399 protein-coding genes and 4 pseudogenes (2 of these 403 running past the window's edge) are annotated in these 461,373 nt (G+C 71.0%); 205 read left to right on the top strand and 198 right to left on the bottom strand.

Annotated features, from left to right (window positions below):
• A protein-coding gene (locus OG252_RS44215) for a class I SAM-dependent methyltransferase (RefSeq protein ID WP_329343326.1) crosses the window boundary here: on the bottom strand, positions 1-638 show its 5' portion. The gene continues 139 nt to the left of window position 1, outside the view; only the first 638 of its 777 coding nucleotides appear in the window; it begins with the start codon at positions 636-638; its stop codon lies beyond the left edge, outside the window.
• Positions 639-801: 163 nt separating this feature from the next.
• Here OG252_RS44215 and OG252_RS44210 point away from each other — a divergent pair, with 163 nt between their 5' ends.
• Positions 802-2,052, top strand: coding sequence for a sensor histidine kinase (locus tag OG252_RS44210; protein WP_329343324.1), 1,251 nt, complete (start codon positions 802-804; stop codon positions 2,050-2,052).
• Positions 2,049-2,678 carry a response regulator gene (locus OG252_RS44205; protein ID WP_266444820.1) on the top strand — a complete coding sequence of 210 codons (630 nt, stop codon included), beginning with the start codon at positions 2,049-2,051 and terminating at the stop codon, positions 2,676-2,678. Before OG252_RS44210 ends, OG252_RS44205 begins: the two co-directional genes overlap by 4 nt.
• 59 nt (positions 2,679-2,737) lie before the next feature.
• On the opposite strand, the gene OG252_RS44200 is transcribed toward OG252_RS44205, so the two are convergent.
• Together OG252_RS44200 and OG252_RS44195 are read right to left on the bottom strand one after the other, a co-directional pair.
• Positions 2,738-3,490, bottom strand: a complete 753-nt coding sequence (locus tag OG252_RS44200; RefSeq protein ID WP_329343321.1) for a response regulator — start codon at positions 3,488-3,490, stop codon at positions 2,738-2,740.
• Complete coding sequence (locus OG252_RS44195; RefSeq protein WP_329343319.1) at positions 3,487-5,367, bottom strand: sensor histidine kinase; 1,881 nt, start codon at positions 5,365-5,367, stop codon at positions 3,487-3,489. The genes OG252_RS44200 and OG252_RS44195 overlap by 4 nt, the downstream gene beginning before the upstream one ends.
• Positions 5,368-5,596: 229 nt before the next feature.
• Between OG252_RS44195 and OG252_RS44190 the strand changes: the two genes are divergently transcribed.
• The 3 genes from OG252_RS44190 to OG252_RS44180 are packed head-to-tail and all read left to right on the top strand — an operon-like array spanning position 5,597 to position 8,608.
• Positions 5,597-6,580, top strand: a complete 984-nt coding sequence (locus OG252_RS44190; RefSeq protein ID WP_266448855.1) for a Bug family tripartite tricarboxylate transporter substrate binding protein — start codon at positions 5,597-5,599, stop codon at positions 6,578-6,580.
• Positions 6,577-7,113 (top strand): tripartite tricarboxylate transporter TctB family protein, encoded by a 537-nt coding sequence (locus tag OG252_RS44185; protein WP_266444812.1) that lies wholly within the window; start codon positions 6,577-6,579, stop codon positions 7,111-7,113. The genes OG252_RS44190 and OG252_RS44185 overlap by 4 nt, the downstream gene beginning before the upstream one ends.
• A 1-nt stretch (position 7,114) precedes the next feature.
• Positions 7,115-8,608, top strand: a complete 1,494-nt coding sequence (locus OG252_RS44180; RefSeq protein ID WP_329343317.1) for a tripartite tricarboxylate transporter permease — start codon at positions 7,115-7,117, stop codon at positions 8,606-8,608.
• A gap of 111 nt (positions 8,609-8,719) precedes the next feature.
• Here OG252_RS44180 and OG252_RS44175 read toward each other — a convergent pair whose 3' ends face one another.
• The 4 genes from OG252_RS44175 to OG252_RS44160 form a co-directional block, all read right to left on the bottom strand.
• Positions 8,720-10,354, bottom strand: coding sequence for a thiamine pyrophosphate-binding protein (locus OG252_RS44175; protein WP_329343315.1), 1,635 nt, complete (start codon positions 10,352-10,354; stop codon positions 8,720-8,722).
• Positions 10,351-11,136 carry a cyclase family protein gene (locus OG252_RS44170; RefSeq protein WP_329343313.1) on the bottom strand — a complete coding sequence of 262 codons (786 nt, stop codon included), beginning with the start codon at positions 11,134-11,136 and terminating at the stop codon, positions 10,351-10,353. Before OG252_RS44170 ends, OG252_RS44175 begins: the two co-directional genes overlap by 4 nt.
• 57 nt (positions 11,137-11,193) lie before the next feature.
• Positions 11,194-11,337: a hypothetical protein gene (locus OG252_RS44165; protein ID WP_329343311.1), complete on the bottom strand. Its 144-nt coding sequence runs from the start codon at positions 11,335-11,337 to the stop codon at positions 11,194-11,196.
• A 200-nt stretch (positions 11,338-11,537) separates the two neighbouring features.
• Positions 11,538-12,308, bottom strand: coding sequence for a FadR/GntR family transcriptional regulator (locus OG252_RS44160; protein ID WP_329343309.1), 771 nt, complete (start codon positions 12,306-12,308; stop codon positions 11,538-11,540).
• A 240-nt stretch (positions 12,309-12,548) separates the two neighbouring features.
• On the opposite strand from OG252_RS44160, the gene OG252_RS44155 reads away from it, so the two are divergent.
• The 9 genes from OG252_RS44155 to OG252_RS44115 all read left to right on the top strand — a co-directional run bounded on the left by OG252_RS44155 (position 12,549) and on the right by OG252_RS44115 (position 22,569).
• Positions 12,549-13,445, top strand: a complete 897-nt coding sequence (locus tag OG252_RS44155) for a proline iminopeptidase-family hydrolase (protein WP_266444803.1) — start codon at positions 12,549-12,551, stop codon at positions 13,443-13,445.
• Between the two features lie 22 nt (positions 13,446-13,467).
• Positions 13,468-15,192: an ABC transporter substrate-binding protein gene (locus OG252_RS44150; RefSeq protein WP_329343305.1), complete on the top strand. Its 1,725-nt coding sequence runs from the start codon at positions 13,468-13,470 to the stop codon at positions 15,190-15,192.
• Positions 15,189-16,214, top strand: coding sequence for an ABC transporter permease (locus OG252_RS44145; RefSeq protein WP_329343303.1), 1,026 nt, complete (start codon positions 15,189-15,191; stop codon positions 16,212-16,214). The genes OG252_RS44150 and OG252_RS44145 overlap by 4 nt, the downstream gene beginning before the upstream one ends.
• A gap of 5 nt (positions 16,215-16,219) precedes the next feature.
• Positions 16,220-17,188 carry an ABC transporter permease gene (locus OG252_RS44140; RefSeq protein ID WP_266448853.1) on the top strand — a complete coding sequence of 323 codons (969 nt, stop codon included), beginning with the start codon at positions 16,220-16,222 and terminating at the stop codon, positions 17,186-17,188.
• Positions 17,181-18,251, top strand: a complete 1,071-nt coding sequence (locus OG252_RS44135; RefSeq protein ID WP_443068457.1) for an ABC transporter ATP-binding protein — start codon at positions 17,181-17,183, stop codon at positions 18,249-18,251. The genes OG252_RS44140 and OG252_RS44135 overlap by 8 nt, the downstream gene beginning before the upstream one ends.
• A complete protein-coding gene (locus OG252_RS44130) occupies positions 18,248-19,285 on the top strand; it encodes an ABC transporter ATP-binding protein (RefSeq protein WP_329343301.1) in 1,038 nt (345 codons plus the stop codon). Before OG252_RS44135 ends, OG252_RS44130 begins: the two co-directional genes overlap by 4 nt.
• Positions 19,286-19,428: 143 nt before the next feature.
• A complete protein-coding gene (locus OG252_RS44125; RefSeq protein ID WP_329343299.1) occupies positions 19,429-20,574 on the top strand; it encodes an ABC transporter substrate-binding protein in 1,146 nt (381 codons plus the stop codon).
• 136 nt (positions 20,575-20,710) lie between these two features.
• Entirely contained in the window at positions 20,711-21,907 is a 1,197-nt protein-coding gene (locus tag OG252_RS44120) for a sensor histidine kinase (protein WP_266444792.1), read from the top strand.
• Complete coding sequence (locus OG252_RS44115; protein WP_329343295.1) at positions 21,904-22,569, top strand: response regulator transcription factor; 666 nt, start codon at positions 21,904-21,906, stop codon at positions 22,567-22,569. The genes OG252_RS44120 and OG252_RS44115 overlap by 4 nt, the downstream gene beginning before the upstream one ends.
• 44 nt (positions 22,570-22,613) lie before the next feature.
• On the opposite strand, the gene OG252_RS44110 is transcribed toward OG252_RS44115, so the two are convergent.
• Genes OG252_RS44110 through OG252_RS44095 form a run of 4 tightly spaced genes read right to left on the bottom strand, consistent with a single transcriptional unit; the run spans position 22,614 to position 26,346 of the window.
• On the bottom strand, positions 22,614-23,879 hold the full coding sequence (locus OG252_RS44110; protein ID WP_329343293.1) for an NAD(P)/FAD-dependent oxidoreductase: 1,266 nt from the start codon (positions 23,877-23,879) through the stop codon (positions 22,614-22,616).
• Positions 23,876-24,670: an amino acid ABC transporter ATP-binding protein gene (locus OG252_RS44105; protein ID WP_329343291.1), complete on the bottom strand. Its 795-nt coding sequence runs from the start codon at positions 24,668-24,670 to the stop codon at positions 23,876-23,878. Before OG252_RS44105 ends, OG252_RS44110 begins: the two co-directional genes overlap by 4 nt.
• On the bottom strand, positions 24,667-25,434 hold the full coding sequence (locus tag OG252_RS44100) for an amino acid ABC transporter permease (RefSeq protein ID WP_266444787.1): 768 nt from the start codon (positions 25,432-25,434) through the stop codon (positions 24,667-24,669). Before OG252_RS44100 ends, OG252_RS44105 begins: the two co-directional genes overlap by 4 nt.
• Before the next feature lie 9 nt (positions 25,435-25,443).
• A complete protein-coding gene (locus OG252_RS44095; protein WP_329343288.1) occupies positions 25,444-26,346 on the bottom strand; it encodes a substrate-binding periplasmic protein in 903 nt (300 codons plus the stop codon).
• Between the two features lie 230 nt (positions 26,347-26,576).
• Between OG252_RS44095 and OG252_RS44090 the strand changes: the two genes are divergently transcribed.
• A complete protein-coding gene (locus OG252_RS44090; RefSeq protein ID WP_266444784.1) occupies positions 26,577-27,755 on the top strand; it encodes a CdaR family transcriptional regulator in 1,179 nt (392 codons plus the stop codon).
• Between the two features lie 345 nt (positions 27,756-28,100).
• Here OG252_RS44090 and OG252_RS44085 read toward each other — a convergent pair whose 3' ends face one another.
• From OG252_RS44085 to OG252_RS44065, 5 genes are all read right to left on the bottom strand, one after another.
• The gene (locus OG252_RS44085; RefSeq protein ID WP_329343286.1) at positions 28,101-31,304 is read right to left on the bottom strand and encodes an amidohydrolase family protein; all 3,204 of its coding nucleotides are present in this window, start codon (positions 31,302-31,304) and stop codon (positions 28,101-28,103) included.
• Between the two features lie 117 nt (positions 31,305-31,421).
• Positions 31,422-32,063: a Rid family hydrolase gene (locus tag OG252_RS44080; protein ID WP_329343284.1), complete on the bottom strand. Its 642-nt coding sequence runs from the start codon at positions 32,061-32,063 to the stop codon at positions 31,422-31,424.
• Positions 32,060-33,673, bottom strand: a complete 1,614-nt coding sequence (locus OG252_RS44075) for a flavin monoamine oxidase family protein (protein WP_329343282.1) — start codon at positions 33,671-33,673, stop codon at positions 32,060-32,062. The genes OG252_RS44080 and OG252_RS44075 overlap by 4 nt, the downstream gene beginning before the upstream one ends.
• Before the next feature lie 177 nt (positions 33,674-33,850).
• Positions 33,851-35,122 (bottom strand): HupE/UreJ family protein, encoded by a 1,272-nt coding sequence (locus OG252_RS44070; protein ID WP_329343280.1) that lies wholly within the window; start codon positions 35,120-35,122, stop codon positions 33,851-33,853.
• A gap of 20 nt (positions 35,123-35,142) precedes the next feature.
• Positions 35,143-36,399 (bottom strand): DUF3500 domain-containing protein, encoded by a 1,257-nt coding sequence (locus OG252_RS44065; protein WP_329343278.1) that lies wholly within the window; start codon positions 36,397-36,399, stop codon positions 35,143-35,145.
• 126 nt (positions 36,400-36,525) lie between these two features.
• Here OG252_RS44065 and OG252_RS44060 point away from each other — a divergent pair, with 126 nt between their 5' ends.
• The 3 genes from OG252_RS44060 (at position 36,526) to OG252_RS44050 (ending at position 41,003) form a co-directional block, all read left to right on the top strand.
• The gene (locus tag OG252_RS44060) at positions 36,526-37,242 is read left to right on the top strand and encodes a response regulator transcription factor (protein ID WP_329343276.1); all 717 of its coding nucleotides are present in this window, start codon (positions 36,526-36,528) and stop codon (positions 37,240-37,242) included.
• On the top strand, positions 37,239-38,687 hold the full coding sequence (locus tag OG252_RS44055; protein ID WP_266444755.1) for a sensor histidine kinase: 1,449 nt from the start codon (positions 37,239-37,241) through the stop codon (positions 38,685-38,687). The genes OG252_RS44060 and OG252_RS44055 overlap by 4 nt, the downstream gene beginning before the upstream one ends.
• Positions 38,688-38,843: 156 nt before the next feature.
• Entirely contained in the window at positions 38,844-41,003 is a 2,160-nt protein-coding gene (locus OG252_RS44050; protein WP_266444753.1) for a serine/threonine-protein kinase, read from the top strand.
• A 113-nt stretch (positions 41,004-41,116) separates the two neighbouring features.
• On the opposite strand, the gene OG252_RS44045 is transcribed toward OG252_RS44050, so the two are convergent.
• Positions 41,117-41,788, bottom strand: coding sequence for a lytic polysaccharide monooxygenase auxiliary activity family 9 protein (locus OG252_RS44045; RefSeq protein WP_266444750.1), 672 nt, complete (start codon positions 41,786-41,788; stop codon positions 41,117-41,119).
• Between the two features lie 255 nt (positions 41,789-42,043).
• Here OG252_RS44045 and OG252_RS44040 point away from each other — a divergent pair, with 255 nt between their 5' ends.
• Entirely contained in the window at positions 42,044-43,063 is a 1,020-nt protein-coding gene (locus OG252_RS44040; RefSeq protein ID WP_266444745.1) for a LacI family DNA-binding transcriptional regulator, read from the top strand.
• Positions 43,064-43,083: 20 nt separating this feature from the next.
• On the opposite strand, the gene OG252_RS44035 is transcribed toward OG252_RS44040, so the two are convergent.
• On the bottom strand, positions 43,084-47,046 hold the full coding sequence (locus OG252_RS44035; protein ID WP_329343270.1) for a glycosyl hydrolase: 3,963 nt from the start codon (positions 47,044-47,046) through the stop codon (positions 43,084-43,086).
• A 264-nt stretch (positions 47,047-47,310) separates the two neighbouring features.
• Between OG252_RS44035 and OG252_RS44030 the strand changes: the two genes are divergently transcribed.
• Positions 47,311-48,609 (top strand): MFS transporter, encoded by a 1,299-nt coding sequence (locus OG252_RS44030; RefSeq protein WP_329343268.1) that lies wholly within the window; start codon positions 47,311-47,313, stop codon positions 48,607-48,609.
• Between the two features lie 32 nt (positions 48,610-48,641).
• Positions 48,642-50,111, top strand: a complete 1,470-nt coding sequence (locus OG252_RS44025; protein WP_329343266.1) for an L-fucose/L-arabinose isomerase family protein — start codon at positions 48,642-48,644, stop codon at positions 50,109-50,111.
• An 874-nt stretch (positions 50,112-50,985) separates the two neighbouring features.
• On the opposite strand, the gene OG252_RS44020 is transcribed toward OG252_RS44025, so the two are convergent.
• Positions 50,986-51,417, bottom strand: a complete 432-nt coding sequence (locus OG252_RS44020) for a helix-turn-helix domain-containing protein (protein ID WP_266444736.1) — start codon at positions 51,415-51,417, stop codon at positions 50,986-50,988.
• A gap of 74 nt (positions 51,418-51,491) precedes the next feature.
• On the opposite strand from OG252_RS44020, the gene OG252_RS44015 reads away from it, so the two are divergent.
• The 3 genes from OG252_RS44015 (at position 51,492) to OG252_RS44005 (ending at position 54,266) form a co-directional block, all read left to right on the top strand.
• Positions 51,492-52,346 (top strand): class I SAM-dependent methyltransferase, encoded by an 855-nt coding sequence (locus OG252_RS44015; RefSeq protein WP_266444733.1) that lies wholly within the window; start codon positions 51,492-51,494, stop codon positions 52,344-52,346.
• Between the two features lie 127 nt (positions 52,347-52,473).
• A complete protein-coding gene (locus tag OG252_RS44010; protein WP_329343263.1) occupies positions 52,474-53,184 on the top strand; it encodes a ThuA domain-containing protein in 711 nt (236 codons plus the stop codon).
• Positions 53,154-54,266, top strand: coding sequence for a Gfo/Idh/MocA family protein (locus tag OG252_RS44005; protein ID WP_329343261.1), 1,113 nt, complete (start codon positions 53,154-53,156; stop codon positions 54,264-54,266). The genes OG252_RS44010 and OG252_RS44005 overlap by 31 nt, the downstream gene beginning before the upstream one ends.
• 39 nt (positions 54,267-54,305) lie before the next feature.
• Here the strand turns inward: OG252_RS44005 and OG252_RS44000 are convergent, their stop codons facing one another.
• From OG252_RS44000 to OG252_RS43990, 3 genes are read right to left on the bottom strand one after another with little or no spacing between them, the layout of a single operon-like run.
• A complete protein-coding gene (locus tag OG252_RS44000; protein WP_266448847.1) occupies positions 54,306-55,085 on the bottom strand; it encodes a carbohydrate ABC transporter permease in 780 nt (259 codons plus the stop codon).
• A 50-nt stretch (positions 55,086-55,135) separates the two neighbouring features.
• Complete coding sequence (locus OG252_RS43995) at positions 55,136-56,191, bottom strand: carbohydrate ABC transporter permease (RefSeq protein ID WP_266444721.1); 1,056 nt, start codon at positions 56,189-56,191, stop codon at positions 55,136-55,138.
• A 1-nt stretch (position 56,192) separates the two neighbouring features.
• Positions 56,193-57,473: an extracellular solute-binding protein gene (locus OG252_RS43990; protein ID WP_266444719.1), complete on the bottom strand. Its 1,281-nt coding sequence runs from the start codon at positions 57,471-57,473 to the stop codon at positions 56,193-56,195.
• Between the two features lie 339 nt (positions 57,474-57,812).
• Between OG252_RS43990 and OG252_RS43985 the strand changes: the two genes are divergently transcribed.
• The 3 genes from OG252_RS43985 to OG252_RS43975 all read left to right on the top strand — a co-directional run bounded on the left by OG252_RS43985 (position 57,813) and on the right by OG252_RS43975 (position 60,739).
• Positions 57,813-58,565 carry a DeoR/GlpR family DNA-binding transcription regulator gene (locus OG252_RS43985; RefSeq protein ID WP_266444717.1) on the top strand — a complete coding sequence of 251 codons (753 nt, stop codon included), beginning with the start codon at positions 57,813-57,815 and terminating at the stop codon, positions 58,563-58,565.
• Entirely contained in the window at positions 58,562-59,920 is a 1,359-nt protein-coding gene (locus OG252_RS43980; RefSeq protein WP_329343259.1) for a 6-phospho-beta-glucosidase, read from the top strand. The genes OG252_RS43985 and OG252_RS43980 overlap by 4 nt, the downstream gene beginning before the upstream one ends.
• Before the next feature lie 132 nt (positions 59,921-60,052).
• Positions 60,053-60,739: an SDR family oxidoreductase gene (locus OG252_RS43975; RefSeq protein WP_329343257.1), complete on the top strand. Its 687-nt coding sequence runs from the start codon at positions 60,053-60,055 to the stop codon at positions 60,737-60,739.
• 244 nt (positions 60,740-60,983) lie between these two features.
• Here OG252_RS43975 and OG252_RS43970 read toward each other — a convergent pair whose 3' ends face one another.
• Complete coding sequence (locus tag OG252_RS43970) at positions 60,984-61,817, bottom strand: helix-turn-helix transcriptional regulator (RefSeq protein ID WP_329343255.1); 834 nt, start codon at positions 61,815-61,817, stop codon at positions 60,984-60,986.
• A gap of 224 nt (positions 61,818-62,041) precedes the next feature.
• Here OG252_RS43970 and OG252_RS43965 point away from each other — a divergent pair, with 224 nt between their 5' ends.
• Positions 62,042-62,857 carry an SAM-dependent methyltransferase gene (locus OG252_RS43965; RefSeq protein ID WP_266444705.1) on the top strand — a complete coding sequence of 272 codons (816 nt, stop codon included), beginning with the start codon at positions 62,042-62,044 and terminating at the stop codon, positions 62,855-62,857.
• Positions 62,858-62,887: 30 nt separating this feature from the next.
• On the opposite strand, the gene OG252_RS43960 is transcribed toward OG252_RS43965, so the two are convergent.
• Positions 62,888-63,793, bottom strand: coding sequence for a helix-turn-helix domain-containing protein (locus OG252_RS43960; RefSeq protein ID WP_411147936.1), 906 nt, complete (start codon positions 63,791-63,793; stop codon positions 62,888-62,890).
• Positions 63,794-63,853: 60 nt separating this feature from the next.
• Positions 63,854-64,168 carry a hypothetical protein gene (locus OG252_RS43955; RefSeq protein ID WP_329343252.1) on the bottom strand — a complete coding sequence of 105 codons (315 nt, stop codon included), beginning with the start codon at positions 64,166-64,168 and terminating at the stop codon, positions 63,854-63,856.
• 216 nt (positions 64,169-64,384) lie between these two features.
• On the opposite strand from OG252_RS43955, the gene OG252_RS43950 reads away from it, so the two are divergent.
• From OG252_RS43950 to OG252_RS43940, 3 genes are all read left to right on the top strand, one after another.
• A complete protein-coding gene (locus OG252_RS43950; RefSeq protein ID WP_329343250.1) occupies positions 64,385-65,569 on the top strand; it encodes an MFS transporter in 1,185 nt (394 codons plus the stop codon).
• Positions 65,570-65,652: 83 nt separating this feature from the next.
• Entirely contained in the window at positions 65,653-65,874 is a 222-nt protein-coding gene (locus OG252_RS43945) for a hypothetical protein (RefSeq protein ID WP_266444697.1), read from the top strand.
• A gap of 966 nt (positions 65,875-66,840) precedes the next feature.
• Positions 66,841-69,270, top strand: a complete 2,430-nt coding sequence (locus OG252_RS43940; RefSeq protein WP_329343248.1) for a GH92 family glycosyl hydrolase — start codon at positions 66,841-66,843, stop codon at positions 69,268-69,270.
• 49 nt (positions 69,271-69,319) lie between these two features.
• Here OG252_RS43940 and OG252_RS43935 read toward each other — a convergent pair whose 3' ends face one another.
• Complete coding sequence (locus tag OG252_RS43935; protein WP_266444691.1) at positions 69,320-70,474, bottom strand: S1 family peptidase; 1,155 nt, start codon at positions 70,472-70,474, stop codon at positions 69,320-69,322.
• Between the two features lie 185 nt (positions 70,475-70,659).
• Here OG252_RS43935 and OG252_RS43930 point away from each other — a divergent pair, with 185 nt between their 5' ends.
• Complete coding sequence (locus tag OG252_RS43930; protein ID WP_329343245.1) at positions 70,660-71,400, top strand: maleylpyruvate isomerase family mycothiol-dependent enzyme; 741 nt, start codon at positions 70,660-70,662, stop codon at positions 71,398-71,400.
• A 7-nt stretch (positions 71,401-71,407) separates the two neighbouring features.
• On the opposite strand, the gene OG252_RS43925 is transcribed toward OG252_RS43930, so the two are convergent.
• Positions 71,408-71,800, bottom strand: coding sequence for a MarR family winged helix-turn-helix transcriptional regulator (locus tag OG252_RS43925; RefSeq protein ID WP_329343243.1), 393 nt, complete (start codon positions 71,798-71,800; stop codon positions 71,408-71,410).
• A gap of 86 nt (positions 71,801-71,886) precedes the next feature.
• Between OG252_RS43925 and OG252_RS43920 the strand changes: the two genes are divergently transcribed.
• Positions 71,887-73,374, top strand: a complete 1,488-nt coding sequence (locus OG252_RS43920; protein WP_266444683.1) for an MFS transporter — start codon at positions 71,887-71,889, stop codon at positions 73,372-73,374.
• Between the two features lie 31 nt (positions 73,375-73,405).
• Complete coding sequence (locus OG252_RS52450) at positions 73,406-73,564, top strand: DUF6332 family protein (protein ID WP_443068513.1); 159 nt, start codon at positions 73,406-73,408, stop codon at positions 73,562-73,564.
• On the opposite strand, the gene OG252_RS43910 is transcribed toward OG252_RS52450, so the two are convergent.
• The 3 genes from OG252_RS43910 to OG252_RS43900 are packed head-to-tail and all read right to left on the bottom strand — an operon-like array spanning position 73,525 to position 77,626.
• Positions 73,525-74,190 (bottom strand): response regulator transcription factor, encoded by a 666-nt coding sequence (locus OG252_RS43910; protein WP_329343240.1) that lies wholly within the window; start codon positions 74,188-74,190, stop codon positions 73,525-73,527. The genes OG252_RS52450 and OG252_RS43910 overlap by 40 nt on opposite strands.
• A complete protein-coding gene (locus OG252_RS43905; protein ID WP_329343238.1) occupies positions 74,187-75,422 on the bottom strand; it encodes a sensor histidine kinase in 1,236 nt (411 codons plus the stop codon). The genes OG252_RS43910 and OG252_RS43905 overlap by 4 nt, the downstream gene beginning before the upstream one ends.
• A 53-nt stretch (positions 75,423-75,475) precedes the next feature.
• On the bottom strand, positions 75,476-77,626 hold the full coding sequence (locus OG252_RS43900; RefSeq protein ID WP_329343236.1) for an MMPL family transporter: 2,151 nt from the start codon (positions 77,624-77,626) through the stop codon (positions 75,476-75,478).
• Positions 77,627-77,746: 120 nt separating this feature from the next.
• Between OG252_RS43900 and OG252_RS43895 the strand changes: the two genes are divergently transcribed.
• A complete protein-coding gene (locus tag OG252_RS43895) occupies positions 77,747-78,571 on the top strand; it encodes an AfsR/SARP family transcriptional regulator (protein ID WP_266444674.1) in 825 nt (274 codons plus the stop codon).
• 54 nt (positions 78,572-78,625) lie between these two features.
• On the opposite strand, the gene OG252_RS43890 is transcribed toward OG252_RS43895, so the two are convergent.
• Positions 78,626-79,354 carry a TetR/AcrR family transcriptional regulator gene (locus OG252_RS43890; protein WP_329343234.1) on the bottom strand — a complete coding sequence of 243 codons (729 nt, stop codon included), beginning with the start codon at positions 79,352-79,354 and terminating at the stop codon, positions 78,626-78,628.
• 167 nt (positions 79,355-79,521) lie between these two features.
• Here OG252_RS43890 and OG252_RS43885 point away from each other — a divergent pair, with 167 nt between their 5' ends.
• Positions 79,522-79,971 (top strand): nitroreductase family deazaflavin-dependent oxidoreductase, encoded by a 450-nt coding sequence (locus OG252_RS43885; protein ID WP_329343232.1) that lies wholly within the window; start codon positions 79,522-79,524, stop codon positions 79,969-79,971.
• Here OG252_RS43885 and OG252_RS43880 read toward each other — a convergent pair.
• Positions 79,961-81,223, bottom strand: coding sequence for a geranylgeranyl reductase family protein (locus tag OG252_RS43880; protein WP_329343230.1), 1,263 nt, complete (start codon positions 81,221-81,223; stop codon positions 79,961-79,963). The genes OG252_RS43885 and OG252_RS43880 overlap by 11 nt on opposite strands.
• A gap of 134 nt (positions 81,224-81,357) precedes the next feature.
• On the opposite strand from OG252_RS43880, the gene OG252_RS43875 reads away from it, so the two are divergent.
• The 3 genes and pseudogenes from OG252_RS43875 to OG252_RS43865 all read left to right on the top strand — a co-directional run bounded on the left by OG252_RS43875 (position 81,358) and on the right by OG252_RS43865 (position 84,450).
• Positions 81,358-82,713: a dipeptidase gene (locus OG252_RS43875; protein WP_329343228.1), complete on the top strand. Its 1,356-nt coding sequence runs from the start codon at positions 81,358-81,360 to the stop codon at positions 82,711-82,713.
• 62 nt (positions 82,714-82,775) lie between these two features.
• Positions 82,776-83,377 (top strand): annotated as a pseudogene (locus OG252_RS43870) (MBL fold metallo-hydrolase); the annotation flags it as partial.
• Positions 83,378-83,388: 11 nt separating this feature from the next.
• Complete coding sequence (locus tag OG252_RS43865; RefSeq protein ID WP_329343226.1) at positions 83,389-84,450, top strand: protein kinase family protein; 1,062 nt, start codon at positions 83,389-83,391, stop codon at positions 84,448-84,450.
• Here the strand turns inward: OG252_RS43865 and OG252_RS43860 are convergent.
• The 9 genes from OG252_RS43860 to OG252_RS43820 all read right to left on the bottom strand — a co-directional run bounded on the left by OG252_RS43860 (position 84,420) and on the right by OG252_RS43820 (position 94,312).
• On the bottom strand, positions 84,420-85,469 hold the full coding sequence (locus tag OG252_RS43860) for an ABC transporter ATP-binding protein (RefSeq protein ID WP_329343225.1): 1,050 nt from the start codon (positions 85,467-85,469) through the stop codon (positions 84,420-84,422). The two genes, OG252_RS43865 and OG252_RS43860, sit on opposite strands and share 31 nt — an antisense overlap.
• The gene (locus OG252_RS43855) at positions 85,466-86,542 is read right to left on the bottom strand and encodes an ABC transporter ATP-binding protein (RefSeq protein ID WP_329343223.1); all 1,077 of its coding nucleotides are present in this window, start codon (positions 86,540-86,542) and stop codon (positions 85,466-85,468) included. The genes OG252_RS43860 and OG252_RS43855 overlap by 4 nt, the downstream gene beginning before the upstream one ends.
• Positions 86,543-86,578: 36 nt before the next feature.
• Complete coding sequence (locus OG252_RS43850) at positions 86,579-87,571, bottom strand: ABC transporter permease (protein ID WP_329343221.1); 993 nt, start codon at positions 87,569-87,571, stop codon at positions 86,579-86,581.
• A gap of 78 nt (positions 87,572-87,649) precedes the next feature.
• The gene (locus OG252_RS43845) at positions 87,650-89,317 is read right to left on the bottom strand and encodes an ABC transporter substrate-binding protein (RefSeq protein WP_266444650.1); all 1,668 of its coding nucleotides are present in this window, start codon (positions 89,315-89,317) and stop codon (positions 87,650-87,652) included.
• 83 nt (positions 89,318-89,400) lie between these two features.
• The gene (locus OG252_RS43840) at positions 89,401-90,432 is read right to left on the bottom strand and encodes an ABC transporter permease (protein WP_266444648.1); all 1,032 of its coding nucleotides are present in this window, start codon (positions 90,430-90,432) and stop codon (positions 89,401-89,403) included.
• Between the two features lie 367 nt (positions 90,433-90,799).
• Entirely contained in the window at positions 90,800-91,840 is a 1,041-nt protein-coding gene (locus OG252_RS43835; RefSeq protein WP_329343217.1) for an NUDIX hydrolase, read from the bottom strand.
• A 144-nt stretch (positions 91,841-91,984) separates the two neighbouring features.
• Entirely contained in the window at positions 91,985-92,179 is a 195-nt protein-coding gene (locus OG252_RS43830; RefSeq protein ID WP_266444644.1) for a hypothetical protein, read from the bottom strand.
• Between the two features lie 30 nt (positions 92,180-92,209).
• Positions 92,210-93,220, bottom strand: a complete 1,011-nt coding sequence (locus tag OG252_RS43825; protein WP_329343214.1) for a TIGR01777 family oxidoreductase — start codon at positions 93,218-93,220, stop codon at positions 92,210-92,212.
• Between the two features lie 138 nt (positions 93,221-93,358).
• Positions 93,359-94,312, bottom strand: coding sequence for an ROK family protein (locus OG252_RS43820; protein ID WP_329343212.1), 954 nt, complete (start codon positions 94,310-94,312; stop codon positions 93,359-93,361).
• 213 nt (positions 94,313-94,525) lie between these two features.
• Here OG252_RS43820 and OG252_RS43815 point away from each other — a divergent pair, with 213 nt between their 5' ends.
• Both OG252_RS43815 and OG252_RS43810 read left to right on the top strand, forming a co-directional pair.
• On the top strand, positions 94,526-95,575 hold the full coding sequence (locus OG252_RS43815) for a LacI family DNA-binding transcriptional regulator (protein WP_266444640.1): 1,050 nt from the start codon (positions 94,526-94,528) through the stop codon (positions 95,573-95,575).
• A gap of 7 nt (positions 95,576-95,582) precedes the next feature.
• Complete coding sequence (locus OG252_RS43810) at positions 95,583-96,383, top strand: hypothetical protein (protein ID WP_329343209.1); 801 nt, start codon at positions 95,583-95,585, stop codon at positions 96,381-96,383.
• Here the strand turns inward: OG252_RS43810 and OG252_RS43805 are convergent.
• Together OG252_RS43805 and OG252_RS43800 are read right to left on the bottom strand one after the other, a co-directional pair.
• Positions 96,329-98,074 carry a serine/threonine-protein kinase gene (locus tag OG252_RS43805; RefSeq protein WP_329343207.1) on the bottom strand — a complete coding sequence of 582 codons (1,746 nt, stop codon included), beginning with the start codon at positions 98,072-98,074 and terminating at the stop codon, positions 96,329-96,331. The genes OG252_RS43810 and OG252_RS43805 overlap by 55 nt on opposite strands.
• A gap of 95 nt (positions 98,075-98,169) precedes the next feature.
• Positions 98,170-99,474, bottom strand: coding sequence for a DUF6986 family protein (locus tag OG252_RS43800; protein WP_329343205.1), 1,305 nt, complete (start codon positions 99,472-99,474; stop codon positions 98,170-98,172).
• A 236-nt stretch (positions 99,475-99,710) separates the two neighbouring features.
• On the opposite strand from OG252_RS43800, the gene OG252_RS43795 reads away from it, so the two are divergent.
• Complete coding sequence (locus tag OG252_RS43795; RefSeq protein ID WP_329343203.1) at positions 99,711-100,634, top strand: endonuclease/exonuclease/phosphatase family protein; 924 nt, start codon at positions 99,711-99,713, stop codon at positions 100,632-100,634.
• Positions 100,635-100,695: 61 nt separating this feature from the next.
• Here the strand turns inward: OG252_RS43795 and OG252_RS43790 are convergent, their stop codons facing one another.
• The 4 genes from OG252_RS43790 to OG252_RS43775 form a co-directional block, all read right to left on the bottom strand.
• Positions 100,696-101,658, bottom strand: coding sequence for an electron transfer flavoprotein subunit alpha/FixB family protein (locus tag OG252_RS43790; protein ID WP_266444631.1), 963 nt, complete (start codon positions 101,656-101,658; stop codon positions 100,696-100,698).
• 53 nt (positions 101,659-101,711) lie between these two features.
• Complete coding sequence (locus OG252_RS43785) at positions 101,712-102,500, bottom strand: electron transfer flavoprotein subunit beta/FixA family protein (protein WP_329343201.1); 789 nt, start codon at positions 102,498-102,500, stop codon at positions 101,712-101,714.
• A 219-nt stretch (positions 102,501-102,719) separates the two neighbouring features.
• The gene (locus tag OG252_RS43780) at positions 102,720-103,229 is read right to left on the bottom strand and encodes a flavin reductase family protein (RefSeq protein WP_266444625.1); all 510 of its coding nucleotides are present in this window, start codon (positions 103,227-103,229) and stop codon (positions 102,720-102,722) included.
• A 207-nt stretch (positions 103,230-103,436) separates the two neighbouring features.
• Complete coding sequence (locus tag OG252_RS43775; protein ID WP_266448844.1) at positions 103,437-103,850, bottom strand: TlpA family protein disulfide reductase; 414 nt, start codon at positions 103,848-103,850, stop codon at positions 103,437-103,439.
• Positions 103,851-103,927: 77 nt separating this feature from the next.
• Here OG252_RS43775 and OG252_RS43770 point away from each other — a divergent pair, with 77 nt between their 5' ends.
• Both OG252_RS43770 and OG252_RS43765 read left to right on the top strand, forming a co-directional pair.
• Positions 103,928-104,344: a DUF4395 domain-containing protein gene (locus tag OG252_RS43770; protein WP_329343198.1), complete on the top strand. Its 417-nt coding sequence runs from the start codon at positions 103,928-103,930 to the stop codon at positions 104,342-104,344.
• A 190-nt stretch (positions 104,345-104,534) separates the two neighbouring features.
• Positions 104,535-105,263: a lysophospholipid acyltransferase family protein gene (locus OG252_RS43765; protein WP_266444620.1), complete on the top strand. Its 729-nt coding sequence runs from the start codon at positions 104,535-104,537 to the stop codon at positions 105,261-105,263.
• A gap of 24 nt (positions 105,264-105,287) precedes the next feature.
• On the opposite strand, the gene OG252_RS43760 is transcribed toward OG252_RS43765, so the two are convergent.
• From OG252_RS43760 to OG252_RS43740, 5 genes are all read right to left on the bottom strand, one after another.
• The gene (locus OG252_RS43760) at positions 105,288-105,983 is read right to left on the bottom strand and encodes a B3/B4 domain-containing protein (protein WP_329343195.1); all 696 of its coding nucleotides are present in this window, start codon (positions 105,981-105,983) and stop codon (positions 105,288-105,290) included.
• Between the two features lie 8 nt (positions 105,984-105,991).
• Positions 105,992-106,564, bottom strand: a complete 573-nt coding sequence (locus OG252_RS43755; protein WP_329343193.1) for a transglutaminase domain-containing protein — start codon at positions 106,562-106,564, stop codon at positions 105,992-105,994.
• An 87-nt stretch (positions 106,565-106,651) separates the two neighbouring features.
• Positions 106,652-107,722: a threonine aldolase family protein gene (locus OG252_RS43750; protein ID WP_266444611.1), complete on the bottom strand. Its 1,071-nt coding sequence runs from the start codon at positions 107,720-107,722 to the stop codon at positions 106,652-106,654.
• Positions 107,723-107,733: 11 nt separating this feature from the next.
• The gene (locus tag OG252_RS43745) at positions 107,734-108,480 is read right to left on the bottom strand and encodes an SDR family oxidoreductase (protein WP_266444607.1); all 747 of its coding nucleotides are present in this window, start codon (positions 108,478-108,480) and stop codon (positions 107,734-107,736) included.
• A gap of 50 nt (positions 108,481-108,530) precedes the next feature.
• Positions 108,531-109,928: a DUF6421 family protein gene (locus OG252_RS43740; protein ID WP_266444604.1), complete on the bottom strand. Its 1,398-nt coding sequence runs from the start codon at positions 109,926-109,928 to the stop codon at positions 108,531-108,533.
• Between the two features lie 283 nt (positions 109,929-110,211).
• Between OG252_RS43740 and OG252_RS43735 the strand changes: the two genes are divergently transcribed.
• Positions 110,212-110,895: a glycerophosphodiester phosphodiesterase gene (locus OG252_RS43735; RefSeq protein ID WP_329343189.1), complete on the top strand. Its 684-nt coding sequence runs from the start codon at positions 110,212-110,214 to the stop codon at positions 110,893-110,895.
• A 135-nt stretch (positions 110,896-111,030) separates the two neighbouring features.
• On the opposite strand, the gene OG252_RS43730 is transcribed toward OG252_RS43735, so the two are convergent.
• Positions 111,031-111,561: a GNAT family N-acetyltransferase gene (locus tag OG252_RS43730; protein WP_329343187.1), complete on the bottom strand. Its 531-nt coding sequence runs from the start codon at positions 111,559-111,561 to the stop codon at positions 111,031-111,033.
• 71 nt (positions 111,562-111,632) lie between these two features.
• On the opposite strand from OG252_RS43730, the gene OG252_RS43725 reads away from it, so the two are divergent.
• The 3 genes from OG252_RS43725 to OG252_RS43715 all read left to right on the top strand — a co-directional run bounded on the left by OG252_RS43725 (position 111,633) and on the right by OG252_RS43715 (position 114,035).
• Positions 111,633-112,025 carry a VOC family protein gene (locus OG252_RS43725; RefSeq protein WP_329343185.1) on the top strand — a complete coding sequence of 131 codons (393 nt, stop codon included), beginning with the start codon at positions 111,633-111,635 and terminating at the stop codon, positions 112,023-112,025.
• A 120-nt stretch (positions 112,026-112,145) separates the two neighbouring features.
• Positions 112,146-112,910, top strand: a complete 765-nt coding sequence (locus OG252_RS43720) for a VOC family protein (RefSeq protein WP_329343183.1) — start codon at positions 112,146-112,148, stop codon at positions 112,908-112,910.
• 72 nt (positions 112,911-112,982) lie between these two features.
• Positions 112,983-114,035: an aldo/keto reductase gene (locus tag OG252_RS43715; protein WP_329343181.1), complete on the top strand. Its 1,053-nt coding sequence runs from the start codon at positions 112,983-112,985 to the stop codon at positions 114,033-114,035.
• Positions 114,036-114,048: 13 nt separating this feature from the next.
• Here the strand turns inward: OG252_RS43715 and OG252_RS43710 are convergent, their stop codons facing one another.
• The 3 genes from OG252_RS43710 to OG252_RS43700 form a co-directional block, all read right to left on the bottom strand.
• A complete protein-coding gene (locus OG252_RS43710; protein ID WP_329343179.1) occupies positions 114,049-116,625 on the bottom strand; it encodes a cellulosome protein in 2,577 nt (858 codons plus the stop codon).
• Positions 116,626-116,755: 130 nt separating this feature from the next.
• Positions 116,756-117,298, bottom strand: a complete 543-nt coding sequence (locus tag OG252_RS43705; protein ID WP_266444583.1) for a MarR family winged helix-turn-helix transcriptional regulator — start codon at positions 117,296-117,298, stop codon at positions 116,756-116,758.
• A complete protein-coding gene (locus OG252_RS43700) occupies positions 117,295-118,974 on the bottom strand; it encodes an FUSC family protein (RefSeq protein ID WP_329343176.1) in 1,680 nt (559 codons plus the stop codon). Before OG252_RS43700 ends, OG252_RS43705 begins: the two co-directional genes overlap by 4 nt.
• Before the next feature lie 164 nt (positions 118,975-119,138).
• On the opposite strand from OG252_RS43700, the gene OG252_RS43695 reads away from it, so the two are divergent.
• The 6 genes and pseudogenes from OG252_RS43695 to OG252_RS43670 all read left to right on the top strand — a co-directional run bounded on the left by OG252_RS43695 (position 119,139) and on the right by OG252_RS43670 (position 123,389).
• Positions 119,139-119,684 (top strand): DUF5134 domain-containing protein, encoded by a 546-nt coding sequence (locus tag OG252_RS43695; protein WP_266444577.1) that lies wholly within the window; start codon positions 119,139-119,141, stop codon positions 119,682-119,684.
• A 132-nt stretch (positions 119,685-119,816) separates the two neighbouring features.
• Positions 119,817-120,594, top strand: a pseudogene (locus OG252_RS43690) (M56 family metallopeptidase).
• Between the two features lie 67 nt (positions 120,595-120,661).
• Positions 120,662-121,333, top strand: coding sequence for a phosphatase PAP2 family protein (locus tag OG252_RS43685; protein WP_329343173.1), 672 nt, complete (start codon positions 120,662-120,664; stop codon positions 121,331-121,333).
• A complete protein-coding gene (locus OG252_RS43680; RefSeq protein ID WP_329343171.1) occupies positions 121,330-121,845 on the top strand; it encodes a hypothetical protein in 516 nt (171 codons plus the stop codon). The genes OG252_RS43685 and OG252_RS43680 overlap by 4 nt, the downstream gene beginning before the upstream one ends.
• A gap of 9 nt (positions 121,846-121,854) precedes the next feature.
• Positions 121,855-122,547, top strand: a complete 693-nt coding sequence (locus OG252_RS43675) for an HAD family hydrolase (protein WP_329343168.1) — start codon at positions 121,855-121,857, stop codon at positions 122,545-122,547.
• 143 nt (positions 122,548-122,690) lie between these two features.
• Complete coding sequence (locus OG252_RS43670) at positions 122,691-123,389, top strand: TetR/AcrR family transcriptional regulator (RefSeq protein ID WP_266444562.1); 699 nt, start codon at positions 122,691-122,693, stop codon at positions 123,387-123,389.
• Here the strand turns inward: OG252_RS43670 and OG252_RS43665 are convergent.
• On the bottom strand, positions 123,377-124,879 hold the full coding sequence (locus tag OG252_RS43665) for an LVIVD repeat-containing protein (RefSeq protein ID WP_266444559.1): 1,503 nt from the start codon (positions 124,877-124,879) through the stop codon (positions 123,377-123,379). The genes OG252_RS43670 and OG252_RS43665 overlap by 13 nt on opposite strands.
• Positions 124,880-125,071: 192 nt before the next feature.
• Here OG252_RS43665 and OG252_RS43660 point away from each other — a divergent pair, with 192 nt between their 5' ends.
• Positions 125,072-125,725, top strand: coding sequence for a DUF305 domain-containing protein (locus tag OG252_RS43660; protein ID WP_329343164.1), 654 nt, complete (start codon positions 125,072-125,074; stop codon positions 125,723-125,725).
• Positions 125,726-125,757: 32 nt separating this feature from the next.
• Here OG252_RS43660 and OG252_RS43655 read toward each other — a convergent pair whose 3' ends face one another.
• Positions 125,758-126,216 (bottom strand): DUF6214 family protein, encoded by a 459-nt coding sequence (locus tag OG252_RS43655; RefSeq protein WP_266444554.1) that lies wholly within the window; start codon positions 126,214-126,216, stop codon positions 125,758-125,760.
• Between the two features lie 209 nt (positions 126,217-126,425).
• On the opposite strand from OG252_RS43655, the gene OG252_RS43650 reads away from it, so the two are divergent.
• Positions 126,426-127,772: an FAD-dependent oxidoreductase gene (locus tag OG252_RS43650; RefSeq protein WP_329343161.1), complete on the top strand. Its 1,347-nt coding sequence runs from the start codon at positions 126,426-126,428 to the stop codon at positions 127,770-127,772.
• Between the two features lie 128 nt (positions 127,773-127,900).
• Positions 127,901-129,298, top strand: coding sequence for a nucleobase:cation symporter-2 family protein (locus OG252_RS43645; protein WP_329343159.1), 1,398 nt, complete (start codon positions 127,901-127,903; stop codon positions 129,296-129,298).
• Here OG252_RS43645 and OG252_RS43640 read toward each other — a convergent pair.
• Positions 129,209-129,571, bottom strand: a complete 363-nt coding sequence (locus OG252_RS43640) for an ArsR/SmtB family transcription factor (RefSeq protein WP_266444546.1) — start codon at positions 129,569-129,571, stop codon at positions 129,209-129,211. The two genes, OG252_RS43645 and OG252_RS43640, sit on opposite strands and share 90 nt — an antisense overlap.
• Positions 129,572-129,692: 121 nt before the next feature.
• On the opposite strand from OG252_RS43640, the gene OG252_RS43635 reads away from it, so the two are divergent.
• Entirely contained in the window at positions 129,693-130,772 is a 1,080-nt protein-coding gene (locus tag OG252_RS43635) for an NADH:flavin oxidoreductase/NADH oxidase (RefSeq protein WP_329343156.1), read from the top strand.
• Between the two features lie 159 nt (positions 130,773-130,931).
• Here OG252_RS43635 and OG252_RS43630 read toward each other — a convergent pair whose 3' ends face one another.
• Together OG252_RS43630 and OG252_RS43625 are read right to left on the bottom strand one after the other, a co-directional pair.
• On the bottom strand, positions 130,932-132,209 hold the full coding sequence (locus tag OG252_RS43630; protein WP_443068512.1) for an extracellular catalytic domain type 1 short-chain-length polyhydroxyalkanoate depolymerase: 1,278 nt from the start codon (positions 132,207-132,209) through the stop codon (positions 130,932-130,934).
• Positions 132,210-132,302: 93 nt separating this feature from the next.
• Complete coding sequence (locus OG252_RS43625; protein WP_266444537.1) at positions 132,303-133,400, bottom strand: non-reducing end alpha-L-arabinofuranosidase family hydrolase; 1,098 nt, start codon at positions 133,398-133,400, stop codon at positions 132,303-132,305.
• Positions 133,401-133,708: 308 nt separating this feature from the next.
• On the opposite strand from OG252_RS43625, the gene OG252_RS43620 reads away from it, so the two are divergent.
• Together OG252_RS43620 and OG252_RS43615 are read left to right on the top strand one after the other, a co-directional pair.
• The gene (locus OG252_RS43620; RefSeq protein ID WP_266444535.1) at positions 133,709-134,686 is read left to right on the top strand and encodes a pectate lyase family protein; all 978 of its coding nucleotides are present in this window, start codon (positions 133,709-133,711) and stop codon (positions 134,684-134,686) included.
• Between the two features lie 32 nt (positions 134,687-134,718).
• Positions 134,719-135,501 (top strand): pectate lyase, encoded by a 783-nt coding sequence (locus tag OG252_RS43615; RefSeq protein ID WP_266444532.1) that lies wholly within the window; start codon positions 134,719-134,721, stop codon positions 135,499-135,501.
• An 84-nt stretch (positions 135,502-135,585) separates the two neighbouring features.
• On the opposite strand, the gene OG252_RS43610 is transcribed toward OG252_RS43615, so the two are convergent.
• On the bottom strand, positions 135,586-136,356 hold the full coding sequence (locus OG252_RS43610) for a PaaX family transcriptional regulator C-terminal domain-containing protein (protein WP_329343153.1): 771 nt from the start codon (positions 136,354-136,356) through the stop codon (positions 135,586-135,588).
• Positions 136,357-136,420: 64 nt separating this feature from the next.
• Between OG252_RS43610 and OG252_RS43605 the strand changes: the two genes are divergently transcribed.
• The gene (locus OG252_RS43605; protein WP_443068456.1) at positions 136,421-138,103 is read left to right on the top strand and encodes an acyl-CoA dehydrogenase family protein; all 1,683 of its coding nucleotides are present in this window, start codon (positions 136,421-136,423) and stop codon (positions 138,101-138,103) included.
• Positions 138,104-138,218: 115 nt separating this feature from the next.
• Here the strand turns inward: OG252_RS43605 and OG252_RS43600 are convergent, their stop codons facing one another.
• Positions 138,219-138,803 carry an Rv1733c family protein gene (locus OG252_RS43600; RefSeq protein ID WP_329343149.1) on the bottom strand — a complete coding sequence of 195 codons (585 nt, stop codon included), beginning with the start codon at positions 138,801-138,803 and terminating at the stop codon, positions 138,219-138,221.
• 283 nt (positions 138,804-139,086) lie between these two features.
• On the opposite strand from OG252_RS43600, the gene OG252_RS43595 reads away from it, so the two are divergent.
• From OG252_RS43595 to OG252_RS43580, 4 genes are all read left to right on the top strand, one after another.
• Positions 139,087-140,172, top strand: a complete 1,086-nt coding sequence (locus tag OG252_RS43595) for a WD40/YVTN/BNR-like repeat-containing protein (RefSeq protein ID WP_266444521.1) — start codon at positions 139,087-139,089, stop codon at positions 140,170-140,172.
• A gap of 85 nt (positions 140,173-140,257) precedes the next feature.
• Positions 140,258-140,935: a uracil-DNA glycosylase gene (locus tag OG252_RS43590; RefSeq protein WP_329343147.1), complete on the top strand. Its 678-nt coding sequence runs from the start codon at positions 140,258-140,260 to the stop codon at positions 140,933-140,935.
• Positions 140,932-141,912 carry an N-acetylglucosamine kinase gene (locus OG252_RS43585; protein WP_329343145.1) on the top strand — a complete coding sequence of 327 codons (981 nt, stop codon included), beginning with the start codon at positions 140,932-140,934 and terminating at the stop codon, positions 141,910-141,912. Before OG252_RS43590 ends, OG252_RS43585 begins: the two co-directional genes overlap by 4 nt.
• A 183-nt stretch (positions 141,913-142,095) precedes the next feature.
• Positions 142,096-143,019, top strand: a complete 924-nt coding sequence (locus OG252_RS43580) for a sirohydrochlorin chelatase (protein WP_266444512.1) — start codon at positions 142,096-142,098, stop codon at positions 143,017-143,019.
• A gap of 144 nt (positions 143,020-143,163) precedes the next feature.
• On the opposite strand, the gene OG252_RS43575 is transcribed toward OG252_RS43580, so the two are convergent.
• Together OG252_RS43575 and OG252_RS43570 are read right to left on the bottom strand one after the other, a co-directional pair.
• Positions 143,164-144,198, bottom strand: a complete 1,035-nt coding sequence (locus OG252_RS43575; RefSeq protein ID WP_266448841.1) for a lactonase family protein — start codon at positions 144,196-144,198, stop codon at positions 143,164-143,166.
• 102 nt (positions 144,199-144,300) lie between these two features.
• Complete coding sequence (locus tag OG252_RS43570) at positions 144,301-145,812, bottom strand: FUSC family protein (RefSeq protein ID WP_266444509.1); 1,512 nt, start codon at positions 145,810-145,812, stop codon at positions 144,301-144,303.
• 204 nt (positions 145,813-146,016) lie between these two features.
• Here OG252_RS43570 and OG252_RS43565 point away from each other — a divergent pair, with 204 nt between their 5' ends.
• The 4 genes from OG252_RS43565 to OG252_RS43550 all read left to right on the top strand — a co-directional run bounded on the left by OG252_RS43565 (position 146,017) and on the right by OG252_RS43550 (position 149,164).
• Positions 146,017-146,493 carry an Lrp/AsnC family transcriptional regulator gene (locus OG252_RS43565; RefSeq protein WP_329343143.1) on the top strand — a complete coding sequence of 159 codons (477 nt, stop codon included), beginning with the start codon at positions 146,017-146,019 and terminating at the stop codon, positions 146,491-146,493.
• 42 nt (positions 146,494-146,535) lie between these two features.
• On the top strand, positions 146,536-147,237 hold the full coding sequence (locus OG252_RS43560) for an HAD family hydrolase (protein WP_329343141.1): 702 nt from the start codon (positions 146,536-146,538) through the stop codon (positions 147,235-147,237).
• Between the two features lie 95 nt (positions 147,238-147,332).
• Entirely contained in the window at positions 147,333-147,629 is a 297-nt protein-coding gene (locus OG252_RS43555; RefSeq protein ID WP_266444498.1) for a hypothetical protein, read from the top strand.
• Between the two features lie 47 nt (positions 147,630-147,676).
• A complete protein-coding gene (locus OG252_RS43550) occupies positions 147,677-149,164 on the top strand; it encodes a S8 family serine peptidase (RefSeq protein ID WP_329343139.1) in 1,488 nt (495 codons plus the stop codon).
• Between the two features lie 27 nt (positions 149,165-149,191).
• Here OG252_RS43550 and OG252_RS43545 read toward each other — a convergent pair whose 3' ends face one another.
• Both OG252_RS43545 and OG252_RS43540 read right to left on the bottom strand, forming a co-directional pair.
• Positions 149,192-150,607, bottom strand: coding sequence for an FAD-binding oxidoreductase (locus tag OG252_RS43545; protein WP_329343136.1), 1,416 nt, complete (start codon positions 150,605-150,607; stop codon positions 149,192-149,194).
• Between the two features lie 102 nt (positions 150,608-150,709).
• The gene (locus tag OG252_RS43540; protein ID WP_329343134.1) at positions 150,710-153,313 is read right to left on the bottom strand and encodes a helix-turn-helix transcriptional regulator; all 2,604 of its coding nucleotides are present in this window, start codon (positions 153,311-153,313) and stop codon (positions 150,710-150,712) included.
• A gap of 242 nt (positions 153,314-153,555) precedes the next feature.
• On the opposite strand from OG252_RS43540, the gene OG252_RS43535 reads away from it, so the two are divergent.
• Entirely contained in the window at positions 153,556-156,357 is a 2,802-nt protein-coding gene (locus tag OG252_RS43535) for a beta-L-arabinofuranosidase domain-containing protein (RefSeq protein WP_329343132.1), read from the top strand.
• A 12-nt stretch (positions 156,358-156,369) separates the two neighbouring features.
• On the opposite strand, the gene OG252_RS43530 is transcribed toward OG252_RS43535, so the two are convergent.
• The gene (locus tag OG252_RS43530; protein WP_266444486.1) at positions 156,370-157,155 is read right to left on the bottom strand and encodes a LysR family transcriptional regulator substrate-binding protein; all 786 of its coding nucleotides are present in this window, start codon (positions 157,153-157,155) and stop codon (positions 156,370-156,372) included.
• Between the two features lie 58 nt (positions 157,156-157,213).
• Here OG252_RS43530 and OG252_RS43525 point away from each other — a divergent pair, with 58 nt between their 5' ends.
• Positions 157,214-157,603, top strand: coding sequence for a DUF5997 family protein (locus OG252_RS43525; protein WP_266444483.1), 390 nt, complete (start codon positions 157,214-157,216; stop codon positions 157,601-157,603).
• A gap of 60 nt (positions 157,604-157,663) precedes the next feature.
• On the top strand, positions 157,664-159,838 hold the full coding sequence (locus OG252_RS43520; protein WP_329343129.1) for a TerD family protein: 2,175 nt from the start codon (positions 157,664-157,666) through the stop codon (positions 159,836-159,838).
• 134 nt (positions 159,839-159,972) lie between these two features.
• On the opposite strand, the gene OG252_RS43515 is transcribed toward OG252_RS43520, so the two are convergent.
• Together OG252_RS43515 and OG252_RS43510 are read right to left on the bottom strand one after the other, a co-directional pair.
• Entirely contained in the window at positions 159,973-160,833 is an 861-nt protein-coding gene (locus OG252_RS43515; protein WP_329343127.1) for a fructosamine kinase family protein, read from the bottom strand.
• On the bottom strand, positions 160,830-161,753 hold the full coding sequence (locus OG252_RS43510) for a phosphotransferase family protein (protein WP_329343125.1): 924 nt from the start codon (positions 161,751-161,753) through the stop codon (positions 160,830-160,832). The genes OG252_RS43515 and OG252_RS43510 overlap by 4 nt, the downstream gene beginning before the upstream one ends.
• Positions 161,754-161,951: 198 nt before the next feature.
• On the opposite strand from OG252_RS43510, the gene OG252_RS43505 reads away from it, so the two are divergent.
• The 5 genes from OG252_RS43505 to OG252_RS43485 are packed head-to-tail and all read left to right on the top strand — an operon-like array spanning position 161,952 to position 167,331.
• Complete coding sequence (locus tag OG252_RS43505) at positions 161,952-163,286, top strand: sugar ABC transporter substrate-binding protein (protein WP_329343123.1); 1,335 nt, start codon at positions 161,952-161,954, stop codon at positions 163,284-163,286.
• Entirely contained in the window at positions 163,283-164,188 is a 906-nt protein-coding gene (locus OG252_RS43500; protein ID WP_329343121.1) for a carbohydrate ABC transporter permease, read from the top strand. The genes OG252_RS43505 and OG252_RS43500 overlap by 4 nt, the downstream gene beginning before the upstream one ends.
• Positions 164,185-165,129 carry a carbohydrate ABC transporter permease gene (locus OG252_RS43495; protein ID WP_266444467.1) on the top strand — a complete coding sequence of 315 codons (945 nt, stop codon included), beginning with the start codon at positions 164,185-164,187 and terminating at the stop codon, positions 165,127-165,129. The genes OG252_RS43500 and OG252_RS43495 overlap by 4 nt, the downstream gene beginning before the upstream one ends.
• Positions 165,130-165,175: 46 nt before the next feature.
• Entirely contained in the window at positions 165,176-166,084 is a 909-nt protein-coding gene (locus OG252_RS43490) for a 5-dehydro-4-deoxyglucarate dehydratase (protein ID WP_329343118.1), read from the top strand.
• Positions 166,081-167,331, top strand: coding sequence for a glucarate dehydratase family protein (locus OG252_RS43485; RefSeq protein WP_329343116.1), 1,251 nt, complete (start codon positions 166,081-166,083; stop codon positions 167,329-167,331). The genes OG252_RS43490 and OG252_RS43485 overlap by 4 nt, the downstream gene beginning before the upstream one ends.
• Here OG252_RS43485 and OG252_RS43480 read toward each other — a convergent pair.
• Both OG252_RS43480 and OG252_RS43475 read right to left on the bottom strand, forming a co-directional pair.
• On the bottom strand, positions 167,312-168,112 hold the full coding sequence (locus tag OG252_RS43480) for an alpha/beta fold hydrolase (protein WP_329343115.1): 801 nt from the start codon (positions 168,110-168,112) through the stop codon (positions 167,312-167,314). The two genes, OG252_RS43485 and OG252_RS43480, sit on opposite strands and share 20 nt — an antisense overlap.
• A gap of 83 nt (positions 168,113-168,195) precedes the next feature.
• Positions 168,196-169,155: an alpha/beta hydrolase gene (locus OG252_RS43475; protein ID WP_329343113.1), complete on the bottom strand. Its 960-nt coding sequence runs from the start codon at positions 169,153-169,155 to the stop codon at positions 168,196-168,198.
• Positions 169,156-169,336: 181 nt separating this feature from the next.
• Here OG252_RS43475 and OG252_RS43470 point away from each other — a divergent pair, with 181 nt between their 5' ends.
• Positions 169,337-169,819 carry a MarR family winged helix-turn-helix transcriptional regulator gene (locus OG252_RS43470; RefSeq protein ID WP_406491454.1) on the top strand — a complete coding sequence of 161 codons (483 nt, stop codon included), beginning with the start codon at positions 169,337-169,339 and terminating at the stop codon, positions 169,817-169,819.
• 34 nt (positions 169,820-169,853) lie between these two features.
• Here the strand turns inward: OG252_RS43470 and OG252_RS43465 are convergent, their stop codons facing one another.
• Both OG252_RS43465 and OG252_RS43460 read right to left on the bottom strand, forming a co-directional pair.
• The gene (locus OG252_RS43465; RefSeq protein ID WP_329343109.1) at positions 169,854-172,166 is read right to left on the bottom strand and encodes an ABC transporter permease; all 2,313 of its coding nucleotides are present in this window, start codon (positions 172,164-172,166) and stop codon (positions 169,854-169,856) included.
• Positions 172,163-172,870: an ABC transporter ATP-binding protein gene (locus OG252_RS43460; RefSeq protein WP_329343107.1), complete on the bottom strand. Its 708-nt coding sequence runs from the start codon at positions 172,868-172,870 to the stop codon at positions 172,163-172,165. The genes OG252_RS43465 and OG252_RS43460 overlap by 4 nt, the downstream gene beginning before the upstream one ends.
• 160 nt (positions 172,871-173,030) lie before the next feature.
• On the opposite strand from OG252_RS43460, the gene OG252_RS43455 reads away from it, so the two are divergent.
• The 8 genes from OG252_RS43455 to OG252_RS43420 all read left to right on the top strand — a co-directional run bounded on the left by OG252_RS43455 (position 173,031) and on the right by OG252_RS43420 (position 187,024).
• The gene (locus OG252_RS43455) at positions 173,031-173,888 is read left to right on the top strand and encodes a sensor histidine kinase (protein WP_329343105.1); all 858 of its coding nucleotides are present in this window, start codon (positions 173,031-173,033) and stop codon (positions 173,886-173,888) included.
• Positions 173,885-174,556 carry a response regulator transcription factor gene (locus OG252_RS43450; RefSeq protein WP_329343103.1) on the top strand — a complete coding sequence of 224 codons (672 nt, stop codon included), beginning with the start codon at positions 173,885-173,887 and terminating at the stop codon, positions 174,554-174,556. The genes OG252_RS43455 and OG252_RS43450 overlap by 4 nt, the downstream gene beginning before the upstream one ends.
• 384 nt (positions 174,557-174,940) lie before the next feature.
• Positions 174,941-176,011, top strand: coding sequence for an NAD-dependent epimerase/dehydratase family protein (locus OG252_RS43445; RefSeq protein WP_329343101.1), 1,071 nt, complete (start codon positions 174,941-174,943; stop codon positions 176,009-176,011).
• A gap of 261 nt (positions 176,012-176,272) precedes the next feature.
• Positions 176,273-177,883, top strand: a complete 1,611-nt coding sequence (locus OG252_RS43440; RefSeq protein WP_329343099.1) for a C40 family peptidase — start codon at positions 176,273-176,275, stop codon at positions 177,881-177,883.
• A gap of 444 nt (positions 177,884-178,327) precedes the next feature.
• Positions 178,328-181,225, top strand: a complete 2,898-nt coding sequence (locus tag OG252_RS43435; protein ID WP_329345353.1) for a glycosyl hydrolase 115 family protein — start codon at positions 178,328-178,330, stop codon at positions 181,223-181,225.
• A 268-nt stretch (positions 181,226-181,493) separates the two neighbouring features.
• Complete coding sequence (locus OG252_RS43430) at positions 181,494-182,960, top strand: cytochrome P450 (protein ID WP_329343097.1); 1,467 nt, start codon at positions 181,494-181,496, stop codon at positions 182,958-182,960.
• Complete coding sequence (locus OG252_RS43425; RefSeq protein WP_329343095.1) at positions 182,944-183,951, top strand: (-)-alpha-amorphene synthase; 1,008 nt, start codon at positions 182,944-182,946, stop codon at positions 183,949-183,951. The genes OG252_RS43430 and OG252_RS43425 overlap by 17 nt, the downstream gene beginning before the upstream one ends.
• 163 nt (positions 183,952-184,114) lie before the next feature.
• Positions 184,115-187,024 (top strand): ATP-binding protein, encoded by a 2,910-nt coding sequence (locus tag OG252_RS43420; protein WP_329343093.1) that lies wholly within the window; start codon positions 184,115-184,117, stop codon positions 187,022-187,024.
• A gap of 21 nt (positions 187,025-187,045) precedes the next feature.
• Here OG252_RS43420 and OG252_RS43415 read toward each other — a convergent pair whose 3' ends face one another.
• The 6 genes from OG252_RS43415 to OG252_RS43390 all read right to left on the bottom strand — a co-directional run bounded on the left by OG252_RS43415 (position 187,046) and on the right by OG252_RS43390 (position 198,106).
• Positions 187,046-188,509: an alpha-amylase gene (locus OG252_RS43415; RefSeq protein WP_329343091.1), complete on the bottom strand. Its 1,464-nt coding sequence runs from the start codon at positions 188,507-188,509 to the stop codon at positions 187,046-187,048.
• The gene (locus tag OG252_RS43410) at positions 188,506-191,223 is read right to left on the bottom strand and encodes an MGH1-like glycoside hydrolase domain-containing protein (protein ID WP_329343089.1); all 2,718 of its coding nucleotides are present in this window, start codon (positions 191,221-191,223) and stop codon (positions 188,506-188,508) included. The genes OG252_RS43415 and OG252_RS43410 overlap by 4 nt, the downstream gene beginning before the upstream one ends.
• Positions 191,224-191,336: 113 nt before the next feature.
• Positions 191,337-194,711 (bottom strand): pyruvate carboxylase, encoded by a 3,375-nt coding sequence (locus OG252_RS43405; RefSeq protein WP_329343087.1) that lies wholly within the window; start codon positions 194,709-194,711, stop codon positions 191,337-191,339.
• 112 nt (positions 194,712-194,823) lie between these two features.
• Complete coding sequence (locus OG252_RS43400; RefSeq protein ID WP_329343085.1) at positions 194,824-195,639, bottom strand: DUF427 domain-containing protein; 816 nt, start codon at positions 195,637-195,639, stop codon at positions 194,824-194,826.
• Positions 195,640-195,676: 37 nt separating this feature from the next.
• Entirely contained in the window at positions 195,677-196,885 is a 1,209-nt protein-coding gene (locus OG252_RS43395; protein WP_266444414.1) for a cysteine desulfurase-like protein, read from the bottom strand.
• A 12-nt stretch (positions 196,886-196,897) separates the two neighbouring features.
• Positions 196,898-198,106, bottom strand: coding sequence for a cytochrome P450 (locus tag OG252_RS43390; RefSeq protein ID WP_329343083.1), 1,209 nt, complete (start codon positions 198,104-198,106; stop codon positions 196,898-196,900).
• Between the two features lie 152 nt (positions 198,107-198,258).
• Between OG252_RS43390 and OG252_RS43385 the strand changes: the two genes are divergently transcribed.
• The 4 genes from OG252_RS43385 (at position 198,259) to OG252_RS43370 (ending at position 203,537) form a co-directional block, all read left to right on the top strand.
• Positions 198,259-199,656, top strand: coding sequence for a hypothetical protein (locus tag OG252_RS43385; protein WP_329343081.1), 1,398 nt, complete (start codon positions 198,259-198,261; stop codon positions 199,654-199,656).
• A gap of 81 nt (positions 199,657-199,737) precedes the next feature.
• Complete coding sequence (locus OG252_RS43380; protein ID WP_329343079.1) at positions 199,738-201,003, top strand: AAA family ATPase; 1,266 nt, start codon at positions 199,738-199,740, stop codon at positions 201,001-201,003.
• Positions 201,000-202,319, top strand: coding sequence for a vWA domain-containing protein (locus OG252_RS43375; RefSeq protein WP_329343077.1), 1,320 nt, complete (start codon positions 201,000-201,002; stop codon positions 202,317-202,319). Before OG252_RS43380 ends, OG252_RS43375 begins: the two co-directional genes overlap by 4 nt.
• Positions 202,320-202,424: 105 nt before the next feature.
• Positions 202,425-203,537, top strand: coding sequence for an ABC transporter substrate-binding protein (locus OG252_RS43370; protein WP_329343075.1), 1,113 nt, complete (start codon positions 202,425-202,427; stop codon positions 203,535-203,537).
• 63 nt (positions 203,538-203,600) lie between these two features.
• On the opposite strand, the gene OG252_RS43365 is transcribed toward OG252_RS43370, so the two are convergent.
• Genes OG252_RS43365 through OG252_RS43350 form a run of 4 tightly spaced genes read right to left on the bottom strand, consistent with a single transcriptional unit; the run spans position 203,601 to position 207,091 of the window.
• Positions 203,601-204,527, bottom strand: a complete 927-nt coding sequence (locus OG252_RS43365; protein WP_329345351.1) for an ABC transporter substrate-binding protein — start codon at positions 204,525-204,527, stop codon at positions 203,601-203,603.
• A gap of 46 nt (positions 204,528-204,573) precedes the next feature.
• Positions 204,574-205,263 carry an ABC transporter permease gene (locus OG252_RS43360; protein WP_266444400.1) on the bottom strand — a complete coding sequence of 230 codons (690 nt, stop codon included), beginning with the start codon at positions 205,261-205,263 and terminating at the stop codon, positions 204,574-204,576.
• Positions 205,260-205,925 carry an ABC transporter permease gene (locus OG252_RS43355; RefSeq protein ID WP_307673038.1) on the bottom strand — a complete coding sequence of 222 codons (666 nt, stop codon included), beginning with the start codon at positions 205,923-205,925 and terminating at the stop codon, positions 205,260-205,262. Before OG252_RS43355 ends, OG252_RS43360 begins: the two co-directional genes overlap by 4 nt.
• Positions 205,922-207,091: an ABC transporter ATP-binding protein gene (locus OG252_RS43350; protein WP_329343070.1), complete on the bottom strand. Its 1,170-nt coding sequence runs from the start codon at positions 207,089-207,091 to the stop codon at positions 205,922-205,924. The genes OG252_RS43355 and OG252_RS43350 overlap by 4 nt, the downstream gene beginning before the upstream one ends.
• A 183-nt stretch (positions 207,092-207,274) precedes the next feature.
• Between OG252_RS43350 and OG252_RS43345 the strand changes: the two genes are divergently transcribed.
• From OG252_RS43345 to OG252_RS43320, 7 genes and pseudogenes are all read left to right on the top strand, one after another.
• On the top strand, positions 207,275-208,276 hold the full coding sequence (locus OG252_RS43345; RefSeq protein ID WP_329343068.1) for an ornithine cyclodeaminase family protein: 1,002 nt from the start codon (positions 207,275-207,277) through the stop codon (positions 208,274-208,276).
• Complete coding sequence (locus OG252_RS43340; RefSeq protein ID WP_329343066.1) at positions 208,273-209,799, top strand: HAL/PAL/TAL family ammonia-lyase; 1,527 nt, start codon at positions 208,273-208,275, stop codon at positions 209,797-209,799. Before OG252_RS43345 ends, OG252_RS43340 begins: the two co-directional genes overlap by 4 nt.
• Positions 209,796-210,698: an amidohydrolase family protein gene (locus OG252_RS43335; protein WP_266444386.1), complete on the top strand. Its 903-nt coding sequence runs from the start codon at positions 209,796-209,798 to the stop codon at positions 210,696-210,698. The genes OG252_RS43340 and OG252_RS43335 overlap by 4 nt, the downstream gene beginning before the upstream one ends.
• A gap of 140 nt (positions 210,699-210,838) precedes the next feature.
• On the top strand, positions 210,839-211,369 hold the full coding sequence (locus OG252_RS43330; RefSeq protein WP_329343063.1) for a hypothetical protein: 531 nt from the start codon (positions 210,839-210,841) through the stop codon (positions 211,367-211,369).
• Between the two features lie 154 nt (positions 211,370-211,523).
• Positions 211,524-211,922: pseudogene (locus OG252_RS52445) on the top strand (class III lanthionine synthetase LanKC N-terminal domain-containing protein); the annotation flags it as partial.
• Between the two features lie 109 nt (positions 211,923-212,031).
• Positions 212,032-212,742: a class III lanthionine synthetase LanKC N-terminal domain-containing protein gene (locus OG252_RS43325; protein ID WP_329343061.1), complete on the top strand. Its 711-nt coding sequence runs from the start codon at positions 212,032-212,034 to the stop codon at positions 212,740-212,742.
• Positions 212,739-213,143, top strand: coding sequence for a hypothetical protein (locus OG252_RS43320; RefSeq protein WP_329343059.1), 405 nt, complete (start codon positions 212,739-212,741; stop codon positions 213,141-213,143). The genes OG252_RS43325 and OG252_RS43320 overlap by 4 nt, the downstream gene beginning before the upstream one ends.
• A 334-nt stretch (positions 213,144-213,477) precedes the next feature.
• On the opposite strand, the gene OG252_RS43315 is transcribed toward OG252_RS43320, so the two are convergent.
• The 10 genes from OG252_RS43315 to OG252_RS43270 form a co-directional block, all read right to left on the bottom strand.
• Positions 213,478-216,606 carry an alpha-N-acetylglucosaminidase TIM-barrel domain-containing protein gene (locus OG252_RS43315; RefSeq protein ID WP_329343057.1) on the bottom strand — a complete coding sequence of 1,043 codons (3,129 nt, stop codon included), beginning with the start codon at positions 216,604-216,606 and terminating at the stop codon, positions 213,478-213,480.
• A gap of 22 nt (positions 216,607-216,628) precedes the next feature.
• Entirely contained in the window at positions 216,629-217,525 is an 897-nt protein-coding gene (locus tag OG252_RS43310; RefSeq protein WP_266444374.1) for a beta-glucosidase, read from the bottom strand.
• Positions 217,522-218,466, bottom strand: coding sequence for a hypothetical protein (locus tag OG252_RS43305; protein WP_329345350.1), 945 nt, complete (start codon positions 218,464-218,466; stop codon positions 217,522-217,524). The genes OG252_RS43310 and OG252_RS43305 overlap by 4 nt, the downstream gene beginning before the upstream one ends.
• Before the next feature lie 5 nt (positions 218,467-218,471).
• Positions 218,472-219,920, bottom strand: coding sequence for an alpha-L-fucosidase (locus tag OG252_RS43300; protein ID WP_329343054.1), 1,449 nt, complete (start codon positions 219,918-219,920; stop codon positions 218,472-218,474).
• Between the two features lie 11 nt (positions 219,921-219,931).
• Positions 219,932-222,058, bottom strand: coding sequence for a GDSL-type esterase/lipase family protein (locus OG252_RS43295; RefSeq protein ID WP_329343052.1), 2,127 nt, complete (start codon positions 222,056-222,058; stop codon positions 219,932-219,934).
• 11 nt (positions 222,059-222,069) lie between these two features.
• A complete protein-coding gene (locus OG252_RS43290; protein ID WP_329343050.1) occupies positions 222,070-223,299 on the bottom strand; it encodes an SGNH/GDSL hydrolase family protein in 1,230 nt (409 codons plus the stop codon).
• Positions 223,300-223,308: 9 nt separating this feature from the next.
• Positions 223,309-225,267, bottom strand: a complete 1,959-nt coding sequence (locus tag OG252_RS43285; protein WP_329343048.1) for a TIM-barrel domain-containing protein — start codon at positions 225,265-225,267, stop codon at positions 223,309-223,311.
• 8 nt (positions 225,268-225,275) lie between these two features.
• Positions 225,276-228,875, bottom strand: a complete 3,600-nt coding sequence (locus OG252_RS43280) for a beta-galactosidase (protein WP_329343046.1) — start codon at positions 228,873-228,875, stop codon at positions 225,276-225,278.
• A 44-nt stretch (positions 228,876-228,919) separates the two neighbouring features.
• Entirely contained in the window at positions 228,920-230,794 is a 1,875-nt protein-coding gene (locus tag OG252_RS43275) for a DUF4091 domain-containing protein (protein ID WP_329343044.1), read from the bottom strand.
• A 114-nt stretch (positions 230,795-230,908) separates the two neighbouring features.
• A complete protein-coding gene (locus OG252_RS43270; protein ID WP_443068455.1) occupies positions 230,909-233,926 on the bottom strand; it encodes a TIM-barrel domain-containing protein in 3,018 nt (1,005 codons plus the stop codon).
• Positions 233,927-234,735: 809 nt separating this feature from the next.
• Here OG252_RS43270 and OG252_RS43265 point away from each other — a divergent pair.
• From OG252_RS43265 to OG252_RS43255, 3 genes are read left to right on the top strand one after another with little or no spacing between them, the layout of a single operon-like run.
• Positions 234,736-235,986, top strand: a complete 1,251-nt coding sequence (locus OG252_RS43265) for an extracellular solute-binding protein (RefSeq protein ID WP_266444352.1) — start codon at positions 234,736-234,738, stop codon at positions 235,984-235,986.
• A 4-nt stretch (positions 235,987-235,990) separates the two neighbouring features.
• Complete coding sequence (locus tag OG252_RS43260) at positions 235,991-236,968, top strand: carbohydrate ABC transporter permease (protein WP_266444350.1); 978 nt, start codon at positions 235,991-235,993, stop codon at positions 236,966-236,968.
• Positions 236,968-237,855, top strand: a complete 888-nt coding sequence (locus OG252_RS43255; protein WP_266444348.1) for a carbohydrate ABC transporter permease — start codon at positions 236,968-236,970, stop codon at positions 237,853-237,855. The genes OG252_RS43260 and OG252_RS43255 overlap by 1 nt, the downstream gene beginning before the upstream one ends.
• 24 nt (positions 237,856-237,879) lie before the next feature.
• Here OG252_RS43255 and OG252_RS43250 read toward each other — a convergent pair whose 3' ends face one another.
• Positions 237,880-238,668 carry a DeoR/GlpR family DNA-binding transcription regulator gene (locus OG252_RS43250; RefSeq protein WP_266444346.1) on the bottom strand — a complete coding sequence of 263 codons (789 nt, stop codon included), beginning with the start codon at positions 238,666-238,668 and terminating at the stop codon, positions 237,880-237,882.
• 178 nt (positions 238,669-238,846) lie between these two features.
• On the opposite strand from OG252_RS43250, the gene OG252_RS43245 reads away from it, so the two are divergent.
• Entirely contained in the window at positions 238,847-239,581 is a 735-nt protein-coding gene (locus OG252_RS43245) for a hypothetical protein (RefSeq protein ID WP_266444344.1), read from the top strand.
• A 166-nt stretch (positions 239,582-239,747) separates the two neighbouring features.
• On the top strand, positions 239,748-239,996 hold the full coding sequence (locus OG252_RS43240) for a hypothetical protein (protein WP_266444341.1): 249 nt from the start codon (positions 239,748-239,750) through the stop codon (positions 239,994-239,996).
• Here OG252_RS43240 and OG252_RS43235 read toward each other — a convergent pair.
• The 5 genes from OG252_RS43235 to OG252_RS43215 are packed head-to-tail and all read right to left on the bottom strand — an operon-like array spanning position 239,990 to position 245,423.
• Entirely contained in the window at positions 239,990-240,934 is a 945-nt protein-coding gene (locus tag OG252_RS43235; protein WP_329343037.1) for an SCO2521 family protein, read from the bottom strand. The genes OG252_RS43240 and OG252_RS43235 overlap by 7 nt on opposite strands.
• Positions 240,931-241,935: an SCO2522 family protein gene (locus OG252_RS43230; RefSeq protein ID WP_266444333.1), complete on the bottom strand. Its 1,005-nt coding sequence runs from the start codon at positions 241,933-241,935 to the stop codon at positions 240,931-240,933. The genes OG252_RS43235 and OG252_RS43230 overlap by 4 nt, the downstream gene beginning before the upstream one ends.
• Positions 241,932-242,849: an SCO2523 family variant P-loop protein gene (locus tag OG252_RS43225; RefSeq protein ID WP_329343035.1), complete on the bottom strand. Its 918-nt coding sequence runs from the start codon at positions 242,847-242,849 to the stop codon at positions 241,932-241,934. Before OG252_RS43225 ends, OG252_RS43230 begins: the two co-directional genes overlap by 4 nt.
• A 5-nt stretch (positions 242,850-242,854) precedes the next feature.
• A complete protein-coding gene (locus tag OG252_RS43220) occupies positions 242,855-244,669 on the bottom strand; it encodes an SCO2524 family protein (protein ID WP_329345348.1) in 1,815 nt (604 codons plus the stop codon).
• A 25-nt stretch (positions 244,670-244,694) separates the two neighbouring features.
• The gene (locus OG252_RS43215; RefSeq protein ID WP_266444323.1) at positions 244,695-245,423 is read right to left on the bottom strand and encodes an SCO2525 family SAM-dependent methyltransferase; all 729 of its coding nucleotides are present in this window, start codon (positions 245,421-245,423) and stop codon (positions 244,695-244,697) included.
• Positions 245,424-245,533: 110 nt separating this feature from the next.
• Here OG252_RS43215 and OG252_RS43210 point away from each other — a divergent pair, with 110 nt between their 5' ends.
• Both OG252_RS43210 and OG252_RS43205 read left to right on the top strand, forming a co-directional pair.
• Positions 245,534-246,010 carry a GNAT family N-acetyltransferase gene (locus tag OG252_RS43210; RefSeq protein WP_266444320.1) on the top strand — a complete coding sequence of 159 codons (477 nt, stop codon included), beginning with the start codon at positions 245,534-245,536 and terminating at the stop codon, positions 246,008-246,010.
• Positions 246,011-246,052: 42 nt separating this feature from the next.
• Positions 246,053-246,826 carry a hypothetical protein gene (locus OG252_RS43205; protein WP_266444318.1) on the top strand — a complete coding sequence of 258 codons (774 nt, stop codon included), beginning with the start codon at positions 246,053-246,055 and terminating at the stop codon, positions 246,824-246,826.
• 40 nt (positions 246,827-246,866) lie between these two features.
• Here the strand turns inward: OG252_RS43205 and OG252_RS43200 are convergent, their stop codons facing one another.
• Positions 246,867-247,289: a secondary thiamine-phosphate synthase enzyme YjbQ gene (locus OG252_RS43200; RefSeq protein ID WP_329343031.1), complete on the bottom strand. Its 423-nt coding sequence runs from the start codon at positions 247,287-247,289 to the stop codon at positions 246,867-246,869.
• Between the two features lie 123 nt (positions 247,290-247,412).
• Here OG252_RS43200 and OG252_RS52440 point away from each other — a divergent pair, with 123 nt between their 5' ends.
• From OG252_RS52440 to OG252_RS43180, 5 genes are all read left to right on the top strand, one after another.
• Entirely contained in the window at positions 247,413-247,496 is an 84-nt protein-coding gene (locus tag OG252_RS52440) for a putative leader peptide (protein WP_349817350.1), read from the top strand.
• Positions 247,497-247,645: 149 nt separating this feature from the next.
• Positions 247,646-248,530, top strand: a complete 885-nt coding sequence (locus OG252_RS43195; protein WP_266444314.1) for an ABC transporter permease — start codon at positions 247,646-247,648, stop codon at positions 248,528-248,530.
• Positions 248,503-249,246: an ABC transporter ATP-binding protein gene (locus OG252_RS43190; protein WP_266444311.1), complete on the top strand. Its 744-nt coding sequence runs from the start codon at positions 248,503-248,505 to the stop codon at positions 249,244-249,246. Before OG252_RS43195 ends, OG252_RS43190 begins: the two co-directional genes overlap by 28 nt.
• A gap of 67 nt (positions 249,247-249,313) precedes the next feature.
• Complete coding sequence (locus tag OG252_RS43185; RefSeq protein ID WP_329343028.1) at positions 249,314-250,339, top strand: ABC transporter substrate-binding protein; 1,026 nt, start codon at positions 249,314-249,316, stop codon at positions 250,337-250,339.
• 113 nt (positions 250,340-250,452) lie between these two features.
• Positions 250,453-251,529, top strand: coding sequence for an NAD(P)-binding domain-containing protein (locus tag OG252_RS43180; protein WP_266444306.1), 1,077 nt, complete (start codon positions 250,453-250,455; stop codon positions 251,527-251,529).
• Positions 251,530-251,548: 19 nt separating this feature from the next.
• On the opposite strand, the gene mltG is transcribed toward OG252_RS43180, so the two are convergent.
• Both mltG and OG252_RS43170 read right to left on the bottom strand, forming a co-directional pair.
• Positions 251,549-252,391 carry an endolytic transglycosylase MltG gene (gene mltG / locus OG252_RS43175; RefSeq protein WP_329343025.1) on the bottom strand — a complete coding sequence of 281 codons (843 nt, stop codon included), beginning with the start codon at positions 252,389-252,391 and terminating at the stop codon, positions 251,549-251,551.
• Positions 252,392-252,434: 43 nt separating this feature from the next.
• Positions 252,435-254,237 (bottom strand): ABC transporter ATP-binding protein, encoded by a 1,803-nt coding sequence (locus OG252_RS43170; RefSeq protein ID WP_329343023.1) that lies wholly within the window; start codon positions 254,235-254,237, stop codon positions 252,435-252,437.
• 100 nt (positions 254,238-254,337) lie between these two features.
• Here OG252_RS43170 and OG252_RS43165 point away from each other — a divergent pair, with 100 nt between their 5' ends.
• On the top strand, positions 254,338-254,793 hold the full coding sequence (locus OG252_RS43165) for a MarR family winged helix-turn-helix transcriptional regulator (RefSeq protein WP_329343021.1): 456 nt from the start codon (positions 254,338-254,340) through the stop codon (positions 254,791-254,793).
• Positions 254,794-254,888: 95 nt separating this feature from the next.
• On the opposite strand, the gene OG252_RS43160 is transcribed toward OG252_RS43165, so the two are convergent.
• On the bottom strand, positions 254,889-256,331 hold the full coding sequence (locus tag OG252_RS43160; RefSeq protein ID WP_266444297.1) for a cation:dicarboxylate symporter family transporter: 1,443 nt from the start codon (positions 256,329-256,331) through the stop codon (positions 254,889-254,891).
• A gap of 180 nt (positions 256,332-256,511) precedes the next feature.
• A complete protein-coding gene (locus OG252_RS43155) occupies positions 256,512-258,164 on the bottom strand; it encodes a peptide-N4-asparagine amidase (protein WP_329343019.1) in 1,653 nt (550 codons plus the stop codon).
• Positions 258,165-258,358: 194 nt separating this feature from the next.
• Between OG252_RS43155 and OG252_RS43150 the strand changes: the two genes are divergently transcribed.
• From OG252_RS43150 to OG252_RS43135, 4 genes are all read left to right on the top strand, one after another.
• Positions 258,359-260,155 (top strand): ABC transporter ATP-binding protein, encoded by a 1,797-nt coding sequence (locus OG252_RS43150; protein ID WP_329343017.1) that lies wholly within the window; start codon positions 258,359-258,361, stop codon positions 260,153-260,155.
• The gene (locus tag OG252_RS43145) at positions 260,152-261,933 is read left to right on the top strand and encodes an ABC transporter ATP-binding protein (RefSeq protein WP_329343015.1); all 1,782 of its coding nucleotides are present in this window, start codon (positions 260,152-260,154) and stop codon (positions 261,931-261,933) included. The genes OG252_RS43150 and OG252_RS43145 overlap by 4 nt, the downstream gene beginning before the upstream one ends.
• A 309-nt stretch (positions 261,934-262,242) precedes the next feature.
• Positions 262,243-262,713 (top strand): DUF5709 domain-containing protein, encoded by a 471-nt coding sequence (locus OG252_RS43140; protein ID WP_266444286.1) that lies wholly within the window; start codon positions 262,243-262,245, stop codon positions 262,711-262,713.
• A gap of 54 nt (positions 262,714-262,767) precedes the next feature.
• Positions 262,768-263,019: a type B 50S ribosomal protein L31 gene (locus OG252_RS43135; protein WP_053751235.1), complete on the top strand. Its 252-nt coding sequence runs from the start codon at positions 262,768-262,770 to the stop codon at positions 263,017-263,019.
• Between the two features lie 260 nt (positions 263,020-263,279).
• On the opposite strand, the gene OG252_RS43130 is transcribed toward OG252_RS43135, so the two are convergent.
• On the bottom strand, positions 263,280-264,074 hold the full coding sequence (locus OG252_RS43130; RefSeq protein ID WP_266444278.1) for a metal-dependent hydrolase: 795 nt from the start codon (positions 264,072-264,074) through the stop codon (positions 263,280-263,282).
• Positions 264,075-264,219: 145 nt separating this feature from the next.
• On the opposite strand from OG252_RS43130, the gene OG252_RS43125 reads away from it, so the two are divergent.
• Positions 264,220-266,733, top strand: coding sequence for a DEAD/DEAH box helicase (locus OG252_RS43125; protein ID WP_266444274.1), 2,514 nt, complete (start codon positions 264,220-264,222; stop codon positions 266,731-266,733).
• A gap of 19 nt (positions 266,734-266,752) precedes the next feature.
• Positions 266,753-267,619 (top strand): acyl-CoA thioesterase, encoded by an 867-nt coding sequence (locus OG252_RS43120; protein ID WP_329343010.1) that lies wholly within the window; start codon positions 266,753-266,755, stop codon positions 267,617-267,619.
• 6 nt (positions 267,620-267,625) lie between these two features.
• On the opposite strand, the gene OG252_RS43115 is transcribed toward OG252_RS43120, so the two are convergent.
• The gene (locus OG252_RS43115; RefSeq protein ID WP_329343008.1) at positions 267,626-268,618 is read right to left on the bottom strand and encodes a DUF6397 family protein; all 993 of its coding nucleotides are present in this window, start codon (positions 268,616-268,618) and stop codon (positions 267,626-267,628) included.
• Positions 268,619-268,745: 127 nt separating this feature from the next.
• Positions 268,746-269,159 (bottom strand): roadblock/LC7 domain-containing protein, encoded by a 414-nt coding sequence (locus tag OG252_RS43110; protein WP_266444265.1) that lies wholly within the window; start codon positions 269,157-269,159, stop codon positions 268,746-268,748.
• Positions 269,160-269,252: 93 nt separating this feature from the next.
• On the opposite strand from OG252_RS43110, the gene OG252_RS43105 reads away from it, so the two are divergent.
• Positions 269,253-269,681: a PPOX class F420-dependent oxidoreductase gene (locus OG252_RS43105; RefSeq protein WP_329343005.1), complete on the top strand. Its 429-nt coding sequence runs from the start codon at positions 269,253-269,255 to the stop codon at positions 269,679-269,681.
• Between the two features lie 28 nt (positions 269,682-269,709).
• On the opposite strand, the gene OG252_RS43100 is transcribed toward OG252_RS43105, so the two are convergent.
• The 5 genes from OG252_RS43100 to OG252_RS43080 all read right to left on the bottom strand — a co-directional run bounded on the left by OG252_RS43100 (position 269,710) and on the right by OG252_RS43080 (position 274,683).
• Positions 269,710-270,315 (bottom strand): GTP-binding protein, encoded by a 606-nt coding sequence (locus OG252_RS43100; protein WP_266444260.1) that lies wholly within the window; start codon positions 270,313-270,315, stop codon positions 269,710-269,712.
• 105 nt (positions 270,316-270,420) lie between these two features.
• On the bottom strand, positions 270,421-270,834 hold the full coding sequence (locus OG252_RS43095; RefSeq protein ID WP_266444257.1) for a DUF742 domain-containing protein: 414 nt from the start codon (positions 270,832-270,834) through the stop codon (positions 270,421-270,423).
• A gap of 19 nt (positions 270,835-270,853) precedes the next feature.
• Positions 270,854-271,327 (bottom strand): roadblock/LC7 domain-containing protein, encoded by a 474-nt coding sequence (locus OG252_RS43090; RefSeq protein ID WP_266444253.1) that lies wholly within the window; start codon positions 271,325-271,327, stop codon positions 270,854-270,856.
• The gene (locus tag OG252_RS43085; protein ID WP_329343001.1) at positions 271,324-273,846 is read right to left on the bottom strand and encodes a sensor histidine kinase; all 2,523 of its coding nucleotides are present in this window, start codon (positions 273,844-273,846) and stop codon (positions 271,324-271,326) included. The genes OG252_RS43090 and OG252_RS43085 overlap by 4 nt, the downstream gene beginning before the upstream one ends.
• Positions 273,847-273,909: 63 nt before the next feature.
• Positions 273,910-274,683, bottom strand: a complete 774-nt coding sequence (locus OG252_RS43080; RefSeq protein ID WP_266444248.1) for an MHYT domain-containing protein — start codon at positions 274,681-274,683, stop codon at positions 273,910-273,912.
• A gap of 152 nt (positions 274,684-274,835) precedes the next feature.
• Between OG252_RS43080 and OG252_RS43075 the strand changes: the two genes are divergently transcribed.
• On the top strand, positions 274,836-275,435 hold the full coding sequence (locus OG252_RS43075; RefSeq protein ID WP_266444246.1) for a class I SAM-dependent methyltransferase: 600 nt from the start codon (positions 274,836-274,838) through the stop codon (positions 275,433-275,435).
• A 103-nt stretch (positions 275,436-275,538) separates the two neighbouring features.
• Here the strand turns inward: OG252_RS43075 and OG252_RS43070 are convergent, their stop codons facing one another.
• Both OG252_RS43070 and OG252_RS43065 read right to left on the bottom strand, forming a co-directional pair.
• Positions 275,539-276,894, bottom strand: coding sequence for an NAD(P)/FAD-dependent oxidoreductase (locus OG252_RS43070; RefSeq protein ID WP_329345346.1), 1,356 nt, complete (start codon positions 276,892-276,894; stop codon positions 275,539-275,541).
• Positions 276,895-277,143: 249 nt separating this feature from the next.
• Positions 277,144-277,314, bottom strand: a complete 171-nt coding sequence (locus OG252_RS43065) for a hypothetical protein (protein ID WP_266444243.1) — start codon at positions 277,312-277,314, stop codon at positions 277,144-277,146.
• Between OG252_RS43065 and OG252_RS43060 the strand changes: the two genes are divergently transcribed.
• Both OG252_RS43060 and OG252_RS43055 read left to right on the top strand, forming a co-directional pair.
• Complete coding sequence (locus tag OG252_RS43060; RefSeq protein ID WP_329342997.1) at positions 277,313-277,609, top strand: hypothetical protein; 297 nt, start codon at positions 277,313-277,315, stop codon at positions 277,607-277,609. The genes OG252_RS43065 and OG252_RS43060 overlap by 2 nt on opposite strands.
• A gap of 134 nt (positions 277,610-277,743) precedes the next feature.
• Positions 277,744-278,610 carry a hypothetical protein gene (locus OG252_RS43055; RefSeq protein ID WP_329342995.1) on the top strand — a complete coding sequence of 289 codons (867 nt, stop codon included), beginning with the start codon at positions 277,744-277,746 and terminating at the stop codon, positions 278,608-278,610.
• A gap of 149 nt (positions 278,611-278,759) precedes the next feature.
• Here OG252_RS43055 and OG252_RS43050 read toward each other — a convergent pair whose 3' ends face one another.
• Together OG252_RS43050 and OG252_RS43045 are read right to left on the bottom strand one after the other, a co-directional pair.
• The gene (locus OG252_RS43050; protein ID WP_189697265.1) at positions 278,760-278,942 is read right to left on the bottom strand and encodes a hypothetical protein; all 183 of its coding nucleotides are present in this window, start codon (positions 278,940-278,942) and stop codon (positions 278,760-278,762) included.
• Positions 278,943-279,070: 128 nt separating this feature from the next.
• A complete protein-coding gene (locus OG252_RS43045; protein ID WP_329342991.1) occupies positions 279,071-280,138 on the bottom strand; it encodes an acyl-CoA desaturase in 1,068 nt (355 codons plus the stop codon).
• Between the two features lie 242 nt (positions 280,139-280,380).
• On the opposite strand from OG252_RS43045, the gene OG252_RS43040 reads away from it, so the two are divergent.
• From OG252_RS43040 to OG252_RS43030, 3 genes are all read left to right on the top strand, one after another.
• The gene (locus tag OG252_RS43040) at positions 280,381-283,236 is read left to right on the top strand and encodes a DEAD/DEAH box helicase (RefSeq protein WP_329342989.1); all 2,856 of its coding nucleotides are present in this window, start codon (positions 280,381-280,383) and stop codon (positions 283,234-283,236) included.
• A complete protein-coding gene (locus tag OG252_RS43035) occupies positions 283,233-284,501 on the top strand; it encodes an SWIM zinc finger family protein (RefSeq protein WP_329342987.1) in 1,269 nt (422 codons plus the stop codon). Before OG252_RS43040 ends, OG252_RS43035 begins: the two co-directional genes overlap by 4 nt.
• A gap of 199 nt (positions 284,502-284,700) precedes the next feature.
• Complete coding sequence (locus OG252_RS43030; RefSeq protein WP_329342985.1) at positions 284,701-286,041, top strand: esterase-like activity of phytase family protein; 1,341 nt, start codon at positions 284,701-284,703, stop codon at positions 286,039-286,041.
• Between the two features lie 40 nt (positions 286,042-286,081).
• Here the strand turns inward: OG252_RS43030 and OG252_RS43025 are convergent, their stop codons facing one another.
• Together OG252_RS43025 and xylA are read right to left on the bottom strand one after the other, a co-directional pair.
• Positions 286,082-286,417 (bottom strand): hypothetical protein, encoded by a 336-nt coding sequence (locus OG252_RS43025; RefSeq protein WP_266444224.1) that lies wholly within the window; start codon positions 286,415-286,417, stop codon positions 286,082-286,084.
• A gap of 362 nt (positions 286,418-286,779) precedes the next feature.
• Entirely contained in the window at positions 286,780-287,946 is a 1,167-nt protein-coding gene (gene xylA, locus OG252_RS43020) for a xylose isomerase (protein ID WP_329342982.1), read from the bottom strand.
• A 117-nt stretch (positions 287,947-288,063) separates the two neighbouring features.
• Here xylA and xylB point away from each other — a divergent pair, with 117 nt between their 5' ends.
• From xylB to exaC, 6 genes are all read left to right on the top strand, one after another.
• Positions 288,064-289,509, top strand: a complete 1,446-nt coding sequence (gene xylB, locus OG252_RS43015; protein ID WP_329342980.1) for a xylulokinase — start codon at positions 288,064-288,066, stop codon at positions 289,507-289,509.
• 79 nt (positions 289,510-289,588) lie between these two features.
• Positions 289,589-290,797, top strand: a complete 1,209-nt coding sequence (locus OG252_RS43010; protein ID WP_329342978.1) for an ROK family transcriptional regulator — start codon at positions 289,589-289,591, stop codon at positions 290,795-290,797.
• A 185-nt stretch (positions 290,798-290,982) separates the two neighbouring features.
• Entirely contained in the window at positions 290,983-291,996 is a 1,014-nt protein-coding gene (locus OG252_RS43005) for an acetamidase/formamidase family protein (RefSeq protein WP_329342975.1), read from the top strand.
• An 81-nt stretch (positions 291,997-292,077) separates the two neighbouring features.
• Entirely contained in the window at positions 292,078-292,677 is a 600-nt protein-coding gene (locus OG252_RS43000) for an N-acetylmuramoyl-L-alanine amidase (protein WP_266444217.1), read from the top strand.
• A gap of 110 nt (positions 292,678-292,787) precedes the next feature.
• Positions 292,788-294,065 carry a GAF domain-containing protein gene (locus OG252_RS42995; RefSeq protein ID WP_329342972.1) on the top strand — a complete coding sequence of 426 codons (1,278 nt, stop codon included), beginning with the start codon at positions 292,788-292,790 and terminating at the stop codon, positions 294,063-294,065.
• A 138-nt stretch (positions 294,066-294,203) separates the two neighbouring features.
• Positions 294,204-295,727, top strand: a complete 1,524-nt coding sequence (exaC, locus tag OG252_RS42990; RefSeq protein WP_329342970.1) for an acetaldehyde dehydrogenase ExaC — start codon at positions 294,204-294,206, stop codon at positions 295,725-295,727.
• Between the two features lie 351 nt (positions 295,728-296,078).
• Here the strand turns inward: exaC and OG252_RS42985 are convergent, their stop codons facing one another.
• The 5 genes from OG252_RS42985 to OG252_RS42965 form a co-directional block, all read right to left on the bottom strand.
• Entirely contained in the window at positions 296,079-297,278 is a 1,200-nt protein-coding gene (locus OG252_RS42985) for an acyl-CoA dehydrogenase family protein (RefSeq protein WP_329342968.1), read from the bottom strand.
• 13 nt (positions 297,279-297,291) lie between these two features.
• The gene (locus tag OG252_RS42980) at positions 297,292-298,338 is read right to left on the bottom strand and encodes an LLM class F420-dependent oxidoreductase (protein WP_266444096.1); all 1,047 of its coding nucleotides are present in this window, start codon (positions 298,336-298,338) and stop codon (positions 297,292-297,294) included.
• Positions 298,335-299,459: a CaiB/BaiF CoA transferase family protein gene (locus tag OG252_RS42975; protein ID WP_266444094.1), complete on the bottom strand. Its 1,125-nt coding sequence runs from the start codon at positions 299,457-299,459 to the stop codon at positions 298,335-298,337. The genes OG252_RS42980 and OG252_RS42975 overlap by 4 nt, the downstream gene beginning before the upstream one ends.
• 77 nt (positions 299,460-299,536) lie before the next feature.
• Positions 299,537-301,171 carry a long-chain fatty acid--CoA ligase gene (locus OG252_RS42970; RefSeq protein WP_266444091.1) on the bottom strand — a complete coding sequence of 545 codons (1,635 nt, stop codon included), beginning with the start codon at positions 301,169-301,171 and terminating at the stop codon, positions 299,537-299,539.
• On the bottom strand, positions 301,168-302,364 hold the full coding sequence (locus tag OG252_RS42965) for an acyl-CoA dehydrogenase family protein (protein WP_266444089.1): 1,197 nt from the start codon (positions 302,362-302,364) through the stop codon (positions 301,168-301,170). The genes OG252_RS42970 and OG252_RS42965 overlap by 4 nt, the downstream gene beginning before the upstream one ends.
• A gap of 196 nt (positions 302,365-302,560) precedes the next feature.
• On the opposite strand from OG252_RS42965, the gene OG252_RS42960 reads away from it, so the two are divergent.
• From OG252_RS42960 to OG252_RS42945, 4 genes are all read left to right on the top strand, one after another.
• Positions 302,561-303,358, top strand: a complete 798-nt coding sequence (locus OG252_RS42960) for a crotonase/enoyl-CoA hydratase family protein (RefSeq protein WP_266444086.1) — start codon at positions 302,561-302,563, stop codon at positions 303,356-303,358.
• A 58-nt stretch (positions 303,359-303,416) separates the two neighbouring features.
• Positions 303,417-304,583, top strand: a complete 1,167-nt coding sequence (locus OG252_RS42955; RefSeq protein WP_266448795.1) for a thiolase family protein — start codon at positions 303,417-303,419, stop codon at positions 304,581-304,583.
• Between the two features lie 35 nt (positions 304,584-304,618).
• The gene (locus OG252_RS42950; RefSeq protein ID WP_266444078.1) at positions 304,619-305,389 is read left to right on the top strand and encodes a 3-hydroxyacyl-CoA dehydrogenase; all 771 of its coding nucleotides are present in this window, start codon (positions 304,619-304,621) and stop codon (positions 305,387-305,389) included.
• 110 nt (positions 305,390-305,499) lie between these two features.
• Positions 305,500-306,954, top strand: coding sequence for an aldehyde dehydrogenase (locus OG252_RS42945; protein WP_266444076.1), 1,455 nt, complete (start codon positions 305,500-305,502; stop codon positions 306,952-306,954).
• Between the two features lie 113 nt (positions 306,955-307,067).
• Here OG252_RS42945 and OG252_RS42940 read toward each other — a convergent pair whose 3' ends face one another.
• Entirely contained in the window at positions 307,068-307,877 is an 810-nt protein-coding gene (locus tag OG252_RS42940; protein WP_257548665.1) for a GntR family transcriptional regulator, read from the bottom strand.
• A gap of 137 nt (positions 307,878-308,014) precedes the next feature.
• Between OG252_RS42940 and OG252_RS42935 the strand changes: the two genes are divergently transcribed.
• From OG252_RS42935 to OG252_RS42895, 9 genes are all read left to right on the top strand, one after another.
• Positions 308,015-309,331 (top strand): hypothetical protein, encoded by a 1,317-nt coding sequence (locus OG252_RS42935; protein WP_266444070.1) that lies wholly within the window; start codon positions 308,015-308,017, stop codon positions 309,329-309,331.
• Between the two features lie 64 nt (positions 309,332-309,395).
• Positions 309,396-310,574 carry a homogentisate 1,2-dioxygenase gene (locus OG252_RS42930; protein WP_257548661.1) on the top strand — a complete coding sequence of 393 codons (1,179 nt, stop codon included), beginning with the start codon at positions 309,396-309,398 and terminating at the stop codon, positions 310,572-310,574.
• A gap of 13 nt (positions 310,575-310,587) precedes the next feature.
• Complete coding sequence (locus tag OG252_RS42925) at positions 310,588-311,340, top strand: acetoacetate decarboxylase (protein WP_266444064.1); 753 nt, start codon at positions 310,588-310,590, stop codon at positions 311,338-311,340.
• A gap of 93 nt (positions 311,341-311,433) precedes the next feature.
• Positions 311,434-312,195, top strand: a complete 762-nt coding sequence (locus tag OG252_RS42920; RefSeq protein ID WP_329342958.1) for an alpha/beta fold hydrolase — start codon at positions 311,434-311,436, stop codon at positions 312,193-312,195.
• A 110-nt stretch (positions 312,196-312,305) separates the two neighbouring features.
• Positions 312,306-313,052, top strand: a complete 747-nt coding sequence (locus tag OG252_RS42915; protein ID WP_329342957.1) for a maleate cis-trans isomerase family protein — start codon at positions 312,306-312,308, stop codon at positions 313,050-313,052.
• Positions 313,053-313,126: 74 nt separating this feature from the next.
• Positions 313,127-313,567 carry an SRPBCC family protein gene (locus OG252_RS42910; protein ID WP_329342955.1) on the top strand — a complete coding sequence of 147 codons (441 nt, stop codon included), beginning with the start codon at positions 313,127-313,129 and terminating at the stop codon, positions 313,565-313,567.
• 84 nt (positions 313,568-313,651) lie between these two features.
• Complete coding sequence (locus OG252_RS42905) at positions 313,652-315,331, top strand: NAD-dependent malic enzyme (protein WP_329342953.1); 1,680 nt, start codon at positions 313,652-313,654, stop codon at positions 315,329-315,331.
• A 42-nt stretch (positions 315,332-315,373) separates the two neighbouring features.
• Positions 315,374-316,336, top strand: a complete 963-nt coding sequence (locus OG252_RS42900) for a pirin family protein (RefSeq protein WP_329342951.1) — start codon at positions 315,374-315,376, stop codon at positions 316,334-316,336.
• A 131-nt stretch (positions 316,337-316,467) separates the two neighbouring features.
• Positions 316,468-318,894 carry a SpoIIE family protein phosphatase gene (locus OG252_RS42895; RefSeq protein WP_266444051.1) on the top strand — a complete coding sequence of 809 codons (2,427 nt, stop codon included), beginning with the start codon at positions 316,468-316,470 and terminating at the stop codon, positions 318,892-318,894.
• A 9-nt stretch (positions 318,895-318,903) separates the two neighbouring features.
• Here the strand turns inward: OG252_RS42895 and OG252_RS42890 are convergent, their stop codons facing one another.
• The 4 genes from OG252_RS42890 to OG252_RS42875 all read right to left on the bottom strand — a co-directional run bounded on the left by OG252_RS42890 (position 318,904) and on the right by OG252_RS42875 (position 321,580).
• The gene (locus OG252_RS42890; protein WP_266444049.1) at positions 318,904-319,278 is read right to left on the bottom strand and encodes a nuclear transport factor 2 family protein; all 375 of its coding nucleotides are present in this window, start codon (positions 319,276-319,278) and stop codon (positions 318,904-318,906) included.
• A gap of 105 nt (positions 319,279-319,383) precedes the next feature.
• Positions 319,384-319,737, bottom strand: a complete 354-nt coding sequence (locus OG252_RS42885; RefSeq protein ID WP_266444046.1) for a DoxX family protein — start codon at positions 319,735-319,737, stop codon at positions 319,384-319,386.
• 47 nt (positions 319,738-319,784) lie between these two features.
• Positions 319,785-320,432 carry an LUD domain-containing protein gene (locus OG252_RS42880; RefSeq protein WP_266444043.1) on the bottom strand — a complete coding sequence of 216 codons (648 nt, stop codon included), beginning with the start codon at positions 320,430-320,432 and terminating at the stop codon, positions 319,785-319,787.
• Positions 320,433-320,455: 23 nt separating this feature from the next.
• A complete protein-coding gene (locus tag OG252_RS42875; RefSeq protein ID WP_266444040.1) occupies positions 320,456-321,580 on the bottom strand; it encodes an oxygenase MpaB family protein in 1,125 nt (374 codons plus the stop codon).
• Positions 321,581-321,816: 236 nt separating this feature from the next.
• On the opposite strand from OG252_RS42875, the gene OG252_RS42870 reads away from it, so the two are divergent.
• Positions 321,817-322,485 carry a TetR/AcrR family transcriptional regulator gene (locus tag OG252_RS42870; RefSeq protein WP_266444038.1) on the top strand — a complete coding sequence of 223 codons (669 nt, stop codon included), beginning with the start codon at positions 321,817-321,819 and terminating at the stop codon, positions 322,483-322,485.
• A gap of 5 nt (positions 322,486-322,490) precedes the next feature.
• Here OG252_RS42870 and OG252_RS42865 read toward each other — a convergent pair whose 3' ends face one another.
• A complete protein-coding gene (locus OG252_RS42865) occupies positions 322,491-322,766 on the bottom strand; it encodes a hypothetical protein (RefSeq protein WP_266444035.1) in 276 nt (91 codons plus the stop codon).
• A gap of 363 nt (positions 322,767-323,129) precedes the next feature.
• Between OG252_RS42865 and OG252_RS42860 the strand changes: the two genes are divergently transcribed.
• The 5 genes and pseudogenes from OG252_RS42860 to OG252_RS42840 all read left to right on the top strand — a co-directional run bounded on the left by OG252_RS42860 (position 323,130) and on the right by OG252_RS42840 (position 328,260).
• Complete coding sequence (locus tag OG252_RS42860; protein ID WP_266444033.1) at positions 323,130-323,987, top strand: SDR family NAD(P)-dependent oxidoreductase; 858 nt, start codon at positions 323,130-323,132, stop codon at positions 323,985-323,987.
• Positions 323,988-324,042: 55 nt separating this feature from the next.
• Positions 324,043-324,975, top strand: coding sequence for an ester cyclase (locus OG252_RS42855; RefSeq protein ID WP_266444030.1), 933 nt, complete (start codon positions 324,043-324,045; stop codon positions 324,973-324,975).
• 78 nt (positions 324,976-325,053) lie between these two features.
• Positions 325,054-326,652 carry an MDR family MFS transporter gene (locus tag OG252_RS42850; RefSeq protein ID WP_266444027.1) on the top strand — a complete coding sequence of 533 codons (1,599 nt, stop codon included), beginning with the start codon at positions 325,054-325,056 and terminating at the stop codon, positions 326,650-326,652.
• Positions 326,653-327,033: 381 nt separating this feature from the next.
• Positions 327,034-327,367, top strand: a pseudogene (locus OG252_RS42845) (DUF3052 family protein).
• A gap of 135 nt (positions 327,368-327,502) precedes the next feature.
• Positions 327,503-328,260, top strand: a protein-coding gene (locus OG252_RS42840; RefSeq protein ID WP_266444024.1) for an IS5 family transposase whose coding sequence is annotated in 2 segments (ribosomal slippage) — positions 327,503-327,794 and positions 327,794-328,260 — 759 coding nt in all. Because the reading frame shifts where the segments join, the coding sequence is not laid out codon by codon here.
• 225 nt (positions 328,261-328,485) lie between these two features.
• On the opposite strand, the gene OG252_RS42835 is transcribed toward OG252_RS42840, so the two are convergent.
• The gene (locus OG252_RS42835) at positions 328,486-329,244 is read right to left on the bottom strand and encodes a nuclear transport factor 2 family protein (protein ID WP_266444022.1); all 759 of its coding nucleotides are present in this window, start codon (positions 329,242-329,244) and stop codon (positions 328,486-328,488) included.
• Positions 329,245-329,348: 104 nt separating this feature from the next.
• On the opposite strand from OG252_RS42835, the gene OG252_RS42830 reads away from it, so the two are divergent.
• Positions 329,349-330,245: an AraC family transcriptional regulator gene (locus OG252_RS42830; protein ID WP_329342941.1), complete on the top strand. Its 897-nt coding sequence runs from the start codon at positions 329,349-329,351 to the stop codon at positions 330,243-330,245.
• A 220-nt stretch (positions 330,246-330,465) separates the two neighbouring features.
• Here the strand turns inward: OG252_RS42830 and OG252_RS42825 are convergent, their stop codons facing one another.
• On the bottom strand, positions 330,466-331,083 hold the full coding sequence (locus OG252_RS42825) for a transposase (protein WP_266444018.1): 618 nt from the start codon (positions 331,081-331,083) through the stop codon (positions 330,466-330,468).
• Positions 331,084-331,200: 117 nt separating this feature from the next.
• Between OG252_RS42825 and OG252_RS42820 the strand changes: the two genes are divergently transcribed.
• Positions 331,201-331,359: a hypothetical protein gene (locus tag OG252_RS42820; RefSeq protein WP_266444016.1), complete on the top strand. Its 159-nt coding sequence runs from the start codon at positions 331,201-331,203 to the stop codon at positions 331,357-331,359.
• On the opposite strand, the gene OG252_RS42815 is transcribed toward OG252_RS42820, so the two are convergent.
• The 3 genes from OG252_RS42815 to OG252_RS42805 form a co-directional block, all read right to left on the bottom strand.
• Positions 331,356-331,784, bottom strand: coding sequence for a transposase (locus tag OG252_RS42815; protein WP_266444014.1), 429 nt, complete (start codon positions 331,782-331,784; stop codon positions 331,356-331,358). The two genes, OG252_RS42820 and OG252_RS42815, sit on opposite strands and share 4 nt — an antisense overlap.
• Before the next feature lie 514 nt (positions 331,785-332,298).
• The gene (locus OG252_RS42810; RefSeq protein ID WP_266444012.1) at positions 332,299-332,697 is read right to left on the bottom strand and encodes a YybH family protein; all 399 of its coding nucleotides are present in this window, start codon (positions 332,695-332,697) and stop codon (positions 332,299-332,301) included.
• Between the two features lie 81 nt (positions 332,698-332,778).
• Positions 332,779-333,402 carry an NAD(P)-dependent oxidoreductase gene (locus OG252_RS42805; protein ID WP_329342936.1) on the bottom strand — a complete coding sequence of 208 codons (624 nt, stop codon included), beginning with the start codon at positions 333,400-333,402 and terminating at the stop codon, positions 332,779-332,781.
• A gap of 105 nt (positions 333,403-333,507) precedes the next feature.
• Between OG252_RS42805 and OG252_RS42800 the strand changes: the two genes are divergently transcribed.
• Both OG252_RS42800 and OG252_RS42795 read left to right on the top strand, forming a co-directional pair.
• Positions 333,508-333,891: a winged helix-turn-helix transcriptional regulator gene (locus OG252_RS42800; RefSeq protein ID WP_181867456.1), complete on the top strand. Its 384-nt coding sequence runs from the start codon at positions 333,508-333,510 to the stop codon at positions 333,889-333,891.
• A 919-nt stretch (positions 333,892-334,810) separates the two neighbouring features.
• Positions 334,811-335,194 carry a hypothetical protein gene (locus tag OG252_RS42795; RefSeq protein WP_329342932.1) on the top strand — a complete coding sequence of 128 codons (384 nt, stop codon included), beginning with the start codon at positions 334,811-334,813 and terminating at the stop codon, positions 335,192-335,194.
• A 54-nt stretch (positions 335,195-335,248) separates the two neighbouring features.
• Here the strand turns inward: OG252_RS42795 and hypE are convergent, their stop codons facing one another.
• The 17 genes from hypE to OG252_RS42715 form a co-directional block, all read right to left on the bottom strand.
• Positions 335,249-336,328, bottom strand: a complete 1,080-nt coding sequence (gene hypE / locus OG252_RS42790; protein WP_150469764.1) for a hydrogenase expression/formation protein HypE — start codon at positions 336,326-336,328, stop codon at positions 335,249-335,251.
• Positions 336,321-337,448, bottom strand: coding sequence for a hydrogenase formation protein HypD (gene hypD / locus OG252_RS42785; RefSeq protein ID WP_266444004.1), 1,128 nt, complete (start codon positions 337,446-337,448; stop codon positions 336,321-336,323). The genes hypE and hypD overlap by 8 nt, the downstream gene beginning before the upstream one ends.
• A complete protein-coding gene (locus tag OG252_RS42780; protein WP_329342930.1) occupies positions 337,445-337,750 on the bottom strand; it encodes a HypC/HybG/HupF family hydrogenase formation chaperone in 306 nt (101 codons plus the stop codon). Before OG252_RS42780 ends, hypD begins: the two co-directional genes overlap by 4 nt.
• 32 nt (positions 337,751-337,782) lie before the next feature.
• Positions 337,783-340,173: a carbamoyltransferase HypF gene (hypF, locus tag OG252_RS42775; protein ID WP_329342928.1), complete on the bottom strand. Its 2,391-nt coding sequence runs from the start codon at positions 340,171-340,173 to the stop codon at positions 337,783-337,785.
• Positions 340,170-340,925: a hydrogenase nickel incorporation protein HypB gene (gene hypB, locus OG252_RS42770; RefSeq protein WP_329342926.1), complete on the bottom strand. Its 756-nt coding sequence runs from the start codon at positions 340,923-340,925 to the stop codon at positions 340,170-340,172. The genes hypF and hypB overlap by 4 nt, the downstream gene beginning before the upstream one ends.
• 3 nt (positions 340,926-340,928) lie before the next feature.
• Positions 340,929-341,327 carry a hydrogenase maturation nickel metallochaperone HypA/HybF gene (locus tag OG252_RS42765; protein WP_329342924.1) on the bottom strand — a complete coding sequence of 133 codons (399 nt, stop codon included), beginning with the start codon at positions 341,325-341,327 and terminating at the stop codon, positions 340,929-340,931.
• Between the two features lie 143 nt (positions 341,328-341,470).
• Positions 341,471-341,575 carry a DUF6893 family small protein gene (locus tag OG252_RS52435; RefSeq protein ID WP_373314921.1) on the bottom strand — a complete coding sequence of 35 codons (105 nt, stop codon included), beginning with the start codon at positions 341,573-341,575 and terminating at the stop codon, positions 341,471-341,473.
• Between the two features lie 11 nt (positions 341,576-341,586).
• Complete coding sequence (locus OG252_RS42760; RefSeq protein ID WP_266443991.1) at positions 341,587-342,138, bottom strand: hydrogenase maturation protease; 552 nt, start codon at positions 342,136-342,138, stop codon at positions 341,587-341,589.
• Positions 342,135-343,565 carry a hypothetical protein gene (locus tag OG252_RS42755; protein ID WP_329342923.1) on the bottom strand — a complete coding sequence of 477 codons (1,431 nt, stop codon included), beginning with the start codon at positions 343,563-343,565 and terminating at the stop codon, positions 342,135-342,137. Before OG252_RS42755 ends, OG252_RS42760 begins: the two co-directional genes overlap by 4 nt.
• Positions 343,562-344,245, bottom strand: a complete 684-nt coding sequence (locus OG252_RS42750) for a DUF6084 family protein (protein WP_150469772.1) — start codon at positions 344,243-344,245, stop codon at positions 343,562-343,564. The genes OG252_RS42755 and OG252_RS42750 overlap by 4 nt, the downstream gene beginning before the upstream one ends.
• Positions 344,242-344,883: a DUF5947 family protein gene (locus OG252_RS42745; RefSeq protein ID WP_266443985.1), complete on the bottom strand. Its 642-nt coding sequence runs from the start codon at positions 344,881-344,883 to the stop codon at positions 344,242-344,244. Before OG252_RS42745 ends, OG252_RS42750 begins: the two co-directional genes overlap by 4 nt.
• Positions 344,880-345,419: a hypothetical protein gene (locus OG252_RS42740; RefSeq protein ID WP_266443983.1), complete on the bottom strand. Its 540-nt coding sequence runs from the start codon at positions 345,417-345,419 to the stop codon at positions 344,880-344,882. The genes OG252_RS42745 and OG252_RS42740 overlap by 4 nt, the downstream gene beginning before the upstream one ends.
• A complete protein-coding gene (locus tag OG252_RS42735; RefSeq protein WP_150469775.1) occupies positions 345,416-347,200 on the bottom strand; it encodes a nickel-dependent hydrogenase large subunit in 1,785 nt (594 codons plus the stop codon). Before OG252_RS42735 ends, OG252_RS42740 begins: the two co-directional genes overlap by 4 nt.
• Positions 347,201-347,286: 86 nt before the next feature.
• Positions 347,287-348,375, bottom strand: a complete 1,089-nt coding sequence (locus tag OG252_RS42730) for a hydrogenase expression protein HypE (protein ID WP_150469776.1) — start codon at positions 348,373-348,375, stop codon at positions 347,287-347,289.
• Between the two features lie 63 nt (positions 348,376-348,438).
• A complete protein-coding gene (locus OG252_RS42725) occupies positions 348,439-350,220 on the bottom strand; it encodes an enoyl-CoA hydratase-related protein (protein WP_266448789.1) in 1,782 nt (593 codons plus the stop codon).
• 194 nt (positions 350,221-350,414) lie between these two features.
• Positions 350,415-350,672 (bottom strand): hypothetical protein, encoded by a 258-nt coding sequence (locus OG252_RS42720; protein ID WP_150469777.1) that lies wholly within the window; start codon positions 350,670-350,672, stop codon positions 350,415-350,417.
• The gene (locus OG252_RS42715; protein WP_266443977.1) at positions 350,659-350,973 is read right to left on the bottom strand and encodes a DUF6400 family protein; all 315 of its coding nucleotides are present in this window, start codon (positions 350,971-350,973) and stop codon (positions 350,659-350,661) included. Before OG252_RS42715 ends, OG252_RS42720 begins: the two co-directional genes overlap by 14 nt.
• A gap of 850 nt (positions 350,974-351,823) precedes the next feature.
• Between OG252_RS42715 and OG252_RS42710 the strand changes: the two genes are divergently transcribed.
• Entirely contained in the window at positions 351,824-352,477 is a 654-nt protein-coding gene (locus OG252_RS42710; protein WP_266443974.1) for a hypothetical protein, read from the top strand.
• Positions 352,478-352,547: 70 nt separating this feature from the next.
• Positions 352,548-353,285 carry a DUF1775 domain-containing protein gene (locus tag OG252_RS42705; RefSeq protein ID WP_266443971.1) on the top strand — a complete coding sequence of 246 codons (738 nt, stop codon included), beginning with the start codon at positions 352,548-352,550 and terminating at the stop codon, positions 353,283-353,285.
• 345 nt (positions 353,286-353,630) lie between these two features.
• Here OG252_RS42705 and OG252_RS42700 read toward each other — a convergent pair whose 3' ends face one another.
• The 8 genes from OG252_RS42700 to OG252_RS42665 all read right to left on the bottom strand — a co-directional run bounded on the left by OG252_RS42700 (position 353,631) and on the right by OG252_RS42665 (position 362,258).
• Positions 353,631-354,665: a GTP-binding protein gene (locus tag OG252_RS42700; protein WP_266443968.1), complete on the bottom strand. Its 1,035-nt coding sequence runs from the start codon at positions 354,663-354,665 to the stop codon at positions 353,631-353,633.
• 11 nt (positions 354,666-354,676) lie between these two features.
• On the bottom strand, positions 354,677-355,054 hold the full coding sequence (locus tag OG252_RS42695; protein ID WP_266443965.1) for a hypothetical protein: 378 nt from the start codon (positions 355,052-355,054) through the stop codon (positions 354,677-354,679).
• 40 nt (positions 355,055-355,094) lie between these two features.
• Positions 355,095-355,976 (bottom strand): anchored repeat-type ABC transporter permease subunit, encoded by an 882-nt coding sequence (locus OG252_RS42690; protein ID WP_266443962.1) that lies wholly within the window; start codon positions 355,974-355,976, stop codon positions 355,095-355,097.
• Positions 355,973-356,728, bottom strand: coding sequence for an anchored repeat-type ABC transporter ATP-binding subunit (locus OG252_RS42685; protein ID WP_266443960.1), 756 nt, complete (start codon positions 356,726-356,728; stop codon positions 355,973-355,975). The genes OG252_RS42690 and OG252_RS42685 overlap by 4 nt, the downstream gene beginning before the upstream one ends.
• Positions 356,721-358,310, bottom strand: coding sequence for a TIGR03773 family transporter-associated surface protein (locus OG252_RS42680; RefSeq protein WP_266443958.1), 1,590 nt, complete (start codon positions 358,308-358,310; stop codon positions 356,721-356,723). The genes OG252_RS42685 and OG252_RS42680 overlap by 8 nt, the downstream gene beginning before the upstream one ends.
• 5 nt (positions 358,311-358,315) lie before the next feature.
• Complete coding sequence (locus OG252_RS42675) at positions 358,316-359,851, bottom strand: anchored repeat ABC transporter, substrate-binding protein (RefSeq protein ID WP_266443956.1); 1,536 nt, start codon at positions 359,849-359,851, stop codon at positions 358,316-358,318.
• 86 nt (positions 359,852-359,937) lie between these two features.
• A complete protein-coding gene (locus OG252_RS42670; RefSeq protein WP_266443953.1) occupies positions 359,938-361,611 on the bottom strand; it encodes a choice-of-anchor M domain-containing protein in 1,674 nt (557 codons plus the stop codon).
• On the bottom strand, positions 361,611-362,258 hold the full coding sequence (locus tag OG252_RS42665) for a choice-of-anchor M domain-containing protein (protein ID WP_266443950.1): 648 nt from the start codon (positions 362,256-362,258) through the stop codon (positions 361,611-361,613). Before OG252_RS42665 ends, OG252_RS42670 begins: the two co-directional genes overlap by 1 nt.
• Before the next feature lie 276 nt (positions 362,259-362,534).
• Between OG252_RS42665 and OG252_RS42660 the strand changes: the two genes are divergently transcribed.
• The 5 genes from OG252_RS42660 to OG252_RS42640 all read left to right on the top strand — a co-directional run bounded on the left by OG252_RS42660 (position 362,535) and on the right by OG252_RS42640 (position 368,191).
• The gene (locus tag OG252_RS42660; RefSeq protein WP_266443947.1) at positions 362,535-363,086 is read left to right on the top strand and encodes a GNAT family N-acetyltransferase; all 552 of its coding nucleotides are present in this window, start codon (positions 362,535-362,537) and stop codon (positions 363,084-363,086) included.
• A gap of 179 nt (positions 363,087-363,265) precedes the next feature.
• Positions 363,266-364,741 carry a Y4yA family PLP-dependent enzyme gene (locus OG252_RS42655; RefSeq protein WP_329342917.1) on the top strand — a complete coding sequence of 492 codons (1,476 nt, stop codon included), beginning with the start codon at positions 363,266-363,268 and terminating at the stop codon, positions 364,739-364,741.
• The gene (locus OG252_RS42650) at positions 364,738-366,057 is read left to right on the top strand and encodes a pyridoxal-phosphate dependent enzyme (protein WP_266443944.1); all 1,320 of its coding nucleotides are present in this window, start codon (positions 364,738-364,740) and stop codon (positions 366,055-366,057) included. The genes OG252_RS42655 and OG252_RS42650 overlap by 4 nt, the downstream gene beginning before the upstream one ends.
• A 5-nt stretch (positions 366,058-366,062) precedes the next feature.
• Complete coding sequence (locus OG252_RS42645; RefSeq protein ID WP_266443941.1) at positions 366,063-367,295, top strand: aminotransferase class V-fold PLP-dependent enzyme; 1,233 nt, start codon at positions 366,063-366,065, stop codon at positions 367,293-367,295.
• A 134-nt stretch (positions 367,296-367,429) separates the two neighbouring features.
• Positions 367,430-368,191, top strand: coding sequence for a class I SAM-dependent methyltransferase (locus OG252_RS42640; protein ID WP_266443939.1), 762 nt, complete (start codon positions 367,430-367,432; stop codon positions 368,189-368,191).
• Between the two features lie 119 nt (positions 368,192-368,310).
• Here the strand turns inward: OG252_RS42640 and OG252_RS42635 are convergent, their stop codons facing one another.
• The 3 genes from OG252_RS42635 to OG252_RS42625 are packed head-to-tail and all read right to left on the bottom strand — an operon-like array spanning position 368,311 to position 371,281.
• The gene (locus tag OG252_RS42635; protein ID WP_266443936.1) at positions 368,311-369,750 is read right to left on the bottom strand and encodes an NAD-dependent succinate-semialdehyde dehydrogenase; all 1,440 of its coding nucleotides are present in this window, start codon (positions 369,748-369,750) and stop codon (positions 368,311-368,313) included.
• Positions 369,747-370,016, bottom strand: a complete 270-nt coding sequence (locus OG252_RS42630) for a hypothetical protein (protein WP_266443933.1) — start codon at positions 370,014-370,016, stop codon at positions 369,747-369,749. Before OG252_RS42630 ends, OG252_RS42635 begins: the two co-directional genes overlap by 4 nt.
• On the bottom strand, positions 370,013-371,281 hold the full coding sequence (locus OG252_RS42625; RefSeq protein ID WP_266443931.1) for an aspartate aminotransferase family protein: 1,269 nt from the start codon (positions 371,279-371,281) through the stop codon (positions 370,013-370,015). Before OG252_RS42625 ends, OG252_RS42630 begins: the two co-directional genes overlap by 4 nt.
• Positions 371,282-371,539: 258 nt before the next feature.
• On the opposite strand from OG252_RS42625, the gene OG252_RS42620 reads away from it, so the two are divergent.
• Complete coding sequence (locus tag OG252_RS42620; protein WP_266448787.1) at positions 371,540-373,159, top strand: PucR family transcriptional regulator; 1,620 nt, start codon at positions 371,540-371,542, stop codon at positions 373,157-373,159.
• Between the two features lie 72 nt (positions 373,160-373,231).
• Here the strand turns inward: OG252_RS42620 and OG252_RS42615 are convergent, their stop codons facing one another.
• The 3 genes from OG252_RS42615 to OG252_RS42605 are packed head-to-tail and all read right to left on the bottom strand — an operon-like array spanning position 373,232 to position 379,110.
• Complete coding sequence (locus OG252_RS42615) at positions 373,232-376,186, bottom strand: hypothetical protein (protein WP_266443928.1); 2,955 nt, start codon at positions 376,184-376,186, stop codon at positions 373,232-373,234.
• A gap of 2 nt (positions 376,187-376,188) precedes the next feature.
• Positions 376,189-378,072, bottom strand: a complete 1,884-nt coding sequence (locus OG252_RS42610; RefSeq protein ID WP_266443926.1) for an HSP90 family protein — start codon at positions 378,070-378,072, stop codon at positions 376,189-376,191.
• A gap of 51 nt (positions 378,073-378,123) precedes the next feature.
• Positions 378,124-379,110: a hypothetical protein gene (locus OG252_RS42605; protein ID WP_266443924.1), complete on the bottom strand. Its 987-nt coding sequence runs from the start codon at positions 379,108-379,110 to the stop codon at positions 378,124-378,126.
• Between the two features lie 623 nt (positions 379,111-379,733).
• Here OG252_RS42605 and OG252_RS42600 point away from each other — a divergent pair.
• From OG252_RS42600 to OG252_RS42565, 8 genes are read left to right on the top strand one after another with little or no spacing between them, the layout of a single operon-like run.
• Positions 379,734-381,176 carry an arsenate reductase/protein-tyrosine-phosphatase family protein gene (locus tag OG252_RS42600; protein ID WP_266443922.1) on the top strand — a complete coding sequence of 481 codons (1,443 nt, stop codon included), beginning with the start codon at positions 379,734-379,736 and terminating at the stop codon, positions 381,174-381,176.
• A gap of 22 nt (positions 381,177-381,198) precedes the next feature.
• Positions 381,199-381,969, top strand: a complete 771-nt coding sequence (locus OG252_RS42595) for a nitroreductase (protein ID WP_266443920.1) — start codon at positions 381,199-381,201, stop codon at positions 381,967-381,969.
• Positions 381,960-383,618: a hypothetical protein gene (locus OG252_RS42590; protein ID WP_329342910.1), complete on the top strand. Its 1,659-nt coding sequence runs from the start codon at positions 381,960-381,962 to the stop codon at positions 383,616-383,618. The genes OG252_RS42595 and OG252_RS42590 overlap by 10 nt, the downstream gene beginning before the upstream one ends.
• Before the next feature lie 60 nt (positions 383,619-383,678).
• Positions 383,679-384,125, top strand: coding sequence for a hypothetical protein (locus tag OG252_RS42585; RefSeq protein ID WP_266443916.1), 447 nt, complete (start codon positions 383,679-383,681; stop codon positions 384,123-384,125).
• The gene (locus OG252_RS42580; RefSeq protein ID WP_266443914.1) at positions 384,122-384,532 is read left to right on the top strand and encodes a hypothetical protein; all 411 of its coding nucleotides are present in this window, start codon (positions 384,122-384,124) and stop codon (positions 384,530-384,532) included. The genes OG252_RS42585 and OG252_RS42580 overlap by 4 nt, the downstream gene beginning before the upstream one ends.
• Positions 384,529-385,788, top strand: coding sequence for an acyl-CoA dehydrogenase family protein (locus OG252_RS42575; protein WP_266443911.1), 1,260 nt, complete (start codon positions 384,529-384,531; stop codon positions 385,786-385,788). Before OG252_RS42580 ends, OG252_RS42575 begins: the two co-directional genes overlap by 4 nt.
• 21 nt (positions 385,789-385,809) lie before the next feature.
• Positions 385,810-387,006, top strand: coding sequence for a cytochrome P450 (locus tag OG252_RS42570; protein WP_266443908.1), 1,197 nt, complete (start codon positions 385,810-385,812; stop codon positions 387,004-387,006).
• Positions 387,003-387,791 carry a class I SAM-dependent methyltransferase gene (locus OG252_RS42565; RefSeq protein WP_266443905.1) on the top strand — a complete coding sequence of 263 codons (789 nt, stop codon included), beginning with the start codon at positions 387,003-387,005 and terminating at the stop codon, positions 387,789-387,791. Before OG252_RS42570 ends, OG252_RS42565 begins: the two co-directional genes overlap by 4 nt.
• A gap of 107 nt (positions 387,792-387,898) precedes the next feature.
• Here the strand turns inward: OG252_RS42565 and OG252_RS42560 are convergent, their stop codons facing one another.
• Positions 387,899-389,818 carry a Dyp-type peroxidase gene (locus OG252_RS42560; protein ID WP_266443902.1) on the bottom strand — a complete coding sequence of 640 codons (1,920 nt, stop codon included), beginning with the start codon at positions 389,816-389,818 and terminating at the stop codon, positions 387,899-387,901.
• A 446-nt stretch (positions 389,819-390,264) separates the two neighbouring features.
• Here OG252_RS42560 and OG252_RS42555 point away from each other — a divergent pair, with 446 nt between their 5' ends.
• Both OG252_RS42555 and OG252_RS42550 read left to right on the top strand, forming a co-directional pair.
• Positions 390,265-392,166: a galactose oxidase early set domain-containing protein gene (locus tag OG252_RS42555; protein ID WP_266443901.1), complete on the top strand. Its 1,902-nt coding sequence runs from the start codon at positions 390,265-390,267 to the stop codon at positions 392,164-392,166.
• A gap of 117 nt (positions 392,167-392,283) precedes the next feature.
• On the top strand, positions 392,284-392,802 hold the full coding sequence (locus OG252_RS42550) for a GNAT family N-acetyltransferase (protein ID WP_266443899.1): 519 nt from the start codon (positions 392,284-392,286) through the stop codon (positions 392,800-392,802).
• Here the strand turns inward: OG252_RS42550 and OG252_RS42545 are convergent.
• The 3 genes from OG252_RS42545 to OG252_RS42535 all read right to left on the bottom strand — a co-directional run bounded on the left by OG252_RS42545 (position 392,756) and on the right by OG252_RS42535 (position 394,698).
• A complete protein-coding gene (locus OG252_RS42545; RefSeq protein WP_266443897.1) occupies positions 392,756-393,352 on the bottom strand; it encodes a hypothetical protein in 597 nt (198 codons plus the stop codon). The two genes, OG252_RS42550 and OG252_RS42545, sit on opposite strands and share 47 nt — an antisense overlap.
• Before the next feature lie 284 nt (positions 393,353-393,636).
• Entirely contained in the window at positions 393,637-393,852 is a 216-nt protein-coding gene (locus OG252_RS42540; protein ID WP_266443895.1) for a 4-oxalocrotonate tautomerase family protein, read from the bottom strand.
• A gap of 63 nt (positions 393,853-393,915) precedes the next feature.
• Positions 393,916-394,698 (bottom strand): SDR family oxidoreductase, encoded by a 783-nt coding sequence (locus OG252_RS42535; protein ID WP_329342900.1) that lies wholly within the window; start codon positions 394,696-394,698, stop codon positions 393,916-393,918.
• 210 nt (positions 394,699-394,908) lie between these two features.
• On the opposite strand from OG252_RS42535, the gene OG252_RS42530 reads away from it, so the two are divergent.
• From OG252_RS42530 to OG252_RS42515, 4 genes are all read left to right on the top strand, one after another.
• Positions 394,909-395,781 (top strand): helix-turn-helix transcriptional regulator, encoded by an 873-nt coding sequence (locus OG252_RS42530; protein ID WP_329342898.1) that lies wholly within the window; start codon positions 394,909-394,911, stop codon positions 395,779-395,781.
• Positions 395,782-395,856: 75 nt separating this feature from the next.
• Complete coding sequence (locus tag OG252_RS42525) at positions 395,857-396,726, top strand: helix-turn-helix transcriptional regulator (protein ID WP_329342896.1); 870 nt, start codon at positions 395,857-395,859, stop codon at positions 396,724-396,726.
• Between the two features lie 97 nt (positions 396,727-396,823).
• Complete coding sequence (locus OG252_RS42520) at positions 396,824-397,684, top strand: oxidoreductase (protein ID WP_266443886.1); 861 nt, start codon at positions 396,824-396,826, stop codon at positions 397,682-397,684.
• 25 nt (positions 397,685-397,709) lie between these two features.
• A complete protein-coding gene (locus OG252_RS42515; RefSeq protein ID WP_329342893.1) occupies positions 397,710-398,360 on the top strand; it encodes an SDR family NAD(P)-dependent oxidoreductase in 651 nt (216 codons plus the stop codon).
• Between the two features lie 37 nt (positions 398,361-398,397).
• Here the strand turns inward: OG252_RS42515 and OG252_RS42510 are convergent, their stop codons facing one another.
• The 3 genes from OG252_RS42510 to OG252_RS42500 form a co-directional block, all read right to left on the bottom strand.
• Positions 398,398-400,464, bottom strand: a complete 2,067-nt coding sequence (locus tag OG252_RS42510; protein WP_329342891.1) for an ATP-binding protein — start codon at positions 400,462-400,464, stop codon at positions 398,398-398,400.
• A gap of 156 nt (positions 400,465-400,620) precedes the next feature.
• On the bottom strand, positions 400,621-401,382 hold the full coding sequence (locus OG252_RS42505; protein ID WP_266443879.1) for an SDR family oxidoreductase: 762 nt from the start codon (positions 401,380-401,382) through the stop codon (positions 400,621-400,623).
• Positions 401,383-401,513: 131 nt separating this feature from the next.
• Positions 401,514-401,993, bottom strand: a complete 480-nt coding sequence (locus OG252_RS42500; protein ID WP_329345342.1) for an NAD-dependent epimerase/dehydratase family protein — start codon at positions 401,991-401,993, stop codon at positions 401,514-401,516.
• A gap of 495 nt (positions 401,994-402,488) precedes the next feature.
• Between OG252_RS42500 and OG252_RS42495 the strand changes: the two genes are divergently transcribed.
• Both OG252_RS42495 and OG252_RS42490 read left to right on the top strand, forming a co-directional pair.
• Positions 402,489-403,532 (top strand): methyltransferase, encoded by a 1,044-nt coding sequence (locus OG252_RS42495; protein WP_329342889.1) that lies wholly within the window; start codon positions 402,489-402,491, stop codon positions 403,530-403,532.
• A 115-nt stretch (positions 403,533-403,647) separates the two neighbouring features.
• Entirely contained in the window at positions 403,648-404,100 is a 453-nt protein-coding gene (locus OG252_RS42490) for a cupin domain-containing protein (RefSeq protein ID WP_329342887.1), read from the top strand.
• Positions 404,101-404,182: 82 nt separating this feature from the next.
• Here the strand turns inward: OG252_RS42490 and OG252_RS42485 are convergent, their stop codons facing one another.
• The 4 genes from OG252_RS42485 to OG252_RS42470 form a co-directional block, all read right to left on the bottom strand.
• Positions 404,183-404,512, bottom strand: coding sequence for a TfoX/Sxy family protein (locus OG252_RS42485; RefSeq protein WP_266443871.1), 330 nt, complete (start codon positions 404,510-404,512; stop codon positions 404,183-404,185).
• Positions 404,513-404,560: 48 nt separating this feature from the next.
• Positions 404,561-405,013, bottom strand: a complete 453-nt coding sequence (locus tag OG252_RS42480; RefSeq protein WP_329342884.1) for an SRPBCC family protein — start codon at positions 405,011-405,013, stop codon at positions 404,561-404,563.
• A 41-nt stretch (positions 405,014-405,054) separates the two neighbouring features.
• Positions 405,055-405,477 carry an SRPBCC family protein gene (locus tag OG252_RS42475; RefSeq protein ID WP_329342881.1) on the bottom strand — a complete coding sequence of 141 codons (423 nt, stop codon included), beginning with the start codon at positions 405,475-405,477 and terminating at the stop codon, positions 405,055-405,057.
• Positions 405,478-405,553: 76 nt separating this feature from the next.
• The gene (locus tag OG252_RS42470) at positions 405,554-405,982 is read right to left on the bottom strand and encodes an SRPBCC family protein (RefSeq protein WP_329342879.1); all 429 of its coding nucleotides are present in this window, start codon (positions 405,980-405,982) and stop codon (positions 405,554-405,556) included.
• Between the two features lie 114 nt (positions 405,983-406,096).
• On the opposite strand from OG252_RS42470, the gene OG252_RS42465 reads away from it, so the two are divergent.
• A complete protein-coding gene (locus OG252_RS42465; protein ID WP_266443861.1) occupies positions 406,097-406,420 on the top strand; it encodes an ArsR/SmtB family transcription factor in 324 nt (107 codons plus the stop codon).
• Positions 406,417-406,854, top strand: a complete 438-nt coding sequence (locus OG252_RS42460; RefSeq protein WP_329342877.1) for an SRPBCC family protein — start codon at positions 406,417-406,419, stop codon at positions 406,852-406,854. Before OG252_RS42465 ends, OG252_RS42460 begins: the two co-directional genes overlap by 4 nt.
• A gap of 70 nt (positions 406,855-406,924) precedes the next feature.
• Here the strand turns inward: OG252_RS42460 and OG252_RS42455 are convergent, their stop codons facing one another.
• Positions 406,925-407,839, bottom strand: a complete 915-nt coding sequence (locus OG252_RS42455) for an expansin EXLX1 family cellulose-binding protein (RefSeq protein WP_329342875.1) — start codon at positions 407,837-407,839, stop codon at positions 406,925-406,927.
• 167 nt (positions 407,840-408,006) lie between these two features.
• On the opposite strand from OG252_RS42455, the gene OG252_RS42450 reads away from it, so the two are divergent.
• Complete coding sequence (locus tag OG252_RS42450; protein ID WP_329342873.1) at positions 408,007-408,279, top strand: hypothetical protein; 273 nt, start codon at positions 408,007-408,009, stop codon at positions 408,277-408,279.
• Between the two features lie 32 nt (positions 408,280-408,311).
• On the opposite strand, the gene OG252_RS42445 is transcribed toward OG252_RS42450, so the two are convergent.
• Positions 408,312-408,803, bottom strand: a complete 492-nt coding sequence (locus tag OG252_RS42445; RefSeq protein ID WP_329342871.1) for a hypothetical protein — start codon at positions 408,801-408,803, stop codon at positions 408,312-408,314.
• Positions 408,800-411,190: a molybdopterin oxidoreductase family protein gene (locus OG252_RS42440; RefSeq protein ID WP_329342869.1), complete on the bottom strand. Its 2,391-nt coding sequence runs from the start codon at positions 411,188-411,190 to the stop codon at positions 408,800-408,802. Before OG252_RS42440 ends, OG252_RS42445 begins: the two co-directional genes overlap by 4 nt.
• 257 nt (positions 411,191-411,447) lie before the next feature.
• Between OG252_RS42440 and OG252_RS42435 the strand changes: the two genes are divergently transcribed.
• The 5 genes from OG252_RS42435 (at position 411,448) to OG252_RS42415 (ending at position 420,513) form a co-directional block, all read left to right on the top strand.
• A complete protein-coding gene (locus OG252_RS42435) occupies positions 411,448-412,143 on the top strand; it encodes a response regulator transcription factor (RefSeq protein WP_329342867.1) in 696 nt (231 codons plus the stop codon).
• Between the two features lie 225 nt (positions 412,144-412,368).
• On the top strand, positions 412,369-417,570 hold the full coding sequence (locus tag OG252_RS42430) for a family 43 glycosylhydrolase (RefSeq protein WP_329342865.1): 5,202 nt from the start codon (positions 412,369-412,371) through the stop codon (positions 417,568-417,570).
• 27 nt (positions 417,571-417,597) lie between these two features.
• Positions 417,598-418,773 carry a bifunctional class I SAM-dependent methyltransferase/NUDIX hydrolase gene (locus tag OG252_RS42425; protein WP_329342863.1) on the top strand — a complete coding sequence of 392 codons (1,176 nt, stop codon included), beginning with the start codon at positions 417,598-417,600 and terminating at the stop codon, positions 418,771-418,773.
• Positions 418,774-418,815: 42 nt separating this feature from the next.
• Positions 418,816-419,199 carry a DUF779 domain-containing protein gene (locus tag OG252_RS42420; RefSeq protein WP_266443842.1) on the top strand — a complete coding sequence of 128 codons (384 nt, stop codon included), beginning with the start codon at positions 418,816-418,818 and terminating at the stop codon, positions 419,197-419,199.
• A gap of 75 nt (positions 419,200-419,274) precedes the next feature.
• Entirely contained in the window at positions 419,275-420,513 is a 1,239-nt protein-coding gene (locus tag OG252_RS42415; RefSeq protein WP_329342861.1) for a phosphodiester glycosidase family protein, read from the top strand.
• Between the two features lie 3 nt (positions 420,514-420,516).
• Here OG252_RS42415 and OG252_RS42410 read toward each other — a convergent pair whose 3' ends face one another.
• The 6 genes from OG252_RS42410 to OG252_RS42385 all read right to left on the bottom strand — a co-directional run bounded on the left by OG252_RS42410 (position 420,517) and on the right by OG252_RS42385 (position 425,768).
• A complete protein-coding gene (locus tag OG252_RS42410; RefSeq protein ID WP_266443837.1) occupies positions 420,517-420,711 on the bottom strand; it encodes a hypothetical protein in 195 nt (64 codons plus the stop codon).
• 114 nt (positions 420,712-420,825) lie between these two features.
• A complete protein-coding gene (locus OG252_RS42405; RefSeq protein ID WP_329342859.1) occupies positions 420,826-421,683 on the bottom strand; it encodes a phosphatidylinositol-specific phospholipase C/glycerophosphodiester phosphodiesterase family protein in 858 nt (285 codons plus the stop codon).
• Positions 421,684-421,865: 182 nt separating this feature from the next.
• Positions 421,866-422,939, bottom strand: a complete 1,074-nt coding sequence (locus OG252_RS42400; protein WP_329342857.1) for an acyl-CoA dehydrogenase family protein — start codon at positions 422,937-422,939, stop codon at positions 421,866-421,868.
• Entirely contained in the window at positions 422,936-424,117 is a 1,182-nt protein-coding gene (locus OG252_RS42395) for an acyl-CoA dehydrogenase family protein (RefSeq protein ID WP_329342855.1), read from the bottom strand. The genes OG252_RS42400 and OG252_RS42395 overlap by 4 nt, the downstream gene beginning before the upstream one ends.
• Positions 424,114-425,091, bottom strand: a complete 978-nt coding sequence (locus OG252_RS42390) for an NADPH:quinone oxidoreductase family protein (RefSeq protein WP_329342853.1) — start codon at positions 425,089-425,091, stop codon at positions 424,114-424,116. Before OG252_RS42390 ends, OG252_RS42395 begins: the two co-directional genes overlap by 4 nt.
• 95 nt (positions 425,092-425,186) lie before the next feature.
• Positions 425,187-425,768, bottom strand: coding sequence for a helix-turn-helix domain-containing protein (locus tag OG252_RS42385; protein ID WP_266443819.1), 582 nt, complete (start codon positions 425,766-425,768; stop codon positions 425,187-425,189).
• A gap of 69 nt (positions 425,769-425,837) precedes the next feature.
• Between OG252_RS42385 and OG252_RS42380 the strand changes: the two genes are divergently transcribed.
• The 6 genes from OG252_RS42380 (at position 425,838) to OG252_RS42355 (ending at position 431,899) form a co-directional block, all read left to right on the top strand.
• On the top strand, positions 425,838-426,803 hold the full coding sequence (locus OG252_RS42380; protein ID WP_443068454.1) for an NAD(P)/FAD-dependent oxidoreductase: 966 nt from the start codon (positions 425,838-425,840) through the stop codon (positions 426,801-426,803).
• A 29-nt stretch (positions 426,804-426,832) separates the two neighbouring features.
• Positions 426,833-428,371 carry an ATP-dependent DNA ligase gene (locus tag OG252_RS42375; RefSeq protein WP_329342849.1) on the top strand — a complete coding sequence of 513 codons (1,539 nt, stop codon included), beginning with the start codon at positions 426,833-426,835 and terminating at the stop codon, positions 428,369-428,371.
• Positions 428,368-428,826, top strand: a complete 459-nt coding sequence (locus OG252_RS42370; protein WP_266443812.1) for an NUDIX domain-containing protein — start codon at positions 428,368-428,370, stop codon at positions 428,824-428,826. The genes OG252_RS42375 and OG252_RS42370 overlap by 4 nt, the downstream gene beginning before the upstream one ends.
• A gap of 75 nt (positions 428,827-428,901) precedes the next feature.
• Positions 428,902-430,287, top strand: coding sequence for an NADP-dependent succinic semialdehyde dehydrogenase (locus tag OG252_RS42365; RefSeq protein ID WP_329342847.1), 1,386 nt, complete (start codon positions 428,902-428,904; stop codon positions 430,285-430,287).
• A 25-nt stretch (positions 430,288-430,312) separates the two neighbouring features.
• Entirely contained in the window at positions 430,313-430,549 is a 237-nt protein-coding gene (locus OG252_RS42360) for a DUF6213 family protein (RefSeq protein WP_266443806.1), read from the top strand.
• Between the two features lie 135 nt (positions 430,550-430,684).
• Positions 430,685-431,899 carry a cytochrome P450 gene (locus tag OG252_RS42355; protein ID WP_329342844.1) on the top strand — a complete coding sequence of 405 codons (1,215 nt, stop codon included), beginning with the start codon at positions 430,685-430,687 and terminating at the stop codon, positions 431,897-431,899.
• 37 nt (positions 431,900-431,936) lie between these two features.
• Here the strand turns inward: OG252_RS42355 and OG252_RS42350 are convergent, their stop codons facing one another.
• On the bottom strand, positions 431,937-433,163 hold the full coding sequence (locus tag OG252_RS42350) for an acyl-CoA dehydrogenase family protein (RefSeq protein WP_329342842.1): 1,227 nt from the start codon (positions 433,161-433,163) through the stop codon (positions 431,937-431,939).
• 172 nt (positions 433,164-433,335) lie between these two features.
• Here OG252_RS42350 and OG252_RS42345 point away from each other — a divergent pair, with 172 nt between their 5' ends.
• Positions 433,336-433,980: a TetR family transcriptional regulator gene (locus tag OG252_RS42345; RefSeq protein WP_266443797.1), complete on the top strand. Its 645-nt coding sequence runs from the start codon at positions 433,336-433,338 to the stop codon at positions 433,978-433,980.
• A gap of 94 nt (positions 433,981-434,074) precedes the next feature.
• Here OG252_RS42345 and def read toward each other — a convergent pair whose 3' ends face one another.
• Positions 434,075-434,614, bottom strand: coding sequence for a peptide deformylase (gene def, locus OG252_RS42340; RefSeq protein ID WP_329342840.1), 540 nt, complete (start codon positions 434,612-434,614; stop codon positions 434,075-434,077).
• A 146-nt stretch (positions 434,615-434,760) separates the two neighbouring features.
• On the opposite strand from def, the gene OG252_RS42335 reads away from it, so the two are divergent.
• The 7 genes from OG252_RS42335 (at position 434,761) to OG252_RS42305 (ending at position 442,733) form a co-directional block, all read left to right on the top strand.
• A complete protein-coding gene (locus OG252_RS42335; protein WP_266443791.1) occupies positions 434,761-435,999 on the top strand; it encodes a MurT ligase domain-containing protein in 1,239 nt (412 codons plus the stop codon).
• Positions 436,000-436,016: 17 nt separating this feature from the next.
• The gene (locus OG252_RS42330) at positions 436,017-436,745 is read left to right on the top strand and encodes a type 1 glutamine amidotransferase (protein ID WP_266443788.1); all 729 of its coding nucleotides are present in this window, start codon (positions 436,017-436,019) and stop codon (positions 436,743-436,745) included.
• A gap of 178 nt (positions 436,746-436,923) precedes the next feature.
• Positions 436,924-437,949, top strand: a complete 1,026-nt coding sequence (locus OG252_RS42325) for a 6-phosphofructokinase (protein ID WP_266443785.1) — start codon at positions 436,924-436,926, stop codon at positions 437,947-437,949.
• A gap of 156 nt (positions 437,950-438,105) precedes the next feature.
• Positions 438,106-439,056 (top strand): cytochrome c oxidase assembly protein, encoded by a 951-nt coding sequence (locus OG252_RS42320; protein WP_266443782.1) that lies wholly within the window; start codon positions 438,106-438,108, stop codon positions 439,054-439,056.
• A gap of 30 nt (positions 439,057-439,086) precedes the next feature.
• Positions 439,087-440,604 carry a PASTA domain-containing protein gene (locus tag OG252_RS42315; protein WP_329342836.1) on the top strand — a complete coding sequence of 506 codons (1,518 nt, stop codon included), beginning with the start codon at positions 439,087-439,089 and terminating at the stop codon, positions 440,602-440,604.
• A 22-nt stretch (positions 440,605-440,626) separates the two neighbouring features.
• Positions 440,627-442,549: a serine/threonine-protein kinase gene (locus OG252_RS42310; RefSeq protein ID WP_329342834.1), complete on the top strand. Its 1,923-nt coding sequence runs from the start codon at positions 440,627-440,629 to the stop codon at positions 442,547-442,549.
• A 13-nt stretch (positions 442,550-442,562) separates the two neighbouring features.
• Positions 442,563-442,733 carry a membrane protein gene (locus OG252_RS42305; protein ID WP_030041537.1) on the top strand — a complete coding sequence of 57 codons (171 nt, stop codon included), beginning with the start codon at positions 442,563-442,565 and terminating at the stop codon, positions 442,731-442,733.
• An 18-nt stretch (positions 442,734-442,751) separates the two neighbouring features.
• Here the strand turns inward: OG252_RS42305 and OG252_RS42300 are convergent, their stop codons facing one another.
• Genes OG252_RS42300 through OG252_RS42285 form a run of 4 tightly spaced genes read right to left on the bottom strand, consistent with a single transcriptional unit; the run spans position 442,752 to position 446,817 of the window.
• The gene (locus OG252_RS42300) at positions 442,752-443,966 is read right to left on the bottom strand and encodes a sensor histidine kinase (protein ID WP_329342831.1); all 1,215 of its coding nucleotides are present in this window, start codon (positions 443,964-443,966) and stop codon (positions 442,752-442,754) included.
• Positions 443,963-445,687 (bottom strand): sodium/solute symporter, encoded by a 1,725-nt coding sequence (locus OG252_RS42295; RefSeq protein ID WP_329342829.1) that lies wholly within the window; start codon positions 445,685-445,687, stop codon positions 443,963-443,965. The genes OG252_RS42300 and OG252_RS42295 overlap by 4 nt, the downstream gene beginning before the upstream one ends.
• 19 nt (positions 445,688-445,706) lie before the next feature.
• Positions 445,707-446,066, bottom strand: a complete 360-nt coding sequence (locus tag OG252_RS42290) for a hypothetical protein (RefSeq protein ID WP_266443761.1) — start codon at positions 446,064-446,066, stop codon at positions 445,707-445,709.
• A 1-nt stretch (position 446,067) separates the two neighbouring features.
• A complete protein-coding gene (locus tag OG252_RS42285; protein ID WP_266443758.1) occupies positions 446,068-446,817 on the bottom strand; it encodes a LytR/AlgR family response regulator transcription factor in 750 nt (249 codons plus the stop codon).
• A gap of 78 nt (positions 446,818-446,895) precedes the next feature.
• On the opposite strand from OG252_RS42285, the gene OG252_RS42280 reads away from it, so the two are divergent.
• The 7 genes from OG252_RS42280 (at position 446,896) to OG252_RS42250 (ending at position 455,481) form a co-directional block, all read left to right on the top strand.
• Positions 446,896-447,411, top strand: a complete 516-nt coding sequence (locus OG252_RS42280; protein ID WP_266443756.1) for an Lrp/AsnC family transcriptional regulator — start codon at positions 446,896-446,898, stop codon at positions 447,409-447,411.
• Positions 447,412-447,537: 126 nt separating this feature from the next.
• Positions 447,538-448,350, top strand: a complete 813-nt coding sequence (ddaH, locus tag OG252_RS42275) for a dimethylargininase (RefSeq protein WP_266443753.1) — start codon at positions 447,538-447,540, stop codon at positions 448,348-448,350.
• Entirely contained in the window at positions 448,347-449,582 is a 1,236-nt protein-coding gene (gene rocD / locus OG252_RS42270; RefSeq protein ID WP_329342825.1) for an ornithine--oxo-acid transaminase, read from the top strand. Before ddaH ends, rocD begins: the two co-directional genes overlap by 4 nt.
• A gap of 114 nt (positions 449,583-449,696) precedes the next feature.
• Positions 449,697-452,207 (top strand): SpoIIE family protein phosphatase, encoded by a 2,511-nt coding sequence (locus tag OG252_RS42265; protein WP_329342823.1) that lies wholly within the window; start codon positions 449,697-449,699, stop codon positions 452,205-452,207.
• A gap of 75 nt (positions 452,208-452,282) precedes the next feature.
• Positions 452,283-453,512 carry a PP2C family protein-serine/threonine phosphatase gene (locus OG252_RS42260; RefSeq protein ID WP_329342821.1) on the top strand — a complete coding sequence of 410 codons (1,230 nt, stop codon included), beginning with the start codon at positions 452,283-452,285 and terminating at the stop codon, positions 453,510-453,512.
• Positions 453,513-453,656: 144 nt separating this feature from the next.
• Complete coding sequence (locus OG252_RS42255; protein WP_266443741.1) at positions 453,657-454,388, top strand: lysophospholipid acyltransferase family protein; 732 nt, start codon at positions 453,657-453,659, stop codon at positions 454,386-454,388.
• Positions 454,389-454,458: 70 nt separating this feature from the next.
• On the top strand, positions 454,459-455,481 hold the full coding sequence (locus OG252_RS42250; protein ID WP_329345340.1) for an NAD-dependent epimerase/dehydratase family protein: 1,023 nt from the start codon (positions 454,459-454,461) through the stop codon (positions 455,479-455,481).
• A gap of 54 nt (positions 455,482-455,535) precedes the next feature.
• Here OG252_RS42250 and OG252_RS42245 read toward each other — a convergent pair whose 3' ends face one another.
• The 6 genes from OG252_RS42245 to OG252_RS42220 form a co-directional block, all read right to left on the bottom strand.
• A complete protein-coding gene (locus tag OG252_RS42245) occupies positions 455,536-457,131 on the bottom strand; it encodes an alpha/beta hydrolase (RefSeq protein ID WP_329342819.1) in 1,596 nt (531 codons plus the stop codon).
• A 159-nt stretch (positions 457,132-457,290) separates the two neighbouring features.
• Entirely contained in the window at positions 457,291-458,064 is a 774-nt protein-coding gene (locus tag OG252_RS42240; RefSeq protein WP_329342817.1) for an urease accessory protein UreD, read from the bottom strand.
• The gene (gene ureG / locus OG252_RS42235) at positions 458,052-458,729 is read right to left on the bottom strand and encodes an urease accessory protein UreG (RefSeq protein WP_266443733.1); all 678 of its coding nucleotides are present in this window, start codon (positions 458,727-458,729) and stop codon (positions 458,052-458,054) included. Before ureG ends, OG252_RS42240 begins: the two co-directional genes overlap by 13 nt.
• Positions 458,730-458,922: 193 nt before the next feature.
• Positions 458,923-459,597: an urease accessory protein UreF gene (locus OG252_RS42230; RefSeq protein ID WP_266443730.1), complete on the bottom strand. Its 675-nt coding sequence runs from the start codon at positions 459,595-459,597 to the stop codon at positions 458,923-458,925.
• A 13-nt stretch (positions 459,598-459,610) separates the two neighbouring features.
• On the bottom strand, positions 459,611-461,332 hold the full coding sequence (locus OG252_RS42225) for an urease subunit alpha (RefSeq protein WP_329342813.1): 1,722 nt from the start codon (positions 461,330-461,332) through the stop codon (positions 459,611-459,613).
• Positions 461,325-461,373 carry the final stretch of an urease subunit beta gene (locus OG252_RS42220; protein ID WP_266443725.1) on the bottom strand. The gene runs 263 nt beyond the window's last position, so only the last 49 of its 312 coding nucleotides appear in the window; its start codon lies beyond the right edge, outside the window — the gene reads right to left on this strand; its stop codon occupies positions 461,325-461,327. The genes OG252_RS42225 and OG252_RS42220 overlap by 8 nt, the downstream gene beginning before the upstream one ends.

Below are 461,373 nucleotides of genomic sequence, written 5' to 3'. Positions count from 1 at the left end.
ACGTGGTGCTCCTCGCCCTCGGTGCGGTCGAAGGTGAAGTCGAACCAGCCGCCCGGCGCGAGCACCCGGCCGACGTGGGCCAGGCACTCGTCGATGACCGGGATCGGCGAGTGGGAGAAGACGCTGTGCGCGTGCACCACGTCGAAGTGGGCGTCGGGCAGGAACCGCAGCGTCAGGTCACGGACCGGGGTCAGCGTCGGGAGCCGCTTCTGCAGGCCCGTCTCCACGATGGTGGCCTGCGCGGCGACGAGGATGTCGGGCGAGATGTCGATGCCGTGGTAGTGCCCGGGCTCCAGGTACCGGATGAACCGCCAGCCGCCCCGCAGGTTGCCGCAGCCGATGTCCAGCATGTGGTGTTCGGGGCGCAGCCCGTGGCCGAGGAGATAGTCGAACTGCATCGCCCCGAGCGCGAGCCACCGCTCACGGCTGCGGCTGCCGACCGCCGCGTCCGGGTCTGCCCGGGTGTCGGAGCGCATCACGGCGCGGTAGTAGGAGACGTGGTCGGGGTGGCGGCGGCGCAGCCACAGGTCCCGGGCGGCGCGGGCCAGGTGGCGGGGCACCCGGTCGGGATGGCGCAGGGCGTAGCCGACGCGGTGACCGAGGGCGGCGCGGTTGGCGGTGAGGTTCTTGGCGGGCATGTGTCTCTGCCTTTTCGAGCGGTACGAGGTCTGGGTACCAGCCTCGGTGCGGGTCGCTGCGGTCGCCTCGGTCGACAGTCTGCCGTCCTGAAGCGGTTCGGGCGACCGGTGGGTCAGCCGATCGGTTGATGCGGCCGCGCGCCGGACGCGTTAGACACGGAGGATGAGAGACACCGACCCGGACGAGCGCTGGCTGGGCGCGGTCGTGCACGCCGCGTTCTTCCTGCTGCTCGGCTCCTCGTTCGCCCGCTTCCTGACCCGCGACCAGGGCGGCGCGCACACCGGATGGGTGGTGGCGCTGTTCGCGGTCTTCGGGCTGCTGTACGTCCTCGGTCGCTTCCTGGCTCCGGCGCCGCGCCCCGGCTCGCCGCCGACCAGACGTCATCTGGTCTGGCTGGGCTCGGTGTCCGCGGTCTGGCTCGTACTCCTCGCCCTCGCGCCGAGCGCCACCTGGTGCGCGATGCCGCTGCTGTTCGCCGGGCTGCACGCGCTGCCCCCGCGGATCGCGGTGCCGGTGGCGGCCGCGCTCACCGCGCTGGTCGTGGCCTCCGAAATACGCGTCGCCGAGGGCCCGTTGAACCCCAACATGGTCGTCGCCCCGCCCGCTGTCGCCGCGGTCGCCACCGCCGTGATGGTGCATCTGCAGCGCCAGGGGGCCCGGCAGCGCGTCCTGATCGACGACCTGGTCCGTACCCGTCACGAACTCGCCGTCACCGAGCACCGGGCGGGTGTCCTGGCGGAACGCCAGCGGCTGGCCACGGAGATCCACGACACCCTCGCGCAGGGCCTGTCCAGTCAGCAGATGCTGCTCCAGGCCGCCGGGCGCGTCTGGAGGACGGACCCGGCGGCGGCCCGCGCACACGTCCACAGGGCGGCGGAGATCACCTCCCGCAGCCTCGTGGAGGCCCGCCGGTTCGTGTACGACCTCGCGCCTGCCGACCTCGCCGCCCACACGCTGCCGGGCGCGCTCGCCGTACTCGCCGAACGGGAGAGCGGCCCGGGGCTGACCGTGGAGTTCCGGCTCGACGGCGAGCCGGGCCGGCTGCCGGAGCGGGTCGAGGCGGCGCTGCTGCGGATCGCCCAGGGAGCGCTGGCCAACGTGCGCGAACACGCGGCGGCCACCCGGGCCGCGCTCACCCTGACCTGCCTGGACGACCAGATCTCGCTGGACGTCGCCGACGACGGGCGCGGATTCGAGGCGGACCCCTCGGGCACCCGGTCCGGCCCGGCCCCGGACAGCGCGCGCGGGCACGGGCTGCCCGCCATGCGCATCCGGGCGCGGCAGGCGGGCGGCACGCTCACCGTGGAGTCCACGCCGGGCGAGGGCACCGTCGTGTCGGCGGCGATCCCCCTGGCACCCTTGGCCGCCACGGTCCGGTCCGCCTCGGACACCCCGAAGGAGCCCGCCCTGTGACGCCCGTCCGGCTGCTGTTGTGCGACGACCACGCCGTGGTGCGTGCGGGGCTGCGCGCCCTGCTGTCCAGCGCCGACGGCATCGACGTGGTCGGTGAGGCGGCCACCGGCGAGGAGGCGCTCGCCATGGCCGCGCGGCTGCGTCCCGACGTCGTACTGATGGACCTCGAGCTCGGCGGCGGGATGGACGGCGTGACGGCCACGCGGCGCCTGACGTCCGACGGTGCCCAGGGGCCGCGTGTCCTGGTGCTGACGATGTTCGACACCGACGCCGACATCACCCGCGCCGTCGAAGCGGGCGCCACCGGTTACCTGCTGAAGGCCGAGCACCCCGACGAACTGTTCACGGCGATCCACAACGCGGCCGCCGGGCGCACGGCCCTGTCGGGCCCGGTGGCCGACCGGTTGATGACCCGGCTGCGCAGCCCGCGCCCCGCCCTGTCCACGCGCGAGCAGGAGATCCTCGGGCAGCTCGCGCGCGGCCTGGGCAACCGGGAGATCGCCCGGGCCCTGTTCATCAGCGAGGCGACGGTCAAGACCCATCTCGGGCGGATCTACGGCAAGTTGGGGGTGGACACGAGGGCCGGTGCGGTGGCGGTCGCCAAGGAGAGACGGCTGCTGGCGTGACAGCCGGGAGGTCCCGCAGCGTACGCCGGGACGTTCCCCCGGCGTACGGCGGTCCCTCGTCACCGGCGCTGGGCGCGGGCCGCCTCCCCCGTCCGCAGTCCCTCGGACCGTCCGCGGAAGCGGTAGCGGCGCTCGGGCCGCCCCGTCGCCCCGTAGCGGAGGGACACGTCCGCGCTGCCGATGGTGTGGAAGTGCTCCAGGTAGCGGCGGGCGCTGACGCGGGAGACGCCGGAGAGGGTCGCGCACTCGGCGGCGGACAGGGAGCCCTCCGCCTCCCGCAGCGTGCGTTCGATCAGCTCGGCGGTCTCCACGCTCATGCCCTTGGGCAGCGCGCCGCCGGCCGACGCCGGTGCGGCCGCACCCGCCAGCACCCGGTCCACGTCGGCCTGGCTGCGGACGACGGTGGCGAGCAGCCGGCCCCGCTGCACGGCGTAGCGCTCCAGGCGGACGCGCAGGTCCTCGAAGTCGAAGGGCTTCAGGAGGTAGTCGACGACGCCGTGCCGGGCGGCGCCGCGCACCGCGTGCGCCTCCCGGGCGGCGCTGATGACCATGACGTCGCAGTCGTGGCCCGCGGTGCGCAGCCGGGGGATGACGTCCAGGCCGAAGAGGTCGGGCAGATACAGGTCGAGCAGGACGAGGTCCGGACGCAGTTCGTCGACGGCGAGGGCCGCCTGCTCGCCGGTGTGGGCCACGCCGACGACCCGGAACGGCGCGACCCGTTCGACGAAGGCACGGTGGACTCTGGCGACCATGAAGTCGTCGTCGACGACGAGCACGTCGATCGTGTCGGTCGTCCCGGTCGAGGCAGTCATCGAGGCGCTCCTTCCGCCACCGCGTCGGCGAGGTGGCTGACGGTCATGCGTGCGGTGAACATGGCCCCGTCCGGGGTGTTGGTCACCGAGATCTCACCCCCGTGACGCTCGCAGACCAGGCGGGTGAGCGCCAGACCGATGCCGCGCTCGCCCTCCCGGGCGGCCTTGGTGGTGAAACCGTGCGCGAAGACCTCCCGGGCGAGTTCGGGTGCTACGCCCGGGCCGGAGTCGCGGACCACGATCTCCACACTGGAGGCGTCCTGGCGCAGTTCCACCTCGACCCAGGCGTCGTCCCCCTCCTGGGCGGCAGCCGCGTCGACGGCGTTGTCGACGAGGTTGCCCACCACGGTCGCCACGTCGGCGGCGTCCTCCGGGGTGAGCCGGTCCAGTGCGGTGCGGTCCGAGATCCGCAGGCTGACCCTGCGTTCGGCGGCCAGGGAGGACTTCGCCATGAGCAGGGCGGCGACGGCGGTGTCGCGGACCCGGCGGCTGAGGGAGACGTCGAGTGACTGGCGGCGGCGGTTGAGCGCGCGGATGTAGTGCACGACCTCGTCCTGCTCGCCGATCTGGATCAGTCCGGAGATGGTGTGCAGCTGGTTGGCGAACTCGTGGGCCTGGGCGCGCAGCAGTTCGGAGGAGCTGCGGAAGGATCCGATCTCCCGTTCCAGCCGGGCCAGTTCGGTGCGGTCGCGCAGGGTGGTGACGGAGCCGAGCGGGCGGCCGTCCTTGGCGACGGTCATCCGGTTCATCACCAGCACCCGGCCGTGCCGGACGACGACCTGGTCACGCCGGTCGTCGGCCCTGCCGACGGGGCCATCCTGGCCGCGCCGACCATCGGCCGCGCCCACCGGATCACCCCCGTCGCGCCGACCACCGGCCGTGGCGACCGGATCACCCTCACCACGCCGACCACCAACCGCGCCCACCGGATCACCCTCACCACGCCGACCACCAACCGCGCCCACCGGATCACCCTCACCACGCCGACCACCGGCCGTGGCGACCGGGTCACCCCCATCACGCCGACCACCAACCGCGCCCTCCCGGTCACCGGCGAGGACGTCCCGCAGCCGTCCCTCGATGCCGAGTTCGGCGAGGCTGCGGCCCACACAGTCCTCGGGCAGGTCGAGCAGGCGCCGGCCCATCTCGTTCACGAGGGTGAGGCGGAGGTGCGGGTCCAGGGCGACCACGCCCTCTGCGATGCCGTACAGCATCGCCTCCCGGTGCTCGGCCAGCCCGGCGATCTCGCGGGGTTCCAGGCCGAGGGTCTGGCGTTTGACGCGTCGGGCCAGCAGCCAGGAGCCGGCTACGCCGAGTGCGCTGGCGATGCCCAGGTAGGCGAGGAGGTAGGAGGAGGCGCCGCTGAGACGCTGCCACACCGTCGGATCCGCCTCGCCGATCATCACGGTGCCCAGCTGCTCTCCGAGGTGTTCCTGCGTGGCACCGAGGACCGGCACCTGGGCGACGAGTTCACGGCCGCCGTCCACCGTCAGCGACCCGGACCAGCCCCGCCCCTCGTCCGCTCCCCCGCCGAGGGACAGGGGGGCGCCGATCGCCGTCGGGTTGGTGGAGCCGACGATCCGGCCGTCGGCGTCGGCGACCGTCACCGAGGTGACCCCGGACTGCGTCTGCGTGGAGTTCACCAGCGGGGCCAGGGCCCGCTGCGGTGCGGGCTGTACCAGCTGGCTGCGGACCAGGGGGTTGGCGGCGAGTTGTTCGGCCAGCGCGACCACCCGCCGGCCCTCGACCCGGTTGAAGGTGGCTTCCGACTGGGCGAGGGAGACCGCGGCGACCGCACACAGCACGACCACGACGATCGCGAGCTGGAGCACCAGCATCTCGCCCGCGAGAGTCTGACGACGGAAGGTGGCGGTCACGGCCGCCATCATGGCCCCCACCTGCGGCCGGGGAAAGAGACGTGCACGCCTTCCACCGGTGCGCGCCTCTGCCCGGTGGTCGCCTTCGCCCGGTGGTCACAACGACCACAACCTCCGTTGCTTCCGCAAGCGGGACATGGCGGGGACGCGCGGGCACCATGTGGCCCACGTCACCCTCCCCCACAGGGCTTCCCGTATCCCATCGACGTACCGACAGGTGGTGGCACTCGTGCGCCTGCGCACCCCCCTTGCCCTGCTCGGGGCCGCCGTGCTCGTCCTCGTAGGTCCTCCGCTGCTCACGGCCGGCAGCGGTGCCGAGACCGGCACGCAGATTCCGGGCCTGCGCCTCATGGTCCCCAACACGCCCGGCGGCGGCTACGACATCACGGCCCGGACGGCCGCGAAGAACGCCGAGGACGCCGGACTCACGCACAACATCGAGGTGTTCAACCTGCCGGGTGCCGGCGGCACCGTCGGGCTGAGCCGGCTGGTGAGCGAGCACGGCAACGGCAAGCTCGCCATGTCGATGGGCCTCGGTGTGGTGGGCGCCGTCCGCTCCAACCACGCGCCGAAGACGCTGGACGACACCACGCCGATCGCCCGGCTCACCGAGGAGCAGGACGTCGTCGTGGTCGCCAAGAACTCGCCGTACAAGACGATCGACGAGCTGATCGGCGCCTGGAAGGAGGATCCCGGCAAGCTCCCGGTGGGCGGCGGTTCCTCGCCGGGCGGGCCGGACCACCTCGCGCCGATGCTGATGGCGAAGGCCGCCGGGATCGCGCCGAAGCAGGTCAACTACATCCCCTTCGACGGCGGCGGCGAGCTGCTCGCCTCCATCCTCGGCAGCAAGGTCGCCTTCGGAGTGTCCGGCGTGGGCGAGTACCTCGACCAGATCAAGGCGGGTGAGCTCAGGGTGCTCGCGGTGACCGGCCCCGAGCGGGTCGACGAACTCGACGCGCCCACGCTCAAGGAGTCCGGCTACGACGTCGACTTCACCAACTGGCGCGGGATCGTCGCACCCCCAGGCATCTCCGAGGCCGAGCGCGACAAACTCACCCGGCTGATCGAGGAACTGCACGACTCGCCCGAGTGGCAGAAGTCGATGCAGCAGAACGGCTGGGACGACGCGTTCCTGACCGGCGAGAAGTTCGGCGACTTCCTGGACGCCCAGGACAAGCGCGTGGTTTCCGTGCTGAAGGAGCTGGGACTGTGACGACGCAGACCGACAATCCCCCCGCGCCTACGGACGAGCGGCGCTCCTGGCTGCGCGACCACTCCGAACTCGGCGTGTGCGTCCTGCTGTTGGCCCTGGGCGTACTCGTGCTGACCGACGCGCTCACCATGGACGTCGACATCACTCAGCGCGGGCCGGTCGGGCCCAAGACCGTGCCGGTCGTGGTCGGCATCGGCCTGCTGGTGGTCGCCGCCCTGCTCGCCGTCGACGTGCTGCGCGGCGGCCGCGGCCAGGCCGAGACCGGCGAGGACGTCGACCTGTCCGAACCGGCCGACTGGCGTACGGTCCTGCTGCTCACCGGGGTCTTCCTCGGCACGGCGATCCTGATCGAGCCCCTCGGCTTCCCGGTCGCGGGCGCCCTGTTGTTCTGGGGAGCGGCCTTCGCACTCGGCAGCCGCCGCGTCGACCGCGATCCGCTCATCGCGGCCGTCCTCTCCCTCGTCACCTACGCCGTCTTCAACAACCTGCTCGGGGTTCCGCTGCCCGGCGGCCCGCTGATGGGAGTGCTGTGACATGGACGCCCTCAACTCCCTGATGGACGGGTTCGGTACGGCCCTCACCCCGGTCAACCTGCTGTGGGCCGCCCTCGGTGTGCTGCTCGGCACGGCGATCGGCGTGCTGCCCGGCATCGGACCCGCGATGGCGGTCGCGCTGCTGCTGCCGGTGACGTACGGGCTCAACCCCGTCGCCGCGTTCATCATGTTCGCGGGCATCTACTACGGCGCGATGTTCGGCGGTTCGACCACCTCCATCCTGCTCAACACCCCCGGCGAGAGTGCCGCCGTGGTCGCGGCCATGGAGGGGAACCCGATGGCCAAGGCGGGGCGCGGCGCGCAGGCGCTCGCGGCCGCCGCCATAGGTCACTTCGCGGGCGGTCTGATCGGCACGATCCTGCTGGTCGCGCTGGCGCCGACGGTCGCCGATCTGGCGGTGGACATCGGTGCTCCGGACTACTTCGCCATCATGGTGCTGGCGTTCATCGCGGTGACGTCGGTGCTGGGTTCGTCGCGGATCCGGGGTCTGGCGTCGCTGCTGATCGGGCTGACGATCGGCCTGGTGGGCCTGGACCAGATGACCGGGCAGCAGCGGCTGACCTTCGGTTCGCTCCAACTCGCCGACGGCGTCGACGTGGTGATCGTGGCGGTCGGTCTCTTCGCGATCGGCGAGGCCCTGTGGGTGGCGGCGCATCTGCGGCGCACGCCGGGCGAGCCCATCCCGGTGGGCCGGCCGTGGCTGGGCCGTGCCGATGTGCGGCGGACCTGGAAGTCCTGGCTGCGCGGGCCGCTCATCGGCTTCCCGTTCGGCGCGATCCCGGCGGGCGGCGCGGAGATCCCCACCTTCCTGTCGTACGTCACGGAGAAACGTCTCTCGAAGCACAAGGACGAGTTCGGCAAGGGCGCCATCGAGGGCGTCGCGGGACCGGAGTCGGCGGCGTCGGCCTCGGCGGCGGGCACGCTGGTGGCCATGCTGACCCTCGGGCTGCCGACCACGGCGGTCGCCGCGGTGATGCTGGCCGCCTTCCAGCAGTACGGCATCCAGCCGGGCCCGTTGCTCTTCGAGCGCGAACCGGAACTGGTCTGGGGCCTGATCGCGTCGCTGTTCGTCGGCATGGTGCTGCTGCTCGCGCTCAACCTGCCGCTGGCGCCGGTGTGGGCCAAGCTGCTGCGCATCCCGCGGCCGTACCTGTACGCGGGGATCCTGTTCTTCGCGGCGGTCGGCGCGTACGCGGTCGGCGGCGAGGTCGTCGACCTGGTGATCCTGCTGGTCATCGGCCTGATCGGGTTCGGCATGCGGCGTTACGGCCTGCCGGTCCTGCCCGCCGTCATCGGCGTCATCCTGGGGCCGAACGCCGAACAGCAGCTGAGGCGGGCGCTGCAGATCAGCGACGGCAGCGTGAAGGGGTTGGTGAACACACCGTTCGCGGTGACCGTGTACGTGGTCATCGTGCTGCTGCTGGCCTGGCCGCTGCTGAAGCGGCTCGTGGTACGGCCCCGCGCGGACGCCTGAGACGGGCGCCGGGGCGCGGTACGTCCGTGCGTATCGCGCCCCGGCGTTCCCAGTTGGCCAGTCAGTCGGCCGGCATTCTCGGTGGCCGGCGCTCTCGGTGGCACACCGCTCTCAGTGGCCTCGGAACGCCTCCTCCAGCCACCACGAACCCCGGTCCTTGGCCACCTTCGCGTCGATGAGCAGCGGCGCGGACCGTGGCCCGGCGACCCAGTCCTCCACGGCCTTCAGGTCCGCCCGCGTCCGCACGGTCACCGCCTCGAAGCCGTACCCCCGTGCCACGGCGGCGATGTCCGTCGGCGGGAACTCGACCGTCTGGAGCGGGTGTCCGTGAGGGCCGAAGTGGTGGACCTCCGCTCCGTAGGCCTCGTCGTCGTAGACGACGACCACCATCGGCAGCCCCAGCCTGCGTACCGTGTCGAGTTCCGCGGCTCCCATCATCGCGCCGCCGTCCCCGAGCGCGGCCACCGGTAGCCGGTCCGGCTGCGCGAGCGCCGCGCCGATCGCGGTGGCGAGCCCCAGGCCGATCGACTGGAACGCCTGGGTGAAGCAGAATCCGCGCTCGTCCGGCACCGACAGGTACATGCTCGGGTAGCCCATGAAGTTGCCAGAGTCCACGCCGATCACCCGCTGGGCGGGGAGGATGTCGTCGAGCGCGATGCTCAGGGTGCGCGGGTCGATCAACTCGCGGGTGCTCGTGTCGTCGTAGGGCACGTCCCGCCAGCGCACGCGTGCGGCGATGTCGGCCGCGATGCCGTCGGTCCGGTATCCCTGTCGTTTCCCGCTCGCCTTCTGCAGCACCTGCCTCGCCGTGACCGCCACGTCGCCGGTGATCCCGAGGTGCACCTCGCGGTGCGCGCCGAGCGCCGAGGCGTCGTCGTCGACCTGGACCACGGTCGTGTCGGGACCGATCAGTTGGCCGTGCCGCATGGTCCACATGTTCAGCGAGCAGCCCCAGCCGACGATCGTGTCGGCGGCCTGGATGAGCTCGGCCGTCAAGGGCGACGCGAAGCCCCCGGACACGTCGAGCGACCACGGGTTGCCGTGGAACAGACCGCGTGCCACGGCCGAGGTCGCGAGCAGGGCGCCGTAGCGCTCGGCGAGAGCTTCCAGGGCGTCCCGGGCGCCGGGCGGGCGTGATCCGCGGCCGGCCACGAAGACGGGCCGCCGCGACCGTTCGAGGACCTGCGCCAGCGCCGCCACGTCGGTGTCCGCGGGCTCGACCGCCGCCCGCTTCGGCAGCGGTGCGGCGGGCGGGCCTTCGGGGGCGTCCAGCCCCTGTACCCCCAAGGGGAGGTTGAGCAGGACGGTACGTCGTTCGTGCAGGGCTCGTCGCAGCGCGGCGCGGGCCTCCTCCACCGCTGTCCCGGCCGACGTGATCCGTGCGGTCAGCACCCCGAGCGCGTGGGCCAGCGCCTCCTGGTCGACGTAGAAGTTGGACCTCGGCTCGGTCACCTCGGCGGCCAGGACGAGGAGGGGCGTACGGCTCTTGGCGGCCTCGGCGACTCCGGTGAGGGCGTTCGTCAGGCCGGGTCCCTGGTGGACGCTCAGTGCGGCCACCGTGCCGCTCATGCGCGTGTAGGCGTCGGCCATGGTCGCCGCGCCGCCTTCATGGCGGGCGGCGACGAACCGTGAACCCGCCGCGACCATGGCGTTGGTGAGATGGAAGTTGCCCGATCCGACCACGCCGAAGACCTGGCGGACCCCCGCCTCGGTCAGCGCCCGCCCGACCGCCTCCGCGACCTTCATGACCGCTCCACCAGCGCGAGCACCCGCGCGGGAGCCCCGGAGCCCGTGACGATGGGCAACGGTCCCGCGACGACGACGGAGCCGGTCGCCGGGAGCTCGGCGAGATTCCGCAACTGGGTCAGCCCGTACTTGTCGCTGCCCATGAGATAGGAGTGGCACGGAAAGAGCGGGTCGAAGGAGTGCGCCCCTCCGGCGTCGGTGCCGACCGTCTCGACGCCGAGCCCGATCACCGGCGACTCCTCGGCCACCCAGCGGGCGCACTCCGGTGACAGGCCGGGGGTGTGCGGGCCGTTCTCGTCCGCGTTCAGGAACGTCTCCTGCGAGTGGGCGCGGGCGTCCCAGCCGGTGCGCAGCAGCAGCCAGCCGCCGTCGGGCAGCGGACCGTGCTCGGCCTCCCACGCCTTCATGTGGTCCACCTCCACGAGGAAGTCCGGGTCCTGGGCGGCCTCGGCGGTGAAGTCCAGCACGGCGGCCGGTGCGATCAGCCGGCGCGCCGGCACGGACGCCACGTCGGCGAGGTCCCTGCCGGTGACCCAGTGGTTGGGGGCGTCGAAGTGCGTACCGGTGTGCTCGCCGCTGCGGAAGTTGTTCCAGTACCAGGCGGGACCCCGGTCGTCGTACCTGCTGATCTCCTCCAGCTCGAACACGGCCGTCTGGCCGAACTCCGGGGGCAGTTGGATCACCGGTGTCGACGACGACAGCGGCGAGGTCAGATCCACGACTTCGATCGACCCGCCACGCAACCCGGACACCAGCGCGGCGAGGACGGACGGCTCGGACATGAGGGCCTCCTGAGACATCGCGGAACTGACAGCATGCCAGCCCGGCATGACGGTTGTTCAGGTGCAGGAGCAGCCGTTCTTCGAGGGCGGAGGGACGTCGGCGGAGCCGCCTGACGCGGCGGTGAGCACGGCGACCGCTGCCTCGGCCACCACGAGCCCGTCGCCCGTGCCCGTCACCGGCCCCGACCAGAAGCTGGTCACGATGACCGTCAGCGGCGGCTTCGCGGGCGTCCACCAACAGCTGATCCTCCGCAGCGACGGCACCGTCTACAGCAGCTGGGTTCGACGGCCGCACGGTCGTCACGGACCGCTCCTCCGAGCAGCCCGCGCTCGACCGCCTCATCGACGCCCTCAGTGAGTGGCTGCCGGAGCAGTGACGTCCGGCCGCCGCGCAGGAACCGTCAGGACGACGACTCCCCGGCCCGGACGCGGGCCAGCACGTCCCGGATCATCTCGGCACTGATCAGGAAGTGCCCCCGGGCGATCTCCTCGGCGCGCTCCGGCTCGCCCGCCGCGATCGCCTCGTACAGAGCCGTGTGGCCCTCGCCCGCCCGGTGGAAGTGGGACCGCTCGCCCTTGCCCCACGGCTCGATCGGGAAGCCGAGGCTGATCCGGGTCAGCAGGTCCCGGCTGAGCAGGGCGATCTGCGGATTGTGGGTGGCCGCGCAGATGCTCTGGTGGAACGCGCTGTCGGCGGCCTGTTCCTCGCGGGGAGTGGACGCGGAGAGGTGCGCGGCCAGGGCCTCGCGCATCGGCTCGAGGTCCTCGGGCCGTCGGCGGCGGGCGGCCGTCGCGGCCACCATGCCCTCCACCAGGCCGCGCAGGTCGAAGAGTTGCTCGAACTCCTCCCACCGGGGCAGAAGCGTACGGCGGACCGCGGCCGCGGAGGACTCGCTCCAGGTGTCGCGGACGAAGGCTCCTCCATTGCGGCCCCGGCGGATCTCGATGACGCCCAGCGCCTGGAGGCGTCCGACGGCCTCGCGCACGGTGGGCCGGCTCACCCGCAGCAGCCCGGTGAGCTCGCGTTCGGCCGGCAGCCGTTCGCCCGGCAGGAAGTCCCCGACGGCGACCGCGGTGAGCAGCCGGTCGGAGACCTCGTCGACCGCCGAGGTCACCCGCACGGGGCGCAGCGACGACGACGGAGTTCCGCCGTGGAGCACTCGGTCGAGCACGCGGGAGAACTCGTCTCCCGGTTCGGGTGACTCAGGTGCGGATGTCAGTTGTCCTCCCCATCGAGCGACGCCTCTGTAAACGGGCGCGGGCCACGTGAACACGTCGTTACGTCTTGCCCTGTCCCCGCCAAAAGGTCTTGTGCACTGACCTTTTACCCAATCAGTATCTCACCCATCCGTCACACCCATCTCGTTTCAGACAGCGGCCGGCTGATTCCGGCCAGTCTGGGAGGCTTCCCCGTGGCGATTCCCGAACCGAACCACACCGGAACCGTCGACTTCAACGGCTGGTCCACCTGGTACCGGATCACGGGCGAACCGGGCCGGACACCCTTGGTCGTCCTGCACGGCGGCCCCGGCGCCGGTCACAACTACACCCTCAGCATCGCGGGCATCGCCCAGCAGGGCCGCACCGTGGTGCACTACGACCAGCTCGGCACCGGACTGTCCACCCATCTGCCCCACGAGGGCGCCGACTTCTGGACCGTCCAGCTCTTCCTCGACGAACTCGACAATCTCCTCAAGGCGCTGGGCATCGCCGACGCCTACCACCTCCTCGGCCAGTCCTGGGGCGGCATGCTCGCCGCCGAGCACGCCGTACGCCGACCGCCCGGGCTGCGCGGCCTGGTCATCGCCAACTCCCCCGCGTCCATGGAGCTGTGGCTGTCGGCGGCGAACGAACTGCGCGAGGAGCTCCCGGCGGAGGTCCAGCACACCTTGCTCGCCCACGAGACGGCGGGGACCACGGACCACCCCGACTACCGGGCGGCCGAGCAGGTCTTCAACGAGCGTCATGTGTGCCGACTGGTCCCCAACCCGCCCGAGGTCCAGGCCACTTGGGACACCATCGCGGCCGATCCGACCGTGTACCACACGATGAACGGGCCGAACGAGTTCCATGTCGTCGGCACGCTCAAGGACTGGTCCGTGATCGACCGGCTGCATCTGGTCGAGGTGCCGACCCTGCTGGTGTCCGGGCGCTACGACGAGGCGACCCCCGAGACCGTCCGCCCCTTCGCCGACCACATCCCCGACGTCCGCTGGCACCTCTTCGAGCACTCCAGCCATATGCCGCACGTCGAGGAGGAGGAGCTCTACCTGCGGGTCGTGGGCGCCTTCCTCGACTCCACCGACTGACCCTCCGACGGGAGTTCCCCGGATGTCCCGCACCAAGAGACGCAGCGCGCTCGCCGCCGCCACCGTCGCCCTCGCCCTGACCGCCGCCGCCTGTTCGTCCTCCGACGACGGCGCCTCCTCCGACCCGACGACGTCCTCCTCCGGCTCCGGTTCCTCCGCCTTCCAGCCCGAGCACAAGGGCGGCACGCTGAAGCTCGTCGCCCACGCGGCCGCGGGCAGCTTCGACCCGCAGGTCAACTACACGCTCCAGTACTGGCAGTTGTACCAGTCGATGTACGACGGGCTGCTCTCGTTCCAGAAGGTCGGGGGCCAGCAGTCGTTCACCGTCGTTCCGGACCTGGCGGCCGCGATGCCGAAGGTGACCAACGGCGGCAAGACGTACACCTTCACGCTCCGCAAGGGCATCTCCTTCTCCAACGGCAATGCGCTGACCACCGACGACGTGGTGGCTTCCTTCCAGCGCATCTTCAAGGTCTCCAGCCCCACCGCCGGCACCTTCTACAACGGCATCGTCGGAGCCGACGCCTGCCTGAAGGCGCCCGCATCCTGCACGCTGAAGGGAGGCGTGACCGGCGACGCCACGGCCAACACGGTCACCGTCAACCTCACCGCCCCGGACCCGGAGTTCCCGTACAAGCTGGCCGTCCCGCACGCCAGCGTGGTACCGAAGGACTCGCCGGCGAAGGACGCCGGTACGAAGCCGCTGCCCACGACCGGTCCGTACATGGCCGCCTCGTACGACCCGAACCGGGCGCTGAAGCTGGTGCGCAACCCGCACTTCAAGGAGTGGTCGCGTCCGGCGCAGCCCGAGGGCTACCCCGACGCGATCGACTACACCTTCGGCCAGACCGTCGAGTCCCAGGTCACCGCGATCCAGAACGGCCAGGCGGACTGGATGTACGACCCGCCGCCCGCCGACCGGCTGAACGAGATCGGCACCAAGTACGCTTCCCAGGCGCACGTGAACCCGCTCACCGCGTTCTGGTACGCGACGCTCAACGTCAACATCGCGCCGTTCAACAACAAGCTGGCCCGCCAGGCGATCAACTGGGCCGTCGACCGGGCTGCCGTGGTGCGGCTGTACGGCGGCACGAACCTCGCCTCTCCGGCGTGCACGATCCTGCCGCCGGACTTCCCCGGACACACCGACGCGTGTGCCTACACCAAGGGCGGTGGCAAGACCTGGTCGGCCGCGGATCTGGCCAAGGCCAAGGAGCTGGTCAAGCAGTCCGGCACGGCGGGGCAGGAGGTCGGCATCGTCGTCCAGGACGACGACGTCAACAAGTCGATCGGGCAGTACCTGCAGAGCCTGCTCACCCAGCTCGGCTACAAGGCGACGCTCAAGCCGCTGTCGGGGAACATCCAGTTCACCTACATCCAGAACACCAAGAACAAGGTGCAACTGGCGCTGACGTCCTGGTACCAGGACTATCCGGCGGCCTCGGACTTCCTCAACGTGCTGCTGTCCTGCGCCTCGTTCCATCCCGGCAGCGACTCCAGCATCAACATCGCCGGCTTCTGCGACAAGGGCATCGACGCGAAGATGAAGACCGCGCTGGAGACCGGGCAGACCGACCAGAAGACCGCGGACCAGCAGTGGGGCGCCATCGACCAGGAGATCATGGCCGAGTCCCCGGTCGTCCCGCTGATCAACCCGAAGATCATCGACTTCACGTCGAAGCGGGTCGGCAACTACCAGTTCAGCAAGCAGTTCTACATGCTCGTCGGGCAGCTGTGGGTCAAATGAGCCCCGCCGAGCCTCTGTCGGCCGCCGAGGCCCGGCGTTCGCCGGGCCCCTGGCGGACGGCCGCCGCCGACCTGTCGCACAACAGGTCGGCGGTGGCCTCGGCCGTCGTCCTGTTCCTCGTCGTGGTGGCGTGCCTGTGCGCGCCGCTGTACGCGGACCAGATCGCCCACACCGACCCGTTCCAGTCCCATGTCTCCGGCACCACGGTCGTCGACGGCAGGACCGTGCCGGTGCTCACCCCCAGCAGCACCGGCCTCGGCCTCGGGGTGACGCCCATCGGTCCCACCTGGGACCCCGGCCACTACTTCCTCGGCGCCGACAACCAGGGCCGCGACGTCATGGCCCGCCTGCTGTACGGCGGCCGGACGAGCCTGCTCATCGGCGTCACCGCGGCCCTGCTGACCTGCCTGGTGGGTACGGCCGTCGGAGTCGTCGCCGGCTACGCGGGCGGGGTCGTGGACGCCGTCATCTCCCGGATCCTGGACGTCGTCTGGGCGTTCCCGGTGTATCTGCTGGCGATCTGTCTGTCGGTCGTCCTGCTCACCGACGGGCTGCGCCTGGGGCCGCTCACCGTGGAGGCGGGGAGCCTCTGGCTGCCCGTCGCGATCATCGCGGCGATCTACGTGCCGTACATCGCACGGCCGTTGCGCGGGCAGGTCCTCGTGCTGCGCAACAAGGAGTACATCCAGGCGGCCATCGGCTCCGGCGCGCCCACGGTGCGCATCCTGCGCCGGGAGGTGCTGCCGAACGTCCTGCCCACGGCGATCGTCTTCGTCCCACTCATGACCGCGCTGGCCATGCTCACCGAGTCGGCCCTGTCCTTCCTGTCCGTCGGCGTCCAGCCCCCCGACGCCAGCTGGGGCACGATCATCGAGGACGGTCTGGGGCTGCTCTACACACGCCCCGCCGTGACGATCGCTCCGGGCCTGCTGATCGCACTGACCACGGCGGCACTCAACGTCCTGGGCGACGGAGTGCGGGACGCCCTCGACCCGGGCGCCCGGCTGCGCGGAGGGGTGTGACGCTCATGCTCTCCTTCGCGCTCAAGCGGTTCGCCTCCGCCCTGCTGGTGATGTTCTCCATCAGCGTGCTGGTGTTCCTGATCTTCTTCGCCACGCCGGGAGTCGATCCCGCCGCCCGTATCGCGGGCCGCAACGCCGACCCGGCCACCCTCGCGCAGGTACGGCACTCCTTCGGCCTCGACCGGCCGCTGCCGATCCGGTATCTGCTGATGATGCGGCACCTGCTGATAGACCGGGACCTGGAGTCCTTCGTCAATCGCGGCTCCCGCGTCATCCCGCAGATCGTGCAGGCGATGCCGGTGACGCTGTCGCTCGTGGTGGGAGCGGCGGTCATCTGGATGACCGTCGGCATCCTCATGGGCACGGCCGCGGCGACCCTGCGCGGCACGGCGGTCGACCCGCTGATCATGCTGGTCGGCGTGGTCGGCGTCTCGCTGCCGGCGTACTGGCTCGGCGAGGTCGTCAACCTCGTCACCCAGAAGCAGTTGCACGACTCGGTGTTCTCCTGGGTGCCGCCACCCGGATACGTCGACCTGACCGGGGACCCGGGCCAGTGGGCGCTGCACCTGCTCTTCCCCTGGCTGACCCTGGCGCTGCTGTACGCCGGGATCTACGCCCGGCTGCTGCGCGGCGAGGTCGTCACCGCGCTCAACGAGGACTACGTCCGCACGGCCCGGGCCAAGGGCCTGTCCGAACGCCGGATCCTCGTCCGGCACGCCCTGCGCTGCTCGCTGATCCCGATCGTGTCGTTGTTCGGCCTGGACTTCGGCGCCCTCGTGGGCGGCGCCGCGCTGCTCACCGAGGTGGTCTTCGGCCTGCCCGGCATCGGCAAACTCACCTTCGACGCCCTGCAGAACCTCGACCTGCCCGTGATCATGGGGACCGTCCTGTACGCGGCGTTCTTCGTGGTCCTCGCCAACGCACTGGTGGACATCCTGTACGCGCGACTCGACCCGAGGGCTCGCCATGCCTGAACCGCTGTCTGAACCGCTGCCTGAACCCCTGCTGGACGTACGCGATCTGCGGGTATCGTTCCGTACCCGCCGGGGCCCGGTCACCGCCGTCGACGGCCTGTCCCTCTCGGTGGCGCCCGGCGAAGTCCTGGGCGTGGTGGGCGAGTCGGGCTCGGGCAAGAGCGTGTCGATGCTGGCCGTGCTGCGGCTGCTGACCAACCCGAACGTGACCGTGTCGGGCCAGGTCCTCTTCCGTGGCCGTGACTTGCTGACCCTTTCCGACAAGCAGATGCGCGCGATACGGGGGCAGGAGATCGCCATGGTCTTCCAGGACCCGATGACCGCGCTGACTCCCGTGTACACGGTGGGCTGGCAGATCGCCGAGCAGATTCGGGCGCACGGGCAGGTGTCCCGGAAGGAGGCCCACGCCCGCGCCGTCCGGCTGCTCTCCGACGTCGGCATCCCCGACGCGGCCTCGCGGGTGAACGCCTACCCGCACGAGTTCTCCGGCGGTATGCGCCAGCGCGCGGTCATCGCGATGGCCCTGTCCTGCAGCCCCGCACTGCTGATCGCCGACGAGCCGACCACGGCACTCGACGTGACCGTACAGGCGCAGATCCTCGACCTGATGCGCGAGCTCAACGCGGACGGCTCGGCGATGGTGCTCATCACGCACGACATGGGCGTGATCTCCCAGATCGCCGACCGCGTCCTGGTCATGTACGGCGGCCGGGTGGCCGAGGACGGCCCGCGGCGCGCGGTGTTCCACGGCCCGCGGCACCCGTACACCTGGGGTCTGCTCGACTCGGTGCCCCGCGTCGGCGGCCCCCGGCTGCGGCGGCTGCCCACCATCGCGGGCATGCCCGTCTCCCCGGGCAGCCTTCCGGCGGGGTGCGCGTTCGCGCCGCGCTGCCGGCTCAGCCACGACCGGTGCGAGGAGCGGCCCGTGCTGGCCGCGGGCAACGGCGACGCCGCACACCGCGACGCCTGCTGGCTGCCGCCCGACGACCGCGCGTCGCTGCGGCTGACGGCACGGGCCGCGGCGAGCGACGTACAGGACATGGACTCGGAGGCGGCGTCGTGACGGCACAGGACATCGTGGCAGTGGACAAGGGTGCGCCTCCCGGCGGCGACGTGCTGCTGCGCGCGTCGGACGTCACCAAGCACTACCCCCTGCGCGCGGACACGCTGTCCCGGCGCCGCAGGGTGCTGCGCGCCGTGGACGGCGTGTCCCTCGAGGTCCGCACCGGCGAGACCCTCGGCATCGTCGGCGAGTCGGGCTGCGGCAAGTCCACCCTCGGCCGCTGTCTGGTCCGCCTCACCGAACTCACGGGCGGCCGGGTCGAGTTCGACGGGCAGGACATCACCACCCTGTCCGCGCGCCGGCTGCGGCCCGTACGGCCGGGCATGCAGCTGGTCTTCCAGGACCCGCAGGCCTCCCTCAACCCCCGCCGCCGCGCCGGGGACATCGTGGCCGAACCGCTGCTCGTGCACCGGTACGGTGACGCGGCCGCGGTCCGCCGCCGGGTCGCCGAGCTCTTCGACGTCGTAGGACTGGCCGGGGCGCATCTGGACCGGTATCCGCACGAGTTCTCCGGCGGCCAGCGCCAGCGCATCGGGATCGCCCGGGCGCTGGCCACCGCCCCGAAGCTGATCGTCGCCGACGAACCGGTGTCCGCCCTCGACGTGTCGATCCAGGCCCAGGTGCTGAACCTCTTCGCCGACCTCCAGGAGGAGTTCGCGCTCACCTATGTCTTCATCGCCCACGACCTCGGCGTGGTCCGCCATGTGTCGGACCGGATCGCCGTCATGTACCTCGGCGAGATCGTCGAACTCGCCGAGACGGAGGCGCTGTACGAGGCCCCCGCCCATCCCTACACACAGGCACTGCTGTCCGCGGTCCCGGACATCGACGACGGCACCCACCCGGGGGACGCACCGCACCGCGAGCGCATCGTCCTCACCGGCGAGGTGCCCAACCCGGTGGACAAGCCGACGGGCTGTCCCTTTCGCACCCGATGCCCGTACGCCCGCGAGCGCTGCGCGCTGGAGCGCCCCCGTCTCACCCTCACGGCCTCCGGCCGCCACACGGCCTGTCACTACCCGCTGACCGTCTGACCGTTTGACCGGGGCCGTTCCATCGAACGGTTGAATCCGAAGGCAGCGTACGGACGACGCGGAACGGCACGGCCGGTCGGCAGACTTGCCGCGCCGTCGCATACGGAACGTGGCGGTGGACCAAGCAGGAGGGGACCCCCCACATGTCCAGCAACTTCAGCAGGCGTCGGCTGCTCGCCACCGGGGCCGGTGTCGCGCTCGGCAGTGCCGCCACGGCCGCCGCGCAGAGCCCGGCGGGAGCCGCCACGGCCGGCGTCTCCTCGCGCACCGGCCTGCGCGAGGAGACGCGCTCCCTCGACGAGCTCTACCAGGCCGCGCTGGCCGAGGGCGGCAAGCTCGTCCTCTACCAGGGCGGGGACGTCGACAGCCAGGCGGCCGGAGTACGGGCCGGGTTCAGCAGCCGCTTCCCCGGCATCGACCTGACGGTCGTCGTCGACTACAGCAAGTACCACGACGTCCGCGTCGACAACCAGCTCGCGACCGGCACCCTGGTCCCCGACGTCGTACAGCTGCAGACGCTCCAGGACTTCACCCGCTGGAAGCGCGAGGGCAAGCTGCTGCCCTACAAGCCCGCCGGGTTCTCCAAGGTCCACAAGGGGTTCAAGGACCCGGACGGGGCGTGGACGGCGATGGCCGTCATCGCCTTCAGCTTCATGTACGACATCCAGGCGGCCGGCGCCGCCGCACCCGCGACCCCGCTGGATCTGGTCGACCCGCGCTGGAAGGACGCCCTCGCCTCCTCCTACCCGCACGACGACGACGCGGTGCTCTACCTGTTCTCCCTCTACCAGCAGACCTACGGCTGGGACTGGGTGGCGAGGTTCGCCGCGCAGCAGCCGCAGTTCGCCCGTGGCTCGCACACCCCGGGTCTCGCGGTCAACGGCAAGCAGAAGACCATCGGGGTCGGCACCTCGGGCAGCTCGGTCTCCACGTCGACCACCGTCAAGTGGGTGGCGCCGGTGGGCCATCCGTTCATGGCGTGGGGACAGCGGGCCGCGATCCTGAAGCAGGCCGCCCACCCCACCGCCGCCAAGCTCTACCTGAACTGGGTGCTGTCCGAGGAGCGGCAGAAGGCCAGCTTCAACGGCTGGTCGGTGCGCACCGACGTCCTCCCCAACCCCAGCCTGAAGCCGGTGTGGGAGAACCCCGACGCCCACGTGGACGGCTTCCCGCGGTTCATGGAGGACCGGGCCGCGATCGAGCGGTGGAAGCAGACCTTCGCCCTGTACTTCGGCGAGGTGAAGGGCGATCCGTCGCCGGGCTCGCTGGGGCTCCACCCGGGGCGGTGACGTCCGCGAGGGAGGGCCGCGCCCTGGGCGGCCACAGCGGCTGAGGGCTGGGCGTTTACAGCGGGCACACAGGCCGCGGCTTACACTTCGGGCGCTGTTGTCGCATCCGTCGGCCCGCCCCCAGGGAGCCGCAGCCGTGCCTGCCACCACCCTCGCCGTACGCCGGCCGCCCGTGTCGGCGCGGGACCTCCCGCACCTGGTGTTCTTCGTCGCCGTCGCCGGCACGCTCGTACGGCTCGTCGAGCTGAACAACGAGCTGTGCTGGTCCATCGCGCCGCCCACGGCCGCGCTGGCCCTGCTGTACGCCGCCGGGCTGGCCCGGTGGGACCGGCTGGGCCGCACCGGCCGGCCGGTCTGGCTCGGCCTGCTCCTGCTGCTGTGGTCCTGGGTGGCCTGGATCCTGCCGGCGCCGCTCACCTTCGGATACGCGTGGCTGGCCGTGCCCTTGGCCGTCCTGGCGCTGCGGATGCCCACCCGCACGGAGCGGGCGGTGGCACTCGGCGTCATCACGGCACTGATGGTGGCGGCCCTCATGCGGTTCGGCGGCCCCGACCCCGATGTGCTGGCACCGCCCGTCGCCGCCGTCTGGGCCACCGTGCTCCTCTACCGCAGCCAGCAGCGGCTCGCCCGCGAACTCGCCGCCACCCGGGACCGGTTGGCGGCGCAACAGCGGGAGGCCGGACGCCTCGCCGAGCGGTCCCGCATCGCGCGGGACCTGCACGACACGCTCGCCCAGGAGCTCGCGGGCAGCCGCATGCTGCTCCAGGCCGCGGACCGCGACTGGGACCGCAACCCGGACGCCGCCCGGCGGCAGCTGCGGGCGGTCACCGACGCCCTCGGCGAGCATCTCGCACAGACCCGCGGCATCATCGACGACCTCACCCCGCCCCTGCTCGCACAGGACGGCCTGGAAGCGGCGCTGCGCGATCTGTGCGCCCGGGCCGGCTCCGCCGCCGGGGCGCCCCGGATCTCCTTCCGCGCCGAACACGAGCCGCACCCGCTCCCCACAGACCGGGCCGTCGCCCTGCTGCGCCTGACCCAGGGCCTCCTCGCGAACGCCCTCGAACACGCGCGGGCCCGTCACGTCCACATCACCCTGGCCTACGGCGACGCGGCCACGGCGGCCGTCGAGGTCCGGGACGACGGAGCGGGATTCGACCCGGCCGCCGCGAGGGCGGGATGCGCCGACCGCGGATTCGGACTGGCCGCCGCACGCGAGCGCCTGCGCGCGTTCGACGGCACCCTCACCGTCGACAGCGCGCCCGGACGGGGCACCCGCGTCCGAGCCGTGCTGTCGGCGGCCCAGGACCGCGTCCCCGCCGGTGCGCTGTGACCGAACCGCCCGGACCACCGCTGCGGATCCTGATCGTGGACGACCACACCGTCGTCCGGGCGGGGCTGCGTGCCCTCCTCGAAGGCGAACCCGACTTCGACGTCGTCGGCGAGACCGGCGACGGAAACGACGCGGTGCGTCTGGTGGGCGGGCTCCGGCCCGACGTGGTGCTGATGGATCTACGGCTGTCGGAGGTGGGCGCGGCGGGCAGCCGTGTCGACGGCATCGAGGCGACCCGGCGGATCCTCGCCGCCTCCGCCGGCGTGCGGGTGGTCGTGCTGACGAGCTACGGCAGTCAGGCCGATGTCCTGCGGGCCGTGGAGGCCGGCGCACGCGGCTATGTCCTCAAGGCGGGTCCGCCCGAGGAGTTGTTCCGTGCCGTGCGCGCCGCGGCGTCCGGAGGCATGGCCCTGGCGCCGGAGGCCGCCGCGCGTGTCGTCGGGTACACGGCCGAGCCCGGTCCGGGGCTCAGCGAGCGGGAGGTCGAGGTCGTACGGCTCCTGGCGCGGGGGCACAGCAACCGGGCCATCGCCGGCGCTCTGTTCCTGGCCGAGGCGACGGTCAAGACCCACCTCGTGCGGATCTACCGCAAGCTCGGCACCGAGAACCGCGCCGCCACCGTCAGCGAAGCGGTCCGGCGCGGACTGATCGACGTCGACTGAGCCGGCGTGGCCGGTGCGCGAAGACCGGTACGGCGCCGCGGCCCTCACGGGCTGAGCCGGTCGAAGCGGAACGGTGCGAGGGCCTCCGGGCGGCGGCCGGTTCGGATGTACTGGGCGAGTGTGTGGCCGGTGACGGGGCCCAGCGTGACGCCGAGCATGCCGTGGCCGGTGGCGGCGTAGGCGTTGCCGTATCCCGGTACGCGGTCGATGACCGGAAGTCCGTCGGGGAGGAAGGGCCGGCCGCCGACCCAGGGGTCGCGGATCAGTCCGATCAGGTCGTCCGGGTCGTCGAACCAGCGGCCCAGATAGTGCCGGCTGGCGAGGGCGACGGCGACGACGCGCCGCCAGTCGAGGCGGTTGTTGTTGCCGCTGAGCTCCATCGTGCCGCCGATCCGGGTGGTGGAGCCGATCGGTGAGGCGACCGCCTTGCGCTCGCCGAAGTACAGCGTGTGCCGCGGTGCCGGATCCAGGTCCACCGAGAAGCTGTAGCCCTTGCCCGCCTGGAGCGGCAGCGGCTGTCCCAGCGCGCTCAGCAGGTCCGACGAGCGCATCCCGGCGGTGACGACGACGCCCGAGCAGGGGATCTCGCCCTGCGCGGTGCGCAGCGCGACGACGCGCTCCCCGGAGGTGCGGAATCCGGTGGCCTCGACGTTCTCGTGGACCTTCACCCCCGAGGCGACGAGCGCCTCGCCCAGCCCCCGGGCGAACGCCTCCGGGTCGACCACGCCCTCTCCCTCGACGAGGTACGCCGCGCGCACCTTGGAGGACAGCGCGTCGTCCAGCAGCCGGGCCCCGTCCCCGGTGACGACGTCGTCGGGGAGCGGGTAGCGGCCGTCGGCCATCTCCCGCTGCACGGCGAGGTGATGGCGGGCTTCGGCCGGGGACAGGAAGGCGTGGACCATGCCGGGACGGGTCAGGGTCGTCTCGACGCCCGCCTCGCGCAGGCCGTCGAAGAGGTCGAAGGTGGTCCGGTTCAACTCGGCGACCGCGGTGTAGCCGCGCCGGAAGGCGGCCGGTGTGCTGCTGCGCCAGAACCGCCACAGCCACCGTACGAACGCCGGGTCGGGCAGGGGTCGTAGGTAGAGGGGCGAGTCCGGCCGTCCCAGCGAGCGGAGCGCGTACCGTACGACGCCCGGGGCCGGCACCGGCGTGGAATGGCTGAGGCAGACCCAGCCCGCGTTGCCCCGGGACGCCCCGGAACCCAGCGCGCGGCGCTCGACGATCTCCACCTCGAAGCCCGCCTCGGCCAGGTAGTAGGCGGTGCACAGCCCCACCACACCGCCCCCGACCACCACTAGGGGGGCCGTCATGACGCCGATCCGTACGAGGCGAGGAACTCCCGGGTCCGGGCCTCGGCGGGATGGTCGAGGACGTCCTGCGGGGATCCCTCCTCGACGATGCGGCCGCCGTCGACGAAGACGACGTGGTCGGCCACCTCGCGTGCGAAGGGCAGTTCGTGGGTGACGAGCAGCATCGTCATTCCGTCCGCGGCGAGTTCCCGCATGACGGCCAGGACCTCGCGGGTGGCCTCCGGGTCGAGGGAGGAGGTCGGCTCGTCGAAGAGCAGCACCTCCGGCCTGAGCGCGAGTGCCCGGGCGATGGCGACGCGCTGCTGTTCCCCGCCGGAGAGCTGGTCGGGCCGGGCGAGGCCGCGGTGCGCCACGCCGACCCGGCGCAGCAGCGCGACGGCCCGCTCCAGCGCCTCCGGTTCGGGGACGCCCGCCTTGCGCTGGGCCAGGACGACGTTCTCGACCGCTGTGAGGTGCGGGAAGAGGTTGAACCGCTGGAAGACCATGCCGACGGTGCGGCGCAGCCGGGGCAGGTCCCGGCAGACCGTCCGGCCGCCGTCGTGGACCACTTCGCCGGCCACCTCGACCGTGCCCCGGTCCGGCCGTTCCAGCAGGTTGACGCAGCGCATCAGGGTCGTCTTGCCGCCGCCGCTCTGTCCGATGACGCTGACGATGCGGCCGCGGTCGACCTCCAGGTTCACGTGGTCGAGCACCAGTCGGCCGTCGAAGGACTTGCTGAGCCCCTCGATCCGTACGACCGCGTCGGTGCGGGCCGGTGGCACGGCTTCCGACGTGGTGACGGGCTCGGTCATGCCGCCGTCTCCTTCTGCTTGAGCTCTGCTGTGAGGCCGGCGCCGAGGTCGGCGGCGAGCAGGGCGTGGGCGGCGCGCACCCGTCGGCGCCGCCACGGGGACAGGGGGACGCCCGCCCGTACCTTCCGTTCCAGCAGCAGGAGCAGCTGGGAGAGCGGGTAGCACAGGGCGAAGTAGACGGCGGAGATGACCAGGTAGACCTCCAGTGCCCGGAAGGTGGCCGACGTGATGAGCCGCCCCTCGGACATCAGCTCGGCCGCGGAGACGGTGACGAGCAGCGAGGTGGACTTCAGCAGGTCGACCAGCATGGTGTTGGTGCCGGGCAGGGCCTGCCGGACGGCCTGCGGCAGGACGACATGGACGAAGATGCCGACCCGGCCCAGCCCCAGCGCCTCGCCGGCCTCGGTCTGTCCGGCGTGCACTCCGCTGATCGCGGAACGGAAGATCTCGGACAGGTAGGCGGCGTAGAAGACGACGAGGCTGAGGCAGCCGGCGGTGAACACGTCCAGCCGGAGTCCGGCCGAAGCGAGGCCGAAGTAGGTCAGGAAGATGATCGCGAGCAGCGGGATGTTCTTGAAGATCTCCGTGTAGACGGCGGCGAGGACGCGGAGGGGCCGCGCCTTGCTGATCCGGAGCAGCGCGACCGCCAGGCCGAGGAGGACCGCGCCGACGAAGCTCACCACGGTGTACGAGACGGTGCGCCCGAGTGCGTCGAGCAGGTCCGACTGGTAGTCGGACCAGGGGACTTGGAAGAGACCGGACATGTCATCCCCTCACTGGCCGACGGACGGCGGCGTCCAGTCCTGCGGCCGGTCCACGCCCCTGCGCGCGGTGGCGACGTCGGCGGACGGCTTCAGGAACTGCTCGGGGTCGCCGCCGTACTTCTCGACGAGCTTGGCCATCTCGCCGTTCGCGTACATGGCGTCGATCTGCGCGGAGATCGCCTTCTCCAGCTTGGTGGCCTGCTTGGGCAGATAGAAGCCCGTCTGGTACGGCTGGAAGTACTGGTAGTCGGGCTGGGCCTTGACCTCGGCCGCGGTCGGCGGTGTCAGGTACTGCGTGCTGATCTTCAGCTCCGGACGTTCCTTCTGCGCGGCGATGATGATCAGCGGGTCGAGGAAGCCGACGTCGACGCGGCCCGCGCCGAGGTCGTCGAAGACCCCGGTGGCGTCCGGGTAGGCGTGCAGCTTGGCTTCGGGCACGGACTGGATGGACTTGACCCAGACGTAGCCCTCGACGGTGCCGAGGTCGAGGCCCTTGAGGTCGTCGACCGTCTTGTAGGTCTTGCCGCTGCGGACGGCCATCGCCGGGGGCGAGTAGTAGGGCGGGTCGGTGAACAGGCCCTGTTTCTGCCGGTCGGCGGACCAGGCGACGCCGCCGATGGTGATGTCCACCCGGCGTGACTGCACTCCGGCGAGCATGCCGGCGAAGTCGGTGACCTGGGGCTTGATCTCGAGGCCCAGTTCCTTGGCCGCATACGCGAGGATGTCGCCGTCCAGTCCGACGATCTTGTCGCCCTGGACACTGGTGTAGGGCGCGTACGGCTGGACGGCCACCTTGATCACGCCGGGCGTGAGCGTGCCCAGGGCGGCGGCTTTCGCGGACACGTTCTTCGGGGCCTCCTCGCTGTCGGAGCCACAGGCGGCGACGGAGGAGAGCAGGAGGAGGGCGGTCACAGTGGATACGAGAGAACGCACACGAGTCATCGGCCCGGGCCTTCCGTAGGTGCGCTGAAAGGAGCCCGCCGTTCACCGCGCTGTGCCCCCGGCGGGGATGTGATTGGGCCCAAAGCTAGGGATCAACCTGCCGCGCGTCACCGTTCACTTCGTACGTAGTTGTGGCCGAAATCGATCGGTCCCCTGTACGGTGCGTCCAACCCGGCCCGCCCTCGACGGGAGGAACACCCGTGCTGAGCCCGTCCCTCGCGCAGGAGATCGCCGGGGACACCTCCGCCGTCATCGGCTTCAACGTGCTCATCACCGACGCCGAGGGCATGGTCATCGGCAGCGGCGACAGCAGCCGGGTCGGCAGCTTCCACGAGGCGTCCGTCGAGGTCGTCCGCACTCAGGAACCCGCCACACACAACGCCTCGCAGGCCCAGCGACTGCAAGGGGTACGCCCCGGGGTCACGCTCCCGCTGGTCACCGGCGGGCGCGCGGTCGGGACCGTCGGGATCACCGGCACGCCCGCCCAGGTACGACGCTTCGGCCTGCTGGTGAAGCGTCAGACGGAGATCCTGCTGAGGGAATCCGTGATGCTGCGCTCCCGCCTGCTCGCGGAGCGGGCCGCCGAGACGCTGCTCGCCGACATCGCCGCATACGATCCCCAGGTCGTCGAAGGCGACTTCCTCGTCTTCCGGGCCGCCGAACTCGGCTTCGACCTACGGCTGCGACGGGTCGCCGTGGCCCTCGAAGTGACCGTTCCGGACGCGGCCGCGCGACGGCGGGGCGCCCCCACGCAGGACATGGCCCTGATCCGTTCGGAACTGCTGCGCACCGTCCGCGAGGTCTTCGCCGACCCCCAGGACATCGTGGCCGGTACGGCTCCTGGCTGGATCGGCGTCCTGCACCGGCTTCCGGCCCGGGGTTCGATGGCGTCCCTGGTCGCCGACTGCCGGCGGGTCGCCGATGTGATCGCCGCGCAGGACGGCCTCGCCGCCCGGGTGGGGATCGGCGAGCCGGCCACCTCCGTCGGCGGCCTGCACGACTCCTACCAGGACGCGTGCGACGCCCTTCGCCTGGGCGCCCGGCCGGCGAACAGCTCCCCCGTCCATCTCATATCCGACCTGCGGGTCCACCAGGTTCTCGCGGCGGTGGGCCAGTCCGCCCGCAACCGTCTGCTCGACCTCACGGCCGCGGACCTGCGCGCCCAGCCGGACTGGCCGGTGCTCCGCGACACGGTCACCGCTTGGTGCGAGAGCGGGTTCAACCTCGTACGGGCATCCGCGGCGCTGCACATCCACCGCAACACCGTCGTCTACCGGATGAACAAGATCGAGCAGATCACCGGTCGCCCGCTGCGCGACCACCGGGCGACCATGGCCCTGTACCTCGCCTGCCTGGCGGACCGAATGGGCAGCGGTTGACGGCCATGGCCGCCCATGCGGTGGCCTCGCCGAAGGGCGGGCCGGTGGCCGGCCCGCCCTTCCTCCTCGGCACTCACGAACACCCCTGTCAGGCGGTGGCTTCGCTGGCCGAGGGTCTCACCTCCTCGGCCTTGTGGTGCTTTTCGAGCTCGGGCGTGGTGGTGGCCGGGGCGAACATCAGCCGTATTCCGGGAGTGGCTGCGAGACGCCCAGGGCGCATCGCGGCGGCGCTGACCAAGGAGGCCTGCTTTCCTTCAGAGTCGAGTCGATGAACTCGGTGTCCTCGGAGTCGGCGATGAGGGCCTGCTCGCGGGCGTTCCAGCGGGCCAGCCGCTTGCCCGGCGCTCAGCCGCCGCTCTCCGGATCGCAGCACCCGTCGCGTCGCATACGCCGGCTGACCTCCAGCCAGTCCTCGGCCGAAGCCGACTGCTGCGGTTCGTAACTCCGCGTGGTGGCTGCCCCGAAGGCGTCCACCAGGTCCGCCTGCTCGATGAGGACACCGCCGCGGAGGACCGCCACCGTGCGGATCAGGGTGGCGAAGTCGGTGAACGGGTCGCCGTCCACCACCGTGAGGTCGGCGAGTTTGCCCTGCTCCAGCGTGCCCAGGTCGGCGTCGGCGCCGAAGACGCGCGCGGGCAGCACGGTGGCGGTGCGCAGCGCCTCGGCCGGTGACAGGCCGGCGCGGTGCAGTGCCCGAAGGGCCAGGTGCAGGTGCAGCCCGACCGGGACGAGCGGCTGGTCGGTGCCGAGCGCGATCAGTCCGCCGCCCGCGAGGATCCGCCGGTAGACGTTCAACTCTCTGTCAAGTGTCGCGAGTTGGGTGGCGGTGGGCGGCTGCCCGGCCTGCTGGCGGACGAGCGCGGTGTCCCACGGCGGCATGAGCGTGGTGACACGGGGGTCGTCCGCGAGCGCGGGGTCGGCGCCGAGCAGAGGCTGTGCCGTGAACGGGGTGGCGACGAGGTGGAAGCCGGCGCGGGCGTAGATCTCCTCGACGTCCTGGTAGGCACGTCCCGTGGCGGAGGTCGCATGCCCGAACTCCAGGCGCTGGGTGGCCTGCAGATGGGTCGTCAGGTCCTGGCCCAGCTGTACGCCCGGGGTGCACAGGTGGCTGCCGCTGCGCACGCCGAGCCGGTCGTGTGCGAAGTCGGCGGCCTCCTTCATCACCCAGCCGGGGGCCCGTACGTACGTCTTCACGAAGTCCCAGTCCAGCGCGGCCGCCCGCGCCAGCGAACGACGCAGGCCCTCGTGGGTGCGATGGGCGCGGCCCATGCTGTAGGCGACGCGCGCCCCGTCGAGCAGTTCGCCCGTGGACAGGAGCCGGGGTCCGGCGAGGGCACCGGCGGCGACCGCCTCCCGGATGCGGGCCTGCTCGTAGGCGAATCCACCCAGCGAGACGGCCGTCGTGATGCCGTACGCGACTTGGAGCGCCGTCTGGCGGCCGCCGTAGGTGCTCTGCCAGGGGTGGGTGTGTGCGTCCCACAGGCCGGGGATCACGGTGCGGTCGCTCGCGTCGACCTGGCGTGCGGCCGGGCGGCCGGTCCGGTGCGGGGAGACCTCCGCGATACGGCCGTCGCGGATCACGACATCGATGTCCTCGCGGACGTCCGGGCCGGTGCCGTCCCAGAAGCGGCCCGCGTGCACGACGGTGTCGGCCGGCCGCGGTCTGCGGTAGTCCAGCGGGACGCGGACGGTGCGGGCCTTGCCGCTGCCGATGTCGATCAGGCGCAGGGTGCCCGCGGACAGGTGGAGAAGGCTGCGGGCGTCGGCGGACCAGGACGGGTGGTCGGCGGGTTCGGTGGTGAGGAGGCGGGGTTCGCCTTGGGGGGTGCCGTCGGCGCGGACCGGCAGCAGCCACAGCGCCGACTCGGCGACGACGGCCATCCAGCGGCCGTCCGGGGACCAGACGGGGCCGGAGTCGTAGCGGTCGGCGAGCGAGGTGTGCGGGGCGAGGGCGTGCAGGGCGGCCGTGCCGGTGGTGGTGTCGACGACCCGGATGAGGTTGTAGCCCTCGCGGAAGCGCTGGTTGAGACGGTTGCGGTCGCACAGCGCCACATAGCGGCCGTCGGGCGACCAGCTGGGGCGGCCGGGCAGCCCTCCCCCGCCGAGCGGTGCGGCGAGGTTTCGTTCGCTGCCGTCGGACAGGTCGCGCACCACCAGGTTGCCGGACATGTCCAGGCAGGCCAGCCGGGTCCCGTCGGGCGAGAGGGCGGGGAAGACGCGGCCGCCCTCGGCCAGCACGGTCTCCTCGCCGGAGGCCAGGTCGCGGCGCCGTACGGCGAACAGGCCGTCGCGGTCGTCGGTGTACACCAGCGCCGTGCCGTCGGGCGTCCAGGTCGGCGCCGACACATAGCGGGTCGAGGGCACTTGAACGACCTTGCGGGGTGCGCGGCCGCCGGTGGTGTCGGCGGTCCACAGGGCGTTGAGCGCGGCGAAGGCGACGCGGCGGCCGTCCGGTGACAGGGCGGGCAGGTGCAGCGCGCGGACGGGACGGATGCCGGCGCCTTCGAAGTCGTAAGCCTTCTCGCGGTAGTCGGGCCGGTCCACGGGCAGCGTGGCCGTGAACGGGATCTCCTCGCCGTCGCCCGGCGCGTCCGGGTCGACCAGGCGGAAGTGTCCGTCGACTGTGAGGAGCAGCCGCTCGTCGTCCGTCCAGCGGGGCGGCGCCGGGAGGACGTCGCCCTCGACGGCGACCGGAGCGCCGTCCACGACGAGGGTGCTGGAGGCGGCGGGCGCGGCAGTGGTGCGCAGGTAGGCCAGGCGGCCGGCGGGAGAGACGGCGGGGGTCATGAGCTGGGCGCCGGAGTCGTCGGTGTGCTCGGTGGTGACCGGGCCCGAGCCGTCGGCGGGCACCGACGCGACGGTGGCCGCTCGGAGGGTGCCCGCCGGGGTGACGACGGCGCGCACGAACAGCACCCGCTCACCGTCCGGCGACCACGTGGGGTCGAAGTCCTCCCAGGCGGCGTCCTGCCCGGGCCCCTGCTGGCCGGGGCGCCCGGTGAGCCGGGTCAGCGCGCCGGTGCGCAGGTCCAGGACCCAGATCCGGTACGGGGCGCCGGTCACGGTGTCGCCGCCGCGCTCGGAGGCGAACGCGATCCGGGTGCCGTCCGGCGACCAGGCCGGGCCCCGGTCGTCCCACGGCCCGTCGGTGAGCTGCCGGGTCCCGGTGCCGTCGGGCCGCAGCGTCCAGAGGTGGAAGCCTCCGCCGCGATAGGCGCACACGACGAGGCGGCTGCCGTCGGGCGAGAACTGCGGGCGGGTGGGTTCGAGGCCGGGCGGGGTCAGCGCGACGGCGGTGCCACCGTCCCGCGGAACGGACCAGAGCACGTTCTGGACCTCGGCGACCAGCCGGTCACCGGACGGGGCGAGGGTCGCGGAACCGCCCGTGGCGGCGGTGAAGGAGAGGGTGGTGGCACCGGAGGCGGCGGCCGCGACCGGCGGGCCGACGGTGACGAGCGCCGTGGCCGCGGCGGTGGTCTGAAGGAATCTGCGGCGGGAGAGAGGACCGAAGAGGGAGGGGTCTGAGGTGACGGAGGCGTCGTTGATGTCCAAGGAAGCTCCCAGTACACGGAGTTGGTGTGCCGGACAGAAGAGACCACTGGTGGAAACGTACGGGGCGGGGCCCGTTCGCGGACCCCGCCCCGGCACTTGTCCGCCGATCTTCACCCCTCAGCGCTTGCCGTACGTCGCGGTGACCTCGACCTCCACCAGCCAGCCCTTGACGGCCAGTGAGGCGACCTCCATCGTGGCCCGCGCCGGCCGGGCCTTGTTGGCGAGCAGCGGCGCCTTGGGAGCGGACGTGCCCATGGGTACGGGCACGACCTGATGTGTCGTCAGGTCGATGTTCGCGAAGAACTGCCGGTACGCGCGGTTCCAGCCCGCGTAGTCGGCCGTCTCGGCGCCGGGCGGCTTCATCAGGTAGCACTTCATCGTGATGACGGCGGCCGGGCTGAGGCCCGCGGCCTCCAGGTTGGTCTTGATGTTGCGCAGCACGACGAGCGCCTGCGCCTCGGTGATCGTGACGCCTGTGGCGCCCTCGGTGAGGGCCGGGTCGGTGTAGCGCTCCGGACTTCCGTCCGGTGCCGAGGGGTTGAGCGCGGAGGGCCCGAGACCGCTGCTCTGGTACCCGGCCACCTCCCCGCCGGTCGCCACGCCGTTCGCGATGGCCGGGTTGGACTGTCCGGAGGGCAGCATGACCCGCACTTCCCTCGGGCCGGGCCACCAGCCCCGGGCGTCGGCGAGCGCGGTGCCGCCCGTGAGGAGCGAGGCGGTCAGGACCGTACCGATGACAACCTTCGTGCGCCGGCTCATGCGGCCATCACCCTCTCGTGGATGTCGGTCACGACCTTGCGGGCCGAGGTGAACGCGCCGTGCTGCCAGGCGATGACATGGCTGAGCCAGTCCCCGGCGAAGTACACATGCCCGGCGGGCTGGTTGAGGAGCTTGTACTCCGGGCCGTCCTGCGAGGGCCAGCCCACCCAGCCGGCCTCGATGTGCGGAGTGCGGTGCCAGGCCACGCTGAAGGCGTGCTCCAGTTCGCTGCGGTACTTCTCGCCGTGGATCTTCACGCCGCGGCTCACCGCCCGCGCGACCCGCTCCTCGTGCGGCAGGGCGCTGTACGCGAGGGCGTTCGCACCGAAGTTGTAGTAGCCGATGAGGGTGCCGCGGCGGCCGAAGTGGCCGTAGGACGGGTACCAGATGGTGGCCAGGTCCGTGTCGGTGGGCGTGATCCCGCCGTAGATGTGCTCGTCGGTCTCCCACCAGCGGCTGCCGTACTCAAGGCCCACCTTGCCGACGGGTGTCACCGCCGGGTACTTCAGCGCGGCGGTGACGTTCGCGCCCAGGTTGTGCTTGATGCGGGCCATGACCATGGGCGGTACGGCCGCGACGACGAAGTCGGCGTACCGGGTGCGGGTACGGCCCCGGTCGTCCTTGTAGGTGACCTCGGCGCCGTCCGGGAGGTTCCTGACCTCCAGTGCCTCGGCGCCGTACGTGATCCGGTCCCGCCCGATGGCCTCGGCGAGGGCGTACGGGATGGCGTCCATGCCGCCCACCGGCTGGAACATGAGCATGGCCTGGTCGTAGCCGAACTCGAAGGAGAAGCGCTGCCCGACGCCGCTCGCGATGACGTCCGACATCGAGGGCACCGGCCCCAGCACCGTGCCGTCCTCGAAGGCGGCACCGGGCTCGACGGAGTAGCCGCGCCGGTCGCTGCCGGTGTAGGCGTAGCCGTCCGCCTTGCCCTTGATGGCGCCGAAGTTCTGCAGGAAGGCGATCAGCCGTTCCTTGTCGGCGGCGGTGAGCTGTGTGTCCAGGGCACCCTGGTCGGTGGCCTTGGCGAGCAGTTCGGAGACATAGCCGTAGACGTCGGCTTTCGCGGTGCGCCAGCGCATCGGCTGTCCCGCGAGCGCGGCGCTGTTCTCGTGGTAGATGTACGCGTTGGCGTTCTGGTTGGTGAACACCTCGACGGGGACGCCGAGTTCCCTGCAGTACTCGAGCGTGACGTGCGACTGAGGCAGCCGGGCGGGCCCGGCGTTCATGTACTGGCCCTTGGAGAACGACGCGGTCTGTTTGCGCCCGTCCAGATCGGTCAGCGAAGTGCCCCCGCGTACCGTCCAGTTGCGGCCGCCGGGCCGGTCCTTGGCCTCCAGGATCCGGCAGTCGTAGCCGGCCTTGCCGAGTTCGTAGGCGGTGGCCAGGCCGGCGATGCCGCCGCCGAGTATGAGGACCTTCTTCGCGCTCCGCCCGCTGAGAGCGAAGTCGCTCCCGCCGGGCGCCCGGTACTCCGCGGCCCGTACGTCCGGCACCGGCGCGAGGCCCAGTGCTCCCATCGCCGAGTAGAGCACTCCCGCGCCGCCCGCGACCCCGACGGAACGCAGGAAGTCACGCCGAGATGCCGTGGATCTCTCTGCAGCAGCCATCCACTCCTCCTCACCCGCGCCCGCGTGCCCGGACGCGACGTCCGATCAACCCGGTCACGTGGGGGGTGAGCAACTGATGAGACCGGAGGTGCGAAATGAGCCTCCGTCAGGAGTGTTACGGAGCAATACCGATGACGTATCCGTGACATGAGCATGCGAGTGGGGCGCAGGCCGGTGTCATCCGGCCCCGGCGGGTACGCGCCGGGGGGCCACGCCTCGGGCGACCGCGGCGAGTGCCGCGACGGACGCGGCGACCAGCAGTGGGTGCCCGACCAGTGAGGTCTGGACGCCTTCGAAGGGGTCCGAGGAGGTCAGTCCCGCGCGTTCGAGCATCCACGACACCGAGAACAGCAGGCCGATGACGGCCACCGCGACACGGAACGCCGGGTACACGGCCGTACGGGCGAGGACGAGCAGCGAGGGCATCATCAGCGCGACGACCAGCAACTGGGTCAGCTCGATGCCCAGGTTGAAGCCCAGCAGCGTGGTCACGAGGGAGCCTCGGTCCAGCCCCAGTTCGCCGATGAGCGACGCGAACGCCAGTCCGTGGACGAGTCCGAAGCCACTGGCGATGAGGACCTCGCCGCGGGCCACCAGGGGACGTATCGCGTGGAGCGCGGACACCGCGATCGAGAAGGCGATCAGCGTCTCGACCGGCCGTGACGGTACGTGGATCACTCCGGCCGCCGCCAAGGCCAGCGTGAGCGAGTGGCCCACGGCGAACGCGGAGACGACATGTACGACGCGGACGATGCTGCGCCTCGCCGGCGCATCGCCCGCCCGCCACCGGCCGCCCGCCGCCACCAGCGGGGCCGGGATGAGCAGCATCAGGAGGAACAGCAGGTGGTCGGCGCCCTCGCCGACGTGCTCGATGCCCAGCCCGGCGGTGGCGGCGAAGCCCCGCAGCCACGAACCCTCCCCGGCGGGCACCTTCAGGCTCTTGTTGTTCCAGTCGACGACCCCGAGGGTCTCGGCATCGTCCGTCTTGAGGATGCCGCGGTCGAAGTCGTACCGGACGGTGACGATGACCCGGTGGGTGAGCAGTTCCTCGACGATGACGTCGTAGCGGAGGTCGAAGTCGGTGACCCGGCCGTCGGGCGGGCGGATCTCGAGCGGGTAGACGAGGTGCGCCACCGCGTCGATCGTGCGGACCGACGGCGTGCCGAGCGTGACCGTCCAGGACGTGCCGTCGTCGCCGGCGGTGACGTGCTCGGCGGTGTAGCGCTTCAGGAACGCCCGGTCGGCGCCGAGGACACTGGCCGGGGTGAGGTCGCGGTGCACGGCGACGGCCAGCCGGTCGATGGGCAGTTGCACCTCCCCCTCGACCCGGTCGTCCTGGACGTCGAGGAGGACGGCGGAGGTGCTCATGGGGTGGGCGCCGGCCGGCGACGCGAGGCCGCCGACCAGCAGGAACACCGCGATGCAGAGTGCGGGGAGAAGACGGCGCACGGTGATGGTTCCTCGCCCCGTCATTCCCAGCCGTAGTCGGCGGTCTCGTCCCGGAAGATCGTGTGCTGGTGGATCTCGTCGGTGGAGGCACCGGGCTGGTTGGAGAACTCGATCCAGGCGGACGGCCCGTCGAGACGGACGTATGTCTGGGAGTTGTCGAGGGTCGTCCCGCCGCTCCAGCCGATGTACGTCGCGTCGTACTCGGAGACGTACTTGGCCAGCATCCGCGCCGCGGCCTTCTCGTCCAGGTCGTCGACCCAGGCCTTGATCATCGCGGTCACCTTGGCCTGTTGCTTCTTGGTGAGGCTGCTGACCAGGACGCCCTCCGGCTCCTCCGGGAAGGGACCGTCGTTGCCCGGGCCCAGGTACAGGTCGTCGAAGCTGCCGTCGATCTCGGCCGCGGCCAGCTCGTCGGCGGTGAGGGACTGGATGGCGCCGATGGTTGCCGTCCGCTTGTCCGCCAGCGGGGCGTAGTACAGGTCCTCCCAGTTGAACTCCATCGGCTCGACCGCGGTCAGCGTCGGCGACATGGTCACGCTGCTTCCGGCGTAGGTGATGTTGTACGCCGCGTGGTGGCCGCCGTACTGGACCGTGAACTCGCCGGTCTTGCTGGGCGTCCCGAAGAAGGAGATGTAGTACCACTCCGAGCCGAAGTTGGCGCCACCACCGCCGCCTCCGCCACCGCCACCGCCGGGCCCGCCGGTGGGCGTGCCGCTCGGCGTACCGGTGGGCGTGCCGCTCGGGACCGCGGTCGGCGTGGCCGTGGCCGTACCGCCGGAGTCCGTCAGCGAGGCGAGGTAGTCGTCCGCCTTGCGGATCTCGACGAGTTCCTCGTAACCCTTCTTGCTGAGCGCGGCCTCCATGACCTTCAGGGCCGCGGCCTCCTGCTCGTCGGTGAGGTCACCGAGCTTGAGGCCGTTGCGTTCCACGACCGGCGTCGGGAAGTTCGACCAGCCGGTCTTCTTGGCGGCGTCGTCGAAGTCGTAGAGGACGGTGTCCTTCTGCTCGTCGGACAGTGTCGCCAGGAAGGCGTTGGCGGCGGCCACCACCTGGGCGGTGTTCGCCCCGCCCGCACCGGTGCGGGTCGCGGACGCCGGAATCGCCTTCCGGGTCGTCAGCTCCGCCGACGAGGACGCCGAGTCGGTGGTGGCGCAGCCGGCGACGCCGAGACCGAGGCACGTGGCGAGCGCCACGGCACGGCGGACGAGCGCCTGCCTGTGCCCTAGGGGGCGCGACGGGGATCCGGGCTCGGCGGTGGGGGTGCTGAGGGCTGACATGGGACTCCTGTGGGGGCGAGCGGTGAGTACGGCCCTCATGCTGGGCGAGCGATCTCAGAGCTCGGCGGGAGCCGGTCCGGAATTCGATGAGAAGAAGCTTTCAGAAGGGTGTGCCATCATGCCGGGATGTCCGATCGTGTCCTCATCGCCGACGACGATCGTGCGGTCCGCGAATCCCTCGCACGCGCCCTGGAGTTGGAGGGGTACGACGTCGTCACCGCCGTCGACGGGGTCGACACGCTGACCCGGGCCCGCCGGGAGTCCTTCAGCGCGCTGGTCGTCGACGTGATGATGCCCCACGTCGACGGCATGGCCGTGTGCCGCGTGCTGCGGGCCGACGGTGACCGCACACCGGTGCTGATGCTCACCGCGCGGGCCGAAGTCCCCGACCGGGCCGCCGGCCTGGACGCCGGCGCCGACGACTACCTCCCCAAACCCTTCGAGGTGCCCGAACTGCTCGCACGCCTGCGGGCGTTGCTGCGCCGGGCCGCACTCGTGCCCGGGCCCGCACCGGAGACCGAGGCACCGGACAGCACCGGTGCCGTGCTGCGCACGGGGTCGCTGCGCATCGCCCCGGGCGCCCGGCGGGCCTGGTGGGGGGAGAGTGAACTGCGGCTCACCAAGACGGAGTTCGAGCTGCTGGAGCTGCTGGTCCGCAACGAGGGACTCGTGCTGGACCACACGACGCTCTACCGACAGGTCTGGGGCTCCGACGTGTGCGTGGACGCCAAGAACCTCGCGGGCTACATCGGCTATGTGCGGCGCAAACTCGCCGAGGCCGGAGCACCGCCCGAACTGATCCACACGGTGCGGGGCGTGGGCTACGCGGTACGGCGGCCATGAGCCTGCGCTCGCGGTTCGCGCTGGCCTTCGCCGCCGTCGGCGCCGTGGTGGCGACGGTGGTCGGTGTGCTGAGCTACCAGGCCGCCTCCGACCGCGTCCTCGCGGAGACCGACCGGTCGCTGCGGTCGACGACCGTGGCCCTGGCGCGCGCCCAGGAACAGGAACTGGCCCTGGACGACGCGGTCGCCCGGGCCCCGGACCTCTATCCCGGGCCGGATCTGCCCGGCCCGGGCGACGAGGAGGAACCCCGGCCGATCCTGCAGGCCGTGTCCCGTGACGGCACCCCCACCCCGCTCGGCGGCCCGCCGGTGCCCTTGCCGGTGTCCGACAGCACGCGCCGCCTGGCCGCCTCCGGCGAGGCCGGGCAGTCGGACACCGCCGAGATCGTCGTGGACGGCCGCACCTACCGCCGGCTGACCACCGCGCTGGGCGGGGACCGCGGGGCGTTGCAGGTCGCCGTCCGGGTCGACCAGACCCACCATGTGCTGGGCGGCATGGCCCGGGAGATCGCCGCGGTCAGCGGCGCGGTCGTGCTCGTCGTGGCGGGTGCGGGGCGTCTGCTCGCGGGGCGCATCACCCGGCGCCTGGCCCGGCTGACCGACGTCGCCGAGAAGGTGAGCGCCGACGGGCGAGTCGCCTCTGACGGTGCCGGCCTGGTGGGCGGGCGCGACGAAGTGGGGCGACTGTCCGCGTCGTTCAGCCGGATGCTCGCCCGCATCGTCGCCGCCCGCGAGGCCCAGGAGAGGCTGGTCCACGACGTCGCCCATGAGCTGCGCACCCCCCTCACCAGCCTGCTCACCAACGCCACCGTGTTGCGCCGCGCCCCCGAGCTGTCCCCGGACGCCCGCGACCGGCTCCTCGACGACGTCGAGGGCGAGACCCGAGCGCTCGGTCACCTGGTCGACGAGCTCGTCGAGCTGGCCCTGGACCGTGGCCGTCAGGAGGCCGAGGAACCCGTGGAGCTGACCGAGGTGGCCCGGCGGGCGGCGCGGCGCGTGTACCGGCGTACCGGCCGCCTGGTCCATGTCGACGCCGACGGTTCCGTGGTCCACGGCCGCCCGCAGGGGCTCGAACGCGCCCTGGGCAACCTGCTGGAGAACGCCGCCAAGTTCGACCCCGACGGCGAGGAGCCCATCGAGGTGCGTGTCCACCGGGGCCGGGTCACCGTCTCGGACCGCGGGCCGGGCATCGACGCCGACGACCTCACCCGCGTCTTCGACCGCTTCTACCGGGCCGACACCGCCCGCGGCCTGCCCGGGTCCGGACTCGGCCTCGCCATCGTCCGCGACGTCGCCGAGACGCACGGCGGCACCGTGTTCGCGGCTGCCCGAACCGGCGGCGGGACCGCGATCGGCTTCACCGTGGACGCCTCGCGCCTGCTGCCCGGCGCCGACGCCGATCCGGCCTCCGGCTCGACAGCCTGCGCCGGCCGGCACGACGGCTGACTGACGGCTGACCGACGGCCGGAACCAGGTCGACGCCGGGTGCCCGCGCCGGTTGTTCACCAGAAGGGCCCGGAGACCGGGCACTAGAGTGAGCGGTCCCTGTCAGAAGCGTCCGGATCGGAACCGTCCCGGCCACGAGTGGGTGAAGGAGACACGGTGACTCTGCGCGAGGACGATCCGCGGTCCGTCGGCGGTTACCGGATCGAATCGCGGATCGGGACCGGCGGCATGGGCGTCGTCTACCTCGGCAGATCGGCGTCGGGGCGGGCCGTCGCAGTCAAGGTCGTGCACACCAAATATGCCGACAACGCCGAGTTCCGGGCCAGGTTCCGACAGGAGATCGCGGCCGCGCGCCGGGTCAGCGGTGCGTTCACCGCACCGGTCGTGGACGCCGACCCGGATGCGGAACGGCCGTGGATGGCCACCGCGTTCGTCCCGGGCCGCACGCTCGCCGAGCGGGTCGACGAGGCGGGTCCGCTGGCCTGGCACGCGCTGCGCCGTCTCGGCACCGAACTCGCCGAGGCGCTGCGGGAGATCCACCGGGCCGAGGTCGTGCACCGGGACCTCAAGCCGAGCAATGTGCTCCTGGTGGAGGGCGAGGGCGACGACGGGGCGGTACGCGTCATCGACTTCGGCATCTCGCGCGCGGCCAGCAGTGACGTCCGTACCCAGACGGGCATGGTGATGGGCTCGCCGCCGTTCATGGCACCGGAGCAGTTCAGCCGCCCCCGCGAGGTCGGCCCCGCCGTGGATGTCTTCTCGCTGGGCGCGGTCCTGGTGTACGCGGCCACCGGGCACAGCCCCTTCGAGGCGGAGAACGCCTATCTCGCCGCGTACAACACCGTGCACAGCGAGGCCGAGCTGGGTGACCTGCCCGAGCCGCTGCGCCCGTTGGTGTCGGCTTGTCTGGCGAAGGAGCCGGAGAACCGGCCGACGTCGAGCGAGGTGCTGGACGCGCTGGCCGGGCTGCCGGAGGAGCTGTCCGACGAGGAGGGCCGTGCGGAGTCGTCCCGGATCCCGGTGACCACGCTGTCGGGACACGCGACCCTGCCGTCCCCGGGCGACGGGCCGACCGGACAGAAGCCCCGTAGGAAAAGGCTGTGGACCGGCCTCGTCGGCGCGGCCCTCCTCGGCGTGGTCGTGGTGGCTTCGGTCGCCGTGGTGGCCGACGACCCGGCGAGCACGGTCGACGAGGCCGGCCAGGCCGGCCCGCAGGCGACGCCCAATGGTTCGGCACCGCCCGGCTGGAAGCCGTGGCACAGAACGCTGGCACCGGACGAGGACGAGCCGATGGCCCTCGGCCCGGCGTGCACACCTGACCCGCTCGGCGTCTTCTGCTCCTCCTCACAGGTCGCCCTGACGCGGCTGAGCCCCGCGACCGGCCGGGTGGACTGGACGAAGCCCATGAGCCAGAAGGAGGTCAGCAGTTTCTCGCTGCGCGAGCCCGTCGTCCATGACGGTGTGGTGTTCGTCGGCAGCGCGGACCGCTCCGCGGGAGTGGACGCCTTCGACGGCAGGACCGGGAAGCGGCTGTGGCATCTGGACGGTCCGGTGGGCGGGTTCGAGTCACTGAGCGGGGTGCTGGTCGTACGACTGGACGAGCTCGGGCCTTCCGAGACCGCGCGCTATGCGGCGTACGAGCCGGGCACGGGTGAAGAACTGTGGCGCCGCGAACTGACCTCCACCTCGTCCAGCCCCTTCTACGCGGGCCCCAAGGACACCCTCTACGCGGATCAGCGCGGCGGCTCCGGCGGAATCGCCCGTCTCGACGCACGCACCGGCAAGACGCTGGGCAGTGTCGAGGCGCCGGAGGGCGATCTGTGGCTGGCCACGGTGCACGACGACACGGCGTACTACGCGCGGTGGGAGGACGGCACCGGGGTCTCCGCCGCCTTCTTCGTCCAGGACCTCGGCAGTGGGAAGACCCGCCGCGTCGACTTCCCCTGGAGTGTCGAGCCGGAAGCGCCGCCGCTGGTGCACGGCGACACCATGTACCTCTTCGACTACGGCAACGAGACCCTGCTCGCCCTGGACCTGAAACGCGGGAAGCCGCTGTGGACCAGCTCGCGCGAGCTGCGCGTCTTCAGCGAACCGGCCTATCACCAGGGCCGGTTGTACGTCATGATGCCGGACACCAGCATCCTGGCCCTCGATCCGCGCACCGGCAAGGAGATCGGGCGCACCGCCCCGTCCTTCGACACGGAGGGCCGGTCGTTCGAGGAACTGACCCCGAGTTCGGTGCCGCCGCTGCTGGCGGGCGGCGTGCTGTACGGGGTCACCGGGCCGGGGATCTTCTCGGTGGCCGACGTTTCCTGATCGGCGAGGCCGGCGAGGGCGGCTAGGCCGGCGGGCGGAGCGGGCACCCCGCCGGACGCGGCCCAGTCCGGCGGGGTCCGATGGGTCACAGGCTCTCAAGGGCATCCGCCGGCTCAGCGGAAGTTCACGTCGCTGCACAGGAAGTACGTCTGGTCCATGTGCGATGCCTGCCAGATCGTGTAGACGACGTGGCGGCCGCTGAGCCCCGACGTGCTCACGTCGATCGAGTAGTTCTGGCTGGGGCCGTAGCTGCCGGTCCTGGTGACCAGTTGGAGGTCGTCCCAGGTCAGTGGTTCGGTGGTGGGGTCGAAGCCCTGGCGTGTGACGTAGACCAGGAAGTAGTCCGCGCCGTGGCTGGCCTGGTCGTACAGCTGCAGGGTGAAGTTGCCGGTGACGTCCGTCGTCTTCCAGGGACCCACGGCGTCCAGGGAGTTGTAACGGCCGCCCTCGGTCCGGCCGCCGCTGCACAGTTGCCCGTCGGGGACGACCGCTTCGAAGTCACCGGCGGAGCCGTTGCGGTAGAGGCCGTTCCAGTTCCACATGGCGTTGGGGTTGTCCTGCCACGCCTGCCAGCACATGGGGTCTTCCTGTGCCATGGCCGGGTTCTGGAAGTCGGATCCCCAGCGGAGCCAGCAGCCGTAGTTGCGGGATGCCGGGTCGACGACCGAACCGTGGGCGGCGGCGGTGCCGCTCCAGGGGATCAGGCAGATCAGCAGCGCGGTGAGCGCGCTGAGGCCGAGCGTGAGACGAGATCGGGTTTGCTTGTCGCGATCATGCCAAGTCATGGTTTTCTGTTCTCCTGCTTTCCCGAGTGGGGTCGGTTCAGGTGTGAGCGGGGGCCGTGGGAGCGCTCCCGCACCGTCCAACTTGGGCCTCGGGAAACAGGGCTGCAACATTCGTTTGCGCCACTTTCGAGACGCGTCGGCCTGTCAAGACCGTGTTCCCGGTGACGTAAAACGTTCCAGTCGCCCTCGGGGTAGACTTGCCGTCGCCCATGAGGACCACGTCGTGCCTGGTCGCGCGACTGCAACAGCAGGGGGGTGGACACCATTTCGGTTCGCCCCGCCCGCATTCAGGACGTCGCGGCCGCCGCCGGGGTCTCGGTCTCCACGGTGTCGAATGTCCTGAACCGGCCCGAGCGCGTCAACGCCCTCACCGCCGAGCGGGTCCGCGACGCGGTCGCCGCACTCGACTACGTCCCCCATCCGGGAGCCGCCGGTCTGCGGACCGGGCACTCGTCCTCCATCGGCCTGGTGCTGCCCGACGTGGCCAACTCCTTCTACTCGCGCATCGCACGGGGCGCCGCGGACGCGGCGTACGACCACGGTTACTCCCTCGTTCTCTGCGACAGCGGGGACGCACCGGAGCGGGAGCAGGGCTACTTCACCATGCTCGTCGAGCAACGAGCCGTCGGCGCCGTGGTGGTTCCGCTCGGCGCGGACCCCACCCGGCTCACGCGGCTGCGCGAGCGCGGCATCCCGCTGGTGCTGGCGGACCGTGCGATGCCCGCCCAGGACGGCTGTTCCGTCTCCGTCGACGACATCGCCGGCGGCCGTATCGCCGTGCAGCACCTCCTGGACTGCGGAGCGCGCGACCTCCTCGTCGTCAACGGTGAGCGCGGGATCCGGCAGTGCGCCGACCGGTACCAGGGCGCCCGGCAGGCCGTGCGCAGCCGACGTGCGGCACGGCTGGGTCAGGTCGTCGCCGAGGAGATGACGGTGGCGTACGGCATGGAGATCGCCCGCAAGCTCGACGACCTGCCCGACGGGGTCTTCTGCACCAACGACTTCCTCGCCGCGGGGCTGTGCCGCGGCCTGGGCGAGCGGGGCGTGAAGGTTCCCGAGGACGTGCAGGTGGTCGGTTACGGCGACCTCGACATCGCGAGCTTCGTGGGGACCACCCTGACGACGATCAGGCAGCCGGTCGAGGAGCTCGGCAGGGCGGCCGTCGAGATGCTGCTCGACGAGGTGGAGGCCCGCGCGGAACACGCCCACGAGACACGGGTGTTCGCGCCCGACCTCGTACTGCGGGAGTCCACCCGGGCGCCTTCCGCTCCCTGAACCCCGCGCTCCTCCGCCTCTCAGCCGGGCCCCGGGATCCGCAGCGTCACCGGCCCCAGCAGCCCCGCCGCGAGCTGGTGGGGGAAGGCCCAGGCGGTCGGTGTGGCCTCGGCGAGATACGGGGCCAGGGTGTTGTGGACGGTCGCGTCGATGCGGACGGTACGCCCGGCGGCGCCGCGGAGTTCGAAGCGGTACGGCGCACAGAACGCCTCGCCGACGCGCTCCCCGTCGAGGAGTACCGTGCCGCTGCCCCGCACCCGCCCCAGATCCAGTACCGGGTCCGGCCCGGCCGGCACCTCCAGTGACCGCGAGTACGTCACGCCGCCGCTCCAACCGCCCAGCCCCAACGAACGCCAGTCCCCCAGCGGCAGCGGCGCCGGTACGGTGTGCACGCGCACCGGTCCTCGCCAGGCGGAACCGCCCCGCAGCACGGCCGTGGGCGAGGTGGTGACCTCGAACTCCGTTGGCTGCCCAAGCGGTTGGTCCAGTGTCAGGACCGGCTTCTCGAGCGCCTCCCCCGGGCCGTTGCCCACCCGCACCGACGCGGGCAGCCCCAGCGGCAGGTCGACCGACACGGTGCCGGGCGGCACGGTGAAGCGGAAGCGCTGTGCGGTCTCCCGGACGTCGTCCGTGGACCGCAGCGGCAGTACGGCGGCACCCAACACCGGTGCGCCCGTGAGCCACTCGGTGTCCGGCAACGGATGCGGCCGTACCGCGGCGTAGCAGTGCTGCAACTCCCCCCAGCGGCCCTCGTGTTCGACGGTACGCCCCTGCCACCCACCGGTTTCGGCCTCCCAGCCGGCACCGCTGACCAACGCGGTCGCCCCGGCGCCCGCCACCAGGTCGACGAACACCGCCTCCCGTGCGGGCCCGCCGTCGGTGACCACCTCGAGTACGTGCTCGCCCGTCCCGAGGGTCAGTCGGTGGCGGAAGAACGTCGGGACCGCGCCCCAGTCGGACTCGTAGTACTCCGCCTTCTCCTGGCGGGCCACCACCGCGCCGTCGAGCAACACGGTGACGCCCGCCGCGGCGCCCACGACGAGGAGCGTCTCGGTGCCGTCGCGCGGGAGTCGCAGCCGTCCGCGGTAGGTCACGCCGCCGTCCGGGCGCACGCCGGCGGGCAGACACATGAACTGCGGGCGCGGCGCGAACCCGCCGGGACGGGACAGGCAGAAGTAGCTGCCCAACGGTGTGCCGGCGGCGCCCGCGATCAGCGACGGCCGGTCCTCGGCTTCCGACAGTTCGTACTCGAGCACGTTGCGGGGCCGTTCCACCTCCACCCGGGCGGACGCGAGGTAGCCGCTGCCCGTGTCCAGCCGCTCACCGTTCCACCACACCCGCTTGGCCGCCGCCGCGCCGATGTGCAGTTCGGCGGGTCCGCGGTGGTCCGTCTCCAGGACCGAGCGGACCCGGGCGACCGTTCCGCTCCCGGGCACGGGGACCCGTACGAACTCCTCGGGCACCAGCCCCTTGTTGCCGAGCAGCCCGTCCGGATCCGGGATCCCGCGGCTCGGCGAGTACAGCGAGACGCCCCAGCCCGCTTCCGGGGGTGCGAGGGGCAGCTCTCCGGTCAGTACCTGTTCGGCACGGGCGCTGTCCAACGGGTCGGGGGCCCGGTCGGCGGGCACCGGAGGCAGGACGCGCACCCGGTTGCCGTACGTCGCCCTCGTCTGCTCCCAGCCCGCGTCGGGCCCGTCGGTCTCCGTCCACCGCATGGTCCAGATCTGCGGCTCGTCGACGGACGCGCCCGCGGGCAGCGCCAGGTCGCCCCAGGTGTTGTCCATGGTCGGGGCCAGTCGGCCCGCCCAGCCGGTCGAGACGTCGATGGTCCGCGCCGGGCCCGGCGGTGGCGCGACCGTCCGGGTCGACGGGGTGCCTACGCGCCATACGACGAGGGCGGCGGGGGCGCCGTCCAGCGGCACCTCGATGGTCGAGACGCCGTCGGAGACGGTCACCTGCGCCGGATGCCGGGCGCCGGTCGCCGGGTTCCAGATCTCGGCCTCGGCGACCGGGGCATGCACGGTGACCGACGAACTGCGGGCGTAGCGAGCGGGGTCGACCTCGTGGTTGTCCCCGGGCGGATGGGTGCGGGCGTCCGGAAAGGCTCCCGTCACCAGGGCGACCGCCTCGTCGCCCTGCCTCCTGACGAGGAGCGGCACCTCGCCCGTCGCGTGTCCGGCGGCGTCGGCCACCGCCGCCGCGCCGGCCGCGGCGTCGCTCGCCCGCTCCAGCCGCGGATGGTCCAGCAGTGCCCTGACGACCAGGTCGTCACCGGCCAGGCCGGCCGCCGCCGCGGGCGGGCGGCCCACGACCACGACTCTTCCGCCGGCATCGAGGAGTTCCGTCAGCCGGCGCGCCGTCGCCTCCTCCAGGACGCTCGCCGAGGGCAGCAGAACCGCGGTGTACGCCAGGTCCCTGATGCGCAGCGTGCCGTCGGCCGCCTTGGCGCGCTGCACCGAGGCGTCGTCGATGACGTCGAAGGAGACGCCGTGCCGGTCCAGCGCGCCGATCCGCGGCCTCAGCCAGTTGTTGCTGCCGCACAGGTCCAGGTAGTGCCGCTGCGTCTCGTCGACGTCGGCGTGGCCGTCGCCGAGGCGGCCGTCGCCGAAGTGCTGGACGGGCACGTCCAGGGGGATGAGGGACTGCATGGTGGCGGTGGGGTGCAGGACGGCGACGTCGGCGCTGTAGGTGCCCCACGACATGATCGAGCAGATCCGGGCGACGGCCCGGGAGAACGCCGGGTACTCCTGCCAGTAGGGCTGACGCCAGTCGGTGGACGGCGGCGCCCACTCGAACCAGCCGCCCGCGGTGCCGAAGTAACTGGCGTGCGGGTTGTACAGGTTGGCGCCGCTGCGCAGGAACGGCAGCAGCCAGTCGTAGGTGTCCTCCAGGGTGCCGCCCCAGCCGGAGGAGTGGAACGCCTCGATCCAGACGCGCTGGTGGCCGTAGAGGTGGGCCATGGAGGAGTGCACCTTGGCGTCGCCGTGGTGGTCGCTGCCTGCGGCGCCGTACCAGCGGTGGGTGCGGAAGTAGTCGGTGTAGATCTGCGTCGACTGGGCGGGGAAGCCGGCGCGTGCGGGGTTGCTCTGGTCGGATCCGATGAGCATGCCGCGTTCGTCGTGCCAGGCGGCGAGCGGCCGGAAGAGTGCCTCTTCGGTCAGTTCGGTGCGGACGGCGTAGTAGTCGGCGCGGATCTTCGCCGTCCGGGCGGTGGCCGGGCCGAACAGGGCCGGCAGGTGGTCGAGCAGGTCGTAGCCGCGCCGGGCGCGGAACTCCTCGGGGAAGCGGTGGCTCCAGGAGTTCGTGCCGGGCAGTTCGTCCTGGAAGCTTCCCGCGATGACATTGCCCAGGTACTCGGGGACGCGGCGGTCGTACTCGTGGTGAACGGCGTCCAGCAGCAGGCCGACGGCGTGCTGGTCCAGATAGTCGAACGCCGTGGGGACGGCGACGACGAGCTGCACGTCCGTCCCGTCGGCGGCCGCGATACGGGCGGTCCCGGGACCGGAGTCCGTGGCCACGGGCAGGCGTCGTCCCGTCAGGTCGTACGCGCCCACCGGGCTTTCGGAGCTGTGCAGCGCGACCGTACCCGCCAGGACGGCGGCCCTGCGCAGGCGCAGCGCCCGGCCGGTGGCCTCCGGGTGTCGGCGGGTGACGCTGCCCTGGACGTTGGCGCCGGAGAAGCCGATCTGGTCGTAGAACCACAGGCGCATGCCGAGTTCACCGGCGATCCGGCAGGCGTCGGTGAAACGGGCCCACCACTCCTCGCCGAACCATGCCGGATCGTCGGTCCGGGCGCCGAAGGTGGGGCCGGCGGGCGCCAGATTGATCACCACGAGGTTGTGCACGCCGCCGTCCGCGAATCTGCGCATCTGCCATGCGAGGCGCTCGCGGGTGACCTTCGCGCCCGACCACCACCACAGCGGAGTGGGGCCGAAGTCGCGGGGCGGATCGTCGAACAACTGCTGCAGGACTGGGGAGATCACGGATGCGGTCCTCCGGCTGTGGCTGGGACGCTCTCACGGACCAAAAACGTTTTACACCGACTTCACCGTAGGACACCTGGGGACATGCCCACCAGATCCCGGACCGCGCGAAGGCTCCGTCCCTTGCCTCCCCCGATGCGTGCGCGCCCCCTTGTTGGAACGTTTTCGTAATCCTATAGTCACTGCGACCCGGCCCCCCAGCCGCGACGTCCCCCTCCGCTCGGCCCCTCCGCTCGGCCCCTCCCCAGACGACGGAGTCGCATCATGGCCCGAACCTCCGCTGCCCCGGACCACCCGAAACCGCCCATCCCCAAACGCCTCTGGAAGGTTGCGGCGCTGTCGGGCATGGCCTCGTACCTCGATGCCGCGCTCATCGTCAGCATCTCCGTCAACCTGGCCATCTACCGGGACAGTTACGACATGGGCGTGTGGATGGCGGGGGCGATCAGCGCGATCGTCACCGGCTGCATCGCCGTCGGCTCCCTGGTCGGCGGACGGCTCGCCGACATGTTCGGGCGCCGCCGTGTCTACAACCTGGACATCCTCTGCTACGCCCTCGGCGCCATCGTCATCACGCTGGCGCCGAACGACATCGTGCTCCTGGCCGGCGTGCTCGTCGCGGGGCTGGCGGCCGGTGCCGACCTGCCGACCTCGCTGGCCGTGGTCTCGGACGCCGCACCCGCCGACGGCCGGGCCCGTCTCGTGTCCTTCACCCAGGTCATGTGGGTGATGGGCATCGTCGTCGCCATCTTCCTCGGCTACGTCCTGTCGGACACCGGCATGACCGGGGCGCGGATCATCACCGGCCATCTGGCCGTCGCCGCGCTGCTCACCTGGCAGTTCCGCGCCCGTCTGCAACTGGCCGAGGAGCCGTCGGACGCCGCGGTGCAGGAGGAGGCGGCCGCGCTGGCAGCCCCGCGCGGCGTCGAGCTCAAGAACGTGTGGAACCGTGCCGCGTTGCTGCCGATGGCCGCGACCTTCGTCTACTACGTCACCTGGGGCATCGGCGCCAACACCATCGGCCAGTTCGGCACCTACCTGCTGGTCACGGTCAGCGGTGCCTCACAGAGCCTGGCCACCGGAATCAACCTGGTCTTCCTCCCCATCGCGCTGGTGCTGACCTTCTTCTTCGTCCGGATCGCCGACACCCCCTGGCGCGACCGGCTGTTCTACGTCTTCACCGTCGTCCAGGTCGTCGCCTTCTGCATCGCCTCGCTCACAGCCGGCGCCCTCGTCGGCATGCTCGTCTTCTTCGTGCTCTACCAGATCTCCAATCCCTTTGCGGGAGAGACCAGTTACAAGGTGTGGTCCCAGCTCACGCTGCCGCCGGACACCCGCGGCACCACGCAGGGCCTCACCTACGCCCTGTCACGGGGGGTCTTCGCGGGCGTCGCGTTCGTCACGCCCGCCTTGATGGAGTACAGCGCGTCCCTGCTGCTCTGGTCGATCACCCTCTGCATGGCGGCCTCGGGGGTCGCGGGCGTGTACATCGTCCGTGTCCTCATCCGGCGTTCCCCCGACACCGCCGCCGCCCCGGCGCGTCTGGGAGCGGCCCGGGCCTGACACCGCACCGGACCTCGGAAGGAACACCGCCCATGGCAACGACCGAACCCACGACCGTGACCGCGGACCGCGCCACCACTCTGCGCGAGGTGCTGCCCGCGGTGCCCCGCCGCCGTACCCGGATCGGACTGGTCGCGGGCGGCCTCGGCACCTACTGGCCGCAGTTCCCCGACCTCCTCCCGCAGTTGCGGGAATCGGCCCGGTACGTCACCGAGCGGCTGCGGCAGATGGACGCGGAGGTGACCGACGTCGGCTTCATCTCCGACGCCGAGGAAGGCGCGGTCGCCGCCGAGGAGCTCCGCCGGGCCGACTGCGACCTGATCGTGCTGTTCCTGACGACGTACCTGACCTCGTCGATGGTTCTCCCGATCGCCCGGCGCGCGCACACCCCCGTCCTGGTCATCGACCTCCAGCCCTCCGAACGGATGGACCACGCCTCCTTCGACACGGGCGCCTGGCTGGCGTACTGCGGCCAGTGCCCCGTGCCCGAGGTCGGCAATGTCTTCCGCCGCGCCGGCATCCCCTTCCGGTCGGTGTCGGGCTGGCTGCGCCAGGAGTCGGCCTGGCGGCGCATCGAGCAGTGGGTCCGGGCCGCGCACGTCCGCGCCGCGCTGCGGCACGCCCGGCACGGACTGATGGGGCATCTGTATCCCGGCATGCTCGACGTGTCGACCGACCTGACCCTGCTGCCGGCGACGTTCGGCTCGCACGTCGAGGTGCTGGAGTTCGACGACCTGCGGCACCGGGTGGAGAAGGTGACCGAGCAGGAGACCCGTGAACGCGTGGCGCTCGCCCGCCGGGTCTTCACCGTCGACGACAGCGTGGTGGACGAGGACTTCGCGTGGGGAGCGACCGTGTCGGTCGCGCTCGACCGGCTCGTGGCGGACTTCGGCCTCGACACCCTCGCGTACTACCACCGCGGGCTCGACGGCGAACTGCACGAGCGGCTCGGCGCCGGCATGATCCTGGGCGCCTCCCTGCTCACCGCCCGGGGCGTGCCCGCGGCCGGTGAGTACGAACTGCGCACGAGCGTCGCCCAGTTGGCCTCGCAGAGCATCGGAGCCGGCGGTTCCTTCACCGAGATCCAGGCGCTCGACTTCGAGGACGGCGTCGTGGAGATGGGCCACGACGGGCCTGCCCACCTCGCCGTCAGCGCCCGTGACCCGCTGCTGCGTGGCCTGGGTGTCTACCACGGCAAGCGCGGCTGGGGCGTCAGTGTGGAGTTCGACGTCCAGCACGGCCCCGTCACCCTCCTCGGCCTCGGCCAGGACGCCGACGGCAGCCTGTCGTTCATCACCTCCGAGGGCACCGTCGTCCCCGGCCCACTGCTGGAGATCGGCAACACCACCAGCCGCGTCGACTTCGGCCGTGATCCCGGCGAGTGGGTCGACGCGTGGAGCGCGACGGGCGTCGGCCATCACTGGTCCCTCTCGGTCGGCCACCACACCGCCGATTTCCGGGCCGCCGCGAGTCTGCTCGGCATCGACCACCGAGAGGTGTGACCATGACCGGAACGCGCCGCCGGTCACGGCTTCGGTCGGGGCCGCGGGTTGTGGTCGGGCGCGGGGTCCGTGGCCCGGGTCCGAGGCCCGGGTCCGACGCCCGGTCGTCCGGTTCACGGTGGCCGCGGAGTCCGCTTCCTCGCCCCTGCGGCAGCCTGCAACGCGGCCGCCCTGAGAACGCGGCGGAAAACCGGAACGTACCGCCGGTCACGACCTCACACGGCGCCGCGGGTCGTGGTCAGACGCAAGCGCCGCGCAGTCCACATCCTCGCCCCTGCAACAGCCCGCACCACGGCCGCCCAGAGAAGACGGCGGAACACCGGAACAAGCCACCGGTCACCACCTCGGACACGGCCGCGGGTCGTGGCCAGACGCACGGTCCCAGGCCCAGACGCCCCGTTCACGACCACCGCGCAGTCCACATCCCCGCCCCTGCAACAGCCCGCACCACGGCCGCCCAGAGAAGACGGCGGAACACCGGAACAAGCCACCGGTCACCACCTCGCACAGCGCCGCGGGTCGTCGTCAGACGCACGATCCCAGGCCCAGACGCCCCGTTCACGACCACCGCGCAGTCCACATCCCCGCCCCTGCAACAGCCCCCACCACGGCCGCCCAGAGAAGACGGCGGAACACCGGAACAAGCCACCGGTCACCACCTCGCACAGCGCCGCGGGTCGTCGTCAGACGCACGATCCCAGGCCCAGACGCCCCGTTCACGACCACCGCGCAGTCCACATCCCCGCCCCTGCAACAGCCCGCAACACGGCCGCCCAGAGAAGACGGCGGAACACCGGAACAAGCCACCGGTCACCACCTCGGACACGGCCGCGGGTCGTGGTCAGACGCACCGTCCCAGGCCCGCTCGCCCGGGTCACGATCGCCGCGGAGGCCGCCTCCTCGGCGCCGCGGCAGCACGCGACGCGGCGGCCTTGAGGAGGCGGCGGAAGGTGGAGCATTCCATGTGGCTCGGCGCGGGGCAGGCAGCGGCGTGCCGTAGGGAGTCGCGCAGAACGCCGAGTTCGCGGATCGTCCGGTCCAGCTCCTCCGCCTTGGCCGCGAGCACCTGCCGGTCGATGCGGGGCTGTCCGTCCGGCGCGAACATGCGCGCGATCTCGTCGAGCGAGAAACCGGCGGTGCGCCCTGCGCCGATCAGCGCCAGACGCTCCAGCACGCCGGGATCGTACTGACGGCGCAGGCCCCGCCTGCCGATCGAGGCGATCAGGCCCTTCTCCTCGTAGAAACGCAGCGTCGAGGCGGGAACCCCTGCGCGGTGCGCCACCTCGGCGATGTCCAGGTCTGTCATCCTCTTGACCTCAAGTCGACTTGAAGTAGGACGGTGTCATCCCCACCCCGGCAAGGCAACCACAGGAGCAGAACATGGACGCCACGCGCAGGACCGAGGACGAGCAGGCGGCCCGCTGGAACGGACCCGCCGCCCATGCCTGGGTCGACGCCCAGGCGGTGCTGGACGAGTTGCTCAGGCCCTTCGAAGACCTGCTCGTCGAAGCGGTACTCGCCGAACCCGCGCGTCACGTGCTCGACGTCGGCTGCGGTACGGGCGGCACCACGCTGGCCGTCGCGCGGCGACTGGGCGCGGAGGGCCGTTGCGTCGGCATCGACATCTCCGAGCCGATGGTCACCGCCGCCCGGGCGCGCGCCGAACGGGAGGGCGTCCAGGCTTCCTTCGTCCGTGCCGACGCGCAGGACCACGCGTTCGAGCCCGCCACCTTCGACACCGTCATCTCGCGCTTCGGCGTCATGTTCTTCAAGGACTTCGTCCAAGCCTTCACCAACCTGCGGCGTGCCGCGAGGGACGACGCCCGGCTCCGGTTCATCGCCTGGCGCGGCCCCGCGGAGAATCCGTTCATGACGACCGCCGAACGCGCCGCAGCCCCGTTGCTGCCGAACCTCCCCGCCCGCCGACCGGACGAGCCGGGCCAGTTCGCCTTCGCGGACGCCGGCAGGGTCCACCACATCCTGGAGGAGAGCGGCTGGACCGGCATCGACGTCCAGCCGATCGACGTGGCCTGCGCTCTGCCCGAGAAGGAACTGGTCGGCTACTTCACCCGGCTCGGTCCCGTCAGCCTCGTCCTGGGCGAGGCCGACGAGCGAACTCGACGGCGCGTCGTCGAGACGGTCCGCGCCGCCTTCGACCCCTTTGTGCAGGGCACGGAAGTTCGCTTCACCGCGGCCTGCTGGATGGTCGGTGCCCGAGCATCGTCCGCGTCGTAGGGCGGGCAGCCCGCGCTCACGAAACTTTCGCGGCACCGGCAGCCCTTTCCCGAGCGCGGGTGACTGACGCATCCTCGATGCGGACACCTCCGACCAGACCGGGGCGGCGACCCCATGAAGGGACCACATGACGCGGAAGAAGGCCCTGGTGGTCCGGGGCGGATGGGAGGGACACCAGCCGGTCAAAGCCACGGAGTTGTTCCTGCCCTTCCTCCAGAGCAACGGATACGACATCCGGATCGAGGAGTCGACCGAGGTCTACGCCGACGCCGCCGAGATGGCCGGCACCGACCTCGTCGTGCAGTGCGTCACGATGTCGGAGATCGCCCCCGAGCAGCTGTCGGGACTGAGCGCGGCGGTCGTGGCCGGCACCGGCTTCACCGGCTGGCACGGTGGCATCGCCGACTCGTTCCGCGCCTCCTCCGACTATCTCCACCTGGTGGGAGGCCAGTTCGCGACCCATCCGGGCAAGGAGCCGTGTGAACGCCGGGGGGACGCGGAGGACAACTTCCTGCCGCACGTCGTCACCGTCACGGATCTCGGCCGCGAGCACCCCGTCACCGCGGGCATCGAGGACTTCGAGCTGAACACCGAGCAGTACTGGGTGCTCCACGACGACCTGAGCGACGTCCTGGCCACCACCACCCATCCCGCCCGGCCATGGCAGCCCTGGCACCGGCCGGTCACCTCACCGGCGGTCTGGACCCGTCGGTGGGGCGCCGGGCGCATCGTGGTGACGACCCCGGGGCACAGCCTCGACGTGCTCGAGCACCCCCAGGTCCGCACCATCATCGAAAGGGGCATGCTGTGGGCGACGCGCACCGCATCGGCGTCGTAGGTCTCGGTGTCATCTCCCGCGCGTACCTGAACACGCTCGTCGGCCATCCCGCCGTACGCGTCACCGCGGTCGCCGACCTCGACGCCTCCCGGTCGGCCACGGTCGCCGCCGAACTGCCCGCCGCCGAGGCGCTGACCGTAGAGGAGTTGCTGAGCAGCCCGGACGTGGACACGGTGCTGAACCTCACCGTTCCCGCGGCCCACGCCGAGATCGCCCTCGGCGCCATCGGGCACGGCAAGAACGTCTACGGGGAGAAGCCGCTGGCCGCCACCCTCCTCGACGCCCACACCGTCATGGAGGCCGCCGCGAAGGCGGGAGTCGGTGTGGGGTGCGCGCCGGACACCGTCCTCGGCACCGGAATCCAGACGGCGCGGACGGCTGTGGAGGCGGGGAACATCGGACGCCCCCTGTCCGCCTCGGCCGTCATGACCACCCCGGGACACGAACGCTGGCATCCCCACCCCGACTTCTACTACACCGCCGGGGGTGGCCCCCTGCTGGACATGGGGCCGTACTACCTGGCGTCCCTGATCCACCTGCTGGGTCCGGTGCGTGCCGTGATCGGGGCGTCCAGCCGGCTGCGTGCCGAGCGCGTCATCGGTTCGGGTCCGCGCGCGGGCGAGCGGATACCGGTCGAGGTGGACAGTCATGTCTCCGGTGTCCTCGAGCACGCGAACGGCGCCCTGACGACCCTCACGACGAGCTTCGACGGCGTGACCACCACGGCGGCGCCGATCGAGGTCCACGGCGAGACGGGGACGCTCACGGTTCCGGATCCGAACCACTTCGACGGCGAGGTACGGCTCTTCGAACTCGGCGCCGAGCAGTGGCGCACGCTCCCGCCGTCGGCGGGCTACGTCGGTGGCGCACGGGGCATCGGTCTGCTCGACTTCATCACCGCCGACGAGCGGCGGCCGCCTCGCGCGAACGGCGACCTCGCCCTGCACGTGCTGGAGGCGATGAGCGCGTTCCTCCGCTCGTCGGCCGAGGGGCGCCGCATAGAGCTGACGACGTCGACGGCGCCGCCCGTCCCCGTTCCGCTGACGGCGGCCGAGGAGTGGCGGCGACGCTCCACCCGCTGACCCGCGCCGCCGCGCAGCCGAGGGGTGCGACCGCCGCCCTCAGCGCAGCGCCCCCTTGGTGGCGTCGGCGATGAACCCGCGGGCGAAGAAGGTGAACACCAGCACCAGCGGAATGACCGACAGCAGCACTCCGGCCATCACCATGCTGTAGTCGGTGGAGTGGCCGGCGTACAGCTGTGCCAGTGACACCTGGAGGGTGAGGCGGTCCGGGTTGACCAGCATCACCAGCGGCAGGATGTAGTCGTTCCACGCGGCGATGAAGGTGTAGATGCCGAGGAACGCCAGGGCCGGACGGACGCACGGCAGCACCACGTGCCAGTACAGGCGGAAGAACCCGGCGCCCTCCATCCGGGCGGCGTCCAGCAGTTCGTCCGGGACGCCGCTGCTGGTGTACTGACGCATCCAGAAGATGCCGAAGGCGTTGGCGGCGGCGGGCACGATGAGCGCCTGGAGGGTGCCCAGCCAGCCCAGCTGCACCATGATCTCGTACTGCGGGATGATCGCCAGTTGGGTCGGCAGGATGTACATCGCGAGCAGGAGGCCGAACAGGTACTTCTTGGCGGGGAACTCGTACTTGGCGAAGGCGAAGGCCGCCAGGGAGTCGAAGAACAGCACCAGCAGGGTCGTCCCGACGGCCACGATCACCGTGTTGAACAGCGACCCGAAGAAGTCCATCTTGTCGAACAGGTGCTGGATGTTGGTTCCCAGGTTGGAACCGAACCACAGCTTCGGCGGGTAGCTGTAGATGTCCTGCGAGGTGTTCGTCGCCATGACGATGATCCAGTAGAACGGGAACACCGAGATGACGACACCGGTCATCAGGATGAGATGGACGCTCAGCCCGCGGACGCGCTTGCGGTTCTGGCTGTTCACGGCCGTCGCTCCTTACGCTGCACCAGGCGCCAGTTGATGGTGACGATGAGCAGGATCAGCAGGAAGAAGGCCCAGACGATCGCGGCCCCGTAGCCGAAGTCGTTGTTGTCGAAGGCCTGGTGGTAGAAGTACAGCAGCGTGGTCAGACCCGCCTGGCCCGGCCCGCCGGAGTTGGGGTTGGTGGAGGCCTCACTGCCGAACAGCACCTGTGGTTCGGTGAAGCTCTGCAGGCCGGTGACGGTGGAGATCACCACGGTGAACAGGATGATGGGCCGCAGCATCGGGATCGTGATGGAGAAGAGGATCCGCGCCGGGCCGGCCCCGTCCATCTTGGCCGCCTCGTAGATCTCCGAGGGGATGGCCTGGAGGCCGGCCAGGTAGATGATGGCGTTGTAGCCGGTCCACTGCCAGGTCATCAGGGCCGCGATCACCAGCTTGATCGTCCACTCGTTGCTCATCCACGGCACGGCCGACAGGTGCACCGACTTCAGGATGGCGTTGATCAGGCCGAAGTTGTTGCTGAAGACCGCGCCGAAGAAGATCGCGATGGCCACCAGCGAGGTGATGCTGGGGATGAACAGGGCGATCCGGTAGAAGGCCGTGAGGCGCTTGGTGGAGTTCACCAGCACCGCGAGCACGAGTGCCAGAATGAGCATCGGCACGGTGGACAGCACCCAGATGACGAGGGTGTTGCGGACGGACAGCCAGAACACCGGGTCGTCCCACAGGAACCGGAACTGCTGGAGCCCGACGAACTGCATGTCCCCGATGCCGTCCCACTTCTGGAACGCCAGGTACACGGTGTAGAGCACCGGGAAGAGCATGAAGACCGAGAAGAGCAAGTAGTACGGCGAGATGGCGAGGTACTGCGGCCAGTACCTGGCGGCCTTCCGCCTCGGCCCGCGCCGAGCCCCGGCCGACACCGGCCGGACCCGGCGGCCGTGCCGGCCCGGACCGCGCGGGCGGTCCGGGGCCGGCCGGCCGGCGGGCCCGGTGTCGGGTCCGGAGGACGGTCCGGTCGCTGCCGGGCCGGCTACCGGGCTTGACGACATGTCACTTCACTCCCTGACGCTGGGCGATCTGCTTGGCCTGGCTGACGGCGTCCTTCCAGGCGGCGTCGGGGTCCTTGCCCTTGGCCTCGACGCTGGTCAGCTCGCTGTAGAAGGGCGCCGAGACCGCCGCGTCGGCCGGGGCCTCGTAGACGGCGGGGATCTTCTCAGCCGCCGGGCCGAAGATCTCGATGGTCTTCTGGCCGCCGAAGAAGGGGTCGCCGCCGGTCAGCGCCGGCAGCTTGTACGCGGCCGGGGCGGTCGGGAACAGGGCCGCGTCGGTGAAGCCGCGGGCCTGGTTCTCCGGGCTGAGGATCCAGCTGATGATCTTGAAGGCCTCTTCGGGGTTGCCGCAGGTCGCGGGCAGCGCCAGGAAGGACCCGCCGAGGTTGGACGGCCCGCTCGGCAGGCTCGCCACCCGCCACTTGCCCTTGGTGCCCGGTGCGGCGTTGGTGATGTCCAGCGCGTACCAGGCGGCGCCCAGCGCGGTGCCCAGGGTGCCGCCGCTGACGGCGGCGTTCCAGGTGTTGTCGTTGATCTTCGCGTCGATGCCGAGGGTGTAGGGCTTCACCGAGGTGGTCCAGGCGGCGCGGATGTGGTCCTGGTCGCCGATGAACTTGTTGTCCTCGTCGATGAACCGCTGGGTGCCCTGGCCGATGATCATCGAGAAGACGGCGCCGATGTTGTTGATCAGGAAGGTCTTCGGCAGGGCCTTGTGCAGTTCGACGCCGGCCTGGAAGTAGTCGTCCCAGGTGGACAGCTGGGCGGAGACCTCGGCGGGGTCGGTGGGCAGCCCCGCCTTCGCGAAGAGGTCCTCGCGGTAGTACATGGCGCAGGGGCCGATGTCGATCGGGAAGCCGATGAGCTTGCCGTCCTGGCTGGTGGCCTGCTTCAGCTTCCACGACAGGTACTGCGGGACCAGCTTGTCCGCGCCGACGGTCTTCAGGTCGATGAACCGGTCCGCGTTGGGCAGGAACGAGGCGATGTCCTCGCCCTTGATGCCGGTGATGTCCGGGGCGGACTGCGCGGCCCTCAGGCCGGTGAGCAGCTTGGTCTTGAAGTCGCCGCCGACCATGGAGGTCTTGAGGCTGATGTCGGAGGAGAAGTGCTTCTTGGCGTCCGCGACGACCTTGTCGCTCAGGCCGCCGGACCAGTACCAGAGGGTCAGGTCCTTGTCGTCCTTGCCGCCGCTCGTCTCGGCGCCGCCGCCGCACGCTGCGGTGGCACCTGCCGCAGCGGCCGTCAGTACGGCGGCCTGAAGGAATCGTCTACGGGAAAGGTCCACGGTCTTCTCCTGGTGTTCGACGTGTCCGGCTGGGACCCGTGAGTCATGGGCGATGGCGGGGAAAGGGGAGGTCCGGATGGCTGGAGGGCGACGGTGGCCGGCGAACGCACCTCGCTGCCCGGATGTGTGACCTTGGTCTTCTCAGACGGTGCCGACGCGTGAATGGCGGCGAAAAGCGCCGTTGATCCGCTTCGGCCGACCGGAGTGGGGCCCGAGACCGGCTCGAATTACGCAAGAGAGTGCACCCAGTGCGCGGTTTTGACAAGAGTCAAGCACTGATCGAGACATTCGTGCGCAGCTTTGCTTGAGTTTGGCGAGTTCGCGAGTATGGTCAGCGCCATGCTCCCTGACCGAAGACATGAGCTGATCCTCCGCGTCCTGCGCGCAGACGGTCCCACCAGCGTGACCTTCCTCGCCGAGAAGGTAGGGGCGAGCCAGGCCACGATCCGGCGTGACCTCGTACAACTGGAGGACGAGGGACTGCTCAAACGCGTCTACGGCGGCGCCGCCCCCCTCCTCGGCGAGGACGACCCGTTCGCCGACGTGGCCGCGGTCCGGGTCGAGGCCAAGGACGCGCTGGCCGCGTGGTGCGCAGAACTCGTCAAGGACGGCGAGACGCTCCTGCTCGACATTGGCACCACGGCCCACCGGGTCGCCCGCCATCTGCACGGCCGGTCCCTGACCGTGATCACCAGCAACCTGGCCGTCTACGAGGAACTCCAGGACGACAAGGGCATCCAGCTGATCCTGCTGGGCGGCGTGGTCCGGCGCGACTACCGCTCGCTGGTGGGCTTCCTCACCGAGGACAATCTGCGGCAGATCCACGCCGACCGGCTGTTCCTCGGCACCAGTGGGGTCCGCCCCGACGGCCAGGTGCTGGACACCACGGCCGTCGAAGTGCCGGTCAAGCGGGCGATGATCGCCGCCAGCGCCCAGGTGGTGCTGGTGGCGGACGCGGGCAAGTTCCCCGGCACCGGGATGGCCCGGGTGTGCGGGCCGGAGGAGCTCGACGTCGTGGTGACCAACTCCGAGGCGGACGCGAAGACCTGTGCCCGGCTGCGCGAGGCGGGAGTCGAGGTGGTCGAAGTATGAAACTCACGCTCCTGGGCGGCGGCGGCTTCCGGGTCCCGCTGGTCTACCGGGCGCTGCTGGGCGACCACGGCGAAGGACGGGTCACCGAGCTGGCCCTGTACGACCTGGACGCCTCCCGGCTGGCGACCATCCGCAAGGTCCTCGCCGACCAGTCCGCCGGGCACCGCGACCCGCCCGCCGTCACCGTCACCACCGACCTGGACGAGGCGGTCACCGGGGCCGACTTCGTGTTCTCGGCCATCCGCGTCGGCGGGCTCGCCGGGCGCGCGGCGGACGAGCGGATCGCCCTGGAGGAAGGCGTACTGGGTCAGGAGACCGTCGGTGCGGGCGGCATCTCCTTCGGGCTGCGCACCATCCCGGTGGCCACCGCCATCGCCCGCCGCATCGCCGCCCTGGCACCCGACGCCTGGGTCATCAACTTCACCAACCCCGTCGGCATGGTCACCGAGGCCATGACCGCCCACCTCGGCGACCGCGTGATCGGGATCTGCGACTCCCCCGTGGGTCTGGGCCGCCGGGTGGCCGGCACGCTCGGCGCCGACCCGGCCCACGTCCGCCTGGACTACGTGGGCCTGAACCACCTGGGCTGGCTGTGCGGCCTGTACGCCGACGGCCGCGACCTGCTGCCGTCCCTGTTCGAGGACGAGGCGGCGCTGACCTCGTTCGAGGAGGGCAAGCTCTTCGGCGCCGACCTGCTGCGCACACTCGGCGCGCTGCCCAACGAATACCTGCACTACTACTACTTCAACCGCGAGTCGGTCGGCGCCGCCCGGGCCGCAGAACAGACCCGCGGCGCCTTCCTCCACTCCCAGCAACAGCGCTTCTACGACGCCATGAGCACCACCGACGGCCCGCCCGCGCCCCGCGCCGCCTGGAACGCCTGGGACTCCACCCGCCTGGAACGCGAGACCACGTACATGGCCGAGAACCGTGATGCCGTCGGCATGGGCGAACGGGACTCCTGCGACCTGGAATCCGGCGGATACGAGCAGGTGGCCCTCTCCCTCATGCGGGCCATCGCGCGGGACGAGCGCACCACCCTCATCCTCAACGTCCGGGGCCGGGGCCGGATCCCCGTCCTCGACGACGACGCCGTCATCGAGGTCCCCTGCCACGTGGACGCCAACGGCGCCCGCCCCATCGCCGGAGCCCCGTTGCCCGACCACGGCACCGGCCTGGTGTGCTCGGTGAAAGCAGCCGAACGCTCGGTCATCCACGCCGCCGGCACCGGCGAACGCGCCCAAGCGGTCAAGGCGCTCACCATCCACCCACTGATCGACTCGTACGCCGTCGCCGAACGCCTGCTGGACGCCTACCAGCGCCACTTCCCGGAACTTGGCTACCTGCGCCGCTGAGCCGCCCCTGGGTCCCGGAGCGCCACCCTGACCTGCCTGGTAGCGATGCCACCAGCACACAGCGCATCTGGATGACTTCCGGCAAGCACTCCAGGCTCGGTGGGGCAAGCAGTGAGCGACTGGAGGCAGAAGATGCGCGTTGTGATCATGGGTGGAACGTCCGGCATCGGCCTGGCGGCGGCGGAGAAGCTGACGGCGGCCGGAGCCGAGGTGATCGTCACCGGACGCGACGCGGCGAAGCTGGCAGCGGTGAAGGAGCGGGTCGCCGGCGCCGAGCAGGTGGACGGCACCGACGAGACCGCCGTGGCCCGGTTCTTCGAACGTGTCGGCTCCTTCGACCACCTGGTGCTCGCGTTCAGCCCAGGTGCGCTCGGCCTCGGCCCGCTGGCCGGAGTGAGCCTCGCCGACATCAAGGGCGCCTTCGACGGCAAGCTGTTCGCCTACCTCTCCGCCATTCAGAAGGCGCAAGTCATCGGTTCGGTCACGGTGGTCTCCGCCGCCACCGCGCGCGCCGCCGCCCCGGGCACGGTGACGTTGGCCGCGGTCAACGGTGCCCTCGAGCGCATCGTCTCGCCGCTTGCCGCGGAGCTGTCGCCGGTGCGCGTCAACGCCGTGGCGCCGGGCGCGGTGGACACGCCCTGGTGGTCCTTCGTGCCCGAGGAGGCACGCGAGGGCCAGTTCACCGAGATGGTGAAGGACCTGCCGGTCAAGCGGATCGGGAAGCCCGGCGACCTGGCGGACGCGATCGCGTACCTCATCGGCGCGAGCTATGTGACCGGCACGATCCTTCCGGTCGACGGCGGGTTCACCGTCGCCTGACCGCGTGCTGCCCTGAGAACCGGCCCACTCCCCCGGGCCCGGCCGCGCCCCAGCGGGGCGTCGGATGCACGGGGCGCGAGGACCGTCCGGGTACGGCCCGCGGCGTCCACGACGACGGCCTCGACGCCGTACAAGTGGCCGCCGATCAGCCCCTGTGCGTGGCAGTGTCCGCCACAGCGCAGGGCGATCCGCCGACCCGTGGCGAGGGACTCGGCCACAGCCTGCTCCGTCGGCGCGCGGCCGGTCAGTCCGCCCGCTCCTCCAGAAGCTTCTCCAGGCGCCGCTCCAGGTCGGACCCGGGGTTCACGAGATAGGCCACGAGGGTCTTGTCGTCGTCCGCGACATGCATCTTGATGTACTCGAGCTCGATCACACCGAGGCGCGGATGGTTGACCGTGCGCGGTTTGGGGACGAACGGTGCCAGCTCCTTGAGCTGCCACAGCCGGGAGAAGTCCGGGCTGGAATCCGCCAGGTCGTGGAGGAGCACGACGACGTCGGGATCGAGAATGCGCTCGCCCACCTGGGTGCGGAACAGCGCAAGGGTGTACGAGGCCTCCTCCTCCCAGTTCTGGGACATGGCCCTGACCTCGGGTGAGGTGAAGGTGAGCCACAGGACGTTGCGCCGCTGGGGCAGCAGGGCGCCCAGGTCGCCGTAGAGCAGCTCGCACCCCTGGTTCCAGGCCAGGATGTCGAAGCGCCGGTTGACGATGAACGCGGGATTCGGGTTCAGGTGGGTGAGCAACAGCTCGTACTGCCGGGGGAGATCGGCGCTCGGCAGGACGTCACTGGGCGGGACCTCACCGGCGAGCCGGAACAGGTGGTCGCGCTCGACCTGGTCGAGGTCGAGCGCCGTCGCGAGACTGCCGAGCACCTGCCTCGAGACCTTGATCTCCCTGGCCTGCTCCAGCCACGTGTACCAGGTGATGCTCAGCCCGGCCAGAGTGGCCACCTCTTCGCGTCGCAGACCGGGTGTGCGCCGGTGACCGACGACGGGCACACCCGCGTCCTCGGGTTTGCGACGCTCGCGCCGACTGCGGATGAACTGGGCGAGCTCGCGCCGCTGTTCCTGCGTGACCACCTGATCCCCCTCCTCTTCCGTCACCGTCGACCAGCCTGGTTTCGCCACCCCGAACACGGCACCCACGTTGAGCTCCGGAAAGGAACGAACAAGCCAACAGGCCGCCGAACAAGGGCAGATGGAAGCACTGATGCACATGAGTCGAGTCGGGGAGAATAACGTGGGCGTCCACGACGGTGTTCCACGGTTTTCGTGGTTCTTACTACGTACACACAGGAGCGTCCATGACTGATGAGGCAGAGAACTCCGAGCAGGAGGCGCTCTCCAAGATCGATACCTCTGTGCCGCAGTCGGCCCGCATCTGGAACTACTGGTTGGGAGGGAAGGACAACTACGAGGTCGACCGGGTGGCCGGTGACGCGTTCCGCGAGACCTTCCCCGGTATCGAGACCGGAGCCCGTGCCGCCCGGTACTTCCTCGCCCGCGCCGTGCGTCACCTGGCCGCCGAGGAGGGCATCCGGCAGTTCCTGGACATTGGCACCGGGCTGCCCAACGTGGACAACACCCACCAGATCGCCCAGCGGGTGGCCCCTGAAAGCCGGATCGTCTACGTCGACAACGACCCGTTGGTGCTGGCACACGCCCGCGCGCTGCTCACCAGCACCCCGGAAGGCGTCACCAACTACGTCGACGCCGACCTGCGCGAGCCGAGCACCATCGTGCGGGAAGCCGCGAAGACGCTGGACTTCGACCGGCCCGTCGCTCTCATGCTGATGGGCATCCTGGGCCACATCGAGGACTACGACGAGGCGCGCTCGATCGTGCGGCAACTCGTGGACGCACTGCCCCCCGGCAGCTACCTCGTGCAGTACGACAGCACGAACACCAGTGAGTCCTACGTCGAGGCCATCCAGCAGTACAACGAGGGCGGCTCGATCCCGTACATCCTCCGCAGCCCCGAGCAGATCGCGCACTACTTCGACGGTCTGGAACTGCTCGAACCGGGCGTGACGTCGTGCTCGCGCTGGCGTCCTGACGCCGACGCCTTGGGCCTGCCCGCGGAGGTGCATCAGTACGGCGGTGTCGCCCTCAAACGCTGAAACCCGCCGGCTGCCGGTCCACGTCCCGGATCAGGTCTCCTGAAGGATGCGATGGAGGATCGTCGGCGTCTCGTCGGGTGATTCGGCTTCGACCACCAGGCGGTTCATGACATCCCAGTAGCGCTCGATCTCGGACGGCCTGTCGGGATAGAGGGCAGTGACGAGCTGTTCGAGGTAGACGATGTCGGGCAACTGACCGCCGGGCAGGCGCAGGATGGTGACCGGCCCGCTTTCCGCGGTGTGGCCGCCGGCGAGGAACGGCATGACCTGGACGGTGACCTGCGGCAGTCGGCAGATCTCGATGAGGTGCTTGAGCTGGGCGCGCATCGTGCTGATGCCGCCCACCGGGCGACGCAGGGCCGCCTCGTCGATCACGGCCCAGAGCTGGGCCGCCGGCTGCCGGTGCAGGATCCGCTGACGAGTCATCCGCAACGTGACTCGCCGCTCGGTCTCCTCCGCACCGGCACCGGGGTGGGCGAGCCGGACGGCGGCACGCGCATAGTCGGCGGTCTGCAGCAGGGCCGGAACCCGTTGGACCTCGAAGCAGCGGATGAGATGCGCCGCCTGTTCGGCGCCGAGGTAGGCCTGCATCCAGGCGGGCACCACGTCGTTGTAGTCCTGCCACCAGGCGGTGGTGTTGGCCTGCTCGGCCAAAGCGAGCAGGGTGGCGCGTTCGGCCTCGTGGCTGACGCCGTAGAGAGTGAGCAGATCGGCCACGTCACGCAGCTTGAACCCGTGGCGACCGGCCTCCAGTCGGCTGATCTTGGACCGGGAGGCGCGGATGACCTGGCCCGCGGCCTCACGCGAGATGTGCCGCTCCTCCCGGAGCCTGCGCAGCCGTGCGCCCAGCACCAGACGCGGCATCATGGGGCCGGCCGACGGACCGTCCAAGACTTCGCTGCCGGACGGTGTATGTGCGGCCCCTTTGGCGCCCATGGCCATTCTCCCTGCGCTGAACCCAACTCCGCACGCGTACAAGCGCTGCGGCTCGCCATCCTAGGGGGCTGCCGGGGGCAGGATCTCCGAGTCGCGGGAATGATCTTTGCCTTCGCCACTGCCAACCCAGAAACGCCCGATGCCCACCTCGCCGAGCGGTGCGGCGAACACGCCGGCCCCGCCGGTGCGGGGCAAGAACGGCCGGCCCCGGCGTCGCCGCCCGACGGGGTGTCGGCCAACCGCGGCAACGATGACGAGGAGTACCGCGGTCCGGTCCAAGCTCTCGGCCTGAAGCCGCTGACCGCCCGACAGAGCGCCTAGCAGGACTCCGACCTCGACATCCAACGCCGGGTCGAGGAGCGTGCGTTCACTCATCCGCACTCGTTCCGCCGCCTGCGGATCCGCCGGGAGAGACCCGACGGCACCCACGAAACGCTCCTGGCCGAGGGGAGGCCCTGTTCACCGTGGCGAATCCCAGCCGGCCTCGAATCCTCCGGCGAGCAGGCACCCGTCAACGCCCTTGCCCCGCCACCGGCTCCCCCCTAGCCTGAGTTTGTGCCGCTAATAAACAAAACCCGAACGCACAACGCCGTGCCGGGCAATCCCCTCAGCCGGCTCCGCATCGCCCTCACCGTCTTCTTCGCCCTCGACGGCTTCATCTTCGCCGGCTGGGTCGTCCGCATCCCGGCGATCAAGGAGCAGACCAACGCCTCCGCCAGCGCCCTCGGACTCGCCCTCCTCGGCGTCTCCGCCGGCGCCGTGCTCACGATGATGCTCACCGGCCGCCTCTGCCGCCGCTACGGCACCCACCCCGTGACCGTGATCTGCGGCATCCTGCTCTCCCTCAGCATCGCCCTGCCACCGCTCACCCACTCGGCACTGACACTCGGCGCCGTCCTCTTCCTCTTCGGCATGGCATACGGAGGCATCAACGTCGCGTTCAACAGCGCGGCCGTCGACCTGGTGAGGGCGCTGCACCGCCCCATCATGTCCAGCTTCCACGCCGCGTTCAGCCTCGGCGGCATGATCGGCGCCGGACTCGGCGCGCTGGTCGCCGGTGTCCTGTCCCCCACCCGGCACCTGCTCGGCCTCACCGCGGTCGGGCTGCTCGTCACGCTCTTCGCGGGCCGCACCCTGCTGCGGATCCAGCCCCCGGCACCATCGGACAACGCCCCACAGCCATCGCAGAGCGCACCGCGGAAGGAGACCGCGCCACGCCGCCTGAACACGCGCACCCGCGGACTCGTCATCACCTTCGGCCTGATCGCCCTGTGCACGGCCTACGGGGAGGGAGCCATGGCCGACTGGAGCGCTCTGCACCTGGAACAGGACCTGGACGCCTCCCCGGGCATCGCGGCCGTCGGGTACTCCTGTTTCGCCCTCGCCATGACCATCGGCCGCCTGACCGGCACCAGGCTGCTCGAGCGCCTGGGCCAGACCCGCACCCTGGTGGCCGGCGGCACGACCGCCGCGATCGGCATGCTCCTCGGCGCCCTCGCCCCCTCCCTGTGGGCAGCGCTCCTCGGTTTCGTGATCACCGGGCTCGGCCTCGCCAACCTCTTCCCCGTCGCGGTCGAGCGCGCCGGCACGCTGGCCGGCCCCGACGGAGTCGCGATCGCATCCACCCTCGGCTACGGCGGCATGCTCCTGGGACCGCCCGCGATCGGGTTCATGGCGGACTGGTTCTCGCTTCCCGCCGCCCTCACCAGTGTCGCGGCCCTGGCCGCCACCGCAGCCGTCATCGGCTTCGTCACACGACGTGCGGCAGAGCGCTGATCCCCGAGTTCCTCGCCCCTGTTCTGAACAACGGAGACAGATGGCAGTACTGAAGGGCCGCACGAGGGCGCATACTGGTGGCAATGACAAAGCCAGCTGCATCGAAGCGCTATTTGCCTACCAGTCCCTTCAAGGCCCCGGTCGCGCCGCCGCCCAAGGAGTTCGCCGTGGGCGACCGGGTCACGCACGACATGTACGGTCTCGGCCGAGTGATCGGCGTCGAGGACGGAATCGCGACGCTTGTCGATTTCGGATCGGCGCAACAGCGGATCATGAGCCCGTACACGAAGATGCGCAAGCTGTAGGACCGCGGTGCCCGGTCGCGGCACCCCGGGCCGCAGCATGCCCCTGACCGATTGGAAGACCTCTCATCGACCTGACCTCGTTGTTCTCCGCTCCGGAAGGGGCGAACCACGCCGCCACCGCGGCATCGCCGCCTCCGACGACGAGCCCCTTCCAGGCACCGGACTTCGGGGAGGACGAGACGTTCCTGCCCAATGACGGGCAGGGATCCGCCTCGGACACCGGTACGGCTCAGTACTAGGCCGCCCAGCCTCCCGCGGTACGGCCATGGCTCCACCCGCGCCCTCGGCGGTCGCCCGACCGGCTCGTCCGGTCGTAGCGCGTACCGCTTCCGGTGTCGGCACCTCGATCTCCGCACACGCCCCATCAGCTGTCACCGCCCCTGTCAGCAACGAGGACGCTCCATGCCCCAGGGTTGGGGCAGGGGCCCGGTGCAGGCACATCCTCCGTGGGCGGAGGCCGTGCCGACCTGTTGGTGACTCGTGTCAGGTACGCACGTAGACCGTGCACACCCGAGTTCCGCCGATGACTTCGCGAGCGCCCCCAGCAGAGCTCGCTCCCGGTCGGTGAGATGCACCCGGCCGGCGGCATGCGCCGGGACTCGCAGCGGTTCACGGTCCGGGACCCGACCCGCGCACGTGCCCGCACCGGCGGGTCAGCCGCACACCCTTCGATACCCCGCCCCCTGCACGTAAGCCCGCCGCGCCTCCAGCGGTCCACCGTGGACGCCGCCCAGGTCTGCGCCCGGGCGAAGGGCGCGGACCTGACGCCCTGCGACGCTCCGGACGGATCCGCACCGCACCGCACCGTTCACCCCGCCTTCACCGCCAGGACGCACATGCCACTTTCGCCCCTCCGTGCGGCCTCCTAGCGTCGGGCCCGGCCGGGGCCGCCGTGCCTTGGCGACCACGGCCAGGTTCGACGCTTCCTGTCCGTCCTGTGCCCCTCAGCGAAAGGCGAATGCCCACATGCGCCCTGCCCGGCTGCGCACTGCAAGACGCTTCGGCACGAGAACCGCGACCGCGCTGGTGACCACCGCACTCGCCGTGGCCGCCCCCTTCCCGGCCGCGGCGGCCGAACGGCCGCCCGAGCGCCCCTCCGCGCTCGTGGACCCGCTGATCGGTTCCGCGAACGACGGCAACACCTTCCCCGGCGCCACCCTCCCTTACGGGATGATCGCCTGGTCCCCGACGAGCACCACGGGCGACCAGACCAGCACCGGGGCGGCCAACGGCTACCAGTACGACACCACGCGCATCCGCGGCCTGAGCCTGACCCACGTCAACGGCGCCGGCTGCAATCCCGGCGCCGCGGGCGACGTACCGATCATGCCGTTCGTCGGGGACGTCACGTCCTCGCCCTCGGCCGACACCAAGGACGCCGTCTACGCCGCCGACTTCTCGCACGCCGACGAGAAGGCCGTACCGGGCCGCTACACCCTCGGCCTCAAGTCCGGCGCCACCGCCGACCTGGCGGTCAGCAGGCGGGCGGGCGTCGCCGACTTCACCTTCCCGAGCGACCGCGCGGCCAATCTCCTCTTCCGCGTCTCCAACTCGCTCAACGGCAGCGAGAATGCCCACGTCGACATCGACGCCGCCCACCGCAAGGTGACCGGCTGGGTGCACACCGGCGCCTTCTGCGGCCGCCGCGCCAACGGCGGCGTCAACAACCGCAAGAGCTACTACAAGCTCTACTTCAGCGCCTCCTTCGACCGCGCCTTCTCCTCGGTCGGCACCTGGAAGGACAGCACGCTCTCCCCGGGCTCCACCACCGCCTCCGGAGGCGAGGGGTACGCGACGGGCGCGGACCGCGCGGGTCGCGGATCCGGCGGCTGGGTCGGCTTCGACACCAGCTCTGACAACGATGTCCGCATGCGCCTCGGCATCTCGTACGTCAGCCTGGACGGCGCCGAGGCCAATCTCCGCGAGGAGATCGAGCCGGACGCGAGCGTGACCGACGTGGCCGCGGCCGGGGCGCGGGCCTGGGACCGCGAACTGAGCACGGTCCGGGTCCAGGGCGGCAGCCCCGCCCGCCGCCAGACCTTCTACACCGCGCTCTACCACTCCCTCATGCAGCCGAACCTGATCAGCGACGTCGACGGCCGCTACTGGGGGATGGACCAGGCCGTCCACCGGCTGGCGCGCGGACAGCGGGCGCAGTACAGCAACTTCTCCGGCTGGGACCAGTACCGCGCACAGATACAGCTGCTCGCCCTGCTGAAGCCCACCGTGGCAGGCGACTTCGCGCAGTCCCTGTACAACTTCGCGCAGCAGAACGGCGGGGTGTGGGACCGCTGGGTGCACATCAGCGGCGCCACCCACGTCATGACCGGCGACCCGTCCGCGGCCACCCTTGCCACGTTCTACGCCATGGGCGTGCGCAATTTCGACTACGAGGGAGCCTTCGACTCACTCGTCCGCCAGGCCACGGTGCCCCACCCGGACGGCCTCTCGGACGCCGGCTGCCCGGGCCAGTGCGTGGGCCAACGACCCAATCTGGCCCAGTACTTGAGCTCCCACTACGCCGCTCAGGACGTCTGCCACTGCTGGGGCGGCGCGGCCGAGACCCTGGAGGACGCCGTCGCCGACTCCGCGCTCGCCAAGTGGGCCAAGCTCCTGGGCCGGGAGACGGAGGCCAAGGTCTTCGCCGAACGCGCCACCTACTGGCGCAACGTCTTCAACCCCGAAGCCACCCCCGGCGCCGGCTACATCCAGGCCCGCCGGCTCGACGGCTCCTGGGTCACCCCCTTCACCCCCGCCGGTGACCTCGGCTTCGCCCAGGGCACCAGCGCCACCTACACCTGGATGGTGCCGCAGGACGTGGCGGGACTGGCCGAGGCGATGGGCGGCCGGGACGTGGCCGCCGCTCGGCTGGACGGCTTCTTCCACAGGGCGGACGGCTCCTGGTCGGTCCGCGGCGGCGACCCGTTGCGCTACGACCCGACCAACGAGCCCGGGATCCACGCCCCGTGGCTCTACAACGCCCTCGGCCAGCCCTGGAAGACCCAGGCGACGGTGCGTCAGATCCTCGACACGGTGTACGGCACCGGACCCGCGGGCCTGCCCGGCAACGACGACCTCGGCACCATGTCCGCCTGGTACGTCTTCTCCGCCCTGGGCCTGTATCCGCAGACTCCGGGCAGCGCGTCCCTGCTGCTGGGGGCGCCGGTCTTCCCCGTCGCGGTGGTGGACCGGCCCGGTTCGAGGGACATCACGATCAGTGCTCCGGACGCCGATGACACGCACGTGTTCGTGGACGCCGTACGCCTCAACGGGCGGACGTACCAGAAGTCCTGGACGGATGCCGGTCTGACCCGGTCGGGAGGCACCCTCGCCTTCCGGCTCGCCGAGCAGCCGAACACCCGGTGGGCGACCGACCCGGCCGGTCTGCCGAAGTGACACGCGTGTGGGCCCGGCCGACCGGGCCCACACCGGTGTGCCGTGGCGGTCAGGCGGTGTGCAGGGTCAGGCCGTACCGGTTGAGGATCTCGTTGACGGGCTGGAACCAGGTCTCGCCCCCGCTGCCGCAGTTGCCCCAGCCGCCGGAGGTGACCCCCTGGGCCTGGTCGCCGCTGATGAACGAGCCGCCCGAGTCACCGGGTTCGGCGCACACGCTGGTCTTGGTCATCTGACGGACCGCGCCCTGGCTGTAGTTGACCGTCTCGTTCTTGGCGAGCACCGTGCCGCAGTGCCAGTGCGTCGTCGATCCCGACCGGCAGACGGAGGCACCGACCGGCGCCTCGGCCGAGCCGCGCACGAGCCGGTCGGAGACGGTGCCCCAGCCGAGCACGACCGGAACCGTCCACCAGCCGCTGCCCACGTTGACCCAGGCGTAGTCGTTCTCCGGGAACGACGAGCCCTGGAAGTTTCCGATGTAGGTGCCGTCCCAGCCCCTGACGCCGGCGCCCGTCTGGCCGCAGTGTCCGGCGGTGACGAAGCCGCCGTGCACGGAGAAGCCGATGGAACAGCGGACATTGCCGGTGTAGTAGGGGTCGCCGCCGACCGTTCCGGCCGCGAAAGTCGTCGGTGCGGTGGCGACCCGCCGCACGGTGACGGGGCCCGCCTCGCGGGCGCGGGCGACGAACCGCTGGACATCGTTGTCGCGTTCGTCGGCGCGGACGATGTTCACGACCACCGTGTTCGCTTCGGGGTCGACGTGCCAGCTGCTGACGCCGGCCGGTGCGGGGAGCTTGTCGAGGCGTGCCTGGGTGGCGGCTAGCTCCCGGGCACTGTGCGCGACGGTACGGACGCTCGCGCCCGTGGCCCGTATCTCCCGGAGGGCGGCGGCGGACGTGCCGGGGGTGACGCCGACGGTCAGTGTGCCGCTGGAGGCGTCGAACCAGGAGCCTCCGAAGGAAGTTCCGGCGGCCCGGCGGGCCTTGGACTCCAGGGCCGTGGCCCGTTGTTCGGCGGCGAGCCTTTCCTCGGCGTCCGCCTTCGACAGACCGAGGTCCCGCTGCATGGCGGAGAGCAGACCGGCGGAGGCGGGTGCCTCGGCGGAGGGAGCGTCGTCGGCTGTGGCGGGCACGGTGCCCGCGGTGATCCCGGCACCGAGCAGGAGCAGTACGGCCAGGCCCGCGCGCGTGAATCGGGTGCGTCTCATGGAGATTGCCCTTCGTCGTTCCAACGAGGTGGGGGTGGAACAGCAGAGTTCCTGAGAGCGCTCTCAGCGTTGTGGCGCAGCAGAGCCTAGCCGCTGATCATGGACAGGTCCATGCCAATGTCCGACGAGTCGTCAGAACCGCGCCGACTCCCCTTGGAACGCACTCCATCCGGCACACTCACCCCATGGAGACAGCCGAGTTCGTAGCAATCCTCGACCAGGAGGGCCGACTGCTGGCCGCGGCCGCGGAGGAGGCCGGCACCGGCGCGAAGGTGCCGACCTGTCCGGGGTGGCAGGTGACCGACCTGTTGCGGCACACGGGGATGGTGCATCGCTGGGCGGCGGCATTCGTCGCCGAGGGGCACACCTCGTACCACCCCGACGCAGGGCAGCCCGACCTCGACGGCGCCGAGCTGCTGGACTGGTTCCGGGAGGGGCACGGGCAGCTCGTGGACACCCTGCGCTCCGCCTCGCCCGACGTGCAGTGCTGGCACTTCCTGCCCGCGCCCTCGCCGCTCGCGTTCTGGGCCCGGCGGCAGGCGCACGAGACGGCCGTGCACCGGATGGACGCGGAGTCGGCGAGGGGCGGCGCCCCGAGCGGGATCGCCGGCGACTTCGCGGTGGACGGCATCGACGAACTTCTGCTCGGCTTCCACGCCCGCGCCAAGAGCAAGGTGCGCACCGAGGAACCCCGGATCCTGAGGGTGCGGGCGACGGACACGGACGGCACGGTGTGGACCGTACGACTGTCGCAGGAGCCGCCGGCCGTGGAGCGGAGCGTGGCCGGGGAAGCCGACTGCGAAGTGGCCGGTCCCGTCGCGCAGTTGTATCTGTCGCTGTGGAATCGGCTGCCGTTCCCGAGCGTGACCGGGGACGCCTCGGTGGCCGAGCTGTGGCGAGACACGTCCGGCGTGACCTGGAGCTGAGCGCCGCTCAGCCGGAGGCCAGCATCCTGGTGAGTACCGCGCGCTGCAGTGGCAGCACGTCGCCGTGCAGCGCGCGCCCCTTCTCCGTGAGCGCCACGCGAACGCCTCGCCGGTCCTCCGCGCACAGCCCGCGTTCGACCAGACCGTCCTTCTCCAGCCGGGCGACCAGCCGTGACAGAGCGCTCTGGCTGAGGTGGACGTGCTCGGAGATCTCCTGGACGCGGTAGGAACACACGCCGTCGGCGCGTTGTTCGGACAGGACGTCGAGCACCTCGAAGTCGCTGGCGCACAGGCCGTGTCGGTGCAGCGCGCGGTCGAGTTCGCACTGGGTGCGCGCATGCAGCGCCAGGAGGTCCCGCCACTGGTCCGCGAGCGTCTGCTCGGCATTCTCCGCCGCCATGAGCGGCACCGTAGCAGAGGAACGGCTTTGTTGCATCGGAATTAAATGCATTTGCATTCGATGCATGCGCATGTAGTGTCGGCCGCATGACCTCTCCGCTCACCACCCCCGCGGCCCCGTCCCCGGCGGGCAGCTGGACGCCCCGGCTGTGGGGCACCCTTCTGGTGCTGTGCGCCGCGATGTTCCTGGACGCGCTGGACGTGTCGATGGTCGGCGTCGCCCTGCCGTCCATCGGTGCCGATCTCGGCCTGTCCACCTCGACCCTGCAATGGATCGTCAGCGGCTACATCCTCGGCTACGGCGGTCTGCTGCTCCTCGGCGGCCGGACCGCCGACCTGCTCGGCCGACGCCAGGTCTTCCTGATCGCCCTGGGCGTCTTCGCACTCGCCTCGCTGCTCGGCGGGCTCGTCGACTCGGGCCCGCTGCTGATCGCCAGCCGCTTCATCAAGGGCCTGAGCGCGGCCTTCACCGCCCCCGCCGGCCTGTCGATCATCACCACGACGTTCCCGGAGGGCCCGCTGCGCAACCGCGCCCTCTCCATCTACACCACCTGCGCCGCCACCGGCTTCTCGATGGGCCTGGTGCTGTCCGGCCTGCTCACCGAGGCCAGCTGGCGCCTGACCATGCTGCTGCCCGCGCCCATCGCCCTGATCGCCCTCGTCGCGGGCCTGAAGCTGCTGCCGCGCACCGCCCGCGAGAAGGACCACAACGGCTACGACATCCCCGGCGCGATTCTCGGCACCGCCTCGATGCTGTTGCTGGTCTTCACCGTCGTACAGGCCCCGGAGGCCGGCTGGACCTCGGCCCGCACCTTGCTGTCCTTCCTCGCGGTGGCCGTCCTGCTCACGGTGTTCGTGCTGGTCGAGCGGCGCTCGGCGGGCCCGCTGATCCGGCTCGGCGTGCTGCGGTCCGGCACCCAGATCCGCGCCCAGCTCGGCGCGATGGCCTTCTTCGGCTCGTACGTCGGCTTCCAGTTCCTGGTCACCCTGTACATGCAGTCCCTGCTCGGCTGGTCGGCGCTGCACACCGCGCTCGCCTTCCTGCCCGCCGGCGCACTGGTGGCGCTGTCCGCGACCAAGATGGGCGCGATCGTCGACCGGTTCGGCACCCAGCGCCTGATCGCGGTGGGCTTCGCGCTGATGGTCGTCGGGTACGCCCTGTTCCTCCAGGTCGACCTCGACCCCGTGTACGCGGCCGTCATCCTGCCGTCGATGCTGCTCATCGGCGCCGCCTGCGCCCTGGTCTTCCCGTCGCTCAACATCCAGGCCACCAACGGCGTCGAGGACCACGAGCAGGGCATGGTCTCCGGCCTGCTCAACACCTCGGTCCAGGTCGGCGGCGCGATCTTCCTGGCCATCGTGACGGCCGTGGTGACCGCGGGCGCACCCGAGAACGCCACCCCGCAGGCCGTCCTCGACAGCTACCGGCCCGGACTGGTCGTGGTGACCATGGTCGCCGCGGCCGGACTCCTGATCACACTCACCGGACTGCGGCCCACGCGTCGCGCGCAGTCGTCCGTCGTGGTCGCCAAGTCCACCGCCCAGGAGGCGGAACGCGTCGCCGTACGCGACTAGGGGGCGCCTCCTACCGTGTGCCCGGCGGGGTCTGCTTGCCCCGCCGGGCACACGGCCGCGAGACTTCCGGGATGGAGACCTACGGGGGACGGCCGTCCTCTTCCCCGCCCGGGTCGTCAGCGCGCTGCTCCGCTTCCGGCCCGGCCGGCCTCAGCCCAGCCAGCCCGGCCGCACCAACCCCGACTCATAGGCCAGCACGACGAGTTGGGCCCGGTCGCGGGCGCCCAGCTTGACCATCGTGCGGCTGACGTGGGTCTTCGCGGTGAGGGGGCTGACCACCAGACGGCGGGCGATCTCCTCGTTGGACAGACCGATGCCGACGAGCGCCATCACCTCCCGTTCCCGTTCGGTGAGGTGGGCGAGGGCGTCGGCGGCGGCCGGTTCCTTGGAGCGGGCGGCGAACTCGGCGATCAGACGGCGGGTCACGCCCGGCGAGAGCAACGCGTCGCCGCCGACCACCGACCGCACGGCGCGCAGGAGTTCCTCCGGCTCGGTGTCCTTGACCAGGAAGCCGGAGGCGCCCGAGCGGATCGCCTCGAAGACGTACTCGTCGAGTTCGAAGGTGGTGAGCATGACCACCTTGACGTCCGTCAGAGCGGGGTCCTCCGTGATGCGACGGGTCGCCGCGAGACCGTCCAGCAGCGGCATGCGGATGTCCATCAGCACGACGTCCGGCCGCAGTTCGCGCAACCTGCGCAGCGCCTCCTCGCCGTCGGAGGCCTCCCCGGCCACCTCGATGTCCGGCTGCGCGTCGAGCAGCGCCCGGAAGCCGGCCCGCACCAGTGACTGGTCGTCGGCGAGCAGTACGCGGATCACCGGTCGTCCTCCTTCGGCTTCGCCTTCGACGGCAGTACGGCCAGCACCCGGAACCCTCCGTCGGCACGCGGGCCCGCCTCGATCGTGCCACCCAGCGCGGCGGCCCGCTCCCGCATTCCGGCCAGACCGTTGCCGCTGCCGCCCGCGTCGGCGCCGGTCGCGGGCCCGTCGTCGTCGATGCGCAGCCGTAGCGCGCCACCGTCGTGATCGAGCCGCACGCGCGCGTGCCGTGACCCGGAGTGCCGTACGACGTTGGTGAGGGCCTCCTGGACGATACGGAAGGCCGCGAGGTCGGTCCCCGGGGCGAGCCGGGGAGGCTCCCCCTCGACCTCGACCGTGAGGCCCGCACCCGCCGCCTGTTCCACCAGCTCGGGCAGCCGGTCCAGGCCGGGCGCCGGCGCGCGCGGCGCGTCCCCCGGCGTGCGCAGCGTGTCGAGGACCTGGCGGACCTCGCCGAGCGCTTCCTTGCTGGCGGCCTTGATGGTGGTGAGCGCCGTGCGTGCCTGTTCCGGGTCGGTGTCGAGGAGCGCGAGGCCGACGCCCGCCTGCACGTTGATGACCGAGATGCTGTGCGCGAGGACGTCGTGCAGCTCACGGGCGATCCGCAGCCGCTCCTCGTCCGCGCGCCGCCGCGCCGCCTGCGCGCGCTCGGCCCGCTCGCGGGCCCACTGCTCGCGCCGGGTGCGGGCGAGTTCCGACACCGCGAGGATCGCGACCATCCAGGTGGCGACCACGACCTCCTGTCCCCAGGGGGCGGCGGCGTCCCCGGACGGCGGCAGCCACCGGTACAGCCAGTGCGCCACCAGCACATGCCCGGCCCAGAGCATCCCCAGCGCCGCCCAGGCGGACCGGCGGTGCCCGGCGACGACGGCGTTGAAGCAGGCCAGCGCGACGGCCAGGAAGACCGGCCCGTACGGGTAGCCCGCCCCGAGGTAGAGCATCGCGGCGGCAGCCGTGCCGAACATGACGAGCACCGGATGCCGCCACCGCCACAGCAGCAGACCCGCGGCCAGGATCAGCAGCACGCGCGCGAAGGGGTCCAGGGGAGCCCGCTCGCCGACCTGCTCGGCGGCCGCGTAGTTCGACCCGGCGAGCACGAACACGGTGAACAGCACGGTCGAGGGCCACGGCCACCGCGCACGCCGCTCCTCCTCGCTGCCGCGGTCCAGCCACGGCGGCCCGTGCCGCCACCACTGCGGCGGGCCGCCCCCGCGCACGCGCTCCACGTCCATGACCGCCACGCTAGACGCCGGGGGCGGTCGGCGGCGTCAGCCGAGCGCGGTGATCACACGTACTCCCCGCGAAGTACGTCGGCCGCCTCGGGTTCCCTGATCCGCCGGCGGCGCAGTCGTTTCGGCCCCCACCAGTTCGCGCGCCCCGCGAGCCGCATCGTCACCGGAAGCAGCACGACCCGGATGAGGGTGGCGTCGACCAGGATGGTCAGCGCGGTGCCGATGCCGAGCTCCTTGAGGAAGACGACACCTGAGGTGGCGTACGACAGGAAGGACACAGCGAGGATCCCGGCCGCGGCGGTGATCAGCGGTGCGCTGCGACGGATGCCTTCGCCGACCGCGCGCACGGTGTCGCCGGTGCGAACATGCTCCTCCTTGATGCGGGCCAGCAGGAACACCTCGTAGTCCATCGACAGGCCGTAGGCCACGCAGAACATCAGCACCGGAATACTCGGCTCGATCGAGCCGGTCGGGGTGAAGCCGAGTAGCCCGGACAGGTGTCCGTCCTGGAAGACCCACACCAGGCAGCCGAACATCACGGACAGGCTGAGCAGATTGAGGACGGTCGCCTTGGCGGGCAGCAGCACGCTGCCGGTCATCAGGAAGAGGATCACGTACGTCGCCCCGAGCACGAGCCCGACGGCGAGCGGCAGCCGGTCCAGGAGCGTGGCGCGGAAGTCGGCGGTCTCGCCGGGATAGCCGCCGACGAGGGCCAGGGCGGGAGCGGGAGTGTCCCGGATCCGTTCGACGAAGGCCGGGACGTCGCCGTACATGGCCTGTCGCGTGGGTACGACGGCCAGGCGCACACGGCCGTCCGGTGCCGTCAGCCGGTCCTGGCCGGTCGCGCCGGTGCGGTGGCCGTCCTGATAGGTACCCTCAGGTGCGTCGACCTGGAACACACCCGGGACGCGGGAGAGCCGGGCGGCATACGCGCGAGTGTCGGAGGGCTCGGTCAGCAGGACCTGGACGGTGTCCGTGGGCTCCGCGGCGAACTCCCGGTGCACGATCTCGGAGACGCTCCGTGAAGAGGTGCCCTCGGGCAGCGTGCGCTCGTCAGGGAGACCGAAGCGCAGGCCGAGCAGGGGTGAGGCGGCGACGAGGAGGACGGTCAGGACTCCGGCGCCCGCGACGAGCGGTCGGCGCATGGCCGCGAGCGCGGTGCGGTGCCAGAACCCGGAGGCGGGCGCGGCGGACCGCTCCACCCGATGGCCCCAGCGGGCCAGGGCGGCGGGCAGCAGGATCACCGCACCGGCGACCGCGGTGAGCACGACGAGGACGCCGGCGTAGGCGAACGAGTTCAGGAAGAAGAACGGGAACACCAGCAGCGCACAGAGGGACACCGCGACCGTGACCCCGCTGAAGACGACCGTGCGTCCGGCCGCGACGGTCGCCCTGACGGCGGCCTCCTGCTGGGCGTGTCCGGCCGCGCGCTCCTCGCGGTACCGGTTGATCACGAACAGGCTGTAGTCGATGCCCAGTCCGAGACCGAGGACGAGTGCCAGGTTCGCTGCGAACGTCGACACCTCGGTGAACCGTGCGATCAGTCGCAGCCCGGCGAGCGTGCCGACGACGGAGAACAGGCCGACGCCGACGGTCAGCAGGGCGGCCGTGGTGCGCCGGTAGACGAGGATCAGCAGGAGGAGCACGGCCGGCAGGGCGAAGGCCTCCGCGCGCAGGAAGTCGGCGCGGGCCTCCTCGCCGACCTGCCGAGAGATCTCCTCCTGGCCGCCGACGCGGACCTCGAGTTCGGCGGTCGTACGGGTCAACTCGGGTGACAGTGCGGCGAGTTCCTCGCGGGTCTCGGTGGCGCTGCCTTCGAGACGGACGAGGATCAGGGCATGCCGGCCGTCCTCGGCGCGCAGAGCCGGGCTGTCGGCGTCCCAGTAGGAGGTGACGTCCGTGACGAGGGGCAACTGCTCTACTTCGGCGGCGAGTTCACGTGCCGCGCGCTCGGTGCGCGGGCTGTCCACGGTGCCGTCGCGTGCCGTGACGAGCAGGGCGAGGTTGGGGTTGCCGGTGCGGAAGTCCTCGCGCAACCGGTCGGCGGCGCGCACCGACTCCGTGCCCGGTGCGTTCCAGCGCGCGAGGTCGAGATCGTCCTGGGCGCCGGCGCCGTACGCGCCGAGGCCGAGGAAGACGAGCAGTACGCCGATCAGCACGGCACGGCTGTACCGCACGGCCAGGGGGCCGAGGCGGGTGAGCATCTGGTGACCCTTCTGCGGGAGTTGGGGGTTGGGGGTTCGTGCCCGGTGAGGATCGGTCGGGCCGCTGGAAGACCCGCTGGAAGATCCACTGGAAGACGGCATCCCGGCTAGGCTCGAAGCATGGGTGAGGGGACAACCGGGACGACAACGGGGACATCGCACGGCTCACACGGGTCGCACGCTCTGCGCCTCGAACTGCTGGGCCCGCTGCGCGCACTGCGCGACGGCGAGGAGGTCCCCCTCGGCCCGCCCAAGCAGCGGGCGATCCTCGCCGTACTGCTGCTCCAGGAAGGCCGTCCGCTGTCCTACGACGGTCTGGTCGAGGCCGTATGGGGCGGCGCGCCGCCCGTGCACGTACGCAATCTCGTGCAGAAGTACGTCTCCGGACTGCGCCGGGCACTGGGGGCCGGGCCAGAGCTGTCGTGGACCGGGAGCGGATACCTGCTCACCGGCGCGCGGGCGGACGACCTGCGGGAGCGACGGCGGCTGGTGGACGAGGCGCTGGCGGCGCGGAACGCCGGGGACCTGGAGCGCGCGGGTGAACGGGCGCGGCGCGCGGAGGAGTTGTGGCGCGGCGAGTTCGCGGAGGGCCTGCGAGCGCCGTACCTCGCGGCGGAACGGCTGCGCTGGACCGAGAAACGCCTCACCGTCCTCGAGGCCCGGCTGGCCGGCGCGATCGAGCTGGGCCGTTCCTTCGAGTACGTCCACGAACTCGTCCGCCTCGTGGCCGCGCACCCCCTGCGGGAACGCCTCGTCGAGCTCCTGATGCTCGCGCTGTGCCGGACCGGTCGCCCGACGGACGCGCTCACCGCGTACGAGAGCGCGCGGCAGCGGCTCGCCGAGGCACTGGGCGCGGATCCCGGCCCCGCCCTGCGCTCCCTGCACGCGCGCATCCTGCGTCAGGACCCGGTCCTGCTGCCCTCGCCTCCGGTTCCGGCGGCCTGAGAGCGGCACCTGGACCACCTGTCAGCGCCATCCGCTCCCAGGAGGAGGGATGGATCAGCTCTGGGCCTTGGTGGCTTCCCCCCGCTGCGGATCCACCAGCCCCACCCCGCGCGCCAGTTGCGCCACCGCCTGCCGGAAGAACGGCTCACGGTCCTCCACCACCCGGTTGAACTGCCCGAACAGCTCGAACCCGATCAGCCCGAACAGCTGGGCCCAGGCCGCGACGAGCGCCGTGACCGTCTCGGGCGGGAGGTCGGGGGCGAGGTCGGCGGTCATCCGGTCGGCCTCGGCCCGCAGTTCGGCGGGCAGCGGGGGCGTGACGAGACCGGGGCCCTGGTGGGCGTCGCGCAGGATGGCGATGAGGACGAGGCCGATGCGGGAGGCGGCCGGGACGGTGGTCTGGGGCGCGGCGTAGCCGGGCACCGGCGATCCGTAGATCAGCGCGTACTCGTGCGGGTGCCCGAGCGCCCACGCGCGCGCGGCCTCGCACACCGCCGACCAGCGCTGGACGGGCCCGGCGTCGGCGTCGGCGGCGGCATGCGCCTGCTCCGCGGACTCGCCAAGGGAGTCGTAGGCGTCGATGATGAGGACGGTGAGCAGGTCGTCGCGGCTGGGGAAATAGCGGTACAGCGCGGAGGAGACCATGCCGAGTTCGCGGGCCACGGCACGAAGCGAGAGCTTGGCGGCGCCTTCGGAGGCGAGCTGTCTGCGCGCCTCGTCCTTGATGGCCGCGGTGACTTCGATCCTGGCGCGGGCTCGGGCGCCCTGTGGGGTGCTGCTCATGCCGTCAGTGTCCCACGAAAGGAGAGCGGTGCACACAAGCGAGAGCATCGAACAAAAAAGAGAGCAGTGCTCTTGATCTGGATCACCGATCTCTGACAGACTGCGCATCAAGCGAGAGCAGTGCTCACACAAGAGAGCGGCGCTCTTCTCATTCTCTGGGGGTCCCCATGTCCACGCACGTCAAGAAGCCCGGCTGGTTCACCGTCAACGTCTTCAACCGCGTCGTGGCATGGATGACCCGCCGGGGCCTGAGCGTCTGGGGCTCCCGGGTCCTGGCGGTCCGCGGCCGCAAGAGCGGCGAGTGGCGGACCACCCCCGTGAACCTGCTGACCGTGGACGGACAGCAGTATCTGGTCGCCCCGCGCGGTCATGTGCAGTGGACGCACAACATGCGCGCGGCCGGCGGCGGTGAACTGCGCCTCGGCAAGAACGTGGACGCGTTCACCGCGACCGAGGTCACCGACGACGACAAGGTTCCGCTGCTGCGCGCCTACCTCAAGCGCTGGAAGGCCGAGGTCGGCGTCTTCTTCAACGGCGTCGGCCCCGACTCGCCGGACGCCGAGCTGCGCCGGATCGCCCCCGACCACCCGGTCTTCCGGATCACGGTCACGAGCTGACGTCGGACGCGTCACCGGCGGGATCCGCCTGGCGCCGGTCCAGCGCGGTCAGGGCACGTTGGACCATCGGACGGGTACGGACGATCTCGCCCAGCGACGTGGCGCCGCGGGTGATGTCCATGAACGCCTTCCAGACCGGGCGAACACCCGTCAGCCCCGCGTGGAACAGGCCGGGACGCCGCTCGAACGCGATCAGCAGCCGCTTTCCGACGCTCATCTCGACGCCGAGCCCGGCCTTGATCGCGAACGCGTAGTTCAGGGCCTGGCGGCGGGTGTCCACCGCGTCGTGCGCCTCCGCGATCCGGACCGCCCACTCCCCCGCGAGCCGGCCGGAGCGCAGCGCGAACGAGATGCCCTCGCGGGTCCACGGCTCCAGCAGCCCCGCCGCGTCCCCGCAGACCAGCACCCGCCCGCGCGACAGCGGGGAGTCGTCGGCACGGCAACGGGTCAGGTGGCCGGAGGAGATGCTCGGTTCGAAGCCGGCGAGGCCGAGGCGGCCGACGAAGTCCTCCAGGTACCGCTTGGTCGCGGCGCCTTCTCCGCGCGCGGAGATCACCCCGACCGTCAGGGTGTCGCCCTTGGGGAACACCCAGCCGTAACTGCCGGGGATCGGCCCCCAGTCGATGAGCACCCGTCCCTTCCAGTCCTCGGCGACCGTCTGAGGCACCGGGATCTCCGCCTCCAGGCCGAGGTCCACCTGGTCGAGCTTCACGCCGACATGGGCTCCTATACGGCTGGCGCTGCCGTCCGCGCCGACGACGGCACGCGCGAGCACCGTCTCGCCGCCCTGCAGCACGACCGCGACCGTGCGCCGGTCCGGCACCGCCGAGCCGTGCTGCTCGACCCGCTGGACGGTGACGCCCGTGCGCAGCTCGGCGCCCGCCTTCTGTGCGTGCTCGACCAGCTGCTGGTCGAACTCGGGCCGGTTGATCAGCCCGAACAGCATCTGCCGGGAGCGGCGGGTGCGGGCGAAGCGGCCGTTGTGCGAGAACGTCACCGCGTGCACCCGGTCCCGGAACGGCAGCTCGAAACCGGGCGGCAGACTGTCCCGCGAGGGGCCGATGATGCCGCCTCCGCACGTCTTGTACCGGGGCAGCTCCGCCTTCTCCAGCAGGAGCACACGCCTCCCCGCGACCGCCGCCGCATAGGCGGCCGAAGCCCCCGCGGGTCCCGCACCCACCACGACGACGTCCCACACCTGCTGCCCGTCGTCCGCCGAAGCGTCGTCCGCCGAAGAGTTCTCGCTGCTCACGATGGTCTACTGCTCCCGATCAAGCCGCTGCCGCACCTGTCCCCCCGCATCCTACGGCCGACGTGCCCACAGATCGCTGTGGGAGGATCTACGGCACTCATCGGTACAACGTCGCACCCACAAGGAGCGTGCCCATGTCGTCGAATCCGGTCGCCGAGACCGTCGCCTCGCTGATGCCGAGGGCGAAGGCAGAGCTCACCGAGCTGGTGGCCTTCAAGTCGGTGGCGGACTTCGACCAGTTCCCGAGGAGCGAGAGCGAGGGCGCCGCCCGCTGGGTCGCCGACGCGCTCACCGCCGAGGGCTTTCAGGACGTGGCCCTGCTCGACACCCCCGACGGCACGCAGTCGGTGTACGGCTACCTGCCAGGCCCCGCGGGCGCCAAGACGGTCCTGCTGTACGCCCACTACGACGTGCAGCCGCCGCTGGACGAGGCCGCCTGGACCACCCCGCCCTTCGAGCTGACCGAGCGCGACGGCCGCTGGTACGGGCGCGGGGCCGCCGACTGCAAGGGCGGCGTGATCATGCACCTGCTCGCGCTGCGCGCGCTCAAGGCCAACGGCGGCGTCCCGGTGCACGTCAAGGTCATCGCCGAGGGCTCGGAGGAGATGGGCACGGGCGGCCTCGAGCGGTACGCCGAGGAGCACCCCGACCTGCTGGAGGCCGACACCATCGTCATCGGCGACGCGGGCAACTTCCGGGTCGGCCTGCCGACGGTCACCGCCACCCTGCGCGGCATGACCCTGCTCCGCGTACAGATCGACACCCTCGAAGGCAACCTGCACTCGGGCCAGTTCGGCGGCGCGGCCCCCGACGCGCTCGGCGCCCTGATCCGCGTCCTCGACTCGCTGCGCGCCGAGGACGGCTCGACGACGGTCGACGGGCTCACGCCGGACACGTCCTGGGACGGGCTGCGGTACGACGAGGAGCAGTTCCGCCAGGACGCCAAGGTGCTGGACGGCGTGCAGCTGATCGGCTCCGGCACGGTCGCCGACCGCATCTGGGCCCGGCCCGCCGTCACCGTCCTCGGCATCGACTGCCCGCCGGTCGTCGGCGCCACCCCGTCGGTGCAGGCGAGCGCCCGCGCGCTGATCAGCCTGCGGGTGCCGCCGGGCATCGACGCGGCCGAGGCGACCAAGCTGCTGGAGGCCCACGTGGCGGCGCACACCCCGTGGGGCGCCCGGGTGCGCACCGAGCAGATCGGCCAGGGCCAGCCGTTCAGCGCGGACACGGCCAGCCCGGCGTACGCGGCGATGGCCGAGGCGATGGCCGTCGCCTATCCCGGCCAGGAGATGCAGTACGCCGGCCAGGGCGGCTCCATCCCCCTGTGCAACACCCTCGCCGCCCTCTACCCGCACGCGGAGATCCTCCTCATCGGCCTGAGCGAGCCGGAGGCCCAGATCCACGCGGTGAACGAGAGCGTGCACCCGGACGAACTGGAGCGGCTGTCGGTGGCGGAGGCGCTGTTCCTGCGCACCTACGCGGCGAGCTGACCGGACCCTCCGGCTCTGCTGTCGGCAGAGGGCCCTCGTCACGGCACGGGGGCCCTTCCTGCTTCCCGGTCGGCCAGGCCTGTGTCTGGCGTGACGGCGACGAGTTGACGCTGGTCGACGCCGGCCCCGCGGGCTACGGGGCGTCGATCGCCGAACTCGCCGGCGCCCTGGGGCGCGTACGGCGGATCGTGCTCACCCACTTCCACGAGGACCATGTGGGCGGCGCCGCCGAACTGGCGGCGTCGACCGGCGCCGAGGTGCTGGCCCACCACCTGGACGCACCCGTCGTACGAGGCGAAGTCCCGGGCCCACCGCCGGTGTTCGAGGACTGGGAACGCCCCTCCACGGGGAGGCCCTACGACACCTCCTCCAGGGGGAATTCGCGCGCCCGCCGAAGGTCACCGAGCTGTCCGACGGCGACCTCCTCGACGTCGGCGGCGGAGCACGCGTCCCGCACATCCCCGGCCACACGCACGGCAGTATCGCCGTCCATCTCCCGCGCCTCGGCGTGTTCAACCTCGACCGGGCTCAGGCGATCGCCTCGTTCCACCGGCTGGCGACCCTGGAAGCGGACGTGGCCTGCTTCGGGCACGGCGATCCGGTGCTCGGACGGGCCTCGGTCGTCCTTCGGGAATCGGCGGACGGGTACCCGGCCCCGCCGTGAGGATGGGGATCATGTCCCGTCCCGCGCGCCTCGCCGCCCACAGTGAACTCGCCACGTCCCTCGCCCTGCTCAGCGACCACGAGCTCGCCGGACTGGTGGAGTCCGGTGTGCCCGTCGGCACCGGGATCGGGGGGCAGGTCCTGCACGTCGACGTGGACGGACGGCGGGTCTTCGTCAAGCGCGTGCCTCTGACGGACACCGAGTTGCTCCCAGAGCACGCGCGGTCCACGGCGAACGTCTTCGGCCTGCCGTCCTCCTGCCACTACGGCATCGGCAAGGGGCCGGGCTTCGGAGCCTGGCGGGAGCTCGCCGTGCACACGATGACGACCGACTGGGTCCTCACCGGCGCCTTGCCGGGCTTCCCGCTGACGCACCACTGGCGGGTCCTGCCCGACGAGCCCCGGCCGCTGCCGGAGGAACTCGCCGACGTGGACCGGACCGTCGCCTACTGGGGCGGCAGCCCGCAGGTGCGCGAGTGCCTCGAGGCCCTGCGGACGGCCACCGCGAGCCTGACCCTGTTCCTGGAGTACATCCCCCACACCCTGCACGACTGGCTCGACGCACGGATCCGCACCGAGGACGCCGACGCCGCGTGCGCCCTGGTGGAGCGGGGCCTGACGGAAGCCGCCGACTTCCTGCGCGAACGCCAACTCCTTCACTTCGACGCCCACTTCAACAACATCCTGACCGACGGCCGGCAGCTCTACTTCGCGGACTACGGCCTCGCGCTGTCCTCCCGCTTCCGCCTCACTCCCCCGGAGCACGCGTTCTTCGACCGACACCACGACTACGACCGCGCCTACGCCACCTCGTACTTCGTCAACTGGCTCGCGACCGCCCTGCACGGGTACGGCCGTGACGACCGCGAGGCGTTCATCCGCGCGTGTGCCGACGGTGCGCGCCCCGAGGGCATGCCGCGGGCGGCCGCCCGGATCATCACCCGGCACGCGCCGCTCACCACCGTGCTGAACGACTTCTTCCGGCGACTGGACCGGGAAAGACCCCTCACGCCCTACCCGTACGAGGAGATCCGGCGCGCCCTCTACGACAGCGGCGCCACGCTCTCCGAGTAATGACAGGCGACCGGGTTGCCGTCGCCCCGGTCGAGCAGTTCGGGTTCCCGCTCCCTGCAGGCGGTGCGCTCCTCCTCGGTGAGTGCCCCCACGAACTTGGGGCAGCGGGTGCGGAACCGGCAACCGGAGGGCGGATCGATCGGCGACGGCACGTCACCGGTGAGACGGATGCGTTCGCCCCGCACCACGTCCGGGTCGGTCTCGGGGACCGCGGACAGCAAGGCGCGCGTGTAGGGGTGTTGCGGTCGCGCGTACAGCGACTCCCGGTCGGCCACCTCGACGATTCGGCCGAGGTACATCACCGCGACGCGCTCGGAGAAGTGACGGACGACGGCGAGGTCGTGGGCGATGAACAGGAAGGCGATGCCGAACTCCCGCTGCAGGTCCTGCAACAGGTTGACGACCTGCGCCTGGATGGAGACGTCCAACGCCGACACCGGTTCGTCGGCCACGATGAGCTTGGGCCGCAGGGCGAGGGCGCGGGCGATGCCGATGCGCTGACGCTGGCCGCCGGAGAACTCGTTCGGGTAGCGGTTGTAGTGCTCGGGGTTGAGGCCCACCGTTTCGAGGAGTTCCTGCGCCCGCTTCTTGTGGCCCTGCGGCGGATGGATGCCGTTGAGCTTCATCGGCGTCTCGATGATGGTGCCGACCGTGTGCCGGGGGTTCAGCGAGGAGTACGGGTCCTGGAAGATCATCTGGAGGTTGCGGCGCGCTTCCCGCAGCTTCGCCGAGGGCTGGTGGGTGATGTCCTCGCCGTCGAACACGATGGAACCGGCCGTGGGTTCCAGCAGCCGGGTCACCAGGCGGCCCGTGGTCGACTTGCCGCAGCCGGACTCGCCGACCAGGCCCAGCGACTCCCCGGCGCCGACCGAGAAGTCGATGCCGTCGACGGCGTGTACGGCACCGACCTGCCGCTGGAAGACGATGCCCTGCCGGATGGGGAAGTGCTTCTGCAGTCCTTTGACCTCGAGCAGCGGCTTGTCGGCCGGCGGGGTCGGTGATTCCTGGACGGTGCTCACGGCATGCTCCTGTTCCCGCTCTCGCCGCGGATCTCCTGCTTGGCCCGTGCGGTGAGGTGGCACGCGGCGATGTGGGCGTCGGTGCCGGCGACCGGCCGCAGTTCGGGCCGCTCGACCGTGCACCGGCCCTCGGTCACCCAACCCTTGTAGGTGCAGCGCGGATGGAAGGCACAGCCGCCGGGCAGGTTGATCAGGCTCGGCGGAGTGCCGGGGACCGGGTTCAGCCGTTGGCCCACGTCCCCGGCGATGTGCGGCATCGACTGCAACAGGCCCCAGGTGTAGGGGTGTTCGGGCTGCTTCAGCACATCGCGCGTGGTGCCGTACTCGATGCGGCGGCCGCCGTACATCACCAGGATGTCGTCGGCGACCTCGGTGACCACCCCGAGGTCGTGGGTGATGACGATGACGGCGGAGCCGAACTCCTCCTGGAGGTCGCGGATCAGGTCGAGGATCTGCGCCTGCACGGTGACGTCGAGCGCGGTCGTGGGCTCGTCCGCGACGAGCAGCGCGGGGTCGCAGACCAGCGACATGGCGATCATGGCGCGCTGCCGCATGCCGCCGGAGAACTGGTGCGGGTAGTCCTTGACCCGCAGTTCGGGCTGCGGGATGCCGACCCGTTTCAGCATCTCGACGGCACGCTCCCGGGCCTCCTTCCTGGAGACCTTGTGGTGCACCCGGTAGGCCTCGGCGATCTGGGCGCCGACGGTGAAGAAGGGGTGCAGCGCGGACAGCGGGTCCTGGAAGATCATGGAGACGGTCGTGCCGCGCAACGCGCGCATCTCGTGCTCTGGCAGGGCGACGAGTTCCCGGCCCTCCAGCCAGATCTCGCCGGAGACCTTGGCGCGTGTGCCCTTGTGCAGCCCGAGCAGCGCCAGCGAGGTCACCGACTTGCCGGAGCCGGACTCGCCGACGATGCCGAGGGTTCTGCCCTTCTCCAGGGTGAAGGAGACGCCGTCGACGGACTTGACGACGCCGTCCTCGGTGGGGAAGTGCACCCGCAGGTCCCGCACGTCGAGGAAGGCGGTGGACGTGGTGGTGACGTCCGTGGGCTGCGGGGAGGTGTGCAGGGTCACTTGCTTGTCCTTGCGACGCAGGGTGGCTCGGGTTGCTCAGGCGAGGCGGACGCGGGGGTCGACGAGCCCGTACACGATGTCGACGACCACGTTGGCGAGCACGACGAAGGTGGCGGCGAAGAGCGTGGTGCCGAGGATGACCGGCAGGTCGGAGTTCTGCACCGAGTCCACCGCCAGCTTGCCGATGCCGTTGATGCCGAACACCGACTCGGTGATGACCGCGGAGCCGCCGATCAGTGAGCCGACGTCCATGCCGAAGATGGTGATGATCGGGGTGATCGCGGCCCGCAGGCCGTGCTTGAGGACGACCGTGCCGGCGGACAGGCCCTTGGCCCGGGCGGTGCGCATGTAGTCCTCGGCGAAGACCTCCAGCATGGAGGAGCGGGTGAGCCGGGTGTACAGCGCGAGGTAGACGATGACCAGCGTGGTCCACGGCAGGAAGAGCCCCTGGAACCAGGCGGCCGGGTCCTGGGTGAACGGTGTGTAGCCGGCCGCGGGCAGGATCTGCCACTTGTCGACGAACAGGAAGAGCAGCAGCAGACCGATGAAGTAGATCTGTACGGAGACCCCGACCAGCGCGAGGCCGACCGCTGCCTTGTCGGCGGCCCGGCCCCTGCGCACCGCGGCCACCGTGCCGAGGCCGACGCCGAGGATCAGGAAGACCACCGCGGCACCGAGGCCGAGCGACAGGTCCGCCGGGAAGTCCTGCAACAGGGTGGTGAGGACCGGGGTGTCGGTCTGGAAGGAGACCCCCAGGCAGGGCGCGCCGCAGTGCACGCGCACGCTCTGGTCGCCGAAGTCGCGGCCCAGGAAGAGCCCCTTGAAGAACTCCCAGAACTGCGTGACGAAGGTCTGGTCGAGGCCCAGCGAGTGCCTGATCTCCTCCAGCCGGGAGGGTGAGCAGGTCTTTCCGCAGGCCAGGAGTGCGGGGTCGGAGGGCAGCGCGTAGAAGATGACGAAGGTGATCACGGTGATCACCAGCAGGATCGCGGCCGCTGCCAGCAGGCGTCGGATGAGGTAGCGAAGCATGTCGTCCCGGGACCTGACGTGAGGGGGAGGCCCTCGCCGGCGGCGTACCGCCGGCGAGGGGGTCGGACGGAGGGTGCGTCAGTGGGCGACGTAGGCGTGCACCAGGCTGGGCTCGGCGAGGATGGTGTCCGAGATGACACCGCCGACCTTGGAGCCCGCCAGCTCGCTGAAGTTCATGTACATCAGCGGGACCACGGCGGCGTCCTTCATGATCTGCTCGTCGAGGTTTCCGTAGGCGGTGTTGGCCTCGTTGATGCCCGTCATCCTGCCGATCTTGTCGATCTGCGCGTTGATCTTCGGGTCGTTGAGGTACGACAGGTCCTGGTTGGACTGCGGCAGCTTCGCGATCTGCCGTCCGTCGAACAGGACGGGCAGGACGGTGGAGGCGTTCGGCCAGTCCGCGATCCAGTCGCCCCAGGTCAGGTCGTACTGGTTCTTCACGTTGTCGATGGTGTTGAAGTAGTTCGCCGCCTGGATCGGGGTGATGTTGACGGTGATGCCGATCTTCCCGAGCGAGGTCTTCACCGCGTCGGCGAAGTGCTCGTGCGTGGTGATGTTCTCCACCGCCAGCGACATGGTCGGCTTGGGGTTGCCCGCCTGCTTCATCAGGGCCTTGGCCTTGGTGAGGTCACCCGCGGGGTCGGCGCTGTACAGGTCGAACTTCTTGTAGCCGCCGATGCCGGGGCTCAGCACCGAGGTCGCGTAGTCGCCGTAGGCCGAACCGCCGAAGGCACCGCGGACGGTGGTCTTGTCGACGACGTCCTCGATCGCCTGGCGCACCCTCAGGTCCTTGACCCGACTCGTGTTGATCGCCATGTAGTTGATCCCGGGGGCCGGGATCTTGTAATAGCGCGACTTCAGCGACGAGTCGCTCGCGATCGGCGTGAGGTCGGAACCGGCGATCGGCGTCTGCATGATCGACGTCTGGGCGACGCCGGCGTCGGACTTGATCTGCTGGTCGATGGCCCCCTGGTCCTGCCCGAACTTCACGTCCATCTCGTCGACGTTCTGCTCGCGGATCGGGTCGGTCGACCGGCTCCAGTACTTGTTCCGGACGAGAACCAGTTCCTTGTTCTTGGCGTACGACTTCATCATGTACGGCCCGTCGGACCAGATGTGCGTGTCGTACGTCGCGCCGGTGTCGTGGGCCTTGGGCACGGCCGACCATCCGGTCATGGCCGTCGTCTGGTTGAAGTCGGCGACGGGCTGGTTCAGATGGAAGGCGATGGTGTATTTGTCCGGCGTCTGGATGGAGTCGAGTTGCTGCCCCTTGTAGGGGCCCTTGTACGTGGAGCCGCCCACCAGCCACTGACTGGCGTACGGCGGGCCGCCGTTGATGTCGGGAGAGAAGCCCCGCTCGACGCCGTACTTGACGTCCTGTGCGGTGACCTCGGTGCCGTCCTGGTATTTGATCCCGTGGCGCAGATGGAAGGTCCACACGGTGGCGCCCTTGCTGGGCGCCCCGGTGTCGGTGGCCAGGTCGCCGACCAGCTTCGGCGACGAGCCCGTCTCGTCCCAGCCGGTGAGGGTGCGGACGATCTCCTCGTCCATGCTCGACCCCTCGGTCGTGTAGGTCCGCTGGGGGTCGAGGTGGTTGAAGTCGGCGTCGTCGAGGATCGTCAGCGTGCCCCCCTTCGTCGGGGCACCGCTGTTCGTGGTGCTGGAGGATCCCCCGCATGCGGTGGCCCCCAGGGCTATCGCCACGGCGGACGCCGTGAGGGCGAGGGTGCGCGTTCTGCGCGTCATGGGCAAACTCTCCGTTCTGGTACTGGTTCGGCTTCGGCGGTTCCTCATGGGGAGCCGTCCGGGCCGGTGCTCAGGGGCACGCGTCAGTTGCGGCCGGCGCGGGGATCGAGGGCGTCGCGGACTCCGTCTCCGAGGAGGTTGAGTGCCAGGACGAGGAAGAGGAGCAGGACTCCGGGGACGAACAGGTACATCGGGTCCTGCAGGAAGAACTGGGAGGCGTCCGACAGCAGGGATCCCCAGTCCGGGTTGGGCGGGATGACGCCCACGCCCAGGTACGACAGGGCCGCCTCGGTGGTGATGTTCTGCGGGACGGCGAGGGCGAAGGAGATCAGGACCGGCGCCCACAGGTTGGGCAGCAGCTGGCGGAAGAGGATGTGGCGTCGGCCGGCGCTCATGATCCGCGCGGCGTCGACGAACTCCCGCTCGCGCAGGGAGAGCACCTGTCCGCGCACCAGTCGGGCGGTGTAGGCCCAGGCGAACACCGCGATGTTGAGGACCAGGACCAGCAGCCGGAGGTTCTCGTCGGTACCGCCGTGGCTGTTGGTCTGCAGCGCGCTCTGGATGACCGGGGTGAGCGCGATGATGAACAGCAGCTGCGGGAACGCCAGCATCACGTCCATGGCCCGCGACAGCACGGAGTCGACCCAGCCACCCGAATAGCCTGCCGCGAGGCCTGCCACCACGCCCACGACGGTGGACAGCACGGCCGACGCGAAGCCGACCACGAGGGAGGTGCGCAGGCCGTAGACGATCCGCGCGAACAGGTCGTATCCGGTGCCCGGTTCGACCCCCAGCAGGTGGGTGAGGCTGATGCCGCCCAGGGATCCGATGGGGAAGTTGCCCGTGTCCGGGTCGATCGCCTTCCCGTCCGGTGTGATGGGGCCCCAGCCGGTGAGGGCGGTGAGCACCGGGGCCAGCAGCGCGACCAGGAGGAACAGGACGGTGACCACGAACGCGGCCATGGTCACCTTGTCCCGCCTGATGCGCCTGAAGGCCATGCGGGCCGGTGAGCGTCCGGCGATGGCGGGGACGTCGGGCCGCGAGGCCGACGGCTGTTCGTCGGCCGGGAGCGTGGTGCCGGTGCCGATCGGGACCGGCTGGTGTTGCGTCGTCATCGTACGGACGTCCCGGGTATGAGCTGAGGCTGTCGCGGAGTTTCCGCGGTCGCCGAAGTGGAGGGACTCGTCATGCGGAGGTGCCCCTGAGTGAAAGGCATGGGCGGCGTTCGGTGTCGTCGCCGTGAGACTGAGCGGACTTTCGCAACGTGCGGTGAGTCCGGTCAAGACGGATATGCGGCTTAAAAGGGATTGTTTGCGCTCGTTGCCAAGAGTTGACGAGAGTGCGGCGTCCGGTTAGCTCTCACATAGAGGTATTGCTACGGTCTCGCGGGCTCCGCTTGGCATTCGTTTCCCCGGCCGTTCGCCGCCGAAAGCACGACGAAGTCCCCGCCGTCACCGGAAACGGCGGGGATCCCACCACGGATCAGCCGACCGGAATCCCGGCCTCCAGATACATCGCCGCGCCGCGTTCCCGTGCCCGCAGGGCCCACCGCAGCCGCTCGTAGCGGACGGGCGGCAGCAGGTCGGCCGCCTCCTCCTCGGTGGCGAAGCACCAGCCGCGCAGCTCGGGGCCGGGCAGCAGCAGCCGCGCGGCGTCGGCGGAGTCGAGCCGGCCGCCGTCGAAGAGGAGGCGCAGACCGCCGTAGCCGGGCGGTACGGGCGGCTCCCAGTCGACGACCAGGAGCCGCGGTACGTCGTCCAGGCGGATGCCGGTCTCCTCCTCGACCTCGCGCACGCCGGCACGGGCGGGCGCCTCGCCGGGTTCGACGACGCCGCCGGGAAACTCCCAGCCGGCCTTGTAGGTCGGGTCCACGAGCAGCACCCGGCCCTGCTCGTCGAAGAGCAGGACGCCCGCCGCGAGGGTCTCGGCGGTGGGCTCGGGCGTCTGCACGATGTCGCACGCCGGCACGGTCCCGGCGCTGACGGCCTCCGCGATCCGGACGGCGGTCTCGTACGGCGTGAGAGCACCGCTGTCGATGGGGTGGGCGTCGGCGGTCAGCCAGGTGGCCAGGGCGGCCTTGTACGGCTCGATGTGGTCGTACGCCCACTGCCGTTGCCGTATCTCGCCGTCGGGCAGGTCGGGAGGGATCTCCCGCCCGGCTATTCGCTCGCGCAGGATCGTTTCCGCCGGGGCGAGCAGGACATGCCGGACGGCGATCCGGCGCGCGGCCAGGCCGCCGAAGATCTCGTCCCGGTAGTCCTGGCGCAGCAGGGTCATCGGGACCACCAGGGTCCCGCCCAGCTCGGCGAGCATCGCGGCCGCCGTGTCGATGACGAGCCGCCGCCAGATCGGCAGGTCCTGGAAGTCGCCGACCTCGGCGAGGTGTTTGGGCGGCAGCAGGTGCCAGAGCGCTCCGCCGATGACCTCGGGGTCGAAGAGCGTGCTGTTCGGGATCAGTTCGATCAGTTCCCGTGCGGTGGTGGTCTTCCCCGCACCGAACGCGCCGTTGACCCAGACGATCACGTTGCCCCCTCTTCTACTGGCCCCCTGAGGCTTGCCCGCTCCACCCTGTCACGGAAACCAGCCGCAGTTGAGGGCGCACGAGCGGGCGCCGGTGCCCCCACCTCGCGGGGGCACCGGCGCCGTGTCCTGCTGTGTCGTACCTCGTCAGCCGTTCTGCCCGAGGGCACCGTCGTCGACGTCGGCCAGGCTGTCGCTGGCGACGGTCGGGTCGAGGGTGCTGAGGGTCTTGTCGACGTCGAGGCCACCCAGTTCCTCGCCCAGGGCGTGGGACGGGGAGACCGCCGCGACGACGAAGCCGGTGGCGAGGGAGGCGATGGCGAGCATGCTGCGCTTCTTCATGCCCGGTTCAACGGCGGAACGCCGCGGGGGTCACGCCCGGCGCTGGAGTGATCGCGGAAGTGCGGGAAGTCGCCTCCGAAGGGCACGCCCGCCGGTAGCGCGCCCGTCGCGCAGCCGTCGTACCAGGTCGTCGGCGGCTCCGGGCCACTCGGCGTGGTCGAAGGCGAAGCCCGCTTCGAGCAGGCGGCCCGGGACCACGCGGCGGCTCTTGAACAGGAGTTCGGTGTCCGAGCGCAGCGCGAACGCGCCGATCTCCGCCATCCACTTCGTGGCGGGCAGACCTGCCGGTACACGCCACGCGGAGCGCAGGGCGCGCATGAACGCGCGTTGCGGCAGCGGTCCGGGAGCGGCGAGGTTCACCGGCCCCTCGATGTCGTCACGGTCGATCAGGAACTCGACGGCGCGGACGAAGTCCCGGTCGTGGATCCAGGACACGTACTGGGCGCCGCCCGCGACCGGACCGCCGAGCCCGAGCCGCGCCAGCCACGACAGGACGTCGAAGACGCCGCCGCGGTCGGGGCTCATCACCATGGCGGAGCGCAGGGCGACCTTGCGGGTGTGCGGGGTTCCGGTCTGCCGCTGGGCCAGTTCCCAGTTCCTGGCGATCTCGACGCTGTAGGCCCAGTAGTCCGGTACGCCGGGCTCCTCGCCCCCGATCACGCCCGTCGCCTCGTCGTTCGGCGCGTCGAAGCGGTGGGCGTAGACGGTGGCCGTACTCATCTGCAGCCAGACCCGGGGCGGCCGTACCGCGGCCTCGATCGCCTCGCCCACGACCTGCGTGGAACGCACCCGCGAATCCATCATGGCCCGCAGGTTGGCTTCGGTGTAGCGGCAGCTGACACTGCGGCCGGCCAGGTTGATCACGACGTCGCTGCCGTCGATCTGCTGGGTCCAGGCTCCCGGCGTCTCCCCGTCCCAGGCGACCTCGCGCTCACGCCGCGGTTGTCGTGTCAGGACGACGACCTCGTGGCCCGCGGCGGTCAGCGCACGGTCGAGGACCGTGCCGACCTGCCCGGTTCCCCCGGGTATGACGATCTTCATCGGGCTCCCCCTTCGTGTGGGGCAAGCCTAACGCGAAAAGTTGAACGTGTTCAAAATTGACGGTGTGCCGTACACCACGGAGCTCGGTCGACCCACGTGGGTCGACCGAGCTCCGAGTAAACGTTCCTGCCGAGTGCGTCAGACTCCCGCCGAGGCCGCCTCCGCCCGTCTGGCGAGCGCCGCCGCGGCCGCCCCCACCAGGCCCGCGTCCGTGCCCATCTGGGCGGGCGTCACCGTCAGCCGCTGCACGAAGGACAGGGTCGCGTACTCGCTCAGGGCCTTGCGCAGCGGCGTGAACAGCACGTCGCCCGCCTTGCCCACGCCGCCGCCGATGACGGCGACGTCGATCTCCACGAGTGTCGCGGTGGCCGCGATCCCGGCGGCCAGCGCCTGGGCGGCCCGCTCGAAGGAGGCCACGGCGACCGGATCACCGGCGCGTGCGGCGGCGGCCACCGCGGCGGCGGAGGCGTCGCCGTCCGGGCCGGGCCGCCAGCCGTTCTCGAAGGCCCGCCTGGCGATGTTCGGACCGCTGGCGATCCGCTCCACACAGCCGCGCGAGCCGCAGGGGCAGGAGTCACCGTCGAGGTCGACGCTGATGTGGCCGATGTGACCGGCGTTGCCGGTCGGGCCCGCGTGCAGCTGACCACCGAGGACCAGGCCGCCGCCGACGCCCGTCGACACCACCATGCACAGGGCGTTGTCGTGGCCGCGGGCCGCGCCCTGCCAGTGCTCGGCGGCCGTGATCGCGACGCCGTCGCCGATCAGCTCGACGGGCAGCCCACCGGCCGCCGCCCGCACCCGCTGGACCAGCGGATAGTCACGCCAGCCGGGCACGTTCACCGGGCTCACCGTGCCCGTGGAGGCGTCCACCGGGCCCGCGCTGCCGATGCCGAGCGCCGTGGCGCGTCCCCACAGAGGTGATGCGGTCAGCTCGGCAAGCACCTCCTCGACGGCCCGCATCACGGTCTCGCCATCCTCCCGCGCGGGCGTGGCGCGCTGCGCGCGGGCCTGGATCCGGCCGTGGCCGTCGACCAGCGCCCCGGCGATCTTGGTGCCGCCGATGTCGAGCGCGGCCACGAGGTCGGTGTGCATCAGTGTCGGATCTCCCCGTCAGACATGAACAACCATGAGAACAACCATGAGGAACCGCAGGCCGGTCTCGCGGTGGGGGCGCAGGCCGGAGATTGTGGTGGACAGTGTCTCCCGCATCTGACAACGTTGTCCAGGCTCTATGCTCGACGACACATCCTCATACAACATCATGGCCGCCGCATCCCCGTGGACGACAGGACAGGACACCGCATCGTGCCCGAGACCCACAGCCGAGCAGACCGCTTCCCAGGGACCCGCTACGGCAACCGTCCGACCATGAAGGACGTGGCCGCGCGGGCCGGGGTCGGACTGAAAACGGTCTCGCGGGTGGTCAACGGGGAGCCGGGCGTCACGCCGGAGACGGAGCGCCGTGTCCAGGAGGCCATCGACGCACTGGGCTTCAGGCGCAACGACAGCGCGCGGGTCCTGCGCAAGGGCCGCACCGCCAGCATCGGGCTGGTCCTCGAGGACCTCGCGGACCCGTTCTACGGCCCGCTCAGCCGCGCCGTCGAGGAGGTGGCCCGGGCCCACGGGGCGCTGCTGATCAACGGTTCCAGCGCGGAGGACCCGGAGCGCGAGCAGGAGTTGGTGCTGGCGCTGTGCGCACGGCGGGTGGACGGGCTGGTGGTGATTCCGGCGGGTGACGACCACCGCTATCTGGAGCCGGAGTTGAAGGCCGGCGTCGCGACGGTGTTCGTCGACCGTCCGGCCGGGAAGGTCGACGCCGATGTCGTCCTGTCGGACAACTACGGCGGCGCCCGTGACGGCGTGGCCCACCTCATCGCCCACGGCCACCGGCGGATCGGGTTCATCGGTGACATGCCGCGCATCCACACCGCCGCCGAACGGCTGCGCGGCTACCGGGCCGCCATGGAGGACGCGGGCATAGCGGTGGAGGACTCCTGGATGTCCCTGGGCGTCACCGACCCCGGGCGGGTGCGGCGGGCGGCCGAGGAGATGCTGACCGGCCCCTCCCCCGTCACCGCGATCTTCGCTGGCAACAACCGGGTGACGGTCACCGTGATCCGCGTCCTCGCCGAACAGCCCCGTCGTATCGCCTTCGTGGGCTTCGACGACATCGAGCTCGCCGACCTGCTCCAGCCCGGCGTCACGGTCGTCGCCCAGGACGCGGCGACCCTGGGCCGTACGGCCGCCGAGCGTCTCTTCCGCCAGCTGGACGGCACCCTGCTCACCCCGGAGCGGATCGAACTGCCGACCCGGCTGATCACGCGCGGCTCGGGCGAGCTGCCGCCGGCGGACTGAGCGGCCCATGGAGAACCGCAGCCTCGATGCGCTCGGCCTGGCCGAGGTGCCGCGCGATCACCCACTCCGCTACCCGGGAGCCTGGCCGCGGGAGTCCGCACTCCTGGACGGGAACCACCTCCTCCCCCTCGACCACCTCGTGCACGCCGACCGCACGCCCGTCCTCGCCGTCGGCTCCAACGCCAGCCCCGCCCAACTCCGCCACAAGATGACCGAGTTCGGGATCACCTCGCCCATTCCGATGGTCAGGGCCCGGGTCACCGGCATCGACATCGGCGTCTCCGCACACGTCAGCCGTTTCGGCTACGTGTCCGCGTCGCCCTTCGACGCGCCGGGCACCGTACGGGAGTTGTTCGTCATCTGGCTCGACGCCCAGCAGCTCGCGGTGGTCGACGCGAGCGAGGGCGTACCGCTGCCGAACGGCAACTACGGCCGGGCCTGGCTGTCCGCACCCGAGGTGCGCGTCGAGCCGGCGCCCGGGACGGTCCTCCCGGGCGTGTGCGCGTACGTCAACCGCCACGGCGTGCTGCACGACGGCACCGGCCCCGGCGCGCCGCGCAGGCACCCGGGCCAGCGGGCGCTGCTCACCGAACTCCTCGTGGGATCCGCCCGGTTGAGGGAACTGTTCGGGGTCACGCCCGAGGAGTTCTGCGCGCGGGCCCGTGCCGACCGGCGGCTGTGCGAGCGGGGTACGCGGCTGTTCAAGGACGAGAAGCGGGTGACGGCTTCCGGCCTGGAGCGGTACGTACGGGTTCAGCAGACCGGCAGCCCCGGCACCGGCTCGTCGTTGGCGCCGCCCCTGACGTAGACGTCGCTGACGTAGACGTCCGTGTTGCCGCTGTCGTCGTCCGTCTTCGCCCACCAGACGTTGGTCCACTCGCCGTACGTCTCGCGGCGGCCCAGGTTCTCCTGACAGAAGAAGTAGCTGGTGCCCGTGTTGAGGACGCCGACCTCGGTGCCGGAGGCGGTGTACGACTTGGCGGTCCGCCAGACCTCGCAGTTGTACTTGCCGCCGCCGATCGACCGGCAGGAGGAGGCCGGGGTGGTGGGCGTACCGCTTGCGCCCGGCGTGCTGCCGTCACCGGAACCGCCGCCGGAGGTCTTGGTCGGGGAGGGCGTGGGAGCCCGGCTGGTGGGCGTGGTGTCGGTCTTGCCGCTCGGGGAGTTGGTCGCCGTGGGGGCCTTCTCGTCGCCCTGTTCGCTCGGCTTGGGGGCGTCCGGGCTGCCGGCGGCGGCCTGGCCCGTGGCCGAGGCGGAGGTGGTCGAGCCGGTGGGCCGTGTGCCGGCTTCGGCGTCTCCCTGGTCGTTCAGCAGGGCCAGGGAGGCCCCGGCCGTGGCGAGGACGACGGCGACGGCCGTGGCGGCGAGGACGGCACGGCCCTTGCGGCGGGGCGGGTTGGGGGTGGCCAGGAGGCCGGTGGGACGAGAGGTTCCGGGTGGGGGCGCGGCTGCCTGTCCGGGCGGCACTTGCTCCGCGGGGCCGAATCCTGACGTACCCGGTGCGGCGGCCTCCACGGGCCCGAATCCCGGCATCGCCGTCGGAGCACTCCGCTCCCTCTCCTTCTCCTCCTCGGGCGCCGGCTTCGCGGCGCCCGTCGCGCCCGCCACACCCCGCAACGTCGTCGTCGGTGTGTCCGTAGCGCCCGAGTCCGCCACCGCCTGGAGCAGTTTCCGCGCCTCGTCCGCCTCCGGGCGAGACTCGGGCCGCTTGTCCAGCAGCCGTTGGAGGACGGGCCCCAGGTGACCGGCGCTGCGGGATTCGGGCATGGGCTCGGAGACGATGGCGGTGAGGGTGGAGAAGGTGGACGTCCGGCGGAAGGGTGCGGTGCCTTCGACCGCCGCGAACAGCGTGGCGCCGAGGGCCCAGATGTCGGAGGCGGGGCCGGGTGCGGCGCCCTGGGCGCGTTCGGGTGCCAAGTAGTCGAGGGAGCCGACGAGTTCGCCGCTGCGGGTGAGGTGGGTGGCCGAGCCGTCGCCCGGGTCCTCCATGGTGGCTATGCCGAAGTCGGTGAGGACGACGCGGCCGGAGCGCTCCAGCAGGATGTTGCCGGGCTTCACGTCGCGGTGCAGGACGCCGGCGCGGTGGGCGGCGGCCAGCGCGTCCATGACCTTGGCGCCGATCCTGGCCGCCTCGCGCGGGTCGAGGGTGCCGCCCTCGCGCAGGACGTCGTCCAGGGACGGTCCGTCCACCAGCTCCATCACGATCAGCGGACGGCCGTCGAGCTCGGTGACGTCGTGCACGGCCACGACGCCGGTGTGACGCACCCGGGCGGCCGCACGGGCCTCGCGCTGCATCCGCAGCCGCAGTCCGGCGAGTTCGGGGCCGTCGGCGTCCGTGTATGTACGCAGCTCCTTGACGGCGACTTCCCGCCCGAGGACCTCGTCGACGGCCCGCCACACCACGCCCATGCCGCCGCGCCCGAGCTGCCCCACGACCCGGTAGCGCCCGGCCAGCACCCGCCCGACCCCGTCCGTCTGTCCGTACTCCCCCGAAGACACCGCCGCCCCGTTCCTGTGACCCGTCCCTGCGTGGCGTACAGCCTACGGGGCCGCAGGGACAGCGCGGTGCGGCGGTGGCCGCTGTGACAGGTCCGCTACTTCCCGGAGGCCGTGAGGTCGCCCCGCCGCGGTGTCGCGAAGCTCTCCAGGTCCGCCCGGGTCAGGCCGGACAGGCGGGCGACCTCGGCGATGTCGAGGGCGCCGCAGTCCAGGCCGCGCAGGAGGTAGCCGCTGAGGGCCTTGGCGGTGGCGGGCTCGTCCATGACGTCGCCGCCGGTGCGGTTGGCATAGCGGGCCAGGCGGGCGGCGGCCTGTGCGAAGCCCTCGCGGTAGAAGGCGAAGACGGCCGCGTAGCGGGTCGGGATGTGCCGGGGGTGCATGTCCCAGCCCTGGTAGTAGGCGCGAGCGAGGGCGCGGCGGGTGAGGCCGTAGTGCAGGCGCCAGGCGTCGTGAACCTTGGCGGTCGGGCCGACCGGCAGCACGTTCGTCGAGCCGTCCGAGACGCGTACGCCCGTCCCCGCGGCCGCGACCTGCATGATCGCCTTGGCGTGGTCGGCGGCCGGGTGGTCGCTGGCCTGGTACGCGGCGGACACGCCCAGGCAGGCGCTGTAGTCGAAGGTGCCGTAGTGCAGCCCGGTGGCGCGGCCCTCGGCGGCCTGGATCATGCGGGCGACGGTCGCGGTGCCGTCGGTGGCGAGGATGGACTGGCTGGTCTCGATCTGGATCTCGAACCCGATCCGGCCGGGCTCGAGGCCGCGCGCCTTCTCGAAGGCCTCGAGGAGGCGGACCATGGCACCGACCTGCTCGGGATACGTCACCTTCGGCAGCGTGAGAACCAGCCCGTCGGGCAGTGGGCCGGCCTCCATCAGGCCGGTGAGGAAGATGTCGAGCGTGCGGATGCCCCGGTCGCGGACGGCCGACTCCATGCACTTCATGCGGATGCCCATGTACGGCGCCGCCGTGCCGTTCTTGAACGCCTCGGCGATCAGGCGGGCGGCGCGGGCGGCCGTCTCGTCCTCCTCGGCGTCCGGGCGGGGGCCGTAGCCGTCCTCGAAGTCGACGCGCAGGTCCTCGATGGGTTCGTGCTCCAGCTTGGCGCGGACGCGGGAGTGGACCGGTTCGGCCAGTTCGTCGGAGAGGCCGAGGACCGCGGCGAAGGAGGCGGCGTCCGGGGCGTGTTCGTCGAGAGCGGCGAGGGCCTGGTCGCCCCAGGAGCGGATGGTGTCGGCGGCGAAGGCGTCGCCGGGGACGTAGACGGTGTGGACGGGCTGGCGGGTGCCGGGGTCGCCGGGGTAGCGGCGCTCCAGTTCGGCGTCGACCGGGGCGAGGGAGGCGCTGATCTCCTCGCTGACGGCGCCCGCGAGGCTCGTCGCCACCTGCTCCTGCTGGCCCTGACCCATCCCGAACCCTCCTATTTTCCGCTATACGGAATCAACAATCCGTAGAGCGAAGTTATCGGGCAACCTTCCTGCTGGTCAACACCGTCTTTCATTCGGTCCACTCCGGCATCTCGGCATGTTCACGTCTGTCTGGCACCGTTCAACAGACAACTTCCCAGTGTCCACCGCGTCTTCACAGCACTCCCGTCCGACTCCCCCGTCCGACTCGCCCGGAAGCCGCCACAGAAGGAGCCCCTGTGCCGAACCACAGCCGAGTCACGCGCCGCACGGGCCTGAAGGCCGCGTTAGCCGCCACGATCTGCGTACCCCTGTCCAGTACAGCACTCTCGCCCGGACCGGCCTCGGCGGGTGAGCCGGCCTCGGCGGGCGAGCCGCAAGACGGCCGCCTTCAGGTCATGTCGTTCAACCTCCGCTTCGCGAGCACCGTCGAGCCCCACAGCTGGACCGCCCGCAGACCGGTGATGCGCGAGCTGCTGCGCCGCGAGAGGCCGCACCTCATCGGCACTCAGGAAGGCGTCTACCAGCAGCTGCGCGACATCGAGAGCGACCTCGGACCGGACTTCGACTGGATCGGAACCGGCCGCGCGGGCGGCAGCCGCGACGAGTTCATGGCGGTCATCTACGACGCCCGCAGGCTCGCCCCTCAGGAGTACGACCACTTCTGGCTCTCCGACACCCCGAACGTGATCGGCTCGAACACCTGGGGCGGCGCCCACATCCGGATGGTGACCTGGGTCCGCTTCCGTGATCTGCTCGACGGGAACCGGGAGTTCTACGTACTGAACACGCACCTCGACAACGCCAGTCAGTACGCACGCGCGCGTGCCGCGTCCCTGACCGCCCTGCGGATCGCCGGGCTGGACCGGACACTCCCGGTCCTGATGACGGGCGACTTCAACGTCGCCGCCCACAAGAACGCGGTCTACGACACGATGCTGGGCGCGGGCCTGGTCGACACCTGGGACAGCGCGGCCGAGCGGAGCAGGGTGTACGGGACCTTCCACGGCTATAAGCCGCTGACGCCGGACGGCGACCGCATCGACTGGATCCTCGCCTCGCCGGGCGTCACGACCCACCGCGCCTCGATCAACACCTTCGCACTGGACGGCCAGTTCCCGAGCGACCACCTGCCGGTGCAGGCGTCGCTGACCCTGGGATGAGCCGAGGCCCCCGTGACCGCTGCGGAAGCGGTCGCGGGGGCCTCGTACGCCCGGAGCGAGATCAGCCCTTGCGGGTGTTGATCTCCTCGGTGAGCTGGGGGACGACGTCGAAGAGGTCGCCGACGATGCCGTAGTCGACGAGGTCGAAGATCGGGGCCTCGGCGTCCTTGTTGATCGCCACGATCGTCTTGGAGGTCTGCATGCCGGCCCGGTGCTGGATCGCGCCGGAGATACCGGAGGCGATGTACAGCTGCGGCGAGACGGACTTGCCGGTCTGGCCGACCTGGTTGGTGTGCGGGTACCAGCCGGCGTCCACCGCGGCGCGGGAGGCGCCGACGGCCGCGCCCAGGGAGTCGGCCAGGGCCTCGATGACCGCGAAGTTCTCGGCGCCGTTGACGCCGCGGCCGCCGGAGACCACGATCGCGGCCTCGGTCAGCTCCGGGCGGCCGCTGGACTCGCGCGGCGTGCGGGCGGTGACCTTGGTGCCGGTCGCGGCGGCGGAGAAGGTGACGGCCAGGGCCTCGACCGTACCGTCGCCCGGGGCGGCCTCCACGGCGGCACTGTTGGGCTTGACGGTGATGACCGGGGTGCCCTTGGCGATACGGGACTTGGTGGTGAAGGACGCGGCGAACACCGACTGGGTGGCCACCGGGCCCGACTCGCCGGCTTCCAGGTCGATCGCGTCGGTGATGATGCCGGAGCTGATGCGCAGCGCGAGGCGGGCGGCGATCTCCTTGCCCTCGGCGGAGGACGGCACCAGCACAGCGGCCGGGGAGACGGCCTCGTAGGCGGCCTGCAGGGCGTCCACCTTCGGCACGACCAGGTAGTCGGCGTACTCGGCGGCCTCATGCGTGAGAACGCGGGTCGCACCGTGCTCGCCGAGGACGGCGGCGGTGTCGGCGGCACCGGCACCCAGCGCGACGGCGACCGGCTCGCCGATGCGGCGGGCCAGGGTCAGCAGCTCCAGGGTGGGCTTGCGGACGGCGCCGTCCACGTGGTCGACGTAGACGAGAACTTCAGCCATGGGAATGCTCTCCTGCGGATTGCGAAGTCTGAGGGGCGGTGAGGGGGGTGGGGCTAGATGAACTTCTGGCCCGCGAGGAACTCGGCGAGCTGCTTGCCGCCCTCGCCCTCGTCCTTGACGATCGTGCCGGCGGTACGCGCCGGGCGCTCGGCCGCGGCGTCGACGACCGTGTAGGCACCCTCCAGGCCGACGTCCTCGGCCTCGATGTCCAGGTCGGACAGGTCCCAGGCCGCAACCGGCTTCTTCTTCGCGGCCATGATGCCCTTGAAGGACGGGTAGCGCGCCTCACCCGACTGGTCGGTCACCGACACGACGGCCGGCAGGGAGGCCTCCAGCTGCTCGGTGGCCGAGTCCCCGTCCCGGCGACCCTTCACCACCCCGTCCTCCACGGACACCTCGGACAGCAGGGTCACCTGCGGCACGCCCAGGCGCTCGGCCAGCAGCGACGGCACCACACCCATGGTGCCGTCGGTGGACGCCATACCGGAGATCACCAGGTCGTAACCGGCCTTCTCGATCGCCTTCGCCAGCACCAGCGAGGTACCGATCGCATCCGTGCCGTGCAGGTCCTCGTCCTCGACGTGGACCGCCTTGTCCGCGCCCATCGACAGCGCCTTGCGCAGCGCGTCCTTGGCGTCCTCGGGACCCACCGTCAGGACGGTGACCTCGACGTCGTCATCGGAGTTCTCGGAGATCTGCAGCGCCTGCTCGACCGCGTACTCGTCCAGCTCGGAGAGCAGACCGTCCACGTCGTCCCGGTCGACGGTCAGGTCATCGGCGAAGTGCCGGTCGCCAGTGGCGTCGGGCACGTACTTCACAGTGACAACGATCCTCAAGCTCACGCCGGCTCTCCTACTGCATCGTCAGTTTTCGGCTGCCTACTTGCAGGCAGCATAGGCGCCCCAAGCGGCCGATCCCGGTCGGAGCGACCCGCGCTCCGACCGAAATATTACTCGTCAGTACACCCAGTTCGTTCCCGCTAAGCAAGCGCTTTGAACTGTGACCTTTGCAACGCAGCGTAATCGGAACTCGACCGCTTCGCAGAAGAGGGGTCGCGCCGATCAGTCGCGCAGCCCGTGGAACCGACCCTGGTGGTAGAGCAGCGGGCGGCCGGGACCCGTGGAGTCGCCGAGGACGACCTCGGCCAGCACCAGGCGGTGGTCGCCGGCGGGCACCCGGGCGACGATCCGGCCCAGCAGCCAGGCCTGGACGTCGTCGAGGACGGGAACACCCTCGGGGCCCTCGCGCCAGGCGGTCGCCGCGCCGAAGCGGTCGGCGCCGCTGCGGGCGAAGGTGGCGGCCAGGTCCTGTTGGTGCTCGCCGAGTATGTGCACTCCGACGTGATCGGTCTCGGCCACCGCGGGCCAACTGGAGGCGCCGGTGCCGATGCCGAAGGACAGCAGCGGGGGTTCGGCGGAGACCGAGGTGAGGGAGGTGGCCGTGAATCCGACGGGGCCGGCGTCACCGCGGGCGGTGATCACGGCGACTCCCGCCGCGTGCCGCCGGAAAACCGAGCGGAGCAGGTCGGGCGAGGCGAGCCGGGTGGCGTCGAGGTCGGGCGTGGCCGTCATGGAGCTGTCCTTCTGCGAGAAGTGGCGGGGGCGTCCTTGGCTGCTCAACAGCCCGGACAGCGCGCGCTCGCGTTGCGGGCCAGGTCGACGTGGACCCGCCCGAAGAGAAGGAGTTCCGAAGGCATACGGTCAGGCTGACGATAGGTGGTGCGCACAGTCAAGTACGTCCCGGCATATGGGAGATGGCTCACCCCTGCTCTCCTGCCCTCAGACCGCCTCTCCCAACGCGGCGATGACGTCGGCCTTGCGCGGCTGTCCGACCGCCCGTCGTACGACCCGGCCATCGGCGTCCAGGACCAGCACGGTCGGGGTCTTGAGGATGTCGAGTTCCCGGACCAGCTCCAGCCGCTCCTCGGCGTCGATCTCGACGTGGGTCACGCCGGGGACCATGTCGGCCACCTCGCCGAGGACTCGTCGGGTCGCCCGGCAGGGGGCGCAGAAGGCGCTGGAGAACTGGACGAGCGTGGCGCGCTCGCCGAGCGGGCCACCGAGTTCGGCCACGCCGAGCCGTTTTCCGTCGTCGCGCCCGCGCACCCGTACTCTCCCGCTCCGCCGCCGATGCAGCACTCCGAAGGCGCTCGCCGCAGCGAGCACCGCCACACACACCACAAGTCCGGTCATCTTCTGCACCAGCATTCACGAGACTGCAAAGATTCCCGCCTCCCCAGAACCCGTCCGCTGCGGGATCCTTGATCCTTATGGACATCGATGCAAGGGGGCCGCGCTTCGGGGCGGCCGTGACGACCGTCGTACTGGCGGTCGTGCTGATCACGGGGAGCGCCTGGCTGCTGGCCTGGCAGACCCTGGCGTTCGCGCTGGGCGCGGCGGGCGGGGTGGGGCGTTCACCGTACGGCTGGCTGTTCCGCCGGGCCGTGCGGCCGCGGCTCGGGCCGCCCACCGAGTTCGAGGCGCCCGAACCGCCGAGGTTCGCCCAGGCGGTGGGACTGGTCTTCGCGGGCCTGGGCCTCGTCGGCTTCGCGCTGGGCCCGGAGTGGCTGGGACTCGCCGCCACGGGGGCCGCGCTCGCCGCCGCCTTCCTGAATGCCGCGTTCGGGTACTGCCTGGGGTGCGAGATGTACCTGCTTGTACGTCGGGTAACGGTACGCACGGAGTAAAGGCGGATTAAAAGCCCGAGGTGGATCACTGGGTGGAAGTGACGAGAATCTCGCCATGGTCGGGCACGAAGACTGGCTCCCGGTCCGTTCTTGGGGCACGATCTGCGAGATGCCGTAAACCTACGGCTGCGTAGCTTTCCCGCCGGGGGTTTCCTTTTCCCAGGCAGAGAAGGAAGGGTCCACTCCGTCCATGGCAGAGCTTGTCTACCGTCCCGTCGTCGGTCTCGCCCAGGCGTTGTTCAAGGTGTGGGACCTCAAGATCGACTGCAAGGGTTCGGAGAACATCCCGCGCTCGGGCGGCGCCGTGCTGGTGAGCAACCACATCAGCTACCTGGACTTCATCTTCGACGGACTCGCGGCGCTCCCGCAGAAACGCCTTGTTCGCTTCATGGCGAAGGAGTCGGTTTTCCGCCACAAGGTCTCCGGCCCGCTGATGCGCGGGATGAAGCACATCCCGGTGGACCGCAACCAGGGCGAGACGGCGTACGCCCACGCGCTGGACTCGCTCAGGTCCGGCGAGATCGTGGGCGTCTTCCCTGAGGCGACGATCTCGCCGTCGTTCACGCTGAAGAGCTTCAAGTCGGGCGCCGCGCGCATGGCCCAGGAGGCGGGCGTGCCGCTGATCCCGGTGGCGCTGTGGGGCACCCAGCGGCTGTGGACCAAGGGCCACCCGCGCAACTTCAAGCGCAGCCACACCCCCATCACCATCCGCGTCGGCGAGGCGATCGAGGCCTCCCGCGACAAGTACGCGGGCGCGATCACCCGGCAGGTGCGCGAGCGGGTGAACGAGCTGCTGGAGGCGGCCCAGCGCGCCTACCCGGTGCGCCCCAAGGACGCGGACGACACCTGGTGGATGCCGGCCCATCTCGGCGGCACCGCGCCGACCCCGGAGCAGGTCCGCGAGGCCGAGGCGCGCTGATCCGCCACGCTCCGCCGGGGCGGATCAGGACACCGGGGACCCGACCGCGATCCGGGCTCCCGGACTGAACTTCTCCAGCAGCTCGGCGAGTTCGGCCGCCGCCGCCTCGACGTCGGCGACCGGCATCGGGGCCAAGCTCTCCAGCAGGAAGATCCCGGAGACGGTGTCCTCGGTGAGCCGGGTGCGCGGCCCCTGGCGCCAGTTCCAGCGGCGGCAGGTCACGCCCGCGTCGTCGCGCCACACCACCTCCCCCGCGTCGGGGTGTTCGACGACCTCCTCGCCGCCGGCCACGGTCACGAAGTCCTCGTCCCCGGTGGCCCGCACCAGGTGCATGCCTCCCTCGATGCGGTCGACGTCCTCGCCGCCGACGGGGATCAGGTGGGCGACGCTGATCGCGTTGTAGAGGTCCACCAACAGGTTGATCCGCGGCAGCCCGCCCTCCGACAGGGCCCTCTTGGCCAGCGCCTCCGCCGAGTTGCGGGTCCGTGAGGGCTTCGACCCGAACGCCGTGTAGGCCTCGCGCCAGGCGGCCATGTGCGGGTCCTCGTGCGGGGCGCGCCCGTCCAGGCGTACGGCGAGCCGGCGGGCCGCGTCGTCGAGGAGGGCCGAACTGGCGTCGGTGCTGGGCCCGTTGACGAGGCCGTGCGCCTGGATCGCGAGGTGGGTGAAGCCGGGTGCGAGAGCGCGCACCTCGTCGGACACGGTCAGGGTGAGAGTCATCGCTTGCCTCAGAGTGCGGTGGGGAGGGTCTTCCAGAGGTACGCCCGGTCGGGGGCGGCCTGGAGTACGCCGAGGACGACCGGGTGGGGTTCAGCGTACAGGACCGGGTAGTCCAGCTCATTGGACTCCGAGTCGGGTGTGAAGGCCAGCCGCTCGCCGTCGAGGGAGAACTGGGCGTTCACCCCGGGCTTGTTGCCGCGGGGGTCCTGCCGATGCCAGGCACCGTTGAAGCGCACGGCGACCAGGCCGTGCACCTCCCCGAGCTTCTGGTAGCACAGGGCCGTCGGGATGTCCTCGGCCCGCAGCAGCGCGGCCAGCGCGTGCGCCTTCGCGTAGCAGATGCCGGTGCCCTGCTCCAGGACGTCGGAGGCACGCCAGGTGACGCGGAGGTCACCGCTGTCGGCGGAGTGCGGGATGGTGTCGCGCACGAACTCGAAGGCCAGCCGCGCATAGGCATACGAGTCCTCCGCCTGCCTGGCGAGACGCGCGGCCGTGTCGCGCACGATCGAGTGGCCATGGTCGATGACCTCGTCGGCGGCCAGATACGCGGACAGGTCAGGGGTGTCCTGGATCAGCTGCATGCCTGGAGAGCATAGGAAAGCGATCACCCGCGAGTCAATGACTTTTCAGGTGACCGCATACCTATGCACTCTCGCGCGTCCCGTCGGCTAGCGCGCCATCTCCTCCTTCAGCGCCGCCACGAACGCGTCCACGTCGTCCTCCGTGGTGTCGAACGCGCACATCCAGCGCACGACACCCGCGGTCTCGTCCCAGAAGTAGAACCGGAACCGCTCCTGCAGCCGCACGCTCGCCTCGTGAGGGAGTCGCGCGAAGACCCCGTTGGCCTGCACCGGGTAGAGGATCTCCACGCCGTGCACGGCCCGTACGCCCTCGGCGAGCCGCTGGGCCATCTCGTTGGCGTGGCGGGCGTTGCGCAGCCACAGGTCCTTGGCGAGCAGGGCCTCCAACTGCACCGACACGAAGCGCATCTTGGAGGCGAGTTGCATGGACAGCTTGCGCAGGTGCTTCATGTGACTGACGGCGTCCTGGTCGATGACGACGACCGCCTCGCCGAACAGAGCGCCGTTCTTCGTGCCGCCCAGGGAGAGGATGTCGACGCCCACCGCGTTGGTGAACGTCCGCATCGGGACGTCCAGCGAGGCCGCCGCGTTGGCGATGCGGGAGCCGTCCAGGTGGACCTTCATACCGCGCGCGTGGGCATGGTCGCAGATCGCGCGGATCTCGTCGGGCGTATAGAGGGTGCCCAGCTCCGTGCTCTGGGTGATCGAGACGACCTGCGGCATCGCACGGTGCTCGTCCTCCCAGCCGTACGCCTGCCGGTCGATCAGCTCGGGCGTGAGCTTGCCGTCGGGCGTCGGCACGGTGAGCAGCTTGAGGCCGCCCATGCGCTCGGGGGCGCCGCCCTCATCGACGTGGATGTGCGCGCTCTCGGCGCAGATCACCGCGCCCCAGCGGTCGGTGACCGCCTGGAGCGCGACGACGTTGGCGCCGGTGCCGTTGAAGACCGGGAACGCCTGGGCCGTCGAGCCGAAGTGGCTGCGGACGATCCGCTGGAGGTTCTCGGTGTAGTCGTCCTCGCCGTACGCGACCTGGTGCCCGCCGTTGGCCAGGGCCAGGGCGGCGAGCACCTCCGGGTGGGCCCCGGCGTAGTTGTCGCTGGCGAAGCCGCGGACGTCCGGGTCGTGGTGGCGCCGGGCGTCGGTCCTCGGTGGGTTCACGGCTTCTCGTATCACGGCTTCTCGGTCAGCCACAGACGCATTCCGTTCACTTCTGCGGCGGGCTTCTCCCAGACCCCGACGATCTCCTCGGCCAGGTCCTTGACGTCGGTGAAGCCCGCGAACCTCGCGTTGGGGCGCTCGGCGCGCATCGCCTCGTGCACCAACGCCTTCACCACCAGGATCGCAGCGGCGGACCTCGGCCCGTCGCCGCCCCCGGCCTTGCGGAAGGCGTCGGCCAGCGCGAGCGTCCAGGCCTCGGCTGCGGCCTTGGCGGCGGCGTAGGCGGCGTTGCCCGCGGTGGGCTTCGAGGCGCCGGCCGCGCTGATGAGCAGGTACCGCCCGCGCTCGCTGCGCTGGAGACCCTCGAAGAAGGCCAGCGAGGTGTGCTGCACGGTGCGGATGAGCAGGAGCTCCAGGAAGTCCCAGTCGTCCAGACTCGTCTTGACGAACGTCTCGCTGCCGCGCCAGCCGCCGACGAGGTGGACCAGGCCGTCGATCCGCCCGAACTCCTTCTCGGTACGGACGGCCCAGTCCCGGGTCGAGCCCAGGTCGAGCAGGTCGACGGTCTCGCCGGTGACGGTGGCGCCGCCGGCGCTGTAGCGCGCCGCGTCCACGGCCTCCGCCAGCCGCTCCGGGTCGTTGTCCGCGCCGACGACGGTCGCTCCCGCCTCGGCGAGCCTGAGCAGCGTCGCCCGCCCCGCGGGTCCGCCCGCGCCGGCCACGGCGATCACCGCACCGCTGAGAGCCCCATTCCCCATGATCTTCGCCTCCTGAGCAGTGTGCGCTGGTTCGCCGTGCACGCGATCGTTCACGCGGCGACCCGTTCGGCGCTCTCCGCCGTGATGCCCTTGGTGGAGGCGATCACGTTCTTCAGCTTCTTGGAGAGGGCCTCATAGAACATGCTCAGGGGAAACTCGTCCGGAAGCACGTCATCCACGAGTTTTCTCGGCGGCTGGCTCAGGTCGAGGGCGTCGGGGCCCTTGGCCCAGCGGGAACCGGGGTGCGGGGCGAGGTAGGTGGAGACCAGCTCGTAGCCGGCGAACCAGTGGACGAGCTTGGGGCGGTCGATGCCCTCGCGGTAGAGCTGCTCGATGTCGGCGCACAGCTGGTTGGTGACCTGGGGCGCGCGCTGCCAGTCGATGAACAGCTTGTTGTCGGTCCAGCGGACGACGTCGTGCTTGTGGAGGTAGGCGAACAGGAGCTGGCCGCCGAGGCCGTCGTAGTTGCGCACGCGCTCGCCGGTGACCGGGAAGCGGAACATGCGGTCGAACAGCACGGCGTACTGCACGTCACGGGCCTGCGGGACGCCGTCGGCCGCCAGCTTCACGGCCTCCCTGAAGGCGGTGAGGTCGCAGCGCAGCTCCTCGAGGCCGTACATCCAGAACGGCTGCCGCTGCTTGATCATGAACGGGTCGAAGGGCAGGTCGCCGTGGCTGTGGGTGCGGTCGTGGACCATGTCCCACAGGACGAAGGCCTCCTCGCAGCGCTTCTGGTCGTGGACCATGTCGGCGACGTCCTCGGGCAGCTCCAGGCCCAGGATGTCCACCGCGGCGGCGGTCACCCGGCGGAAGCGGGCGGCCTCGCGGTCGCAGAAGATCCCGCCCCAGCTGAACCGCTCGGGGGCCTCGCGCACGGCGATGGTCTCCGGGAACAGGACCGCCGAGTTGGTGTCGTAGCCGGCCGTGAAGTCCTCGAACGTGATGCCGCAGAACAGCGGGTTGTCGTAGCGGGTGCGCTCCAGCTCGGCCAGCCAGTCCGGCCAGACCATGCGCAGGACGACCGCTTCGAGGTTGCGGTCCGGGTTGCCGTTCTGCGTGTACATCGGGAAGACGACCAGGTGCTGGAGGCCGTCCGCGCGGCTCGCGGCGGGCTGGAAGGCCAGCAGCGAATCGAGGAAGTCGGGGACTCGGAAGCCGCCGTCCGCCCAGCGGCGCAGATCCTTCACCAGGGCCTGGTGGTAGGCGCTGTCGTGCGGGAGCAGCGGCGAGAGCTCCTCGACGGCGCTGACGACCCGCTGTACGGCGCGTTCGGCGTCCGTCGGGTCAGGGGCGCCCTCGGCGTCGAAGTCGATCGACCCGTCCTTGGACTGCCATGGCCGGATCTGCTCCACGGCATCCTTGAGCACGGGCCACGCCGGATGCTCCACCACCCTGGCCGCGGGAGGAACCTGGTCCCCCGAACCCACCTGCACAAGAATTTCCGTCATGTCCCATCCTCCACGGGAGAACCTCGCGTCAGCACACCGTATGCACAGGGGGTTTCTCCCAGCAAGTCCACCCTCGGGAAATTATCCCGCACCACCCCGATGGTCACAGGATATTTTCCTGCCTGACACGCGCACGGCAACCGCTTCCGCTTCGTACACCCGCTCCCGTCGCCGGACCGGGTCCATCGCGGGGCGAGGCCGTTAGGCTGCGATCTGCCCGCGCGCCCGTCCGCCCCGGCCCGCGCGAGCTGCCGAGCCGCCCCCGACGGAAGCGAGTCGAACCTTGAACTTCCTCACCATCGGTCACCGCGGAGTCATGGGTGTCGAACCCGAGAACACCCTCCGTTCCTTCGTCGCCGCCGAGCAGGCGGGCCTCGACGTCATCGAACTCGATCTGCACCTGAGCAAGGACGGCGCCCTCGTCGTGATGCACGACACCGAGGTGGACCGTACGACCGACGGCACCGGCCCGATCGCCGAGCAGACCCTCGACGAGCTGCGCGCCCTGGACGCGGGCTGTGGCGAGCGGGTCCCGGTGTTCGAGGAGGTGCTGGACGGCGTGCGCGCGCCCTTGCAGGCCGAGATCAAGGACGTGGCGGCGGCGCGCGCGCTGGCGGAGGTCATGCACCGCCGGGACCTGGTCGCCCGGGTGGAGGTGTCCTCGTTCCACGACGAGGCGATCGCCGAGATCGCCCGGCTGGTGCCCGGCGTACGGACCGCGCTCATCGGCAGCCGGTTCGGCCCCGACATCGTGGACCGCGCGGTCGCTGCCGGTGCCGCGACCGTCTGCCTGAACATCCGCCGGCTCACGCTGGAGGTGGTGGAAAACGCGCGCAAGGCCGACCTGAAGATCATCGGCTGGGTGGTGAACACGCAGGACCACCTGCGGCTCGTACGGGCCCTGGAACTGGACGGCGCGACCACCGACTACCCGGAGATCAAACGCACCGGCCGCTTCACGGCGTAGGCGCTCCGCTGGGTAGTGCCGCGTTGTGTCGTCGGTCGCCCGCGGCGCCGTCGTGGCTGGTCGCGCCCACGCGGCGGAGCCGCATGTTCAACGCGGCCCCGCGCCCCTTCAGGGGCGCTGCCCAGCCGCAAATGATCACGCGAGTTCCTTGACCAGCAGCTCGAACTGCAGGTCGTCGCGCTGCGGAATTCCGAAGCGCTCGTCGCCGTACGGGAAGGGGGTCATCTTTCCCGTGCGGCGGTAGCCGCGGCGCTCGTACCAGGCGATGAGGTCGTCGCGCACGGAGATCACGGTCATCTGCATCTCCTTGACGCCCCAGGTCTCGCGGGCGATCCGCTCCGCCTCCGCGATGATCACCTTGCCGAGGCCCGCGCCCTGGAGCGCCGGGCTGACCGCGAACATCCCGAAGTAGGCGTGCGCGCCCCGGTGTTCGAGCTGGCAGCAGGCGACGACCCGTCCGTCGCGTTCGACCGTGAGCAGCCGGCTGTCGGGCGACTTGATGACCTCCAGTACGCCCTCCGGATCCGTCCGCTGCCCTTCGAGGATGTCCGCCTCGGTGGTCCACCCGCTGCGGCTGTCGTCCCCGCGGTACGCCGACTCGACCAGCGCGACCAGCGCGTCCACGTCGGCGTCGGTGGCATCGCGGAAGGTCAGGGCGGTTTCCATGGTCGACTCTCCGGTTCTCGGGCGGTTCGGGCCCCGACGAGAGTAGCCCGCCGCCACTAGGCTCCGGATGCATGGTGCACGTACTGAGCGGCAGGATCCTGCTGCGCCCCACCGATCCGGAACGGTCCCGTGCCTTCTACGGCGAGCAGCTGGGGCTCGCTGTCCATCGAGAGTTCGGTACGGGGCCGCAGCGCGGGACCGTCTACTTCCTCGGGGGCGGCTTCCTGGAGGTGTCCGGACAGTCCGACGCGGCTCCGTCGCCGGCCGTGCGGTTGTGGATGCAGGTCGAGGACGTGTCCGCCGCGTACGACGAGCTGCGGGCCAAGGGGGTCGAGATCGTGCGGCCGCCGGTGAGGGAGCCGTGGGGGCTGATCGAGATGTGGATCAGGGACCCGGACGGCACGCGGATCGTGCTGGTGGAGGTTCCGGCGGACCATCCGATGCGGTACCGGCCCGGGAGCTGAGCCACCGCACAGGTCGCTCCCGGTCCGCGAGACCGCTCCGCGCCGCCGGATGGCCGGGCCGACGGACCGGCGCTAGCGTGCGAAAGGAGACGCCCGCGTCGGCAGGAAGGCCGTGACGTCATGAAACTCGACAAGCCGGTGGCCGGCGGGCCGTGCTGGGCCGAGGTGGGAGCGCCGGACCTGACGGCGGCCAAGGAGTTCTACTCCGCCCTCTTCGGCTGGCGGACGGAGACGGACAGCCGGGAGGAGATGGGCGGCTACACAATCGCCTACCTCGGGCAGCTCCCGGTCGCCGCGCTCGTCCCGCTGGGCGAGGAGCCGCAGCCCGTCGTCTGGTACGTGACGTTCGCCGTGTCGGACGTGGACGCCACGGTGGAGAAGGTGAGGTCGGCGGGCGGCTCGGTGGTCTTCGAACCCGGGAACGTCCCCGGCATGGGCCGCTTCGCCTCCGTCACCGATCCGCAGGGCGCCGCCTTCCATCTGTGGCAGGCGGCGGGCTTCGAGGGCGCGGGTCTGCTCAACGCCCCCGGCTCACTGGGCTGGGTGGAGCTGATGACCAGGGCTCCCGAGCGGGCCGTCGACTTCTACACGACGGTGTTCGGCTGGAGCGTCAACGCCTCGGAGCGCTACACGCAGTGGGGCCTCGACGGCTCGGACTTCGGCGGCATGGTCACGATGGACGACAAGTTCCCGCACGAGGTTCCGCCGCACTGGCTGCCGTACTTCGCGGTGGCGGACGTGGACGCGGCCTCGGCCACGGCGACCGAGGCGGGCGGCACCATCCTGATGGAGCCGACGTCGGTGCCGGACGGTCCGCGGATCGCGGTGCTGCGGGATCAGGCCGGGGCGATGTTCGGCGTGTACATCGCGGGCTACGAACGCTGAGGACCTGCGCTTGCGTTGAAGTGCGCTCCAGCTCCTAGCGTCGTACGCACGATCTGCCTGAAGGGAAAGTGCGTGCGTTACACACTGTTCGGCAAGACCGGTCTGCGCGTGAGCGAGCTGAGTCTCGGGGCGATGACCGTCGGGGACGACCTGGGCTGGGGTGCCGACAAGGAGACCAGCGCCCGGATCCTCGACGCCTACGCGGACGCCGGCGGCAACTTCGTCGACACGGCGAACATCTACACGGGCGGCAGTTCGGAGCGGATCCTCGGGGAACTGCTCGAAGGGCGGCGCGACGAGTTCGTCCTGGCCAGCAAGTACACCTGCGGGATCCGCGAAGGGGACGTCAACGCCGCGGGCAACCACCGCAAGAACCTGGTGCAGTCGGTGGAGGCGAGCCTTGAGCGGCTGCGGACCGAACGGCTGGACGTCCTGTGGGTGCACGCCCGCGACAACTTCACGCCGGTCGAGGAGGTCATGCGGGCACTCGACGACCTCGTACGGACCGGCAAGGTGCTGTACGTCGGCGTCTCGGACTGGCCCGCCTGGGAGATCGCGCAGGCCAACACCCTGGCCGAGCTGCGGGGTTGGACCGCATTCGCGGGCTCGCAGCTGCGGTACAACCTGCTGGAGCGGACGCCGGAGCGTGAACTGCTGCCGCAGGCGCGGGCGTTCGACCTCGCCGTGCTCGCCTGGGCGCCGCTGGCGGCCGGGAAGCTCACCGGCAAGTACCGCAGGGGCGAGTCGGGGCGGCTGGACCTCTGGGACGACAGGCCGACCTCTCAGGAGGAGGACGTCATCTCCGCCGTCCTGGACATCGCGGAGCAGGGCGGCTGGAGTCCCGCGCAGGTGGCCCTGGCCTGGCTGCTCGGCCGCCCCGGCAACGTGGTGCCGATCGTCGCCGCCACCAAGGAGAGCCAGCTCGCCGACAACCTCGGCTGTGTGGACGTCCGGCTCGACGCCGACGTCGTGGCCCGGCTCGACGAGGTGAGCACCGTGTCGCTCGGGTTCCCGCACGACTTCGTACGGGAACCCGCCATCACCCGCAACATCTACGGCGACCGCTGGCCCGAGATCGCCGATCGGCGCTCGACCTACCGCCGCACGGCCACCGAGATCCTCTAGAACGGCGCGGCCTCTAGAACAGGGGGGTCACGGTGACCTGGTCGACGACGGGTGCGTAGGCGGAACGCTGACCGTACTGGTTGCGCGACTCGCCCCCGAAGTCGGGGAGTTCGTCGGCGGTGAAGGTGACCGTGTTGGTGCCCTGTTCCAGGGTGACGGGGACCGAGAGGTTCCAGAAGTTGTTGAAGTGGAAGGTGGTGGGGAACAGGACGCGGCGCGGGGCGGCTCCGTTGACGGAGATGTCGGCGTGGCGGCAGACCGGGTCGGGGTTGTAGTGCGTGGCGGGCGCCTGCTCGCCGTTGGCGTAGCGGACGGTCAGCGCGTGGCGTCCGGTGCGGTCCGCCGTCACGGTCAGCGTGAGCGCGTTGTCGGGGCCGCCGCCGATGCCGTCCACCGCCTTGCCGCCGGTGGCGTACGCGTATCCGGTCACCTTCGCGGTGCCGGTCAGGGCGCCCTCCTCGGCCGGGTGGGTTGTGCTGAGCAGCAGGTCACGGGACGGGCCGACCCGCAGCCGGTCCACGACGAGGAGTTCCGAACCCCCGGTGACCGTGAGCTTGTTGACGCCTCCGGCCAGGAAGAGCGGTACGGCGCCCCGCTCGACGCGGCCGACGTCCTCGCCGTTGACCGTGAGCAGCCCCTCCCCCGGGCCGAGGACGTCGACGGTCACGCTCGCCTCGCCGTCGTCGGCCGCGTGCACCCAGAAGGTGACCGTGCCCCCGCGTGGGAGTACGGCGGCGCCGGGCCCCGAGGCCCCGCGGTGGGCGTGGCTGACGACCGCTCCGCCGCCGAGGGACGCGTACTCGGCCTCGTACAGGGCGGTGCCGTCGTCGTCGCGCAGGGCGAGGTCCAGCTTGTCGACGACCGCGTCGCCCTTCGTGACGCCGAGGTCCGGGTCCTGCGCGGCGAGCGTGATGCGGTGCCTGCCCGCGGTCAGCTCCACGCGGGTGTCGGTGTGGCCCCACACCGCCCACTTGTAGCCGAGCGGCAGCCGCAGCTCGCGCGGCGCCTCGCCGTCCACGCGCAGGAAGACGTTGGTGGGGCCGAACTCCCTTACCAGCTCGGCCTGGTTGTGGGAGTTGGCGAACACGCCGACCTCGTACGTCCCGTCGTACGGGACCTCGACGTCGAAGGCGAGCACGCCGTCGGAACCGGTGCGCAGGCCGCCCACGTGGTAGCCGCCCGAGGTGGCGAACCTGTCGACGTCCAAGGGGGATCCCTCGGGTCCGTTCTTCGAGTGGCCGGTGCCCGTGTAGGTGGCGTCCTCGGCCTCGTAGGTCCGCCGCCACCGGATCGCGGGCGGCAGCGACGCGGCTCCGTTGCCGCCGGGCGACAGGACGGCCTGGTAGGCGGACATCGCGTCGAGGTCGCTCACCGGCAGGGTCACCCGGCCGTCCACGACCGGCAGTTCCTCGTCCCGCAGCCGCAACGGCTGGGCGCTCGCGCCGACTTGCCCCGTCCAGGGAATCTCGTGGAGCCGTAGGTGCACGGTCGTGCCGAAGACATCGGGGTCGACGCCCTCGAAGACGACGTCCGCGGTGCCGCCCGCGCCGCCGAACAGCACGCGGGCCTGCCGCTTGGCCGGGTCCAGCGTGGCGACGCCCTGGAGGGTGTACTGCACGTTGGGATGCGGGGCCACGACCCGGACGGTGTTGCCGGTCAGCTGGCCGTAGGCGTTGAACAGCCACCACTGGCCGTTGGCCTTGTTCGCCTCCACCGCCGAGTCGTTGAGGTTGCCGGCGATGTTCCAGTACGCCAGGTCGGCGTCGACCTTGGACTCCTCGATGGCGGAGATCCACTGCACCATCTGGCCGGGCACGGAGACGTGGTAGTTGTGCGCGTACTCGTTGAGGTTGACGGGCAGCGGGCCGATGCCCAGCTCACGCTCCATGTCCCGGTACTTGGCGACGTTCGTGCGGACCTCGGCCGGTGACGACAGCTCGTGCCAGGTGATCACGTCGGGCAGCACGTCGTGCTCCTTGGCGAACTCCAGGAAGCCTCGGACCTCGGGATACAGGATGCAGGTGTTGGGGCCGGCGACGCGGGCGTCGGGGTCGAGGCCCTTGATGAGGTGGTACGTCTTCTTCCAGGCCGCGAAGTAGTGCCGAGGGTCAGTGCGCCAGGAGACTCCATTGTGGCTCCACTCCCCCTCGCCGAACATGTTGCCCTCGGGTTCGTTGAACGGGACGTACACGACGTGGGACCTGTCCGGGCCGAGGGTCAGGACGTGCTCCACCTGGCGGCGGACGATCTCCAGGAAACCGGCCAGCCGTTCCTCGCCGTCGGCGCCGGGCCACTCGTACGGGAAGCCGCGGTAGAAGTCGGGCAGGTAGACGTACACGTCCCGGCCGCCGGCCGCGACGAAGGGCGGCAGGATCTCCAGCGCGTCGCCGCCGGGGTGCTGGATGCCGTCCTGGGCCTTGGTGGTGACCGTACGGACGTACATGCCCTCGACGAGGGTGCGGCTCGGCACTCCGTCGCCGTACAGGCCGTAGAGGGTTCCGCTCGCGCCGCCGTGGAAGGGGCCGGTCTCGGTGCCGAGGTCAACGGTGAGGGTGTCGGGGGCGGGCGTCTCGGCTGTCACGGCATCCATCCTTCGTCCGGTATGTCGTACGCCGATCGATGATCCGAACCGGCCTGGTCGAACGTAGGAACCATGCGCTGCCGACGTCAATGGCGCGCCGGTCTCCGAAACTTCCGAAACCCGGGCGCGGGAGACGGGTTCAAGGGCGCAGTACCCCCTGGAGCCCCTCGAGCCGGCTCAGCAACCCGGAGAGCAGTTCCGCCAGTTCGTCCTGCTCGGTGGAGTCCAGGACCGACAGCACGGCGGTCTCATAGGCCAGTTGCTCGGGCAGGATGCCGTCGACCAGGTCGCGCCCGGCGTCCGTGAGACGGAGGTGGGCGACGCGGCGGTCGCGGGCGTCGCCGCGGCGCTCGACCAGGCCGCGTTCGGTGAGGGCCTTGAGGCGCTTGGTGACGGCGGCGCCGGAGGAGAAGGTCTCGCGGGCCAGTTCGCCGGGGGTGAGCTCGTGGCCGGTGCGGCGCAGCGCGCCGAGCAGGTCGAACTCGGGGCGGCTGAGCCCGGCCCGGCGCAGCGGGGCGTCCTCGGCCTGCTGGAGGAGGGCGGCGGAGCGGTTGATGCGGCCGATGATCTCCATGGGGCCGGTGTCGAGGTCGGGGTGGACGGACTGCCACTGCCGGACGACCGCGGCGACGGTGTCGCTCCTCGTCGCTCCGGGGGCGCCCGCTCCGCTGCTCGCCGTCATGGCCGTACGTCCTCCGTCGTCTCGTCCGTGCGCCGGTCCAGGTGCGGTCCCCGACGCCGTACCGTCGCCGCGAGCGTACGGTGTCCGGACTGCTCGGCGAGCACGACCCTCTCGTGCGGCAGGGCCCGCTGCCACCATTCGCCTGACGCGGCCTCAGCGGTGGCGCGCAGGTCGACGAGCGCGGCGGCGAGGGCGCGGCGGGCGGATTCCAGGGCCGCGGGCGCGGGGTGCGGCTCGGCCAGGAGGCGTGCGGCGCGCTCGCGGGAGCGCTCGACGGCGGTCAGCGCACGCTCCACGCCGGTGCCCGCGCGCCGGTTGGTGACGGCGACGGCCGCGAGGAAGCCGACCAGGGCGCCGACGACGGTGTCCACGATCCGCTCGGTGATCAGCCGGCCGGGCTCCTGGTAGCCGGCGAACTCGGTGATGAGCAGGGCCATCGGGGTCACGCAGACGCTGCCGAGCCAGTAGTTGCGGCTGATCAGCGCCTCCGCGCCGAAGTTGAAGGCGAGGCAGCACAGCACCAGGGCCGCCGGGCCGAGGTGGGCCAGCGGGGCCACGGCGGCGAAGAGGAGGACGCCGACGAGGTTGCCGACGACGCGCTGGACGCCCCGGCTCCAGGTGAGGGTGAGGTTGGCCTGGTAGAGCGAGGCGGCGGTGACCAGGGCCCAGTAGGGGCGGCCGACCCCGACGGCGAGGGAGGCGTAGCCCGCGAGGGCGCAGCCGAGGGCGGTGCGGACGGCGAGCGGGGTCAGCGGTCCGAGCCGGCTCCACCACGGGCGGGCCGGGGCGGCGAATTCGGCGTCCACACCGAGGAGTTCGTCGGTCTCGGCGGGCAACGGGCCGGCCTGCGGGACCGGGCCGGTGCCGCGCAGTGCGCGGGCCCAGGTGCGCAGCCGCTCCGGGTCCGTGTCGACGGGCGCCGCGAGGGCGATCTCGGCGCGTACGACGAGCCGCTCCAGGGCGCGCCGGGTCCCGGTGGGGGCGCCGGCGGAGAGCAGTGACTGCCAGGCGGCCTGCACGGCGGCGGCCGCGGCGGCGCGGGCCCGGGCGTGGCCGTCACCGGTGCCGCGCGTGGTGGCGTACGCGGCCGCCGCGTGCAGGGCGTGTGCGGTGGCGCGGCGCTCCGGGCCGTGCGGGCGCAGCAGGCCGGGCGCCATGCCGATGAGCCAGGCCCAGACGCCCGCCGCGACGGCCAGCGCCAGGTGGGCCGGGATCTGCCCGAGGGACTGGGGTGCGAACAGGGCGGCGGTGCTGATGAAGGTGAGGACCACATTGCCCGGCGGCCCGATCCGGGTGGCGTCGCACAGCACCTTCTGTACGGCCGCCAGGACGGCGCCGACGGCCACGAGAACGACGGCACTGGAGGTGAGGGAGGCGGCGAGGAGGGCGACGGCGAGGCCGCCGATCATGCCGAGGACGACCCAGGCCAGGGCGCGGGCCCGGGCGGCGTAGGGGCGGTTGTGGGCGTAGAGCGCGCACAGCGCCCCGGCCATCGTGTACATCGCCAGGTCGAGCCGGTCGAGGGCCAGCAGGATCAGGTTGGGCGGGGCGACGGCGACGACCACGCTCACAGCGGGCTTGAACCAGATGTCGGAGGGCCGGCCGAGACGCAGCACGCCGGCGAGGGGGAGGCGGCGGGCGGGCGAAGCGACGGGAGTGGGGGCGGCACGGCTCATGGCGACAAGCTTAGCAGGTGTTTTACCTGTAAAAGATAGCCGCTCACCTGCTGTGCTCCGCCGAATGCTCCCCGCTTGCCCCCTTGCGCTCGCTTGCGCGCCCGCATCGCCCGGGCATTCCTTGACCGACCGTCGAGCACCGACCGTCGAGCGGGGAGGTGGGCGTGCACGGACCGGCTTCGCCCGGCTGGCTGCTGGTGGCGCTGTGTGCGGCGACCGGGGCGTACTGCCTGCTGCGGATGCGCAGCACCGTCGAGGAACAGCGCCGGGCCGCGGGCGGCGAGGCGCTGATGGGCTTCGGCATGGCCGCGATGGCCGTGCCCGCCACGGCGTTCACACCCCCGCCCTGGGCCTGGCCCGCCTACGCGGTCGTGTTCGGCGCTGCCGCGCTGCACGCCCTGTGGGCGGCCCGGGCCGGCGCCCACCATCTGCACCACCTCGTGGGTGCCTCGGCCATGGTCTACATGGCGGTGGTCATGGCCGCCTCCCCCGGACACCACCCCGCATCCGGCGGCACCGGGATCCCGCTGCTGACGGGGGCGCTCCTCCTCTACTTCACCGGGTACGTGCTGCTGTCCGGCCTCCGCCTGGTCCCCGTCGCCGTCGCCGTCGGCGGTGCGGCCGGGGGGTGGCGCGACCGGCCGGAGCTCGCCCGGGCGTGCCGGCTGTCGATGGGGATCGGGATGGTGGCGATGCTGCTGACGCTCTGAGGCGGGTCGCGCCGCGGCGCCGGTCGCTCGGACCGCCGTAGGCAACCGTTGCCTGCGTCACTTCGTGTGGCAGGCCGTGCCGGTGAGCGGCACCGCGCTCACAGGCCGCGCTCATGAGGCTCCCCGCGGCACTTGACGCTCAGCGCGGCGACCGCCTGGCAGGCGGAGCGGGGTCAGGTGTTCGCCCCCGCGCCGAACGTCGTCGTGGAGGCGTACACGCTCGGTACGGCCGAGCCGTGGGCCGCCGCGACCGCGGTGGCGCTCGCCTGCGGCGGGGTGTGGAGCGCGGCGATGCTGGTCCGGGAAGTCGTACGGGCGCGTGCCCGCCGTCGGCTGCGCCGGGCCGAACTCCTGCTCCGCGCCCCGTTGTTGCCCGGCGAGAGGGCCGCCGGCAGTCGGCTCGTCGTCCTTGAGGGTGAGCGGCCCGACGCCTGGTGGCTGGGGAGCGCGGCGCCCCGGCTCGTCATCACCACGGCCGCGCCGCGCCGCCTGAAGGGCCGGCAGCCGGACGCCCTCGTCGCGCACGAGGAGGGTCATGCGCAGGCCCGCCACGACTGGCTGCTGCGCTGCTCGGCCACGCTGGCGGGCGGGTTCCCGCAGGGTGCCGGTCTTCGCCGCGTTCCGGGACGAGACGCACCGGCTGGTCGAACTCGCCGCCGACGACATGGCCTCCCGCCGCTTCGGCCTGCTGACCACCGCGCTCGCCCTGGTCGGGCTCAACGAGGACCGGGCCGTGTTCGGCCCCTGCCCGACCCCGCAGGCGCAGGTGCCGCAGCGCGTCCACCGGCTGCTCGCGCCCCCGGACCGGTTCACGGCGGCCCGTCGGCTGCGGCTGACGGCGGCGGCCGCGCTGGTGTCGGTCGTGCCGGTGCTGCTGGCGTTCGTACCGGGGTCGCGGGCACTGGGATGAGGTGCCTGAGAGGGCGGGCGGGACGTGGGATTGGCTTCGTGCCCCATGGTTCGGCGAGGATCGCAGCATGCACACTCCGCCCGTCGACTCCCCGCCCCGCCCGCCGGCGTACCGCGGCGCCGCCCGCGCCGCGGGCATCCTCGCGCTGTGCTCGGCGCTGCTGATCGCCCTGGTCGCCGCCGAGTGGCATCCCCTGTTCACCCTGGACGGCGACATCGCCGACACCGCTCACCGCTGGGCCGTGGACGACCCGGACGTCACCCAGACGTCCCGCATCCTGACGGACTGGGTCTGGGACCCGTGGACGATGCGCATCCTGTGCGCGGTCGTGGTCGTGTGGCTGGTGTGGCGGCATGCGGCCTGGTGGACGGCCGGATGGCTGGCGGTGTCCGCCGCGCTGGGCACAGCGCTGCAGCAGGGCCTCAAGGCCGTGGTCGGGCGCCCGCGGCCGGTCTGGCCCGACCCCGTCGACTCCGCCCACTACGCCGCCTTCCCCTCCGGCCACGCCCTGACCGCCACGGTCGTGCTGGGCCTCCTCCTGTGGCTGCTGCACCACCACGGCGCCGACCGGATCCTGTGGCGTACGGCCGTCACCGTGGCCGTGATCTCCGTCGTCGGCGTCGGCCTGACCCGCGTGTGGCTGGGCGTCCACTGGCCCTCGGACGTGATCGGCGGCTGGCTGCTGGGCGCGCTGGTGGTGGCCCTGGCGGTATCGGTCCACCAGCGACGACACCCGTGACCCCGCCCCCGCGTAGCTACCGCTACATCGGCCCGCCCGAACCGAGATCGACGGTACGGCCGGACAGCACGGGCCGGATCGTCCGCTCCGCCGACGATCTCGCCGTCTGGCAGGCCGAGCGCGGGACGGCCGAGAGCGCGGAGCCGTTCACCTTCGTCGTCGCCCTGGACGGCCTGCTGCGGCTCGCGCCCCGCAGAAGCGAACACGTGGCGTGCGCGGGCGGCGGCGACGTCCTGGCCGCGGGCGAGATCGGGTTCCACCGCGACGTCGGGCGCCGGACGGTCCGCGAGGTCACCAACCAGTCCACCGGTTACTGCCCGGACCTCGACTCGTGGCAGGCCGTCGCCCACGCCCTGGACCTCGCGGGCATCGGACATCCCGGCCGCTTCACGCACGAGGTCGTGTTCCGGCGGTGCGAGCGGTGCCGGGAGTGCTCCGTGGTACGCGAGGGCGACTTCGTCTGCGTGTTCTGCGGCAGCGATCTTCCCGTGGCGTGGAACATCGCCCCTTAAGATCACCCCATGGCCGCCGTGTTGTTCGACTTCTCCGGAACCCTCTTCCGTATCGAGTCCACCGAGACCTGGCTGCGAGCCGTCCTGACCGAGGCCGAGCTGCCCCTCAGCGAGCCCGAGTTGCTGCGGACCGCGCATGCTCTGGACCGGGTGGGCGCGCTGCCCGGCGGAACCCACCCCGTCGAACAGATCCCTGACGAGCTCGCCCACGTCTGGGAGATCCGCGACAAGAGCGCCGAGCTGCACCGGGCCGCGTACACCGGCGTCGCCCGCCAAGTGCCGCTCCCGGATCCCGCGTTGTACGACGCGCTGTACGACCGGCACATGTCCCCGGTCGCCTGGGCGCCCTACGCCGACGCCGCCATGGTGCTGCGGACGCTGCGCGAGCGCGGGATCGGCGTCGGCGTGGTCAGCAACATCGGGTGGGATCTGCGACCGGTGTTCCGCGAGCACGGCCTCGACTCCTGCGTCGACACGTACGTCCTGTCGTACGAACACGGCATCCAGAAGCCGGACCCCCGGCTGTTCGCGACCGCCTGCGCCGCACTCGGCGTCGAGCCGCCCGACGCCCTCATGGTCGGTGACGACCGGCGGGCGGACGGCGGCGCGGCGGCCCTGGGCTGCCGGGTGCACTTCGTGGACCATCTGCCGGTGGCAGAGCGGCCGGACGGGCTGCGGCCGGTGCTGGATCTGGTGGGCTGAGCCCGTATCAGACGTGCTCGACCGTCCTGGACGATCCCCCGCGTCGCCCAGGACGGCAGCAGCCCCGACCAGGCCCTTTCGGGGGCCGGCCCGGACGCGCTGAGTATAGTTGGCTGATAGCCAGTCAACGCAGGAGTTACAGCATGTCCCCGCGCAGCGCCTCGGTCAATGAAGAGTTGCGCCGGCGTTCCCGGGAACGGCTTCTGCAGGCGGCGGTCGAGCTGGTCAGCGAGCGCGGATACGAGGCGACGACCCTCGGCGACATCGCGGACAGAGCCGGCTCGGCGCGCGGTCTGGTGTCGTACTACTTCCCCGGCAAGCGCAGACTCGTGCAGTCCGCCGTGCACCGGCTCATGCACCGCACGCTGGAGGAGGCGCTGGAGCGCGAGCCGCGTACCGAGGACGGCCGGGAGCGGATGGCCCGGGCCATCGACGCGATCCTGGCTCTGGCACGGGATCAGCCCGTGCTGATGCGCCAGCACATGGCCGGGATCCTGCAGGCCGAGGGTTTCGTGCAGTGCCCGGAGCAGCAGCGCCTTGCCCAGCTGCTGCGGGAGACGGTCGCCCGCCACGGCTGCGAGGACGTCGACGCGGACTACGCCATGCTGCGCGCCCTGCTGATGGGCGCGGTCTTCGCGGCCCTGGTGCCGGGGGTGCCGATGTCCGTGCCGGTGCTGCGGGCCGAGTTGTTCAAGCGGTACCGGCTCGACTGGGAGCTGGGGGTTCCGCCGGACGCCGAGGCGGCGTCCGGCGGGACGTGCGACACGGATCTGTCACGGTTCTTCGCCACCGGGACCGCACCGGAGTGCGGTCCCGAGCCGCGTACGACTCAGTCGAAGTAGTCCGGCTGCGTCTGGACGTTGAGTTCGTCCAGGCGCACCCACTTCGCCGGGTCGGTGCGCCGGTCGCTGAGCTTCAGTACGTCGAAGCCCTTGGCGATGTCGTTCGAGTAGATGTAGCCGTTGTAGTAGTACGCCGACCAGGATCCGGCCGTCGTGAGCCGCTCGGGGTTCACCGGGCCGCGCTCGAAGTAGGCGATCTCCTTCGGGCGGGCGGAGTCGGTGAAGTCCCAGACGGAGATGCCGCCCTGGTACCAGGCCTGGACCATGATGTCCTTGCCCTTGACCGGGATGATCGAGCCGTTGTGGGCCACACAGACCTCGACGGCCGCCTGGTGACGGGGGATCTTGAAGTAGCTGCGGAAGACGAGCTTGCGGTGGTCACCCTTGCCGACGATGTCGTAGATGCCGTCGGCACCCTTGTTCGGGCCGATCTCCGCGTTGCAGGTGGCCGCACCACCGCCGCCCAGCTCGTCGGTGAAGACGACCTTGTTGGCCTTCTGGTTGAAGGTCGCCGAGTGCCAGAACGCGAAGTTCACGTTGTCCTGCACCCGGTCGATGATCTTCGGGTTCTCCGGGTCCTCGATGGAGAAGAGGATGCCGTCGCCCATGCAGGCGCCCGCGGCGAGGTCCTTCGAGGGCAGCACGGTGATGTCGTGGCAGCCGGTGGTCTTGGAGACACCCGGGTTGGTGGGCGCACCGGGGTTGCCGCCGCCGTCCGGACCCTCACCGGGGAAGAGCACCGGGAAGTTGACGATCGCCGCCTTCTCGGGGGCGCTGCGCGGCACCTTGATGACGGAGATGCCGTCGTGCGGCGGCTGGCAGTCCGGGTAGGTGGCGTTCGGCGAGTACGAGGAGACGTAGATGTAGACGTTCCTGCGCTCGGGCACCAGCGTGTTGGTGTGCGAGCCGCAGGCGGTCTCGACGGCGGCGACGTACTTGGGGTTCCTCTTGTCGCTGATGTCGAAGACCTTCATGCCCTCCCACGAGGACTTCTCGGTCACGGGCTGGGTGGTGCTGCTGCAACTGCTGTCGCTGCGCGAGGAGTCGGTCGACAGGAAGAGCAGGTTGCCGGAGACGGAGATGTCGTTCTGCGAGCCGGGACACAGGACCTGGGAGACGGTCTTGGGCGCCTTCGGGTTGCTGATGTCGAAGATGCGGAAGCCGTCGTAGTTGCCGGAGAAGGCGTACTTCCCCTGGAAGGCCAGGTCCGAATTGGTGCCGGGCAGGACGTCCTTGGGGATGTTGACAAGGTGTTCGATGTTGGCCGAGTGGACGATCTCGTCCTGGCCGGGTATCTCACCCTCGGCGATCGACGCGCGGACCTCGGCCTCGTCGCTCCTGGACACCTCCTCGCTCGTGGCCGGAGCGTCCCCCGGGTCGGGGGTCGCGGCCGCCGGACCGGCCGTCAGCAGAGCCGCCAGGAGGCCCGCCGCTGTGGCGGCAACTCCCAGGCGTCTGTATCGCGTTCGGGGTTCCTTCAACAGGATCACTGCTTCCTCCCTAGTGCCGTTCGTGGGGGAACGGATCACGCACCCCCGAAGTATCGTCTTCACCATGCACATATCAACAGGGGGCAACGAACACGTAATAAAGGTTTTTGATCAGTTGCGCGCGGAAGCGTGCTAGGACGGTCTTCGACACTCACGAGGTGTCCCCCACCCCGCCTGCCACAGGAGGTCGTTGTGCCCTTCCGTCGTGCGTACCGCGCACCCCTCGCCGCGGCCTCACTGGCCGCCCTGGCCGTACTCGCCCTCGGGGGCTGCGACTCCGGGTCGGAGGCCAAGTCGGCCTCGGCGACCGGGCCTTCGGTGCTCGTGCCCGGCAAGCCCGGTGAGGCGAACCGGACGATGTCCGCCGAGGACGCGGCGAAGCAGCGCACCGACGACGACACCCCCAACTCGGCCGACGTCTCCTACGCGCGGATGATGATCGAGCACCACACGCAGGCCCTGGAGATGACCGAACTGGTCCCGGACCGCGCCGGGTCGTCGAAGCTCGAGAGACTGGCCGAGAGGATCGGCGCCGCCCAGGGGCCGGAGATCGACAGCATGGAGGCCTGGCTGTCGGAGCACGGCGAGGACGAGAAGGGCGACGGCCACGATCACACCTCGATGCCCGGCATGGCGACCGAGGCCCAGCTGAAGAAACTGCGCGCGGCGAAGGGCGAGGCGTTCGACCAGCTCTTCCTCACCCTGATGATCACGCATCACCAGGGGGCGATCACGATGGCCACTGAGGTGAAGGCACAGGGCAACAACATCCGGGTCGAGGAGATGGCCGACGACGTGGTGGCCCAGCAGACCAGCGAGATCGCGCGGATGCGGGACATGCAGTGACCCAATAGTCGGTCACCACCCGACAGGACCGCTCAGCGCCGCGCGTGACGTGGTGTCAGGTAGCCCGCGTCACGCGCCTGGGCGATCAGCCGCAGCGACTTGCGGCGGCTGTGCCCGGTCGCGCACATCACCGCCAGCACGGGGTCGACGCCCTCCTCCTGGGCCGCCCGGTACTCCTGTGCGACCAGCCACCGTCCCTCGATGCCGCGCGGCCACGCGGGGCGGGCGCGGCGCGGCCCGGCCACCTCGGGTCCGGGCTCGGGCCCGAGTCCCGAGGCCTCGGCGAGCGGGCCCTCGATCCAGTCCGCGAGCACGGCCAGGTCGTCCAGGGACAGCGCCGGCTGGGCCCGGACGTCCTCCAGTGAGACACACCCCTCGGCCACCACGGCGAGCACGTCGACCCGGGCACCGTCGCCGAACTCCAGCCGGACGTCGAACCACGAGGTCGCGCTCTCGCCCTCCCGCACTTCCCACGCGGGCCACACGGACACCGTGCCGTCCGTCGGACAGCGATCGGAAAGATTAAGAAAGGATGCTTCTAGCACACACGCAACGTAACCGCATGATCACACTCCAGAAAAACGGACACGCGTGCCCGTCCTGCGCACAGCACCCTGTCAGCGGAGCGGCGGCGGTGCGATGCTGGAGGTGACAGCGTTCTCCCGTCGACCCCTCGGGTCCCCCGGTGAGGAGTTCCGCCGTGCTGCATGTCGCCGTCGTCGGCTCCGGGCCCAGCGGGTGCTACGCCGCCCAGAGCCTCGTCCAGCAGGACGCCCAGGTGCGTGTCGACGTCCTGGACCGGCTGCCCTGCCCGTACGGCCTGGTGCGGTACGGCGTGGCGCCGGACCACGAGAAGATCAAGTCGCTGCAGAACAATCTGCGCACGGTCCTGGAGCACGAACGGGTGCGCTTCCTCGGAGGGATTCAGATCGGCCCCCAAGGCGTGTCCGCCGCGCGGCTGCGGGAGCTCTACCACGCCGTCGTGTACTGCGTGGGCGCCGCCACCGACCGGCACCTCGGGATCCCGGGCGAGGACCTGCCGGGCAGCTGGTCGGCGACGGAGTTCGTGTCCTGGTACAGCGCGCATCCCGACTCCGCCGCCGACGGCTTCGTGGTCGGCGCCCGGTCGGCGGTGGTCATCGGCGTGGGGAACGTCGCCGTGGACGTCACCCGAATGCTGGCACGAGGCCTCGCGGAACTGAGCCCCACCGACATGCCCCAGACGGCCCTCACCGCGCTGGCCGCGAGCCAGGTGTCCCAGATCCACATGGTCGGGCGGCGCGGCCCCTCGCAGGCCCGTTTCACCACCAAGGAACTGCGCGAGCTGGGCGCCCTGCCCGGCACCGAAGTCGCCGTGGACCCGGCGGAGTTGGCCCTGGACCCGGCCTACGTCGACCCCTCCGGACTGCCCGCGGCGCAGCGCCGCAACGTGGAGGTGCTGCGCGGCTGGGCGCAGACCCCGGCCGGAGATCCCGCGCCGCACCGGATCCGGCTGCGGTTCTTCCTGCGCCCCGTCGAACTCCTCGCGGACGGGGGGCGGGTGGGCGCGGTGCGGTTCGAGCGGACGGCGCCGGACGGGCACGGCGGGGTGGCGGGCACGGGCGAGTTCGAGGAGATCGAGGCCCAGCTGGTGCTGCGTTCGGTGGGCTATCGCGGGGTGCCGCTGGAGGGGCTGCCCTTCGACACGGCGAGCGGCACGGTGCCCAATCTCGCCGGCCGGGTACTGCGCGAGGGCGTGGTCGCGCCGGGCGAGTACGTGGCGGGCTGGATCAAGCGCGGGCCCACGGGCGTGATCGGCACCAACCGTCCGTGCGCCAAGGAGACGGTGACCTCGCTGCTGGCGGACGCCCCTGCACTCGTACACAAAGATCTCCCCGAGGACCCGCTCACGGCGCTGCGCGCCGACGGGATCCGGCCCGTCCAGTGGGCGGGGTGGCAGGCGATCGAGCGGGCCGAGGCGGAGCTCGGGGCCTCGCTCGGGCGGGGCGTGGTGAAACTGCCGGACTGGGAATCGCTGCTGGCCGCGGCACGATCGGCCGCTCCTTGACGGCTTCGCGGGCAACTGGGTGGGCATGACACACATCGGCAACAGCGCCGAAATCAACAAACTGTTCAAGCCTCGTACGGTCTCGTGCTGTTCGCATGTTCCCAGCCATCCGCCGCTCTGGAGTGCCCATGGCAACGACCGCACCCGTGCATCCCGTCGACGAGGTACCACCCGTACGGCAACTGGCCGCCTTCGGTCTGCAGCATGTGCTCGCGATGTACGCGGGCGCGGTGGCCGTGCCGCTGATCGTCGGCGGTGCGATGAAGCTGTCGCCCGCGGACCTGGCGTATCTGATCACCGCGGACCTGCTGGTCTGCGGGATCGCCACGCTCATCCAGTGCATCGGCTTCTGGCGGTTCGGCGTACGACTGCCGATCATGCAGGGCTGTACGTTCGCGGCCGTGTCGCCGATGGTCCTCATCGGTACGACAGGCGGCGGGCTGCCCGCGATCTACGGCTCGGTGATCGTCGCGGGGCTCGCGATCGTGCTGCTGGCGCCCGTCTTCGGCAGGCTGCTGCGGTTCTTCCCGCCGCTCGTCACCGGCACGGTCATCCTGATCATCGGCATCTCGCTGCTGCCGGTCGCGGGCAACTGGGTCGCGGGCGGTGTCGGGTCGGCGGACTTCGGGGAGCCGAAGAACGTCGCCCTCGCCGCTTTCGTCCTCGTCGTGGTGCTCGGCGTGCAGCGGTTCGCGCCGGCGTTCCTGAGCCGGGTCGCGGTGCTGATCGGCATCGTGGTGGGTCTGGCGGTCGCCGTCCCCTTCGGCTTCACGGACTTCGACGGGGTCGGGGACGCCGACTGGGTCGGCATCAGCACGCCGTTCCACTTCGGCGCGCCCACCTTCGAGGCGTCGGCGATCATCTCCATGCTGGTGGTGGCGCTGGTGACGATGACCGAGACGACCGGTGACTTCATCGCGGTCGGCGAGATGACGGACCGGAAGATAGACCCTCGCTCCCTCTCCGACGGCCTGCGCGCCGACGGCCTGTCCACCGTCCTCGGCGGCGTCTTCAACACCTTCCCGTACACGGCGTACGCGCAGAACGTCGGCCTCGTCGGCATGACCAGGGTCCGCAGCCGCTGGGTCGTCGCCGCCGCGGGCGGCATCCTCGTGCTGCTCGGCCTGCTGCCCAAGCTGGGCGCGGTGGTGGCGGCCATCCCGGCACCGGTCCTCGGCGGTGCGGGCCTGGTGATGTTCGGGACGGTCGCGGCGAGCGGCCTCAGGACGCTGGCCCAGGTGGACTTCAAGGGCAACAACAACCTGACCGTGGTGGCCGTCTCGGTCGCCATGGGCGTCCTGCCGGTCGGCGTGCCGACGATCTACGAGAAGTTCCCGGACTGGTTCCAGACGGTGATGAACAGCGGCATCAGCGCGGGCTGCCTGACGGCGATCGCACTGAACCTGCTCTTCAACCACCTGCCGACGAAGGCTGGTTCAGCCGACGCCGGAGTCACCGAGGCGGACGGCCTGCCGGCCGGCGGCGTCGAGGAGGGCGTCCAGAAGCCCCGGGAAGAGGTCGTCTAGGTCGTCCCGGCGCAGGCCGTTCATCTTGGCCGTGCCCCGGTAGACCTGCCGGATCACCCCGGCCTCCCGCAGCACCCGGAAGTGGTGCGTGGTCGTGGACTTGGTGACGGGCAGGACGAAGTGCGAACAGGAGAGCTCGTCGCCGACGGCGGCGAGCTCTCGCACGATCCGCAGCCGCATCGGGTCCGACAACGCGTGCAGCACGGATTCCAGCCGGATCTCCTCGCGCGCCGGATGCGGGAGATCACGGCTGCTGACGGCGGGGGAGGTCACGGCGGCTCCACATGCTCGGGGGTTCCATTGTACGAGAGGTCTCGTAGTTTGACACTTCCCGTACTACGATGCCTATCGTACGACTCGTCCATCGGCCCCGCGACGATCGGAGCAGCTCGCCATGAGCTCCCTCTTCCAGCCCTTCAGCCTGCGTGACGTGACCATCCCGAACCGGGTCTGGATGCCCCCGATGTGCCAGTACTCGGCGGCACCGGACGGGCCCGACGCGGGCGCCCCCAACGACTGGCACTTCGCGCACTACGCGGCGCGCGCGGCCGGCGGAACGGGCCTGATCGTCGTCGAGGCCACCGGCGTCAGCCCCGAGGGGCGGATCTCCCCGTACGACCTCGGCATCTGGAACGACACCCAGGTCGAGGCGTTCCGCAGGATCACCCGCTTCCTGGTGTCCCAGGGCACGGTCCCGGGCATCCAGCTCGCCCACGCGGGCCGCAAGGCCTCGACCGACCGCCCGTGGACGGGCGGCGCGCCGCTCGGGCCGGACGCGTACGGATGGCAGGCGGTGGCGCCGAGCCCTCTCGCGTACGACGAGAACCACCCGGTGCCGACCGAGCTGACAGTCGATCAGATTCAGGAGGTAGTCGGCCAGTTCGCGGACGCCGCCCGCCGCGCCCTCGCCGCCGGCTTCGAGGTCGCCGAGATCCACGGCGCCCACGGCTATCTGATCGGCAACTTCCTCTCCCCGCACTCCAACCACCGCACCGACGCGTACGGCGGCTCGTACGAGAACCGCACCCGCTTCGCCCTCGAAGTCGTCGACGCCGTCCGGGAGGTGTGGCCGGACGACAAGCCCCTCTTCTTCCGCATCTCGGCGACGGACTGGCTGGATGAGGGCGGCTGGACGCCGGACGACACCGTCCGCTTCGCCCGCGACCTCCAAGCCCACGGCATCGACCTCCTCGACGTCTCCACCGGCGGCAACGCCTCCGGCGTCCGCATCCCGACCGACCCCGGCTACCAGGTCCCCTTCGCCGCCCGCGTCAAGGCCAAGACCTCGCTCCCGGTCGCCGCGGTCGGCCTCATCACGGACGTCGAACAGGCCGCGAAGATCCTGGCGAACGACGAGGCCGACGCCGTACTCCTGGGCCGCGAACTCCTCCGCAGCCCGTCGTGGGCACGGCAGGCGGCGCGGGAACTGGGCGCGGACGTGCACGTTCCGGACCAGTACCACCGGTCGGTGTGAGCGCCGCGCACGTGATGTCTCCCCGGGCACGATGTGCCCGGCGCCGAAAGCGACGAGACTGATGGCCTCAGGCAGACGCCCTCGGGGCGCATCCTGCCGTACTGATGGCGACACGGCGGCCGGGGAGCGTCACCCCGACCGCCCGTGCGGCCCGAGACGTCAGCCCGTGCAGGCCTTCCCGTTGAGCGTGAACGCACCGGGAGCCGCGCTGTTCCCGGTGTGGTTCGCCTGATAGCCGATGGTGACGCTCGCGTTCGGGGCGAGCGTGCCGTTGTACGACACGTTCGTCGCCGTCACCGCTCCGGAGGACGGCGCGTACGTGGCACCCCAGCCGTTGGTGATGGTCTGGCCGGCGGGCAGGGTGAAGCCGAGTTGCCAGCCGTTGACCGACGTCGTGCCCGTGTTGGTGAGGGTCACCGAACCGGTGAGGCCGGTGCTCCAGGCGTTGGTCGAGGCCGTCACCTTGCAGGCGCCCGGCTGGGGTTGGGGAGCCGGCCCCGAGCTGTCCAGGCCGAAGAAGGTGAGGGCGCGGGCCGCCATGCCGTTCGCGTAGAGGTTGTGGCCGACGCCCTGGAGGCTGATCGCCTCGACCGGGGCACGGTCACCGGTGGCGCCGTAGCGGGTGCGGATCCAGCCGGAGACGGGTTGGTCGGTGGCGGCCGGGGTCTGGCTGACGCCCAGGACGTTCGTCCACTGCTTGATCTCCTCCCCGAAGTTGGGGTAGCGCAGCACGTCGTCCTCGGTGCCGTGCCAGACCTGCATGCGCGGCCGCGGGCCGGTGTAGCCGGGGTAGGCGGCACGCACGAGGTCGCCCCACTCCTGCGGGGTGTGGGTCACCGTGCCGCCCGAGCACGCGCTGTTCCACTCGGAGCCGTCGGTGGTGGCGAAGCAGCCGAACGGTACGCCGGAGAAGGCGGCGCCCGCCGAGAAGACGTCGGGGTAGTCCCCCAGCAGGACGTTCGTCATCATCGCGCCCGACGAGATGCCGGTGGCGAAGATCCTGCCCGGGTCGGCGGAGTAGGTGCGGGTGACCCAGTCGACCATCGACTTGATGCCGACGGGGTCACTGCCGCCGCCCCGCTTCAGCGCCTGGGGCGAGGAGACGTCGAAGCACTTGCTGGCGCGGGTGACCGAGGGGTAGACCACCACGAAGCCGTAGCGGTCGGCCAGCGAGGCCCACTCGGTGCCGGAGTACATGGCGGGGCCGGAGCCGGTGCAGTAGTGCACGGCGACCACGACCGCGGGGTTCGCGGTGACGCTGTCCGGCACGTACAGGTACATCTGGAGGTTGCTGGGGTTGGTGCCGAAGTCCGTGACTTCGGTGAGCGTCGCGGTGGGGGCCGCGGCGGCCCGCTCGGGGCGGGCCGAGGCGGTCGGCGCGGTGAGGAGGGTGGCCGCGAGCAACGGCACCAGTGCCGCGAGCAGCGTCACGAGCACCGAACGCAGGGGTCTGCTCGGGGTGTTGCGGGGGGTGAGGGGCACGTCCTTGTCCCTTTCCGGTCGCGGCTCTTCGGACGTGGTGCGCGGTCGTCAGCAGGTGGAGTTCGTCTGGGTCAACAGGGCCAGTCGCCAGGGCAGTTGGGAGTAGTCACCGCTCGCTGCCGGGTCCATGCCCTGGTAGAGGTAGCGCAGTCGGCAGGGGTTGATGTTGAGGTTCTGGTCGACGCCGTCGCGGATCAGCTCGCCGTGGCTGAAGTCCTTGGTCCAGGCGGGTTGTCCGGCCTCGAAGGTCACGTTGTTCGCGCGGATGAACGCGTTCGCCTCGGTGTCCGCGAGCGGCGTCCACGTGCCGCCCGGGCTGTCGGCCGTCCAGGCCCGGAAGTAGCGCCGCCAGTCGGACTTGGTGGCCAGCGCCTCGACGAGCATCAGGTACTTGCCGCTGTCGCCGAGGCGGTAGACGTTGCTCGCCTCGAACAGGTCGAAGCGGTTGGGCTCGGACAGCACGATCTCGGTGTCGCGGAAGCCGTTCGGGAACTCGGCGAGCGTGGTCCGGGAGCGGTACTGGTGGCCGTTGTCGTCGGAGAAGAACAGGTAGCAGTCGGTCTTGTCGCAGATCGTCCAGAAGTCCAGCCAGAATCCGATGCCCTTGTTCTCCGTGACGACGGGGGGCTCGCTGTCGAAGAAGTAGCGCGGGGCGCTCCAACTCTCCGGCTTGGAGGGGTCTGTGGTGGTGGAGTAGGACGGCGGGCCCGTCTGGTAGACCATGTACCAGAGCTTCTGCGGGGCGAAGTAGAACACCTGGGGCGCGGCCGCGTACCGGTTGCCGATGTTCGGGTTGGCGTCCAGGAAGGTCTGCGGTGCGGCCGCCGCCCGGGACCAGTCCGTGAAGCTCGTGTACGCCAGGCTCCACCGGCCGGCGGTGTCGGCGGTCGTCGCGTAGACGTGCCAGCGGTTCTTGTAGCGGAAGACCGTCGGGTCCTTCACGGAGACGATCGGGTGGCCGGCGTCCGGCTTGGGAGCGATCAGCGGACCGGTCGAGGACCAGGTGAAGGAGCCGGGCAGCGCGTCCTTCCGAGCCGTCCCGGAGTCGCCGGCGGCCGCCGGGCCGGGCGACAGGGCGGCCATGCCGACGGCCAGTAACGCGAGCACCAGCCCGCTGATGAACGTACGCATCCGTGGAGTCGTCATCGACCCGCCCCTTTCGGAAGGCAAGCATCCGCGGAGCATCGTGGCATGCACATGGCTTACGTGGAAGCGCTCCCACGTTTCGAAAGAATTCGCTCGCGCCACCTACCAGGGACGGCCGAACGCGTTCTGCGCAAAGCGTTGACTAGAAAGCGCTTGCCCCCTACGTTCCGTTCAGCAGTGTGACCCACTCGCACCGCCCGGGCCCTACAGGGCCCACTCTGCCCGTGCACGGCGAACAATATGGCGTACGACATTCACGTACATGACCCACCCAGCACTCGCAGGCACCACCGAAGGGACGCACCCGCATGCGTACTCTCCCCCCACGTACACACGCGCAAAGATCCGTAGTGGCGGCCGGCGCGGCCGTTCTCGCGACGGTGGCCGTGCTGACCCTCCCCCAGTCGGCCGGCGCCGCCGAGACCTCGCCGATCGGATTCGGCGCCGGGACGACCGGCGGCGGCAGCGCCACGGCGGTCACCGTCTCGTCGTTGGACGCCTTCAGGACGGCCGTCACCGGCAACACGGCGAAGGTCGTCAAGGTCAACGGTCTGATCTCGTTGAGCGGTCAGGTCGACATCGGTTCCAACACCACTGTCCTCGGCGTCGGTTCCTCGTCCGGGTTCACCGGGGGCGGTCTGCGGCTGAACAACGTCACCAACGTCGTCGTCCGCAACCTGAACATCAGCAAGCCGCTCGCGCCCGCCGACGGCGTGACCGTCCAGGGGTCGACGAAGGTGTGGATCGACCACAACTCCTTCTCGGCCGACCGGACCCACGACAAGGACTACTACGACGGCCTGCTGGACATCAACCACGGCTCCGACAACGTCACGGTGTCGTGGAACACCTTCAAGGACCACTTCAAGGGCTCGCTCGTCGGTCACAGCGACAACAACGCGAGCGAGGACACCGGGCACCTGAAGGTGACGTACCACCACAACCACTTCAGCAACGTGTACTCGCGCATCCCGAGCCTGCGCTTCGGCACCGGCCACTTCTACGACAACTACGTCGAGGGCGCCGACACCGCCGTGCACTCCCGTATGGGCGCTCAGATGCTCGTCGAGAACAACGTCTTCCGTACGACGAAGATCGCGGTCACCACGAACCGCAGCAGCGACGTCGACGGATTCGCCAACCTGCGCGGCAACGACCTGGGCGGAGCCGCCACCGAGGTCTCGCAGGTCGGCACCTTCACCACCGCTCCATACAGCTACACCGCCGAGCCCGCCTCCTCCGTCGTCGCCTCGGTGACGAGCGGCGCGGGCACCGGAAAGCTCTGACCAACCCCTCACAGCACAGAAGGAATCGGGACATGACTTCTGCAGCACCCTCGCGCGCCCGCGGGCGCGCACTCACCGGCTCACTGACCGCCCTGGGACTATCGGGTGTCATGATCATGACATTCAATGCGCCCACGGCGAGCGCGGCGACCTGGCCGACCCCCTCCAGCAGCCAGGGAGTGAGCTCGACCATCAACGTGTCCGGCGTCCGGGACGGCGGCATGGTGCGGTACTACGGCAGCGGCGACCTGGCCGGTGACGGCCAGGAGGAGGGCCAGGACCCGATCTTCAAGCTCGCGGCCGGCGCGACGCTGAAGAACGTCATCATCGGCGCGCCCGGCGCCGACGGCATCCACTGCGAGGGCAACTGCACCCTGCAGAACGTCTGGTGGGAGGACGTCGGCGAGGACGCCGCGACCTTCCGCGGCGGCTCGACCTACACCGTGACCGGCGGTGGCGCCAAGAAGGCCGCCGACAAGGTGTTCCAGCACAACGGGCCCGGCACCGTGAACATCTCGAACTTCGCCGTCAGCGAGTTCAAGACGCTGTACCGCTCGTGCGGCGACTGCTCCACGCAGTACACGCGCAAGGTGAACCTCAGCAACATCGAGGTCACCGGAACGGGCTCCACCGCACGGCTCGTCGGCATCAACGTCAACCGCAACGACGTGGCGACGCTGCGCGGCATCACGATCCTCAACGACTCGAGCCGCAAGGTCGTGCCCTGCCAGAAGTACAACAACACCACCGCGGTCGGGACGGGCCCCGACAGCACGAACTGCCTCTACAGCACCTCGGACATCACCTACAGGTAACCCCGGTAACCCCGGCAAGCCCCCCACGGTAGGTGAGGCGGCCGTCCGAAGCGTCCCCGCACGGCGCTTCGTACGGCCGCCGTGTCATGCGCCGGGAACGTGCCGGGAGTGCTGAGGCACCGTGTCGGCCAGCTCTTCCTGGTAGTCCGTGTACGCCGTGCGCAGGTCCGTGCCCGGCCAGTCCTTGGGCAGCAGTCCGGGGGGCAGGACCGGGTCGGCGAGCAGGTGCCGCACGACGGCCGCGAAGGCGGTGAGCCGGTCGGCCGGCCGGTCCGGGCGGGCCACGTGGGTGACGTGGTCGAGCAGTGCCCGGGCCGTGGCCGCCCAGGTGTCGAGGGGCCACAGGCTCGCCGCCAGCTCCGGCGCGGGACGGTCGGGGCGGGCCCTGTACCGCTGGGCCACCTCGTCGAGGTCGTCCGGGAGCGGCCGGAGCAGGTTGGCGGGCCGGAGCCAGACCCCTTCGCGGAGTTCGGCGAGCCTGAGGGCGGTCAGGCGGCCGCGCAGGTCGGCGCGTTCCGCGGGGCCGCGGCCGGTCGCGGTGATCACGACCATCTCCCAGTCGCCGTCCCACGCGCGCGTGCGGGGGTGTACGGCGTCGTCCTGGCGGCGCTGACGCGCGAGCAGCCGGTCGCTGAGGCGGTGGACCGAGTCCGTGCGCCGCAGGTCTCCGGCGGCCACCATCCGGCTGAGCGCGGCCCGCAGCGTGGAGCCGCCGACCCCGAAGGGCTCCACCGCGCGGACCAGGTCCTTGACGGGGAGCTCTGGCGGATGCGCGCCCAGCAGCAGGCTCAGCACGACCGACCGGGCGGACAGCGGCCGCAGGTCGACCCCGCCGGCCTGCACGTTCCTTCGCATGGTCACGTACTGTACGAGTCTTCCTCTTGTTGCATCATTGCTGCGATCGCAGCGAGAGTGCAACATGGCCCCTATGGTCTCGATATTCGCGCACGAACGGTCCACCACGCACGAACGGTCCACCACGCACGACGTCACCAACCAGCCCCCTCCGCTGGTCCCGTACGACGCGTCCGAGGACACGGCCCTCCTCGAGGGGCTGCGCCGGGAGGGTGCCGGGTGGGCCGAGGAGGGCATCCGGCGGCTCGGCCTGAGGGCGGGCAGCGCGCAGGCCCAGGAGTGGGCCGAGCTGGCCAACCGCCATGAGCCCGAGCTGTGGACGCACGACCGGTACGGCAACCGTGTCGACGAGGTCGAGTTCCATCCGAGCTGGCACCACCTGATGCGGGTCGCGGTCGGCGAGGGGCTGGCGGGCGCGCCCTGGGCGGACGGCCGTCCAGGAGCCCATGTCGCCCGTACCGCCGGCGGACTGGTGTGGGGGCAGACGGACGCCGGCCACGGCTGCCCGACCTCGATGACCTACGCGGCGATCCCCGCGCTGCGCAGGCAGCCGGAGCTCGCGAAGGTCTACGAACCGCTGCTGACCGGCCGCGAGTACGATCCGGAGCTCCGGGTGCCGAGCGAGAAGCGCGGCCTGCTGGCCGGCATGGGGATGACGGAGAAGCAGGGCGGCTCCGACGTCCGCACCAACACGACGGCGGCGACGCCCACGGCCGAGCCGGGTGTGTACACGCTGCGCGGGCACAAGTGGTTCACGTCGGCTCCGATGTGCGACCTGTTCCTGGTGCTGGCGCAGGCCCCGGACGGACTGTCGTGCTTCCTCGTGCCGCGGGTGCTGCCCGACGGCAGCCGCAACACGTTCCGCATCCAGCGGCTGAAGGACAAGCTGGGCAACCGGTCCAACGCCTCCTCCGAGCCCGAGTTCGACGGGACGGTGGCCTGGCTGGTCGGTCCCGAGGGGCAGGGCGTCAAGACGATCATCGAGATGGTCAACTGCACCCGGCTGGACTGCGTGATGATGTCGGCGACGCTGATGCGCAGGACCCTCGTCGAGGCGGGCCACCATGTGCGCCACCGCAGCGCGTTCGGCGCGCGGCTCGTCGATCAGCCGCTGATGCGCAACGTCCTGGCCGACCTCGCGCTGGAGTCGGAGGCGGCGACGACTCTCAGTCTGCGGCTGGCCGGCGCGGCCGACCGGGCGGTGCGGGGCGACACCGACGAGGCGGCGTTCCGCCGGATCGCGACCGCCGTGGGCAAGTACTGGGTCACCAAACGGGGTCCCGCCTTCACCGCGGAGGCCCTGGAGTGTCTCGGCGGCAACGGGTACGTCGAGGAGTCGGGCATGCCCCGCCACTACCGCGAGGCCCCTCTGCTGTCGATCTGGGAGGGCTCGGGGAACGTCAACGCGCTGGACGTACTGCGGGCGTTGCGGCGCGAGTCCGGCAGCGCTCAGGCCCTCTTCGCCGAACTCGCCCTGGCGCGGGGTGCGGATGCCCGCCTGGACGCGGCCGTGACGCGACTGAAGGACCAGGTGGCGCAGACCTCCGAGGCCGGTGCGCGGCGGCTGGTGGAGCTGATGGCCCTGACCCTGCAGGCCTCCCTCCTGGTCCGGCACGCCCCGCCCGCCGTCGCCGACGCCTTCTGCGCGACCCGGCTCGGGGGCGACTGGGGACACGCCTTCGGCACGCTGCCCGACACCGCCGATCTGGACACGGTCCTGGCCCGCGCGCTGCCCGACGGCGCCTGAACGTCCGCCGGAAGGATGCTTCTCGCCGGGTCGCACACCTCACCCGGCGTGAGCGGGGCAGCTGCTCCGCCGTTCGGGTCCACGTGCCGGTCCATGGGCCCGCGGACCCGAACGGTCAGCCCGTCGTACGCCCCCACAGCGGGCCGAGCAGTTCCCACTCCGCGTCCCACCGCTCCATGCGGCGGCGCTCCAGGCGGCCGCGCAGGACCCGGCCGCCCACGAAGGGGACGGCGCCGACGCTCACCCCGATCAGGCCTCCGATCAGGGCGGCCCGCAGGCGGGCCTGGGACGCGGTGGCGGGCTTCGAGACGAGGCGGCCCTCCGGATCCGTCCACACCGTGACCGGGGCCCCGAAGGTGCTGCCGGGCGGGACCCGGACCTGGCCCTTGTGCGCGGAGCCGTCCGCGATGCTCCAGCTCACCTCGGCCCACACCCGCTCGCCGCGTGGCGTCTGGGAGGGCGCGTCGGAGGTTCCGGGCGCCTGATCGGTGAGGCGGGCCACGACGGGCCGCCACTCGACGCGCTCGCGGGCCAGCTCGCGTTCCACGGACCAGGTCACCGCCAGACCCGCGAGTACGCCGGCGAGGACGGTGAGCACCCAGGCGCCGAGCACCACCCAGGCCTCCAGCACGTCGGCCCCGCGTTTGAGCGGATTGCGCCGCCAGCGCCACAGCCACACCCTCGGACCACGGAACGCCATCGAAGGCATCCTCCTCATCAGCGCCAGAAGTGAGCGCACGACCGTGCCGTACCGCACTCCCATACGGGAGACGCCTCTTCGATGCTCACGCAGACCTCCCCGACTCGCCTCACGGCGGGTCCCTCGACGGTGCGGAATCTGGTCGAAACGGTCGCGCGAGCCTGCCCGGGGAGTTACCCTCGCCGCCCTGACCTGCGGCGGAGACGTTTCCAGGGGTGACTGTCAGTGGTGGGGTGCAGACTGGCGAATGTCCTGAGACGAAGACGTCGCGGAGGTGGTCGGCATGACCGAAGTACTGCTCGCCGTGGGCACACGCAAAGGCCTGTTCATCGGACGCAGGCGGGGTGGCGCGTGGGAGTTCGACGAGAGTCCGTACTTCAACGCGCAGGCGGTGTATTCGGTCGCCCTCGACACCCGGGGAGAGCGCCCGCGGCTGCTGGCCGGCGGCGACAGCGCGCACTGGGGACCGTCCGTGTTCCACTCCGACGACCTGGGCCGGACCTGGACCGAACCGGCGCAGCCGGCCGTCAAGTTCCCGCAGGACACGGACGCTTCGCTGGAGCGGGTCTGGCAGCTGCACCCGGCGGCCGCCGAGCCGGACGTGGTGTACGCGGGCACGGAACCGGCCGCGCTGTACCGCTCCGAGGACCGCGGCGAGAGCTTCGAGCTGGTCCGCCCCCTGTGGGAGCACCCCACCCGCTCCCAGTGGGTGCCGGGCGGCGGCGGTGAGGGCCTGCACACCGTGCTCACCGACAAGCGGGATCCGCGTGCGGTGACGGTGGCCGTCTCGACGGCCGGCGTGTTCCGCACGAAGGACGGCGGCGCCAGCTGGGAGCCGTCCAACTCCGGGGTCTCCGCGGTGTTCCTGCCGGACCCGAACCCGGAGTTCGGCCAGTGCGTGCACAAGATCGCCCAGGACGCGGCGACGCCGGACCGGCTGTATCTGCAGAACCACTGGGGTGTGTACCGCAGCGACGACGCGGGCGCGCACTGGACGGACATCGGCGAGGGCCTGCCGTCCACGTTCGGTTTCGCGATGGCCGCCCACCCCCGCCGCGGGGACACGGCGTACGTGTTCCCGATCAACGCCGACGCGGACCGGATCCCCGCCGGCCGGCGATGTCGGGTGTTCCGCACCACGGACGCGGGCAAGAGCTGGGAGCCGCTCACCGCGGGCCTGCCCCAGGAGGACCACTACGGCACGGTCCTGCGGGACGCGATGTGCACGGACGACGCCGACCCGGCGGGCGTGTACTTCGGCAACCGCAACGGCGAGGTGTTCGCGTCGGCGGACGACGGCGACAGCTGGCGGCAGTTGGCCTCGCATCTGCCGGACGTGCTGTGTGTGCGGGCCGCGGTGGTCGGATGAACCGGTTGCGGTTACCGACCGGCTGTCCGGCCGGCCTTGGCCACTGGTTGATTCCCGCCGCCCGTACGGCAGTAGGGTGACGCCCGTGGCTCCACGACCCTTGCATGAAATCGTCGAACCGGGCTGGGCGCAGGCCCTCGAACCCGTCGCCGGACGGATCGCCGGCATGGGCGACTTCCTGCGTGCGGAGATCGCCGCGGGACGCACCTACCTACCGGCCGGACCGAACGTTCTGCGGGCCTTCCAGCAGCCCTTCGACGAGGTGCGGGTCCTGATCGTCGGACAGGACCCGTACCCGACGCCGGGGCACGCGGTGGGCCTGTCGTTCTCGGTCGCGCCGGACGTGCGTCCGCTGCCCGGCAGCCTGATCAACATCTTCCGTGAGCTGAACACCGACCTGGGGCTGCCGCAGCCGTCCAACGGCGATCTGACGCCGTGGACCGAGCAGGGCGTGCTGCTGCTCAACAGGGCGCTCACCACGGCGCCGCGCAGCCCGGGGGCGCACCGCGGGAAGGGCTGGGAGGAGGTCACCGAGCAGGCGATACGCGCGCTGGCGGCGCGCGGCAAGCCGCTGGTGTCGATCCTCTGGGGCCGCGACGCCCGCAATCTGCGTCCGCTGCTCGGCAACCTGCCGTCGGTGGAGTCCTCCCATCCCTCGCCGATGTCGGCCGACCGCGGCTTCTTCGGGTCCCGTCCCTTCAGCCGGGCCAACGATCTGCTGGTCGGGCTGGGCGGGCAGCCGGTGGACTGGCGCCTGCCGTGACCGGTGCGGGGGACGGGTTCCTCGCCGTCGACTCCGGAGGCTCCGGCCTCCGCGTCGTCGTCGGCGGCTCCGGGCGCGGCCCGCTCCCCCAGCGGGAGTCCCGGGAACCGGTGCGCACCGGTGAGCGGGGCATCGATGCGGGCCACCTTATGGAGCAACTGGTGCCCATGGTGCGTGCGTTGACCGCCGAGGCGGGTGTCGACGGGCTGGGTACGGCCGTTGTCGGCGCGGCCGGGCTCGCCACGCTGGGTGACGCACTGCGTGCCGAACTCCCGGACGCGCTGGCACGGGAGTTCGGGATCCGTACGGTCGCCCTCGTCGCCGACGCCGTCACCGCCTACACCGGCGCCCTCGGTCCGCGCGCCGGGGCGGTCGTGGCCGGCGGCACGGGGCTGATCGCGATCGGCACCGACCTGGCGTGCTGGCGTCGCGCGGACGGCTGGGGCCATCTGCTGGGCGACTGCGGCGGCGGCGCCTGGATCGGCCGGGCCGGGCTGGAGGCGGCGCTGCGCGCCCACGACGGGCGGGACGGCGGCTCGGTACGGCTGCTGGCGTGCGCCGAGGAGTTGTTCGGCCCGATGACGGAGTTGCCCGGCAAGCTGTACCCGCGCCCCGACCGCCCCGCCGTCCTCGCCTCCTTCGCACCCCAGGTGTCCGCGTGCGCCGCCGGCGACCCCGTCGCCGCGGGCATCCTGCGTGCGGCGGCCCGGCACCTGGCCGACTCCCTGGCCGCCGTCTGCCCGGCCACGGGCGAGCCCCGAGTGGCTCTCACCGGCGGCCTGTTCAAGATGGGCGACCCGCTCGTCGTACCGCTGGAGGAGGAACTGGCCAAGCGGTTGCCGCACGCGCGGCGGGTGGCGGCCGAGGGCGATCCGCTGCACGGCTCGGTGCGCATCGCGAGCGATCTGGCCGCCGGTGCGCTCAGTCTGCCGGGTGACGAGAAGATGCTCTCCGTGGTGACCGGGAAGGGTGATTGATCCCGTGGTGCGCCAGGTGTCCGACAAGTGCCTCTTCGTGCCTCACGACTTGTGACTCGCGTCGGGGAAAACCGCTGATCACTTCGGATCCGTACGTAACTCATCAGACAAAACCGGACGGATACCGCTCACCTGCACCCTCCCCGAACAGGGGAGCCCAGGAAGCCAGTAACATGCGACGCCATGAGCTCCCCCACTGGGCCCGCGTCCGGCCTGCCAGTACGAATGCCGCGACCTCGCCAGCCCGGGCGGCACCGCCGACCCGAGCCGTTGGCGGCACCCGAGGGCGCGCCCGCGCTCCTGCTCGCGGTGCCGGGCACGCCGGGCATCGCCACGCGCAGTCTCGCCGAGGAGGTCGTGAGCATCGCGCGCTCCGAGCTCCCCGGCCTCGACGCCCGGATCGGGTACCTCGACGGGGACGACGCGGAGTTTCCCACCCTGCAGGCCGTGCTGGTGCACGCCGCCGAGGTGCGCGCCGCCCGCTACGAGCAGGCCAAGGCCGCCGGTGCGGACGTCAAGGAGCCGGACGGCCCGGTGGCCGTCGTCGTGCCGCTGCTGGCCGGCCCGGACGGCTCGCTGCTGCGCCGGATCCGCCAGGCCGTGATGGACAGCCGGATCGCGGCCGACCTGACCGATGTGCTCGGCCCGCACCCGCTGCTCGCCGAGGCGCTGCACGTGCGGCTGTCTGAGGCCGGGCTGGCCCGCGCCGACCGTGCCCGCCTGTTCACCGTGGCGACCGCCGCGGACGGCATCATCCTGGCCTCGGTGGGCGGCGAGGAGGCCGTGCAGGCGGCCGGGATCACGGGCATGCTGCTGGCCGCGCGCCTGGCCGTGCCGGTGATGGCCGCGGCGCTGGACCAGGAGGGGTCGATCTCGTCCGTCGCCGAGCAGCTCCGCTCCTCGGGCTCCCAGCAGCTGGCGCTGGCGCCGTATCTGATAGGGCCGGAGATCGACTCCGCGCTGGTCGCGGAAGCGGCCGCGGAGGCGGGCTGCTCCGCCGCCGAGCCGCTCGGCCCGTACCCGGCCATCGGCAAGCTCGCGCTGGCCAAGTACACGACCGCGCTGGGCATCGCCCCGCCGCAGCCGCAGGGTGCGCCGGTCCGCTGACGCGGACGGCACGTTCGTACGGCGAAGGGCCCGCTCCGCGTACGGGGAGCGGGCCCTCGCCATGTCCGGCTCCTGAGGCGGGCCCGCGCCGTGCCCCGGACCGGAAACGGGCCGATGTCCGGGGGCTCGGGCGGCGGCCTCGGTTCAGCCGATGACCACGCACGAGGCCGCGGGCACCTCGATCGAGCCGGCCCGGCTCGGCAGTCCGGTAGCCGGGTCGACGGCGAACCAGGAGACGTCGCCGGAGCGCTCGTTCGCGGCGTACAGGAAGCCGCCCGCCGCGGTGATCGCCCGTGGCCAGTGGCCGCCCGAGGGCACCGTGCCGATCAGCCGCAGGCCCTCTGGCTCGACGGCGAAGGTGGACAGGACGTCCTCGCCGCGGGTGGCGATCCACACGAAGCGGCCGTCGGGCGAGACGGCGATGCCCGACGGGTAGGCGTCGCCCGTCGGCGAACCGGGCAGGATCGGCGTCTCCGTCAGCGGCTTCAGCGTGCCGTCCGCGGCCTCCCAGCGGCAGACGGTCACGGTCGGGGTGAGTTCGTTGACGACGTAGGCGTACGAGCCGTCGGGGTGGAAGGCGAGGTGGCGCGGCCCGGAGCCGGGCCGCAGGGCGGTCTCCCGGTGCAGTACGGGAGCGCCGTCGGTCAGTGTGCACACGCGCACGGAATCGGTGCCGAGGTCGACGCTGACGGCCCAGCGTCCGCTCGGGTCGGGCTGCACCTGGTGCGCGTGCGGTCCCTGCTGGCGGGGCGTGTGCGGGCCCGAGCCGGTGTGCAGGAGGACGCCGGACGGGGCGGACGCGAGGGTGCCGTCGGGGCGGACGGGCACGGCGGTGACGCTGCCGGAGCCGTAGTTGGCGGTCAGGACGTGGCCGGCGTGGACGCTGAGGTGGGTGGGCCCGTTCGCGCCGACCGACACGGGCGGGCCGGCCGGCTCGGGCTCGTCACCGCTCACCCGGTACGCGGCCACCGCACCCTCGGCCGTCTCGCTGACCGCGTACAGCGTGTCCCCGTCGGGCGCGAGGGCCAGGTACGACGGGTCGGGAAGGCCGTCCAGGCTGCTCAGGACGGTGAGCGCGCCGGTGGATCGGTCCACCTCCGCCGTCACGATCCCAGGGCCTCCGGCCGCCGTGAAGGACCCGATGAAGGCCCGCTGTCGCCGCCTGCCGCCGTCTGTCACCGCGGTCCCCTCTCGTCCGGTGCCGTTCGGGGTGACGGTAGCAGCGATCATGCGAGGTCTAGACCAAAAGGGTGGATTATTCGGCTGCGGTGGGTCGGCTGCTCATGCGTCGACCAGCGGCGAACGCGACGGCGTCCGCAGGGGCATGGCGAGTTCGGCGAGGGCGCGCTCCAGGCCGTGCAGGTGGGCCAGCGCGGGTTCCGCGGCGGGCGGGCGGGGCGCCGGTACGGTGAGGCGCTCGCGCCTGCCCGCACGGAGCCCGTCGCCGATGAGCGCCTCGACCGCGGCCTCGACACGCCGGCAGGCGGCGGCGAGGCGGGCGTCGTGCGAGGCCTCCGGATCGGCGGCCACGGCGGCCAGGCCCCGGATCTCCCGGGCGCAGTCGTCGAGCAGGGCCAGCACCCGGCGGGCGCGCCGCTTGCGGCCGAGCACCGGGTTGAGCGGGTGCACGAGCGGGGCGACCGACAGCCGTACCCGGCCGAGCAGCTGCTCCAGTTCGGCCACGCGGGACACCGGGTCGGCGTTCTCGTTGCCCGCGAGGCGGGCGGCGGCCTCCGCGGTGCACGCGCGGACGCAGCGCAGCGCCCGCTGGATCCAGGCGTCGGTGACGGTGTGGGTGGTGACCGGCAGCACGAAGAGCACCGCCAGGACGGCGCCGAGCGCGCCGATCCCGGTCTCCGCGAGCCGCAGGGCGAGCAGCGCGGGGTCGAGGACGCCCAGGAGGCCGTAGAGCAGCTCCGCGAGGAGTGTCACGCAGAGCATCATCCAGGTGTAGGACACGGCGGCCGTGTAGAAGATGCCGAAGACGCAGGCGGTGAGCAGGACGGCCGTGGGCAGGGCCGCCCCGTGCAGCGGGACGGCGAGGAGCAGGCCGAGGCCGATGCCGATCACCGTGCCGAGGACGCGGCGGAAGCCGCGGACCAGGGTCTCGCCGCGCGAGGTGGTATTGACGAAGATCCACCAGGTGGCGCCGACGGCCCAGTACCAGCGCTGTCCGGACACCAGCTGGCCCACCACGAGGGCGAAGCCGGCGCCGGTGGTCGCCTGGATCGCCTGGCGGGTGGTCACGCGGGCCAGGCCGGTGCCGCCGGGCGGGGCGGGGACGGGGGCCGGGGGCAGACGGCGCTCGTAGCACCACAGGCCGAAGCGGACGGCCGCGGCGGTGAGCACGGCCAGCACGACGGCGGCGTACAGCTCGGGCAGCTGGTCGGTGGTGGCGTGCAGGAACTGGGCCACGAAGAAGGTCATGAACGCGAACACGCCGAGGCTGTGTCCGCGCGGCCCCCAGCGTCGCGCGTAGACGCCCGCACCCACCACGGCGAGGAAGGTGAGGTCACGGGCCACGGGGTGGTCGTGCAGTTCGGCGGCGGCGGCGAGCACGGGCAGGCCGACGGCGGGCAGCAGCGCGGTGGTCACCGCCTGGCCGCGCACGGTGGCGTCGGTGACGGTGAACAGGGCGAGCAGCGCGGCGAGTCCGCCGGTGACGGCCCCGACGAGCGAGTGGCCGGCCAGCCCGCTCACGACGACCGCCGCCGCGATGCCGAGCACGGCCCGCGCGGCGAACCGCAGCCGCGCCCCTCCCGGGTCCGGCGCCACGAACATCCTCTTCAGCACTGCTTCCCGCCCCCTTCGCCCTCTTGGGCCCCCGGCATGAGAAAAGCGCCGCGGGATCCGCAGCGCCATCGACGCGTCCATAACAACATCAAGGACCCATCTGGCTCAAGTGGCTCCTGGAATGCTGGACCATTGGCACAGGCACAATGGTCTTGGCTCGTCCACTGGCGAGCCAACGGACCAGGTACGAGGAGGCCGGACCGCATGGCCGTGGACGAGCTCGACACCCGCATCCTGCGACTGCTGCTGGAGCAGCCCCGCACGAGCGTGCGGGAGTACGCCCGCATCCTCGGGGTGGCCCGCGGGACTCTGCAGGCCCGCCTGGACCGGCTGGAGCGGGACGGGGTGATCACCGGCACGGGCCCGTCCCTGTCCCCCGCCGCGCTCGGCCACCCGGTGCTCGCGTTCGTGCACGTCGAGGTCACCCAGGGGAACCTGGACGACGTGGGCGACGCGCTGGCCGCCGTACCGGAGATCGTCGAGGCCTTCTCGATCACGGGCGGCGGGGATCTGCTGACCCGGGTCGTGGCGCGGGACAACGCGCACCTGGAAGACGTGATCCAGAAGCTGATCAGCCTGCCGGGCGTCGTCCGCACCCGCACCGAGGTGGCGCTGCGCGAACGCGTTCCGCAGCGGCTGCTGCCGCTGGTGGAGTCGATCGGGCGTGCTGCTCGGAAGTGACCCTTGAAATCATTCGGAAGTGGCCTTTGAAATCATGAGGTCATGAGCACTTTCGGCGCCCCCGCGGTCATCTTCGATCTCGACGGAACGCTCGTGGACAGCGAGCCGAACTACTACGAGGCGGGCCGGCAGATTCTGGCCGAGCACGGTGTCCCGGACTTCACCTGGGCGGACCACGAGCGGTACGTCGGCATCAGCACGCAGGAGACGGTCGCCCACTGGAAGGAGCTGTACGGGCTGCGCGCCCCGGTGGAGGAGCTGCTGGCCGCCAAGAACCGCCGCTATCTGGAGTTGGCGCGCGCGTCCACCTCCGCCTACCCCGAGATGCGGACGTTCGTGGAGCTGCTGGCGGGCGAGGGCGTCCCGATGGCCGTGGCGTCGGGGTCGTCGCCCCTGGCCATCGACGCGATCCTGGCCGGCACCGGCCTGGACACGTACCTCCGGACCGCCGTCTCGGCCGACGAGGTCGCACGGGGCAAGCCCGCCCCCGACGTGTTCCTGGAGGCGGCTCGCCGGCTCGGAGCGGACCCGGCCGACTGCGTGGTCCTGGAGGACGCGGCGCCGGGCGCCGCCGCGGCCCACGCGGCCGGGATGCGCTGCATCGCGATCCCGTACGTCGCCGCGCAGGCCGACGCCCCGGAGTTCGCCGCGGCGGGCCTTCTCCTGCGCGGCGGACAGGCGGAGTTCACGGCGCGGGCCGCGTACGACTGGCTCGTACGGACGGCTCCGGAGCGGCCGCGGTGATCGACCTACGGCAATCGCGCCTATTTACCATCTTTTGCGGAGCTGCGCAACGAATGCGAAGCTTGAGGGGATGAGTGAACCAGCAGGAGACACACGTGACATCGGGGCAAGGTGACGCGTCCGAGGAGGAGTTCGTCGAGGCCCTGGTCGAGTTGCGGCCCGACGCTTCGGCCGGCGACCTGGTTCCGTGGTGCTCCCGTCATGGCATCGACGTGCTGCCGATGACCGCCGGAGCGCTGCTGACCGGATCGGGCCGGACCCTCGCCGAGGCGTTCGAGGTCCCGCGTCTCGGGACCCGCTCTCGTCCCCGGTCGCTGCCCGTGCCGCCGGCGCTCGCGAGTACCGCGAGGTCCGTCACCGTGCTGCCGACCCCCCACGCCCGGAGCTCGTGACCGGCTGCCGTGACGCGTGCGTCCGGGCCTCCACTTCTGGAGGACAGATGACCAGCCCGACAACTCCCGCGTACGGGCAGGACGTTCCGGACACCGTGTACGGCTATGTCTCCGCCCGCTCTCGGGGCGGGATACCGATGACCCGGGCGAGCAGCCTCCGGTCGGCCGCGCCGTTCCACGCCGAGGGCGACACCCAGGAGCGCGCCAAGGAGTACGCACGGACGGCGGGACTGACCGTGACCGCCGAGAGCCGGCTGGGCTTCACCGTGGCGGGTACGCCGGCCGCCTACGAACAGCTGACCAGCGGACGGATCGCCAGCTACGAGGTGCGTCAGCGGGTGGCGATGAACCGGGTGCGTTCCGTCACGCATCTCGACATCGTCGGCGACCGTCAACCGGCCGCCCTCGGCGTCGGTGACGCGCCCGGCGAGGACGCCATCGAGGCCGTCGCGCTGGAGCGGCCCCGCACCCCCATGCGCGTGCTCCCGGCCGCCGCCGAGCCGCCGACGGTCACGGCGTTCCACCTCACGCTTCCGCACGACGTGGCCAGGCTCCTCAACGCGAGGTCGGCCCACGGGGTGGGGGAAGTGGGTCGCGGAGTGCAGGTCGCCATGGTGGACACGGGGCAGGCTCCGCACGCCTTCTTCGCCGCGCACGACTACGACGTCGGTCGGACCGTCGCGCTCGTGCCCGGTACCAGCCCCGCGGAGGACCCGATCGGGCACGGCACCGGTGAATCGGCGAACGCCTTCGCCGTGGCGCCGGGCGCGCGGCTGCGCCCGTACCGGGCCAGCGACCGGCGCGGTGAGCTCACGGCCGCCGTGGCGGGTTTCGTGCGCGCGAAGGCCGACCGCCCGCAGGTGCTCACCAACTCCTGGGGCGGGGACCAGAAGTTCCCTCCGATGGGGCCGCCGAGTCAGTCCGACGTGATCTTCGCGCTGGAGATCCTGGACGCGGTGGAGCAGGGCATCGTCGTCGTCTTCTCGGGCGGCAACGGCCAGTTCACGATCGAGCCGCAGGTGCCCGGTGTGATCGCCGCCGGCGGGGTGTTCGCGGGTCCGGACGGCCGGCTGCGGGCGTCCAACTACACGAGCGGGTACGCCAGTCCCTGGATGGACGGCGTCGTCGTGCCGACGGTGTCCGGTCTGGTCGGCATGCTGCCCCGCGCCCAGTACCTCATGCTGCCGGTGCCGCCCGGCTGTGAGATCGATGTCGGCGAGAGCCTGCCGGACCCCGAGGACCCGGACGCTCCCGCGGACGGTACCGCGCGGGACGACGGCTGGGCGCTGTTCTCGGGTACGTCCGCCGCGGCACCGCAGATCGCCGGAGCGGCGGCCCTGCTGCTCGGGGCCCGGCCGGGGCTCACTCCCGCCCAGGTCACCGAGGCCCTCGTCAGGACCGCCACCGACGTCACGGCCGGCACCAGTCACCCGCGGTTCGGCAGCCGCGCCCGGCCCGGCCCCGACAAGGCCACCGGAGCCGGACTGGTCAACGTCAGCGCCGCGCTGGACTTCGTCCTCACGCAGAACCCCTAGTCGCTCGGCCACCCCCTCGGTCCGACTTCAGGGCCGGGCCTCGTACCGCGGCTCCGGCGTCGGCTGGATGTTCTGGTTGAGGCGGAAGACGTTGTCCGGGTCGTGGGCGGCCTTGATCCGGGCCAGGCGGTCGTAGTTGCCGCGGTAGCTGGCCCGGACGCGTTCCTGGCCCTCGTCCATCATCATGTTCACGTAGGCGCCGCCCGCCGAGTACGGGTGCAGTGCCTCGAAGTAGTCGACCGTCCACCGCCTGACCAGCTCGGCGTTGGCCGGGTCGGGGTCGACACCGGCGTACACGGACGCCCAGCGCGCCTCGCGGTAGGCCCAGGGCGTCTCGTCCGGGCCGACGTCGTGGGCGGCGCCGTCGATCGGGTAGAGGTGCATCGTCGACTGCATGGTGGGCACTTCCGCGCCGAACTTGGCGTGCAGGTCGACGGCCTCGTCCGGGATGTCGTCGACGAAGTCGGCGCGCCAGTACCACTGGTGGCCCGGCGGGTAGAGCCCGTCGAACATGGCCTGCATGTCGGGGTGCGGCATGGGCCCGGGCGCGTGCAGCATCGGCTGCGGCAGGGCGTCGAGCAGCGGGGCCATCTCCCGTGCGGCCGCCTCGGTGTCGTCGCCCGTGTAGCACCACACGACACCGGCGGTCTTGCGCAGCTGGAACTCCTCGGGGAACGGCGGGGCGGGCGGCACGGTGCCGAACAGGAAGAAGGCGTTGAGCTCGCGGGGCGCGGTCGGGAGGAAGTCCCGGTAGGCGGCGAGGACCTCGGCGCCGATCTCGACGGGCCAGAACGTCGGCCCGGCGATGACGGTGCTCACCTCGTGCAGCCGGAACAGGAACGAGGTGGCGACGCCGAAGTTGCCGCCGCCGCCCCGGACCGCCCAGAACAGGTCGCTGTTCTCGTCGGCGCTCGCCCGCACCTGCCGGCCGTCGGCCAGGACGAGGTCGGCCTCCAGCAGGTTGTCGATGGTCAGCCCGCACCTGCGGGTCAGGTGGCCGAGCCCGCCGCCGGTGGCGAGGCCGCCGACCCCGGTGGTGGAGATGATGCCGCTGGGGGTGGCGAGGCCGTGCGCGTTGGTGGCGCGGTCGACCTCTCCCCAGACGCAGCCGCCGCCGACCCGGACCGTGCGGGCCTCGGGGTCGACGTGGATGTCCTTGAGGGGCGACAGGTCGGCGACCACTCCCCCGTCGACGGTGCCGAGTCCGGCGCCGTGGTGGCCGCCGCCGCGGACCGCGAGCGGGAGGTCGTGTGCGCGGGCGAAGCCGATCACTCGGGCGACGGCGTCCGCGTCGGCGCAGCGGGCGACGAGCGCGGGGCGCTTGTCGATCATCGCGTTGTAGACGGCGCGGGCGTCCTGGTAGCCGGTGTCGTCGGGGCCGATCAACTCTCCGGTGAAGTTGGCCAGTTCGCGTCGGGCTGCGTGGGCGGGTGTGCTGGTCATGCGGTTCCCCCGGTTGTCGTTTCGGGTCGATACGCCCGTTCTACGCGGGTCGCGCAGGTGTAGGTATCCGTGACCGTCACCCAGCTCGGGCTCGGCGGGTACCTAGGTTTCGCGGCCACCGGACAGGCCCAGCTCGGTCGCGCGGACCGCGACCTGCCGCCGCGTGGGCGCGCCCAGCTTGTCGAGGACCGCGCGCACGTGGTTGTCGACCGTACGGACGGATACGACGAGCCGGGCGGCGATCTCCGCGTTGGTCAGTCCGTCGACGAGCAGTCGCACCACCTGGAGCTGGCGTTCGGTGAGACCGGCGGGGTTGTCGCGGGTCGCCGCGAGCGGGCCGCGGGGGATGTGACGCAGGCCCAGGCGCCGCAGTTCGGCGCGGATCAGCCGGGCCTGCGGCTCGGCGCCGAGGGCGTCGAGTGCCGTGAGCGCGGTGAGCCGGTCGGCGGGGTCCGGGCTCTGCGCGAGGGCGACGGCGTGTTCGTAGGGGCAGCCCGCCGCCTGCCAGAGCTCCGCGGCCCGCTGCCACTGTCCGCGGGCTTGCAGGGCGTACGGATGCTCCGTGTCGTCGGCCGGGACCGGGTGGCCGGCCAGGGTGAGCCAGTAGCCGAGCTCGGCGCGGTAGGGGGCGCCCGGCAGGTCACGGGCCTGGGCGTGGACGGGTTCGACGGCCGCGACGACGCCGGCCGGATCCCCGCGCAGCCAGGCAGCCTCGGCGCGGGCCACGGCCACCGGCCCGGTGCGCTGGAGTTCCCGGGTCCGTACGGCGATCTCCCAGGCCTCGTCGAGGAGTTCCTCGGCGCCGGGCGGCCCGCCGCGGCGGATGCGGACCCGGGCGAGGACGGTCAGGGCGGGGCAGCGGGCGGGGACGAAGTCGTGCATCCCGAACTCGGCGTGTTTCTCGGCGTCGTCCCAGTCGGCGGCCGCGAGGCGCCGCATGGCCAGCTCGACGTGGAGGTAGTTGAGGAAGCCGAGGTGTTCGGCGCGGTCGGCCAGGTCCATCGCCGGTGGCAGGAAGCGGTCGGCCTCGGCGTACTGGAGGGTGTCGAGCAGGTTCCAGATCAGGTTGGCGTAGGCCCGGCAGGCGTGTTCGACCTCGCCGGCGGCGAGGGCGACGTCGAGGCTCTCCTCCAACTGGCGGCGCCCGCCGGGGTCTCCGCCGCGCCAGCGGGCCGTGCCGACGTTGTTGAGGGCGTGCGACAGGATCGCGGGATCGCCCGCCTTCCGGGCCAGGGCGATGGCGCGTTCGCCGTGCGTGACCGCCTCGGCGTAGCGCTCGGACAGCATGCGCAGCTGGGCGGTGTTGCTGACGGCGAGCGCCAGCAGCCGGTCGTCGCCCGCGTGTTCCAGGACGGCGACGGCCTCGCGGGCGGCTTCCTCGGCCGGGTCGGCGTCGCCTGCCCACCAGTGGATGCGGGACAGCCAGCGCAGATCGGCGCCGAGGGCGCGGATGTCGCCGAGGGAGCGGCGCAGGGCGACCGCGTCCCGCTGGGCGACGACGGCGGCGGCCGAGTCGGCGACGGTGTAGCACTCCACCGCGTAGCGCTCGAGGAGGTCGGCGAGGTCGGCCGGGGCGTAGCGGTGCCGGTCGCGCAGGACCAGCCGCAGCTGGGCGGCGGCCTCGCGGTGGGCGCCCGCTCCCGCGGCGTCCTTGGCGGCGTCGGGCCCGTACCGGGCGATGGCGTCCCGGTCGCCGGCCTGGGCGGCGTGGTGGACGATGCGGGCGGTGTCGGAGCCGGGCCGGGCGACGAGGGCCGCGAGGACGGTGCGGTTGAGCTCGATGCGGCGGGCGGCGGGCAGGGAGTCGGCGACGGCCCGCCGGATCAGCTCGTGCCGGAACGCCACCCGCTCCGGGGCCACGGCCAGCAGGCCGCGCTGTTCGGCCGCCGCCAGTACGGCCACGCCGTCCGCGAGCAGGACGTCGATGAGCGGGCGCTCGACGGCCGAGGGGACGACGGCGAGCTGTTCCAGGGCGGCCACGGTGGCGGAGTCGAGCCCGCGCAGTCTGGCGAGCACGGCGTCGACGACGGTCGGCGGCACGCCCCCGGTGCCGCCCGCGGCCACGACCTCGGCGACGAAGAACGGGTTGCCCGACGTCACGGCGTACACCTGCGCCGCGTCGAGCCGCCCGGCCGCGCTCAGGGTGCGTACGGCGGCCAGGGAGAGGCGGGCCAGCGGGAGCCGGTGGACGCGGCGCACGCGGGAGAGCTGGCCGAGGAGGTGGCGCAGGGGGTGCCCGCTGGTCAACTCGTCGTCCCGGTAGGTGAGGACGAGCAGGGCGGGCAGTCGCTCCACGCGCCGCACCAGGAAGCGCAGGGCGTCGAGGGAGGCCTCGTCGGCCCAGTGGACGTCCTCGACGACGAGTACCGCAGGATGCGGACCCCCGGCCAGCTCTTCGTGCAGGGCCTCGTAGACGCGCGGCCGGTCGCCGCCCTCCGTGACGGCCCGGGCCAGTTCGGCGCCGACGGTCCCGACGAGGTCGCGGAACGGGCCGAGCGGCCGTCGCGTGGCGAGGTCGTCGCACTCCCCGACGAGCATCCTGGCCTGGTCCGGGAGCCGCTCCGGCAGGGCCTTGACCAGGCTCGACTTCCCGATGCCCGCCTCTCCGAAGACGAGCACCACCGATCCGGCCCCGTCCGCCGCCTCCCGGGCGGCCGCAGCCAGTCGCACCAGCTCGGTCTCGCGCTCCAGGATCCCCCGGTCCACGGGGCGATTCTGCCACCGGGGGCGCCGCCACGGGCCCACGTCGCGGGGTCGCGACGGGCATCACCGAAACCGACATCCACGCCGACGCCCCGTCCAGCGGCCGGAATTGACCACTCCAGACCCGTTGACGCTCCTCTGTCCCCTCCCTATCGTCTGGTCGATCACCCGCACGCAGTTCGATATGCCGAACGCTCGCTAACGCCCTTGAATGCCCGTGAACATGGCCCCGTGGAGGCGCACCCATGGCACCGCCCCTCTCCAGACGGCACCTTTTCCAGGCCGCGGCGCTCGCCGCGGTCACCCCGGCGATCTCGTACGCCGCGACCGGCCGGGCCGTCGCCGCAGTCTCGGAGGAACCGTCCGTGTGGACCGTACGGCCCTTCGCGCTCGAGGACGTGAAGCTGGAGCAGGGCGTCTTCGCCGACAAGCGGCAGCTGATGCTCGACCATGCCCGTGGCTACGACGTGAACCGGCTGCTCCAGGTCTTTCGCGCCAACGCCGGTCTCGCCACGGGCGGCGCGGTCGCCCCCGGCGGCTGGGAGGGCCTGGACGGTGAGGCCAACGGCAACCTGCGCGGCCACTACACCGGCCACTTCCTGACCATGCTGTCCCAGGCGTACGCCGGCACCGGCGAGCAGGTCTTCGTCGACAAGATCCGCACCATGGTCGAGGCGCTGACCGAGGTGCGCGAGGCGTTGCGCCGTGACCCGGTCGTCCTGAACTCCCCCGGGAAGTTCGGGACTTCGGCGGAGAACGTGCGCGGCTCGTACCAGTACGTCGATCTCCCGGCCGGAGTCCTCGGCGGCGCCTCGGCGATCACCCTGTCCGCCTGGGTCAGGCCCACGCACGACGCCAACTGGACGCGGATCTTCGACTTCGGCGACAACACCACGCGTTACCTGTATCTGGCCGCGCGCAACGCGAACGGCGTGCCCCGCTTCGCCATCACGACGAGCGGACCCGGCGGCGAGCAGGGACTCGACGGCACCGTCGCCCTGCCGCTGAACCAGTGGAGCCATCTGGCGGTGACGATCGCGGGCGGCACCGGCACGCTGTACGTCAACGGGACGGCCGTCGCGCGGAACACGTCGATGTCCCTCACGCCGGCGGCCCTCGGCACGCTCGCCAACAACTGGCTCGGCCGCTCGAACTACTCCGGCGACCCGGTCTTCGCGGGCGCCTACGACGAGTTCGACGTCTGGTCGCGCGCCCTGACCGCCGGCGAGATCACCCAGCTCCAGACCGCGCGAGCCGCCGACGCCTCGACGGGCCGCGGCGACCTGGCCTCGTACGCCTTCGACGAGACGACCGGCGGGACCTTCGCCGACGCCTCCGGCCGTGGCCTCACCGCCACTCTGCGCCGCACCTGGGGCGGGCCCAGCCATCCCGGGTTCCTGGCGGCGTACCCGGAGACCCAGTTCATCGACCTGGAGTCGAGGACCAGCCCCGACTACACCAAGGTGTGGGCGCCCTACTACACCGCGCACAAGATCCTCAGGGGTCTCCTGGACGCGCACAGCGCCACCGACGACGCACGGGCGCTGGACCTCGCGTCCGGCTTGTGCGACTGGATGTACGCCCGGCTGTCCAAGCTGCCCGACGCCACCCTCCAGCGGATGTGGGGCATCTTCTCCAGCGGCGAGTTCGGCGGCATCGTCGAGGCGATCGTCGACCTGCACGCGCTCACCGGAAAGGCCGAACACCTCGCGCTGGCCAGGCTGTTCGACCTCGACAAGCTCATCGACGCGTGCGCCGCGAACACCGACATCCTCGACGGCCTGCACGCCAACCAGCACATCCCGATCTTCACCGGGCTGGTCCGGCTGTACGACGCGACGGGCGAGGAGCGCTACCTCACCGCCGCGAAGAACTTCTGGGGCATGGTCGTACCGGGACGCATGTACGGCATCGGCGGCACCAGCACCGCGGAGTTCTGGAAGGCCTCCGGGGTGATCGCGGGGACGATCAGCACGACGACCGCCGAGACCTGCTGCGCGTACAACCTGCTGAAGCTCAGCCGGATGCTGTTCTTCCACGAGCAGTCCCCGAAGTACATGGACTACTACGAGCGGGCCCTCTACAACCAGGTGCTCGGCTCCAAGCAGGACAGGGCGGACGCGGAGAAACCGCTCGTCACGTACTTCATCGGCCTCACGCCCGGTCATGTGCGGGACTACACGCCCAAGCAGGGCACGACCTGCTGCGAGGGCACGGGCATGGAGAGCGCGACGAAGTACCAGGACTCGGTGTACTTCAAGAAGGCCGACGGCACCGCCCTGTACGTCAACCTCTACAGCCCGTCCACACTGACCTGGGCGGAGAAGGGCGTCACGGTCACCCAGACCACCGCCTATCCGGCGGAGCAGGGGACCACGCTGAGGATCCAGGGCAGCGCCGCCTTCGCGCTTCGGCTGCGCGTGCCGTCCTGGGCGAGTGCCGGGTTCCGGGTCACGGTCAACGGGCGGGCGGTGTCCGGTACTCCGACTCCCGGGAGCTACTTCACCGTGTCCCGGACGTGGCGCTCCGGCGACACCGTGCGCGTCGCCATTCCCTTCCGGCTGCGCGTGGAGAAGGCCCTCGACGACCCGTCGCTGCAGACCCTCTTCTACGGTCCGGTCAACCTCGTCGCCCGCAACCCGGCCACGGAGTACCTGCCGTTCGGCCTGTACCGCAACGCCGGCCTCTCCGGCGACCTGCTGCCCACCCTCACTCCCGTGGCGGGCAAGCCGCTCCACTACACCCTGGACGGCACCGAGTTCGCCCCGTTCTCCGAGGGGACGGAGGACCCGACGCACGCCTACTTCCGGCGCTCCGAACCCCGCGTGGTCCTCGGCACCGTCGACTCCGGCGTGGCCAATCCGGCGAAGGCCGACGGCACGACACTGCTGGACGAGATCTGGGCCGCGGCGCCGTTCGCGGGCAAGGGGGCGCTGGTGTCCCGGGTGCGGTCGGTGGTGGACGCGTGGGTGTCCGCCGGGCTGCTCGCCCGGGCCGACGGCGACAAGGTGGTGAGTACGGCGGGGAAGGCGTCCTTCGCGGCCTGACGGCGCCGCGGGTTACGACCGGCGGCGCGGCTTGCCGCGGCGGGCGCCCTGGGAGCCGCCCGCACCGCGGGCGCCGCCGGAACCGCCGCGGGAGCCCTTGCCGGTCGGCTTGCCCGCGGCCGGTTTGCGGCCGCCGCCCTTCTGTTCGGCCCGCTTGCGCTCCGGGCGGGCCTCGGGCTCCGGCTTGGTACGCCCGCGGGTGCTGTTGGCCGTCCGTCCGCGGACGATGCCGATGAAGTCCTCGACCAGGTCGGTGGTCGCGTCCTCGGGCCAGGCCAGGGCGACGCCGGACTGGGGGGCGTCCACGAGGGTGCGGTAGGTGAGGTCCTTGCGGTGGTGCAGACGGGCCACGGACTGGGGGACGGCCAGGAGACCGATGCCCGCCGCCACGAGTTCGACGGCGTCCTCGGTCGTGGCGGGGCGTTCCAGGGCGGGCTGCCCGGGGGGCCGCTCCCAGCCGAGGACGTCGTCCAGGGGGTGCAGCAGGATCTCGTCGGCGAGATCCTCGGCGGACAACTCGTCCACCGCCGTGACGAGGTGGTCCTTGGGGGCCACGACGACGGTCGTCTCTTCGTAGAGGGGGATCGCGCTGAAGACCGTACGGTCGACCGGGAGCCGTACCAGCGCCGCGTCGGCGTCGCCGGCCCGCAGCACATCGGATGCCTCGGCGGCCGGCACCGCGACCAGCTCCAGCGGAACGCCCGGCAGGCGCTCCTGCCAGATCCGCACCCACTTGCCGGGGGTCACTCCGGGGACGTATGCGAGCCGGAACGAAGGGGATGCCGCAGAGCCTGTCACCACGCCAGGCTACCCGCCGTGGTCGGACGTCTCGCGCGCGGTCGATAGTCTGGACACCATGAAGTCGCACCAGACCACCCAGACGATGAAGCCCGCGACCGCGGCGAAGAAGCTGGGTGTGTACCTCCCGGCCACCCCTCAGGAGTTCCAGGACGGGGTCGTCACCCGCTCCGAGCTGAACGAGCTCCAGGCGAACCCGCCCGCGTGGCTGCAGGAGCTGCGCAGCACCGGCCCGCACCCCCGCCCGGTCGTCGCGGCGAAGCTCGGCGTCTCCATCGCCGGCCTGGCGCGCGGCGGCGTCACGGAGCCGCTGACCACCGAGCAGATCGAGGCGCTCAAGCAGGACCGGCCCGAGTGGCTGGAGAAGGAGCGCGCCACCCAGGCCGAGGTGCGCCAGGAAGCGGTGCGCATCAAGGAGAAGAAGGCCGAGCAGGACCAGCGCTCCTGACTCGAACACCGGTCGAAAACTCCGGTGCGGTGGCCTGCGCCGCTCTGCGATCATCCCGGAATGGTCGAGAGTCTGGAACCGCTGGTCGTCCGGCACACCCATCGCCTGCCCTCCCCCACCGGTCCGGCCGGTGAGGGCGAGGTCGCGGCGCGGCAGTTCGACGCCGCGCTGATGTCCGTCGGCTTCAAGCTGTCGGCACCGCTGCTGCGGCACCTGTCCGGGCTGTCGGAGGCCACGGTCGTCGACACCGCCGTACGCACCCTGCGCACGGTCCGCGAGATGGTCGGCGACCACGTCGAGCACAACGTCTACTTCGTCGACTTCCCGGCCAACGTGCCGGACACCTTCGACTTCTGGATGCGCTGCATCACCGAGGCCCTCGACGACAGCAAGGCGCGCCCCGGCGTGCTCGAGCAGCTGCGCCAGGGGGTGGTGAACCTGCTCACCCTCCCGTCGTACGGCCGCTACCAGCACACCTACGCCGAGCTGCTCGCCGCCCACGACGAGCTGATCGCCGCGGCGGGCGACCGGATGACGGTGCTGCATCTCGGCGGCGCGCTCGACGACGAGGTCACCGGCCTGTACCTGGCGCTGGCCGGCAGCGCGACGCCGCTGGGCGAGGAGGGGCTGAGCGACCTGAAGGCGCTCGCGGGGCACTGCGCGAGCGGGCCCCAGCCGGAGGCGATACCGGTCCGGGAGAACCGTGCGGTGGTCAACGAGGCCCGGCTGAAGGTGGGCGCGGACCTGCTCCTGGACACCGTGACCGACGTGCTGCGCCTGGCGTGCGCGCTGTCGGGCGGTGACGTGACCCTTCAGGAGCCGACGCGGTTCCGGGCGCTGTCGCGTCCCGTCCGTCGCGCGCTGCTCGCCGGTCTGGACGGCGTCGTCGCCGCGGCCGAGGCCAAGCTCGCCGACGTCCACGCGCACCGCGAGGAGTTCAAGCGCCTCGGTGAGCGGCTGCATCCGCACGAGTACCCGCGGTGGCCGCACGCCGCCGAGGTGTTCGCCGTCGCCCGCGGCGAGCTGACGGCGCGGTCCTTCGACAGCCGGGTCGAGGAGCTGCTCGGCGCGGGTGACGTGGTCGCGGCGGCCGCGTTGCTGAAGTCCGCTCCGGGCAAGCTGCTCCGGGCACTGGACCGGCTGCTGCGTACGGCCGCCGACGAGGAGGAGGAGCGGGAGGCTGTCGTGGCCGCCGTCGAGGAGGTCGTCGGCTCGGTCGCCGGCCGGGTCGTGCTGTCGGTGCGCGAGCACCTGCACAACCGCGCCGACGAGCCCGGTCACCGGCGGGTCTTCATCAACCGGATGGGCCGTGCCTGGGTCGCCGCCGAGGACCGCCCGCCCCTGCCGGCACCGGAACGGGACCGTCTGATCGCCGCGCTCGACGCGGAGACCCGCCGCCGGCTCCCCGCTCCGGGGCACCTCTTGGTCGACCCGGACGTCCTCGACGTGGCGCTGCCGCTCAGCGGCAAGGCGACCGCGGCGGGCCTCGGCGTGCTGCCGCGCGGCTCGGTCTCCCCGGTCGACGGCGAGCTGCTGCGCTTCTTCGTGTACTGGAAGCAGACCGAGCGGACCACCGACTACGACCTGTCGGCGCTGATGCTGGGGGCCGACTACGAGACGGTCTCCTGGCTGTCGTACACGAACCTCTCCGCCGTGGACGGCGAGCACTCCGGCGACATCGTCGACGCGCCCGAAGGGGCCTCGGAGTTCATCAACCTGCGGCTCGGCGCCGTACAGGGCACCTTCATCGTGCCGCAGGTCAACCTCTTCTCCGGGGAGGGCTTCGAGGAGGTCGAGGAGTCGTTCTTCGGGTTCATGCTGCGGGACGGCGAGCAGAAGGGCCGTCCGTTCGAGGCGCGCACGGTGCGGATGAAGTCGGAGCTGCGCGGCCCCGGCCGGGTGGCGCTGCCGCTGGCCTTCCTGCGGGGCGAGGACGGCCGGTGGCGGGCCAAGTGGCTGCATCTGTACCTGAAGGGCACCCCGACGTCGAACCGGGTCGAAGGCAACCGGGTCTCGGTCGCCACGCTGCTGCGCGGCATCGTCGAGCGCGAGCAGCTGACGGTGCGGTACCTCACGGAGCTGATGGCCGACGCCACCACCGGCACGACGGTGTGGGACGGCACGTCCGTGCCGGAGGGGCCCGTCACGTACATCGGTCTGGAACGCCCTGAGGGGCTGCACCCGGACTCCCGGATCGTCACGCTCGAAAATCTGCGCGACCTGATCCCCGAGTGACTGCTAGCGTTGACCACGGCGAGGCCATGAAGGGGCTTCCTTCTCACACTCCTATTGAAATTAGTCCCTTCGCTTTCCTCGCTCTGGACTTCACGCCGGAAGGCGTTGTTCGTACGACGGCCCTGGCGCGCGGATCAGCGCGCCAGGGCCGTTCGTGCTTGTGCCAGGGCCTGTTCGGCGTAGCCGCGGCCGAAGAGCACGGCGTGCACCAGGAGCGGGAAGAGCTGGTGCAGGCCGATGCGGTCCGTCCAGCCGTGGGCGAGCGGCGCCGCCTGCTGGTAGCCGTCCAGCACCCGGTCCAGGTGGGGGCAGCCGAAGAGGTGGAGCATCGCGAGGTCGGTCTCGCGGTGGCCGCCGTGCGCGGCCGGGTCGATCAGCCGGGCCTCGCCGTCGTCGCCCCACAGGACGTTGCCGTTCCACAGGTCGCCGTGCAGCCGGGCGGGTGGTTCGGGTGGGCCAGCGAGCTCGGGCAGGCGCGCGCAGACCTCTTCGATCACGGCCGCCTCGACGGGGCGGACGGTTCCGTCGTCCACCGCGCGGCGCAGGTAGGGCAGCACCCGGTACTCGGCGTACCAGGACGGCCAGTCGCCGCCGTCGGTGTTCCGCATCGGGGCGAGTCCGATGTACGCGTCCCTCGGGCCGCCGGGCGGCGGGGCGCCGAACGCGGGGGCCCCGGCGGCGTGCAGGGCGGCGAGATCGCGGCCGAACCGGACCGCCGCGGCGGCGGTGGGCCGGCCTTGCGGAACCCGGTCGATCACCAGCCGACGTCCCTCGTGACCGTGCACCGCCGGGACACGGACCGCGCTCGCCTCGGCCAGCCAGCGCAGCCCGGCCGCCTCGGCCTCGACCGCGCGGGGCTCCTCCCCCAGCTTCACCATGACCACCCGGCCGCCGTCGAGGGTGACTTCGGCGAGTGTTCCGGACAGCGGGCGCACCGCGGTGACCGGGCGCCCGGTGAGGCGCGCCGCCACGTCACCGGGCCCCTGGTGCGTCACGCCGTACCGAACCATGCCTCGGCGAGCGAGGCGGGCGTTCCGTCGGAGGGCGCGCGCAGTTCGCGCAGGTACCAGGGCAGGTTGCTGTACACGTGCAGCAGTGTGTACGCGAGCAGGTCGGCGGGCTCGAAGGCGTGGCCGTACGAGGCGGTCAGGCGGGCCAGCAGTCGGGGGTCGCCGCGGGTGACGAAGAGGCCGACGCCGACGAAGTCGTAGGCCCGGTCGCCGATCATGGCCGGCTCGAAGTCGAAGAGGCCGGTCAGCCGGCGGCCCTCGGGGTCGACGAGGAAGTGCTGGGCCATGACCTCGGTGTGCAACAGGGCGGGCCGCGGGGCGCGGGGAAGGGCGACCGAGGCGAGGAAGCCGGGGATCTGCTCCAGCCACGCGGCCGGCAGCCCGTGCCGGCGCTGCTGTTCCACGGCGGCCGCGCGGCGACGGTCCAGGAACGCGCCCCAGTCCCCGGGCCCGAGGACGTCCGTGAGGGGTGCGGGGTCGAGGGCGTGGAGCACGGCGAGGGTCTCGCCGATGTCGGCGACGAACCGTTCCTGGTCGGCGCGCGGCAGCCGTCCCCAGACCTGGGCCAGGTTCTCGCCGTGCAGGCGGGACATCAGGACGTACTGCCAGCCGTTCTCGTACGGGCCGACGTCGTGCACCCGGGGGGTGGGCACGGGCAGCAGTCCCTGGAGGTGGGACAGGACGCGGCCCTCGGCGATGCCGTCCTGGGCGGCGGCCGCGGGGAAGAGCTTGAGGACGAGGTCGTCGCCCACCGCGTAGACCGGCTGTGTCCCCTCGGTGAAGCGGGTCAGTGGTGCGCCGGCCAACCCGAGTCGTGCGCACAGATCCTGCGCGCCGGCCCGCATGACCGTCTCGTCCGGGACGACCGCGTCCCATTCCTCGTCCGTTTCCACCAGGGGCAGCACGCCGGAGACGGTAGGCGGCCGGCTCGCCGGTGACAACGCGTTTTCGTCGGGAGCGGGTCCGACGACCGCCGCCCCGGCCTGTGTGTGGCGCTGGTGAAATGTTTCAGCAATGTATTGACATGCGGGTGAAACGATTCGTAGCTTGGGCGATCATTTAGATTCGTGAAGCAAGTTCACGGATATGAACGGAGAGTGCCCATGGGCGATCGCCGACGAAGTCGCCGCCTGGCTACCACCCTGACCGTCGCGGGTTTGGTATTCGGAACGGCCGCCTGTGGCTCCGGTTCCGACAGCACCGATTCCGGTGGCCCGAACACCCTGGAGGTGTGGACCCGGAGCAATCCGGACGCCGCCGCGACCTACGACCGTGTCTTCGCCGCCTTCACCAAGAAGACCGGAATCAAGATCGACTATCAGCCGGTGGTCAACTTCGACCAGCAGCTGCAGAGCCGGGCGTCCACCAAGGACCTGCCGGACGTCATGATCAACGACACGGCTCTGATGGGCAGTTACCAGAGCCAGGGCCTGCTCAAGCCCATCACCCCGGACGCGATCGCGGGCCACGCCCAGATCACCGCCAAGACCTGGTCCTCCACGGTGGGCGTCGACGGCAAGCACTACGGCATCCCGTACTCCCGCCAGGCCCAGACCCTGATGATCCGCAAGGACTGGCTGCGGAAACTCGGTCTCGAGGCGCCCACGACCTGGCAGGAGATGCTCCGGGTCGCCAAGGCCTTCGCCACCGAGGACCCGGACGGCGACGGCAAGGCCGACACCTACGGCATGGTCGTCCCCGGCAGCGCCCAGAACGGCTACGCCGCCTGGTGGGGCGCCAGCTACCTGTGGCAGGGCGGCGCGCGGATCATCGAGCCGGACGGCGACGGCCGCTACCGCCCCGCCATGGACTCGGCCGCCGCCGTACGGACCGTCACCTGGCTGAAGGACAACCTCTTCTGCGGCGCCAAGAACGTCGTCCAGCCGGGTGCCCTCACGGCCGTCACCGCGAACGCCACCAACTTCCAGGACGGCAACGCGGGCATGTACCTCACCGGCCCGTACAACATCACCACCTTCGACGCCACGCCCGGCAAGGACACGTACGAGGTCGTGGCCGCCCCCGCAGGGCCCGCCGGGTCCGACGTGCTGGCCGACGGCGAGAACGTCTACTTCGGCGCCAGGACCGGCAAGGCGAGGCAGGAGCACGCGCTGGCCGCGTTCCTGATCTCTCCCGAGGGCCAGCGGATCGCCATGACCAGCGTCGACGGCCACCAGCCGGTCGTCCGCATCCCCGTCAACTCCGCCCTGGACGCGGCGACGGTGCGCGACGACCCCCGCTGGAGCGTCGTGCAGAAGGCCTACGAGGACGCCTCTCAGCAGTTCCCGAACGCGCCGGACTTCGCCCCGATCAAGCAGGACACCGCGGACAGCCTCAACGCGATCTTCACGTACTGCGGCAGCGACGTCGCCTCGGGCCTGAAGGAACTCAACGACACCCTCGCCGGAGACCTCAAGGACCAGGACCTGCTGAAATGACCGCGACCCTCACCACGCCCCGGCGGCGCAGAGTCCTCGCCAAGAGGTCGGTGCTCCCCTGGCTGTTCCTCGCCCCCGGCCTGCTGCTCGCCCTGGTCTTCAAGTTCCTGCCCATGGGCAAGGGCATCTGGCTCAGCTTCTTCGACGTACGGCCCTTCCTCGGTGACAAGTGGGTCGGCCTCGACAACTACACCCGGGTCCTGACCGACCACCGCTTCCAGGACGCGATCGGCCACACCCTCCTGCTCGGCCTCGGCCAGTCGCTGGGCGCCATCCTCGTCGGCTTCCTCCTGGCCCTGCTCCTCGAGGGCCAGGCCCGCTCCCTGAAGATCATGCGTACGGCCGTCTTCCTGCCGGTCGTCACGGCGACCGCGGTGGTCGGCGAGATGTGGCGGCTGCTGTACTACCCGACCTCCGACGGCCTGATCAACCACGGTCTGAGCTTCCTCGGGCTCGGGCCCGCGCAGTTCCTCGACAACCCGGACACCGCGCTGTGGGCGACGATGGTCATGGCCGTCTGGATGCTAGCCCCGTACAACATGGTGATCATCCTCGCCGGCCTGGCGGGCGTGGACCGGACCCTGTACGAGGCGGCCGCGATGGACGGCGTCTCGCTGTCGCAGCGGCTGCGTCATGTGACGCTGCCCGCGATCCGTCCCGCGCTGGGCATCGTCCTGACCCTCGCCGCGATCCGCGGGCTGCGGGTGTTCACCGAGGTGTACGTCCTGACCGGCGGCGGTCCTGCCGGGTCCACCGAGGTCTGGATGACCCGCGCCTACACCCTCGGCTTCACCCGCAACGACATCGGCGGGGCCTCCGCGGCCTCGGTGGTGCTGCTCTGCGTGACCCTGCTGCTGACCGTCACGGTCAACTACTTCCGCAAGAGGGGAGACGTGCGATGAGCGCACCCGCCATCGACCCCGTCCGCACGTCCGTGCCCGGATCACCGGCCGGGAAGCCCTCGCTCAAGCAGCGGGCCACCCCCGCCCGCTTCGACACCGCCCTCGGCTGGAGCGACCGTCCGGGCGTGGGCTGGGCGTTGCGCATCCTGCTCTGCGCGATCGCCCTCGGCATCTTCGCGGCACCGTTCCTGACGATCGTCTCCGGTGCCTTCACCACGCACGCCAGCGGCTCCTCGCTCTCCTTCCTCCCGCACGACAGCACGCTGCAGAACTTCAAGGTGGCCGGCGAGCGCGGGATCTGGGACTACTTCACCAACTCCCTCGTCATAGCGGGCGGCGCGCTGCTGCTCCAGCTCGCGGTGTCGGTGCTCGCCGCGTACGCGCTGGCCCGGCACAGGTTCCGTGGCCAGGCCCTCGTGCTGACCCTGTTCATGCTGACGATGATGCTCCCCGAGGAGGTCATCGCGATCCCGCTGTCCCTGGTCCTCGGTCATGTCCCGGTGGTCGGCCTGGACCTGAAGGGGACGGCGTGGGGTGTGATCCTGCCGCTCGGCGCCTGGGGCTTCTCCGTGATGCTGCTGACCGAGTTCATGAAGGACATCCCCACGGAGATAGAGGAGGCCGCCCGGCTGGACGGCGTGGGCGAGTTCCGGATGCTGTGGCAGGTGGTCCTGCCGCTGTGCAAGCCCGCCCTCGGCGTGGCCGGGGTGCTGGGCTTCGTCATGATCTGGGACCAGTACCTGCTGCCCCTGATCGCCTCCAAGGACCCCACCGACTACACGGTCACCGTCGCCCTGTCCATCCTGCGCACCGACCCCGAGGTCGGCTCCGGGGTGGTGCTGGCCGGGGCGGTCATCGCCCTGATCCCCAGCCTGATCGTCTACCTGCTCCTCCAGCGCTCGCTGGTCACCGGCATCGCCGCCGGCGCCACCAAGGGCTGATCCCGTCGAGGACCCGAACCCCCCACACCCCAGTTACGAGGGAGACATGAAGTTCCACGGAGTGCTGTTCTTCCCGGTCACGCCGTTCGCCGCGGACGGCTCGCTGGACGAGGAGCGGCTCGCCCGGCACATCGAGGCCGGAGTCGCGGCCGGCGCGGGCGGCGTGTTCGTCGCCTGCGGCACCGGCGAGTTCCACGCGTTGACGCCCGAGGAGATCGAGCGGGCGACCCGGATCGCCGTGGCGACGACCGCGGGGCGGGTGCCCGTCCTCGCGGCGGCCGGCGGTCCCGTACCGGTCGCCCGCGACCAGGCGGCCCGCATCGAACGCGCCGGCGCCGACGGCATCCTGCTGCTGCCGCCCTATCTGGTGAGCGCCCCGCAGCAGGGCCTGGTGCGGTACGTCAAGGAGGTCACCGAGGCCACCGGCCTGCCCGTCGTCTTCTACCAGCGCGGCACGGCCCGCCTCACCGAGTCGACCGCCGCCGAGATCGCCGCCCTGCCCGGGGTCGTCGGCCTCAAGGACGGGCTCGGCGACATCGAACGGATGCACCGCATCGTCCGGGCCGTGCGCGCCCTGCCGGACGGGCAGGACTTCCAGTTCTTCAACGGCCTGCCCACCGCCGAGATGACCGCACCCGCCTACCGCGGCATCGGCGTCGACCTGTACTCCTCCGCCGTCTTCGCCTTCGCCCCTCAGATCGCCCTGGCCTTCCACCGGGCCCTCGGGGAGAGGGACGAGGCGCTGGTCAACACGCTCCTGGACGAGTTCTACGGCCCACTGGTCCAGCTGCGTGACGAGGTCCCCGGATACGCCGTGGCCCTGGTCAAGGCCGGGGTGACCCTGCGCGGCCTGGACGTGGGCGGCGTACGGGCGCCGCTGGTCGACCCGACGCCGGAGCACGTCGCCCGGCTCGCGAAACTCATCGACCACGGCCTGGAGGTGGTCGGCGCATGAAGCCCACCAGGATCAGGGAGCTGATCGTCACCCCGATCGCCTTCCGCGACCCTCCGCTGCTCAACTCCAACGGCGTCCACGAGCCCCTCGCCCTGCGCGTGATCCTCCAACTCGTTCTGGAGGACGGCACGGTGGGCCTCGGTGAGTCACCGGGTGGCACCGCCCGTCTGGAGCGGCTTCGGGCGGCGGCGAAGGTGGTCGTCGGCATGGACGTCTTCGACACGACGGCCGTCGCGGCCGCGATCGACGCCGCCCTGCTGCCGACCGTGCCCAGCTCCCACGAACGCGGCTGGACCACCTCCGCGGTGGAGGTGGCCTGCCTCGACGCACAGGGCAGGCTGCTCGGGCGGCCGGTCGTCGACCTGCTCGGCGGCGCGGTGCGGGAGTCGGTGCCGTTCGCGGCGTACCTCTTCTACAAGTGGGCCGAACACCCGGCTCTCGACGGCCGGGCCGCCGTCGGCGACGACTGGGGGGAGGCGCTGGATCCGGCGGGGATCGTCGAGCAGGCCCGGCTGATGCAGCAGCGGTACGGTTTCGGCTCGTTCAAGCTCAAGGGCGGGGTCTTCCCGCCCGACGAGGAGATCGCCGCGATCAAGGCGCTGGCGGAGGCGTTCCCCGGGCAGCCGTTGCGGCTGGACCCCAACACCGCCTGGACGGTCAAGACGTCGACGTACGTCGCCCGTGAACTGGACGGCGTGCTGGAGTACCTGGAGGACCCGACCAAGGGCATCCCCGGCATGGCTCAGGTCGCGCGGGACTCGCCGCTGCCGCTCGCGACCAACATGTGCGTGATCGCCTGGGAACACCTCAAGCCGGCGATCGAGCAGGACGCGATCCAGGTCCTGCTCACCGACCACCACTACTGGGGCGGACTGCGCCGCACCCGTGAACTGGCCGCCGTCTGCGAGGCGTTCGGGCTCGCGCTGTCCATGCACTCCAACTCCCACCTGGGCATCAGCCTCGCCGCGATGACCCACGTGGCGGCCGCCCTCCCCAACCTCGACCACTCCTGCGACACGCACTATCCGTGGAACTCGGCCGACGACGTGATCGTCCCGGGGGCGCTGGAGTTGCGCGACGGAGCGGTCGAAGTGCCGACCGGGCCCGGTCTCGGCGTGGAACTCGACCACGACGCCCTGGACCGGCTGCACCGGTTGTACGTGGACTCCGGGATGCGCAGCCGCGACGACACCGGCTACATGCGGCGGATCCAGCCGGAGTACGAGCTCAGACTGCCGCGTTGGTGACGGAGTCCGCCCAGTCCTCGACGAGGCGGACGGTGCGCCGCGGGTGTTCCTCGTGGAGGTAGTGCCCGGTTCCCGGCCAGTGGTCGACGCGTGAACCGGGCACGTGCAGGGTGCCGCGTTCCCAGGCGGCGGCCTCGGCCGACGTCCATACGGTCAGCGCCGGCCGGGTGCGGTGGCTCAGGTACCGCTCGCTGTGCGGGCGTACGCCCACCGCTCCCGGGTCGGTGTACATCCCGGCGTAGGCCTGGGCGACGACGTGGTCGGGTGTGCCGAGCATGGTGCGGACGTGCGCGGTGCGCAGCCCTGCCGGGGCGTTGGGGGCGAAGGCCGCGGCCACGAAGTCGGCCGCGGGGCGCGAGCCGCGGGCGCGGTAGTCGGCGAGCCGGGCCGGGATCCGCTCGGCCTCCTCGCCGTGGGCGCCGTGGGCGGGGTCGAGGGCGATCACCGACCGCACGGTGTGCGGGTGCTGGACGGCCAGCAGGTTGACGACCTGCCCGCCCATGGAGTGCCCGACCGCGACCACCGGGCCGGTGCCGAGCGCGTCGATCAGCGCGGCCAGGTCCGACGCCATCTCTGCCGGCGTGTTGCCCTCGGCCGGTACCTCTGAGCGGCCGTGTCCGCGCAGGTCGGGCACGACCACCCGGAATCGGTCGGCCAGCGCCTCCGCGTGCGGCGACCACTCCCGGCCGTCCCCGCCCCAGCCGTGCACCAGCAGCAGGGCGGTCGCGTCGGCGGCGCCGAGACCGGTGCAGAACAGGCGGATGCGGCCGAGGTCGATCACGGGTTGTTCTCCCGGGTGGATGAGGACGGAGGGGGCACGCTTCTCAGACGTGCCCCTGTTCCCTCGGGACCAACCAGCCGGTGTCAGGCGGTGCCGAGCGCCGTGCGCAACGTGCTGACGGCCTGGTTGATCGCGGCCTCGGCGGCGTGCGTCTCGCGCAGCGCGTTGAGCATCACGAAGTCGTGGATGATGCCCTGGTAGCGGACGGCGGTGACGGGGACGCCGGCCTGGCGCAGCTTGTTGGCGTAGGCCTCGCCCTCGTCGCGCAGGACGTCGGCCTCGCCGGTGATGACCAGGGCCGGGGGCAGTCCGGTGAGCTGCTCGGTGGTGGCCCGCAGCGGGGAGGCGGTGATCTCGGCGCGCTGTGCCTCGTCGGTCGTGTACTGGTCCCAGAACCACTGCATGCCGTCGCGGCGCAGGAAGTAGCCGGTGGCGAACTGGTGGTAGGAGCCGGTGTCGAAGGCGGCGTCGGTCACCGGGTAGAACAGCACCTGCTGCACCAGCGGCACATCGCCGCGCTCCTTGGCCATCAGCGTCAGCGCGGCGGTCATGTTGCCGCCGACCGAGTCACCGGCGACCGCGATGCGGGTGGCGTCCAGGCCCTTGGACGCGCCGTGCTGCACGACCCACTGGGCGACCGCGTAGTTCTGCTCGATGGCCACCGGGTAGCGGGCCTCGGGCGAGAGGTCGTACTCCGGGAAGACCACGGCGGCGTTCGCGCCCACGGCCAGTTCGCGGACCAGCCGGTCGTGGGTGTGGGCGTTGCCGAACACCCAGCCCGCGCCGTGGATGTAGACGATCACGGGCAGGGTCCCGGTGGCGCCCGCCGGCTTGACGATGCGGGCCCGGACACTGCCCGTCGGACCGCCCTCGACAGTGATCCACTCCTCGTCGATCTCCGGCTTCTCGATCTCGCCGGACTGCACCTCGTCGACGGCCTTGCGGCCCTCGGCGGGCGCCAGGTCGAAGAGGTAGGGCGGATTCGCGGTCGCCTCGGCGAAGGCCTGGGCGGCGGGCTCGAGAACCGGGCGGGTTTCGGTCATGACGATCTCCTCGGATCGGGTGCCGCGGTCAGACTCCGGCGGGGCTTCCGAAGCGGCGACACAGATGCACAGTAGCGCTCGATTCAGTCGTGCGCAACTTATTAGCACCCTAACTATTTGTGCTCTACTTATTAGAGGACGATAGAATCGAGAGGACTTCAAGATAGGGTGGTGAGCACCGATGACCAGCACAGAGACCAGGAGCCGAGCCGTGAGCACAGCCCCCGAACCGGCCGAAGGGTCGCTGCTCCTGGACGACCAGCTCTGCTTCGCGCTGTACGCCGCCTCCCGCGCGGTGACGGCGCGCTACCGGCCCCTGCTGGACGAGCTGGGGCTGACCTATCCGCAGTACCTGGTCATGCTCGTGCTGTGGGAGCGGGACTCGATCTCCGTGCGCGAGCTGGGCGCCTCGCTCCAGCTGGAGTCCAGCACGCTGTCGCCCCTGCTGAAGCGCCTGGAGGCGAACGGCCTCCTGCACCGCGAGCGGCGGCCGGACGACGAGCGCTCCGTCGCCATCCGCCTCAGCGAGGCCGGCGCCCGGCTCCGGGAACGGGCGGGTACGGTCCCCCTCGCCATCGGCGACGCCATGGGCCTGACCCCGGAGCAGGACGCCCTCGCCAAGCAGCTGCTCCGCCTGCTCACCTCGAACGTCAGCGCCGGCTGAGGCCACGCGGTGAGGGCGGAGCAGTCGTGGGCCCTCACTCGTTGTGCAGCACCTGTGCGACCGTCAGCCGTGCCGCTCGGCGGCCCGGGAGGTACGCGCCCAGGACCGCGATCACCACACCCGCCGGGGCGAGGGCAAGCAGGGCGGAGGCCTGCCACACGTCCGTCATGTACGCGGGCAGGGTGATGTCCACGGCGTCCGCCATCCGCGGTACGACCAGCTCGTGGCCGAGCATGCCCAGCGGTATGCCGACCACGGTGCCGAGGGCGCCGAGCACCGCCATCGACGTCACCGTCATCGCCGTCACCTGCCGGGGTGTCATGCCGATGGACTTGAGCATGCCGAGGTCGCGGCGGCGGTCGCGGGTGTTGAGGACGGCCGTGTTGAAGACGCCGAGGGAGGCGACCACGGCGAGCATCACGGTGAGTACCGATGCCGAGCCGACGATGGTCTGCGTGACGGTGTTGGCGCCGACCGGGTCCGGGCTGATCCCGGGATCGGCGGCCCGGGCCGCGCGGGCGTAGGCGGCCTGATCGGCTCCGTCGCGGAGCTTGACGTGGTAGGCGATGGGCTTCTCCTCGGGGGCCAGGGCGGTCAGGGTCGACTGGCCGGTGACGACGAGTCGGCGGTCGTTGTGCATGTACTGCCCGACGATCACCACCGTCTCGTGCCGGTCGCCCTTCTCCAGGCGGAAGCGGTCGCCGACCCGCAGGTCGTTCCGGCGCAGGAAGGCCGAGCCGGCGACGACCTCGCCGGTCCGGTGCATCCACCGGCCTTCGGTCAGCACGCTGTCCAGCGACGGACGGTCCCCCCGGCGGCCCTCCAGCATCACCTCCTGCGCGGAGCCCGCCATCCGCACCTCCATGTCCGCCCTCGCGGTGACCTCTTCCGCGCCGGGCAGGGACCGCAGCAGTGACTCGAGTTCGGGGTCGGTGTGCGTGGGCCGGATCTCCTTGCCGTCCTTGTACGCGCCGACGTACACCGTGACCTGGTAGGCGTCCCGGCCCGCCTCGCCGAACCTGGTCATCGACGCGGCCAGACCGGTCGCGAAGGTCACGCTGGTCACGCCCAGGACGACGGCGGCGAGGGTGAGGGCACTGCGTCCGGGCCGGGCGAACGGCAGGCCGACTCCCAGGCTCACCGAGCGCGGCAGCCTGCTGCCCGCCAGGCGCCGCTGGATGCCGAGGGCGCGTCCGGCGCGCGGGGCGCTGCCCGCGCTGATGGCCCGCGCCGCGGGCAGCCGGTGCGCGCGTGCCGCCGGGGCGAGCGCGGCGAGGAGGCACACGCCGGGCATGCCGAGCAGGGCGAGGACGTTCACCCAGGGCGCGATGCCCACGCTGTCGTGGAAGACACCGGCGTCCGGCCCCATGAAGACGAACTCGAAGAAGGGGCGGGCCAGCAGGTTCCCGGCGACGGTGCCCAGGACACAGCCGGCGACCGCGGGCACGGAGATCATCGTGAGGTACACGGCGAGCACCTGACCCGGGGTGAAACCGAGGGCCTTGAGGATGCCGATGTGCCGGAAGCCCGAGATCACCGCGCCGCTGACGACGTTGGCGACGATGAGCACCGCCACCACGATGCCGAGGATGCCGAAGGCCATCAGGTAGGGGGTGTACGCGCGGGCCGAACTGCCGATCTGCTGCTTGAGGGTGAGGTACGACTGCGAGGCGGTCAGCGCGCCAGGCGGCAGCCCGTCGGTGACGGCGGCCAGGCTCGCGCGGAGCCGGTCCTGCGAGGAGGCGTCCGTGAAGCGGAAGAGCATCTGCGTGGCCGTGGGGTGCAGGGCCGCGATCTGCTCGGGGGCGACCCAGGCGTCCGCGGTCCGGCCGAGGTCGAAGGCGAACCCGACGACGGTGAGGTCCGGGCCCGCGGGCACCCGGAGCTTCTTGCCGAGGTCGTCGGCGCTCCAGTCGGACTGCCGGTTCAGGACGACCTCCCCCGGCCCGGTGGCCCAGCGCCCCGCCCACAGGTCCAGCCGGCCCACCGGGCCCGCCGGGTCGTCCCGGCCCACCACGGTGAGGTCGGTGCCGAGTCCGAAGTTCATGGTCGCGCGCGGCAGTTCGACCGCGGCCTGGGCGAAGGGCCCGGCGGCGGCCTCGACGCCGGGCTGCCGGGCCGTCCGCGCCAGCTCCGCGTCCGAGACCCTGGCGGGATCGAAGGCGGCGGCCACGTGCGCGCCGCGCTGCTTGCCGAAGGCCCTGTCGAAGGGCGCGGAGGCCGCGTCGAGCAGACCGAGCGCCACCACGAGCGCCGCCGTCGAGGTCAGCGTGACCAGGGCGATGACCAGGGTCTGGAGTCTGCGCCGCCGCACCGCCGCGCGGGCGGCCCGCCACACCGCCCTCATGCGGACGGCTCCAGAGTGTGCTCGCCGGTCACCCGGCCGTCGGCGAACTCGACCAGCCGGCCGGCGCAGCGCCGGGCGAGGTGCGCGTCGTGGGTGACCAGGATCAGGGTCTGGCCGATCTGGTTGAGATCGAGCAGCAGGTCCATCACCTGCTCGCCGGCCCGGCTGTCCAGGGCACCGGTCGGCTCGTCGGCCAGCAGCAGGGCCGGACGGTTCATCAACGCCCGTGCCACGGCGACGCGTTGCCGCTCGCCGCCGCTGAGCACCGCCGGGTAGGCGTTGCGCCGGTCCGCGATGCCGAGTTCGTCGAAGAGCTCCAAGGCGCGGCGGCGGGCCTGCCGGGCCGGGGTGCCGGTCAACTGCGCGGCCAGCGCCACGTTGTCGAGCGCCGACAGGTCGTCGACGAGGTTGAAGAACTGGAAGATCATGCCGATGCGGCGGCGCCGGTACAGCGCCAGGCCCTTCTCGCTCAACTCCCCCACGTTCTCCCCGTGGACGACGACCGTGCCGCCGGTCGGCCGGTCCAGCCCGGCGATCATGTTGAGGAAGGTGGACTTGCCGCAGCCCGAGGGCCCCATCACGGCAACCGCCTCCCCCGCCCGGATCTCCAGCGACACTCCGTCCAGCGCGGTCGTCTCGCCGTACTCCTTGCGCACACCGTCGAGCCGTACGACGGTCTCTCCCCTGTTCTCCCCAGTGGTCATGTGCTCTCCTCAGTGATCATGCACAAGACGCTACGGAGGGTACGGCGGCCTGAACATCCCTCCACGGATGGCACATCGGGCGCCCGCTCATCCTGGAGATGCAGGGCCCTGGATCCACAGGCTGATGCGGATCCCGTGCCGGTCTGCCAAGGTGATGCCCGTGGGGAACGGGGAGACGAACGCGCTGATGGCGGCGCTGGGGGTGGCGTGCGCGGCGGCCGTCGGGCTGGCGGTCGCGCTGTGGCGTACGCGGCGCCGGTGGCAGGCGGCGGTCGGGGAGCGCGGCTGGCTGCTGGAGCGGGAGCGGGAGAGCGCCGCACGCTCCGCGGTCGCGGCCGAACGCGACCGTATCGCCCGGGAGTTGCACGACATCGTCAGTCACAACGTCAGCCTGATGGTGGTGCAGGCCGGGGCTGCCCGCGAGGTGCTGGGCACGATGCCGGACGAGGCCGCGGCGGCGCTGCGGGCGGTGGAGGACGCGGGACGGGGTGCGATGACCGATCTGCGGCACCTGCTCGGGCTGTTGGCACCCTCGGCGAGCGGCGAGGACGTGGATCCCGGCCCGCCCGGCGACGGCTGCGACTCGGTGGAGCTGGCTCCGCAGCCCGGCCTCGACCGACTCGGGCCGCTCGTCGACCGGATCTCCTTCGCCGGGCTGCCCGTCGAGGTACGGATCTCCGGGGAGCCGCGCCCGCTGCCGCAGGGCGTCGACGTGACCGCGTACCGGATAGTGCAGGAGGCGCTGACCAACGCGCTCAGGCACGGTGACGGAGGGAAGGCCGAGGTGACCGTGCGGTACGCGGACCACGCGCTGCGCGTGGAGGTGCTCAACACCGGCCCGAGCGTCCTGACCGGCGCCGCGCCCGCGCGGACGGCAGCCCGGCACCGGGACGGCACGGGACGCGGGCTGCTCGGACTGCGCGAGCGGGTCGCAGTGTACGGCGGAGACCTGGACGCCCGGCGCCGGCTCGGCGGCGGCTACCGGGTCCGGGCGCGCATCCCGCTGGACCGCCCGTGACGGCGGCCGGGCGGACGCCCCGCGTGCTCGTCGCCGACGACCAGAACCTGATCCGCACCGGCTTCCGGCTGATCCTGAACGCACGGGGCATCGAGGTGGTCGGGGAGGCGGCCGACGGCGCCGAGGCGGTGGCGATGGCCCGCCGACTCGAGCCGGACGTCGTGCTGATGGACATCCGCATGCCCGTCATGGACGGCCTGGAGGCCACCCGCCGCATCCTGGAACACGCCCCGGGCTGCCGGGTGCTCATGCTGACCACCTTCGACCTGGACCGCTACGTGTACACCGCGCTGTCGGTCGGAGCCAGCGGCTTCCTGCTGAAGGACGTCACGCCGGAACACCTGGCGGCGGCGGTACGGCTGGTCGACACGGGCGACGCCCTGCTCGCCCCGTCCATCACCCGGCGCCTGGTGGAGCGCTTCGCCTCCCAGGGCGAGGGTCCGTCCGCCGTGCCCGCGGATCTCAGCGCCCTCACGCCCCGCGAACTGGAGGTCCTGACCCTGCTGGGCCGCGGTCTGTCCAACACCGAGCTCGCCGCCGAACTGACCCTGAGCGAGGCCACGGTGAAGTCCCACGTGGCCCGCATCTTCGCCAAGCTGACCCTGCGCGACCGCGCCCAGGCCGTCGTCCTGGCGTATGAGACGGGGCTGGTCAAGCCGGGCGGGTGAGCTCCCGCTCAGCCACACCCCTGAGGCCGGCCGCGATCAGCAGCACGCGGGCGTGCACGCCGGGCCGGTACCGCGACGGCCGGGGAAGCGGCGTGGCGGCGAGCGAGCCGTCCATCTCGCGGACCGGCGCGGCGCCACCGCGCAGCCAGTACTCTCAGTCCGGCTCCGCCGTCTGCCCCCAGAGACAGCTGGGCAACTCCCTCCAGAGACACGCGACCTCCTCAAGAGACAAGGGCACTGAGCCGAACCTGCCCCGGCCGGTGGAGCCGTCCCGAACGATCACAACTCGGTGATTGATGTTCCCTTTCGACGGGGACATGCCCGACGCTGACCGAGGGCACGGATCGCCGTGCCCTCGGACCGACCTGTGACGGGGACTGAGGAGTGGGCGTGGGTGTGGGCGGAGGCGGGGAGAGAGCCGTCGCGGTGACCGGCGGCAGTGGGTTTGTCGGCGGTCACCTGGTCCGGCGGCTGCTGGTGCGGGGCTATGCGGTGCGCACCACCGTGCGGAGCCTCGCGCACACGGCGAAGGTGCGGCCGCTGCGGGAGATGCAGGAGGAGTTCCCCGGCCGGCTGGACCTGTTCGAGGCGGACCTGCTGCGCGAGGGGTCCTTCGACGACGCGATCCGCGGCTGCCGAGTCGTCTTCCACGTGGCGTCGCCGTTCTTCATGCCGGAGAAGATCAAGGACGGCAGACGGGACATGGTGGACCCGGCCCTCCTCGGCACGCGCAACGTGCTCGGCAGCCTGGAGCGGACCCCGACGGTCGAGAGACTGGTGTTCACCTCCACCGTCGGCGCGATCTTCGGCGACTACGCCGACGTGCTGGGCATGGACGACCAGGTGCTCGCGGAGAAGTACTTCAACACCACCAGCACGGTGCAGAACAACCCGTACCACTACGCGAAGACGGTCGCGGAGCGCGCGGCGTGGGAGGCGGAGGCGGCCCAGGACCGCTGGCGCATGGTCTCCGTCAATCCCGGCCTGATCCTGGGCCCTTCGCTCTCCCCCGCCTCGGAGTCCGGCAGCCTGTTCCTGCTGGAGGAGCTGTTCAAGGGCTACTTCTTCTACGGCGCTCCGGACTTCGCCTTCACGACGGCGGACGTACGGGAGGTGGCCGACGCGCACATCGCGGCGGCCGAGAACCCCGAGGCGAAGGGGCGTTACATCGTCGCGGCGCCGACGATGACGTCGTTCCACGACCTGTCCCGCATCATCCGCGCCCACCACCCCCGCGACCTGCGGCTTCCGCGCACCGCGCTCCCGCACTGGCCGGTGCGCGTCCTGGGCCCCGCCTTCGGTCTGACCCAGGACTACATCCGGGGGCACCTCGGCATCCGCTTCCGGGTGGACAACAGCCGCAGCGTGCACGAACTGGGCATCACCTACCGCCCGATCGAGCAGACGATGCTCGACCACTACGAGGCATGGCGGACGCAGCGGGCCGCGCGGTGACCGTGTCGCCCTCAGGCGAGGGTCCGTCAAACCTCCATCGGGGCAACACGACGAAGGTCACAGTTACGTATCGGGCATTTTACCCTTCAATCTTCACATCAGTCACACAAGTTGGTTAGGTTGGCCGCCGGACCGCACGACTTCCTCCGGTGAACCCCGCCGTGTCGCGCGTTCCTCGGTCGAGTCACCCCCTGACCGGACCCGACGGCCGCCCAGGCGGCAGGAGTTCGGTGGTGGGGCTACGGAAGGAGTACGTCTTCCATGGCGTCGGAGCGAACCCCGCGCCCCGGAATCAGTCTCCCGGGCATGCGCAACTCCGCACTCGCCACGGCGGCTCTCACCTCCGTGGCGCTGCTCTCCCAGACCGCGAGCGCCACGCCCGCGGCAGCCGAGGACGGGCCGAGCCGCGATGAGGTCCGGCAGCGGATCGACAACCTCTACGACCGGGCCGAGTCCGACACGGGAACCTTCAACGCCACCCGCGCGGGCTCGAGCCCTCGCAAACGCGCCGGTTCGCTCACCGAGAGCGGAGGCGAACGAGCGGGTTCGGCCGCCGACGACGGCCGCGGTCGCACCGCCGCCGGGACCGGTGCCGGCACCGGCAACTCGCCGCGCAGACAGGCCGATCCGGCCCTCGACGGGGTCGCGCGCCAGTGGTTCGACGCGGCGCGGGCCAAGCTGGGCCCGACCGTCCCGGCCGCCCTGCCGGCCGACCGGAGGCCGGCCCAGCCGGCATCCTCCCGGCCCGCCCGCCCGGCGTCGGCCCCCGGCCTCCGTGAGCAGGCCACTGCCGACCGCCCCGCCCTGGAGCTGACCGCCGGGTCCGCCACCGCGCTGCCACCCGCGCCGGGAGCACCGCAGGAGGCTCGGCAAGCGGACACCCCCGGGGCACTGCCCGCCACCGCTGCCGAACCCAGGCCGTCCTCGCTGCGGACCACGAAGGAACGCGTCCAGCGTCAACTCGCCGCCGCCCGCGACCTGCTGACCACCCACACCGCTCAGGCCGCCCCGCCGAGCACGCCTCTCGCCGCGATCGAGTCCCGCCCGGCCGTGGACACCTGGGCCGCCCCGGCTCCGCAGACCGGCCTCGGGACCGACCCGCTCTGGCAGCAACAGCAGCCGGCCGCCACCACGATGAGCGCGCCGCTCACCATGGAGACGCCTCTCGTCACGGAGACGCCTCTCGCCATGGAGGCGCCTCTCGCCATGAACTCGTCGCTCAGCATGGACGCGTCCCTCGGCACAGGTACGCCCCTCCCCATGGACACCCCGTTCACCATGGCTGCGCCCCTCGTCACGGACGTGCCCCTCGCCATGGACGCGTCCTTCGCCTTCGCCACTCCCGTCCCCACAGCCCCACCGGTTCCCACACAGCCCCCCTTCGCCGCACCGCCGCCCTACCCCACGACCGCACCCCTCCAGGCAGTCGACACCCCGAGCACAGGCTTCCCCCTCACCGCCGCAGCGCCGGCACCCGCCGGCATCACCCAGGCTCCGGAAGCCCCTGCCTACGAGGCCAAGGCCACCCGCGCACTCGCCTTCGCCCGCGCCCAGATCGGCAAGCCGTGCGTCTGGGGCGCGGCCGGCCCGGGCTCGTACGACAACGCCGGCCTCACTCAGGCCGCGTGGCGTGCCGCCGGCGTCGAACTCCCCCGCACCACGCCCGGCCAGGCGGCCTCCGGCACGGTGGTGCCCCTCGCCGAGACGCGCGTCGGCGACCTGGTCTTCTTCTACGACGACCTCAGCCACGTCGGCCTCTACATCGGCAACGGCACGATGATCCACGCGCCGGGGCCCGGGGCGTACATCCGTGAGGAGTCGGTCTTCTACGCCGGCGAGTCGGCGATCCGCGGAGCGGTGCGGCCCGCCTGAGCCCCGCCCCGACAGGACCTCCACGGTCGGCATCGTCGCCCCGCCCCGACGCGGCGGGCCCCACGATGCCGACCTGGTCCAGGCGACGCCCCGTCACCCCGCCTCTGCGCCGGGCAGTTCCCGCACGCCCCCACAGGCACCCCAACCCCGCACGACTCTGGACTCCCCTTCCGGCCCTGCCCTAAGGTGCGACAGTAAGCGCTTTCTAGCTTGCTCATGGCACCGTACCGTTCCGTTTCGTTTCGTCACTCTTCGGCCTTCACTCCCAGCCCCATGCGCCAGCCCCGTTCGGACGGCCCGCACGAGGGGCCGCCGAGCCTGCCCGGCGCGGAAAGGAAGCGTCTCGTGCCGCACAACGAACCGCAGAGCCCGTCGCAGCCGTCGGAGTCGTCGCACCCGTCCCGACCGTCGCAGTCATGGACCCGCAAGTCCTTCCTGCGCGGAATGGCGGCCGCCGGCATCGCCCCGCTGCTCCCGGGGGTGTTACCCGGAACCGCCGGGGCCGCCGAGGCCGCCGCCCCGGACCGGCCGGACTTTCCCCTGGTCCAGGGCGGCGTCGCCACAGCCGTGTTCGTGGACACGGCGGACGACCCGGCCGTGGTCCGCGCGGCCGGCGACCTGCCCGCCGACATCGAACGGGTCAGCGGTCTGCGACCCCGGCTGCTGCACACCCTGCCCACGCGCGCGCCGCACCTGGTCCTGGTGGGCACTCTCGGTTCCAGCCCGGTCATCGACCGGCTGGTCGCGGACCGGCGCATCGACGTCTCCGGGGTGAGGGGTCGCTGGGAGGCCTCGGTCACCCAGGTGGTGGAGCGGCCCCTGCCGGGCGTGGAACGCGCCCTGGTGATCGCGGGCAGCGACCGGCGTGGCACGGTCTACGGCGTCTACGACACCTCCGAGCGCATCGGGGTCTCGCCCTGGTACTGGTGGGCCGACGTGCCCGTCGTACACCGCGACACCGTGACCGTCCCGGCGGGCCCCCTCAAGCGGCGTGCACCCTCCGTCCGTTACCGGGGCGTCTTCATCAACGACGAGCAGAACCTGACCACCTGGTCCCGCCGCACCCAGGAGCCGGACAAGAACATCGGCCCCGAGACGTACAAGCGCGTCTTCGAGCTGCTGCTGCGCCTCAAGGCCAACTACCTGTGGCCGGCGATGCATCCGTACTCCGACTTCTTCAACAAGCATCGCGACAACCCCGAACTCGCCGACCGGTACGGCATCGTCGTCGGCTCCAGCCACCCCGAGGCCCTGCTGCGCAACGGCGTTCACGAGTGGGACCCGTGGGCGAAGGACCGTCCCGGCGCGGACGGCACCCTGCCGGTCTACGACTACACGGTGAACCCCGGTGTCATCTCCGAGTACTGGAGAGCCAGAGCGCGGCAGAACGCGTCGTACGAGAGCAGTTGGACGCTCGGCATGCGCGGACTGCACGACACCGCGCTGGAGACGAAGTACGCGACGACGATTCCGGAGAAGGTCGTGGTGATGAACGACATCATCGCGGACCAGCGCCGGATCCTGGCCGAGGAGGTCGGTGCCGCCGCCGAGCCGCAGATCTTCATCCCCTACAAGGAGGTGCTGGACCTCTACAACGCGGGTGTACAGGTTCCGGAGGACGTCACGCTGATCTGGCCGGACGACAACCACGGCAACATGCGCCAGCTGCCGAACGAGGCGGAGCGCGTCCGCGCGGGCGGCAACGGGATCTACTACCACCTGTCCTACTGGGGCCGCCCGCGCAGCTATCTGTGGCTGGACACCACCCAGCTGACCAAGGTCTGGCAGGAGTTGCGGCGGGTGTACGAGCACGGCGTCGACAGGATGTGGATCTTCAATGTCGGTGACGTCAAGTCGATCGAGACCGGGTTGTCCTTCTCCATGGACATGGCCTGGGACGTGGACCGCTGGGACGCCGACGACGTCGAGGACTTCGTGGCCCAGTGGGCGGGGCGGCTGTTCGGGCGGCGCCACGGCCCGGAGATCGCCGCGATCCGTACGGAGTACTACCGTCTCGCGGCCGAGCGGCGCCCGGAGTTCATCGACCGGGGGATGTTCTCCGTCGTCCACCACGGCGACGAAGCGGGACGCCGGACAGCCGCCTACGAGCGGCTGCTGGAGCGCGTGCGGGCGTTGGGCGCCGAGCTGCCCGCGGCCTACCGGGACGCCTTCTACGAGCTGGTCGAATACCCGGTGCACGGCGCCTACTTGATGAACCTCAAGTACTACTGGGCGGACCGCAACGCGCTCGCGGTCCGGCAGGGGCGAGGAGCCGGCACGAACCGTTTCGCGGACCTGGCCGAGGCCGCCCACGCCGAGGAAGCGGCGATCACCAGGCGGTACAACACCGAGGTGGCGGGCGGGAAGTGGGACGGGATCGTCAATCCCTACCCCTCCCAGATCCCGAAGGCGCCGGGCCGTCCGGCCGTCACCAGGGTCGCCCGGCAGGAGACCTCGGGGCTCGGGGTGGCGGCCGAGGGGAACGAGAGCGGTGCGGGCCGGCCGCTGTCCTTCTCCTCCTACACCCGCGACCGCCGTTTCGTGGACGTGTTCAACACCGGTTTCCTGAGCGTGGACTGGGCGGCGGAGTCCGGTCATCCCTGGGTGCGGCTGAGTGAGACGGGCGGCTCGGTCGCCGAGCAGACACGGGTGTGGGTGGACATCGACTGGACGGGCGTTCCCGAGGGTGCGCACGAGTCCACGGTCGTCGTCACCGGTGGCGGGCAGCGGTTCGAGGTGCCGGTGCGGGTGGTCAACGACGGGGAGCGGGCGCGTCGGCGGGCCCGCGGGTTCGTCGAGGCGAACGGGTACGTGTCCATCGACGCCGCGCACTTCGAGCAGCGGGTGGCGCGCGGCGGATCCCGCTGGCGGGCCGTGCGCGGTCTCGGCCGCCGTACGGGCGCGATGGAGGCGGTGCCGTCGACGGCGGCCCCGGTCACCGGGGACTTCGCCGCCCGGGCGCCGGAGTTGAGGTACCGGGTGCGGTTCGCGAGCGCCGGGAGCTTCCCGGTCACCGTGTTCCGGCTGCCCTCCCTGGACGAACGCGGCCACCGCCGGATCGCCGTCGCCCTGGACGACCAGCCGGTCACCGTGCTGTCCGGCCAGTCCGTCGCCACCGGCAACCGCGGCGACGCCTGGGCCCGCAACGTGGAGGAGGGCATCGAGAAGCTGACCGCCACCGTGACCGTCGCCGCGCCCGGCGAGCACGTCCTGCGGCTCTTCATGGTCGACCCGGCGATCGCCGTCGACCAGATCGTCGTCGACACCGGCGGACTGCCCGCCACTTATCTCGCGCCGCCGGAGAGCTACCACCCGGTGTTCAATCCCGAACCCCGCCTCTGATTGTTCGGCCCTTCCACATTCGCCGCTCGCGAAAGCCGCATGCGAAAAGGGAGCACGAAAGACGTTTGAGTGACAGAAGTCGACAATTCTTGAGTGTATTTCACACCCAAGGTCGCTCACTCAATGCGTCTTCGTGCTCCCGTGCGCCCCCGCGCATGGAGGATTCGGGGCGCCGTGAACAGTCTGGACTGGGCAGGACATGACTCGTACGCCAAGTCGGTGGACCGACCACCGACTTTCGTGCGTCGACTGAGACAGGTGGTATTCGATGAGCAATGCCGTGCCTGATACAGAGCGAGCATGGACCGTGGGTACTGCACCGGGCATATTCCCGTCCATTGGCCACCCTATCGCCTTGTTACGCCGGCCGCTGGATTTTCTGAATTCCCTGCCGGCCCGTGGTGATCTGGTCGAGATACGCCTGGGCCCACTGCGCGCCTGGATGGCCTGCCACCCGGAAGTGGCCCACCAAGTGCTGATGGACACGCGGACCTTCGACAAGGGGGGCCCGCTCTACAACAGGCTGCGGCCGCTGATGGGAAACGGCCTGGTGACCTGCCGTCAGGACGCACACCGGCGCCAACGCAGGCTGCTGCAACCCGACTTCCGCCCCTCCCGCGTGCCCGACCACACGGACATGATGCGCCGCGAAGCCGAGGTGGCCTGCCGGGAGTGGCGGGCAGGGGGCGAGGTCGACGTCAGTGCGGCGACGTTGGCTCTGACGACCCGGGTGATGAACCACGTCCTGTTCTCCGACTCGCTCGGCGGCGCGGCGGCGGCCGAGGTGGGCGAGCGCCTCGCCGTCATCGTCCGCGGCCTGTTCGTCCGTACGGCCGTTCCGGTCGACGCCCCGTTCCGCGTCCCGACCCCCGCGAACCGGCGCTACCGTCATGCGGTCGACCGAGTGCACACGATCGTCGACGAGGTCGTGGCGCGGCGCCGCCGCGGCGGACCGGACGGCGACCGGGACGACGTGCTGGGAACGCTCCTGTCGGCCGCACGCGAGGGATCGTCCGGGGTCACCGAGCAGGAGGTCCACGACCAGCTCGTCACGCTGCTGCTCACCGGAGCCGAAAGCACCGCCCTGTGCCTGGCCTCCGCCCTCGATCTGCTGGCCCGGCATCCGGAGGCGGAACGCCGCCTGCACGCCGAGGTCGACGCCGTGACCGCCGACCGGCCACGGCCCGGCCCCGACGAACTGCCGTACACCCGCAGCGTCGTCGCCGAGACACTGCGCCACCGCCCGCCCGGCTGGCTCTTCACTCGCATCACCACCCAGGAGACGACACTCGCCGGGCAGCGGCTCCCCCGGGGCACCACGGTTCTGTACAGCCCCTACCTGCTGCACCACGACCCCGCCTCGTTCCCCGACCCCGAGCGCTTCCTGCCCGAGCGCTGGCTCCCGGGGGCCACCGCCGATCCGCGCGGCGCGATGCTCCCGTTCGCCGCGGGCAGCCGGAAGTGCCTCGGCGACACCTTCGCCGTGGCGGAGACCACGCTGACCCTCGCGACCATCGCCGGCCGCTGGCGGCTGCGTCATCTGCCGGGGTACGCCGAACGGCTGCGGCCGGCTGCGACGTTGGGGCCCCGGTCGCTGGTGATGACGAGCGAACCACGTGTGCACGCACCCGAAGGCACAGCGCCCCCCGCACGATCCCTCGCTCTTCGCGCAACCACCGCAGCCCGCGCACAGGATCCCCGAACGGCAGGTGACAACGGTGTCGACGACGCATGAGGAACTCGCAGTTGCTCCGCAGGGCGCGACCACGTCCGGCAGCCTGAGGGATCTGATCGACGCCCACCTCTACATGCCCTTCCCCTTCCAGACCAACCGCCACGCGGCCGAGGCGGCGACAGGCGTCGAGACCTGGCTGCGCGCCTGGGGACTGACCGACGACCCGGCGGTGGCGGCCATGATCACGGCCACGCGCCCCGCCCGGCTCGCGGCCTACAACAGCCCGTCCATGGACGCCGACATCCTGCAGATCGTCGCCAACCAGATCGCCTACCAGTTCATCTTCGACGACCGGGCCGAAGAGGTGGGCCGCAACTGGCCGGGCCGGCTGCTGCCCATGCTGACCGAGAGCGTCGAGATCCTCAGGGACGGCCGCCCGCCCCGCACACCGCTCGGCGCCGCGCTGGCCGACCTCCACCGACAGGTCCGGGAGCGGTGCACACCCGCCCAGGCGGCGCGCTGGGCGTGGAACAGCCGCGAGTACGTGCACGGTCTGCTGTACGAGGCGGTGGCCCAGGCCGACTCCGCCCCCCTGCGGATCGGGCTGTGCAAGTCGATACGTTCACTCATCGCCGGCGTCGAGCCGTTCCATCCGCTCTGCGAGGCCGCGCAGCCCCATGAGCTCGCCGCCGAGGAACTCCATCACCCGGTCATGCGGCGTCTGGGGCGCCTGTCGGCCGATGCGGCAGTGTGGATCCCCGATCTCTTCTCCGCGGTGAAGGAGCAGCGAGCCGGCGGCCTGATCAATCTCGCCCTCGCCCATCAGCGTGCACAGCGGTGTTCGCTGCCTATGGCCGCCATGCTCGCCATCCAGCTGATCAACAGTACGATCCGTGAGTTCGAAGCGCTCTACGACGAGATCAAGCCGGAGTTGAGCCCTGCCGGCATCGGCTATGTGGACGGCATGGCCAGTTGGATCCGCGGATGCTACTTCTGGTCGCGCACCGTGCCGCGTTACTCGGATACCGCGGAGGCGTCCGCCATTCCGTGAACGCAAACGTGGCATCGTACCCGAAGAACGGAAGCGCGAGCCGCTGTCGTGGATAATTCACCCTCCCCGCCGTTCTCCTGTCCGAACCCCGCCGCCGGGCGTTGGTGAGGGCGTACGCTCGGCACCGTCCTCCGCGGATCAACGACAGGAAGCGGTAGCGCACATGGCGCCTGGGCTGCGGCAATCCCTCACTGAACACCGTCCGTTGCTCGAACGCCACAGGGAACTCCAGGCGCTCGACTCCTCACTGGCAGAGCTCTGCGAAAGGGCTCAGGGGATGCCGGGCACACCAGCAAGCGAACTGCTCACGTTCGCCGGTCCGGCCGGCATGGGGAAGACCACGCTCGTCACGGCGGCCCGCGCCCGCGCCCTCGAGCAAGGATGCACGGTGCTCTCGGGCAAGGGCGGCGAGAACGAGCACGGGCTCGCCTTCCGCGTGGTGCGCCAGCTCCTGCAACCCACCCTGGCCTCGATGGAGGAGACGGAGCTGCGTGCCTTCCTGGGGAGTTGGTACGACATCGTCGCCGTGGTCCTCGGCCTCGAGGCGAGCGCCACCACCCACGTACCGGACCCGACCGGGGTGCGCGACGGCCTCGACTGGGTGATGACACGCCTGGCGATGAAGAAGAAGCCGGTCGTACTGCTTCTGGACGACCTGCACTGGGCCGACGCCGAGTCCCTCGGCTGGCTGACCTCCTTCGCGCCGAGGGCCGCCGATCTGCCCCTGCTGATCGTCGCCGCCTACCGGCCCGGTGACATGCCGCCGGAGGCGAAGGCCTTCCGCACGCTCGTCGAACGGCACGGGAACCGTCCCCACTCCCTGGAACCGCTCAGCACCGACAGCGTCGCGCGGATCGTCAGAAACGAGGTGGGTGAGGACGCCGAGGACGACTTCTGCGAGGAATGCTGGCACGCCACCGGCGGAAGCCCGTTCGAGGCCGTCGAACTGGCCATCAGGCTCCGCGAGCGGCACGTGCGGGGCCTGCGGCACGAGTTGCCCGTGATGCGGGACCTCGCGGCGGCCGTGAAGGGCCCCGGGCTGATCGAGCGCCTGCACCGCCTCGGTCCGGCCACCGTCCGCTTCGCGTGGGCCGCCGCCGTACTGGGCGGGTCCTTCGCTCCGGAACTCGCCGCGACCCTCGCGGTGATCGGCACCGAGGAATCCGCCGAGGCGACCGAGCGGCTGCGCACCGCGCGGATCCTGGCCGACAGCCAAGGCCCCAGCGGAGGCCTGGAGTTCGCCCATCCCCTGGTCGCCACGACGATCTACCGGGACGTTCCCACACACCTGCGCGTCGGCATGCACAACAGGGCCGCCGAGGTCGTCCGCGCCGCGGGGTTCGGCCCCACGGCCGCCGCCCGGCACCTGCTGGAAGTCCCCTGCGACGGAAGGCCCGAGGCGGTCGAATGCCTCCGCGCGGCCGCCCGCGAGTACCTGCACGCCGGGGCCCCGGAGGCCGCCCGACGCCTGCTGACCCGAGCCCTTCAGGAGCCACCGCCTCCGGAGGACCGCGCGGCCATCCTCCATGAACTCGCGTGCTCGACGTTCCTGATCGAACCCACGGCCACCGTCAGTCATCTCCGTGAGGCGCTGGCGGAACCCGGCGTCGACCCCGATCTGCGCGCCGCCATCGTCTACCGGCTCGCCCAGGCACTGGCCCACACCGACCGCATGGCGGAGGCCGCCGAGGTGGCCGGCGACGAGGCGCGGCAGGCCACCGGTCCACGCATCAAACTGCGCATGCAGGCCGATCACTTCGTGTGGAGCATGTTCCGTACCGACGAGCCCGATTCGGCCGCCCGCTCCCGCAAGCTGGCGCGGCTGGCCGGGAAGCTGACCGGCCGCGGACTCGAGGAGCGCTACATCCTGGGGCTGCGGGCGTGGGACGCGCTGGTGCGCGGTGAGCCGCGGCGGACCGTTCTCGCGTGTGCCGACGACGCCCTGCGCGGGGGTATGAGCTGGGCCGACGAGAACCGGGGCTTCGAGGTGCCGGTCTCCGTCGCCCTGGTGTTCATGTACTGCGACCAGCCCCGACGGGCCGAGGAACTGTTCACCAAGGGCATGGCGGAGTGCGACAGCAAGGGCTGGCGCGGCTCCCATCTGGCGCTGGGCCAGGCGCTGCTGGGCTACATCCGCTACCGCCGCGGCTGCCTGGCCGAGGCCGAAGAACTCGCCCGCGAGGGCCTGCGCATCGCCGACCGGGTGGAGGGCGCCGTGCCCGCCCAGTGGTTCGCCATCGGCATCCTGATCCAGATCCTGCTGGCCCGCGGCCGGACCGCCGCCGCCCGTCGGCTCGCCGACCGGTACCACTACGGCGAGGTGGTCCCGAACGCCGTCATCTACCCCGATCCGCGCACCGTGTACGCCGAGCTGCTGCTGGCCGAGGGGCGGCGCTCGGAGGCCGAGTGTCTCCTGTCGGACGTCGGGGACCGGCTGGAGGCGCGTGCCTGGCGCAACCCCTCCTGGTGTCCCTGGCAGCTGGACCTGGCGTCCGCCGTCGCCCCCAGCGCTCCCGACCGGGCGGTCCGTCTGGCCCAGGACGCCGTCAAGCGGGCCCGCGACTTCGGGGCGGCGTCCGTGATCGGTCAGGCGCTGCACGTCGAGGCCGAGGTCACCGGCGGGCCCGCGGCACTCGACCTGCACGCGCAGGCCGTCGAGCACCTGGAGCAGTCCCCCGCCTCCTACGAGCTGGCCCGCGCCCTGGTCGGTCACGGCGCCGCGCTGTCCCGCAACAGCCGGCTCCAGGATGCCGCCGACCGGCTCTACCAGGGGCTGGAGACCGCCGTCCACTGCGGTGCCGAGGCCGTGGCCACCCGGGCCAGGGAGGAACTCTCCGCCGCCGGAATGCGCCCCCTGCCCCTGCGCTACGGCCAGACGGACACCCTCACCGCCCACGAACGCCGTGCCGCCGAGATGACGGCCCAGGGGCATCCGGTGACGGTGGTCGCCAAGGAACTGCGTCTGACCGAGCAGGGCGTCCGCAACCTGCTCTCCGCCGCCTACCGGAAGATCGGCACGGACGCGGCGGGGCTCGCCGGGGCCTTGAAGACCTTTCCGCGGCCTCAGCTGTGACGACCGTGCCGACGACAGCCGTTACGAGGTCTCCCGGGCCGGCACGGACAGGACGTGCGCGTCCCACGCGTCCAGGGCCACGAACAGGCCCGGGCCGGTCAGTTCGTCGCCGTCGCGGTCGTACGTCCGGTCCGTGAGGAGGTCGGTGAGGCGGTGGTGGCCGCCTCGGAGGTCGTCCCACGGGAGGGGAAGCCGTGCCTGGGCCGGGCGGTCGGCGTAGTTGACGACGACCACGTGGCGGGTGTCCTCGTGCGTCCAGGTCCAGGCCAGCAGACCGCCGTGGGTGTCGTTGTCGGGCAGGGCCGTCGGGGTCAGCGGCCGCCACTCGCCCCTGCGCACGGCGGCCGCCGCCCCCAGCAGACGGCCGTAGAAGTCGCGCAGCGGCTCGTCGGCCGGTTCGGGTGGCCGGCGGGAGAGGAACACCGGTGGGCGTACCCGGCGGCCCTCGAACTGACCCTCGTGCCAGAGCGTCGCGCCGGGGAGGGTCGCGACGGCGATGGCCGCGGCCTGTCCCCGTGCCCCGGGCAGGGTGGTGGCGGCCCGTGGCTCGTCGTGGTTCTCGAGGAAGCGGACGAGGCCGCGCTGGTACGCGAGGTCGGCCCCCAGATGTGCGCGGACGGAGTCGGCGTTCTCGTGGCACAGGCGGTCGTAGAGCCGCTTGTCGTAGCAGTGGTCGAAGCCCTGCTGCTGGAGGGGCTGTTCGAGGTCCCAGTAGGCCTCGGCGACGAAGAGGAGGTCCGGGTGGCGTGCGCGCACGCGCGGGATGACGTACGGCCAGAAGTCCTCGGCGGGAACCGGTCCCGCCCGGTCGCCCCAGGTCTTGGCGAAGACGTCGTTCATCATGAGCATCGCCATGTCGCAGCGCACGCCGTCCGCCTGGTCGCCGATGGAGACCAGGGTGTCCACCGTCGCGGCCCGCAGGTCCTCGGCGAAGGCGTTCAGCTGGACGACGTCCGGCCAGGGCGGGAAGTACGGGTCGCGGCCCCGGGCGTAGACGCGGCCGCCGGCCTCGATGAAGGCGTCCGGCGCGGCGGCCAGGTCGTCCGGGGTGCCCTGGATCAGACGGTCGGGGTGTGCGGTGAGCCAGGGGTGGTCGGGGGCCACGTGGTTGGGGACGTGGTCGAGGATCAGCCGCAGCCCGCGTGCGGCCAGTTGGGCGCGGGCCGCGGCCAGGCCCTCCGGGCCGCCGAGGGAGGCGTCGACGACGTAGTTGCGTACGCAGTACGGGGATCCGGCGAGGTCCGCCTCGGTGACGTCGGGCAGGGCGGCGCGGAACGAGGCCATGAGGGTCTCGTCGCGCAGGGCGATCCCGAGGCCGGCCGGGCTGCGCTCCCAGACGCCCATCAGCCAGACGGTGTCGATGCCGGGCAGCGCGATCTCGTCCCAGACCTCTCCGGGCACCTCGCCCAGGGTGATGCGGCGCCCGTGGCGGTCGCTCAGCTCGCGCAGCCAGACAAGGGTGTTGATCTCCAGGATCACCGTCATGACAGGGGTTCCTCCCGGTCGTCCGTGGGCCGTAGGAAGTCCCGGCCGCCGCGGTGCCAGTCGTCGGCGCCGACCACGTGGAACAGCGTCGAGGTGGCCGCGACCAGCCCGCTCCAGCCGGTCTGGTGGGCGGCGCCGAGCCCCGCGCCGTTGTCGCCGTGGAAATACTCGTAGAAGAGGATCAGGTCCTTCCAGTGCGGGTCCTTGGCGAACTTGGGCTGGGCGCCGTGCACCGGGCGGTGGCCGTCGGTGTCGGGCAGGAAGGTGGAGGTGAGCCGGTCGGAGATCTCGCGGGCGACCTCGTAGAGGTTCATCCGCCGTCCTGAGCCGGTCGGGCACTCCACGGTGAAGTCGGGGCCGTGGTAGCCGTGCAGGTTCATCAGGGCGCGGATCAGGAGGAGGTTGATCGGGAACCACACCGGGCCGCGCCAGTTGGAGTTGCCGCCGAACATGCCGGAGTCTGACTCGGCGGGCAGATAGCCGACGCCGTAGGTCTGGCCGTGCACGTCGAAGGTGTACGGGTGTTCCGCGTGGTGGCGGGAGAGGGACCGGATGCCGTGCGGGCCGAGGAACTCGTCCTCGTCGAGCATGCGGGCCAGGATGCGGCGCAGCCGGTCTTCGCCGAACAGGGCGAACAGATAGCGGCCCTCGGCGCTGGGGCCGCCGGCTGCGTGCTGCGAGACGAACGCCTCGACGGCCGGGTGCCGTCGGATGAACTCCTGGGCGCCTTCGACCAGTTCGGGGAAGCGGCGGTCCGCCCGGCCGCCGATCACGCTGGTCGCGGCGAGCGGGATCAGGCCGACCAGGGAGCGCACCTTCAGCGGGATCGCGCTGCCGTCGGGCAGCCTGAGGACGTCGTAGAAGAAGCCGTCCTCCTCGTCCCACAGGCTGGCGTTGTCCTTGCCGATGCGGTTCATGGCGACGGCGATCCACGCGAAGTGCTCGAACAGCATCTGCGCCTGCTCGACGTACACCGGGTTGTCGACGGCGAGTTCGATGGCGATGTCCATGAGGTTCTGGCAGTACAGCGCCATCCAGGCGGTGCCGTCGGCCTGGTCGAGGTGGCCGCCGGTGGGCAGCGGGGCGCTGCGGTCGAAGACGCCGATGTTGTCCAGGCCGAGGAAGCCGCCCTGGAAGACGTTGTTGCCGTCGACGTCCTTGCGGTTGAGCCACCAGGTGAAGTTCTTCAGCAGCTTCTGGTAGGCGTTCTCCAGGAAGGCGCGGTCGCCCTGGCCGGTGCGGTGTTTCTCCAGTTCGTAGACGAAGAGGGTCGCCCAGGCGTGCACGGGCGGGTTGACGTCGCCGAAGTTCCATTCGTACGCCGGGATCTGGCCGTTGGGGTGGAGATAGAGGCGGTGCAGGAGCAGGTCGAGCTGGGACTTGGCGAAGCCGATGTCGACCATGGCCAGGGGGAGGGTGTGGAAGGCGAGGTCCCAGGCCGCGAACCACGGGTACTCCCAGGTGTCCGGCATCGACATGATCTCGTCGTTGACCATGTGGTACCAGCCGCTGTTGCGGACGTTCGGGTCGGCGGCGAGGGGGTCGACGCCGTGTTCCGCCAGCCAGCGCTGGACGTCCAGGTAGTAGTACTGCTTGCTCCACAGCATCCCGGCCAGCGCCTGCCGGACCATGCGTCGCTCTTCCTCGCCCATGCCGTCCGGGGCGAGGGCGTCGTAGAAGGTGTCGGCCTCGGTGCGGCGCAGGTCCAGCACCTGTCCGAAGTCGCCCCAGGGGGCGGTGAGTTCGGTGTCGGTCAGACGCAGGCGGATGGTGACGCTGTCCTCGCCGGGGACGGTCAGTACGTGGTGGACGGCCGCTTTGGTTCCGGTGCGCTCCGGGTTCACGGCGTCCTGCTCGCCGTGCACGACGTGGCGGTCGATGCCGTCCTTGACGTACGGCGTGGAGTTGGGGCTGCCGAAGACGCGCTCGTTGTTGGTCTCGTTGTCGGTGAAGAGCGTGGGTGCGTCCGTGTCGTGGTACAGCCAGCGCGGGCCCAGTTCCTCGTGGTCGGCCCGGATCGCGCCCGGCGTCTGCCGCAGGCCCGGTACGGCGGTGCCGCCGGCCCAGGACCAGGTGTGCCGGAACCAGAGGGTCGGCAGCAGGTGGAGCGTCGCCTCGTCGGGTCCGCGGTTGTGCGCGGTGATCTCGACCAGCAGGTCCTCCGGTCCCGCCTTCGCGTACTCGACGACGACGTCGAAGTAGCGGTCCTCGTCGAAGACGCCGGTGTCGAGCAGCTCGTACTCGAAGTCGCCGCGGCCGCGGGCCCGGTTGGTGGCGACGAGGTCGCCGTAGGGGAACTCGCCCTGCGGGTACTTGTAGAGGTACTTCATGTACGAGTGCGTGGGTGTGTTGTCGAGGTGGAAGTAGTACTCCTTGACGTCCTCGCCGTGGTTGCCCTCGGTGTTGGTGAGGCCGAACATCCGCTCCTTGAGGATCGGGTCGCGGCCGTTCCACAGCGCCAGTGCGAAGCACAGCCGTTGCTTGTCGTCGCTGACGCCGGCGATGCCGTCCTCGCCCCAGCGGTAGGCGCGGGAGCGGGCCTGGTCGTGGGTGAAGGACGACCAGGCCTCGCCGTCGCTGCTGTAGTCCTCCCGGACGGTGCCCCACTGCCGCTCGCTCAGGTACGGGCCCCAGCGCCGCCAGGGCGCCGCACCCTCGTCGGCCTCCGCCAGCCGCAGCCGCTCGGCGTCGCGTGCGTCACCGTCAGTCGTCATCACCCAGGCTCCTCACCCACCGTCCGACCTGCCCGACCCGTCCAGACTCGGACGGGCCGGACCCGGCCGCACGCGGCCTCGGCCGAACGGGTGGGACGCGCGTGGCGCGTGGCTCAGGCGATCTCCACCAGCAGATCGCCGCCTTCCACCTGCTGGATCTTGTTGATGGCGAGCCGGGACACCCGTCCTGCCTTCGGAGCGGTGATGGTGGCCTCCATCTTCATCGCCTCGATCGTGGCCACCGTGGCACCGGCCGCCACCTCGTCGCCCTCGGCGACCGCGAGTGTCACCACCCCGGCGAACGGCGCGGGGACGTGGCCGGGCTTGGAGCGGTCGGCCTTCTCGGTCACCGGCACGTCGGAGGACGCGGCGGTGTCGCGGACCTGGATGGGCCGCAGCTGGCCGTTCAGCGCGGACATCACCGTGCGCATGCCGCGTTCGTCGGCCTCGCCGACGGCTTCCAGCTCGATGAGGAGCCGCACGCCCTGCTCGAGGTCGACGGCGTACTCCTTGCCCGGCCTGAGGCCGTAGAAGAAGGCCTTGCTGTCCAGCACGCTGGTGTCGCCGAAGCTCTGGCGATGCGTCTCGAACTCGCGCGTCGGCCCGGGGAACAGCAGCCGGTTGAGCGTGGCGCGCCGGTCCTTCTCCAGCCCCGTACGGTCCTCGGCGGACAGCTCCTGCACCGGCTTGGCCTCGGCGCGGCCCTGGAGCGCCCTGCTGCGGAACGGCTCCGGCCAGCCGCCGGGCGGGGTGCCGAGCTCGCCGCGCAGGAAGCCGATGACGGAGTCGGGGATGTCGAACCGGTCCGGCGTCGCCTCGAACTCCTCGGGCGCCACCCCGGCGCCGACCAGGTGCAGGGCGAGGTCGCCGACCACCTTGGACGAGGGGGTGACCTTCACCAGGTGGCCGAGGATGCGGTCGGCGGCGGCGTACATCGCCTCGATGTCCTCGAACCGGTCGCCGAGGCCCAGCGCCACCGCCTGGGTGCGCAGGTTGGACAGCTGCCCGCCGGGGATCTCGTGGTCGTAGACGCGTCCGGTCGGCGAGGCGAGGCCCGCCTCGAACGGTGCGTAGATCTTGCGGACGCTCTCCCAGTACGGCTCAAGGTCACCGACCGCCCTGAGGTCGAGGCCGGTCGGCCGCTCCGAGTAGTCGGTCGCCGCGACGATCGCCGACAGCGACGGCTGCGAGGTGGTGCCGGCCATTGAGGCGACCGCGCCGTCCACGGCGTCCGCTCCGGCCTGGATCGCGGCGAGGTAGGTGGCGAGCTGGCCGCCCGCCGTGTCGTGGGTGTGCAGGTGCACCGGCAGGTCGAACTCGCGGCGCAGCGCGGAGACCAGCTTGGCGGCGGCGGGGGCGCGCAGCAGGCCCGCCATGTCCTTGACGGCGATGACGTGGGCGCCCGCGTCCACGATCTGCTCGGCCAGGCGGAGGTAGTAGTCGAGGGTGTACAGCCGCTCGTTCGGGTCGGACAGGTCGGAGGTGTAGCACAGGGCGACCTCGGCGACGGCGGTGCCGGTCGCCCGTACGGCGTCGATGGCGGGCCGCATCTGGCCCACGTCGTTGAGCGCGTCGAAGATGCGGAAGATGTCGATGCCGGTGGCCGCGGCCTCCTGTACGAAGGCGTCGGTCACCTCGGTCGGGTACGGGGTGTAGCCCACGGTGTTGCGGCCGCGCAGCAGCATCTGGAGGCAGATGTTCGGCACGGCCTGGCGCAGGGCGGCCAGGCGTTCCCAGGGGTCCTCGGCGAGGAAGCGCAGCGCGACGTCGTAGGTGGCGCCGCCCCAGCACTCCAGGGAGAGCAGCTCGGGCAGGGTGCGGGCGACGAGCGGGGCGACTGCAAGGAGGTCCTTGGTGCGGACCCGGGTGGCGAGCAGCGACTGGTGGGCGTCCCGGAACGTGGTGTCGGTGACGCCGATGGTCGGTGACTCGCGCAGCCAGCGGGCGAAGCCCTCGGGGCCCAGTTCGGTGAGCTTCTGCTTGGAGCCGGCGGGCGGCTCACCGGCGTCGGTCCGCGGCAGCTTGGTGGTGGGGTCGATCAGGTCGGGCCGCTCGCCGTGCGGTTTGTTCACCGTCACGTCGGCGAGGTAGGTGAGCAGCTTGGTGCCGCGGTCGGCGGAGTGGCGGGCGGTCAGCAGGTGCGGGCGCTGTTCGATGAACGACGTGGTGACGTTTCCGGCCTGGAAGTCCGGGTCGTCGAGGACCGCCTGGAGGAAGGGGATGTTGGTGGCCACGCCGCGGATGCGGAACTCGGCCACGGCACGCCGGGCCCGGCGCACCGCGGTCGTGAAGTCCCGGCCCCGGCAGGTGAGCTTCACCAGCATGGAGTCGAAGTGCGCGCTGATCTCCGTACCGGCATGCGTGGTGCCGCCATCGAGGCGGATGCCCGAGCCGCCGGGCGAGCGGTAGGCGCTGATCCGGCCGGTGTCCGGGCGGAAGCCGTTGGCCGGGTCCTCGGTGGTGATCCGGCACTGGAGTGCGGCGCCGTGCAGGGTGACGGTCTCCTGGGAGAGGCCGAGGTCGGCGAGGGTCTCGCCGGCGGCGATGCGCAGCTGCGCCTGGACGAGGTCGACGTCGGTGACCTCCTCGGTCACCGTGTGCTCGACCTGGATGCGGGGGTTCATCTCGATGAAGACATGGTTGCCGTCGCGGTCGAGGAGGAACTCAACGGTGCCCGCGTTGCGGTAGCCGATCTCGCGGGCGAACCGCACGGCGTCGGCGCAGATCCGCTCACGCAGCGCCGGGTCGAGGTTGGGCGCGGGGGCCAGCTCGATGACCTTCTGGTGGCGGCGCTGCACGGAACAGTCGCGCTCGAAGAGGTGGATGACGTTGCCGTGCCCGTCGGCGAGGATCTGCACCTCGATGTGACGGGGTTCGACGACGGCCTTCTCCAGGAAGACGGTGGCGTCACCGAACGCGGAGGCCGCCTCGCGGGCCGCCGCCTCGATGGACTCGCGCAGCTGGGCGGGCTCCTGGACGCGGCGCATGCCGCGCCCGCCGCCGCCCGCGACCGCCTTCACGAACAGGGGGAAGCCGATGTCCTCGGCGGCCCGTACCAGTTCGTCCACGTCGGCGGAGGGCGCCGAGGAGCCCAGGACCGGTACCCCGGCCGCGCGGGCGGCGGCCACCGCGCGGGCCTTGTTGCCCGTCAGCTCCAGGATCTGCGCGCTCGGCCCGACGAAGGTGATGCCCGCTTCCTCGCAGGCCCGCGCCAGCTCCGGGTTCTCGGACAGGAACCCGTAGCCCGGATAGACGGCGTCGGCACCGGCCAGCCGGGCCGCCCGGATGATCTCCTCCACGGAGAGGTAGGCCCGCACCGGGTGCCCCGGCTCGCCGATCTCGTAGGCCTCGTCCGCCTTCATCCGGTGCAGCGAGTTGCGGTCCTCGTGCGGGAAGACGGCGACGGTCCGCGCGCCCAGTTCATAGCCGGCGCGGAAGGCTCGAATCGCGATCTCGCCTCGGTTGGCGACCAGTACCTTGCGGAGCATTCCGGATCCCTTCGAACTGCCGGTGAGGGACACCATGGTCGCGGCAATACCGCCGCCTTGCCATGAGAGGCGGGTCACGTGGGAGTGTCGGTTTCGGGACGGTGTGCGCCGGTCACTCCGGTGACGGGGTGGAGAGCATCGGCGTGAACGGCGTGACGGGCCGCTCCTGGTGTTCGCCGTCCACGATGATGCCGACCGCCTCGTTGAAGAAAGCGAGGAGTCCCCTGACGGCGCCCACCGCGGGCAGCGGGTCCGGGTAGCTCCAGACGATGTTCGGCGGTACGTCGGCGCCGGCCCGCCACGACCAGTACCGGGCGGTGCCCTTGTAGGGGCAGCCGGTGCTGTGGTCGGTGGGCTCGAGCAGGTCGAGGCGGACGTCCTCGCGCGGGATGTAGTAGCGCGTGGGCAGACCGGTCTCGAACAGCAGGACCGGGCGGCGGGTGTCCGCGACGACGGTGCCGCCGATCTCCACCACGACATGGCGGCTGCTGGGGATCGCGTCCACCCGTTTGTGCGGGTCGCGCGGGTGGATGAAGATCTCCTCCTCTTCCTCGTACCAGTGGTCGAGGCCCCGGCCGACGCGCCGGAACCACTCGAAGGCGATGTGGTCGGCGAGGTCGGCGGCGGGGAAGGTCCAGGCCGCGTTCTCCACGGTCTCGCCGTCGGCTTCGAGGTCGTAGAAGATCCGCGAGCCGGTGTGCGTTCCTGTCGGGGGGTTCTTCGCGGGGCGCAGCAGGTCCTCGCGGACCTCGGCGCGAGGGAAGGCGTACAGCGGGACGGGGACGTCGGGTTCCCAGACGAGGACGGGGTGCCGGCTGTCGACGACCGTCACGTCGCCCTTGCGGCCGCGGACCCAGCGTGCGCTGGGCTCCCACAGAAGGCCTTCCGGCGTGGTCCGGACGGCCCGGGCGGTGGGGAATGTGCTCATGACCTGCTCTCCTTTCAACGGCTCCCCTTTCAATGGCTCAGCGGGATGTCAGGAACTCGGACAACCCCGTCAGGAGCCGGTCGACGTCCTCCGTGCAGGTATAGGGCGCGAGGCCGATGCGGAGGCCGCCGGTGTCGCCGAGGCCCAGTCGGCGTGAGGCCTCCACGGCGTAGAAGGATCCCGACGGGGCGTGGACGCCGCGCTCCGCGAGGAAGCGGTACGCGTCCACCGTGCCGTGGTTCTCGAACGTCAGCAACAGGGTGGGGGTGCGGTCGGCCGCCCGGGAGTGGATCGTGACGCCTTCGAGCGAGGACAGTCCCTTGTCCAGTTGCGTGCGCAGGCTGTCCTCATGCGCTTCGAGCGCCGTGTACGCCGCGATCAGGCGCTGTCGCCGGGTGCCGGTGGCACTCGTGTCCAGGCCGGCGAGGAAGTCGACCGCCGCGGTGGTGCCCGCGAGGAACTCGTAGGGCAGGGTGCCCAGTTCGAAGCGCTCCGGAACGGCGTCGGTGGAGGGCAGGAGCTTGTCCGGCCGCAGCGTCTCCAGCAGTTCCGGGCGGGCGGCGAGGACCCCGTGGTGGGGGCCGAGGAACTTGTACGGGGAGCAGACGAAGAAGTCCGCGCCGAGCCGCTCCACGTCGACCGACGCGTGGGCGGTGTGATGGACGCCGTCGACGTAGGTGAACGCCCCTGCCTCGTGCGCCAGTCGGGAGATCTCGGCGATCGCGGGCCGGGTGCCGATCAGGTTGGACGCGGCGGTGACGGCGACCAGCCGGGTGCGTTCGGACAGCACGGCGCGGATGTCGTCGACGGTCAACTCTCCGGTGGCGGGGTCGAAGTCGGCCCAGCGCACGGTGGCACCGGCCCGGTCGGCGGCCTGGACCCAGGGACGGATGTTGGCGTCGTGGTCGAGGCGGGTGACGACCACTTCGTCTCCGGGGGACCACGTCTTGGCGAGGGTGCGGGAGAAGTCGTAGGCGAGCTGGGTGGCGCTGCGGCCGAAGACGATCCCCGATGGCTGCGCCCCCAGCAGGTCGGCCACGGCCCGGCGGGCCTCGATGACGATGCTCTCGGCGTTGCGCTCCCCCGGCACCGTGTGCCCCCGGTTCGACAAGGGGTGCGCCAACGCGTCGGCGACGGCGTCGATGACCGGTCGGGGCGTCTGGGTGCCGCCGGGGCCGTCGAAGTGGGCGGTGCCGGCCGCCAGGGCGGGGAACCGGGAGCGGATGGCGGTGATGTCGTACGTCACGAGATGCTCCTGTCAGGCAGCCCTGTCCCACAGCACGTGCAGGGCGGGGGGCTTGCGGAAGACCAGGCCGTACGGCGCGGTCGGGCGGTCCGGGTCGAGGCGCAGGGCGGGCAGGCGTTCGAGCAGGCTCCGCAGGGCGATGCGGGTCTCCAGGCGGGCGAGGTGCGCGGCGAGGCAGTGGTGGGGGCCGTGTGCGAAGGCCAGGTGGAGGCGGGCGTTCGCACGGCGGACGTCGAACCGGTCGGGGTCGGGGAAGACGGCCGGGTCCCGGCCCGCACCCGTCAGGGAGACGGTGACCAGGTCACCGCGGCGGATCGTGGCCGGGCCGAGGACGGTGTCGCGGGTGGCGTAGCGGTCCACGACGGCGGCGCCCGGTTCCAGGCGCAGCGATTCCTCGATCGCGCCGTCCAGCAGACCGGCATCGGCCCGGACGAGGGCGAGTTGGCCGGGATGCCGGAGCAGGTGCAACAGCGCGTTGGTGATCATCGCCTCGGTGGTCTCGATGCCCCCGAACATCAGGACGGCGGCGTTGGACGCCACCTCGGGCAGCCCCAGCCGCCTGGCCGCGGAGCCGAGCAGCGAGGCAGCGTCCGGGTCGGAGACGGTGGCCTCCACGGCCGCGCGCAGCTGCGCGTACGCCACGGCGCCGGCGGGTCCGGCCTCGAGTCCGGCGGTGATGTCGGAGACCGACCGCACGATGGAGTCGTACCAGGAGAGCACCGTGGCCGCGGTGGTGCCGACCAGCCCGAGCGCCTCGGTCACGACGGCGACCGCGAGCGGGCCGGCGAAGGCCGTTCGCAGTTCGGCGGCGCCGGCCGGTTCCAGTGCGGTGATGAGCCGGTCGGTCTCCCGCTCGATGCACGAGGCGAAACCGTCGTGCGTCTCTCGGGGGCGGAACGGAGCGGCGAAGGCATCACGGTGACGGGCGTGCTCGGCACCGTCCAGGGACAGCATGCTCGGCCCGACGACCTGCGCGGTGGAGAACCGGGGGTCGTCGACCGTGAAGGTCGCGGCGTCCCGCATCACGTCCATCGCGAGATCGCGCCGGGTCACCAGCCAGCCGTCCAGCTCGGGCAGCCAGGACACGGGCTCGTGCGCACGCAGCGACGCCAGGCGCGGATGCGGGTCCTCGGCGAGTTCGGCCAGGGTGGTCGCGGCGCCGAGCGGGTAAGGGCTCGGGCTGGGACTGGGACCGGGACTGGGGAAATCGATCACAACCAAGGCTAACAAGCGTGCCCGCGGACGAACTTGTCCACCGACCAGGGAAGTTGAATCACCGGTGACAGATCGGGGTGAGGGACGTTATGCTCCGCCACGATGACGACTCATTCTGCTGACAGATCGGGGGTCCCGTCCGCGCAAGGTGAGTGCTGATGCTCACCAAGACCGCGAACGAGGTTTCCCGCTTTTCCTTCTGGCCGCGCGTGCGAGAGTTCGCCGTGCCGCCCTCCATGATCGAGACCGCGACCGCCCGCCGACACGTCGGCGACTGGGCCGGGGCGTGTGCCGCCGCGGGTGTCGATGTCGATCTCCAGTTGCGTTCCGTGGCGCGTACCCATGGCGGGGAACTCGCGGCCCGGATCCGCACCGATCTCCGCCATCTGGCTCCGGACCTGCTGCGCTGGCACCTGCCGAGGATCGCTCCCGACGGGCTGCTGCGTCCGGGTCTGACCGTCTCGCTGGTCCGGTACGAGGCCGCCGGGCGTGACGGCCCGGTGCATCTCGTGGTCCGTACGCCGCCCGCCTGGGCGGACGCCGGTCAGCGGATCAGCCTCGCGCTGTGGGACGGCTCCCCCGCGCAGGGCGGCGCCGACCGCCATCCGCATCCCTGGCCCAGTCGGCGCTTCCGCCTGGACCTGCACCGCCATCTGTGGGACGTACGCAGGACCGATGAGCTGCGGACCCGGTCCGGGGCCGACGGGCCGGCCGACGGCGGCCGGCCTGTGGCCGTCCCGGATCTGCCCCGGGCGGCGGCGCAGCCGCTGCCGCACGTCCGTCGCTGGGCCGTGGACCGGTGGGCGGCCGAGGCGGGCATCCTGCTGTACGCCGAGGGGCGGTCCTCCGGTGCCGTCGTCGTGCGGCTCGGGAGGCGGCATCGGCTGGTGCTGGAGGTGGTGGACGACGTCGGGCCGCCGACTGTCCGGATCGCGGCGCCGAGCGGCGGGGACACCTCCGCCCTGCCGCTGCTGCCCGACGCGGCGACCTGGGTGCCGCCCGACCTGGAGCTGATCCGCAGCGGTGCGATCGAGGCCGAGCGGCTGCATCCGCTGGTCGCCTCGGCACTCGTACCGGACTGGTCGCCGCCCGGGCCGTTCCGGGCGTCGGACCGTGCGGGGCACCCGCGTTTCGTCGAATGCCGGGGCGCCCGGCACCGGATCGGCCTGGTCGACGGGGTGCTGGCCCCGCTGGACCACGACCCCGCCGAGATCCGCCGGGAAGAGCTGCTGGTCGCGCTGACCGGCTCGCCGCTTCCCTGTCTGCGGGCGATCGACGAGGCGCACCGACGTCCCGACTGCCTCACCGGCGTGCGCGAACGCCTGGACCACGGCGACATCGCCGGTGCGCTGGCCGTCGTCGAGGGGCTGCTGGGCCCCGACGCGGCGCTGCGCGACGGCGCTCTGCGGGACGAACTCGAGGCCGCCGCGGAGCGGCGGATCACCTACGGGCTGTTCAGGGCCGGCCTGGTCGGACCCGGACCGGACCGTATCCGCCCGGGGCTTCCCCGTCCTCGTTACCACCGCTCGCATCCCCGCCACACGACCGGCCGCTGACCTCGGGGACCACGGCTCCCCTCACGAGCACTCAACGCCCTGGGGGATCTCCCCCACCCACTAGCCAAAAGGTGATCACACATGCCCACATGCACGCTGTCCGCTGTCCCCTCCGCCCCTGTTCACGACTCCCAACTCGACGTCGCGGGCGACCTGTTGACCCTGCTGCGCGACACCACCACCGAACCACGCCCCGACGTCCAACTGGAGGCCCTGACCCTGGCCGTGGCCGCCGACCTGCCCGTACTGCTGTGGGGCGAGCCGGGCATCGGCAAGACCGCCGCGCTGACCCAGCTCGCCGAGGCCCTGGACCTTCCGCTGACCACGGTGATCGCCAGCGTGCACGAGCCGTCCGACTTCTCGGGGCTGCCCGTCGTGGGGGACGACCCCGCGGAACAGGGTGTGCCGATGGCTCCGCCGGACTGGGCGGTGCGACTGGTGCGGACCGGCCGGGGGCTGCTGTTCCTCGACGAGCTCTCCACCGCACCACCGGCCGTGCAGGCCGCGCTGCTCCGGCTCGTCCTCGAGCGGCGCATCGGCGCCCTGCGGTTGCCGCCCGGCGTCCGGATCGTGGCCGCCGCCAATCCGCGGTCCTCGGCGGCCGACGGCTGGGAGCTGAGCCCGCCGCTCGCCAACCGCTTCGTGCATCTGCAGTGGACCCACGACCACGAGGTCGTCGTACGCGGACTCGGCGGGACCTGGCCCCGGGCGACCCTGCCGCGGCTCGACCCGGCGAAGCTGCCGCAGGCCGTGGACTTCGCCCGGCGGGCGGTGTGCGGGCTGCTCACCGCCCGCCCCAAGCTCGTGCACCAGCTGCCCAGCAGTGAAACGCGCCGGGGCGGCGCCTGGCCGTCGCCCCGGAGCTGGGAGATGACGCTGTGCCTGACCGCCTTCGCGAACGCTGCCGGATCCTCCCGGGAAGTGCTCTCCCTGCTGGTCCGGGGCACCGTCGGGGACGGTCCGGGGCTCGAGCTGCTGGCGAGCCTGGACCGGCTGGACCTCCCCGACCCCGAGGAGGTGCTCGCCGATCCGGCGGGTGCGGTACTGCCCGAGCGGGGCGATCTTCGCCAGGCCGTGCTGGACGGTGTGGTGGACGCGGTGCGCCGGCGCCCGGACAGGGCCCGCTGGGACGCGGCCTGGGCGCTCCTGGTCCGGGCGGTGGAGACCGGAGCCCCGGACCTGGTGGTCGTCCCCGCGACCACCCTCGCCTCGCTGCGTCAGGAGGACTGGGACGTTCCGGCGTCGATCGAGCGGCTCGCCGGCGTGGTGTCTCTGTCCCAGCGGGCCGACCACGCGGCGGATCGCGCGGCCGCCCGGGGCGCGGTCACCGCCAAGGCCGGCCGATGAGCGCGGAACAGGAGAGGCTGCCGGACGCATCGGAACAGGAGAGGCGGCCGGACGCATCGGAGGCACTGTCGGCAACAGGGGCAGACAACGCACCGGGAGCGCTGGACCTCGACAAGCTCTTCGCCGCCCGGCTGCACGCCGCCCGCGTCCGGCCCTACTTGGCGACGGCCCTGTTCGCCCTGCACACAGTCGAGTCGCGGCGGGTGCCGACCATGGCCGTCGACCGGCACTGGCGGTGCTACGTCTCGCCGACGTTCGTGGACCGGACGCCGGTGGAGGAACTGGCGGGCGTGTGGGTGCACGAGGTGTCGCACCTGCTGCGCGACCATCACGGGCGCAGCGACCGGGTCGCGCGGGAACGGGGGCTGACCGGCCCGGGGGAACGGCTGCGGATGAACATCGCCGCGGACTGCGAGATCAACGACGACGTGTTCGGTGACGGGCTGGTCCCACCCGAGGACGTCGTGGATCCGGCGTTCCTGCGGTTGCCCGAGGGGCAGCTCATGGAGGAGTACCTGACCTGGTTCCGACTCGGGCCGCTCACCCAGAGCATGTCCTGGCTGGACTGCGGCAGTGGCGCCGACGGGCTGGAACGGGAGTGGGACCTGGGGCCGGACGGTGCGCGCGGCCTGAGCGAGCAGGAACGGGACGCGGTCCGGTTCCGGGTGGCGCAGGGCATCACCGGCCGCCCCGGGCACGCCTCGAAGGGCTGGCGTCGGTGGGCCGAGGAGGCGTTCCATCCGCCGCAGCCGTGGCGGGAGTTGCTGGCAGCGGCGATCCGCTCGGCGGCCTCCGGGCCGGGCGCGGGCGCGGACTACACCTACGGCCGGCCGTCCCGGCGCTCGGCCTCGGTGCCCGGGGCGGTCCTGCCGAGCCTGCGGCGCAGGCCGCCCCGGGTGTCCGTGATCATCGACACGTCCGGGTCGGTCAGTGACGCCGAACTGGGCAGCGCGATCCTCGAGGTCGCCGCCATCTCCCGTGCCGTGGGCGGCCGTCGTGACCTGGTCTCCGTGCTGCCGTGCGACGCGGCGGCCAGGGTCGTGCACCCGCTGTGCCGTGGTGAGGGAATTCCGCTGATGGGCGGCGGGGGCACGGATCTGCGCACCGGTTTCGCCAAGGCGCTGCGGTCACGGCCACGCCCCGACGTCGTCGTGGTCCTGACGGACGGTCAGACACCCTGGCCGGACACGCGGCCGGCGTGCCGGACGGTGGTGGGCCTGTTCCCTCGGCAACCGGGGGCGTGGGACAACGAGGACGATCCCGGCTACGTGCCGGACTCTCCGCCCTCATGGGCGCGCGTGGTGGAGATCGGCTAGTGCGGCAGCTCTTGGGGGATCTGTTGTGGCCGTCCTCGGCGCCGCTGACGTTCCCTCTACGATCCGGGCACACTACAACCATCGTCACTCGGGAGACGCCCACACATGAATATGCCACCGTCGCCGCCTGGAGGCGAACGGACTGACGGATCGTCCATCACGATCGGCGCTCTCGTTCCGCTGACTCGGCCCGGCTTGGTCGAGGCGGGCCGACACCTGCTCGCCGGACTCGAGCTGGCCGTTCGCGAGGTCAATGAGGCCGGCGGGATCGTCGGAAGACCACTGGAGCTGATGGTCCGGGACACCGCGGGTGATCCGCAGCGGGCCGCGGCGGCCGTGGACGAACTGGCTCGTCTGGGCGTGGCCGCCCTGGCGGGGGAGTATCACAGCGTCGTGGCTCGCGCCGCTGCTGCCAGGGCCGACGCCCTCGGCCTGCCGTTCCTCTGCTCGTCAGCGGTTCTCGACGCGCTCACCGAACAGCCGACGGGATGGGTCGCGCGCCTCGCCCCGGCGCAGTCCCACGGCTGGCGGATCTACGCGGACTTCCTCCTCGATGCGGGCCACAGTCGAATCGCCGTAGCAGCCGAGCCGACTGTCTACTGGGCATCCGGGGCCGGCATTCTGCGCGACCACCTCGCTCCACGCGGCGGCACCGTCCTCGAACTCGACATGCGCGCGCTCGCCCCCACGGCCGTGTGCGACGAACTCGTCGACCATCGCGCGACGGCCCTCCTGCTTCTGGTCGGCAGCCCGGAGCCGGCGGTGCCGATCGTCAGGTCCGTCCGCCGCGACCGGCGCCTCGCCGAGATCATGATCGGCGCTCCGGCCGGGCAACCGGAGTTCGCCGAATGGGCGAAGTTGCTGGGCGACGACGGGGCCGCGGTCCCGTTCTTGCGCTACCTTCCCGAGCGCCTCACCCCACTCGGTGCACGAGTCGGGGCGGCCCTCCGCGAGCGGCTGGCCGAAGCGCCCTCCTTCGTCGCCTTCGAGGGCTACGACACGGTCGCCGTCCTCGCCGATGTGCTGCGTTCTCACGGCACGGACCGGGCGCGCATCGCCGAGTCCTGGCCGCGCGTGGCAGTCGACGGCACCCGCGGGCAGATCCGGTTCTCCCGCCCGCCAGGCATCAGCGTCTGGCAATGGGCTTGGCCGCCGGTCCAGGTCGTTGATCGGGATCCGGCGGAACCCGATCGCTTCCGGATCCTTCACGTCGGCTGAGCGTGTGTACGGAGGTGCCGGCCCGACCGGGCCCGTCGGTGCCGGCACCTCACTCGTCGCCGGTCAGCTCACGAGGCCGGCTGTGGTCAGCCAGTCCTTCGCGACGTCACTGGCGTCCTCCTTGTCGTTGACGAGCTTCTTCATCATGTCCAGCAGGTCTTCGGTGGTGAGCTTGGCCGAGACGCCGTTGAGTGCGCCCTTGGCCGTGTCGTTGACGGCGGCCTTGTAGACCAGGGGCGTGACGTTCTGCGAGGAGAAGAGGTTCTTCGGGTCCTCCAGCACCACCAGCTTGTCCTCGACGATGGCGGGATCGGTGGTGTAGATGTTGGCGGCCTGCACCTTGTCGTCCTTCAGCAGCTTCAGCAGGGTGGCCTGGGCGCCCGCGTCGAGCGGCTGGAACGTGCCGAACTCGACGCCGTAGACGTCCTTCAGTCCGACGCCGCCCTGGGTGCGGGTCTTGAACTCCGAGCCGGCACCGATCGTCCAGTCCTTCGCGACCGGCGCGAGGTCGGCGAGGGTCTTGAGCTTGTACTTGGCGGCGGTCTCGGCGGTGACCGTGACCGAGTCCTTGTCCTGGGCCTCGGCGGAGTCGAGTATCTCCACCGACGACGGGAGTTTCGCCTTCAGCTCGGTGTTGATGGCCTCCGTACTGGTGGCGGTGCTCTTCGGGTCGACCGCCACTGCCAGCAGGGCGCCGTTGTACTCGGGGAAGACGCCGATGCCGCCCTTGACGACCTGGTCGTAGTAGACCTCGCGGGCTCCGATGTCGAACTTGCGGGTCACCTTGAGACCCTTGGCCTCCAAGGCCTGCGAGTAGATCTCGGCGAGGAGCTGGTTCTCGGGGAAGTTCGCGGAGCCGACGACGATGGACTTGCCGTCGCCGCCGCTACTGCTGCTCCCCGTCAGCGGGTTGCTGTCGCTGTCGTCGCCACCGCCGCAGGCGGTCAGCGCGAGTGCGGTGATCAGGCCGAACGCGGCGCCTCGGTACATGCCTCTCATGGGTGTTTCCTTTCTCAGTGCCCGGGGGCTCAAGAACTCAGGTTCTGGACGCCGAGACCCGCAGGCCCGGCGAGACGACGAAGCGCCGCAGCGCGGTGAAGAGGATCTGGACGACGAGCGCCAGGACGACGACGACGGTGGAGCCGCCGATGACCAGTTCGTAGTCGTTGCGGGAGAGTCCGTCGACGATGAAGCGGCCCAGGCCGCCGAGACCGGGATAGGCCGCGACGGTCGCGGTGGCCACGACCTGGATCGCGGCGACCCGTAGTCCGAGGAGGATCAGCGGGAGCGCCATCGGCACCTCCACCCGTACCAGGACCTCCCACTCGGTCATGCCGACTCCGCGCGCGGCGTCCCGGGTGTCGGGGTCCACACCGCGGACTCCCTCGAAGGTGTTGATGAGGATCGGCGGGATGGCGAGCGCGACCAGGGCGACCAGGACGGGCGTGGTGCTGAGCCCGGCGAGCGTGACGACGAGGACCACCAGGCCGAAGGTGGGGACCGCCCGCGCCAGGTTGGCGACGCTGGCCACGGCGAAGGCCCCGCGGCCGGTGTGTCCGACGAGCAGTCCGAACGTCAGCCCGATCAGGGCGGCGAACAGGAGCGACAGGCCGCTGTAGGTCAGGTGTTCCAGGAGCCGATGGGGGATGCCGTCGTCACCGTGCCACTGCTTCGAGGACGTCAGCCAGTCCGCCACGAGCCGGATCTGGTTCAGGAGATCGTTCATGCGGCCGTCACCTTGTTCCGGGACCAGGGGGTGAGCAACCGCTGGGCCAGGACCAGCAGGGCGTCGGTGGCGAGGGCGAGCAGCATGATCAGCACGATCGCGGTGACGATCGGGGTCGGGAAGTCGAGTTGGAGGCCCCGGGTGATGTAGTAGCCGAGACCGCCCTGTCCGATGAGCTGTCCGACGGCGACGAGGCTGATGGACGAGACGGCGGCGACGCGTACGCCGGCGATGACGACGGGTACGGCGATGGGCAGTTCGACCTGGACGACACTGCGGATCGGGCCGAAGCCCATGGCGGTGGCGGCGAGCCGGACCGGTTCGGGGACCGAGGCCAGCCCGTCGACGACATTGGGCACCAGGACCGACAGCGTGTAGAGCGTCAGCGGGATCATCACCGTGCGTTCGGTCAGCCCCGTGTACCGGACGAAGATCATGAACAGGGCGAGTGACGGAATCGAGTACAGGATGTTGGCCACGGTCAGGACCGGCGGGTACAGCCATCTCCAGCGATGACACAGGATGCCGAGAGGCACCGAGATGATCAGGCCGAACACCACCGGCAGCAGGCCCAGGCGCAGATGGACACCGGTGTAGTCGGCCAGCTCGCCGGCATGGTCGGCTATCCAGTCCCAGCGGACCAGCGGCTCACCGTCGCTCATCGTTCACCACCGCCCGGTGCGTCGGCGCCCGCGTCGCCCGCGGCCGCTTCGGCGGCGACGGCTTCGGCGGCGACTGCTTCCGCGGCGGCCATCACGGCGGACAGCTCGTACGCGTCCGCGACTCCGACGACCGCGCCTTGCGCGTCCACGCCGACCGCGAGCCGGGACGGCGACAGGAGTGCCGCGTCGAGGGCGGCCCGCGCCGAGTCGCCCACGAGGCTGAACGTGTGGCCGAGCGGCGTCAGAGGCGCGTCCGCGAGCGTGCCGGTGTCCGGCAACCCGGCGACCGCGGCCCAGCCGAGCGGCCGGCGGGCCTCGTCGACGACGAGCACCCAGGGCTCGTCCACCGTCCGGGCCCGCGCCACGGGAGAGGTCTCGGGCAGCACCGGACCGTCGCGCAGCGGCACCTCGGCCGCCTTGACGAAGGACAGCCGGCGAATGCCCCGGTCCTGCCCGACGAAGCCGGCCACGAAGTCGTCGGCGGGATGGGCGAGCAGCCGCTCGGGTGTGTCGAACTGGGCGAGCTTGCCGCCGGTCCGGAACACGGCGATGTTGTCGCCGAGCTTGATCGCCTCGTCGATGTCGTGGGTGACGAACACGATCGTCTTGTGGAGCTCCTTCTGCAGCCGGATGAACTCCGCCTGCAGCTCCGCCCGGACGATCGGGTCGACCGCGCTGAACGGCTCGTCCATCAGCAGCACCGGCGGGTCGGCCCCCAGCGCCCTGGCGACTCCGACGCGCTGCTGCTGCCCGCCGGAGAGCTGGTTCGGGTAGCGCTTGGCCATCTCGGACGGCAGTCCCACCAGTTCGAGCAGCTCCGCCGCCCGCGCCCGCGCCTTCTTGCGGCTCCAGCCGAGCAGCAGCGGCACGGTCGCGATGTTGTCGAGGATGGTGCGGTGCGGGAACAGTCCCGCGTGCTGGATGACGTACCCGATCCCCCGGCGCAGTTCGGGGGCGTGGACCTCCCGGATGTCCCGGCCGCGCAGGCTGACCGTGCCGGCCGTCGGCTCCACCATGCGGTTGATCATGCGCAGCGTCGTCGTCTTGCCGCAGCCGGAGGGACCGACCAGGACCGTGATGCCACCCTCGGCCAGTTCCAGGGACAGCTCGTCCACGGCCGTGGTGCCGTTCGGATAGTTTTTGCTCACCGCGTCGAATCTGATCAAGACTGCCCCTTACCCGGCTGCATATGTTCATGCAGAGTTACGGGTGACTGAATGGCGGTCAATGCCCGGCTGTAAACGCGACGTTACGTTCATACGAAATCGGACCAGAGGTGTCCGGAAAAGTCCCGGTCTGCGGCGTATGCGCCCTTCAGAATCAGCCAGATCAGACGTAGGGAGACATCCATGAAACCGGTCTGGTTCACCTTCCTGAACGGCTCGGACATCGAACAGCTCGAGCCGACCGACATCGAGATCCTCGACGCCGTCGAGGAAGGGCTGCGCGCCCAGGGCCTCGGCGAGACGGTCGTCGAACCCCGGGTCCACCTGATGCCCGATCCCGCGTTCAACGGCCACTTCAACGTCCTGCGCGGCTATGTCGCCCCGCTCGCCCTGGCCGGCGTCAAGATCGTGGGTGACTACGTGGACAACTACAGGACCGGGTTGCCCTCCGAGATGGCCCTGCTCAACCTGTTCGACCCGCGCACCGGCATGCCGGTGGCCGTGCTCGACGCCACCGCCATCACCGAGATGCGCACCGGTGCCCTCACCGCGCTGGGGGCGCGTCACCTGGCCCGCCCGGATGCCAAGGTGCTCGGGCACATCGGCGCCCGCGCCACCTCGTACTGGAACGTCCGCCTGCTCGACCGGATCTTCGACCTCACCGAGATACGCGTCCACTCGCGCCGCCCCGAGAGCCGCGAGGCCTTCGCCGAGCGGTTGGAGCGGGAGCTCGGCAAGCCCGTGATCGTGACCGAGGACTGGAAGACCTGCGTGGAGGGTGCGGACATCGTGGTGGAGGCGTCCCGACTCGAACGTCCCCAGCCGCTGCTGAAGACCGAGTGGATCGCCCCCGGCGCCCTGGTCGTGCCCTACGGAACGAACAGCGCGGTCGAGATCACCCTCACGGACATCATGGACAAGATCGTCGTCGACGACTGGGGCCAGGCGCACGCCGGACCGTTCGGCGCCCTGCGCGCGCACGTCGACTCCGGCAGACTCGACGAGGCCGGTCTGCACGGCGAGTTGGGCGAGATCGTCGCCGGCCGCAAGCCCGGCCGGGAGAGCGCCGACGAGACGAACCTGTTCTGGCACCGCGGACTCTCGCTCTCCGACATCGCGCTGGGCGCCGCCCTGCTCAAGAAGGCCGAAGAGCGCGGCCTCGGCCAGAAGCTGCGGTTCTCGTGACCGGGGTCGTCGTCGACGGGCGGACACTGTCCTACGCCGAGGTCGTCGCCGTCGCCCACCACGACGCCCAGGTGGTGCTCGCGGACGAGGTGCTCCCCCGGCTGGAGCGTGACCGGGCCGTCGTGGACGACATCGTCGACCGCCAGGTGCCGACGTACGGCCTCACGACGGGCCTCGGCACCCGCTCGTCGTACGCACTCCCCCGCGACGAACTCGACGCGTTCAGCGTCCGTACGGTCCGGGGCCGGGCCAACGCGGTCGGCGCACCGCTGCCGGTCCCGGTCGTACGCGCCGCCCTCCTGGCCCGCGTCAACGGCATCGCGGGCGGCGGCAGCGGAGTGCGGCCCACGATCCCGCGGCTGCTCGTGGCCATGCTCAACGCGCGGGTTCATCCGGTGATCCCCGAGGTGGGGTCGATCGGCGCCTCCGACCTGTGCCAGATGGCCCATGTCGGGCTGGTCGTCATCGGGGAGGGCAGCGCCGAGTTCGCCGGTGAGGTGCACGACGGCACCGCGGCACTGCGGCGGGCCGGTCTCGCCCCGGCCGAGCTGGGTCCGAGGGACGGGCACGTGCTGTGCAGCGCGAGCCCGCTGGCGGCCGGACAGGGCGCTCTCGCCCTGCACGAGGCGGCCGCCGTGCTCACGCTGGCCCAGGCGGTCACCGCGCTGACCTACGAGGGCTTCCGGGCGAACACGAGCCCGCTCGACCCCCGGGTGCTGGACCTGCGCCCCTCCCCCGGGCAGTCCCGCGCGGCGGGCGAGCTGCTCGCCCTGCTGGACGGCGGTGAGCTGGGCGACCCCCGGCACGCGCGGCGGGTCCAGGACCCCGTCAGCCTGCGCTGCTCGGCCCAGGTGCACGGGGCACTGCACGCCGCGCTGGACTTCGCCGACGACGCGCTCCACCCGGAGCTCAACGGCTGCGGCGACAACCCGGTGGTCCTGGCCGACACCGGCGAGATCCTCTCGTCCGGCAACTTCCACACCCCGGCCCTGGCCCTCGCCTTCGACACCCTCGCGCTGGCCCTGACACAGACCGCCGCGATCTCCGCCGAGCGGATGCGCCGGCTGCTCGACCCCGCCGTCAGCGGACTGCCCGCGAACCTCTCGCCGTACGGTCCGGAACGCTCCGGCTTCGCACCGCTGGCCAAGACGGCGCAGGCCCTCGTCGCCGAGATCCGCATGCTGTCCGCACCGGTGAGCACCGATCCCCGCCACGGCGCGGACGCCGTCGAGGACGACTCGACCAATGCGGCCCTCGGAGCCCGGCGGCTGATGGCGATGCTCACCCGGCTGCGGCAGCTGCTCGCGGTCGAGGCCGTGGTCGCCGCGCAGGCCGTGGACCTGGCCGAACCGTCCGCACTGGGGCGAGGACCTCGTCTGCTGCACCACGCGATCCGGGCGATCGTGCCCCGCCTGGACGACGACCGGCCCTGCGGGGTGGACGTGGAGGTGGTGAACCGCGACATCCTGGGATCCGACGACGTCCGGAGCGCGCTGCGCGCCTTGGTGGGAGGAGCGTCATGACCAACGTCGACGTACATCAGCATCTGTGGACCCATTCGCTGGTGACGGCCCTGCGGTCCCGCCGGGAACCGCCGTTCCTGGACGACTGGACCCTGTTCCTGGACGGTGAGCCGCCCTACGAGATCCCTCCCGCCGACCACGACCTCACCCGGCGTACGGATCTCGCCGCCGCCGACGGCCTGGGACGGGTGCTCGTCTCGCTGTCCGCCCCGATCGGCGTGGAGTGGCTGCCCTCGGCCGAGGCGCGGCCCCTGCTCGACGCCTATCACGAGGGCGCGGCCGCCCTCCCCGAACCGTTCGGGGTCTGGGCCGCCGCCTGTGTACGGGACATCGACGCGAGCGCGACGGCCGAGGACCTCGACCGGGGGTTCGCCGGACTCCAGCTCCCGGCGAACGCCCTTGCCGACGCGGCCGGTTACGCGCGCTGTGCCCCGCTGCTCGATCTGCTCGAAGAGCGCGACCTCCCCCTGTTCGTCCATCCGGGACCCGCGCCCGGCGGGTCGGGGGGACCCGGCTGGTGGCCCGCGATGGTCCCCTACGTGCAGCAGATGCACGCCGCCTGGTTCGCCTTCCGCGCCTTCGGCCGGCCGCGCCATCCGCGCCTCAGGGTGTGCTTCGCCCTGCTGGCCGGGCTCGCCCCGCTGCACGGGGAGCGCTTCGCCGCCCGGGGCGACGGGGCGGACGTCGGGGCGGACCCGGACGTGTTCGTCGAGACCTCGTCGTACGGGCCGACCGCCGTGGACGCGATCGTCCGCGCTCTCGGTGTGGACGCCGTCGTCCAGGGCTCGGACCGGCCCTATGCGGAGCCGCCGCGGCACCCCGGCTTCGGTCTGGGCGGTGCCGCGGCCTACGCCTTCCGCATCGCCAACCCGCGACGGCTGCTCACCGGAAAGGGCTGAACGTTCACCGGAGCGGTTCAACTGCGCGCGTACTCCGGCGAGTTGGCGGAGACGACCGGGGACACGCCTACTCGGCGACTCGGTGACTCGGTGACTCGGCCATCGACGGTCCCTTGCCCACCCTGCACGAGGAGATGACGATGAACGCGACCCCGATCGACACCACCGCCCTCGCCGAACTCGGCGTGTCCGACCGCCCGTTCCGGCCCCAGGAGTGCGCGGACCGGGCCCGCCGCGCGGCGGCCTTCGTCGACACCGGCGCGCTCGACCGCTCCGGCCCCGGCTCGTATCTGCTGCTGTGGCGCGACGAGCACTCCGAAGCGTGGCTGAACACCTGGTGGGAATCGCGCGACACCGGCTACCACGACCACCAGGGCTCCTGTGTCGGCGTGCACGTGATCGAAGGGACCGCCTGGCAGGAGGGGTTGCCGGTGGGCGGCCCGCGCCGCGCCCGCCGGTACGGGCCCGGAGAGTCCTTCGGCTTCCCCGGCTCGGGCATCCACCGCATGGACCACGACGCCGGCGCCGTCACCGTCCACGTCTACTCGCCGCCCCTGCAGGCCATCGGCCACTACGAGATCATCGACGGCGAACTCCATCGCACGGCGGGCCCCGCCGACGAAGGCTCACCCGCGAGCCCCCGGCTGCTCGACGTCCTCAACGCGATCTGACCGACTGCGCGGGGCGTGAGATTCGCACAGGCGGGCCGTGCGGATCTCACATCCGGCCGGTGACAGACGAACGATGTCCAGGCCCTCGCGCTCTGCCATCGTGGGAGGTGAGAAGCCCGGAAGGGCGGCCTGACATCCCCGTCTGAAGGCTGCCGTGGACAAGCGGTACGAGGTGTACTGCCTCACGGACCCGCATTTCTACGACACGCCGTCCCATGGCCGGGCGCGTGGCCGCTTCGACCAAACCCTTCGCCCGCCTCCCGCGTCGTGGACGCGCGAGGAACTCGGCGACTGGGTGGTCTGCCGTCCCGTCGACACGGCCCTCCCGCCGCAGGGCTGGAAGATCCACGTCTCGGCATGCCTGGACAACGCGCAGACGATCCTGGACGCGGTGTGGGACTACTGCGTCCCGCGCCGCATCGCCTTCAAGTTCCTCCCGGCCAAGGAGACCCTGTTCCTCGCCAACGCGAAGTACGCGCACCGCGGGTCCAGCGGAAAGTTCGTGACCGTCTATCCCGAGGACGAGGCCCGGTGCGAGCTCGTGCTCGGCGAGCTGGGCACCGTCCTCGAAGGCCTGCCGGGGCCGTACATCCTCAGCGATCTGCGCTGGGGGGGCCGGTCCGCTCTACGTCAGGTACGGGGGCTTCGCCGACCGGCACTGCGTGTCGGCCGAGGGGTTGGTGGAGCCGGCGCTGGAGCATCCCTCCGGCCGCCTGGTGCCGGATGTGCGCGGCCCCACCTTCCAGGTGCCGGAGTGGGTGAGGATGCCGGCATTCCTCGAACTCGCCTACGGCTTCGAACGCCCGGTGCTGCTGGGCGAGACCCTCACCGACGCGATCGGATTCGGGCCGCGCGCACCTGGGGATGCGGAGGTCCGCGCGGGGGCCACCGCGGCACGCGCCGACGCCTTCATCCGGACCATGCCCGAGGGCTACGACACCCGGCTCACCGGTGCGCCACTGTCCGGCGGCGAGAACCAGCGCATCGGCCTGGCACGCGCGTTCGTCCAGTCCGCACCGCACGGCCGCCTCCTGGTACTGGACGACGTGGCGGCCAGCCTCGACACCGTCACCGAGCACCGCATCGGCCAGGCCCTGACCGGCACCGGGCCCCTCGCCGGCCGGGCGGGACTCGTCGTGACTCACCGCGCCTCCACGGCGGACGGCGCGCAGGTCGTGGTCTGGCTGGACGCGGGCCGGGTTCGGAGGGTGGGGACGCATCGGGAACTGTGGATGGAGGAGGGGTATCGGGCGGTGTTCCGACCGGCGTCAGGGGGCGACGGGGAGGACGGTTCGGGGCCGGCTCGGCGCCGGCAGGTACGTCCGGCACCGGCCCCGGCACCTGCACCGGAATCCGACGGAGGCCTGTGGTGAGCGCGCGGCCCGGGGCCCTGCTGCGCTCCACACTGCGCACGCGGCGCCGGGAGTTCGTACGACTCACCGGCTGGTCGCTGGTCGAGGCCGTCCCCGCGCTGCTGTCCGGCTGGCTGGTCGCCCGTTCCGTCGACGACGGCTTCCTCGCCGCCCGCACCGCCGAGGGCTTCGGCCGGCTCGGCCTGCTGGCCTGCGCCGTCCTCGTCGGCGCCCGGGGCACGCGGCAGGCCACACTGCAACTGGCCGAGGTGCAGGGGCCGTTCTTGCCGACGAGACCTGCGACGCGCAGCTCCAGCGCCTGTCTCAGGAAATCGGGCGTCGCCGAGCCGGCCACCAGCAGGGTCCGGCACTCCGGAAGCCGGGTGGCCAGCTCCTGCGAGGTGCCGAGCGCCCCGTCCTGACCGCCGTCGACGTCGATGACGACCACGTCGGGCCGGTACGACAGCGCCCGTGTGACCGTCTGATCGTGGCCCGGTGCCCCGGCGACCACCTCGATGTCCTCCTCACGTGACAGCAGGGCGGCCAGTGCCCCGCGCACCAGGTCTGTCTCCTCGACGAGAAGAACGCGGATCAACATCGCTCCTGCCCGGCCGTACGCGGCCTCCATCGCACGACACGTCCCGGACACTCCGACGACGCCGTACGAAGTATCTCCGGCTTTCCACCCAATTGCCGGAAGCCGCCCCGCTGAGCCGGAACCGCGGAATGCGGCCCCGGCCAGGGCGGCTCGTCCGCTCAGTCGACGGAGAAGTCCTCGAAACCGGCGATCCCGCGGGTGCCGGTCCAGCCGTTGGCGGCCGTCATGAAGACGCCGATGTCCTGGGTGTCGGCGACGCCGCCCGGGGTGGCGGTGCCGACCTTGGTCCAGGAGACGCCGTCCCGGCTGCACTCGCCGGTGTACGTGTCGCCGGAGCGCGTCAGCCGCAGATGCACCGGGGCGGCCAGGGAGCCGGCCAGTTCGATGGCGTCGAACTGGCCGTTGCCGTCGGAGTCCCAGGACAGCGCGCAGCCGTTGGACGGCGTCACCGCCAGATTGACGTAGCCGGCCGAGCCTCTGTCGTTCTCGGAGAGGTCGTCGCGGACGACCAGCCCGGCGCGGGCCCAGCCGCCGGTGGTGTCCTGTGAGGTGACCTTGACCGTGGCGGTCGAGGACGACCCCAAGGCGGCGGCCCGGTAGACCGTGCCGAACTCGTTGGTGCCGCCCCACAGGTCGGCGCCCGCACCCTCGATGGCGATCGCGTCCCCCGACTGGCCGAAGACCGCGTCGTTGAAGGAGGCGGTGCGGTAGGGCTCGCCCACTCCGGTGCCCGCCATCAGACGGACGGACGCCGTGGCCGCGCCGCGCGTGCCGCCGCTCCGGTAGGACGCGCTCACCGGTACCCGGGAGATCAGCGCGCCGGTGGCCTGGGTGAGGGTGACCGTGAAGGTCGCCGAGAAGGTCTCGCCCGGGGCGACCGACGCCGTGGTGGTCGTGCCGGCCGGCTCGGCGGTCATGCCCTCCGGCGCGTCGAGGGACAGCGTCACGTCCGTCGCAGGACCGAAGCCGTTGCGGTTGGTGAACGCCAGGGTGACCGTGACCGGGCGGCCCTCCGCCACCGCGCCCCGGTCGGCGGACGCGGTCAGCGTCACCTGGTCCGGATTGGCGGCCAGGGTGTCCCGGACCTGCCGGGCCAGCTTGTGGACGTCGCCCGACGTCTTCACCGGGTAGCTGTCGTGCTGGTGGGCCCAGCGGTCCTCCAGTGCGAACCAGTCGATCTCGGTGGGCTCCCGGCCGTCCGCGAGAGCGGCGGACAAGTCGGAGAAGTACGTCTTCCAGCGCGTGTGGTAGAGGCCGCCGACCAGCCCCGCCCATTCCCGGTTGGCGTAGTCGTGCAGCCCTTCCTCACTGCTCTCCCGGCCGCCCCAGGTGGTGATGATCGACCGTGCGTCGTACTCCAGTTGGTCCTTCTCGGCCTGGGTGCCGCCCCAGGACCGGGCGTCGGCCAGCCACCGTCCGAGCAGGTGCTGCGGGGACGTGGCCAGCACCTTGTCCATCAGCTTCATCCAGCTGAGCCAGGTCTTGGTGAGCCGGTCGAAGCCGGCCCGGTCCCCGGCCTCGTACGCCGCCTTGATCCGGGGCAGCAGCACGCGGCTGCGGTTGGACAGCACCTGACGGGTCACGTCGGCGAGGTCGTAGGCGTAGGCGGAGCTGTCGCGCAGGCGCGGCGCGACCTGGAGCAGTTCGGTGAGGGCCGCGTCGAAGGCCGTGGTGTCGTAGCGGTCGGCCTCCGGGCCCCAGGCGGCGGCCTTGTTGGCGCCCAGGCTCGGCCGGGCACCGAACAGCCCGTCGGGCGCCTCGCTCCACGCGTCCTTGCGGGTCATGTTGTACGCGGTGTCGCGGATCGTCTTCCAGGCGGCGACGGCGTGCGGGTCCTCGCCTCCGTACCGGGACACGGCGTACGCGGCGAACCAGTCGTCGAGGTCGATGGTGCCGGGTGTCCACGCCAGGTCGGTGAGGAGCGCGAGCGCGGGCGCGTTGTTGTCGGCGGCCTCCGGCATCGCCGCGATACCGGCGAGGGCGCTGCCTTCCTTGTCACGCCACTTGGGGTACTGCTCCACCCAGTCCGGGGCGTTGGCGCCCATCGGAGTGTGGCCGCCGAAGTTCCAGATGCTGCCGAAGGCGTACGGGGTGCCGCCCCAGTCGCTCTCCCGGTCGGTGACCGTGGTGTAGCGGTCGGACAGGCCGTCCACGATCAGCATCCGGGACTTGTCGACCCCGTCGAGCAGCGCCTTGGACGGGTTGGACTGCCAGCCCAGGATGGACCAGATCGCGCCCGGGTGGGCTTTCTGGAGCGCCCCTTCGACGGCTGCCGCGGCCTCGTCCACCGGGACGTCACCGGGGTTGCCGCCCTCGTGCAGCAGGTCCATCTTGTACATCGTGCTGTCGCCGAACCGCTCCGACTGGGCCCGGTAGAAGGCGGCGGACACCTCGTCGAAGGCCGTGGTGCGCGGGTCGAGCCAGTCGGGCCGTTTGAAGGCGCCCCAGTCGCCCTGGGGGACCACGGCCGCGTCCCCGCCGTGTTTGGCCACGAAGTCGTCCGGCACGGTGCCGAAGTAGCCGGGCAGCACCGGTGTCATGCCCAGCTCGCGCACCCGGTCGGTGATGCTCCGCGCGAGGTCGGCCCTGCGCTCGATGAGTCGCCGGGACACCGGACCGCCGAACCCCGACATGTTCTGCAGCAGCCACCACGGCTGATGGGCCGGTGCCGGGATCCATGCCCGCATCTCGGTGTCGGAGTAGCCGAACTGCCGGAAGGTGTCGTAGTAGACGGCGTCGCCGCCGGTGTAGACCAGCACCCGGTTGATGCCGTGCAGCGCGAGCACGTCCAGCTCGCGCTCCCACGCGTCCCAGTCCCGGTAGGGGCCGGTGTAGCCGTCGTTGGTGTCGTTGAGGGCGAACCGGTGCGGCACGTTCGCCGATCCGGTGATCTCCCCTTCGGGGGCGGGCAGCGACCTGGGGAGGTTCAGCTGTTCGCCGTTCCAGGAGATGTCGGCCTTCGCCACCCGCGCGAGATAGGTGTTGAGGCCGGTGAGCAGCACCGCCGGGCTGGTGCCCTCCACGGTGATCGCCCCGGCGCGACCGGTGACGAGGAACCGGTCGGCGCTGCCGCCGTCCAGCGCGCGCAGCGTCACCTGCCGGTGGTGGTCGGGCAGCAGCCGTCGCAGGGCGACCGATGCGGGGGTCGTGTCGAACGGCTTCGCGACCGCGTCCGCAGCCGCTGGTGCGGCATGGGCACCTGGCGGCGGCGTCAGCAGCACCACTGAGCCGAACGCGGCCGCCCCGGTCAGCAGGCGTCTGCGGCTGAGGTGTTGGTTGCCTGTCATGGATGTCCTCTCAAAACTCGGTTCAGGCGACGGTCATCGCGAAGATGTGCAGAGCGGGACCACCGCTCGGCAGGCCGTCGCTGACCTTCGGCAGCACGACGGAGTGCAGTTCCTTGTTCTCCAGCTCGACGCCGAAGGTGTAGAGGCTGACCGGGTTGTTGTCCTGGCCCGAGGGTGTGTTGCGGTACGGCAGGACCACCGCGGCCGCGGGGTTCGCCCAGTACCAGTCGGGGACGTCGACGGAGAATGCCTGCTCCGTGCCGTCCGCGTACACGACCTTCCCGGGCCCCTTGCCGTCGCCCCAGGTGGAGGTGCCAAGGAAGGCCAGCCGCGAGCCGGTGCCGGACAGCCGTACGGTCTGCCCCGAGGACACCACGTTGTCCTTGGCCCCGGGCTCGGTGTCCGGCCAGGTGAAGGTCGTCCCGCCGTAGGTGACCGCAGCTCCGGGAGTCAGGCCGACCGAGGCCAGCGCCTCGGCGGACAGGCTGGAACGCGAGCCGTCGATGTCTGCGATGGTGGTGGCGTCGTCGGAGGAGATGCCGGCGTTGTCGAAGGCACCGGCCAGCGACCTGTACGGCAGTTTCAGCGACGAGGTCGCGCGGGTGCAGTCGGATCCGTCCTCGTGCACGTCGAAGAGCGCGTGCGCGATGCAGGGGACCACTCCCTCGGCCTCGTCGGGGAGCCTGGTCTTCCAGGTGCGGGTCACCGACTTGCCGGGCGCCACCTTGCCGAGCACTGAGGACGACTGGCCGGCACCGCCCACGGACAGATACAGCACCGTGCCGCGCAGCGCGATCCGCGTGGTGTTGGTGAGCTCCGCCGTCAGTGTCACCGCCTGACCGGGCTCAGGGGCGGGCGGCTCGACGGTGATCGAGACGGGCGGGGTGAGGAAGTCCTGCTCGGGACGGTAGGTGTTCATGGCCCCTCCGCGGTGAAGTGGTCGAACACGGCTTGGACCCTCGTGCCCGGATAGTTGAGGTTCACGGCGCTCGCCACCACGCCGGCGTCCATGACGCCACTCGCGGAGGGGACGTTCACGCTCGCGATCTCGCTCCAGGAAAGGCCGTTGTTGACGCTGGAGTATGCGGTGTACGTGGTGCCGTCACGGACCAGGCGCAGCCAGGCGGGGTGGGTCGAACCGCCGCCGCCGGCCCAGGTGTCGAGTCGCCCGTCGCCGTCGCTGTCGGTCATGAACTCCAGGCCGAACGACTTCGACATGGTGAGGACCGCGTAGCCACCCTTCTCCGGGGCGGTGAGGTCGTTGGCGACGGCGATGCCGTACTTGGCGGTGGGGTTGTCGCTGCCGGTGAGGCTGACCGTCTTGACCTGCACCACGCTCGACTCGGCGGCGGAGCCGGGAAGGAGGATGCCCCCCTTCTCGTCGGTGCCGCCGGAGAAGTCGCGGCCGCCCGCCCAGATCACCAACTGGCTGCCGTACTGGCCGAATTCGGCGTCGTCGGTGGTGGCGAACGTCCGGTACGGGTCCCGCACCCCGTTGGGCTCGTAGGGCACCGTGACCGTCTTCGCGGACCGCGCGCAGTCGCTGCTGCGGCCGTCGACGTCGAAGACCACGTGCGCGGTGAACGACACGTTCCCGGCCACGTCGGCCGGCATCGCCGTCTCCCAGCGCCGGGTCGTCTTGGCGCCGCGCCGCAGGTCGCCGAGCGGGATGGTCTTCGCCGCCGTGGTGGCGCCGGGGTTGATCAGGTGGAGCACGGCGTTGCGGAGCGGGAAGGGGCAGTCGTTGGTGAGGACCGCGGTGGCGGTGACCGTGTCACCACCGGCCGGCTCGGCGGGTTCCGTGGTGACGGTGAGCGTGGGCCCCAGGGTGTCGAACCGGGTGTCGTCGGAGATTCCCATGCCGGTCACCGGGCCCAGTCGACGGTGAAGACGTTGGCGATGTCGCTGGGCAGGGAGGACGGGACGGTGATGTTGATCTTTCCGTCACCGCGGGTCCACCTCAGACTCCCGCTCGTGCCGAGCAGCCGGATCCGGGAAGTGGCGCTGATGGGGATGTCGCCCGGCACCGAGAGGGTGCCGCTTGGCGCCCCCAGCACGATGATGTTGAACTTGCCCGGGGAGACGGTGTAGCGGATGCCGAGCGAGCTGCCTTCCTCCTCCGCCCGCACCCAGGGCGTCGACCCGTAGATCGCCGGACCGTTGACCTTCAGCCAGGCACCGATGTCCCGCAGCCGCTCCTGCATGATCTCGGGGATCGTGCCGTCCGGCCTGGGACCGATGTTGAGCAGCAGGTTGCCGTTCTTGCTGACCACGTCGGCGAGCAGCCGGATCAGGAACTCGGAGGTCTTGTAGTCCTCGTCCGGCTCGTGCTTGTTGTAGCCCCAGGAGTAGCCCATGGTCATGCAGCACTCCCACTTCTGCGGATCCATCGTGGGGTTGGTGCGCTGCTCGTACGTCGCGAAGTCGAAGTGGGTGTCGAACCGGTCGTTGATCACCACGCCCTTGGGGTACTTACGGTTCTTGGCCTGGTTGTAGTAGTGGGCCAGGGGTTCTTCGCTGCGCCACGGCGGTTCGCCGGTGGGCCGGAACCACTGTCCGTCCGCCCACAGCAGCTCCGGGTCGTAGCGGTCGATGATCTCGTAGAGCTGCTTGAGCTCGTAGTCGCCTATGTAGTCCTCGACCGGCTGGTAGCCGGTCATCGGGATTTCCTCGTCGGTGTAGAAGTTGCGCATCGGCCGGCCGATCGCCGGGTTGAAGTACTCGCCGAGCGAGTAGTACAGGCCCGGGCGCACGGTGCCGCGCTTGCGGGCCGCGGTCATCAGCTCACCGACGAGGTCACGCTTCGGGCCGTACGCCACGGAGTGACGGTCCGTCACCTCGCTGGGGTAGAGGGCGAATCCGTCGTGGTGCTTGCTGGTCAGCGCGAAGTACTCGGCGCCCGCCTGCTCGAACAGCTTCACCCAGGCGTCGGGATCGTACTTCTCGGCCTTGAACTGCGGGATCAGGTCGTCGTAGGTGACGTCCTCGCCGTAGGTGTCACGGTGGTACTTCCACTCGGCGGAGTCCTTGGTGCTCTGGTACCACAGGTACCACTCGGAGGCGCTTCTCGGCGTCGCGCCGGCGATCACCGAGTAGATGCCCCAGTGGACGAAGATGCCGAACTTGGCGTCCTTGTACCAGCGCGGCACGGGATGGGTGTCGAGGGATGCCTTGGTGGGCTGGTAGTCGGGTATGCCGGGGACCCCGGACACAGCGCCCTGCGCGAGCGCCTGGGCGGTTCCGGGCGGGGCGAGCAGCACCGCGCCGCCGAGGGCGGCCGCGGTGGTCATGAAGTGCCTGCGGTCGACTGCCATGGATGTGCCTTTCACTCGTGCGAGGAGAAGGAGTCGAAGAGCGCTGTCGTGATCTGGCCGGGGTAGTTGAGGTTGACGGCGCTCGCGACCAGCCCGGCGTCGCCGGTGCCGCTCGCGGACGGCACGGTGGCGGTGGCGACCTGCTGCCAGGCGGTGCCGTCGGAGCTCGCGTACGCGGTGTAGGCGGTGCCGTCGCGGACGAGCTTCAGCCAGGCGGGGTGGTACGAACTGCCGCCGCCGGCCCAGGTGTCGAGCTTCCCGTCGCCGTCGCTGTCGGTCAGGAACTCCAGTCCGAACTGAGCGGACATGGTGAGCACCGCGTAACCGCCCGCCTCGGGCGCGGTGAGGTCGTTGGCCACGGCGATCCCCGCCTTGGCGGAGGGGCCGCTGCCGGTCTGGCCGACGACCCGGGCGGCCACCGTGCCGGACGGCGGCGCGGCGTCGGCGAGGTAGACCGCCGCCTTCTCGTCCTTCCAGCCGGACAGGTCCTGGCCGCCCGCCCAGATGGCGAACTGGTCGCCGTTCTGGGCGTATTGGGGCTGCTCGGTGGTGGTGGCGGTCGTCAGGTACGGCGCCCGCACCTCGGAGGGAGCGGGGGTCACCGTCGCGTCCACGCTGTCGGAGTCGTGCCGTGTGCGGCCGTCCTGGACGAAGGACGTGCGTACGCCGACCTCGTGGGTGCCCCAGGCCGCGTCGGCCGCGGGGGTCACCGTCCAGGTGGCGGTGGCGCTGTTGCCCGGGGCGAGGGAGCGGATCCGCGTGCTGCCCGCCGGTTCGGCGGTCCAGCCGTCGGGGAGATCGAGGCGCGTGCTGACCTGGGTGACCGCCCTGGGGCCGGTGTTGGTGACGGTCGCGGTGATCTCCGAACCCTTGCCACCGGCCTGCAGGCTCGGCTGGTACGGGGTGAGCCGGACGCGCGCCGACGGGCAGTCGCGGGCCGCCCCGAGGGTGGTGAGGTCGACGGCGTCGGCGAACGCCTTCATGCCGGTGCCGTTCGGGTGCAGGTGGTCACCGGAGTCGAAGGCGGCGCCGTAACGGGTGGGGTCGTCCGGGTCCCGTACCGCCTTGTCGAAGTCGGCGTAGTCGTCGAAGACACCACCGTCGCGTACGAACGCGTTGACCTTCTGCCGGTCGGCCTCCTTGGCCTCGGTCCACCAGTCGCCCCAGCCGCGGTACGGGACGACGGTCGCGCCGATCAGTCGCAGACCGCGGGCGTGCACGCGCCGGGCGATCTCCTTCATGCCGTCGATCACCTGGTCGGCGGTGGCGCCGCCCCAGCTGAGGTCGTTGACGCCCTCGAAGAGGATCACCGTCCGGGCGCCCGGCTGTGACAGCACGTCGCGTTCCAGCCGGGCCGGCGCCGACGGGTTGCCGTCGGTCCCGGCCGTGATCCGGTTGCCGCTGATGCCCTCGTTCAGCACTCCGGCGGTGGACGAGCAGACCGCCAGCCGCCCCGCCAGGTAGTCGGGCCAGCGCCGGTTGGCGTTCGCCGTGGAGGACGCCCCGTCGGTGATCGAGTCGCCGAGCGCCACCACGGCGCCCGCCGCGTCACCGCCCTGTACGTCGACACCGGTCAGGAACGGGAACGTGGAGTCGGTCCTGGTGAAGGCGTCCCCTTCGGGGTCCGAGGCGTGGTCGCCGCCGCCGTCGGGCGTCCAGTAGACGGTCTGGAGGCCCATCCAGTGCTGGCTGATGTGGGTCAGCCGGCCGGGGAAGTACAGGCTCACGACCAGGTCGCTGCGGGCGGGCACGGTGAGCCGGACCTGATCACTGGCCGCCTGCTCGCCGGCCGGGATCGTCACCTCGCTCTTCCCGCCGAACCGAAGCTGCTGCGGCTTCGTGACGGCGGAACCGCCATCCCGAAGTCCGACCGTCGCGTGCCCGATCGTCACCGGCTCGGTGGTGAAGTCATTGGTCAGGCGGATGCGCACGCTCGAACCGCCCGCGCTCACCCGCACCGGAATCCGTACCGTCACCTCGGAGGTGCCCGGGTCGTACGCGGCGTGCTGGGCGGTCGCCCAGGTCCCCGTCCACTTCCCCTGTGCCGCCTCGGCCGGCGACGCCGCCGGGAGCGACAGCCCTGCCAGTACGGCCGCCATGGCCGTGGCCAGGGCCGCCAGTCTTCGGTGTCCAAGCACTGCGGTCCTCCTCAGGAACAGCCGCGGCCGAGGCCGAGGCCGAGCGACGTCAGGTCGATGGAGTCGGCGAAGGCCTTCATCCCGGCGTCATTGGGGTGGAGGTGGTCACCGGAGTCGTAGGCGGCACCCAGCCGACGCGGATCCGCCGGATCCCGTACGGCCGCGTCGAAGTCGGCGTGGTCGTCGAAGACCCCGCCCGAGTCCCGCACGAACGCGTTGACCTGCTGCCGCCGGGCCTCCGTCTCCTCGCTCCAGCCGCCCCAGGTGAAGTCCTTGTACGGGGTGATCGTGGCGCCGACGACCCGCATCCCGCGCTGGTGCGCCCGGTCCGCGATCTCCGTCATCCCGGCGATGATCTGCTCGGCACTCGCCCCGCCGAGATCGTTGATGCCTTCGAAGAGGACCAGGGTCCTGGCCCCCGGCTGGGAGAGCACGTCCCGTTCGAGGCGGTCGAGGGCGGAGGGGTTGGTCGCGGTCCCGGCGGTGATCCGGTTGCTGGTGATGCCCGCGTTGAGCACGCCGGCGCCGGGCCGGCAGGCGTTGAGGCGGGCGGACAGCAGGTCGGGCCAGCGCTGGTTGGTGTCCGCCGTCGAGAAGGACCCGTCGGTGATCGAGTCGCCGAGCGCCACCACCGATCCGGTCCTCGGCGCGGTCACATCGACGCCGCTGAGGAAGGGCCAGCTGGTGGTGGTCCAAGTGAAGGCGTCACCGGCGGTGTCGGCCGCGTGGTCGCCCGCCCCGTAGTCCGTCCAGTACACGGTCTGCTGCGCCCACCAGTGATCGGTGATGTGCGTGACCTGGCCGGGCAGATGGAGGCTGACCACCAGGTCGGCCAGGGCCGGCACGGAGAGTCCGACCGGATCGCTGACCGCCTGGCCGCCCGCCGGGATGGTGACCGCGCGTTTCCCGCCGAACCGCAGGTCGTACGGGCGGGCCACGGCGGAGCCGCCGTCGCGCAGGCCCACGGTCGCGTGCCCGATCGTCACCGGGTCGGTGGCGTAGGCGTTGGTCAGCCGGATGCGCACGGATGAGCCGCCGACGCTGGTGTGCACCGGCATCCGTACCGTCACCTCGGACATCCCCGAGACTTCGTAGTGCTCGCTGGCCGCCGTCGCCCAAGTTCCCGTCCAGCCGCGCCGATCGTCCTGCTGGCCGCCGGCCTCGGCGGGTGCCGTCGTGCCCGCCACGACGGCGGCGACCGCCAGGAGCAGAGCCGCGAGTCTGCCGCGTATCGCGTGCATGTGCCGCCCCTACCGTTCCGCGCCGGTGTGCGCGAGCGCCTGGTACGCCTTGGTGGCGCCCTTGGCCTTGAGGTTCACGAACGCCGGGGTCACCCCGAGCGGGGCCGCGTATCCCTTGAGCGTCACGGGACCGCGGACGACCTTGCCGTTGGTGACGTCACGCCACGTTCTGGAGCACAGGATGAGGTTGCTTGCCTGCGATCGCACACGCGGGCGGTTTAGCTCGATGGTGTGATCGTTAGCTTTTGATCTTGCGCTGTCCCGAACGGGCCGGGGTAGCGTGGCGACACGATCTGGGACGCCGGGTGCGGTGTCAGCGTGCGGGGCCCCTGCTCCACCGGAGTGATGGTTCAGGGCCTCCCTGCCGCTTATGGCCGCATCCAAAGGGCCAGGTCGTGAGGGACTCCGCCCTTCTGGGACCGGACCACGGACAGGATCCGTGTCGCCGCCTGGTTGCGAAAGCGGACGACCAGTGCGCCCAAGACCGTTTGGGGCGTGCCGGTGAGCGGGGTCACGCTTGCTCACTGCCCAGGAACGGTAACCGATCGTCGGGACCGCCAAGCTGGATGAGACAGCCGGGCGCAGCCCGGCGAAGGTGGTCGGCTTGTCGGCCGTGCGCGTGGCGAAGCCCTTGGACTGCGCGGCGTTCCACGCGACCCGTAACCCGGCCCCCTGCTGGTCGAACTCGTCGGCCAGCTCGGTGCCGTTCTTCACGTAGTCGGCGCGGGTCGCCCCCGGATAGGGGGCGCACCGGTCGTCGAAGAAGGCGGTGTCGAACTTGAACCCGGCGACCCCCAACTCGCCTGTCTGCGCCCGGAGATCGTCGGTGTACCACTGCCGGGCGGCCGGGTTCGCCAGGTCGATCAGCCCGGTCTGGCGGCCGTTCCACCAGGTGAACAGGCACGGTTTGGACGGGTCGGACGGGTCCTTCAGCAGATAGCCGTTGTCGACGGCTTCGGAGAAGTTGGCGGCGGTCTCGGGCATGTACAGGCCCGTCCACATGCCCAGGTCGAAGCCGAGGCGGCCGAGTTCCTCCGACAGGGCGGGCAGATCGGGGAAGCGTTCGCCGAAGTCGGCGGCGATCACGCTCTCCTCGATCTGCACCGCGTGCCCGCGCAGTCCGGCGCCGGCCAGCGCGCGGGCCCAGTCGAGGATGTTCTCCTGGGTCTGCTCGCCGTAGAGCTGGGCCCAGGAGTTCCACAGCGGGGTGGCGTACTGCTCGTAGGAGGTGTCGGAGCGCTCGGGCCTGCCGACCAGCGCGATGTGGTCGCGGTACACCTCGGCGGGGGTGTCCTCGACGAACACCGTGGAGGCGGCGGGCCGGTCCCCGGTGACGGTGAACTCGCCGAGCCCGTTGCCACCGGAGTTGATCCGCACGTCCATCGGGTCGTTCGTGTGCGCCCGCAGCCCGGTGGCACTGGAGGTGTACCAGAAGGGGGAAACCACCTGGTACGAGGCCGGACTGAACCCGGTGTCCACCAGTTGCCCGGAGTCGAGCGGCCACGGCTGGACGGTCTGGTCGCTGTTCTCGCCGTGCCCGTACCAGTGCCCGGCGCTGTTCAGGTCGTACGCCGTGCTGAGCGCGTCGGCCTGTGCGCCCGACAGGGACCAGTTCATGTCGTACCGGTCGGAGCGCAGGGTGATCCGCAGATCTACGGTGACGCCGGGCAGGTCGGTGGCGGCGGTGACGCGCAGGGTGTTGCCGTCACGGGTGCTTCCGGTGACCTCCCGGACGATGTGCCAGTCGGCGCCGATCCGGAACCGGAACGCCGCGGGGGCGGTGGCCAGGACGGTCCTGCCCGCCCGCACCGTGGTGAGGGCCAACCGGTCTGTTGTGACGCGCAGTTCGTAGCCTGGCGTCGCGAGGGTGATCGGCCCGGTTTCGGCGGCGGTCGCCGGGGACGCCGTGCCGAGCAGCGGGGCGGCCAGGACCAGCGCCGCCGAGCCGCGTCGGACGGTTCGTGTCACTGCGGGCATCAGGCACCGCCACCGCAGGTCAGCTTGGCGTCGGCCCAGTCGGCGTGGTCCGTGGAGACATCGCCGTCGCCGTCGACCAGCAGGTCCAGCCAACGGGCGCCGGTCACGTCCACGTCGATCGCGGTGCCGCTGTCGGAGCCGTACAGCACCGGGGTGGTGGCGAGGGAGCGGCCGTCGGCGATCGCCTGGAAGGAGACGCTGCCGTTGTCGCCGACCTCGTCGTCCAGCCCGGCGGTCGCGGTGAAGCGGGTGCAGCCGCCGCCGAGATAGACCCGGATCTGGCTGTTGGCGTGCACGCCGAGGCCCTTGGCGTAGGTGGTGCCACCGATGCTCAGAGGGCGCCCGTCGCCCGCCGCGGACTCCCCGTTGGAGGCGTCCTTCTCCACCGGGCCCCAGCCGTTGACCGCCTTGACGAGAGTCAGGTCGCTCACATGGGCGTCGGCGGACAGCCCGGGCGGTGGCACCTGCACGGCCCGTACGCCGGTGACGGTGCCCGGACGACCGGGCTGAGCGAGCGTGGCGGTCGCGGACAGGACGGCGTAGTGGACCGGGGCGCCGGGCGGGGTCACGGTGTAGGCCGCGGTCACCGTGTCGCCGGGCCGGACCCGGGCGAAACGGGTCGTGTCGGCGGTGGTCGCGATCCAGCCGTCGGGGACCTTCAACGCCAGCTCGACGTTCCGGGCGGTCGGCGCGTCCTTCGGCACGCTGAGGGTCACGGGGACCTTGGCGGCGGTGCCGGTGCTCAGGAACGGCTCGGCGTCGACGGTGACTTGGGCGCCTGCCGTCGGCATGGCGTAGGTCTGGGCGTCGTACGAAGGCGCGGCCACCGTGCCGACCTTGATCCCGCCCGCCGAGGCGCCGAGGTCGACGAGCTTCGCGGAACCCGGGCCCGCACCTGCCTCGGTCGACCACACTGCCAGGGCGATGGTGTTGCCGCCCTGCTCGCGCAGGATGCCCTGCGGGATGACGAACCGTGTCTGCGGCCCGGTGTCCGCCAGATAGCGGCCGATCAGCCAGCCGTTCACGAAGATCTGGGCGCGGTAGCCGGTGCCGCCGCCCTCGGCCTCGGCGAGATCGAGTGCGATCGCGTTGTCCTGGCCCTGCGGCAGGTCGAGCCGGGCGGAGGTGCGGTACCAGCGCACGCCGGGTCCGGTCTTCGCGGTCTGACCGGAGAGGGTCGTGCTCTTCCAGCTGCCGTCGGGGTAACCGGCGAGGGACCAACCGGCCCGCTCGCCGTACAGCCCGCCGTTGTTGTACGGGCCCCGGGCGGTGTCGACCGGGTCCTCGCCGCCCCGGCTGCCCTGGATCTTCCAGGTGAGGGTGGAGGCTCCGCCGATCACCTCGGCGCCGAGCAGGCCGCGCGGCTCCTTGGAGTAGTCGTGGCCCCATTCCTCGTTGTGGCCCGCGTTCTCCACGAGGACAGAGAGGACGTTGTCTGTGCTGTCTGCGGCCTTCAGCGTGTCCGCCGGGATGTCGAAGGTGTGCGTGCCGTCGCCGGAGGAGCCGAGGTAGCGGCCGTTGAGCCAGACCGCGTACTGGCCGGTCGGGCCGGTGTTGGCGTTCAGCGCGAGCCCGGTGGCCTGGCCCGTGGTCTTGAACCGGCCGCGATACCAGACGTTGCCGTGGTGATAGCCGTACTCGTCCATCGCGAGGACCGGCAGCGACCCGGCCAGCTCCGGGTTGTTGGCGGTGAGGCGGTCGGCGGTGGTCCAGGTGGTGTCGTCGAAGCCGGGTGCGGCCTCCGGCGCCTCCTCCTTGTACTTCCATGTCGTCAGCGCGGGCAGCTCGACCGGGCGAGGTGCCTGGGTGACGGCGACCTGGCGGCCGTTCCACGTCACCTGCTCGGCGTCCGCGATGACCTCGATCTTCGCGGCCTCGGTGGAATCGCCGGTCAACTTCAGGGTGCCGTCGGCCAGTTCGGCGGTACGGACGAGGGACGGGCCCCGTACGAGGACCGGGCCCGCGGCGGTGTCCTGCCGCCACCAGTGGGCGGTCTCGGCGGTGTCGGCGATCAGCAGTTCCATGCCGTTCACCAGGACCCTGGCCAGGCCCTTGTGGGTGTAGTTCAGCCGCAGGTCGCCGCGTTCGGGGTCCCAGGTGGTGGTGACCTCGCCGTCGAGGACGGTGACCTCGGGCCGCTCGGCGTACCGCAGTACGGTCTCGCCGGCCTCGCCCGCACGCCCGTACAGCAGCGCCACGTCCCGGTCATCGATCCGGGCGTGCGTCATGATCTCCGAGGTGGAGTAGACGAGCCGCTGGTCCTCGCCCAAGTCGTAACCCGCGACGAGGAGTTTGGCGTCCCGGCCGTCGACGGTGATCGTGCCCTGCTGGGGTACGCGCGGGTAGTCGCCGTCCGCGCCCCTCAGCGACAGGGTGGTCTCGTCCTTGTCCTTCACGCGGGTGTCGGCGTGCCGGACGGTGAAGAACTGGGTGCCGTCGTCGGGGTTGACGCGCCGGTCGATGCGCAGGGCGTCGTCGGACGGGACGGGGGCCTCGGCCTTGTCGGTGCGTGCCAGTGGGGTGACGGAGTTGACCATGTAGCCGAGGCGCTTGAACTCCTGGTACTTCTCCGTCAGTTGGCGGGACTCGTTGATCGGGGCCCCGTAGTCGTACGACGTGTAGACCGCGTTGGGGTCGGCGAGCCAGCCCCAGTTGGTGCCGCCGTACGTCATGTAGAAGGACTGGCCGCTCACCCCGGCGGCGATGTTCATCTTGCTGAACACCCGGGTGAAGTCGGTGCCGGTGAGTTTCGCGCAGTCCTGGTATCCGGTGCCGCCCCAGGGGTCGAAGGCGCCGCCCTGTGCCTCCGGGATGATCAGCGGGGACTCGGGCTTCCACTCGTTGACGTACGAGTAGTCGGGCAGGTTCTTCCAGGTGTCGGGGTCCTTGCAGTCGAAGCCCTGCGGGTAGGCGTCGAAGCCGTAGATGTCCGGGGCGCCCTTGCCGCTGACCCAGTTCTGGTTGGCGCCGCCGTCGTTGACGAAGGTCGGGACGTCGATGCCGTCCTCGCGGGCCCAGTCGATCAGGGTCTGCATGTAGTCGGCGTCCTCGCGACCGCCCTGGTACTCGTTCTCGACCTGATAGAGGATCACGTTGCCTGTGCCGCGCGTGAGTTGGTGCCGCGCGATGATCGGGTTGATCCGGCTCATCCACTCCCGGGCCGCCTTCAGGTACTCCGGCTCGGAGGTGCGGTTCACGCCGGCCTGTGTCTTGCGCCAGGCGGGCATGCCGCCGCCGGAGACCTCCGCGTTGATGTACGGACCCGGGCGGGCGATGACGTACAGGCCCGCGCGCTCTGCCTCGTCGAGCAGCCGCTCCACGTCGCGGATGCCGGTGAAGTCGTACGAGCCCGGCTTGGCGGAGTGGTAGCCCCAGTCGAAGTAGAGCGAGACGGCGTTGAATCCGCCCGCCTTGATCTTCTGCAGTACGTCACGCCACGCGTCGGGGCTGGGCAGGCGGAAGTAGTGGAACTCGGCGCCCCAGAGGTACAGGGGTTTGCCGTCGACCTGCACGGAGTACTGGTCGTAGGTGACGGTGTGCGGGGCCTGCGGTTCCGCCTGGACCGGTGCCGCGGCGGCACCGGCGCTGGTCAGGGGCATGACACTCAGTGCCGCGGCGAGCAGCAGAGATTTCCCCTTTCCCCTCATGCCGTCAGCCCCTTCACCACTGCCGCCCGCGCGGTCTCGATGTCGCCCACGTCCTTCGTCCGGCCGTCGAGGTTCCGGGTCGCGATGGTGAGGGCCTCGGTCAGGGCGTCGCTGTCGGCGCCACCGTCCTTCTTCCGCAGCTGGGCGATGAGTTCGTAGTCCTCGATGCCCTCCTTCAGCTGCTCCCAGCGGATGCTGGACATCGGGCCGTCCTTGCCGGGGTAGACCAGGTACTCGTCGCCCTGGGTGAAGATGTGCACCGGCTGCTTGAAGGGGTCGCTGGTCCAGCTGTTGTACGACCAGCGCAGGAAGCCGTCCAGGTTCCGCTGGGCGGAGATCCACGGCAGCATCCGCGACTCGACGGCGGGGGAGAACGAGAGCGTGTTGGGGTGGGCGGGCGCGCCGTACACGTAGAAGGTCGTGGTCTTGCCGGCCTTGCGCCGCTCCTCGACCTTCTCCTTCGTCATCGCGTCGATGCCGCCCCAGTCGACGGACAGGTTGGACGCGACGCCCTCGGTGCTGATCGAACCGGCCACGGAGATGCGGTCGTCGAAGACCGGCGCGACCTCGTGGACGAAGTCCTTGACGACCGTCATGGTGTTGATCGGCCGCTCGTCGAAGGACAGCCAGGTGTCCTCCAGCCAGCCCTTGGCCTTCAGATGCTTCTCGAAGGCGGGCAGGAACGTTCCCCACGCCTCCCGCCAGCGGTCGCCGCCCAGGTCGACGTTCTCGTAGACGGTCTTGCCGGTGCGGGTGTCGGTGTAGGTGAGGTGCTCCTGGTCCTGGAACGCCAGCATGGAGAAGGCGCCGATGTCGGGCCCGAGCCCGGCGCGTCGGGCGGTCTGGACGTACTTGTCCCAGCGGGCGAAGTCGAAGGAGAACGACGTACCGTTCCAGGCCCAGCCCACCATGCTGGTGTACGGCGTGGCGGTCTGTGACTCCCGGGTGCCGAGCGACCACTGGTGGTGCCAGGGATTGTCGACGATGGTGGTGTTGATGACCTTCTGGCCGCGCGAGGCCAGATCGCGGTTGTACTTCTCGATCAGCTTCCAGTGCTGGTCGGACCAGAGCTTGACGCCGTGGTTCTTGGCGATCGTCTCCGGCTGGGCCCATACGTCGAGGAAGAAGTCGTAGTCCGCCGGGTCCGGCACGCTCGCGTCCGCGACCTCGATGGTCAGCGGGTAGGTGGTCTGGGTGCGGCCGTCGGCGTTGACCTTCACCGTGCCGGTGTAGGTGCCGGGTCTGGCCTGCTCGGGGATCTGGAAGGTGAACCACAGTGGCTGTGCCGCGTACGCGGGTACGTCCACGGAGGGCCGCTCCTCCAGCGCGTCGCCGGCCACGTCGGGATTGCGGTCGCCGGACACCTCCTTGCCGGAGCTGACCTGGTCGATGGTGGCGGACCAGTCGACCTCGCTCTTGGAGCGTTGTACCGGCACGTACTTGACGAACCGGACCTGCGTGTCGGCGCCGGACAGCTTCGCGCCGCCGGGCCCGGTGAGGTCGCCGACCACGGCCTTGACGTCGTCGAGGTCCTGGCCGGAGGCGATCGCCAGCTGCGCCGAGACCTGCTCGTTGCGGACGGCGGAGAGCTTGAGCTCCTTGGTGTCCTTGCCCTGGATGGCGGTCATCGGGTAGCGCGGGACCCGCTCCTCCGCGGAGCCGGCGAAGGAGCCGGTGGGCACCCAGGTGATGGTGTCCCTGGTGCCCATGGCGTCGGCGACCTTGACGGTCAGCCAGGTGGTGGTGGCCTTGGAATTGAGATCGGAGCCGGAGGTCGTATCCGTGGTGCCGGTGACGGCTATCGCGGTGGTGCTCGCGGCCACGACCACGCCCGCGACGAAGCCGGCGACAGCTGAGGACGTACGTGCCATGGGGGTGCGTTCCCTCTCTCATGGACGTGCAGGGAGTGGCCCGTCCCCGGCAGGCCCCACGGGGAGGTGGGAGGCCTGCCGGGTGACGGGGGTGGCGCCGGTGGCGGCGGCTCGTCAGGAGGTGACGGAGAATCCGCTGAAGACGGCTTCGATGTTCTCGCCGGGGTGGTTGGCGTTCGCCGCGCTGGCGACCATCCCGGCGTCACCGGTACCGGCGGCCGACGGCACCTGCGCGGTGCCGACCTGCGACCAGGTCTCGCCGTCCTTGCTGGCGTACGCGGTGTAGGTGGCGCCGTCCCGGGTCAGCTTGAGATACGCCGGGTGGTAGGTGGAGCCGCCGCCCGCCCAGGTGTCGAGCTTCCCGTCGCCGTCGCTGTCGGTCATGAACTCCAGTCCGTAGCTCTGGGTCATGACCAGCACGGCGTAACCGCCCTTCTCGGGTGCGGTCAGGTCGTTGGCGAGGGCGACGCCGGCCTTGCCGACCGGTGAGGCACTGTCCTGGGAGACCAACTGGGCCTGCACGGTGGTTTTTTCACCGGCCGCGTCGTCGCGGTAGATGACGCCCTTCTCGTCCTTCCAGCCCGACAGGTCCTGGCCGCCCGCCCAGATGGCGAACTGGTCGCCCGCCTGAGCGTATTGGGGGTCCTCGGAGGTGGTGTCGGCCGTGAGGTACGGCTCCTGCACGCTGCCCGGGGCCGCCTTCACCTGCGCCGGCACGGTGTCGGTCACCTTCGTCGACCCGTTGTAGGTGGCCGTACCGGTGAGGTTGTGGCTGCCCCATCGGGCGTCGGCGGCCGGGGTCACCGTCCAGGTGGTGGTGAGGGTGGCGCCGTTCCTGAGCGACGCCGCGGTGGTCGGGCCGGTCACCTCGGCGCCCCAACCGTCGGGCAGGTCCAGGCCCGCCTTGACGTTCTTGAGCGTCCCGGTGCTCCAGTTGGTCACCTCGGTGGTCACCTCGAACGGCTTACCGGCATCGGTGGCCGGGGCGTCCGGGGTGATCAGGACGGAGGCGGCCGGAGCGTCGTCGCGCTTGAGCGCCTTGACGGCCTTGTCTGCCCCCTTGGCCTTGAGGTTGACGAAGGCCGGGGTGACGCCGAGCGGCGCCGCGTACCCCTTGAGGGTCTTGGGGCCGCGGATCACGGTGCCCTGGTTCACGTCGTACCAGGTGCCCGGCGGCAGATGGACGGAGCGGGTGGCGCCGGAGCTCAGCTTGGGTGCGGCCAGCACGGCCGGGCCGAGCATCCACTCGTCGGTGACCGTGTAACTCGCCGCGTCCTTCGGGAAGTCGAAGAACAGCGGCCGCATGATCGGATCACCGGTCTTCAGGGTGCTCTGCACCTGGTCCCAGATGTACGGGGCGAGCTTCTCGTGGGTCTCGATCGCCTCCCGGTAGAGGTCGACCGTCTCCTGGTCGTAGTCCACCTTCTGGCCGGTCGTGGTGTCGTTCGTGTCCACCGGGGAGGTCGAGGCGTACATCAGCGGCATCAGCGAGGCGGACTGCGCCCACCGCACGAGTACGTCCTTCGTCGGTGCGGGCTGGCCGCCGGAGCCGCCGATCATGTCGGACTCGACGAACGGGTAGCCGATGGTGGAGATGGCGAGGTTCTGGGTGGCGGAGGCACGCAGGGAGTCCCAGCCGGTGCCCTTGTCGACCTGGCGGGTGACGAAGCCGGCCTCGTGGGCCGTCCGGTTCCAGTGCACCCGGATGCCGGCGCCCTGGAGGTCGAACTCGTCGGCGAGCTCGGTGCCGAGCTTCTGGTAGTCCGTGGCCTGGTGGCCCTCGCGGGGCGCGCACTTCTCGTCGAAGAAGCGGGTGTCGAACTTCAGCCCGTCGATGTCATACGTGTCCATGAGGGTCTTGAGGTTGCCCTCGTACCAGGCCTTGGCTTCGGGGTTGGCCAGGTCGATGATCCCGGCCTGGCCGTTCCACCAGGTCACTTCACACGGCTTGGTCGTGTCCTTGGCGTCCATGAGCAGGTAGCCGTTGTCGACCGCGTACTGGTAGTTGTCGGAGTCCAGGTTGATCCACAGGGTGACCCAGATACCGAAGTCGAAGCCCATGTCGTGGATCTTCTGGGAGAGACCCTTGGGATCGGGGAAGGTCTTGGGATCCCAGGTCAGGTTGCCGTAGTTCGACTCCCACTTGTCGTCGAGCTGGATGGTGTGCCCGTCCAGGCCGTTCTCGTGGAGGTCGGTGGCGTAGTCGAGCAGTTTCTCCTGGTCGATCTTCGTGTAGAACTGCGCCCAGGAATTCCACAGCGGCTTGGCGTACTGCTCGTACGTGGCGTCGCTCTTGGTCGGCTTGCCGACGATGCCGATGTAGTCGCGGTAGACCTCGAGCGGGGTCGACTCGACGAACACGGTGGCCTTGTAGGTGTCGGGCGACTCGACGGTGAAGGTGCCGAGGCCGTCCTTGCCCTTGTTGAGCGCCACGTCCATGACGTCGCCGGTGTCGACATGGAGACCGGTCGACTTGGAGGTGTACCAGAACGGGTCGATCATGTTGTACGAGGCCGGGCCGAAGGTCTCGTGGTCGACCTCGCCGGCGTCCAGCGGCCAGGGCTGGTTGACGCCGGGGCCGCCCTGTGGGGTTTCCGCCTCACCGTGGCCGTACCAGTGGCCTGCCGATGACAGGTCGTAGGCGAGGCCGAGTTGGTCGGGGCTGCCGCCTTCGACGTCCCAGTCCAGCTGGTAGCGGTCGGCTTCGGGCGTGATCCGGGCCTTGACGGTGGCGCCGTCGAGGGTGGTGTCGGTGGTGAGGGTGAGGACGCCGCTCTGCCACGTCCAGTCGGTGACCTCGGTGGCGTGCTCCCACTTCTCGTCGGAACGGAAGCGGAGTCCTCCGGTGTCGCCGCCCGCGGTGCCGAGCACGGTTTTTCCGGAGCGCTCGGTGGTGAGGGCGAGTTCGTCGGTGGCTATGTCGACGGCGTAGCCGGGGGTGTTCCTGGTGCCCGGCACGGACAGGGTGAGGCCGTCCGCGCTCTGGGTCACCTTGGGCCGGTCGACGGTGTCCGCCTGGGCCTTCGTGGTGAGGGGTCCGGTGACGGACGGTACGAGCGTCAGGGTCAGCGCGGTGGCCAACAGCGTTGCGGGTCTACGGGATTTCCGCCGTCTGAGCGGTTGGATGCGCACTCACGACCTCCTGCGGGGCGGGGCGTTGCTTCGCGGAGCAGCACGGCAAGATCATGCTCATTTCTGCTCATGTTCTGGCCAGAAACGTCAGCTGTCAACATTCACTTCCATGATTTCTCCGCAGCACCAGTGGCCACTGTCACCCCTGATGACAGCGGCACGACCGGGTCCGCGCCCTGCTCGGAGCGGGGGCAGGCCCCGGAGAAAGGGCTGTAAATTCTGCGTGAACCGCGTCCAGTTCGGGCGGTTCCGGCTCCTCTGCCCGGTCCGCGACGCCGACGTGGCCGACGGGCGTCGCAGCCAGGGCGGGATCATTCAGCGGGCCGGCTGACGGGGCGTCCGGGCAAGACCCGAGCGCCGCGGCCAACGGCTGCATCACGACCGGGTCGGCCACCGGGTCACTCCCGAAAACACACCAACTGGCCCTCGGTCAGGGGACTTCCCTCGGCCGGCCATGAGGAACGACTGCCGGACGATCGAAGCACCAGGCCGCCCGGTTCCACCCGGCGCGGGGGACGGCCCGCGCCGGCTCCCGTCACGGCAGGCCTGCACCCAAGCGCCCGGCACCTCGCGCCGCCGAGGCCGCCCGTGAGGCGGCCCCGTACGCCCAGCCCCACCCCGCGGGCGGACCAACCGCTCTACTCCGAGGGGCCTTTCAGACCGCGACTCGACAGGCACCCGGGACAGCATCCGCCCGCAGGCAACCCTTGACATCGTGCGCAATCAGTTGGGCATGATGGTGATTACTGCTTGAAGTAAGCCACTTTCGAGCAGAAAAAATCACTGACTTGCAACGAAGGTGGTACCCCGTGAAACGGCACCTCATCGGCATCGCAGCAGGTGTGACCCTCGCCCTGGTCATCAGCGGTTGCGGGAAGGGAGGTTCGTCCGGCGACAGCGACTCGGACGGGAAGACGATCAGATTCGTGGCCGCCAAGTACGACGACGACACCCAGCCCTACTGGGACAACCTCATCAAGACCTTCGAGGCCGAGAACCCCGGCTACCGGGTCGAGTTGGAGGTCGTCGACTGGGAGCAGCTGGATTCCAAGGTCAAGACATACATCCAGACCGGGCAGCAACCCGACGTCCTCAACTACAACAAGTTCTCCGACTTCGCCCGCGACGACCTGATCTTCCAGGCCAAGGAGGTCGTGTCGCCGAAGGTGCTCGACGACTTCCTGCCACTCTTCGCCGATCAGGCGCAGTACGAAGGCGTCCAGTACGGCCTGCCGTTCATCTCCAGCGCGCGGCTCTTCTTCTACAACAAGGACATCTTCGACAAGGCCAAGATCTCCAAGCCGCCGTCCAGCTGGGCCGAGGTCGAGGGCGCCGCCGAGAAGATAAAGAAGGCCGGGGACATCCCGTTGGGCCTGCCGCTCGGCGCGGAGGAGGCCCAGGCCGAGTTCTACATCTGGGCGATGAACAACGGCGGCGGCTGGACCGACAAGTCGGGCAAGTGGACGGTCGACCAGCAGGCCAACGTCGAGACGCTGGACTTCCTGCGGAAACTCACCAAGGCCGGGCTGACCCAGCCCAACCCCGAGGCCACCAACCGCAAGGACGTCTTCAACCAGTTCGCGCAAGGCAGGATCGGCATGATCAACGGTGCCGTCTTCATGCGCAAAGGCTTCATCGACACGGTCGACAAGAACCTGAACTACGGCGTCGCACCGCTGCCGAGCAAGGACGGCACGACGCACAACACGCTCGGTGTCCAGGACTACCTGGTGGCCTTCAAGAAGGACGAGGGCAAGAACCGCGAAGCCGTCAACAAGTTCCTCGACTTCTTCTACCAGAAGGAGAACGCCTCCAAGTTCCTGTCCACCGAGGGGTTCCTGTCGGTCACCAAGTCGGCCGGTGACGCGCTGAGTTCGGACTCCTCCTACTACAAGCCGTTCGTCGACGCACTCTCGGGCGCGCGGTTCGCCCCTACCGACAACCCCAACTGGTCGGCCGTCGAGGGCGCCGTGAAGCAGCGCATCGGCACCGCCGTGTCGGGCGCCGAGCCCGAGAAGATCCTGGGCGAAATCCAGGAGACCGCCGAGAAGGACGGCTGACCGGGTGGCCGTACAGGACGTCACCACGCGCACCGCCGGAGCCGGAGCGGGGGAGGAACGGACGTCGGCGGCACCGGCACGCGGTTCCCGCCCCTCCCCGAAGCGTCTTCGCCTGCGGGCACTGGAACCACTGCTGTGGCTCGGCCCCGCACTCGTGCTGATCCTGGCCGTGGTCATCTGGCCCGTCGTCGAGATGGTCCGCACCTCCCTGATGGACATCAGCTCCACCGGACTGACCCGCGGCTTCGCGGGTGGCGACAACTACGCCGCGCTGTTCGCCGAGCCGGACCTGCCGGGCGTGGTGCTGCGCACCCTGGTCTGGGTGGTGGGCGTGGTCACGGTCACGATCACCGTCTCGCTGGCACTGGCGCAGTTGCTCAAGTCGCGTTTCCCCGGGCGCCGGATGGTCCGCTGGGCGCTGATCGTGCCCTGGGCGGCATCGGTTCTGATGACGGCGCTGACCTGGCGCTGGATGCTCAACAACTTCTACGGCGTCGTCAACCGCGTGCTGATGGACGTGGGAATTCTCGACAAGCCGGTGAACTGGCTGGCCCACCCGGTCCAGGCGTTCGCCTGGATGATGGCCGTCGCGGTCTTCGTCTCCCTGCCGTTCACCGCGTTCGTCATCCTCTCCGGCCTCGGCACCATCCCGGCCGAGGTGTACGAGGCGGCCCGCCTGGACGGCGCGGGAACGGTCCGCACCTATCTCTCCGTCACGCTGCCGCTGCTGCGCCCGTCGCTGCTGGTCGCCGCCATCATCAACGTCATCAACGTGTTCAACTCCTTCCCGGTCATCTGGGCCATGACCCGCGGCGGTCCCGGCTTCGCCACGGACACGACCACCACCTACATGTACAAGCTCGCGTTCGACAACCAGGCCGTCGGCGAGTCGGCGGCGATGGCCGTCGTGAACTTCGCGCTGATCCTCCTGGTCGTGCTGGTGTATCTGCGGGTCGTCCGCAGTCGAGAGGAGATCGGCTGATGTCCGCCGTCACGGTCCGATCCGCAACAGCCCAACCCACTACGGCCCGGCGTCGACGCCCGCCCCGGCTGCGCACCGTCCTGCTCACCGCGGTGGGCTGGCTGGTGGCCCTCTTCTTCCTGGCGCCGTACCTGCAGATGCTGCTGACGGCCCTGAAGCCGACGCCGGAGCTGATGAAGTCGCAGCCGTCCTATCTGCCGTCGCGGTGGGAGTGGTCGAACTTCGCCGACGTCTGGTCGCTGAAGGACCCGCCGGTCTCCGACGCGCTGCTGTTCTCGCTGTACGTCGCCGGGATGTCCACGCTCCTCGCACTCGCCGTGGGGCTGCCCGCCGCGTACTACACCGCCCGTCACCGGTTCCGCGGACGCGGCGCGTTCCTGCTGCTGGTGCTGGTCACCCAGATGTTCGCACCGACCGCACTGCTGGTGGGCATCTACCGGGAGATGGTCAGCCTCGACCTGACCGACACCGCGGAGGGGTTGATCCTGGTCAACGCGGCGTTCAACCTGCCGTTCTGCATCTGGATCCTCAACGCGTACTTCGCGAGCATCCCCAAGGAGCTGGAGGAGGCGGCGTTCATGGACGGGGCCGGCCGGCTGGGCGCGATGCTGCGGGTCACCCTGCCGCTGGCGCTGCCCGGAGTGGTGACCGCGCTCGTCTACACGTTCATCGGGGCCTGGAACGAGTACGTCGTCGCCCTCACCATCACCTCGTCCGGCGACCGGACGACACTGACCAAGGCCATCCCCGGATTCGTCACGGCGTACCAGGAGCAGTGGCAGTACCTCTTCGCCACGTCACTGATCGCGATCGTGCCGGTCGTCGTCCTGTTCATCTTCGTGGAGCGCTATCTGATCAGCGGTCTGACGGCCGGCGGCATCAAGTGACCTGTCTGCGACGCGCGCCGGCGCTCAGGCCCGCACGATCTCCACGCCCGCCGCGGCGAACGGCTCGGTCAGCTCCGGGCCCGCCGCCTTGTCGGTCACCAGCACATGGATGTCTTCCACCGGGCAGATCCGGGCGAAGGCCCGCCGGCCCAGCTTCGAGGAGTCCGCGACCACGATCACCCGTTCGGCGCGGCGGGCCAACGCCCAGTTGATGCCTGCCTCGCCCTCGTCCTGGGCCGTCGCCCCGTGCCGGACGTCGATCGCGTCGACGCCGATGAAGGCATGGTCGAGCGTGATCTGCGCGAGCATCCCGGTGGCGAGCGGTCCGGTGAGCTCGTACGAGGCAGGGCGGGCCACTCCCCCGGTGAGGACGAGCTTCACATGGCGGCGTACGACCAGTTCGTTGGCGATGTTCAGGGCGTTGGTGACGACCGTCAGCGAGGGCCCGGCGCCCTCCGTGCTCAGCTCGGGCCTGATGGCCAGCGCCCGGGCGACCGCGGTGGTCGTGGTACCGCCGTTCAAGCCCACCACGGCACCCGCCTTCACCAGGCCCGCAGCCGCGTTGGCGATCCGTTCCTTCTCCGGAGCGTTGCGCGCGGCCTTGTAGCGGAGCGGCAGGTCGTACGCGATGGCGTTGATCACGGCGCCGCCGTGGGTACGGGTGACCATTTGCTGGCGCGCCAGCTCATCCAGGTCGCGTCGGATCGTGGCGGTGGAGACGTGCAGTACGTCCGCGGCGGCCTCGACCTCGATCCGCCCGTCGCGCGTCAGTATGTCCAGCAAGGCGCTCCATCGGTCCTGCGGTGCCGCCATGCGTCGTCCCCTGTCCCTGATGTCCGGACCCGTGACAGCACGAGCCATGTCCGATTCCCTGAAAAGCAATGCCTGTTTCAGCAGCTTAGATGCCCAAAGCCAGCACTTATGCGCACGGTGGCCAGCCATGGTCCGGCCGGTCGTGTGATCGACATCTTCCCCCGGGACAATCGTCGCCATGAGCGACAGTACGGACAACGCGGAGAGCCGCCTGGCCAGGATCGAGCGGTTGCTGGAGAGCGGCGGGCGCGACGCGGCACCCGCATGGCGCCGGGCGACGCAGGGTGAGCCGCGTTGGGCGGTGACCGCCGTGATCCTGGTGGCGGTCGCCCTGCAGCTCATGCTGCCGCACCGCCTCACCCTCCAGCCGTACTGGGCGCTACCGACGCTGGAACTGGTCCTGCTGGCCGGCCTGATCGCCGCGAACCCCCGGCGGGTCGAGCCCCGGACCCGGTGGCTGCGGTGGCTCGGCCTGGCCATGATCTGCCTGATCAGCCTGGCCAACGGCTGGGCGGCGGTCCGGCTGGTGGCGGGCCTGGTGAACGGAACCGAGGGGACGGACGCCGGGCCCCTGCTGCTGACCGGCGGCGGAATCTGGCTGACGAACGTCATCGTGTTCGCCCTGTGGTACTGGGAGTGGGACCGCGGCGGGCCGCTGGCGCGGTCCCAAGGCCACCACCAGTTCGCCGACTTCCTCTTCGTACAGATGCAGAGCCCTCAGACCGCGCCGCCGGACTGGGAGCCGGCGTTCCCGGACTACCTGTACCTGTCGTTCACCAACTCCACCGCCTTCAGCCCGACCGACGTGATGCCGTTGTCGCGCTGGGCCAAGATGCTGATGATGGTGCAGTCCTCGGTCTCCCTGGTAACCGTGGTCCTGGTGGTCGCCCGGGCCGTCAACATCCTGCGGTGACAGCGCGGCGGGGATCCGGTGGGCGGGTGGGGGTTCCGCCGTCCATGGTGGCCTGCTGCAGCGGACTGAAGGTGGCGCCGCCGGCGAGGCAGGCGGGAAGCGGTGGCCTGGGCATCCGGGGTCCACTCGAGTGGCCTGGATTCGTCGCAGGCGGTGAGCGACAGCGATGCGCGCCGAGGTCGGCCCCGTGAAGCCGGCCGCACCGGAGTGGGCCGACCGCTGCGGCCGAGCGGTGCGCTGCGAGCGGCCGCCGCGCAGCAGGTACTGGTACGTCGAGAACGGCCAACTGTGGTGTCACGAGCCGAAGTCCACCCGGGGCCAGGCGGACCACGGTGACACCGGACAGCGGAACACCGCCACGATGTCCCACCCGGTGGGCACCGGGCCGCGGACAGCCCGTTCCGCGGATCACTGAGGGACCGTGCCGCCCCGCAGCGCGCGCAGGGTCAGCTCGTCACGGAGGCGGTTGACGCACAGCTCCCACTGCCGGGTGAAGCCGGGATTCACCTCTATCCCCTCCCACATCCCGCCAAGACCGGGCGGGACGTCGGCGCTCGGCAGCCACAGGTGGAGCAGTTGGCCGACAACGGCAAGCAGGTCGTCCTGGGCGGCCGGGTCGGCGTCGGACGCCCGCCGCTCGACGACACGGGCCACTGTCGTCAGCAGCCAGTCGTGCAGGGCCAGGTCCTCGCACAGGGCCGTCAGCTGCTCCCGGGTTACGCCGGCCGCCTCGGGAACCCTGAGCCGTACCGTCCGCAACTCCGCGTCGACGAGAGTGAAGGCACCTCGCAGGCGCTCACCGCCCACCACCGCGGACCAGCGCAGCCGGGTCCGCCTCGGGCGGAAGGGCGACCGGCGGTCGAGGAGTGGGGAGGCCCTGATCCGGCGCAGCAGTGCTTCGCTCACGGCTCCCGGGTCGAGGCTCTCGGGGGCGCGGCCGGTCAGAAACCGTGCGGCGGCGTCCGCCGGATCGCCTCGGCCGCCGAGTTCGACGACGCCGGGTCGGGCCATGTAGTGGCTCCAGCGCTGTCTTCGGTCGCCGCCGGGCGCCACGACGGAACGCGTCGAGCCCTGCACCACGCGGCCGCCGACCACGCGTACGCGTGCCGCGAGGGTACCGATGGCCCGCGGGCGGGCTCCGGACCGTGTGATCAGCGGGCAATCCACGCCGTGCAGTTGGTCGGCGGAAACGGCCCACGGGACGGGCCGTTCGCGTGCCCGGACCCGTTCGCCGGGCACGAGGTCCAGCAGCTCGGCGACCTGGTCGGACGGCAGGGCGAGACGGTTCATGAGCAGTCCGGTGCGGACTTCGCCCACCATCGCGAACTCGCCGTCGTCGCGTCCGTCCGTCATGTGCCGCCCCCCTGCGTGCCGGTGGTGGTGAAGGCGTACAGAACGCGTTCAGCCAGGGCGGGCGGCACGGCAAGGCCTTCGGCCACGCTGCGCTCGGCGACCTGTCGCATCGCAGCGGGGTCGGCGGCCGTGTGGTCGAGGATCATGCGCACGGCGTGTTCGACGGGCAGGAACCGGCTGTCGAGGACCGAGAACGTGCGGTACCCGCAGAACGGCGGCGCCTGTGGGTTGAGCCGTAGGACCGGCGGCAGACGGTGCCACTCCTCCGGGAAGTCGTCCTCGTCCCAGGACTGGGGCGGCAGGACGACCTCTCCCCGGTCCCTGAGCAGTCCGAGTCTGAGCATCTGCCAGACGGCGGCGAGGAACGGACACGACCACAGGCGACGGCCGTCGCGTCCGGTCGACCACAGCTGCGCGTCGAGGAAGACGGAATGCCGACGGGCGCCGAGCTCCAGTGGCGGCTCCCAGGCGGTGGCCGTCGACATGGCCTGAGCGGGTACGTCGGACCGGGATCGCACGCCGTTGCAGAACCAGCCGGACTCCTCCACCGGTGGCCGGGCTCCGTTGCCGCCGACGGGCGGCTCCTTCACGAGCCGGGCGAGCAGCAGCTCAGCCGTGCGCACACTGTCGGTCGCGGCGCAGGCGGACTCACGTGCCAGATAGTCGATGCGCAGACCGGCCTTGGAAGCAGCGCGAGTCACCATGGGGATCGCCTCGGCAGGTGAAGAGAACTGCGTGAAGTAGTCGTCCACCAGGAAACAGGTACTGACCCGCCGTTTGGGCCCGGCGAGCGAGCGGGCCGTGGCGGCCCACGGCGCGACCTGGGCGAAGTGGGCGCGCAGCCGTTCGGGGCCGGCCGCGAAGTCCTCCATGTAGAGATGCCCGAGCTCGACGGACAGATGGGAGTACGCGACGGCCCTGGTGCGGTGGTCGTCCGACGACTCGCGGTACACGAAGGCGGCTTCCCGGACACCGGCGGATTCCCCCTCGGCTGCGTTCACAGCGTCTCCCACCTGGCATCGTCCTTCAGCGCGTCAGCGAGGTCCCGGAACGCCTGCACCGTCTCCGGGTTGGCGATCGGCGGCATCAGCACGTCCTCGTCGGTGAGGAGCTGTTCGCTCCACTGAAGTACGGGATCCAGCGGCACAGTGCCCAGCGTGGCCGTTCGCCCCAGGCCCAACTTGCCTGCTCGGCGGGTCAGTTCGGCGTCGAACGCCTCGAGCCATCGCGTCTGCTCGACCCGCATCCCGGTCCAGGCCACCGAGCCGGGGACCGGCACGGCGGCCCGCACGTAACGGATCCGCCGGGCCAACTCCTCCGGGTCGTGGCCGCGGTGGGCGCCGCTGCGCAGGATGCCACGCTCGTCCTGGACCAGCGCCGCGGTGGCCTCGACGTGCTGGCGGGTCCAGCGGTGGAAGACCAGCCAGCGGGTGACGACCTCTCGGAACGCCGGCCGCGCGGTCGTCCGCAGCGCGATGTCGATGGCATACGACCGGCCGGCGCTGAGGTCCACGATCGTCACGGCGAACTCCTCCTCCAGCGCCAGGAGCAGCTCCGCGCACCGGTCCGTCACGGCCTCGTCGGCGGGGAACTCGCCGCCGCCGGGGTCGCCGGGCACCAGGCACAGCCGACCGGCGCCCAGGAGAGAACTGCGCAGACCGTTCCGTTCGGACAGGGACCACACGTCGAGCCGCGCGGACTCCGCGACGCGGCCCTGGAGGTAGGAGTGCACGCCGTTGTCCGTCGCCTCACTCATGGCGGAGCCGACTGCGAAGACGGTGGCAGCAGTCGGGGAACCGAAGTCGAAGTCGACATAGGCGACGTTGTCCCCGGCCAGGGCACGGCGGTAGGCGAGGTTGGCGCAGGTGACGGAACGGCCGGTGCCACCCTTGTCCGAGGTCGCGAAGACGAGCACCGGCCTCAGCCTCCCCTCGCGGCACGGGACCTGGCGAGCGCGAGGCCGTCGAGCTCTCTCAGTACCTCGTCCACGAGGGCGGCCGAGGTGCCGGGGCGCGAGTCGACGATGTCGCGTGCCCTGCGCAGCGCCGCCTCGATGCGGACGAGCGGCTCGTCCGGAGAGGATCCGCCGACCGGACGGCTCATCGTCTCCTGGGCGAAGAGATGCTCGGCCTCGCGCAGCTTCTCGCCCGCGGTCTCGAGGAGCTGCGGGCTGCGCACAGGCGGGGCCTTCACCATCGTGGCCGCGACGACGAGGACCTCCACAACCCGTTCGGTCAGGTACCAGGAGGGTGCGGTGGCGTGGGGTTCCCGGGCGCCGAACACGCCTCCCGGGGCGTCCCACAGGCCCGCCGCGCGTCCACGGCTCAGGCGTCGCCGCCACAGGTGGTCCACCAGTTCGTCCGCCACCGACATCAGGCGGTCGCGCCTGGGCAGGTCCGACGTGAGACGGGCGACCTGCAGCATGCGTTTGAGGAGCATCGGCGCGTAGTCGGCCATGAGCCAGCCCATGGCCGGTCCGTGGCGTTCGCTCCCCGGCAGCGGAATCAGCTCGCCCGGGTCGTGGAGTTCCACCGTGCGGGAACGGTCCGACGGGCGCCGGGTGATGCCTCCGCGTGCGGCCAGTTCCTCGAGGACGGCGGCCAGCGGCGTCAGGTCGTCGACCGGAGCGAACTCGTCGTCGCCGTGCTGGCGCATCAGGTTGTGCACGACGACGGAAGCGACCTGCAGCGTCGCGTAGTCGGACTCCTCGGATTCCACCGTGCGCCACGGCATGTTCTGCAGCAGCGGCCACCGGGCGCCGCCGAACCGGGCGAGGGACGTCCAGTAGCCCTGTGTCAGTTCCCAACGCAGGTGCAGTTCCTGGGCGAGCGTCTGCTGTTCGCGGCCCAGCAGGCCGAGCCGGAGGGTCTGGGGTGAGAACAGATCGACGATGCCGTCCATGGCCGTCGCGGTGAAGTACAGGGACGGCACGGGCTCGGCGAGGTGCAGGGGGTTGTCGTCGGACCGCACCGGTCCCCACGACCAGCCGCACTCGAACAGCAGGGCCTCGTCGACGAGGCCTGGGGCGACGGACGGCGGTACGAGGTCCCGCAGCCCGTTCCGGATCGGCCGCATTTCGCTGCGCAGCCGATCGACGAGTGCGCGGCGGGACTGGCGGCGCTGGCCCAGGGCGAGCACGAGGGTGTCGCCGCGCGTGGAGTCCACCGGGAAGACGTCGACCGCGAAGCTGTGCAGCAGGCCGCGCATGGCATGGGTCAACCGGCGGTCCAGTGCCTCATGGATGCCGCGGAGCGAGGCGGCGAGCTCCTCGCCGCGGACCTTCTTGGCGAAGCTCTTCACGAAGGCCAGCGCGGACAGGCTGAACGTCACGGCCATCGAGAAGGCCTCGACCGTCTCCAGGCGGGACTGTTCGGGGGACGCCTGGGCCTTCGGATCCAGCGGGCGCAGACTTCCACCCGGCGGGAACACCGGTGTGCCGTTCTCAGCGGTGTACATGTCCAGATAATCACGGATGATGCCGGCGAGGGCCTTGGGCACACCCGCCCAGTCACCGAGCGGCGAGAGCACCTCGTGCACGTCCGGCTCCATGGCGTCCGGTTCGGAGAACCCCAGGTCGGAGATCTTGAACGCGGGGTAGAGGAGGCAGACGAGCTGCTCCGCGTCGCTGATCGAATTGCGGCTGGCCCGGCCGGGGTTCACCCAGTTCCGCCCCTCGGTGGAGCAGCTCAGGATCGACCGCCAGATGTCGAGCAACCGGTGGCGAGGCTGAATCATCACGCGAGCGGCTCCCCGAACGCTGCTACTTGACGTGACCGTGCACCAGGATCATCCCGCTGTAACCCTCCCTGAGCGGTTGGGAGCCGACATCGATGTGGTGGAACTCCAGCCGGTTCCCCAGCTCCCACATCTCCTCCCGCACGTCGGTCACGCCGATCCCCAGAGCCGGGAAGTGACGGCCGCCGACCTCGTAGCCACTGGAGTTCTGCATGAACGTCATGGCGAACGGTGCGCCCGGCTTCAGCAGTGCGCAGAACCTTCCGAGTGCCGTGGTGAATTCCTCGCGGACGGTAGTGATGGATTCCGCGACGAAGAACATGGTGCCCAGGTCCCACTTCTCCTCCGGGACTGAGTCGAGGATGTCCCATTTCCGCACGGCGGTGCGGCGGCGCATCCGTTCACGGGGTCGCTGGATGGTGCGGTACACCTCCTGCTCGGCCAGCACCTGCCAAAAGCTGTCCCAGTTCGCCGAATAGTCACGCAACTGAAGTGCGAGCCATTTTCGGTTCGCTTCGGAGAATTCGAGCAGGCTTATCTCCCGGCAAAAAGGAAGCATGGCAAGAGCGGGGTAGAGATTGGTTCCGGTACCCACGTCGACGCCGCGTGCATCCGAGTCGAATGGCAGGTCGGAGAAGAAGTCACGGAGGACGTTCAGGATGTGACGGTCCTCGTCGTGCAGGTCCGCGTAGTTGTGCTCCAGGTAGTCCTCCGAGTCGAATGCATCCCAGTCGTACGCAGAGTTCCCTGCCATACGTCTCCCCAGAACCGGCCAGCCCGGAAGGACGAGGGTACTACCAACTCCTTTGGTGCGGTGCTACTTTACGGGGATCCGTTCGGCAAACTCTCGATAAGGATCAAGCTTTGCCCTCAGGTACATCCACCAGCGGGCAAGATCGCTTCCGGACCCCCGGGGAAAAGGATCTTCCTGACCTGTACCGGCTCGACCACGAGGCGTTCGGAGAGGATGAAGGGTATCCGTACTTCTTCCTCAGGCAACTCTTCGATGTCCATCGACGCGATTTCCTGCTTCTGGAGCGGGAAGGCGTGCTGAGCGGATACGCGCTGGCCGTTCGCAGTTCCGGCGAGGAGCACGCCTGGCTGCTCGCACTCGGTGTCTTACCAGAATTCCAGCGCCGGGGCTGCGGTTGGGCCCTGCTGGGCGCCGCCGTACAACATGTCAGGGACGCAGGGGCGTTGCGTTTGAATTTGGTAGTGCGCCCGGACAACGAATCCGCGCGTCGTCTCTACTCCAGGTACGGATTCCGCGACGGCGGATTCTTCGAGGACTACTACGGCAGTGGACGCGACCGCGTTTTCATGAGTTACGTCATGGACTGAAGGTCCGGCTCGGATACGGCCGGGAACGGGGGACACTGGGCGATGTCCGGAAGCAGCAGGCGCAATGAGGGAAGCTGGGCTCGTGGCGAGGCGCGAGCCTGGCTCATCCTGGCTCTGGGCATCGTCACGACGGGGTTCGGCGTCGCGTTCGCGGCCGCGGCCGTCGACGACAACGGGCACATGTCGCTCCCCAACCAGGAGATCTCCGGGGTGCTCACCGCCCTGGGCGGCGGCATCGTCGGTGCCGTCATCAGCATCATGGTGGCCAGGGCTTCGGACCGGGAGACTCTCCAGCACATGACGAACGTGCTGGAGGAGTCGCTCACCAGCAGTCTGAGGTCGGAGAACGCACGGCTGGCCTCGGCACGGCACCCATGGCACCACTACTTTCTCACCACACTGCGCGGCCGGAACGTCTGGCGCTACGAGCAGTACCCGTTCCACCTCAGCGCCCATGTCGGCTCTTTGGCCGTGGAGATCGACGTCCAGTCCGACAGCGGCCTGACAAACAAGTACCTGGTCGAGGCTTTCATACGGCATGAGCGGCTGGCCGTCGTCAGCCGCAAGATCGGGGACGCGGCCACCGTGTTCGTCGAGATCTACCCGCAGTTCGACGGCGAGCTCTCCGAGTACTTCGGAATCGGTGTCGTCAGAACCTGGGACGCCACCAACATCGTCACCAAGGTCATTCTCAGCCGACATCCCCTCGTGTCGAGCACGGACGGCACCCTGACCCAGCAGGACTCCGCCGAGCTGGACCTCATCTGGGAGCAGGGGTTCAAGCGCCTCAACGACGTGCTGCCGGACTGCACTTGAGGCGAACCGCGGCGCGCTGCGGCTGCGCCGCTCATCCTGCTCAGCCCAGGAAGCTCAGACGCACCTGTCGCTCTGGGTTGTCACGATTCGTGTCGACCAGACACACCGACTGCCAAGTACCCAGCTCCAGGCGCCCGTTCAGCACCGGCAGCGTCGCATGGGGCGGGACGACCGCGGGCAGCACGTGGTCACGGCCGTGGCCGGGGCTCCCGTGGCGGTGCTGCCAGCGGTCGTCGGCGGGGAGGAGGGTGTGCAGGGCGGCGAGGAGGTCGTCGTCGCTGCCCGCACCCGTCTCGATGATCGCGATGCCGGCGGTCGCGTGGGGCACAAAAACGTTCAGCAGACCGTCGCGGCCGGCGGCCACCTCCCGCAGGAAGGCCTCGCAGTCACGGGTCAGGTCGGCGATCCGCTCCGTTGAGCCGGTGGCCACGTTCAGGACTCGAGTGGTGAAAGCGTCTGACATGACTCCCATCCTCACCCACACGTCGCGTTTCACACACGAGCGTTCGCCCGCTCCGTGACACCGGCGGTCCAGTTCGCGAGACGCCATTGACCGTGGGCACGTCATCTGGCTACTTTCGGCGGCATGTTGCGTTCAGCCCTGCTCACCACGCGCGGTCACATCGACCTGCTGCGGGTGGCCTCCGCCGCGTGTCGCCGCGGCTGCTGACGCCTTTCCCCTCGCCTCACCACTGGCTCGCATCACCTGCGCCTGCGCCTGCGCCTGCGCTTCGCCGTACCCGCGTGTTCTGACGCGCCGGTGATGGCGCGTCGCTGAAGCGCGCCTTCTTCCCCGAACGCTCACCTCCTGGAGCTCTCATGAGCATCAGCCATGCCCCGCCCGACTCCGACAAGCCCGATATATCGTCTAAATCAGCTTCCGCCGCCTCTCCTCCGAAGCTCGATCTCGAGCCGATCGTCCCCGCCTCCTCCCGCCGCACCCGCGTCCCCCGCTGGCTGCGCCGCACCAGCGGCCCGCTCCTGCTGCTGGCGTTGTGGCAAGTCCTCAGCAGCACTGGCGTGTTGACCGCCGACGTGCTCGCCTCGCCGGGGCGGATCGCCGAGGTCGCCAGGGAGCTGGTCGCCGACGGTTCACTGACCTCCGCGATGGGCACCTCGCTGCAGCGGGTGGCCGCCGGACTGCTGCTGGGCACCCTCGTCGGCACCGGACTCGCCCTGGTCTCGGGCCTCTTCCGGGTCGGCGAGGACCTCGTGGACGCCCCGGTGCAGATGCTGCGGACCGTGCCCTTCGTGGGCCTGATCCCGCTGTTCATCATCTGGTTCGGCATCGGCGAGGCTCCGAAGGTCGCCATCATCACGCTCGGCGTGACGTTCCCGCTCTACCTCAACGTGTACGCCGGCATCCGCGGCGTCGACGCCCGGCTGATCGAGGCCGGTGAGTCCCTCGGCCTGTCGCGGTGGGGGCTCGTGCGGCACGTCGTCCTGCCGGGGGCGCTGCCCGGCGCCATGACCGGCCTGCGCTACTCCCTCGGCATCTCCTGGCTCGCCCTCGTCTTCGCGGAGCAGGTCAACGCGGACTCCGGGATCGGCTTCCTCATGGTGCAGGCGCGGGACTTCCTGCGGACCGACGTGATCGTGGTCTGCCTGATCGTCTACGCCTTCCTCGGCCTGCTGGCCGACTTCGTCGTCCGTACTCTCGAAAGGCTGCTGCTGCAATGGCGACCGACGTTCACCGGCCGGTAGACACCCCCTCGGCTGTCCGTGTCGAGGGGCTGACCCGGACCTTCGACGGCCGTCCGGTCATCGACGAGCTCCGACTCGACCTACGACAGGGCGAGTTCGTCGCCCTGATCGGCCGCAGCGGATGCGGCAAGTCCACCCTTCTGCGCATCCTCGCCGGTCTCGACCGCGACATCGAGGGCACCGTCCTCGTGCCGCGCCGCAAGGCCGTCGCCTTCCAGGCACCGCGCCTGATGCCGTGGAAGAAGGTGTGGCGCAACGTACTGCTCGGTCTGCCCGGCAAGCCCGAGCGCGCCGTCGCCGAGCAGGCCCTCACCGAGGTCGGTCTGAGTAACCGCTCCGACGCCTGGCCCAAGACGCTCTCCGGCGGCGAGGCCCAACGCGCGTCGCTGGCACGGGCGTTGGTGCGCGAGCCAGATCTGCTGCTGCTCGACGAGCCGTTCGGCGCCCTCGACGCGCTGACCCGTATCAAGGCCCAGCGCCTCGTGGGCGAGCTGTGGCAGCGCCGTGGATGCGCCGTACTGCTCGTCACGCACGACGTCGAGGAGGCGGTTCTGCTCGCCGACCGCGTCCTGGTCATGGACGACGGAGTCATCGCGCACGAGCAGGAGATCGACCTCGACCGCCCGCGCGACATCACCGACCCGCGGTTCGCCGAACTGCGCGCCGGCCTCCTGGAACGCCTGGGCGTCGACACCGCCGCCGCATCGGCCGCCTGAACTCCCCACCAGCCCCGCCATGTCCGACCGTCCCCCCGCGAACCCAGCCACCCGAAACGGATCCACCATGCGACGACGCCTCACCCCCGCCGCACTGCTCCTCCCCCTCGCCCTGCTGCTCACCGCCTGCGGCGGGAACTCGGCCGCCTCGACGGGTGGCGACACCGACGGCACGGGCTCCCTCACCATCAACGTCGGTGACCAGAAGGGCGGTTCCGAGGCCATCCTGCGCGCCGCCGGCGAACTCGAGAACCTCGACTACAAGATCAAGTGGTCCACCTTCACCTCCGGCCCACCGCTGCTCGAAGCCGTCAACGCGAAGGCCGTCGACATCGGCGGCGTCGGCAACACCCCGCCGGTGTTCGCGGCCGGCGCCGGTTCGAAGATCAAGGTCGTGTCCGCGTGGCACGGCACGTCCAAGGGCGACGCCCTCCTCGTGCCCGACGATTCGAAGCTGACGAAGCCGCAGGACCTCAAGGGCAGGTCGATCGCCGTGGCGCAGGGCTCCTCCGCGCACTACCAGTTGGTCGCCTCCCTCGAAGCGGCCGGGCTGCGCCTCGCCGACGTAAAGGTCAAGTACCTCCAGCCGGCCGACGCGCTGGCCGCGTTCACGTCCGGCAAGGTCGACGCGTGGGCGGTCTGGGATCCGTACACCTCGCAGATCCTCCAGACCGGGCAGGGCCGCGTCCTGACGACCGGCGAGGGCGTGACGAACGGGCTGACCTTCCAGGTGGCGGCCCCGGGTGCGCTCGGGGACAAGAAGAAGGCCGCGGCGATCCGGGACTACCTGGACCGGCTGCGGCGGGCGACGGCCTGGGTCCACGACCACCAGGAGGAGTGGGCGAAGGTCTGGGCGAAGGACACCGGGCTGCCGTACGAGGTGGCGCTGGCCTCGGTGCGGCGGACCAACTCGACGCGGATCTCGGTCGCCGTCGACCGGCCGCTGGTCGCCTCCGAGCAGAAGATCGCCGACGCGTTCACCGAGCTGAAGCTCATCCCGCGCGAGGTCGACTTCGCCGACTTCGTGGACACCCGCTTCAACGGCGACCTCCCGGCCTCGACCACTCCGGCCCGCGCCTCCACCGGCTCCTGAGACCGGCTCCTGAGGGAGGCTCCCGAGGGAGGCTCCCGAGGGAGGCTCCCGAGGGTGGGCGACCGTACACGACTCGCGGGAAGATCCACGGCCTCCGCACTGTTGGTAGAACCGTGAACAACACGCGCGAGGTCGATGTCGTCGTCATCGGCGCCGGTCAGGCCGGACTGGCCGGCGCCTTCCACCTGCGGCGCACCGGTTCGGAGCCGGACCGCGACTTCGTGGTGCTCGACCACTCCCCCGGTCCGGGCGGCGCCTGGCAGTTCCGCTGGCCGTCGCTGACGTACGGCAGGGTGCACGGGATGCACTCCCTGCCCGGCATGGAACTCACGGACGGCGATCCGACGCGGCCGTCCGCCGAGGTGGTCGCCGAGTACTTCGAGGCGTACGAGCGCGCCTTCGACCTGCGCGTACGGCGGCCCGTCGACGTACGTACCGTCCGCGAGGGCGTCGGCGGGCGGCTGCTCGTCGAGACCTCGGCGGGGAACTGGTCGACGCGGGCACTGATCAACGCGACCGGGACCTGGGACCGGCCGTTCTGGCCGCGCTACCCGGGCCAGGAGACCTTCCGGGGACGGCAGTTGCACACCGCGCAGTACCCAGGGCCCGAGGAGTTCGCCGGGCAGCGGGTTCTGGTGGTGGGCGGAGGTGCGTCCGGCACCCAGCATCTGCTGGAGATCGCACCGTACGCGGCCGCCACCACCTGGGTCACCCGGCGGCCGCCCGTCTTCCGCGAGGGTCCCTTCGACGAGAACGTGGGCCGGGCCGCGGTCGCGCTCGTCGAGGAGCGGGTGCGGCAGGGGCTGGCGCCGAAGAGCGTCGTCTCGGTGACCGGGCTGCCGCTCAACGACCCGGTCCGGCAGGGAATCGCGGACGGGGTCCTGGACCGGCTGCCGATGTTCGACCGGATCACACCCGACGGCGTGGAGTGGAACGACGGCCGTCGCGTGGACGTCGACGTCATCCTGTGGGCGACCGGCTTCCGGGCCGCCATCGACCATCTGGCGCCGCTGAAGCTGCGCGAGCCCGGCGGCGGGATCCGCGTCGAGGGCACCCGTGCCGTCGCCGATCCGCGGATCCACCTCGTCGGCTACGGCCCGTCGGCCAGCACCATCGGGGCCAACCGGGCGGGCCGTGCGGCCGTACGGGACATCAGGCGGCTGCTGGCGGAGGAACCGGTCGCCGCGTGATGGCCCCACTGGTCACTGGTCACGTCGTGGACTGCGGGCTCGCCTTGCGGGGGGCGTTGAACTCCGCGACATTGCGCTGGTGCTCCGCGTAGTCGGCGGTGAAGCGGGTGTCGCCGGGCTTGACCGTGACGAAGTACAGCCAGTCGCCCGGTGTCGGGCTGATCGCGGCGCGCATCGCGTCCTTGCCCGGGTTGTCGATGGGGGTCGGCGGCAGGCCCATGCGCTGGTAGGAGTTGTAGGGGCTGTCGATCCGGGTGTCCTCGACGGTGGTCTTCAGCGTGGACCGGTTCAGCGCGTAGTTGAGGGTGGAGTCCATCTGCAGCGGCATGCCCCGCTCCAGGCGGTTGAAGATGACCCGGGCCACCTTGCCCATGTCGGCCTTGGTGGCCGCCTCGGCCTGGATGATGCTCGCGATGGTGACGGCCTGGTAGACGTTCATGGCGTTGCGCTGCGCACCCGCCGCGATGGGGGCGCCGTTGAACCTCTTGTTCGCGGTGTCGACCATGAACGACAGCATCTGCTCCGCGGTCGCCATCTCCTGGAGGGGATACGTCGCCGGGAAGAGGTACCCCTCCGGGTTGCCCTCCGCGTCGTTCGGCAGCTTCAGGTTGGCCTTGGCCAGGGACTTCTTGGCCGTTCCCGCGGGCAGGGCGAGGGCCTTGTCGACGGCCTCGTAGACCTGGCCGGCCCGCCAGCCCTCCGGGATCACCAGCGTCCTGGGCTTCGTCTCCTCGTCGCCTGCCAGGCTCAGCAGCGGCACCGCCACGGCGGTGCCGGCCACGACGGCCCCGGTCGCGATGAGGGCGACACGGCCCCGGCGCGTCAGTCGAATCGTGCTCCGTGGCGGAGTGTTCATGTGCATGCGGGCACGGTAACCCGCTAAAGCACACAAACCTGGCATATCGTCATTTTGTCGGCTCCAGTCGGGCGTCCTGGTGGACGAGCGCCGCGTACCGCCCGCCCCCCTCCAACAGCTCCTCGTGTGTTCCCTGTTCGGCCACGCGTCCGGCGTCCAGGACCACGATCTGGTCGGCACCCCGGATGGTGGACAGCCGGTGCGCGATGGTGAGCGTGGTCCGGTTGGCGGAGAGCGCGTCGATGGCCTCCTGGACGGCGTGTTCGGTGCGGGTGTCCAGGGCGCTGGTCGCCTCGTCGAGGATCAGCACCGGCGGGTCGCGCAGGATCGTGCGGGCGATCGCCAGCCGCTGCTTCTCGCCGCCGGAGAAGCGGTGGCCGCGCTCGCCGACGACCGTGTCGTAGCCGTCGGGCAGGGACGCGATGTGATCGTGGATCTGGGCCGCCTTCGCCGCCTGCCGGATCTCCTCGTCGGTGGCGTCCGGCTTGGCGAAGCGCAGGTTCTCCGCGATCGTGGCGTGGAAGAGGTACGTCTCCTGCGAGACGACGCCGACCGCGCGGGCGAGAGTGTCGAAGTCGAGGTCGCGGACGTCGACCCCGTCGAGGGTGACCCGGCCGCCCGTCACGTCGTACAGCCGCGGCACGAGATGACCGAGGGTGGACTTGCCGGCGCCGGTCGGTCCGACGACGGCGAGGCTGCCGCCCGCGGGGACGGTGACGTCGATCCCGTCGAGGACGGGGCGGCTCTTGTCGTCGTACCGGAACTCGACGTCCTCGAAACGCACCTCACCCTTGATGCGGTCCAGATGTACCGGCCGCTCGGGCTCGGTGATGTCTATCGGCAGGTCGAGGTACTCGAAGATGCGCTGGAAGAGCGCCAGCGAGGTCTGGATCTGGACACCGGTCGACAGCAGGCTCACGGCCGGGCGGAACAGGCCCTGCTGGAGCGAGACGAAGGCGACGATGGTGCCGATGGAGATCTGGCTGCCGCCCGTCGCGAGGGCGAGGCCCGCGGTCCAGTAGATGACGGCGGGCATGGCGGCCATGACGATCGAGATGACGGCCATGCGCCAGCGGCCGGCCATGTTCGACCGGACCTCGAGGTCGACCAGCTGCTCGGACTCGTCGGAGAAGGAGCGGGTGAGCGAGTCGGATCGGCCCATCGTGCGGCCGAGCAGGATGCCGCTCACCGACAGCGACTCGGTGACGGTCGCGGCCATGACCGCCATCTGCTTCTGGCGCTGGGTGGTGATCTTCTTGCGTTCGTTGCCGACCCGGCGGCTGATCCACACGAAGACCGGCAGCAGGAGCAGGGAGACGACGGTCAGGCGCCAGTCGAGGGCGATCATCGCGATGATCGTGGCGACCACGCTGGTCAGGTTGGAGACCAGGGAGGTGGCGGTGGAGGTGACGGTGGCCTGCATGCCGCCGATGTCGTTGGCGATGCGGGACTGGACCTCGCCGGTGCGGGTGCGGGTGAAGAAGGCGAGGGACATGCGCTGCAGGCGGCCGTAGACGGCCGTGCGCAGGTCGTGCATGACGCGCTGGCCGACCGTGGTGGAGATCAGGGTCTGCAGCACGCCGAAGATGCTGGTGAGGACGGCGCTGAGGATCATGCCGAGCGCGAGCAGGCTCAGCAGTCCGGTGCGGCCCTCGGGGATGGCGACGTCCAGCGTCTCCTTCAGCAGGAACGGGGTCGCCACGGTGACCAGCGAGGAGGCGCCGACCAGCAGGCCGACGACCGTGAGCCGGCCACGGTAGGGCTTGAACAGCTTGAGAATGCGGCGCACCTGCCGGGGTTCGTCGGTCGAGGTGCCGGAAGAGGGGGTCCACTTGATGTCGTCGCGGGGCATGGCTCCTACGGAGGGTGAGGGGATACGGGGTGAAGACTGACGGAGCTTAGCTCATTGTTACCTATACTCACAATGAGCATGGTCCTGATATTGTTCCCGCATGACCACCCCCGATCCCGACGGCCTGCTCGCCGAGCAGCTACTGCGGCTGACCCGCCGTGTGCACCGCATCCAGAAGCACCATCTGGAGCAACGCGGCCTCGGCGTCACCCCGGCCCAGTCCCGGCTGCTGCGCACTCTCGCGCACTACGACTCGCCGCCGCGCATGGCCGACCTCGCGGAGCGGCTCGAGGTGGTGCCGCGGGCCGTGACGACGCTCGTCGACGGGCTGGAGGCGAGCGGCAAGGTGCGGCGGATGCCGGATCCGACCAACCGCCGGGTGATCCGTATCGAGCTCACCGACGACGGGCACAAGGCCCTGCGGGAGCTGCACGGCGCGCGCAGGTCCGCGGCGGAGGAGATCCTGGCCCCGTTGACGGGCGAACAGCGCGAGGTGCTCGGCGGGTTGCTGGACACGCTGGTGGACGGAATACCGGAGCGCGGTCGGAACTGCTGAGCAACTGCTGAACAACCGCTGAGCAGCGCGAAACGGGCCGCGGTCCCCGCTCCAGCAGTAAGGAGCGGGGACCGCGGCCCGTCGGGTCATGGTCGTCAACTCACCTCAGAGGCCGATTCCTTGGCCGACTGGGCCGGTACGGCGGCGAGCTTGTCGTCGGAGTCGGACCCGACCGGCGTCTCGGAGGCCCCGGCACCCGGCGCTTCCGTCGCGGTCGGATCGCCCGCGTCGTCGTCCGCCGTCGGCACGATCTCGCCGTCCAGGACCCGCTTCGCCTTGTCGGTGTCCAGCGCGCCCTCCCAGCGGGAGACGGCGAAGACGGCGACGCAGTTGCCGAGCAGGTTCGTCACGACGCGCATCGAGTCCATGATGCGGTCCACCCCGAGCAGCAGGGCGACGGCGCCGGCGGGGATGGCCCCCAGTGAGGAGGCGGTGGCGGACAGGGCGAGGAAGGCCGAACCGGGGATGCCCGCCATGCCCTTGCTGGTCAGCATGAGCACCAGGACCACGGTGATCTGCTGGCTCAGGCTCAGGTCGACGCCCACGGCCTGGGAGATGAACAGCGTGCCGATGGACAGGTAGAGCGAGGCGCCGTCGAGGTTGAAGGAGTAACCCGTCGGCAGGACCAGGCCGACCGCGTCGTCGCGGGCGCCGGCCTTGCGCAGCTTCTGCATCACGCGCGGCATGACGGACTCGGTGGAGGCGGTGCCGAGCGCGAGGAGCATCTCCTCACGGATGTAGCGCAGGAACTTCCAGAGGCTGAGCCCGGTGACCATCTTCAGGGCGACGGCGAGCAGCACGATGAAGAACGCCGCGGCCGCGTAGCACAGGATGATCAGCTTGGCGTACGTCTCGATCACACCGAGCCCGTACTGGCCGATCAGGACGGCCATCGCGCCGAACACCGCGATCGGGGCGAGTCGCATGATGAAGCCGACGACCGCGAAGATGATCTCCTGGGCCTGCTCGATGGCGGGCAGGACCTGCGGCACCTTGGTGTGGCCGAGGTGGAGCAGCGCGGCGCCCACCAGGCAGGCGAGGATGAGTACTTGGAGGAGCTCGTTCTCGGCGAACGCGCCGATGAAACTGGTGGGGATCGCGTTCACGATGAACTCGGTCGTCGAGGGCAGCGAGCCGCCGCCCGTCTTCGCGTCGACCGCCGAGGTGTTCAGCGTGGACGGGTCGACGTTCATACCCGAGCCGGGCTGGACGACGTTGGCGGCGACGAGACCGATGATCAGGGCGAGCGTACTCGCGACCTCGAACCAGATCAGGGCCTTGAGCCCGATCCGGCCGAACGCCTTGAGGTCGCCGGCCTTGGCGATGCCGACGACGACCACACAGAACACCAGGGGGGAGATGATCGTCTTGATCAGCCGGGTGAAACCGTCGCCGAGCGGCTGGAGATCCGTGGCCACGTCGGGCCACAGCTTTCCGACGACGATTCCGAGCACCAGCGCGCAGGCGACCTGCGCGAAGAGAGAGGTACGCAATATGCGTGCGACGCGTCGCGAGGGGGACGGGACGGACGGCGGCACGGGCACTCCTTGTGGGGACGCTGTGGGGACGGTGACACAGAGTCCAGGACGGGACTTCTGCGATACGGAAAGCGGTTTCCGTGTTGGATCACTCTGGAGTGGCCGTTGATCGCCGACAAGACCGCCGCGTTGCGGCCGTGTAAATCACGGCCGCGTGTGACGCATCGCACACAACTCCCCTCAGCAGCCGCTGCGATCCTCCGTGAGCACCCCCTGCACGGTGCTCAGTGAGCGGTCGTAGCACCCGCTCGACCCACGGATCCGATAGCGCTCGCCCGTGGTCCCGACCGCGTGCCGCTGGTCGCGCGGCACGTTCACCGTGTACGTCGCGTCGCCCGCGTACTCGTCGTCGAGCCGCGACCAGGCAGTGCGTCGCCCGCCCACCGACTGGGTGACCGCGGCACGGTCACCGAGGGTCAGCACGGTACGCAGCCGGTCGGCCGCGCCGAGCGTGGTCGTGCCGTCCATCGTGTACGTCCGCTGGGTGCGCGTGGTGCGGGCCGGTCCGCGTCCGTCGACGGTGACCGTCTCGTCGTCCGTCCACGTGGCGTCGAGCGCGTCCGTGGTCTCGCCGTCGGTCCAGCGGTGCGTGGAGGTGCTCGCGAGGGAGCGGCTGACGGTGGTCGTCACCCGGCCGTGCGAGGTGTCGACGTATCCGGCGACGGTCAGCCGGTGGTCACCCTCGGTGTCCACACGGTGTTCCGAACCGGGCGTGTACGTCGAGGAGTCGGCGAGGTCGCCAAGCTTGTGCGCGGTGAGCTTCCCGGTGACGTGCGCGCTCTTCGCGTCCTGCCAGACGAGGACGTTCACCGGAGTGCTCCAGCCGCTCTGCCCCTCGGGCACGCCGACGACGGAGACCTCGACGCGGTGCGCGCGGCCGTCGTTGAGAAGGCCGGCGAAGGGCGTCAGGTCGTATTCGATCGGCTTGATGTCGAAGGCACGCGGTCCCGGGACGACGTACCAGAGAAAGGGGTTGGACCAGCCGCCGGTCCACACGGTCGGGAACGGGGCGGCGATACCCGCGAGTTGCCCGTCGACCTTGATCTGGACCTCGCGATAGGGGCCCCGGTCGGCCTGGCAGGAGTACGGGGCGCCGTCGGGAACGCTCAGGTACCAGTACTCTTCGCAGCCGCCGCCGGAGCCGGTGGCGTACACCTCGGCGACGATGCGTTCGCTGTTGCGTGGGGTGGTGAGGGTGGTGCCGCCGCTGCCGTCTGTGCCTTCGGCGAGGGTCAGGATCCGGTCGGGCGTGGCGGCCTGCCTGCCCGCGTAGAACGTCAGGGTGACCTTGACGTCGATGATGCCGGTGTACGTGTCGTCGACGACGTTCCCGATGAGCATCTCCACGTCCTGGCTGCGGCGGAGCGTGTCGCTGTAGCGCGTGACGTCCTTCTCGACGGACCACTCGATGCCGTCGGGCGAGGGCTGGGGCGTGGACGTACGGAAGATCTCGACCCCGCCCACGAGGAGATGACCGAGCCGGTCGAACTGCCGCCCCTTGACCTTGCCGTCCATGCGCAGCACGACCTTGCTCCAGCTGTCGCCGCAGCCGTCCGGCGGGGTGTAGGTGCCCCTGTACGGGGTGAAGTCCCGGAACTGCGCCTCCGCTACGGTGACTTGGCAGGACCTGCCGGAGGGCTTGGTGACGGGCGGGGCGGCGGTGATCGGGTCGTGCCAGTCGGAGCCGAACTCGGCGGGGACGTCGGCGGACGGGGAGAGGGCATCGGCGGACGAGGAGAGGCCGTCGGCGGATCGGGCGGGTGCCGCGCCGAGGAGGGTGCTCGCCAGGAGGGTCGCTCCGGCGAACATGGACATGATGATCCGTCTCTTCATGGCCGGTGTTCTACGGCGACTGGGGCGTCCCCCGCAATGAGGCCTCCGCTGACGCAGGCCTGAGGCCGTAGCCGATTCTGTGCGTCGGAGCAGAAAACCTGTTGCCCCCGACCACGTTCCGACGCGAACCTTTCACAGTTTGTTGCCGCCGTTCGCGGTCCCCTCCACCCCCTGACACGAGCCACTGGGACGTCATGCAGATTCAAGACCTTCCGTATCCCGATCCGGGCGTGCCCGACGCGCGCTCGGGTCCCCGATTCCTGTGGTGGCTCTTCCGGAATCAGCTGGGAGGCCAGCTCAAGTCACTGGCGTGGGGACTGCTGCACTTCCTGTCCGTCTCCGCGCTGCCGTTCTGTGTCGGTATCGCCGTCCAGGCCGTCGTCGACCGCTCGGGCCGGCGGCTCGCCCTCGCGGGCGGGCTGCTGGCGCTGTGCTGCGCCGGGCAGGCGATCGGCGACACCTTCCTGCACCGCACCGCCGTCACCAACTGGATCACGGCGGCTGCCCGAGTCCAGCAGTTGCTGGCCCACAAGGCCGCCCAGCTGGGCTCGGCGCTGACCCGGCGGGTCGCGGCCGGCGAGGTCGTCGCCGTCTCCACGGGGGATGTCGAGAAGATCGGCTGGTTCGTCGAGGCCTGGTCACGGTTCACCGCGGCGGCGGTCACCATCGTGCTGGTCTGCGTCGGTCTGGTCGTCTACGACCCGGCGCTCGGCGCGGTCGTCGCGGTGGGCCTGCCGGTGCTGGCGCTGGCGGTGCTGCCGCTGCTGCCCCGGGCGACCCGGCGTGCCGACTTCCAGCGCGAGAAGGCCGGACGGGCCACCGAACTCGCCTCGGACACCGTCGCCGGTCTGCGCGTGCTGCGCGGCATCGGCGGCGAGGAACTCTTCCTCGACCGCTACCGCCGTGCCTCCCAGGAGGTCCGCCACGCGGCCGTGCGCAGCGCCCGGATGTGGGCCCTGATCTCCGCCATCCAGGTACTGCTGCCGGGGCTGTTGATGGTCGCGGTCGTCTGGTACGGCGTCCATCTGGCCCGCCAGGGCCGCATCAGCGTCGGCGAACTGGTCACCGTCTACAGCTCGGTCATGGTCCTCGCCTATCCCTTGCGCCACTTCGAAGAGATCGCGATGGCCTACTCCTTCTCGCGCCCGTCGGCCAAACGGGCCGCGCGTGTGCTGTCCCTGGAGCGGGCGACCGACACGGTGGGGTCGCGCGCCGCCGAGGTGCCCTCCGGCGACCTGTACGACCCGGCGACCGGTCTGCTCGCGCCGTCCGGCCGGTTCACCGCAGTGGTCTGCGGCGACCCGGACGCGGCGGGGCGCCTGGCGGAGCGGCTGGGCGGCCACCCCGCGGAGGAGGGCGCGTCGGTACTGCTGGGCGGTGTGCCTCTCGACGAGCTCCCGCTCGACTCCGCACGGACGGCCGTCCTCGTCCAGGACAAGGACCCGGTACTGCTGTCCGGTTCACTGCGCGAACTGCTGAACGTCCCCGCGTCGGGCGACGTCGACGCCGCGAAGGCGCTGGCCGCCGCGCAGTGCGGGGACGTCCTGACGGCCCTCGTCCAGGGGTCACTCGGTGCCGAGGACCCGATGGACGCCCGCATCACCGAACGCGGACGCTCCCTGTCCGGCGGCCAGCGCCAGCGGCTCGCCCTGGCCCGGTCGCTGCTCACCGACCCGGAGGTGCTCGTCCTGGACGAGCCGACCTCCGCCGTCGACTCGCACACCGAGGCACGGATCGCTGAGAGCGTGCACGAACTGCGAGGGGGGCGCACGACCGTGGTGTTCACCTCCTCGCCCCTGCTCCTCGACCGCGCGGACCGGGTCGCCCTGGTGCACGAGGACGAGGTCGTGGCGGTCGGCCTCCACCGCGAACTCGTCCACAAGGACCCCCGGTACCGGGCGGTCGTGACCCGCGAAACCGACGAAGAGGCCGCCCTGCACGGCGTACTCGAAGAGCTCGACGAACTGGAAGAAATCGAGGAGACAGCATGATCGGCGTGGCGCCACCGGCGTACGACCCGGCGGCCCCGACCACAGCGAACACGCTGCCCGTCGGAGCCTCCGCGACCGTACGCGCCTACGTGGCCGAACTGTTCCGCCGTCACCGCCGCGCCTTCGTGCTCCTCATCACCGTCAACACGGTCGCCGTGCTGGCCTCGATGGTCGGACCGTGGCTGCTGGGCGGCCTCGTGGAGCGGCTGTCGGAGGACGCGCGTGAACTCCACCTGGGGCTGACCGCCACGCTGTTCGTGGCGGCCCTCGTCGTCCAGGCCGTGTTCGTGCGCGAAGTGCGGCTGCGCGGTGCGATGCTCGGCGAGCGGATGCTGGCCGACCTGCGCGAGGACTTCCTCGTACGGTCGGTCGGGCTGCCGCCGGGCGTGCTGGAGCGGGCCGGGACCGGCGACCTGCTGTCCCGGATCACGACCGACATCGACCGGCTCGGCAACGCGATGCGCGAGGCCGTGCCGCAGCTGGCGATCGGTGTGGTGTGGACGGCGCTGCTGCTGGGCGGGCTGGTGATCACGGCACCGCCACTGGCGGCCGCCGTGCTCCTCGCCCTTCCGCTGCTGGTCGTGGGCTGCCGCTGGTATTTCCGGCGCGCGCCGTCCGCCTACCGTTCGGAGGCCGCCGGGTACGCCGCCGTGGCAGCCGCGCTCACCGAGACCGTGGACGCCGGGCGCACCGTCGAGGCCCACCGGCTCGCCCGCCGCCGTATCGACCTGTCGGAACGCCGGATCAAGGAGTGGACCGCCTGGGAGCGCTACACGCTGTGGCTGCGGTCGGTGCTCTTCCCGGTCATCAACGTCACTCATGTGACCGTGCTCGGCTCGGTCCTGATGATCGGCGGCGTGTTCGCCCTGCAGGGCTGGATCGATGTCGGTCAGCTGACGACCGGTGCGCTGATCGCGCAGATGCTCGTCGACCCGGTGAACCTGATCCTGCGCTGGTTCGACGAGCTCCAGGTCGCCGAGGTGTCGCTGGCCCGTCTGGTCGGCGTACGGGACATCGAGCCGGATGCCGGGGACGCCACGGTGGCCCCCGACGGGCGGAACGTGCACGCGGACCGGGTGCACTTCGGCTACGTCGAGGGCGTGGACGTGCTGCGCAAGGTCTCCCTCAAGGTGGCGCCCGGCACCCGGCTGGCGCTGGTCGGCCCCTCGGGCGCGGGCAAGTCCACCCTGGGCAGGCTGCTCGCCGGTGTCTACGCTCCCCGGGACGGCCGGATCACCCTGGGCGGTGCCGAACTCTCCCTGATGCCCGCTGAGCGGGTCCGCGAGCACGTGGCCCTCGTCAACCAGGAGCACCACGTCTTCGTGGGGGCGCTGCGCGACAACCTCCTGCTCGCCCGGACCGATGCCGACGACGCCGAGCTGTGGGCGGCGCTCGGTGCGGTCGACGCCGACGGCTGGGCGCGTGCGCTCGACGACGGCCTGGACACCGAGGTCGGCTCGGGCGGTCTGGCGCTCACCCCCGCCCAGGCCCAGCAGATCGCGCTGGCCCGCCTGGTGCTGGCCGACCCGCACACGCTGGTCCTGGACGAGGCGACCTCCCTTCTCGACCCGCGCGCGGCCCGCCACCTGGAACGCTCCCTCGCCCGCGTCCTCGACGGCCGCACGGTGGTCGCCATCGCCCACCGCCTGCACACGGCCCACGACGCGGACGTCATCGCCGTCGTCGAGAACGGCCGCATCAGCGAGCTGGGCAGCCACGACGAGCTGGTCACCGCGGATGGTGCCTACGCGGCGCTGTGGCGGTCCTGGCACGGGTGAGCGGGGCTCCGCCGGGGAGTGTGGGCTGTGCCGCGGCCGAACTGTGCAGCCGCGGCGCGGCCGGGCGGGCCGAGATGTCGTCCCCGCGCGGGCTGTGCGGGGACCGGTCGGAGGTGAGCTGCCCGCGGGCAGCCTTGTCCGTGGCGTTGCGCGGTGCCGAAAAGGGGTGGAAGGCTGGAAACCGGCACCGGCTCGGGGAGCGCCCGTGGTGCATGCGGTTGGCGACGAGCGCCGCGTGTGCCCCGTACGCCCGCCGCCGGCCGCCGACCGCGGGGAGGACGCGCCCGCCCTCGTCACCTGGAGGTACCCGTGAACAGCGCCGACGGATGGGGCGACGACGTCTACCAGCCCGACGGATCCGAGATCCAGGACGACGCGGGGCTGCTGGACGCGGAGGACACCCTGGAGAACGACGGTGTCGACGATCCCCTCGACCGGGGTTGGTCCCCTCCGGAGCGGCCCTGGGCGGTGGAGCACAGCGGCGTGACGGCCGCCGAGCGCCGGCGGGGCGAGACGCTGGACCAGCGGCTCGCCGAGGAGCTGCCCGACCCCGCCGCCCCCGAGGGCGACGGCATCGGCGACTCCGAGGGCACCGACGGGGAACTCCTGGACAACGAGGTCGGCTCGGCCCGCTCCGGCCGACTCGTGGCACCCGACGAGGGGGCGCACGAGGACGAGGAAAGCGCACTGGTCGCCACGGACGTGGGCATCGACGGTGCGGCGGCCTCCGCCGAGGAGGCCGCGATGCACATCGTCGACGAGGAGACCCTGTCCGGCTGATCCCGCCGTTCCCGCGCCCTCGGGCGCCTCACCGACGCCGTAGAAGGAGCACCCATGCAGCAGGACAAGCACCCCGACTACCACGAGGTCGTCTTCCGTGACCGCGCCGCCGGCTACGCCTTCCTGACCCGGTCCACCGCGAGCAGCGACCAGACCATCGAGTGGGACGACGGCAAGACCTACCCCGTGGTGGACGTGGAGATCTCCTCGGAGAGCCACCCCTTCTACACCGGCAAGGCACGGACGGTGGACACGGAGGGCCGCATCGCCCAGTTCGAGCGGCGCTACGGCGGCGGGGCGGGCTGAGAGCGAACCGGGCTGGGCCGGCCGGTCGTGTGCGGCCGCGAGGCCGGTCGGCTGCGGTGCCGACGGGATTCGAACCCGCGGACGAGAGGGGCAGGCCCGCCCGGTCTCATCAGTCGGCATGAGAGAGGCCTCGCTCACGCCGATCGCAATGGGCCGCTCTGCCACGGCTCCGCAACCTGCGGGAACTGCGCAGTCCCGCTCCGGCAAGGGTAGAGACAGCGCCCCGCGCAGGGCGAGCCCTTTGTCCGGAGGGCCGGCGCTCAGATGAAGTTGAGTGCCGCCGCGCAGCCCACTCCCCCGAGCAGCATGAACGCCGGCATCAACACCTTCAGCTCGACCCAGCTGCCGGCCCGGAACCGCATGAACTTCGGCGGGCCGATCGGGTACCAGCGCTTGCGTCCCACCGGGATCGGCCACAGGACCGGGCAGCCGGAGACGGTCAGCGCGTCCCCGATGTCGTGCACCAGCGCGCCCAGCACGATCGGCAGCCCCAGCCACAGGTACTCCTGGCCCGGCGCCGTGAACAGCCAGTCCGAGCCGTTGCCCGGCTTGTCCAGGACGCCGGCGAGGATCCACGAGCTGGTCGCGGCCAGCAGCCAGACCAGGACATCGGCACTGGAGCCACGGGTCGCCCGCCACAGCAGGCCCTCGATGGCCAGCACCATGTGCACGAACAGGAGCGCCAGCACCGCCCAGCGCCCGCCGGTGATCGCCGCGACCGAACCGCCCGCGCCGATCAGGACGGCCCACAGCCAGGTGTGCGTGAGCGTGCGGTGCCCGCCGGAGCGACGCGGGTCGCCCTGCTTCTTCGTGGCCTTGTAGACCGCGTAGGAGAGCTTGTCGACGATCTCGCACAGCCCGCGGGAGATCGGCCCGAAGGCCCGCGAGATGGTGGCCGCCTTGTGGTCGAGGTCCGGGGCGAGCGCCGCGCCGGCGCAGATCAGGGCTCCGACCAGGAGGACCGGCCAGGGCATGGTGTGCCCCGCCGCGGCGGCAGCCGCGCCGACGCCGAGCCAGGCCGCGGCCCCCGACAGTGAGTGTGCTGGTCCCATCATGGCCGCTGCCCGCCCCATTCATCGTGTGCCGCTGTCCGGTTGACCGGGCGCGCTGACGCTCCGTCGGCGACACAGCGTAGCGTTCGCGATCTTCGTGCCCGCAGCCGATTCCCCTATAGGGGAGAAGGGCAGGCAAGATGGGTGGGTGACCCTCATCGATCAGCTGCCGCCGACCGCCGACCCCGACGCCCTTTACGACACCTTCGAGTCGTGGGTCCAGGAGCGCGGTCTCACGCTCTACCCGCACCAGGAGGAGGCGCTGATCGAGGCGGTGTCCGGTGCCAACGTGATCGTGTCGACGCCCACCGGCTCCGGCAAGAGCATGATCGCTGCGGGTGCCCACTTCGCCGCGCTGGCCCGTGACGAGGTCACCTTCTACACGGCTCCGATCAAGGCGCTCGTCTCGGAGAAGTTCTTCGAACTGTGCAAGATCTTCGGCACCGAGAACGTCGGCATGCTCACCGGCGACGCGTCCGTCAACGCCGACGCCCCCGTCATCTGCTGCACCGCCGAGGTGCTCGCCTCGATCGCCCTGCGCGACGGCAAGCACGCCGATGTCGGCCAGGTCGTCATGGACGAGTTCCACTTCTACGCGGAGGCGGACCGCGGCTGGGCCTGGCAGATCCCGATCCTGGAACTGCCGCAGGCGCAGTTCATCCTGATGTCGGCCACGCTCGGCGACGTCGCGATGTTCGAGAAGGACCTCACCCGTCGCACCGGCAGGCCGACGTCGGTGGTCCGCTCGGCCACCCGCCCGGTGCCGCTCTCCTACGACTACCGGCTCACCCCGCTCACGGAGACACTCACCGAACTGCTGGAGACCAGGCAGGCGCCCGTCTACATCGTGCACTTCACCCAGGCGCAGGCGGTGGAGCGGGCGCAGGCGCTGATGAGCATCAACATGTGCACGCGCGAGGAGAAGGACAAGATCGCCGAGCTGATCGGCAACTTCCGCTTCACCACCAAGTTCGGCCGCAACCTCTCCCGCTACGTGCGCCACGGCATCGGCGTCCACCACGCCGGCATGCTGCCCAAGTACCGCCGGCTGGTGGAGAAGCTCGCGCAGGCCGGTCTGCTGAAGGTCATCTGCGGCACGGACACGCTGGGCGTGGGTGTCAACGTCCCCATCCGCACGGTGCTGTTCACGGCGCTGGCCAAGTACGACGGCACGCGCGTGCGCACGCTGCGCGCCCGTGAGTTCCACCAGATCGCCGGCCGCGCCGGCCGCGCGGGCTTCGACACGGCGGGCTTCGTCGTCGCGCAGGCTCCCGAGCACGTGGTGGAGAACGAGAAGGCGCTCGCCAAGGCGGGCGACGACCCGAAGAAGCGCCGGAAGGTCGTCCGCAAGAAGGCGCCCGAGGGCTTCGTCGGGTGGACGGAGAGCACCTTCGAGAAGCTCATCACCTCCGACCCGGAGCCGCTGACGTCCCGTTTCCGGGTGACGCACACCATGCTCCTGTCGGTGATCGCCCGGCCCGGCAACGCCTTCGAGGCGATGCGGCACCTTCTGGAGGACAACCACGAGCCGCGCAAGCAGCAGCTCAGGCACATCCGCCGCGCCATCGCCATCTACCGCTCGCTCCTGGACGGCGGCATCGTCGAGAAGCTCGACAAGCCGGACGCCGAGGGCCGCATCGTGCGCCTCACCGTGGACCTGCAGCAGGACTTCGCGCTCAACCAGCCGCTGTCCACCTTCGCGCTCGCCGCGTTCGAGCTCCTCGACCCGGAGTCGCCGTCCTACGCCCTGGACATGGTCTCCGTCGTCGAGTCCACGCTCGACGACCCGCGGCAGATCCTCGCCGCCCAGCAGAACAAGGCGCGCGGCGAGGCCGTGGCCGCGATGAAGGCGGACGGCGTCGAGTACGAGGAGCGCATGGAGCGCCTCCAGGACGTCTCTTACCCGAAGCCCCTGGAGGAGCTGCTCTTCCACGCGTACGACACGTACCGCAAGAGCCATCCCTGGGTGGGCGACCATCCGCTGTCCCCGAAGTCCGTCATCCGTGACATGTACGAACGGGCGATGTCCTTCACGGAGTTGGTGTCCCACTACGAGCTGGCCCGCACCGAGGGCATCGTCCTGCGCTACCTCGCGAGCGCCTACAAGGCCCTGGACCACACCGTCCCCGACGACCTCAAGTCCGAGGACCTGCAGGACCTGATCGAGTGGCTCGGCGAGATGGTGCGCCAGGTGGACTCCAGCCTGCTGGACGAGTGGGAGCAGCTCGCCAACCCGGAGGAGATGACCGCCGAGGAGGCCCAGGAGAAGGCCGACCAGGTCAAGCCGGTCACGGCCAACGCCCGCGCCTTCCGTGTCCTCGTCCGCAACGCCATGTTCCGCCGCGTCGAGCTCGCCGCCCTCGACCACGTGGAGGAGCTGGGCGATCTGGACGCCGAGGCCGGCTGGGACGCCGATGCCTGGGGCGAGGCCATGGACAAGTACTGGGACGAGTACGACGACCTCGGCACCGGACCCGACGCCCGCGGCCCCAAGCTGCTGCTGATCGAGGAGGAGCCGCAGAACAGCCTGTGGCGCGTCCGCCAGATCTTCGACGACCCGAACGACGATCATGACTGGGGGATCAGCGCGGAGATCGACCTCACGGCCTCCGACGCCGAGGGCCGTGCCATTGTCCGCGTCACCGACGTCGGCCAGCTGTGAGCACAGGAGAATCCCAGCCATGACGAATCCGGCCGAGAGGCTCGTCGACCTGCTCGACCTGGAGCAGATCGAGGTCAACATCTTCCGCGGGCTCAGCCCGCACGAGTCCCTGCAGCGGGTCTTCGGCGGCCAGGTGGCGGGCCAGGCGCTGGTCGCCGCGGGCCGCACCACCGAGGGCGACCGCCCGGTGCACTCGCTGCACGCGTACTTCCTGCGACCCGGGCGACCGGGCGTGCCGATCGTGTACCAGGTGGAACGGGTGCGGGACGGGCGGTCGTTCACGACCCGCCGGGTCACCGCCGTGCAGCAGGGCCGCACGATCTTCAATCTCACCGCCTCCTTTCACAAGCCTGAGCAAGGGAGTTTCGAGCACCAGCTGCCGCCCGCCCGCGAGGTCCCCGACCCGGAATCCCTGCCGACGGTCACGGAAGAGGTCCGGGAGCATCTGGGCGCTTTGCCCGAGCAGTTGGAGCGCATGGCCCGCCGACAGCCCTTCGACATCCGTTACGTGGACCGGCTGCGCTGGACCACTGAGCAGATCAAGGACGCCGAGCCGCGCAGCGCGGTGTGGATGCGCGCGGTCGGGCCGCTCGGCGACGACCCGCTCGTGCACACCTGCGCACTGACCTACGCCAGCGACATGACCCTCCTGGACGCCGTCCGCATCCCGGTCGAACCCCTGTGGGGCCCGCGAGGGTTCGACATGGCGTCGCTGGACCACGCCATGTGGTTCCATCGGCCGTTCCGGGCCGACGAGTGGTTCCTTTACGACCAGGAGTCGCCGATCGCGACGGGCGGACGCGGGCTGGCCCGCGGCCGGATCTACGACGTGGAGGGGCGGCTGCTCGTGTCGGTCGTCCAGGAGGGCTTGTTCAGGGCCTTGTAGGCCGGTTCAGGGTCCTGCAGGCCGGTTCAGGGTCCTGCAGGCCGATTCAGAGCCTTGGCCAGGCCGACCGGGCCGGGGGTTGCCGCGGCGTAGCCATCCCAGCAGTTTGCGGGGTGGCCGCGGTTGCGGCTCCTCGGGCACGGGTGAGTGGCGGTGCGCCATCCCGGGGACCGGTTTCGTCGCGGGGATCGATGGTGGCGTGGGGCGCGATTTCGTCGCGGGGCGCGGCGCGGGCCGGTGTTCCCGTGCCTCCTCCAGGGCTCGGGCCAGATCCGCCCTCAGCCAGCCGATCTCGTCCGGGTCGTCCGCCGTCATGATCCTCTCGGCGAGGTGCGCGGCGGGCGAGCCCGGTGCGCCATGGGCGGGTGGCCCCGGCCTGAAGCGGTTCAGATGGGAGCGCTCGTAGGGGTCGGGGACGATCTCCGCGATCTGGAGGGGGTCCAGGAAGGCGGCCACGGCCCCGGCCTGCTCCCACGGGTCGCCGGCCTGCCGGAGCAGGAATCCCAGGTGGCGTCCGCGCCAGTTGCGAGCGCGCAGATCCAGGCCGGCGTCCAGCTGGTCGCGCAGCCCCTCGGGCATACGCGCCGTCAGCAGCCGGGTGTTCTTCTCGTCGGCCGCGAACTGCCGCAGTTCCTCAGCCAGGTACTGCCAGACCACGGCTCGGTAGCGGTTCAGGTAGAAAGTGACTGGCACTACCAGACCCAGGCGTGCCAGGCGCGTGAACCTGCCCGGGGGCACCTCCATGACGGCCGCGCCCTCCGTGGTGCCCACGGCCTTCACGCGCTCCCGCAGCGACTCAGGAAAGCCTTCGTGCGTGCACAGCCGGTCGATCTCGGAGCGGGGGACGCGACGACCCCCGCCCCCTTCGTCGGGCACGGTCTGGATGTGTCCGAGGTGGACGGCGAGGTCCAACTCACCTCGCCTGAGCCCCAGTTCCCGTGCCGCGCGGCTCGGCGCGCAGGACAGGCGGTGCGGTGTGCTGACGGTGTCGACGGACATGGTCGCTCTCCCCCGTGGAGTCGGTCGCTCACGCTGTGTGCGTTCGCCGTGACAAAAACCGTAACCGGTCCGGCGGACATCGTGGTGAGCCTGTGGATAACTCCACGGGGGGCGACGAATGTGCAGGTCAGAGCTCTGCTGCCGGGCTCTGCTCCGGCTGGCGGGCGTCCACGCCCAGGTGCTCACCGACACGGTTGACGAGCAGTGTCATCTCGTAGGCGATCTGGCCGATGTCGGCCTCCGCACCGCTGAGCACGCACAGGCAACTGCCGGTGCCCGCCGCGGTGACGAACAGTACGGCGTCGTCGAACTCGACCATCGTCTGGCGCACCCGGCCCGCGCCGAAGTGCCGTCCCGAGCCCTTGGCCAGACTGTGCAGTCCGGACGAGACGGCGGCCAGGTGCTCCGCGTCCTCGCGGCGAAGTCCCGTGCTCGCTCCGGTCACCAGCCCGTCGTTGGACAGGACCAAGGCATGCCGCACGTGTTCGACACGCTCGGTCAAGTCGTCCAGCAGCCAGCCAAGTCCCTGGTTCTGCGCCATGTTTCCCGTCTCCCCGTGTGACGTCTCCTCCTCGCTGGAGGATTCCCTGCCACCCTTCCCCACCGCCGTCCCGCGGGCAAGGAGGATAGGGGCATGGCACAGAAGATGACCGAAGCGCAATGGCGGGAGTTCGTCTCGTACGGCACCCGCACCGCAAAGCTGTCGACCGTGCGGGCCGACGGGAGCCCGCACCTGGCACCGATCTGGTTCCTGCTCGACGGGGACGAGCTCGTGTTCAACACCGGAAAGACCACAGTGAAGGGTCGCAATCTGGCCCGGGACGGCCGGGTCGCCCTGTGCGTGGACGACGACCGCCCGCCCTTCGACTTCGTGGTGATACAGGGCCAGGCCCGGCTCTCGGAGGACCTCGACGAGGTCCGCCACTGGGCGGCTCGCATCGGGGCGCGGTACATGGGCGAGGAGCGGGCCGAGGAGTTCGGCGCCCGCAACGGCGTCCCGGGCGAACTGCTCGTCCGTGTCTCGATCGACAAGGTCCTGGCGCAGAAGGCCGTCGCCCACTGAGATCGGCTGCCGGCGCCGACCGTCGGCGTCAGCTCACCGAGTCGAGCAGCCGGGCGGTGTGCATCCGCCCGGCGTACTCGACCAGCCGGATCAGCACCTCCTTTCCCGAGTCGCGGTCCCGGGCGTCGCAGAGCACCACTGGTGTGCCCTGGTCGAGGTCCAGGGCGCGCGAGACGTCCTGTGCGCCGTAGGTCCGGGCACCCGAGAAGCAGTTGACGGCCACCACGAACGGGATGTGCCGGTGCTCGAAGTAGTCCACCGCGGGGAAGCAGTCCTCCAGTCGGCGGGTGTCGGCGAGCACCACGGCACCGAGAGCGCCCTGCGACAGTTCGTCCCACAGGAACCAGAAGCGGTCCTGGCCCGGCGTACCGAACAGGTAGAGGGACAGACCGGAGCGGATGGTGATGCGGCCGAAGTCCATGGCGACCGTCGTGGTGACCTTCTGGTCCACGCCGTCGGTGTCGTCCACCAACTGACCGGCTTCACTGAGCAGTTCCTCGGTGCGCAGCGGCCGGATCTCGCTGACCGCGCCCACCAGGGTGGTCTTGCCCACGCCGAATCCGCCGGCGACCAGTATCTTCAACGCCAGCGCGGCTGTCTCGCCGTCCTGGACGTCGGAGTCATCGGAGACCATCGATCACTTCTCTCGGGAGGGCCGGCAGACGGGCGGCGGCAGCAGGTGGGTCATGGTGACAACTTCGGTTTCTTTCCGAGGGCGATTTCTGAGGGCGACTTCCATCTACAGCGCTCGCAGTCCCTCGATCACCTCGCGCAGAATCCGTTCGTCGGGCAGTTGGGCGGGCGGCACCGGACGGCTGACGGTGACACAGCCGAGTTCCAGCAGGTCGCCGAGGAGCACCCTGACCACGCCCACGGGCAGGTCGGCACCCGCGGCGAGTTCCGCGACCGACTGTGTCTCCGGGCGGCACAGGTCGATCAGGGCCCGGTGTTCCGGCCCCAGCGCGGTGTCCTCGTCGACGCCGGGCGCACTCGCGTCCAGCGTGACGAGGGCGATCAGGTCGAAGCGCACCCCGGTGGGGCCGGGTTTGGTGCGTCCGCCCGTCATCGCGTAGGGGCGGACGAGCGGACCGGCCTCGCCGTCGTACCACTGGCTGCCCTGCTCCCGCGGGGCGCCCGTCATGTCCTCGGTCATGTGCGTGGGCCTTCTCGCCTCAACCGGCGGCGGGGGGCCGCGCGCCGACGCGGGTAGGCGTGTACAGGTGCTCGCCGACCCGCTTGACCAGTCGTGCCATCTCGTAGCCGACCAGGCCGATGTCGGCGGTCACGGCGGTGAGGACGGCGAGACAGGAGCCGTCGCCCGCGGCGGCCACGAACAGGAAGCCGTCGTCCATCTCCACCATGGTCTGACGCACACCTCCGGCACCGAAGTGCCGGCCCGCGCCCTTGGCCAGGCTGTGGAAGCCCGAGGCGACGGCCGCGAGGTGTTCGGCGTCCTCGCGTCGCAGGTCGGTCGAGGCGCCCACGGCGAGTCCGTCGTTGGACAGCACCACGGCGTGCCGAACCTCGCTCACGCGCACCACCAGGTCGTCCAGCAACCAGTCGAGTTCGCCGGACCTCCCCCACTCTCCGCTTCGCTCGAGCGGGGGGACCCCCATGGCGGCTCTCATGCTCGGGTCCTGGATCATTCGGGGTCTCCTTCGATGCTGTCGCTGTCCGCCGGGTAGTCCGGGGCGGCACCGCGGCCGGGCTGCCTGCCGCCGCCGCGGGCCCAGCCGTCGCGGTACGCCGTCATGCGGTCGCGTACGAGTTCGGGGGTGCGTTGGTCGTCGCTCGGGGCGTCGGAGGCCTGGGCCGGCTCCTCGGAGCGCCGCTCGCGCAGTTGGGGGGCGAGGTTCGCCTGCCGTACCCGGCGCGGGAGGTCTTCGGAGTCCTCGGCGGAGTCGTCCGGGGGACGGTGCAGACGCAAGGCGGTGACTCCGGGTGGGGTGTCGGTCGTGGTCCGAGCCACGGGCTGTGCCGGTGCCACCAGTGCGGGGCGGCCGGCCGGTGCCGGTACGGACTCCTGGTGCTGTGCGGTGGCGGCCACGCGCGCGTACTCGCGTTCCGCGGGCCGCTCCGCCTCCTCCACCCGACGGGGGGAACGTTCCGCCGCGCCGGCGTGGAGCAAGGACGTGGGCAGCAGAACGACCGCGGTGGTGCCGCCGTAGGGCGAAGTACGCAGGTGCACCTTGATGCCGTGACGGGCGGCGAGCCTGCTGACCACGAAGAGGCCGAGCCGGTCGCTGTCGAACAGGTCGAGTGTCTCGGACTGTTCGATACGCCGGTTGGCCTCGGCGAGGGTCTCCTTGCCCATGCCCAGACCTCGGTCCTCGACCTCGACGGCGTAGCCGTTGCCGACGGGCTCGCCGGTGATGCGCACGCGCGTGTGGGGCGGCGAGAACTGGGCGGCGTTCTCGATGATCTCAGCCAGCAGATGGGTGAGGTCGGCGACGGCCGCGCCGACGACCGACGCGTCGGGGAGCTGGCGTACCTCCACGCGCGCGTAGTCCTCGACTTCGGAGACTGCCGCGCGGACCACGTTCGTCAGGGAGACCGGCATGCGCCAGGCGCGGCCGGGGGCGGCCCCGGAGAGGATGATCAGGCTCTCGGCGTGGCGTCGCATGCGCGTGGTGAGGTGGTCGAGCCGGAAGAGGTCGCTGAGTTCGTTCGGGTCGTCGGACCGGCGTTCCATGCTGTCGAGGAGGCTCAGCTGGCGGTGGACGAGCACCTGACTGCGGCGGGCGAGGTTGACGAAGACTCCGGAGATGCCGCTGGCGAGTTCGGCGCGCTCCACGGCGGCCCGCAGTGCGGCGCGGTGCACGGTGGCCAGGGCCTCGGCGACCTGACCGGTCTCGTCCTCCGCGGGCGGTCCCGGCGGGGCCTCGGCCTGGACGTCGATCTCCTCGCCGGCGCGCAGTTTCCGCATGGCTTCGGGGAGTTTGCGGCGGGCGATCTCCAGGGCGCCGTTGCGCAGGCTCACCAGCTCGACGACGAGGCCGCGTCCGATGCGTACGGAGATGACGAGGGAGGCGGCGACGGCGACGAGGCCCAGCAGCACCGCGGCACCTGCGGGGGTGAGCAGACCGCGGGTGAACGGGTCGGCCCGGTCTGCGACACCGCGTCCGGCGTCCTCCTCGATCGTCCGCATGCCGTTCTGCACGCGTGCGTGCGCCCTGGTCCACTTGGCTTCCGGAGCCGCCTCGATCGCGTGGGCGCCCGCGCCTACGGCGAGGATCTTGTCCTCGGTGGCACCCACCGTGGCGTAGTCGCTGCCTTCGGCGAGCTTGTGCCAGGCGGCGCGTTCGGAGCCGCGCAGGTCGGCGACCGCGGACTCGGTGAGGGCGCGGCGGGTGTCGACGGCGCCGGTGAACAGCCGCAGTCGCTCGCCCGAGAGGCCGCCGGCGAGGCGCGCGGCGGCGAGGACGACGTCCTCCTGGGCCAGTGCTTCGCCCGCACGGGAGAATTCGAGCAGCACGCGCGCGTCGGAGCCGAGTTCGGCGTCCTGGATGCCGGTGAGGGCGCCGCCCACCGCGAAGGCGCTCCCGATGGCCTTCGTGTAGCGGCCGTAGGTCTCGTCCCAGCCCGCGCGGCGGTCGAGTACGGCTGTGCGCAGCGAGCGCAGTTGTTCGGCGCCGGTGACGAACGCTTCGAGTCGCTGGGCCACTCCGGCCGGCAACTCCTCGCTGTCCGCGATGGTGTTGGCGTCTCCGAGCCGCAGTTCGGCCACCGCCTTGTCCGTGCGTTCGGCGAGCGTCTTCAGGTCGTCGCTCCGCCCGGCCGACGGGTCGGTCGCATGGCGGACGGCGGCTGCCCGTTCGGTCTGGAGCGCGGCCACGGCCGCGGCGACGGGGGTCCGGATCCCGGCGTCCACGCGCTGCAACTGCCGCAGACGGGCGACGTCCTGGGCGGTGGTGACGGTGGCGTACGCCCACAGGGCGAGCAGGGAGACGACCGGCACCATGAGCAGGCAGACGATCTTGGCGCGGACCGTCCGCGGGCGCATCAGCCAGCGTCCCGCGCGCGCGGGTGCGTCGTCCGGTATCGCGCTCACAGAGTCGTCCGGGCTTTCGTCGGCCGGCGGTCCGGCGTGTGCGCGGCGGCCGCGCACGGTGGGCTGGGGCGGCGACTCGGCGCCGGTTGTGGGGGTCCTACGCGGTGTACGCATGGCCTCCTCGCTCGGGAGTGGTTCGGGGCGTGCCGTCCGGGCAGTGCGGGGTACGGGGCACCGCTAGTGGGCCGCGCTCTCGATCGGTCGCTGGGCCGAGGCGGATGCCTGGCGCTCCCCCGTCGTCGGCGACAGCGCGACGAAGGCCGAGGTCAGGAAGAGATAGGACCCGAGGCCGACGGCGAGGGGGAAGATGAACTGCATCGCCGTGGCCCCGGGCAGGGCCGCCCCGGAGGGCGCGACGCGCACGCCCACCGCGAACATCCCGGTGTAGTGCATGCTGCTCACGGCCGCCCCCATGATGAGGGAGGCGATGGTGACGGCGACGGGTGACTTGATGTTGAGGGCCGCCCACAGAGCCGCTGTCGCCGCGACGACGGCGATCAGGACGGAGAGTCCGACGAGCGCCGGATCGTAGGTGACGTCGCCGTGCAGCCGTACCGCAGCCATGCCCAGGTAGTGCATGCTCGCGACACCGAGCCCGGTGGTGAGTCCGCCGAGGAAGAGTGCGCGGGTGCGGTCTCGGCTGTAGCCGACGGCGAAGACGCCGGCGCAGACGACGATCATGGCGACCAGGAGGCTCGCGATCGTGAGCGGCACGTCGTAGCGGATGTCGGTGCCGCTGACGCTGAAGCCGAGCATGGCCACGAAGTGCATGGTCCAGATGCCGGTGCCGATCGCGGAGGCCGCGGTCAGGAGCCAGTTGCGGCGTGAGCGTCCGGTGGCGCCGAGCGCGCGGACGGTGCAGCGCAGTCCGAGTGCGGCGCCTATGCAGGCCATCACGTACGACAGCACGGGGGTCAGCCACCCCAGGGCGGCGTGGTCCAGGTGTCCCATGGCTCCGGGACGCTAGTCCGGGCAGGGGCGCACAAAGGGGGCGCAGTTCGAAAACTGTTGGAAAGTGGCGCAACGGTGCATCTGAACGATCGCGGCACGCTCGAACGTGCGCGCCGCGGCGTCATCCGTGTCGGTGAGGGATCATGCGGAACATGAGCGACGACCACACACGCGTCCAGGAGTTCTTCGCCGCCCGCGCCGCCGACTGGGACAGCCGGTTCCCCGACGACGGTCCCGCCTATGCCGCCGCGGTCGCGGACCTCGGACTGCGCGAGGGCGATCGCGTGCTCGACGCGGGCTGCGGCACGGGACGGGCCCTGACGCCGCTGCGTGCGGCCGTGGGGCCCGCCGGGGTGGTCGTCGGGATCGATCTGACCCCGGACATGCTGCAGGCCGCCGTACAGGCCGGACGGGACCGGGACGGGCGGTTGCTGCTGGCCGACGTGACCGCGCTGCCGCTGCGTTCGCGGTCGCTGGACGCGGTGTTCGGAGCGGGCCTCATCTCGCATCTGCCCCATCCGGCCGAGAACCTGCGGGAGTTGGCGCGCGTGGTGCGCCCCGGCGGCACGCTGGCCCTGTTCCATCCGATCGGCAGGGCGGCGCTCGCGGCGCGCCACGGCCGGCAGATGACCCCGGACGATCTGCGCGCGGAGCCGAACCTCCGGCCGCTGCTGGCCGGTTCCGGGTGGCGCCTGACGTCGTACGTCGACCAGGACGACCGGTTCCTGGCCCTGGCCGTCCGCGAGGGCTGACGCCGTCCGTCCAGCCCGGCGACCGGCCGCGAAGGCGTCGGATTGTCGAACATGACGTCGGTCCAGTCCCGGGCACAGTTGGGCCGTCGGCGGCCGGCCTTGTTCAGCCCCCCGGTTCCTCCGGTGTCGCCGGCGGTTCGGTGGGCGTCGGCCCGGGCGGGGTGAAGAGGACGGCCCGGGCCACGGGTGGAGCGAACAGGGCGCTGACGGGCGCGGAGAGGGTCAGCACGGAGCGGAAGACGCGTCCCACGACCGGGTCACCGGGGGACCGCTCCATGACCCGACGCAGATACCAGTCCGCTACGCGGTCCGCGGGCCCGTCGGCGACCGCGGTGCCGACCGCGCCCGGCATCTTGCGGTCCGCCCCGGCGGAGATGTCCCATGCCTGCCGGGACGCCGCGAGGAGCACCTGCTGCACGCGTCGCGTGGTGGGCGTGCGGCGCCGGTCGGCCAGCGCGCCGCGCAGGGCGACCGCGGTCATCGCGGCGATGGCCATGCCCTGCCCGTAGATCGGGTTGAAGGTGCACAGGGCGTCGCCGGTGGCGAGGAATCCGGCCGGGCGACGGCCGGGCAGGTCGTACCGGCGGCGGATGTTCGCGGTCCGCCGGTAGCCGAACGCCGGTGAGAGCGGTTCGGCGTCCTCGAGCCACCGGTCCAGGAGCGGATGCTGCAGCCGCTTGGTGTACGTCTCGAACTCGTCGTCGCCCGTGGGCGGTTCGTCGCCACGCAGCCCCGAGACGATGACGAGATGGCTGCCGTCCTCCAGCGGCAGCGCACCGCCGCCGTGGACCTGGTCGGGGCCGGGGTAGACGTAGTAGCCGAGGGTCTCGCCATCGAGGACGCCCTTCCTGCCGCGGTAGACACGGGAGGCGTAGGCGAGGCCGGTGTCGATGGTCTCCTCGTACGGAGTCTCGGCACCGATCGCAGCGAGCCACTGCGGCGCCTTGGTGCCGCTGCCAGAGGCGTCGACGACCAGATCGGCCTCCAGGGCCCGGTGCTCCGCGCCGGCGCCGCCGGAGCGGTCCCGCAGCAGCACGCCCCGCACCCGGGAGGCATCACCGAGAAGCCCGACGGCATCGGTCCCCTCCACCACGCTGATCACCGGATTGGCGAGAACCCGCCGCCGCACCAGGTCCTCGAGCTGGGCACGGGAACCGGTGTAGATGTGCGTCGTCGCGGTCAGGCGGCGGAACCAGCGGCCGTTCTGCCACATCACCATGTCCGACGGCATGCCCACCCGCGGCGCCCCCGCCGCCCGCAGCTCCGCCAGGAAGCCCGGCAGCAGCGACTCCAGAGCCACCTGCCCGCCCTGCAGCAGAACGTGCGGATGCCGGCCCTGCGGCACGCCGGGCCGTGACCCGGTGCCGTCCGGGAACCGGTCCCGCTCGACGACGGTCACCCGGTCGGCGTGTCCGGCCACGACGTGCGCCGCGAGGAGCCCCGCGAGACTCCCGCCCACGACGACCGCATGCCGCCCGCTCCGACCGCCGCCCTCACCCCAACGGCCCGTTCCTACGGCAGACTTCACCGATCCACTCCCCCTGGTCGCCAACGTCGTGAGAAGACACAAGTATCCCGCCCCGCAAGGCGGGTTGACCGCGTTCCGGCCCTTCTGGGCAGACGGATGTCGCCTTCGATCCGGCCCCGGTGCGCCCTCACCTCGCCGACCGCTGACGCATCCGCCCGACGGGAGAAAAGCGCCCGGTCCTCACCGCCGCGGCGTGGCGTCCTGCTCCGGGGCCGGCGTCCGGATCTGTGCGAGCCGTTCGCAGCCCTTCACCGCGCCGTCCCCCTTCTGCCGCCGAAGCTCCAACTCTACGTTGAGTAGCGGAGGATGAACGATCAGCCATGGCAACCACAGGGGGAAGGTGGTCAGCATGTTCGGCAGAGTCCGCAAGTCCTGGGCCGGGTTCGTCAAAGCGTTGCGCGACGAGACGGAGGCCGGTCGGGACGCACACTCGCACAACCTGTTCGAGGCAGCCGCCGCATACGTGTCGGCCTGCGCGGAGGACGACCAGGACCGGATCGACGATGCCGCCGGCTGGGTCTCGCCCGAGGCCCTGTCGTTCGGGGTGAACGAGCTGGCCTGCCGGGCCGTCATCGCGCTCGCCCGGGAGCGCGACGAGTCGCCTCGGACCGTGGCACGGTCACTGCTGGGGCTTCCAGCGGCCTGACGCACCGGCATCGGCTGGTCGATTCGCCCCGTCCGGTCCGAGAACTGCAGCTCCGGTGCGCCGGGGAGTCGTGACAAGCGCCTTCCGGGCGCACTAGGGTGCGCGCCGTTGGACGAACAGATGGGGAGACTGGGATGGCCGGGACGGACGAGGACGCCGTCGCCGCCGAGGACGACGCGCTCTATGTGCTGACGGCGGTGCTGCTGACGCCGGCGAAGTTCCCGAGCGTGCTGGGCGACGACTATCCGCAGGCCTGCGCGGCACTCGGTCTCGCGCCGCTTGCCGACGGGTACGGCCTGGTACTCGGCCAGGACGGCGAGGGTGCCCGGTGGACGGTCGTCATCGACGACGTGTCGTTGGTCGCCGTCGCCATCGCCTCCTGGGACTGCGGCATGGAGTACGACCTGTCGCCCGACGAACGCACCGTCGTCGCCGGCCTTCCCGGCTGGCCCCTCGCGGTCGCCGTCGCGGCTCCCGGCGTGCCCGCGCCGCACGATCCCGACCCCGAGGTCGCCGACCGTCCCCCGCTGGCGCCGCCGGACACCACCACCTGGGGGCCGGCCCAGCGGCGCCTGGGCGCCGACGAGATCGCGCTCCAGTGGGCGATCTGGCGCGAGCAGATCGACGACGCGGCCTTCGTGCGTTCGGCCGACGGGGCTTTTGGAACTGCGGCCGACGGGTCACCCGAGGCTACGGAGGGCGCCGAGAAAGCCGAGAAGGAAGGACGCAAAGGGCACGGCGGCATCCGACGCGTCATGGCGGAGGCCCGCGCCTACGTGGACACGCCCCCGCCCCTCGGCCGCGTGCGGTCCTCCTTCGCCTCCGGGGACGCGAGGATCCTGCGCGCCGACGGTCCCGGCTGGTCACTCGTGGCAAGAACCGACGACATCGCGTTCGTCCTGCTCGACGACGAGCCCGGCGAGGTGCTTCCGGTGGGCCGGGGCCCGCAGCTGCCGGGTCTTCTTGAGGCACTCGACAAGATGGCCGTGCGCCCCATCTGAGCCCGTCCGGGCGGCGACGCGTCGGCGCCGGTCTCCTGGCTGACACGGGCGCGTCCGCTCGCGGACCCTGCCGGTCGGCAGGCCCGCGAGCGGCTCTGAGGTGGGCTCCCGCGCACCGGACGGCCCGACCGGGCCGACACGGTGGTGCGTCAGCGGCCGAGCTCCTTTCGCGAGACACGGCGCAGCCTGCGCCGCTGTGAGGGGTCCAGGGTGAGGTACGCGGCCGCCGGGACTCCCAGCACGATCAGGAGCGCGGCCCACCAGGGCAGCCAGATCAACAGGATGAGCCCGACCGCCACACCTCCTGCGGCGATCTTGGCGTTCTTCGACATGTGCGTCGCCTCCTCCGCGGCCACTGCCGCTCTCTGTCCAGAAAAACGGTTCCGCGCCTCCCACGGTTCCGAACCGCGACCCTGAGACGTCCCTGAGACATCCCTGACTCGCTCCCCTACAGCGTCCACTACTCCGTCCGCTGTGGCTGCGTCCGCAGGGGCTCTCCCACCTCGTGCATGTGGCGCAGAGCCTGTCGGTAGGAGTCGACGAGCCCGGTCTCCGCATAGGGGATACCCAACTCCCTGCAGTGGGCGCGCACCAGAGGCCGGGCCAGCCGCAGATGGGGGCGGGGCATGCTGGGAAACAGATGGTGCTCGATCTGGTAGTTGAGGCCGCCGAGGAACCAGTCGGTCACCGCGCCGCCACGGATGTTGCGCGAGGTGAGCACCTGCCGGCGCAGGTGGCCCCACGGCTCGCCGCTCGGGTCCGGCATCTCCATGCCCTTGTGGTTGGGCGCGAAGGACAGCCCCAGGTGCAGGCCGAAGAGGGCGTGGTGGAGGGCGGCGAACGCGAGTGCCCTGCCGGGGGACATGGAGGTGAGCAGCAGCGTCGCGTATCCGACGACATGGCTCACCAGCAGCACGGCCTCCACGGACCGCTCGCCGGGCGACTGACGCCGCAGATCCCGGAATCCCTGGACCTTGAGGGCCACGCCTTCGAGGAGGGTGAGCGGGAAGAACAGCCAGGCCTGGTTGCGGGTGAGCCAGCGCCTGAAGCCCTTCCGGTCCGCCGCCTGCTCACCGGTGAAGACGAGGACGTCGGCGACGACATCGGGGTCCTTGTCGATGTGGTTGGGGTTGGCGTGGTGGCGGTTGTGCTTGTGGTTCCACCAGGAGTAGCTCATCCCGAGCAGCAGATTGGCGTGGACGAGTCCGATGAGGCGGGCGGCTGTCTTGTTGCCGGTGATCTGTGAGTGACCGGCGTCGTGGCCTATGAAGGCGGTACGCGCCGAGAACACGGCGAGCAGCGGTGCGAGGAGCAGCGTCCACCAGGAGCCACCGGTCAGGACGATGCCGGTGACGACGGCGGCGAGGGCCAGTGCGTTGAGAGCGATGCGCCGCGCGTACCAGCCGTACCGGCGCTCCAGGAGGTCCTGGCTCTTCACGGTGCGCAGGAGGGGCGTGAACTCGCTTCCGCCCGATATGGAGCCGGGCGTCGCCCGAGGGTCGGCTTCGATCGCGGCGGTCTGGGGCATGTCTGGACTCCGGCTCTCTCAGAAACGGGCTGACCTGAGGAAACGTACGGATCCACGACCTGCGGCGACCATCCGGCAGCCCCCCGGGTAGGGCCGGGGGCCAGCACCGCCCGTGGAGGGGGCTGACGACACCCCCGGCTAGAAGTGACTCAGGCCACGTGCCGGACTTGCCGGGTGAGCACTCGACGTGCTGTACCCTCGACGATCCACAAGTAGTCAAATTTGAGGAATACGGCATTTCTGTGCAGAGGATTTCCGCGGGACCCCCCTCCGAGATCTCCGAACTGACCCACTGTTGTGCCGTCTTCGTGCCCGGCGACCCGGCACGCACCGGCGGTGTCGCCTTCTGGCGGCCCGACGGCGAAGTTCCTCCTGCCGTCGAGGCGGGGTCCGTCGAAGACCTGGCCGTCGTCCTGCCCGGTGACGACGGTGTCGAGCTGGTGAGCGTGCCGGCCGTCCTGCTGCCGGTGCACGCCGCGCTGCCGGTGCTCACGCGCGCGCGTGCCTCAGAAGAGACACACCGGGCGCCCGCGTTCTGGAGTGCGGCTGCCGTGCTGGCCCTGCACCTCGCGGCACGCGGCCTGCTGCTCCCCGGCCTCTCCCCGCTCGACCACGACGCCTGGCGCACGGGTCCCTTGGGCGCGGCGGACATGGAGCGCGTCCGCCGGCTCGCCGCCGCGATGCCGCCCGAGGCGCACGCCGTGCCCTTGGACGGCACCGGTCCCCAGCGCCTGCCCGACCCGGAGCGGCTGCTGCGCGCCTTCCTGGACGCCGTCGCCGACACACTGCCCCGCTCCCCCGCGGCACCGCTGGTGACCGGCGGGCCCGCCTATGCGGCGCGGGAACCGCAGCACCTGCCGGAGCAGCGCGAGTGGGCCGCCGACGTCGCCGCGGGCCATGACTCGGGTGTGCGGCTCTCGCTGCGCATCGAGGTGCCCGGTCTGGCCGAGGCGCGGGACGACGCGGTGCTGCCGTTCCGGGCCGTGGTGCAGGTGCACAGCGTGAGTGATCCCACGCTCGTCGCGGACGCCGTCGAGGTGTGGACGGGCGCGGCGGGCGGAACGTTCGGCCCACGCGCGCGGATGGACGCCCTGCTCGCACTCCGCCGCGCGGCCCGAGCCTGGCAGCCGCTCGCGCCTCTGCTCTCGGCGTCCGTGCCGGATGCCGTCGAACTCGGCGACGAGGAGGTCACCGAACTGCTCGGAGAGGGCGCCCGCAGCCTCTTGAGCGCCGGCGTCGAGGTGCACTGGCCGAAGGAACTGACCCGCGAGCTCACCGCCCGCGCTGTGGTCGGTCCACCGGACGAGGCGACAGGTCCCGGCAAGGTCTCCGCGGACACACCGTCGTTCCTGTCCGCCGACGCGCTGCTCGCCTTCAACTGGCGGTTCGCGCTCGGTGACCAGCGGCTCACCCGCGAGGAACTGGACCGGCTCGCCGAGGCCGACCGCCCCGTCGTGCGACTGCGCGACCAGTGGGTCCTGGTCGACCCCGAGGAGGTGCGCCGCGCTCGTGCCCAGCAGGACCGCAAGGTGACACCCATCGACGCGCTGAGTGCCGCTCTGACGGGCTCCACGGAGGTCGACGGCCTCCGGGTGGACGTCCATCCCACGGGCTGGCTGGCGGCACTGCGGGAGCGTCTCGCGGACCCCGAGGCGCAGGAGCCGGTCGCACAGCCCGCCGCTCTCGCCGCCACGCTGCGGGACTATCAGCGGCGGGGCCTGAGCTGGCTGGCCCGGACGACCTCCCTGGGCCTGGGGTGCTGTCTGGCCGACGACATGGGACTCGGCAAGACCATCACCCTGATCGCGTTGCATCTGCACCGGCAGACCGACGCCGAGTCCGCCGGCCCCACGCTCGTGGTGTGCCCGACGTCCCTGATGGGCAACTGGCAGCGCGAGATCGAGAAGTTCGCGCCCGGCACCCCCGTGCGCCGCTTCCACGGATCGCGCCGCAGCCTGGACGATCTGGCCGACGGGGAGTTCGTCCTCACGACGTACGGCACGATGCGCCTGGACGCGCGCCGTCTGGGCGAGGTGCCGTGGGGCATGGTCGTGGCGGACGAGGCCCAGCATGTGAAGAATCCGTACTCCGCGACCGCCCGGGAGCTGCGCTCGATCGGCGCACGCGCGCGCGTGGCGCTCACCGGCACACCGGTGGAGAACAACCTGTCCGAGCTGTGGGCGATCCTCGACTGGACCACCCCGGGTCTGCTGGGCCGGCTCGGCACCTTCCGGGCGCGGTACGCACAGCCCGTCGAGGCCGGCCTGGACCCGGCTGCCGCCCAGCGGCTCGCCCGGCTCGTACGCCCCTTCCTGCTGCGCCGCCGCAAGTCGGATCCGGGGATCGCTCCGGAACTGCCGCCGAAGACCGAGACCGACCGGGCCGTGTCCCTGACCCTCGAACAGACGGGCCTGTACGAGGCGGTGGTGCGCGAGACTCTCGCGGAGATCTCCCGCGCCGACGACATGGCACGGCGCGGGCTGATCGTGAAGCTGCTGACGGGCCTCAAGCAGATCTGCAACCATCCGGCGCAGTACCTCAAGGAGGAGCGGCCGACGATCGCCGGGCGCTCCGGGAAGCTGGAGCTGCTGGACGAACTCCTCGACACCATCCTCTCCGAGGGGGCGAGCGTTCTCGTCTTCACGCAGTACGTGCAGATGGCCCGGCTCGTCGAGCGGCACCTGGCGGCCCGCGGTACGCCCACCCAGTTCCTGCACGGGGGCACGCCCGTCCACGAACGGGAGGCGATGGTGCAGCGCTTCCAGGACGGTGAAGTCCCTGTCTTCCTGCTGTCGTTGAAGGCAGCGGGCACGGGGCTGAACCTCACCCGGGCCGAGCATGTCGTGCACTACGACCGCTGGTGGAACCCGGCCGTCGAGGCGCAGGCCACCGACCGCGCGTACCGCATCGGCCAGACCCGGCCCGTGCAGGTGCACCGGCTGATCACGGAGGGGACCATCGAGGACCGCATCGCCGAGATGCTCAGCCGCAAGCAGGAGTTGGCGGACGCGGTGCTCGGCGCGGGCGAGGCGGCGCTCACGGAACTGACGGACGCGGAACTGGCCGATCTGGTCGAACTGCGAGGGGGCGCACGATGAACGAGTACGAGGGTGACCCGGAGCGCACGTTCGCCGCGCTGCCTCCCGCGCGCGGGACGGGTTTCGCGCAGACGTGGTGGGGCCGGGCCTGGCTGAAGGCCCTGGAGGACACGGCACTGGACTCCCAGCAGGTGAAGACGGGCCGCAGGCTCGCGCGTGCGGGAGCCGTCGGCGCGGTGTCGGTGCGTCCGGGACGCATCACCGCGGTCGTACAGGACCGCGACGGCACCGCCCGCCGGGCGGACGTGCTGCTGGCGGAGCTGACCGGCGAGCAGTGGGACCGCTTCCTCGACATGGCAGTCGAGCGGGCCGGGCACGTGGCGGCGCTGCTGGATCGCGACATGCCGCCGCACCTGGTCGAGGACGCGGCAGCGGCCGGCATCGAGCTGCTGCCCGGCGTGGGCGATCTGGAGCCGGAGTGCGACTGCGACGCCTGGGACCACTGCGGACACACCGCGGCCCTGTGCCACCAGGTGGCGCGATTGCTGGACCAGGACCCGTTCGTGCTGCTGCTGATGCGTGGACGGGCCGAACGCGCCCTGCTGGACGCTCTCCAGGAGCGCAGCGCCGCGCCGGCCGAGGAAATCGCCGAACCGGTGGGCGTGGATGCCGCGGAAGCGTACGCGGCCGGGGACGTCCTGCCGCCGCTGCCCGCTCTGCCCGAGTTCCCCGAGGAGGCCGGTCCGCCTCCGGCGCTGGACACCGAGGCCCCGCCGGCACCCGGCATCGAGCCGGCAGCCCTGGAGTTCCTGGCCGCCCGGACGGCTGTGGAGGCCCAACGCCTGCTCGCCGAGGCTCTTGGAGCCGGTCCGGAATCGCATGAGGGCGAGGCGGAGCTGACGGTGGCTCAGGATGCCGTGCGCCTGGCCGCAGGCAGCCCCGGGGAGGCCGTACTGGGCCGGCTCGCCGACGGATCCGGGCGCGGCAGGGAGCAGCTGGCCCTGGCCGTGCGTGCCTGGCGGCACGGAGGCGCGGCCGCGCTGTCGGTGTGCGAGGTGGAGTGGGCCGTAGAGGGCGAAACGCTCGCACGCGCGCGTGCCGCCATGGACTCCGCCTGGGAGGAGGACGAACGGCCGACGCTGCGGGCGACGGCGAACCGGTGGACCGTCGACGGCGCGAACAGCCAGGTGCGGCTGGGCCGGGACGGCCGTTGGTGGCCGTATCAGAAGGAGGGCGGCCGCTGGGTGCCCGCCGGTGGGGCTGCCCAGGATCCCGCGACCGCGCTGGCTTCGGCGGCGGCCGGCTCCGAGGAGGAGCGCTCCTGAAGGGGCCGCCTCCGGAGCAGGCCTCCTTGGGAGCGGTGCGCCGCGACGAAGGTCTTCGAAGGCTGCGGCGTGCGGCTTGTGGCGTGCGGCGTCGGTCCGACGAGTGGCCGACGTCGCGCGTTCACCTGGCGGTCGTACCGCGTTCCGCGCGAGGCCCAAATCTGGCCGCTGTCAGTGAACTTGCCCCTCAGGAGGCCTAATGTCCCCGCACGCCACCGGCCGGCGCCGAGTCCACCGTTCCGTCGCGGCGGGCGCACCCCTCGCCGTGCTGGCCGCTCTCGTGGTCGCCTCCCCGGCCGCCGGCGCCCCGGCCGGAGAGGCGCGGGTCGTGCGTACGGCGACGCTCGGCGACATCCCGCTGGGGGCGTTCAGCAACGCGTTGCTCCCCGGCACGGTGGGCGACGACCGGGGCGTGGACCTCGGCGGCATCGGCAGTGACATCTACCCGGCGGGCCGCCAGGGCGAGTTCTGGACGATCACCGACCGCGGACCCAACGGGCAGATCAAGGTGGACGGCGCGAAGCGCCGCACGTTCCCGGTGCCGGGCTTCGATCCCGCGATCGTGAAGATCAGGGTGTCCGGTGACTCCGTGAAGGTGCTGGACGCCATCCCGATCACCACCGCCTCCGGCAAGCCGGTCACGGGCCTGCCGAACCAGGAGGGGCGCGACGAGGCGCCGTACTCCTATGACGCGCGGACTGCGGTGTCGTACAACCCGAACGGCCTGGACACCGAGGGCATCGTGCGGGCCGCGGACGGGAGTTTCTGGCTCGTGGAAGAGTACGGACCGTCCCTCATCCACGTCTCCGCGCGCGGGAAAGTGCTTACGCGGTACGTGCCCGAGGGCCTGAATCTCACGGGGACGGACTACCCGGTGGTGGAGGCGCTGCCGTCCGTTCTGCTGCATCGCAAGATCAACCGCGGCTTCGAGGGGCTCGCCCAACTGCCCGGCGGTGACCTGGTACTGGCCGTCCAGAGCCCGCTGTCCCTGCCGGACACGGACTCCGGAGAGGCCTCCCGCACCACCCGCCTGCTGCGTTTCTCGCCGAAGAAGAAGGCGGTCACCGCCGAGTACGCGTACCGCTTCGACCCCGTCGACGTGGTGGATCCGAGCGAGGACGACACCTCCGAGCTCAAGATCTCCTCGGTGGTGGCCGTGGGCGGGAACCGACTGCTGGTCGAGGAGCGCACCGACAAGGCTGCGCGGCTCCAGCTCGTGCGCCTGGACCGCGACGCGAACATCCTGGGCGGCAGGTGGGACGACGGCACGACGTCTCCGTCGCTGGAGCAGCTCGACGACCCGGCGGCCTCCGGGGTACCGGTGCTCGCCAAGCGCCTGGTCGTCGACCTGGGCACGGTCGCCGGGGTGCCCGGGAAGATCGAGGGCGTCGCGCGCGTGGACCACGACACGCTCGCTGTCATCAACGACAACGACTTCGGGATGACGGACGGCGCGGGCGCGTTCGACACGCAGGGCCGGCTGGTCGACAGCGGGGTGGAGACGACGGTGACGTACGTACGGCTGCCTTACGGGATCTGACAGCGAATCCCAGGTTCGGCCGTGCGACGTCGGCCGGCTGCTACGGAAGGACGTCCCCGAGTGACGGGATCAGCGATTCGAGGTCGCTCGGGAACTCGCTCGGCAGCTCGGTGGGGAACTGCGACGGCAACTCGGTGGGCAGGGTGCTGGGGAGCTCGGTCGGGATGCTGAAGGACGGCGAGGGAGAGCGGCTCGTGCTCGCGCTGCTCTCGGCGGGCGGCTTCTCGTCGGGCGAGTCGTCGTTTCCCGACGCCATGAGGACGACCACTGCGACGGCCACGGCCGCCAGCACGAGCACGGCCAGCAGGACGAACAGCGGGTTCCGGCGCTTTCCGGGTCCACCGGGTGGTCCGCCCGGTTCGTCGGTCGGGTTCATCGGCTGAGTCGACGAGTAGCCACCGTGTGACGCGTCGCCGTACGGCGACGAACCGCCGTACGAGGTCGGTGCACTGTGGGTCGGTCCGTTGTGGCCGAAGCCTTCGGGTGGCGGTCCGAAACCGTCGCCCGGAGGCGGCGTGTCACCCGGTGGCCCGGGCGGCTGAGGCGGTACGGGCGGCATGGCCATACCGTCCAGAGTCGCCTCGAAGCGGGCAAGGCGCGAGCCCCGCGCGGAGGTTGATACGGCCTCATGCCTTGGATCGCATGATTCCGGAACATTCCGCGCGAGGTCGCTCAAGAGCCGACGTCCCTCGAGAACCGAAGCCACCTCAAGAAAACTGACGGCACGCGCGCGTGCGTTCAGCCACGCGCGCCCAGCAGGTGATCCATCGCCAGCTGGTCGAGCCGCTCGAAGGCCATCCCGCGCGCGGCGGCCGACTCCACGTCGAAGTCCTCGAAGGCGCCACGGTCGGCAAGGAGGGCCTTCAGGCCGTCGGCCGCGGTGGGCAGGGCCAGCTCGTCCAGACGCGAGGCGCGCAGAGCCTCCTGGACCTCCGGGTCGCCGCGGAAGGCGGCCGCCCGCTCCTTGAGGATGAGGTAGTTGCGCATGCAGCCCGCGGCCGACGCCCACACGCCGTCGAGGTCCTCGGTCCGCGGCGGCTTGAAGTCGAAGTGCAGAGGGCCGTCGTAACCGGCGCTCTCCAGGAGGTCGACCAGCCAGAACGCGGCGCGCAGGTCGCCGCCGCCGAAGCGCAGGTCCTGGTCGTACTTGATGCCGGACTGGCCGTTGAGGTCGATGTGGAAGAGCTTGCCCGCCCACAGGGCCTGCGCGATGCCGTGCGGGAAGTTCAGGCCGGCCATCTGCTCGTGGCCCACCTCGGGGTTCACGCCGTACAGCTCGGGACGCTCCAGGCGCTCGATGAACGCCAGCGCGTGGCCGACCGTGGGCAGCAGGATGTCGCCGCGCGGCTCGTTCGGCTTGGGCTCGATGGCGAAGCGCAGGTCGTAGCCCTGCTCGGTCACGTACTCGCCGAGGAGGTCGAAGCCCTCCTTCATGCGGTCGAGAGCGACGCGTACGTCCTTGGCGGCGCCGGACTCGGCACCCTCGCGTCCGCCCCAGGCGACATAGGTCTTGGCGCCCAGCTCGGCCGCCAGGTCGATGTTCCTGATCGTCTTGCGCAGGGCGTAGCGGCGCACGTCGCGGTCGTTCGCGGTGAACGCGCCGTCCTTGAAGACGGGGTGCGTGAAGAGGTTGGTGGTGGCCATCGGCACCTTCATGCCGGTCGCGTCGAGGGCCTCCCGGAAGCGCTTGATGTGCGCCTCTCGCTCGGTGTCCGAGGACCCGAAGGGGATCAGGTCGTCGTCGTGGAAGGTCACGCCGTGGGCGCCGAGCTCGGCCAGGCGCTGCACCGTCTCGACCGGGTCGAGGGCACGCCGCGTGGCGTCGCCGAACGGGTCCCTTCCCTGCCAGCCGACGGTCCACAGGCCGAAGGTGAACCTGTCCTCGGGGGTGGGCTGGTAGTTCATGCCGCGGCTCCTTGCGTGCTGAGACTATTTCGTCATGGCCGTTTACAAATTAGTATGCGAACGCATCTCTGGGAAGACAGACCCCGCAGAGCCGCGGAAAAACTTAGGGAGATCCCGATGTCAGCAGCCGAGGGTCCGCTCGTCGTCGGCGTGGACACGTCCACGCAGTCCACGAAGGCACTGGTCGTCGACGCGGCGACCGGGCAGGTCGTCGCGAGTGGCCAGGCCCCGCACACCGTGACCGCCGGGGCCGGCCGCGAGAGCGACCCGCGTCAGTGGTGGGACGCCCTGTGCGAGGCCCTGCGCCAGTGCGGGGACGCGGCGCGCGAGGCGGCCGCGGTGTCCATCGGAGGACAGCAGCACGGGCTCGTCACGCTGGACGCGCGGGGCGAGCCGGTACGCCCGGCCCTGCTGTGGAACGACGTGCGCTCGGCGCCGCAGGCCCGGCGGCTGACCGAGGAGCTGGGAGGCGCGAAGTTCTGGGCCGAACGCACCGGCTCCGTGCTCGCCGCCTCCTTCACGGTCACGAAGTGGGCCTGGCTGGCCGAACACGAGCCGGAGGCGGTCCGGGCGACCAAGGCCGTGCGCCTCCCCCACGACTACCTCACCGAACGCCTCACGGGGCAGGGCACGACCGACCGCGGCGACGCGTCCGGGACCGGCTGGTGGGCCTCGGGGACGGAGTCGTACGACCCGGAGATCCTCGCCCATGTGGGGCTCGACCCCGCCCTGCTGCCGCGGGTGGTCCGGCCGGGCGAGGTGGCCGGCACCGTGCGCGACGGCCACGACCTGCCGTTCTCCAAGGGCACCCTGGTCGCCCCCGGCACCGGCGACAACGCCGCCGCCGCGCTCGGCCTGGGCCTGCGTCCCGGTTCGCCGGTGATGAGCCTCGGCACCTCGGGCACGGTCTACGCCGTGTCCAAGCGCCGCCCCGCGGACCCCACCGGCACCGTGGCGGGCTTCGCCGACGCCCACGGCGACTGGCTGCCCCTCGCCTGCACGCTGAACTGCACCCTCGCGGTCGACCGGGTCGCGACCCTGCTGGGCCTCGACCGCGAGGCGGTGGAGCCCACCGCCGACGTCACGCTGCTCCCCTACCTGGACGGCGAGCGCACCCCGAACCTGCCGAACGCCTCGGGAATCCTGCACGGGCTGCGCCACGACACGACCGGCGGCCAGCTCCTGCAGGCCGCGTACGACGGTGCCGTGCACGCGTTGCTCGGCGCACTCGACCTGGTCCTCGACGAGGACGCGGACCGCTCGACCCCGCTCCTGCTGATCGGCGGCGGGGCCCGGGGCACGGCCTGGCAGGAGACCGTACGACGGCTCTCGGGGCGCCCCGTCCAGGTGCCCGAGGCAAAGGAGCTGGTCGCGCTCGGCGCCGCGGCTCAGGCCGCCGGCCTGCTGACCGGCGAGGACCCGGCCGCGGTCGCCCGGCGCTGGAACACGGCCGCCGGTCCCGTGCTCGACGCCGTGGAGCGGGACGAGGCGACGCTGGCCAGGATCACCGGGGTACTCTCCGACGCGGCGCCGCTGCTGGAGCGGGGGACGGGAGACCACTGACGGCGCCCCCGGCGTGCCCCCTCGACCGCCCGACCGACGGGTGACCGTCGACCGACACCGACGAAGGACGGACGGAGGCATGACCGCACCGCTGCACGAGGCCCACCCGGCCGGACCCGGCCGTACGCTGCCCGACACCCAGCAGGGCATGCGCCGCCGCAATCTGGCCCGCGTGATGCACACCGTCAGCGCCGAGGGGCCGCTGTCCCGTGCCGCCGTCGCCTCGCGCATCGGTCTGACCCGTGCCGCGGTGTCGACCCTCGTCGACGAGCTCATACGTTCGGGACTGCTGGAGGAGCTGGGCCCCGAGCGGCCCGGCAGGGTGGGCCGGCCGGGGTCGGCGCTCGCCGTCAGCGGGCACGGCCCCGCCGGGATCGGCGCCGAGATCGGCGTCGACCACCTCGCGGTCTGCGCGGTCGACCTGCGCGGAGCAGTGCGGTCCAGGGCCGTGCGGTACGGCGCGAACCGCGGCCGTGCCGCCGGACCGGTGATCGAGGAGCTTGTCGGGCTGGTGCGTCGGGTGGTCGGCGAGGCGGAGAGCGAGGGCCTGTGGCCCGCCGGGCTCGCGGTGGCCGTGCCCGGGCTGGTGGCGCGCGACGCCCGTACCGTCGTACGCGCCCCGAATCTCGACTGGAACGACACGGACCTCGGCGCTCTGCTGCCGTCCGACTTCCCGCTGGCCGTGGGCAACGAGGCCAACTTCGGCGCGCTGGCCGAGCTGTGGCTCGGCGAGGGCACGCCGCGCGACTTCCTGCATGTGTCGGCGGAGATCGGCATCGGCGCGGCGGTCGTGGTGGACGGACGCCTGCTGCACGGAACACGCGGGTTCGCGGGCGAGCTCGGGCACGTGCCGGTCCGGCCGGACGGGCCGGCCTGTGCGTGCGGCGGGCGCGGGTGTCTGGAGCAGTACGCCGGCGAGGAGGCGGTGCTGCGGGCGGCGGGTCTGGAGCTGGGCGAGGACCGCGTCGGGCTGCTCGCCGGGCGCGCCGCGGACGGCGACGAGGACGTGCGGCGGGCACTGCGTGACGCGGGAGAGGCGCTCGGCATAGCGCTGACCGGGGCGGTCAACCTGCTCGATCCGCAGGGTGTCGTGCTGGGCGGTGCGCTGGCCGGGCTCGCCCCGTGGCTGCTGCCGTCCCTGCGGGAGGAGCTGGCCCGGCGCACGGCGGGACCGGCATGCCCGGTGTCCGTGTCACGGCTGGGATCCGAGGGGCCGTTGCTGGGGGCCGCCCATTCGGTGATCCGGGCCGTCCTCGACGACCCGGCAGCCGTGGCCGAACGGGCCTGATTCCGGTTCGACTTCACTCGCAGGGGTGAGCGAGTTTTCCACAGTCGCGCCGTCGTCCACCGAAGCGCACTGTGTCCTGCTGACCAACAGGCAAGGGCCGTACCGTGATTCACGCGAGGCGCAGCCGTAGTGTCGTGGCGACGGCGGGCGTCCACCGGCCGTCCGAAGAACGGAGCACCGCAGCGATGAACGACCCCAGGATCCTGACCGTGCGCCCCGAACCGGGCGAGTACGCCTGGACGTTCGGCGGGGCGCCGCCCGTGGCGCGTATCGCGCCCGGCACAGTTCTCGACCTGTACACGGAGGACTGCTTCGCCGGCCGGGTGCGGTCCGAGAAGGACCTGGTGTCCGAGGTGTGCGAGTTCCCCTTCCTCAATCCCCAGACGGGTCCCTTCTACGTGGAGGGCGCCGAACCGGGCGACACGGTCGCCGTGCACTTCGTGTCGATCGAACCGGCGCGGGACTGGGCCGCGTCGACCACGGTCCCCCTCTTCGGCGCGCTCACCTCGACGCACACCACCGCCACGCTGCAGCCCCCTCTTCCGGAGACCGTCTGGATCTGGCAGCTCGACCGCACCCGGCGCACGGCGTTGTTCCGCGCCCACGACAGCGACATCGAGCTCGAGCTTCCCCTCGACCCGATGCACGGCACGGTGGGCGTGGCTCCCGCCAACCTCGAGGTGCGCTCGGCGCTGGTGCCGGACGCACACGGCGGGAACATGGACACGCCCGAGATGCGAGCGGGCGTCACCTGCTACCTCGGGGTGAATGTCGAAGGCGCCCTGCTCAGCCTCGGCGACGGGCACGCCCGCCAGGGCGAGGGGGAAACCTGCGGAGTCGCCGTCGAGTGCGCCATGAACACCGTGGTGGTCGTCGAGTTGCTCAAGGGGCTGGCCACGCCCTGGCCGCGGATCGAGTCGGACACCCACATCATCTCGACGGGCTCGGCACGCCCGCTGGAGGACGCGTTCCGGATATCGCAACTCGACCTGGTGCACTGGATGGTGCGCGACTACGGGTTCAGCGAGGTGGACGCGTACCAGTTCGCGACCCAGGCCGTGGAGTCGCCGTTGGCCAACGTCTGCGACACCAACTACACCTGCGTGGCCAAGCTCCGCAAGCAGTGGCTGCCGCCCCGCGAGACACACCGGGGAGTGCATGCGCGGCTGCGAGAGACGGCGGCGACTCTCCGAGGCTGAGCACCTCCATCAGGCGTCGGGCGCCGGTCTTCCCACCGAGGCACGCCTCACCAACCCCCGTCCTCGAAAGGCGATTCGTTCATGGAACGCGCAAGACCGCTCGTCGACAGGCGTCGCCTGCTGAAGGGCGCCGCTCTCGCCGCCGTCCCCTACGCGCTGCTCCCCGACGCACGCGCCGGAGCCGAGCCCCAGGCCGTCGACTTCCCCGCCGCCGAGTGGCAGCCGGCGACCACGTACAACTACACGGTGGCCGACCGCCCCACCGCCCACCCCGTCGACCACGTGATCATCCACGTCACACAGGAGACGTACGCGCAGACGCTGGCCATCTTCCAGAACCCGCAGAAGAAGGTGTCGGCGCACTACCTCGTCCGGTCGGCCGACGGCCATGTCGCGCAGTGTGTCCGCGAGGCCGACATCGCCTGGCACGCGGGGAACTGGGACAACAACACGCGCAGCATCGGCATCGAGCACGAGGGCTGGGTGGACCGGCCCGCCTACTTCACCGACGCCCTGTACGAGCGGTCGGCGCGGCTGACGGCGGCGATCTGCGCGACATACGGCATCCCGAAGGACCGCGCGCACATCATCGGGCACTACGAGGTGCCGGGCACCGACCACACCGATCCCGGGCCGAACTGGGACTGGGCGCGCTACATAAGGCTGGTCAACTTCGCCTGACCGGAGCGGTGAGGGCCTCACCGTTCGGGTGAGCGCGGTCGAAACGGTTGTCCGGGCGGGCACCCGGCGTGACCATGTCCCCAAGCGCATCGCTTTTCGGGGAGGCCGAGTTGTCCGATCCGTGGGTGGCCCTCGAGCCGGGGGCCGACCCTGCCGAGCACCTGCGAATGCTGCGTCGCGCGCACGAGACGTTCACCGAGGTGGGCATGGTGCCGCGGCCGGTGCGATCGGTGGTGGCCGATTCGTGGCGGCGTTCCGCACGGGCGGGTGTCGGGCCCGACGGCACCGCGAGCGTGGAGCTCATGGGCGGTGACCTCGGTGCCTATCGGGCCGAGCATCCGCTGGCGCGGGTGATGCCGCTGTTCCGTGAATTGCTGGGCACGTTCGCCTCCGACGGCGAGCACCTGCTCGCGGTGTGCGACGCGCACGGCAGGCTGCTGTGGGTCGAGGGCCATCCGGCCACTCGCGCACAGGCGGGGCTGATGAACTTCGTGCCGGGTGCGCGCTGGGCGGAGACGGCGGTCGGGACGAACGCGCCGGGTACGGCGGTCGCCCTGGACCGGCCGGTGCAGGTGTTCGCGGCCGAGCACTTCATCCGGCGGGTACAGCCCTGGACCTGTGCGGCGGCGCCGGTCCACGATCCGCGCTCCGGGCGGGTGCTCGGTGCCGTGGACATCACCGGTGGGGACGGGCTCGCGCATCCGCACAGCCTGGGGTTCGTGCAGGCTGTGGCGCGGGCCGCCGAGTCCCACCTGGCGCTGCTCACACCCGAGCAGCCCGCCACCGACACTGCCGAGCTGACCGCGCTGGGTCGCGACGAGGCCCAGTTCGTCACCGGTGGTCGCAAGATCAGGCTCAGCCGTCGGCACAGCGAGATCATGGTGCTGCTGGCCCGCCATCCGGAGGGGCTGACCGGCGACGAGCTGCTGTGCACGCTGTACGAGGACGAGTCGGTGACGCCGGTGACACTGCGCGCCGAGTTGGCCCGGCTGCGCCGGGTGCTCGGACCGGGCCTGCTCGCGTCTCGGCCGTACCGGCTCACCGTCCCGGTCGAGTCCGATGTCGGGGTGGTGGAGCGGCGGCTCGAGACCGGCGCGATCATGGCGGCCGCGACCGCGTACGCGGGACCGCTGCTGCCCGGCTCCCAGGCCCCGGCGGTGCGCAGGCTCAGGCGCCGTCTCGCCGACGGACTGCGTACGGCGTTGATCGCCCGCCGCGATCCCGACCTGCTGGCGGACTGGGCGCACGCGCCCTGGGGCGAGGACGACCTTGACGTATGGCGGGCACTCGCGGCGGTACGGCCGACGCCGGCGATCCGGGCCCGCCTCGCCGCGCTGGAGTCGGAGCTGGCGGCACCGCCGGCGTGGGCCCGTTCGCCGGGACACTGACCCAGAGGCCGAAGGACCCGAGGGCCCGAGGACCCGCCTTGCGCCGGTTCACGCAACGTACCTGCAACCTCCCGCTGCCTAGCCTCGCGCCGAGAGCTGCCCAACGGCGGGCAGCGCTTCTGAAGGAGGCCGACCGGCATGACTCGTTACGCGGCGCCCGGAACCGAGGGCGCGATCGTCTCCTACCAGACGCGCTACGACCACTTCATCGGCGGCGAGTACGTGCCGCCGGCCCGCGGACAGTACTTCGAGAACCCGTCGCCGGTGAACGGGCAGCCGTTCACGGAGATCGCGCGCGGCACGGCCGAGGACGTGGAGCGGGCTCTGGACGCGGCGCACGCGGCGGCGCCCGGCTGGGGTCGCACGTCGGTGACCGGGCGTTCCGACATCCTCTTGAAGATCGCCGACCGTATGGAAGCGCATCTCGAACCCCTGGCCGTCGCCGAGACCTGGGAGAACGGCAAGCCCGTGCGGGAGACGCTGGCGGCCGACATCCCGCTCGCCATCGACCACTTCCGCTACTTCGCGGGCGCGATCCGCGCGCAGGAAGGCTCGCTCGGCGAGCTCGACGACGACACGGTGGCGTACCACTTCCACGAGCCGCTCGGCGTCGTCGCCCAGATCATCCCGTGGAACTTCCCCATTCTCATGGCGACCTGGAAACTCGCCCCCGCCCTCGCGGCGGGCAACACGGTCGTCATCAAGCCCGCCGAGCAGACCCCGGCGTCCCTCCACTACTGGATGAGCCTGATCGCCGACCTGCTGCCGCCGGGCGTGGTGAACATCGTCAACGGCTTCGGCGCGGAGGCGGGCAAGCCGCTCGCGTCCAGTCCGCGGGTGGCGAAGGTGGCGTTCACCGGCGAGACCACGACGGGGCGCCTGATCATGCAGTACGCCTCGGAGAACATCAAGCCGGTCACCCTGGAGCTCGGCGGCAAGTCACCCAACCTCTTCTTCGACGACGTGTGGGCGAAGAACGACGACTTCCGCGACAAGGCTCTCGAGGGCTTCACGATGTTCGCCCTCAACCAGGGCGAGGTGTGCACCTGCCCGTCGCGCGCCCTCATCCAGCGCGGCCACTACGCCGAGTTCCTCGAGGCGGCCGTGACCCGCACCGAGCTGATCCGGCCCGGCCATCCCCTCGACACGGACACGATGATCGGCGCCCAGGCGTCCAACGACCAGCTGGAGAAGATCCTGTCCTACCTGGACATCGGCCGGCAGGAGGGCGCGAGGATCCTCACCGGCGGCGAACGCGTCGAGTACGACGGCGAGTTGAAGGGCGGCTACTACGTCCAGCCGACCATCTTCGAGGGCGACAACCGTATGCGGATCTTCCAGGAGGAGATCTTCGGACCGGTGGTCTCGGTGACGTCCTTCGACGACTTCGACGACGCGATGAAGATCGCCAACGACACGCTGTACGGCCTCGGCGCGGGCGTATGGACACGGGACATGAACACCGCGTACCGCGCCGGCCGCGCGATCCAGGCGGGCCGCGTCTGGACGAACTGCTACCACGCCTACCCCGCGCACGCGGCGTTCGGCGGCTACAAGCAGTCCGGGATCGGCCGCGAGACGCACAAGATGATGCTGGAGCACTACCAGCAGACGAAGAACGTTCTTGTTTCATACAGTCCGAAGAGACTTGGGTTCTTTTAGAGTCTAAAGTCGGTTGCCTGGAGGCTTCGTTGGACTCCAGGCAACCCACCACGAATGTCACTCTCCGTCATTGGCTTGACACCTGCGCTGCTGTCCAAGCTCCAAAGGATCCGTCCGCCCAGCGGTGACCCTCCGTTGCTTCGGCACTGAAAGTGATCCAGAACCACGATTCGCGCGTCGCCGACAGTGGCCGACGCACGACCCACCGCAAAGTTCCGTCGGTGACGAGATACATGAGATTGGAACGTCCAACCGAACCAGCGGCTCAGGGCGTCCAGTTCGAGACCCGGCAGGTCGCTGGTGTCGGCGAGAGAGGCCGAGTGCGTCATGGCGTGACCTCCGCGGCGTCGATCAGTCAGCTGTATGGCGCTTCGCGGTCACGTTCCCTCGTCCGGTCTCCCTGCCGGCCGCGAGGTCCCGGCCGATGATCTCCTTCATGATCTCGGTGGTCCCGCCGTAGACGGTCTGGATGCGGGAGTCGAGGAAGGCTCGCGCGACGGGGTACTCCTTCATGTAGCCGTAGCCTCCATGGAGTTGGAGACAGCGGTCCACGGTTTTCGTCTGGAGCTCGGTGGCCCACCACTTCGCCTTGGCCGCGTCGACGGCGGTGAGGGTGCCCTCGTTCAACGCCTCGATGGCACGGTCCAGGTAGACGCGGGTGATGTCGGCCTGGGTCGTCAGCTCAGCCAGCAGGAAGCGGCTGTGCTGGAAGTCCGCGACCGGGCGGCCGAAGGCGGTGCGCTCGGTGCAGTAGTCCAGCGTCTGCTCCAGCACGGTCTCGGTGACGCACTGGGCCGAAACCGCGATGGCCATCCGTTCGCGCGGCAGCCGCTCCATCAGGTGCACGAAGCCGCGGCCCTCCGTGCCCAGGAGGTTGGCCGCCGGTACGCGGACGGAGTCGAAGAACAGTTCGGCGGTGTCCTGCGCGTGCAGACCGATCTTGTCCAGCTTGCGGCCCCGGGTGAAGCCCGGCATGCCGCGTTCTACGACGAACAGGCTCATGCCGCGCGCTCCGGCGGCGGGATCGGTGCGCGCCAGCACGATGACCAGATCGGACAGGATGCCGCTGGTGATGAAGGTCTTGGTGCCGTCGAGCACCCACTCGTCGCCGTCACGGACGGCGGAAGTCCGGATGCCCTGGAGGTCGCTGCCCGCGCCGGGCTCGGTCATGGCGATGGCCGTGATCGTCTCGCCGGCACAGATGCCGGGAAGCCAGCGCCGTTTCTGTTCCTCGGTGCCGAGATCCAGGAGGTACGGCAGCACGATGTCGTCCTGGACACTGAACCCCGAGCCCAGGGACGCCGCACCCACCTCGGCGAACTCCTCCATCATCACGGTGCGGTAGCGGAAGTCGTCCTGTCCCCCGCCGCCGTACTCCTCGGGCACGGCGAGCCCCAGCAGCCCCTGCTTTCCCGCGGCCGTCCACACCGCCCGGTCGATGAGGTGATCGGCGTCCCAGCGCTCCTGATGCGGGACGACCTCTCGTACGACGAACTCCCGCACGACGTCGCGGAAGTCCTCGTGGTCCTGGTCGTAAAGAGTGCGCTCCACTGTCCTTCTCTCCTCAGATGTTCGCTCGGTTCAGGGCCTCGGCGACGGTGGCCAGACAGGCCGCCTTCTCCTCATAGGTGACGCCGTGGGGGATGACGGACAAGGTGGTGACACCGCTTGCGGCGAAGGCGGCGAGCCGGTCGGCGATCCGGTCCACCGGACCGAGCAGGCTGGTCTCGTCGATCAGCCCGAACGGCACCTCGACGGACGCGGCTTCGGTCTCGCCCGAGAGATAGAGGTCCTGCACGGTCCGCGCCTCCTTCTCGTAACCGAGCGCACGGGCCTGGGCGTTGTAGAAGTTCTTCTCCCGGCTGCCCATACCGCCGACGTAGAGCGCCGTGTAGGCGCGGATCCGGTCGGCGCAGGCGTCGAGGTCGTCCCCGACCGACACCGGCACGCTCGCCACGACGTCGAAGCCGGCCAGCCCCCGCTCACCGCGTCCTTCGCGGAGCTGGGCGAGGTTCTCGTCCGCGTGGGACGGTGCATGGAAGAGGGCGAGCCAGCCGTCCGCGATCTCGCCGGCCAGGCGGATGTTGCGCGGTCCGACGGCCGCCAGGTAGACGGGGATCTCCTCCCGCAGGGGATGGATGATCAGGCGCAGCGGTTTGCCGGGGCTGCCGCCCGGGCCCGGCAGGGGCAGCGGATAGTGCTCGCCCTCGTGACGGACGAGTTCGCGTCGTACGACGGCCCGTACGACGTCGATGTACTCGCGGGTGCGGGCCAGCGGCTTGCCGAATTCGACGCCGTGCCAGCCCGCCGACACCTGCGGACCGGAGACTCCCAGACCCAGATGAAAGCGGCCGTCCGACAGGGCGTCCAGGGTCGCGGCCGTCATGCCGGTCATCGCCGGGGTGCGTGCCGGGATCTGCATCACCGCCGAACCGAGTCCGATCCGCGTGGTCCGGCCGGCGAGCCAGGACAACACGGTTACGGCATCGGAGCCGTAGGCCTCGGCGGCCCAGACGACGTCATAGCCGAGGCGCTCGGCCTCCAGGGCGAGTGCCAGTGGTTCGGCGCCTCCGTCTCGGCCCCAGTGGCCCATGCTCAGGCCCAGTCTCATCGGTTCTCTCCTGTGTGAGGGTGCTGGACGACGACCGACGCGGCGAGCAGCCGGTCGGTCTCCGGACCGTCGACCCCCCAGTGGGCGAGGGCGGTCCGGGTGTCCCGACCCACCACCGGCGGGGGTCCCTGGACTGCGCCCGGGGTGCGGTCGAAGCGGGGCGCGGGCGCGGGCTGTCGTACGCCGGCCGTCTCGGTGAAGACCGAGCGTGCCGCGTTGTGCGGGTGGAGGTGCGCTTCCCAAGGGCTGAGCACGGGGGCCACACAGGCATCGGTCGGTTCGAACAGGGCGGTCCACTCGTCGCGGGTGCGCTCCTTGAACACGGCGGCCAGGCGCTGGCGCAGCTCGGGCCAGCGTTCGCGGTCGTACTGTGCGGGCAGGTCCGGATCGTCCGACAGACCGAGGCCGGTGAGGAGTTGGGCGTAGAACCGCTCCTCGATCGGTCCGACGGCCATGTGTCCGCCGTCGGCGGTCTCGTACGTCGTGTAGAACGGTGCTCCCCCGTCGAGCAGGTTCTCTCCCCGGCCCCCCTGCCAGTCGCCCGTCGCCCGCAGGCCGTGGAGGGCGGTGGTCAGCAGGGCGGCGCCGTCGACCATGGCCGCGTCGACGACCTGTCCCAGGCCTGAGCGCTCCCGTTCGTACAGTGCGGCCAGGATCCCGAGCGCCAGCAGCATGCCGCCGCCGCCGAAGTCCCCGACCAGGTTGACAGGCGGCACCGGGGGCCGATCGGGCGGACCGATCAGGCCGAGGGCGCCGGAGACAGCGAGGTAGGTGATGTCGTGCCCGGCGCGCGGCGCGAGCGGACCGCTCTGCCCCCAGCCGGTCATCCGCCCGTACACCAGAGCAGGGTTGACGGCCCGGCAGTCCTCGGGACCGATGCCCAGACGTTCGGCGACCCCGGGCCGGAAGCCTTCCACCAGGACGTCGGCCCGGGCGGCGAGGTGCCTGACGAGCGCGGCGCCGTCGGGGTGCTTCAGGTCGACGGCGAGGGAGCGGCGCCCCCGGGCGAGCGGGTCCGTGGAGCCGCGCGTGTCCGGGTCGACGTCCGAGGCGCGGTCGACGCGGAGCACCTCCGCGCCGAGGTCGGCCAGGACGGTGCAGGCGAAGGGACCCGGGGCCATGCTGGCGATTTCCAGCACGCGCAGGCCTGCCAGCGGGCCACGTCCGACGGCGTTCGAGGCTGTGGTTCCTTCGCGGTTCACGTGTACGTGCCGCCGATCTCGATGGTCATCTCGCCGTCCCGGTACAGCCGACGGACGGCACGCTTGTCGTACTTGCCGACGCTGGTCTTCGGGATGACGTCGAGGAACGTCCAGCGCTCGGGGATCCACCAGTGCGCGACCCGTCCTTCGAGGAAGTCCCGCAGCTCGGCCGGCGACACGGCGGCACCCTCGGCCAGCGAGACGCAGGCCAGAGGCCGCTCGTCCCACTGGGGATCGGGTACGCCGACCACCGTGGCCTCCACGACGGCAGGGTGTTCGGCGATGGCGTTCTCCAGCTCGACGGTGGAGATCCACTCACCGCCGCTCTTGATGCCGTCCTTGAGACGGTCGCGTACGACGATCCAGCCGCCGGGCCCGACGGTGCCCAGGTCGCCGGTACGCAGCCAGCCGTCGTCGAACTTCTCCGCTGTGTTCTCGGCGTGCAGGTAGGATCCGGTCACCCAGGGCCCGCGCAGCTGGAGTTCGCCGACCGACTCTCCGTCCCAGGGCTGCTCGTTGCCGTCCATGCCCATGACGCGGACTTCGACCAACGGCATCACCCGGCCGCTCTTGACCAGCCAGTCGACGTCCTCCTCCGGCGCCGTGCCGCGCGGCGGCGCCGACCAGCTGGCCAGCGGGCTGGTCTCGGTCATGCCCCAGCCCTGGGCGAGCTGGATGCCGTAGCGCTCCTTGAACTCGGCGACGAGGGCCCGCGAGGGGCTGGAGCCGCCGCAGCCGGCGAGCCGGACGCAGGAGAGGTTCAGCGGGTGCTGTCGGCCGTGGTGCAGCAGACCGTTCCAGAGGACGGGGACGGCGGCGACTGCGGTGGGCCGCTCCTCGTCGATGATGCGGGCGAGGTCGGGGACGGTGAGATGCCGTCCGTTCATGATGATGTCGGCGCCGGCCAGCCAGCCGGCGTAGGGCCAGCCCCAGGCGTTGGCGTGGAACATCGGCACGATCGGCAGGATCCGGTCGCGGTCGGACATGGCCGCGGCGTTACCGCTGGAGATGCCCAGGGTGTGGAGCAGGATCGAGCGGTGGCTGTACGCCACGCCCTTCGGGTCGCCGGTGGTGCCGGTGGTGTAGCACAGGGCGGCGGCGGAGCGTTCGTCGACATCGGGCCAGGCGAAGCCGGGCTCCTCGGCGTCGAGCAGCGCGTCCCAGGCGTGGACCTGGATGTGGTCGGGCAGGTCGGGCGTCGCGCCCTCGCCGACCACGACGACGTGGCGCACGGTGGGGAGATGGTCGCACACCTGGCCGAGCAGGCCCAGCAGCGTCGAGTCGACGACGATGACCCGGTCCTCGGCGTGCTCGATGATGTAGCCGAGCTGGTTGGGGTGGAGGCGCAGGTTCAGGGTGTGCAGGACGGCGCCCATGGACGGCACCGCGAGGTAGGCGGCCATGTGCTCCAGCGTGTTCCAGCACAGGGTCGCGACCCGGTCGCCGCGCTCGACACCCAGCCGGGTCAGGGCCGCGGCCAGCCGCTCCGCCCGCTCGGCGGTCTCGGCGAAGGTCCAGGACCCGCCGCCGTCCTGGGTACAGCGCACCACACGGCTGTGTGCGTGCACTCGCTGTCCGTGCCGTAGCAGGTCCCCGAGCTGGAGGTCCCGGTCCATCATGGTGCTCTTCATCGGTTCGACTCCTTTGTCGCGACGGCTCTGAGTGCTCGGCGGGCGATCGACCAACGGTGGGTCTCGGACGGGCCGTCGTAGATGCGGAAGGGCCGTACCTCGCGCAGATATGCGGACAGGGGCAGGTCTGCGGAGATACCGAGAGCGCCGCACACCTGTACGGCGCGGTCGACGATCCGGCCGACGGCCTCGGCGGTGAAGGTCTTGGCGACGGAGGACTCGTGCTTCCCGGAGCGGCCCTGATCGAGGACCCAGGCGGCCTCGCGGACGAGGGCCCGTGAGGCTGCGAGATCGATCTCGTTGTCCGCCAGCTGCTGCTGCACCATGCCGAGTTCACCGAGCCGACTGCCGAACGCGGTGCGCTCGGCCGCGTAGCCGAGGGCCAGGTCATGGGCCCGGTGGGCCAGGCCCAGCCAGCGCATGCAGTGGGTGAGCCGGGCCGGGGCCAGACGCACTTGGGCGTAGGCGAAGCCCTTGCCGACTTCGCCGAGGACGGCGTCGTCCCCGACTTCGCAGCCGTCCAGTTCGATCTCGCAGTGCCCGCCGGTGAAGCCCTGGTCGAGGCTCGGTATGTGCCGGACGAGGCGGAAACCAGGGGTGTCGGTGGGTACGAGGAACATGGTCGCCGCCGGATCGGAGTCCGTGCCGGTGCGCGCCATGACGCTGGCGAAGGCGGCTCCGTCGGCGCCGGTGATGAACCACTTGCGGCCGTCCAGCACCCAACCCCGGTCCGTCCGACGAGCGGCTGTGGCCAGCTGGGAGGGATCCGATCCCGCGCCGGGCGCGGGTTCGGTCATCGCGAAGCAGGACCGCACGTCCCCGGCGGCCAGCGGCTTCAGGAAGCGGTCGCGCTGTACGGCGTCGGCGATCTTCTCCAGCAGCAGCATGTTGCCCTCGTCGGGCGCCGCGCAGTGCAGGGCCAGCGGGCCCAGAAGGCTGCGGCCGGCCTCCTCCAGGACCACGGACTGTCCGCGCAGGTCGAGGCCGAGGCCGCCGAGATCCTCCGGGACGGTCGGGGCGAAGATCCCCGCCTCGCGGGCGGCCCGCTGAAGCGTGCGTCGCAGGGCGTCGTCCGGCGCGCCCTGCCCGCGGAGCATCTCCGCTTCGGCGGGGAGCACGGTCGTCCGGACGAACTCCGCGGTGCGGTCTCGCAGTTCGACGAGCTCGGGCTCAAGGGTGAAATCGATCGCCATGGGGTCCTCGCGGCTCTTGGAGTGGCGATTACTTAACGTTCGTTCGAACGCTATGAGCGGATTGCCGCACAGGTCAAGCTCTCGAAGGGAGAAAACGCCCGTACAGAGACGGAAACCTTGACGTCGCCAGCTGGTCGACTCTAGCGTTTCTAACGAGCGTTAAATAGAGCTCTAGCAACCGAAGGAGTCGCGCATCATGCCGACAGCCGAAACGGACGCACCGACGCCGGTGGTCACGCTGGAGCGACGCGGCGCCGTCGCTCTGATCACGCTCAACCGACCCCGAGCCCTCAACGCCGTGAACGCGGACCTCTCGGCAGCCCTGGGTACGGCCCTGGAGGAATTCGACGCCGACACGGACCTGCGGGTCGCGGTGGTGACCGGCGCAGGGCGGGCCTTCTGTGCGGGCATGGACCTCAAGGAAGCGGCGGCGGGGCGCTCCGTGAACGATCCGCTGCATCCCGAATGGGGCTTCGCGGGCATCGTCCGGCACCCGGTCGGCAAACCGCTCGTCGCCGCCGTCAACGGACCCGCGCTGGGTGGCGGCGCCGAGATCGTCCTGGCCTGCGACCTGGTGGTGGCCGACGAGAACGCAACCTTCGGAATGCCCGAGGTGCATCACGGGCTGTTCCCGGCCGCGGGCGGGGTGCTGCGGCTCCAGCACCGGGTGCCGCGCAACATCGCCCGGGAGATCGCGCTCACCGGAACCCCCGTGGACGCCGCCACGGGCGCGCGGTGGGGCCTGTTCAACCAGATCGCGCCGGCGGGCAAGTCGGTCGACGTCGCTCTGGAGCTCGCCGAGCGGGTGGCGTCCGCCGCACCCCTGTCCGTGCACGTGGTGAAACGACTCATGTCCTGGAGCGAAGGCCAGAGCGAGGCCGAGGCCTGGACCGAGAACGACCGCGCTTTCCAGGAGGTCCTGGCCGGCGACGACGCGAAGGAAGGTCCACTCGCCTTCGCCGAGAAGCGCGCGCCCCGATGGGCCGGGCGCTGACCTTCGGCCCCGCCGTCCCCACCCAGCTTGTAGCAGTAAAGGATCTCTGATGCCCAACATCAACGACGCCGTCATCGTTGACGTGGTTCGTACCGCGTCCGGCAAGGGAAAGCCGGGCGGCGCCCTGTCCGGCCACCACCCCGCCGACCTTCTGGCCACCGTGCTCGCCGCCCTCGTCGAACGCAACGGTCTCGACCCCGCCCTGGTCGACGACGTGATCGGCGGCTGCGTCTCCCAGTCCGGCGAGCAGGCCCTCAACATCACCCGCACCGCGCTGCTGGCGGCCGGCTTCCCCGAGTCGGTGCCCGCGACGACCGTCGACCGGCAGTGCGGTTCCAGCCAGCAGGCCGGGCACTTCGCGGCTCAGGGCGTGATCGCTGGGGCGTACGACATCGTGATCGCGTGCGGCGTGGAGTCGATGAGCCGGGTGCCGATGGGCTCCAGCTCGGCGGGTGCCGACACCTCCGGCAAGGGGCTGCTTCGCCGCTACCCGGAGGGACTGATATCCCAGGGCCTCTCCGCGGAACTCCTTGCCGTCCGCTGGAAGCTGGAGCGCGAGGAGCTCGACGCCTTCGCGGCCCGCTCCCATCAGCGTGCCTGGGCGGCGACGGAGACCGGCGGCTTCGACAAGGAGATCGTCCCCGTCGGCGGTCACACCGCGGACGAGACGGTCCGGGCGACGACCACCGCGGAGGGCCTGGCCGGCCTCAAGCCCGCCTTCACCGGTGTCCCCGGAGCCGAGCGCTTCCCCGAGATCGACTGGCGGATCACGCCCGGCAACTCCTCCCCGCTCACCGACGGCGCCTCCGCCGCCCTCATCATGAGCGCCGCCACCGCCGAACGCCTCGGTCTGCGCCCCCGTGCCCGCTACCACTCCTTCGCGGTCTCCGGCTCCGACCCCCTGCTGATGCTCGACGGGGTCATCCCGGCCACCCACAAGATCCTCGAACGCTCCGGCCTGTCGATCGACGCCATCGACGCCTATGAGGTCAACGAGGCCTTCGCGCCTGTGCCCCTGCTGTGGCAGCGCGAGTTCGACGCCGACCCCGAGCGTCTCAACCCGCGCGGGGGCGCCATCGCGCTCGGCCATCCGCTCGGCGCCTCGGGCACCCGGCTGCTCTCCACTCTGGTCAACCACCTGGAAGCCACAGGCGGCCGCTACGGCCTGCAGACCATGTGCGAGGGCGGCGGCATGGCCAACGCCACGATCATCGAACGCCTCTGAAGGTCCGGAACAACTCCCAGCACAGGAGAGTCAGCATGAACATCGCAGGCAGCGTCGCCCTCATCACCGGCGGGGCCTCTGGCCTCGGTCTGGCCACCGCCCGGCGGCTGCTCGACGCCGGAGCGTCGGTGGTCCTGGCCGACCTTCCCTCCTCCGACGGTAAGGCGGTCGCCGCCGAGTTCGGCGACGAGCGGGCCGTCTTCGCGCCCACCGACGTCACCAGCGAGGCCGACGTGAGTGCCGCCATCGAGGCCGCCGCCGGGCTCGGCGACCTGAGGATCGCCGTCAACTGCGCCGGTATCGGCACCGCCGCCCGCACCTTGAGCAAGAGAGGCCCCTTCCCGCTGCCCGACTTCGCCCGCACGATCCAGGTCAACCTGATCGGCACGTTCAACGTGATCCGGCTGGCCGCCGAGAGGATGGCGGCGCAGGAGCCGATCGAGGGCGGCGAGGAACGCGGAGTGATCGTCAACACCGCTTCCGTGGCCGCGTACGACGGCCAGATCGGACAGGCCGCCTACTCCGCCTCCAAAGGCGGCGTGGTCGGCCTCACCCTGCCCGTAGCCCGGGACCTGGCGGGCCACCGCATCCGCGTCATGACCATCGCCCCGGGACTGTTCGAGACGCCGATGCTCGCAGGGCTGCCCGAGGACGCCAAGGCATCGCTCGGCGCCCAGGTCCCCCACCCCAGCCGCCTCGGCCGCCCCTCCGAGTACGCCGCGCTGGTCCAGCACATCGCCGAGAACCCGATGCTGAACGGCGAGGTCATCCGGCTGGACGGAGCGATTCGCATGGCTCCTCGATGACACAGCCACGCCCAGAGCGTATATTCACATATGAATAGTCGTTTAGGAGGCTGTCCGGGCGCGCGGACGAGGCTCGGCAGCCTGCGGACCCCCACGCAGGGAACATGCACATGGACAGCTTCACGGAGCACACCTCCTTCTACATCGACGGCGGCCTGCAGCAGCCGCTCGGCTCGGAGACCTATACGGTCATCGGCGCGTCCACCGAGGAACCGATCGGGCGCGTCCCCGTCGCCGGCGGCAAGGACATCGACGCCGCGGTGACCGCGGCCCGCCGCGCGCTGGACACCCCCGGCGCCCCCTGGCCCACGGCGAGCCCCGCCGAGCGCGCTGACGCGATGGAGCGGTTCGCCGACGCCATCCAGGCGCGCGCCGACCAGTTCGGCCGACTGGTCTCCCGCGAGAACGGCATGCCGATCGCCATGTCCCCGCAGGCCAACGCCCACAGCACGGCGGCGATCCTCAGGTACTACGCGGGCCTCGCCCGCACCTTCGAGTGGGAGGAACGGCGCCCCTCCTTCACCGGCACCACCACGCTGGTCCGACGGGAACCGGTCGGGGTCGTGGGGGCGATCGTGCCGTGGAACTACCCGCAGACGCTCGCGATCATGAAGGTCGCGCCCGCGCTCGCGGCGGGCTGCGCGATCGTCCTCAAGCCCGCGCTGGAGACCTCGCTGGACGCGTACCTCCTGGCCGAGGCCGCCACCGAGGCGGGCCTGCCGCCCGGCGTACTGAACATCGTGCCCGGCGCCCTCGAAGCAGGCGAGTCCCTCGTCGCCCACCCCGGCGTCGACAAAATCGGCTTCACCGGTTCCACTCCGGCCGGCCGGTCGATCGCCGAGGTCTGCGGGCGACTGCTGCGCCCGGTCACCCTGGAACTGGGCGGCAAGTCGGCGGCGATCGTCCTCGACGACGCCGATCTCGACGCCACCATCAAGGGGCTCCCGGGTGTCTCGTTCTTCAACAACGGCCAGACCTGCTACGGCAGCACCCGGCTTCTCGCCCCCGCGAGCCGCTATGCCGAGGTACTCGACGCCGTCTCCGCCATGGCCTCCGGCCTCCGGGTCGGTGACCCCCTCGACCCGGCCACCGCCGTGGGGCCCGTGGTCTCCGCCGCCCAGCGTGAGCGCATCGAAGGGTACATCGCGTCCGGCCACTCCGAGGGCGCCCGGCTCACGGCCGGCGGCGGCCGCCCGGCCGGCCTCGACCGCGGGTGGTACGTCGAGCCGACGGTCTTCGCCGACGTGCGGCCCGACATGACCATCTTCCGCGAGGAGATCTTCGGTCCCGTTCTCGTCGTCACCCCCTACAGCTCGGACGACGAGGCGGTCGCTCTCGCCAACGACTCCGAGTACGGACTCGGCGGCACGGTCTGGACCACCGATGAGGAGCGCGGCACGGCCATCGCCCGCCGGGTGCGCACCGGCAGCATCGGCGTCAACGGCTACCGCCTGGACTTCAACTCCCCCTTCGGCGGCCGCCGCGCCAGCGGCCTGGGGCGCGAGCTGGGCCCCGAAGGCCTGAACGCGTACCTGGAGTTGCAGTCGGTGTACCTGCCGGCCTGACACGACACGCACGGACGGCGCCCAGGAGCCCCTATGCCCCTGGGCGCCGTCCTCGTGTCCGTCGCACGCCACAGGAACCGTCGAAAACCCGGGCGTTCAGGCCCGCCGGCCGGTCAGCCCTGCTGGCGGCTCGGGATCACCCAGTACCCCTTGTGCACGTCGCGGACTTCCTCGCGCACCGGCAGCTTCGGGTCGACATACGCCCTTATCCACTCGACGGGGGCGTCGTTCTCATCGAGCAGTGTCAGCACGCACACGGACACCGGCGTGTCGAGGTACAGACCCAGGTGGCGGGAGACGATCGGCGGCGCGGTACCGGCGTGCAGCCGTCTGCGGATCGTGGTGACGTCGACACCCTCCGCGGCGAGGATCGACATCATGGGCTTGGTCTTGAGGTCTTCGAGGCTGTGGCGCTCGCCCAGTTCGGGCAACTGCACATTGTGCGAGACGACGTGCGGAAGACCCCGGTAGATCCGCAGCCGGACGCACTGCCACAGCTTGCTGCCCGGCGGCAGCCCGAACACCCGGCAGGCTTCGGCGGGGGCGACATCCACGCCGACCTGCAGCAGCTCATACCCGTACTCCGAGGATTCCTCCTCCGGGTAGAAGACCGGCAGGTCATCCTGGTCGCCAGGGCTCGGGGGCATGTAGACGGCCCGCGGACGCTTGCCGCGACCGCGCTCGACCAAGCCTTCCTCGCCCAGACGCTCGAGCGGGGTCCGGGCCGTCACCACACTGACCTTGAAGCGCTCGGCCAGCTCGCGCTCGCCGGGAAAGTCCGTGCGGCCCACCCACAGCCCGTCGAGGATCTCCGCGCGTAGCTGCCGGTAGATCTGCTGCTGCATCGGGACGTCCGGGTTGAGGACGTCCCCGTCGTCCGCCGCGGGACTCGCGATCCCGTCAACACCGGACTCGTTCGACATGTACACGGCCTCTCCTGACCACAACTACGTGAGCGTCTCCAGGCCATTATGACCGGCCCTCACTTGACTTTCCACCTTTCCCATAAGAATATGTGATTACAAGCTTTCCCTGGTTGTCGCCCTTGTGAGGACCCGACATGACTGCACAGAGCAGGTACCGACTCCCCGATACTCCGCTTCCCGAGTTGTTCGTCACTCCCGAGCGCCGGGCGCGAGGCAGTGTCAACGCCTACCGGATGGACCAGCTTCCGGCTGGGACGCAGCGTGAGTTCATCGACATCACGGCTTCCGACGGGGCCTTCTCCTTCGGTCTCCTGCACCTGCCGCCGGGCCCGAAGCCCAAGACCGTCGCGGTGTTCATGCACCCGCGGGAGAACCAGTCCCGGCAGTACCTGAGCCCGTACCTGCTGGAGGCGGGATACGCGGTGTGGGGACAGACCAGCCGTGCGCTGAACAACGACAGCGACATGGTGCACGAGGAGGTCGTCCTCGACACCGCGGCAGGCATCCGGATGCTCAAGGACCGCGGCTTCGAGAAGATCGTGCTCATCGGCAGCAGCGGCGGCACCTCCCTGCTGTCCTACTACCAGTGGCAGGCTGCCCTCCCGCCCGAGGAGCGCCACACACACGGCCCGCACGGCACGCCGACCCGCTTCGCCACGGAGGACATGCCGCCGGCCGACTTCTACGTCGCCCTGGCCCCACACGCCGGCGAGGGCATCATCATGCTCAACATGCTCGACCCGGCGATCGTCGACGAGTCCAACCCGACGGCGATCGACCCGGCGTTGGACATGTTCAACCCCGACAACGGCTACCAGCCGTTCCCGGAGCCGAGCAAGTACGACACCGAGTGGCTCGCCACCTACCGCGAGGGCCAGCGTGCCCGCGCCCGCCGTCTGGATGTCATCGCCCGCTCCCTGATCGCGGACTACGAAGAGGCGAGGCAGGCCGTCGACCGGGAGAAGCTCGGCTCGCCCACGGCTCGCAGGGCACTGATGTCGCCGTTCATGAGCATCTACGGAACGGTCGCCAACCCGGCACACACGGACCCGAGCATCCACCCCAACCACCGCGTGCCCGGGAGCATCTTCTCGGGCGGCCATCCGTTGCGGGGCTCCTACGGCCCCAACGCGCTGGGCCGGATCCTGACCGCACGCGCCTGGCTGGCGACCTGGAGCGGTCTGTCGGCCCAGGCCGAGTGGACGCATGCCGCCGAGCACATCGACGTACCCACCCTGGTCGTCGCACCGCTCGGCGACACCGACGCCTACCCGGAGGAGCAGGAGGAGATCTTCTCCCGCATCCCGGCAGGTGACAAGACGTTCACGACCCTCGCCCACGCGCACCACTACCTCTTCCTGCTACCGAACGCACCGATCGACTACAACCCGCGCGAGGCCGCCGGAGAGATCGTCACCAAGTGGCTGGGCGAGCGCCTCGACGCGTCCTGACGCCCTCACCGCCGAACCAGAGCACCACAGCACCACAGCACCACCCAACCCCCTGGAGGCAGAAATGCCGTTCTACCGTTCCGTGGGACAGGTGCCCCACAAGCGACACGTCCAGTTCCGTAAGCCCGACGGCGGGCTGTACCGCGAGGAACTGATGGGCACCGAGGGCTTCTCGTCCGACTCCGCGCTGCTCTACCACACCTACGCTCCCACCGACGTTGTCGCGGTCGATGCCTGGGAGATCACGGGGCAGGGCACCACACCCAACCACCCTCTCAAGCCCCGTCTGGTCCGCACCCACAAAGTGGACGAGGGAGGCGACGCGGTCACCGGCCGCCGCCTGCTGGCCGCCAACCCGGACGTGCGGGTCAGCTACGTCGTCGCCGATCGGCCCAGCCCGCTGTACCGCAACGCCATGGGCGACGAGATGTACTTCGTCGAGTCCGGCACCGCCCGCGTCGAGACCGTCTTCGGCTCGCTGGAGGTCGGCCCGCGCGACTTCGTCATCATGCCCACCTCCGCGACGCACCGGTGGGTGCCGACCGGTGAGGAACCTGTACGACTCCTCATCGCGGAGTCGACCGGCGGCATCCGCCCGCCCAAGCGCTACCTGTCCGCCCGCGGCCAGTTCCTGGAGCACTCCCCGTACTGCGAGCGGGATCTGCGAGGCCCCTCGGAGCCCCTCGTCGTGGAGGGCGAGAACGTCGACGTGTACGTGCGTCACCGGGCCGGCGGCACGCGCTACACCTACGCCCACCACCCCTTCGACGTCGTGGGCTGGGACGGGCAGCTCTACCCGTACGCGTTCAGCATGGACGACTACGAGCCGATCATCGGCCGGATCCACCAACCGCCGCCGACCTTCCAGACCTTCGAGGCACCGGGCTTCGTCATCTGCTCGTTCGTGCCGCACAAGGTCGAGTACCACCCTGACGCGGTGATCGTCCCCTACAACCACGCCAACGTCGACTCCGACGAGCTGATGTTCTACGTGGAGGCGGCGGGCGGCGCGCGTGCAGGGCACGGCATCGAGACGGGCGCCATCACCTGGCACCCCGCCGGCTTCATCCACGGCCCGCACACGAACGAGCTGGAGAAGTCCGTCGACGCCTACAACGCCGGCCGCATCGAGATCAAGAACCTGCGCGCCGTCATGATCGACACCTTCCGCCCGCTCGACATCGGCGAAGCCGCCCTGGCCAGCGAGGACTCCGACTACCTCGCCAGCTGGCGCAACGCCTGATCGGAGTCCTTTCATGCACGCCGATCAGGTCGTCAGCAGCCTGAACACACCGCTGACCGCGCCCGCCTACCCGACGCCGTCCGGCACCCGGTTCATCGACCGGGAGTACCTCAACATCGTCTACCGCACCGACCCGGAGGCACTGCGGGCCGTCGTACCCGAGCCGCTGACGATCGGCGAACCCCTCGTGCGGTTCGAGGTCATGCACATGGGCGACGTCGGAGGCTTCGGCCCCTACACCGAGGCCGGCATCGCGATCCCGGTGGACTTCGAGGGCGAGCAGGGCGAGTACCTGCACGCCATGTACCTCGACAACTTCCCGGCCACGGCCGGCGGCCGGGAACTGTCCGCCTATCCCAAGGTGCTGGGCACGCCACGCCTGTACGTCGACCACGGAACGCTCGTGGGCACCCTCGACTTCGGGACCCTGCGCGTGGCCACGGCGACCATGGGCTACAAACACCGGCGGCTCGACCCGGAGGAAGCTCTCCGCCAGATCACCGTGCCGACGTACATGGTGAAGATCGTGCCCGGCTATGACTTCAAGCCCCGGGTCGCCGATCTGGTCCGGACCCAGATCACCGACATCACCGTGAAGGAAGCCTGGTCCGGCCCCGCCCGGCTCCAGCTCTTCCACCACGTCCTCGCCCCGCTCGCCGACCTGCCGGTCGTCGAAGTGGTCTCGGCGAGCCACATCCTCACAGACCTGTCGCTGGCCCCCGCCAAGCCGGTCTTCGACTACCTCACCCACGTCCCGAACGCCTAGGAGGCGATGACGATGTCACCGGACAACCCTGCGTCGCGTCAATCCGCAAGCCGCGGACTGCATCTCCGCCACGGTGGAGGGCCCGACGGGCCGGTGCTGGTGCTGCTCCACGGCGGCCTGGGCGACGGCCAGGTCTGGCAGGCCGTCGAGGGCCTCCTGGGGGAACGGTGGCCGGGCAGCTGGCTGGTGCCCGACCTCCCCGGGCACGGGCGCTCGCCGCGTCTGGCCCACTACAGCTACGGCCGGATCGCTGCCGAGGTCGCCGACGCCGTGACCGAACATGTGCCCCGCGGCGTACCGGTACACGTCCTCGGCCACTCCCTCGGCGGCGTGGTCGCCCTCACGCTGGCCAGCGGGTGGTTCGGCATCGACGTGACCACCGTGTGCGCGATAGGCGTGAAACCTGTCTGGTCCACAGAGGAACAGGACCTGATGACCACCGTGGCCGCCGCCCCCGCGCCCGTCTTCGCCACGCGGAACGATGCCCTGGGGTTCGTACTGAGTGCGGCCGCGATGAGCGACGTGGTGACAACGGACTCCCCCTTGTGCGACTCCCTGGTGATCGGCGACGGGGACCAGTGGGAGCCCGTGGCGGACCCCGCTGTCCTGTCGGTCGGTGCCTCGGATCTGCCCGGGCTGATCGCGGCCTGCAAGGCGCAGCAGATCCTGCTTGCCACCGGGGAACACGACCCGATCTGCCGGCCGTCCGACCTCGTCAAGGCATATCCCGAGGTCGCCGTGGTCGCCGGAACGGGGCACTACCCCCACCTCCAGAGCCCCGAGGCGATCTGGTCGTCGCTCGACCACCTGCTGCAGTCCACCCTCCACGCGGAGCGAAGCACTCTGCCTACCTGACCCCCCGGTCGCCGGCCTCACAGCCGGCCGTCCCTCCCTCCGCCATTCCCCCGTCATCCCCCGCCGGTCGGCGTCTGCCACGTCGCGGGCCGGCTTACGAAGGAGCAGTCATGTCCAGTCACCGGATCGGCCTGCTGGTGCCGAGTTCGAACACCACCATGGAAACCGAGATCCCGGAGATCCTCCGTCGGCAGAGCGCGCTGACGGGTGATCAGTTCACCTTCCATGCCAGCCGTATGCGGATGAAGACCGTGGAGAAGAGCGAGCTGGCCGCGATGAACGCCGACGCGGGCCGCGCGGCGGTTGAACTCGCCGACGCACAGGTCGAGGTGATGGCGTACGCGTGCCTCGTCGCGATCATGTCCCAGGGCAACGGCGTGCACCGGGGCATCGAGGCGGACCTGACCCGCACCGCGGCGGAGAACGGCTGCGCGGTGGACGTCCTCTCCAGCGCCGGCGCCCTGGTGGAGGGACTGCACCACCTCGGCGCCAAGAAGGTGTCCATCGTCACCCCGTACATGAAGCCGCTGACCGCGCTGGTGGCCGACTACATCGAGGCCGAGGGCGTGGAGGTCCAGGACTCGATCAGTCTGGAGGTCGACGACAACCTCGCCGTCGGCCGCCTGGACCCGTCCCGGCTGCCGGACATCGCGGCCGGACTCGACACCCGCGGCGTGGACGCCGTCGTGCTCTCCGCCTGCGTCCAGATGCCCTCCCTTCCCGCCATCCCTGACGCGGAGAAGCGTCTCGGTCTGCCTGTCGTCACGGCGGCCGCGGCCACGTCCTGGAAGGTCCTGCGCACGCTCGGCCTGGAGACCGTCGCCGACGGCGCCGGCGCGCTCTTCAAGAAGAACTGACCACCGGGCGAAGCGCTCAGGCGCCCCGCCCGGCCAGCCCCCCACATCCACGCACCAAGCGAAGGAGCACGTCCATGGCCCCCATTCCCATGGAAACCACGATCAACGGCTCTCCCGAGCAGGTCTTCGACATCATCACGCAGGTCCGCTTCTGGCCGCAGTGGCACGTCCTCACCCGGGCCGTCACGGGCACTGTCCAGCGCCCGTTCCTTCCGGGCGACGAGTTCACCGAGTTCATCCGCACCGCCGAGGGGTCCAGGGAACTGACCTGGCAGGTCGCGGCGTACGAGCGCGCCAAGCACGTGACCATCGAGCTCTTGGGTACTCCCGGCTCCATCTCGTACACCTTCGAGCAGGTCCCCGACGGCACCCTGTTCCGACGGATCGTCAACGGCAGCGGTTCGCAGGAATCGCGGGCGGCGACGCCCGAGACCGAGGCGCAGTCCGTGGCGAACCTGAAGGCGCTGGTCGAGGACGTCCTCGCACACGAGAAGAAGGGGCCCGTCTTCCCCTGACCCAGGCATGGTGGCCGACGGCGTCGCAACCGGCGCCGTCGGCCACGGCCTCCTCAACTGTCCGTAAACCCTTGGGAACCCGTGATGCCCCACAGCCGCCCGAACTCCGAACTCCGCGGCACCGCCGTCCTCGCCGACCCTCTCCTCAACAAGGGGACGGCGTTCAGCCCGAGCGAACGTGCCCGGCTCAACCTCGACGGTCTGCTGCCGCCCGCCGTGGAAACCCTCAAGGCGCAGGTGGCCCGGGCCTACGAGGCCTATCGCAACTATGCCAAGCCCCTCAACCAGCACATCTACCTGCGACAGCTGCAGGACACCAACGAGGTCCTCTTCTACCGTCTCGTGACGGAGCACCTCGAAGAAATGCTCCCGGTCGTCTACACCCCGACCGTCGGGGATGCCTGCCGGCAGTTCAGCTCTATATACCGCCGCCCGCGCGGTCTGTTCCTCTCCTGGGAGGACCGGCACAGGTTCCGGGAGATCCTGCGCAACCGGCCGCACGACGACCAGGACGTTGACGTCATCGTGGTCACCGACGGGCAGCGCATCCTCGGCCTGGGCGACCTGGGCGTGGGCGGCATGGGCATCCCGATCGGCAAGCTGAGTCTGTACACGGCCATCGGCGGCATCGCCCCGGCACGCACGCTGCCGATCCTGCTGGACGTCGGTACGGACAATGATGAACTGCTCGCCGATCCGCGGTACCTCGGCCGACGCAGCCGCCGCCTCACCGGCGCGGAGTACGACGAGATGATCGAGTCGTTCGTCTCGGCTGTCGAGGCGGAACTGCCGAACACCCTGCTTCAGTGGGAGGACTTCGCCACCGCCCACGCGCGTCCCATACTCACCCGCTACCGCGACCGTCTGCTCACCTTCAACGACGACATCCAGGGCACCGCCGCCGTGGCGCTCGGTGCCCTGTCCACCGCGGCCGACATCTCCGGCACGCCGCTGGCGCAACAGCGTCTGGTGGTGCTGGGCGCGGGTTCGGCCGCCATCGGTGTCGCCGACATGATCCGCACGGCGATGACCGAGGAAGGAGTCTCCGCCGCCGCGGCCACCGCGCGCTTCTGGGTGGTCGACGTGGACGGACTGCTGGTGCGCTCACGAACCGACCTGACCGACGAACAGCGGCTCTACGCACGTGACGACGACGAAGTGGCCAAATGGAACGACACCGGCCTCGCCGAGGTGGTGCGCCGCACCGCGCCGACCGCGCTCATCGGGCTGTCGACGGCGCGGGGCGCGTTCACCGAGGTGATCGTGCGGCAGATGGCATCCACCTGCGAACGGCCCGTCATCTTCCCGCTCTCCAACCCCACCTCGAACGCCGAGGCCGACCCCGCGGACCTGCACCGCTGGACGAACGGCACGGCGCTGATCGCCACCGGCTCGCCGTTCGCACCGCTGAAGGTCGACGGGCACGAGGTGACAGTGGCCCAGGCCAACAACGTGTACGTCTTCCCCGCCATCGGACTCGCGGTGACCGCGAGCCGGGCCACCCGCGTCACCGACCACATGCTGGTCGCCGCCGCCCGCGCCATCGCACGCTGCGCAACGGAGGTTCAGGACGGCGACGGACCGGCCCGGCTTCTTCCACCCCTGGGCGGGATGCGAGCGGCCGCCCGGGACATCGCGTTGGCAGCCGCGCTGGCAGCGGTCGAGGACGGCGTGGCACCCAAGGCGACCGAGAAGCAGCTGCGCAAGGCGATCGCCTCGGCGCAATGGAAACCGGACTACGGCCACACAGCCGCCTCGGAGTGACCGAGCGGCCCTGCCCGGCCCACTGACACACAGGAGATTCCCATGCCCGCGATATCCGTTCCGGACCTCCTGGTCCTGCCCCGCGTTCCCGACCTGTCCGAGATCACCGTCGACCGACCGGTCGCCCATCTCAAGACCGGTGTGGACGAGGAACCCACGGAGGGTTTCGGTGTACGTCGGGTATTCCCTACCCCCGGTGCCGGAATGCGGATGTCCGACCCGTTCCTCCTGCTCGACCACCGCGCCGACACCGTCCTCGAGCCGCGGACGGCGAAAGGACGGCCCTGGCATCCGCACCGGGGCTTCGAGACCGTCACCTACCTGATCGACGGCGAGATCGAACACGAGGACACCCACGGCGGTGGTGGGATCATCCGAGGCGGCGACACCCAGTGGATGACGGCGGGCTCAGGCGTCCAGCACCACGAAAGCCCGTCGGAACGTCTGGTCATGGAAGGCGGCGTCGTCCAGGGCGTTCAACTGTGGGTGAACCTCCCGAGCGAACTGAAGATGGCCCCACCGCGCTACCAGGACATCGACGGCTCCCGGTTGGCGCTGCTGACCTCGCAGGACGGGGGCGCGCTGATGAGGGTCATCGCCGGGGAGATCGCTGGGCATCGTGGCCCTGGCGTCACGCACACTCCGATCACGCTCGCGCATGCCTCGATCGCGCCGGGCGCCCGGCTTCGCGTGCCCTGGCGTCCTGACTTCTCCGCCATGGTGTACGTCCTGTCCGGACAGGGCTCCGTCGGTGCCGAGCGACGCCCGGTGGCCGAGGGGGAGATCGCCTACTTCGGGGCGGGCGAGAGCCTCACCGTGACGGCGGGCGCCCGCCAGCCCGACCGCACCGGCGAGATGGAGGTCCTGCTGTTGGGCGGGCTGCCTCTGAGCGAGCCGCTCGCGGCTTACGGTCCGTTCGTCATGAACACTCATGAGGAGATCGTCCAGGCCGTCGCGGACTACCGAAGCGGCCGGATGGGCGTCATTCCCGCCAAGGCCGTCTGATCACCGGCATCACCACCACAGGCCCGGACCGGGTTGTCGTAGTGCGGGGGCGGCACGATGCTGGAGAGGCGGGCATCGGCGACTGCCTTTCCGCAGTCTCCTTCGTCTGCGCGGCACCGAAGTGAGTGGTCATGTGCAGCGAAGCCTCCTGGCACGACAACAACCGTCACGTGCTGACGCCAGGTGCGGGCGCGGTGACTGTCGACGCTCGCGGTCGCGTCAGCACGTGGAGTACCCGCGCCGAGCAGTTGCTCGGCTATCCGGCCGGCGATGTCCTGGGCCGCCGTGCCGCGGACCTGCTGGCCGCGCCCGTCCCCGCTTCGGTTCGGAGATACCTGACTGAGCGGGCCGAGTGGAGTGGCACATTCGTCATTCGGCATCGTGACGGCACCCCGATCAGTACGCGGATCCGCGCCTTCCCTCAGCTGGACGCCCAGGGGGCAGACAGCTGGATCCTCCTGCTGGCCGAACCCCCCAACGCCTCGGCCAGTGGTGCTGACGCGTCGTGGGAGCGGTCCTTCTCCCAATTGCCGGTAGCCCTGCTCATCCACGACGCCGAGGCACGGGTGACGCACGCGAACGCTGAGGCGCTCCGCCTGTTGGAACTGCGCGAAGACGTGGTCCTCGGTCACCGCATCGACGAGTTCCGCACCGGCTCACTGCACGACGACCTGGCGAAAGCAGTGGTGCAGGTGATCCGCACGGGCGAGCCGATACGGACGGAATCGTCCATGCACACGACCGGAGCGAACCGCCCTCGCACCTGGTCGCTCGTCATTTCTCCGCTCGAGGACGCGGCCGGTCGGCTGTACGGCGCTGCCACCACGGCGAGGGAGATCACGGAGCCGGCCTGGGCACGGTGGCGGCTGAGCGTGGTGAACGAGGCGAGCATCCGCATCGGAACAACCCTGGAGGTTGTACGCACTGCGGAAGAACTGGCCGAACTCGCGGTCGAGCGGTTGGCTGACTTCGCCGCTGTAGACCTACTCGATCCCGTGTACAGCGGTGAGGAACCCAAACCCGGCTGGCCCGCGGACGCCACCTCCATGCGACGCGCCGCCAACCGATCTGTCCTGGACAGCTGTCCCGAGGCCGTCTTCCAGCCGGGCGAGTTGAGCGTCTTCCCGGAGAGCTCGCCGCTGGCGGAGGCACTGGCGGAGGGCCGCGCGGCCCGCTACGGGTGGGACGAGCCGAGCGTCCGCGACTGGCTGAAGGATCACCGGGACCTGTCCTCCAAGATGTCGGCCTTCGGGATGCACTCGGTCATGCTGGTGCCGATCCGCGCGCGGGAGACCCCTCTGGGCTTCGCCCTGTTCGCCCGCCATCGCACTCCGGAGCCCTTCGACGACGACGATCTGCTGCTGGCGGAGGAGATCACGGCTCGCGCCGCTGTCTGCGTCGACAACGCACGCCGCTACACCCGGGAGAGAAAGACCTCGCTGGCCCTTCAGCAGAGCCTCCTGCCTCAGAGTGCTCCCAGAGAAGCCGCGGTCGAGGTCGCCTCCCGGTATCTACCGGCGGGCTCGGAGGCCGGCATCGGCGGCGACTGGTTCGACGTGATCCCCTTGTCGGGCGCCCGGGTCGCATTGGTGGTCGGGGACGTCGTCGGCCACGGTATCCACGCATCGGCCACGATGGGTCGACTGCGTATGGCGGTGCGTACCCTCGCCGACGTCGATCTGCCGCCCGATGAACTGCTCACCCATCTGGACGATCTCGTGCTGCGCCTTGATCGCGCACAGGGCGAGGTGGAGGGGGAGGTCCGTTCACAGTCCGACGGCGACGTCGGTGCGACTTGTCTGTACGCGGTCTACGATCCCGTCCTGCGTCGCTGCACGGTCGCCCGAGCGGGCCATCCACCGCCTGTCCTGGTCCACCCGGACGGCACCGCGGGCTTCCTCGACCTGCCTGCTGGTCCGCCGCTGGGAATAGGCGGCCTGCCCTTCGAGTCGGCGGTACTCGACGTGCCGGAAGGCAGTCTGCTCGTCCTCTACACCGACGGTCTGGTCGAGGCCTCCGACCGCGATATCGACGCCACCAGCGAACTGCTGCGCCGCACACTCGCCGCTCCGGGGCAATCCCTGGAACGCATGTGCGACACCATCCTGGAGAGGCTCCTGCCCGATCACCCGGTCGACGATGTCGCTCTCCTGCTCGCGCGGACTCGCGCCCTGGACAGCTCCCGTGTTGCCACCTGGGATCTGCGCTCCGACCCGGCCATCGTGGCCACCGCCCGCAGTCAGGCCGTGGAGCGGCTGATGGCATGGGGCCTGGAGGAGTGCGCCTTCGTCACCGAGCTCGTGGTCAGCGAGCTGGTCACCAACGCCATCCGCTACGGCGAAGAACCCATCCGGCTCCGCCTGATCCGCGATCGCGCCCTGATCTGCGAGGTCACGGACGGCGGCAACACGTCACCACACCTTCGGCGCGCCCGTACCTTCGACGAAGGCGGTCGCGGACTCCTTCTGGTGGCGCAGCTGACCGACCACTGGGGCACCCGGCACACCACACGGGGCAAGACGGTCTGGGCCGAGCAGGGCCTCCCCGGCCCCCTCTGAGCCGGAGTCCTACGAGGGCCGCTGAGGCGCCCGCGCGCTGTCCATGTACACGCGAAGATCCACCACCTCATCTCCCTGCCAACGGAAAACGCTCACCACGGGAACGGCCGGAGTCACCTCGGTCTCGTACTGGTACATCACGGTCGCCTCAGCGACCACCACACCAGGCTCGGGCTCCCACAAGCCGCTGATGTCATGCCGGACGGCGAGAAGGCCGGCGGCTCGCATCTTCTCGACGGCCTCCCGAATCGCCTGCCGCCCCACAATGGCCGCCGCCCCGCGGCTCATCCGGACATCCTTGCCCAGACCCTCGACGAAGGCATCGGGGTCCAGCGCAAGAGCCGACTCGGCGTAGTGCCTGCGAACCCATTCCAGACGGTCCATTGCCCCTCCACTACAGAAAGCGAACAGCCGCCAGTCCGTGCGCCCTTGGGGGCCCGCCAACTGTCGACCGTTCAACTGCTTGGTGCTCCTCGGACATCGACTCCGTCAGGCGCTCGCTGCCCGGAAGACGACGTACACGACGGCGAGCAGCCCGAACACCGCGGCCGGGATGATCGCCTTGCCCGAATCCTTGGCCCGGACGTGCGCGCCCACGGCACCGACCATCAGCAGAGCGAGACCGGCGCCGGCCGCGACGCCCAGCCAGGCGAGCCACAGCCCGACCACGGCACCCGCGGCGCCGAGGACTTCGAGGGTGCCGATGACCCGGTTGACACCGTGGGGCACACCCAGATGGTCGGCCTGCGCCAGGGCTTTGGCCTGACCTGCGACCTTGGGTACGCCTGCGGCCAGAAAGGCGAGGGCCAGCAGGACGGCGATTATGGCGGCGGTGATGAACATGGCTGAACTCCGGGGGTGCTGGGGAGAAGGGCAGGCGCGCGAATGTGTCAGAAGCCGATGGCTTCGCGCACCAGGACGACGGTGGCGCGGCCGGGTACGACTTCCCGGCTGCTGATGAGGATCTTGGCGACGACGCTCCGCTGGCCGTAGGCCTGCTGGGCGCGCGTGTCCTCCTTGGGATACGAGTAGCTGTCGATCCGGCGCAGAGCGGTCTGCAGGTCGGGGACGATCTTCTGGGCCCCCACGACCCACACGGCGCGCGCGGCACCGTAGGCGTAGGGTGCGAGCTGGCTGCCGCTGGCGGACGCGGTGACCAGGTGCCCGTCCTCAGTGACGGCGTGGACGCTGCCGACCACGACGTCGGGGGCGGATCGCGTCCGGCGGACCTCGTCGTAACGTGCACGGAGGTCCCAGTCGGCCTGGCTCGCCCGGACACTCATGAACCGTCCGGAACCGTCGACGTCCTCGGTGATGCCGGTGAGCCGCAGCGTCTCGCTGGTGGAGGTGAAGACGGTCTTGTCCGTCGGCAGGATCTCGTTCACGAGTCGGCGCGCGTCCGCGGCCGTGTCCACGATCCGCACAGTGAAGCCGTTCGCGCTCAACGCGTCCGCCGCCCGGTCGATGCTCGCCGCCGACACCGGGATGCCGAAGGAGTCGTCCACGGGCAGCAGTTCGCTGGTGGTGCTCTCAGTCATGGGGGGATTCCTTGTCTTGCGGCTCAGGCAGCCAGGTTCTGCTCGTACACGGTCGCGCCCTCGGTGAGGCTCACCAGGAAGCGCCGGGTCTCGATGGTCTCGTTCAACGCCTGCTGCCAGGCCTCGGGAGACGAGCGCTGCCAGCGCCGGGTCTGCTGATTGTTGCGAGCGAACAGGTCGACCAGGGGGCCGAGTTCGGAGTGGCCCACGCCGAGCCGGTCGCAGAGCTCGTCGCCCAGAATGCGGCGGGCGAAGGCCGCGACGAGTTGCGCGGTCAGGGGCACAGGGGTTTTGAGTGTCATCTGCGACAGCATCGCGATCAGCACCTCCAGCGTGGCCGAGGTGAGAGCGATGGAGTTCTCGTCCGGCTCGCCGTTGACCGCCTCGATAGCGGCGTACCACTCGCCCGCCTGCTCGTGGTCGTTGATGCTCCGGTACAGGGCGGGATCCACGCCCAGGAGGTAGGCGACGTAGTGCCAGTACTGGTAGACGCTCGCCAGTTCCTCGTCGGTGAAAGTGATCCCCAGCGTCTTCAGGGCGTTCATCGGGCTGTACGTGAAGTCCAGCCAGGTGCGCACCAGGTCGACCTGGTTGATCGGCGTACCGAGGGTCTCCACGTCCCAGCCATGCTTCTGCTGGGTCGCGCGCACTCGCGCGTGCATCAGCCGTACTTGAACCGTATCGAGGTATCCGGGCCCGCCCAGGAGCATTCCCCCGGGCAGCGCAACGCTGTTGAGCCACTTGCCCGTCTCCTGCAGTCGGCGCTGGGTGATGGTCACCAACCGCCCCGTACCAGCGAGAACACCCGCGATACGGGGCGCGCTGTACTCGGGCAGAAGCGAGCCGAGCGCCAGCGCGATCTGGGTCCACTGCACTTCGACGGACAGGTACGCGGTCTCGCCCTCGGCCAGTTTCTCGGCGTCCACCCAGTCGGGGACAGCCTGGACCTCGCGCAACAGGGCGGCGATCGCCGGGGGCGCGTCATCGAGCGAGGAGAGCCCGTTCTTCAGTCCTTCGTTGAAAAGACGTCGGGCGGACGGCCCCAGCTCGTCCATCTCTGCGATCACGGCGTCGGCCAGCGGGTCTCCGGCCTTCAGTGACCGTTCGATGAGAGCCATTCGCTCGTCTGCGGCGGCTTGCGTTGTCATGCCTGACCTCCAAGGAGGCTTGGAATCCTTGACCGGTCGTGCACTGCGCGGGTGTGGCCACCGAGCACCGCCGATCACTTAATCACCTAAGTTACTGTGATTTAGCGAAAGGTCAAGTCGACGTACCGCCCGAGGGCGCTCACGGAGGCTTCCGCCACCGTCCCTCACAGTTCAAAGCTAACGTTCGCTAGAATCGCGTGTAGCAGCCTGTCGGCCGCAACACGAAGGAGTAGTGGATGTCGGCCACAAAGCCCGGCGGGAGTGCCCCCTCGGCCAGGGACGTGCGCATCGACGATTGGCGAACGTTCGCACCGCTCGAACTGCACCCGATCCTGGCGGCAGCGCTGGAGGAGTTCCGCGAACACGGCTACCACGGCACATCGGTGAGGGACGTCGCCCGCCGAGCCGGAGTCAGCCTGCCGATGATCTATTACCGCTTCGAGAACAAGCAAGGGCTGCTCGTCGCGCTCCTGGAGGACGCGATAAGCGAAGTGCTCCACCGGGCCCACCTCGCCGACTCGGCGGCCCAAGGCCGGGTACTGGAGCGGTTCGCCAACGTCATCGAGTGCATCGTGCTGCACATGACCCACCGGGCAGCGACAGCCGGCCTGGACTCGGAATTGCGCTACCTGGAACCCGCGAACCGCAAGAAGTACGCGGCTTTGCGCAAGGAACTGGAGGAGCTGCTCCTCGGGATCATCGAGGAGGGCGTGACACAGGGCCTGTTCGAGGTGGACCGCGCCCCGGACACCGGTCGCGCACTCCTCGGCATGTGCCAGGCAGTGGCCGCCTGGTTCCACTCCGAAGGCCCCCTCGCACCGGAGGAGATCGCCGATCGCTATGTCGCGATCTCACTGCGCACGGTGGGAGCACGAGTCCGACCGGTATCTCGCAGCCAGGAGTGACGACCTCACGGGTCGGGCGCCCACGCCCGGTCCACGACGAGCGGATCCATCAGCGCCTTGACCAGCGGCTGGCGTCCCTCGAGCCGGACAGCACACTGCTCGACCAACCGGGGCGGTTGTACGGCGAGGCGCTGAGCGACGTAGCCATCGACAGGAACCTGCGCATGCTCCTCGCCGAAACACGGCGACGGGGCACAGGCGAGTACGCCACCCAGGCCGCCGCCATTCGAAGTCGCACCCTGGACGCCACCGCCGACCGCATCCGGGCGGCGCAGCAGCATGGCGAAGCCGGCCGAACCACCGACCCCACGCAAGCAGCATGGAACTTCTACGCCCTACGGCAGGGCCGCCTTGGAAAGCTTGCGCCTGGACAACGACCTCGACCGCGCTGGCGCACTGCTGCAGCACGCCTTTGCCATGCAATTCCCCGGACTCGAGAGCCGGTAGTACCGCCGCTGAAGCAGGGCACACATCACCACCAGTCACATGCCAGTCACCCCCTCGGAGTAGCCTGCACTGCCCTTGACAGAGGTTGGTTTCACATATGAATATGTGATTACGACTTTTACGGTCAGACAAAGGTGCCTCGCCTCCTGTCGCCACCCCTGCGACTGGACGGTGTCACCCTCCGGAGAGGAAATCCCATGGCCGGCAATCCCCGAGCTGTCGTCGTCACCGGTGCTTCCGAGGGCCTCGGCAGGGCCACCGCGACCCTGCTGGCCGAAGAGGGCTACCGCGTCTTCGGCACCACCCTCAGCGAGGCCGAGTCCGACGACCTATCCTCGGCCACCGAAGGCGGGGTCACTCCGATCGTCATGGACATCACCGATGACGCCCAGGTCGAGGAGATGGCGCGCATTGTCGATGAACAGGTCGGCGATCAGGGGTTGTTCGCCCTGATCAGCAACGCCGGCATCCTCGTTCCCGGGCCGATGGAGATCGTCTCCATGGAGGGGATCCGCCGCCAGTTCGACGTGAATGTCTTCGGGCATGTGGCCACCATCAAAGCGCTGCTTCCTGCCCTCCGGCGCGGCCGCGGTCGCATCGTGGAGATCGGCTCGCTCACCGGACACGTCGCCCTGCCGTACAAGGGCATCCTGGCCGGTTCCAAGTTCGCCATGGAGGGCCTGATGGACCTGCTGCGCCGCGAACTACTGCCCTGGTCCATCCCGGTCACCATCGTCCGCGCCGGAAAGATGCGCACCAACGCGCTCCCCAAGGCGGCACGCAACCAACAAGCTCTCATCGACGGCCTCACACCCGAGCAGGAGGCTCTCTACGGTGAGTCGTTGCGACGGTTCGCCAAGGCGGATCTCGAAGCGGCCGACGGCGGCATCGATCCGAAGGGCGTGGCCACCCAGATCGCCGGCCTGTTGGCCGACCCGAACCCGCCCACACGGGTGCTCACCGGCCCCGAGGACCAGAAGATCCTCGACCTCGTCGATTCCCTGTCCGACCAGGAAGCCGACCAGAAGATCGCCCACATGATGGGCGTGATCTGACCGGCCGCACCAAAGGGGGGTCCCAACAACCTGACTCAGCACGAAAGGCACCACCATGAGTCTGATCCCTGCCACCAGCCTCGACGGCTTCCACCTCACCTGGGAGAACCAACAGGCCGACGTCCTCGTACGGGAGTACTTCCAGGCCCTCAACGAAGGCACCGACGACGATGTGGACCGCCTGCTGGCCCCGACCTTCGAGAGCCACCGGCGCACCGGAACCACCGGCCGCAACGGCGAGAAGAACCGTCTGCTCACCCTGCGCACTGCTTTTCCCGATCTATCCTACGAGGTACACGAGAACGTGGGTGTCGTCGTGGAGGGCGACATGGTCGCTCTGCGCACCTACGTCTCCGGTACACACGAGGGGCCGTACGCCGGTCATGACCCTACGGGGAAGAGCTTCCGCATCGGCAACCACCACTTCTTCCGGCACCGTAACGGCCGCCTGGTCGAGCACTGGGAGGTGGAGGACAGCTACCGGATCCTCGCCGAGCTGGGCCTGATTCCCCCGAGCATCCCGCTGTTCGACGAGAAGCCCGGCTCCCCCTTCGGCGTCGGCGTCAACCAGCAGACCACCAGGACGGACTGGCACAAGTCCCAGGTACGCGCCATGTACGAAGGTGTAGTGGCCACTGGCAACGCCGACGACGCCTACGGGTTGGCCGACGCCTACATCCAGAACACCGGCCGCGCCCCCGACGGTGCCTCCCACTTCAACGAGGAGTTCGTCGGCTTCCGCAAGGTCTTCCAGAAGGGCCGCGCCTACCAGGTGCAGATCGTGGCCGAGCGGGACCGGGTGATCACCCGCAGCCGCTGGGACGGCTACCACCTCGGAGAGCTGGGCCCTCTCCCCGTCACCGGTCGGGCCGTCGACTTCACCACCGCCGACACCTTCCGTTTCGAGGACGGGGTAATCGTCGAGCACTGGGACACCACGGACTTCCTCGCGATGCTCGGCTCCCTGGGCGTCATGAACAACCACTGATCAATCTGCGGGCCGGGGTGCCGCGCGGTTCGCCGCCGCCGCGCCCCGCTCCGCGATCCCGCGACCCTGAGAGCACCCATGACGACCACCGATCAACCGCAGCCCTCAGAGGCCTCCCAGTCCGCCTCCGTCGCACCGGTCATGACCCAACGCCAGGTGATGCAGGCCCTGTCGGGGCTCCTGCTTGGCATGTTCGTGGCAATTCTGTCCTCCACGATCGTCTCCAACGCGCTTCCCCACATCGTCGCGGACCTGGGAGGAAGCCAGTCCTCCTACACCTGGGTCGTCACCTCGACGCTGCTCGCGATGACAGCGTCCACCCCGCTGTGGGGCAAACTCTCGGACCTCTACGACAAGAAACGGCTGGTCCAGACCGCTCTCGTGATCTTCGTGACGGGGTCCGTCCTCGCCGGGCTCGCCCACGGCACCGGACTCCTCATCGCGATGCGCGCCGTTCAGGGCGTGGGCACGGGTGGCATGGTCGCACTGTCCCAGATCGTCCTCGCCTCGATGATCCCGCCGCGTGAGAGGGGACGCTACAACGGCTACCTGGGTGCGGTGTTCGCCGTGGCCACGGTCGCCGGACCGCTGATCGGAGGTGTCATCACCGACACGTCCTGGCTCGGCTGGCGCTGGTGTTTCTACGTGGGTGTGCCGATCGCCGCCGTCGCGCTGGGCGTTCTGCAACGGACTCTGCAACTGCCGGTCGGCGACGGGGGCAAGAAGGTGGACTGGCTGGGTGCGGCGCTGATCACCTCCGCTGTCAGCCTGCTGCTGGTGTGGGTGACCCTGGCCGGGGACTCGTTCGCCTGGAACTCCTGGCAGACCTACGCCATGATCGGCGGGTCCGTGACCCTGGCGGTCCTGTTCGCCGTCACCGAGACCAAGGCGGCCGATCCGGTGATTCCACTGCGGCTCTTCCGCAACCGCACCATCGCTCTCGCCAGCTCCGTTTCCTTCTTCGTCGGCGCCGCCATGTTCGCCGCCACGGTCTACCTCAGCCAGTACTTCCAACTCGCCCTGGGCGAATCCGCGACCATGGCCGGGCTCATGACCGTCCCTATGATCGCCGGCCTGTTCCTGGCCTCCACCGTCTCCGGTCGGTTCATCACCGCAACCGGGCTCTGGAAAGCATGGCTGGTGACGGGCGGAATCCTGTTGACCGCCGGCCTGGCCCTGTTGGCCCGCCTCCACCACGACACTCCGTACTGGCAGGTCGCGTGCGCGATGGCGTTCACCGGCCTCGGACTCGGAATGAGCATGCAGAACCTCGTGCTCGCGGCACAGAACCAGACGGACGGTACCGACCTGGGTGCCACGAGTTCCCTGGTGGCCTTCACCCGCTCACTCGGCGGCACCATCGGCGTCTCCGCACTCGGCGCCCTGCTCTCCAGCCGCGTGACCCACTATCTCGCCGACGGGCTCACCAGGATCGGCGCACCGGCCGGAGGATCGGACACCCAAGGTGCCGTCCCGGACGTGTCCAAGCTCCGCGAGCCGTTGCGCACCGTCGTCACGAGCGCCTACGGGGACGGCATCGCCGACCTGTTCCTGTTCGCAGCTCCCGCCGCTCTGCTCGGCCTCGTAGTGACTCTGTTCATCCGCGAGACAGCACTGAAGGACCGCACTCCCGAGCCTGGACATCCCACCACCGCACCGGCCGAGGGCCAGGCCTGAAAGGTCACCTTCGTACGCCGTCGGCCAGCGGCGACTCAGCGGTGGGCTCAGCAGGGTTTCGACGATGCCCACAATCTGCTGAAGTCGAACCCCTCCATGTCCGCCTGGAACTCGGGGCTGGATGACCGACGATGCTGATCACGGCAAGTCCTTCCTCGCCATCCCCACGCGATGGCGGCAGAACGACGCGGAGCTTAGCTCAGCGCCAGGCATTCACCTCTGCGGTCGTCCTCCCGGTGAGCATCTGCGGCCACACCCAGAGAGATCCTCGCAGTGACTTTAAGTATCTGCCTGGCTACCCATGGGGGCTGCTGGCGTGCTCCACGACGCGGGAGAACAGCAATAACGACCACGGAAGAGCAGAACACCTTCGCCGGCCGGATGGGCTTCACCCCCGGCACGCTCATCCAGGAACTCGGCCACGACGACGACGTGGACGACGAGCTGCTCGACGAGGACTACGACGGCGTCCCCAACGCGGTGGTGATGTGGTTCCGGCGACCTCACCGACGCCCTGCTTGATGCCGCGAAGTCTCAGGACGAAGACGGAACGATCTGGCTCATGGTCCCGAAGGCCGGGAAGAACGGCCACGTCGAGCCCTGGACTATCGGTGACGCCGCGACGAGCGCCGGCTTGTCCCAGACGAGTCTCGTCAGCGCCGCCGCGAACTTGGAGATGGCCTCCACGACGGCGTACGAGGTCGGCCGCTCGTAGCCGCTGAGGCTGCGCGCACAGAGTGCTTACAGCACTGCCGGATCGACCGTCAGACCCGGCCGTGGCTGCACTTACTGGCTCTAACAAAAGCTTTTGATCATGTGACTGTCGGCTTGATCGCTCGTTTATGGAGGCATGGGGAAGCGTCAGTCGCGGCCGTGGATCGTGTCGGACGAACTGTGGTCGCTCATCGAGCCGTTGCTGCCCGTGCCGCCGCCGAAGCAGGTGGAAGGGCGGCCGCGGGTGCCCGACCGCCAGGAGCTGGGCTTCGGCTCGGGGATGACCTGCTGGCGCCGCTTGGCGGCCTGGAACGAGGCCGGTGTCTGGGACCAGTTGCACCAGCTGCTGCTGAACAAGCTGCGCTCGAAGAACCAGCTGGACTGGTCGCGGGCGGTGATCGACTCCTCCCACGTCCGGGCCGCCCGCAGGGGCCCAAAAGCGGCCCCAGCCCGGTCGACCGCGCACGGCCGGGCAGCAAACACCACATCATCACCGACGGGCAGGGCATCCCGCTTGCGGTGTCGCTGACCGGCGGAAACCGCAACGACGTCACCCAACTCTTGCCCCTGTTGGACAAGATCCCGGCAGTGGCCGGAGCCGTCGGCCGACCGCGCCGACGGCCCGACATACTCTTCGCCGACCGCGGCTACGACCACGACAAGTACCGCCGGCTCCTGCGGCAACGCGGCATCCAGCCCGCGATCGCCGAACGGGGACAACCGCACGGCACCGGTCTGGGCACCTTCCGCTGGGTCGTCGAGCGGACGATCTCCCGGCTGCACGGCTTCCGCCGCCTGCGCATCCGCTGGGAACGACGCGACGACATCCACGAAGCCTTTCTCGGCCTCGCCGTCTGTCTGATCACCCACCGCCACGTCCAGAAGCTTTGTTAGGGCCAGTTAGACGACGACGGCTCCTCCCCATTTCTCGTCGGGACGCCGGTCACAGGGGTCTCGAGGACCGACGGGTCACCGGCCGGCACGTCCTCGATCTCCTTGGGGTAGGAAGCCGCTCCATGTCAGCTGTTGTGAAGCCACGCCGTTGTCGACGCCGAGCCCGATCGTCTTTCCGGCAAATCGGGTTGTGCCCGTTGCGTCACCGCCTTTCTGGTCCGGCGATCAGAACAGGCCGTTGTCGTGCGGCAGGGTGTCCGGGATGGGAACGACGATGTCCCAGTGCTCGACGATCTTGCCATCGGCGACACGGAACAGGTCCCAGTACGCGACCGGAACATCGAACACGCCCTCGGAGACCACCAGCACGAAGTTGCCCTCGGCGATCACCTGGTGAGTCGTCCCGTAGGCGATGTTCTTGCCCTGCTCGGCCCACGCCGCAAAGGCGGCGCCGAGCCCGTCAAGCCCGTCAGCGATCTCCGGGTGGTGCTGGTCGTACTGCTCGGTGGAGATGAAGTCGGTCAGCACGGAGAAGTCACCACCCTTGAGGACCTTCTCGACGAACTCGAGGACCAGGGCACGGTTGGCCTCAGTCTTGTCGAGGTCGCTGACCTCTGCCGGGCCGTCGACCTGCGAGCGGCCCGAGACGGTCTTGGTGATCTGGGGGGTGAGCGCGTCCCAGTGCTCGGCGAGCTTGCCGTCGGCGACGCGGAACAGGTCGAGGGCGACCAGCGGGTCGGGACCGAAGCCGTAGTAGACGCCGTGGACCGCGACCAGGTCGCCATCGGTGATGACCCGGGCGACCTCGTGACGGACGTCGTCGGTGAGTGACCCGATCAGCCCACGCAGGCCTTCGGGGCCGTCGGGCGCGGCCGAGCTGTGCTGGCGGTAGTCGGTGGCCACCCACCGGTCGACGGCGGTGACGTCCTTGTCACCGAAGAGCTCCTTGACTGCGGTGAGGACGGTGGTCTTGTTGTCGCTCATGTTCGTCATTTCCTCGTGCTTGTGGCCTGGTGGGCGGCTTGTGGTTTCTGACATCAACAGTGGTCCCGCAGTCGGTCGGTGCTGCGGTAGGTTCTGGTCTCGTGATGGTGAATATCGGACAGCGCACCTGCGATGCCATCCCGAGGGTGGACTTCAACGCGCGCGTCGGCACTCCGGCCGGCATCGAGGTGATGTCACTGTCCGAGTTCCGGCGGCGTGGGGGCGGCGGGTTCACGACGCCGCATCGCCCCGATTTCCACCACCTCATCGCCACGGTCAGCGGGACGCTGAAGCAGGAGGTCGACTTCACCACGTACGACGCGACCCCCGGGAGCTGGTTGTGGGTCCGTCCGGGGCAGGTCCACAGGTGGGGAGACCTGAGCGAGGTCGAGGGGCATCTCGTGCTCTTCGAGAGCGACTTCCTCGATCCGACCACGGTGGTCGCGGCTCGCTTGGAGACGCCGGGCAGCCCGGTGCAGTACGACGCGGTCGACGACCATGCCGTCGATCTGGCGATCGAGCACCTCTGTCACGAGTTCGGTGCCGTCGGCACGAGTCCGCTCGACGTGCACATCGCCATCCTGCGGCACCTGCTGTCCGTGCTGGTGCTCCGGCTGGCCGACCGGCCGGGTGGGCTTCCCAGCACTACGGAAGACAGCGAGACCTTCCGCCGATTCCGCGAGGCGGTCGAGCGTGACTTCACCAAGACCCATCAGGTCGCTGACTACGCGAGAGCCCTGGGCTACTCCCCGCGGACGCTGAGGAGGGCAACCGCAGCAGCGGTCGGTACCAACGCCAAGGAGTTCATCGACGAACGAGTCACGCTGGAAGCCAAGCGCCGCCTGGCCCACAGCGACGAGACCGCCGTCCGCATCGCCGCACACCTCGGCTTCAGCAGCGCCACCAACTTCAGCAAGTACTTCCAGTCCCGAACCGGACAGAGCCCGATCCAGTTCAGGAACGCGGCCCGACAGGTTTTACCTCCGCGAGGCGGGGCCTGACGACGCGACCTCGGCACAGCCACGACCACCGGACTCGCGTTCGAGTGATGCACTGCGCCACCCTTAGCTTGACTCTGTCGGGGATCTTGGGTGGTCGGGCTCAGCTGCCGAGGGTTCGCCAGGACTTTGACCGGGGGATGTCGTTCTGGTCCAGGAAGGTCTGGAAAGCGGTCGGCGGTCTCGGTGAAGAGGGTTCCTCGGTCGCTGAGGCGTTCGATGTTCACGGCGATGGCCGTGAGTACGTGTTGCAGGTGGGCTTTCGGCTGTCCGCGGCAGCGGCGCATGCCGTGCCGTGGGCGAACTCGTTGATGGTGCCCTCGACTCCGGAGCGGACCGCGTAGCGGGTCTTCCAGTCGGGTGTCTGCTGTTCGGCGCGGACGCGGAGTTGCAGGTCGCGGAGTCCTCGTGGGGGAAAGCCCAAGGTCCGGGCGCTGTCGGCGGTGGTGGTGCAGCGGGTGCGGGCAGGGCAGGGGCGGCACTGGCTCTTGGTGAACCGGGCCACGATCAGCGGGACGGCGGTGGGCGAGGAGGTCGGGTAGGGGCCGTGCCAGCCCTGGCTGAACTGGCCCTGGGAGCAGGTGACCTGTCGGCGGTCGAAGTCGATGGGGAAGTCGTCCCGGCTGACGCCCTCGTTCTTGCGGTGCTGGCGGGTGGGGTTGCCCGGCAGTGGCCCGCTGACGGTGACCTGATGTTCGCGGGCGGCTCGTTCGAGGTGGACCAGGGAGGTGTAGCCGCCGTCGACCAGGTGTTCGGCGGGCAGCAGTCCGCGACGCGCCAGGTGGGTGTGGATGCCGGGCAGGGCCTGGCCGTCGTTGGTGGCGGCCGGCGTGGTGGCCACGTCCGTGATCACGTGACGCTGTCGGAGGCACACGTCTCGGTGACATGCACGGCGAACCCCTTCCAGCGGATGATGTGCCCGTGCCGGACGTAGCGCGCCGTGGTGTCGTAGGGGGAGATGACCGCCGAGGAGGAGGGCGGCAGTTCGCCGTCGTCGGCGGTGCGCCAGCGCAGGCGGCCTGCCGAATCGGTAGTAGTTCTGCACGACGATCTGCCGCAGCGCCTCGGCCTGCGGGCCGGGCCGGTAGCCCGGTCTCTGCCGGTGGAGGTGTTCTAACAGTCGCCAGGCGTCGTCGCCGGCCGCGGGGATCCTGGTCTTGGGCCGGGTGGGGTTCTTGCCCAGACGGACCGGACGGCCGTAGCGGTGCGGGCCATTTCCTTCAGCACGGCACGGACGGCCTCGGTGACCAGTTCCAGCCGGGTCAGGTCGCGCACCGCGGCCAGGACATGGGTGGAGTCGGTGCGCTGCGTGGTGCGCTCGCGCACGAGTCCGGCGTCCTTCAGGCGTGCGAGCGCCAGATCAAGAAGGCGGTCGGCGCGGTCGTCGTGGGTGAGGCGCTCGCGGAAGTCGGCCAGCACGCTGTGGTGGAAGCCAGGATCGTCCAGTTCCAAGGCCATCGCGTACTTGAAATCGATGCGGCAGCGGACCGCTTCCGCTGCCTGACGGTCCGACAGACCGAGCAGGAACTGGAGCGCACACACACGGTGGCCAGTTGGGCGGGCGAGCGACCGGGGCGTCCGTCGCGCGGGTACCAACCGGCGAAGTCCTCGTCGCACCACAACCCATCCAGCCGGTCTCTCACCCACATCGCCGTCGTACCGCCTGGGTTGCTCGCCCGCGCGATCCGCGCGGTCAGAGACGGGACTTGCTCACCGGAACGGGGACAGAGCGACAACGGACACCTCGACAACTGCATCGGTCTTCGAAACAGCCCCGAGCATGCCCGCTGATCATGCTGCCGCACCGGGAAATTCCAAGATCCCCGACAGAATCAAGCTGAGGGCATCTTCGGGGTGCCGGCCAGCATCGCCTCGTAGGCTTTGCGCAGTCCGCTGTAGCCGGTGCTGGCCTAACCCTGGAAGTACAGGGCCCGATGGGCTCGTACAGCGCGAGCACGCCGTCGATGTCCCCGGCCTCGGCGCGCTCGAGCCACAGCCGGCCCAGATCCTCGGGCTTGTACGCCTCTTCGCGACCGTGGTCGGTGACCGCCGGCTTCTAGGCCTGCGCCGGGTTCTGCGAGAACATGTACTTGTGGATGCGCCACCCGTCCGGGGTGCGACGCAGCACGAACAGCTCGCGGAAGTAGGCATGGGTGCGAGTGCCGTCGGCCACGGCAATCACCGTGACGGGCTGCTCGGATCGGACGATCGCGATCTCGTCGTAGACCTCGGTCGAGACCACCTCCACGTTGACCTCCATCCCGATGGCGGCGAAGGTGCTGGCGTAGAAGGAGTCAACGGCGTCGCGGCCGCGCAGGCTGGGCAAGTTCTCGGGGATGATCTCGGCCTCGTCGGCGTAGAGCCGCAAGATCGTGTCAGTGTCCTTGATCTGCAGCGCTTGCATGTACGCCTCGACTACGCCGACCGCGTCGGCGGTGCTGTTGTTGTTCGTCATGTGGTGCTCCTCTGATATTTGGTTGGCAACCGACACCACACGTGCCGGTGACGTGCCAACTTTTCCGTTTGTGTGAGCCGGTCAGTACGCGACGTGGACGAGGCGGCGGGTGAGCTCGCCCTGCTCCAACTCGTCGACGAGAGCGACGGCGTAGTCCTCGGTGCTGATGTGGCTGTTGCCCTCGCCGTCGCTGAGCAGTTGGTGATCGCCTGTCCGGTACGCGCCCGTGCGCTCGCCAGGCGTGATCACCGCGGGCGGGGAGAGGTAGGTCCATTCCAGGTCGTCGGCGTTGTCGCGGACAAGCTCGAACAGCGCCACCTGGGCGCGAACCGGCGGCAGGGCGTCCTCGGGGAACCCTGGGGTGTCGACGACCCGCACACCGGGGGAGACCTCCAGGATGCCCGCGCCGCCCACCACCACCAGGCGACGCACCCCGGCCCTGCGTACGCCGTCCAGTACGCCGCGGCCCACCTCCAGCAGTGACTCGGTGGCCTCGATGCCGCCTCGTGGCGGTGACACCGCCAGGACCACCGCGTCGTGGCCGGCCGCCAGGCGCGCGACGGTGTCGGCGTCGCTCGCGTCCGCCGCGAGGGTGCCGTCCTTCCCGCTGCGCGTGACACCAGTCACCTCGTGGCCCCGCTTGCCCGCCTCGGCAGCGATCCGGCTGCCGATCATCCCGGTGGCTCCGAACAGCAAGATGCGCATCTCATGACCTCCTTGTAGTCATCGCGTGTGCCTCGCACACGCCGTCACCTAGAAGGTATCAATGGGATACTGGTTACTTCAAAGATACTGAAGTACCCTTTGGATATGGTGAACGAAGCTGCCGACGAATCCGAGATCTGCTGCCCGTCCCGGCTGGTGCTCGACCGCATCGGTGACAAGTGGTCGGTGCTGATCGTGCTGAACCTGGGCGACGGCCCCAAGCGGTTCAGCGAACTGCGGGGGGTGCTTCATCACGTGACGCCCAAGGTCCTCACCTACACGCTGCGGGGGATGGAACGCGACGGCCTGCTCACCCGCACGGTCTTCGCCGAGGTCCCGCCCCGCGTGGAGTACGAACTGACCCCGCTGGGCCACTCCCTGCGGCCCGTCGTGGAGCCGATCAGCACCTGGGCCGCGGAGCATGTGGACGAGGTCCTGTCCTTGCGCAAGGCCCACGACGCCCGCTCCGCGGACGAGTTCGCGGGCTGATCACCGAGTAGCCCGACTGCGAGATACGGCCCGCCATGCACGAGACCATGGTGCCGTGGTCGATGACCGCGCATGGCGGGCCGCTTTTGAACTCACTGCGAACTCACTTCGAACCCAGTCGAAGAGCTACGACCTCGTTCGTCGCGGGGAATTCCCATGCCGCGTGCTACCAATAGGCCGCACCGCCCGCGTCGTCGCTGCCTCGCTCCTCCGCGTACTCGAGAGCGGAGAGCCGGAGTACAACGGAGTCTCCAGTGCAAGCCCCAATCCGTCATGACCGACTACACGACGATGTCCCGCCGCAGCAAGCCGGCGTGGGTCCCCACGTGTCACGAGCGATCACAGACGTGTCACCAACCTCGCGGACGCCCTCAGGTCACAAGGACCTGACCTGTACTTACGCGCTCACCCCGGACCAACTGGACGCCCGTGGACGGTTTCTACGACATGTGCCATGTGGTACCCGTACACGCCGGCGGCTCCCGTACGCGTCACCCTTCCGACTGGCTACAGCCACCCCCGCGCACGAAGCCGCGGGACAGACAAGATCCGGACCACACGCGGACCAACAGGGCCGCAACGGCCACTTATTGCACCATCGCCGCAGTTCAGAAGCACGCAAGCGCTGTACCACCAGCAGACCAAGAACCTTTTGGTCAGTTACTCGCCCAAGAAACTGGGCTTCTTTTGGAACGCCGTGAAGGGCGTCTGTCGCGGTTGGGCAGGCGTCCTCGACCACTCACATGAGGGCCTCCCCGGACGCGGGTGCGGATGTCGCAATCCGCACCGAGCCGGAAGGCCCTCACTCATTTCAAGGACACTCATGAAATGCCCAAAATATTGCAAGGTGAGATAATTTACCTAACTAGGGGACGCGTCACAGGCGTTCCCCACCGACCGTGAAAAGGCGGATCCGACCATGTCGAAGAAACCACGTTCGTCCGAGCCACCGCACGGAAAGGGTCCCAGCCGTCACCAGGGCACCGGACAGCACGGCTGGTCGCCCGATGTGGACGAGACGCGCCAGCAGGACAATCCGAGCGCCCACCGCTCCTTCCGACCCGAGCAGGCCGGCGAAAGAGGTAAGGGCCGGTCGATGTCCCCGGAGGAGACGAAGCCCGTTCCGGGCGACACGGCCAAGAGCCGCAGCGCGAGCGGCGAGAAGTACGGCGACGCGGACGAGAAGGGCAGACGCGACACCGGCCGCAAGGGCCGCTCCCAGCGCCCCAGCGGCACCAAGGACGCTTCCGCCACGACCGGCGTGGATCCACAGGACCCACCGTCCGGGCGTCGGCCAGGTTGACGGTCCCATCGCGCCTGGACGGCCTGGCCCGCGCCCGGACGAGCGACGCCCCTGTCAGCAGATCCGCGGCAGTTGCTCCCCGATCGGCAGATCGACCACCCGCGTCCCTCCCAGGCCGGTCCGTGCCACGACCATGCCGGGATGCCCCTCCACGGCCTCACCGATGATCACGGAGTCCGCGCCCAGAGGATGGGCGCGCATCACCCCGAGGACGGCGTCGGCGTGCTCGCGCGGGACGAAGGCGACCAGCTTGCCCTCGTTGGCGATGTACATGGGGTCCAGTCCGAGAATGGCGCAGGCGTTGGCCACGGCCGGCGGGACCGGGACGTCGCGTTCCCGGATGACTACCCCGGTGCCGGAGGCCTGCGCGATCTCATTGAGCGCGGCGGCCAGGCCGCCTCGGGTGGGGTCGCGCAGAACGTGCAGGTCCGGGGTGACGGCGAGCATGGCGTCGACCAGGCCGCCGAGCGCCGCGCAGTCGCTCTTGATCTCCACTCCGAACTCCAGTCCCTCGCGTACGCTCATGACCGCCACCCCGTGGACGCCGATGGCGCCGCTGACGATCACGACGTCACCGGGGACGACCCGCTGAGGGCGCAGATCGACGCCCGCCGGGACGAGACCGATGCCCGCGGTGTTGATGTAGATCCCGTCGCCGTGGCCGGCCTCCACCACCTTGGTGTCGCCGGTGGCGACCTCCACACAGGCGGTGCGCGCGGCCGCGCCCAGCGCCTCGGACACTCGCGTGACCACGTCGAGCTCGACGCCCTCCTCCAGGATGAATCCGCAGGAGAGGTAGGCGGCGCGGGCGCCGCTCATGGCGAGGTCGTTGACGGTGCCGTTGACCGCCAGGTCGCCGATGCTGCCGCCGGGGAAGAACAGTGGCCGCACCACGTAGGAGTCGGTTGAGAACGCCAGCCGGGCACCGCCCACGGAGAGGACGGCGGCGTCACCCATCTGGGCGAGCACCTCGCCCCCGAAGGCAGGCGCGAAGATCTGCTGGACCAGTTCGGCGGAGAGCACTCCGCCGCCGCCGTGGCCCATGACGACACGCGGCCGGTCCCGCAGGGGCGCCGGACACGTCCACGCTTCGACGTCCAGGGCGGGGCCGGGAAGATCGGTGGTGTCAGACAACGGGGGTCGCCTCCTGGGCCTTGGCGGCGGGCATGTCCAGCCGCCGGTAGAGGTAGTACGCGGCGCAGGCTCCCTCGCTGGAGACCATGGTGGCCCCCAGCGGCGTACGAGGCGTGCACAGAGTGCCGAAGGCCTCGCACTCGTGCGGCTTGAGCAGCCCCTGCAGGACCTCTCCGCTGCGGCACTCGGCCGGCTCCTGCGTGCGGATGCCCTCGACGGAGAAGCGGTGCTCGGCGTCGTAGGCGCGGTACTTCGGCGCCAGCCGCCAGCCGCTCTGCGGGATCACCCCGATGCCGCGCCAGGCGCGGTCGGTAACGTCGAAGACATCCTCCAGCATGGCCCGGGCGGCCGCGTTGCCCTCCGCGCGAACGGCACGGGCGTAGGCGTTGTCGACGGTGTGCTCACCGCGTTCCAGCTGCCGGACGGTACGGCGCACGCCTTCGAGGATGTCCAGTGGCTCGAAGCCCGTCACGACGATCGGCACCCGGAAGCGCTCCGCCAGTTCCGGGTACTCCCCCATGCCCATCACGCTGCAGACATGGCCGGCCGCGAGGAAGCCCTGCACCCGGCAGCTCGGCGACGACATGATGGCCTCGATGGCGGGCGGTACGCGGACATGGGACACCAGCATGCTGAAGTTCGGGATGCCCAGCTTCCGGGCCTGATGGACCGTCATGGCGTTGGGGGGTGCGGTCGTCTCGAAGCCGATGCCGAAGAACACCACCTCGCGGTCCGGGTTCTGCTGGGCGATCCGCAGCGCGTCGAGCGGTGAGTAGACGACACGCACGTCACCGCCCTCTCCGCGGACCTGGAACAGATCCCGTCCGGTGCCCGGCACACGCAGCATGTCACCGAAGGAACAGAAGATCACCTCCGGTCGGGAGGCGATCTCCAGAGCCTTGTCGATGACCTCCAGCGGAGTCACGCACACCGGACAGCCGGGTCCGTGGATCAACTCGATCTTGTCCGGCAGGAGTTGGTCGATGCCGTGCCGGATGATGCTGTGCGTCTGCCCTCCGCACACCTCCATCAGCGCCCACGGCCTGGTCACCGTGGCGTGGATGTCGTCGAGCAGCCGGCGGGCCAGCTCCGGGTCCTGGAACTCGTCGATGTACTTCACTGGTTGCGCACCTCTTCCACCGGGTCGACGCCCGCCTCCGTCGCCGCCATCTCCCAGGCGTCGCCGAACTCCTCCTGCAACAGGCCGAGTTCGGCGAAGAGTTCGAGCGTCTGTCGCGCCGACTCCTCGTTCAGCCGTTGGAGGGCGAACCCGACGTGGACGATGGCGTACTCGCCGACCTGCAGGTCGGGCAGGTACTCCAGGCACACCTCCTTGACCACGCCGCCGAAGTCGACGGTGGCCATCCGGGTGCCGTCCCGTTCCTCGATGTCCAGCACTCTGCCGGGTACCGCCAGGCACATGAGCCTCTCCTCGCTGTGGGTCGCGTGTCTGCTCAGTCGGTGGGAGTGGGAGTGGCGCGGGCGGCCACCATCAGTTGGCCCAGCGCCAGGCCACCGTCGTTGGGCGGCACAAGGTGGTGCCGCAGGACCGTGAAGCCGTCCTCGCGCAGGCTGGCGGCACAGGCCGAGGAGAGCAGCGTGTTGGCGAACACGCCTCCCGTCAGGGCGACCGTGTCCAGCCCGTGCCGCTCTCGCGCCCGCGCGCACATCCGGTGCACCAGGCCGGTCACGCCCCGGTGGAAGCGCGCGGCGACCAGAGCCGGCTCGACGCCCCCGCGCAGGTCGCCGACGATCGCCGCGAGTACGGGTGCCGGATCGGCCCGTATGGCGCCGTCCCGGTTCTCCTCCGACGCGTGCAGGGCGAAGGCGTACGCGGTGGTGTCGTCGGCCGGTGCGTGCAGAGCCGCCCCCTCCAGCTCGACGGCGGCCTGTGCCTCGTATCCGGCTCGGTGGCACACCCCGGCGAGAGAGGACACGGCGTCGAAGAGCCGGCCCATGCTGGACGTGGGGACACAGTTCAGGCCGCGCTCCAACTGCCGTTCCAAGACGTGGAGTTCGTCGGGCGGGCAGGCGGTCGTACAGGCGAGGTCGTCGGACCAGTCGATCCCGGCCGCCCTCAGATGGGCCAGCGCCATGCGGTACGGCCGGCGCACCGCGGCGTCACCACCGGGCAGTGGAACATACGCGAGATGTCCGAACCGGGTGAAGCGGTCGTAGTCCGCGCACAGGAACTCCCCGCCCCACACGGCGCCGTCGTCGCCGTGGCCGGTGCCGTCGAAGGCGACGCCGATCACCGGCCGGGTGCCATCCAGTCCATGCTCGGCCATGGCGGCGGCGATGTGCGCGTGATGGTGCTGGACGCGTACGACGGGCTGGTGCGCCGCGTTCCGGTCGGCCCATCCGGCGGAGCGGTAGCCAGGATGCCGGTCGCGGACAAGGGCCTCGGGCCGCACTCCCGTGATGGACTCCAACTGCGCCACCGCGCGCTCGAAGGCCCGTTGAGTGCCGACGTCGTCCATGTCACCGATGTGCGCCGACAGCCAGGCTTGACGGCCCGCCCCGAGACAGAAGGCGTTCTTCAGGTCTCCGCCGACAGCGAGGGCCGGCCGCACGGGCAGCGGGAGGGAGACCGGCAACGGGGCGTAGCCACGCGAGCGGCGGATCACCAGTGGCTCCCCGTCGCAGACGCGGACCACGGAGTCGTCGCACGGGACGTGGATCGGCCGGTCGTGCGTGAGCCAGGCGTCGGCCAGGTGCGCGAGTCGCTCCAGCGCCTCGTCGTCGTCGGTGACGATCGGCTCACCGGACAGGTTGCCGCTGGTCATGACGAGCAGCCTGGGGCCGTCCGGGTCGCCGGGCAGACCGAGCAGCAGATGGTGCACGGGCGTGTAGGGCAGCATCACGCCGAGGTCGGGGCTGCCGGGTGCCACGGCATCGGCGGGCCGGAGGTCCCCGGGGGCGTACGACGGGTGCGGACGCCGCCTCACCAGGACGACCGGCCTGGCACGGCCTTCGAGCAGGCTCCGCTCCGCCGGGCTCAGCCGGACGAGGTGACGGACGTCGTCCGCGGTCCTGGCCATGACGGCGAAGGGCTTGTCCCCGCGCGCTTTTCGTTGGCGCAGGAGGGCGACCGCCTCCTGGTTCGAGGCATCGCAGGCCAGGTGGTAGCCGCCCAGGCCCTTCACGGCGAGGATCGCGCCCCGCTTCAGCAGCGCACGGGCCTCGGTGACCGGGTCCGCCCCCTCGACCTTCCTGAGCCGTGCCTCCTGGGCGAGGACCAGCCGCAGACGGGGCCCGCAGGCCGGGCAGGCGACCGGCTGCGCGTGGAACCGGCGGTCGGCCGGATCGGCGTACTCCCGGGTGCAGTCGGGACACATCGCGAAGCCGGCCATGGTGGTGTTCGCCCGGTCGTACGGCACACCGGTGACGATCGTGAAGCGCGGGCCGCAGTGAGTGCAGTTGACGAACGGGTGCCGGTAGCGCCGGTCCGCCGGGGCGGCCAACTCGGCGAGGCAGTCGGCACAGGTGGCGGAGTCGGGGGAGACCAGGGTGCGGGCCGGTCCGCCGGTGCGCGAGGTGAGGATGGTGAACGCGGTGCCGCCGACGGGAGGCATCTCCCGGTGGTGGACGGACTCCACGCGGGCCAGCGGCGGCGCCTGGGCGGCGATCAGGTCGCAGAACCGGGCCACGGCCGCGGCGCTGCCCTCGACCTCCGCGACGACGCCCTCCGGGGTGTTGGTCACGTGTCCGGCCAGGGCGAGTTCGGTGGCGAGGCCGTAGAGGTAGGGCCTGAAGCCCACGCCCTGTACCACTCCCCGGACGGTGACCCGGCGGCGGCGTGGGGTGTTCTCGGCGACGGCGGTCGGAGCCTGCGGACCGCTCACGAGTGGATGTGGGCCATGGTGCCGGTGGCCTCCGGGTGCGCGTGCGGGTGACTGTGGTGATGAGGCTGCCGGGCCATGACCGGCGAGTGGACAGGTGTGCCGTCCACGGCGGCCAGCGCCCGGTCGAGCAGCGCGCCGACTCCCTGCCCCCGGCGTGCCGAAGTCAGGATCACCTCGACTCCGGGATTGACCTGCTCCACATTCGCGCGGAACGCCGCCTCGTCGAACTCGACGGCCTCCGCGATGTCGGTCTTGGTGACCACCACAAGGTGGGCGAGGCCGAAGGCGGTGGGGTACTTGAGCGGCTTGTCCTCGCCCTCCGTCACGGAGGCGAGGGTGACCCTCAGTGTCTCCCCCAGGTCGTAGGAGGCCGGGCAGACCAGGTTGCCGACGTTCTCCACGAACAGCAGCCGGGTGTCGTCGGGCAGCCACCCGTCCAGGTGCCCGGCGAGCATCCCCGCCTCCAGATGGCACAGTCCGTCGGTGAGTACCTGCTTGACGGGGACCCCCGAACGCGCCAGCCGGGCCGCGTCGTTCTCGGTGGCCAGATCGGCGCTCAGCGCCGCGACGGGAACGGCCCGCTCCCGTGCTCGCAGCAGTTCGCGCTCCAGCAGCGCGGTCTTGCCGCTGCCCGGACTGGACAGCAGGTTGACGACCGCGGTGCCTCGAGCCGCGAGGTGCGCGCGCAGTTCGTGGGCGCTCGCGTCGTTCTTCGCAAGTACGGCCTGTCGCAGGTCGACGACACGGCACATGGTTCAGCGCTCCTCGGAGATCGGTTCGCGGGTGGGCGTGTGCGTGGGGCCGCCGTCCTCCCAGTGCACGTCGAGGATCTGCAGTTCCCGGCCCGCGAGCAGGTCGGTCTGCGTACCGCCGCACGCGGGGCAGGTCAGCCGGGGCGGCATGCCGACGGCCCATTCGTGCGCACAGGGCGTGCAGCGGGCCCGCCCGGGCACCGCTTCTGTGATCAGTTCGGCGCCTTCCAGGAGGGATCCGGCGCAGGCCAGTTCGAAGGAGAAGGCGAGCGCCTCGGGTACGACGCCGGCCAGTTCGCCCACCTGGAGCCGTACCCATCGCACCGCCGTGACGTCTTTGGCCCGTGTGGCGGCCTCTTCCACCTGGTCGACGACGGCCAGCGCGACGGACATCTCGTGCATGGGTCTCCGTCCTTCCGCAGCCTGCCTCCCGCCGGGCTTCATTAGAGGCGGGCGCCCGCTGGTCGCACGGCCCGGCACGCCGTCACCGGCCGGCGGATACACCGTTCGACGCAACCTCACGGCGCACCGGTGGCTCCCCCGTTTCACATCCGTCGGATCCGCAGGTAGCGCCGGAGGTCGGGAAGCACCTCGGCGACGACAGCGACCAGGGCGGCGAGGGCCGCTCCGCCGATGACGATCTTCTTCATCCCGTCTCTCCTCATGTCGAGATCCCACCGGCCGTGGCCCGCGGCGCGGACTCTCCCGGCTTCCCGTGCCTCAGCAGCTTTTCGATCAGCCGGACGGCCTCCGGTACGGCGTCGGACACCGGCGGGCTGAGACCGATGCCCTCGTCCACCGAGGCCGGTTCGCATCCCACGACCAGGACGCGGCGTGGTGGCTCGCCGCCGGTCCCGGCGCACAGGGTGCCCAGCAGAGCCAGGACGGTGTCGGGGGTCATCCGGTGGCCGTCCAGCGCGGGGGCGGCGGATGAAGGGCTCTCTCCGCAGACGTCGTGCTCAATCACGTACAGCGTGCCGGGGGCTTCGCCGCGTGCCGTGGCGTCCACAAGGACGAGGGTGTCGTAGCCGTCCAGCAGCTGGTAGGCGAGGTGCACCCCGCGCACTCCGATGTCCACGACCTCGATGTGTCCGGGCAGGCCGTGCTCGGCGAGCCGGCGGGCGGTCTCCACACCGAAGCCGTCGTCCCCGAGAAAGATGTTGCCGATGCCGGCGACCAGGGTCCTGGGGCCTGACCACGGGGAGGGGTTCATACGTCGTCCTCCAGCGGTGTGACCTCGTCGGGCTGGAAGTACAGGAACCGTCCCTGCTCGCGGCGGATGTCGGCGCCCGGGTCGCCCTCGACCGTGACCGCCAGGTGCACCCCCCCGTCGACGTCGTGCAGCACCGCCTCGACCTTCGCGGTGCGGCCCCGCAGGAAAATGTCCTGCGCGTCCGTGCGCCGCAGGCCCGGGTGCAGTTCGACGCGGCTGCCCTGGCCCACCGACCGGCCGTCCACGACCACCCGGTCCCGCGCGGGGTCGAAGCCCGCCTCGCTCGCCGGGTCCCACCAGGGGGTGTCGGGCCGCTGCACCCCGAACTCGTCGGGGAAGCCGCCGTCCGGGGCGGATGGGCCCGGGCCGGTCACTTCACGCAGACTGCGCACCGCCCCGTGCAGCCGCTCCAGAACCTCGGGCGGCATCGAGTCCGCCAGCTCGATCACGGCGGCCGCCCGCTCGTCCGTACCCCGGGCCTCGCGTTTCTCCTCTTCGGTGAGGGCCGCGGTGCGCAGCGCGAGGATCTCGTCGATCTCGGTGGCGTCGTAGAGCGCGCCGGGGCTCTCCGGTGCGATGGCCGGATGGTCGTCCAGGATGATCGGCGAGGACAGCACCAGGTCGGCGCGGCCGGGTTCGCCGGCGAGTACGGGCCAGGTGTGCAGGTTGCGGCAGGCGGCGACCGCGCCCTTCGCCCACTCGGGCGGATCGGTCATCGACAGGAACGATCCGGCGCTGAGGGCCATGAGGAGGTGGGTGGCCACCAGGGAGTGCGGCAGCGCCGCGTCCCGGTCCGCGGCGCGTTCCTCGGGGGGTGTCCAGTCGCTGGTGTTCTCGACGACGGCGGTCAGCCGCAGGGCCCGGTAGGGGCCGTCGAGTTCGCGGGCGGACAGCCGGACCGTCCCACTGATCTCCTCGGACCGCCGGACCAGTCGGCCGACGGTTCGGCCGGCCGCGTCCAGGACCGGTTCGGTGTCCTCGCGGGCGGGGCGCCGGAAGGGATGGGTCACGCCGTCGCCGAGGAGTTCGTCCACCGACGCGACCACCTCGACACGCTCCTCGCCGCCCTCGTCCCAGGGCACCAGCACCCGGTCCTCGAGGCGGAGTTCGGAGACGGTGTCGTAGCCTCCGTCCGGGCGGGCCCGCTGCACCGTGCGCCGTCGGGCGTGCAGGAAGCGCACCTCGACCGAGAGGGTCGCCCCCGCCTTCGGTTCCATCAGGCACTCGGTGTGCTGGAAGTCGTGCTCCTCGCACTCGGCGCCCCAGCCGGGCGGTACGAGCACCCCGAACTGCCAGCGCAGCCGGTTCTTGGCGGCCGAGGCGCGGTACGGGTAGAGCACGTAGCCCTCGAAGAGGACGGCGTCGGCCACCTGCCGGGCGACGGCGAACCGTTCCTCCGTCCCGGGGGCGAACGCGGTCACGGTCACGGATCGGTCCTTCCGGTGGTGCCGGTGAGGGCGCGCAGCGGGTCGTGCGCGGGCGGGTCGGCACCCTCCAGCAGCGCCGCGACGGTCGCCTCCCAGGAGGGCAGGGCGTGCCGGGAGCGGTAGGCGAGGAGGGCGTCCATGGTGTCGCGGGGCAGCCGGATCCAGCCGCAGCCGGGGAAGTGCTGCTCGACCATCTCCTGCCAGGCGGTGACGGGCATCCGGAAGGCTGCCTCGCGGTCCCACGGGACCGGCTCGACCTGGAAACCGCCGACGCCGGTGAACGCCGTACCGGAGAAGAGCATCAGCAGGGGGACCTCGCCGTCGGTGAGGGCGGTGAGGTAGCGGGTCGCGGCGACGTCCATGTCGTAGGTGCAGGGCACGACGAGGTCGGCTTCGGTCTCCCCCGTGAAGCTGGGGACCATGAGCGAGACCTGGGCGAACTGCACCGGCTGGAGCGTGCTGCCCCAGCGGGAGCGCTCGCCGAAGAGGTCCGCCAGTCCGTCGGCCTCGGCGGATTCGTAGGCTCGGCGGGCGGGTTCGACGCGGATCTGGCAGCGCAGCGCGAGGGCGTGGACGCGGGCGTTGCCGGCGGCTGTGACGCGCAGCCGGAAGACGAGGGTCGGTCCGGCGGCGTACCGGTCGGCGCGGACGCCGGTGCAGGCGAAGGAGAACTCCGTCACGGCCGTACCGCCTCGTCCACGGGCCGGACGCGTCGCGCGACGTCCGCGAAGAACGCGTCCAGCGCGGCCCGGGCCTCGGCCCCGCCGTCGAAGCCCTGCCACAACAGGCGCATGCGGCCGACGAGTTCGTAGCAGATGTCGATCGGTACGAGGAGGCACTCGAAGCGGCCGTCGGTGCGGCGCAGCAGCAGCGCCTCCACGTCGGGTTCGAGCAGTTCGGCGAGGCGGCTGCCGCCGAGGACGTCGGTCCATGTGGCCGGTTCGAGTTCGCTCTCGGTTGCTCCGGCCGGGCTCGGGTAGAGGGCGACGAGCCGGTCGAGTGCCGCGTTACGGAAGAGGAAGGCGACGCCGACCGGGATCTGCAACGCGTCCCACGCGCTCTCGTCGAGGCGGTGCCGGGGGTCGGTGAGGTAGCGGGCGGGGACCGTGCAGAAGCGGCCGGCGGCGGCGCCCGGCTGTTCCATCAGCAGCGCGCAGGGGGTACAGGCGCAGACGAGGGCGCGTTTCTCGGTGTCGACAAGATGACGGTGGTCCGCCTCCACCGTCACGGCGCACAACTCGCACCGTTCGGGCTGCGGAGGTCTCTCGGTGAGGAACCTCCGCAGGCCGGGCATGCGCGTCGTCGGGGACGCCGTCATCGGGCCCCCGTCGGTGCCGTGCTGATCTGAAGGAGTGTGGGCCCGGCGGGCGCGGTCTGTACGTCGACGGCCCTGACCTCCGGCGCGAAACAGGCGAGCGCGGCCTCCGCGGCCTCCCGTGCGCCCGCACCGGAGCCGGAGCCACATCCGCAGCCACCGGCCTCCCTGGCCCGCAGCGTGAGGGTGCCGCTCTCCTCGTCGAAGTCCACGACGTCCAGGGCGTGTTCCCGTACGACGTCGAGGGCACGGGCGATACGGGTGTCGCGGTCCTCGGGGTGCAGGTCGTGCAGGACGAGCAGGCTCGCGACCAGTTCGTCACCGAGCAGTGCCGCCGGCGGTCCGCCGGGAGCGGAGGACAGCAGGTCGAGGATGCGGGCCAGGCCGGCACCGTAGAAGTCCATGAGGGACCGGACGAGTTCCTCCGCCGCCGCGGCGGCGGCCGGGTCGCCGCTCGCGGTCAGTCGCTCCAGCACCTCCTCGACACGGCGTCCGGTCTGCTCCGCGTTCACCGGCGCCGTGGCCGTCGCCGCGCTCATCCGCCCAGTCCGCTCAGGCCGGTGGGCACGTGCATCGACTTCACCGTCTTGCCGCCCCCGACGTACATGTGGACGCCACAGGGCAGACAGGGGTCGAAGCTGCGGACGGCGCGCATGATGTCGATGCCCTTGAAGTTCTCCGGGGTGTTCTCCTCGAAGATGGGCGTGTTCTGCACGGCGTCCTCGTACGGGCCCGGTGTGCCGAAGGTGTCCCTGGTGCTGGCGTTCCAGGGGGTCGGCGGGTACGGGTGATAGTTGGCGATCTTGCCGTCGCGGATCACCATGTGGTGGGAGAGGACACCGCGGACCGCCTCGGTGAAGCCGACGCCGATGCTCTCGTCCGGGACCTCGAACTTCTCCCAGGTCTGGGTGCGTCCGGCGCGGACCTCCGCGAGTCCCTTCTCCGCGCAGTGCAGGGCGACGGCGGCGGCGTACGCCTGGAAGTAGGTGCGGGCGCGGTTGCGCTCCAGCGCGTTGGACCACTTCGGGATCTTCCACTCGAAGGTGGTCTCCGGCTTGGTCATGGTCCTGGGCAGGTTGATGACCACGCTGTGGCCGGTGGCCTTGACGTACCCGATGTCGACGAGACCGGACAGGGCGGTCGACCACAGGCGGGCGATGGGGCCGCCGCCGGTGTCCAGGGCGAGGTGGTCCTTGCCGTCGAACCAGCGCGGGGACATGACCCAGCTGTACTTGTCGTCGAAGTTCCGCTTCTGCGGGGCGGGGATGGTGTGCTGGTTCCACGGGTGGCGCGGGTCCACCGGGTTGCCGAGCGGGTCATGGGTGACGAACTGCTCCTGGCCCTGCCAGTCCTCGTAGTAGGAGCTGCCGAGCAGGATGCGGATGCCGAGGTTGATCTCGGTGAGGTCGTTGGTGACGAGTTTGCCGTCGACGACGATGCCGGGCGTGACGAACATGCGCCGGCCCCAGTCGGTCATGTTGGCGTAGGTGAAGTCGCAGTACTCGGGGTCGTTGAGCGCGCCCCAGCAGCCGAGCATGACCCGGCGGCGGCCGACCTCCTCGTAGCCGGGCAGGGCCTCGTAGAAGAAGTCGAACAGGTCGTCGTGGAGGGGCACGACGCGCTTCATGAACTCGACGTAGCGCATCAGCCGGCTGAGGTAGTCCGTGAAGAGCTGCACGGAGGCGATGGTTCCGACGCCGCCCGGGTAGAGCGTGGAGGGGTGCACATGGCGGCCCTCCATCAGGCAGAACATCTCGCGCGTGTAGCGGCTGACCTGGAGGGCCTCGCGGTAGAACTCGCCCTCCAGGGGGTTGAGCGAGCGCATGATGTCGGCGATCGTGCGGTAGCCGTGCTCCGCGGCGTGCGGGGCCTCGGTGCGCTCGGCGAGTTCGAGGACGCCGGGGTTGGTCTCCTTGACCATCTTCTCGCAGTAGTCGACCCCGACCAGGTTCTCCTGGAAGATGTTGTGGTCGAACATGTACTCCGCGGACTCGCCGAGGTTGATGATCCACTCGCCGAGGTGCGGGGGCTTCACGCCGTACGCCATGTTCTGCGCGTAGACCGAGCAGGTGGCGTGGTTGTCGCCGCAGATGCCGCAGATGCGGCTGGTGATGAAGTGGGCGTCGCGGGGGTCCTTGCCGCGCATGAAGACGCTGTAGCCGCGGAAGACCGACGAGGTGCTGTAGCACTCGGCGACTCGCTTCTGCTTGAAGTCGATCTTCGTGTGGATGCCCAGGCTGCCCACGATCCGGGTGATCGGGTCCCAGGCCATCTCCACCAGGCCGCTGCCGTCGCCGGCCGCCTTCGTCGTCGGTGCCATCTGTGTGCCGTGCCCTTCGTTGCGCGGGAGGTTCGTGTGGGGGGTGCATGCACGAAAACGGGGAGCGGATCAACTGCGGCGAATGCTCACCACGGGGGTCGGTATCCGGTGGTGATCCTGTCTCCGGTACGGCGCCACTTGGGTTCCTTGTCCACCGTCTTGGCCGTGATCGACCGCAGCCTGCGGACCACGGCGCCGTAGGCTCCGCTGGCGTTGCTCGACACCTTGGCGCCGGGGGGCTCGTCCATGAACGGCATGAACTTGTCGGGGAAGCCGGGCATGGTGCAGGCGATGCAGATGCCGCCGACGTTGGGGCAGCCGCCGATCCCGTTCATCCAGCCGCGCTTGGGCACGTTGCACTTGACGACCGGGCCCCAGCAGCCGAGCTTGACCAGGCACGTCGGCGAGTCGTACGACATCGCGAACTGGCCCTGCTCGTAGTAGCCCGCACGGTCGCAGCCCTCGTGCACGGTGGCCCCGAACAGCCAGGTGGGACGCAGCTTGTCGTCCAGCGGGATCATCGGGGCGGCGCCGGCCGCTTGGTAGAGCAGGTAGGTGAGCGTCTCGGAGAAGTTGTCGGGCTGGATCGGACAGCCGGGGACGCACACGATGGGGATGCCCGCGTGGGACTTCCAGTCCCAGCCGAGGTAGTCCGGCACGCCCATCGCGCCGGTCGGGTTGCCCGCCATGGCGTGGATGCCGCCGTAGGTGGCGCAGGTGCCGATGGCGACGACCGCCAGCGCCTTCGGGGCGAGCCGGTCGATCCACTCGCTGGTGGTGATCGGCTGGCCGGTCTCCGGGTTGTCGCCGAAGCCGCACCAATAGCCCTCGGGCTTGATCGCCTCATTGGGGACGGAGCCCTCGACGACCAGCACGAACGGGTCGATCTCGCCCCGCTCCCCTTTGAAGAACCACTCGATGAACGTGTCCGAGCCGCCGACCGGACCGCACTCGAAGTCGATGAGCGGCCAGTGGACGGCGATCTTCGGAAGGCCCGGCAGCACACCGAGCACGATCTCCTCGATGCTGGGCTGCATGGCCGCCGTCAACGCGACCGAGTCACCGTCGCAGCTCAGGCCGGCGTTGATCCAGAGAATGTGGATCGTGGGTGTCTCGTCGGCGGGCGCGCCGCTTGCGTCCGCAGCGCCGACCGTGTCCGGCGTCGCCTCAGTCATGGGACCGCCTCCTGGGGAGGTAAGGGATGAAAGCCCAGATTTCGACCATCGCTATTCTTCGTATCAGCCGTTCGGCCGTGATGAGACGCCGTTGAGGGCCGTTCCGGTGACATCCACGGCGGAGGGGGTCGGACCGGTTTGCGCAACCTGGGCGGGACCGAGGTGCGGCGGGGTGCACGCCGGCCGCTCCTTGTGAACGAAGGAACGACGCAGCGAGTGGTACGGGGCATCCGGGTCGTCGAAGGTCCGGCGCATCCGGGCCAGCTCCTGCTCACGGAAGCCGGCCAGCGGGGTCACGCTCTCCAGCCGGTCCAGCTCCGTCTTCTTCGCGGTGATCCGTGACGCCGTCGCCGGCAGTGACGCCAGACGGGCCGCCAGGCCGCCGACCTCCGGCGGGAACTCATCAGGAGAGCAGTCGACCACCCGGTCGACGAGCCCGAGGCGCAGTGCGCTCGCCGAGCTCACCGGCAGGGCCTCACGCATGAGCCGTTCGGCCGTCGCGGGACCCACCTTGCGGGGCAGGGTGTGCGTCCAGTACTCCGAGCCGTACAGGCCCATCAGACGGTAGTGGGGGTTCAGCACGGCGCCCGAGCGGCACCACACCTCGTCGGCCGCCAGGGCGAGCATCACCCCGCCCGCCGCGGCGTTGCCCGCGACCGCCGCGACCACCAGTCGGTCCGTCGTCGTCAGAACAGCCTCGACCAGATCGTCGATGGCGTTGATGTTCGCCCAGGACTCGGCAGCAGGGTCGTCCGCGGCCTCGATGACGCCCAGATGGATCCCGTTGGAGAAGAAGTCCCGTTCGCCGCCCAGCACCAGTACGGACGTGGGCCGCTCGCACGCTTCCCGGTAGGCGTCCAGCAGACGTCGGCACTGCTCCGTGCTCATGGCGCCGCCGGGGAAGGAGAACGAGAGGAACCCGACGTTCCCCTCCTCCCGGTAGCGGATGTCCGTCCAGGTACGGTGCCGCACCTCGGGCAGCAGGGGCAGGGCATGATCGGGCAGGGGTGGCAGCCGGTCGCCCAGTGCCCGCACGGCCTGCAGTTTGTACGTGGGCGGCTGCCCGGGCACGCGCCGGGGCCGCAGCTCGGGGATCCACACGGCGCCGTCCTTGGTGGCCCGGCACACCGCCCCGGCCCTGGTGGCCAGCAGCTCGCCCGGGCGGCCTCGCAACACGCTGTCGGGATGACCGCCATGCAGGTACCACTCGCGGCCGAGCAGCACGTCCAGCACACCGGGCTGCGAGTCCGCTGCTCTCAGCTTGCGCAGGACATCCTGCGTGGAGTCCTCGGCCCAGTCGATTCGCCGGACGCTCTGATCGAGGTACGGACGGGGGCGCGGGCGCGAGTCGGCGGTGCCTGCCGCGTCCTGCCTGCGCGGTACGTGTGTGCCCCCGGCGAAGCGCTCCACCGCGAGCAGGACGGCCTCGAGCGCGGCGTCGGCGATCTCGCCCCGGTACAGCTCGCTCTTGGACACCTGGGGAATCCGGCACGGTACACCGGCCCACACGTCACCGGCGTCCATCTCCGCGTCGGCCTGCAGGACGGTGACGCCCCACTGGTCGACGCCCTCGTGAATCGCCCAGTCCAGGGAGGAGGGTCCGCGGTCGCCCACGGGCCCCGGATGGACGATGAGGCAGGTGTGCGCTGTCCATACCTCCTCGGGAATCGCCGTCTTCAGCATCGGCGCCACGATGAGCTGCGGTGCATGCCGCTGCACGGTTTCGGGCAACGGGCTGCCGGGCAGGGCGAGTTCCACCGCCACGGCGTGGCCACGGTCGCGCAGCTCGGCGTGGACACGCTGGGTGAGGCTGTTGAACGCACTGGCTAGGAGCAGGATGTGCACGGCTGCCTCCGGGCGGACGAACGGCAGGCAGGGATGTCCGCCGACCACGATCCTCGGCCAGGGCTGCCCGCCGTCCCCGACGACAGACGGTGGAGTCATCCGAAAAGCGGGCGCCGATCCGCCGTCCGGCCTCACCGGCCATCGCCCGCGGCGACACCGACGGCCCGGCTCCCCGCGTCACCCGTCGTGAAAGATCAGCGTCGTCGCAGGCCGCTGGTGATGCGCTCCCATGGGGAGCGGGTGGCACCGAAGTGGGTCTCGTGCGTCCAAATGTGAGTGCACGACCGGCACTGCAGGTGGAGCAGGCTGCCGACGTGGGAAAGCAGGTAGCGCCAGTGCTCGGAACAGGTGCGCCCCTGCTCGCAGGTGGCGCACCCGCGACGGTCGTCGCAGTTCGGGCAGGCCACCCAGGCGCGACGCCCGATGTCCGCCTGCGGGTCAAGCGGCAGCATCGCTGCCGCCTCTCCGCGGCAGCACACCGGCCGAGACCAGCTGGTCGTACACGCGCTGTTGCTCCGCGCTGAGGCCGGAATACAGCAGCTCATACGCCGCTTCCTCGCCGCGCAGCGCGGCGACGGGGTCCCAGTCGGGGCCGAGAGCGTCCAGGACATGAGCGCGCCGGAGCAGTTCATGTGAGCTCAGGTCGACGTCCAGGTCGACCCTTGGGAACGGGTCGGGTCGGTCCGTCGCGGGCCTGCTTTCCGCGGCGGGTTCGTCCGGTTCACCTGGAAGGGCGCGGCCATGGGAGGACATGGGACCGAACGTAGGCAAGCGCTTCTCGCCCCGGCAAGAGCAGGTGGGAGAAGTCACAGCACGCCCGCGCCCCCAGGGGACGTCCGGAGGCGACCCGTACGTGCCAGGTGGTGCTGGGCGCATTCCCCGCACAGCACGGATACACCCCGGGGAAGAGCTCCGCTGCGGACCTCGGCCCGATCCCGCCGGAACACGTCAGCACGTTCGAGCGACGCTGAACATGAACCCCGCCACAGGACGGGCCCTGGCCGACCGAGCGACTCCGTGGCAACAGTCTCCATCTATGCCTGTTCGTCCCCGCAAAGCCCTGGCCGCGTCTTCGCGCGCCAGGAGACACGGTCGCCCATGCGCTGAGGCCCCCTGCATCGGGTTCGAGGATCAAGATCCGGACCATTTACGGGGCGGTCGTCCCGCCGACGACCGCGCCAGGCATCATTCCTGCTGGTCATCCCGGATGCGGCGCGTGTACCACCATGAGACGAAGAACCTTCTGGTGTCGTACTCGCCGAAGAAACTGGGCTTCTTCTAGACCCAGTTAGACCCACATAGACCCAGAAAAGGGCGCCTGACCAGGACAGGTATCCGCCAGGCGCCCTTCTGGGCCTCGGCTTGGACAGCGAGTCGGAACGGGGCCGGGCCATTCCTGTCCCGCGCCGCCGCGGCTCGCGAAACGGCGGACCGTGAGCAAGTCCGAACTCGATGCCGTATAGGGGAGCGAGCCTTGCCGCAAACAGGCCGATGAAGGCCACGCGGCGGTGCATGGGCGAACCGGGTGCGACCCATGAGGCATCGGTCTCTTTCCGGGACCGGCCTGCCAACCGCCCAAGCGATGTTCCATGATGAGCGAGCCATGCACCGACCAGCCACGACTCCCCGCGCGCCGCTGCCCGTCTTCCGGGCCGCCGTCTTCGCTGTCGTCGGCACCGTGCTGGGGGCGAGCGCCCACCGCCTGATCGCCGAGGGGCCCGTGCCGTGGGTGCAGGGCACGGCCGCGGCCGCCGTGCTCTTCGGTCTCGGGCTCGTCGGCACCCGCCGCCCACGCGCCCTGCCCACGGTCGTCGCCTGGAGCGTCGTGGCCCAGTCCGGGCTGCACCTATGGCTGATGCTCACCGTGCACGCCGGGCACACGCCGGCCACGGCAGCACCTCATCACGGTGGGCGCTCCCACGACTCCAACGCGGCCTGGCACGAGCGCCTGCACGACTCCGTGGCCATGACGGCCGCGCACGCACTGGTCGCCGTGCTCGTGGCAGTCCTGCTGCACCGCGCGGACGCGGCGTGCTGGACGCTGGCCCGGGGTGTGACGGCAACGCTCGATGGCGTACGGGCGCACCTCACCGCCGCCTGGACACAGGTCGCGGGGCGGTCACCGGCACCCAGGGAAATCCGTCTGCCGATTCTCGTACCGGCGAAGAGCGAGCAGCCACCGCCGATGGGACCGGGGCTCGCGCATGCGGTGGTTCGGCGGGGTCCGCCGCCGACGAGGGCAGTGCTCGTCAACTGACCCCGCCAGGGCACCGGTTCGGCCCACGCCGTACGGCCGCCCCGCCATACCCTCATGCCTGGAGACACCCATGTCCCGCATCACCTTGCCGCGCACCGCGCGGCGCCTGACCGTCGCCACTGCCGCCGCGGCGACCGCCGTTCTGCTCACCGCCGCTCCGGCCGCCGCCCACGTGGAGGTGGAGTCCGACAAGGCCCAGGCGCTCGCCGTGAATGCCGAGCTCACCTTCGTGGCCGAGTCGGAGTCCGCCACCGCCGGGATCACCGAGCTTCGGGTGGTCCTCCCCGAGGGCGTCACACCCGCCGACGTGACGTACGGAGAGGGCCCCAAGGGCTGGACGTTCACCGCGAACGACGACGGCTACACCGTCAAGGGCCCGGCGGTGAAGGTCGGCGAGGGCGCCGAGTACTCGGTCGTCGTCCGGCAGCTGCCCGACGCGAAGGAGCTCGCGTTCAAGACGTTGCAGACCTACAGCGACGGCAAGATCGACCGCTGGATCGAACTGGGTGAGTCCAGCGGCGGCGGCCACGGCAACGAAGCCCCGGTCCTCGAACTGAAGGCCGCCGCACCGGGCGCGAAGCCGGTCAGCCCGTCCGCCGCTGAGTCGGAGAGCCCCGCCGCGTCACCGACGCCGACGCCGACCGCCGAGGAGACGGCCGTCTCGCCCTCCCCGCAGGCGGCCGACACCGAAACGGACGACAGCGGCGGGCTGTCGGCGGGCGCCTGGACCGGCATCGTCGCGGCAGTCCTCGTCGCGATCGCGACCGTGGTGTTCGTCGTACGCCGCCGGGGCAGCGCCCAGCAGTAGTCCGACTGCCCACTGCCAGGGCCCTTGCGCGCCGAGTCGTCTCGGAGTGCAAGGGCCCTCCCTCGTACGACTACGACCCGCCAGTCGTGCGGAGCCTTCCCGACCAGCCGGTGATCCGCGCGGCTGAGCGCCTCCACCACCAGGCGCCGCGATGCCCGTCGCTGAGCCGGGCGCGCGAGCGGGGCGGCCGGATCAGAAGTTCTCCACGAGCCAGGTCGCCGCCAACAGCAACACCGCGAAGGCGGCCAGCACCGCGACCGCCTGGGCGACCCAGCGGGGAATCCGGTTCATCACGTCCATCCTCACCTCGGGGTCCTGACTTACTTGTACCCCGTGGCGTGGCTCCTACCTCGTCATCAGCGGGCCCGGAACCACCCGGATGAATCCACTCAATCCGGGTGGTCCAGTCACACGGCGCACGCGCGTGTCCGCGGGCTCCAGCCAGCGGTCTGCCTCCCTCAACTCGAGGTGGGCCCCGGCCGAACGCCAGGTCACGACGGAGTCGGGACGGCTGCACAGCCACAGGTGGCCTCGGCCGCGGACCACACCGCGCATCGCGACGGGGAGCGCGTCCGCCAGCCGCCCGGGGTGCAGGGGGCGGCGGGCCCGCCACAGCACCGTCTCCGCCCCTGGGCCGGCACCGTATCGCGCGGCCGGAACCGTCACCGGCTCCAGTCGCGCCTGCCACTCGCCCTCGGCACCATGAGGCGCGGCCCGGACGAGCAAGGCCCGCAGCTCGGACCCGGCTCCGTCGATGTCCGGAGATGTGACGAGGCGGGCACGTGGGTTGAGCCGGGAGGCCAACGCGGTTGCGGTACACGCCTGTTCGCCGTCGCCGCCCGCGGGGGCCGGCACGAGCAGTACGTCCGCCGCCTCCACCTGCCGAACGGCAGCCTCGGCCGGGCTCAGGGCCTCACCATGCTCACGCCCGCTCCACAGCCGTACCGCCTGATGAACGCAACCGACGCCCACCAGGAACGACGACGGCTCCACTCCGACCACCACGGGTGCCGGCTCGTAGTGGTCGCCCAGCGTGCCGCTCGCCACGCGAGCGCGCCACAACTCTGCCAGGAACGGCAGGACATCGACGTCCCCGGGCAGGGCGAGAACCACGTGCACCGGGCCCGCACTGCGCCGCAGAGACATGAGGTCCTGACGGAGAATCACCACAGGATCTCCCGTCGCCCCCCAGGATGCCTCCCGCACGGACGCGTCGACGCCCGGCAGGAGACGCTGGACGACCGAGTATCCCGTCTCCTGACCCTGGATCGACGCGGCCAGCCGCACGGCGCGCGGAGACAGCCGCGGCAAATGCTCGACTGCGACGCCCCGGATGCCGGGGGTGTTGCCGGCGACCACACTCAGCAGGCCCTTCTGCACGCCGTCGCCCCTCAGTTGAGGTGGGCGACTTGCTGCGGGGCGGGCGCCGCGCGGAGCCTGTCGGGCAACGTGCCGTCGTCGGGCATCCCGGCCCGCAGCCAGGCACCTACGGCTTCGGCGTCGGCCCCGGTGACGAGCGGGCCGAGCCGTACGACGGCCCCGGCCGGCTTGCGATCCGCCGTACATGGCTGCACGGCGGCGTGCAGCCCGCGGTCCGACCGGCAGTGCAGAACCTTCTCCAGGCAACCGGTGGAGACCATGACCCCGTGGGGGCAGCCCCGGACGGCGCGACGCAGCCCGTCCATCAGCCCGTCGGTCTCGGCGTGACACGACGCGCAGACGACGAGGGTGAACGGACGACCCCTACGGTCGCGTGCCGCATCACTCATATCCGCGCCCTTCCCGAGCTATTGAAAATGGTTTCCATTTTTATAGCACGGCTGTCCTTCCGTTACCGAGAGTCGGGTCTCCGGATCGTCGGACCAGTTTCGCGAGCAGGCCGTGGCGGGGTGCCAGACACCAGGTGAGGGCGAAGAGGGCGGTGAGGACCACGACCACGGAGCCGCCCGCGGCCAGGTCGTAGGTGTACGAGACATACAGGCCTGCCACGCTTCCGGCGCAGCCGATGAGCGAGGCGAGCAGGGTCATCGCCCACAGCCGCTCGGTCAGCATGCGCGCGGTGGCGGCGGGGGTGATGAGCAGGGCGAGGACGAGGATGTTGCCGACCGCCTCCAGGGACATCACGATCGTCGTGGTGACCAGGACATATAGGACCAGGTCCAGTCGGAACACCGGCAGGCCGGCGGCGCGTGCCGCCTCCCGGTCCAGGCTGACGGCGACCAGTTCCTTGCCGATCGCCAGCACGACGACGATCAGGACGGTCCCGATGGCGGCCACGGTCCACACGTCCGCCGCGCTGACCGCGAGCACCTGACCGAACAGGAACGAGGACAGGTCGGTCGTCCAGCTGTCGCGCGTGGAGACCAGGACGATGCCGAGCCCGAAGGCGAAGGCGAAGAAGACGCCGATGACGGTGTCCTCCTTGAGCCGCCGGTTCTGGGAGACGAAGGCGATCAGCACGGCCGTGGTGATGCCGGCCGCGGCACCGCCGAGCAGGAGGTTGCCCTCGAAGGCGTAGGCGAGCGCGACGCCGGGGAAGGCGGAGTGGGCGACGGCGTCGCCGATGAAGGCCATGCCGCGCAGCACGACGTACACGCCCACCACTCCGCACACCAGGCCGATGACCGCGGCGACGGCGAACGCCCGCTGCATGAAGGGCAGTTGCCAGGGATCCGTGAGCAACTCGATCACGCTACGGCTCCGATCGCGCGGTCCAGGCCGAACGCCCGCAGCATCTGGTCGGGGTCGGCGAGGAGTTCGGGGCCGCCCTCGGCGACGACCGTGCGGTTGATCAGCGCCACCCGGTGGCAGGTGCGAGCGGCGGCCGCCAGGTCGTGGGTTGTCATCAGCAGCGCCCTGCCTTCCGCGGCCAGTCGGCCGAACAGCTCGTTCAACAACTCCTGGGTGGGGACGTCGACTCCGGTGAACGGCTCGTCCAGGAGCAGGATGCGCGGCCCGGCGGCCAGGGCGCGGGCCACCAGGACCCGCTGCCGCTGGCCGCCGGACAGCTCACCGACGGGGCGCCGGCGCAGTGCGGTGAGTCCGGTCAGCTCCAGCGCCTCGTCCACCGCCGCCCGGTCCGCCGCGCCCGGGCGGCGAAGCCAGCCCATCTGCCGGGTGCGGCCGGTGAGGACCGCGCCCGCGATGTCGATGGGGAAGTCCCAGGCGAACTCGTGCCGTTGGGGCACGTACCCGATGCGCTGCCCGGCCCGCCGCCCAGTGCGTCGTTCGACGGCCACCTCGCCCGCGGCCAGCGGAACGAGCCCGAGGACGGCGCGCAGGAGGGTCGTCTTGCCGGCGCCGTTCGGGCCGATGAGGCCGACCAGTTCACCCGCGTCGACGGTCAGGTCGGCCTTCTCCAGGGCCGTCCTGCCGCCGAGCAGGACGGTCGCGCCCGTGATCCGCAGCAGCGGTCCCGCGCCGTCGGTCAGGCTGTCAGCCATGTGCGGTCCTCCTGCGCCGGGCGGCCAGGTAGGACGCGGCGCCCACCGCGGTGAGTGCGGCGGCGGCCGAGCCCAGTAGTACGGCCTGACCGGCACCGGTGGAGGCCATCGTGCCGTCGGTGTCGTCCGTCGAAGAGCCGCCCGTGGAGCCGGAGTCGGACGTGGAGCCGGAGTCGGACGTGGAGCCTGCCGTGCCCGAGGACGAGGAACCAGACGTCCCGGGCGTCCCGGAGGTTCCCTTGCCGGAGCCGTCGCCCGGCGTCACCGTGCCGGGGTCGGTGTCGCCGATCACGAACGTGACCGTCTCGGTGTCGGAGACCTTCGTGCCGTTCGCGAGCGTGCCGCTCATTTTGAAGGTCAGCCGGTACGTTCCTTCCTTGGTGAACGCCCACCCGCCGTGCGCATGCGTGTTCTGCGCGACGTCGAAGGCGTCCGGCACCCCGTCCTTGCTGTTGAACAGGACGTTCGCGCCCGACATCGCGTCGTACGTGTAGAGCGCGTAGGTTCCCGGACCGTCGACCTTGGTGAGTGAGAACTCCACGCCTCCCTTGGTCGCCCCGGCCTTGATGTTGTCCGTCGACCAGCCGGGCCACAGCAGTCCCTCCTGCTGCACCTGGTCGAGCAGCCACACCGGGTCGCCGCCCTTGCCGAGGAACGCGAAGTCGTCGCTGTCCGGCAGGGTGTTCTTGGCCGCGGGCTTGACGTGCAGGACCACGGAGGAGGGCTCGCGCCAGGTGGTCTTCCCCGAGACCGTGCCGTCCTTGATGTGGATCTGCAGTTTGTCGTCGACGACGCGGGCGGCGAAGTCGACGTGGCCCTCGTCAAGGACCTTCCTCTCGGACACGACGTCCGTGGCAGCCGTGGTGACGGCCAGGGCGGTGCGCCGTTCGGCTGCGGCCGCCTCCGTCACAGCCTTCTCTGCCGCTGTCGGGGTCTGCGCCTTCTCGGGGGGTTCCTCGGTGGGGGTCTCCTCGGCGACCGGTTCCTCGGTGGCCGTGTCCTCCCCGTCCACCGTCGTGTCCCCGACCACCACCGTGTACACGGTCCCGACGGACAACTCCCGCCCGTCAGCCGCCGTGGCCTCCGCGGAGAAGATGACCTGGTACGTGCCGTCCTCGCTGAACTCCCAGCGGGTCTCGCCCTCTTGGCCCGCCGGGAGCGTGTGCTCGTCCGGCTGGTTGTCCGCGCTGTCGAACAGCAGCGCGTCCTCGGCGGTGTCGCCCTCGCCCTCCTCCTCGCCTTCCTCCTCGCCCTGGGCCGAGTACACCTTCAGATCACCCGGGCCGTCGAGCCCGGTCAGCGACCACCGCACGGTGTCCCCAGCCACCGCGCCCTCGGGTACACCGGTGGTGTCCCACCCGGGCGCCGAGGCGTCCGCCACGTCGGCGTCGTCGACGTCGATCACCTGGGCGCCGTCCGCGGGATCCAGGGTCAACGCCCCGTCCGCGTAGGCGATCCGGCCGAGGCCGGGTTCTGCCGTACGTGCCGTGCTGTCGTCCGCTACGGCGACCCCGCCTCCCGCCAGTCCCACCGGTGTGGCCGCGAGGACCACCGCCACGGCGACCCGCTGAACTCTTCGCATGCCCCTCATCGGGCGTCCTTCCCCAGGCACTTGGCGAGCTCCGTCGCGTTGTGCCGCATCATCGATACGTAGTCGTCGACCTTGTCGTCGAACGAGTCGCCGTAGATCGTGCAGATCCCGACCCCCTCGTCCTCCGCGACCCGGCGCAGCACGTCGGCGCGCGCCGCGAGGTTCGGTTCCAGGAACACCGACGGGACCTTCTTCTCCCGGATGGTGTTGCCGAGTTCCTCGACCTCGGCCGCGCTCGGCTCCTGGTTCGGCACGGGCACGACGAAGCCCGCGATCTCCATGCCGTACGCCTTGGCGAGGTAGCCGAAAGCGTCGTGTGTGGTGATCAGCTTCCGGTTCTGCTCCGGCACGGTCGCGAGCTTCTTCGCGACCTCCTCGTCAAGGGCGCCGAGCGTCTTCAGATATACGGCGGCGTTCTTCTCGTACGTCGCCTTCCCCTCCGGATCCGCCTTGATCAGCTCGGCCTCGATCCGCCGCACGTACGCCCCGGCGTTGGCGACGTCCGCCCAGGCGTGCGGATCCATGTCGCCGTGCACATGCTTGCCGATCACGGCCTGCGGCAGCACCCACAGCGGGTCGCCCGCCTTGCCGAGGAAGGAATACGGCTCCTCCTTCGGTACCGCCGCCTTGGCCCGGTCGGGCACGTTGAGCACCACGCCGTCGGCCGCGAGGCGCGCCGGCTCGCCGCTCTTGTCGTCGTCCGCGCGGACGTACACCTTGCCGGTCTCGGCGTTGAGGGCAACGTCGGCGTGGCCGCCGTCGAGCACGCTCGTGCCCTCGGGTGCCTCGGTGTCGTCGCCGACGGTGAAGGTGAAGGTGCCGGTGCCGATCTCCGCGGTCTTCCCGTCGAGGGTCTCGGTCTGTCCCTCGACGGTCAGCCGGTACGTACCGGGCTCGCTGAACGCCCAGTTGACGTGCGTGTGCGCCTCGGGCGGCAGAGTGAAGGAGTCGGCCTCGTCGAGGCCGTCGGCGGAGTCGATGTACACCTTGGGCTTGCCGAGCGTGTCGGTGAGATACACACGCAGCTCACCGGGCCCGTCCAACTTCGTGGCCGTCGTGCGTACTTGGGAGCCGTCTCCCGCGACCTCGCCCTCTACGGCCCAGCCGAGCCACAGCACGTCGAGCCCGAGATCCTCCTCCAGCTTCATGACCGTGCCGCCGTACTCCTCCAGCTTCTCGGCGATCTCGATCTTCGGGGCGGACTTCTGGGCGTTGGTGTGAACCATCTTCATGATTCCGGGCTCTTCGAGCAGCAGTCCGTTGCTGAACACGATGTCGGCCTCGGTCACCTTGGCCGCGTCGCCGGGGCTCGGCTCGTAGGAGTGCGGGTCGCCGTGGTGCGGCACGATCGAGGTGGCGTCGACGCGGTCACCGCCGACCTGCTCGACGAGGTCGGCGATGATCGCGGTGGTCGTCGACACCGTCAACTCGGCATCGGACGAGCTGGCTTGAAGCCCGCTGCACCCGGACAGTAACGTGCTCGCCGCGATCAGCGCGGCGGTGGTGATGGTGCGTCTGGGGTGGCCCCGCATGGGGCTCCTCCTTCTCTCGAACACGACAGTGCCGCGCACGACGGACCGGAGGGCTGCCAGGCGCCGGTCCGTCGTACGCGGAGCTTTCACAGGGCGGTACGGCGACGTCGTACGAACAGCACCGCGCCGCCACCCATGAGCACGGCGGCCACGGCGATGCCCGCGATCGTGCCGACCTGCGCACCGGTGGAGGCAAGCCCGCCGGACACCGAGGTGCCGCTCCCGCCGGTCGACGAACTTCCGCCGGCTCCGGTGGATCCGGAGCCCGGGTCCGTTGCCGGGGGCGAGGCGGAGGCGGACGCCGAGCCGGACGCGGGCAGCGAAGGGGACACGGTCGCGGTCGGCGTCACGGAGGCCGACCCCGACGGGGTGGCCGTCGGCGTCGCCGTCGGCTCGTCCCCCTCACCCGGCGTCACGGTCGACGGATCCGTGTCGTCCCCGACCACCCAGGCGATGGTCTCCGTGTCGCTGACCTTCGTGCCGTCGGCGAGCGTCGCGCTGACCGTGAAGGTGGTGCGGTAGACGCCCTCGGCGCTGAACACCCAGTCGAAGTGGCTGTGGGTGCCCGCACCGAGGGTATGGGCGTCGGGCAGACCGTCACCGCTGTTGAGCGAGACGACCGGGACGCCCATCGCGTCGTTGTGGAACATCGCGATGTTCCCGGGGCCCTGCACGGAGTCCAGCCGGAAGGCGACGCGACCGTCGAGGTCGGCCTTGGCGTACTCCGTGGTGTTCCAGCCCGGCCACACGATGCCGGCGTTCTGCTGCAGCGGCAGCCACCACACCGCGTCGCCCGGGGTGCCGAGGAACGTGTACCCGTCCGGGATCTTCCGCTTGGCGGCGGGCCGTACGTGCATGACCACCTCGCCCGGCTCGTACCACTCGTGGTTGAGCTCGGTGCCCTCCTTGAGCTGGAACTCCAGGTCGCCGCCTGTCGGGCGGGCCGCCATGTCGACGTGGCCCTCGGCGATGACGTGCGCCGCCGGGGCGGTGGGCGACGGGCTCGCGGTCGCCGAGCCGGTCGGCGAATCCGTCGGGGAAGCCGTCGGAGTGGAGCCGTCACCGGGCAGGACGCCGGCCGGGTCGACGTCGTCGCCGACGACCACGGCGAGGGTCTCGGTGTCCGAGGAGCCGCCGCTCGTCACGGTGAAGGTGAGCCGGTGGACGCCCTCCGCGGTGAACTGCCAGACGGGAAGCAGCCGTTCCTCGTCGCCGGGCAGCGTGAAGCTGCGCTGAACGGACTCGACACTGCCGAGATACGGGATCGCCGGAGCGTCCGCGTTGTCCATCTCGGGGGTGTACGTGGCCATACCGAAGTCGCCGGGCCCGTCGTATCCGGACAGCGTGATCTCGGTGTCGTCCCCCGCCTCGGAGCCGTTCCAGCCCGGCTCCGGCGCGAAGATGTTCTCCGCCTCCCAGCCGCCCAGCTGCCAGGAGTCCATGTTGGTCGTGCCGAGCGCCGTGGCCACCGGGTCCGGGGTGTACTGCAGGGAGGACGCCGGGGCGTGCAGCACGACCTGGGACGGCTCGCGCACGGCCGTCGTGCCGCTGCTGCGGTCGTCGATCTGCAACTCCAGCTTTCCGTCGACCGGTCGGGGCGTGAAGTCGAGCTCGCCCTCGTCCAGGACGACGGCACCGCCGGCGGCGCGGGCGTTCCCGCTGCCGCCGCCGACCAGCCCTGCCGCGCTCAGGAGCACAGCGGTCGCTGCGGTGAGAGCCGCGGCCGTGTAGGCGCGTCTGCCGCGCGTCAGGGCCCGCATCACGAGCTGACGACGACGGTGAAGGTCTCGGTGGCCGACTCGGTCACGCCGCCGACCGTGCCCTGGACCCGGAACGTGAGCTGGTAGGTGCCTGCCTCCTCGAAGGCCCAGTTGGCGTGGTTGTGGGTGGCGACGGCGAAGGTTCTGGACTTGAAGCTCGTGGTGGCGGTGTTGCTGTCGAACCAGCGGCTGCCGCTGCCCGCGTAGATGCTGAAGTCCTCCGTGGCGGCGCCGTTGCGGGTGGCGCTGACCAGGGTGTACGTGACGTTGTTGTTCGCGAGGACCCCCGTGGTGAGGTGCTCGGTGGAGATGCCCGGGAAGAGCACCCCGGCCGCGTCGGCCTCGGCCTCGGTGTCCGGCAGCAGCCAGACCTGGCTGCCCGAACCGAGGAACCCGTAGCCCGGGTTGGCGACCTTCGCGGCCGCGGGCACCGACAGGGTCACGTCGGCCGGCTCGTACTCGGTGTCGGTCTCCTCGTCGTGGACGTGCAGGTGCAGGTCGGCGCCGTCCCACTCGGCGTCGAGGACGTCGACGTGGCCGCTGGACAGCGTGGTGGCCGCCAGCGCCGGCGTGGCCGCGAGGCCGCCGAGCGCGACTGCCGCGGCGAGGGAACCGGAGACGGTCAGAGTGCGGGCGAGAGTACGCATGGTGATCCCCCAAGGATCATGAGAAAAGGTGGGTATGGGGTGAAACGTCTTTCGCGCTTCAGTCACCGGGCTCGTGGTTGCGGGTACGCAAAAGAGACCCCCCAGGTCATGCTCATGCCCACTTGGGCACAACAAGATGATAATCATTTTCAAATGAGGGGGCAATGAGATTGATGTGAAGCCTGGCTCCCCACCGCCGGTCCGGCAGGTGCCCGTGCCCCGGATCCCCTCCGCCTCCGCCTCCGGATTCGCCGGCTCGCCTGGGAGGCTGATCCCATGACTGTGTCCGACTCCCCCGAGTTCCTGCAGATCGCCCGGTCGCACGAGATCACTCCGGAGCTGAGGGGACAGCTGGTCGACTGCTGGACAGCCGTCATCAACGCGGGCGGCGCGGTGATCGCGCCCGGGATTCCCCTGCCTCCCGTCAGCGTGCGGGACGTCGGTCCGGCGGCAGAACGGCTCATCGACGGACTCGATCCGGAGCGCGGTCGACTGCTCGTCGCGACCATCGACGGAACACTCGCGGGCTGGCTGCTCGTTCGCCGGGACCCTCATCCGCTGATCGCGCACTGGGGGGTGGTCAACCACGTCCAGACCCACCCACGCTTCCGCCGGCAAGGAATCGGCACCGCACTCATGACCCGCGTCCGGGAGATCGCCGCGGAGGACTTGAAACTGGAGCAACTGCAGCTCAGTGCGCGAGGGGGTCTCGGGCTCGAGCACTTCTACCGGAGCCTGGGATGGACCGAAGTGGGCCGATGGCCGGGCGCGCTGCGCGTGGCCCCTGGCGACGACCGCGACGACATCCTGATGTGCCTCAGTCTCTGAACCGTCCGGTTCGACGTGCCCTCTGCAGACCTTGTTCACTCGCAAAGCGAAGGCAAGGCCCATGCACCACAGGGCGTAAACAGACCGAGGAATGGAAAGGGGGTATACGGCAAAACCGCGGGAAGTGTCGGACGTGCCCGGATCAGGGCGCGGCGGCCTCAGTGGGAGGGGTACCGCGTGTGGGTGGAGGGCCCTTGTATCTGGAACCCCGGCTCGGGCCGCGGCTTCGGTCGCTGCTGGAGTCGGCGGACTTCCTGCACATGCTCACCGACGCGCTCGGCTCGCCACTCAACCTCGTGGTGCCGGACCAGTTAGCCGAGAACCTGGCGCGGCTCCGGTCCGTGTACCGCGAGCACCGTCTCTCGGGCCAGGTCTTCTACGCCCACAAGGCCAACCGCTCCAGCGCCCTGCTGCGCCGACTCGCCGCCACGGACGCCGGGGTGGACGTCGCGTCCCTGGGCGAGCTCCAGCACGCTCTCGGCGCCGGTTTCACACCCGACCGGATCACGGCCACCGGCCCCAAGAACCCCGAATTCCTGTGGCTCGCCGCGCGCACGGGCGTCACCGTGAGCGTCGACGGCGGATCCGAACTCGACCAGCTGGCCGCGCTGGTGCGCGCGCACCGGCTCTCCCCCGTACGTATCCTGCTGCGCCTGTCGGGATTCGAGGCGTCCGGCGTCAAGGTGCTGAGCCGGCCGAGTCGCTTCGGCACACCCGTACCGGAGTTGGACCCCCTGCTGAAAGCCGTCGAACGGCATGCCGGCGCGGTCGACCTGACCGGCGTCGCCTACCACCTGGACACGACCGGCGTCGCGGAGAAGGCGACGGCCCTGGAAGGCTGTCTGGAAGCCCTGGAGGTGTGCCGGAGCCGGGGCCTGCGCCCCCGGGCCGTGGACATCGGTGGCGGATTCGGCGTCAACTACCTTGCCGACGGGGAGCAGTGGGAGCGGTACACCACCGAACTCACCTCCGCGGTGCTGGGCAGACGCCCTCCCCTGGCCTGGGGCGGGCACGGCTACGGTCTGCGCAACGAGGCCGGTACGCTGCGCGGCGCCCTCGGGCTCTACCCTGCCCACCGGCCGGTGGCCGGGGCACGGTACCTCGACGAGCTGCTGATGCAGCCCGCCGCCTCCCTGGGCGGCCGCCCCCTCGCGGCACTGCTGCTGGAGCACCTCTACGACCTGTACACGGAGCCGGGCCGGGCTCTGCTCGACCAGTGCGGGATCACGGTGGCCAAGGTGCTGGAGGTGCGCTCCCCGGACACCGGTGCCGAACTGCTCGTACGGCTGGCGCTGAAGGCGAACGACGTGGCCCTGGAGGAGCACGGCGTGCTGATGGACCCCGTCGTGATCCCCAGGAGCGACACCGGGCCGCGTACGGACGGCGGGGAGCCCGTCGGCGTGTACCTGTTCGGCAGCCTGTGCCTGGAGACGGACATGATCACCCGGCGTACGGTCTTCCTGCCGCGCCGTCCCGCGCCGGGCGACCTGATGGTCTTCGCCAACACCGCCGGCTACGCCATGGACTTCCACGCCACCCGCGCCCAGCTCCAGCCCGTCGCCCACAAGGCCGCCGTCTGGCAGGACGGCGGCGCCTGGCGCTGGTGCCCGGACGACCAGTACTGGCCGATCACCCTCCCGGGAGAACCCCATTGAGGTACGACAGCATCACCGAGGCCATAGGCAACACCCCGCTGGTGCGCATCGACCCGGACGTGCACGGACTGCGGAACATCGACCTGTACGCCAAGCTCGAACTGCTCAACCCCTTCGGCTCGGTCAAGGACCGGGCCGCCTGGAACATGGCGCGCCCGCACCTGAGTGAGGCGGTCGAACACGGCAGCCAGATCGTTGAGTTGTCCAGCGGCAACACGGCGAAGGCGCTCGCGGTCATCGCGGGCATGCACGGGCTGACCTTCAAGAGCGTCACCAACCGGATGCGAGTGCCGGAGATAAAGGACCTCCTGTTGCTGCTCGGCGCTCAGATCGAGGAACTGCCGGGACAGAGCGAGTGTCTGGACCCGACCGCGACCGACGATCCGCTGACCCTCTTCCACCGGAACCTGTCCGCCTCCGGCAGCGCCTATCTGCACACCGACCAGTACTTCAACCCGCGCAACACCGACGCCCATCTCACCGGCACCGGACCGGAGATCGTGAAGGACCTGGACGGCCGGGCACCGGACTGGTTCGTGGCGTGCGTGGGCACCGCGGGCTCCTCGACGGGTGTGGCCCGCGTCCTGCGGGAGACCGATCCGGCCGTGCGGGTGCTCGGCCTGGTCGCGGCCAAGTCCGACTTCATCCCCGGCATCCGCACCATCGACGAGGTGCAGGAGGTCGGCCTGTTCGACCCGGACACGTACGACACGATGGAGTCGGTGAGCGCCGACGACGCGATCGAGGGGATGCTGGCCCTGAATCGCCGGTGCGGCATCCTGGCCGGACCGACCGGCGGGGCCGCCTACTTCGGCGCCGTACGTCATCTGCGGCCGGTGGACGCGGAGTTGACGGAGCGTCAGGTGGCGGTGTTCATCGTCTGCGACCGTGTGGAGAGCTATCTGAGCTATGTGCGGCAGCGACGGCCCGATCTGCTGGGCCGGCCGCCCCGGAAGAACTCGCCGGCCGACCTGTCCGACGCGGAGATACGTACGGCCCCGGCCATCGGCGTCGGCGACGCCCAGGCGTGGATCGCCACCGACCGTCCGCTCGTCGTCGACCTGCGCAGCCCCTACGCGTACGCCGCGCTGCACATCGACGGCTCGGTCAACATCGTCGACGAACTGTTCGGGGAACTCGTCCAGGGCGGCCTGCCGTTCAGCAGGCGGCAGCCGGTGCTGCTGGCGTGTCCGGTGGGCGAGCAGTCCGCCCGGTACGCGGCGCTGCTGACCCGGATGGGGCACCCCGACGTCCGTGGCCTGGCGGGCGGCATCATCGCGTGGCGCGACGCGGGCGCACCCCTGGTACGGGACTGACCGGCATGACCGCACCCACGACCCGCGACCACGGCCGCCCCGACCTCGAGGACCTGCGCTCCTGGCAGCGCGAGGTCCGCGCGCAGTTCCCGATCTTCTCCGGGCAGCCCGACCCGGGCTCCCCGGAGCCTGCCTACCTGGACAGCGCGGCCACGGCACAGAAGCCGCTGGCCGTCCTGGACGCGGTGCGGACGTATCTCACCACCACCAACGCCAACGCCGGTCGCGGCACCTACACCTGGGCCAACCGGACCACCGACCTGGTCGAGCGCACCCGCGACCGGGTCAAGGAGTTCCTGGGCGACCCGCACCCGGAGCGCTCGGCCGTCCACTTCACCAGCGGCACGACCGAGGGGCTGCGCACGATCGCCCGCGACTGGCTGGCCGGCTTCCTCTCCGACGGCGACGAGATCGTCGTACCGGTCGCCGACCACCAGGCCAACATCCTCCCCTGGCTGGAGACGCAGCAGTTGCTCGCCCGCCAGGGTGTGCACGTCCGCGTCCGGCCCATGCCCTACCAGCCGGGCTCCGGGGACTACGACCACCTCGCGCTCGCCGAACTGGCCGGTCCCCGGACCCGGTTCGTCGCCGCCACTCACGTCCACCACGTCTACGGCGGCGACATGAACCCGCACCGCATCCGCCGGGCGGTCGGCCCGGACGCGGTCATCTGCCTGGACGCCGCCCAGAGCGTCGGCCACCAGCCGGTGTCCGTGGCCGACCTGGACGTGGACTTCGCCGTCTTCTCCGGGCACAAGGCCCTGGCCCTGCCCGGCACCGGCGCGGTCTGGGCCCGCCAGGCACGCGGACCTGCCTTCGCCCCCGGCGGCTGGAGCGGCACCCCGAACACCGCCGGCATCGCCTCCCTGGCAGCGGCCCTGGACTGGCTGGACGCCACCGGCGTCGACCGCATCGAACGCTGGACGGTCGCCCTGGCGGCCCGGCTCACCGAAGGGCTGCGCCACCTGGACGCCTACGAGGTGCTCGGCTGTCCGCTCAGCCTGGCCGCCGACTCCACCGTCCAACGCCGCCAGGGCATCGTCACCTTCCGCCACCGGGCCATCGACTCGGGCGACCTCGGGTTCATCCTCTTCAGCCACGGCTTCATGGTCCGGTCCGACAGCCACTGCCAGGGCAGAGCGGGCGAGAAGACCGACTCCGTGCGGGTGAGCCTGCACGCGTACAACACCCTGGAGGAGATCGACCGGTTGCTGTCCGTTCTCCACGGACTCCAGTGATGCGGATGCCCAATTAATGGCCGATCCGAATGGTCGATCCGAATGGACGATCCGGGGCAATGGAAACCGTTTTCACCTGTAACCTCTGTGGGGCGAGGAACGACAGGTGCGAGACGGCGAGGTGGCACGACCGGATGGGGCTGAGCATGGCTACGGCCGCGCGGTGGGTGGAGCGTTGGGAGCGGCAGCAGCAGCGGTACGCCGTCGACCGTGAGGAGCGGTTCACCGTGATCGCCGACGTCGTCGAGCACATCGCCGCGGGCCGCGCGGGCCGGCCCTTCATCGCCGACCTGGGCTGCGGGCCCGGCTCGCTGGCGGCCAGACTGGCCCGCCGGCTGCCGGACGCGGACATCGTGGCCGTGGACATGGACCCCCTGCTGCTGGAGCTGGCCCGCACCCACCACGCCGACGCGGCCCGCTACGTCGACGCGGTGATCGGCGAGACCGGCTGGACCGAGGCGCTGGACCTGGACCGTCCACTGGACGCGGCCGTCACGACGACGGCACTGCACTACCTCGACACCGACACCCTCCGCCGTACGTACCGGCAGCTCGCCGCACTGCTGCGGCCCGGCGGCGTGCTGGTCAACGGCGACCATCTCCCGCAGGACCACTCCGGCCCGGCCGACCTCACCGCCCACGTCGGACGCCTGCGGGCCGACCGGCAGCAGGCGTTCGCCCACGAGGACTGGACGTCCTGGTGGGCGGCCGTCGCGGACGACCCGGAACTGACCGACCTGCTCGCCGAGCGCCGCCGCCGGACGGCGAGCGGCACCGGCCATGGCCGCGCCCTGCCCCTCTCCGGCCACCTGAGCCTGCTGCACGAGGCCGGCTTCGGCCAGGCGGGTCCGGTGTGGCAGTACGGCGAGAGCTACGTGGTCGTGGCCGTCCGATAACGCGGACGAGCCGTGAAAAGCGGCTCCCGTGGGCCTGCGGGGCAGGTGAGGGGGCCGTACCGAAAGCCCTGGCCGACACCGAGCGGCGTAGGGCAGGTGGCGTCAGGGCATGACCGCCGTCATCGCACGGGCACCGCGAGGTACTGGTACTCCAGGAACTCGTCGATGCCGACCCGGCCACCCTCCCTGCCGAGTCCGGACTGCTTGACGCCGCCGAAGGGCGCGGCCGGGTTGGAGACGAGGCCGGTGTTGAGGCCCACCATGCCCACCTCCAGGCGTTCGCTGACGCGAAGAGCGCGGTCCAGGCCCTCGGTGAAGAGGTAGCCGACCAGACCCCAGGGGGTGTCGTTGGCGCGGCGGACGACCTCGTCCTCGTCGTCGAAGGTGAGGATCGCCGCGACCGGTCCGAAGATCTCGGTGTCCATCAGGCCGCTGCCGGGGTCCACGTCGGTGAGCACGGTCGGCGGGTAGAAGCAACCCGGGCCTTCGGGCGTACGGCCGCCGACGAGCACCCGGGCGCCGCGCTCCACCGCGTCGGCGACCAGCTCCTCGACCTTGGTCCGCCCGGCGGCGTCGATCAGCGGGCCGACGTCGACGCCGTCCCGGGTGCCGGGGCCCACCACGAGCGCGCCCATGCGCTCGGCCAGGCGGCGCCCGAACTCCTCCGCCACCGACCGGTGGACGAAGAACCGGTTCGCGGCCGTGCACGCCTCGCCCATGTTGCGCATCTTGGCGAGCATCGCGCCGTCGACGGCCACGTCGAGGTCGGCGTCCTCGAAGACGATGAACGGCGCGTTCCCGCCCAGTTCCATCGAGGTCCGGACAACCGCGTCGGCGCACTGGGCGAGCAGCAGCCGCCCGACATCGGTGGAGCCGGTGAAGGAGAGCTTGCGCAGCCGGCCGCCGCGCAGGAGCGGTTCGCACACCTCCCCCGCACGGGAGGTGGTGACGACGTTCAGCACGCCGTCCGGCAACCCGGCCTCCTTGAGGATCGCGGCGAGGGCCAGGCTGGAGAGCGGGGTCTGCGGGGCGGGCTTGAGCACCATCGTGCAGCCGGCCGCGATCGCCGGGCCGATCTTGCGGGTGCCCATGGCGAGCGGGAAGTTCCACGGGGTGATCAGCAGGCACGGGCCGACCGGGCGGCGGGAGAGCAGCATGCGGTTGCGGCCGTCGGGCAGGATGCCCGAGCCGCCGTCGATACGGACGGCCTCCTCGGAGAACCAGCGGAAGAACTCCGCCGCGTACGCCACCTCTCCCCGGGCCTCGGCGAGCGGCTTGCCCATCTCGGACGTCATCAGGTGGGCGAGTTCGTCGGTGCGCTCGAGGATGATCTCGTAGGCGCGGCGCAGGATCTCGCTGCGTGCCCGCGGTGCCGTACGGGCCCACGCCTCCTGCGCCTGGACGGCCGCGTCCTCCGCCAGGCGGGCGTCCTTGGCGCCGGCGTCGGCGACGCGGGCGATGATCTCGCCGGTCGCGGGGTCGTCCACGGGCATGGTGGCGCCGTCCGCGGCGTCCAGCCAGGAACCGCCGATGAACAACTGCGTGGGTGTGTCGGTCATGACGTCTCTCCTGGTTGATCGGCGGCGGGGTCGAGGAGTTCCGCGAGATGCAGGGCGCGGACGCCCCGGTCACCGACGAGGTGGTCGATCTGGGGGGCGCGGCTGAAGCCGTCGGCCACGGCGAAGAAGGCCACAGCCTGCGGGGGGACGCGGTGGTTGGAGGCGTCGTAGGCGTACCGGCCGAGGGCGCCCGGGCCGGATTCCACCCGCGGGCCCGGAGCCGTCTCGGCGAGCCGGGCGGTCAGCCGCGCCACGCTGGCGCTCATCGTGCCGACTGTCCTGAGGTACCGGCCTCCACCGCGGTCGCCCATGCCCGGAGTCCCTCGTCCACCGCCGTCTCGTCGATCACCAGCGCCGGGATCATGCGCACGACCTGGTTCCAGGCCCCGCACAGCAGCAGGAGCAGCCCTTCGTCCACCGCTGCACGCTGAACCCGGGCGGCGGTCTCCGGGTCCGGGCTGCCGTCCTCGGTGACGAACTCGGTGGCCAGCATCAGACCCAGGCCGCGTACGTCTCCGATCCCCGGCGTGCGGGCCGCCACCGCCTCCAGGCCCTGGCGCAGCCGCGCCCCCATGGCGTCGGCATTCTCCACGAGCTTCTCGTCCCGGACGACGTCGAGCGTGGCGACGGCCGCGGCGCAGGCGACGGCGTTGGCGCCGTAGGTCCCGCCCTGCGAACCGGGCCACGCCTTCGACATCAACTCCTCGGAGGCGGCGATGCCGGACAGCGGGAACCCGCTGGCCAGGCCCTTGGCGGTGACGAGGATGTCCGGCGTGATGCCGAAGTGGTCGTGGCCCCAGAAGCGGCCGGTGCGACCCACGCCCGTCTGCACCTCGTCCAGGATCAGCAGGAAGCCGTGCCGGTCGGCGCGCTCGCGCAGCCCCTCCAGGAAGGCGCGGGTCGCGGGCACGTACCCGCCCTCGCCAAGGACCGGCTCGACGATGACGGCGGCCGTGTCGGCGGGCGAGGAGATCGTCTGCAGCGTGTAGTCGAGCTCCTGGAGGGCGAAGCGGGTGGCGGTCTCCTCGTCCCAGCCGTACCGGTAGGCCGTCGGGAAGGGGGTCACGACCACACCGCTCATCAGCGGCGAGAAACCGGAGCGGAAGCGGGTGCCCGAGGTGGTCATGGAGGCGGCGGCGACAGTACGGCCGTGGAAGCCGCCATGACAGACGAGGACGTTCGGCCGGCCGGTGGCCTGCCGGGCCAGCCGCAGCGCCGCCTCGACGGCCTCGCTGCCGGAGTTGGTGAAGAACAGGCTGTCCAGGCCGGCCGGCAGCACCTCGCCGAGCTTGTCGACCAGCTGCCGCAGCGGCCGGTGCATGACCGTCGTGTACTGGCCGTGCACCAGCGTGGCCACCTGCTCCTGCGCCGCCGCCACGACCCTCGGGTGGCAGTGACCGGTGCTGGTCACGCCGATACCCGCGGTGAAGTCGAGATAGCGGCGGCCGTCCTCGCCGTAGAGGTGGACGCCCTCGCCCCGGGCCGCCACCACGGGAGTAGCCTGACGGAGGTGCGGCGACAGTGCGGTCATGTTCGTCTCCCGGCGTGCGTTGTCGGACTGGTGCGGTCCCCCGAGCATCTCCGCCGCCCAGCCGGGCGCCAATACGCGATCTGTCCGGTGAGGGCATCCTGTTCTGACGTTGTGTCAAGCACGCGCCCGTGATGCGGCGCCCGCTGCCCCGCCGCCCGCGGCGGACCACCTCCTGCGCAGGTCGGCGAGGCTTGTCACAGTGACCGGCACCAGGGAGACACCGTGAACGACACCCCCTCGACGGCGGGACCGCCGGACATGGACGACCCGGACAGCAGTCCGCCCGGACGCACCCTCACCCTCGCCGACGTCCTGGCCCTCCCCGTACTGGCCGTCGGCCGGCCCCGGGTCGTCACCGGCGTGACCGGCCTCGACCGGCCCGTCCGCTGGGTCCACATCACCGAGCTGACGGACCCCGCCTCCTTCCTCAAGGGCGGCGAACTCGTGCTGACCACCGGCATGCCCCTGCCCGAGGAGCCCGCGGGAATCCGCCGCTACGTCGACGAACTCGCCGGCGTCGGGGCGGCGGCCCTGCTCATCGAACTCGTACGGCGCTACCACCGTCCGCCCGACGCCCTCGTCCACGCCTGCCGCGCCCGCGGGCTGCCGCTGATCACCCTCGCGAAGGACGTCAACTTCCTCGAGGTCACCCAGGTCGTCCACGCGCTCATCCTCGGCAACCAGGCCGAGGCGATGCGCCGCACCCAGCGCGTCCACGAGGCGTTCACCACTCTGACGTTGCGCGGCGCCGGACCGGAGGACGTGATGCGCGCGGCAGCCGAGATGAGCGGCCACACGGTCGTCCTGGAAAACCTGGTCCACCAGGCACTGATCTGCGAACCCTCCGGCACCACTCTGGAGGAAGCGCTCACCGACTGGGAGCAACGCTCCAGAGCCACCCCGCCCGGCGACCGCACGAGCCAGTGCGGCCCGGAAGGCTGGCTCACCGCACCGGTCGAATACCAAGGCGAACGCTGGGGCCGTGTGGCCATGCTGCCCGCCCCCGCCACCGAACCGGCCTTCGGACCGGAGCACATCACCGTCCTGGAGAGAACGGCGATGGCCCTGACCGTCGCCCGCCTCATCCATCCCACGCCCTGGGAACGCACCGCGCACCGCAACGCCCTGCGCGACCTCCTCGAGCAGCGCCACCGCTCCCCCGAAGACGTCCACGCCCGCCTGGCCGCACTGGGCCTGCCCACCGAGAACTGCGGCTTCCTCACGGTCGTGGTGGACCTCCCCGCCGAAGGCACCACGGCGAACCCCGAATCCCGCCTGTCCCAGGACCTGCAGACAACGGGAATCCCGGCACTCCTCGGCGAACTGGCCCCCGGCCGCCTGGGAGTACTGCTCGCCCTGAGCCCCTCACACCCCTGGCAACCCACGGTCGAACGGCTGAGCCACGCCGCGCTCGCCCTCTCCCCGCGGGCCGTCGTGAGCGTCGGCTCCGAGGTCGCCCATCTCACCGACGCCCCCCGATCCTTCCACCAGGCAACCCGCGTGGCCGAGGCCACCCCGCCCGACCAGCCCCTCCCGCCTGGCCGCTCCTTCCACGAACGCGCCGATGTCGACCTGCGCCGCCTGCTGTACGCGCTCCGCGAGGACACCCGGATCCAGGAATACGCCGAACAACAACTCGGCCGCCTCCTCGATCACGACACCCGGCACGGCACCAACCTGCTGACGACCCTCCGCCACTACCTGGACGCCGCCGGCAACAAGACCAGCGCCGCCCGCCGCGGCGGCCTGTCCCGCGAGACGTTCTATCAACGCGTGCGTACCATCGAGCGCCTGCTCGACTGCGACCTCGAATCCGGCGACCAGCGCACCGCATTGCACGTGGCCCTGACCGCGCTGGACGTCTTCCGCGTCGGCTGAGCGGGGCCGACCTCGTGTCTTCCGGACGCAGAAAACGGTGCCGGGGCGGGCTGTCGCCCCGGCACCGTCGCGTCACTCCTCGTCGCGCAGCCGTGCCGCCAGGGCGATCAGCGACTCGGTCTCCTCGGTGTGGCCCGAGGCGGTCAGGCGGGAGACCGCCGCGTCGAGGCGGGTGAGGGCGGGGTCGGGGCGTTCCAGGTAGATGCCCTCCACGGCGCCCGCGAGGCGGACGCACTCGGCCCACTCGCCCGCGCGGTCGTCCTCCTCCGGCCCCGGCTCGCCGAGCAGGGCGAGGGCCTTCTCCAGGGCGGCGAGGGCGTCCTCGTACTCGCCTGCGTACGCGTTGACCCGCCCGTGTTCGTAGGCCAGGGCCGACTCCAGGGAACGGTCGTGGGGCTCGTACTCGGCGGCGCGGGCCTCGTCGGCGATCCGGCCGGCGTCGGCGAGGAAGGCGCGGGCGTCGGCCAGACCGTCGGCTCCCTGCTGCTGGGCCTGGAGGCGGGCGAGTTCGCGCAGGCAGTTGCTGAGCTGCTCGTAGCGCGGGGCCCTGGCGTGGGCGGCGATCGCCTGGTCCGCCGCCTCGCGGGCCCGGCCGAACTCGCCGGACTCGCCGAGGAGTACGGCCGTCTCCGCGGCGATCATGGCGTGGCTCCCCGGGTCGTCGTCCCAGCCGGCCGACTCGGCCGCGAGCGCGACGAACTCCGCGGTGGCGGCCTTGAGGTCCTCCCCCGCGTGCAGCGCGCGGGCGCGGGTCAGGCGCAGCTGAGCCACGATCCGGTCGTCCAGCTCTCCGGCGGCGACGTCCGGTTCGGCCAGCAGGGAGTCGAGCAGAGCGATGCAGTCCTCGACGCGCCCCAGGTCGAGAGTGAGCTGGGCCGCGTTGCTGTAGGAGCAGAACGCGTCCGTCCGGCTGCCGCGCCGCAGGTCCACCTCCGCCGAGCGCGTCAGGTGCCGCAGGGCCTCGTCGGGGCGGCCCAGGTGCATGCAGGCCTCGGCCAGATCACCGTGGAGGCGGCTGGTGTCGACCGCGTCGGCCGGCCAGTCGGCGGCCAGACGCAGGCCCTCGGTGAGGTCCCCGTAGGCGGTCTGGGCGTCCCGGAGGCCGAGGTGGAGCCGGCCGCGCAGGCCGAGCGTGCGGGGCAGGTGCCAGGCGGGGCCGTGCGCCTTCAGCCGGTCGACGACGGCGTCGATCTCGGTGACCGCGGTGGGCAGGTCGCCGGAGAGGGCGTACGTGCTGGCTCGCAGCAGCAGGGCGCCGGAGATCTGCCCGGCGACATCGTGCCGGGTGGCGAACGCGTGCAGCAGGTCCGCCTCGGCGAAGACCGGTGCGACGTGCTCCTCGCTCCCCGTCGTCTGCAGGCGCATGCCGAGCGCGGTCGCCCGCAGCCGCAGCAGGCGGGCCTCCTGGTACGGGACGAGGCCGGGCGTCTTCTCTTGCAGGCGGACGATGGACGCGTGGGCGGCGGTGAGTGCGGCGGTCTTGGCCTCGGTCGCGTCGGCTGCGCCCTGCGCGGGGATCTCGGCCGAGGCGAGCAGGGCACTGGCGCGGGCGAGCGCCGCGTGGCCCGGCAGTGCGGCGTCCTCGTACAGGCCCGCGGCCTCCTCGTAGAGGTCGGCGGCGACGGCGAACTCGTCCTTCTCGCCGGCCCGGCCCGCCTCGTCGGCCAGCAGGTCCGCGCGCAGCTGTACGAGCGGGCCCACGGCCGGGTCGTCGGGGTGGGTGTAGTCGCGGGTGACGACGAGCGTGCGCAGCCGGGCCCAGCAGGCCTGTGCGTCCGGGTGGCCCTGCTCGTCCAACGCCCGTGCCCGGGCGATGAGTTCGGGCAGCGACTCCGGGACGGCGGCGGCCGTACGGGCGGCGGGCGCGGCGGCCGGGGCGACCGGGACGGCCGGGGCCACGTCGTCGAGGCTGCGGGGGCGCAGGGTCAGTTCCAGCGCGTCCAGCAGCGGAGCGCGGTCGAGGCGGGCCCTGCGGCGGTCGGTGTGGGCGGTGGTTCCGTTGCGGGCGTCGAAGCGGGCGGCGAGGTCGTCGGCGCGGCCGCGCACCTCGGCGCGCAGGCCGGCCACCGTCCAGGTGCGGCCCGCGTATCCGGCGACGGGCAGTTCGCCGCGGCCGAGGAACTCGACGCGCTGGAGAAGGACCTCCACGCCGGTGAGGAAGCCGAGCAGGTCCAGCGGCGAGTCGACCTCGTCGAACAGGCTCCGGTTCTCGGCGAGCAGTTCCAGGCCGCGTGCCTCGTTGCCGGTGAGCGCGCAGAACTCCAGGTGCCGGCCGACCTCCTGGGACATCGAGGGGTTGCGGCGGCAGCTGCGGTAGCCGGCGAGGTGCAGTTCGCGGGCCCGGTCGGCGCGGCCGGTGCGCAGGAGGGGCAACAGTGCGTGCGAGACGGAGCGAGCCGGCTCCTCCTGGCAGGACTCCTTCCCGGCCAGGACGGGCTCCCAGGTGCTCAGCGCCCGCTCGTCGTCGCCCGCCGCGAGGTGGTACAGGGCGCGCTCGCAGATCTCGCAGGCCTCGCAGTCGCTGAGCCGGGTGCGGGTGCGGCTCGCCCACAGCTCGTAGGCGAGGGTGGTGTCCTCGCCTACGTGGGCGGCGAGGACGTACGCCTGTCCGTAGTAGGGCTGGAGGCCGAGGTCGGCCTTCTCGTACCGGTCGCGCATCTCGGTGAGCCACTGGCGCAGACTGGCCAGCGGTATCTCGGGCAGCTGGCGCAGGGCGTGGGCCACCCACTTGAACCGCCAGAACAGCATGTGGCGCAGGCGCTCGTCGAAGACGTCGGGCTGCTCGTCGAAGAGGGTCAGCAGGCGGGCGAAGACGACGGGCGACTTGCGGGGTTCGGAGCCGTAGGTGTACGCCTCCTGGAGTTCGAGGAGCGCGTGGACGAGCGGGACGGGATCGGCGAACTGCTCGGCGGCGTCGACGAGTTCCTCGGCGGTGACGGTGCGGGTGCGGCCGTAGGGGCGCCGGTCGTTCTCCTTGAGCGCCTGGTACAGCTCGTCGGTGCTCTGGGGGTGGGGTGCGGTGGGCATCGTCAGCTGTCCTTGCGGAGGGCGTGGGCGAGAAGGTCGAGGAAGGAGCGGTTGATGAGGCTCGATTCGGCGGGCCTCAGCGGGCGCCGGGACAGCATCGCGGCCTGCCCGTAGAGCGCTTCGGCGCTGGTGCGGGCCAGCTCTGGCTCGTCGATGGCGACGGCCGCGCGGACCAGCGGGTTGAGCTGGTTGAGGATCAGCTGGGCCCGCGGGGCCTCCTGGCGCAGGGCGCCGAGGATGTCGCCCCACACGCCGCCCTGCTGCTCACGGGCGAGCTGGGAGCGGGTGCGCTCGTGCCGGGCCTCGCGGCTGTCGACGAGGAGGGCGGGGGCGGAGGCGGGCTGGAAGGTGCGCAGCGCGACGTCGCAGTCGAAGACGGCGAGGGCGTCGCGGGCCCGGGCGAGGTAGGCCGCGGCGGCCAGTTCCGTCTCCCGGTCGACGGGGTCCAGGTGGGCGGTGAGGGTCGCCGGGTCGAGGTCGGCGACGGTGGCCTCGGGCCTGATCTCGGGCAGCCGGTGGACCAGTTCGCGGTCGTAGGTGTAGCCGCCGTTGACGACGCCGAGCCCGGCGGCCGAGGCGATGGCGGCGACCTGCCGGAACTCCTCCACGCTCGACGTCACGAGCACGGTGCGGTGGGTGCGCGCGAACTCGTCGAGGGTGGTGTGCCCGTCGGTGGTCTCGAACGGCAGCCAGGGCAGCAGCATCCGCAGGATCTCGTCGTCGTGCACGGCGAGCGACTTCACGGCCAGGTGGTGGGCCTGGAGGAAGCGGGCGAGCAGGTCCGGGTCGCTGGCCGCGGCCCGCGCGATCCAGGCGCGCAGCCGCTCGGCGAGTGCGTCACGGACGGCGGCGAGGGTGTCGTCCTCGTAGAGGGACTCGCGGGACGCGGTCGGTCGCAGGCTTTCGGCGTCGACGACGCAGCGGACGAAGAACGCCCACTCGGGCAGGATCTCCTCGGCCTGTTCGGACAGCAGCATGCCCTTGACGTGCACGCGGTGGCCGTGGCGGCGCCCGGCCGGCACGGTCTCGGGCAGCACGCACGCGATGCCCTTCAGGCCCACGGCGGGCAGGTCCAGTTCAATGGTGTCCAGCGGCGTGAACCCGAACACCTCCTGGCCGTACGCGGCCAGCGCGCGGGAGCGGGCTCCTGGTGTGGGGTACGTACGTGCCCAGGGTGCGGGCTCGGGGTTGACGGACGCCCCAGGACCTCCCGGACCTGCCGGGCCGCCTGTGCCGCCTGTGCCGCCTGTGCCGTCGTCGAAGGTCACCGGGTGGCGCAGCAGGGTGCCGAAGTGCCGGGCCAGCGCGTGCACCTGGGCCGGGCGGGTCCACTCGCCCGCGTCGGCGCGCGGCGTCAGCGTGACGGTGGTGCCTGGCCGGGGGCGGGCGGAGGCGGGCAGGGTGCGGACGGTGTAGCTGCCGTCGCCGCGTCCACGCCACTCGACGGCCAGGGCGTCGGGGGTGCGGGCGGAGCGGCTCAGGACGTGGATCTCGTCCGCGACCAGGAAGCAGGAGAGCAGGCCGATGCCGAACTGGCCGATGAAGTCGCCGCGTTGCTCGGCAATGCGCTCGGCCCGCTTGCTGCTGCGGCCGATCGTGGCGAGGAAGGTGTGCACGTCGGCCTCGGTGAGACCGACGCCGTCGTCCTCGACGCGTACCACCGAGCCGTCAGCGTACAGACGGATGCCGAGGGCGTCGGCGGAGGCGGCCGGATCGAGGGCGTGCCGGGCGGTGAGCGCGTCGACCGCGTTCTGCAGGAGTTCGCGCAGGTAGACGCGGGGGCTGGAGTAGAGGTGGTGGGAGAGGAGGTCGACGAGGCCGCGCAGATCCACCTGGAAGGTGCGGTCGGCGCCGGCCGCGTTCGCGGCGGTGTCGGGCAGAGTCATCGGGCAGTCCGGAGTGGGAGGGGTGGCGGGCGGTATCGAGCCGGCGTGCGCTCAGGCGCGGCGGTGGCGGCGGGCGAACTGCTTCTCGGGCTCCGCGAAGTAGGTCCAGGGCCAGCTGGTGTAGGCGCCGTCCAGCGTCTGGAACACGCGCCGGACCGTGTGGCGCTCACCGGCCAGCGACAGGGCCATGGCGAACATGTTGAAGTCGTGCTGCCAGCCCGGGCGCCACACGTAGCCGGGGTGGAGGATGCTGTGGTCCGCCGCTTCCCTCAACTGCGCCTGGATCTCGGGGGTTTCGAGGCAGTCGGCGCGCTCCGACTCGACCCACTCCTCGATGTACGCCATGGCGATCACGCAGCCGAGGCGGTGCCCCTGCGGGGCGCGGGCCGACGCCTCCTGGGCGAACGCCAGGGCCTGGCCCGGCTCGCCGCCCCAGCGGGGCTGCAGCTGCGACAGCCACTCGAGGTGGGTCTCGAGGTCCAGCGGGTCGCGGCGCAGGGCGGCGTCGCGGCGGGTCTCGTTGACGGCGGTGCCCAGCGACATGCCGCGACCGGAGGTGAGGAGGCGGCGCCACGGGGTGACCCAGTCCGGCCGCAACTCGGCGGCCTCGAGCAGCTGTTCTTCGGCGATGTGGAGCCGCTCGTGGAAGATGCGCCACTGCTCCTGCGTGACGTTCACGGCACGCTCGGCGGTGCGCGCCTCCCAGCCCCAGATGATGTGGCGCGCCCCGGATATCAGCAGGGCCGTCGCCCGGTGCTCCTTGTCCTCCTCGACGGCCCGGCCGATCCAGTCCTGCACACCGTCCACGTCGGCGAGTTCACCCAGGATCTGGTGGTCGCGGCCGAGATCGAACGGTGCCAGCGCCGCCTTGACCGCCTCCCAGCCACCCGCGCCGGCCGCCTCCACCAGCGCGAGCACCCGCGCGTCCCCGAGCGCGCGCAGCGTGTACATCCCGTTCTTCTCCCTGCGCGGAACAGGAAGGGCGTACGGATCCGCCGCCGGTCTCTCCGCTCCCCTGCCGAACAGCTTGCCGAACATGCCGCGCCCTCCCCTGGTCCCGCGTGATCGTCCGGTGCAGCATAAACGGCCCCACCGACACCACTTCCACAGGGTTTTCACCGGCACTTCACGGGCCCGGTCCCGCCCTCCCGCCTCGATCCGGCCGCCGTCTCCATCCGCGCAATCGGGCCTTGCGCGACCGCACTGACCATGCACCACCACGCGATCGGACCACCGAACGCCCCGATTTCAACCTGCGCAACACTTTTCCTTTTTCGCGCGCTACGGCCCTTCCAGGAGGCCTGCAAGTCGCACAAGCAGAGAATGGACGCATTCGACCGGCGCACAGAGGGGCGCACGCCCTAATACATAAATCGTGCGCCTGTGCGACGTCGGATAATACGCCGATTGCAGTGGCCTGAAGGAAACCTTCCTGTGCCGGCGGAAAGTTGAGGCACTTGCGCGGGACACGGAATCCCTGCACACTCATCAAGGTCGGTGCATTGGTCGACGCGTGGACCGGCGGGGGTGTAGATCGTCAGCACAATTCCTTCCGTACATTTCGCCGAGAATTACCGGCATTACTGCTGGGGAACTCCCGGGGGGTCACGCGAATGGCTTGGCTCGCGCTTGGATACTTTCTTGCCTATATTCCCTACGCCATGCTCGTGAAAGCGGTGTCCAGCGGAGTTTCGCCGCTGGCCGGAGAACCGGTCGACGGCCTGGTGCTTCTGCCGGCGGCCGCCCTGGGCCAGCTCGTCGTGATGCCGCTCTTCCTGATGGCGAGCGGATGGTGGGGATACGCGGGGCAGCGTGAGATTCCCGGAGTGGGCCGCGTCCGCCTGCCGGGCAGGGAAACGCTGGTGGCGGGATTCTTCACCGCGCTCATCATCGGCACCACCACGCTGAATTTCACCTTCGCCGGTGTCTCCATCCTTCTTGTGCTGCTTCTGATGCGCGGGGGTGTGCTGATCCTTTCGCCGCTGGTCGACTCGGCGCGTAAACGCATTGTTCCCGGTTCGGCGTGGGCCGGACTGGCCTTCAGTCTGATGGCGGTTTCGGTGGCTCTCGGTGATGTGAACAGCTACCACCTCACCCTGGCGACGGTGTTGAGCGTGTTCACCTATCTCGTGGGTTACGTGGGGCGGTTCGAGATCATGAGCCGCGTGGCCAAAACCGGAGTGAAGGAAACCGATCGTCGCTATTTCGTGGAGGAGCACGCCGCCGCGCCGGTTTTCCTCGTCGGGATCCTGGCGGCGGCGGCCCTGTGCGGGCAAGCGGAGTTACGCACCGGGTTCACCACCTTCCTCGGCACTTCGACGGCCTGGGCGGCCGTCGGTATCGGCATGGCGTACGAGGTGCTGTTCGTCTTCGGCACGCTGATCTACCTCGACCGCCGCGTGTACACCTGGTGCGTCCCGGCCAACCGGTGCGCCAGTCTGCTGTCCGGCCTGGTCGCCTCCTACGCCCTGGCCGGGCTGGCCGGGCTGCCGGTGCCGGGGAACGCTCAGCTTCTCGCGCTGGTCTTCATCGTCACCGCCATCGCGTCCTTGTCCTACCCCGCGGCGGTCTCCTGGTGGCGGGAACGCGGCACCCGCACGCGGCAGGTGCTGTTCGTCTGCGGTGGCAACACCTCCCGCTCGCCCATGGCGGAGGTCATCGCCCGCACCCATGCCACGCAGGCGGACGGCAGCGCGCGCGGTGTGCGCTTCACCAGCGCGGGAGTCTCCCCCGCACGCCCCGGAGCGCCGTTGGTCCCCGCCGCCCGGACCGCTCTCGCCGAGCTCGGTATACGGCGCGTACCCGGCCCCGCACACCCCCGCCGCCACCGGGCACGGCCGGTCACCGCCAGGCTGTGCCGCGACAGCTCCGTCATCTACTGCATGACGCGTTCGCACCGCGACGCCGTGGTCGCCCTGGCACCCGACGCCAAGAGCCGCACCCACTGCCTGGATCCGCACGGCGACGTCCCCAACCCCGAGGGGCAGCCACCCGAGGTCTACCGCCAGTGCGCCGACCGCATCCAGGAGTTGGTCCGCACCCGTCTGCACGAGTTCCTCGGCAGCGGTCCCGGCCCCGACGTCCGCACGGCCGGGCTCAGTTGAGGCGCGAGGGAGTGACGTACCCATGACGGTCCATGACGAGCCCCCGCATGAGGACCTGGCGAAGGAGCTGGCGAAGGAGCTGACGCCGGACCTCGTGGCGTACGACGGCAGCACGGACAGCGACCTGCCCTGTGACGGCCTGTCCCTGATCGCGTCCCGCCACTGCAAGCGCGCCTTCCTCGATCGGGCGGTGCCCCGGGACGTCCTGGCGGAGGTGCTCCTCGCCGCAGGCCAGGCGCCCTCCGGCCGCAACATCCAGCCGTGGCGTATGACGGTGGTGACCGGCAGCCCGCTGGACGCGCTGACCCGCACGCTCTGTGAGGGCTTCGACCGCGGAGAACCGCCACGGCCTGACTGCGCCAACCGGACGCCGACGCTCGACGACATCGCGGCCGAGCGCGCCCGGGCGGCCCTGGCCGGAGTGCTGCGCGCCAAGGGCCACGCCCCCGACGACCCCTCGGCCGCCCGGGCCCACCTCCGCGACAACCTGCACTTCTACGGTGCACCGGCCGCCCTTGTCTGCCACGTCCCCGGCGACGCGGTACCCGGGACCTTCCTGGAAGCCGGCCTCTTCCTGCAGAACGTCATGCTCGGCCTGGTCGCCCGAGGACTCGGCAGCTGCCCGCAGTTCAGCGTCGCGGGCTACGCGGACGCGCTGCGCCGGAAGCTGGACATCGACGCCGACCGGCTCATCGTCTGCACCCTGGCCGTCGGGTACCCCGACGAGGCGGCCCCGGTGAACCGGTTCGTCCCGCAGCGGGCTCGCCTTGAGGAGTACGTTCATTGGAGCTGACCGAGGGGAGCGGCGGCCGCCCCGGTGCGGTGCGCCGGGCCCGGCTGGTGGCTGTGGCCACCGAACCCGACGACCTCAGCAACGCCCGCCTGCGCTCCCTCGACGGGGTGGCCGACTCCCTGGAGGTACGGGCCGACCTGCTCGGCGACCCCGATCCGGCCCAGCTGCGCAAGCACTTCACGGGCACTCTCACGTACTGTCTGCGCACCCGGGCGCAGGGCGGCGGCCGCGGCCTCGTCCCGGCGGAGCGGTTCACGCGGCTGCTGCGCGCGGCGGACCACTACGACGTGGTCGATCTGGAGTGGCCCGACGATCCGGCGCGACCGGAGCTGCTGGCCGCCGTGCCCCCGCGGCGGCGGCGCATCTCCTGGCACGGGCCCCTTCCGGCCGGGCGGGGCACCGACGGCCACGCGGCCCTGAGGGAACAGTTCGCTTCCCTGCGGACCGTACCCGCGGCGCTGTATCTCCTCGATGTCGATGCCCGATCCCCGACCCCGACCCCGCAGCCACAGCCACAGCCACAGCCACAGCCACAGTATGCGGACGAGTACGGCATCACGGCGGCTCCGTCGCTGCTGGCCGGCCTCGGGCGCGGGGACGTCACCGCGTTCGCGTCCGGACCCGCCGGCAGCTGGACCCGCATCCTGGCCCCTTGGCTGGGCGCGCCCGTGGTGTTCGGCCGGGTCTCGGCGCCGGGACCGGACGGCATGCCGAGCGTCGGGCAACTGGTGACCGACTACGGGCTGCCCGAGTTGCCCCGGCTGCGCGGCCTCTTCGGCATCGCGGGCCGCAACTCGGGGCGCTCGCTGTCGCCGCGCCTGCACAACGCCGCGCTGCGTACGTTGGGCCTGCCCGCGCTGTATCTCCCCTTCCAGGTGGAGGCACTGGCGCCGTTCTGGCGGGCCGCCGTCCGCTTCGGGGAGGAGAGCGGACTGCCCGTGCGGGGGCTGACCGTGACCGCCCCCCACAAGGAGACCGCCCTTGCGCTGGCGGACAGGGCGAGCCCGACGGCCCTGCAGTGCGGGGCGGCGAACCTCCTGTGGCGGGAGGAGGGGCTGTGGCGGGCCGACACCACGGACACGGTCGGAGCCCTGCAGTCGCTGGCCCGGGCCGGGATCGACCCGGCGGGCCTGCGGGCGGCGGTCGTCGGATGCGGCGGGGCCGGGCGAGCGGTCGCGGTGGCCCTGCTGAGGGCAGGGGCTCAGGTGACCCTCGTCAACCGGTGCGACGCGCGGGGCCGGGACTCCGCACGCCGCATGGGCGTCCGCTTCGTACCGCTGTCCGGGTTCAGCGCGGCCGGCTACGGCGTGCTGGTCCAGGCCACACCGCTGGTGGAGCGGCCGCCCTTTCCCGTCGCGTCGGCCGACCCCGAGGCCACCGTGCTGGAGATGGCGTACCGAGACCCGCCCACCCCACTCATGGAGGCGGCGCGCGCCCGCGGTCTGCTGGGCATCGACGGCTGGGAGGTGCTGCTCGTCGAAGTACGGGAGCAGTTCCGGCTGCTGACGGGGCATCCGATGCCTCCCGCCGTGCTGCGCGCCCTGTACGCCGGCCGTGCGCGGGCTCCAGCGGTCGGCCCGCCAGGACAGAACGGCCCCGACGCCTTTCATGGTCCAGCCGACGGCCTACGACTGGCGCCCGGCGTATGACGGCCGGGACAGCCCCCGCGGAAGACCGCGGGGCGAACCTCCGGGAAAGGAGAGCACCTCGTGACCATCCGCTCGGCGGCCGGTGCGACATCATCTGCCGCGCCGCCCGCACCGGACGCCCCTGACCTATCGGCCCTGTCGGGCGACTGGCTCAACACCGACCGCGGAGCGGTGTCCAAGGGCCCACTCCGGCTGACCGTCGCCGCGTGCGGAACAGGCTTGACCGTACGGGCTTTCGGCATCACCCCCACTGACGGCCGCTCCGCGGCGGGTGGGCGACCGCGCGACTGGGGCGAGGTACCGGCGGCCGTCTACACCGCGCCCGGCGTGCCATCCGTGGCCTGGTCGTTCTCCGCCGTCTACGAACTCGGCGGGTTCCGCACGGTTCTGTCCGCCTACTACAAGACCGGCATCCTGGTGACCACCGCCTCCAGCGTGCCCTTCGACGGCGGCGGAACCGGCCAGTGGACCCGTTCGTTCTTCCACCGGGCGGAGGAGGCCGTATGACGACGGCACCGCACACCGACCTGGCCGACCTCGCCGGCGGGTGGGTCAACTTCGACACCACCGCCATCGGCATCCGGCTCGTCGACGCCGTGGCGGACGAGGACCGGCTCGCGCTGAGTATCGCCGAGGGCGGCCCCGGCGTCCCCGACACCCACACCGCACTGGCGGCCACGCCGCTGGTGGACGCGGGCGGCGACGGCCCGGCCGTGGGCTTCCTCGCCGAGGGGCGGCTCGGCGCCCGGACCGCCATCCTGTGCGGCTATCTCAACCGCGGCCTGCTGACCATCGACGTTCACATGGCCCACCCCGACGACCTGCGGATGCCGCCCGTGATGTACCGCGCCCACTACTACCGTCCGGGACTCGCCCAGCCGCCCGAACCACCGGAAGGGGCACCCCTCCCATGACCGCCGACCTGGTGCACGGCCCTCAGCATCCACACGCTCCGGTTCTCGGAGACCACGCTGCCCTCGACCGTGCCCGGAAGCTGGCCGCCGAGACGTTCGCCGCCCGCGCGGACGACTACGACCGCAGGGCCGCCTTCCCGGCCGAGGACTTCGAGGACCTCTTCACGGCCGGGCTGCTGGCCGCCGCCGTACCCCGCGAGTACGGCGGACTCGGCTTCGGACCGCAGCAGCGCAACACGCTGCCCCTGTGGGACCTGACCACCACGCTCGCCTCGGCCGATCTGTCGCTGGCGCGCTGCTGGGAGGGGCACGCCAACTCCCTGGTGCTCATCGACGCCCTGGGAACGCCCGAGCAGAAGCGGCGCTGGTTCGCGGGCGTGGTGGGGCGCGGGGAGAAGTGGGTGGCCTGGAGCGGCGAGCCCCGGGCTCCCAAGCCCGGGGAGACCAGCCGTTTCGGCACCGCGCTCACCCCGGTCGAGGGCGGCTGGACCGTACGGGGCACCAAGGCGTTCGCCACCAGCGCCACCGGCGCCCAGTGGGCCATCCTGTTCGTCGACCCGGCGGGACCCGGCGGAGCCCGGCACGCGCAACCCGCCCCGAACGGCCGGGCAGCCGCGAGCGGCAGGGCCGCGGGCAGTGAACTGCTCATGCTGGCCTGCGATCTGTCGGACCCGACGGTGAGCGTCGACGGCACGTGGTGGGATCCGGTGGGCATGCGCGCGACGGTCAGTCACCTGGTGCGGTTCGACGACACGTTCATTCCCCGGGACCACCTCATCGGCGCACCCGGCAGCTATCTCAGCGGGCAGTGGCAGTCCGCGTTCGTCCCCCACTACGCCTCCAGCTTCCTGGGCGCCGCCCAGGCCGCGTGCGCCTACGGGCTGGCGTACATCAGGAAGCAGGACAAGGGCGCCGACCCGTACGTGCGGCAGCGGGCGGGCAGCATGGCGGTCAACGTGGACACCGCCCGCCTGTGGCTGCGCCATGTCGCCGCGCTGTGGGACGAGGGCCGGGTGGACGAGGCCAGGATCGCCGGCAGCAAGGCCCGGCATGTCATCGAACACCTGGCGGAGGAGACCGTGCACCACTGCATCCGTGCCTGCGGCGCCCGCAGCCTGGTGCGCCCCAGCCCGGTGGAGCGGATCCTGCGCGACCTGACCTTCTACCAGCGCCACGACAACGACGACCACATCCTCGCCACCATCGGCCGCGCCGCGCTCGGCGACGACCACGACCCGTCCTTCCACAAGCCCTGAGTCGAGTGAGGAGTGGCTTCGATGCCCGTCCCGAGCCCGCCGGTGGCCTTCCCTTTCGACACCCGGGACCACGCCGAGGTGTTCGCGAGGCTGGCCCGGCTGCGTGAGAACGAACCCGCGACCCGTGTGGTCGTCGCCAGCGGACACGAGGTGTGGCTGGTGACCCGGTACGAGGACGTACGCCAGGTGCTGCGCGACCGGCGTTTCAGCGTCACGGCACACAGCGGTCCCGACGCGCCCCGGCTGTTCACCACCCCGTTCCCGTCCGGTGTCGCCCTCATCCGGGACACCGAGCCGCCGGACCACGCCCGGCTGCGGAAGCTGGTCATGCCGGAGTTCAGGGCGCGGCAGGTCCACCGGTCGCTGACGGTGATCCAGAAGATCACCGACGGTCTGCTCGACACCATGGCCGAGGCCGGCCCGCCCGCCGACCTGGTCGCCGGCTTCGCACGCCCGCTGCCCGTGGCGGTGATCTGCGCATGGCTGGGCGTTCCGGCCGGGGACAGCGACCGGATCCTGGCCTTGACGGACACGATGAACGGCAAGGGCCCCCTGGAGCGGATCACCGCGGCTCAGCGGGAGATGTGCGACTACCTGGCCGCCCTGATGGACGCCCGGCGCGCGACGCCCGGCGACGATCTGTTCAGCGCCCTGGTCACCGCTCACGACGAGCAGGGGGCGCTCTCCGACGCCGAGTTGACCGGCCTCGGCGTCAGTCTGCTGTTCGCTGGCCACACCGTCGTCACCGCCGTCCTGGCCTCCGCTCTGCACACGCTGCTGCACCGGCCCGCCGATCTCGCACGGCTGCGGGACGACCCGGCGTTCGCGGAGAGCGCGGTGGAGGAACTGCTGCGGTATCACCTCGTGCTGAGGGACGGTCAGATCCGGGTGGCCACCGAGGACGTGGACATCGCCGGGGTCAGCGTCCGTGCCGGAGAGTCCGTCGTCGTCTCGATCAACTCCGCGAACCACGACCCGGAGGTCTTCCCCGACGCCGAGCGCCTCGATCTGGGCCGTGATCCCAATCCGCATGTGACCTTCGGCCACGGCATCCACCGCTGCCTCGCCTCCCACCTGGTGCGGGCGGAGCTCCGGATCACCCTCACGTCGCTGCTCACCCGCTTCCCCACGCTTCGGCCGGCGGCTCCCGAGGCGTCCGCCGGCTGGAAGGGGCACCAGCGCATCCAGGCCATCGCCGCCCTTCCCGTCACCTGGTGAGCACCATTCCGTCTCCGGCCCACCGTGACGCCTCGCCCCGCCAGGCGTCCTACATCTCCACGAAGACCGGTCAGTTCGCCTACTTCGACTCCCAACTCGGCCGACCGGACTGGTCCGGGCGCCGGGTGCTGGACTTCGGCGGGAACGTCGGCACGTTCCTGGAGGAGGCGGCGGGACGCGTCCAGCCGTCGCTGTACTGGTGTGTGGACGTGTCGCGTCCCGCGATCGAGGAGGGTCGGCGGCGCAGCCCGCGGGCCCACTGGATCTTCTACGACCGGTACAACCCGCAGTTCAATCCCGGCGGTGTCCCCGGGCTCCGACTGCCCGACCTGGACACGCGTTTCGACTTCGTCCTCGCCTACTCGGTCTTCACCCACACACCGGACGACGAGACCGTGGAACTGGTGCACGCGCTGCGGTCGCTTCTGACCCAGGACGGGGTGGTCGCCTTCACCTTCATCGCCCCGGACTGGGCGCCGCGGGGTGAGGGACACGAGTCCAACGTGCGGTGGCGGCTGCGCAGCCGCTCCTTGGGGAACACGCCGGAGCCGCTCCCGGTTCCGGCGCGCCTGGACGCCGTCGTCGAGCAGGCGCGCGAGGCGCGCTGGTGCGCGGTCGTGGACCACACCCTGCTGTTCGACGCCCGCGCCCCGGTCGGTCCCTGCGGGCGGTACGACGTGCTGTGGAGCCCGGACCACGCGAGATCGCTCTTCCCGGCAGCCGAGGTACGCCCGCCGGCCGCGCCGGAGCGGCAGCACTGCTGTCTCATCGGCCCGAAGGAGTGACGGGCTCGAAGGACTGACGGGCCCGGCATGCCTGCGCACAGCCCCCAGCGCCCACCCGCCCTTGGGGAGGCGGGTGGGCTGAAGGGGGTGACGCGCGCGGTGGGGCATCAGCGCAGTGCGGTGTCGGTGTGCCAGATCGCCTCGCCGCGGTGGTAGATCACCACGTTCCCGTCCATCTGGACGACGAGCTTGGCCTCGGGTTTGCCCGCGGTGCCGGAGCTCCAGAGCTTCTGGTCGATCTGGTTGCCCTCCTTCACGGTGCAGACGAACAGCTCCCCGTCGGCGAACCTCGCCTGCGTCTTCGCGCCGGCCGGGTTGGCGGTGTTCGCGGCCCAGAGAATCCGCTCGTTGCTGTTGTCGATGACCACGAGGTTGCCGTCCGGCCGGAGGAACAGCCGCACCGTGCCCGAGTCGACGGTGTCGCGCTCGGTGTTGTCGAAGCTGTTGACCGTGAAGATCGTCAAGCCCGAGACGACCATGTTGGTGTTCATCCGGCCCTCGGCCAGCTGGTCGATCACCGAGACCGACGGCGCGAAGGCGTACACCGCCCCCTCGGTCCGTACGAACTGCGCGAAGCTCAGCGCGACCGGCTCGCCACCCTGGGGGCGCTCCCAGCGGACCACGGTCTCCTCGCCCGCCACGGGGTCGGAGCCGGTGGGGAACGGGCCGGGGTCCACCTGCTCGTGATGGGTGTCGGGGTTGGGCTTGGGGAAGGTCTCGTCGTTCATCCAGTCCCGCTGGATGAACTCGAACTGCCGGAAGAGATCGGCCTGATAGCAGACGAACACCAGGCCGCGCGGCGCGTCCGGACCGTTGAGCGCCGAGGCGGACGGGTCGAACGGCAGGCCGTACGGGATGCCGCGGCGCATGATCCGGCGGTGGTTGAACTTCGTGTCCGGGTGGAACTCCCCCTCTTTGTCCCTGACGGGGAAGCCGTCGCGGGGGTTGGTCTTGCGCAGGTGGGACCAGAGCGGAGTGGTCGTCCCCTTCGGATCGTCCCGGAACGAGATCAGGTTGTCGTTCGACGACTCCGCGTTGTACGACATGTCCGCGTGCGGACACTTCGCCACCGGGGTGCCGGAGCGCCAGCGTCCGACGAGCCGGGCCGCCAGCCATTCGGTCGTCGCCTCCGGCGGCGCCGCCTTCGCCTCCTTCAGCACCTTCAGCTGCGCGGCCACGCCGGCCCACCAGCCGGGGACGTCCTGGGCCAGTCGGCGTACCACCTGGAACGAGCCGTGCTGCGCCCACTCCGGGTAGGGCAGGGGGTGCGGGCGCTCCCGCTCCAGCCCGACGACGAACTCGCCGGGCTTGACGAGGATGGTGCCGGGATGGCCCTTCTCGTAGACCGGGTTCTCGGGGTCGGGCTCGTCGAGGTGCTTGATCGCCGGCTCGCTGACGCCGTCCTTGAAGCCGAAGTGCTCCCTGCCCCGGCGGGGGCCCTCGAGGGTGGCGCCCTCCTGCTCGTAGACCGTGACGATCTTGGCGCGGGCGAGATCCTGCCGGACGTCTCCGAGGGTGGCCCGCAGTGCGTGCGGCTGGTCGGCCGCGAGGGTGAGCACCGCGTGGACCCGTCCGTCGCCGAAGTTGCCGAAGAGCCAGTTCTGCGGGGCGTTCTGACCCGCGTCGCCGAGTGCCGGCGCCCGCTTGGCCGGGCCTTCGAAGAAGGCTTTGAGCGGGCCATCGGTGCTGTTGCCGTCGACGCCGGGCAGGGGGCTGTGGCCGGCGAGGAACGTGAGCCCTTCGAAGGTGAGGCTGATGCCGTACCACAGCGCGTTCAGGTTCTTCGGGTCGTCTCCGCCCGAATACGAGCGGGCCCGGGAGAATTCTTTGTTGAATGTCGCCACTTGTTTGGTCGTGGCGATGAGCGGCCGCAACTGTTTCAACCACGTGCGCGCCGGCTGCTGGTCCTCGAACCGCAGGAAAAGCAGCTGCATGTGGTCTTTCTTGAACCCGGCGAGCACGTCTCCCTGAGTCTCGGCGTCCTCGCGCAGGAAAAGGTTGTGGGGATCGGTCGTTGCTGTGGCCATGCGTGCGGTTCCTCCGGAGAATTCGGCGGAATGGTGTCGGCTCCTGCTACCCCGTCCTAATTGACGATAGGGACGCGCCTGATGGTGATACACAAAAAGCCGTGGTGTTCACCCGGTTGGCGGAGCGCACGTCTCCAACGATCCCGTCTACCTGCTCTGATGCCCCAATTCACCACCAGTTGCGCCGACGTGACGTACCGCTGCGCAAGGAGTGAGTGACAGCTCGTACGTGTTTTCGGATGTTACAACGAACCGATTGATGGAAAGGTTGGAAATACCCCTTCCGGCGCATCCGCCGCGACCCTCGTTCGCTTTCTTCTCCCCTTTTCTGCTGCCTGCTTCCCCTTCACTGCTTTCCGCTTCCCCCATGTCCTCGGACGGCTAGGAGAGCCATGTCCCCACAAAAGATTTCCGCGGCCTTTTTGGCGTGCGCACTCGTATCCGCGGTGACCGCCACGACGGTCTTCGCCGCGCCTTCCGCGTATGCGCACGACGGGGCCCATCACAGCGAAGTCGCCGACGCGGACGACTCCGAAAAGGTCCATGTGACCGACCGGCAGATCAAGAAGGAGATGAGAGACGACGAGGCCGCCGTCCTGGGCGAGGCGCACGCCAAGGAGCACGCCGGCCTGCGGGCCACGGCCAAGGCCCTGGCCGAGTACCCGCAGTCGACCCGCACGGCGAGGCTCAAGGAGCTGGCGAAGACCCAGGCGGAGACCAACAAGCAGTACGCGCCCGAGAAGTTCGGCCGGTTCGCGGAGTACTTCCCCTCACCGGACTACGGCGACCACATCGCCATGCTGCCCACCGGCAAGGTGCTCCTCTTCTCCTTCGAGCCGATCGAGGACAACCCCCAGAAGGAGACGGCTCCCACCGACGTCATCGGCAAGGAGAACGCCGGCCGCGCGTATCTGTGGGACCCGGCCAAGGGCACGGGAGGCGACGCCTTCAAGAGCGTTCCTCCGCCCATGGTGGTGATGCCCGACGGCAAGAACGAGGCGCGTCCGGCACCGTTCTTCTGCTCGGGCCACGCGTTCCTGCCCAACGGCATGCTCGGGGTGTTCGGCGGCAACCTCGGTGGCAACGGGGGCAGCGGCGCCAAGCTGTCGCTCGTCTTCGACCCCTGGACCGAGACCTGGCACCGCAACGCGGACATGTCGGTCGGCCGGTGGTATCCCGGCGTCGTGGAGGGGCCCGACGGCCGGCTGCTCATCATGTCGGGCCAGTCGGAGCTCGGCTGGGGGACGCCCACCTCCATCGTCGAGCGCTTCCCCGCCAAGTCGCACCCGGTGCCGTGGCAGAAGGGCGACGTGCCGGCGAACGTACCGGTCGACACGTTCCGTGCCAAGGCGCCGTTCACCAGGGACTATCCGCACCTGTTCACACTGCGCGACGGCAAGGTCTACGGACTCGGCCGGATGCTCAACGAGCAGTACGTCTTCGACCTCGGCACGGAGACCCGCGCGAGTCTGCCGGACCGGCCCAACATCCCCTGCAAGGACGCGAGGGACGGCAACGGCGAGGGCTGCAACGCCGAACGCATCTACGGCTCCGCGGTGCCGCTGCCCAACGGTTTCCAGGGCCCCGACTCGGTCCTGCTCCTCGGCGGCAACCGGGACGACGCCAACACCTACGAGCTGACCAAGGGGAAGACCTGGAACAAGCGCGAGGCCCGAGCCTTCGGCCGGGCGAACGACAGCACTCTCATGCTGCCGGACGGCAAGCTGTTCACGGTCAACGGTTCCTTCCACATCCGCAACTACGGCAACGGCCTGTACAACCCGAACGCCCTGCCGAAGTACCGCCACACCGAGACGCGTGACGAGAACGGCAGCTGGAGGCTCGGCCCGGTGCAGCGGCTGCCGCGCGGCTACCACTCCAACGCGGTGCTCATGCCCGACGGACGGATCCTGGTCACCGGGGACGAGGCCCAGCAGATCGCCAACGACCCGGACATCAAGGACGACATGCACGGCAGCATCGAGATGTTCGAGCCGTGGTACCTGCACGTCGGCAACCGGCCCCAGCTGAACAGGGCCCCGGCCGGTGCGCTGCGCTACGACTCCGCCTTCACCGTGCAGACCTCCACGCCGGGACGGGTGGACAGCGCCGTCCTGGTGGCGCCGACGACCGCCACGCACTCGACGAACCCCAGCCAGCGCCACCTGAAGCTGAAGATCAACAGCCGTGACGGCAACCAGCTGAGCCTGCGGACCCCGGAAACGGCGGCCGACGCCCCGCCCGGGTGGCACATGCTGTTCCTGCTGGACGAGCGGGGCGTGCCGAGCGTCGCGAAGTGGGTGAAGCTGGAGCCCGCTCAGGGCGTGTCCCCGTCGGGCCGCGATTAACGACTAGTCACCTCGTCGAGGGCGGCTGACCAGGGCAGATGTCCGTCAGTCGCCCTTCGCCGCGGGTAGGCAGCACCCGCCGCATGAAGGCGTCCCCCAGTGCGTAATACTCTTCCTATGAAGTCAGGCATTACGCCCTGGGGCGGGCCGACCACGGTACGGCGGGCCGTGGCGCGGGACGCCAAGCGGCTCACGCGGCTCGTGCGGGGCTCACGCGCCTACGAAGGGCAGTACGCGGCCATGGTCGCGGACTACCGGGTGGGTCCCGACTACATCGAGACCCACCGCGTCTTCGTGGCCGTCGCCGCCGACGAGTACGAAAGCCGTGTCCTCGGGTTCTACTCACTCGTCCTCGCCCCGCCGGAGCTCGACCTGCTGTTCGTCGCCGACGGAGCACAGGGACGCGGCATCGGGCGGCTGCTCGTCGCGCACATGAAGTCCGAGGCCCGCACCGCCGGGCTCGACCGGGTCCGAGTGGTGTCGCACCCTCCCGCCGAGGGCTTCTACCGCAGCGTGGGCGCGGTGCACACCGGGACCGCGTCCGCGAACCCACCCGCTGTGGCGTGGGACCGGCCCGAGCTGGAACTCCTTATTCCGCGGGTGCCGACCTGTCCGGGGCCGGGCGAGCCCGGCTGAAGGTGGTGCGGCCCCACTGATGGGTGATGGTGAACGACGCACCGCACTCCGCCATACGACGGGTCAGTCGCGTCATTCGAGCTTGCAGCGCACGCCGGCTGAGCGGATGCCGCGCGTCGCCGAGAAGCAGGCACAGGTCATGGCAGCACCAGGGGTGCCTCACGGCCTGGATGAGCTCCAGAAGAATCTTCTGGGAGCCGTGCTTCACGTGCGGCCCGAGCTTCGGGAACTCATGGGTGCCGTCCGTGGCATGAAGCGGGGAAAGCACCGCCAGCCAGCGACGCTCGGCGGCTATGCGGCTGGCCAACTCCATGGGCGAGATGCTTCGGGACAGTACGTTGGCGGCGCCGGCCCGCAGCAGGGCGACCGAGTCGGTGCCGTCGGGTACCAGGACGACGACCGCGGACAGCCTGCTGAGTACGTGAACACGCTGCGGCAGGTCAGGGACCTGGCTCAGGTCCGGCACATCGAGAAGTGCCAGGGGGCGCGGCCGGCGCAGCAGGGAGAGGTAGGCGCCGATCGATCCCCATGGCTGGGGGAACGTCGGCATGATGTGCTGGCTCCTCATCTCGCGCAGCAGGGCTGCTGTTGCGTCCCGCTGCATCGAGAAGACCGCGTCGACCGGGCCTGGCGTTCCTGGGTCGGCCGACGGTGAATCCATCGGCTCGTCAAGGGTCTGAGGGATGAGCATGACCGGAACCCGACGTAGTGCAGACAGTGCATGACCCCTCAAAGCATCGGGGTGTCGCTGAGCCGCGTACAGGTGTGGCGGTGTTCATGAATTGCTCAACCAGTGGTCATGATCACCGCGAAGGCGGCTGCCGGGCTGAGGGCTCAGCTCTCGGGTGACTGCTCGAGCATCGCGCGGGTCAGGACGTTGCCGCCGATGCCCCAGCCGCCGTCGGTGACCTCCTCGACGAGGACCATGGTGTTGGCGCGGGCCCGTTCGCCGTATATCTCGACGTAGAGCTCGGTGGTGCGGGTGACGATCTTCTCCTTCTGCTTCTCGTCGAGGGTGCCGGCAGGGACCTTGAAGTTGGCGAACGGCATGGCGTTTCTCTTTTCTGGAATGGGGTGGGTGCGGAGCACGGACGGCGAAGGTGCCGCGGTCGGTCAGATGATGCCGCCGTTGGCGCGGATGACCTGGCCGTTGACCCAGTGGCCTGCCGGGGAGGCGAGGAAGGCGACGACCTCGGCGATGTCGGCGGGGGTGCCGAGGCGTTCCAGCGGGGGCTGGGCGGCCAGGCGGGCGATGGTCTCCTCGTCCTTGCCCTCGAGGAACAGGTCGGTGGCGGTGGGGCCGGGGGCCACGGCGTTGACGGTGACGTCCCGGCCGCGCAGCTCTCGGGCGAGAATCATCGTGAGCGCCTCGATGGCACTCTTACTGGCGCTGTAGGCGCCGTAACCGGGAAACGCCAGGCCGACCACGGACGTGGAGAACGTGACCATCGCCCCACCGCTGCGGATCCTCCGGGCGGTCTGCTGGGCGACGACGAAGCTCCCGCGGATGTTGGTGCGGTGGACCGCGTCCAGTTCCGCCAGGTCCAGGTCGGCGACCGGGGACAGGTACATTCGGCCGGCCGCGTGGACGACCACGTCGACGCCGCCGAACTCGGACTCGGCGGTGTCGAACAGCGCGGCCACCTGCTGCTCGTCGGCGACGTCGGCCTGGACGGCGACCGCCCGGCCGCCCTCGGCGGTGACCTCCTTGACGGCGGCCTCGGCCAGATCACGGTTGCCCGCGTAGCCGACCACGACGGCGAATCCGTCGGCGGCCAGCCGGGTCACCGTCTCGCGGCCGATACCGCGGGAGCCTCCGGTGACGACGGCGACGCGGGGCCGGTCCGCAGGCTGGTCGAGCGCGGTGCGACTCGTCGCCGCTTCTTGGATGGACATGGAGACTCCTGCGAGAGATGCCGGGTGCGGGATGCCCCGGCGGGTGGGTCTTGGCGGGTGGGGCATGGCGGGGGGCGTCGGTGTCGGCACCGGCAGCTCCCTGCTTGCGTCTCCAGCGTGGGCCGGTGCTGCCGCGCCAGCCAGGGCTGTCTCCACCCAGGGGTTGCCACCCCCTGGCTCGGGACGCCTGTGCACGTGACGATAGGGAGCGTGAACCACCTTGCACTCGCCGCGTTCCTGAAGTCCCGGCGCGCCCGAATCCGCCCCTCCGACGTCGGCCTGCCCACGGGGCCGCGGCGCCGGGTGCCGGGACTGCGCCGCGAGGAGGTCTCCCAACTGGCAGGCCTGTCCGCCGACTACTACACCGAGTTGGAGCGGGGCCGCGGCACCCAGCCCTCGGCTCAGGTGCTGGCCGCTCTGGCCCGGGCGCTGCGGCTGAACGGCGACGAACGCGACCACCTGTTCCACCTCGCCGACCGGATGGTTCCCCCGGCTGCGCACGGCCCGACCGCGCATGTCCAGCCGGCCCTGCTCGGCCTGCTGGACCAGCTCACCACCACGCCCGCCCAGGTCATCACCGACCTGCACGAAACCCTGGTGCAGAACCACCTGGCCGTCGCCCTCGTCGGCCGGCCTCCGGCGCTGCGTGGCCCCGAAGCAAGCTTCGTCCACCGCTGGTTCACCGATCCTGACGCCCGTGCCCTCTACCCGGCCGAGGACCACCCCCACCATTCGCGGGTCTTCGTCGCCGACCTCCAGGCGGTCGCCGCACGACGCGGCGGCGACACCGGAGTACACGAGATGGTGGCCGCTCTGCGACGGCGCAGTGCGGAGTTCGCCACCCTGTGGGACACCCACGACGTCGGCCTCCGACGGACCGACCACAAACGCATCGTGCACGCCGCACTCGGCGTCATCGAGCTGGACTGCCACAGCCTGTTCAGCGAGGACGGACGTCAGCGTCTGCTGTGGTTCAGTGCCCCGCCGGGCAGCGAAGGCGCAGCCCAGCTGCAGCTTCTCTCCGTCATCGGCACCCAGGACATGTCTCCCCGCGCGGACGAACTCGGACGTCCGCAGGCCTGAGCCCGACCAGCCTAGGAGTATCGCGGCCACCTTGCGCCGCTGCGTCGGACGTGCAGCGGGTCTACGGTCGAGGGCATGGACAGCGACAACCTTCTGGGGCAGTTCCTGCGAGCTCGCCGCGGCCTTGTGCGGCCCGAGGAACAGGGCGTGCCCGTGATCGGCCACCGCCGTGTGGCGGGCCTGCGCCGGGAGGAAGTGGCCATGCTGTCCGGGCTGAGCACCGACTACTACGTGCGCCTGGAACAGGGGCGCGAGAGGAACCCGTCGGTGCAGGTGGTCGACGCACTGGCCCGCACACTGATGCTGGACGACGACGCGGTCGCCCATCTGCATCGGCTGGCCCGGCCCGTGCCGGGACGCTCCCGCAGGAGCACCCGGCGCCGGCAGGTCAGTCCCTCTCTGCTGCAGATGATGAACAGCTGGACCGACACGCCTGCCGTGATCCTGGGGCGCTGTATGGACGTACTGGCCCACAACCCCCTGGGCGGCGCCCTGTTCGCCGGTCACACCTACAGCGGGGACCTGATGCGGCTCGTCTTCCTCGACCCCGACGCCCGGGACTTCTACCCGGACTGGGACCGGGTCGCCGCCAACACGGTCGGCGGCCTGCGCGAGGCGGCGGGAACCGACTACGACGACCCGCAGTTGATCGAGCTGGTGGGCGAACTGTCGCTCAAGAGCGAAGCGTTCCGTAGGTTGTGGGCGCGTCATGACATCCGCCAGAAGAGGCACGAGACGAAACGCTTCCGGCATCCGGTGGTCGGCGAACTCACCCTGAACTACGAGTCGTTGACCATCAACAGCGCGCCGGGTCAGCAGCTCGTCGTCTACCAGGCCGAGCCCGGCGGCCCCTCCGCCCACGCACTGTCGCTGCTCGGCAGCCTCACCGCGACACAGACGGCGCGGGCTGCGGATTCCGTGCAGCAGGACATCGCCACGGACTGACCGACTTCACTCAAGGCCGCCATTCCTCGGAGTTCGCCGCGCCCGTACGCCGCGGCGTCTCGTTCAACCACGCACTAAACGAAGGGACATATCCCCCATGTCTGCAGATGCTACGCCCGTCTGGTTCATCACCGGCTGCTCGACCGGTCTCGGGCGCTCCCTGGCCGACGCGGTTCTCGACCGGGGCTGGCGAGCGGTGGTCACCGCCCGCGACCCGCGGTCGGTGGCGGACATCGTCGCCCGACACGAGGACCGAGCGCTGGGCCTCACCCTCGATGTCACCGACGCCCGACAGATCGACCGGGCCGTCGCGGCCGCGCAGGAGACCTTCGGCCACATCGACGTACTCGTCAACAACGCGGGCTACGGCTACCTCGCGGCTCTCGAGGAGGGCGAGGACAAGGAGATCCGTGCCCTGTTCGACACGAACGTCTTCGGTCTGGTGGATGTCACGCGCGGCGTTCTGCCGGGCATGCGCGCCCGCCGCAGCGGCCACGTCGTCAACGTCTCCTCTCTCGGCGGCCTGGCCGCCTTCGGCGCCACGGGTTACTACCACGCCACCAAGTTCGCCGTCGAAGGACTCTCCGAATCGCTCGCGGCCGAGGTGTCACCGCTGGGCATCAACGTGACGATCGTCGAGCCCGGAGCCTTCCGCACCAACTGGTCCGGCCCGTCCATGCGCCAGTCGGCCACGCGGATCGACGACTACGCCGACACCGCCGGCGCCCGCCGCAAGAGCACCCTGGACACCTACGGGCACCAGCCCGGCGACCCGGACCGCGCCGCCGCGGCCATCATCGAAGCGGTGCAGTCCGAAAACCCGCCGCTGCGCCTGCTGTTGGGCAAGGTCGCCCTCGACGTCGCCCTGGCCCGGCTCGACTCCCTCGAGACCGGCTTCACCGCCTGGCGCGACGTCACCCTCAGCGCCGACTTCCCCGACGAGCGCGTCACTTCCTGACACGAAACCGCACCCTGGAGGACCCATGCCCACCCTGGCGATCGTCGGAGCAGGACCGAATCTCGGTCTGGCCACTGCCGCCAGATTCGGAGCGGAAGGCTTCGACGTAGGCCTGGTCGCACGCGACCACGACAAGCTGCGAACCATGCAGGACACACTGGAGAAGGAAGGCATCACGACGCGCAGCACGGCCACGGACATCACGCGCCCGCGGGCCGCGACCACGGCACTGACCGAGTTGGCGGAACACCTCGGCCCGATCGACGTCCTGCTGTACAGCCCACTGCCTTCGCTGGACTGGATCAAGCCGGTCACCCTCACCACCTCCGAGGACGTCCGACTGTCACTGGACCTGAGCGTCCTCGGCGCCATCGACTCGGTTCAGGCCGTGCTGCCCGCCATGCGGGAGCGTGGCCGGGGAACCCTGCTGTTCACCACGGGCGGTGCCGCCGTCGCCCCCAGCGCCGCGCGTGCCAGTTCCGCCGTCTCCTACTCCGCGGAGGTGGCGTACGCCCGTCTGCTGCACGAGGAGTTGGGGCCCGAAGGCATACGGGTGGCGCACACCGCGATCGTCGGCGCACTGGGCCCCGGGCTGCAGCACGAACCCGCGGCGGTGGCCGGACTCCTGTGGCGCCGGCACACCGAGGGCGGCGACTTCCAGACGGTCAAGCGATGAGCGGAGCAGTGCGCTCGACCAGCCCTTTCCCCGTGCGTCACCTGCTCACTTCGCGCTCGATCGGTGTTCCGCTCCGTTCATGACTCCACAGAACCTCGCTGACGTGCTTCACGGCGGCGGTCAGATGGCGGCGGTAGGTGCTGAAGGACATGCCGAGGCGCCTGGCCGCCGCTTCCTGGGTGGGGGCGGCCTTGCTGTACGTGCTCGTGATGACGAGGTGACGTTTCTCCCCACCCCGCACTTCCAGCACCGTGTCGATGGCACTCAGCAGGATGTCGTGGAGGCTCCGGCCCGTCTCCGTGACCAGGCGGCCGCGGCTGAGGGGGTTGGCCGCAAGCTCACTGGGCCACCACAGCGCGCGCAGGGCGTCTCGTACGGCGACGTCGAACTCCGGCCGGGACAGCGTGAGGTGCTCCCTCCGCTCCTGCGGACTTCGTGCCGGAGAGGTGACGGCGGCCGCGCCCTCCCGCACGGCTTCGTGCTTCTCCTCCGTCCACGCCATGCCGGACTGGGTACGCCAGTCATGGGCGAACAGACGGTACGCGTGATCGCCGACCACGGGTACCGCATCCGTCGGCATCATGTCTGAGCGCTCGAGGTAACCGTTCCAGAACCCGTCGTCCCGCATCACGACGAACGACCATGCCAGACGGTCGGCCCGGATGATCTCCCCACCCACGCGCCACTGCATCAGGTTCATGGAGGCCGAGGGCCGCTGGTACGCCTGCGGCTCCACCTGGAACCGCGCCATGGCCAGGTGCTCGCCCGGCCGCAGGGGACCGCCGGCGTCCACATGGGCCCAGGCGGCGGCCACCACCGGATCGACGTCCTCCCCCTCCGGCCCGCTGAACCGCAGCCAGGCCGAACAGGCAACGATGTCATCGGTCCGGGTCGAGCGATAGACACTGAACGCCTCGGGCTGCCGATCGAGCCAGAACCGGGCGATCGCGGCGGACTCGGCCCCCTCCGCCTCCCGCACCAGCTCCACCACGCGACTCTCGTCGACAGGGGCGCAGGGCATCTCCCGCACCACGCCCTCGGGATGCCACACCAGAGTGCCGGACATATGGCCGGCGGAGCGTTCCAGGTACACCAGGGCCTGCATCGCCTGGAGCATCTGCGCGGCCGGCGCATCCCGGACCCGGCCGAGCAGGTACTGGTACATCCGCCCGCGCAGGGCGGCGAATCCGTCAGGGTCACGCCAGCGCAGATCGGCCGCCAGCACCTCGCGCACGACATCGTGCGGAAAGAGCCCCGCCGCGGTGGATTCGATGAACGGCTGGGCGCGCAGCCAGGCGAACAGTTCGGCCGCACGCTCGCCCATCATCGCCCGCAGGAGCGCCTCGGAGGTGACATCGGCCTGGGCGCACACCTCCAGCGCCGTGCGATGGTCCTGGCTCGGGGGATCGCCCACGAGTTGCGGCAGCAGTGTCGCGATCACGTCCAGGCCGGGTGACCAGTCGGCCGCCCGAGGTGTCCCGTCCGCGTCCTGCCGGCCGGCGACCGCCACCGCCAAGGACAGGGCCAGCGGATTGCCGCCGGTGAACGACACCAGCGTCTGGTGTGCCCCGGCCGGGACACCCCGTGCCCGCAGGAACGCCGTGGCGTCGTCCTGGGCCAGGTTCCGCAGCGGCACCACACGCAGCAGGTCGGCCCACCCCGGGTCCGCGACCCAGCGCGGGTCGGGGGCCGTACGTCCGGCGACCACCGCGACCGCGCCCAGCGGGAGCCGCGGCAGGAAGTGCTCCCACAACCAGTGCTCCAGGCCCTGGCAGTGCTCGAAGGTGTCGACCAGGAGCACCGATCCCGGCTCGCCGGTCGCCTTGCCCGCGGCCTGCTCGAAGTCCTCCGGCGTCGCGGGAACCGTACGGCCGTCCACCTCGACGACCAGCCGTCCGGCCTCCCGCGCCTCCAGAGCGAACCGCCTCAGCAACGTGGACTTGCCGATCCCGCCCGGCCCCTGCAAATAGAGCACGGGCGAGGAACCGGGGTCTTCGTCCAGTGCGGACCGGAACAGGGCCCGCTCCACCGCCCGCCCGACGAAAGCCCGGTCCCGCGCGGCGACCACAAGGTCACCTAAAGAGCGGCCGTCCCCCATGTTCATTAGCCCCTCTTGACCGAACCCGAACTCGTACATGGCCGAACAGCCTACGGCGCACCTGTCGTTGCCATCGAAGGGTTGAAAGGCGCGTCGCTGTGCGGTAGTTCACGCCGTCGACGGGGAACCAACCGGTCCGCAGGGCCGCCGACGGCCGCGACGCTACGGCCGCTGCCGCGCGGGCCGGACGACCATCTCGTTGACGTCGACATCGGCGGGCTGGTCGATCGCATAGGAGATCGCACGAGCAATGGCATCGGGCGGGATGGCAGCCGAGCGGTAGGCCTTCATCGCCGCCGCGGCTCCCGGTTCGGTGATGGTGTCGGCCAGTTCGGACTCGACGACGCCGGGTGAGACGGTGGTGACCCGGATGAACGGCTCGGCCTCCTGCCGCAGGCCTTCCGTGATCGCCCAGGCCGCGTACTTCGTGGCGCAGTAGACAGCAGCCGTGGGGACCACGGAGTAGGCACCGATCGACGCGACGGTGATGAAGTGCCCGCTGCTCCGGCGCTGGAAGTGCGGCATGGCCGCGGCGATGCCGTGCAGCAGTCCCTTGACGTTGACATCGATCATCCGGTCCCACTCGTCCACCAGCAGTGAGTCGAGCCGCGACAGCGGCATGACGCCGGCGTTGTTGACGATCACGTCGATGTGCCCTTGAGCATCAACCGCTTCGTCGACGAACCCGGCCACGTCGGCCCGGTCGGTGACGTCGAGACGGCGTACGTCGATGCTGCCGCCCTCCGCCCGGACGCTCTTGGCCAGGTCGACCAGCCGATCCTCTCGACGCGCACCGGCGACGACGTGGTGGCCTTCCGCGGCGAGCCGCCTGGCGATGCCTTCACCGATGCCGCTCGTGGCACCCGTGACGAGTACGACCTTCCGGTCGCCCCGCTCTGTGGTCTGCGACGTTGTCCGTGTCACCGCGTCCTCCTTGCTCGGTCGGGGCACCAGCCCCGCCAACGGTTCGTTCACCTGCGAACTTGCCGTTCTTCCGAGGCCGGGAGAAGGCCGGGATCTTCCTAGGAGTGCCGCACCCACCAGCTGGCGCCGGCTCAGGGGGGTAAGTCCGTGGCGATCCACTCGGTGACCGAGCCGTGGCGGGGCTTCGAGCCGAGCATGTCGCGGGCTCGTGTGGCGCGGACGCGACTGTTGGAGGCCAGGGCCCCGCCGGTGAAAGCGGGCCCCCAGAAGGCGCCGGCGGCCTCTCTGTCCCAGGGCTCGGGGCCGTCGAGGCCGAGTGCCTCGGCGATCGAGGCGGCCAGCCCTTCGTGACTCCCCCCGTTCTCGACGAAGTAGAAGGTGCTGGCAGGCGCCCCTTCGAGGGCAGGGAGGTAGAGGTCGGCGAGATCCTCCACATGGACGGTCGACCAGATGTTCCGGCCGGCGCCGACATGGCGAACGACGCCGCTGTGCCGGGCCTGTGCGACCAGGGCGGCAATATGCACCTCGTTGCGGGCGGGGCCGAGCCCGTGACCGTAGATCATGGCCGGGCACAGGACCGAGGACCGGATCCCGGCCCCGGCCGAATCCAGGACCAGGCGGTCGATGGCGGCCCTGGCTGCTCTGACCGGGTGTTCCGGCCGGTGTGCAGGCGGCGAAGGACATCGCGGACGGCCGCCTCACCGATCCTGATCTCTCTCCATCCGCTCTGGCCCGCGTACTCAACGCCTCGGTACGGACGTTGCATCGGGGCCTTCGCCGCGGCCGGGGAATCAGTGAACGGGTACATCCGCCGCAGGCGGTTGGAGGAGGCCCGGCTGAAGCTCGCCTCGGGAACGCCCCTCGAGCGCGAAACGGTTGCCCCCCCAGCCGACAAGCCCTGACGTCGGCCGGTGAGCCCGTCCCGGCGGCGGTAGGCAGAAGTGAGCACTGGTTGAGCAGGTGTTGCTCTTGCGACGGTGCCACGCGCTGGAAGGATTTTGCAGGCGCCCACGCAGTGCCCCACGCATGCCTGACGCGGCACGTCACAGCACAGCGCTGACGCCTGTGCTCCTGCAGTTCCTGATGTTTCCTGGAGATGAGACGAGTTGAGCACCATCGAAACGAGCGACGCCGTCGGAGCCGTACCCGCGGCCCCGTCCGAGGCGGCGCTGATGACCCAGATGCTGGCAGGCTTCCAGATCTCCCAGGCGCTGTATGTCGTGGCCGAGTTGGACATCGCCACCAGGCTCGCGGAGGGGCCCCGGTCCCCCGGGCGGCTGGCGAAGGAGACCGGCGCCGACGAGGACGCTCTACGGCGCCTGCTGCGCACGCTCGCACCGCTCGGCCTGTTCCGCCATGTCGGGCACGACACGGTCGAGGTGACATCCTTCGGTGAGCTGCTGTCCGCGTCGCACCCGGCCTCGCTGCGGGACGCGGCGCTGTACTGGATGCAGACGCACTATCAGCCGTTCAGCGAGCTGCTGGGCACTGTGAGGACGGGGAAACCCGCCGCGGAGCTCCTTTACGGGAAGCCCTTCTTCGGGTGGCTGGCCGAGGACCCGGAGCGCGCCGCCCTGCTGACCGGTGCCATGGCGAACGTGACGGGCGGCCTGCGAGCAGGGATGTTCGACGGCTATGTCCTGCCCGACGGGAAGCTCGTGGCGGACATCGGCGGTGCCGACGGCACCGTCATGGCCGAACTGCTCGGCCGTGACACGGACCGGCGCGGCATCGTCTTCGACCTGCCGCATGTCGTGTCCGACGCACACGAGTTGCTGCGGGGACGGGGCCTCGCGGACCGTATCGAGGTCTTCGGTGGCGACTTCTTCGACGCGGTGCCGGCCGCGGACGTCTATGTGCTGTCCTACGTCCTGCATGACTGGGACGACGCGTCGTCCGGCAGGATCCTCAGTTCGATCGCGCGGGCCGCGAGCCCCGGAGCCCGGCTCGTGGTGATCGAAGCCGTTCTGCCGGACGGGGACGCGCCTCATCTCGCGAAGATGATCGACTTGACGATGCTGGCCATGCTGACGGGTCGTGAACGCACTGCGCAGGAGTACGAAGCGCTGCTCGACGACGCGGGTTTCACGGTCGACCGGATCGTGCCGACGCCTTCGCCCTTTTCCGTGATCGAGGCAACTCTGCGCTGACGAACTCGCCGGCCGGTGCGGGTGATTGTCGCCTTGCACTCCTACCTCATGGCATACCCGCCATTTCAACATCACAAGAGTCAAAGGATCACGTGTGTCCCTCCACATTCCCCCCGTGCATGTTCCGCCGGACGGCGGTGAGCCTGTCTACCTCGTGGGTGACACTTACACCACGCTGCTGAAGTCGGCGCACACCAATGGCGAACTCTCCCTCGTGGAGGCGATCATGCCCACGGACGCCGGACCGCCTCCGCACACGCATCACGGCGAGTCGGAGACGTTCATCGTCATGGACGGAGAACTCGTCATCACCGCCGGGGACGAAAAATACGAGGTCGAGGCGGGCGGGGTGGTCTACGTACCCAAGGGGGTACGGCACTCCTTCAGGAACCTGAGCCGGACCAAGCCCGCGCGCATCTACTTCCTTTACGCCCCGGGCGGCATGGACGCGATGTTCACCGAGATAGGTACTCCGGGCGTGCGCGGGCAGGTGGGCCCTCCGCTCAACGAGGTCGACGTGAAGGCGATGGCCGCCGTCGCCGACAAGTACGGATTCACCTTCGACTGACGCCGCTTGGCGGTACGGCTCATTGGGCGCTGCGGCAGCCTGCGCAGAGTTCGCCGAAGATCACGGAACTCTCCGGGCCCGACTACTTGGCCGGCAGGCCCGCCGCGAAGCTGTGGCCCTCGTCGATCCACGCGTCGAGCTCGGTGTCCTCCGTGAGCGCGGACGCGGCGACGACGATCCAGCCGCGCATCGGACGGCCGGTGAAGTCGAGGATGCGCGCACCGGGCCGGGCCAGCGCACTGTCGGTGCCGTCGGGCCCGACGCGGACCATGAGGTCGTCGCCGATGACACCGACGGCCATGTTGCCCCGGTGCAGGAACGCCAGGCCGCCGAACATGCGCTTTTCGGTGATCGCGGGATCGGCGCTCAGGCGTTCACGGATCCGCTCGGCCAGTCCTTCATCGAATGCCATGACCGACTCCGCTCCTTGTGCTTGGACCGCGAGGGTGTGGTCCGGCGGTCATGACGGCGGTTCCAGAAGCTTGCGCTCGAGGTCACGCAGGTCCTTGCCGAGGGAGGAGCGGACCTTTCTCGCCATGATCGGCGCGGCCAGGCGGTAGTAGCCGCTCGCGTCGCCCCGGACCCTGATGCCCGCGAGCGTGCCGTCCGGATGCGGGGTGAAGGTGTAGGTGATGTGCATCGGCATCGGTCCGGCCACCGACACCATGTCCAACAATCGTGCGGGCTCGTGCTCGGCGACGCGCAGTACGTAGTCGATGCGCTTGCCGAGGAAGTAGGCCGTGCGGGTCACCTCGGCTCCGACGCCGAATCCGCCTGCGTCCGCTTCCCGGGTCAGCGCGGCCTCGCGGATGCCCTGGGTCCACTCGGCGTCGTGGCGCCAGTCCATCGCGTACCGCGCCACCTGGTCGGGCGGAAGGGTGATCACCCGCTCCGCCCTCTCGTCGATCGTCATCGGTTCTGCCTCGTGGTTGTCCCGGTGCGCTGGGAGGTGAGTCAAAGGGTGAAGAAGGGGTCGGGCTTTCCGGTCTCCGCGTACTCCGTGAGCCGGGTCATGAGCCGGCCCCAGGTGTAGGCGGCCGGCGGCAGGCCGGGGTCGTCGGGCTGCCAGCCGGTGTGCCGGAACAGCACCCGGGTGCCGTCCGCGTCGGGGTTGTCCGACAGGTCCCAGGTGATGGTGGTGCCTGCCCAGTGTGGCGGGAAGGCACCGACCGGGGTCCATGCGACACGGTCCTCGCTCGCCTCGTCGCACCGCAGCCGGAAGGGCTCGGGCACGTCGGGGAAGTCGAAGAAGAGGATGTCGTCCTTGCGGTCCACGCCGGTGGTCCACCAGCCGGTCAGGCCGTCGTGGCTGTTCAGGGCCCGCAGGACCGTGGCGCGGTCGACGGGTGTGTCGACCTGGAAGGTGATCTCGGACATGGTCGTACTCCTTGCTGGTGCTGCCGGTCCGGGAGGAGGACGGGCGCCGGCTCGCCGGTGACCGTCGAGTCGTCGTTCAGGCGGTGAAGTACGGCACCGGCTTGCCGGTCTCGACGTACTCCTTCAGCCGCATGAACATGCCGGCCCAGCCCATGGTGACCTCGCGGAACATGTCGTCCACCTCGGCGAAGCCGGTGTGGTCGAACCGCACCACCGTGCCGCCCTCCGGGTGCGCCTCCAGGGCGTATCCGATCTCGGTGTCGAGCCACTGCGGCGGGCCGGCCACCACGGTCTGCGCGAGTCGCTTGCCCGGCTCCGCGCGGTCGATGCGGAAGTCCCAGGTCATCGGGGCGCCGGGGAAGGAGAGCCGGTGCAGGGCGCCGACGCCCTCGCCGATCTCGGCGCCGGTGGTGAACCAGCCGGCCACGCCGTCGGGCGTGGAGAGGGCCCGGTAGACGGTCTCGGCGTCGGCGTCGATCCGGATCTGCAGAGCGATGTCAGGCATGGGGTGTCCCTTCAGGTGCGGTTCCCGCCTGGCCGGCCGGAACTTTCGCTTTAGTAGAGACTAAAATGACTTTGGTCCGGCTGGCAAGTTCAAGTGGCGGCTAAAATGACCTGCATGGATGCGGTTCAGGCGGTTGCCGAACCCAGGCGGCGCGAGATCCTGCGCCTGGTCTGGGACACGGAGCTGTCCGCGGGAGAGATCGCGGACCGGTTCGACGTCACCTTCGGCGCGGTCTCCCAGCACCTCAAGGTGCTCCGGGACACCGGGCTGGTTACGCTGCGCCAGGACGGCAAGAAACGCTTCTACCGGGCCGACCGCGAAGGCATGGGTCCGCTGGCCGACTACCTGCGGGCCATGTGGGCCACCAAGCTCGACACCCTCGCCGAACTGGCGGAGGCGGCCGAGCGCGCGGACGGCGCAGAGGGGAACGCCTCGTGAACACAGACACGGTCACGGTCGAGCGGCACATCGCCGCCCGCCCCGAGACGGTGTTCTCCTTCTTCACCGACCGGGACAAGTGGCTGTCCTGGATGGGCAGGGACGGCGAGTTCACCTTCGAGCCCGGCGGCCACTACCGGACGAACGTGACCGGCGACAACGTCGCCGAGGGCCGCTTCGTCGAGATCGACCCGTTCAAGCGCCTCGTCTTCACCTGGGGCTGGGCCGACGGCGGCATGCCCGTGCCCGCGGGTTCCACCACCGTCGAGATCACCCTCGAACCGGTCGCCGACGGCACCCTGCTGCGCCTGGTCCATCGCGGCCTGCCCTCCGCCGAAGCCTGCGCCGCGCACAGGGAGGGCTGGACGCACTACGTGCAGCGCCTCACCATACGGGCAGAGGGCGGCGACCCAGGCCCCGACGACTGGATGTGACTGGGCCCGGCGGGTTCCGGCCGGTGGGCCGGATGCTCGGGCGGCAGCGGCGGCGGCAGCAGCAGCAGTGTCAGTGCCTGGCGAACTGGACCGAGGTGGGCTGCACGACGTCGGGCCGGATCGCGATGCCGTCGACGGTGAGTCGTTCACCGAAGATGTCGGTGATCCTGATCGCGCCGCCGCACCCTGTGCCGTCCTCGGAGATGAAGTAGTTGTAGTCGGTACGGGACAGCTGACGCCAGCCGCTGCCGGCCCGGACCTCCAGCCGGGCCACCGGATTCCGGTGCCCTATCGCCTGGATGCCGCACCAATAGCGGCTGGACCCGGTCTTGTACCGGACCGACATCGTGCCGGAGTTGCCGGGGCTCACCAGCTTCCACGTGATCGCGATCCGGCCGAGCGTGGGGTCGGCGAGTTCGGCGAAGGCCTCCGCGCTGAGGTCGATCTGCCCGGGTGCGCAATCCCCCGGGCATTCGTTGGTGATGCGGACCGTGATGGATGTCCCGTTGGCCGCGCGGACGGACACGTAGGCGCCGCACGCCTTGGCCGTCTCGTAGTCGGTGGAGTTCATCGCCCCGGTCATGACGTCACCGCTCGGGTCGTACAGGCAGGCGCCCCCGCCGTCCGAGTCGTAGAAGGTCGCGAGTCCCTCGTAGGTGACGCCGGGTCGTATGCGTCCCGCCAACGAGGCGCCGGCGGACGCCGCTTGCGGCCTGTCCGTGGGCGACGGCTTCGCGGACGCGCTGGTCGCGCCGGCGGACGCCTTCGGCGGGGTGACCTTGGCCGAGGGCTTCGCCGACGCGGTGGACGCGCTGTCGGAGGGGGACGGTGACCCCGTCGAGGGCGAGACCTTCGCCGGGGCGTCGGCGACGGGCGTGGCCGCGGTGCGCCCGGCGTCGGTCTCGTCGTCGGGGAGAAGCACCACGACCAGGGCGACGACTATGAGCGCCGCGGCCGCCGACAGGAACAGCCACCGTCTGTGCACCGAACCTCCTTGCCGGCCGCCACCGTTGCGGTGGGCGACGGGCGCAGTGATCGTGCCAGACCCCGGGCACGGCGGCAAGCGCGACTTTGGGGCGCGCTCGCCCTGGACGGCACCGTCCGGGTCACCAGTCCCACGGGCGGCCCGACCAGATCGCCGTGGAGGTGCCCGTGCGGGTCGTGATCGCCAAGGACAACGTGCTGCTGTCCAGCGGCCTCGAACTGCTCCTGGCCGCGCAGGGGTTCGAGGTCGCCGCGGTCACCCGCGACGGCCCCGCCTTCCTGGCCGCTGTCGCCGAGCACGGGCCCGACGGGACGATCGTCGACGCCGTCCACAAACACATCGGGCGCATCTTCACCAAGCTCGGCCTGCCCGCCGCCAACAGCGGTCACCGGCGTGTTCAGGCCGTGCTCGCCTACCTCGACCACCGCCAACACCCCTGATCACACACCGGCCAGCTCACGCACCGGCCAGCTCACGCGCCGACGAGCAACTGCGGCGAGAGTTCCTTGATCATGGTGTTGGTCCACCGCATCTGCCGCAGCGTCTGCGGGTGGCAGGCGCCGGCCAGTCCGAGGAGACGGCCGTCCGAGGTGGCCTGTGCGGCCTGGGCGAGCATCTCCCAGTGCAGCGAGTTCCGCGTGGCGGCCAGGTGCAGTTCGCGCAGGTCGAACAGGAGGAGCAGGCCGGTCTCCGGACGGCGGCCGAGAGCTTCGGCCGCCTTCTCCTTCAACGCGGTGAGCGCTCCGGGCGAGGCGTCGCTCTGTGGGCCGGGCAGGTCGAGGTCGTAGTGGCGGCCCATGTCGGCGAGCCGGTTGGCGTGCTCACGGGACCAGCGGGAGAGGTCCGTCGCGACATGGTGGATCTCGTGGTCGGTGCGGTGACGCGCCGCGGCCGTCAACAGGTCCCGTTCCAGCGTGCGTTCACCGTCGTGGAGGACGCGGAGCGTGGCGGTGATGCCGGTCATGTCCTGCTCCCTGCCGTCGCGCTGATGCTCCTGGCCCCGGTGTCACGGCGGGCGACGAGGGTGACGCGGGCCGCGGCGGTCTTGAACAGGGGCTGCTTGGAGACCGGGTCCCAGTCGGTGACGGTGCCCTCGTTGGCGGCACGGCCCGCGGAGTGGTCCGGCGGGCGGTGGCCCGCGGGCGTGTCCCAGTAGCCGTAGTGGAAGGGCAGGAACACGATGCCGTCCCGGATGCCGGTGGTGCGCAGCCGGGCGCGCACCGCGCCGCGAGGCGTGCCGACCTGGACCAGATCGCCGTCGGACAGGCCTTGGTGGGCAGCCTCGTTGGGAGACAGTTCGGCCCAGACGTCGGGGGCGGCGGCGTTCAGTTCGGGGACCCGGCCGGTTTTCGTCCGGGTGTGGAAGTGGTGGACGGTTCGGCCGGTGATCAGCTGGAGGGGGAAGTCCGGGGAGGTGTCCTCGTGGGGCGGAAGGTACTCGGCCGCCCTGACGACCGCCCGGCCGTGCGGGTTGAGGGACCGGTACTCGGCCTCCTCGGCGGACGCTCCCGTGACCAGGTCCTTGCCGTAGCTCTCGCAGGTGTCCGGGTCCGCCCAGGTGATCCCGTCGGTGTAGAGGCGCGCGGTGCCGTCGGGGGCGCGTTCGGTGCAGGGCCACTGGATGCCACTGCCCTCGCGCAGGCGGTCGTAGCTGAGACCGGTGTAGTCGCACGGGCGGCCGGCGCTGCACCGCTGCCAGGCCCGGAACGCGGACTCCGGGTCGTGCCAGGCGATCAGCGGGTCGCCGTCCTTGTCACGGAAGTCCATGCGGGCCGCGTAGTCGAGGAAGATGTCCAGGTCGGGGCGGGCCTCGCCCGGCGGTTCGACGGCCTTCTCGGACAGGTGCACCGTGCGGTCGGCGTTGGTGAGGACGCCGGTCTTCTCGCCCCAGGTCGCCGCGGGCAGGACCACGTCGGCCAGTTGTGCGGTCTCGGTCGCGAACAGGTCCTGGGCCACCACGAACAGCTCCTCCTTGGCCAGGACGGAGCGGATGCGGGAGAGCTCGGGCAGGGAGACGGCCGGATTGGTCCCGGTGATCCACAGCATCCCGATCGAGCCCTGCTCGGCGTAGCGGAAGATCTGCATCGCGTGTGTGGGCGGCGCGTAGTGCGGGATGCGCTCCGGGGTCACGTTCCACACCCGGGCCAGGTCGGCGACGTGCTGGTCGTTCTGCCAGTTCCGGAAGCCCGGCAGGTCGCCGTCGGCGCCGCACTCGCGGGTGTTCTGTGCGCTGGGCTGGCCGTTCATCTGCAGCACTCCGCACCCGGGGCGGCCCAGCATGCCCCGGACGAGATGCAGGTTGTTGACCTGGACGGCGGCCGCGGTGGCCTGGTGGGACTGGTAGACGCCCTGCAGGACCGTGGACAGCAGCCGCTCGGCGCCGCCGATGATCTCCGCCGCGCGCTCGATCGACGCGGCGGGTACGTCGCAGATCCGGGCCGCCCATTGGGGGGTGCACCGCTCGACCCCGGCGGCCAGTTCGGCGAAGCCGACGGTGTGCGCGTCGAGGTAGTCGCGGTCGATCCGGTCGGTGCGGATGATCTCGTGCAGCAGCGCGTTGAGCAGGGCCAGGTTCGTCCCCGCCCGCGGTGCCAGGTGTACGGCCGCCTGCCGGGCCACCGGCGTGTGGCGCGGGTCGACGCAGACCAGACGGGGCGGCTCGGCGCCCGCCAGCCGGTCCAGGACGCGGGTCCACAGCACGCTCTGGGTCTCGGCCATGTTGTGCCCGAACAGGGCGATGACATCGGCGTGGTCGATGTCCTCGTAGGAGCCGGGCTGCCCGTCGCAGCCGAACGTCTGCTTGAGGGCCTCGGCGGCGGTGGCCGTGCACAGGCGGGTGTTGCCGTCCAGGTGGTTGGTGCCGATGCCGGCCCGGGCGAGCACCGCCAGGGTGTAGTACTCCTCCAGGAACAGCTGCCCGGTGGTGTAGAAGCCGATCGAGCCCGGCCCGTGCCGCTCCAGCAGGTCCTTCGAGCGGACCACGATCCGGCCCATCGCGGTGTCCCAGTCGCTCTCCACCAGCCGGCCGCCTTCGCGTACCAGCGGGCGGGTCAGCCGGTCGGGCGAGGCGTTCGCCTGCCATCCGTACAGGTCCTTCGGGCCGAGCCGGCCGCGGTTGACCCGGTCGGTGGCACGGCCGCGCACGCCCACGATCCGTCCCTGGCGCACGGCGATGTCCATGGCATCGCCGTTGGAGTGCAGCAGTGAGGCGGACGGCACCCACCGCTCCACCTCGTCCTCGGCGACTCCGGGCGCCAGGTGGGCGTCGGTGCGCGTGGGCCATGGAGCTCCGGGACCGTAGGGGGTACGGGCGCCCCACGGGTTCTTTATGCGATCAGCCTCGTCCACCACGATCACACCTCCATCGGGCGAGCCGCTGGGCCACTGAGTACCCCGCACTCACGATCCCGCACCACGCGCACCCCGCTCCGCCATGCACCGGCGCGGTCGAGAGCCGCCCGACTTCACCGAACCGGCCGGCATCCAGGACGTGTCCGCCGAAATGAGACCCACACCACAACGAAAACGGCACCGTTTCGATAGCCGTCAGAGTTAGCCTTCCCACGTGAACGAAACGGTTTCGTTCAGGCGTGAGAGGGGTGCGCGGCATGACTTCCGTACTCGTGGTCCATGGCCAGGCCCTGCAACGTCACGGCTTCCGGATGCTCCTCGCGGCCCAGCCCGACCTGACCGTCGTGGGCGAGGCCTCCGGCGGATTCGAGGCGATCCGCCTGAGTACCGAACTGCGCCCGGACGTCGTCCTGATGGACTCCCGCGTGGCCGACACCGACGGCATCGACACCATCCGCCGCATCACCCGGGCCCCCGCGCTCCCCCGTCCCTCCGGCACCACAGGAGCCATACGGAAACCCCCGCAGGTACTGATCCTGACCAGCACCGGCCGCGACGAGTACGCCTACGCCGCGCTGCGCGCCGGAGCCCGCGGTTTCCTCCTCCAGGACGCCACCCCGGACGAACTGACCGCCGCCGTTCGCATCGTCGCGACCGGAGACGCCCTCATCACCCCCGGCGTGACCCGCGCGCTCATCGACGCCGTACGTCAGCGGCGCCCAGGCCGCCCGACGGAGCGGGAGATCGGACTCGACGCCCTCACCGAGCGCGAACGCGACGTCCTGGTCGCCGTCGCCTCCGGTTGGTCCAACACGGAGATCGCCGCGCGGCTGTCGATCGCCCCGACCACCGTCAAGTCCCACGTCAGCAACATCTTCGGCAAGATCGGCGCCCATGCCCGGGTCCAAGCCGTGGTCTTCGCCTACGAGTCCGGCCTGGTCCGGCCGGCCTGACCCCGAGCCGACCTCACGCCGCTCCGTCCCGGCTCAAGGGCCACTCCCCTCCCCAAAGGCCTTTCCTTCTCAGGCCGTTCGACCTGCCGGACATCGTTCGAAAACTCTTGACGCTGCCCCACGCCCCGATTGACACTCTCGCAACACGACGTCACACAGTCGAAACAGCGGGGCGCCCCTGGCCGAGGCCCCTTCGCCCACCGTGTCTCAGCAGGGGAACTCCACATGACGTACAGCGCACGACTCCACGGCCGCGCGAGACGCTGGGCGGGCCGACTCGCCGGACTGACCGCCGCGTCACTGTTGCTGGGCCTCGCCGGAACTCCGGTGCGGGCCGCCGAGACCGCGGAGATCACCGACGGCCTCGCCCTCTGGTACAAACTCGACGCCACCTCGGGCACCACCGCCACCGACGCCTCCGGCAACGGCCGGACCGGCACGGTCAACGGCACCCCCGGCTGGTCCGCCTCCGGGCAGGGGCTCGCGTTCAACGGCTCCGACACCTTCATCAAGGTCCCGGACGACGTCATGAAGGGCATGGCCGCGATCACCGTCTCGATGGACGTACTGATCGACTCCGCCCAGACCACCCCGTACTTCCTCTACGGCTTCGGCAACTCCAGCGGCAGCAACGGCAACGGCTACCTGTTCACCACGGGCAACTCCTTCCGCACCTCCATCGCCACCGGCAACTGGTCGACGGAACAGACCACCCGGCCCGCCGATTCCCACAACCTGACCCGCGCCGCGTGGAAGCACGTCACGTACACGCAGACCGGCACCACCGGCGTGCTCTACGAGGACGGCGTCGAAGTCGCCCGCAACACCTCGGTCACCATCACCCCCGGCGCCATCGGCTCCGGCAGCACCACCGCCAACCACATCGGCAAGTCCGTGTACTCCGGCGACAAGCTGTTCAAGGGCCGGATGCGCGACTTCCGGGTGTACGACCGGGCGCTCGCCGGCAGCGAGGTCGAGCAGCTCTCCCTCCCCGTCGCCACCCAGGGCGTCGCCGACGACAAGGCCGCCCTCACGCTCGGCGACACCAGCGCGGTCACCGCCGACCTCGACCTGCCGAAGACCGGCCCCGCCGGCGGCTCCGCGATCGGCTGGGCGAGCGACAACCCTGCCGTGGTGTCGGAGACCGGCAAGGTGACGCGCCCGGCCGCCGGCGAACCGGACGGCCACGCCACGCTCACGGCGACCCTAAAGAAGGGCACCGTGACCGCCACCAAGTCCTTCGACGTCACGGTCCCCGCCGCCTTCGACGACGGGACCGCCACCCGGCAGGCCGCCGAGGCGCTGAGCGTCCACAACCTCGACGACGTACGGGGCAACCTCACCCTCCCCGCGGACGGCGCCTACGGGACCCACGTCACCTGGTCCTCCGCGCAGCCGGACGTCATCGCCGCCGACGGCACGGTCCACCGCCCCGCGCACGGCACCGGCGGCACGACCGTCGACCTGACCGCGACCGTCACCAAGGGCGAGGCCACGGCGACCCGCACCCTCACCGCCAAGGTCCCCGAACTCCCCGCGCAGCAGGCCCTCAAGGGCTACATGTTCAGCTACTTCACCGGCGAGGGCACCTCCGACGGCGAGCAGCTCTACGCGGCCCTGAGCAAGGGCAACGACCCTTTGAAATGGCGGGAGTTGAACGACGGCAAGCCCGTCCTGACCTCCACGCTCGGTGAGAAGGGCCTGCGCGACCCGTTCATCATCCGCTCCCCCGAGGGCGACAAGTTCTACCAGATCGCCACCGACCTGAGGATCTACGGCAACGGCGACTGGGACGCCTCCCAGCGCACCGGCAGCAAGTCCATCATGGTCTGGGAGTCCACCGACCTCGTGCACTGGACCGACCAGCGCCTGGTGAAGGTCTCCCCCGACAGCGCGGGCAACACCTGGGCGCCCGAGGCGTTCTACGACGAACAGCGCGGCGAGTACGTCGTCTTCTGGGCCTCGAAGCTGTACGACAACGAGGCGCACTCCGGCGACACGTACAACCGCATGATGTACGCGACGACCCGCGACTTCCACACCTTCAGCGAGCCCAAGGTGTGGATCGACCGCGGTTACTCGGTCATCGACTCCACGGTGATCCAGCACGACGGAACGTACTTCCGTCTGTCGAAGGACGAGCGGAACAACACCTCCTCCACGCCCAACAGCAAGTTCATCTTCGAGGAGAAGAGCGACTCGCTCCTCGACACCTCCTGGACCGCGGTCGCCGAGGGCATCGGCAAGGGGGCGATGAGCGCCGCCGAAGGTCCGTTGGTGTTCAAGTCCAACACCGAGGAGAAGTGGTACGCGTTCCTCGACGAGTTCGGCGGCCGCGGCTACCTGCCCTTCGAGACGACGGACCTCGACTCCGGGGTCTGGACTCCCTCCACCGGCTACGACCTGCCCGCCGAGCCCCGCCACGGCACCGTCCTCCCGGTCACCCAGGCCGAGTACGACCGCCTGCTGCGCGCCTATCAGCCGGACCAGCTCGTCGAGAGCGTCGAGGACATCGCGGTGAAGACGCGGACCGGCGAAGCCCCGGTCCTGCCGGCCACGGTGATCGCGAAGTACGCCGACGGCGTCGAGCGTCCCGTCTCCGTCGACTGGGCGGACGTACCGGAATCCGCGTACGCCCAGGCCGGCACCTTCACGGTGACAGGCACCCTGCCCGAGGGGGCCACCCTGAACGCCGAGGTCACGGTCTCCGCCGAAGGCCCCGACGTACCCGCCGACCTGCTCCTGGACTACGACTTCGACGAGACCGGCGGCAACATCGCCCGCGACTCCAGCGGTCACGGCTACCACGGCACATACGTGCGGACGCCGGACTTCGGGACCGGCGTGGACGGCGGCTCGTTCAAGATGTCCGGCGGTACCAGCAGCTCGACCACCTCGCCGTACGTCACCATCCCCAACGGCGTTCTCAAGAACGCCGATAGCGTCACCGTCTCCACCCACGTCAAGTGGAAGGGCGGGGACAACTTCCAGTGGCTCTTCGGCCTGGGTCCCGACAACAACAAGTACCTCTTCGCTTCCCCCTCCAACGGCGGCGGCAAGCTCTTCTCCGCGATCACGAAGGCCACCTGGTCGGGCGAGAAGCAGATGACGGCGGGCAGCCGGCTCACCCCCGACGAGTGGCAGCACGTCACCGTCACCGTGGACGGCGCGGCCGAGACGGCGGTCCTCTACGTCAACGGCATCGAGGCGGCCCGGGCCACCGGGGTCACCATCAAGCCGTCCGAGCTCTACGACCCCGCCAAGGGCTACTCCGGCTACATCGGCAAGTCCCTGTACTCCCCGGACCCCTACTTCGGCGGCGAGGTCGACGACTTCCGGATCTACAACCGGGCCCTGTCGCCCACCGAGGTCCTGGAGCTCAGCGGCAACACCACGGGCATCGCCGCGGCGACCCACCCCGCGCTGAAGACCGACGCGATCATCGACGACGCGGGCAGCAGGATCACCCTGCCGCTGGCCGAGGGCAGCGATCTCACCGCCCTGGCACCGGAGTTCACCCTCGCCCACGGCGCGTCCATCAGCCCCGCCTCCGGCACGCTGCACGACTTCACCGAGCCGGTGACGTACGAGGTGACCGGCTCGGACGGCGCCAAGCGCACCTGGACGGTCACGGCACTGGTCATGAAGAGCCCGGTCCTGCCGGGGCTCAGCGCCGACCCGAACATCGTCAGGTTCGGCGACACCTTCTACCTCTACCCGACCACCGACGGCTTCCCTGGCTGGAGCGGCACGCAGTTCAAGGCGTACTCCTCCACCGACCTGGTCCACTGGAAGGACCACGGCGTCATCCTCGACCTGGGGCCGGACGTCGCCTGGGCGGACAGCAGGGCCTGGGCGCCGACGATGGCCGAGAAGAACGGGAAGTACTACTTCTACTTCAGCGCCGACGCCAACATCGGCGTCGCGGTCTCCGACTCGCCCACCGGCCCGTTCAAGGATCCTCTCGGTCAACCACTGCTCAAGGCAGGCCAGTTGACCGGCCAGATGATCGACCCGGCGGTCTTCACGGACGACGACGGCACGTCGTACCTCTACTTCGGCAACGGCCGCGCCTACGTCGTCCCGCTGAACGACGACATGACCTCGATCGACACCTCGAAGATCAAGGACATCACCCCGAGCGGCTACAACGAGGGCTCCTTCGTCATCAAGCGCAAGGGCACCTACTACTTCATGTGGTCGGAGAACGACACCCGCGACGAGAACTACCGCGTCGCCTACGCCACCGGCCCCTCCCCCACCGGCCCGTGGACCAAGCAGGGCATCATCCTGGAGAAGGACCTCTCGCTCGGCATCAAGGGCCCCGGCCACCACTCGGTGGTCGACGTCCCGGGCACCGACGACTGGTACATCGCCTACCACCGCTTCGCGATCCCCGGCGGTGACGGCACCCACCGCGAAACCACCGTCGACAAGCTCGAGTTCGACTCCGAAGGCCTGATCAAGAAGATCGTCCCGACCCTGACGAGCATCGACCCGGTCACCGTCGTCCACGCGGGCGCCGACAGCGACGGCACCGAGGGCGACGCGATCCGGCTCGACGGCACCGTGTCGGGTGCGGGCGGCGCGAAGTGGACGGTCGAGCAGGGTGCGCCCTGCACGTTCGCGGACGCCGGGTCGGCCCGGACCACTCTCACCTGCACGGACAACGGCACCTACGAGGTCGCCCTCACCGGCGGCCGCAGCAGCGACACGGCCACCGTCACCGTCGCCAACGCGGCCCCGGCGATCACCTCCGCCGAGGGCCGGAAGTCCCCCGTCGCGGCGGGCCGCCGTACGGACGTCACCACCACGTTCGATGACCCCGGCGTGAGTGACACCCACACCTGCACGGTCGACTGGAAGGACGGCACCGAGCCGACGGCGGGCACCGTCACCGCCTCCGGCTGCACGGCATCCCACACCTACACCTCGGCGGGCATCCGCCGGCCCGTGGTCACGGTGACCGACGACGACGGCGGCACGGACCGTAGGACCCTGCCCGACCTGGTCGTCTACGACCGGAGCGCCGGCCCCGCGGCCGGAGTCGGTGTCCTCACCTCGCCCGCGGGCGCCTACCCCGCCGGGCCCGCTCTGACCGGCCTTGCCGCCTTCTCCTTCGCCGCCGACTACAAGAAGGGCGCCACCGTCCCGTCCGGGTCGGCGACCTTCGACTTCGGCGCGGCCCGGCTGAAGTTCCGCTCCACCGGCTCCGACTGGCTGGTGGTCACCGGAACCCGAGCCGTTTACCAGGGATCCGGCACGCTGAACGGCACGGCTGGCTACGGTTTCCGTGTCACCGCCACGGACGGCCCGGACACCTTCCGCATCGAGATCTGGAAGAAGTCCACCGGTGACGTGGTCTACGACAACGCCACGGCGACCAAGACCACCGGCTTCATCACCGTCGGCGGCCACCGACCGTAGGTCGAGCAGGGGCTACCAGGAGGCACCGTGACGGACCACCACCCCGACTCGGAGGAGGCCGAGTCGGTCAACGCCGACGCCTGGCAGGCGTACGGCACCCACCACCTGCGGCGCGGCACGGTCCTGCCGGAGGCTACGCGGCTCGACTGGGGGATCCGGGACACCGGCCCGGGCGCCGAGATCCTCGGCGAGCTGTCCGGCCGGCGGGTCCTCGACCTCGGTTGCGGTCCGGCCCGGCACGCCGCGCACCTCGTGCGCGCCCACGGCGCCCGCGTGGACGCGGTCGACTCCTCGCCGAGCCAGTACGAGCGGGCCCGCGCCCGCTACGGCTCGCTGCCCGGCCTGCGGCTGGTCCGGGCCGACGCCGTCGAACACCTGCGGGCGTCCGAGCCGTACGACGTCATCTACTCCGTCAACGCCGTGCCGTACATCGATCCCCGTCGGCTGCTGCCCGCCCTGGCCGGTGCGCTCAGGCCCGGCGGGACGCTGTGCTTCACCGTGCTCCACACCAACACGCACGGCGACGGTCCCTCGTCCGTCCTCGCGTCCCGGCCCGAGATCCTTTCGCTCACCGGCGGCGGCGAGACGACCGTCCGGATGTGGGTGCTCGCCCCGGAGCTCTGGACAGACCTGCTCGCCGAGCACGGGCTGCGCGTCGAAGGCGTTGAGGTCCTCGACACGCCGGGCGAGGACAACCACGCCTCCTACCGGGTCTTCCGGGCGATCCGCCCCGTCCGCGTCTCCTCCCGCCCCCGCTCCTCGCGGCCACCGGTCGCGCACGCGGCGATCGGCGTCGGCGCCATCCTGCACGGCCCGCGCGGCCTGCTCCTGGGCCGTCACCGCCGCGGCACCTGGGAGCTGCCCGGCGGCACGGTGGAACCCGGCGAGTCGCTCCGGGAGACGGTCGTGCGGGAACTCCGTGAGGAGACCGGGATCGACGCCCGCCCGGCCGACGTACGGCTTGTGGGCACGCTCCTCGACCACGTCGACGGTGTCGTACGGGTCACCGTGGCCGCCCGGGTGACGGCATGGCGCGGTGAGGCCGCCGACCAGCCCGGCGAACGGGTCGGCGACTGGCGCTGGTTCGCCCTGGACCGGCTGCCGGAGAACCTGTTCGTGTGCAGCGCCCAGGGGCTCACCGCCTGGCGCCCGGACCTGCCGATCGATCACACGCCGGCGCACTTCACCGCGTACGGCGACTGACCGCAACCCCCTCGCAACCTTCCCCGTGCTGCACTCGCCGCCATGCCCGAAGAATCCGCACTCCCCGCACACCACGAGGTCCCCCGCGTCGAGCTCACCCCCGCCGCGGCCGACCTGCTGCGCCTGCTGCGCGAGACGCACGGTCCGCTGATGTTCCACCAGTCCGGCGGCTGCTGCGACGGCAGCGCACCCATGTGCTACCAGGCCGGCGAGTTCCGCACCGGCGGCTCGGACGTGCTGCTCGCGGAGCTGGACGTGCCCGGGGTCGAGGAGCCGGTGATGTTCTGGATGTCGCGGAGCCAGTACGAGGTGTGGAGCCACACCCGGCTGATCGTGGACGTCGTCGCGGGCCGGGGCAGCGGGTTCTCGCTGGAGGCCCCCGAGGGGGTGCGTTTCCTCATCCGTTCTCGGCTCGTCGACGCGTAGCCACCCCCACGGCCGTCGACGTCTGGTGCACTCTCCCTGAGTCCTGTGACAATTGACGAGTCCTCAGGGGGAATGGTGACGCATCGTCAAGTACGGTTCGTGGCGGGCAGATCGGCACTGACGTTACTCACGGCACTCGGCACGCTGGCCGGTGCGGCCCTGCTGGGGGCGGCACCGGCCGGCGCCGTGCAGGAGCCGGCCCGGATCGCCGCGGGTGTCGAGTACGAGCAGTTCGACATCCCGGCGGCCAAGGGCACCGCGCACGCCCATGTACTGACCGTCGACCTGCTCGATCCGCGCGTACGCGTGGACCTGCTGTATCCGGGGGCGGTCGCCGCGCGGGCCACCGTCTCCACCATGGCCGACGCCACGGGTGCCGTGGCGGGCGTCAACGGCGACTTCTTCAACATCACCGAGACCCAGCACCCCGGCGTGCAGGCCACCGGCGCGAGCGTGGGACCGGCGATCGCCAAGGGCCACGTCCTCAAGGCGGCGGTCCCCCATGGCCAGCGCTTCGGCCCGGCGCTGCCGCCCGGCACGAGCACCAGGGACGTGATCGGGGTGGGCGTCGACCGCCGGGCCCGGATGGACGGGCTGTCCCTCGTCGGCTCGGTCCGCACGCCCGAGGAGCGGCTGCCGCTCGGCGGGCTGAACCAGTACGCGCTGCCGGTCGGGTCGGTCGGGGCGTTCACCGCTGACTGGGGCAGCGCCTCCCGGGTCCGGGCGACCTGCGGCACGGACACCGAGCGGGCCGCTCCGTGCAGCACGGACACCTACGAGGTGACGGTCCGCGACGGACGCGTCGTGTCGGCCGCGGACCGCCCCGGCAGCGGGCCCATCGCCGCCGGCACCACGGTGCTCGTCGGCCGGGAGGCGGGCGCTCAGCACCTGCGGAAGCTGTCCACCGGCGAGACGGTGACGGTGCGGCACCGGCTGGTGCCGTCCGTGTCGAAGATCCCGTACCGCTTCGCACTCGGCGGCTACCCGGTCCTCAGGGACGGCCGGCCGCTGCCGGGCCTGGACGACACGACCTCGGCCGTGCGCACCGCCGCGGGCATCACGGACGGCGGACGGCGCCTGCTGCTGCTCGCGCTGGACGGGGCGCCCGAGTACCGCACCGGTCTGACGATCGCCGAAGTGGCCGAGGTCATGCGGGAGTTGGGGGCCGCCCACGCCTTCAGCCTGGACGGCGGCGGGTCGACGACCCTGGTCGCCCGCGAGCCTGGCACGAGTGCCGTCGCCGTACGCAACCATCCCTCCGGCGGCGCGGAACGGCCCGTTCCGAACGGGATCGGGGTCTTCACGACCCCGTGACGCTCACGGTCTGAGGGTGCTGACGATGTCCGCCGTCGCCGTCAGGCCGCTGTTGATGCTGGGGGCGATGTTCGTGCCGGCCAGACAGAAGCCGAGTAGCAGGCACACCAGCGCGTGGGGGAACTTCAGTGCGCCACTGCGCAGGAAGATCACCGCCAGGATCGCCAAGAGCAGCACAAAAGAGATGGAAATCGCCATCGTCAGCCTCCTCCGCCACGCCATGTCCGGTTCACGGCGTTCGGCCGCAAGTGTGGCGCAGCGGAGGGTTCGTCCGGGCGGCTGACCTGTCCTCCGAACGTGTGGTGTCTGCGCCTACCGGTGGGCGTCCAGGAAGGCTTCCAGCCCTGCGAGGTCGTCGGTGTTGATGTAGTCGACGTCGGCGGCCAGCAGTTCGGCCCACAGGGCGTCCCGGGCGGGGCCGGCCAGGTCCGGGGTGGCCCAGAACCGGACCTTCTGCCCGCGTGCGTGCGCCGTCCGCATGATGGTCCGCAGCTTCTGCCGTTCGGCGTCCGGGAAGGCGCCGACGCCCAGCCAGGTGAAGTTGAGCGTCCAGTTGTCGCTGATCAGCGGGACGAAGGAGGCGGGCGCCGAGGTTGCGAGGTCGGCGAGCCGGCCGTCGTAGAAGGCGCGCCGTACGGTCTGCGCCTCCATGGGCGTACGGGCGGCGCGGTCGCCGGAGATCACGGCGGTGACCGGGCCGGGCAGGACGCGGCCGTGGGCGTACGTCGTGAACAGGTGCTTGTAGCGCTTCAGGTGCCGGTCGAGTTCGAGGTACGTCGACGAGCCCTCGGTCTTGATGTCGATGAGCAGTTGCAGCGGCTTGCGGTAACCCCGGTACACGGAGCCGTGGTTGGCCCTGACGCGGGCGGCGAGAGGGTCGAGGTAGAGGGATTCGAGGGTGCGGGCCGGGTCGAGGTCGACCGGGTCGTGGGCGACGAGGAGTTGGTCGCCGACGAGGAAGATGTCGGCCTCGAGGCTGCCGAAGCGGTGGTCGAGGGCGTCGAGGAGGGGGCGCGGGTGCTCGTAGTCGTTGTGGGCGTGGGCGCGCCACAACGGCCGCGGGCGGTGCTTCTGTTCGCCGGCCAGCGCACTGGTGGCGGGCAGGGCGACCGTGCCCGCGAGGGCGGCGCCGAGGGTGGTGAGGGCTCTGCGACGGGTGGTGAGGGGCATGCTCTGCCTCCCTGGTAGGCCTTACGGGACCGCAGAGAGTATGCGTTCCGGAAGGGCCCAAGGAGCAGTGCTGGGAGAGGAGTTGGCCGGACTGCCGCTGTTCGTTCACTTCGTCGGTGCGGGGTACACGAAAAAGCCCGCCCCAGGTGGGGCGGGCTTGTTCCGGCTTCTTCCGGTGAAGGTCAGGGAGCCTGGAGGCCGACGAGTTCGGCCACCGCCTCCCGGTGGGCGCCCGCCGTCCCGTAGGCGATCGAGTCGGCCTTCGACCGCTTCAGGTACAGGTGGGCCGGGTGCTCCCAGGTCATCCCGATGCCGCCGTGCAACTGGACCGCTTCCTCGGCCGCGTGCACGGCGACCTGCGCCGCGTACGCCTGCGCGACGGCGACCGCCACGTCCGCGTCCTCGCCGGTCGCGAGGGCGTCCGCCGCGTTACGGGCGGCGGCACGCAGGTTGACGGTCTCCAGCCACAGCTGGGCGAGCCGGTGCTTGAGCGCCTGGAAGCCGCCGACCGGCCGGTTGAACTGCTTGCGTTCCTTGAGATAGCGGACCGTCTCGGTCAACGACCATTCGGCGAGCCCGAATTGCTCGGAGGCGAGCAGCCCGGCTCCGGCCCGCAGCGCCCGTCGTACGGCGGGCTCGGCCTCCCCGATCCGGCGCCCGGAAGCCCCGTCGAGGGTGACGGTCGCGAGCGGCCGGGTCAGGTCCAGCGACACCTGCGGCGTGATGGTCACGGCGTCCGCGTCGACCGCGTACAGCCCGCCGTCCCCGGCGGGGACGAGCAGGACATCGGCCGCCGCCGCGTCCGCGATGCCGGTCAACTCCCCGTACAGGGTGCCGTCTTCCGACCGTACGGTCTTGAAGGCGCCGCCCGGAGCGACGTTCAGGGCGACGGCGAGGGCCCCGATGCGCCGGCCCGACGCCAGGTCGGCGAGCAGGTCGTCGGCCTCGCAGGCCAACAGCGCCTCGGTGGCGACGACGGCACTGGTCAGATAGGGCACAGGCGCCACCGCACGCCCCAACTCCTCCAGAACGACGGCGACTTCACGGTGTGAGGCGCCATGGCCGCCCTGCGCCTCGGGGACCAGCAGCCCGGCGAGACCCATGCCGTCGGCGAGCGCCTTCCACAGCGAGCGGTCGTGCGGCGCGTCGGACTCGGTCCGCGCGATCACGCCCGCCGCGTCACAGTGGTCCGTGAGCAGGTCGCGGACGGCGGAGCGGAGCGCCTCTTCCTCCTCGGAGTAGAGAAGATCTGTCATCGGGCCAGGTCCTTCCAGGCGACGTCCTTGTCGGTGCGCGGCTCGGAGGGCAGGCCCAGGACGCGCTCGGCGACGATGTTCAGCAGGACCTCGGTGGTCCCGCCCTCGATGCTGTTGCCCTTGGAACGGAGGTAGCGGTAGCCCGCGTCGCGCCCCGTGAAGTCGACCAGTTCCGGTCGGCGCATGGTCCAGTCCTCGTACAACAGGCCCTCCTCGCCGAGGAGTTCGACCTCCAGGCCGCTGATCTCCTGGTTGAGGCGGGCGAACGCGAGCTTCATGCCGGCGCCCTCGGGGCCGGGCTGGCCGGCGACGAGCTGCTGGCGCAGGCGTTCGCCGGTGAGGCGGGCGACCTCGGCCTCGACCCAGAGCTTGAGCAGCCGCTGGTGGAGGTCGTGGGTGCGCAGTTCGGGGCGTTCGCGCCAGGTCTTGGAGACGGGCCCGATCATGCCGCCCTCGCGGGGCAGCCGCATGCCGCCGATGGCGACGCGTTCGTTGTTCAGCGTGGTCTGCGCGACCCGCCAGCCGTCGCCGACCTCGCCGAGGCGGCGGGAGTCGGGGATGCGGACGTCGGTGAGGAACACCTCGTTGAACTCGGCCTCGCCGGTGATCTGGCGCAGCGGCCGCACCTCGACACCCGGGTCGGTCATGTCGCAGATGAAGTAGGTGATGCCCCGGTGCTTGGGCACGTCCGGGTCGGTGCGGGCGATGAGGATGGCCCAGCGGGCGAGGTGGGCGCTGGATGTCCACACCTTCTGCCCGTTGACGACCCACTCGTCGCCTTCACGGACGGCGCGGGTACCGAGCGCCGCGAGATCGGATCCGGCGCCGGGCTCGCTGAACAGCTGGCACCAGACCTCCTCCCCCACCCACAGGGGCCGCAGATACCGCTGCTTCTGCTCCTCGGTGCCGTACTTCAGGATCGTCGGCGCGGCCATGCCCAGTCCGATGCCGATGCGCCGCGGGTCGTTGTCGGGGGCGTCCGCGGCCTCCAGCTCGGCGTCCACGACGGCCTGGAGGGAGCGCGGGGCGCCGAGTCCGCCGAGGCCCTGCGGGTAGTGCACCCAGGCCAGTCCGGCGTCGAAGCGGGCCTTGAGGAAGTCCGTCCGGTCGGTGGTCGCGGGCGGGTACGTGGCCAGCAACTCGGCGCTGCGGGTCCTGAGGTCGGCTGCGTCGGTCATGCCGCGCCTCCGTCGGTGAGGCCGGGGACCACGACGACCCGGCCGGTGGTGACACCGTCGGCGACCCGCTGCACGGCTGCCGCGGCTCCGCCCAGCGGCACTCGCTCGCTGACCAGCGGCTTGATCGCGCCCCGGGCGGCCAGCTCGGTGAGCTGTTCGTGGCAGTGCTGGACCAGCTTCGGGTTCTTGGTGTTGTACAGGCCCCAGTGCAGGCCGAGGACCGAGTAGTTCTTCACCAGGGCGTGGTTGAGCGACGGGCTGGGAATCGTGCCGCTGGCGAAGCCGACGACGACGATCCGGCCCTCGAAGGCGACGACCTTGGCGGACTGGGTGTAGGCCTCGCCGCCCACGGGGTCGTAGACCACGTCGGCACCCCGGCCGCCGGTCGCCTCCTTCACGGCGGCGACGACGTCCTCGCTCCGCCGGTCGATCACCACGTCACAGCCCAGCTCGCGGGCCACGGCGGCCTTTTCGGCACCGCCGACGACGCCGATCACGGTGGCGCCGGCCGCCTTCCCGAGCTGCACGGCCGCGCTGCCGACCCCTCCCGCGGCAGCGTGGACGAGCAGCGTCTCGCCGGCTTCCAGGCGGGCCCGCCGGTGCAGACCGAACCAGCCCGTCTGGTAGCCGATGTGCAGGGCGGCGGCCTCGGCGTCGTCCAGCGAGTCGGGGGCGGCCAGCAGGGCGGCGGCGTCCGCGAGGGCGTACTCGGCGAACCCGCCGTACGGCAGCGCGGGGTTGGCGATGACCCGCCGCCCGTCCTCGGTCTCGCCGCAGATCTCCACGCCCGGCGTGAACGGCAGCGGCGGCCTGACCTGGTAGTGGCCGCGGACCATGAGCACGTCCGGGAAGTTGATGTTCGCGGCACGCACCTTCAGCAGGACCTGGCCCTCGCCGGGCGTGGGCGGCGCCACGTCCGCCGTGCGCATCACCTCGCCAGGCTCGCCGTTCTCGTGCACTTGCCATGCCTGCATGCGAAGCCTCCACGGGACTCACGGGACTGCGTCGTCTGACCGGGGTCCCTCGCATACTAAGCGGTCGCTTGCCGATCAGGGAACAGTCGGGTGCGTCACGACCGCTTGGGCCGCGCCCGTACGTGCATCCGCTCGCCCTGCGGCCCGAACAGGCTCAGGAACTCGACCGGCCCCTCCCCCGTCGACCCGAACCAGTGCGGCACGCGGGTGTCGAACTCGACGGCCTCCCCCGCGGTCAGCACGATGTCGTGATCACCCAGCACCATCCGCAGCCGCCCCGACATCACGTACAGCCACTCGTAGCCCTCATGGGTCCGCGGCTCGGGCCCGTTCTCCTCCTGCGGTACCAGCACCTTGAAGGCCTGGAGGCCGCCGGGCTGGCGGGTCAGCGGCCAGTACGTGCGTCCGTGCCGCCTGATCGGCTCGGCCCGCACCCGCGGATCGCGCACCGCCGGCGTGCCCACCAGTTCGTCCAGCGCCACCTCGTGCGCCCGCGCGATCGGCAGCAGCAGCTCCAGGCTGGGCTTGCGCAGCCCCGACTCCAGCCGGGACAGCGTGCTCACCGAGATGCCGGTCGCCTCGGACAGCCCGGCCAGCGTGGCACCCCGCTCCTTCCGGATCCGTCGCAGCCGGGGACCGACCTCCGCGAGAACCTCGTCCATGTCGTCGTCACTCATGACACCTATTGCAGTTTCGGCAAACCTGTTTGTCAATGCGGCAGTGGCCGCGCGACTGTCTCAGTGGAGGTGGTCACCGTGACCGAGACCGAGACCGAGAACAACACCAACACGTACGAAGTGGTCGTCGTCGGCGGCGGAGCGGCCGGGCTGTCCGCCGCGCTGGTCCTGGGCCGCGCCCGGCGCCGCACGCTGGTCGTCGACGCGGGCGAGCCGCGCAACGCTCCCGCCGCGCACATGCAGGGCTATCTGTCCCGGGACGGCATGTCCCCGGCCGAGTTCCTGGCGGTCGGCCGGGAGGAGATCGCGCGGTACGGCGTCGAGCTCGTCCGGGACCGGGTGGTGGACGTCAGGAAGGGCTTCGCCGTGGACCTGGCGGGCGGGCGCACCGTGCACGCCCGGCGCCTGGTGATCGCGACCGGCCTCAAGGACGAGCTCCCGGAGGTCGCGGGCCTCGCCGAGCGCTTCGGCCGGGACGTGCTGCACTGCCCGTACTGCCACGGCTGGGAGGTGCGCGACCGGGCGTTCGGCGTGCTCGCCACCACCCCGATGGGCGTGCACCAGGCGTTGATCGTGTCCCAGTGGTCGAAGGACGTGACCTTCTTCCTGCACACCGTCGCCGAGGAGGAACTGTCGGACGACGACCTGCGCAGGCTGGCCGCGGCCGGGGTCAAGGTGGTGCCCGGCGAGGTCTCCGAACTGATCACGGAGGACGACCGGCTCACCGGCCTCCGGCTCGCGGACGGCACCACGCACGACCGCGAGGTGCTGTTCGTGGCACCCCGGGCCGTCCCGCAGACGGATCTCCTCCGGCGCCTGGGCGCGGAGCTGCGCGAGACTCCGTTCGGCGCGTACCCCGTGGCCGACGAGACGGGTCTGACGACCGTGCCCGGGGTGTGGTCCGCGGGCAACGCCATGGGCTTCGCGGAGCAGGTCGTGAACGCGGCGGCCGGCGGCTACCGGGCGGCGGCCACGCTCAACGGCGAACTGCTGATGGCGGACCTGGATGCGGCCGTCGCGGCCGTCCGGGTGTAGAGCGTCCGCCTCCGGTGCACCATGGCTGCATGCTGCTGACCCGGCTGGCCCGTGTGTCCCAGGAGGTCGCCGCGACCTCGGCGCGCTCCCGGAAGATCGCGCTTCTCGCCGAACTCTTCCGGGACGCCGAGGCCGCGGACGTGCCGATCGTCATCCCGTATCTGGCGGGCCGCCTGCCGCAGGGCAGGCTCGGCGTCGGCTGGAAGGCGCTGAGCCGCCCGGTCGCCCCGGCCGCCGAGCCGGCCCTGACCGTGAGCGAGGTGGACGCCCTGCTGAGCGCGCTCGGCAAGGTCTCGGGCGCCGGCTCGCAGGCCGAGCGGGCCCGGCTGGTCGGCGAGCTGATGGGCGCGGCCACGGCCGACGAGCAGCGGTTCCTGCTCGGGCTGATCAGCGGGGAGGTGCGGCAGGGCGCGCTGGACGCGGTCGCGATCGAGGGCCTCGCCCAGGCGACCGAAGCGCCATCGGCGGACGTACGGCGGGCCGTGATGCTGGCGGGCTCGCTCCAGACGGTGGCCCAGGCCCTGCTCGCGGACGGCCCGGGCGCCCTGGACCGCTTCCGGCTGACCGTCGGCCGCCCGGTCCTGCCGATGCTGGCCCACAGCGCCTCCTCGGTGGCCGAGGCGGTCGAGAAGCTCGGCGCCTGCGCGGTCGAGGAGAAACTGGACGGCATCCGCGTCCAGGTCCACCGGGACGGCGACACCGTACGGCTGTACACCCGCACCCTCGACGACATCACCGACCGCCTGCCCGAACTGACCTCGGCCGCGTTGGAGTTGAGGGGCGAGCGCTTCATCCTGGACGGCGAGGTCATCGCCTTCGACGCGGACGGCCGCCCCCGCTCCTTCCAGGAGACCGCGGGCCGCGTCGGCTCCCGCGTGGACGTGACGACGGCGGCCGAGGCCGTCCCCGTCTCCCCCGTCTTCTTCGACGCCCTGTCCGTCGACGACCGCGACCTGCTCGACCTGCCGTTCGCCGAACGGCACGCGGAACTGTCCCGGCTGGTGCCCGAGCCGATGCGGGTGCGGCGCACCCTGGTGTCGGGCCCCGAGGACGTGCACACGGGCGAGGAGTTCCTCGCCGAGACCCTGGAGCGCGGCCACGAGGGCGTCGTCGTCAAGTCCCTCGACGCCCCCTACAGCGCGGGTCGGCGCGGCGCGTCCTGGCTGAAGGTCAAGCCCGTCCACACCCTCGACCTGGTGGTCCTGGCCGCCGAATGGGGCCACGGCCGCCGCACCGGCAAGCTCTCCAACCTCCACCTCGGCGCCCGCGCCGCGGACGGCTCCTTCGCGATGCTCGGCAAGACCTTCAAGGGCATGACCGACGCGATGCTGACCTGGCAGACCGAGCGGCTCCAGGAGCTGGCCGTGGACACCAACGGCTATGTGGTGACCGTACGCCCCGAACTCGTCGTGGAGATCGCCTACGACGGTCTGCAGAAGTCCACCCGCTACCCGGCCGGCGTCACCCTCCGCTTCGCCCGCGTGGTCCGCTACCGCGAGGACAAGCGCCCGGAGGAGGCGGACACCGTGGAGACACTGCTCGCGGCGCATCCGGAGGTACGGCCGTGAAGCACAGCGCGGGCCTGCTGCTGTTCCGCCGCACCGACCACGGCCCCGAGGTACTGCTCGGCCACATGGGCGGGCCGTTCTTCGCGCGGCGCGACGCCGGGGCGTGGACCGTGCCGAAGGGCGAGTACGACCCCGACGAGCCCGCCTGGGACGCCGCCCGCCGTGAGTTCCAGGAGGAGCTGGGCCTGCCCCCGCCCGACGGCGAGGCCGTACCGCTCGGCGAGGTCCGGCAGACGGGCGGCAAGGTCGTCACGGCCTGGGCGGTCGAGGCCGACCTCGATCCGGCGACCGTCACCCCGGGCACCTTCCTGATGGAGTGGCCGCCGAAGTCCGGGCAGACCCAGGAGTTCCCCGAGATCGACCGCGTGGAGTGGTTCGACCTGGACCGCGCGCGGTCCGTGATCGTCAAGGCACAGGCCGCGTTTCTCGACCGGCTGGCGGAGCACTCGCCCTGAGCAGATGCGTACGCGTTGCGGTCCCCACCGCCGCGCGGGAAGGTCGAAGCACAGTCCGCTCCGAGGAGGTCCGTCATGCCCATCGCAACGGTGAACCCTGCGAACGGCGAGACGCTCAAGACGTACGAGGCCATGGGCGAGGAGGAGATCGAGCGCAGGCTCCAGCTCGCGCAGGCCACTTTCCGCACCTACCGGACGACGTCGTTCGCCGAGCGCGCCCGCCTCCTGCACCGGGCCGCCGACCTCGTCGACGAGGACCAGCGGGACATCGGCCGCGTGATGACCACCGAGATGGGCAAGCCGGTCAAGCAGGCCCGCGCGGAGGCCGCGAAGTGTGCGAAAGCGATGCACTGGTACGCCGACCACGCCGAGGAACTGCTCGCCGACGAGGAGCCCGCCGCCTTTGACGTCAAGGACTCCGGCGCCTCCCGTGCCCTGGTCCGCTACCGTCCGCTGGGCCCGGTGCTCGCGGTGATGCCGTGGAACTTCCCGCTGTGGCAGGTGGTCCGCTTCGCGGCCCCGGCCCTGATGGCGGGCAACGTGGGCCTGCTCAAGCACGCCTCCAACGTCCCGCAGACCGCCCTCTACCTCGAAGACCTCTTCCACCGCGCGGGCTTCACCGAGGGCACCTTCCAGACCCTGCTCATCGGCTCCGCCGCGGTCGACGAGATCCTGCGCGACGAACGCGTCAAGGCCGCCACCCTCACCGGCAGCGAGCCCGCGGGCCGCGCGGTGGCCTCCACCTCCGGCGAGATGGTCAAGAAGACGGTGCTGGAGCTGGGCGGCAGCGACCCGTACGTCGTCATGCCGTCCGCGGACATCGACCGCGCCGCCCAGGTCGCGGTGACCGCACGCGTGCAGAACAACGGACAGTCGTGCATCGCCGCCAAGCGGTTCATCGTGCACACGGACGTGTACGACGCGTTCACCGAGCGGTTCGTCGAGGGCATGAAGGCGCTGAAGATCGGCGACCCCCTGGAGGACGAGACGGAGGTCGGACCGCTCGCGAGCGAACAGGGGCGGGCCGACCTGGAGGAACTGGTCGACGACGCGAAGCGCAGCGGCGCCAGTGTGCTGTGCGGCGGGGAGCGGCCCGAGGGGCCCGGCTGGTACTACCCGCCGACCGTCCTCGCCGGCATCGACCGCGAGATGCGCATCCACCGCGAGGAGGCGTTCGGTCCGGTCGCCACGCTGTACCGGGCCGCCGACCTGGACGAGGCCGTGCTGATCGCCAACGACTCGCCCTTCGGCCTGAGTTCCAATGTGTGGACGCGGGACGAGAACGAGGTCGACCGCTTCGTACGGGACCTGGAGGCGGGCGGCGTGTACGTGAACGGGATGACGGCGTCCCATCCGGCGTTCCCGTTCGGCGGGGTGAAGCGGTCCGGGTACGGGCGTGAGCTGTCCGGGCACGGAATCCGGGAGTTCTGCAACATCACGACCGTATGGCACGGAGCGTGAGGCTTCCGCGGCTACGATCCCCTTTGTGAACCGCGAAGTGACTCTGCCTCTGATCGTCGACGACCGCGGGACCTTGCAGGTGGCTGCCGCCGATGTCAGCAAGTTGTTGCGGACGGTGGGCGGTCGGTGGCTGCACCTTGTCGAGGCCGGGGAGGACGGGCTCGACGAGGACACGGTGGCGGCGTTGACCATCGAGCTGGCCAAGCTGGCCGATCGTATCGATGTGGCGTGCATCGCTCACAGCAGCGGGCAGAGCGGATAGCGGTCGCTTCCCGCGGCGCCTCGGACTCCCCGTACGCAGTAGTCCCGCGCGAGATCGTCGCCCCGCCGGGTGATCGTGGACTGGACCACCCTCAAAGGCTCCGGCGGAGCGCAACGTGACGGCTGTGAGTACGGCATGACGGAAGAGACCATCACCGAGATCCTGCCCCCGATCCGGCACTGGCCCGCGCTCGTCCTGAACGGGGTCGACTTCGACCCGGTCCTGACCGAGCTGATGAGCGAGGGCCCGGTCACCCGCATCCAGCTCCCCGACGGCGAGGGCTGGGCCTGGCTGGTCACCCGGTACGAGGACGTCCGCATGGTGACCGAAGACCCGCGGTTCAGCCGCGAGGCCGTCATGGACCGGGAGGTCACCCGGCTCGCCCCGCACTTCACCCCGGCCCGCGGCGCGGTCGGCTTCCTGGACCCGCCGGACCACACCCGGCTGCGCCGCTCGGTCGCCGCCGCCTTCACCGCGAAGGGCGTGGAGCGGATCCGCGAGACGTCCCGCCGGATGCTGGACGAACTGGTCGACGAACTGCTCCAGGACGGCCCGCCGACCGACCTCACGGCGACCGTCCTCACCCCCTTCCCCGTCGCCGTGATCTGCGAGTTGATGGGCGTCCCGGCGGCCGACCGGCACGGCATGCACGCCTGGAGCCGGCTGATCCTGTCCTCCTCGGACGGCACCCAGGTCAGCGAGAGGGCCAGGAACGAGATGGGCGCCTACTTCGCCGATCTCATCGGCCTCAGAGAAGGCAGCACCGGCGAGGACGTCAGCTCACTGCTGGGCGCCGCGGTGGGCCGTGGCGAGGTCACCCTGGAGGAGGCGGCCGGACTCGCGGTGCTGCTCCAGATCGGCGGCGAGGCGGTCACCGACAACAGCGGCCAGCTGTTCTACCTCCTGCTGACCCGCCCGGGTCTGGCCGAACGGCTGCGCGCCGAGCCGGAGCTCCGCCCGCGGGCCGTCGAAGAACTGCTGCGCTACATCCCGCACCGCAACGCGGTCGGGCTGTCCCGGATCGCCGTGGAGGACGTGGGGATCAGGGGCGTACGGATCCGGGCGGGCGACGCGATCTACGTGTCGTACCTCTCCGCGAACCGTGATCCGGACGTCTTTCCCTACCCGGAGACGATCGACTTCTCCCGCAGCCCGAACCCGCACCTGTCCTTCGGCTCGGGCCCGCACCACTGCCCCGGCGCCATGCTCGCCCGGCTGGCGTCCGAGTTGCTGGTCGACGCGCTGCTGGACCGCGTGCCGGGGTTGCGGCTCGCCGTGCCGCCGAAGGAAGTGCCCTTCAAGAAGGGCGCGTTGAACCGCGGGCCCGAAGCCCTGCCCGTCACCTGGTGAGCCGATCAACTCAGGGGCGCACAGCACCCCTACGGCGCTACCGGATCGGCATCCCCGACAAGGTGCGGGCGATCACCAGGCGCTGGATCTCGCTGGTGCCTTCGAAAATGGTGTAGATGGCTGCGTCCCTGTGCATCCGCTCCACCGGGTACTCCCGCGTGTAGCCGTTCCCGCCCAGGATCTGCACCGCCTGCGCCGTCACCGTCTTCGCCGTCTCGCTCGCGAACAGCTTCGACATCGACCCCTCGGCCGCCGTGAACTGCTTGCCGTTGACCGCCATCCAGGACGCCCGCCAGACCAGCAGCCGCGCCGCGTCGATGGACGTCCGCATGTCGGCGAGCTGGAACGCCACACCCTGGTTGTCGATGATCGGACGCCCGAACTGCTCGCGCGTCTTGGCGTAGTCGAGGGCCACCTCGTACGCCGCACGCGCCGTACCGACGGCCATCGCACCGACGGCCGGTCGCGAAGCCTCGAACGTGGCCATCGCCGCGTTCTTCACGCGCTCCCCGCCCGCCTTGGCCCGCTCACGGGCGCGGGCCAGCCGCTCGTCCAGCTTGGCCTTGCCGCCGAGGAGACACGAGCCGGGCACCCGTACGTTCTCCAGGACGACCTCGGCCGTGTGCGAGGCGCGGATGCCGTGCTTCTTGAACTTCTGCCCCTGGGAGAGACCGGGGGTGTTCGGCGGGACGATGAATGAGGCGTGCCCCTTGGAGCCGAGCTCCGAGTCCACGACGGCGACGACCACGTGGACGTTGGCGATGCCGCCGTTGGTCGCCCAGGTCTTCGTACCGTTGATCACCCACTCGTCCTTGGCCTCGTCGTAGACCGCACGGGTACGCATCGAGGCGACGTCGGAGCCGGCGTCGGGCTCGGAGGAGCAGAACGCGGCGACCTTGACATCGTTGGCATCGCCGTACATCTGCGGGATCCAGGTGCCGATCTGTTCCTCGGTGCCGTTGGCGAGGACACCGACGGCGGCGAGACCGGTTCCGACGATGGAGAGGGCGATGCCCGCGTCGCCCCAGAACAGCTCCTCCATGGCCATCGGGATGCCGAGGCCGGTGGGGTCGAAGTACTGCTGGGCGTAGAAGTCGAGGGAGTAGATTCCCACCTTGGCGGCTTCCTGGATGACCGGCCAGGGAGTCTCCTCACGCTCGTCCCATTCGGCGGCCGCGGGCCGGATGACGTCGGCGGAGAAGCCGTGCAGCCAGTCCCGGACCTCCTTCTGTTCGTCGTTGAGCTCCATGGTGAACTCGGCCATGTCCCCTCCAGCGGCGACGCACGTGCATGTTACTAACGGTAACCCGAGTCTGTTACCCGCGGGTAGGAAAAGTCAACTCCTGGTGCCCGCTCGGCAGCCCGTTCGATGTACAAGGCATTCTGAGTGTTAGTTTGCGCAGGCGTTACCTAATCAGCACGGGTGGGGAGAGCACATGGACACCACGCAGCGGACCGATCAGCAACGGTCCGCCGACCGTCGCCGGCGTGAGCTGCTGGAGGCCGCGGACAGAGTGGTGCTGCGCGACGGTCCGCATGCCTCCATGAACGCCATCGCCGCTGAGGCCGGCATCACGAAGCCGATCCTTTATCGCCACTTCGGCGACAAGGGCGGGCTTTACGCAGCCTTGGCCAAGCGGCACACGGACGCGCTGCTCGATTCGCTGCGTGCGGCGCTGGACGCGCCGGCGGACCGGCGGGAGCGGGTCGAGGCGACGCTGGACACGTATCTGGCGGCGATCGAGGCGCGGCCTCAGGTGTACCGCTTCCTGATGCATCCGGCGGACGGGGGGCAGGTCGGCGATCCCGGGTTCGACGTCGGCAAGCACAGCGTGCCGTTGCTCCGCAGGATGGGCGAGGAGTTGGCGCAGGTCATCGAGGATCGGGTGGATCTCGGGCCCGGGGGGCAGCAGTTGGCTCGGGTGTGGGGGCACGGGATCGTCGGGATGATGCATGCGGCCGGGGACTGGTGGCTGGGGGAACGGCCTTGTTCTCGGGCTGAGTTGGTGCGGAGTCTGGCTGATCTGTTGTGGGGGCGGCTCGCTGCCGCGGGGGACAAGGTCGGCGGTCCGGGGTTCTGACGGTTGTTGAACCTGCGGGCCGGTGGGGGCTGGTCGCGCCCGCGCGGCGGAGCCGCACATTGATACAGCCCCGCGCCCCTGAAGGTACGTCCACTCACCGGTGCCATGAAGCTCGGGACGCCTGTCGCATCAAGCGTCTGTGGCGCCAGCCGCTCAGCCTGTCCGCGTAGATGCGGCCCTCCACGTGGTCGTACTCGTGTTGCAGGCATCTCGCGAAGAAGCCCGTGCCGTGGATGCTGATCGGCTCGCCCTTCACCGTGTACCCCTCGACCACCGCGTGGTCGTAGCGTTCCGTTCCCGCCTCCAGGCCCGGCAGGGACAGGCAGCCTTCCGGGCCACGGAGCACGATGCCGTCCGTTTCGACGAGTGTCGGGTTCACCACGTGGCCCACGTGGCGCACCTCGTCGTCGTCCGGGCAGTCGTAGACGAAGACCCGTAGCGGCGCCCCGATCTGGTTCGCGGCCAGGCCGACGCCCTGGGCGGCGTACATGGTCGCGAACAAGTCCTCCACGAGGACCGCCAGTTCGGGGCCGAAGTCGGTGACCTCCTCGCAGGGGGCGTGCAGAGGGTGGTCGCCGAGCAGCGTGAGGGGCCGGACGCGCCCGTGGGCGCCCGGGATCGGGCCGTGTCGCATGGCGGCAAGGGTACGGTCCTCCCTGTCACGCGACTGTCGCGAGGGCGCCGCGATTCGGGAGTGCGAATGGATCTCGATAGGCTGAGGTCCACACCACGTGGCCGGAGGCTGAAGCGCGGCGCGTACGCAAGGAGGATCGAGAACTGATGGCAGGCAACTCGGACCCGCTCTCGCCGCGGGCCAAGATCGCCGTGACCGCGGGCAAGGCGGTCGCGGCGGCATCGCGCGCCGCGGGGCGCGGCAGCGGTTCCGTGATCGGCGGCCGGGTGGCACTCAAGCTCGACCCCGACCTTCTCGCCCGGCTCGCCCAGAACCTGGACGTCGTCCTCGTCTCGGCCACCAACGGCAAGACCACGACCACCCGCCTGATCGCCGAGGCGCTGCGGGCCGCGGGCCCGGTGGTCTCCAACGCGCTCGGCGCCAACATGCCGGCCGGCATCACCTCGGCGCTCGCGGGCAGCTCGGACGCGCGGTACGGCGTCATCGAGGTCGACGAGAAGTACCTCGCGGGCGTCGCCCGGGACACCGACCCGAAGTGCATCGCCCTGCTCAACCTCTCCCGCGACCAGCTCGACCGGGCCGCCGAGACCCGCATGCTCGCCGAGAACTGGCGCGAGGGTCTGGCCGGTTCGAAGGCCGTGATCGTGGCCAACGCGGACGACCCGCTGGTGGTGTGGGCCGCGTCCTCCTCCCCCAACGTGATCTGGGTCGCCGCGGGTCAGATGTGGAAGGACGACGCCTGGTCCTGCCCGTCCTGCGGTGGCGTGATGCAGCGCCCGGGCGACGACTGGTTCTGCGGCGAGTGCGGCTTCCGCCGGCCGACGCCGAGCTGGGCGCTGTCCGGTGACCATGTCCTGGACCCGCACGGCTCCGCCTGGCCGATCCACCTTCAGCTGCCCGGCCGCGCCAACAAGGCCAACGCCGCTTCCTCCGCCGCCGTCGCCGCCGTCTTCGGCGTGCCGCCGCAGGTCGCCCTGGAACGCATGTACCAGGTGCAGGCGGTGGCCGGCCGGTACGACGTCGTGCAGTTCATGGAGCGCGACCTCCGACTGCTGCTGGCGAAGAACCCCGCCGGCTGGCTCGAAACGTTCAGCCTGATCGATCCGCCGCCGACCCCGGTGATCCTCTCGGTGAACGCGCGCGGCGCGGACGGCACCGACACCTCCTGGCTGTGGGACGTCGACTACACGCGGCTGACCGGCCACCCGATCTGCGTCGTCGGCGACCGCAAGCTGGACCTCGCGGTACGTCTGGAGGTGGCGGGCCAGCACTTCCAGGTCTGCGACAACCTCGACCAGGCCGTGCAGCAGAGCCCGCCGGGTCGCATCGAGGTCATCGCCAACTACACCGCCTTCCAGGACCTGCGCCGCCGCGTCGGCAACTGACCACTCAGGGGACTTTTGTGAGCGACAACAGCCTGCGGATCGTCTGGATCTATCCCGACCTGCTCAGCACGTACGGCGACCAGGGCAACGTCCTGGTCGTGGAGCGCCGGGCCCGGCAGCGCCGCCTCGACGTGGCCCGTCTCGACGTGCGCAGCGACCAGCCGATCCCGACCTCCGGCGACATCTACCTGATCGGCGGCGGCGAGGACCGGCCGCAGCGGCTCGCGGCCGAGCGGCTGCGCCGGGACGGCGGTCTGCACCGGGCCGTCGAGAACGGCGCGATCGTCTTCTCGGTGTGCGCCGGTTACCAGATCCTCGGCCACGAGTTCATCAACGACCTCGGCCAGCGCGAGCCCGGCCTCGGCCTGCTCGACGTGGTCTCCACGCGTGGCGAGGGCGACCGGTGCGTCGGTGACGTGCTCGCCGACATCGACCCGCGCCTGGGCATGCCCCCGCTGACCGGCTTCGAGAACCACCAGGGCGTCACCCACCTCGGCCCCACCGCCCGCCCGTTCGCCCAGGTCCGCCTCGGCAAGGGCAACGGGACGGGTGACGGCACGGAGGGTGCGTACAACGACACGGTCTTCGGTACGTACATGCACGGTCCCGTGCTCGCGCGCAATCCGCTGATCGCCGACCTGCTGCTGAAGCTGGCGCTCGATGTCAACGCGCTGCCGCCGACCGACGACCGGTGGTACGAGGCGCTCCGCAACGAGCGCATCGCGGCGGCGCAGCAACCTGCGTGACATCTGGGCTCCAGCCTGCCGTAACCAGCCCGTCTGACGGCGCGTCCGCACAGGTGAGCGGGGTCGTCCAGCAGGCGGACGTACGATGCGCCCCCGCCCCCTCCTGCCGTTAGGGTGGCGGGGATCGAGCCGGACAATGTGGTCCGGATCCGGCCCCCTCGAGAAGGTATTCCGGGCTATGCGCATTGGTGTCCTCACGTCCGGCGGCGACTGCCCCGGCCTGAACGCCGTCATCCGGTCCGTCGTGCACCGCGCCGTCGTCGACCACGGCGACGAGGTCATCGGTTTCCGGGACGGCTGGAAGGGCCTCCTGGAGTGCGACTACCTCAAGCTCGACCTCGACGCGGTGAGCGGCATCCTGGCCCGCGGCGGCACGATCCTCGGCTCCTCCCGGGTCCAGCCCTCCCATCTGCGCGACGGCGTGGAGCGGGCCCGGGGCCACGTCGAGGAGCTGGGCCTCGACGCGATCATCCCCATCGGCGGCGAGGGCACGCTCAAGGCGGCCCGGCTGATGTCGGACAACGGTCTGCCCATCGTGGGCGTGCCGAAGACCATCGACAACGACATCGCGGGCACCGACGTGACCTTCGGCTTCGACACGGCCGTCGGCGTCGCGACGGAGGCGCTGGACCGGCTGAAGACCACCGCCGAGTCCCACCAGCGTGTGCTGGTCGTCGAGGTCATGGGGCGCCACACCGGCTGGATAGCGCTGCACTCCGGCATGGCGGCGGGCGCGCACGCCATCGTCGTACCGGAACGGCCCTTCGACATCGAGGAGTTGACCGCGAAGGTCGGCGAGCGGTTCGAGGCGGGGAAGCGGTTCGCGATCGTCGTCGCGGCGGAGGGTGCCAAGCCTCGGCCCGGCAGCATGAGCTTCGACGAAGGCGCCAAGGACATCTACGGGCACGAGCGCTTCGCCGGGATAGCGCGGCAGCTGTCCATCGAGCTGGAGCAGCGGCTGGGCAAGGAAGCGCGGCCGGTGATACTCGGGCATGTGCAGCGGGGCGGGACGCCCACCGCGTACGACCGGGTGCTGGCCACGCGGTTCGGGTGGCATGCGGTGGAGGCCGTGCACCGGGGTGAGTTCGGTCGGATGACCGCGCTTCGGGGGACGGACATCGTGATGGTGCCGCTGGCCGAGGCCGTGGAGACCTTGAAGACGGTTCCTGCGGAGCGGTACGAAGAGGCCGAGTGCGTGCTTTAGCCGTCCGGCGGGTGCGGGTCGTGTGTGGTTGCTCGCGCCGTTCCCCGCGCCCCTAGGTGGGCGGCTGCTCTGCCCCCGGTCGCGAGTGCGGCCGGGGGCAGTTCTAGTCTGGGGGCGGACAGAGGCGTACAACCCCCACGAATCAGGAGCCGTTGGATGGATCACAGCGGGCACGGCATGACCATGGATCTGCCGCCGTTCACGCTGGGGCGGGGTCTTCAGTGGTCGGCCGACCCGTTCTTCCTGGTGGCCTGCGTGGTGGGGCTCGCGCTGTACGGCTGGGGGGTCGTGCGGCTGCGGCGGCGTGGTGACGCCTGGCCGGTGGGGCGGACGATCGCGTACGTCGTGGGTGTGCTGTCCGTCGGACTCGTGATGTGCACCAGGCTGAACGACTACGGGATGGTCATGTTCAGCGTGCACATGGTGCAGCACATGGTGATCAGCATGCTGTCGCCGATCCTGCTGCTGCTCGGCGCGCCCGTAACGCTGGCGCTGCGTGCGCTGCCGCCCGCGGGCAGGGGCCGCAAGGGGCCGCGCGAGGTGCTGCTGATGTTCCTGCACAGCCGGTACATGCGGATCATCACGCACCCGGCGTTCACCATCCCGCTGTTCATCGCGAGCCTGTACGCGCTGTACTTCACCCCGCTCTTCGACTTCCTGATGGGCTCCAAGACCGGGCACATCGCGATGATGGTGCACTTCCTCGCCGTGGGCTTCGTGTTCTTCTGGCCCATCATGGGCGTGGACCCGGGCCCCAACCGGCCCGGCTACCTGATGCGGATGCTGGAGCTGTTCGCGGGCATGCCGTTCCACGCGTTCTTCGGCATCGCGCTGATGATGGCGTCCGAGCCGATGGTCGAGACGTTCAAGAACCCGCCCGCCTCGCTCGGCATCGACGCGCTCTCCGACCAGAACGCGGCCGGCGGCATCGCGTGGGCGTTCAGTGAGATCCCCTCCGTCCTGGTGCTGATCGCCCTGCTGTTCCAGTGGTACAGCTCCGAGCAGCGGCAGGCCAAGCGCGAGGACCGGGCCGCCGACCGGGACGGCGACAAGGAACTCGAGGCATACAACGCCTATTTGGCCTCATTGAACACACGCGGGCGTTGAAAGGCTTCTTATTCAGTAGCATGAAGCGCTATGGGGGAACCGCCGGGGGGAGCGGTGATGACACATCGCGCATTTATGCAAAGGGCCGGGAAAAGGATTGCGTGCTTCCTGGTTTTCGTTCTCGCGCTGACCGGTTGCGACAGCGAGACGCCGTTGACGGTGGTGAAGGCGGTCGCCGCGGGCGTGCCCTCGCTGGCGCCGTTCTTCGACGAGAACAGCGGTCTTGGCCGGGATGCCCAGGTCCGGTCGCGGACCGTGCACAGCGGCCTGCAGCAGGGGGACACACCCGGTCTGTACGGGGGTTCGAAACAGCCGACGATCTGTGACGTCGACCGGCTCGAACAGTTTCTCACCGATCCCGCGAACGACCAGAAGGCACAGGCGTGGGCGCGTGCCCTGGAGATCTCGAAGAACGAGATTCCGGATTATCTGGAACGACTCACACCTGTTCTGCTGCGTCACGACACTCTCGTGAAGAACCACGACTACAAAAAGGGAAAGGCGGTCCCCTACGACTCGTTGCTCCAGGCGGGAATCGCGATTCTCGTGGATCAGCAGGGACAGCCGGCCGTGAAGTGCTCGTGCGGAAATCCGCTGCGGCCTTTCGAGGGTGACACGAGCCGGATCTCGGTCGAGTTCGAGGACGGCAACGAGAAATGGCAGGGATACGAGCGTTCCCAGGTGGTGGCCGTGCGGCCCGCGCCCCGGACGCTGGAGCGGATCGCCCTGGTCGACGTCCAGGAACCCGAGCGGGGCATCAGCCGGCCGGTCGGCACGACGGGCGAGGACGATGCCACCTTCGACACCCGGAAGCGGCGCGCGGTGCCGAACCTCGCCGGGACGACGTTCGGGCAGGCGAGCCGGCAACTGGCCGACACGGGGCTGGCGGCCGGGTACGACGGCAAGGGGCTGCCGCCGGACGGTGCCAGGGTCACCGCGACCGATCCGCCGGCGGGGAGCGAGCTGCGCTTCGGGGAGTACGTGACGCTGAGCGTGGCCGGGGGAGAGTCCGGCGGGGGCGGGCCCGGCAGTACCTCCGGGGACACGTCGGACGGCACGTCCGGTGGGTCCACCGCTCCTCCGGCACCGCCCGGGTCCTCCGGGTCGGCCGGCACACCGCCGCCGTCGAGCAGCGGGCCTGGGGGATCTCCTTCCGCGCCCTCGTCCGGTACGTCGTCCGGTTCGGGGTCGCCCGGCGGTTCGGGATCGCCCGGGTCGAGCCCGCCGTCGAGCCCGCCGTCGAGCTCCGCGCCGCCCTCGTCGAACCCGCCGAGCAGCTCGGCGCCGGACACCGACACCTCATCGAGTCGGCCGCCCAGCTCGGCGCCACCGTCGACGAGCGCGCCACCGCCTCCCCCTCCTCCGCCGCCTCCCCCGGACCCTCCGACCAGTTCGCCGCCGGATGTGACCAGTTCGCCGCCGACCAGTGATCCGGTCACCAGCAGTGCGCCGCCTCCGACCAGCGCGCCCGTCACCAGCGAACCGGCCGGCAGCGAACCGGTCACGAGCGCCCCGGCGGGCAGTGCATCCGCCGGTGCGACCACGTAGCCGCAGAACCGGGAGTCACCGGATGCCTTCAGGATCACCGACGTCGGGAGTGGGCCGGGTCATCGCCGGCCGCTATCTGCTGCTGAACCGGCTCGGCAGCGGCGGCATGGGCCATGTGTGGCTCGCCCACGACCAGAGACTCGCCTGCGAGGTCGCGCTCAAGGAGATCGTGTTCCGCGACCCGGTGGAGGCCGGCCACGACCGGGAGGCACGGGTCGCCCGGGCCCGTGCCGAGGCCCGGCACGCGGCCGGGCTGCGCGGTCATCCGCATGTGGTGACCGTGCACGACGTGCTCGAGCACGAGGGGCTGCCGTGGATCGTCATGGAGTACGTGGCGGGCGCGACCGACCTGCGTGAGCTGGTCGGGACCCGGGGGCCGCTCTCCCCCGCCGAGTGCGCCCGCGTCGGCCTCGCCGTGCTCGACGCGCTGACCGCGGGGCACCAGCGGGGCGTCATGCACCGGGACGTGAAACCGGCGAACATCCTGCTCGCGCCGGACCGCTCCGGGGCGCCGTACGGCCGTGTCCTGCTCACCGACTACGGCATCTCCGTGCAGCCGGACGCGGGCGAGACGCGCTACACGCTGGCGTCCGTGCTCGTGGGAACCGCGGGGTATCTGGCGCCGGAGCGGGCGACGGGCGGGGCGCCCACGGCGGCCGCCGATCTGTTCTCGCTGGGCTGCACTCTCTACCACGCCGTCGAAGGCCGGGGTCCCTTCGAGCGGGAGTCGCATCTCGCCGAGGTGACCGCGGTGGTCATGGAGGAACCCCGTCCCGCCGTGCGGGCGGGGGCGCTGGAGCCCGTACTGGCCGCGCTGCTCGCGAAGGATCCCGGGCAGCGGCTGTCGGCGGCTCAGGCGGAGGCGGCGCTGTCGGGGATCGTCGCGCCGCAGGCCGAGGCGTACTCCCGGACCCAGACCGACCTGGGGTCGCAGCCACCCTGGGCGGGGGTGCCCGCGCCGTCCGCGGGGCCGCACGGATTCGCGCCGCCGACCGCTGGTCCGGGGTTCGGGCCGACCGTGGGGCCGCCCGGGACGGACGTCTCCCCGGATCCGCACGGGTACTTCGGGCCGCCCCTCGCGCCCTCGCCGCCGTCCGCGCCGGTCAGGCGGCGACGCGAGCGCTCGCACGCCCTGCGGGCGGTCCTCGCGTGCGGTCTCGGCATGGTCCTCGCCCTGGGCGGCGTCTGGTACGCCCTCGCGGACCGGACCACCACTCCCGGGGGTGACGGGAGCGGGCCGCCGTACGGAGAGAGCGTGGGGCTGGCGAAGCCGCTGCGGGACGGCGACTGTGTGCTCGCCGACTGGGCGGGTGCCGAGCGTTACCAGGGCACGCCCCGGCTGTCGCTGGATCCGACCTGCCGGGACCAGGCGCCGGACGGTCAGGTGCTGGCCTTCGTCGCGGCCGCGTCGGCGGACGAGGCGCGGCGGCTGGGGCCTGCGGCATGCGAGGAGCGGACGCGGGAGGTCCGGGACAGGCTCGCGGACGTGCGGAGCTTCGCCGTCGTGCCGACGCCGGACAGTTTCGAGGCCGCCGGGCGGCGCACCGCCTGTCTGGTGCTGGGCGCGCACGGGCCGCTGTACGGGCCGCTCGGCGGCCACCGCAAGGCGGGCTCGGCGTTCGCGGACACGGCGACCATGCAGAAGCGGGACTGTCTGGACGTGCGCTCCAACCGGGACGCCCGGCTGGTGTCCTGCGAGGGAGCGCACGACGAGGAGGTGCTCGGATTCACCCGATTGGGCGCGGACGTCACGCTCGCCGAGGCGCGCACCGAGTCCGACGTGGCGTGCGGGCGGGCGGTGCCGCCGGCCGACTACGGCTTCGACCCGTCGGTGTACACGGCGGGCTCCTGGACGAGCGAGGGCCCCTGGAAGAACGGCACACATTTCGTCGTGTGCACCGTGCGGAGGCAGAACGGGGGCACCATGGAGGGGGACGAACCATGAGGAGGGTGTTGCGATGCCCGGTTCCACGGACGGCTCGACCAGGACGATGGGGGTGCTCACCGTCGGCGGACTCGTCGCGGTGACCGCCTATACGGTGGCGCTCGGCAGTAACGGCTGGCTGTGGTTCGGCTGGGTCGTGCTGGGGCTGATCACCCTCGGGATGGTGGCCACCCGGAGCACATGACGCACCGCCACATGATCCTCAGCCGCCGGTGAGGCGGCTCGCCGAGTGCACCCCCGGCTGGTACTTCGGCAGCCGGGCGGTGATTTTCATGCCCGCGCCGACGGCCGTCTCGATGACCAGGCCGTAGTCGTCTCCGTAGACCTGGCGGAGCCGGTCGTCGACGTTGGACAGCCCGATACCGCCCGAGGGGCTGATCTCGCCCGCGAGGATCCGGCGCAGCAGGGCGGGGTCCATTCCCGCGCCGTCGTCCTCGATCACCACGAGGGCCTCGGCGCCGGCGTCCTGGGCGGTGATGCTGATATGGCTCTTGCCCACAGGCACCGCCTTGCCCTCCAGGCCGTGCTTGACGGCGTTCTCGACGAGCGGCTGGAGGCACAGGAAGGGCAGGGCGACCGGCAGGACCTCGGGGGCGATCTGCAGGGTGACGGAGAGGCGGTCACCGAAGCGTGCCCGCACCAGCGCCAGATAGTGGTCGATGGCGTGGAGCTCGTCGGCGAGGGTGGTGAAGTCGCCGTGTCTGCGGAACGAGTAGCGGGTGAAGTCGGCGAATTCCAGGAGCAGTTCGCGGGCGCGTTCGGGGTCGGTGCGCACGAACGAGGCGATCACCGCGAGCGAGTTGAAGATGAAGTGCGGGGATATCTGGGCGCGCAGGGCCTTGATCTCGGCCTCGATGAGGCGGGTGCGGGACTGGTCGAGGTCGGCTAGTTCGAGTTGGACGGAGACCCAGCGGGCGACCTCCCCGGCCGCGCGGACGAGGACGGCGGACTCGCGGGGCGCGCAGGCGACGAGCGCCCCGTGGACGCGGTCGTCGACGGTGAGGGGGGCGACGACGGCCCAGCGGACCGGGCAGTCGGGGGCGTCGCACGTGAGCCGGAAGGCCTCGCCGCGGCCGGACTCCAGCGGGCCGGCGAGGCGTTCCATGATCTGGGTGCGGTGGTGGTCGCCGACGCCGTCCCAGACCAGGACCTGCTCCTGGTCGGTGAGGCACAGCGCGTCCGTGCCGAGCAGGGTGCGCAGCCGGCGGGCCGACTTGCGCGCGGTCTCCTCGGTGAGGCCGGCCCGCAAGGGGGGCGCGGCGAGGGAGGCGGTGTGCAGGGTCTGGAAGGTGGCGTGTTCGACGGGGGTACCGAGTCCACCGAGGTTCTGGGGGCGTGCGGTGCGCCTGCCGAGCCAGAAGCCGGCGGCCAGGAGGGGCAGGATCGCCACGCACAGTCCGGCGATGAATCCGCTCATGCCTTCACCTCCTCGCGCAGTTCCTCGTGCAGTTCCTCCGGCAGATGGAAGCGCGCCAGGATCGCCGCCGTCCCCGCCGGTACCCGCCCCGCCGTCGCCAGCGACACCAGCACCATGGTGAGGAAGCCCAGCGGCACCGACCAGAGGGCCGGCCAGGCGAGCAGGGCGTGCAGCGGGCCGGTGCCGGGGAAGCCCGCCATGGTCGCGGCCACCGCCACGAAGGCGGAGCCGCCCCCCACCAGCATCCCGGCGGCGGCGCCCGGCGGGGTCAGCCGCCGCCACCAGATGCCGAGGACCAGCAGCGGGCAGAAGGACGAGGCCGACACCGCGAAGGCGAGCCCCACCGCGTCGGCGACCGGCAGCCCGCCGACCAGCATGCTCGCCGCGAGCGGTACGGCCATGGCGAGGACCGTGCCGAGTCTGAAGTGCCGTACGCCGCGCGTGGGCAGGACGTCCTGGGTGAGGACGCCGGCCACGGCCATGGTCAGCCCCGAGGCGGTGGACAGGAACGCGGCGAAGGCCCCGCCCGCCACCAGTGCGCCGAGCAGGTCACCGCCGAGGCCGCCGATCACCCGCCCGGGCAGCAGCAGGACGGCGGCGTCCGCGTCGCCGGAGAGGGTGAGTTCGGGGGCGTAGAGCCGGCCGAGGGCGCCGTACACGGGCGGCAGGAGGTAGAAGCCGCCGATCAGGGCGAGGACGGCCACGGTGGTCCGGCGGGCGGCGACTCCGTGCGGGCTGGTGTAGAAGCGGACGACGACGTGCGGCAGGCCCATGGTGCCGAGGAAGGTGGCGAGGATCAGTCCGTACGTGGCGTACAGCGGGCGTTCCTCGCGGCTCGCGGCCAGGGAGGTCGACATGCCGCCGTTGCTGCCGCGGTCGGCGGCCGGGACCCGGTCGCCCTTGGCGAAGGTGAGCCGGGTGCCCTGTTCGATGCGGTGGGTGCCGGCGGGGAGGCGGAGCCGCCGGTCGTCGTGCGGGCGGCCGTCGACCGTGCCGCTCACCGTGACGGTCAGGGGCGCCTCCAGCTTGAGGTCGAGGCTCGCGTCGACGCGGACGACCCGCTGTTCGCGGAAGGTGGCCGGTTCCTCGAAGGCGCGGCGGGGGGCTCCGTCGCCCTGCCAGGCGAGCACCAGGAACAGGGCGGGGACGAGCAGGGCGGTGAGCTTGAGCCAGTACTGGAAGGCCTGCACGAAGGTGATGCTGCGCATGCCGCCGGCGGCGACGGTGGCGACGACGACGGCCGCGACGATCACCCCGCCGAGCCACTCGGGCGCACCGGTCAGCACGGTCAACGTCAGTCCCGCGCCCTGGAGTTGGGGCAGCAGGTACAGCCAGCCCACCCCCACGACGAAGGCGCCCGCGAGCCGCCGTACCGCCTGCGAGGCGAGCCGGGCCTCGGCGAAGTCGGGGAGCGTGTAGGCACCGGAGCGGCGCAGCGGGGCGGCGACGAACAGGAGCAGGACCAGGTAGCCGGCGGTGTAGCCGACCGGGTACCAGAGCATGTCCGGGCCCTGGACCAGGACCAGGCCGGCGATGCCCAGGAAGGAGGCGGCGGAGAGGTACTCGCCGCTGATGGCGGCCGCGTTGAGGCGGGGGCCGACGGTGCGGGAGGCGACGTAGAAGTCGGAGGTGGTGCGGGATATCCGCAGGCCGAAGGCGCCTACGAGGACGGTTGCCACCACGACGAGGGCGACGGCGGGGACGGCGTAGTTCGAGTTCATCGGTCTTCGGCTCGCCGGTTCAGCGGTCTTCGACGAGGCGCACGAAGTCCCGTTCGTTGCGTTCGGCGCGCCGCACGTACCAGCGGGCGAGCAGGACCAGGGGGAGGTAGAGGCCGAAGCCGAGGACCGCCCATTCGAGGCGGCGGGCGTCGGGCAGCGCCGCGAAGAGCAGCGGCAGCGGGCCGATGAGCAGGCCGAGGAACGCGAACACGGCGAGGGCGGCGCGCAGTTGGGTGCGCATCAGGGAGCGGACGTAGGTGTGGCCGAGGGTGGTCTGTTCGTCGATCTCGGTGCGCGGGCGGTAGTAGCCGGAGGCCCTGCGGGTGCGCCGGGGCGGGCCGGTGACGACGACGCGGCGGTCCGCGGGGTCCTGGGGCACGTCATGGCCTCCTCATGAGCAGGTCCCGCAGCTCACGGGCGTGGCGGCGGCTGACCTGGAGTTCCTCGGACCCGACCATGACGCTCACGGTGCCAGCGTCCAGGCGGAGTTCGCCGACATGGCGCAGGGCGACCAGGTGGCGGCGGTGGATGCGGACGAAGCCGCGGGAGCGCCAGCGCTCCTCCAGGGTGGACAGCGGGATCCGTACGAGGTGGCTGCCCTTGTCGGTGTGCAGCCGGGCGTAGTCGCCCTGCGCCTCGACGTGCGTGATGTCGTCCACGGAGACGAAGCGGGTCACGCCGCCGAGTTCGACGGGTATGTGGTCGGGGTCGGGTTCGTGCACGGGTATACGGGGGGCGGACTCGCTGCGTTCGGCGGCGCGGCGGACGGCTTCGGCGAGGCGTTCCTTGCGGACGGGCTTGAGCACGTAGTCGACGGCCTTCAGGTCGAAGGCCTGCACGGCGAAGTCCTCGTGCGCGGTGACGAACACGACGAGCGGCGGCTTGGCGAAGCCGGTGAGCAGCCGGGCGAGATCCAGCCCGTCGAGGCCGGGCATGTTGATGTCGAGGAAGACGACGTCGATCGCCTCGGGCCCGTCGGGCCCCGACTCCAGGGCGCGGTTGATGCGGCGCAGCGCCTCGGTCGCGTCACCGGCGCCCTCGGCGCTGCCGATGCGGGGATCGGTCTTGAGGAGGTAGAGCAGTTCCTCCAGCGAGGGGCGTTCGTCGTCGACAGCCAGGGCGCGCAGCATGAACCCGGAGTGTAGGAGTTATTCGTACGCCTGCACACGTGGAGGGGCCAGGACCTTTGCGCTGGATACAGTGCCCGCATGAACAGCAGGCCCGCGCCCTTCGACGAGCTCGACCGGAAGATCGTCACCGCGTTGATGGCGAACGCCAGGACCAGTTTCGCCGAGATCGGCGCGAGCGTCGGGCTGTCCTCGACGGCGGTCAAGCGGCGCGTGGACCGGATGCGGGACACGGGTGTGATCACCGGGTTCACGGCGACGGTGAAGCCGTCGGCGCTGGGCTGGCGTACGGAGGCGTACGTCGAGGTGTACTGCGAGGGCGCGGCCCCGCCGCGGCGGCTCGCGGAGGTGATGCGCAACCATCCGGAGATCACGGCGGCGATGACGGTGACCGGCGGGGCGGACGCGCTGCTGCACGTGCGGGCGCGGGACGTCGAGCACTTCGAGGAGGTGCTGGAGCGGATCCGCATCGAGCCGTTCATCCGCAAGACGATCAGTGTGATGGTGCTGTCCCATCTCCTTCCGGAGAGCCCGGAGGCCGGGGCCAGCCAGCCCGCACCGGAGGAAGACACAACGCGCGCAACAGACGTGCGCTGACCCGGTCAAAGACGCAGCATTCCTGCGCCAACACGCAATTCCTGTTCCTTGTCGGCCGTCCCGGTCAGTTCCTACCTTGGTGTCACCCCTCAGTCTCGACACCGCAGGAAGCGGAGGAACCCCTCTGTGACCGATACCCGTGTGCCGCGCCGGCGGCGCTTCCTCGTCTGCGAACCCAGACACTTCGCCGTGCAGTACGCGATCAACCCCTGGATGCATCCCGACACCCGGGTCGACGTCGATCTGGCCCAGGAACAGTGGCAGGCACTGATCGACGCCTACCGCACCCACGGCCACGACGTCGCCACCGTGGACCCGGTCCCCGGGCTCCCGGACATGGTCTTCGCCGCGAACTCGGCGGTCGTCGTCGACGGCCGCGTCTTCGGCTCCCTCTTCCACGCCCCCGAGCGACGTCCCGAATCCACGCACTACGACACCTGGTTCAAGACGGCGGGCTACGACGTCCACCGCCCGGAGTCCGTCTGCGAGGGCGAGGGCGATCTGGTGTGGACCGGCCGGTACGTGCTGGCCGGCACCGGATTCCGTACGACCCGTGAGGCGCACCGCGAGGTGCAGGAGTTCTTCGGCCATCCGGTGATCAGCCTGACGCTGGTGGACCCGTACTTCTACCACCTCGACACGGCGTTGTTCGTCCTGGACGAGGACAACATCGTGTACTACCCGGAGGCGTTCTCGCCGGGCAGCCGCGAGGTGCTGGCCCGTCTGTACCCGGACGCCGTGCTCGCCACCCGGGACGACGCGATGGCCTTCGGCCTCAACTCCGTGTCCGACGGCCGGCACGTCTTCATCGCACCGCGGGCCGAGGCGCTCGCCTCCCGCCTGTGCGACCACGGCTATGTCCCCGTCGCCGTCGACCTCTCCGAGTTCCAGAAGGCCGGCGGCGGCATCAAGTGCTGCACCCAGGAGATCCGCTCATGACAGCTCCCACCCGTGTCCCTGTCCGCACGCGCACCTCCGCCGACCTGATCCGCGCCGAGGAGCCGGTCCTCGCGCACAACTACCACCCGCTGCCCGTGGTCGTCGCCCGTGCCGAGGGCACCTGGGTGGAGGACGTCGAGGGCCGCCGCTACCTCGACATGCTGGCCGGTTACTCGGCCCTCAACTTCGGCCACCGCCACCCGGCGCTGGTCGAGGCGGCCCACGCGCAGCTCGACCGTCTCACCCTGACCTCACGCGCCTTCCACAACGACCGGCTCGCCGAATTCGCCGAGCGGCTCGCGCAGTTGACGGGGCAGGACATGGTGCTGCCGATGAACACCGGTGCGGAGGCGGTCGAGAGCGGCATCAAGGTGGCGCGCAAGTGGGCGTACGACGTGAAGGGCGTCCCGGCCGACCGGGCGACGATCGTGGTCGCCGCGGACAACTTCCACGGCCGTACGACGACCATCGTGTCGTTCTCCACGGACGAGACGGCCCGGGCGGGCTTCGGCCCCTTCACACCGGGTTTCCGTGTCGTGCCGTACAACGACCTGGCCGCGCTGGAGGCGGCGGTCGACGAGACGACGGCGGCGGTGCTGATCGAGCCGATCCAGGGCGAGGCGGGGGTCGTCATCCCCGACGAGGGCTATCTGACCGGCGTCCGCGAACTCACCCACCGCGAGGGCTGCCTCTTCATCGCCGACGAGATCCAGTCGGGGCTCGGCCGCACGGGCCGGACGCTCGCCGTCGAGCACGAGGGGGTCGTCCCGGACGTACTCCTGCTCGGCAAGGCGCTCGGCGGCGGCATCGTGCCGGTGTCCGCGGTGGTCGGCCGCCGGGACGTCCTCGGAGTACTCCGGCCGGGCGAACACGGCTCGACGTTCGGCGGCAACCCGCTCGCCGCGGCCGTCGGCACGGCGGTCGTCGAACTGCTGGAAACGGGTGAATTCCAGCGCCGGGCGGCCGAGCTCGGCGCGGTGCTCCGCGACGGCCTGGCCGACCTGGTCGGCAAGGGCGTCGTCGGGTTCCGCTCCCGCGGTCTCTGGGCGGGCGTCGACATCGACCCCGCCCTCGGCACCGGCCGTGAGATCAGCCAGGGCCTCCTTGCCGAGGGCGTCCTGGCCAAGGACACCCACGGCTCGACCATCCGCCTCGCGCCGCCGCTGACGATCACGGAGGCGGAGCTCGTCTCGGCGCTCGGGGCACTGGCGAGGGTGCTCGGACGGGGCTGAGCCCGCAGCTCGACGGCCTCGGTTCTGATCCTGCCGCGCGGTGCGGTCCCGTCGTCGCGGGGCAAGATTGGGGCAAGAGGTGGTAGACCACTCTCAGCGACAGAGAGGTCGGCCGTGGGCACATTTGAGGAGCACGAGGTTGCCCGCCGTCGGTTCGACGTGGCGGACGCGGCGCCCCTGCTGCTCGACGCGGCGGGGGTGGTGACGAGCTGGAGCGCCGGCGCGCAGCGGCTGCTGGCGTACCCGGCCGCCGAGGCGGTGGGCAGGCCCTTGGCCGACCTGGTGACCGAGGAGGACGCCGGGCGGGTTCCCCGTCTGGTCGAGCAGTGGGGCCGGGACGGCGGCTGGGCCGGGCTGCTGTCGGTGCGCCGCGCGGACGGGCGGCCGGTCAGGGTGATGGTGCGGATCGCCGCCGCCGAGGAGGCGCGGGGGCCCTCGCGGTGGCTGGCGCTGCTGTCGGAGATGGCCGGGGCCCCCGGCTGGGACATGCAGCGCACCGTGCTGGAGCAGATGGTCGACCGGTCCCCCATCGGTATCGCCATCGTCGACACCGACCTGCGCTACGTCTGGTCGAACGCCGCCCTGGCACAGTTCGGCGGCGGACCGCCCGTGCGACGGCTCGGGCTGCGGCTCGCGGACATACAGCCGGGTCTGGACTCCGCCGCCATCGAGGCGCAGATGCGGCACGTGCTGGCGACCGGGGAGCCGGTCATCGGGTACGAGCACGTCGGCAGCGTGCGCTCCGCGCCGCACCGGGAGACCGCGCACGTGCTGTCGTTCACCCGGCTCGACGACGAGCGGGGTCACCCGATGGGCGTGTACTACACCGTCGTCGACATCACCGCGCACCACCGCGCCCGGCAGCGGCTGGCCCTCCTCGACCGGGCCGGCGAGTACATCGGCCGCAGCCTGGACATCGTCCGGACGGCGCAGGAGCTGGCCGACGTGGCCGTACCGGCGCTCGCCGACCTGGTCGTCGTGGACCTGCTGGAGTCGGTGCTGCGGGGAGCGGAACCGGCGTCCGGGCCGCTGGACGGGACGGATCCGGTACGGCTGCGGCGGGCGGGGCGGACCTCACACCAAGAGGGCGACGAGGGTGCCGCCCACACCGACGCCCACACCGACGCCCGCTCCACCGCCGACGCCCTCGGCATCGGCGCCCCCGCCGTCTACCCGCCCGGCTCACCGCAGATCCGCTGCCTCGCCACCGGCCGGTCCTGGCGCGAGGAGCGGCTCGACCCGCTCGCCCGGGAGTGGGGCGCCGGCACCCCCGGCAGCCAGGGCGCCACGTCCTGGGACCTCGCGCCGCACAGCGCGATGGTCGTGCCGGTCCGGGCCCGGGGGGTCACCCTCGGCGTGACCACGTTCTTCCGGCGGCACCGTCAGGAGCCCTTCGACGAGGACGACCTGAGTCTGGCGGAGGATCTGGTCTCGCGGGCGGCGGTGTGTGTGGACAACGCCCGGCGCTACACCCGCGAGCGGGACGCGGCGCTGGCGCTGCAGCGCAATCTGCTCCCGCACCGGCTGCCCGACCAGGACGCCGTGGAAGTGGCCGCCTGTTACCGCCCGGCGAACGAGCTGACGGGCCTGGGCGGCGACTGGTACGACCTGATCCCGCTCTCCGGCGCACGGGTGGCCCTCGTCGTGGGCGAGGTGCCCGGGCACGGCATCGACGCCGCGGCGGCCATGGGGCGGCTGCGGACCGCCGTACGCACGCTCGCGGCGCTGGATCTGCCGCCGCACGAGGTCCTGGCCCACCTCGACGACCTGGTCGGGCGCACGGCGCAGGAGGAGAGCGCGGCACCGGAGGGCGGGGCGGAGGACGACGACGACAGCACCCAGGCCGTGGGGTCGGGGTGTCTGTACGTCGTCCACGACCCGGTCGACGGACGGTGTTCGATGGCCGCCGCCGGGCATCCCGCACCCGCGGTCGTCCGGCCCGACGGGACCATCACCTTCGTCGAGCTGCCCCAGGGGCCGCCACTGGGCGCGGGCGGACCGCCGTTCGAGTCGGTCGAGATGATCCTGCCGGAGGGCAGCACGCTCGCGCTGTACACCGACGGTCTGCTGGCCTGCGGCGAGGAGTGGTCCGAGGACGCGAACCGGGAGCGGCTGCGGAAGGCCCTGGCGCGGTCGGCTCCCTCGCTCGACCTGCGCTGCCGTGCCGTCGTGGACACCCTGGCCCCGGCCCGTCCCCGCGACGACGTGGCCCTGCTGATGGCGCGTACCAGGCGCCTCGACGCCGACCGGGTCGCGTCCTGGGAACTGCCCGCCGACCCGGCCGTGGTCGCCGACGCCCGCAAGACGGCCGGCCGCCGGCTGTCGGACTGGGGCCTGGACGAGCTGGCCTTCATCACGGAGCTCGTGGTGAGCGAGCTGGTCACCAACGCCATCCGGCACGCCTCCGGCCCCATCCGGCTCCGGCTGATCAAGGACCGGACGCTGATCTGCGAGGTGTTCGACAGCGGCGCCACCGCGCCCCACCTGCGCCATCCCCGCACCACGGACGAGGGCGGGCGCGGACTGCTGCTGGTCTCCCAGTTCACCCAGCGCTGGGGCACCCGTTTCCTGCCGGAGGGCAAGGTCATCTGGGCCGAGCAGTCGCTGACGGATGCGCCGCTGTGACGTAGGACCGCACATGGCGTAGGACCGCACATATCGTGGGAAACTGGGGTGATCCCGGTGGTGAGAGCGGGAGCCATGAACGATTCGGCGATCGACTACGCGGCGGTGTTCCAGGCCCTGCCCGGAATGGTGGCCCTGCTCACGCCCGGTCTGGTCATCGCGGACGTCAACGAGGAGTTCCTGCGCGCGGCCGGCCGCAAGCGCGAACAGGTGGTGGGCAGGCTCCTGTTCGACGTCTTCCCGGAGAACCCCAACGACCCCGCCGCGACGGGCATGCGCAACCTGAAGGCCTCGCTCCAGCGCGTAATGGCCACGGGCGAGCGTGACGCGATGGCCCTGCAGCGGTACGACGTCGAGGACCCCGAGCGACCCGGGCACTGGCAGGAGCGGTACTGGAGCCCCTGCAACGCCCCGGTGCTCGACCCGGGCGGGGAGGTGGTGCTGCTGGTGCACCGGGTCGAGGAGGTCACCGAGCTGATCCGGGCCCGCGGCGGGCGGAGCACCGGCCGGGCGCAGGGGCTGGAGGCGGAGCTGTACAGCCGCGCCCGCGAGCTGCAGGAGCTCAACGAACGGCTGCGCCGGGCCCACGCCCGCGAGCGCGAGGTGGCCCTGGCCCTGCAGGAGGCGATGCTGCCCGCGAGTCGGCAGGTGGGCAACCACCGGGCGGCCGTCCGCTACCGGCCCGCGGTCGGCGCGCTGAACGTGTGCGGCGACTGGTACGACCTGGTCGACCTGGTGGGCGGCCACCGCCTCGGTGTGTCCGTGGGCGACGTGGTCGGCCACGGGCTGGCCGCGGCCGGTGTCATGGGCCAGCTGCGCAGCGCGCTCAGCGCCACCTCGCGGGTCGCGGACGGCCCGGCCCAGGCGCTGGACGTCCTCGGCCGGTACGCCCATGTGGTCGACGGCGCCGAATCGGCCACCGCGGTCACCACGTTCATCGACTTCGACCGGCACACGATCACCTACAGCAGCGCCGGCCACCCGCCGCCCGTCCTGGTCCACCCCGACGGCCGGGTGGAGTTCCTCGACCGGGCCACCGATCCCCCGCTGGACGCCCGCCCCGACCCGATCCGGAGACCCGAGGCCGGCACCGCCTTCGCCGGCGGCGCCACCCTCGCCCTGTACACCGACGGCCTGGTCGAGCGGCGCCGCGAGGACATAGACACCGGTCTGGCCCGCCTGGCCGACTCCCTGCGCCGCCACCGGGCCGCCGACCCCGAGACCCTCGCCGACGCCGTCCTGCTGGAGCTGCTGCCACCCGGCGGCGCCACGGACGACACGGCCCTGATCATCGTGCGACTGTGAGGAGGGCGGTGGGTGTGGCCGCGGGTGCGCCCGTGCGGTTCCGGCGGCCGCGGCCTGCGCCTACACTGGCACCCCCACGACGTGCCGGTTGACCTGCTTTAACGCGGCGGTTGAGCCGACCGCCGGAGTGAGGAGCGACCCCCCTTGTTCTACTACCTGCTCAAATACGTGTTCTTGGGGCCGTTGCTGAGACTGGTCTTCCGCCCTCGAATAGAAGGCCTGGAGCACGTTCCGGCATCGGGCGCGGCCATCGTCGCGGGCAATCACCTCTCTTTCTCGGACCACTTCCTGATGCCCGCGGTCCTGAAGCGGCGCATCACCTTCCTCGCGAAGGCCGAGTACTTCACGGGACCCGGCATCAGGGGCCGGCTGGTCGCGACCTTCTTCCGCAGCGCCGGACAGATCCCCGTGGACCGCTCCGGCAAGGAGGCGGGCCAGGCCGCGATCCGCGAAGGGCTCGGCGTCCTGAGCAAGGACGAGCTGCTCGGCATCTACCCGGAGGGCACCCGCTCCCACGACGGCCGGCTCTACAAGGGCAAGGTCGGCGTCGCGGTGATGGCGCTCAGAGCCCAAGTGCCCGTCATCCCCTGCGCGATGATCGGCACCTTCGAGGCCCAGCCGCCCGGCAAGCTCGTCCCCAACATCCACCCCGTGGTGATCCGCTTCGGCAAGCCCCTCGACTTCTCCCGGTACGCCGGCATGGAGAACGAGAAGGCGATCCTGCGCGCCATCACCGACGAGATCATGTACGCGATCCTGACGCTGTCCGAGCAGGAGTACGTCGACCAGTACGCGGCGGTCGCCAAGGCCGAGGAGGCCGCGGCGCGCTCGGAGAAGGAGAAGGAGCGCAGGTTCCCGCGGCTGCCGCTGAGTTGACCTCTGCTGTCGGCAGAGCACCTGGCGGGCGCGGCGGTCCCGGTCGTACGGTCGCCGCATGAGACGTGCTGTGGTGGTCGGAGCGACGGGACAGATCGGACGGGCCGCCGTGGGCGTGCTGGCCCGGGACGGCTGGGAGGTGACGGCCGTCTCGCGCGCGGGCGCACGGGACGAGGGCTGGCCCGACGACGTGCGGGCGCTGCGCGCGGACCGGGAGGACGACGCGGCCCTGGCCGCGGCGGTCGGCGACGGCTGTGACGTCCTGGTCGACATGGTGGCCTACGGGCCGGAGCACGCCCGGCAGTTGACCTCGCTGGGCGATCGCGTGGGCTCGGCCGTGGTGGTCTCCAGCGTGTCGGTGTACGAGGACGGCAAGGGCCGGGGCTTCGACACCCAGCAGGAGCCGGGCGGCTTCCCCGAGTACCCGGTGCCGATCACGGAGGACCAGCGGACCGTCCGGCCGGCAGACACCTCGTACAGCACCCGCAAGGCGGGGCTGGAGCGCGAACTCCTCGCGGCGGGCGGTCGGCTGCCGACCACGCTGCTGCGTGCCGGTGCGATCCACGGGCCGCACTGCCGGACCCCGCGCGAGCTGTACTTCGTCAAGCGCAACCTGGACCGCCGGCCCCGGCGCGTCCTGGCCCACGGAGGCACGAGCCGGTTCCATCCGGCGAGCGTCCACAACATCGCCGAGCTGATCCGGCTGGCCGCCGCACGGCCGGGCACACGGGTCCTCAACGCCGTGGACCCGGACGCTCCGACGGTCGCGGAGATCGCGCGGGCGATCGACGCCGTCATGGGTGTCGAGAGCGAGAGCGTCCTCGTGGAGGGGCCGCCCCCGGCGCCCACGGTCGGTGACACGCCGTGGTCGGTGCCGCTGCCCGTGGTGTGCGACATGTCCGCGGCGGAACGGGAGTTGGGCTACCGCCCGGTCGTGCGGTACGCCGAGACGCTGCCGGACACGGTCGCGTGGATCGAGGGGCGGCTCGCGGGGCGGGACTGGCGGGAGGCGTACCCGAAGATGTTCGCGTCGTACGGCGACCTCTTCGACTACGCGGCGGAGGACGCGTTTCTCGACACGGTCGACGCATGAGGGGGCGGGGCGGCCGTCGGCAACGGCCGCCCCGCTGCTGTCACTGCGTACTGGTTACGGCTTCGGCGTCGCGTGCGGTCCGCACGTCACGTCTGCGGCGTCCAGCTTGCCGGAGAGCAGGTAGGCGTCCACCCGCTCGTTGATGCACGGGTTGACCAGGCTGGTCACGCCGTGGGAGCCCGCGTCCTTCTCGGTGATCAGGCGGGAGTCCTTGAAGCGCTTGTGCAGTTCGACGGCGCCGCCGTACGGGGTGGCGGCGTCACGCTCCGCCTGCACGATCAGCACGCCCGGCAGCCCCTTGCCGCTCTTCACGTCCACCGGGGTCTGCTGCTTGACCGGCCAGGTCGCACACGGCAGGTTCATCCAGGCGTTGGACCAGGTCAGGAACGGGTAGTCCCGGTGCAGCCGTGTGTTGTCCCGGTCCCACTTCTTCCAGCTGGTGGGCCACTTGGCGTCGGTGCACTCGACGGCCGTGTAGACGGCGTTGCCGTTCTCCGAGGCGATGTTGCCCGCGGTGTCGGTCAGGTCGGGGGCGGCCGCGTCGACGAGCGCCTGGGTGTCGCCGGCGAAGTACTTGCTGAAGACGGTGGCGACCGGAATCCACGAGGAGTCGTAGTACGGGGCGCCCGTGAAGAAGCCGAGCAGCTCGGCCGGTCCCACGACCCCGCCGATGGGGCTCTTCTTGGCCGCCGCCCGCAACTCCAGCCACTTCGCCTGGACTTCGGCGCGGGTGTCGCCGAGGTGGAAGACGGCGTCGTTGGCGGCGACCCAGTCCTGCCAGTCCTTCCAGCGGCCCTCGAAGGCGACGTCCTGGTCGAGGTTGGCCTCGTACCAGATCTTCTCCCGCGAGGGGTTGACGACGCTGTCGACGACCATGCGCCGGACATGGCCCGGGAACAGGGTGCCGTAGACCGCGCCGAGGTAGGTGCCGTAGGAGACGCCGAGGAAGTTGAGCTTCTTCTCGCCGAGGGCGGCACGGATGACGTCCAGGTCGCGCGCGGTGTTCGGCGTGGTCATGTGCGGCAGCATCTCGCCGCTGCGCTCGTAGCAGCCCTCGGCGTACTCGCGGGCCAGCTTGCGCTGGGCCAGCTTGTCGGCCTCGGAGTCCGGCACCGGGTCCATCTTGGGCGCCTTGACGAACTCCTGCGGGTCGGCGCAGGAGATGGGCGCCGACTTGCCGACGCCGCGCGGGTCGAAGCCCACGAAGTCGTACGCCTTGGCGGTGTTGGCCCAGACGGGCGCCTTGGTGGTGACACGGCGCGGGAAGCGCAGGCCGGAGCCGCCCGGCCCGCCCGGGTTGTAGACGAGGGCGCCCAAGCGCTCCTCCTTCGTGCCCGTGTTGCCGATCCGGTCGACGGCGAGCTTGATCTGCTTGCCGTACGGCTTGGCGTAGTCGAGCGGCACGGTGACATAGCCGCACTGGATCGGCTTCTCCAGGCCCCAGTCGGCCGGACAGTCCTGCCAGTCGATCCCGGTCTTCTCGGCCTTGGCGGCGGCGATCGCGGCGCCGCGGGCCTCGCGGTCCTGGCCGTGTCGGGTGTCCGCGCTCGCGGTGGGCGCCGCGACGGCTCCGGCTATCAGGGTCGCCGTGACGAGCACTCCGGCGGAACCGAACGCGGCCGTCCGCCTCGTCGCTCTCTTGTCCCTCAAGTGGGGCCTCCCCGTACGTCGTTGATGAGTACGGGGATCCTCTCGGCTGTGCGTCTCCTGAGAACAGGGGTGGTCGGCCTTCTTTGCCAATCCGATAACCGGACTGGGACGTTCGCTCGGCGGTCCGGCCCCTCGTCCCCCTCGTCCTCAACCGAGTCCTCAACCGAGGATCGTCAGCGCCTCGTCCAGGATCCGCCGAAGCTTCAGCGCGTCCGGCGCCACGGCGGTCACCAGCGCGGCCGGCCCCGCGAGCGGCATGATCGCGGCCCCCTCCCCCAGCACCCGGGCCGTCACCGGCTGGTCCGCGAACTCCGGCCGTACGACGACGACTTGGCCCACGGCCCGATGCCCCGCGAGCACGGCGGGCCCGTCCCAGCCGCCCGGCGCCCCGGGACCGCAGGACAGCTCCTGGTCGAGCACGGTACGCCCCGCGATCCGTACGACCAGCCTGCTGCCGAGCCGGCCCGGTTCCTCGCCGGCCCGCCCGAGCACCTGCTCCTCGCGCAGGACGAGCCGGGCCGTGGCACCGAGGTCGGCACGGGTCGTGACGTGCAGGTCGCTGCCGTGCGCGGAGATCAACTGCTCGGGCAGCCAGCGCAGTTCGCCGCCGTCGGCGACGGTGAGCCGGACGTCGTAGCGGGACTCGCCCTTGGCCTGACCCGGCAGTGCGATGGTGGCGGCGGCCGACCCGACGCGCAGCCGAGCACCGGCTTCCACCCCGGCCACCACGGTGAAGTGGTCGCCGCCGAGCGGCCCGCTCATCGCGCCGACGATCATGACGTGCGCCTGGCTGCCGATCCCCCGGGTCCGGCGCAGCGCCAGCGGTCCCTCACCCTCCAGGACGGGCAGGGACGTACCCCCGCGACCGTCGTCCCGCGCGAGCATCCGCGCGGTGGCCCGCACCCCGGTCACGGCCGCGGTCACGCCGTCCACGCGGCGAGCTGCGCCCGCACCCAGGCGGCGACGTCCCGCACGCCGGGCTCGGTCCTGAGTGACTGGAAGACGACCGGCAGTTCGGCCCGCTGCGCCTTGGCGTCGGCCGCCATCCGCGCCAGGTCGGAGCCGACGTACGGGGCGAGGTCGGTCTTGTTGACGACGAGCAGGTCGGCGGTGGTGACGCCCGGGCCGCCCTTGCGCGGAATGTCGTCCCCTCCGGCCACGTCGATCACGAAGATCTGCGCGTCGACGAGCCCCTTGGAGAAGGTGGCGGTCAGATTGTCGCCGCCGGACTCGACGAGGATGAGATCCAGCGGACCGACCTCGTCCTCCAGATCCTCCACCGCTTCGAGATTGGCGGAGATGTCGTCCCGGATCGCGGTGTGCGGACAGGCGCCGGTCTCCACGGCGGTGATCCGCTCGGGCGGCAGCACGGCCTCCCGCAGCAGGAACTCGGCGTCCTCGCGCGTGTAGATGTCATTGGTGACGACAGCGAGGGACAACTCGTCACGCAAGGCCCGGCACAGCGCGGCGACGGTGGCGGTCTTCCCGGACCCGACAGGCCCACCGAGCCCGATCCTCAGGGCCCGGTGCGAGCCGTCGGGACGATGAGCGTCGGCACTGACAGCGGCGGGGCCGTCGAGGGAGTGGTCGAGGTGCATGGGGCGGCTCCAGAATTTCAGGTCGAGCGGTGCCTTTTCAGCTCAGTCCGGCACTATTCAGCCCGTCCGGCGTTTGAGGACGAGGCCCGTTCAGGGCCGATGGGGGTCCAGGGGGCGAAGCCCCCTGGCGGGGTCGAAGGGGCGGAGCCCCTGGGGGATGGGACGGGTAGGGGCGGCGGGGGCGAACAACCTCCTACGACGCGAAGAGCCGTACGGGCCAGGCAGCATGCACCTCGGCGGAGATCTCCAGCAGCGGAGCGGAAGCCGCGGGCAAGGCATCGACACCCTCGTCGACCACCTTCCGCGCCGCCTCCACCGCCTGATCCGCGACGCGATCCAGCTCCGGCGCCAGCCGAGCCAGCGCCCCGGTCGCATCGAAGGGATCCAGGCTCAACAACCGCACCGTGGCCGAGGCCGGCCCACTGACACTCTCGTACGCCGCACAGTAGGCGGCGTCAAGCGCCCCCAGCCCCGCCGCCCGAGCCGCCAGACCCAGTACCACCGGCTGATGCGCCCCCTTGGGAAACTCCCGCGCCAGCGCGTCGAGTTCCTCGGACGGCCAGGTCGCCCGCGCGGCCCGCATCAGCTGGCGGCCCAGCTTCCGCGCGGCCACCCGCAGTGCGGGCGACGGCGTCCGCGCATCGGCCGCCGCGTCCAACTCCGCGGGATCGACACCGAGTACGGCCGCCGCGGCCAGCGCCGCGGAGACCCGCCCGGCCGTGTGCAGCCGCCCCCGGCAGAAGGACTCGAGGCTCGCGCCCCCGGTGACGCGCCCGGCCTTGACGGCCGCCTCGGCGCCGCCGGAGTGCGCGTGCCCTCCGGCGGGGAAGCGGCCGTCGGCCAGAACGAGAAGTGCTGCTCGTGACATCGGATCCGCGCCGTCAGAAGAGGAAGTAGCGCTGGGCCATGGGCAGTTCGGCGGCCGGAGTCGCCTCGACGAGTTCCCCGTCGATGTGCACGGCGAAGCTGTCGGGATCGACCTGGACGCGGGGCCGCGCGTCGTTCTCCCGCATGTCGGCCTTGGTGACGCCACGCGTCGACTCGATGGCGACGAAGCGCTTCCCCAACTGCAGCCGCTCCGGCAGCCCGTCCTCGATGGCGAGCGGCGCCACGAAGTTGAAGGAGTTCGAAGCGGGCGCCCGCCCGATCGCACCGAACATCGGGCGCGGCAGGATCGGCTGCGGCGTCGGAATGGACGCGTTCGCGTCGCCCATCTGCGCGTACGCGATCTGGCCGCCCTTGACGACGAGGTGTGGCTTGACCCCGAAGAACGCGGGCTCCCACAGCACGAGGTCGGCGAGCTTGCCGGTCTCGACCGAGCCGATCTGGTGGGCGAGGCCCTGCGCGACGGCCGGGTTGATCGTGTACTTGGCGACATAGCGACGCACCCGATGGTTGTCCGCGCGTCCGTCGCCCGGCAACGCGCCCCGCCGCCGCTTCATCACATGGGCCGTCTGCCAGGTCCGCATGATGACCTCGCCGACCCGGCCCATGGCCTGCGCGTCGGAGGAGATGATCGAGATGGCGCCCAGGTCGTGAAGTATGTCCTCCGCGCCGATGGTGGAGGGCCGGATCCGGGACTCGGCGAAGGCGAGGTCCTCCGGGACGGCCGGGTTGAGGTGGTGGCAGACCATCAGCATGTCGAGGTGTTCCTCGGCGGTGTTGACGGTGTAAGGCCGCGTCGGGTTCGTCGAACTCGGCAGCACGTGCGGCTCGGAGACCACGGTCATGATGTCCGGCGCGTGCCCGCCGCCCGCACCCTCGGTGTGGTAGGCGTGGATGCCGCGTCCGGCGATCGCGGCGAGGGTGTCGCCGACGAACCCCGCCTCGTTCAGCGTGTCCGTGTGGATGGCGACCTGGATGCCGGTGCGGTCGGCGACGGTCAGCGAGGCGTCGATGACGGCCGGGGTCGAACCCCAGTCCTCGTGCAGCTTGAGGCCGAGGGCGCCACCGCGGATCTGGGACAGCATCGCCTCGTGGGAGACGGTGTTGCCCTTGCCGAGGAAGCCGATGTTCAGCGGATACTGCTCCATCGCCTCCATCATGCGCGCGAGGTGCCAGGGCCCCGGCGTCACCGTCGTGGCCTTCGAGCCCTCGGCCGGTCCGGTGCCGCCGCCGACCAGCGTCGTGATGCCGGCCGACAGCGCCTCGTCGGCGATCTGCGGGCAGATGAAGTGGACGTGCGCGTCGACGGCGCCGGCCGTCAGGATGCGCCCGTTGCCGGCGATGATCTCGGTCTCGGGGCCGATGACCAGGTCGGGGTGGACGCCGTCCATGGTGTCGGGGTTGCCGGCCTTCCCGATGCCGGTGATCCGGCCGTCGCGGATGCCGACGTCGGCCTTGACGATCCCCCAGTGGTCGATGATCACAGCGCCGGTGATGACCGTGTCCGGGGTGCCGTCTGCGCGCGTAGCACGTGACTGGCCCATGGACTCGCGGATGACCTTGCCGCCGCCGAAGACGGCCTCGTCACCGGCGAGGCCGGGACCGCCGGAACGATCCTCCTCGATCTCGACGAGCAGGTCGGTGTCGGCGAGCCGGATGCGGTCGCCGGTGGTGGGGCCGAACAGGTCGGCGTACGCGGCACGCGAGATCTCAGGCATCGAGGGCACCTCCGGTCTCCCCGCGCAGCCCGGGCACCACA

Origin of the sequence: Streptomyces sp. NBC_01352 (assembly GCF_036237295.1) — a bacterium.
Classification (GTDB): Bacteria; Actinomycetota; Actinomycetes; order Streptomycetales; family Streptomycetaceae; genus Streptomyces; species Streptomyces plumbiresistens.
The sequence above is the reverse complement of the archived record's forward strand: the minus strand, read 5'-3'. Positions and strand labels throughout refer to the sequence as shown.

Excerpts from the sequence above, each read along its gene's own strand:
- OG252_RS43410 (WP_329343089.1), bottom strand. The coding sequence starts at position 191,223 with ATGACGACTGACGGTGACGCACGCGACGCCGAGCGGCTGCGGCTGGCG.
- OG252_RS43485 (WP_329343116.1), top strand. The coding sequence starts at position 166,081 with ATGAAGCCCACCAGGATCAGGGAGCTGATCGTCACCCCGATCGCCTTC.
- OG252_RS42300 (WP_329342831.1), bottom strand. The coding sequence starts at position 443,966 with ATGAGCGGATTCATCGCCGGACTGTGCGTGGCGATCCTGCCCCTCCTG.
- OG252_RS43840 (WP_266444648.1), bottom strand. The coding sequence starts at position 90,432 with ATGACGACGCAACACCAGCCGGTCCCGATCGGCACCGGCACCACGCTC.
- OG252_RS43495 (WP_266444467.1), top strand. The coding sequence starts at position 164,185 with ATGAGCGCACCCGCCATCGACCCCGTCCGCACGTCCGTGCCCGGATCA.
- OG252_RS43955 (WP_329343252.1), bottom strand. The coding sequence starts at position 64,168 with ATGAGTGAACGCACGCTCCTCGACCCGGCGTTGGATGTCGAGGTCGGA.
- OG252_RS43635 (WP_329343156.1), top strand. The coding sequence starts at position 129,693 with ATGAGCTCCCTCTTCCAGCCCTTCAGCCTGCGTGACGTGACCATCCCG.
- OG252_RS42600 (WP_266443922.1), top strand. The coding sequence starts at position 379,734 with ATGCTCGTGAAAGCGGTGTCCAGCGGAGTTTCGCCGCTGGCCGGAGAA.
- OG252_RS42385 (WP_266443819.1), bottom strand. The coding sequence starts at position 425,768 with ATGAGTGACGACGACATGGACGAGGTTCTCGCGGAGGTCGGTCCCCGG.
- OG252_RS42695 (WP_266443965.1), bottom strand. The coding sequence starts at position 355,054 with ATGAGTGATGCGGCACGCGACCGTAGGGGTCGTCCGTTCACCCTCGTC.
- OG252_RS42420 (WP_266443842.1), top strand. The coding sequence starts at position 418,816 with ATGCCCGAAGAATCCGCACTCCCCGCACACCACGAGGTCCCCCGCGTC.
- hypB (WP_329342926.1), bottom strand. The coding sequence starts at position 340,925 with ATGTGCCGTGTCGTCGACCTGCGACAGGCCGTACTTGCGAAGAACGAC.
- OG252_RS43220 (WP_329345348.1), bottom strand. The coding sequence starts at position 244,669 with ATGATTCAGCCTCGCCACCGGTTGCTCGACATCTGGCGGTCGATCCTG.
- OG252_RS43155 (WP_329343019.1), bottom strand. The coding sequence starts at position 258,164 with ATGAAGAGACGGATCATCATGTCCATGTTCGCCGGAGCGACCCTCCTG.
- OG252_RS43405 (WP_329343087.1), bottom strand. The coding sequence starts at position 194,711 with ATGCTCCGCAAGGTACTGGTCGCCAACCGAGGCGAGATCGCGATTCGA.
- OG252_RS43415 (WP_329343091.1), bottom strand. The coding sequence starts at position 188,509 with ATGACGGTGATCCTGGAGATCAACACCCTTGTCTGGCTGCGCGAGCTG.
- OG252_RS43275 (WP_329343044.1), bottom strand. The coding sequence starts at position 230,794 with ATGGCACGTACGTCCTCAGCTGTCGCCGGCTTCGTCGCGGGCGTGGTC.
- xylB (WP_329342980.1), top strand. The coding sequence starts at position 288,064 with ATGTCAGCAGCCGAGGGTCCGCTCGTCGTCGGCGTGGACACGTCCACG.
- OG252_RS42430 (WP_329342865.1), top strand. The coding sequence starts at position 412,369 with ATGACGTACAGCGCACGACTCCACGGCCGCGCGAGACGCTGGGCGGGC.
- OG252_RS42730 (WP_150469776.1), bottom strand. The coding sequence starts at position 348,375 with ATGACTGAGGCGACGCCGGACACGGTCGGCGCTGCGGACGCAAGCGGC.
- OG252_RS42325 (WP_266443785.1), top strand. The coding sequence starts at position 436,924 with ATGCGCATTGGTGTCCTCACGTCCGGCGGCGACTGCCCCGGCCTGAAC.
- OG252_RS42905 (WP_329342953.1), top strand. The coding sequence starts at position 313,652 with ATGCCCCACAGCCGCCCGAACTCCGAACTCCGCGGCACCGCCGTCCTC.
- OG252_RS42575 (WP_266443911.1), top strand. The coding sequence starts at position 384,529 with ATGACCGCCGACCTGGTGCACGGCCCTCAGCATCCACACGCTCCGGTT.
- OG252_RS44175 (WP_329343315.1), bottom strand. The coding sequence starts at position 10,354 with ATGAAGGTCGCGGAGGCGGTCGGGCGGGCGCTGACCGAGGCGGGGGTC.
- OG252_RS43105 (WP_329343005.1), top strand. The coding sequence starts at position 269,253 with ATGGCACAGAAGATGACCGAAGCGCAATGGCGGGAGTTCGTCTCGTAC.
- OG252_RS43850 (WP_329343221.1), bottom strand. The coding sequence starts at position 87,571 with ATGCTTCGCTACCTCATCCGACGCCTGCTGGCAGCGGCCGCGATCCTG.
- OG252_RS42835 (WP_266444022.1), bottom strand. The coding sequence starts at position 329,244 with ATGAGCGACAACAAGACCACCGTCCTCACCGCAGTCAAGGAGCTCTTC.
- OG252_RS43090 (WP_266444253.1), bottom strand. The coding sequence starts at position 271,327 with ATGATCCAGGACCCGAGCATGAGAGCCGCCATGGGGGTCCCCCCGCTC.
- OG252_RS43520 (WP_329343129.1), top strand. The coding sequence starts at position 157,664 with ATGGTCGAGAGTCTGGAACCGCTGGTCGTCCGGCACACCCATCGCCTG.
- OG252_RS43370 (WP_329343075.1), top strand. The coding sequence starts at position 202,425 with ATGAATATGCCACCGTCGCCGCCTGGAGGCGAACGGACTGACGGATCG.
- OG252_RS42640 (WP_266443939.1), top strand. The coding sequence starts at position 367,430 with ATGGGGCTGAGCATGGCTACGGCCGCGCGGTGGGTGGAGCGTTGGGAG.
- OG252_RS44010 (WP_329343263.1), top strand. The coding sequence starts at position 52,474 with ATGACGCGGAAGAAGGCCCTGGTGGTCCGGGGCGGATGGGAGGGACAC.
- OG252_RS44055 (WP_266444755.1), top strand. The coding sequence starts at position 37,239 with ATGAGCCTGCGCTCGCGGTTCGCGCTGGCCTTCGCCGCCGTCGGCGCC.
- OG252_RS42365 (WP_329342847.1), top strand. The coding sequence starts at position 428,902 with ATGCCCATCGCAACGGTGAACCCTGCGAACGGCGAGACGCTCAAGACG.
- OG252_RS42760 (WP_266443991.1), bottom strand. The coding sequence starts at position 342,138 with ATGAACCCCTCCCCGTGGTCAGGCCCCAGGACCCTGGTCGCCGGCATC.
- OG252_RS42410 (WP_266443837.1), bottom strand. The coding sequence starts at position 420,711 with ATGGCGATTTCCATCTCTTTTGTGCTGCTCTTGGCGATCCTGGCGGTG.
- OG252_RS43930 (WP_329343245.1), top strand. The coding sequence starts at position 70,660 with ATGGAGACAGCCGAGTTCGTAGCAATCCTCGACCAGGAGGGCCGACTG.
- OG252_RS42560 (WP_266443902.1), bottom strand. The coding sequence starts at position 389,818 with ATGGCCACAGCAACGACCGATCCCCACAACCTTTTCCTGCGCGAGGAC.
- OG252_RS42910 (WP_329342955.1), top strand. The coding sequence starts at position 313,127 with ATGGCCCCCATTCCCATGGAAACCACGATCAACGGCTCTCCCGAGCAG.
- OG252_RS43195 (WP_266444314.1), top strand. The coding sequence starts at position 247,646 with ATGAGCATCAGCCATGCCCCGCCCGACTCCGACAAGCCCGATATATCG.
- OG252_RS42635 (WP_266443936.1), bottom strand. The coding sequence starts at position 369,750 with ATGACCGACACACCCACGCAGTTGTTCATCGGCGGTTCCTGGCTGGAC.
- OG252_RS43995 (WP_266444721.1), bottom strand. The coding sequence starts at position 56,191 with ATGTCGTCAAGCCCGGTAGCCGGCCCGGCAGCGACCGGACCGTCCTCC.
- OG252_RS44180 (WP_329343317.1), top strand. The coding sequence starts at position 7,115 with ATGGACGCCCTCAACTCCCTGATGGACGGGTTCGGTACGGCCCTCACC.
- OG252_RS42685 (WP_266443960.1), bottom strand. The coding sequence starts at position 356,728 with ATGGCTGACAGCCTGACCGACGGCGCGGGACCGCTGCTGCGGATCACG.
- OG252_RS42880 (WP_266444043.1), bottom strand. The coding sequence starts at position 320,432 with ATGACTGAGAGCACCACCAGCGAACTGCTGCCCGTGGACGACTCCTTC.
- OG252_RS42740 (WP_266443983.1), bottom strand. The coding sequence starts at position 345,419 with ATGAGCGCGGCGACGGCCACGGCGCCGGTGAACGCGGAGCAGACCGGA.
- OG252_RS42715 (WP_266443977.1), bottom strand. The coding sequence starts at position 350,973 with ATGTCCTCCCATGGCCGCGCCCTTCCAGGTGAACCGGACGAACCCGCC.
- OG252_RS42925 (WP_266444064.1), top strand. The coding sequence starts at position 310,588 with ATGCACGCCGATCAGGTCGTCAGCAGCCTGAACACACCGCTGACCGCG.
- OG252_RS43050 (WP_189697265.1), bottom strand. The coding sequence starts at position 278,942 with ATGTCGAAGAACGCCAAGATCGCCGCAGGAGGTGTGGCGGTCGGGCTC.
- OG252_RS43875 (WP_329343228.1), top strand. The coding sequence starts at position 81,358 with ATGTCGTCGAATCCGGTCGCCGAGACCGTCGCCTCGCTGATGCCGAGG.
- OG252_RS43005 (WP_329342975.1), top strand. The coding sequence starts at position 290,983 with ATGAACGACCCCAGGATCCTGACCGTGCGCCCCGAACCGGGCGAGTAC.
- OG252_RS42510 (WP_329342891.1), bottom strand. The coding sequence starts at position 400,464 with ATGAACATGGGGGACGGCCGCTCTTTAGGTGACCTTGTGGTCGCCGCG.
- OG252_RS43865 (WP_329343226.1), top strand. The coding sequence starts at position 83,389 with ATGTCCCGTCCCGCGCGCCTCGCCGCCCACAGTGAACTCGCCACGTCC.
- OG252_RS44030 (WP_329343268.1), top strand. The coding sequence starts at position 47,311 with ATGGCCCGAACCTCCGCTGCCCCGGACCACCCGAAACCGCCCATCCCC.
- OG252_RS43645 (WP_329343159.1), top strand. The coding sequence starts at position 127,901 with ATGGCAACGACCGCACCCGTGCATCCCGTCGACGAGGTACCACCCGTA.
- OG252_RS44110 (WP_329343293.1), bottom strand. The coding sequence starts at position 23,879 with ATGACGGCCCCCCTAGTGGTGGTCGGGGGCGGTGTGGTGGGGCTGTGC.
- OG252_RS44150 (WP_329343305.1), top strand. The coding sequence starts at position 13,468 with ATGTCCCGCACCAAGAGACGCAGCGCGCTCGCCGCCGCCACCGTCGCC.
- OG252_RS43545 (WP_329343136.1), bottom strand. The coding sequence starts at position 150,607 with ATGACCAGCACACCCGCCCACGCAGCCCGACGCGAACTGGCCAACTTC.
- OG252_RS43095 (WP_266444257.1), bottom strand. The coding sequence starts at position 270,834 with ATGACCGAGGACATGACGGGCGCCCCGCGGGAGCAGGGCAGCCAGTGG.
- OG252_RS43975 (WP_329343257.1), top strand. The coding sequence starts at position 60,053 with ATGCGCGTTGTGATCATGGGTGGAACGTCCGGCATCGGCCTGGCGGCG.
- OG252_RS43030 (WP_329342985.1), top strand. The coding sequence starts at position 284,701 with ATGTCCCCGCACGCCACCGGCCGGCGCCGAGTCCACCGTTCCGTCGCG.
- OG252_RS43215 (WP_266444323.1), bottom strand. The coding sequence starts at position 245,423 with ATGGCAGGGAACTCTGCGTACGACTGGGATGCATTCGACTCGGAGGAC.
- OG252_RS42670 (WP_266443953.1), bottom strand. The coding sequence starts at position 361,611 with ATGCGGGCCCTGACGCGCGGCAGACGCGCCTACACGGCCGCGGCTCTC.
- OG252_RS42820 (WP_266444016.1), top strand. The coding sequence starts at position 331,201 with ATGACCGCCGAGGAGGAGGGCGGCAGTTCGCCGTCGTCGGCGGTGCGC.
- OG252_RS42285 (WP_266443758.1), bottom strand. The coding sequence starts at position 446,817 with ATGCTGCGCGCCCTGGCTGTCGACGACGAACGCCCCTCGCTGGAGGAA.
- OG252_RS42620 (WP_266448787.1), top strand. The coding sequence starts at position 371,540 with ATGGACGACCCGGACAGCAGTCCGCCCGGACGCACCCTCACCCTCGCC.
- OG252_RS43595 (WP_266444521.1), top strand. The coding sequence starts at position 139,087 with ATGACCGAAGTACTGCTCGCCGTGGGCACACGCAAAGGCCTGTTCATC.
- OG252_RS43625 (WP_266444537.1), bottom strand. The coding sequence starts at position 133,400 with ATGACGACTCCACGGATGCGTACGTTCATCAGCGGGCTGGTGCTCGCG.
- OG252_RS44080 (WP_329343284.1), bottom strand. The coding sequence starts at position 32,063 with ATGAGCCGGCGCACGAAGGTTGTCATCGGTACGGTCCTGACCGCCTCG.
- OG252_RS42295 (WP_329342829.1), bottom strand. The coding sequence starts at position 445,687 with ATGAACTCGAACTACGCCGTCCCCGCCGTCGCCCTCGTCGTGGTGGCA.
- OG252_RS43960 (WP_411147936.1), bottom strand. The coding sequence starts at position 63,793 with ATGGGCGCCAAAGGGGCCGCACATACACCGTCCGGCAGCGAAGTCTTG.
- OG252_RS43760 (WP_329343195.1), bottom strand. The coding sequence starts at position 105,983 with ATGACTCTCACCCTGACCGTGTCCGACGAGGTGCGCGCTCTCGCACCC.
- OG252_RS42950 (WP_266444078.1), top strand. The coding sequence starts at position 304,619 with ATGAACATCGCAGGCAGCGTCGCCCTCATCACCGGCGGGGCCTCTGGC.
- OG252_RS42405 (WP_329342859.1), bottom strand. The coding sequence starts at position 421,683 with ATGCCCCTCACCACCCGTCGCAGAGCCCTCACCACCCTCGGCGCCGCC.
- OG252_RS43605 (WP_443068456.1), top strand. The coding sequence starts at position 136,421 with ATGGCCCCTATGGTCTCGATATTCGCGCACGAACGGTCCACCACGCAC.
- OG252_RS43890 (WP_329343234.1), bottom strand. The coding sequence starts at position 79,354 with ATGAGCAGCACCCCACAGGGCGCCCGAGCCCGCGCCAGGATCGAAGTC.
- OG252_RS42970 (WP_266444091.1), bottom strand. The coding sequence starts at position 301,171 with ATGAAGAGCACCATGATGGACCGGGACCTCCAGCTCGGGGACCTGCTA.
- OG252_RS43025 (WP_266444224.1), bottom strand. The coding sequence starts at position 286,417 with ATGAACCCGACCGACGAACCGGGCGGACCACCCGGTGGACCCGGAAAG.
- OG252_RS43615 (WP_266444532.1), top strand. The coding sequence starts at position 134,719 with ATGACTTCTGCAGCACCCTCGCGCGCCCGCGGGCGCGCACTCACCGGC.
- OG252_RS42665 (WP_266443950.1), bottom strand. The coding sequence starts at position 362,258 with ATGCGTACTCTCGCCCGCACTCTGACCGTCTCCGGTTCCCTCGCCGCG.
- OG252_RS42805 (WP_329342936.1), bottom strand. The coding sequence starts at position 333,402 with ATGCGCATCTTGCTGTTCGGAGCCACCGGGATGATCGGCAGCCGGATC.
- OG252_RS43940 (WP_329343248.1), top strand. The coding sequence starts at position 66,841 with ATGCGCCCTGCCCGGCTGCGCACTGCAAGACGCTTCGGCACGAGAACC.
- def (WP_329342840.1), bottom strand. The coding sequence starts at position 434,614 with ATGCGACACGGCCCGATCCCGGGCGCCCACGGGCGCGTCCGGCCCCTC.
- OG252_RS42595 (WP_266443920.1), top strand. The coding sequence starts at position 381,199 with ATGACGGTCCATGACGAGCCCCCGCATGAGGACCTGGCGAAGGAGCTG.
- OG252_RS43170 (WP_329343023.1), bottom strand. The coding sequence starts at position 254,237 with ATGCCCCGCGACGACATCAAGTGGACCCCCTCTTCCGGCACCTCGACC.
- OG252_RS42945 (WP_266444076.1), top strand. The coding sequence starts at position 305,500 with ATGGACAGCTTCACGGAGCACACCTCCTTCTACATCGACGGCGGCCTG.
- OG252_RS43725 (WP_329343185.1), top strand. The coding sequence starts at position 111,633 with ATGGTGCACGTACTGAGCGGCAGGATCCTGCTGCGCCCCACCGATCCG.
- OG252_RS43460 (WP_329343107.1), bottom strand. The coding sequence starts at position 172,870 with ATGACCACTGGGGAGAACAGGGGAGAGACCGTCGTACGGCTCGACGGT.
- OG252_RS43430 (WP_329343097.1), top strand. The coding sequence starts at position 181,494 with ATGAGCAATGCCGTGCCTGATACAGAGCGAGCATGGACCGTGGGTACT.
- OG252_RS44075 (WP_329343282.1), bottom strand. The coding sequence starts at position 33,673 with ATGGCTGCTGCAGAGAGATCCACGGCATCTCGGCGTGACTTCCTGCGT.
- OG252_RS44135 (WP_443068457.1), top strand. The coding sequence starts at position 17,181 with ATGCCTGAACCGCTGTCTGAACCGCTGCCTGAACCCCTGCTGGACGTA.
- OG252_RS43085 (WP_329343001.1), bottom strand. The coding sequence starts at position 273,846 with ATGCGTACACCGCGTAGGACCCCCACAACCGGCGCCGAGTCGCCGCCC.
- OG252_RS42445 (WP_329342871.1), bottom strand. The coding sequence starts at position 408,803 with ATGACCGGCATCACCGCCACGCTCCGCGTCCTCCACGACGGTGAACGC.
- OG252_RS43710 (WP_329343179.1), bottom strand. The coding sequence starts at position 116,625 with ATGGATGCCGTGACAGCCGAGACGCCCGCCCCCGACACCCTCACCGTT.
- OG252_RS43135 (WP_053751235.1), top strand. The coding sequence starts at position 262,768 with ATGCAGCAGGACAAGCACCCCGACTACCACGAGGTCGTCTTCCGTGAC.
- OG252_RS42435 (WP_329342867.1), top strand. The coding sequence starts at position 411,448 with ATGACTTCCGTACTCGTGGTCCATGGCCAGGCCCTGCAACGTCACGGC.
- OG252_RS42980 (WP_266444096.1), bottom strand. The coding sequence starts at position 298,338 with ATGAGACTGGGCCTGAGCATGGGCCACTGGGGCCGAGACGGAGGCGCC.
- OG252_RS43895 (WP_266444674.1), top strand. The coding sequence starts at position 77,747 with ATGGGTGAGGGGACAACCGGGACGACAACGGGGACATCGCACGGCTCA.
- OG252_RS43800 (WP_329343205.1), bottom strand. The coding sequence starts at position 99,474 with ATGGGTCAGGGCCAGCAGGAGCAGGTGGCGACGAGCCTCGCGGGCGCC.
- OG252_RS43790 (WP_266444631.1), bottom strand. The coding sequence starts at position 101,658 with ATGGCTGAAGTTCTCGTCTACGTCGACCACGTGGACGGCGCCGTCCGC.
- OG252_RS43060 (WP_329342997.1), top strand. The coding sequence starts at position 277,313 with ATGTTCGGCAGAGTCCGCAAGTCCTGGGCCGGGTTCGTCAAAGCGTTG.
- OG252_RS42795 (WP_329342932.1), top strand. The coding sequence starts at position 334,811 with ATGTCGAAGAAACCACGTTCGTCCGAGCCACCGCACGGAAAGGGTCCC.
- OG252_RS42305 (WP_030041537.1), top strand. The coding sequence starts at position 442,563 with ATGCCCGGTTCCACGGACGGCTCGACCAGGACGATGGGGGTGCTCACC.
- OG252_RS44015 (WP_266444733.1), top strand. The coding sequence starts at position 51,492 with ATGGACGCCACGCGCAGGACCGAGGACGAGCAGGCGGCCCGCTGGAAC.
- OG252_RS42720 (WP_150469777.1), bottom strand. The coding sequence starts at position 350,672 with ATGCTGCCGCTTGACCCGCAGGCGGACATCGGGCGTCGCGCCTGGGTG.
- OG252_RS43500 (WP_329343121.1), top strand. The coding sequence starts at position 163,283 with ATGACCGCGACCCTCACCACGCCCCGGCGGCGCAGAGTCCTCGCCAAG.
- OG252_RS42875 (WP_266444040.1), bottom strand. The coding sequence starts at position 321,580 with ATGACAACGCAAGCCGCCGCAGACGAGCGAATGGCTCTCATCGAACGG.
- OG252_RS42260 (WP_329342821.1), top strand. The coding sequence starts at position 452,283 with ATGAACGATTCGGCGATCGACTACGCGGCGGTGTTCCAGGCCCTGCCC.
- OG252_RS43115 (WP_329343008.1), bottom strand. The coding sequence starts at position 268,618 with ATGTCCGTCGACACCGTCAGCACACCGCACCGCCTGTCCTGCGCGCCG.
- OG252_RS43620 (WP_266444535.1), top strand. The coding sequence starts at position 133,709 with ATGCGTACTCTCCCCCCACGTACACACGCGCAAAGATCCGTAGTGGCG.
- OG252_RS44045 (WP_266444750.1), bottom strand. The coding sequence starts at position 41,788 with ATGACTTGGCATGATCGCGACAAGCAAACCCGATCTCGTCTCACGCTC.
- rocD (WP_329342825.1), top strand. The coding sequence starts at position 448,347 with ATGACAGCTCCCACCCGTGTCCCTGTCCGCACGCGCACCTCCGCCGAC.
- OG252_RS42705 (WP_266443971.1), top strand. The coding sequence starts at position 352,548 with ATGTCCCGCATCACCTTGCCGCGCACCGCGCGGCGCCTGACCGTCGCC.
- OG252_RS44200 (WP_329343321.1), bottom strand. The coding sequence starts at position 3,490 with ATGACTGCCTCGACCGGGACGACCGACACGATCGACGTGCTCGTCGTC.
- OG252_RS43205 (WP_266444318.1), top strand. The coding sequence starts at position 246,053 with ATGTCCGGAAGCAGCAGGCGCAATGAGGGAAGCTGGGCTCGTGGCGAG.
- OG252_RS42345 (WP_266443797.1), top strand. The coding sequence starts at position 433,336 with ATGGACACCACGCAGCGGACCGATCAGCAACGGTCCGCCGACCGTCGC.
- OG252_RS42480 (WP_329342884.1), bottom strand. The coding sequence starts at position 405,013 with ATGACGATCGACGAGAGGGCGGAGCGGGTGATCACCCTTCCGCCCGAC.
- OG252_RS44125 (WP_329343299.1), top strand. The coding sequence starts at position 19,429 with ATGTCCAGCAACTTCAGCAGGCGTCGGCTGCTCGCCACCGGGGCCGGT.
- OG252_RS43310 (WP_266444374.1), bottom strand. The coding sequence starts at position 217,525 with ATGAACACCTACCGTCCCGAGCAGGACTTCCTCACCCCGCCCGTCTCG.
- OG252_RS43560 (WP_329343141.1), top strand. The coding sequence starts at position 146,536 with ATGAGCACTTTCGGCGCCCCCGCGGTCATCTTCGATCTCGACGGAACG.
- OG252_RS42475 (WP_329342881.1), bottom strand. The coding sequence starts at position 405,477 with ATGTCCGAGATCACCTTCCAGGTCGACACACCCGTCGACCGCGCCACG.
- OG252_RS43610 (WP_329343153.1), bottom strand. The coding sequence starts at position 136,356 with ATGCGAAGGAACGTGCAGGCCGGCGGGGTCGACCTGCGGCCGCTGTCC.
- OG252_RS42465 (WP_266443861.1), top strand. The coding sequence starts at position 406,097 with ATGGATGCGGTTCAGGCGGTTGCCGAACCCAGGCGGCGCGAGATCCTG.
- OG252_RS42335 (WP_266443791.1), top strand. The coding sequence starts at position 434,761 with ATGGCAGGCAACTCGGACCCGCTCTCGCCGCGGGCCAAGATCGCCGTG.
- OG252_RS44140 (WP_266448853.1), top strand. The coding sequence starts at position 16,220 with ATGCTCTCCTTCGCGCTCAAGCGGTTCGCCTCCGCCCTGCTGGTGATG.
- OG252_RS43080 (WP_266444248.1), bottom strand. The coding sequence starts at position 274,683 with ATGGGACACCTGGACCACGCCGCCCTGGGGTGGCTGACCCCCGTGCTG.
- OG252_RS43345 (WP_329343068.1), top strand. The coding sequence starts at position 207,275 with ATGAAACCGGTCTGGTTCACCTTCCTGAACGGCTCGGACATCGAACAG.
- OG252_RS43440 (WP_329343099.1), top strand. The coding sequence starts at position 176,273 with ATGGCGTCGGAGCGAACCCCGCGCCCCGGAATCAGTCTCCCGGGCATG.
- OG252_RS43765 (WP_266444620.1), top strand. The coding sequence starts at position 104,535 with ATGGCAGAGCTTGTCTACCGTCCCGTCGTCGGTCTCGCCCAGGCGTTG.
- OG252_RS42535 (WP_329342900.1), bottom strand. The coding sequence starts at position 394,698 with ATGTCCATCCAAGAAGCGGCGACGAGTCGCACCGCGCTCGACCAGCCT.
- OG252_RS43100 (WP_266444260.1), bottom strand. The coding sequence starts at position 270,315 with ATGGTCTCCGATGACTCCGACGTCCAGGACGGCGAGACAGCCGCGCTG.
- OG252_RS43400 (WP_329343085.1), bottom strand. The coding sequence starts at position 195,639 with ATGAGCACATTCCCCACCGCCCGGGCCGTCCGGACCACGCCGGAAGGC.
- exaC (WP_329342970.1), top strand. The coding sequence starts at position 294,204 with ATGACTCGTTACGCGGCGCCCGGAACCGAGGGCGCGATCGTCTCCTAC.
- OG252_RS43810 (WP_329343209.1), top strand. The coding sequence starts at position 95,583 with ATGGAGAACCGCAGCCTCGATGCGCTCGGCCTGGCCGAGGTGCCGCGC.
- OG252_RS43150 (WP_329343017.1), top strand. The coding sequence starts at position 258,359 with ATGCAGATTCAAGACCTTCCGTATCCCGATCCGGGCGTGCCCGACGCG.
- OG252_RS43740 (WP_266444604.1), bottom strand. The coding sequence starts at position 109,928 with ATGACGGAAATTCTTGTGCAGGTGGGTTCGGGGGACCAGGTTCCTCCC.
- OG252_RS42865 (WP_266444035.1), bottom strand. The coding sequence starts at position 322,766 with ATGCTGCTGCGCCGCCCGGATGCGGTCGGCGGTGGCGTCCAGGGTGCG.
- OG252_RS44210 (WP_329343324.1), top strand. The coding sequence starts at position 802 with ATGAGAGACACCGACCCGGACGAGCGCTGGCTGGGCGCGGTCGTGCAC.
- OG252_RS43330 (WP_329343063.1), top strand. The coding sequence starts at position 210,839 with ATGAACGCGACCCCGATCGACACCACCGCCCTCGCCGAACTCGGCGTG.
- OG252_RS43365 (WP_329345351.1), bottom strand. The coding sequence starts at position 204,527 with ATGTACCGAGGCGCCGCGTTCGGCCTGATCACCGCACTCGCGCTGACC.
- OG252_RS42855 (WP_266444030.1), top strand. The coding sequence starts at position 324,043 with ATGAGTCTGATCCCTGCCACCAGCCTCGACGGCTTCCACCTCACCTGG.
- OG252_RS42395 (WP_329342855.1), bottom strand. The coding sequence starts at position 424,117 with ATGACCGACGCAGCCGACCTCAGGACCCGCAGCGCCGAGTTGCTGGCC.
- OG252_RS43360 (WP_266444400.1), bottom strand. The coding sequence starts at position 205,263 with ATGAACGATCTCCTGAACCAGATCCGGCTCGTGGCGGACTGGCTGACG.
- OG252_RS43000 (WP_266444217.1), top strand. The coding sequence starts at position 292,078 with ATGGAACGCGCAAGACCGCTCGTCGACAGGCGTCGCCTGCTGAAGGGC.
- OG252_RS43130 (WP_266444278.1), bottom strand. The coding sequence starts at position 264,074 with ATGATGGGACCAGCACACTCACTGTCGGGGGCCGCGGCCTGGCTCGGC.
- OG252_RS42960 (WP_266444086.1), top strand. The coding sequence starts at position 302,561 with ATGCCGACAGCCGAAACGGACGCACCGACGCCGGTGGTCACGCTGGAG.
- OG252_RS43770 (WP_329343198.1), top strand. The coding sequence starts at position 103,928 with ATGGACATCGATGCAAGGGGGCCGCGCTTCGGGGCGGCCGTGACGACC.
- OG252_RS43065 (WP_266444243.1), bottom strand. The coding sequence starts at position 277,314 with ATGCTGACCACCTTCCCCCTGTGGTTGCCATGGCTGATCGTTCATCCT.
- OG252_RS42545 (WP_266443897.1), bottom strand. The coding sequence starts at position 393,352 with ATGCCGACGTTCCCCCAGCCATGGGGATCGATCGGCGCCTACCTCTCC.
- OG252_RS42355 (WP_329342844.1), top strand. The coding sequence starts at position 430,685 with ATGACGGAAGAGACCATCACCGAGATCCTGCCCCCGATCCGGCACTGG.
- OG252_RS42470 (WP_329342879.1), bottom strand. The coding sequence starts at position 405,982 with ATGCCTGACATCGCTCTGCAGATCCGGATCGACGCCGACGCCGAGACC.
- OG252_RS43685 (WP_329343173.1), top strand. The coding sequence starts at position 120,662 with ATGCACACTCCGCCCGTCGACTCCCCGCCCCGCCCGCCGGCGTACCGC.
- OG252_RS43670 (WP_266444562.1), top strand. The coding sequence starts at position 122,691 with ATGTCCCCGCGCAGCGCCTCGGTCAATGAAGAGTTGCGCCGGCGTTCC.
- OG252_RS43240 (WP_266444341.1), top strand. The coding sequence starts at position 239,748 with ATGCGCGCCGAGGTCGGCCCCGTGAAGCCGGCCGCACCGGAGTGGGCC.
- OG252_RS42570 (WP_266443908.1), top strand. The coding sequence starts at position 385,810 with ATGCCCGTCCCGAGCCCGCCGGTGGCCTTCCCTTTCGACACCCGGGAC.
- OG252_RS43980 (WP_329343259.1), top strand. The coding sequence starts at position 58,562 with ATGAAACTCACGCTCCTGGGCGGCGGCGGCTTCCGGGTCCCGCTGGTC.
- OG252_RS42660 (WP_266443947.1), top strand. The coding sequence starts at position 362,535 with ATGACTGTGTCCGACTCCCCCGAGTTCCTGCAGATCGCCCGGTCGCAC.
- OG252_RS43435 (WP_329345353.1), top strand. The coding sequence starts at position 178,328 with ATGGCGGCCGCCGGCATCGCCCCGCTGCTCCCGGGGGTGTTACCCGGA.
- OG252_RS44025 (WP_329343266.1), top strand. The coding sequence starts at position 48,642 with ATGGCAACGACCGAACCCACGACCGTGACCGCGGACCGCGCCACCACT.
- OG252_RS42310 (WP_329342834.1), top strand. The coding sequence starts at position 440,627 with ATGCCTTCAGGATCACCGACGTCGGGAGTGGGCCGGGTCATCGCCGGC.
- OG252_RS44020 (WP_266444736.1), bottom strand. The coding sequence starts at position 51,417 with ATGACAGACCTGGACATCGCCGAGGTGGCGCACCGCGCAGGGGTTCCC.
- OG252_RS42860 (WP_266444033.1), top strand. The coding sequence starts at position 323,130 with ATGGCCGGCAATCCCCGAGCTGTCGTCGTCACCGGTGCTTCCGAGGGC.
- OG252_RS42350 (WP_329342842.1), bottom strand. The coding sequence starts at position 433,163 with ATGGCCGAGTTCACCATGGAGCTCAACGACGAACAGAAGGAGGTCCGG.
- ureG (WP_266443733.1), bottom strand. The coding sequence starts at position 458,729 with ATGCACCTCGACCACTCCCTCGACGGCCCCGCCGCTGTCAGTGCCGAC.
- OG252_RS43470 (WP_406491454.1), top strand. The coding sequence starts at position 169,337 with ATGACCAGCACAGAGACCAGGAGCCGAGCCGTGAGCACAGCCCCCGAA.
- OG252_RS42225 (WP_329342813.1), bottom strand. The coding sequence starts at position 461,332 with ATGCCTGAGATCTCGCGTGCCGCGTACGCCGACCTGTTCGGCCCCACC.
- OG252_RS43235 (WP_329343037.1), bottom strand. The coding sequence starts at position 240,934 with ATGACGGACGGACGCGACGACGGCGAGTTCGCGATGGTGGGCGAAGTC.
- OG252_RS43200 (WP_329343031.1), bottom strand. The coding sequence starts at position 247,289 with ATGTCAGACGCTTTCACCACTCGAGTCCTGAACGTGGCCACCGGCTCA.
- OG252_RS42810 (WP_266444012.1), bottom strand. The coding sequence starts at position 332,697 with ATGACGAACAACAACAGCACCGCCGACGCGGTCGGCGTAGTCGAGGCG.
- OG252_RS43355 (WP_307673038.1), bottom strand. The coding sequence starts at position 205,925 with ATGAGCGACGGTGAGCCGCTGGTCCGCTGGGACTGGATAGCCGACCAT.
- OG252_RS43925 (WP_329343243.1), bottom strand. The coding sequence starts at position 71,800 with ATGGCGGCGGAGAATGCCGAGCAGACGCTCGCGGACCAGTGGCGGGAC.
- OG252_RS42680 (WP_266443958.1), bottom strand. The coding sequence starts at position 358,310 with ATGCGAAGAGTTCAGCGGGTCGCCGTGGCGGTGGTCCTCGCGGCCACA.
- OG252_RS42615 (WP_266443928.1), bottom strand. The coding sequence starts at position 376,186 with ATGCCCACCGCACCCCACCCCCAGAGCACCGACGAGCTGTACCAGGCG.
- OG252_RS43945 (WP_266444697.1), top strand. The coding sequence starts at position 65,653 with ATGACAAAGCCAGCTGCATCGAAGCGCTATTTGCCTACCAGTCCCTTC.
- OG252_RS42935 (WP_266444070.1), top strand. The coding sequence starts at position 308,015 with ATGACTGCACAGAGCAGGTACCGACTCCCCGATACTCCGCTTCCCGAG.
- OG252_RS43900 (WP_329343236.1), bottom strand. The coding sequence starts at position 77,626 with ATGCTCACCCGCCTCGGCCCCCTGGCCGTGCGGTACAGCCGTGCCGTG.
- OG252_RS42885 (WP_266444046.1), bottom strand. The coding sequence starts at position 319,737 with ATGTTCATCACCGCCGCCATAATCGCCGTCCTGCTGGCCCTCGCCTTT.
- OG252_RS42540 (WP_266443895.1), bottom strand. The coding sequence starts at position 393,852 with ATGCCGTTCGCCAACTTCAAGGTCCCTGCCGGCACCCTCGACGAGAAG.
- OG252_RS42630 (WP_266443933.1), bottom strand. The coding sequence starts at position 370,016 with ATGAGCGCCAGCGTGGCGCGGCTGACCGCCCGGCTCGCCGAGACGGCT.
- OG252_RS52440 (WP_349817350.1), top strand. The coding sequence starts at position 247,413 with ATGTTGCGTTCAGCCCTGCTCACCACGCGCGGTCACATCGACCTGCTG.
- OG252_RS42870 (WP_266444038.1), top strand. The coding sequence starts at position 321,817 with ATGTCGGCCACAAAGCCCGGCGGGAGTGCCCCCTCGGCCAGGGACGTG.
- OG252_RS43305 (WP_329345350.1), bottom strand. The coding sequence starts at position 218,466 with ATGGGAATCTCCGACGACACCCGGTTCGACACCCTGGGGCCCACGCTC.
- OG252_RS42800 (WP_181867456.1), top strand. The coding sequence starts at position 333,508 with ATGGTGAACGAAGCTGCCGACGAATCCGAGATCTGCTGCCCGTCCCGG.
- OG252_RS43965 (WP_266444705.1), top strand. The coding sequence starts at position 62,042 with ATGACTGATGAGGCAGAGAACTCCGAGCAGGAGGCGCTCTCCAAGATC.
- OG252_RS43505 (WP_329343123.1), top strand. The coding sequence starts at position 161,952 with ATGGGCGATCGCCGACGAAGTCGCCGCCTGGCTACCACCCTGACCGTC.
- OG252_RS42230 (WP_266443730.1), bottom strand. The coding sequence starts at position 459,597 with ATGTCACGAGCAGCACTTCTCGTTCTGGCCGACGGCCGCTTCCCCGCC.
- OG252_RS43755 (WP_329343193.1), bottom strand. The coding sequence starts at position 106,564 with ATGCAGCTGATCCAGGACACCCCTGACCTGTCCGCGTATCTGGCCGCC.
- OG252_RS42710 (WP_266443974.1), top strand. The coding sequence starts at position 351,824 with ATGCACCGACCAGCCACGACTCCCCGCGCGCCGCTGCCCGTCTTCCGG.
- OG252_RS42315 (WP_329342836.1), top strand. The coding sequence starts at position 439,087 with ATGGGGGAACCGCCGGGGGGAGCGGTGATGACACATCGCGCATTTATG.
- OG252_RS44065 (WP_329343278.1), bottom strand. The coding sequence starts at position 36,399 with ATGTCAGCCCTCAGCACCCCCACCGCCGAGCCCGGATCCCCGTCGCGC.
- OG252_RS43825 (WP_329343214.1), bottom strand. The coding sequence starts at position 93,220 with ATGAAGATCGTCATACCCGGGGGAACCGGGCAGGTCGGCACGGTCCTC.
- OG252_RS43920 (WP_266444683.1), top strand. The coding sequence starts at position 71,887 with ATGACCTCTCCGCTCACCACCCCCGCGGCCCCGTCCCCGGCGGGCAGC.
- OG252_RS42580 (WP_266443914.1), top strand. The coding sequence starts at position 384,122 with ATGACGACGGCACCGCACACCGACCTGGCCGACCTCGCCGGCGGGTGG.
- OG252_RS42900 (WP_329342951.1), top strand. The coding sequence starts at position 315,374 with ATGCCCGCGATATCCGTTCCGGACCTCCTGGTCCTGCCCCGCGTTCCC.
- OG252_RS43550 (WP_329343139.1), top strand. The coding sequence starts at position 147,677 with ATGACCAGCCCGACAACTCCCGCGTACGGGCAGGACGTTCCGGACACC.
- OG252_RS43165 (WP_329343021.1), top strand. The coding sequence starts at position 254,338 with ATGACCACCCCCGATCCCGACGGCCTGCTCGCCGAGCAGCTACTGCGG.
- OG252_RS43775 (WP_266448844.1), bottom strand. The coding sequence starts at position 103,850 with ATGACCGGACTTGTGGTGTGTGTGGCGGTGCTCGCTGCGGCGAGCGCC.
- OG252_RS42975 (WP_266444094.1), bottom strand. The coding sequence starts at position 299,459 with ATGGCCCCGGGTCCCTTCGCCTGCACCGTCCTGGCCGACCTCGGCGCG.
- OG252_RS43525 (WP_266444483.1), top strand. The coding sequence starts at position 157,214 with ATGAAGTCGCACCAGACCACCCAGACGATGAAGCCCGCGACCGCGGCG.
- OG252_RS42930 (WP_257548661.1), top strand. The coding sequence starts at position 309,396 with ATGCCGTTCTACCGTTCCGTGGGACAGGTGCCCCACAAGCGACACGTC.
- OG252_RS43535 (WP_329343132.1), top strand. The coding sequence starts at position 153,556 with ATGGCACCGCCCCTCTCCAGACGGCACCTTTTCCAGGCCGCGGCGCTC.
- OG252_RS43290 (WP_329343050.1), bottom strand. The coding sequence starts at position 223,299 with ATGCACGCGATACGCGGCAGACTCGCGGCTCTGCTCCTGGCGGTCGCC.
- OG252_RS43280 (WP_329343046.1), bottom strand. The coding sequence starts at position 228,875 with ATGCCCCTGACCAGCGCCGGTGCCGCCGCGGCACCGGTCCAGGCGGAA.
- OG252_RS42830 (WP_329342941.1), top strand. The coding sequence starts at position 329,349 with ATGGTGAATATCGGACAGCGCACCTGCGATGCCATCCCGAGGGTGGAC.
- OG252_RS43420 (WP_329343093.1), top strand. The coding sequence starts at position 184,115 with ATGGCGCCTGGGCTGCGGCAATCCCTCACTGAACACCGTCCGTTGCTC.
- OG252_RS43905 (WP_329343238.1), bottom strand. The coding sequence starts at position 75,422 with ATGGACGTGGAGCGCGTGCGCGGGGGCGGCCCGCCGCAGTGGTGGCGG.
- OG252_RS42915 (WP_329342957.1), top strand. The coding sequence starts at position 312,306 with ATGTCCAGTCACCGGATCGGCCTGCTGGTGCCGAGTTCGAACACCACC.
- OG252_RS43565 (WP_329343143.1), top strand. The coding sequence starts at position 146,017 with ATGGCCGTGGACGAGCTCGACACCCGCATCCTGCGACTGCTGCTGGAG.
- OG252_RS43745 (WP_266444607.1), bottom strand. The coding sequence starts at position 108,480 with ATGGGGAATGGGGCTCTCAGCGGTGCGGTGATCGCCGTGGCCGGCGCG.
- OG252_RS42515 (WP_329342893.1), top strand. The coding sequence starts at position 397,710 with ATGCCCACCCTGGCGATCGTCGGAGCAGGACCGAATCTCGGTCTGGCC.
- OG252_RS43935 (WP_266444691.1), bottom strand. The coding sequence starts at position 70,474 with ATGAGACGCACCCGATTCACGCGCGCGGGCCTGGCCGTACTGCTCCTG.
- OG252_RS43820 (WP_329343212.1), bottom strand. The coding sequence starts at position 94,312 with ATGCACACCGACCTCGTGGCCGCGCTCGACATCGGCGGCACCAAGATC.
- OG252_RS42965 (WP_266444089.1), bottom strand. The coding sequence starts at position 302,364 with ATGGCGATCGATTTCACCCTTGAGCCCGAGCTCGTCGAACTGCGAGAC.
- OG252_RS43985 (WP_266444717.1), top strand. The coding sequence starts at position 57,813 with ATGCTCCCTGACCGAAGACATGAGCTGATCCTCCGCGTCCTGCGCGCA.
- OG252_RS43045 (WP_329342991.1), bottom strand. The coding sequence starts at position 280,138 with ATGCCCCAGACCGCCGCGATCGAAGCCGACCCTCGGGCGACGCCCGGC.
- OG252_RS42550 (WP_266443899.1), top strand. The coding sequence starts at position 392,284 with ATGAAGTCAGGCATTACGCCCTGGGGCGGGCCGACCACGGTACGGCGG.
- OG252_RS43885 (WP_329343232.1), top strand. The coding sequence starts at position 79,522 with ATGTCCACGCACGTCAAGAAGCCCGGCTGGTTCACCGTCAACGTCTTC.
- OG252_RS44060 (WP_329343276.1), top strand. The coding sequence starts at position 36,526 with ATGTCCGATCGTGTCCTCATCGCCGACGACGATCGTGCGGTCCGCGAA.
- OG252_RS43380 (WP_329343079.1), top strand. The coding sequence starts at position 199,738 with ATGCCCACATGCACGCTGTCCGCTGTCCCCTCCGCCCCTGTTCACGAC.
- OG252_RS43075 (WP_266444246.1), top strand. The coding sequence starts at position 274,836 with ATGAGCGACGACCACACACGCGTCCAGGAGTTCTTCGCCGCCCGCGCC.
- OG252_RS42485 (WP_266443871.1), bottom strand. The coding sequence starts at position 404,512 with ATGGCATTCGATGAAGGACTGGCCGAGCGGATCCGTGAACGCCTGAGC.
- OG252_RS44145 (WP_329343303.1), top strand. The coding sequence starts at position 15,189 with ATGAGCCCCGCCGAGCCTCTGTCGGCCGCCGAGGCCCGGCGTTCGCCG.
- OG252_RS43035 (WP_329342987.1), top strand. The coding sequence starts at position 283,233 with ATGAACGAGTACGAGGGTGACCCGGAGCGCACGTTCGCCGCGCTGCCT.
- OG252_RS42645 (WP_266443941.1), top strand. The coding sequence starts at position 366,063 with ATGACCGCACCCACGACCCGCGACCACGGCCGCCCCGACCTCGAGGAC.
- OG252_RS43580 (WP_266444512.1), top strand. The coding sequence starts at position 142,096 with ATGAGCTCCCCCACTGGGCCCGCGTCCGGCCTGCCAGTACGAATGCCG.
- OG252_RS43315 (WP_329343057.1), bottom strand. The coding sequence starts at position 216,606 with ATGACAGGCAACCAACACCTCAGCCGCAGACGCCTGCTGACCGGGGCG.
- OG252_RS42850 (WP_266444027.1), top strand. The coding sequence starts at position 325,054 with ATGACGACCACCGATCAACCGCAGCCCTCAGAGGCCTCCCAGTCCGCC.
- OG252_RS42895 (WP_266444051.1), top strand. The coding sequence starts at position 316,468 with ATGTGCAGCGAAGCCTCCTGGCACGACAACAACCGTCACGTGCTGACG.
- OG252_RS43250 (WP_266444346.1), bottom strand. The coding sequence starts at position 238,668 with ATGGCGGCACCGCAGGACCGATGGAGCGCCTTGCTGGACATACTGACG.
- OG252_RS42390 (WP_329342853.1), bottom strand. The coding sequence starts at position 425,091 with ATGCAGGCATGGCAAGTGCACGAGAACGGCGAGCCTGGCGAGGTGATG.
- OG252_RS44100 (WP_266444787.1), bottom strand. The coding sequence starts at position 25,434 with ATGTCCGGTCTCTTCCAAGTCCCCTGGTCCGACTACCAGTCGGACCTG.
- mltG (WP_329343025.1), bottom strand. The coding sequence starts at position 252,391 with ATGCACATGAACACTCCGCCACGGAGCACGATTCGACTGACGCGCCGG.
- OG252_RS43700 (WP_329343176.1), bottom strand. The coding sequence starts at position 118,974 with ATGAGCCGTGCCGCCCCCACTCCCGTCGCTTCGCCCGCCCGCCGCCTC.
- OG252_RS43375 (WP_329343077.1), top strand. The coding sequence starts at position 201,000 with ATGAGCGCGGAACAGGAGAGGCTGCCGGACGCATCGGAACAGGAGAGG.
- OG252_RS42625 (WP_266443931.1), bottom strand. The coding sequence starts at position 371,281 with ATGACCGCACTGTCGCCGCACCTCCGTCAGGCTACTCCCGTGGTGGCG.
- OG252_RS52435 (WP_373314921.1), bottom strand. The coding sequence starts at position 341,575 with ATGAAGAAGATCGTCATCGGCGGAGCGGCCCTCGCCGCCCTGGTCGCT.
- OG252_RS42765 (WP_329342924.1), bottom strand. The coding sequence starts at position 341,327 with ATGCACGAGATGTCCGTCGCGCTGGCCGTCGTCGACCAGGTGGAAGAG.
- OG252_RS42520 (WP_266443886.1), top strand. The coding sequence starts at position 396,824 with ATGTCTGCAGATGCTACGCCCGTCTGGTTCATCACCGGCTGCTCGACC.
- OG252_RS43185 (WP_329343028.1), top strand. The coding sequence starts at position 249,314 with ATGCGACGACGCCTCACCCCCGCCGCACTGCTCCTCCCCCTCGCCCTG.
- OG252_RS43720 (WP_329343183.1), top strand. The coding sequence starts at position 112,146 with ATGAAACTCGACAAGCCGGTGGCCGGCGGGCCGTGCTGGGCCGAGGTG.
- OG252_RS42400 (WP_329342857.1), bottom strand. The coding sequence starts at position 422,939 with ATGACAGATCTTCTCTACTCCGAGGAGGAAGAGGCGCTCCGCTCCGCC.
- OG252_RS43145 (WP_329343015.1), top strand. The coding sequence starts at position 260,152 with ATGATCGGCGTGGCGCCACCGGCGTACGACCCGGCGGCCCCGACCACA.
- OG252_RS43780 (WP_266444625.1), bottom strand. The coding sequence starts at position 103,229 with ATGACGGCCACGCCCGACCTCGACGCCACCCGGCTCGCCTCGCCCGAC.
- OG252_RS42735 (WP_150469775.1), bottom strand. The coding sequence starts at position 347,200 with ATGGCACCGACGACGAAGGCGGCCGGCGACGGCAGCGGCCTGGTGGAG.
- OG252_RS43730 (WP_329343187.1), bottom strand. The coding sequence starts at position 111,561 with ATGGAAACCGCCCTGACCTTCCGCGATGCCACCGACGCCGACGTGGAC.
- xylA (WP_329342982.1), bottom strand. The coding sequence starts at position 287,946 with ATGAACTACCAGCCCACCCCCGAGGACAGGTTCACCTTCGGCCTGTGG.
- OG252_RS43120 (WP_329343010.1), top strand. The coding sequence starts at position 266,753 with ATGACGAATCCGGCCGAGAGGCTCGTCGACCTGCTCGACCTGGAGCAG.
- OG252_RS42525 (WP_329342896.1), top strand. The coding sequence starts at position 395,857 with ATGGACAGCGACAACCTTCTGGGGCAGTTCCTGCGAGCTCGCCGCGGC.
- OG252_RS43255 (WP_266444348.1), top strand. The coding sequence starts at position 236,968 with ATGTCCGCCGTCACGGTCCGATCCGCAACAGCCCAACCCACTACGGCC.
- OG252_RS43600 (WP_329343149.1), bottom strand. The coding sequence starts at position 138,803 with ATGGCGTTCCGTGGTCCGAGGGTGTGGCTGTGGCGCTGGCGGCGCAAT.
- OG252_RS44105 (WP_329343291.1), bottom strand. The coding sequence starts at position 24,670 with ATGACCGAGCCCGTCACCACGTCGGAAGCCGTGCCACCGGCCCGCACC.
- OG252_RS42780 (WP_329342930.1), bottom strand. The coding sequence starts at position 337,750 with ATGTGCCTGGCGGTACCCGGCAGAGTGCTGGACATCGAGGAACGGGAC.
- OG252_RS43010 (WP_329342978.1), top strand. The coding sequence starts at position 289,589 with ATGACCGCACCGCTGCACGAGGCCCACCCGGCCGGACCCGGCCGTACG.
- OG252_RS42940 (WP_257548665.1), bottom strand. The coding sequence starts at position 307,877 with ATGTCGAACGAGTCCGGTGTTGACGGGATCGCGAGTCCCGCGGCGGAC.
- OG252_RS43675 (WP_329343168.1), top strand. The coding sequence starts at position 121,855 with ATGGCCGCCGTGTTGTTCGACTTCTCCGGAACCCTCTTCCGTATCGAG.
- OG252_RS43110 (WP_266444265.1), bottom strand. The coding sequence starts at position 269,159 with ATGGCGCAGAACCAGGGACTTGGCTGGCTGCTGGACGACTTGACCGAG.
- OG252_RS43475 (WP_329343113.1), bottom strand. The coding sequence starts at position 169,155 with ATGACCGAAACCCGCCCGGTTCTCGAGCCCGCCGCCCAGGCCTTCGCC.
- OG252_RS43335 (WP_266444386.1), top strand. The coding sequence starts at position 209,796 with ATGACCAACGTCGACGTACATCAGCATCTGTGGACCCATTCGCTGGTG.
- OG252_RS43055 (WP_329342995.1), top strand. The coding sequence starts at position 277,744 with ATGGCCGGGACGGACGAGGACGCCGTCGCCGCCGAGGACGACGCGCTC.
- OG252_RS42605 (WP_266443924.1), bottom strand. The coding sequence starts at position 379,110 with ATGTTCGGCAAGCTGTTCGGCAGGGGAGCGGAGAGACCGGCGGCGGAT.
- OG252_RS42745 (WP_266443985.1), bottom strand. The coding sequence starts at position 344,883 with ATGACGGCGTCCCCGACGACGCGCATGCCCGGCCTGCGGAGGTTCCTC.
- OG252_RS42890 (WP_266444049.1), bottom strand. The coding sequence starts at position 319,278 with ATGGACCGTCTGGAATGGGTTCGCAGGCACTACGCCGAGTCGGCTCTT.
- OG252_RS43300 (WP_329343054.1), bottom strand. The coding sequence starts at position 219,920 with ATGGCAGTCGACCGCAGGCACTTCATGACCACCGCGGCCGCCCTCGGC.
- OG252_RS42280 (WP_266443756.1), top strand. The coding sequence starts at position 446,896 with ATGAACAGCAGGCCCGCGCCCTTCGACGAGCTCGACCGGAAGATCGTC.
- OG252_RS43385 (WP_329343081.1), top strand. The coding sequence starts at position 198,259 with ATGCTCACCAAGACCGCGAACGAGGTTTCCCGCTTTTCCTTCTGGCCG.
- OG252_RS42375 (WP_329342849.1), top strand. The coding sequence starts at position 426,833 with ATGCTGCTGACCCGGCTGGCCCGTGTGTCCCAGGAGGTCGCCGCGACC.
- OG252_RS43830 (WP_266444644.1), bottom strand. The coding sequence starts at position 92,179 with ATGAAGAAGCGCAGCATGCTCGCCATCGCCTCCCTCGCCACCGGCTTC.
- OG252_RS43845 (WP_266444650.1), bottom strand. The coding sequence starts at position 89,317 with ATGACGCGCAGAACGCGCACCCTCGCCCTCACGGCGTCCGCCGTGGCG.
- OG252_RS44000 (WP_266448847.1), bottom strand. The coding sequence starts at position 55,085 with ATGACCGGTGTCGTCATCTCGGTGTTCCCGTTCTACTGGATCATCGTC.
- OG252_RS43465 (WP_329343109.1), bottom strand. The coding sequence starts at position 172,166 with ATGAGGGCGGTGTGGCGGGCCGCCCGCGCGGCGGTGCGGCGGCGCAGA.
- OG252_RS43705 (WP_266444583.1), bottom strand. The coding sequence starts at position 117,298 with ATGACGGCGAGCAGCGGAGCGGGCGCCCCCGGAGCGACGAGGAGCGAC.
- OG252_RS43490 (WP_329343118.1), top strand. The coding sequence starts at position 165,176 with ATGAAGTTCCACGGAGTGCTGTTCTTCCCGGTCACGCCGTTCGCCGCG.
- OG252_RS42675 (WP_266443956.1), bottom strand. The coding sequence starts at position 359,851 with ATGCGGGGCCACCCCAGACGCACCATCACCACCGCCGCGCTGATCGCG.
- OG252_RS43245 (WP_266444344.1), top strand. The coding sequence starts at position 238,847 with ATGAGCGACAGTACGGACAACGCGGAGAGCCGCCTGGCCAGGATCGAG.
- OG252_RS42320 (WP_266443782.1), top strand. The coding sequence starts at position 438,106 with ATGGATCACAGCGGGCACGGCATGACCATGGATCTGCCGCCGTTCACG.
- OG252_RS44170 (WP_329343313.1), bottom strand. The coding sequence starts at position 11,136 with ATGTCCGAGCCGTCCGTCCTCGCCGCGCTGGTGTCCGGGTTGCGTGGC.
- OG252_RS43190 (WP_266444311.1), top strand. The coding sequence starts at position 248,503 with ATGGCGACCGACGTTCACCGGCCGGTAGACACCCCCTCGGCTGTCCGT.
- OG252_RS42610 (WP_266443926.1), bottom strand. The coding sequence starts at position 378,072 with ATGACTCTGCCCGACACCGCCGCGAACGCGGCCGGCGCCGACCGCACC.